The following is a 454,307-nucleotide window of genomic DNA, read 5'->3' on the forward strand; positions in this document are numbered from 1 at the left end:
CTGCAAGAAAATGCTGCGGCGTTCGTCCGCCCTGCTTCGCCCTATCCGGCTGACTTGCAGCCATTGAACGCCGGCGACCGCTTTCAGCTGGGAGAGCTTGCGTTTGAGGCGATCCACTTGCCCGGACATACGCCTGGACATATCTGTTTTTACAACGAGCAAAAGAAACTGCTCATCTCTGGCGATCACCTGACGCGGGAGACGATGCCGTATATTTCCTACCACGGCTACGGAGATTCGAATCCTTTGCAGACCTATCTGGCTACGCTGTCGAAGATGCAAGCCATGGAAATTGCCGCCGTACTCCCTGGGCATGGACCGATCTTTTATGATGCGCAGGAGCGGATTGCAGAGGTAATCGACTATTACCGGTCACGTCTGGATGCTGTGCGCGAGCTCGCGGCAGGAGGACGAACCGCCTACGAAATTTCGCTCGCTATATTTCCGGCGGATCGCAGCCTGTTTCAACAGTGGATTGATTTGGGCGAAACGAATGCCTGCTTGCAATATTTGCTGACAAGCGGCGACCTTCAGGTACGAGAAGAGGGTAGCCAGAAGAAATACTACAGGAATTGATAGAAGGACAAGGAAAAAATCCCCTGCCCTTGTTGAAAAGGAAAGGGGATTTTTTAGAGACAGAATGTATATTTATACAATGAAATGAATTATTATTAAATTCAAAAGGAGCTGATCACGATGCATGTGAATGTCGAGGAACTGTCCATCAATGCTTGGCCTGCTCTGGAGACGATGGTAGACGACGGCTGGCTGCTTCGCTTTGCAGACGGGTATACCAAACGGGCGAACTCTGTCTATCCGCTCTATCCTCCGGCGGGTGATCTGGAGCAAAAAATCGCGGCGTGTGAACGGCACTACGGAAGCAAAAAGCTGCCCACGATCTTCAAAATGACGCCGTATTCCCAGCCGTCCAAATTGGATGCCCTCTTGGAGGAGCGGGGATATAAACTGTTTGCGGATACCAGTGTTCAAATGGTCTCACTTGCCGCAATGGCAGCACCGTCCATGCATACGGTCCAGATCTACGAGGAATGTGCGGATGAATGGGTAGATGTGTTTTGCCGCCTCTCGGAAAAGGACGAGAGGGAGAAGCAGACCATGACTCAGACGCTCCGAAAGATCATACCCGCCTGCTGCTATGCCCTCCTGTATGCAGAAGGGGAGGTTGTCGCCTGCGGCATTGGCGTGCTGGAACGAGAGCACATCGGACTTTATGACATCGTGACGGCCCCAAGCCATCGCAAGCGCGGATACGGTGAGCAGCTGGTATTGAATGTTTTGCAGTGGGGGATTGAGCGTGGGGCCAAGCACTCCTATTTGCAGGTCGTGGTGGATAACACACCTGCTCTGCGGCTCTATGAAAAACTGGGGTATCAGGAGATCTATCCGTATTGGTATCGAATCAAGGAGTAGGCGTTCTCCACCTGATGTCGGACGGCTGGTAAATGGGAATCAGCTCGTTCACTTCCTGCTTTCCTTCTGACGATACGAGACGAGGCTCCCAAAAGAGTGGGTTGCGCAAATAGAGACTGGCGTCAAAGCGCAGGCTCGTCTCTTTGGCGATGGTCTCGAGCGGCACTTGGTAGGTCACTAGACGTTGATACTCACAGCGATCTGTGGAGCGCTCGGAACTTTGTCGGATGAGAAAGGAGAGGCACGAGATCTGGTGTTCTTCATTGACGTACAGGACACTTTTCCAAAAGCCAAAGGGAACATGAACGGCGCATCCAGGATGCGCCGCTATGGGCGATTCTGGATCACCACCTTCGCCACAATACTCCTCATCGTCGTCCTTGTGAATCGGCCCGGTAAGGATGACCAGCCGCTTTGCCGCTTGCAGCCGCTGGATGACCCAGTCCTCCAGGCAGTTCCAGATTCCAGTGTTGAAGTGATGATGCTGCAGTGCGATGTTGGCGTAGCAGAACGAGTCGTAGTTGGCCTGCTCTGCTTCCCGGCGCTCTCCCCAGCAGATGTCTCTGCGGCGGGTCAGATGGCCTTTGTCATAATCGTTTCGCGCGTAATATTCGGGGCCGACCTGGTTTTCCTCTCCGATCCGCTCGTCAAAATGCCAGGAGGAATTGTCCCGGGTAACAGGGGTAGCCCGCAAGATATCGACGCAGGCAGCAGAAAAAATAGCGAAGCGCGTGCGCTGGTTCATGACGATGGAAAAATGCGTGAAGTCGAAAACAGCTCCGTCATTAAGCGCTTCGGCAGCGACACGGCCTTGTGGCAATGGCAGTGGAATCGGGTGCTTTTCATTGAGAAAAAAAGGATCGTAGCCGGTCTTCATGAGTCCTCTCCTCCTTGGAAAATAGCCTTTCTCCACGCATGAAATATTGTAAGAATATTCGGATGTAATTGCATTATACTAGAATCGTACAACCAGGCACACCGCCTAGCGGACTACTGGTTGTGAGGTCAATATGCCCAGAAAAAGGGGGAGATGAACGATGTTTGGCAAGCTGGCAGCGGATGTTTTGGGATTAAGCGATGTTGGGGTGGTCGTGAAGCCGTCCGATTACGACAAGGTGGACTCCGACGACTACGTCATGCACGAGGATAACGAGAAGATTTACTTCCTGATCAAGTCCAAATCGGATGAGTACTGCTTTACCAACCTGGCGCTCATTCATCTCGATGGGACGAGCGCAACGAGCAAAAAGCGCACGCTGCGCCGTTTTTCCTACCACACGCATAAAATTACGGACGTCTCGCTGGAAACGGCGGGCACGGTAGATTTGGATGTGGAGATCAAGTTCACGATGGGGGCGGAGCACTACTCGATCGATGTGAACAAAAAGCATTTGGAAGCGCTCAAGGATTTGTATAAGGCACTGATCAAAATATCCTCGATGACGCATGAAAACGAAGTGGCCATGCAGCACGCGCAGGAAAGCCTCCACGTGGCCCAAAGCACAATCAGCAGCGCCATGAAGCTTTCCGCTGATATCGCGACGCAGTTTCAGACGCTGAATCAGTACACCTTTGACTGGCTGAAGGACACGCAAGAGAAATACGTCGTGAAAGACTTCGGCAAAGTCTTTGAAAAATACATTCACAACTAAACCGTCCAGTACGACAGAAAAACAGCCCCTCCCGCAACGCTCTGCACGCTTCTTCGTGTCAGCCGCGCATGCGTAGGAGGGGCTTTTTCTATTCCTTTTGCAGCAGCTTGTAGATTTTCAGAGCGAGCTGGATCTGCAGCAGCTCCTCGGAGTGCTTGAGGTCCGTGCCGAGAATCTCCTTGATTTTGTCGATTCGATAAATGAACGTATTGCGATGGATGAACAGGGCTTTCGCTGCTTCGCTCACGTTCTGATTATGAGAAAAATAGCTCTCCAGCGTCGTCATGAAGCTGGTGCCAAATCCAAGATCGTGCTCATGGACTTTCCCCAGTCGTTTTATAAAGAAATCCTCCAGCTCGCTTGCCTTGATATTCGATTCGAGAAAGTGATAGATCGAATAGTCCTCAAAGTGCGAGACGGCACCCTTCCCATCAAATTTGTGCATGAGCCGGATGGCTTCGTGGGCTTCGGAAAAGCTTTTGTGCAAAGAGGTGATGGTCTTGTACTGACGGCCAATCCCGACAGAAAAGGTCGTTTTCTTGACCTTGGCCAGCAGCGTCGCGTACAGCTCATCGGCAAACTGTTTGGCTTCACTGATCGTAATGGTGGGTCTGTACTCGTTTTGCCCAACCAGCACGATGACCCGGTTGTTGCGGTAAAAGCACATGATTTCCCCGTTGGCAGAGCTGGCATGCTCATAAACGAGGTCGACGCATTTTTTCGCGATCAGGTCCTGCTCGTATTTTCGGACGACCATGTCTTCGAGACTGCCCAGCACGTCAGGCTCTATCGTAATGACCATGCAGTAGTACATGTAGTTCGCGTTGATCCCGTGCAGATCGCACAGCGGCTGGATCGAATCGATCGAGGTCAGCTTGCCCGTGAGCAGATCATCAAAAAAGTCCTGCCGGATCGTCAGCTTGACCTCCTCGATCTCCCGCGCGCGAATTCTCTCCAGAGCCAGGATGGTGGAGGACTGCTCCAGAACGATGTAGTCAAACTCGGTCAGCTCCCGCATCGTTTGCCATACGATGATATAGCCGTAAATGTAGTTGGCGACTGCGACCGGCAGGATGCGGCATTTGATTTCCCGGCCTTTGGAATGATAGATCCGTTTCACCGATTTCTTGATCTGGCTGATGTTGCGGGGAATCGTATCCGTGAACTCTTTGGTGAAGACAGGGCGATTTCGTACCAGATGCAGGCAGGAAGCGAGCGGGATGGGATTGTCCTTGACCTCCGTGTAGTGCAGCAGGTTCCAGTCCCGGTCGAGAAAGAGGATCGGGTTGTTGATGTTGTCTGACAGCTCGGCAGAGATCCGGTCGATGCCGCCGCCTTCCAATGCGATGCGGAACAGCGAGTTATGCATGTCGAGCGACTTGCGGTTGAGCAGGTCGTACCTTCCCGACGCCTTTTCGTTGATGATCGCGATCACTTTGGACAAGGTGTACTCGAACGGTAGGGTCAACAGCGGTAGTCCGTATTGATTCGCCAGATCGATCATGTTTTGCGGGATTTCATCGAAGTAGCGATGCATCTTGATGCACAAGCCAGAACAGTTGATTTCAGCCAGCTCCTTGATGATCCGGTTTTGCAGCTCCTCGTTATCTTTGAAAATATAACCGGTCGACAAAAGCAGCTCATTGGGAGTAAGCCAGTCAAAAGCGTCCGGGTTTTCCATGATGTTGACGATCGAGACGACGTTGTTGATGCCTTGCTCTCCGGCGATGATGCGCATGCCGTCTATCGATTTGATCTGAAGCAGGTCTTTGATCGTGAGCACGTGGTGGCACTCCTTTCCAAGTAGGCTGCTAGGAATGAGAATTGTGCATTGTGCACAACGAAGCCGATTCTTTTTTAGTTTCGATACACAATGACGACAGAGTGGATCCTGTCTACAATAAGGCTGCAGGGGTTTCATACCCGCTATTTCACCCGTCTGTCTAAGGTAGGCGGCGTTTTATACCAGTCAACTATATCATAGGGATTTGATTGTGCAATCTGTTCTTTTGGATAGGCTGACTAGGATAGCAGGAGGTACAACATGGCGGATAACCAACTCGTACAATCGTTCCTCGCAGCAGCGAGCGAGGGCGATATCGCAGCACTCCAAAATTACGTAGCGCAAGGCGTCGATATCAATGCGCGAAACAAGCAGAAAAGAACCGCAATTTTGCTGGCGGCGATGAACGATCACTACAGCGCAGTCGAGTACTTGATCGAGGCTGGGGCAGATATTGATCTGCAGGATGAAACCTGCTTCAATCCGTTCCTGTACGGCTGCATCAACGGCAAATTGGAGCTCGTGAAGCTGATGGTCAAAGCAGGTGCGAACCTCGAGCTGTTGACTCGCTTCGGCGGCGTAGGGATTACACCTGCTTGCGAAAAAGGTCATGTGGAAATCGTGCGTGAGCTGCTCACCACCACAGACATCAATGTGAACCATACCAATTTTGTCGGTTGGACACCGCTCATCGAAGCGATCATTTTAAATGACGGTGGCGAAAGACAGCAGACCATCATCAAGCTGCTCATCGAACACGGCGTAAACGTGAACATGGTGGACAAATACGGCGTCACACCGCTCGCACTTGCCAGACAAAAAGGCTACAAGGAAATCGAACAAATCCTGCTCGATGCCGGAGCGTGCTAAACGAGCGTGATACAAGCTCACGTGCTGTCAGGTGACGCCGGTTTTCTGAAGCGAATCAGAAGCGGAGTGTTTAGCGGGTCTGTTCACAGCCTTTTTGACAGGACGATCAACCTGCATTGCAGAGAGAAGGCAGAGCTGTTCACGATCGCCTGTGTGGAGCTGGATAACGGGCCAAATACGCTAGTGACAGATCGAAAGCGCTTTCAAAATCTGGGAATAGCGGTGGACGACCCTGTGTTTGTGAGAGACGGTGCGTTGTTCATCGGTCAGGCACTGGCACTAACCTGGCAGCAGGCAAGGCAATGGGAATGCAGGCTCCCGGTTTATCCGGAAAAGGATCAGAGGCTGCGGGCAAATGTAGCTGTCATAAAGGAGTACGTAGCCGCTCATGGAAAGCCGGGCGGTTTGAAAAAAGCGTTATCACCAGCCAATGCTTTTGAAGCAGAAGTCTCGTCGCTCTTGGGTGCGCGAACGAGTCAGCTGTATCAGTCGCTGGCTCTTGGCAGGTGGTCCGAGGCATGCGAGCTCGCGATTGGGCTCGTAGGGCTCGGACCTGGATTGACGCCATCAGGAGACGATTATCTTGCGGGATTGTTTAGCGTCTATCATCTGCCGAACGCTCCGTGCTGTTTGCCATACCCATTTTTCGAAAAGCTTGCCCGCGAAACATGCCAGCGAACGAACGAAATCAGTTACATGATGATCAAAAAAGCAGCGGTCGGCCACGTAAGAGAATCGATCGTAAGTCTGCTCCAAGCCGCCATCGAGGGAACGGTCGAAGACGTCATTCGCTCTTTGGACAAAGTGCTCAGCATCGGTTCGTCGTCGGGTACAGATCTGACGATGGGGCTGGTCAGCGGACTCATGCTCCAATTAGAAACGGGAGGTAACGTATGTCTATCAAAGTCGTGATCAAGAAGAACACCTATTTTGATTCCGTGTCGCTGATGTCCCTGTCGACAAAAGCGAACCAGCTTCCAGGTGTGGAACAAGCGGTTATCGCGATGGGTACGGAAATGAACAAGGAAGTTCTGCGCAACGTCGGACTTTTGACACCAGAAATCGAAGAGGCGAAAAGCAGTGATCTGATGATCGTTGTGAAAGCAGAGACAGACGAGCTATGCGACGACGCTTTCGCTGGCATCGAAGAGCTGTTTGCCAAAAAAGGTGAAACCAAAGGCGCGAGCGAGATCAAGTACGCAACCATCGACTCGGCAGCGAAAAGCATCCCGGAAGCCAACCTTGCGATCATCTCCGTGAACGGTGCGTTTGCTGCGAGAGAAGCGCGCAAGGCATTGGAAAACGATTTGCACGTCATGCTGTTTAGCGACAACGTCAGCATCGAGGAAGAAATTTCGTTGAAGCAATACGCGCACGAGAAGGGCCTCTTGATGATGGGACCGGACTGCGGTACTGCGATTATCGGAAACGTAGCCCTGTGCTTCGGAAATGCCGTTCGCAAAGGGAACATCGGGATCGTAGCCGCTTCCGGAACAGGCAGCCAAGAGGTGAGCGTACGCATTCATGACTTTGGCGGCGGGATTACCCAACTCATCGGTACAGGTGGTCGCGATCTGAGCGAGCAAGTAGGCGGCATCATGATGCTGGATGGAATCAAAGCGTTGGACGAGGATGAAGCGACAAAAGTCATCGTGCTGATTTCGAAGCCGCCAGCGCCAAGCGTGGAAGAAAAAGTACTGGCACAAGTGAAAGAGTGCAAAAAGCCAGTCGTGGTGTACTTCATCGGAGGAAAAGAAGAAGCGGTCGTTGCCGCAGGCGCGCATTTCGCGAAAACCTCGAAGGAAGCCGCTCTCAAAGCCGTCGTATTGGCAGGTGCCAACGAAGACGAAATCAACAAGCGCGCTTTGAACTGGCCGCTGATTGAGGAAGTACGCGCCAAGCTGACGCCTGAGCAAAAATACGTGCGCGGGCTGTTCTGCGGCGGTACCTTGTGCGATGAGGCGATGTATATCGCGATGGAAACGTTTGAAGACGTATACAGCAACATTCAGAAGAACCCGGAATACAAGCTGAAAAACCTGCATGAGAGCAAGGCGCACACCTTCCTGGATATGGGCGATGATGACTTTACGAATGGCAAACCGCATCCGATGATCGATCCATCCTCTCGTATTGCCAGATTCCTGCAGGAAGCGAAGGACCCTTCTGTTGGTGTCATCCTGATGGACTTCATCCTGGGCTTTGGCTCCAACGAAGATCCAGTAGGTGTCATGCTGCCAGCGATCCTCGAAGCGAAGCAGCTGGCTGAAAAAGAAGGACGTCACCTGGAAATTCTCGGCTATGTAATGGGAACCGATCTGGATTCTCCGAAGTTTGAGGATCAAGTGAACAAGCTGATGGCAGCAGGTGTAACGATCGCGAGCAGCAGCACAAACGCGGGTCTTTTGGCTAGAGAATTCGTAACGAAAGGGGCTTAACCATGAGCAAAATCAACGAGCTGTTTTCAAATAAAATTCATGCGATCAACGTAGGGATCGAATTTTTTAAAGATGACATCATCAAACAGCAGGCAAACGCGACCCATCTGGAGTGGAAACCGCCAGGCGGAGGAAAGCCGGAGCTGATCGCTGCACTGGACCGACTGGAAAACGCCGAGCTGGCAGCGAAAATCGAGGCGGCAAACAAGCTGGCTGTCGAACGGATCATCCAGTCCCAGCCGATGCTGGTGGGCTTTGACCAAGCGATCAACGTGGTTCCAGGCATGACGAAGACGACGATCCTGCATGCAGGACCTCCGATTGCATGGGAAAACATGAACGGAGCGATGAAGGGTGCCGTAACAGGTGCGCTCGTATTCGAAGGCTTGGCAAAGGACATCGAGGAAGCGGAAAAAGTAGCAGCGTCCGGCGCGATCACCTTCGCTCCATGCCACGAGCACAACTGCGTAGGCTCCATGGCAGGTGTCACTTCCGCATCGATGTTCATGCATGTAGTGAAGAACAAGACGTATGGCAACGTAGCATACACAAACCTGAGCGAGCAAATGTCCAAAATTCTCCGAATGGGTGCAAATGACGAAAGTGTCATTACCCGCCTGAACTGGATGCGCGATGTGCTCGGTCCGATGCTGCGCGATGCTATGAAAATCGCGGGCGAAATCGATTTGCGCCTCTTGCTCGCACAAGCGCTGCACATGGGCGACGAGTGCCACAACCGCAACAATGCGGGTACGAGCCTGTTGATCCAAGCGTTGACTCCGTACATTCTGGAAACAGATTTTACGAAAGAGCAAAAACGCGAAGTCTTTGATTTCGTGGCGAGCAGCGATTATTTCTCCGGTCCGACGTGGATGGCCATGTGCAAATGCGCCCTCGATGCGGCACACGGCATCGAATACAGCACCATCGTAACGACGATGGCTCGCAACGGCGTAGAATTCGGGATCCGCGTCAGTGGCATGCCAGGCAACACCTGGTTCACAGGTCCAGCGCAAAAGGTAATTGGCCCGATGTTTGCAGGCTACAAGCCGGAAGATTCCGGACTGGATATCGGTGACAGCGCGATTACGGAAACGTATGGCATCGGCGGCTTTGCGATGGCAGCAGCTCCTGCAATCGTGGCACTGGTAGGCGGAACGGTAGAAGAAGCGATCGGCTTCTCCACCAAAATGAAAGAGATTACAACCGCGGAAAATCCAAATGTGACGATCCCGATCCTGAACTTCCAAGGGGTCGCAACGGGCATCGACATTCGCAACGTGGTGCAAACCGGTATTTTGCCGATCATCAATACGGCGATTGCCCACAAAGAAGCAGGCATCGGCATGATCGGTGCGGGTATCACGTACCCGCCGGTTGAGGCTTTTGAAAAAGCACTCCTGACTTTGAGCGAGCGTATCAGCTAACAAGCCCTATTCTGGCACACGAGGCTCTCGCGTCAAATGCGAGAGTCACGTGTAGAGAAGGCTTGATGAAGGAGAATGGAACATGGCACAACTAGATTGGCAATCATCAAGTGAAGAAGCATCGAGAGAGCAGTGGAAATCCTATGGCTATTCCGAAGATATTTTGCCGAAATCCTCTGCAGAGCGCGATTGGGGTATCTTTTCCTATATAACGGTTTGGATGGGCGCTGTTCACAACATCATGTCGTACATGACGGTCGCAGGTTTCTTTGCACTCGGTTTGAGCGTTCCCCAAGTGTTTTGGGCGGTGATGCTGTCCGCTGTCATCGTTTCCGCTGGCTATGTGCTGAACGGCTACTCAGCCGCAAAGTACGGGATTCCGTTTGCCATGCTGCTGCGTGATTCGTTTGGGGTGAAAGGGTCCGTCATTCCAGCGCTGTGCCGCGGTCTGATCGCGGGGGTCGTCTTCTTTGGAGCGACGACAGTCGTAGGGGCGCAATCGTTGAATGTGATCTTTGCCAAAGTCTTTCCGGGGTACATGTCCTGGGGAGCAGGCTTTGACTTGTTTGGCTTGGACTTTCCGACCATGCTCTCGTACATGGTTTTGTGGGTAGTAACCGTCCTGCTGTTTTTAGGCGGAATGAACATCCTGAGTGTGTTTAGCAAGTACTCGTCTCCTGTCGTCTACATCTTCATCATCGGCGCAGCGATCTGGGCGATTTGGATTGCAGGTGGGGTAGGGCCGATTATGGACTACGTGCCAGCTAAACCAATGGAAAACGGTCTCGTGTTCATCGCATGCGTGAGCGCACTGGTCTCCAACTGGGCAGGTCCCATCGTCAACATCTCCGACCTGACACAGCGTGCGAAAACACCGCGGGCAGCGATTTTCGGTTTGCCGTTTGGAATGATCGTCTCCTACGTCCTGTTCGCGATCACGTGCATTGGCTTGATCGTCGGCACGGAAATCGCGTTTGGACAGCCGATTTTCAACATCGTGGATGCCATCGGGAAAATCGAAAATCCGTTTTCCGTCATCGTCCTGATTTTGGCCTTGAATGTAGGGGCTACAGGCTTTGTAGTTTTTGGCAACCTGCTGCCAGCTGGACTGCAGATGACAGCGCTTATGCCTAAGTGGTTTACGGTCAAGTCCGCGGGGATCTGGACAGCCGTACTCGGCACGTTGATTCTGCCGTGGAAGCTCGTTTCGAGCACGACGACCCTGTACCTGTTTTACAGCTTTATCGGCTCCATGTACGGACCGATTGCCGGGATTATGCTATCGAGCTACTACATGGAACGCAAACGAAAGCTGGATTTGTCCACGATCTACGTGAAGCCAGGAGATAACGGGAGATATGCGAATGGCTACAACCTGGTTGCCTGCGTGGTCATGGTGATCAGCTTCATCCTTCCCATGTCCGGTGCTTTCTTCACGAATGTTCCTCTGTTGGCTACGCTCAATCAATTCGCCTTTTTCAGTGGGCTGATTCTTTCCTTCGTGCTCTATACACTTTGCTATCGCTTGAACAAATCCAACTAAGCGTTTCTGCCCAGTGAAGCGTAGAGACCATATCATCAGAAAAAGGGGTATACAGATGGGAGAACTTGTTATTGTTGCAATCGGAGGCAACGCACTCGTAAAGGAAAATGGACGTGACTCCATCCAGGATCAATATGAAGCCGTGAAAGAAACGGTGTCCCATATTGCCGATATGATCGAGGAAGGCTATAAGGTAGTGGTAACGCATGGCAATGGCCCGCAAGTAGGATTCGCGATGCGCCGTTGCGAGATTGCGAACGAAATCACAGGGATGCCCACCATTCCGCTGGTGAACTGCGTGGCAGAAACACAGGGCGGGATCGGCTACCAGATTCAGCAAGCGTTGACGAACGAATTTGCGAAGCGCGGCATGAAGCAGAAAGTAGCGAGCGTGATTACCCAGGTGGAAGTCAGCATCGATGACCCGAACTTCCAAAATCCTACGAAGCCCGTCGGTTCCTTCTTTACCTTGGAGCAGTCGGAAGCGATGAAAGCGGAGCATCCTGACTGGGTGATGGTGGAGGATTCCGGACGCGGCTATCGTCGAGTAGTTCCTTCCCCACGTCCGATCGATATCATCGAGAAGGATGCCATCAAATCTCTGATCGACTCTGGTTATGTGGTGATTGCAGCAGGCGGCGGGGGCATCCCAGTCGTGAAGACAGGCGACAATGCGTACGACGGGATCGATGCTGTCATCGACAAAGACTTTGCGACAAGCCTTTTGGCAGAGCAAATCCAGGCGGAGACGCTGATCATCACCACGGGTGTTCCCCGCGTTTGCATCAACTTCGGGAAGCCTAACCAAAAGGCGCTGGAGCAAATCAGCATCGAAGAAACCAAGCAGTATATCGCAGAGGATCACTTCGCCAAAGGCAGCATGCTGCCGAAGATCGAGGCGAGCCTGAGCTTTTTAGAAAAAAGCGGGTCCCGAGTCATCATCACGAACCCGGAGAGCTTAAAAGATGCGGTCAACAATCAGGCAGGCACGCACATTGTGAAATAAGGGCAGATAAGGGAGGCTAACATCACGATGGATTACATGAAGCTAGCAGTAGAGAAAACCATCGAAGGGATGGACAACAACATCGGAGGTCCTTTCGGGGCGGCGGTAGTGAGAGGCGACGAGATCATCGTTGTGTGCAGCAACCGGATGATCGCGGATAACGACCCGACCCAGCACGCTGAAATGGTAGCAATCCGTGAAGCATGCAAAAAGCTGGGGACCATGAACCTGGAAGGGTGCGTCATCTACGCAACGTGCGAACCATGCCCGATGTGCGTAGGTGCCATCATGTGGGCAGGCATCAAGGAAGTGTACTACTGCTCTACGAACGACGACGCGCATGAGCACGGTTTTTCCGACAAGCATCTGCGCGACTATTTGTCGGGCAAAGACATGAGTGCGCTGAACATGATCAAGGTAGAGAAGCGTGAGGACTGCGATCACCTGTTCACGCATTTCCACAACAAAGCAAACGTGTAAGCGGCGAGAGGAGAGGGGAGGCAGTGTCATGTCCTTTGGGGCACTGCCCTTCTCCTGCCATTCATGAGACTTCAGACAGCGTGATTTCCCTATCAACTCCATGATCGGCTCTCATTCATTCTCATCGGATTTTAACATGCTCGAAGCATTGATGTCTTCATCCATCTTTCATTACGTAGGAGCTGAGCGGAAATGGATCAAATGATGAAAGGGTTTCTGTGGAAAAAGGGCGACTGGGCAGCGTATTTTGGACTATTGGCGAACAACCTGACCAACCTTCTGACGATGATTGCGCTGCTGCTGTTCGTGGTAGGCTTTCCGGAAGACATTGTGTATGGCCGCGTGGTTCCGGCATTTGGTCTGGGGATTTGCCTGGCCAGTATTTGCTATTTCGTGTTTGGCTACTACTTGGCGAAGAAGACAGGGCGAAAAGATGTAACGGCACTGCCTTCCGGTCCGAGTGCACCCTCGATTTTTACCGTTACATTTCTGGTTATCTTACCCGTTTACTTGAGTACGAAAAACGCTGAGTTTGCTTTTCAAATCGCGCTCGTCTGGTGCTTTTTTGAAGCGATGATTCTCGTCGTCGGATCGTTCCTCGGGGATACGATTCGCCGCATGATCCCACGTACGGTATTGCTTTCTTGCTTGTCGGGTCTGGGCCTTTTGCTTCTCGCGATGAACCCGATGCTGCAATCCTTTGAGACACCGCTCGTAGCCTTTGCTGTTCTCATCATCATTTTCCTCAACTGGTTCGGGAAATCGCCATTGTTTGCCAAGATCCCGACAGGCTTTCTGCTGCTTGCGACCGGAACTGCGCTGGCGTGGATTTTCGGCTTGCAGGATCCGGCAGCGATTGCAGCCTCCATGCAGTCGTTTGGCTTCAATCCTCCTACGGTTCACATCGACAGCCTGATCCAAGGAATTCCTCATGCTTTGCCTTATTTAGCCTCAGCAGTACCACTCGGACTCGCCAATTACATCTTTGACCTGGAAAACATCGAGAGTGCCCACGCGGCAGGCGACGAATACAATACGCGAAAAGTCATGCTGGCGAACGGCATCTCCTCCATCATCGGATGCTTCTGCGGCAATCCGTATCCGGTAACGGTGTATGTGGGACACGCGGGCTGGAAGTCACTGGGGGCAGGTATCGGCTACACAGTGGCAACGGGTTTGTCCATGTTTATCATCTCACTCTTCGGACTCGGGGCGTTTTTGCTGGCGGTCATTCCTGTCGCAGCCATCGTACCGATTCTGGTTTACATCGGGATCGTGACTGCCAATCAGGTCGTCCGGGAGACACCGAAGCTAGAGGTACCCGTGATCTTCATATGTATGTTCCCGTGGATCGCGAACTGGGCATTGACGCTCACGAACAACGTCTTGTCAGCAGCGGGAACGACTGGTGCGAAGGTTGGGGCAGCTGTCCTCGCCAACAAAGGCGTCTATTACAACGGTCTGGTCCATTTAGGAAATGGGGCACCTCTCAGCAGTATGGTTTGGGGGTGCATTGCGATCTTTGCCATCACCAATAAGCCGCTGCGAGCAGCCATCGCAGGTGCGACCGGCTCCGTACTGTCTCTGTTTGGAATCATTCACGCGCCGACAGTCGGTTTTGCGCAGGCGTCTTCCATGCAGTTTGTTTACGCGTATCTCATGGTTGCAGCGATCTTCGTCGGGAAGCACATGATGGATCGCAATGCCCCGCAAAATCAGCTGCAGGAGTCGAACCTGAAAGCGTAGGTCCATTTTTGGCGCAATGTTTTAAACCGTTCCAAACGTAATTTTCATACAGGCCGCATAGACCAACGGGACGGATTTCGTAAAGCTCTCGGACAGGAGCTTTTCGGCCTCGTACTGTTGGGCAGCCTCCTCGCGGCTTAATCCGCGCTGCTGCAGACAGTTAATAAAAGTTTCTGCCTCGCCAGGAGCGGAGAAAGCCAGCGCTTCGCAGAGCTTGGCTGCTTCTTCAGGGGCAAGGACAGGATTGGATACGTTCATCTTGTCACTTTGCCGGCACTGTACCTCCCGTAAACCGAGCTGCTGGAAAAGCAAAGGCAGCTTCAATCCGATGTTGCCGTCCTTACCCGTGCGATTCGCATCGCGCTCGAACAATCGTTGAAGGATTCCAAGGGGGATGACGCTGGACTGGTCGATCCCCTCAAAGGAATAGCTCGCCATCGCGCTGCTTTTTTCGTGAGCCCTTCCAGTTGCCTTCTAGTACATCACCATATTGCCCGTTTCCTTCATATGCTTTTCGGCTTGTTTTAGCAAAAGGACCGTAGCGCTGACGAGCACCAGTAAGACGACAGCCAAGTAACCGATTTTCGGAGCAAGTACCAGCAGTGTTTCCCCCTTCATTAATAGGCCTCGAATAAGCTGTAGCGCGTAAGTCAGAGGGAAGCAGAAGGAAATCACTTTCGCCCAGAATGGAAATGCCATCGGTGGCAGGCGAACCCCGGAAAAAATCAGCATCGGTTCATCCAGCACGGTATAAAGAAAGCTCGCGTCACGGGAAAACAAGAATAGGACCGAGAGAAAGCCACCCCAGATAACGGCCGACACGAGAAGGATGACAAAGGCTAGCAGAGGTGCCCACAAGCCGCTTGGATGAAGACCGCCGACGAAGAGGAGCGCCAGCAGGACGAAGCAGAAGAATAGCCAGACCCCCTCTACAAGCGAGGAAAGCGAGCGTCCATATAAAAAAGCAAGCCGATTGACCGGACTGATAAAAATCATTTCCATCGTGCCTGCTTGCCGTTCAAAGCTCATTTGCCATGCGGACTGGACCAGACACCAGTAAAAAATATATCCGAGGTAGCCCGTTAGTAAAAACAGAGGCAGCTGATCAGGGGCAACGAACCGGGCAAGTGGTGAATCAGGTCCCAAACGAAAAGGGGCAAAGGAATAATAAGCCGTCACAAACATGATGGCAGGCCAAACAAGCAGACTGAAATAGATCATCTTGCTGTGGAAAGAATGGCGGTGTTCTTTTATGATTTCGGCCCACAGGTAGCTAGACAGCTGTCTCATGCTCCCCTCCGATCTGCCATGTGCAGGATGACATCCTCCAGCGATGGCTGTTCGGTGTGCAGTTGCAGTACAGGAGAGCTGTGAGCAGCCAAAAGGGAAAGCAGCGGTGTAGTCATGTCGTTGTCCCCGCGCAGCGTGATCTCCCATGTCTGTTCGTCCGTTTCTGCGATTTGGCGCTGTCCTCCATAACGCATGGCAAGCTGGCGCAAATCGTGATCGAGTGCGTCAGAGAGCGTAGGAATGGTGACATGCAGGGCTGTTTCCAGATTCAGCGATTGGATCAGATTCGTCGGAGTGTCGTGTGCGACTAGCCTTCCTTTATCAATGATGTACACCTCATCGCAAAGCTCCTCGACCTCGTGAATATAGTGGCTGGTTAATAGAATGGCTTTTCCTTGCTCCGAAGCCAGCTCTTTTACGTGCTTGCGCAGCTGTCGGGCAATCGGAGCATCTAGTCCGAGGGTAGGCTCATCGAGAAACAAATAGCGTGGGTCATTGATCAGACCGCGTGCGATTTGCAGACGCTGCTTCATGCCTTTGGAATAGCGCTCGACAGGGGTATCGGCGGCCTCCATGAGTCCGACCTGGAGGAGCAGGGTGTCGATTCGGGTCTGCAAGCTTTGGCCACGAAGACCGTAGAGACTGCCAAAATACTGCAAATTTTCCCGCCCGGTCAGGCGCCAGTACAGCATCCGCTCACCCCCGGCAATCATGTTTACTTTTGACTTCACGAATCGGTCTTCTCGCACAGCGTCGTAGCCGTCTACTGTGATCGACCCGCTCGTTGGGGTCAGCAGGGTAGAGCACATCTTGATTGTCGTTGTTTTCCCCGCACCGTTTATGCCTAGTAGTCCGATGATTTTTCCTGGCTCCATGCGAAAGGAAAGATCAGAGACGGCCTCCACCTCTGTCCATTTTTGCGAAAACCATCCTTTTTTCTCCTTGACCCGATAGACTTTACGTACGTTCTCCACGATCAGCATGATGCTGGCCTCCTTTTAGCCAAAAATAGATTCTACTATGCGCTTTTCCATTTTGCGCATGCCCCATGTCCCGATTAATAGATAGACGACAGACAGTCCCGCCATATGAAAGAGCTGGGGCGAAACGGCGAGCAGTGGCTTCCCTAAAATCACGCACTGACGGAACGCATCGAGGGCGGGAGCGAGCGGCATGATTTGCCCCAGCGGCTGGAGCCATTCCGGCAGATAAGGAATGGGAAAGCTCACGCCACAGACGAATGCCATGATGACAAACAGTGTATTTTGTGTAATATACGTATCGCGAAAACGAAGCATCAGGCCGCCGAGCACCAGCGCCTGACAAAAAAAGGCGACTGTAGACAGGACCCAGACCAGTACGGCGCTCCATATGTTGGTATTCGCCAGTGTCAGGCCAAATAGGGCACCGACGACGAGGATGACCGAAAATTCAAACACGGTGCGCATGACCTGCTGACAGACATTGCCCAAAAAGTACCCGCGACGAGGGGAGGGAGTGAGGAGGACCGCTTCTAGCGTCCCTTCGCGCAGCTCGGTTATCAGCGAACGGCTGACGTTCATCAAGGTTGAGACAGCGAAGGCGTAGAAGGCACCTCCCAAAATGGCATAGGAAAGATAGTCGGATGAACCGGATAGCTGGGCGAAGCGATCATCCAGCTGCCCTGCAAACACATAGTGATAGGCAAAAAAGGCAAACAGGACTGTGTAGACGCCAGATAAAATGTGACCGAGGACAAAGGACCACGGGTAGGCGCGCAGCATCACCAGCGTATTGCGGATAAAGGTTGCTTTCGCTACTTGAAGCATGCTATTTCCTCCAATCGGATAGATCAATTCCTGGGACAGGCATATCAATAAACTCGTGCAGATCGACTGCCAGCTGCTCCAAACGGGCTGTTATCCCGCGGTAAAACACATAGCGTCCCCGGCGCTCGCTCCAGACGAATCCGGCCTCGACCAAAAGCTTCAGGTGCTTGGTTACAGCTGGCTCACTAATCCCGTGCAGATCTGCCAGCTGCTGCGTACAGTACGGATGGTCGAGCAGAGACTTGAGGATCGCAGTTCGGGTGGGGTCGCCGAATACTTTCATCTTCGCAGTAAAATCGGCGGGAATAACTGATTTGGCTGCGGTTCCTGGGACATCGACAGGGAACCCGACGCTAATATGATCGCCGTAGATGCCAAGCAAAAGATGAGGCGAGACATAAGTAGAGACACGCAGATGAATATGCGCGAGCTGCTGATAAGCAAAGGAATAGGTTTTGGCCTTGTGAAAATGAATGGCATCTTCATGGACATGCAAACGAGGATGCACCTGTGACAAGAAGCGTATTGGATCGGTAGAGATCTTCTCTTGGGCTTCATGTACGGCGCGGACAAGCCAGGGCTCGATTCGCCGTTCCTCCGCCTGGAAATAAGGGAGGTAGTTGTAGCAAAATTCCAGAAATGCCCGTTTGGTGGACAACGGATGGCGTAAAAGCTCCCGATGTTGTGGCTTGAGCTGTTCAAACACATCATCGGATCGGCCTTGCAGCCATTGCTTGATTTGCTGCGGATGATAGACAGGACCGATCATCGCTTCGGCAAACTCACTGGCGTCCATTGCCTGGATCCGTTCCAGACCTGCCTCAACGGAGTGCTGGTACCTCTCTTCCCACGGAACCAGGACATCCATGATGTCGAGAAATCCCGAGGACATGGCAGCGAAGGAATGGAGCTCTTCCGTGAGAGGACGAGGGAGATCAGCCAACGTTTTCTGTGCCCAGCCTAACCGGGTGACATGGTGTTCTGGGTTTTGGAGTACATGCAGGCTCAGAAAAAATTCGTGTCCTGGTACGTATGCGATCGAGAGGTGCTTCTGGAGCCAGAGTGGTAAATCGTGCACAAGATACCCTCCTTTCTTTTTGTGGGTAAGTCATTTTGATTAACTATTTGGTAAATCGAATTTTGAAGAAGGCAAAAGTAAAGGAATTATGCAGGAGGGAGTGCCGGTTGTCAAGGAGGAAGAAAACCAATCGCGACAAATGCCTGTAAATAGAAATAACCGCCACCATAAAGGTGACGGTATTCATCGAGCTCGTTAGGTTTTAGGGTGTTACCGATAATCACGTGCGACGCATCTACCTCCGTTATGAAGCTAGAAGTCTATTGCAGTGAACGGTTTTCCCTTACTCGCTGGGTGATCGTGTAAATCATCCATGGCACATCGCCTCCTAGAAGACTAAAGCCTGTTTGAATAACACACCACCGAGCTCGATGACTTTATTATGGTCCATTCTCGTTTTTATATACGCGCACATCACAAATCTTTTTGAGGACGACGAAAACTCGATTGAACGGGGCTGCAGCGTGGCGTTGGCATATTTTTGCCGAGGCTTCACACGGTCCCACACAATTTGTCCGCTACATGCATTGGCTCTAGGATAAGTCCGAGAAAAAGGGTCAAAAAGGAAATAAACGCATGGTTATTAAATTCCCACTAAATGGCAATCGGCAAGTAGTCGTGGTCCTCAATAGCAAAGCAAAGAAAAAAAGAAAAGATAAGGGAAACAGAGCCAAGTCCTCATGGGAGCTGGCTCTGTTTTTTTGTCGACAGGCATGCTTAACTGTCCGTCCTGTTTATGGAATCCCGCGTGTCCTAAAAGCAGCTGCTCCGCGTAAGTTTGGTCGTACGTATCAGGAGTCAGCGGTACCTTTCGTTTTCTCCGCGAAAAAAACTCGTAAGCGCCCCCAAACAGCAAGAGCCCACCGATCACAAGGATCAAAAGCACCCAAAGCACCCAAAGCTTCATTCAGCAAGCCTTCTTTTCCCAAAATCCTCATGGTCAGAAATTTGGCGCGAAATGCGAAAAAGTGTAAAGTGCTTTACTGATTCCGGTCGAGCTCTTCCTGTATCGTGAAGGTATTACATGGATAGGCCGTCCAAGACGGAGCGGTACAGCATCTCTTCATCCTCAATGACGTACAAGCCGCCATCCTTGGAGAGGATGTGCCTTCTCTCCAGCTCCTTCATCGTTCCTGCGACGGTGACACGAGAGGTACCGACGACATTGGCCAGCTCCTGATGGGTGAAACGGACCGTAATGATTCGTTTCCCCTCGATTCCTTTGCCGTAAGTACTGCCCAGCTGAAGCAGGGTGAAGCAGATACGCTGGGCAGCCGAGTAAAAACTGAGCTGCATGGTGTGAGAAGCGAGAATCCGGTTCTTGCCATCGAGAAAACGCAGGACCTGATGAGCGAGTGTAAGATTTGTTGAAAACGCTTCCTTGAAGCGCTCCACTGGAATCTTCAGCAAGGTTGCTTTGCTCGCCGTGATTGCTCCGTTGTTGTAGGTGGGATGGTCAAACAGCCCGCATTCGCCAAGCAGTCCGCCTTTTCCAATGATGGCGATCGCCTTTTCTTCGCCGGAAGGGGTAGTCAGGAAGAGGCGGATACGCCCCTGCAGGACAACGTAGACATGCTTCGCCGCTTGATCCTGATGAAAAATGGATTCGTGCTTTTGGTACGGGATGGTTTGCCCGAGGGAATAGACCTCATGCCAGTCGTAGGGGAGATTCTCCATCCAGGGCGAGGTTTTGTCATCGAAGAACGAAATCATGATCTGTATCACTCCACAATCATTGAACAGTAGAAAGAGGGATTGTTATGACGTTTCCATTTGCCCGTGAGAGAGGCTATTTTCCGATTGTAAACGAAAAAATTCAGCTGTCCAGCTGCTCGCAAAGCGCTTTGAGCATGCAAGTGCAGGAAGCGATCGCCGCTTATATGGACACTTTGCGCTACACCGGGATGGACTGGAATCTGTGGATGGATAAGGTGGAGGAAGCCAAAGGACAATTCGCCCGTCTGATCAACGCTTCTCCGGAAGAGATCGCGGTGCTGTCCTCTGTTTCGGACTGTGCCTCTTCGGTTGCTACTGCCCTGGACTTCTCGGGGGAACGCAATCAGATCGTCACGACCGAAATGGATTTTCCCAGCATTGGTCATGTGTGGCTGGCCCAGCAGAAACGAGGCGCACAGGTGCAGTTTATTCCATCGGCAGATTCTGTTATACCGCTAGCGTACTACAGCGAGTCGGTGAATGAACAGACCCTGATTACGTCGATTCCCCACGTATCGTATTACAACGGCTTCAAGCAGGATGTACAACAAATCGCCCAGATCGTCCATGAAAAAGGCTCGTATCTATTCGTAGACGCCTATCAGTCTGCGGGAAGCGTGAAGATTGACGTAAAAGCAATGGACATTGATTTTCTGGCAGCGGGCGTCCAAAAGTACATGCTGGGGATCCCGGGGATTGCTTTCCTGTATGTCCGCAAAGAGGTAGCGGAAAAGCTTACGCCAGTCGTAACGGGCTGGTTCGGGCGCGTCAGCCCGTTTGCATTTGACATCAAGCATCTGGATTTTGCCCAGGCAGCACGCCGCTTTGAGACGGGGACACCCCCGATGATCAATGGCTACGCGGCGGCGGCAAGCATCGGGATGCTAAACGAAATCGGGGTAGACCGGATTGAAGCTTATCTGCAAAGCCTGTCCCGTACGGCGATTGCCTACGCGCAGGAAAAAGGGCTGCGGGTGATGAGCCCTCTCGATTTGAGCCAAAAGGCAGCCAATACGGCCATCTACATCCCGCAAGCCGCCAAAGCGGAAGCCATTCTCAAAGAAAAAGGAATCCTGGTCTCGGCTCGCAACGATGTGATTCGGATCGCTCCGCACTTCTACAACACAGAGCAAGAAGTAAAGGCAGCGATCGACGCGTTGGCTGCTCTTGGGAATCAATGAACAACGGGTCCCTCGTAAAATCGCTCGGGAAGGAATGGAGCATGATTTTGGCGGGTACGGCATTGGTGGCGCTCGCGTACTACCTATTCATGCAGCCCAATGAAATCACAGCTCCAGGCCTGGGGGGAGTAGCTGTTTTGCTCGGCTACTTTCTCCCGATCTCCCTCGGACTGATTTACTTCTTGCTAAATGTACCGCTTTTTCTGCTTGGCTACCGATTCGTCGGGCGCAGATTTGTCGTCAATAGCTTGGTGGGCATGGTGAGCTTGTCGCTGTTCTTAGGGGTATTTTCTTTCCTTCCCGGTTGGCACCAGCCGCTGGCAGGAGTGCTGCTCGGGGGAATCGTCAGTGGGGCGGGGATTGCATTGGTCCTACGTGCCGGTGGAACGACAGGCGGTGTCGATATCGCGTGCGTGGTTCTGAACAAGATTTGGCCAGCCGCTACGATTGGCAAAATGATGATCGGCATGAACGCCCTGATCGTCATCGCTTCCTGGCTGGTGTCGGATATGCTTCACTCGATTTTTACGCTTCTCTCGCTCGTTGTCGCAGGAAAAGCGGTCGATGTGTTCTTGGTATGGGGGCAGCGGAACCGTGGTGAACAGCAGGCCGAGGCAGGTACGACAGGTTGATTCGCAATATTTCAAATCGAAAGTCATGACGGGGGGCAACTGTATGAAGGATAAGGACAACTTTCTCGAACGTGAATCAGGTCTACATCGAGGATTAACCAAAAGTCAGCTGACGATGATCGGGCTTGGGGGAGCGATTGGAACCGGGCTGTTTATGGGGAGTGCCATCGCAATCAGCTACGCAGGCCCGGGAGTCATCCTCAGCTATGTCATTGCAGCATTTATCGCCGTGATCATGATGTTCTCTCTCTCGGAAATGGCTGTCGCCCATCCGACTGCGGGATCCTTCGGAGTCTATGCAGAAAAGTATTTGGGCGGCTGGGCTGGCTTTACCTCTCGCTGGACGTACTGGGCCGCGCAGGTCATTGCGGTAGGTGGAGAAGCGGTCGCGGTCGGTATCTACATGACGTACTGGTTTCCTGACATTCCGGTATGGGTCTGGACCCTCGGATTTGGTGCGGCTTTGCTCTACGTCAATTCTCGTTCGGTTGAGAATTTCGGCAGCATTGAGTACTGGTTCGCCATGATCAAGGTAGTAGCTATTATTGCTTTCATCATTTTCGGTATTGCAGTCGTGCTGGGGATCGGGACACCAGCAGTCGGCTTTGAGAACTTTACCAAGCATGACGGATTTTTGCCGCACGGCTTTGGCGGCGTATGGATGGCGGTGCTGATGGCTATCTTCAGCTTTGTCGGGGTAGAAGTCATCGCCGTGACGGCTGGGGAGGCCAAGGACCCGCGTTCGGCTGTTCCACGGGCGATGCGTACGATGGTGGTCCGTTTGATCATCTTTTACTTCCTCGCGATGGGAATCATGATCGCTGTCGTTCCTTGGATCAATGCCGGTGCAAAGGAAATCGCCCAAAGCCCGTTTGTTCTCGTTTTTGATCACGTCGGGATTTCCGCTGCAGCAGGTATCATGAACTTCGTCGTCCTGACAGCAGCCTTGTCCAGCATGAATACCAATTTGTACATGACTTCGCGGATGATCTTTTCCTTGTCGCGCAGCAACTACGCACCAGAGTCTTTTGGCAAGCTGAACAAGGACGGCACTCCGGTCAACGCCCTGCTGCTGTCGAGCATCGGTGTAGCGCTCGCAGCGCTCATTTCCAAAATCAGTCCGTTGGCGTATAACTACCTGTTTGGAATTGCCTTGTTCGGTGCCTTGTACGTTTGGCTGTTGACGCTTTTGTCGCATTTAAAGTTCCGCAAGCAATGGGAGCAAAATGGAGGAGAGAAGCTTCCTGTCCGTGCACCGTTGTTTCCGGTCCTGCAGATCATCGGGATCGCACTGATCGCCGCGATCTTGATTACCATGGGCTTGGATACAGAGTTCTGGAACGTCTCCTGGATTATCGGAGTTCCTTGGCTGGCTTTCCTCACCCTGATCTACTATGCGAAGTACAAGAAAAAGCTTTCGCATGCGGATTCGAGCCAGTCAGGAAAAACGGCATAAGAGGAAGGATCAGCAGTCCACCTTATCTGAGGTGGACTTTTTGCTGTCTGCAGGGACTAGAGTGGGGGAGTTTGCAAAAGCATGATGATCTGCATCGGAGTGAACAGGCTAAAATGCTTGAAATCCTTGATGAAATGAGCCTGGTCGTAGTAGCCATGCTCGTTGGCGATCGTTCCCGAAGTGCTCGTCCGGTTCATCATGGCAGAGAGTGTATTTTGAAAGCGAGTGATGCGGCTGTACTGTTTTGGCGAGAGACCGAGTGTGTCGACGAACTTTTTGCGGATGTAGCGGCTGGATAGGCCAATGTCATCTGCGAGAGTATCGACAGTCACGTTCCCTTTTGATTGATAGATTTGCTGCAAGCAATAGGGAAGCAGTCCAGTAGGCTGCTCGGATGACAACAGCTTGGGCAGCAAATATTTCTCGAAATGCGCGATGCGCTCCTCAAACAGCCCCAGCTCCGCGATGTCATCACAGAGACTTTCGGTGCCATGCATAACGTCACTCAAATTTGGCTGACGGTCGATCAGATCGCGAAACGGAGTGGGGGACAGATACAAGCTTTGCAAGGGCGTGAGACGTACACCAAAATAGGTGGCGCCAGCATGAAAGGGAATCGTTTCCCCTTGCAGAATGGTCCCGCACATCAGGGAATGAGGGCGAAGAGGATCACAGCAGATCAGCACATCCATGCAGCCATCAGGTACGACGCGAATGGCATGGACAGACGTTCCCATGACGTATTGGTAATAGAGGACGGTCTGGTCTTGATAAGGGACGAGCTTTTCCTGATAGCTGCTGGTTTCCAGACGAAACCCGTACTGCACAGGAGGTAGATTGGCGGCGATTTCCAAGCGATTCATTCATCCATAACCACCTTTACAAAATCGTCAGGTTCACGCGTGATACATAGCTACCAATAGTATGATAGAAACGCCAGGAAACTGATAGTTCCGAAATTTACAATACATTTGTCGCAGCCTGCCCCTACAATGGGCGTGTAAACACGAACAAGCGGGGGGATCTTTCATGCATCCAAAGAAAAGCGAAAGAAAGAAGCTGCCGAAACAACTCGTCCTATCCACGGCAGCGTTAGGAACGGCTTTGACCTTTGCACTGTCGCCGTCAGTGCCATTCGCGCAGAAGGCAAATGCACATGGCGGAGAGGCCGAATACCTTCCACTCCGGCCGATGGTGGAGGAATTCGGCGGAACCGTTGCGTGGGATAGCAAAACCCAAACGGCACAGGTCAAGCGCAGTGGCACCATTGTAACATTGAAGCCAAACCAGTCACAGGTGCTGGTAAATGGTAGTTCTGTCCAGCTGGAGGCGCCTGTTGTCTATAAAAATGGATCGTTGTACGTAACGCATCATTTCCTCAACGAAGTGTTCCAATCCGAGCTGGATCAGACGGTTTCGGTTCAAAAGGTGGAGCATCCTTTGAACCCGTTGACAGCAGACGAGATTAACAGTGTTGTAAGCGCTGTCAAAGCGTCTGATTCCTTCAAACAGAGCATGCGCTTTACGCAAATCTCGTTGAAGGAGCCGGAAAAAAGCAAGGTGTGGAACTGGGTATACGGACAGAAGAGCGCATTTGAGAGAGAAGCGAATGTCGTGATGCTGGATGGCAAAAAGGTCATCGAGGCACAGGTAAACCTCGCGTCGAAGAAGCTCGTCTCCTGGAAGGAAGTCGAGGGAGCGCACGGGATGGTCATCTTGGATGACTTCCAGACGGTCCAAGCCGCAATCGAGGAGAGCAGTGAGTATGCGGATGCCCTGAAAAAACGGGGGATCAATGACGTGAAAAAGGTGGTTGCGACTCCGCTCACCGTCGGGTATTTCAACGAGGCAGATGGCTTGAAGCAGGACCTGCGTCTTTTGAAGGTCGTCTCTTACCTGGATGTGGGGGACGGAAACTACTGGGCGCACCCGATCGAAAATCTGGTAGCGATCGTGGACCTGGAGCAAAAGAAAGTGATCAAGATCGAAGACGCAGGCGTGATCCCGGTGCCTTTGAAGCCGACCCCTTACGATGGCCGCAGCCAGCAAGCGAAGCAAAGCGTCAAGCCGCTCACGATCACCGAGCCGCAAGGGGAAAACTACAGCTTTGACGGAAATACGATCCATTGGGGGAACTGGGACTTCCACCTCCGGATGGATTCACGCGTAGGTCCCGTCCTGTCGACGATGACGTACAACGACAATGGCACCAAGCGCAAAATCATGTACGAGGGCTCGCTGGGCGGCATGATCGTTCCTTATGGCGATCCGGACGTGGGCTGGTATTTCAAAGCGTATCTGGATTCCGGGGACTACGGGATGGGTGTATTGACCTCTCCGCTGGAAAAGGGCACGGACGTACCGGATAACGCGCAGCTGCTCGAGGCGACCATTTCGGACAACGACGGAAACCCGTACACGATTCCAAATGCCATGGCGATCTTCGAGCAATACGCCGGACCGGAATTCAAGCACCAGGAGATGGGCAAAGACAACGTGAGCCGCGAGCGCCGTGAGCTGGTCGTTCGCTGGATCAGTACAGTAGGCAACTACGACTACATTTTTGACTGGATTTTGTCTTCGAACGGAACGATCAAGATCGATGTGGGCGCGACAGGCATCGAAGCGGTGAAGGCCGTGAAATCCTCCACGATGCACGATCCGACTGCGAAAGAGGATACGCGCTACGGCACGCTGATCGATCACAACATCGTCGGAACGACTCACCAGCACATTTACAACTTCCGCCTCGATCTCGATGTGGATGGCGAGAACAATACGTTGACAGAGGTCAATCCGCAGATCGCCGAAAATACAGCAGGTGGGCCGCGCAAGAGCGTGATTGTCACCGAGCAAAAGACCGTGACCACTGAGCAGGACGCGATCCAGACCTTTGACCCGTCCACGATTCGCCTGCTGAGCAATCCTTCCAAAGAAAACAAAGTCGGAAATCCGGTTTCCTATCAGATCATGCCGTACGCTGGAGGAACACATCCGGTGGCAAAAGGAGCTATGTTCAGCAAGGACGAGTGGCTGTACAACCGCGTGAATTTTATGGACAAACAAATCTGGGTGACCAAATACAATCCAGACGAGCGCTATCCAGAGGGAGAATACCCGAACCGTGCGAAGACGGATACAGGCTTGAAGGAGTTTACCGCAAACAACGACTCCATCGAGAACACAGATAATGTGGTGTGGATGACAACTGGCACGACGCACGTAGCACGGGCAGAGGAATGGCCGATCATGCCGACGGAGTGGGTGCACGCGATGCTCAAGCCGTGGAATTTCTTCGACCAGACACCTACCTTGGACTTGCCTGCGAAAAAGTAGCGCTGCCATGTAAGATCAATCAAATGGGAATCGGGGGAGAGTAAGATGGCACAATCATACCAATTGTTCATTGATGGAAAATGGGTAGATGCTTTGTCAGGCAAGACATTCGATTCGTTCAATCCGGCGACGGGAGAAGTAAACGGCGTGGTGGCTGAAGCGGGGGCGCAGGACGTTGATCTGGCTGTCAGAGCAGCGCGGAAGGCATTTGTATCCGGTCCGTGGGCGGAAATGGCGCCAAGTGATCGCGGCAGGCTGCTGTACCGTGCCGCACAAAAAATGTGGGAGAAGCTCGATTATCTCGCAGAGGTAGAGTCCAGTGACAACGGCTTGCCGATCAACGAAACGAAGTACATTGCGATGCCCGCAACCATCGACGTGCTGGAATTCTACGCGGGACTCGCCAACAAAGTGCAGGGAGAGACGCTGGCTTCTCCCGGGAATCGCTTCAACTACACGCTGCGAGAGCCACTAGGCGTCATTGGCGCGATCGTGCCGTGGAACTTCCCGCTCATGCTGGCGATGTGGAAGCTGGCTCCGGCTCTGGCAGCGGGCAACACCATCGTCATCAAGCCGGCGGAGCAGACGCCGATCAGCATGCTGGAGCTGGCAAAGGTATTTGAGGAAGCGGGAATCCCGGATGGCGTCATCAACGTAGTTCCCGGGTTCGGCGCCGTTGCGGGAGACGCGCTGTCCTCTCATCCGGATGTAGACAAAATCGCCTTTACGGGTTCTACCTCGACAGGCAGACTGATCATGCAGGCGGCAAGCAAGCATCTCAAGCCTGTATCGCTTGAGCTTGGAGGCAAATCGCCAAACATCGTCTTCGCCGACGCAGAGCTGGACGATGCCGTGAATGGCGCCCTCTTCGGAATCTACTTTGCGCAAGGCCAAGTGTGCGCGGCGGGTTCTCGTCTGTTCGTACAGGACAGCGTCTACGACCGCTTCCTGGATGCTTTTAGCAAAAAGGCGCAAACCATTCGGGTCGGCAACCCGCTCGATCCTGCCACGCAAATGGGTCCACAAGTATCGATGGCGCAGCTGGAGCGGATCGAGCACTATGTAGAAAAGGGACTGGAGGAAGGAGCCAACCTCGTGCTGGGCGGCAAACGCAATCCGCAGGCGGGCACCGGCTATTTCTTCACACCAACCATCTTTGAAAATGTGACGAACAACATGACCATTGCCCGTGAAGAAATTTTTGGTCCGGTCATCTCAGTCATTCGCTTCAAGGACGAGGAGGACGCGCTCCGTCTGGCTAACGAAACGACTTATGGACTCGCTTCCGGTGTTTGGACCAACGATTTGAAACGCGCACACCGCATGGCACGTGGCCTGCACGCAGGGACGGTGTACATCAATACGTACTCCATGCTCGACAGCACCACACCGTTTGGCGGTACGAAGCAGAGCGGCTTCGGTCGCGAGCTGGGGATGCAGGCGATGGACATGTATACGCATACGAAGAGCGTCTGGGTCGACTTGGGCAAGCAAGGACTGAACTGGTACGGGGTATAAAAGAGAGCAAGATTTCAGCAAAGTGCGATCAGCCTTCCTCATGCAGGGAGGCTTTTTTCATTCCCTACACTTTGAAAGCGGAAAGGGCACGCGTCTGGTGCACGTAACACGTTATAATAGAATGGCAAAAGTAAACAATAATAAGGGCAATTCTGTGCAGAATAGAAGGCTGCAATCCCAATGACGCATAGAAAAAGGAGTTACAATGACAGAGAAAAAAGCAGGTCGCAGTGCTGGATGGAACTTCGACAACAGTTATGCCCGTTTGCCTCAAACCTTCTTTACCGAGCAACCGCCAACCCCTGCTCACTCGCCCAAGCTGGTCGTCCTGAATGAAGCTTTGGCTGGTTCACTTGGGTTAAATAGTGACGCGCTGAAAAGGGAGGATGGCGTGGAAGCACTTGCAGGCAGCCAGATTCCCGAAGGTGCTTTGCCGCTGGCGCAAGCCTATGCCGGGCATCAATTCGGCTACTTTACGATGCTGGGGGATGGCAGGGCGGTCCTGCTCGGCGAACAAGTGACACCGGGTGGTGAACGGTTCGATATTCAGCTGAAAGGAGCGGGGCGGACGCCTTATTCCCGGCGTGGCGACGGGCGCGCGGCACTTGGGCCGATGCTTCGCGAGTACATCATCAGCGAAGCGATGCACGCTTTTGGGATACCTACCACGCGCAGCCTGGCTGTCGTGACCACGGGCGAGAATATCATTCGCGAAACGTATTTGCCCGGTGCCGTTTTGACTCGGGTGGCTGCCAGCCATATTCGTGTCGGCACGTTTCAATATGCCGCCAAATGGGGGACCCAGGAAGAACTTCAGGCCTTGGCGGACTACACCCTCGAGAGGCATTTTGCGAAACCGGACGAGGGGGAAAACCGCTATTTGTTCCTTCTGAAAGAAGTGATCAAGCGGCAGGCTGCACTGATTGCCAAATGGCAGCTGGTCGGCTTCATTCACGGTGTGATGAACACTGACAACATGGCCCTGAGTGGAGAAACCATTGACTACGGTCCGTGCGCCTTCATGGACACGTTCGATCCCGCCACCGTCTTTAGCTCGATTGACGAGCAGGGGCGCTACGCCTATGCGAATCAGCCGTATATTGCCGTGTGGAACCTCTCGAGATTTGCGGAAACGCTTCTCCCGCTGCTGCATGACGATCAGGAGCAGGCAGTCAAAACGGCCGAGGGAGCACTTGCCGGTTTTGCCGAGCTGTATACGGGCGAGTGGCTAAAGGGGATGAGGGCGAAGCTGGGGCTCTTTACGGAAGAGGAGCAGGACGGGTCGCTTGTAGAGAGCTTGCTCAAATTGATGGAAAAAGAGAAAGCCGACTATACGAATACGTTCCGAGCCCTCACGCTGGATAAGCCGCAAGAGTCGGCGATGTTTGGCACACCGGAATTTACCGAATGGCTGGGCCAATGGCAAGCAAGGCGGGACAGACAGCCGCAGTCCAAGGAGGAATCTCTGCAGCTGATGCGTCAGAGCAATCCAACTGTCATCCCGCGCAACCATCGTGTAGAGGCAGCGCTGGACGCGGCAGTGGCCGGAGATCTCAGCGTGCTGGAAAGACTTCTGGACGTGCTTGCAAGGCCATTTGCGTATACGGCCGATCAGGAAGAGTACGCGGCTTTGCCTGCGCCCTCGCACTATCCTTATCAAACCTATTGCGGGACCTAGGGTACAAATATGAAAAGGCAGCGAATGACGGAAAGGTCGATCGCTGCCTTTTTGCTTTTCGGAACCAAGCTTACGCGTGGGCCTTCTCCGGTACGAGCAGATCCCGCAGCGCTGCCTCCAGATCGGTATGTCCAAAAGAAAAGCCGCTCTCAAGCAGTTTTGCCGGGACACAGTTGCGGCCAGTCAAAGCGAGACTAGGGTCCGTTCGCATGACCAGGTAAGCGCCGAGCCAGACGAAGGGAGCAGGAGTCGGAGGAGCCCAGCCTTTGTTCAATACCTTGCGAAGCGTCTGCATGAACTCACGGTTGGTAACCGGCTTTGGACCCGTAGCATTGACAATGCCGTTGACCTGCTCGTTTTCCATGGCATAGAAAAACATTTCGTTCAAGTCATCTACATGCAGCCAGCTAATGTATTGATTCCCACTGCCGACAGTGCCGCCGAGCCGCATCGAAGCCAGCTTGGCGAGAGGCTCGAGGGCACCGCCGTTTTTCCCCAGCGCAAAGCCGATCCGCAGCATAACCTTGCGAGTATGCGGCAGCTCGCGCTCAAAAAACGCCTGTTCCCACCGCTGGCAAACCTGCACGGAAAAGCCTGTGCCATGCGGGGCATTCTCGTCGCATTCCTGCAGCGTATCGCCGAAAATAGCGAGAGAGCCGGCTTGCACAAAGACAGCGGGAGGCTTGGCGCTTGCTAGGATCGCATCGGTCAGGACTCGCACGGAATCCAGGCGAGAGCGAATGATTTCCTCTTTGTTTTTTGGCGTGTACAAGCAGTTGACGCTTTTGCCGGTAAAGTTGATGACGGCATAGCTGCCATCGATTTCATCTGACCAAGCTCCTCTAGTCGCGCCATCCCATTGCAGATAGCGGATCGATCCAGCTACCCGAGAATTCCCTCGAGTCAGAATTACGACCTCAAATCCCTTTGCAGTCAGAAAATCAGCCAAGGCGTTTCCCAGAAAGCCGGAGCCGCCAGCCAGCACGATTTTTTTACTCATGGTAACATCCCCCTATCGGACCTTCCTCTTTTTGGTAGATCATGGTGGGCACTCTGAGGTATATTGTACTGGAATAAACAGGGAATGGACAGAGGAAGGGGAAGGGATGCGATGAAAGGTCAAAGAATCCTGCTGCTGGGGGGAAGCGGCTATTTGGGGGCGCAAATTGACAGCTGCCTGAGGGCGAGCCAAGAGCATGAAGTCGTTGCCACCTGCTTTTCGGGCATGATCCAGCCGGGATGGACTCGGGTCAATGTGAAGGCTGCAGAGGCTTTTGCGGCGCTGGTCTCTGCAGCTTCACCGGACGTCCTCATATGGGCACTTCGGGGAAATGACGGCGCGGATGCCCAAGAGCTGATCGATATAGGCATGCGGGTACTGCTCGCCCATATACCGAAACAGGCAAAATTGATCTATCTTTCCACGGATGGCGTGTTTGGAAATAAGCAAGGCCCGTTCACTGAAGAAGAAGAATGGGAGCTGCTGGACGAAAGAAATCCGCTGGCAGGCTACTGCCGGGCCAAAATCATGGGGGAGCAGCTGGTACGTGAGCAGCATGATCATCACCTCATTCTGCGTTTTGGGCCCATCTATGGAAAGAATGTGCAAGGCATCTGGGACAAACGGACAAAGGCATTGGTCAGCGAGCTTCAGGAAGGCAGAGGAGTCGTACGCACTCAAAATCTGTACAAGTCATTCGTTCATGTGGAGGATTTGGGCCGTGCGGTAGCAGAGCTCGTGACAAGTTCGCACAAAGGCACCCTTCACTTGGGACCGGAGGAAAAAGCGAGCTACTACACGTTTTGCCGGAGCATGGCGAAAGATTTCGGCTATGATCCCGAGCTGGTACATGGGGAGATCTTGTCAGCCGAAAAAGCCCGAGAGCTGGGGATTTCCGCTTGATACCTCACTCGACACGAGCAAGGGGAGGGCATGGGTAAAGACGGAATTTCGAGGGCTATCAGGGCAGGAGAAATGAGAGAACGATGAGAAGATACAGGAAGAAGGAGAACATGGAGGGGGAGCAGGGATGAAAACAATCGGACTGATCGGCGGCATGAGCTGGGAGTCTTCCCAGGTGTACTATCAAAAGGTGAACGAAGCGGTGCGAGATCGGTTGGGAGGCTTGCATTCGGCAAAATGCATCCTGTATTCGGTCGACTTTGCCGAGATTGAAGAGCTGCAGCATGCAGGAAAGTGGGAGGAAGCTGGCGCGCATATGGCGAATGCCGCTCGCAGTCTGGAGGCAGCAGGTGCAGACATGATCGTCCTTTGCACCAATACGATGCACAAGCTGGCGTATGCGATACAGGGGGCTTCTTCTTTGCCGTTTATTCACATCGCGGATGCGACAGCGGGCAAGATCAAAGCGGACGGGTATCAACGAGTCGGCTTGCTCGCCACACGCTTTACGATGGAGCAAGCGTTTTATACCGGTCGTCTGCAGCAGGAGCACGGGCTGGAGGTACTGCTCCCCGATGAAGCGGGAAGAGAGGCTGTGCATGCGATCATCTACGAGGAGCTGTGCCGAGGCATCATTCGCGAGGAGTCCAAGCAAGTGTACCTGCGCATCATCGATAAACTGATCGAAGAAGGCGCAGAGGCCATCATTCTCGGGTGCACGGAAATCGGTCTGTTGATCGCGCAAACGGACTGCTCTGTGGCGGTGTACGATACGACGGAGATTCACGCGATTGCCGCTGTGGAAGCTGCCCTGGAAAAATAGCAACCGATCTGGCTACAAAAGGTCACCAGCCTTTGCTGCGTGGTCTTTTTTTTGAATGGATGAAGGAAGGAAGAAAGGCACCCTGCCTCTTATGGGAGAAGAGATAGGGTGCCGGTTAGGTGTTCGATCCAAATCTACTCGACTGCCAAATAATCCAGTACGATTCCGATAAACAGCTTCCCGATGTTCAGCATGGAGCGCTCATCTACATCAAACTTCGGATGGTGGTGCGGATAAATGGCATTCAGCTCAGGATTGCGTCCCCCCACAAAGAAGAATGCGCCGGGCTTGTGCTGGAGGTAGTAGGCGAAGTCTTCGCTGCCCATGCCATACTCATGGGTGAGTACTTTTTCTTCACCAAAGATGGCGCCCGCTACTTTTTTCACGCGCAAGGCATCCTCTTCGTGATTCCAGGTGGCAGGGTAGCCTGTCGTCAATGTAAATTCAGCCGTTCCTCCCGCCTGTTCGGCTGTCGTGCGGGTAATCAGGGCAATTTCCTGCTCGATCTTTTTGCGCACATCTTCCTCAAAGGTGCGAACGGTTCCCTTTAACGAGACCTTGTCCTGAATGACGTTGTAGGTTTCTCCACCACCGACAAACGAGCTGACGGTCAAAACGGTCCGGTATTTGGTATCGATGCGCCGACTGATGATCTGCTGCAGGTTTAACACCAGCTGGCTTCCTGCAACGACAGGGTCGATCGTGGCATGCGGCATAGCCCCGTGCCCCCCTTTTCCGTAGAGAACGATGTCAAAGGAGTCGCAGGCAGAAGTCACATACCCTACTCCTGTGCCCACCGTACCCAATGGCGCCTCGGAAGCGACATGCGCGCCGTACACCGCATCGACACCTTCCAGACAACCGTCCTCAATCATCGGTTTGGCACCGCCAGGAATAACCTCTTCGGCAAACTGGTGCAGGAATACCACGTTTCCGGCGAGTGCATCCTTCGCTTCACTCAAGACCGTAGCGACTCCCAGCAAGGCTGCCGTATGAATATCGTGTCCGCAGGCGTGCATGACACCAGGGATGCGGGATTTGTAGGGCACGTCCTTTTCGTCCTGAATGGGGAGGGCGTCGAAGTCGGCACGCAGGGCGACCGTTTTCCCCGGCTTGCCTCCGCGCAGCGTAGCGACAACACCTCGTCCCCCTACGCCTGTGCGCACCTCCAAGCCAAGCTTGGTCAAATAATCCGCGATCTTCCGCGGGGTGTCTACTTCCTGAAAGGACAGCTCAGGGTACATGTGCATATCGCGGCGCAAGCTGACCAGCTCGGGATAGAGGGCTTCCAATTTTTCAAATAGAGAGTTTTTCATCGTTTGATTCGCTCCTTTATGACTGGTATGACGGATTAACCTGCTTGTGTTGGGGAAGCGGGAGTGGCGGCTGTCGTTTTTCTTTCTGTCGGCCATGTCATCGCAGCGATTGCGCAGACCACCATGAGCGCAACCAGGATCCACAGCGCGACATCGTAGGAACCATTGAACGCCTTGACAGTCATCCCGATCAGAAGAGGTGCGACGAAGCCGGCAGCTTGCCCGCCGAAGTTGACAATCCCCATGGCGGTGCCGATCACTTCCTGGGAGAATCGTTTGAGCGGCTGCAGGCCGACTGCGATCACGATAAAGGTGCCGGTAATGCCACTCAGCGTTTCATAGAGGATGACCATCCCGACAGAAGGTGCATTGAACATGAGGTAAATGAACACCGCAGTGAGAAGGGCACAGGCAGCGACAAAGCCCTTTTCCTTGCCAGCGAGCCAGCGGTCCAAAAGCACGCCGCCAGCGATCATGGAAAGGAAGCTGGTGATGGAGGGGATCGTAGACAGTGCCCCCATGGACAAGAGATCGAGATGCCGCACTTTCACGAGATACGTAGGCATCCAGCTCGCCATCCCCCACGTCACAAAGTAAATGCCGAACGAGGTGACCAGAAGACTCCACAGCAGCGGCATTTTTAGCAGCGTCTTCAAGGGAACCTTGTTCGCCGATGTGTTTGCGGCAGCCGCTCGGTCACGTACGGGTGACCTCAAATAAAAGAGGCAGAGAACGGCAACTACGAGCCCTGCCACCCCGATGGCAAAAAACAGGCTTCGCCAGCCGAGCCAGACGATGATTCCGGAAGCGAGTACAGGGGTAATGGCCTTCCCAATGACACTGGCGGACAAGAGAGTCGATTGGGCGCGGCCGCGTTGGTCTTTTGGGAAATGCTCGGAAATCAGGACGGCGCTGGAGGGGGAAAACGGGGCCTCTCCCAGGCCGAACAAAAACCGGATGATGATGAGAGAAACGAGCGACCAGGCTGAGCCTGTCAGCGCTGTGAAGATCGACCATAAAAACAGGGAAAAGGTCAATACCTTGGCGGCACCGAACTTGTCAGCGAGCCATCCGCCAGGGATTTGCATCAAGGCGTAGCCTGCGAAAAAGCTGGAGAGAATCAAGCCTTGCGCAGTCGGATCGAGAGAAAATTCGTCTGCGATGGGAATAATGGCGACGTTGATGACCATGCGATCCAGATTGCCAATCAGCCAGGCGACAAAAAGCATAGACAGGACGATAAACTTCTGGCGCTCCTCCGCTGTACGTGTCATGAGATCACTTCCTTTACTTGGAATACAGTCTGTACCGAGAATTATAAGAATAATGAAAATTGCATTTCAATGTCGGTTTCTGTACAATTATCAGACTATTGGTGTAGGAATTTCTACCGGAGCGGAAGGGGAGGAGCATGTGCGAACGGGTGTAATCAAGCAATTGCAGTCATTCTTACGGGAAAAAGACCATGTCTGGTCGGGACATATATGGCAATGCAAGCCGTATCATCAGGAATTCCACTACGTCGCTCGAATAGGCCCCGCAAAGCAAGCAGGTAAAAAGCAGGCTCCCAGCCTGGTGACCAAGCGGCAGCGCAAATCGCCACCCTATGAAGTGACTTCGATCGAAAGCGGAACGCAGATCGTCTTTTCCTATCCGCTGGGCTACAGGGCCGCACTTATCCTGACGAACTCGGATCTCACCTTGGAAAAAGCGGACGGGAGCTATCTGCATCAGCTGTTCTACCAGCTTTATTGGGAAGGGATCGTGCAGGAGCGGGAAAACGAGCTAGCCAAAATGATTGGCGGTATTCGGGCGATCACCTCCTCGCTGGATATCGATCAGCTCCTGCAAGAAATCCTCGACAACGCCATCGAAGTCATTCCCGCAGCCGATACGGGCATACTCGCCATGTACGATCCAGAGGCCGATCGGCTCGTCAATCGCGCTGCAGTGGGAATGAATGACAACGTCCTCCGCTACCGATTAAAGGTCGGAGAAGCCATCGTCGGGAAAACCTTTGCAGACGGTCAGCCGAGAATATTCTTTACCCGTGAAGAGATGACGCAGGCGATGAGCAATATCGACAAAGAAAATCTGCACTATCTGCTGTCCTCCTATGACTTTTCTCATGTAAAAGGGATCATTTCCATTCCGATTTCCGTGGGGGAAAAGCCGATCGGAGCGATGATCATCCACCAGAATCACACCGAGGGGACGCTGACAGAACGGGATGTCCATTTGCTGAAGGGCTTCGCGGGACAGGCAGCCGTGGTCATTGAAAATGCACGTCTGTTTGCACAGCTGAAAGGCCAGAACCAATACTTGTCCAAACGCAACGAAGTACACGAGACATTGACCCGTTTATCGCTCGAAAACAAAGGAATGGAAGCGATTGTCGCTGCGTTGGACAAGATCATCGGAGTTCCGTTGCTGTTTGTGGATTTTCTGGAGGGAAACTGGCATTCGCGTCAGCACACGATGCTCCCGCTGTTTACAATGGATGAAATAGCCCGCCTGTTTTCCCATCGCGAGGCTCCCGTGATCGTGCGTGTATCCGGTCAGGACCCATACGAATACCATGTGACGCCAATCGTCGTCGGCCATGTCTTCCTCGGCTGTCTCATTGCGATTCTCGATAAACCTTTAGAGGAGCTGGGCAGGATCGCACTCGAGCAAGGTGGTGCAGTACTGGCTTTGGAGCTGGTGAAAAAGCAGTCGCTCACCGATGTGTACTACAAAAAAACACATGAGTTTTTCCGGGAGCTCGTAGAGTCCAACGATCCCGACCTGATGCAGATGGGCGGAGAAGAGTGGGGGATGCGGCTTGCCGATTTCATGACGGTTTTTGTGTTTTCGCTTCGGCATTCGCATGATTTGCGGCAGCTGGAAGCAGAAGTGCACCGTTTGATAGCACGCATCAAAAGAAAGCTGGAAACGAATCGTCTGCTCATCTTTGGCTACCACAACAAGGTCACGCTGCTGGCTATGCTGTCCTCGAAGGAAGAGGTCGATAAGCTGTGTCAAAAGGTCGCGGATGTAGTGGGGGAATGGGCAGAAAGTGAAGGTCTGCCTTTGTGTGCGGGTGTAGGAACGGCAGGTCAAGGGATCGGTGCGATCAAAAAGAGCCACGATGAGGCGCAAAAAGCGCTGCAGTACATCGCAGAGCGCCAGCATAGAGGCATGCTTCGCTACGAGGAGCTGGGAATCAACCGTCTGTTTTTGCATCAGCCTGCCGAGGAAATGATTTCGTTTCTGGAAGAGATGTTCACACCACTTCGAACGGAAAAAGCGAGACAAAACGATTTGGAGCAGACCCTGCTGAAGTTTATGGCGACGAACAGCTCGGCAGTCCGGACGGCAGAGCAGCTGCACATCCATATCAACACCTTGTACAAAAGATTGAAAAAGATCGAGCAATTGCTGGGGCTCTCTTTTGAAAAGCCAGAGGATGTCCTCAAAATTCAGATGGCCTGCCATTTGCGCGAGACATTTGTCAACCAGATTAAGGAAGAGGTCTAGAAAAACAAATAAAAACAACTTAAAGGCAAGTAAAAACAATTAATTTACGTGCAATTCATATCAACTTAATATTTCGCCCGTAACATAGGACGCAAGAACAGGAAATGAACATCCCCACATGGAGGAGAGATTCTCATGAAGAAGTGGCATTATCCTTTGCTTGCGTCCTTTTTATCCATTGCTGTACTTGCAGGTTGTGGCCAAGCACCACAATCCCAAACAAACACACAAGGTTCCACAGCCGCTGGTGGCAGTGCAAGTCAATCCGGAGAGATTACCGTCTATACAGCGTTGGAGGATGATCAGATCAAAACGTACCTGGAGTCCTTCAAAGCGAAGTATCCGGATGTGAAAGTCAATATCGTTCGTGACTCGACGGGAATCATCACGGCCAAGCTGCTCGCAGAAAAAGACAATCCACAAGCAGACGTCGTATGGGGTACTGCCGCGACAAGTCTGTTGGTCCTCGATCAGCAGGGCATGCTGGAAGCCTATGATCCAAAAGGGGTCGAGAAGGTCTCCGCAGCGTTTAAGGACGACAAGTCCCCAGTCCACTGGGTCGGGATCGATGCCTGGGAAACCGCCTTTGCAGTAAACACCAAGGAGCTGGAAAAGCGCAACCTGCCTATCCCGCGTTCCTATGAAGATCTCACAAAGCCTGAGTACAAAGGCATGATCGTCATGCCAAACCCGGCATCCTCGGGAACAGGTCTTTTGACCATCAACGGTGTGATGCAGCTGAAAGGCGATGGAGATGGCTGGTCCTATCTCGACAAGCTGCATGACAACATGGCGGTTTACACACACTCCGGCTCCAAGCCTGCCAAAATGGCGGCAACGGGTGAGTATCCGATCGGTATTTCCTTTGGTTATCGCGCCATCACAGAAAAGAAAAAAGGGGCACCGATTGAAGTGGTTTTCCCTGAAGAAGGCTCCGGCTGGGATGTAGAAGCCAATGCCTTGATGAAGAAAGCGCAAATCAAGCCGGAAGCAAAGCTGTTCCTCGACTGGGCGATCTCTGATGAAGCGATGAAGGAGTACAACGCAAACTTCGCGATCGTCAGTGTGAAGCAAGAGGGAGCGGCCTTGCCAGAAGGCTATGCTGTAGATCCATTGAAACAGCTGATTCCGCTCGATTTGAAAAAAGCAGCAGAGAACCGCGAGAAGATTTTGGCTGAGTGGGAAAAGCGCTACGCTACCAAGAGCGAGCCTAAGTAAGCAACGAGGAGATCCAGCATGACAAATTCCTATTTATCCATACAAGGGATCAGTAAACGTTTCGGGCTGTTTGCTGCATTGGAGCACGTTTCGATCGATATCGCCAAGAATGAGTTTGTCTGCTTGCTCGGTCCCAGCGGCTGCGGCAAAACGACTTTGCTCCGGATGATCGCAGGGCTGGAGCAGCCGACGACAGGCAGCATGATCGTGGCTGGCAGACAGATCACTTCTCTGCCACCTGCGAAACGCAACATCGCGATGATGTTTCAGTCGTACGCCCTGTTTCCGAATTTGACAGCTGCCGAGAACATCGCTTTTGGGCTGCAAGAGAAAAAGTTAACCAAGCAGCAAATCGCAGCAAAGGTCGAGGAAGCGTTAGATATGGTCGACTTGTCTCACATAGCTGACAAGTATCCAGCTCAGCTCTCTGGGGGTCAGCAGCAACGGATTGCCCTCGCGCGTGCCATCTCCCTGTCACCGGATGTCCTGCTGCTGGATGAGCCTCTGTCAGCGCTGGATGCCAAGGTACGTCAAAAGCTTCGCTGAGAAATTCGCCGCTTGCATGAAAAATTCGGAATGACGACCGTCATGGTGACCCACGATCAGGACGAGGCGCTTACGATGGCCGACAAAATTGTCGTGATGAACCACGGGGAAGTCGTGCAGGTCGGTACACCTGAGGTCATTTACAACCAGCCTGCTACGCCGTTTGTCGCGGATTTTATCGGGGCGATCAACTTCATCGAGAGCCGGAGCTTTGATCCAGAACAAAGCGAGGCTTCCACGCTGCTGGCGATTCGTCCCGAGCATGTCCGTCTGCTGGCATATGAGTCAGAATGCGGAATCCCGGCGACGATTCTGGAAAGCGAGTTTCGCGGTGCATTTTATCGGATTTATTTGGAATGGCGGGATGAAAGCACCAAGACGCTGGAGCAGTTGACCCTCGATTTGCCAGCGGCACAGGCAAACATGCTTGGCGTGTGCCGTGGACAAAAGGTGTGCCTGGAGCTGCCTATGGAGCATCTGCTCCGCTTTGAACAGGATGAGGCTGCCGCCGCAAAGGAACAGGGGTGACGGGAATGATACGACAAAGTGGCAAGTCGGTGCAAAAAGGACTGATTACGCTCGTCGTGGCGGCGCTTCTGGCAACGGTGCTTTTGCCGCTGACTCAGCTGTTCGCGAAAGCCTTTTACGACCGTTACGGGCAGTTCGTCGGATTGAACAACTTCCAGACCTACTTTTCTACACCTGCCTTGTCTCAATCGCTGACGAATACGCTGTACATCTCGATCATGACGACGGTTGTGACGGTTATCCTCGCCTTTTTGTTCGCCTATGCGCTGACGCGTAGTGGCATCAGGGGCAAGCGGGCGTTTCGAGCAGTAGCGCTTCTGCCGCTGTTTGCCCCGACGATGATGCACGGGATTGCCTTGACCTATCTGTTCGGCAATCAAGGGCTGGTCACTACCGGAATCTTCGGGCTGCTCCCCTTTTCCTGGGACATTGACCTGTACGGCCCGGTAGGAATTATCCTGGCAGAGATCGTTTACGTCTTTCCGCAGGCGTACCTGATCTTGGCCGTATCGATGGCATTCGCCGACTATCAGCTCTACGAGGCAGCGGATACACTCGGAGCGAGCCATTGGCGCAAGTTTTGGGTCGTCACCATACCGAGTGTGAAATACGGGATCGTCAGTGCCTGCTTTGTCTCTTTTACGCTCGCATTTACGGACTTCGGCGCCCCAAAGGTAGTGGGCGGGCAGTATTCCGTTCTGGCTACCGATGTGTACAAGCAAGTCATCGGGCAGCAAAACATGACGATGGGCGCGACAGTGGGACTGCTGCTGATTCTCCCGGCCTTGGTCGCTTTCATCGTAGATCGCATCGTCGAACGAAAGCAGCACGCAGCCATCACGGCAAAATCCAAGCCTTACCGCATCAAAGAAAACCGACTGCGCGATACGTTTTTCTTCCTCTTTTGTCTGGCAGTGAGCGGATTTTTGCTGTTGCTCATGGCAGCGGTCGTACTGGCTTCGTTCATCAAGGTTTGGCCGTATGATCTCAGCTTTGGCTTGCAGCACTACGACTTCTCCAACGTAGCGGGAGAAGGAATAGGGCCACTTTGGAACAGTATCCTGGTCGCGGTGATCACGGCAGTTATCGGGACGGCTGTTACGTTTGTTACGGCTTATGTGATGGAGAAAACGCAGGTGTGGAGGGGGCTGCGACAAGCAGGCTACTTCCTGTCGATCCTCCCTTTGGCTCTGCCTGGGATGGTCATCGGTCTGGCGTACATCTTCTTTTTCAACCATCCAAACAATCCGTTCCACGGTCTGTACGGGACGATCTGGATCCTGGTTTTAGCCAACGTCATTCACTTTTTTGCCGTCTCGTTTATCACGGCGACGACAGCGCTGAAGAAGCTCGATCCCGAGTTTGAAATGGCGGCGGAGTCGATGGGGATTTCGCGGGCAAAGGTGTTCTGGCGGGTAACGGTTCCGGTATGTACACCCGCGATTATCGAAATGGCTGTTTACTTTTTCATCAATTCCTTGGTTACGATCTCGGCAGTCGTCTTCCTCTATGCGGCAGACTTCAAGCTCGCTGCTGTCTCGATCGTCAACATGGATGACGCAGGGGATGTAGCGCCGGCTGCAGCGATGTCTGTCCTGATCGTAGTCCTGAACATCATCGCCCGTGCTGGTGCGGAGTGGATCGCAGCGAAGATCCGCAAGCGCGCAGCATGGACAAACCAAGAAAAGGAGCAGGTGGCGTAAATGATAAAAGCAGTCGTGTTTGACTGGGCAGGAACGATGGTGGACTATGGATGCTTTGCACCACTGGCGGTATTTTTGGAGGTTTTCAAAAAGCGTGGGATTGAACTGACCAGTGGGGAAGCACGAGAGCCGATGGGGATGCTGAAACGGGATCACATCCAGGCCCTGCTGAAAATGGAGCGCGTGGCAGCGCTGTGGGAAAAAAAGTACGGACGCAAGCCAAGCGAGAGCGACGTGGATGAGCTGTACGCGGATTTTGAGCCGATGCTGATGGAGACTCTGCACCAGTATGCGACACCAGTACCCGGAGCCGTCGAGCTCGCAAATCGTTTGCGGGAACAGGGAATCAAGCTGGGATCGACGACAGGCTATACCCGCAAGATGATGGATGTGGTGACGGTATCCGCCAAAGAGCAAGGCTACGCCCCAGATACGCTCGTCACCCCAAGTGAAGTGCGAGCTGGACGCCCGTATCCATGGATGTGCTACCAAAATGCGATGCTGCTGGATTGCCATCCGATGAGCGACATGGTGAAGGTCGGAGACACGACGAGCGACATGAAAGAAGGACGCAATGCCGGCATGTGGACGGTCGGCGTTTTGAAAGGCGGAAGCGAGCTGGGATTGTCCCTGCAAGAAGTACAGGAGCTGCCTCAGGAAGTGCTGAGAGAAAAGCTGGCTCATGCGGCAGAGCGGTTGATGGAAGCGGGAGCGCATTACGTGATTGAGGAAATCGGCTGCCTCGATGAAGTATTGGCGAAAATCAACGGGCGACTGGCAGCAGGCGAAAGACCGTAATGGGTACGTACCCCAACATGGACTCGAAAGGAATGGGATCAATGACCATCAATCAAACCGCAATAGACAACCCGTATTTGCTGCTGACACCAGGGCCGCTGACGACATCACAGGCGGTGCGAGAAGCTATGCTTCGCGACTGGTGCACGTGGGATCGAGATTACAACGAGCTGGTACAGGCAATCCGCGTGAAGCTGGTGCGACTGGCTACCGCACGTTTTGAGGACTTTACAACGGTTTTGATGCAGGGTAGCGGCACCTTCAGTGTGGAAGCCGTCCTGAGCAGTGTCATTCCGACAGAGGGCAAGCTGCTCGTTTTGACCAACGGCGCTTACGGCGACCGCATGGTACAGATGGCGCGTGTACACGGCATCGCAACGGAAGTGATCGATTTCGGGGAGGTCACTCCGGTAGCAGCGGGCCCGGTTGAGGAGCTGCTGGAGAAGGACCCGGCCATCACGCATATCGCGGTGGTGCACTCCGAAACGACGACAGGCATGCTCAATCCGATCGCAGACATCGGTGAGACAGCCAAACGCTATGGCAAAATCTTTATCGTGGATGCCATGAGCAGCTTCGGTGGTGTACCGATGGACATCGCAGATCTGCACATCGACTATCTGATCTCCAGTGCAAACAAATGCATTCAGGGTGTACCGGGATTTGGCTTCATCATCGCCAGAACGACGGAGCTGGCCGCGACAAAAGGCCGTGCACGCACACTGTCACTGGATCTGTACGATCAGTGGGAAACGATGGAGAAGCATAACGGCAAGTGGAGGTTCACATCTCCGACGCATGTCGTACGCGCTTTCTATCAGGCGCTGGTGGAGCTGGAAGCAGAGGGCGGAATGGAGAAGCGATATGAGCGCTACAGCCGTAATCAGCAGATCCTCGCAGAGGGAATGGAGCGCCTCGGGTTCCGCAGTCTGTTGTCGAAAGAATCGCAATCGCCATTTATCACTTCTTTTTATTACCCGGATCAGGAAGCTTTCACTTTCCAAGCCTTTTATGAGCGGCTGAAAAAAGCGGGCTTTGTGATCTACCCAGGCAAGATTTCTCAGGCAGATACCTTCCGCATCGGCAATATCGGAGAGGTGTATCCCGAGGATATGGAGCGCCTCTTGAAAGCAATTGCAGAGAACCGTTTCTGGTAGAGCGAAAGCCTCTTTTTTTGACAAAAAAACCAAGGAAAAACATATAAAACAACAAGAAAATGTTTTGCAGTTGTTTGTACATGAGGAGGAATGTAACATGAAAGTCTTTTGTCTGGGTGGCGCAGGAAACATCTGTCGGGAAGCGGTATTGGATTTGGTGCAGCATTCTACCTTTGAGCAGATCACCATTGGAGATTTCAACGAGGAGGAAGGGCGCAAGGTAGTAGCTTGGCTAGGCGATCCGCGCGTCGATTTTGTGCATGTCAATGTGCGGGATCATGCCGACACGGTACAAAAGCTGCGGGGCTACGATATCGTCATGGATGGAACGACGATTACGTTAAACGGGCTGACCACAGCGGCGATCGCAGAAGCGGGCTGCCACGGCATCAACCTGAATGGCTTCGGCGAGGAAGATGCATCGGATGAGATCTTCCGTAAAAACGGCAAGACGTGCCTTCCGGGCTTTGGTATGACACCAGGTCTGACCCAAATGATGGCGATGCATGCGGCAAACCAGCTCGATGAGGTAGATGAGGTACGCGTGAGTCATGGCTCGTTTCGCCCGATCGCTTTTTCCAAGTCCATCACGGAGACGACGACTTACGAATACGACCCGGATCTGCCAGGGCGCGTCGTCTATGAAAACGGCGAGTTCAAGCAAGTACCGCCCTTTGCTCGTCCACGTGAAATCGGGCTTCCGGCTCCTTATGGCAAAACGGTTCAGTACATCATCCCTCATGCGGAAACGAAGACCTTGGCACAGGCTTTGTCTCCCAAAGGTGTCAAGCTGATCGAAGTGCGGGGAACCTGGCCGCAAAAGAACATGGCGCTCGTCAAAGCACTCTACGATTACGGCTTCTTGCGCAACGACAAGATCACCGTGGGTGAAACGCAGATAGGAATCCTTGATTGTATCTCCCAATACCTCTACAATTCTAGTGAAGGGAAAGAAACGGAATTGTATGGCTATTCACTGCATGTGGAGGTGACAGGGACTCGGGAAGGTCGTCAGGTTCGCCATGTTTTGTACCACACCCATCCGGCATCCGATGGCAGTATCGCGGGCTGGGAGAAGCTTCGCGCCTACACCCGCAACGTTGGCATTCCAATGGCGATTGCCACAGTGCTGATCGCCAGGGGAGCCGTAAACAAGACGGGCGTCATTACTCCGGAAGAAGCCTTTGACCCGGCAGTCATTTTTGCTGAATTAGCCAAGCGCCAGATCGTCATCCATGAGGAGATCACAGAGCTGGTAGCACAACCATAGGGGGACAAGAAGCGTGTCGTTGTTCGGAGAAGAGCGCAAGCAGATCATTTTGCAATTGGTAAACGCAAACGGCAAGGTACGGACCAACGATTTGGTGGAAAAGCTGCAGGTTTCGTCGGAGTCAATCCGCAGATACTTGGAAGAGCTCGAGTCGGAGAAAAAGCTGAAGCGTGTATACGGTGGAGCGGTCAAGCTGAATCTGGATCGCACGGAGCCGTCCCATATGAGCCGGGAAGTCCTGCGTGCCGAGGAGAAAAAGCGGATCGGCCGCGCAGCCGCAGATTTGGTGCAGGACAACGACACGATCGTCATCGACGAAGGAACGACTCCTTTGCAAATGATCAATTTCCTGTCTACCAAAAAAGATTTGACGATCCTCACCAGCTCCATCACTGCACTCAACATGTTGATCGAGTACCAGAACGGCGGCTTGCTCAGCGCTGAGATCTACTTTTTGGGCGGCAAAGTAAACGCCAAGCATCATCGGGTGGGCGGCTCCTTTGCCGAAGAAATGATGAAAGACTTTTTCGTGGACAAGGCCTTCCTCTCCGTAGACGGCTTGCTCATCCACAAAGGAATTACCTGCTATGATCCGGAGCGGGCAGTGCTGGCAAAGCGCTTTATCGAAAATGCAAACGAGAGCATCATCATGGCGGATCATTCCAAGATCGGAATCAGCACGCTCTGCAAGGTCGCAGAGATGAAGGAGATCGATATCGTCATCAGCGATACGAAAGCGCCCGCTGACTGGAGCAAAGAACTGCAAGCCCACAACGTGACCTGGCTCGTAGCTGAGTAACAGGATGGACAAGTGTAGACCGGTTTTTTCCCCAAGAGGGAGAGGATCGGTCTTTTTCCTATGCCGTTTTCTGCGTCATTCAAGTTTGTGTTACGATAAGAAACGAGAGGTGGCATCATGCTAAAACGGTTATTTGTTTCAGGCTACAAGGCTCACGAGCTTGGCATTTTCAATGAAAAAAATCCGGGCCTCGCCATTATTAAGAAAGCGCTCAAGCGGGAAATCCTAAGATTCCTTGAGGACGAGCTGGAATGGGTGATCATATCCGGTCAGCTCGGGGTAGAGATGTGGGCAGCCGAAATCGTGCTGGAATTAAAAAAGGAGTATCCTCATCTGAAGCTGGCGGTCATTACTCCGTTTTTGAATCAAGAGGAAAAGTGGAAAGAAGAGACCCAGGATTACTACCGGAATATTGTGATGCAAGCGGACTATCTCAATAGTGTCTATCAAACACCGTACCAGGGAGTTTGGCAGCTTGGAGAGAAAGACAAATTCTTGCTATCCCATTCAGACGGGATCTTGTTAGTGTACGATGAAGAAAACGAAGGCTCCCCGAAGTTTCTAAGTAAGCTCGCCGCAAAAAGAGCGGATCTTGGCGACTATCCGTTATTTCGCATTAATGCCTATGACTTACAGGCCATTGCAGAGGAACAGCAGCAGGAATTGTACAATGACTATTTCTAAACGAAATAACCAGCACGAGAAGCCGCCGAGGAAGGTGGCTTTTCGCATTTCATCCGTTCGTCTTCAGTTTATAGCACAGCTCCGTCCGGTTCGAAACGCCCAGCTTTCTGTACGTATTTTGCAAATGTCGTTTCACCGTGTTCAGGCTGATATGCAGCTCGTTGGCAATCAACTGGTTGGTATAGCCTTGCTGGACAAGCTCGTAGACTCTTCTTTCCGTTCGTGTCAGGTGGGGAAGCTGGACCTGCTGCTCTTGGACGGAGTGCATTCCTTTGGGAATCAGGTAAACGGCATAGGGAAGCGTTCGGAGCTCGCAAAAAGGGGTGGAGACAGAAGGTTGAATGTACATGGTGAACGCTTGCTGAGACGGAGACAAAACAGTTGCTGCTGGAGTAGAAAAAGAAGAGGAGCTGACCCAAGCATTCTTTTCTACATGCTGCTTGATAAAGGCTTGTACAGGATTCGTATAAGTCTTTCCGAAAAACCATTCCGCGCAAATATCTTTGGCTGCCGGATTCACATAACGGATGTGGGAGGGAGGTTCTACGATGATGATACCGATGGAAGGCAAATGGGAATGAGCAGCGAGCAGCATCCGTTCTCTGTGCAGCTCATCTGCATGCGTGTGGATAGCCAGCGTATGGGCGATCGTACGAGAGAGTGTTTCTACTAATCGCACATCATTTTCTGTGAAGCGCTGCTCCTGCTTGCAGCGCGCCAGCCCAATGGTGCCAACCAGCACGCCCTCCTTTTTGAGGTAAATGCCCATCTCATCATAGTTTCCGTAGGTGCGCATGAACTGGTTGTAGTAAATGGTTTGCTCGTATTCCTGATCGGGCATGACGTCATTGATGCGCAAAGCAGTGCGGGAGGGGTTTTGCGGAATGGCATTTTGCGGATGCAGCAGATCATGCTGAAAATAATAGGAGACATAGTCTTGGACCAGCCGATCCTCGACATTGAGCGTGATGGGAAGAAACAAATTGCCTTGGTTGTCAGCGATCCAAAAGATAGACCGATGATAGCCAAAAATTTGCGAGAGGGAGAGTAAAACCTGTTGAGGAAACCTTTCAGCTGGAACCAAAATGGAATCGATAAATTCCAAAATTTTTGAACTCCCCAGATGGAATTCGCTTTTGTTCACAACCAGATTCCTCCTGTCTCCTACGAGTTTTCACCATCATAATATATGTGTTTGCGGCTAGCAACAGGGTCCTGAAGAGAATGGGAAGTGCGCAGAAAAATGACTCTTTCGGGTAATTGGCAGCGCTTTCCTTGCTTGTCATAATGAATCAAACGAAAACATTCCCATAATGGAAAGGGAGGCGTTAATCTGTGGAATTGTCCCAATATTCAGCTTATGATGGAATTGGTTTGGCAGAGCTGGTCAGGCAAAAGGAGGTCACTCCAAAGGAACTGAAAGAGGCGGCGTTGGAGGGGATCGCAAAGGTAAATCCACAGCTGAACGCGATCGTGAGTGTCTTATCCGAGCAAGCGGATGAGCAAATCGATACGGGCCTTCCAGAGGGACCGTTTCGAGGGGTTCCCTTTCTCATTAAGGAGATCGTCCTGCATGCAGCTGGTGTACCGTTCAGTATGGGGAGTCGATTGGCAAAAGGGGCCGTTTTTCCATACGACACCGAGCTGATGGCGCGGTTCCGCAAAGCTGGTCTCGTCACAGTGGGCACGACGACTACACCGGAATTCGCTTTCAACGCTACGACCGAATCCGTCCTGCATGGACCGACCCATAACCCGTGGAATTGGAAGCATAGTCCAGGCGGGTCGAGCGGAGGGTCGGGTGCCGCTGTCGCAGCGGGAGTCGTCCCGTTTGCTCATGCAAATGACGGGGGAGGTTCTATTCGCATCCCGGCGTCCTGCAACGGACTGGTCGGGTTGAAGCCAACGCGTGGTCGTGTGCCGACCGGTCCTGATTACAGCGAGCCGCTAAATGGTCTCGGTATTGAATTCGCCTTAACGCGCACGGTCCGTGATGCTGCAGCGCTGCTCGATGCAATCGCAGGACCGGATACTGGCTGCTACGCATGGGCAGAACCGCCGAAAAGGCCGTTTTTGGAAGAGATTACCCAACCACCTCGCAGGCTGCGTATCGCTTGGACGTCAAAGCCGCCTTCTGGAGCTGCTGTAGACCAGGATTGCCTGGATAGCTTGTATGCAACAGTCCGGCTATGCGAGGAGCTCGGGCATGAGCTGGTCGAAGCTTCACCGATCATCGACAGTGAACAGCATATGCTTGCGACCCTCCGCATCTGGGCAGCCAACGTCACGTCCTGGATCGATGGAATCGCACAAGCGACAGGGCAGATACCATCAGAAGCGAACGTGGAGGCGGCGAATCTGTCCACCTATCGGTACGGGCGGACCATAACCGCTACAGAGCTGCTGGACGCGCTCACCATTCAAAATATCGTTTCCCGAGCGGTTGGCAGCTTTTTTACGGAGTACGACGTTCTTTTGTCCCCGACGACGGCAAGACCGCCACTGCCTTTGGGAGAGCTGAATGCAAACGCCAGCGGACTTAGCGCGAAAGAATGGACAGAGCAGATTTTCACGTATGCGCCGTTTACGAATCTGTTCAATACGACGGGCCAGCCTGCCATTTCCTTGCCGCTTGGCTGGAGCAGAGACGATCTTCCCATCGGTATGCAATTTGCCGGGCGCTATGCCGATGAGGCGACGCTGCTGCAGTTGGCTTCCCAGCTGGAGGTTGCCTGCCCGTGGAAGGATCGGCGACCCGCTTTTCATGTCGCTGCAGCGCAATTGCCCGTTTTCTAGAAGTCAGGGGTTTGATAGAGAGAAGAGAGCGAGCCTGCGTGTCTCGCTCTCTATTTTGCGTGGGAAAGACACAGATTCCATGCTGAAAATAGATGGAGCCAAGGCGAGTGAGGATGAGCGTAAAGTGCCAAAACGGTACGTGCGGCATGGAAAAAGATTGTATAATAAGAGGTGTCAAGCCAGTAGAAAGAAAAGGGAATGACGTAGGAGAGATGCACATGATTGACAGACTGGACCATTTTGTCTTAACGGTTCGGGATATAGAGGCGACCTGTCGGTTCTACGAGCAAGTCCTCCAGATGAAGCCAGTCACCTTTGGCAGCGGCAGATGGGCTTTGCAATACGGCCAGCAAAAAATCAACCTGCATCAGGCCGGTCATGAGTTTGAACCGAAAGCACAGCATCCTGCTCCAGGCTCGGCAGATCTTTGTTTTCTCACATCCGTCCCATTGGAACAGGTCATCACGCACATGACAGCCTGTGGGGTAAAAGTCATAGAGGGCCCAGTGGAGCGGACGGGAGCCAATGGTCCCATACTTTCGGTGTACGTGCGTGACCCGGATGGAAACCTCATTGAGATTTCGAATGAGGGAGTGCGCAAACAGCCCGTTCACCCTGACCCAACTGTGGAGAAAATCAGCAGCCTGTTTAAAGGGCGGGAGTCAGGCATTATGGGGGACGAGCGATACGGCTCGTTCAGCGTCCTGTTACCTCTCGTACCTATGGAAGATGGGCGGCTGGGCATCCTGTTTGAAAAACGGGCAAGCACAATGCGGCGCCAAGCCAACGAAGTCTGTTTCCCCGGAGGACGCACAGAGGAAGGGGACGAATCGCGCTGGGCTACGGCCCGTCGTGAGACAAGCGAGGAGCTGGGGCTGCCGCAGTCGCGCATTCAGCTGATCGGGTCACTGGACATCCTGCTTGGTCCGGGCAGAGGCAGTATTTATCCGTTTGTCGGCTATCTGGAAGGCATCGCAGACATGAATCCGAATCCGGACGAGGTAGGAGAAGTGTTCGTGATCGCCTTGGATACCTTGCTTGCGATGCAGCCTGCCATTCATAAAACTTCGAGCTACATACAGCCCGAAAAGGATTTCCCGTTCCATTTGATTCCAGGGGGAGAACGCTATCCATGGCGGTCGGGAACGATCGAGCATTTGTTTTACGAGGTGGAAGGACGTGTCATTTGGGGAATGACTGCGCGTGTGCTAGCGCATTTTCTTGATTGGATCCGGCATCAGGTATAGATGTGTAAAACCATTTGGGAGGAGTGGGGAATGATGTGGCAGGCAAACGCGATAACGAATCGATTGCAGGTGAAATGGCCGATCCTTCAAGCGGGCATGGCTGGTGGAACGACGACTCCAGAGCTGGTCGCAGCCGTTTCGGAAGCAGGTGGACTGGGGACGCTGGGTGCAGGGTATATGAGTGCAGGACAGATGCGTGACGCGATCCGCGCGATTCGTGCCCGGACCGACAAGCCCTTTGCCGTCAATCTGTTCATCCCGGAGAGCTGCGACGGCAGCCAGCCTGTAGCTGAATCGGTTTCAAGCGTAATGAACGAGGTTCGCGAGCGGCTGGGCATACCGGCTGATCCAGAGGTAACACGCTTTGCGGAACCGTTTGAAGAGCAGATGGCTGTCGTTTTCGAGGAGCAGGTACCCGTATTCAGCTTTACCTTTGGCGTATTGGAAAAGCGCTGGCTTGCTGAGCTGAAGCAGCGAGGAATCATCACGATTGGGACGGCAACCACCGTGCGGGAAGCGATCGCCCTCGAAGCCAGCGGTGTCGATATGATTGCTGCCCAGGGAAGTGAAGGCGGAGGGCACCGCGGATCGTTTTTGCCAGATTCACCGAGCAATCTGATAGGTACGATGGCATTGGTACCGCAGATTGTGGATCGCGTGGACATTCCCGTCATTGCAGCGGGAGGGATCATGGATGGCCGAGGGATTGCTGCTGCGTTTGCACTGGGAGCGCAAGCCGTCCAGCTGGGCACCGCGTTTTTGACCTGCGTAGAGAGTGGAGCTCATCCGCAGTACAAGCGCTCTGTTCGTGAGACAAGTGATGAGGCGACAGTCATTACCCGTGCCTTTTCCGGTAAATCGGCCAGAGGCATCGAGAATGAGTTCATGACCTTGCTGGCACCGCATGATCACGAGCTGCCACCTTATCCGGTACAAAATGCGTTGACGCGCGATATTCGAAATGCGGCAGCGAAGCAGGACAGAACAGAGTATCTATCGATGTGGGCAGGTCAGGCAGCTTCGCTTAGCCGGGAAATGTCTGCAGGGGAGCTGGTTGCTTCGCTTGTCGAGGAAACAGAGCGGGTATGCCAGGGGTTGCTCAAGAAATGAGATCTGCCAGCTTACGTATGCAGACCGTTCGTGACTGAAGTCCTTTTTTGCTGAGCACTGGGGCGGCTCGTGCATGGTGTACGGCGCGTATCAGCAAAGTATTTCCTGCGACGAGCTGCCCGGATTTGCGGCCTGGAAGGATGGGCAGGTAGTCGGTCTCGTGACTTGGCAGGAGGCAAATGCAGCGATGCAAATTGTTTCATTGGACAGTCCCAAAATCGGGAATGACGGAATTGTGCTGCAGGATGAGCTGGAGCTGGAAAAGCGGTTGGACTAGGGTGTGATTGCATAGACGATCACACCCTTTTTGCTGTCTTCCTCAAAAGCGGACCCGGTATTCGCTGCGCTGGGCAAAACGATGGAATCCCGCCCGTAAAAAGGAGTTTGCCATCGGTTCATTGCGCAGGTCCGTATCGGCCCGGATGAAGCGCTCGCTGCTTTGCACGAGTGATGCCACTCCCCGGTTCAACAGGACGTCGACGTAGCCGCGCCCTCTGAATTCAGGGAGGACTCCGATGTAGCCAATCGTCGCAAAGGTGGGGCTTTTGGTCGGCATGACGAATCCAATCAGCTCGTTCTCTGGCGTGTAGGCAAGCTCCCACCACTGAGCCTCATAAGACATGCTCTGCAGGTCGTGAAAGATCTCTTTTGCCTGGAGATAGGGGCCGAAGTCAGCACGCTCTTGCGCAATCTGTCTGTCGAGAGTGGAAGCGGAGCCGCGCATGATCGCATCGATGAAAGCAGATTCCCCCACTTCCGACAAGCTGCGAAACTGAATGCCTCCGTTTGCTTTCTGACTGCGAGGCTCATCGGATTTCCACTCGAAACGGGAGGTTTCCCGCTGCAGATGAAACCCTTTCTTTTCTAAAAACGTCTGTCGACTCGGCCCATTTTCCTGCCACTGTGGAGCCATGGCGGGCGTGTCCCACACATACCCCAGCTGCTGGGCACCTAGCTGTTTGCCCATCAGCAGCAGATCCTGCCACAGCTGGTCGCCACACGCGTCATCCTCCCAAGGAAGATCGAGCAGGACAATATCCGAAGGTACGTCCTTTCCGGGGAGCGTCCAGAACGCAGCACGCCCGAGTGTTTCACCCTCTCTTTCCACGAGAAAACACCATTCAGGACGCATGGCGCCTTGCGAAAACATATGCTTTACATACGCAAGAATGGAGGAGTGCCGTTCCGGAGGCGTCAAAACAGCGACAAAATCAGAAAGCTCATGCATGGCAACGCGGCGCACGGTATACATATGTGGATTCTCTCCCTCGGTTTCCTTAGGTAATTCGGTGTATGTAACCTTCATTTGCGATTTTGATAGTTACAAATTCATCATAGTAAGAAAATTCCTTCCAGTCAATCATGTTCTTGCACGGACCTTGGTTTTGTTATTTTTCAAGTGCTATAATCGGAATGACACGAATTTGTCCGAAAAAAGGTTTGCATGGCAGCAATGCGGAGGGGAAAAGCATGAATCAGACAATCGCCCTGAGAGGGACGGTACTTGCGAGTGGCGAGGAAATCGAGAACGGTTTGGTCGTCGTGGCGGGAGGGACCATCCAGTTCGCGGGGGAAGCAGATACGTATCGCGAAGCTCTGCCTGCCGAGGTGATCGAAGTGGCAGAAGGCTGGATTGCTCCTGGTTTCATCGACTTGCATATGCACGGTATCAACGGCTGTGACACGATGGATGGGACACCTGAGTCGCTGCAGGAGATTTCTCGTGCTCTAACAAGGTTTGGCGTTACGACCTTTTTAGCCACCACGATGACAGCGCCTTATGGGGAACTGGAAACCGCGTTGGAGAACATTGCCCAGCAAAAACGGGTCGGACTAGCAGGGGCGCAGGTAGCGGGAATCCATCTGGAAGGCCCGTGGATCAACCCCCGCTATAAAGGAGCGCAAAAGGAAGAGAACATCGCGATCCCAACGCTGGATGCAGTGCGGCATTTCTATGAAAAAGCAGAAGGACTGATCAAGGTCGTCACGATTGCGCCTGAGCAGCCGGAGGCATTGGAGGCGATCGCCTGGCTCAAAGATCGTGGAGTCATCGTATCAGCTGGGCATACCGGAGCGTCCTTTGCCCAAGCGGCTGAGGCTGTCGAAGCAGGCGTGCGTCACTTCACACACTGCTTCAACGCCATGACAGGCTTGCATCATCGCGAGCCAGGAGTGGTAGGTGCGGCGATGTATCACGAGCACCTGAGCACGGAGCTGATCGCCGATGGCATACATGTGCATCCTGCTGTGATGCGAATTTTGTATCGGGTCAAAACGGCTGAGCGTCTCGCGCTGGTCAGTGACTCTATGCGAGCTGCGGCGATGGGAGAAGGAACCTACGACCTTGGGGGGCAGGAGGTTCACGTCCGAGGTCAGGAAGCCAAGCTCGCGGATGGGACGCTGGCGGGAAGCATTTTGACCCTGAACCGGGCGGTAGGCAATATGGTGACGCTGAGCGGAGTGCCATTGCCGGAAGCGGTCGAGATGGCTTCCCTGACCCCTGCAACGATCCTCGGCATAGCGGACCGCAAAGGGAGACTGGCGGCCGGCTACGATGCGGACATCGTCATTTTGGACAAGGCATTTCAGGTGGAGGCTACGTTTGTGGCAGGAAAGAACGTTTATCGGGCAAACGAAAACTAGAGATGGCATGGAAGACACAAGAGAAGCAGTCTGATCGAAGTGGATCAGGCTGCTCTTTGGCATTTCAAGCTTGTTTTTGGGCGTCTAAAATCTCCAGGTAATGGGGATTGTACATGATGCCGAGAATGTTTCCAAAGGGATCAATGACGGTAGCCGTGATAAAGCCAGCCCCTCTGTCCTGTGGTTCCTCATGTGGCTGTGCGCCCATCTGCAGAAGCTTCGCAAAAGTGGCTGTCACATCGTCAACATGCCAGTAGACAACAACTCCAGAGGGAGAAGCTCCCGAGTTCGCAGGGGCATAACGGTTATCGATGATGCCCAGCTCGTGCTGGTAGTCGCCGATACGAAATTCGACGTAGCCTGGTCGACGAAAGTACGGCTCGATGCCGACTAGTTCGGTATACCATTTCGTTGCTGCATCCAGGTCCTCCGCCCAAAAACTGACGGTACTCATGCCACGCAAGGTTTTTCCTTCATTCATAAAGCGTGCCTCCTCATGAAAGTGGTTTGGTCTGGCTTCCTCTCATCCATGTATCCATCATAAAGGAGAAAGACTGACAGAAGCTGTCAGGGAAGACATACTCCCCGAAAGAAAAATTCCTTTTCAAAAAAAGACGTAGCAAGGAGATTTTTTCAAAAAAGTATTGACAGCTTTTTTTGAGCAGGAGTATAGTGTAAGCATCAAATATGGTACCGGTTACACACGAATGATTTCCACAATCATTCTCTTTTTTCGGAAAACATGTAACCGGTTACACATTGTGAAGAGACGGTGAAGGCAAGCATGGCAACGATACGCGATGTGGCCAAATTAGCGGGGGTATCCGTGGCAACGGTATCCCGATACCTCAATAAAAATGGATACGTGAACAAGGATACGGAGCAAAGAGTGGCCAAGGCGATCGAGCAGCTCAATTACGAGCCGAATGCGGTCGCGCGCGGTTTGGCTGGGAAGCAGACGGGCACAATAGCGTTAATTCTGCCCGATATTGCCAACCCGTTTTTTCCGGAAATTGCGAGGGGCGTGGAAGACGTCGCTCAAAAGCATGGCTTTACGGTCATTCTGTGCAATTCCGATGACCTTGGCCAAAAGGAAAAATCGTATATCGAAGTGCTGCGCAAAAAATACGTCGACGGGATCATCTTCGCCTCCAATACACTGGGGCAGGATGACGTCGAGCAAATGAATAAAAACAACATTCCACTTGTGGTGCTTGACCGAGCGCCAACTCGCCAATCGTGCAGCGTCATACGCTCGCGAAATTACGAGGGGGCGAAGCTGGCTGTATCGCATCTCTTGGACATCGGCTGCAAAAAGATTGCTCATCTGTATGGACCACAAGAGCTGATCACCGCCAAAAAACGGATGCTCGGTTATGAAGAGTCGGTGCTGGATTTTCCGTGGTACTCCCCAAGCTTGATGGTGCCAGGGCATTTTCGGATGGACGGTGGGCTTGCCGCAGTCAAGGAGCTGTTTGCCAAGCACCCGGATGTGGACGGAATCTTTTGCGGAAATGACCTGATGGCGATTGGGGCATTGAAAGGACTTCACCAGCTCGGCATTCGCGTACCCGAAGACGTTGCGATCATCGGCTTTGACGGCATCAGCCTGACGGAGATTACCACGCCAGAGCTTACGACCATCGCCCAACCCAACTACGATATGGGGGCACTGGCTGCTAAGGTGCTGATCGAGACGATCCAATCAGGTGTGATGGAAGCCAAGCTGTATGAGCTGGATGTAGAGTTGATCGTGCGTGATTCCACGAAAAGATAAAGGAGAGAGAAACGATGAAAAAGCCGCCACAGGTTGTCGTCATTGGCAGTTTGAATATGGATATCGTTGTCGAGGCAAAGCGACCGCCGCTCATGGGAGAGACGGTTCATGGAAACCAGGTTCACTTTATTCCAGGTGGAAAAGGAGCCAATCAAGCAGTAGCCTCGGCCCGTTTGGGAGCCAAGACGACGATGATTGGTGCGGTTGGCGCCGATGCTTTCGGCACGGAGCTGCTGCAAGCGCTGAAGCAGGAAGGCATCGATGTGGAAGCGGTAAAGACAGAAGCTGACAGCCATACAGGCGTGGCTTCCATCGTGCTGTCCCAGGGCGACAATCAGATCATTGTGGTGGCAGGGGCGAACGGACAGGTCACGCCAGCCGATATCAATACGCATGTCGACAAGATTAAACAGTCTGATGTAGTGCTGCTGCAGCTAGAGATCCCGCTGGAAACGGTGATCTATGCAGCAACCAAAGCAAAGGAGCTTGGCAAGACGGTGGTGCTCAATCCAGCGCCGGCTCGCGAGCTGCCAGATGAACTTCTGAGTCAGGTGGACGTCCTCATTCCAAATGAATCCGAGCTTTATCTGCTGGCGCAGGCGGATGCCAAAATCGAGCTTGCGGACGCTATGCACGCGATGCTGCAAAAAGGCGTTTCTACAGTCGTAACCACCTTGGGGTCCAAAGGGGCAGCGTATTTGACTGCCAAAGGAGAGCAAGGACTGGTCGCAAGCCATCGCGTTCAAGTCGTAGATACGACGGGAGCGGGTGATTCGTTTAATGCTGGATTTTCCTACGCATTAGCCGGTGGAGCAGCGGTCGAAGAAGCCGTCGCTTTCGCCACCAAAGTGGCTGCACTGGCTGTAACGAAGCTGGGCGCTCAGGCAGGTATGCCTACCCTCGCACAAGTAGAGGAATTCATCGCAGAGTAAGGGGGACATTATGAAAAAACTAGGCATTTTAAACAGCGATATTTCGGCGCTGATCAGCCAGCTGGGACATACGGATCGAATCGTCATTTGCGATGCTGGCTTGCCGATCCCTGATTTCGTGACACGCATAGATCTGGCGGTCGTTCCAGGACTGCCTTCCTTTTTTGAAGTGTTGAACGCAGTATTGCTAGAAATGCAGGTAGAGAAGGCGATTTTCGCAGAGGAACTGATCAAGGCGCAGCCGAGCGCGCACATCTATCTGGAAGCGGCTCTTCCGGGAGTGGAGATGGAGAGTGTCTCGCACGAAGCCTTCAAGGAACTGACGAAGGAAGCGAAAGCCATCATCCGCACGGGTGAATGCACGCCATATGCGAACGTCATTTTGCAAGCAGGTGTGACGTTTTAATAGCAACACACGGCGAAGAGAGGAGGAGTACACATGTCAGCCTATCTGTTGGAGATGAAAGGAATCAATAAATCCTTCCCAGGAGTCAAGGTGCTAAGTGATGTCCAGCTGAACCTGAAAAGCGGTGAGCTGGTTGCATTGATGGGGGAAAATGGGGCAGGCAAATCCACTTTGATGAAGATTCTCGGCGGCATTTACGAGCGGGATGCGGGGACAATCATCGTCAAGGGCGAGACACAGGAGAAGATGACACCGGATATCGCCTCCAGTCGAGGAATTGCGATCATCCATCAGGAGATGAACCTGATTCCCCATCTGTCTGTCATGGAAAACATATTTCTCGGTCGTGAATACACGTACGGCAAGAGCGGCTTTGTCAATTGGCGCAAAATGCGGCAGGAAACCAAGCGCTGGCTCGATCAGCTGGCGATCAAGCTCGATCCGGATACGCTGGTCGGCGATCTGTCAGTCGGTCAGCAGCAGATGATCGAAATCGCCAAGGCCCTTTCGATGCAGGCAGACATTCTCGTTCTGGATGAGCCGACAGCTGCCTTGACCAACCGCGAGATCGACGCCCTCTTTGACATGATTGCCTCACTCAAGGAAAAAGGCGTCGGGATGATCTACATTTCACACCGGATGGAGGAAATCTTTCAGGTGAGTGATCGGATCACCGTTTTGCGCGATGGACAGTACGTGGGAACCGTTGAGACGGCCGAGACGAATCTGGACGAGCTGGTGAAAATGATGGTAGGGCGTGAAATCACCGACCGTTTTCCAAAGGTAGAGGTTCAGCTGGGCGGGGAGCGTCTTCGCGTCGAAAACTTGAATGTCAAAGACAAGCTCTCCAACATCTCTTTCTCGATCAAAAGCGGGGAGATTGTCGGAGTGGCAGGGCTGATGGGGGCAGGACGCACGGAGATGGCCAAAGCGCTGTTCGGTCTGGAGAAGGTGCGGGAAGGACAGATTCTCGTCGATGGCAAGCCGGTGCGTGTGACGCGGCCGATCGATGCGATCTCTGCGGGAATTGCGCTCGTGACGGAGGATCGTAAAGAAGAAGGTCTGGTCCTGTCGCTTTCGGTGCGGGAGAATATTTCTCTGCCGAATTTACAAAAAGTCTCGTCTCTTGGCGTCATGAAGCCGAGAGACGAGCAGGTGCTGAGCAATGATGCGATCCAGCGCTTGTTCATCAAGACAGCAGGCGGCGAACAGATCGTAGGCTCGCTGTCCGGCGGAAATCAGCAAAAGGTAGTAATCGGCAAATGGCTGGCGAAGAAGCCGAAAATCCTGATCCTGGACGAGCCGACTCGCGGTGTCGATATCGGGGCGAAAAAAGAAATCTACGATATTATGAATCGCCTCGCACAGGAGGGTGTCGCGATTTTGATGATCTCCTCCGAGCTTCCAGAGGTGCTGGGCATGAGTGACCGCGTCCTGGTCATGCATGAAGGCCGGATTACGGGAGAGTTTACGAGAGAAGAGGCTACACAGGAAATGATTATGCGTGCAGCGACGGGAGGGACTAGCCATGCGGTTTAATGTTTTGCAGAGAATGGGCCCGCTGCTTGGGCTCGCCTTGATTGTCATCGTCCTATCGATTATTAACAGTGACTTCTTGACAGTAAGCAATATTTTCAACGTGCTGCGCCAGATTTCGATTAATGCCTTGATTGCGTTTGGGATGACCTTCGTTATTTTGACGGGCGGCATTGACTTATCCGTAGGGTCCATGTTGGCTCTTGCAAGCGCTATCACTGCAGGGTTGATGGCGAGCGGTATGGATACGTGGCTGGCTGTCTTGATTGGCCTTTTGGCTGGTGTAGTCATGGGGGCGATCAACGGCATCATCATCACAAAAGGGAAAGTGGCTCCGTTCATCGGTACCTTGGCGACGATGACCGTGTTCCGTGGCCTGACGCTGGTCTACACAGAGGGCAGACCGATTACAGGCTTGAATGAAGACTTCGCGCTGCTGGGGAAAGGCTTTTTCCTGGAGATCCCGATGCCAGTCATTTGGATGCTGATCTCGTTTGCTATCTTGTATTTCTTACTTCGTCATACGACCTTTGGACGCCATGTATACGCACTCGGCAGCAACGAGGAAGCGACCAAGCTGTCCGGGATCAATACGGGCAAAGTCAAAGTGCTCGTCTACTCGATCAGCGGTCTGTTTGCAGCCCTGAGCGGGATCATCCTGACCTCCCGTCTCAATTCGGCGCAGCCAACCGCAGGGACATCCTACGAGCTCGATGCGATTGCCGCCGTTGTTTTGGGTGGTACGAGCCTGTCCGGGGGGCGTGGCTGGATCGTCGGCACCCTGATCGGGGCGATGATCATCGGTGTGTTAGATAACGGTCTGAACCTGCTGAATGTCTCTTCCTTCTACCAGTCGGTAGTCAAAGGGGCGGTCATTCTCATCGCAGTACTCTTGGACCGATCTAAAGCTAAATAAATAAAAAAGCTTGGACTTTAAGGAGGATGGATTCGTTATGAAGAAATTTTTGAAGATGGCAATGGCTTCTACGCTGGTACTGGGGGCACTGGCAGGCTGCTCCACGTCTTCCAACCTGGAAAACAAGCCAGCTGAGCAATCCGCAGGCAATACAAATGCAGGTGGCGAAGCAGGCGGCAAGGTAACGATTGGTCTGGCCGTTTCCACTCTGAACAACCCGTTCTTCGTTTCCTTGAAAGAGGGAGCTGAGAAAGCGGCGAAGGATGCAGGAGCAGAGCTCTTGGTAGTAGACGCGCAAGACGATACCGCCAAGCAAATCAGCGGCGTAGAAGATTTGATTCAGAAAAAAGTAAGTGTCATCATGATCAACCCGACTGACTCTGCAGCGATCGTCACAGCTGTAGAAGCAGCCAACAAAGCAAACATTCCTGTGATCACGGTTGACCGTGCAGCTGAAGGCGGACAAGTGGTGTCTCATATCGCTTCTGACAACGTAAAAGGCGGCAAAATGGCTGGCGATTTCATCCTGGAAAAACTGGGTGGCAAAGGCAACATCGTTGAGCTGCAAGGGATCGCAGGTACTTCCGCAGCGCGTGACCGCGGAAAAGGCTTCCACGATGCAGTAGACGGCAAAGAAGGCGTGAAAGTAGTAGCGTCCCAGCCAGCTGACTTCGACCGTGCAAAAGGTCTCTCCGTCATGGAAAACATCCTGCAAGCAAACAAAGACGTACAAGCAGTATTTGCACACAACGACGAAATGGCACTGGGCGCTCTGCAAGCCGTAGAAGCAGCAGGGAAAAACATCGTTGTCGTAGGCTTCGACGCTACGGACGACGCAGTAAAATCCGTAAACGACGGCAAAATGGGTGCAACGGTTGCTCAAAAACCGGCAGCGATCGGTGAAACCGCTGTGCAAACCGCTTTGAAAGTAGCAAAAGGTGAGAAAGTGGAAAGCAACATCCCGGTTGACCTGGAGCTGGTTACCAAAAAGTAAGGAAATCGTTTGGTTTTACGCAAGTGCAAGCTCCATCAGATAAAAGACTTCCCCGGCAGGCCAAGTGAATTGGTTACGCCGGGGAAGTTTTTTTATGCAGGAAGAATTTGTAAAAATCTTAGCCAGTATAGTGCAGCTAAGTCTCCGCCGGAAAGCTTGGCGGAGCCAAGTTTTCTAATGTTCCTGCCGGTCGTGAGGCAAGCAGCGTTAGGAAAAGGAATTCGTATACGTGAGAAGAAGATAAAAGCGTATAGAATAAACTCCGATGCAAGGAGTCAAGATCAGATGAAAAAGGTCTTTCTTATTGGCAGTGTAGCGAGCGGTAAGACAACATTGGCAAAGCGTTTATCGGAGAAAATGAATATTCCCTGGTTTGAGCTCGATTCTATCGTTCATCACCAGACCCCAAAGGGACGAATTAGACGCACACCGGCTGAACAGTTGGAAGTGATCATGGAAATCGATAAAAAGGGAGCTTGGATCATGGAAGGGACAGATAGGGACTCCTATCAGTACCTGTACACAATGGCCGATACGATTATCTTTCTTGATACCCCATTGACTGTCCGCAAAATAAGGATTCTACTACGCTTTTTGAAGCAAGTACTTGGCGTGGAAAAGTGTGCTTACAAGCCCGACTTGATGATGCTAAAGATGATGGATAAATGGACACGCGACTTTGAGCAAAATAGAGGAAATCTTGAAGCGAAGCTAATGCAATACAAGAAAAAAGTAACGAGGCTAAAAGATGGCAGCAAGCTTAACGACCTTTTGTAATCAAGCACAGGTATCTGCTGAAAGGCATTTATCGGCACCTGCAAAGGAAATTAGATTGTTTTCCAGAATCAGTAAATGGTGAGGTGATTTACTGAGTATGAGCTATCTAAATTCTATGTCGGACAAGTAAGGAAGCTTGTGGGGCGCAAGGAATGGTTTCTGGGGCGAGCATTTCACCGAGGTGTTTGAAGATTATCAAAATTATAAGAGAACCCTCATTTTGCGGAATACATCCTGGTCCATTTTCCTTACTTTGCGAGAGAATCGACGGAATCCGTAAACGAGTTAATGGAGTCGGGTTTGCAAGAATTGAGCCGAATCCAAAATACCTATGAGATCCCCATTATTTGTGAACCCAAATTAGGGATTGGGCGTTCCACAAAAGGAATCGAATACCTGGATGCGTTTCCGGTTGAAATAGGGGAGAAGTACTCCTTGAAGCTTTGCATAGTTCATTTGCATAACGTGGCGTATGAAGATGATCAATACATTTGGATTCCCGTCCATCCGAGCCATGAGAATAATGGAGTGCAATATAAAATTGCGCATGTCATGAGGTTCCTAGCCCAATGCGAAGGAGTGCAGTTTATCTTTGAGCATACTCCACATAGCAATCCTAGCAGACCATTCGTTCAGCAAGGGTACACTTGGGTGCGAAGTCTGATTATGTCTAAATAGGCGAACGCGAAAGAAGAAAGGAGACCTTCATGTCAATCGAGCTCGATGAATTGCAGAGATGGAAACGGCAATTAGAAGCAGAAAAAGCGGAATTGGACCGGATAACCCAAAAGGACAGGGAAGAAATTGAACGGTTAAAGATCCGCTGCAGCCTGTTAGAAAATGCGGTTTGGTCCTGGAGGGTAACAGACCCTGACGCAGCGGATTCCTTTGCGAATACAGCGAGCGAACTAAGAGGGGCTATTCACCGAAAAGAAGCAGAATTACAAATGAAGAACAGAGAAGTGAAAGCAAGATTACATGAGATGGATCGATTGGTAACGACAATCAATGAAAGAATTTCACAATTGTAAACAAGAACACAGACATGGAAGGCAGCCACACCACCAGGCTGCCTTCAAGCTTGCTCTTAGGATCTTTTAAAAATACGGTAATCCAACGTCAGAAACTTGACCCCGAACAACCACATGTCATGCCTCGCTTCTATTTCTCCTTTTGGTGATTCCGGATCTTTCCATACCGTAATGGTTTCATTGATAGGAAGGCGAATGGCCTTCTGATTGATCACGAGGTAAACACCTTGATCCCCAGGCACCCCTTCAGATGGCCAAGAAGTCAACACGAGTGTATCCGCTGCATCCTGCAGCTGCAGAATACTTGTCATCTGGGAATAAGGGAGCGGGAAGGCGATGTTCATATAGCGTGTATCTTCTGACACGTGGGTGGAATACAAAGCCGCATAAATCGCTGTTCTGGATGGGATGTAGGTTCGTACCCAGGCACGGACTTGTTTCCTGCCGTCCCTCTCGTCTTGGATAGGCAAAATAACGCTTTTGACCTGCAATTCGCTTGTTTCTGCCTCAAGGGGAAAGTTCATTTGCTCCAGCCATTGGCTCATGAGTTTATAGACCCTGGCTGGCCATTTAAACCCGCTGCTCCAGTTAGGGGACAAATGCAGCTCGTATTCATCTGTGTGTTCATAGAAACGGATGATTTCTTCGTCGATCCGGTCGGGATTAAAGCGTTCGCTGCGGTAAGTCTGCATGTCGTCGACTAGCCCAGTCGGCTTGTGCTTCGGTGCGGGGTCGAGAACAGCCAGATTTGTAAATACATCCGCACCGATTTTCCCCTTTCCTTGAATAAGGCTAAACGGAATCCGCGACGTTTCTCGATCCATCAAGGTAGCGTGCCATGCCAGCACCCCGATAAAGGAAAAGAGGACCGCGTTCCCCCAACCGTGGAAGAAAATCATGGTGGAAATCGAGAGGGTTGGCTGCCCCGTCCATTCCCCAAACCCGTAAGTGACCGCCAGTGCCATCGTCATCCAAATGACACTGCTAGCGAGAAGATGTAATCCCTTCGTCCAACCGGTGGCTTTTGGAATGATCGAAAAAAAGACAAGGACGCTGTACAACAGGAGTGACAAGGTGAAAACGACAACTGACAGCCACTCAAGAAGGGGAGAGTACGTAATCCCCAGTGCGATGAGGATGGGGGCAATCCCGCCAAGCACAACCATGATGCGCGAGAGGGAGCTTTTCCATTGGCTGTCATGTAAGAAACCAAATAAAATGGGTGCGACAAAGCCCGCATAGTGAAAATGGTTGACTGTAAGCAACATGATGTGTCCCTGAAATCCTAACAAGGGAAGCCCGAACTGATGAGCCACCACCCAGATCCCGCCGATACTGATGTACAAAAAGCCGATCCCTTTCGATATCTCAGCCAAATTTGCGGAGCGCTTACTAAAAAGGAGGACGCCTGTAACAGCGATCCACACGGTTGCGAAACCCCAAGGAATGGAGAGGAAACCGGCAACGATACCCGGCGAAAGAAGGAAGGACACGGCTAACGCCATCGCACCGATTGGAATTTGGCTGACGAGGAGGTTCAACAGGAAGAGGGGCTTCTGCTTCGCTGACTCAATGACTCGGTACAAGGTTAACGGCACGACTACGAAAACAGCAAATAGGATGATGCGCTCCGTCTGATCGTAGTAGGGAATGAACCAAAACAGCAGCCATACCAACAAACCGATCGGGACATAGGAATGGATGATTTGGATTCTTCGATTTAGCAAAATAGGCGACCTCCGCGCTTCAACAGGATCTTTTTATCAACAATTTTATAGTACCAAGCGAGCTAGGGATACCATAAATATACAAGCTGGAAGGAAGGGACGAGTGAGGCTGTTACGGATAGCAAAGATTTTTTGTAAAGAAAATTAGAAACATTTTCCATTTGCGAACGTCTATACATGAAAAGGGTACTCATTCATTTATGCAAAACGTAGGTGGTAGACCATGACGATAAAAACGATTGTACGCATTGCGATTGTATGGGCAATTCTAACGGTGACAGGCTGTTCGGCTTCGAATGAGAAAACGAATGACCTATATCTCCTCCCCGAAGGCTACGAAGGAATCGCGTATGCTTTCTACAACGTAAAAAATGCACCGCCCCTCACAAAGGAAGGCGACTATGATGTGTATCTCATGAATGAAAAAGGCTACTTTGTTACATCAACGCCCGACATGGAGTACGGGAGGATCACAGACAAGTATTATTACATCGATAAGCAGGGACAAAGAAAGCCCATTCAGGATGGCTGTGTAAGGGCGCTGGGGACAGGTGGCTTTTCAACCTCCATCGGTGAACCCGAAAGTATCGAGATCCGCTACACAGGCATTGAGGTGACCCAAACAAACTGCGGTAAGGCTTTCAAAGAAGGCGAGAATAGCACGCTCGCTGAAGACGTAGATGCTGTTATTGACGAAATCTTGAAAGAGTACGAGAAAGCTTCAAACTGAGGCTCTTTGTTCTTGATACCCAGCAAGGGGGACCTAGCATGAGAAAGTACGTGCTGCTGCTAAGCTCGAGCCTCATGATTATTTGTGCCATCGTACAGCTCATCTCGGCGTATGTGCCAAAGACAGGTCCGGTTGGAAAAGGTCTGAATGGGAAGCTGGTATGGTTCCAATTTGCGTGTACCTTTATAGGAGGAGCGAGCTATCTGCTGCTGGCAATCTATTGGATTGTGAAGGAAAAAAGAGCAAAGAAAGCGGCGAGGTCAGAAGGGGCATGGAACGGGAGGGAGTGAGGACGATGTTGAAGCGGCTGGTTCTGATTGGTTTCTTCCTGATGATCAGTCTTTTCGCCCTAGTGTCTTGTACGAATAAGCCTTCTCTAGAATTGGTGGAGGTGTCGGCGCAGATCGTCACAGACAAATCCATCAGCGGGCAGACAGGCATCATGGATGGAGAGAAAGTCATCAAATATGTGACTCCAACCGTAATCTCCTATACATTCACCGTGAAAAATAACGGCATTCAAAAGGTCGGCGATGACGAGAAGCCAGTCCGTTTCAAGCTCGAGCCTAGCGAGCAGCTGCGTATGACGCTGCTGGAAACAAGTGGAACTGATGCATTTGAGAAGATGAATGGCGGTTATACGGCTGCGGCTGAGATACTCCCAAATCAAACGGCCGAGTACAACGCTTTTTATGAATTAGGCACGACAGAGGACTTGGGAGCTTATCAGCAAATACCGCTATTGTCCTCGAAGGAACAGCTGGAACAATTGAAAAAAAGGCGATTCGACGCTACGCTGATCCTCACTGCAGGCGACGAGGAAATCGCGCGGTTTGATTTGCACACTGCTGCGTTTGGATGGACGCCGGAAATCCAGCAGAAAATGGAGAAGGAGCTGGGAACAAAAATGGTGGTTCCGCTCTGGGAAGGCTATCAAGTCAAATATGCAGCCATCCAGCATCCCCCTGTCGTGAATAACCAGCAGGTGGGAGATCGGCGAGTAGCCACGATCGTCTACACGGATCAAAGAGGCCCACTCATCGATTTGAACCCGGAGCAGAAAAGACAGCTGGAAAGCAAGCAGCGCCGGACCGTGTTTTATGGAGAATTTGAAGGAAAGCCGTTGATCAGGATGGAGATCAGCAACGAGAGAGGCTCGTTGATGGAAGCGGACGTGCAGAAGATCGACGGAGTAGAGGTGGAGTTCCAGATAAAAGAGGTTGACTCCGGAAAATACGGGATCTACTCCTTCAACCTCGAGCGCAGCTCCTACTTCATCATGTTTCACATCGACGAATCGTTTACGCAGGAAGACGTCGAAAAGTTTATCCGGCGCATTATTACTGCCTCACACGAAAAATGAGCCTGACGAAGGCTCATTTTTTTGTTCAAGAAGAGGGATGTGCAGAGCCAAGAAAGTGTGAGAATCTTAAAGGGCTGGTAGCTGCTTTGTAGCGAAGGAACAAAATACTCGATGAAAAGGATGAGGTTCCCATGATGTTTCCTTCGCAGTACCGTGCTGACCTACGCTCGGAACTGATACGAAAAGCCCAAAGCGACCCTCGTATTCGTGGCGCAGCCGTTACGGGTTCGGCATCAGTTGGCAAAGAGGATCCATGGTCCGATATTGATCTCTTCTTCGGATTGGAAGAAGCATCGCTGCAGGAGGCTTTGGCTGATTGGACGGAAATGATGTATGCCAGCCATGATGTCGTACATCATATCGATGTCATGTCGGGAGCAACGATTTACAGAGTGTTCCTGCTTCGCAATACGCTGCAGGTAGATCTTGCCTTCGCACCTCTTTCGGAATTTGGAGCACGAGGGTCCACGTTTCAACTGCTATTTGGTGAACCAGTTCAGGAAGCTCGTCCTTCCTCCACACAGCCCGTTGCGTATTGGATTGGGGTAGGCTTTATTTATGCCCTGCATGTGAGAGCTTGTGTCCGGCGAGAACAGTGGTGGAGAGCGGAATTTTTTGTGAGAGGGATTCGAGATACCATACTGACTTTGGCTTGCATGAAATACAGCCTCCCACTATCTGAAGCGCGGGGGATCGATAGTCTGCCAAAGGAGGTAACCACACCGCTGGAAAAATCCCTTGTTCGCGAGTTAAACGCCAATGAAGTCTTGCGCGCATTTCAGGTAGTCATGAATGCTTTTCTTATGGAGCTTCAAACGATCGAGGGGGTCAGCAGCCGGATTGCGGAAACCTTAACGGAAGTAGTCGAATCTACGATGCAGACGTAAACGTAAGGGGCTTTGACCGGACTTCCCTTCCACGACAAGGAGCTCCGGTCTATGGCTTTTTCATCTCTGGGAAGTATGCACCTGCAAAGCCGGGTACACAAAAGCTTTCATGGTGACGCCCGTAAAGGAGCATCCAGAAGCTTTTGGGTGACCTCCCCCTCCGTAATGCTGTGCGATGACAGCCAGATCCACGTCGTCTTTGATCGTTCGAAAGCTGATACGACCTTTGCCTGGATCCAGCATAGCGACGAAATCGATCTGCTCATCGTTTTTGCACAGGAAGTTCCCTGTCGTGGAGTGATATTGCTCCAGGAAGACGACGCCTACCTGAAAGGTCCGCGTCTTTGCCAAATCGATTTCTACCTCCACATGCTTCATTTGCTTCAGCTTTTTTTGTTCGAACTCATCCATTCTTTTTTCCTCGGTGTAAATGAGCACAGACTCTACTTCATTGAATACGAATTGGTCCTGATCGGGGCCATCCTCGCGTAAACGGCTGATCACATCTTGAACAAAGACATTTCTCTCGACCATGTAAAACAAAAGGTTCAGCTGATTGGCACGTATATTTCCTGACGCATCCCAATCCCACGTATCAAACGAGCGTACCAGCTCGACATAGTCGCTAAGAACGCCAGACGGAGCCAGAAGGCCTTGGTTGACCAGATAGGCATAGTAGAGACTGGTTGCCGAGGTCTTTTTCCCCGAGTCCTCGATGATTACGTTTGCCCAATCATAGCTGGCAGCCAAGGGCAATGCAGTCGGGTGATGATCGATTAATCGAAGGGAATGCCCTTGCTTGACTTTTTTCTGTATGAGCGCGGCTACCTCTTCGTTGACGCTGACATCCGTAATGACGACATCCATTTCGCGGGATAGCTCTTCTTCCAGAAATCTTTGGACTTCCTGATTGACGGTGTAAGGTGTCACTCCGCGCAGGTCCATCTCTCGGGAAGGAAAGGCGAGGCGGCTGAGGAGGAAACAAGACTCCCCATCCAAGTCCTTATCGCTGAAGTGAACCAGTTTTGGCTGATTCAACAGGGCACCCCCTTACTCGGTTAGGTTCATGAACATATTTAACTAGGATGTCCACAACGAGAAAAAAACCAACAGTCCACATGGGAATGTTGGCTTCTTGTAGTCTGCTCGATTAGTCTTTTCGTTTCTCCAGCAATTCGAGAACCCACTCACACCATTTCACATCTTCCTTCATGCGGCGGACACCCCACGAGAGCAATATGTAATCACTGAAAGAAGGATGGTTCGGATCGTCTGGATGTCCATCTGATTGCTGTTCCATCTCGTTCATGACATGCTCATACATTTGCATATGTTCCTTGCATTGTTCGATCCGACTCGTGAACAAGGCTCGTGCAGATTTGGCATCAGTAAGCTGCAAGCAATACGCTTTCAATACCATTTCATCGCGGGTAACCGGTTCGGCAGGAGGTTCAGCCAGCCATAATTTTAAAGCGATTTCTCCCTTTTCGGTTATGGAATACACTTTTTTATCTGGCCGATCTGTCTGGTGGACGCGGGTAAATTGCATGTACCCTTCTTGTTCTAGCTTTGCGAGAAGCGGGTAAATCTGACTGTGCTTGGCTTGCCAGTATGGCTGAAGCTGGAGCATTAGATCATAGCCGGAGCTAGGTGTTCGAGCAACTAGTCCAAGAAGTCCGTATGCGAGTGTATTCAAATGATAATGCCCCCTGACTTAACTCATCTCATCTCATGACTATTATAGGAAGGGATAGGAAGCGAATCAATACATGTAAAAAGTTCCTATTCATTTCTTCTTGAAAGTCAAAGAAGGTCAAATTATAATAAAGACATCGAAGGTCAATAAAGGTCAAACATTCAATGGCGATTGACCGTCGCATCCTGCAATCAAGCGGGAGAAAGCTATTGTCACTACAACTATTCGCTGTATAGGGGGTAAGATTTATGCAGTGTGAAGTATGCCAACAACGAAATGCAAATGTGTTTGTGAATATACAGGTTCAAGGGAAGCAGCAAAAGTATCATTTGTGCAACGAATGTCATGCGAAAATGTCAAACAAGATTGGGCTCGGCATGAATTTTGGTCCTTTTTCTTCCTTCTCCGGGCTGGATGATTTCCTGCAAAACTTTGCGAAAGCATCGTCTATGAATCCGGGAGCAGGAAATGCCTCTTCTGCAAACGCGGCAGCAAGCGACCGCGGACGTGGAGGAATCCTCGACAAGATGGGGCGCAATCTGAATGATGCCGCTCGTGCTGGTCTCATTGATCCGGTGATCGGGCGGGATAGCGAGATTGAGCGTGTCATCGAGATATTGAACCGTCGCGGCAAGAACAACCCGGTCTTGATCGGGGAGCCCGGTGTCGGTAAGACTGCTATTGCAGAGGGCCTGGCCCTGCGAATCGTTGAGGGAAATGTCCCAACCAAGCTGCGCGGGAAAATCGTCTATACGTTAGATGTAGCGTCTCTCGTAGCGGGCACGGGTATTCGTGGCCAGTTTGAAGAAAAAATGAAACAGATCATTGCAGAGCTGACACAGCGTGAAAATGTCATTCTGTTTATCGATGAGCTGCATCTCTTGGTCGGAGCCGGCTCCGCAGAAGGCTCGATGGATGCAGGGAATATCCTGAAGCCGGCTCTGGCACGTGGCGAGCTGCAAGTCATCGGGGCAACCACGCTCAAAGAATATCGCGTCATCGAAAAGGATGCAGCTCTGGAGCGCCGTTTCCAGCCGGTTATGGTCAAAGAGCCTACAACGGAAGAAGCATTGGAGATTTTGAAGGGACTGCGTGCGAAATACGAGTCTTATCACCTGGTGTCGTATCCGGACGATGTACTGCGGGCGTGTGTGGAATACTCGCACCGCTATATCCAGGATCGTTTTCTCCCCGACAAAGCCATCGATTTGCTGGATGAAGCAGGCTCGAAGCTGAATCTGCGCTCCTCTGCGAATGATACAGAGGAAATGAGAGCACGCTTGAAAGCCATCGGCGTCGAAAAACAGGATGCCACGAAAGCGGAAGATTACGAGCGTGCGGCAAAGCTGCGCGATGAAGAAGCGAAAATTCTCGCTGCACTCGATACGAAAGACAGTACCGAGCACCATGCAGTCGTTTCCATCGAGGATATCCAGGAAATCATTGAGCAAAAAACAGGGATTCCTGTGAAGAAGCTGCAGAGCGATGAGCAGACGAAAATGAAGCATCTGGTGGAGAATCTGGAACGCAAAGTCATTGGTCAAAACGAAGCCGTGACACAGGTAGGCAAAGCGATTCGCCGCAGCCGTGCCGGACTGAAACCAAAACACAGACCGATTGCGTCCTTCCTGTTTGTCGGACCGACAGGCGTAGGGAAGACCGAGCTGACCAAAGCATTGGCAGAAGAGCTGTTCGGTACGCGCGATTCGATGATCCGCTTGGACATGAGCGAGTACATGGAGAAGCATTCGGTGTCCAAACTGATCGGTTCTCCTCCTGGCTACGTCGGTCACGAAGAGGCGGGACAGCTGACAGAGCGCGTACGCCGCAATCCGTACAGCATCATCTTGCTGGATGAGATCGAAAAGGCGCATCCTGACGTTCAGAACATGTTCCTGCAAATTCTGGAGGATGGTCGTTTGACGGATAGCCAGGGCCGCACCGTCACTTTCAAAGACACAGTGATTATTGCGACGAGCAATGCGGGGGTAAGCGAGCGGAAAATTTCCGTGGGCTTTGGTGCTAAAACGCCTGAGCCTGTGTCCGTACTGGACTCGCTGGGCGCTTACTTCCGGCCGGAGTTCCTCAACCGCTTTGACGGTATTATCGCCTTCAACCATCTGCAAAAAGAAGATCTGGTGAAGATCGTGGATGTCTTGCTGCAGGATGTCATGGAGAATCTGAGCGACCAAGGAATGGAAATGACGATCTCCGCGGAAGCCAAAGCCATGCTGGCGGACAAAGGCTATCACCCGACATTCGGGGCAAGACCGCTGCGCAGGGTCATCCAGCAGTACGTCGAGGACGGCATTGCGGATCTGGTGATGGAGGAAGAGCAAATTTCCCGGATCAGCGTCGATGTCGTGGATGGTGAAATCAAAGTGACGAAGGGAACCGAATAATAGCAAGCGGCTGATGCATGACCGAGGATTCGCGATGAAGCGAATCCTCTTTTTTTCGTACACAGAGAAAACGGATTTACCGCTGAGCTTTGCTCAGCACTTCGACCAGCTGCTCGACTGCCTGCTCGATCCGCTCTTCCTTTACCGTAGAGGCGTTTAACTTGAGGATGTTGTCGCGGGGAAAGTCTGACAAGTAATGCCTGTCTATGGATTCGATCAGAATGAACTGCTTTTTCAGGACAGGAACGAGGCGAGGGACGGATAACCGCTCATTCAGGACGAGATGCGTATGAATGCCGGGATGCTTCATCATAGGAAAGCGAAACAGGCCATCCGTCCTTGCCTGCTCGCGAATCAGCGAATCTGTCAAAAGCCTTGCCCTGCGGTCGTAGGAAGTGCGTATTTTTTGTTTGTGCCTATCGAACATCCCGCTCTTTACATAAATCTCTAGGGCCGCCTGAGACAACATGGAGCTGTCGATGTCGAGAAGCTTTTTAAAGCGGTTGAAGATGTCCGTGAGGGACTCGGGAATAACGGCGACTCCCAAGCGCAGCCCGGGAAAAATGATTTTGGAAAAGCTTTTCAGATAAATGACATGCCCAGAGCGATCGTAGGAGAAAAGCGGATCGGCTTTGCTGTCCTGCTCGAGATCGGCGAGGTGATCGTCCTCCACAAGATATACATCGTATTTGCGCGCAAGCTCTACGATCGCTTGTTTGTCTTGCCGAGAGTAGGTGGTACCCAAAGGACTGTGAAAGCGCGGCATCGTATAAAAAAACTTGATGCTCTCCCTGTGGAAGAGCTGCTCCAATTCATCGAGATCCAGCCCCGCGCCAGTGCGTTTGATGCCCATGACCGGAAGCTTGTGCGTCTCCAAATATTCGATCAGCAGATGGTAGCCGGGCTGCTCGATCAAGATGTTCGTTTTGCCGTTGGGAAAAGGAATCGTCGCCAAGAGCGCCAAGGCTTGCTGTACGCCAGACGTGACGACAATATGAGGGGGCTGCGCAAAGACTTGGTGATTCGCCAAAAGCTTTTGCAGCACGGGGATGAGCGTGGGAAGACCTTGGGCCGTTCCGTAAACAAACAAATCGTTTTTGTACGTCTCGATGGCCTTGTTGATGCAATGCTGAAAGTCCAGATATGGAAAGACATCCGGATCGGGAGCAGAAGTGGCAAAGTCGGTAAAGGGCGACAAGGGAGAGTGGGACGCATGATGCTTTTTGACGACGTAATAGCCGCTTTTATCGACCGAGTAAATGAGATGCCGCTTCTCCAGCTCCGCCAACGTCCGGATGATCGTGCTCATGCTGCATTGATACTGGCGCGACAGCTCCCGAATGGAGGGAAGCTTGTCGCCATCCCGATACGTATCTCCTTCGATCAGGCGCTCCAGTTCATTTTGCAAAGACATGTATTTATGCATGAAAATTCTCTCTCCTCAGCCTGTGATGAAAATTCTGTACCGGAACAGATCGCCTTTTTATGGATTGTAGCACGTGAGCAGTCCCTTTACTATGAAGCTTAGACGGCCGTCTGGAAATTCTGCGTGATCAAGCGAAAGAGGAGAGAAGCGAGATGACCTCAACCAAGCAGGCCATTCTGTCTGCCATACTGAATTCCATCATTGTCGGGTTGTCATTCATTTTTGTAAAAATGGCATTAACGGTAACCAATCCGATTGATACACTGGCTCATCGTTTTACTTTTGCATTTGCCGCAGCTGGCATTCCTGTGCTTTTCGGCTGGGTGCGGCTGACCATCAAACCGAAGCAGATCGGTGCCTTATTGCCTTTGGCTGTTCTGTATCCGACACTGTTCTTCACCCTGCAAGCCTTCGGGCTGGTGTATACGACGTCATCGGAAGCGGGGATTATCCAGGCAACTGTCCCGATCTTCACCTTGCTGATGGCGAGCTTTCTCTTAAAGGAATCGTCGACCTGGCTGCAAAAGGCGTCTACCCTTTTGTCCGTGTCTGGGGTCATCTACATGTTTGCGATGAAAGGCGGGGGAGTAGGGGCTGAAAGCAGTCTGGGAACGGTCTTGATCCTGTTATCTGCCTTGTCTCAGGCGGGATACAGCGTGCTGGCTAGAAAAATGACTAGAAGCTTTCATTATATAGACATCACCTTCCTGGTGTCGCTGATCGGGTTTCTGTTCTTTAATGGATGGGCGGTTTCTCGGCATCTGGCTGCGGGAGAGCTGAGCTCGTTTTGGGCGCCTCTCGGAAATCCGTTGTTCCTCGCCTCCATTCTGTTTCTGGGAATTCTCTCGTCACTTGTGACCTCCCTGTTAAACAACTTTGCCCTGTCGAAGCTGGAAGCCTCCAAGCTGAGCGTATTCAACAACCTGTCTACCTTGGTTACGGTCGTGGCAGGTGTCCTATTCTTGCAGGAGCAGCTAGCTTTCTATCATCTACTGGGCGGCTTGCTCATTATCGCGGGGGTGATCGGCACGAACTACTTCGGTATGAAGGCCAAGAGGTCTGCGCCAAAACCGACATCTGCGTCCATATAAGGAGAAATGCATAAATAAGCCGGGCCCATAGTCATGCAGGGGCTCGGCCTTTTTGTGCCTCATCTCCTACCGGGGAACGAGGGAAAATTGAGAAAGGAGGGTTTGAAACTGTTTACAAAACGCATCATATTCGATATAGTAACCTAGATTGCTATGAGTATGATGACATATGGTGGAATGAACGAATGAAAACGATTATACATCTGGATACAATTGAAAAAAGATTTGCAGAAGCAGTAGTAGTTCCCCCTTTATCGCTCACGATCGAAGAAGGGGAGTTTTTGACTTTACTGGGTCCGAGCGGCTGCGGCAAAACAACCTTGCTGCGGATGATTGCAGGCTTCGAGGAGCCTACCTCGGGAGACATTTTTCTGGATGGAAAGCCTTTGGGGCATGTACCGCCTTATCAGCGTGACATGAACATGGTCTTCCAACAGTACGCCTTGTTCCCGCATATGAATGTGGAGCAGAACATCCTCTTCGGACTGAAAATGAAAAAGGTCAATGCAGCAGAACAGAAGCGCCGCCTGGAAGAAGTCCTGCAGTACGTACAGCTGACGGAGCTGCGAAAACGGACGCCGAAGCAACTGTCTGGCGGTCAGCAGCAGCGGGTGGCGATCGCCCGAGCGATCATTAACAACCCTCGTGTACTGCTGTTGGACGAGCCTTTGGGTGCACTGGACTATCAGCTGCGTAAAAGCTTGCAGCTGGAGCTGAAAAACCTGCAGAAGAACCTCGGTATCACGTTTATTTACGTGACGCATGACCAGGAGGAAGCGATGGCGATGTCCGATCGGATCGCTGTCATGAACAAAGGGCGTATCGAGCAGATTGCCTCTCCTGCAGAGATCTACAATACCCCGCAGACGCTGTTTGTAGCGACCTTCATTGGCGAGAACAACATTTTCCGCCAGGCAAGTACGTGTACAGCTGTGCGACCGGAAAAGATCAAGCTGTACCGGACAGATGAGCAGCCAGGCAAGCATCGCTGCAAAGGAAAAATTACGGACGCGGTGTTCCTCGGGAATTTGCGCAAAGTGTTTATCCGTCTCGATGGTCAAGACCAGGTCGTCATGGCCCATCAGTATGCGGGTGACGGTCTCGACTGGCAGGTGGACGATCTCGTGGCGATCGGCTGGTCACAGGCAGACGAGGTGAATTTGCCTTGTTAAACAAAAAACCGACTAAACTTCTCGCGCTTCCGGCACTGTTGTGGTTGGGTGCGCTCTTCGTCTTGCCGATGCTGCTGATCGTCGTGCTTTCTTTTCTGAAAAGAGGAACATACGGGCAAGTTGTCTATGAGTTCACGGCAAACAACTACATCCGTATTGTGGATCCCTTGTACGGGCAGATTTTTTGGGACACATTTGTCGTGGCTATTCTGACAACAGTGCTGTCGATCTTGTTCGGGTATCCGCTCTCCTATTACATTTCCCGATTGGAGCGTTCCAAACAGCAGATTTGGCTTTTGCTGGTGATGATCCCGTTCTGGATCAACTTTCTGGTTCGCTCCTATGCATGGGTCATTATCCTGCGCTCGCAAGGCGTAGTGAACACGATCCTGCAATCCTTGGGGATCATTACTGAGCCACTGCCCTTGCTGTACAACTCGGGCTCCGTGATGCTCGGGATGGTGTACACGCTCGTTCCCTTCATGGTCTTGCCCATTTATGTGTCTCTCGAGCAAATGGATCGCCGCAAGCTGGAAGCGGCATACGATCTGGGGGCGACGCCATGGAAAGCCTTTTGGCACGTGACACTGCCCATGACCAAGTCAGGTGTGGTGACAGGCTCCATCCTCGTCTTTGTTTCCTCTATCGGGATGTTCGTGGTTCCGGATGTCATGGGGGGCGCAAAGTCTGCTTTGATGGGGAACGTCATTCAGAACCAGTTTCTGTCTGCGCGTGACTGGCCGTTTGGTTCAGCCCTGTCCATTGTTTTGATGCTGTTGTCGATGCTCTTGATCCTTCTGTTCTTCAAAGCGACGAAAGCTAGCGAGAAGAAGGAGGGTACAGCATGAAAACGTGGCGCAGAAACGTATTATCGGGCTATTCCTGGCTGATGCTGGTCTTTTTGTATCTGCCGATTGCGATCTTGATGCTCTACTCGTTCAATGATTCACGGATCAATGCCGTGTGGAGCGGTTTTACATGGAAGTGGTACCTCTCTTTGTTTGATAACAGGCAGGTTATGGCGGCGCTCGCAAACAGCATGACCATCGGGATCATCAGCAGCGTGCTGGCTACGGTTCTCGGTACGGCTGCTGCCCTGGCGATCAAGCACTACTCGCTGCGCTGGCGGACGTTTGTCAACGGCCTGATTTACTTGCCGATCGTCATCCCCGAAATCATGATGGGTCTAGCGCTGCTGGTGCTGTTCAGCCAGGTTCATATGGAGCTGGGGAAAGCGACACTGATCATGGCGCATGTCACGTTCAGCATGCCGTACGTGATGGTCATTATCAACGCGCGACTGGCTGACATGGGCAAGGAGCTGGAGGAAGCTGCGCAAGACCTGGGCGCGACTCCTTGGGGAACGCTCCGGCATGTGACCCTTCCCTTGATTATGCCGGGAATCGTGGCAGGCTTTTTGATGTCCTTTACCTTGTCGCTGGACGACTTCATCATTTCCTTTTTCGTGGCGGGTCCAAACTCTACGACGCTGCCATTGTATATCTACGGCTTGGTGAAACGGGGCGTGTCGCCAGAAGTAAACGCCCTGTCCACGATGCTGATTGTATGCACCGTGCTCTTGGTCATTATCGCCGAGCTGTTCCGACGTAAAGATTCGAAGACTATCACATATTGATTTGGAGGCCTGGAGGAGAAAATGAAACGTTTTAAGTCCCTCATGATCGGCGCTTTGTCCGCCGCACTCGCATTGACTGTTGTTGGTTGTTCGTCATCGTCATCGGAGAAGCAAGAAGAGCAAGTGCTCAACATTTACAGCTGGGCCGATAACTTTGATCCAGACGTCATCAAGGATTTTGAACAGAAGTACAACGTCAAGGTCAACTATGACGTATACGGCAGCAACGAAGAAATGCTGGCGAAGATTCAAGCGGGCGCTTCGGGCTATGACCTGATCCAGCCTTCCGACTACATGGTCGCTACGATGATTCAGCTCGGCCTGCTGGAGGACCTGAACAAGGAAGCCATCCCGAATATGAAAAACATCGTGTCTACCTTCCAGACACCTCCGTTTGATCCGGACAACAAGCATTCCGTCGTGTACACATGGGGTATTACAGGGATTGCCTACAACAAAAAATTCGTCAAGGAAGCCCCTACGAGCTGGGCTGACCTGTGGAACGAAAAATACAAAGACCGCGTGATTCTCTTGAACGACCCTCGTGAAGTCATGGGGATGTCTTTGATCAAAAACGGCTTCTCCAACAGCACCAAGGATAAAGGGGAGCTGGAAAAAGCATTCGCGGATCTCAAAACGCTGGTGCCTGGCGTAGTGGCATTTGATACCGACAACATCAAGCAAAAAATGATCGCGGAAGAAGCATGGATCGGTACCGTTTGGTCCGGTGACGCGGCATTCATCCACGCGCAAAATCCGGATGTGGAATACGTGATTCCAAAAGAAGGCGCGACGATTTGGGCAGATACCCTGGCCATTCCAAAAGGCGCGAAGCACAAGGAACTGGCAGAAAAATTCATCGACTACTTGATGGATCCACAAGTCAGTGTGAAAAACTACGAGTCGATCGGCTACAGCAACCCGAACGAGCAAGCGTACTCCCTGCATAGCGAGGAATACCGCTCCAACAAAATGATCTTCCTCGACAAGGCGGACATCGCTCGTGCGGAGTGGCTCGTCGATGTAGGAGATGCGTTGCAAGAATACGATCGCTACTGGACAGAAATGAAGAGCGGCCGATAAATACTAGAGCGGAGACTGGACGAGATGCCAGTCTCTTTTTTTGTGCCATCTGCCAAACGCAGGCGCCCCGCGTGAATCGCGATCGCCATCGCTTGGCAGGGTTTTCCCATATTTTACTAGACAGTGAAAAACGGACAGGTGAGATAGTAGAATAGGCGGGGATGACGCTGGCAGATGGCGCTGTCCTCATGCGCTCTCTTCGACGCTGATCCGTAAAAGCTTTGGATGGGTATCCGATCGTTATGGGGTTTCCTGGCAGCGGAATCTGCGAAAAGCATAAGAAAAAATGACTGGCATTCTGCGCTGTGGGTCGGCTAGCCTGTAGCGCTTTTTTGGTTTTTTTACACCTGCTTCAACAATTCGTCACAGCAGATAGCCCGTTTGAGCCATATGGTCGTGGTATCAAGTTTGGTACGATAAATCCTGTGAAAAGGCTATGCAACAAAAGTGGATGGTGATGAGCGTGAAACGATACGTAGCCTTACTCTGGATGGCTCTGTTCCTCGTGCTGAGCGTGACACCGACAGCGGTCCAGGCGCATGCCGGATTAATGGGGAGCCAGCCAAAAGACAATGAAGTTCTGCAAGCCAACCCGGGCCAGATCTCCATGCGCTTTACAGAAGTCCTGGAGCCAGATCTGGTAGCTATAAATTTGTACAACTGGAAGGGAGAAGAGGTCCAGCTCGAGGCGCCGACACTACAGCCGGGAGACGCTTCTCAAGTGAATGCGAAATTGCCCGATCTACCGGAAGGGACGTACACGGCGATTGTTTCGGTCGTCTCCGAGGATGGTCATCCGGTGGAAGAAAGACTGACGTTTTCGATCGGACAAAAAAGTGCTTCCGTGGTAGATCCAACTGCCCAAAAATCTGACAGCTCTTATTTGATTGTGTATCGGTATCTGACTCAAGGCATTCTTCTTTTGGGCGGCGGATTGTACCTGTTGGCATGGAGAGGAGAGCGCTACGGCCTCCCTTCGTTTGGCAAACTGCTGGGTATCATGAGACAGATCGGCTGGGGGCTGGCGATCATTGGACTGGTCTTCCTCTGGTTCCTCTACGATGAATCACTCGCCGCTGTGTCGCTGACAGATGCGCTGTGGCAAGGAAGCTGGTCCGTCCTGATGCAATCTTCCTTTGCGATGATGCTGCTGGTCTCGCTTGGACTTTTGATTTTGCTTGCGATCCCGGGCATGGTGAGCGGCTGGTATGTCATCCTGTGGCTGGCGCTGTTGTGCACGCAAGCATTTGGAGGCCACGCCTGGGGCATATCACCGGTATGGCTGTCTCTCTTGCTCAGAGTTCTGCATGTACTGACAGTCTCCTTATGGATGGGGGCACTCTTCTACCTGCTTCTGACTTACAGACAGGCAGAGCGGGGAAACGAGGGATTCAAAGCCTTCTTTTTGCGGACAGTAGCCGTTGCATCGCTTTTGGCCGTACTGACTGGCATTGCGATGCTTGGCATCCAGACGAATGTGATCGCTATTTTCCAGAGCTCGCTTACGTGGAGCTACCTGTTTTACGGAAAGGTGGCAGCTGTATGTGTCATGCTGGTGATCGCCTTTTGGCAAACAAAGCATTGGCGTCAAAAGAATGTTTTGCGCCCGCTGCTGTTGCGTTGGGAAGTGGCATTAGGGATCGTGGCCATCCTGGCAGGAATGTGGATGAGCCAGACGCAGTATCCGACTACCGCTGATTCAAGCACAATCGATTCGGCTACAACTGTAATACATCAGCACCAACATTAGGAGGGGTTTTCGATGAAAGCAACAAAATGGATGAGCAGTGTATGGATGGCAGGTGCGATTTTGACGTTCGCGACAGCTGCGCAGGCACACGTCAACGTCTATCCGAAAGAAACGACTACCGGTGCCTATGAAAAATACACCGTGCGAGTACCCGTTGAAAAAGACGTGAATACCACAAAGGTCAAGCTGGAATTCCCGGCGAACGTGAAGGTAAGCACCGTTCAGCCTATCCCCGGCTGGAGCTATGCATTTGAAAAAGATAAGGACGGCCGCAACACAGCGTTGGTCTGGACTGCGACAGAGGGTGGGATCAAGGCGCATGAGTTTACAGAGTTTGCTTTCGTGGGAGCCAACCCGAAAGAAGCGGGTACTCTGTCCTGGAAGGCTTACCAGACCTATGCGGATGGCGAAGTAGTGGAATGGACCGGAGCGCCGGATTCGAAGACACCGGCATCGGTGACGACGATCAAAGAGGGGGCAGGTGAAGCAGGCCACGAGCCAGGCCAAGCTGCCGCGACCGCGCCTGCTGCGGAGCAAGGAGCTGCGGCTGCGACAGGAAGCAGCAATACGCTTCCAATCGTGCTGTCGGGATTGGCTCTGCTGCTGTCGATTGTCAGCCTGTTCCGCAAAAAAGCATAAGCATCAAAAGAGGCCGTGCGGATCATCGATCTGTACGGTTTTTTTGGTGGACAAAAGCCTGATCTCGTCAAAAAAGGAAAATTCCTTATAATAGAGCTAACTACTCTCGGAGGTGTATGAATCATGTTAGCATCTAAAACAGCTGCAACTCACCCAAAAAAGAAAGAAAAATTTGGCGGTAGAGCGACACGTACGCTTTTGCAGCAGTAGGTAGAAAACGGAACGTGTCGATCTGCCTAAAAAAGGGCGGATCTTGTTCCTATGAAGATGAATGCGACAAAATTGTATATGCTCATGCGTTTTACCACAGCTCTTGCCAACTCGACGATGTTTACCACGTACGCTATTTTCTATGTGGCGACGCTGGGATTATCCCCTTTGGAGCTCCTGGTTGTAGGGACCGTTTTGGAGCTTACCGTGGTACTTTTCGAAGGAGTAACGGGAGTGGTGGCGGATACATATAGCCGGCGCCTGTCCATGATCATTGGGATGTTTGTGCTGGGCAGCGGCTTCGTCCTGCAGGGAGTGATGGGCTCGCTTGCGGGGGCGCCTCCCCTTCTTCCGATGTTCGGCTGGGTGCTTCTTGCCCAAGTCCTTTTTGGCGTAGGTCATACCTTTATCAGCGGTGCAGATACAGCGTGGATTGCAGATGAGGACGGAGAGGAGCAATTAGGGAGCCTGTTCATGCGTGCAAAGCGCGTCTCGCTTGTGGCAACGATGGCAGGGATTGGCTTGAGCGTCTATCTGTCGATGCAGGGAACGCAGCTTCCTTACTTCGTAGGCGGTTTGATGTATATGGTCCTCGGGCTGCTTTTGATTCTCTTTATGAAAGAAACGGGTTTTATGCCCCGCGTGCGGGAGGCAGGCTCCACCGCGTGGCAGGAAATGAAAACAACGTGGCTTACGGGCGTACAGGTGGTGCGTACGCAGCCGATCCTGCTGTTGATCTTGATCGTAACGCTTTTTAGCGGTGCTTCCTCAGAAGGCTATGATCGGCTGCGGGAAGCTCATTTGATTCGGGAAATCGGCTTTCCTGCTGCCATTCCCCTTTCGATGGCTGTCTGGTTCGGAGTGATGGCGGTCGCCACTGCTTTTCTGGGCTTGATTGCGGTCAAGCTCACGGAAAAATGGCTGGATATCAACAATGAGCGGATCGTCCTGACGGGTATGTTCCTACTCACGTTCTTGCGGCTGCTTGCGATTTTGTCCTTTGCGCTGTCTCCGAGCTTCTGGTGGGCGCTCGCCGCTTTGCTTTTGATCGGCGTGATCGAGGCCATCAGCAGCCCCTTGTACGATACGTGGCTGAATATGAATATCCCCAGCAACGTCCGAGCGACTGTCCTCTCCATGCTCAGTCAGTCAAATGCGCTGGGACAGACCGCGGGAGGACCGGCAGTGGGCTGGGTCGGTAGTCGAATATCTGTGCGGGCGTCGTTGATCGTGGCAGCGGTTCTGTTGTCCCCGATCCTCTACGTGTACGGAAAAGCCGTGCGTAAATCATAAAAGCAACAGAAAAAGACAGATGCTCTTTTGGGCATTTGTCTTTTTTTACTGTCTGTTCGCATATAATGGGAACAAAACTTGCGAACAAACGTTCTGGATGATAAGATGTTCATACAGAAGAAATGGCGGTGACAACCTGATGATTCGTGAACTGAACAAATATTGGCGAAGACAGCAAATCATCGAGATGATCTACCTTGATAAGAACGGGGAAACCAGCAGGAGAGTCGTACGAATTTTAGAGCTGGATGCGATGGGCCAGCGCATGAAGGCATACTGCTATGCGCGCAAAGCGTATCGCGTGTTTGCCGTAGCGAATATATTGGCGGTAGCACCAGCAGAGGGCCGGACCGCGGGCTAGCGAGTGCTGCTCCACCATTCTCCTCCTGAAATGACAGTCCATTCCATTCTATGCTGGGAAACGTGGTATACTGAAGGGACAACGGACGTTCAAAGATTGGACGCAGAAGGGAGTGGAGACGATGGAAATTTTCATTATCGTCGTGTTCATGTTTATCATATTGATGATGGTAGTGAGCTCTTCTTTAAAGAAGGGTGGACGTGGGCGTTCCCACTCGTCAACTGACAGCGGTACACCGTATTACGTCGATAGTGACCCGCGCCGAGATGATTCCGATAGTGGCTGGGGGCATGGCCATAGTCACGGGCACAGTCACAGCGATGGGGGATCTGACAGCGGGGGCGGCGATGGCGGTGGCGGAGGCGACTGAGCCTGTTGCAACCGTAGTATTTCGTGGTACAATAGCTGGGAAATCATCAACAAACTGGATCATTCGGTTTGATAAGGAGAGATGTTTTATGGCAAACACAAAATTGGTAGAGATTGTAGCAATCGGGGTCACAGGAATCCTCCTTTCAAACGAACTCCAATAACGGTTTTGATTTGAGGATTCGACTGTGACTGGTATGGCCAAAAGCCAATGTATGAAACCATTCGCAGGGGGAATCCATTCGTGAATCAACAAGTACAACAAACCTTACAAACTTTGGGCTGGAATGAGGCTTTTGCCAATCATTTTGCCCCTTATGCCGAACAAGGCTACAGTGTGGGACGCATCACACTGGAACATAAACGGATCTACCGCCTGCTTGGCGAGCATGGCGAGCTCTTGGGCGAGGTAACAGGAAAGCTGCGATATGAAGCGACAGGCCGCGAGGATTATCCGGCTGTCGGGGACTGGGTCGTCATCAGTCCACGTGCAGAAGAGAAAAAAGCGACGATCCACGCCGTTTTACCACGGAAGAGCAAGTTTTCACGAAAGGCCGCTGGGGACAACGTGGAAGAACAGATCGTGGCGGCAAACGTGGATACGGTCTTTTTGGTCAACGCTCTGAACAACGATTTTAACATTCGCAGGATGGAGCGCTATCTGATTCTCGCTTGGGAAAGCGGAGCTTCACCTGTCATCGTACTGAGCAAAGCCGATCTGTGCGACGATCTGGACGCACGAATGCGTGAAGTGGAATCCATCGCGATCGGTGTACCCGTACACGTCGTCAGTGCCGAGCAAGGCGAAGGCTTGGAGGAGCTGGCCCCTTATCTTTCGGAAGGCAAAACCATCGCACTGATGGGCTCTTCCGGAGTAGGCAAATCCACTCTGATCAACAAGCTGAGCGGCACCGACATGCAAAAAGTGAGCGAGGTGCGGGAAGGGGACGACCGCGGCCGTCATACGACGACGCACCGGGAGCTGTTCCTGTTGCCGAGCGGGGGATTGATGATCGATACGCCGGGCATGCGCGAGCTGCAGCTCTGGGAAGCAGATGAAGGCTTCCGAGGTGCGTTCGATGACATCGAGACACTCGGACAGTCCTGCCGCTTTGGGGATTGCCAGCATATGCGCGAGCCAGGCTGCGCGGTGCGGGAAGCGATCGAGGATGGTTCCCTGGAAAAAGCGCGCTTTGACAGCTATCTCAAGCTGCAAAGGGAGCTGGCCCATCTGGCACGCAAGGAAGACGCGAGATTGCAGGCAGCTGAAAAGGATAAATGGAAAAAAATCAATGTGCAGATGCGGCAGCGCAAGCCGAAGCGATAAAGAGAGAGCCCTCGAAAATCGGGGGCTCTTTCCATGTTTTCCAACGCTTGAGCGGCGGAAGTAGCTTTCAAAAATTAACGCTTGCCCGTAGGCTGCCTGATATGATAGATTGGTCAATATCCAAAAAGCATATGCAAGCTCGTATAATTTTGGGAATAAGGCCCAACAGTTTCTACCGGGTGACCGTAAATCGCCTGACTACGAGTGAGAGAACGTCACGATTCTTTTCTATTCAGGCTTCTTGCTGATAAAAAGAATTTGATTTGGTGACGTCCGCGCTTTGAATAGCGTGCTGTACCCTGGCGAAACAAGCCCAGAGGGGACAGATTTCACTTGGAGTTGGTATTTACGTTACTGCCACCCTGTGATCTGTTCACTCTGGGCTTTCCTTATACAGGAAGAATAGGTGCAGCTAAGACTCCGCCACAAAAGCTTGGCGGAGCCAAGTTTTCTAATGGTTTCAGGCGGTTGTTATTCGTGGAGGAGGAACATAGATGAAAGAACTGCAAGAGCGCATTATTCGTGACGGTAAGGTATTGTCTGCATCCGTATTGAAAGTGGATGCCTTTTTGAATCATCAGGTCGATCCGCAGCTGACCATGAACATTGGGAAACGATTTGCGGAGCTGTTTGCGGATGAAAAGGTGACCAAAGTCGTGACGATTGAGGCAAGTGGCATTCACTTCGCCTTGGCAACATCGTTTGCACTAGGCGTACCGTTTATTTACGCGAAAAAGAAAAAGGCGGTTACCTTGACCGAGGAGGTTTACTCGGCTCCCGTTCACTCGTTCACCAGACAGGAAACGTATCAAATCAGCGTGTCCAAGCAGTATTTGCAGGCAGAGGATCGCGTCTTGATCGTCGATGATTTCCTGGCGACAGGTGCCGCACTCGTAGGACTTACCCAGATTGTGAAAGACGCAGGCGCACATCTCGTGGGTATCGGTGCAGTCATCGAGAAAAGCTTTCAGGAAGGCCGCGGATTGCTCGAAAAAGAGGGCATTCGCATTGAGTCTTTGGCACGCATCGAATCCATGTCTCCGGAACATATTCATTTCATCGAACCAGCTGCAACACGCGTGTAAAACAAATAGATAGAGGGGAAGAGAAACAATCGTATGTTATCCAAACAAAAAGTGATAACTTTGGGCTTGCAGCACGTCTTGGCCATGTATGCGGGAGCAGTCGTTGTGCCTTTGATCATCGGAGGAGCTCTTCATCTGACTCCGGCGCAAATCGCTTATTTGATCGCAGCTGACTTGTTTACCTGCGGGATCGCTACCCTGCTGCAGGTACTCGGTACGAAATACACGGGGATTCGCCTGCCGGTTGTCCTGGGCTGTACGTTCACAGCGGTAGGACCGATCATTGCGATCGCTTCGCAGACCAATCTCGCAACCGCGTATGGCGCCATTATTATATCCGGTATTTTTGTGGTTTTGGCAGCTCCTTTATTCGGTAAGCTGCTTCGCTTCTTCCCAACGGTTGTACAGGGCTCGGTCGTTACGATTATCGGTCTTTCCCTGATTCCCGTCGCGATGAACAACGTAGCTGGCGGTCAAGGCATGCCAGACTTTGGAGCTCCGCGCAATCTGCTTCTGGCATTGGGCACACTTGCTATTATTCTTCTCATCAATCGTCTGTGTACAGGATTTATCCGTGCGATTTCCGTTTTGCTGGGCTTGATTGCCGGTACGGTTGTCGCGTATTTTATGGGGATGGTCAGCTTCGCCAATGTGGCGACGGCCTCCTGGTTTAGCATCGTAGAGCCTTTCTATTTCGGTACACCACAGTTTAGCATCGTCGCGATCATTACCATGATTCTGGTAAACATCATCAGCATGGCGGAGTCCACAGGCGTGTATTTTGCCCTCGGGAAAGTGACGAACAAAGACGTAAGCAAAGAGGATGTCGTAAAAGGCTTGCGCGGGGAAGGGATCGCCATTATGCTGGGTGGTATTTTCAACGCATTCCCATATACGGCCTTCTCTCAAAACGTAGGGCTGGTAAGCTTGACTGGCATCAAGTCTCGTGACGTGATGATCGGTGCAGGTGGAATCCTGGTCGTTCTCGGTCTTTTGCCAAAGCTGGCTGCTCTGACGACGGTGGTTCCGAACGCCGTATTGGGTGGTGCGATGGTAGCGATGTTCGGGATGGTAGTCGCATCCGGTATCAACATCCTGTCTCAGGTAGACTTGCGTCAAAACGAAAACCTGCTGATTGCTGCCTGCAGTATCGCAGTAGGCTTGGGCTCAGCTGCTGTTCCTAGCATGTTTGACCAGCTGCCTGACATGGCAAAAATGCTGCTGCAAAACGGGATCGTAACAGGCTCTTTGACTGCTGTTATTCTGAATATCCTGCTGGTTCATACGAATAAAAAGTTGCAGCCATCCGTTGAGGAAAAAGCTGTACAGGAAGCTTCCTAAGCAAGCACGAGAAATAGAAAACCGCCAGGCTCTCAAAAGGGCTTGGCGTTTTTTTTGGCGTTTCGTGGGATTTCTATGAAAAAAGGCGAGCAAGCCTGTGTCAGCTGTCCAAGGAAAGCGGTCAAGTTTCGCATACGATGAGGAAACAGACATCGCGGAAGGAAGGGATTCCATGGCTACTTTTCGAGAAGCATTGCGAGCCAAGCAGAAACTAGTGCAAGCATGGAAGAAAATGCCGGGCGTCATAGGCATTGGCGTTGGTTTTGAGAAGGGGACTAAGAAAAAGGGCGGGCACTGCATCGTCTTGTATACCGCAAATGCAAGTGCGACAGTTGCGAAGCGCTGTCCGAAGTATGTCCATGTGAAGAAGCATCTTGCAAAGGGGCTTGCCAAAGTGTCAGTGCGTACCATCGCTTCGGGGCGCTGCTGCTGCCACCGAAACGCTCGCCCAGCTGCCGCAGGAGTGTATCGCCGCAGAATCCGTCCTGTCGTCGCCGGCTACAGCGTAGGATACCCTGGCATATCCGGGACAGCGGGTCTCATCGTCTCGCCGGCAGCCCGGCGAGCCCGGCGGTATCTGCTTAGCAACAACCACGTGCTCAACAGGAACAATACCAGTGGTTATACCGAAACGATTCAACCGGGAGGGGCGGATGGTGGACGATCCGGGATCAGTCGAATCGGAAGGCTGTACAGATTTGTCCGGCTTCGTAAAAACGCGAACAACTATTTGGATGCTGCCCTGTCCATCCCCACGTCCAATCGTCTGCTCGCTCCCCATTATGCGACAGTGGGGGCCGTCAGAGGACATGTGGCGAGCTATGCAGTAGGAGCCAGGTTCAAAAAAGTGGGCCGTACGACAGGCCGGGTTAGTGGCGTGGTAGAGTCGATTCATACAGACATTGATGTTGATTACGGTTCTGCTGGCGGTCTGGGTGTCATCCGTTTTCGCAACCAGACCGTCATCCGGGGCCAAAGAGCAATCTCCTTGCCAGGTGACTCCGGATCGGTATGGCTTACCTCGGGGAACTATGCGGCGGCCGTCAACTTCGCAGGCTCAGAGGATGGCAGACTCTCCATCTCGTTTCCCGTGCATTGGGCGATGCAGGCATTCGGAGTCCGCGTCGCAAGGGCGAATGGCAGCATCGGACAGCTCCGCAGGGCAGCGGCAGGGCGCAGGAGGCGTGCAGGGTATACCCGTCCTTTGACAGCGGCCCAGCTGCGCCAGATCATCATAAAAAAGGCAGCGACGAGGCGAATTGGCTAAAAAAAGAGGCGACAGTAACTGCTGACAAAGCCTCTCGGGTTAGCGAATAGACTTTGCCAGGTCATCGAGCTTTTGCAGGACGAGCGCGGAGATGTCCTCCAGTGACAAAAAGGCTGCTTCGGCTTCCTGCTGTCTTCCTGCGTGAACCAGCTGATAAATCTCCCGAACGATTTCATGGAACCGGCGATGCGGCTCCTCCAGCTGCTGGAAGGCAGGCAAGGAAGAAATGCTTGGATTCCCTTTGACTTCCCTGTACCACGTGCCCAAACGGCATTGCTGATGGTCGACCAGGTCTTTTTCTTCGATGTGGTGATAGCCGAGCATGAAGTTGTACAGCCACCATTTCCACAGCAGATGATCCGTTTTGACGATCCGCAGATAGTGCTTGGCTTTGAGCTGAGCTGTCTGGCTGACACTCATTTTGTGCAAGCTGTTGATCGCGGCTCCGATGTCGTACACATTTTGGCCTGCATGAGCGACGTTTTCCGCGATGAGCTCCATATTGTGCTGAACCTGAGAGATGCGGTGGAAAATGTCGCTGGTGGCAGCCGACTGCTCCTGCGCGATCGAGGCGATGTGTCCAGTGGAACGGCCGACGTTTTCTATGTTGCCGACGATTTCCCCGAGCAGCTCGATGGCATCCCGCGTTTGACTGACTTTCTGGGTGACGTGGTCGCTCATCTGATCAGCGGACTGACTGACTTCATGTGCCTCGGTCTGGACATCGCGCATGGTGGCGGTTATGCTTTGCGCGGATTGCTTGGTCTGCTCCGCCAGCTTGCGCACTTCTTCAGCGACGACGGCAAAGCCGCGGCCATGCTCTCCTGCACGAGCGGCTTCGATGGAAGCGTTGAGGGCGAGGAGATTGGTCTGATCAGCCACGCTGCGGATGACCTGTACGACCTGCGAGACATTCTCAATGGAAGTCATCAGGTGAGCGATCTTGGTCTTCATTTCATAAAACTCATCGGCCATGGACAGGAAACTGCTCAAGGAAGCTTGGATGATTTCTTTGCCAGCCATCGCCTGCTCCATCGTGGTGGTAGCGTTTTCAGCAACATGCTGGGCAGAGTGAGCTACCCTTTGGACGGATTCGGACAGCTGCTCCGAGGCATTTTGCACCGTGCTGGCTTCCTTCGTTGTTGTCTCGACTGTATCGAGGACGTGCTTGATCTTGTCGATTTGCATAACGAGCTCGAGGACGTGTCCCAGACGGTCGATGACTTTGTAGTCGTTTTCTTCCTGATACGATTGCAAGACGATCTGGGAATCCAGGGTGAGCAGTTTGATCAGGGACAAAATGACATGCGAAAGCTCCTGAGGACGTGAGGAGTAGGCTTGGACGATGGCGGGAATCATATACTCGTATATACGTAAATAGGAGCCTGTGTACCATTCGGGAGTCAGACCGATCCGGCTGTGAACCTCACCGATTTTCTCGCGGCCGACGACAAAGGCATCATCCATTTGACTGGCAGGCAGTGACTGCAGGTGACGGCGGAAAGAGGCAGAAAGGCGCTCAATCGTCGAATTGGCTTCGAGAATGTGCATCAGGTTGGAGAACTCTTTCAGCATCTCATAATGCCGATCGGTGATCGCATCCAAATGCTCGTGGAGCAGCGGATCCAGCTTCCGGATTCGCTCCATATCCTCCTGGTTGATTTGCAAAAATTTGAGCTTACCCTCTAATGTTTCCGTCATCGGTATATCGCTTTCCTGAATCGGCATGGCTTGTACTTGTACGGCTCGCTTACCAAACATTTCGATACCTCCGTCTATTCATAAAGCACGACCTATTCGCGAAATGAATAGGTCGTTGATGACTTCATTATATCATTTGCCCAAATTGCAGAGGGAGGGCGAGGAGGCCAGATCTATTAGGAAATTGTGAAATGTTTGTAAAGAAGAACATAAGTTCAACCTATCCTATTCAAAAAAAGTCATATGATCCTTTTCCTGTCGATAATATCCAAGCCGATCCTGGAGTGTACCTGTATGCAGCTCGAATTTGTGTCCATCAGGATCGGTAAAGTAAATGGAGCGTTTGTCACGCACGTCGCGTTCTCGGCCAGGCAAGATGGAGACATCGTTTTTTTGGAGGTGCTCAAGCCAGGAATCAAAAGTCTCCTCCGCGATCGAAAAGGCGAGGTGAGTGTAGGACTGATGGATCTCCTGACGAGGAATGTCCACCTCTTCATTCAGAGCCAGCCAATATCCATTCCAATCGAAATAAGCCAGCTTTCTCCCGCGGACGAGTGGTTTGGCTCCCAACACATCGCGATAAAAGACAAAAGACCGTTCCAGATCGGACACGGAAAAAAGGAAATGATTAATCCCAGACGGTTGAAGCAACATGATCTCCTCCCAATCATCCCCATGCGGGTTTGTAAGCCCATTTTACGAGAGGGAGAGAGATTTGACCAGTAGAGCAGGAAGGCAAATCCAGACAAGGGAAGTCCCCATCATCGGATTTGCCCACTGCCGGTAAGGAAGGTCTTACTTGGATTGTTGTTGCTGTTGTTGCTGCTGCTGCGTTTGGATGGTGGATTGCACCTGGGACACCATGGTTTGCGCCTGGGCGATTTCCTGAGAAGCTTGTTTGAGGGCTTCTTCCGCGAGCTGCGGGTTTGCAGCAGATTGCTGGATGGCTTGGTTGATCATCGTTTTCGCGAGTTCAGTAGAAACTTCGGCTTTTTTCAGGGAGTCCGTATTGATTTGGCTTGGCATGCTTGTTCCTCCTCGAAGTGATGTTGGCAGAGCACCACAATAATTTGTCCGCTCTCCATGTCGAATATGTATGCAGGGCAGAAGCCCAACCGCTTGCGCTTCCGTCTGCATACCCTTGATAGGAGGGAGGAATGCGGGATGAAAAAGAAATGGGTGCAAGCGGTGAGAAATACAGAGCGAGCTTTTTTTACCATCGTGCTCTCCGCCCAAAAACGAGTAGGCAACCGCGGGAGAATACTGCCTCCGCGTTTTTCATCGATCGCAAAAATTCGCCGGTTTCTGCAAAAAAGCATGACACCCTGCCTGGCGAGCCGCGTGATCAGAAATCTGGATTTACGCCGGATCAACGGTCGATTGGCAGTGCCGGTAGGGGATACGATCGGAGCTCCACCTATTGTAAAAACACAGCTGCTTTCACGGTGTGGATCGAATGTCACGTTAGCTGTTTGGTTTGCCTTTGATCCGAGCGACCGTTTTTTTCGCGTGTACCAGCTGCGAAAAAGAGCAGATGGAAGCTGGATCGTCGTAGGGCGTCATCCTCTTGACTACCCGTTTAGCTTGCCCGGACGTGAGCGGACGCCGTTGGCAGGATGCTGTGCCCGGTGCATGTGAGGAAAGAAAGAGGGAGTCGAAGGCACGAAAAAGGGCATCGAAATAGCTGCCAGCGCTTTGTGTCGGGGTCTCCCTCTCTTCATTTCTGTAAGAAAAATCCGGTATTGATTTTGGCTCCATTTGCCTGTATAGTAATGAAGTGTTGACGGTGCGAAATTTGTCGAAATTTAGGGAATGATACAGCTTGGTAGAGCTCTTTGCTTGGACAGCCTGTTTTCCCGACCAGATGAAACCGTCGATTTCATGATTGGCCGGTATGGCGGAATTGGCAGACGCGCGCGACTCAAAATCGTGAGGGAAACCGTGGGGGTTCAAGTCCCTCTACCGGCACCAGCTATCTATACATAGTGCTTTTCTTACGTAAGGTGGGAAACAGAGTGTAAAACCTGTTTCTCACTTTTTTCATTGTATAGAAATTTATAAGCGTTTACGTTGATGAATTCCGGAGCGCATGAATAGCCTTCCATTTAAACGCGGTCGCTCCTCCTAGAACAGGCATCGCTAGAGTTTTCTTATGATTTTGGGCTCGTATAAGGGTATCTAGGCTCCAGTCCTGCTACAATGAGAGAAAAAGGAGGCTGATCTTGTGAGACTTTCTGGAAAACGTATCGTCTGCTATGTGGAGCATGAATTTGAAGATCTCGAGCTGTGGTACCCCGTTCTTCGATTGCGTGAAGAAGGGGCTGTCGTCGATCTCGTAGGGCCACAGGCGAATCATACCTATAAAGGAAAATACGGCGTCCCTTGTGTATCGGATAAGTCCATTCACGAAGTGCACGCGGTGGATTACGATGGCGTTCTGGTTCCTGGCGGCTGGGCCCCCGACAAGCTGCGCCGCTATCCGGAGATTCTCACCTTTCTGCAGGAGATGGACCAGGTGAAAAAGCCGATCGGGCACATTTGCCATGCTGGCTGGGTCCTGGTATCCGCCAAAATTCTCCAAGGTGTGAAGACGACGTCCACTCCCGGAATCAAGGATGACATGGAGAACGCCGGGGCGATTTGGGTAGACGAAGAGGTAGTTGTTGACGGGCACATCATCGGCTCCAGACGTCCACCAGACCTGCCGGCTTATGCGAAGGCATTTGCGGATGTCCTCGCAGGGGAGTATTGAACAGGATGGAACTTACCATCCAACCATATCGTTGCAAGCAAAAGCTCACCCCAAAGGTGAGCTTTTTACGATTTGGTCTGTCCCTTTTTCTTCCAGGGGGGATCGCCGAGTTCATGAATTTTTGTATTGATTTTCAAAAAGAGAAAGGGGATCAGAAACGAGAGAATGACACCCGTAAAAGTCAGGTAAGGGGGCAGCAGTCCTAATAAATACTTCAATGAAAATCACCTTCCAAGTTCGGCGCGATTGATCCCGCCAATGTTTCGGATGTACACTTGAGCGACCACTTTAATCTCGGATTTTTCGTACAAACGCTTGCCCTTTTCCCAATCGTTCTTGATATCTTTCCATAGATTCTTGTGGTATTGCTTCAGATGGCTGCCCAATCCGATGACGTCTACAGGAAGCTGCTTGTGCACTTTGGTAATCGTATCCCGGCATAGGCGTTCAATCTCGTTGGCGAATGCCAGCTGAAGCTTTTCCATCACCTCTTTGTTGAGCAGATCAATCTGGTCAAAGGACTCCATGATCGCCCCTTCGCATTCGATCTGATAGGTGAATTTCAAGTGCTCCTTGTTTCGTGTATCCGCGACGATGCTCCTTTTTGCCCCCGTAATGCTCAGGACGCCCAAATCCTCTTTAAATTTGGCTTTCAAGAGGCCTCCTTTTATTTGGTTGATCAGGAAATTAAGGCCTTCCGTTTCTTCCTCGCCCAAGAATCCCACCATAATATGATCGCTATTGAAAAGAGCGGCGCCAGCTATCTTTACTTCCTGTTTTTCCGCCGTGATACGAGGCAGGGTAAAGCTGAACTGATTGAGGAGCTGCTCGTGTACATCTCCGATCCGCATGACAGGCAGCATACGTGCCGTTTTGTCGTTGTTTTCTCCGATGGAATTGATGTACAGGGAAGGGAGCTTCTCTGTTTTCGGCTTCACTTCGATGACATTTTTGGCATCTCCCTTGGAAATAAAGACCTTGGTGCTGCGGCGTGCATCGGGATCGCGAAGCAGCACATCGATGGCGTTGCCAAAGCCGTTTTTCGAGCGGGCGATTTCCTCGGAAAAGATGATGATCTTTAGATGCTGGTAAAAAGGAGTTCTGCTCGTACGGGTTGCAAATTCGCGCGATACCTCAAACAGGGAGTCACCCTCCGAGACGATGTTGAGATACGCTTCGTTCGTGGTGTTTTGACCGGTGGACTGACCACCAGCTACGAGTCCTCCGGGAATGACCATCTGGTTGGTAACCAGGAAACGCTGCTTTCCCTTTGGCTTTTCGGGCGCTTCTTGTTCCGCTTGCTCCTCTGCATTCTCGTTGCGGGGGGCATCTACGGCTACACCTACCACAAAGCCGCGCTCTTCAATCTGTACCTGATCCCAGCACCCACTGACCAAAATCGTGGACAGAAGCATGCTCACATAGAGACGTAATTTTTTACCCATTGCCCTTCACCCCGCGGAAAAAAGCAATGATCAATAAACAGATCGGTATCAGATAGACAATAATGAGACCGAAATAAGTCAGCTTGTCTCCAAACGAAAAGAAGTCGATCAGGTTCTGTGGTAGCATCGCAATAAAGTAAATGATCGGCGAGAGGATCAGGATCCAGACCATCTTGCCTACCTTTTTGAACATGGAAGTCAGATTGAGGACGGTAATATCCAGCCACATCGCGCTGGTATTGAAAATAGTCATGATCCAGATTGTAAAAAAGATAGACTCGACGCGTTCGAAAAAGCCGCCGGGAACCTCTACCTCTTTGGCCAGCTCGATCGTCGGAAACGTTAAGTTTTTCGCCACCTCTGCAGAGAACACAGCGATCACAAATACGTAAATCGTCATGTACAGAACAACAGGAATGAGCAGTCCCAAAAACACAGACTTGCCTGCTTCCTCCGGGCGTTTCATGAGCATCGTATAGAAAAGAATGATCTCAAATCCGGAATAGGAAAGTCCGACATCCTTGGAGCCCTGCAAAAGGGATCTCCAGCTCGAAGAAAAGTACGGACGAACGTTTTCGATTTCGATGAGAGGCTGGGCAAACACCAGTACTACCACAATGACGTACAAAACGACGGGCAGAAACAAGAGGTTCAGGCGGAGCAGAGCAACGCGTGAGCCTGCTACGGCATACTGCACCACCAGCAAAAAGCTCAGGGTGATCATCTCTACTGGCGTGTTGTAAAACAAATATTGCTTGGCGATAGTACCAATCGCACGCACCTCAAAAGAGACAAACAGCATCGTGTAGATGCAAATCAGGATGGTTAAGACGTAGCCGACCGGCTTGCTGGCAATCAGGGACGTGTATTCAAAAAAGGATTGCCTGGGAAAGCGAGCGGCAAGCTTGGCAAGCAGCCAGCCGATCAGGAAGGCGACGGCACCACTGATCACGACAGAAATCCAACCATCAAAGGCTCCCGTCGCTTTAGCCAAGGTGCGTGGGAATGTCAGGATACCCACTCCGATGGTTACGGAGGCGATGTTGATTCCCATGTGGTTTTTGCTGATCAGCTTTTCGGCTAATGTTTGAGCGCTCATGATGGATCCCCTGTTCTCATGCGAGTTTCATCTTGTGTATGCAGTGATTTTGGTCGTTTTCTCAAGAAGGTGATAGGCGCGCGAAGAACCAGGTCCTTCCAGTCCCGTGGCATCTGCGGGGCAAAAGGCGATAAGTACGGATAGCCGATGCTCGTCAGGTTGGACAGATGAATCATGATGACAATGAAGCTGAGAATGACGCCATATACTCCGAAAACAGCGGCAGCGAACATCGCGAAGAAACGAATCATCCGAAAGGCCATCGCCAGCTGATAAGAGGGGATGGCAAACGATGCGATCGCGGTGAGCGCGACGACGATGACCATGACCGGGCTGACAATCCCGGCAGACACGGCGGCATCCCCGATGACGAGACCTCCTACAATGCCGACGGTCTGCCCCAGCGGTTTCGGCAGGCGTAGTCCCGCTTCTTGCAGCAGCTCCATCGTGGTAACCATCAGGATGGCTTCGAGAAAGGCAGGAAAGGGGACACCGTCTCGAGTCGCGGCAATGGAAAAAGCTAAGTCAGACGGGATCAAGCCAGGATGAAAGGTAACGAGAGCGATGTAGAACGATGGTGAAAAGACAGCCAAAAAAGAGGCGATGTAACGAAGCAACCGAGCCAGCGTGCCGACAATCCATCTTTCGTAGTAATCCTCGGGGGAGTGGAGGAGCAATCCGAAGGTAACGGGCAAAATCAGCACGACGGGGGTGCCATCCACCAAAATCGCGATCCGTCCCTGAAAGAGAGCAGCAGCTACTTTGTCGGGGCGCTCTGTACTGTGAATTTGCGGAAATGGGGATAAGAAATCATCCTCGATCCACTGCTCAATGAATCCGGACTCTTCTACTTCATCGATGTCGATCGTGGCGAGTCTGCGCTTGACCTCATCCAGCAGCTCTTTGTCCACGATGTTGTCGATGTAGGCGACAACGAGATCCGTTTTACTTCGTTCCCCCACGATTGATCCATCGAACCGCAAATGATAGTCTTTGACTCTTCTGCGAATTCGTACCGTATTGTCCCGGATGCTCTCTGTAAAGCCATCACGCGGTCCACGAACGAGACCTTCTGCCGCGGGCTCTTCCACAGCTCTCGTAGCCCAGCCTTTGCTGTCGATGACGATGACCTGATTGGTGCCGTCGATCAGTAACGCGGTATCGCCTGATAGGACACAATCGAGCATCGACTGGAAATCAGATTCTTTTTTTATTTCAATGACGGACAAGACTTCCTCGAATAAAAGGGAGAGGATCTCCTCGGGGTCGTCGGGTACCGTTTTTTCCGCTGTAGAAATCATCAACTGGATGTTGGCCAGGATTTGTTCGTGTACCATGTCGCTGTTGGCCAAGCCGTCAATGCAGACGACAGCGCAGGAATGGTGGGTATTTCCAATGAAAAAGGAGCGCGTTAAGAGATCGTGTGAATTGCCCAGCAAGGTTTTGATGGTGTCTAAGTTCTCCTGCAAATTCGAAGACAAGGAGAGAGAAATGGGCTGTGCTGCCTGTTGCCTGGGCAGCTCGGATGAGGAAGCTTTCTGCCTGCGATGCTGTGCTAGTATTCTGCGCAACATGAGAGTTCCCCCCGTCAAAAAAAGCGAATAACATGTTAGAGCGATTTTTTCCAAAAGAAGGGGAAAGTATGCGGATGAAAGTTCCACTCGAAACTTTCGCACAAATAATTGAACAACCGCATCAGGTATGGTACATTCGGCATGGTAGAATAGAGAGGTAGTAGAGAGAATTTGCATCGTAGGAGAGGGTGGTAGGCAAGTGCTTCAGAGTCAAGTATTGATCCGGGAGATGGATTTTACCCGGCTTGCTCATACATGGGAAGAACTAGCGGCGCGGATGAAAGAAAACGGGGATACAACGACCCCAGGGAAAATGCTGCAGCTTGCGGATAAGACAAAGCGCGCAGAGTTGAACATCGCTTTCTGTGGACACTTTTCCGCAGGGAAATCGACGATGATCAACACACTGTTAGGTGTAAATCTGCTGCCTTCCAATCCGATTCCGACCAGTGCCAACGTGGTCAAGATTCGCGGAGGGGAAAAGGCGGCGCGCGTGTACACGTTGAACAGCGGCGTGATCACCTTCGATCCCGACACAGAGATGGAGAAGCTCAAGCAGTTTGCAGTCGACGGAGATACGGTGGAATCTGTAGAAGTTTCCTACCCGGGAACATTCCTCGACGAGCATTCCAGTCTGCTGGACACACCGGGGATTGACTCGACGGATGCTGCGCATAAAATCGCAACCGAATCCGCCCTCCATTTGGCGGATGTCGTCATTTACATGATGGACTACAACCACGTACAGGCTGAGGAAAACTTCAACTTCACGAAAACGTTGAAAGACCGTGGAAAACCGGTCTATCTTGTCGTGAACATGATCGATAAGCACATTGATTTTGAGCTGGACTTTGACAGCTACAAGGAGAGTGTGGAAGAAGCGTTTGCGACCTGGAACATTCATCCAGACGGTATTTTCTACACCTCGCTGGCTGAGCCGGATCATCCGGAAAACCAGTACGAAGAGCTGAGAAGCAAGCTGTCGAGCCTGATCGCAAATCGGGAAGAGCTGGTTGGCCACAGTGTGAAAAGTGCTGCTGAGCATTTGATCGAGGAGCATATCCAGGTATGGAAGGCAGCAAATGAAAGCGTGCGCCAGGAATGGGAGAGCAAGCTGGATGATGTAAGCGTAGAAGGCTTGGATCAGCGGGATGCTGCGGCTGTTCAGGGGGCGCTGGAGCAGGCAGAAGCAGAGACGGCTGCGCTGGACAAACGGACAGAAGAAGCGCGCAGCAAAATGGAAAAAGAGCTCACGGTGCTCTTGGACAATGCGCGTTTGACCTACTTCAGCACGAATGAAGCGGCGCGGAGCTATTTGGAGAGCAGAAAGCCAGGGTTCAAGATGGGCTTTTTGTTTGCGGGCAAAAAGACCGAGGAAGAGCGAGCACGCAGAGAAGAAGCGCTGCTGGCGGATCTGCGTGAAAAAGTGGCCGGAAATCTGGATTTCCACTTCAAGGAATTGATGAACAAGCTGCCGCAGGCGTACGAAATACGCGATGAGGAGTACAATGCCGCTGTACATGCGACGACAATCGCGCTTACACCGGAGCTGTTGGCTGCTCATATCAAGGATGGGGCCCAGTCTCGGGAATACGAGCTGAATTATTGCAGTGACCTTTCAAACGGGATCAAGCTGGAGTACCGTCGCGTAGGCCTTGCTTTTATCGAGCAGGTGGTCTCTCGCTTGGCGCAGCAGGTAAAGGCGCAAAGCGAAGGGCTGCAAGCACGACTGAATCAATTGCGCGAGCTGGCACAGGTGCACAGCAAGCTGGCTGCGCTGACAGCAGCGGAGCAGGGACAACGAGAGCAGTTGCAGGCGATTTGGCAAAAAGGAGAACAAGTATCATGAACCAATTGAGAGAAAAACTGTTTGCAGCGGCACAGAAGCTTCGACGCACAAGCGAAGAAATCGTCGCTGTACCAGGTATGCAAGCACAGGCGCAAGCGATGCTGGATCGGGCGGATCGTCTCGAAGCCAACCGTTTTACCGTTGCGTTGTTCGGAGCATTTAGTGCAGGGAAGTCCTCCTTCGCCAATGCGCTGATGGGAGATATGGTCCTGCCGGTTTCCCCAAATCCGACTACGGCCGCGATCAATAAAATCATGCCTCCGACCGACGAGTATCCACATGGAACCGTCCGTGTGGTCCTGAAAAGCAGAGACGCGATTGAACAGGACGTTTTGCGCTCGTTGGCTGTGTTTGGTTTCCATGCCTCCGGTTTGGAAGCTGCGCTTGCCGAGCTCGGAAAAATCGACGTCGCGCAAATTCCACCGACCGCCAAGCCGCACTATACGTTTCTGAAGGCCGTTACGAAAGGTCTGCCGGAAATGGGAGCGCACCTCGACGGGGAGCTGCTCGTGGATATGCAAGCGTTTAAAGGCTTCGTAGCCAAAGAGGAAAAGGCTTGCTTTGCCGAGTACATCGAGCTGTTCTACTCTTGTCCCCTGACCGATCAAGGAATCGTTCTGGTGGATACCCCCGGTGCGGATTCGATCAATGCCCGTCATACCGGTGTTGCGTTTGAATACATGAAAAACGCGGATGCTGTCTTGTTCGTTACGTATTACAACCACGCATTCTCCCAAGCTGACCGCGAGTTTTTGCTGCAAATGGGACGCGTGAAGGATACGTTTGAGATGGATAAAATGTTCTTCATCGTGAACGCAGCCGATTTGGCGGCTTCCGAGGAAGAGCTGCAAGGCGTTATTACGCACGTGGAGAAAAATCTTTTGACCTGCGGAATCCGTCTGCCGCGCATCTATCCGGTATCGAGTCAGACCGCTCTCTTGGCGCGCATGCACGAAAAAGGCAAGCTGGCAGCATCTGCGGAAAAGGTGTACCGCCAACGGACGCAGACTGCAGAAGGCGCAGAGCTGATGCCAGCCGAGGAAGCATTCAAGCTGTCTGGCATGGCAAACTTCGAGGCACAGTTCCTGCGCTTTACCATCGAGGAATTGACGCAAATCGCTGTAAACGCGGCGATCGGTGAAATTCGTCGTGCCCATCATACCCTGACTGAGTTTATGAGAATGGCGCAGTCAGGCGAGAGCGAAAGACTGGCTCGCAAGGAAGCGGCGCAAACGGCACAGGCTTCCGCATTGACAGCTGTCGAGTCGCTCGCGACGAATTCCTTTGAACGCGATCTGGCAAAGGAAAGGGAAGAGCTGCTCTACTATGTGAAGCAGCGCCTTTTCTTCCGCTTCAACGAGCTGTTCAACTTCGCTTTCAACTCGTCTGTACTCAAAGACGATGGCCGCAACATGAAGCAGGCTCTGCAGGGAAGCTTGACGGACCTCTTGCGATCCATCAGCTACGATTTGGCTCAGGAACTGCGTGCAACGACCCTTCGCCTGGAGAAGTTTCTCAACAAGCAGGGGGTTATGCTGGCCCAGCAATGGCAAAATGACGTGCAAGCTTTTGCAAACGGCTTGACGCTCGCACCGTACCAACCGCGTCAGGTAGAGACGCTGCATTTTGCCGAGGAGCTGCCGGTAGCAGTTTCCGCTTTCCAGCCGGCGCTGGCGCTGTTTAAAAATACGAAGGACTTTTTTGAACAGGACGGCAAACTCAGGGTGCGCGATGAGCTGGAAAAACGGATGCAGGAACCGGTTGCAAGCTACGTCGCAGCGGGAAATGAACAGCTGGCTGATCAATTTGCTACACTCTTTACAGAGCTGGTCGGGGTCGAACGTGCTCGCGTCATCGATCAGGTGAATGCGTACTTTACAGGTTTGTACGCTGCGCTGGATATGAACGTCGATCTGGATGAGCTCCAAGGCAAGCTGGATCGCGTAGCCGGCGAACTCCAATAGTTAGATAAACGAGGAAAAGACACTCAGGATAGGACTCTTGAGTGTCTTTTTTCGTGCAGAAGTAGGAGTTAAGTAGCAAAAAGAAAAGAAAATGACAAAGGCTGCAACTTCTTATCGAATATTCCCGTCTGGCATTTCAGATAAAAATTTTTATCAGGGACCGAGGAGGAACTACCCATGAAAAAATGGAAGCACAAAATCTTGCCAGCGATCTTGGCGGGGACGTTAAGCGTTTCCTTTGCTGCAGCAGCGAATGCTCAAGGTAATGGTAACGGAAACGGAAACGGTCATAACAAGGGCAATGGCAATTCCCAAAAAGGGAACTCGCAAAAAATCAGCTTCCCACAAAACAACTTCAAACCTGGTAATTCCTATCCAACGGCTTATCGCTTTTCCGATTTGCAAAAGCACTGGGCAGAGGACATGGTCAAAAACATGGTCGAGCGCTCCATCATCAAAGGCTATCCCGATCATACCTTCCGTCCGAACAAGCCTGTTACGCAGCTAGAGGCTTTGACGATGGTCATTAATTTGCTGACACAAAACAAAGAACTGATGACAAATGGCGATTATAAAGGCTACGATGTCCCAGACTGGGCGCAGACGACTGTCAAGCTGGCCCTGATCAATCACATCGTAGATTCGAAAGACTTTGATCCGAACAAACCGGCTACCCGTCTGTTCGTGATCAAGCTGCTGGTAAACGCACTCGACGTCGATATGGATGAAGTAGATGAGGACAACCTGTTCTTCGGGGATATCGCAAATCTCACCGATGAAGAAAGGGAATATTTGTCGTACGCATTGCTGCAATCGCTTGTAGCAGGCTATGAGGACAAAACGTTCAAGCCAAACAAACCCGTTACCCGTGCGGAAATGGCGGTATTTGTAAACCGTTTGCTCGGCAAGTTCGGATCGGTTGAATCCGGCAACCACGTAAAAGGAACGATCGCGGTTATCGATGAAGACGAGGAAGAGCTGAAAATCGGTTCCAAAACCTATGAAATTGCGGACGATGTAGTGGTGAAGCTCAATGGGAAAGCGTCGAGCCTGAGCAAGCTGTCCAAAGGCATGATAATCGATGCGATTGTAAAGGATGACGAGATCACCACGATCTATGCCTATACAACAAGCGATGACGAGGACGATGTAGATTTCAAAGTCGAAAAGGTTTCGGATGGCAACGATGGTGATGACTTCGAGGAAGCAGTGAAAACAGGCTCCCGAGTGAGTGACACCACACCTGATCTGACAGGCGAAACGCTTTCTATCTCCTTGAATGGAGATCGTGCAAAATCGATCGATCTGGATGACATCGACGGCACGCAAGACGATGGCGATGAGGTTGCCGAAGCGTTGGAAGAGGCAATTGGGGACGCATTGGGAGACGATGATCGCGTGAAGGTTTCCTTTGAGAACAACCATTTTGTTTTCGAAACCGACAATAGCCCGACAGATGAAGTACCTAGCATCAAGTTTAGCGGAAGCGCTTTAAACGAGCTTGGTCTGAACAGTACGGAAGCGAAAGGCTCTTTGGGCGATTCTGATGAAGAAACGTGGAAAATTACTGTGAAGTCGGATGCAACCTCCGACCAGACGTATGTGATTGCGATTGAAGATGACAACATCGATGAGAAGGTAGAAATCGATGTGGATGACAACGATTCTGCCGAGGAAATCGCAGACAAGATCGCTGACGCTCTCCAAGATAACGACGAAATCGATTCGGCCTATTCGATTGACGTGGATGGCGATGTCGTGACCCTGACTTCCAAGATCGATGGGGAAGATTTGGACACAGAGATTGCTATCAGCAAAAAATAAAGCCGGATTAACAAGAAAAAAAGCCAACCGAATGTTGGCTTTTTTTGTGTTGTTTTCTGTGATGGCTTACCCTGCGATATCCAGCTTCTCGGCATCCGAGGCTACCTTGTTTCTCACCAGGAAGGAAGATAGAACAGACCACTTACTTTCTACGCGCTCCGCTATGAGGAGGACAAGCATGACACCAAGCATGACTGCACAAACGGATAGCGGTATAAACCAATGATGGCTGGATTGTGAGAAGAACGGTATGAGGGAGACGGCAACGATCGGGGGTGCATTCCACTTAAACCGATTAATCATCCAGATCGTGAGGAGTACGTTTACAAATAACGAGATGGGGCTTGGGTAAACGAAAAAAAACAGAGTCCCGATCACGGACGAAACAGTTGCCCCCAAAGTAATTTTACTTATTTCCGAGATACGGAAGGAACGCGAGACGAATAGAAAACAAAAGGCCCCTAATGCAGGGAAAAATAACGTGTCCAAGAAAGAAATTTGCAAGGAAAGCCAGTAAACGAACATGAGATAGAAACAAATAAAGACTGTTTTTACATTCATTAGAAAGGATTCAACCCCAATTATTACGTGTCTCCTAGGAGCAGCATTTTAACAACTGCTACATTCTAGTCATTTTTCACAACCCTGTCAATAATCGAAAAGGCCCCGTCTCATCCTTTTTCGGAAAAGACGGGGCGCTATTGGGTTTAGTTATTGGCTTGCTGATACTTGTCAAATTGCGATTCAACTTCCTTGGACGGCTTACTCGTCATGTTGCTGACGATCACAATCACAAGCAGGCTGATAGCGAAGCCGGGAACCATTTCGTACAGGAAGTCTTTCAGCACATCAAAACGTGTCCAGACAATGACGGTCAGTGCCCCTGCAACCATTCCCGCCAAAGCTCCCCATTTGTTCATGCGCTTCCAATAGAGAGATAGCAGAATGACAGGACCAAAAGAGGCACCGAAGCCAGCCCATGCGTAACCGACGAGATCCAGAATCGTGTCGTTCTTGTCCAGAGCCAGCAAGAAAGCGATGACAGCGACAAGCAGAACGGAAAGGCGGCCTACAGTCACGAGCTCTTTGTCTGTCGCAGAGCGTTTGAAGAACGTCTTATAAATATCTTCCGTCAGGGAGCTGGACGTCACAAGCAGCTGCGAGGAAATCGTGCTCATGATCGCTGCCAAAATCGCAGCCAGCAGGAAGCCGGTAATGATCGGGTGAAACAGGATCGTTCCCAGCTGGATGAAGATCGTCTCCGGGTCAGGAAGCGTCCAGCCCTGCTTGGAGTACAGCGCGATCCCGAAAAGTCCAGTCAGCATCGCACCTGCCACAGAAAATAGCATCCACCCCATACCGATACTGCGTGCTTTTTTGATTTCCTTGGTAGAAGTGATCGCCATAAAGCGAACGATGATGTGTGGCTGCCCAAAGTAACCAAGTCCCCAGGCAAACAAGGAAACGATACCGAGAACACTTGTCCCTTTGAAAATGTCCAAGAGGGAAGGATCGATCCGATGAATCTCCGTAAACGTCGATTCCAGGCCGCCAGAGGTCAGGACTGTCACCAGCGGTACCAGGATGAGGGCAATGACCATGATCAGGCCTTGGACGGCATCGGTCCAGCTAACGGCGAGGAACCCGCCAAACAAGGTGTACGCGATAGTAACCAAGCCTACGATCCACAAGCCGCTGGTATAGCTTAAGTGGAAGGTATTTTCAAACAGCACACCGCCTGATACAAGTCCAGAAGAAACGTAGAAGGTAAAAAAGATCATAATAACCAAAGCGGATACGAGACGCAGCATGCGGGAACCGTCGCCAAAGCGGTTTTCCAAAAAGGAAGGAATGGTAATCGAGTTGTTGGCGACCTCCGTGTATGTGCGAAGGCGAGGGGCGACGTAAAGCCAGTTTGCATAAGCACCCAGTGTAAGACCAATGGCAATCCATGAAGCACTAAGTCCCTGGGCGTACATGGCCCCAGGCAACCCCATCATCAGCCAGCCGCTCATGTCTGAAGCGCCAGCACTTAAAGCGGTTACAGCAGGACCCAGCGTTCGTCCTCCCAACATGTAGTCGCTCAGATTGGAGGTACGTTTGTAGGCATAGTACCCGATCAGCAGCATGCCTGCCATGTACACAATGATGGAAACGAGCAGCATGTTCATTGAAGCACCTCTTGTTGTGTTTAATATTTTTGAAAATAATATTAACGTATTAAACAATAACATGCGCATATATAAATATCTATAACAAAATGTGAAAAATAATAATAGTGACAATAAATTTTTTTACTTATACGAAAAAAAGCCTGCAGCAAGAAGCCGCAAGCTTTTCGTGATTCTTCCAGACTGATTTTATTGCACTTGGATTTGACCAGCGCTGTCCAAGGATACCTTGAATTCCTTTACCACAACAGGCTCAGCACTTGGATTGTTCAAATCGTGCTTGAGTACCTTGAACGTGCCGTCTCCAGTCAGCTGCCCGGCGTATTCCACGCCAAACAAATCCGACTTGTAAAAGCTGAAGTTAGCCAGCTCTGTTTGTTTCAATTCGTCTGCCACAAGCTGCCCGTCCCCGCTGAACATCGCATTTCGCAAAGCCTCAGAGGATTCGTATTTTTGCTGGAGATAGGTCTTCAACTGTTGGGCAATTTCAGACTCAGCCAACTGTTTGCCTGCCTCTACAGCTTGCTTTCCCACTTCAATCGCTTGTTTGCCTGTTTCTACGGCCTGCTGGGCGGTTTGCACCCCTTCGGAAATTTCCGAGCAAGCTGTGAGAAGCAGCGCACAACCCAAGATCACTGCATTACGCATGGGAGGTTCACTTCCTTCCTGCTGTTTGTTCATCTGCACACTTTATTTATTTTATCGTATCTCACCTTTCTGTGCATCCGCATATGATGGGGTAAGCGTAAGAGCTGCACTGATTACAGGGAGGAAACACAATGATTCAAGGGAAAGTAAAATGGTTCAGCAAGGAAAAAGGATACGGTTTCATTGAGAGAGACGGAGGGCCAGATGTTTTCGTTCATTACTCGGCGATTACGGGCTCTGGCTACCGCAACCTGGAAGAGGGCGAGCAGGTTACATTTGAAATTGTGAATGGACAGCGCGGACTGCAGGCTGCAAACGTAGAGCGTCGAGGCGTTTAAAAGGAAATTCGAGGATTTTTATAACGATAATGTGGACGCCGTCAGATTTTCTGGAGAAGATCCGACGGCGTCTTTGTTGCGTTTCTTTGGATGTGATCATCGCAGATACAGGAAAATGGATAGGGCGATAATCAGACAAAATGTAATGACGCCATAAATAATCAGCAGGTTTCGCGAGCGATGAGCAAAGCTCCGCTGTTTGCTCTCTGCGGGATTGAGCCCAATCCTGAACGTGAGGACCAAGGCGATGCTGACCAGAATGAAAACCGCTATGATAAAGGGAAAAATGGGCATGAGCAGTACCTTCCTCTCCGTCTGGCTTACGTCGATCATATAATGACCCGCTTAAAATGTGGCCATCCACTTTGTTATTTTTTTACCCATCCACTTGCGGTCAAGGCGTCAGCAAATCGCACGACAGCTTCCGGGATTTGCTCCAGACGGGCACGCCCAAAGGTGAAGCGGACAAATCCGGGGGAAGACCCAAACAAGTGACCCGGTACGAATACCAGTCCACGTTTCACAGCCTCTGACAAAAGGCGCTGCTCACTGAAGTCGCCAAGCAGACGACACCAGAGATGAATGCCCCCCTCTGGCGGACGCATCTCGATAAGTTCTCCAAATGTGTCGAGCAAATGAAAAGCGAGCTGATCACAGCGAAAGGCAAGCTGCGAGCGTAGCTGCTCGATGTGATGTGCGAAATCGGGGGAGGCGAGAAAGCGTTCCGCCAGCCACTCGGGAAAGATGCTATGACCAAAATCAAACTGCTGCTTGGCATCCGCCAATCGCTCAATCACGGTCTGGGGCCCGACAATCCAACCGATCCGCAGGCCAGAGGCTACGATTTTGGTCAACGAGCTGATGTACAGAACCGTCCCATGCCGATCCATGGATTTTAACGTACGGACAGGCTCTCCGGAAAAGGAGATCAGGCTGTAAGGATCATCCTCGATGATCGGGATGCCGTTTTCGGCTGAGATGGCGAGCAGTCGTTCCCTGCGTTCATAGGAGAGAAACGTTCCCGTTGGATTATGGTAGTTTGGGTTGACGAAGACCATTTTGATGCGATGTGTCCGATGCAGCTCTATCAGCTGTTCGGGATCGATGCCATCCGCATCGACGGGAAGCGAAAACGTACGAAGGCCAGCCGAATGAAAGAGCGGAAGCGAGTTGCAGTACGATGGGGACTCGATTGCAACGGCATCACCCGGCTTGAGCAGACACTGTACGACGAGGTGAAGGGCTTGCTGCGCTCCTGAGGTAATGAGAATAGAAGAAGGCGTCGTATCAATGCTGCGCCACGTTTTCATATGTGCGCGCAACGTTTCCCGGAGTGGACCGTTGCCGAGTGGATGCTCATAGCCCAGATGGGAAGGGAAGTCTCCCGAGGTGAGTAGCTGCTGCAAGGAGTTCGCGGGGACCAGATCGAAAGACAGCTCTCCGCTGGCTAGGTCAATCAGCTCGTTTTCCTGCGTCGTTTCCCTCCTGATTTTTCGGATGAGAGGGAGATTCGGGCGAAAAGAACCGGACTCCGTTAAATGTCGCCAGTTGGGTACACGCGTGCGGGCCAGGCCCCAGATATCTTCGCTCACCATCGTGCCGCTGCCTTGCTTTCGCTCGATGACGCCTGCAGCCTGCAGCTCGTCGTAGGCAGCTACGATCGTGGAGCGGTTGACGTGGAGCTCGTTTGCCAGCGTACGCTCGGAAGGCAGGTAGCTGCCTGGCGGAAATTCACCGCCAGCGATCCGCTGCTCGATTTGCTCGGCTATTTGCTTGTATCGGGGTTTATCTTTGGGTTTGGCTTTTGATTTTGCAGTCCCATCCATGAATTGATCCCGCTTTCTTTTTCTTGTTCCTACGTATTATAGCATGCTGGGAAAATACGGTTTTGTTTTCCCTGCTTTCATATAGGCACTCGTTTAGTTTAGTCTAGATAATTTGCTCCCGGATCGTTTAGTATAGATAGGAATGAAAGGAGCGATCAAGATGAAACAATATCTGGACTTGTGCCAGCGCATATTAGATGAAGGTGTCACCAAGGAAGACCGGACGGGGACGGGGACGATCAGCGTATTCGGACATCAGATGCGCTTTGATTTGAGTGAGGGCTTTCCGCTGGTGACGACGAAGAAGCTGCATACCAAATCCATTTTTCATGAGCTAATCTGGTTTTTGTCCGGGGATACGAACATCCGCTACCTGCAAGAAAACGGCGTGCGGATCTGGAACGAGTGGGCTGATGAAAACGGGGATCTGGGGCCTGTCTACGGCAAGCAATGGCGCTCGTTTGCAGGTGCTGATGGAAAAACAGTCGACCAAATCCAGTGGGTCATCGATGAAATCAAACGCAATCCGGACTCGCGCCGTCTGATCGTGAGCGCTTGGAATCCGGCAGAGGTGGACAAGATGGCTCTTCCTCCGTGCCATCTTCTCTTCCAATTTTACGTAGCCAATGGCAAGCTGTCATGCCAGCTCTATCAACGCAGTGGCGACACGTTTTTGGGCGTGCCGTTTAACATCGCGAGCTACGCTTTGCTAACCCACATGATCGCACATGTGACAGGTCTTGAGCCAGGTGATTTCGTGCATACACTGGGTGACGCGCATCTGTACCTCAACCATGTAGAGCAGGTCAAGCTGCAGCTGACACGCGAGCCGAAGCCGCTGCCAAAGCTGAAGCTGAATCCAGACGTAACGTCCATCTTTGATTTCAAGTATGAGGATATCGAAGTCATCGGATACGAATCTCATCCGCACATCAAAGGCGAGGTGGCGGTATGATCAGTCTGATCGTGGCGTATGCGCGTGGCCAGGTGATCGGTAAGGACGGCGTCATGCCGTGGCATTTGCCAGCTGACCTGAAGCATGTGAAGGAACTGACGACGGGCAAGACGATCGTGATGGGGCGAAAAACGTTTGAGTCGCTGGGAAGACCGCTCCCGAATCGGAGAAATGTCGTGCTGACGCGCAATCAGGAGTTTCATCCGGAAGGCGTAGATGTCGTTCATACGAAAGAAGAAGTGGAGGCCCTAGGCGATGTGATCATTTTTGGCGGCTCCGAGATCTACAAGCAGTTTCTCGATGTGGTGGACAGGCTGTACATCACGGAAATCGACCTGGAGACAGAGGGAGATACGTTTTTTCCGGACTGGGATCGGGATGCGTACACCTTGGTCGAGAAGCGCGAGGGAGTCGTTGACGAAAAGAATCGCTATCCACATGCGTTCTATGTTTACGACAAAAAACGGTAAAGACAAGCGAATAGCTGTTCGATAAAGCGGGATGAGACGAGCTCTTTTCCCGCTTTTTTTTTTGTAAGCTCCCCCTTCGCTAGGAGAGACGATTCCCTAGCTGTTTGGGTGCGATGGTAGAATTCGCCCACACACTTGTGCGCCTCTCAACACATACACATACAGGTAAATGACTTGCGAAAAGGAGTGATAGGGGATATGTCCAGCCTAGCCAGCAAACGACAGGAAATCCTTGAGTCTTCTCCCAAACAGCAAGCAAACTACTTCGTACCCAATGTCGGTCAAAGGGAAGAGCACATTCTTTACGAATGGAGAGGGGCCGAGTATGGCGCCTATTTTTCCACGGATGCTGTGATGCTTTTCTTGACTGCAAAAGGGCAGAGCGGCGTGCGTCTGGATTTGCATTTTCTCGGTGCCGAGCGTAGTCAGGAGCCGGAAGGAAAAAAGCTGCTTCCTGGCAGAATCCACTACCTAAAAGGCAGGGATCCCGCCGAGTGGCATGTTGATATTCCCATTTTTCAAGAGGTTGTCTATCCGCAGCTTTGGCCTGGCGTGGACCTCGTGTTTCGTGGTGCAAACGGGCAACTCAAGTATGAGTTTGCCATACAGCCTGGTGCAGACCTCAGCCAGCTCCGCTACACCTATCGCGGAGCTGAGAAGCTGACGCTTGCAGAAGATGGGGATCTGTTGATTCATACGGCATTAGGCACAGTACCGGATTTTAAGCCGGTTAGCTTCCAGCTCAAAGAGGGGCAGCAAATCGAAGTGAGCAGCGCATTTGTACTGATACAGGATGAAGAAGGGTACACCGTTTCTTTTCAGATCGGAGAAAATTACGATCCTCACACGGTGCTGTTCATCGACCCAGGGATTCATTATTCTACTTATTTCGGAGGATCCGGTAATGAACTGGAAACGAGGCTCGAGACTGACAACACGGGAAACCTCTATCTATTCGGAACGACAACCTCCGCCGATCTGCCGAACATGCAGGGTGCCTTGCAGCCAGGGCTCGAAGGAACCTCTGATGCCTATGTGATGAAGCTCGATCCGACTGGAAGTCACCTTGTTTATGTGACGTATCTAGGTGGCTCGGGCACAGACCAAGGGGAAGGGATTTTTGTAGACACAGCTGGAAATGCCTATTTGACGGGAATCACCACCTCTGATGACTTTCCCGTAACCGCTGGTGCTCCTCAAACATCGCTGCAAGGAAAACAGGACGCCTACGTGGCAAAGCTCAGTGGAAGTGGGAGTGCGCTGATTTATGCGACCTATCTGGGGGGCTCGGGCAGCGATGCAGGGGCCAGCATTGCTGTGGACGCAGAGGGAAATGCCTATGTCACAGGGAGTACTGATTCTGCTGATTTCCCGATGACAGCGGGTGCCATACAGACTGCTTATGGCGGAGGAGCTACCGACGGATTTGTGACCAAGCTAAGTCCAGATGGCAATGCCTTTCTGTTCTCTACTTTTTTAGGAGGCTCCGAAAAGGATGTCGGAGTGAGCATCGTGGTTGACAGAAACGGGAATCCGTACGTGACAGGTATCACGAGCTCAGCTGACTTTCCGACAACAGCGAATGCGTATCAGAGGGAGCTGGCAGGATCAAATGATGCTTTTGTCACACGCTTGGACCCTTTGGGACGCACACGCGTTTATTCCACGTACCTAGGGGAAGCAGGTGACGATCAAGGCTTCCCGATACGGATTGATGATTTCGGCGAGGCCCATGTGGCTGGAGTTACTACCTCTACGAATTTCCCCACGTCCTCGGATGCCTACCAGACGGAAGCGGGCGGAGACTCCGACAGCTATGTGACCACGGTCAATACAGTTGATACCCCCTCGATCCTCTCGTCAGGGGATATTTTCGTTACGCAGACTCGTGGGCTGCAAGGTGCGACCGTGACTCCCAACAACCTGCAAGCAGAATGTGTCCTTGTCCCAAAGGTGTACGATTGGGTGGTTCTCGCCAGCGCCTACCACAGCAAAATCGAGATCCCGAGGGAGTGCAGGCTGCTTGTCGATGCGGCTATTCTCGCAGGACAGCAGGTCACCTTCACGTGTTTGGATCAGCCGATACCAGCCCCGTCCTGTCAAATCATCGGCATGCGCAGGGAATCGATTAGGGTCGGAGGGGCTTTTGTCCGTGTCGGCGTAGTGCGCTTCCTCTTTTCGACAGCGCTTCCGATCGGCGTATTAGCGGACGGCATACCGCTATGTCAGTTCTCGTCAGCTGTGCAGTTCGAACAAGAGGTAGTGCTTTGCCTGCCTGAACCGCTGGGCGAAGCCAACATTCTCTGCCGCACGCTTGCTGTCGAGTGTCAGTCGTCTGGGAATGTACTGCTGGGGGGCATGCTGCCTGTAGACGTTCAGCTTTGCGCTGAAATTCAGGTCGAGCAAGAAGTCCGTCTGGAGCTGCTGGCAAAATTTTGCTCTCCACGTCCAAACAACGTTCCGGTGCCGTCGCCCACTCCGGGAATGCTTTGTCCCATGGTTCTGTTTCCGCCACAGTGTCCGGCGATCTATCCGCTTCCGAGCTGCGATTGTCAGGCGACGGCCAACGCCTTGATCCCGAATGTGTCCGTGACGATGGGGATTTCGCAAGTGCTGGCGATTGGCACTATTCAAATCATCGCAGACATCTGCCCAGCCTGCGAGCCAGGAAGCAGTACCTTTACCTTCAACTACTTTGACAATATCGTGCCGGACCTTCTCCCGGGCGACCAAAGCTTCCATTTTTCTCCTACTTCCATCAGCTCTCCTGCATGCATTACTGCTTTGCCGGGCATTGCCATCGTGAGAGGTTTGACGGTTACGGGATCAGGCGTAAGAACGTTTGTGTCGACGGGCGTGCAAGAGACGTTGAGCTATTCGCTCACGATTGCCGAAACGGCGCCAGGGGTGTCTGATGCCATCTTGTTCACGCTGTCCACTCCGGGTGGTGCTGTCCTATTCTCTGCGACTGTATCCGTTGTGCCGAATGAGCAGCTGCTTGCTGAGGATTGCTTGAGAATATCAGATATTGCCGTAACGCCTTTTTGAAGGATCTAAGCTCGTCTAAGAGGCCTCTTTTGTCGTGAGGAAGCCCTGACGTTTTGGCGCGTCAGGGTTTTTCGTTTTTCCCCATTTGTGTGAGAATTCTGCTATGATAGGGACAAAAGTAGCGTGAGCAATCGCAGAGGAGAGAAGAAGATGTCTTTACAGGAGCAATTGAAAGAACTGCTGCAGGCCGTTGAGCCCCAGATCATCAGCTGGAGACGTCATCTGCATCAGCATCCGGAGCTGTCGTTTCAAGAAGAAAAAACACCCGCGCTCATTGCGGATATTTTGCGAGAATTACAGTTTGACGAGGTGAAAACGGGAGTAGGCGGACGCGGTGTCGTAGGCGTTTTGCGAGGCAGTCGCCCTGGCGCAGTCGTTGCTCTGCGCGCTGATTTTGATGCCCTTCCCATTCAAGACCAAAAAGAAGTGGAATACAAATCGACAGTCCCTGGAGTCATGCATGCTTGTGGTCATGACGCGCATACCTCCCAGCTGCTGGGTCTCGCCACTGTTCTGGCTCCTCGCCGCGATCAGTTCGCAGGGGAAATCCGCTTTTTGTTCCAGCACGCGGAGGAAGAATCACCAGGCGGAGCTACTCAGATGGCGGAAGATGGCGCGGTAGACGGTGTAGACGCAATCTTCGGCGTTCATCTCTGGTCGATGCTTCCTGTCGGCAAGGTATTCATCAGCGGCGGACCGATCATGGCAAACGTCGACGATTTTGTCATTGAAATTAAAGGCCGCGGCGGGCATGGTGCTGTACCGGAAGAGACGATTGATTCCATCGTGATCGGCTCCCAGTTGGTAGGCAATTTGCAAACGATCGCTAGCCGCAACGTCAGTCCACTGGCGAGTGTAGTCGTGACGGTTGGGACTTTCAACGGCGGAGACAACAACAACGTCATTGCCGACAGCTGCCGACTCACCGGAACCGTACGGACATTTTTGCCCGATGTGCGTGATCTTGCCCAGCAGCGCCTGACCGAGATCGCAGAAGGCACAGCTGCCTTGCTGGGTGGCCGTGCAGAAGTCATGTATGAACGCGGCTATCCTGCCGTGATCAATAGCGAAAAAGAAGCGTCCCTCGCATGGGAAGCCGCCCTCGCAGCCTTTGGCGAGGATCGGGTGGAGCCGATGAAGCCGCTGATGGGCGGGGAAGATTTCTCCTATTTCCTGGAGAAAGTACCGGGTGCCTATTTGTTTGTCGGTGCAGGCAATCCGGACAAGCTCGCGAAATACCCGCATCACCATCCACGGTTTGATATCGACGAGGATTCGATGCTGATAGCAGGCGAGCTTTTGGGACGCACGGCACTGCTCTATCTAGAAAAGCATCAGGGCTAGTTTTATCGCGGATATGCGCTTTCGCCTAGTAGAGGGGAAGGCGCTTTTTGCTGTCATTGACCATAAGCTAGAGAGGGAACAAGGCAGTCGTATACGAAGGAGGGTGATGCCACCCGTGAGAAAACGGATTGGCATACTGACCTACCGAGGAGACACTGGATTTGCTGAACCTGGTTTTCTGCGCAGACTGGTAAAGGAAGGACAAGAACTGGGCGCGGAGGTGTTCTTGTTCGGCCCACAGGACGTCCGTTTTTCGGAGAGAAGAATCAGAGGCTACGTACCAGGGGAATCCGGCTGGAAGAGTGGGTGGCATGGCTGGCCAGACATTGTCATTGACCGCTACCGCTACTATCCGATTCCCAAGCACAGCCTCTACCCGCCATTCCGTCAGCAAAACTGGTTTCGCTATGCCAATAGTCGATTTACCAATAAATTTCGGGTTCATCAGGTGCTCGCACAGGACCCGGAGCTTGAACGCTGGCTGCCTCAGACCTTACCCTATTCGCGTGAAAACCTGACCCTTCTGTTAAAGCAGCATCGACTATTGTATCTCAAGCCTACGAACGGATCAGGAGGGCGCAGCATTCTGCGAGTGGAGCGGACGGCAGATGGATATCGTCTGCATGGGCGCACCAAGCTGCAAGCGAAGAGCAATGAGAAGCTATATACAACCAAAGCCTTGAGCAAGCGGATGGAAGAATGGATGGAGCGAGAAAAGAACGGAAACGAGCAATTTTTTCTCCAGCAGGGCCTCGCCCTTGAATTAATACCGGAGAGGATCGTAGATGCCCGCTTGCTCGCGCAGAAGGATGGCAGCGGAGCGTGGCGCTTGACGGGCATGGGATTGCGCGTAGGTCCACCGCGTTCGTCGACCTCCAACCTGCACGGGGGCGGAACGGCTCTGCCAGCAGGCACTTTTTTGACACAGAGATTTGGAGAAGACGAAGCAGCGCGGATCATTCTCGAATGCAAGGAGCTTGCTCTCAAGACGCTGAAGCGTATCGAAGAGCATTTCGGGCAGATGATGGAGTTCGGCTTTGATTTAGGGATTGATGTGGCAGGGAGAATATGGATCATCGAGATGAATCCCAAGCCAGGGCGGGACATCTTCCGACAGCTGGGGCAGAGGGATCGTTTTCGGCTGGCCGTACGCAGGCCGATTGAATATGCGCTGTATTTGCTGGAGCAAGACGAACAGGAAAAGGCAAAAACCAACTGGTGGAGAAAGGCATGAGCAGGGCCGTAAGCAAATGCGGCCGCTCCTGCCTTTTTTGTTTTTTTCGAGGGAATACGGAATGATAAAGGGAGAGATAGCGTCCATTGTTGTGCCTATCTGTTCATAGAAAAAACCTATATCGGCCCAAGTTCTATTAAGAATTGGGCTATGGTATACTTGATAAGGTCTAAAGATTCGAAAGATAAGATTATTCTGAAAACTTTTGGAAATGGGTGGAGACATGGAGAGCAAGGTGTATCTGTACGATACGACCCTGCGAGATGGTACGCAGGGAGAAGGGATCAGCCTGTCGGTGGAAGACAAGATAAAGATCGCACTGCGGCTAGATCAATTTGGCATCGATTTTATTGAGGGCGGCTGGCCGGGTAGCAACCCAAAAGATATGGCTTTCTTCGAGCGAATTCGCGAGATTCCACTCTCGCACGCAAAAGTAACGGCGTTTGGAAGCACCTGTAGACCGAATGTGGCAGCAGCGGAAGACGACAACCTGCTGGCATTGATTGCAAGCGGAGTAAAAGCAGCAGCCATATTCGGAAAATCATGGGACTTGCACGTCACGGATGCGCTCAAAACAACGTTGGAAGAAAATCTGCGCATGGTCGCAGATTCGGTTACTTTTTTAAAACAAAACGGGATGACGACCCTGTTCTTGGCTGAGCACTTCTTTGACGGCTATAAAGCCAATCCGCGCTATGCCTTGCGCGTGCTGGAAGCGGCTGAAGAAGCTGGAGCAGACTGGATCGTCCTCTGTGATACAAACGGGGGAAGCCTCCCTACTGAGATTTACGATATCGTCAAAAGCGTGAAGGAGAGCCTCCGTACTCCTTTGGGCATCCACCCGCACAACGATAGTGGCGTAGCCGTTGCGAATGCTTTGGCAGCGATTCAGGCGGGCGCGCAGCAGGTGCAAGGTACGATCAACGGAATCGGCGAGCGCTGTGGAAACGTCAACCTGATTTCTGTAATCCCCAATCTTCAGCTCAAGCTGGGCTACCAATGTGTCAGCAGCGAGCAGCTGCAGGAGCTGACGCAGCTGTCCCGCTATGTTGCGGAAATCGCCAACATGACCTTGCCGAATAACCAGCCGTTTGTTGGGCACAGCGCTTTTGCGCATAAAGGCGGGATCCACGTCAGTGCGGTGATGCGCGATCCGAAGACGTACGAGCACATCGAGCCTCAGAACATCGGAAACATCCGCCGCGTACTGGTTTCGGAGCTGGCAGGACAAAGCAATTTGCTGGCGAAAATGGAGGAGCTGGAGATCGACCTATCCCTGGAACGGGAGGAAGCTCGCCAGATTATTGCCAGCATCAAAGAACGTGAATTCCAGGGCTATCAATACGAGGGGGCAGAGGCTTCGCTCACCCTCATGCTTTTGGAAGCTGCCGGTAAGATGAAGAATCTCTTTACGCTGGATTCCTTTAAAATCTTGATGGAAAAGGCCTCTGTACGCGCCATTACCTCGGAGGCTACGGTCAAGCTCAGCATCAATGGCGAAACCGTGCATACCGCGGCGGATGGAAATGGTCCGGTCAATGCGCTGGACAATGCGATGCGAAAAGCGCTGGAAAACTATTTCCCCTGTATTGCGAAAATGCACCTCGCCGATTACAAGGTACGCGTCTTGGACGAGAACGGTGCAACGGCCGCAAAGGTACGCGTCTTGATCGAGTCCTCGTACAACGGCGAGAAGTGGAGTACCGTCGGCGTCTCTACCAACGTCATCGAAGCGAGCTGGGAGGCGCTGGCGGACAGTATTCGCTACCTGCTTTGGAAAGAGGGCTGCGAGACCTCCGACATCCAACCGTCTACAGAAGCGCGAGTCGGGATCGTCAATCACTGATCGCGACCCGCCATTACGTGAAAAAACCAACAGCCTGTACCGATGCGGTCAGGCTGTTTTTGCTGTTTATTTCTGGGCATTGATCAGCTGGTTCAGCTTGGCTTCTGTCGAGGATTGCGGGTCAGGGGTGTAGATACTGCAGCGCAGGTCAACATCTCCCTGTACCTTCAAGGAGGTGAGGTGAAAGGTCATCTTGCCTGCTTTTGCATGGCGAAACTCGATCAAGACCTCCGGGGCGCTGCTCACTCTGCTTTCCTCCCATAACGATTGGAAGCCAGGATGAAGCTCTCGCATTTCCTGCAAAAAGCGCTCATACCATTCGTCCTCTACAAACTGCCCGTAGTACGCCCGAAAGATCGCGAGAAAGCCGCTGATAAAATGCTCCCAGTTTACCGCCAGCCGTTGGAATTCCTTTCGCGTAAACAAGATGCGGATCATGTTGCGCTGCTCATACGGGATCTGCTCGAAGTCCATAAAGACGTGTGCAGCTGCTTCGTTCCATCCCACGATGTGCAAGCGCCGGTCGGAAATGATGGTCGGGCAGGAGCGCAGCTCTTTCAAAATCCGTTGAAGCGCCGGACTGATTTGCGGCTGCTGCTCTTCGCGAAAAAGCGCACCTGTTCCCGTCTCCAGCGCGAGAGCGTACAAGTATTTTCGTTCATCGACAGTCAGCTGGAGTGCTTTGGCTACCGCATCGAGGACAGAGGGCGATACTTTGATGTCCCGGCCCTGCTCCAGCCAGGTGTACCAGGTAGAGCTGACCCCCGCCAGTTGAGCGACTTCCTCTCTGCGCAGCCCGGGTGTTCGCCTGCGCGTACCAGGGCTTAGACCCACGGACTGGGGGAGAATTTTGGCGCGCTGTGCTTTTAAAAAGGCGGATAATTCCTGCAGTCTCGTTTGATTGTTCACGTCCATGCCTCCGTATCTCTCGTACCGGTTCTGTTAAAGTAGTATCTATTATACTAGGATAAACAACAACTTGTAATAGGATAACCGCTGTGCAAAGATGGGATTATCAGGAGAACAAGGAGGATCACCATGGAAAAAGTTGTTATCACAGGACTAGGGGTTATTTCGCCACTGGGCAATTCGGTCGATCCGTTTTGGAATGGTTTGACCAAAGGCAAATCAGGGATTACGTTGATTGATACATTTGATACAGCGAAACAGAAAGCAAAAATTGCGGGACTGATCCGCGATTTTGATGGGGAAGGGCGTTTTGGACGCAAGGAAGTGCGACGAATGGATCGCTTTGTGCAGTTTGCCCTAGCAGCCGCTGATCAGGCCTGGGAGGATGCTGGACTGCAAAATGCGCAGGTGGACCGTGAACGTCTCGGGGTCTATGTCGGCTCCGGTATCGGGGGCGTGCAGACGCTGCTGGAGCAACATGCCGTCCTGGAGCAAAGAGGTCCAGACCGTGTCAGCCCTTTGCTGGCACCGATGATGATTCCCAATATGGCGGCAGCGATGATCAGTATCAAATACGGCGCGCATGGACCGACGATGGCGCCCGTGACTGCATGCTCCATCGGAAATACGTCGATTGGCGAAGCCTTTCGTCTGATCAAAATGGGGGGAGCAGATGTCATGATCGCGGGCGGAGCAGAGGCTGCGATCACCGAGGTGTCCCTCGCAGGCTTTGGCAATTCCACGGCGCTGTCCACGAGAAATGAGGAGCCGCAAAAGGCGAGCCGTCCTTTTGATGCGAAACGGGATGGCTTTGTCATGGCGGAAGGGGCCGGAGTCGTGATTCTCGAATCGCTCTCCCATGCATTGCGTCGAGGGGCACGCATTTATGCCGAGGTCATCGGGTATGGGGCGAGCTCAGATGCCTATCATATGGTCGCTACACATCCAGAAGGGTATGGGCCGTATCTCGCGATGAAGTGGGCACTGCAGGAAGCAGGGATTCAGCCGGAACAGGTCGATGTCATCAGTGCACATGCGACGAGTACAGAGATTGGCGATCGTTCCGAGACCATTGCCATCAAGCGTTTGTTTGGTGAAGCGGCCACTCGGATTCCTGTTACCGCAAACAAGTCGATGGTGGGTCATTTGCTGGGCGCATCTGGTGGGGTGGAAGCGGTAGCCCTCGTAAAAAGCTTGCAGGAAGGGCTCATACCTCCTACGATCAACCAGGAGGAGTCTGATCCGGATTGCGATCTGGACTATGTGCCAAATGTCGCGAGGAAAGCAGCACTGCAGATTGGGATCTCTAATTCCTTTGGCTTTGGTGGACACAATGCCGTCATTGCCGTAAAAAAATATGCACAGGCGTAAGGAATGCCTGTTGGAAAACCTTCCGGATGACGGAAGGTTTTTTTCTCCTCGAATGGTAAGAACCGCTGGGTCACATACTAACGTGGCAGGACTCGATTCATCCCTATACCGAGTTAGTGAAGGAGTCTAGGCCAATGGTTAACGAAAAACAACCGGAGAAAACAGAGGTGCGTCGAGGAACCATTCTCGGGGTCATTATTGCAGGGGCAATCGCAGCTTTGCTGAATCAGACGCTTTTGAATGTGGCGTTGCCCAAACTGATGAACGATTTTCATATAAATACAACGACTGCGCAATGGCTCATCACTATCTACATGCTGGTGAACGGTGTGCTGATTCCAACGACTGCCTTTCTGATGGAGAAATTTACGACCAGGCAGCTGTTTATCGCGTCGATGAGCTTGTTTTCCGTAGGTACGCTTGTCTGTGGGCTGGCACCTGCCTTTTCCGTCATGCTGATCGGACGGGTGATTCAGGCGGCGGGAGCGGGTATCGTCATGCCGCTTATGACAAACGTGATCTTCAACATGTTTCCTAGGGAAAAACGAGGGTCAGCCATGGGCATCGTAGGAATCGCGATGGTGTTTGCGCCAGCGATTGGTCCGACGCTGTCAGGCTGGGTCGTCGAGCACTACTCGTGGCGTTTGCTGTTTTTTATCGTGCTGCCGATCGCTCTCATCGTACTGATCGCGTCAACGTTTTTACTGAGAAATGTCACGGAAACAGGGAACCCCAAGCTCGATGTGTGGGGCGTCATCTTTTCGACAGCGGGCTTCGGTGGACTGCTCTACGGCTTTAGTACGGCTGGAGCAAAAGGGTGGGGCAGTCTGGAGGTCATCCTCATGCTGCTGATCGGCTGTATCAGCTTGATTGTGTTTGTCCGAAGGCAGCTGAGCATTGATCATGCGATGCTGGAGTTTCGCATTTTCAAGACACCTGCCTATACGCTGGCCATTCTGATCAGCCTGATGGTCAATATGACACTCTATTCGGGGATGATTTTGCTCCCTGTCTACGTGCAGAACATCCTGCATTTTACCCCTGTCCAATCGGGGCTGCTGATGCTCCCGGGCAGTATTTTGATGGGAATCATGTCGCCGATTACGGGCAGGCTCTTTGATAAGTTTGGAGCGCGTTATCTCGCCATTACAGGGCTGGTTATCACGATTGTCACGACGTTTGGTTTCACGAAACTGAGCCTGTACACGAGCTACGGCTATCTGATCACGCTCTATACGGTGCGAATGCTAGGCTTGTCCATGCTCATGATGCCGGTCATGACATCGGGTCTGAACGCCCTGCCGCTGCGTCTGAATCCGCATGGAACGGCGATGTCCAATACGGTGAACGCCATCGGGGGAGCACTGGGAACGTCGCTTTTTGTGACGATCATGACGACCAAAAGTGCTGCCCATACCGCTGACATCATTCGGGGGAGTCAGATCAATCCAGCCGACCAGGCTCAGGTAGGACTGGCCACGATGCAAGGCATGGCGATGGGAACCAACGACGCCTTCATGATTGCGACCCTTTTTGCCATCGCAGCGTTGATTCTGGCCCTGTTCCTGCGCAACCCGCGTCAGCGAGAGGATGAAGTGCGGGAGAAAAAAGGAGCAGCCCAGCCTTCGTAGGAGAGCCGCTCATCCGTGATCGATAGTGCCAAATCAAGCAAAAAGCGCCGTCCTCTGGAGGAACGACGCTTTTTTTATGCAGCTTACTGGGAGAGCGACTGGCAAAAGAGCGTTAGCCTTGCTTGCGCATAGCCCCCAGCTCTTCGACGATCGCCGTCATTTCATTGATGCCGAATGCGGTTTTCTTTTGCACCATGTTGTACAGATACAGCAGATCTTCGTAATGCGCGAGGTCAAAATCTTCCGGGCGCATGACAGCCGTATTGGCCATATTCAGTTTGGATTTGATGCCTTCAATCAGAACAGCCAGATTTTCAACAGTCGGTTGGTTCAAATCAGCCATTGCTTGGATCTCCCCTCGTCAGTTGTTCTTTATTTGGTCAGTTGACCGCGCGTGACGCCCAACTGGTTGGTAGCTTTCAACGTGCGCCAAACTTGGGTGCCGCTTACTTCTCCACGCAAGGCCTTGCGATACAGGCTGATGACTTCCTTCACACGCTCAGGCTCTTCTTCGAGGAATTCGATGCGATAGCTGCCTACGTTCAAAGAGCGGAATTCCTTCAAATACTCGGCACCGGACTGGTCGATTGCATTGTAGACCGTGTTTCTGCAGCCCGTATCGACGCGGACCGGATGGGAGAAGCCTACGCGGTCTTTGAGCGAGACACGAGACGTTTCGCATGGCGTACCACAGTTCGTATGGTCGGTCCCTTCGCTGAGGAACGTGCAGTACACGCAGTGCTCGGTATGGAACATCGGCATGTGCTGATGGATGACCAGCTCCATGTCGGAAGCTTGGGAGCGGCTGAGCAAGTCAACCATCTGCTGGATGTTCAAATCATAGGACGGGGTCACGCGGGACAGCCCGGCATCGAGGAACAGCTCCACTGCCTTATGGTTGGCTACGTTGAGAGAGAAGTCCCCGATCAGCGGGATCTGGATTTCATCACGGCGCGACAGGTAATAGTACAGGGCGCCGGTATTGCGGATCAGGATGGCATCCGGATTGCTTTTGGCGATCAGCGCGAGCACGCCATTTTCATCCGGCATATGGATGCGCATGGTGGCGATCCCGATCTTTTTGCCGTATTTGTGCGCCAGCTTGACGCCCTCCGGGTATTGCTTGACGAATTCGAAGTCCGCGTACAGGAAGTCCACATCGGTTTGCGCGGCTGCCTCCAGCTGCGCAAGCGAACGGCACAGAGCCGTCAGCATCGGTTTTTCTACCGCTTGTTTGGCAGGTACGTCCGCATAAACGTTGACGTCCTGATGGCGGTACACTGGCGGCTTGGAGCGCAGGAACACGAGCTGCTCCACGGCATCACGGCGCATTCTGTTCAGTTCACTGACGGGTACAATCAGATCTCCGTCCAAATCGACAGTCAAATCGGCTGCTTCCAGACGGAAAATGCTGCCACCCAGTCTGCTCAGCTGATCGTGCAGCAGCTCCGCAGTCAGAGGGCGTTTCATTGCCTGCTCCAGATTCATCTCCGAGGTGATACTAACGGCATGAGAGGCAAGCTTGTCGACCCACGTCACACTCAGCTTCTCGCCGAGCTTGCCGCTCACGTGAACAGCCAGCGGGAAGGTATGGTACGGCTTTTCCGTCTCAAAGGTTTTGCGCAGACGTCTGTCCAGCTCAGGATCGCTGGTCTTCCAGACGCGGTCCCCGACGTGCAGACGCTTGAGGTTGACGTCATTTCGGCCCATCACGATTTCGTAGAGGCCTTTCGATACTTCACCCTCGACCTTTTTGCTGCGGGAGAGGATGTCGTAGATGCGTCCGCCTTCTTCTTTTTGCGTCGGGTCTCCAGCGTCGAATACGATGCCGTCTCCGCGCTTGACAGGTGCTGTAATCTCTACGAGCACGGCGCTAGGCAGCAATTTTTTCACGGTGCCGAGATACACGCCGCGGCTTTTCGGGAAGGAGCCGTCTACCAGCTGCTTGTTGTTCGTACCTTCCAAAAAGCCATGCGTGAAGCCCCGCGAGAAGCTCTGCTGCAGCTCGCGCATCTCCGTCTCGGATGGCGATATGTCGCGACCTTCAAAGTAGCGGTCGATCGCTGCGCGGTATTTGCTGACGACGTTTGCTACGTACTCCGGCGATTTCAGGCGACCTTCGATTTTAAAGGAAGTAACGCCTGCTTCGATCAGCTCAGGCACCAGCTCGAGCGCCGCCAAATCTTTCGGGGACAGGACATAGGCGATGTTGCCCATATCCTTTTGAACGCCATCCACCATCAAGTCGTAAGGAAGGCGGCAAGCCTGCGCACATTCTCCGCGGTTTGCTGAGCGTCCGCCCCACATTTCCGAGGTCAGGCATTGGCCCGAATAGGAAACGCAAAGAGCACCGTGGACGAATACCTCCATCGGCAGCTTGGCTTTTTCTCCGATTTTTTTGATCTCCTTCAAAGAGTTTTCTCGGCCGAGCACGACGCGTTCAATATCAAACGGCTTGGTGAACTCAACAGCTTCCGGCGAGGTAATCGTCATTTGGGTAGATCCGTGGATCGGGAAGTCGGGGGAGATTTCCCGAATCAGCTTCACGAGTCCGAGGTCCTGAACGATCACAGCGTCGACCCCGGCGTGGATACAGGCGTCAATCAGCTCGCGCGCATCCTCCAGCTCGTTTTCAAATACCAGAATGTTAAAGGTCAAAAACCCTTTTACTCCATACATGTGCAAATACGACATAATCTCTGGCAAATCTGCCATATGGAAGTTCTCGGCACGCGCACGGGCGTTGAACTTTTCGACTCCAAAAAAGATGGCATTGGCTCCATTGGCAACAGCGGCTTTCAAGCAATCCCAGTTGCCGGCAGGAGCCAACAGCTCAATATCTTCACGTTTGATACCATTTCGCATGGGTTTCTCATTACCTCCAAGGTCTTCAAACAAGCTATCTACATCATAGGGAAATGTAGAGGTCATCGCAAGGAAAACATCGGTACTGGCAGATGTTGAAAAAGCGCCTTCCATTCAGATTAAAGGAAATGGTATTCTGTAAGAAAAGTCCAAATATTCTATCCTAAAACCGAGGAACTGACATGCTCATCATCAAAGACATTTTGCTTCAACTGTTATTTATTATCGTCCCTGTCTTGTTGTACAAAAATGTCTGGTTGGATCAGAAGAAAGCAAATAAAGTCGGCATCAAGTCATCACTGGTCATGCTCCTGAGTTCATTGAGCGTTATTTTTTGCATGAGTTTTCCTATTCATATGGATAGCGGAATGCGGTTTGACCTGCGTTCCATCCCCCTCATCATCACGATTCTTTACGGGGGACCGATCCCTGGTATTTTCGCGGCAGCTGTGATGCTCGGGTACCGCCTCTATCTGGGGGGAGACGGCTTTCTAGTAGCCGCGATCTCCTTTTGCTTGTACGGGATCCTCCCCTTTCTTTTGATAAAGCGCTGGTACGGCTTTTCTTTTCCGAAGAAGCTGCTATTGACCTTCGTGATGGGCTTCATCAAAGAGTTTGTAGCAGTCAACATGACAACGATCCTGTTTTTGATGCAGGGGTTGTCGCTCGAGACGATTTACATCCACTTGATGCCGATTGTGACGGTTTCCTTCCTCTACATCTTAACGCTCATGGGGACCGTCTACTTGGTGGAGTTTATCCGGGAGTCATATATGATTCGGCTCCAGATCGAACGATCGGAAAAGCTGAATCTCATCAGCGAGCTGGCCGCGAGTGTGGCGCATGAGGTGCGCAATCCGCTCACGGTAGTCCGTGGCTTTATCCAGCTGCTGCGCGAGGAGACCAATCCGAAAAACAGAGAGTACATCAAGCTGGTTCTAAACGAGCTGGATCGAGCGGAATTCATCATCTCGGATTATTTGAATCTGGCCAAGCCTCAGGCAGATGTCATGGAGCGGATCGAGCTGTCGCAAATCGTCGTAGAGGTGACGGCATTGATGTCTTCCTACGCCCTGATGAGCGGGGTAGAGGTAGTGATGCAATCCAAAGGACAAGCCCATGTTTTCAGCAATTCCAGCAAGCTCAAGCAGGCGCTGATGAACGTCATGAAAAACGGCGTTGAAGCCATGCCGCGAGGGGGCAGTCTGTACGTGTCAGTCGGGATGGATGGGAATTTGGCAGTAGTGAGGGTCCATGATCAAGGCGAGGGGATGCTTCCCGAGCAGATCGAGCAGATCGGACTGCCCTTTTACTCGACGAAAGAGAAAGGGACCGGACTGGGACTGATGGTGACTTGCCGAATTATTGAAGCACTGAATGGCAGGATTTCGTTTGAAAGTGAAAGGGGCAAGGGAACGCAGGTCATTATCCATTTACCTGCAGAGCCTTGACGCCGAAAGGAGGCGAACATGGAAAAGGATCAGGAAATGTGGGAAAAGCTCTTTCACGAACTGGCTTGCATCAAGAGTGAGATGAAGGCATTCAAGCTGGAAACGCGAGCAGAGCTCTATCAAATCAAGGCTGAGCTGAAAGAATGGCAGCGACAGAACCAGCAGCAAGAGCTCCCTTCGAAAGGGGAATAAGAATGATACATAAGCAAAAGAAGTGGTGGAATCGTGCGTGGAAGACCGTCTTGGCAGCAGGCTTGTCCGTTTCGCTGGCAGCATGTGCCCAAAACCAGGAGGCTGCGAAACCGAGTGAATCGACCCAGCCTGCACCGGCAGCCCAACCGGCTCCCTCTGCACCGCAGCCGGAGCAAGCAGAGCAGGTGCTGCGCCTGAACAACTTTACGGAGCCGCTGTCTCTGCACCCTGGACTGATCACAGATGTGTGGTCGTCGAACGTCATTTTCCAAACGTTTGAGGGGCTGACCCGCATCGATAAAGACGGCGTGCCGCAGCCGGCCATCGCCGAGACCATTCAAGCTTCCGACGATCTGTTGACCTATACCTTCAAGCTTCGGGACAATGCCAAATGGTCCAATGGCGATCCCGTAACAGCGCAGGATTTTGAATACGCCTGGAAATGGGCGCTGGATGCGAAAAATGGTTCCGAGTACGCGTATCAGCTGTTCTATGTAAAAAATGCAGAAGCAGCGTTCAATGGCAAAGCGAAGCCCGAAGAGATCGGCGTAAAGGCACAGGACGACAAAACGCTGGTCGTCCAGCTGGAAAACCCGACACCCTTCTTTCTCGAGCTGACGGCCTTCTACACCTACTTCCCTTTGAATGCCAAAGTCGTGAAGGAGCATCCGGACTGGGCGAAGGAAGCAGGGCCAGATTACATCTCCAACGGTCCATTCAAGCTGACAGCTTGGGAGCACAAGACCAAGCTCGTGCTGGAAAAGAATGAGAACTACTGGGATGCACAGTCTGTAAAGCTGGCGAAAATCGAGATGAACATGATCAACGACGCCAATACAGAGCTGTCGATGCTGGAAAACGGCGACCTGGATTGGGCGGGAGCACCGACAGGCAACCTGCCTCTCGACGCGATGGAGTCGCTCAAAGAAAAGGGCCTGCTGGAGATCGCACCAAAAGCAGGGACCTACTGGTACGAATTCAATACGCTGCAAAAGCCGTTCAACAATAAAAAGATTCGGCAGGCCTTCGCGTATGCGATCAACCGTAAAGATTTGATCGACAACGTGACGCAGGGAGGCGAGCTGGTAGCTACAGCGATCGTACCTCCTACGATGTTTGTGGAGAACGAAAAAGGACTGTTTACCGACAATGATGTGGAAGTGGCAAAACAGCTTCTAGCGGAAGGAATGAAGGAGGAGGGCTACGCAAGCGTAGATAAGCTGCCGCCGATCATCCTTTCCTACAATACAGAGGAAGCGCAGGCGAAAATCGCGCAGGCTGTGCAGGACATGTGGCAAAAGAATCTCGGCGTACACGTGAAGCTGGAAAATCAGGAGTGGAATGTGTACTACGAAAATGTGAAGAATGGCAAGTATCAGGTCGCACGGATGGGGTGGACGGGTGACTTCAATGACCCGATCAATTTCCTCGAGATTTTCCGGACCAAAGAGGGAAACAACCATACCAATTGGGAGAAGAAAGAGTACGCTGACCTTTTGGCTGCCTCTTCAAAGGAAAAGGACGCCCAGAAGCGCAAGGCGATCCTGCAGGACGCGGAAAAGATCTTGGTCGATGAGATGCCGGTCATTCCGTTCTACTTCAAATCCACGGTCTATGCGAAAAATCCGAACTTGAAGGATGTCGTCATCTCCGGACTGGGGAATGTGCAGTACAAGTGGGCACATTTTGAATAGGCGTTTTTGAAACAAAAAAGATGGGCGAATCGTTAGGAGGATTCCTCGATCAGCCCATCAAATACGATGGATACCTTTTCTTCCATGATTTCTTCCAAGGCCCAGGCACCTTCACTGCGTACCCAGTCATAAAGCGCATTGTAATAGATGTTTTCCAGCATATTGGCAGCCACGAGCGGATTGAATTTGCTTTTGAGCTGCTTTTTTTCTTGTGCTTCCTCGATCAGGTCTGCAAACAGCTGGCGCAGCTCGAAGTACACGTTTTTTTCATTCTCAAGCACTTTGCGATGCTTCATGGAGGATTCCACAACGACCTTTATAAAATCAAAGTTGGTGATCGTCACTTCGTTCATGATCTTGTAAATCCTCAGCACTTTCGCCTTGCAGTTGTCATCGTAGTCCCATTCCTCACGACGCTCCTCGATTTGCTGCAGCCGTTCGTAGCCCCAGTTGGCGAGGATGGCCTCTTTGGAGGTGAAGTGCAGAAAGATCGTTCCACGAGCGACATCCGCCTCTTCGGAAATCATGTCGATGGTGGTGCCTTCAAAGCCGTGCGTCTTGAACAGCTTGATCGCAGCGTTGAAGATTTTCTCGCGGGTTTCCCGCTTTTTTCGTTCACGTCGAGTCGTCAAAAAGGCGACACCTCCTCATCTGATAAGCTTGATTATAGCACAATCATTACCTGCACAAGAATTTTATCCTTTCAAACAGGTGGAAAGGCATCGAAAAAAGGGATAGACTTCTGATAAAGTCGATTGTATATTTATATATCATAATGAATAATTATTATATCGTACCAAGCCGAAAGAGCATGGGGTGGAGGAGTGTAAAATGAGTGTAGCAAAAGCGCTGACCGTGCGTCAGGCCACTACGAAAGACGTCGATGCCATGTTGGAAATCGTTAATGAATATGCACAACAAGGTTTGATGCTGCCGAGGACAAAGCTATCTTTTCTGGAGCATTTGCAGTCCTTTATCGTCGCGCATGACGGAGATACCGTCGTAGGTGTGGCTGGCCTGCATATTCTCTGGGAGGATTTGGCGGAAATTCGTTCGCTGGCCATTTCGGAAAAGGCAAAAGGCATGGGCGTAGGCAAACATCTGGTGCTCCATCTGGTCAATGAATGCCGCAATCTCGGAATCAAGCGTGTGCTGGCTTTGACCTACCAAAAAGAGTTCTTTGATAAATGCGGTTTCTGGGTCGTCGCAAAAGAGACGTTGCCACAAAAAACATGGAAAGACTGTATCAACTGCTCCAAATTGCCTATGTGTGACGAAATTGCGATGATTTTTGAAACGTAATGATACTTTGGTATAGCCTTCCTTTTTTCTTTTCTGGTACTATATTCATATGAATAATAGAAATATAATGAATTTTCTACCAGAGACAGAATGAGATTTGGGGGGCTTGCCATGAAGCTAGGAGCGCGAGTGTTGATTGTGCTGCTGTTGGCGGGAATCGTGCCATTGACGGCAGCGGGCGTGTTTGCTTACAGCGAATCCAAACAGGAGCTGCTGAGCAGCAGTAAGGCTACCTTGGAGGCTTTGCGGAACAGCAACAAGGAACAGGTCGAAAATTACTTTCGCGAACGTTCCCGCAATCTGGATACGTTAGCAGCATCGAGCACGATCATTTCAGCATTATCCGAGTTTCGTGGGGTGTGGGAGCAAGGTAGAGAATCTCCGGCGTATCAGGAGGTCGAGTTTACCCGGACCAAGGAATTGAAAATGGAAGTGGCACGTTACGGCTTTGCTAACGCTTACCTGGTCAATGACAAGGGTGAGATCGTCTACGAAACCAAACCGCAAAAGGACTTGGGGACCAGCCTCTTGATGGGGCAGTACGCGGATTCCGTATTGGGGCAGACCGTTCAGCTGGCACTGAAAGGGCAGACGACGGAAATGTCCGATCTGAGCTACTACGAGCCGTCTGGCAGCAATCCCGGCGTATTTATGGCAACACCGATATTTGAAAATGGCTTTATCATTGGAGAGCTGGCAGTGGAAGTCTCTCTCGACTATGTGTCGCGTCAGCTCAATCGACGGGAGGGGCTCGGAGAAACGGGAAAGGTCTATCTGGTTGGAGCAGACAAATTGATGCGCTCCCAGCTGGGGGAAGCAGAAGAGACGCGGCTCAAGCAGCAGGTAAACACGCCGATTGTCGATCAGGTTCTTCTGACACAGCAGTTTCAAGGAACGACTGTCGGACTTGATTACCGGGGGCAAGAGGTGCTCGTCTCCTACGATCAAGTAAAAGTAGGCAAAAGAACGTGGGCGATTCTGGCTGAGATGGATATGACGGAAATCTTGAGCGGGGCCAACCGAATCATGAATGCGATGATCGTTTTCAACGGTGTTGTTCTGTTGGTCATTGTGGGGATTTCGTTGTATACAGCGAACTGGCTTCGCCGCTCGTTTCGCGGAATGCTCAAGGTGGCTTCGCAAATTGGTCAGGGCGATTTTTCTAGCCAAATCCCTGCGTGGCTCCTAAGGCGCAAAGACGAGCTGGGAGAGCTGGCGCAGTCGCTTGATTCCATGCGCGGTCAATTGCTCGGCATCCTGCAGCAGGTAAGAGACGCATCTTCCTCCGTTTCCGAGGCAGTCAAAGAGATTCATAGCAATACGAGCGAGATCGCGGCTTCCAGTGGCCAAATCGTGCAGGTCGTAGATGCGGTGGCTGCTTCCGCTGATTATCAGATGGACAAGATGGGACATACCTTGAAGCTCGCGGTAGACTTGACCAATGATGTGGCTGGAGTGACGGAAAATGTGGAGCAGGTTTCGGTGTCTTCCCAAGAGATGAAGCGGCACACCGAAGCAGGCAGAAAAGCCGTGACGGCAGTCGTAGACAGTATGGAGGAAATCAATCGCTCTGTCGTTTCTGCGAGAGAAGTCATTTACGCTCTGGAGAAAAAATCGCAGGATATTTCGCGGATTAGCTCCGTTATTTCTGAAATTGCCCGTCAGACGAATTTGCTGGCGCTCAATGCCGCGATCGAGGCAGCACGCGCGGGCGAGCAGGGAAAAGGCTTTGCTGTCGTCGCAGGTGAGGTTCGCAAGCTCTCGGAGGGGACCAATGAAGCTGCTCTGCAAATTGCGCAAATGATCGGCGATGTGCAAAAGGATACGGCAGCCGCGGTTGCCCGTATGGCGGAAGGCTCGGAAACAACCGCACATGGACTGGTGACCGCACGGCAATCCGGTGAAATGTTCCAGCTGATCGAGCAAAACATCCTGCGGGTCACCCAGGAGATGGAAAGCGTCAGGGAAGCATTCAATCGGATGGCGCCCGATGCACGACAGGTTGTAGCGGTTGCCGAGGAAGTGTCCGATGCCTCCTCCCAGGCAGCAGCAGGAGTGCAGAGCATCTCGGCCGCCGTCGAAGAAGAGAGCGCTGCTATGGAACTGATTGTTCAATCGGCGGATCAGCTGGCAAAGCTCGCGGAAGACTTGCGTGGGTCACTCGCACGGTTTGTATTAACTGAAAATTGAGACGAGCGGAGACTGGCAGAAAAGCTGGTCTCTCCTTGTCTCTTTTTCCATTTTGGGAGGATAACTCTCATAGAATGTTGAATGATAAGTACGATGGAGAGTTTTTGGCCGGAGGGACGTAAGCGTGCACAAACTAGATTGGGAACTATATCTGCTGCCGTTCGAGCAAGCTGTGGAAGAAATTAAAGTTAAAATTAAAAACATCCGAAATGAGCTGCGCAAGCGCAAAGAGCATTCTCCTATTGAGTTTGCCATGGGCAGGGTCAAATCGATTCCAAGCATTTACAATAAGGCCAACCGCCTTCAATTTCCGATTGATGAAAACATCTGCTGGGAGATTCGGGACATCGCGGGAGTGCGTGTCATCTGCCAGTTTATCGAAGACATTCCCGCTGTCGTGGAGATGATCCGCAAGCGTGGCGATATGCGTGTCTATCTGGAAAAGGATTATGTATCGACACCGAAAGAGAGCGGGTATCGAGGCTACCATTTGGCCGTCGAATATCCGATCATGATGGCGGGCGGACAAGTAACGATTCCCGTAGAAATCCAGATTCGTACGCTGGGGATGAACTTTTGGGCGACGATTGAGCATTCCCTGAATTACAAATACGAAGGGATCATTCCGTCCAATATACGTCAGCGTTTGTTCGAAGCAGCGAAGGCATCGTACAAGCTGGACAGCGAAATGAACAACATCCGGGATGAAATCAAAGAGGCGCAGGCAGAATTCACGAAAAAGGAAGTGCCGATGGATTCCTTGCTTTCGCTGGTTGAGCTGGATCTGGACATCGATGCTGGTTTGGAAAACATGAGCGCAAACGAAGGAGAAGAGCAAAACGATGACAACCATTAATTGGCTGGAAGAAACACGCAAACGCCAAGAAGCACTGATTGCGACCACGCAGTCCTTCTTGCAAATCAAAAGTGTACTCGATCCGGCAACCGCAAAAGAAGGAGCACCATTTGGAGAGGGGATTCGCAAGGCGCTGGATTTTGCCCTCGAAGTGTGTTCCGAGGCTGGCATGACGACCAAGGATGTGCGTGGATACGCGGCACATGCTGAGTTCGGACAGGGAGAAGAGCTGATCGGGATTCTTAGCCACGTAGACGTCGTTCCAGAGGGCGATGGCTGGAGCACGCCACCGTATGCAGCCGAGATCGTGGACGGCAAGATTGTGGCGCGCGGGGCGATCGATGACAAAGGCCCGACGATGGCTGCCATTTTTGCTGCCAAGATCGTGATGGAGCTGGGGCTGCCATTGTCCAAGCGAGTGCGCTTTATTTTTGGAACCGATGAAGAATCCAGCTGGAAATGTGTGAATACATACTTTGAAACCGAAGAAATGCCGGCAATGGGCTTCACGCCGGATGCAGATTTTCCTCTGATTTATGCCGAGAAGGGTCTTACGGACCTGACTCTGCGTCAGACGAAGGAAGCTTTCGAAGCAAAAGCGGAGAAAGACGCTGCCGATGTACAGGCAAAGCTCGTCTCGCTGCAATCTGGTCTGCGGATGAACATGGTGCCGGATAAAGCTGAAGCAGTCCTGTCGCCAAAAGCACTGGACGCCCAAGCGATCATCGGGAAGTACCGTCAGCATCTGGAAGCTAACGATTTGAAGGGCGCCGCAGAAGAAAAGGATGGCACCGTCGTGCTGCGCATGGAAGGCGTGTCTGTACACGGCATGGATCCGGGAAAAGGCGTGAACGCAGGTACCGAGCTGGCGCACTTTTTGAACGGTCTTACGCTGGATGCGCGTGCGGCGGGCTACGTGCGCTTTGCAGATCGTTACTTGCATAAACAGCATCATGGCGAATCGCTGGGGATTGCGCACAACGACGAAGAGATGGGGCCGTTGAGCCTAAATACAGGCGTGCTGGAATACGAGGCACAGGGAGACGCGATTTTCCGTTTGAATATCCGCTACCCGCATTCGATCTCTTTTGATCAATGGTCGGCTGTATTGGCGAAGCATGGGGCAGAGGAATCTTTTGAGCTGGAAGTGGTGGAGCATTTGACTCCACACCGCGTAGATCCCAACCATCCGCTGGTCACGACACTGCAGCGTGTCTATACGGAGCAAACCGGCGAGGAGGCGGGAATCATCGCCATCGGCGGAGCCACCTACGGCCGTTCCCTGGATGTAGGGGTCGCTTTTGGCCCCTTGTTCCCTGGCCGCCCAGACAGTGCCCACCAGCGGGATGAGCACATTTTGATCGACGACTTGGTGAAAGCGACAGCTATCTACGCCCAAGCCATCTATGAACTGGCGAAGTAAAATGGAAAGCAAGCGGGTTTGTACCGGAGCGGGTACGCCCGCTTTTTTGCTGTCTGAATGAGTACATTGCGGAAGGGCAAGCTGAGAGAAAAAGGATTGCGGTGTTGATTTTGATCGACTTTGAACGACTCTTTCAAAGCTAGGATGCCCACAACAGCTGTCCAGGAAAAAGGGGAAAAAAGCGAAGGCATTAGGGACACAGCCGAGGCGTAATGGAAAAAACGGAACAAGCTTCCTGAAACGACCACTTTTGGACGCCGTTCCGTTTTTGGAGTGTAGCCGTGCAGGGATGCCCCCTGCGTAAGTGGCCCTACTAACGGAGCGTCTTCCCCTTTTTCCTCCTCCGAAGCTGAAGCACAAGGTCCCCAAGGTTGTAATTTCAGTTCGACTCATTTAGTATAGGTAGGATAGGAATTCAGGCGTTGTGGAACAAACGCCTCTAGGAATATGAGTGAAGCTAGCCGGTTTTATTGCACCCCACTGTCCATGCAGTCTTTGGTGTGGCGAATCGGGTCGCTTGTGAAAGGAAGTGGAAATGATGGCAAAATCGTTTGCGTCTTTTGGCTTTCGACCGGAGCTGATGCAAGGGATTCAAGACCTGTACTATAAAGAACCAACAGCCATTCAGGAAGAAGCGATTCCGCTGATTCTGGAGGGCAAGGATGTGATCGGACAAGCGCAGACGGGAACGGGGAAAACAGCGGCGTTCATGCTGCCCATTCTCAACGGCTTGGAGGAAGGGAAACGGGATATCCAAGCGTTGATCCTGACGCCAACTCGCGAGCTGTCCATCCAGATCGCCAAGGAAGTCGAAAAGCTGGGCAAGCATCTGAATGTCAATGTTTTGTCGCTCCACGGTGGTACGGATATCGACAAACAGCTCAACAAACTCAAGGATACCGTTCATATCGTCGTAGGTACGCCAGGACGTGTATTGGATCATATGAAACGCGGATCGCTGCACTTTGGCCGCATCTCCACGCTCGTATTGGACGAAGCCGACAAGATGATGGAAATGGGCTTTTTGGAGGATGTCGAGCAAGTCGTCGTTCATACGCCAAACCAGCGCCAGGTGCTGCTGTTCTCTGCGACGATGCCGGACACGGTGAAAAAGCTGGCGCACCGCTTTATGAAGCAGCCGCCGCACATCAAGATCGAAGGAAAGCAAAAAACGGTAGAACGCATCGAGCAATTTTACTACGTCGTCAACCAAAGCGACAAGACAGATGCGCTCGTCGATCTGCTCGAGCAGGAACAGCCTTTCCTGACTATCATTTTCGCCAACACCCAGGTGCGGGTACAGCAGCTGACGGCACGCCTGCAGGAAAACGGACTGTCTGCACAAGCGCTGTACGGTGATTTGTCGCAAAACAAACGGGAGCAGCTGATGAAGCAGTTCCGTGATATCCGCTTCCAATACTTGATCGCGACCGATATTGCGGCACGCGGCTTGGACGTGGAAGGCGTTACGCACGTCATCAACTACGACCTGCCAAATGACGTAGAGAGCTACATTCACCGCGTCGGCCGTACGGGTCGTGCAGGACAAAAAGGAAAAGCGATCTCGCTCATCTCTCCGCGTCAGAAAAACCTGATGGGGCGCTTTGCGAAAACGACCAAAGCTACCATCGAGGAAAGAATTTTGCAAGCAGGCCGCCATCTGGATGAAGGTCGTCGCCAACGCGCTGAAGAGCGGGAAGCACACTTCATTGAATTGCGCGAGCAGCAGCAGAAGGAACTGAAGAAGGAAAAAGACAAAGAGTTTGCACCGATTCGCGAGGCGATCAAGAAGAAGACGAAGGTCAAGCCTGGCTACAAGAAAAAGCTGGCGCGTGAGCTGGACGAACTCCAAACGAAGTACGAGCAAAATCGGAAACGTGCGGAAGCAATCGCCGCGCGAAAAGCAGGCAAGACTGCTAAACCAGCTGGTGCTGGAAAGCCAGCGAAGGGTGGAGCTAGCAGACCTGGAGGCAAGAGCCAGGGAGGAAGGCCGTTCCGTCCACCCGCAGGAAAAGGCAATTCAAGAGGGTAAAAGAATGATGACAAGCTGTCCGGAACTGGTAAAGTCCGGGCAGTTTTTTTGTGCAACGAAGGCTCCGCCTAAAAGCTTGGCGGAGCCAAGTTTTCTAATAGGGATAGCCATGCTGGTTGCGACCTTACTTTTTAAGGAGAAGGGGCCCAGATGGGGAAAAATACGAAAATAATGAAGGGAAAAGGAGCGAAATCCTGAAAAATTATCGTTCTTTTCGTGCATGCACCTAATAATTGAAAGTCTTGGTATAATCGGAAAAAAGGAGGCGGTACGGATGGATCAAATGGATCAGGAAATTTTGCAGCTGCTTAAAATCAACGGCAGGATGACGAGCTCCGAGATCAGCAGACAGGTGCATTTGTCCGTACCCGCCGTATCGGAGCGCATCCGCAAGCTAGAGGAGTCAGCCGTCATTGATCTATTTACGGTAAAGCTCAATCGCGAGCAGATCGGCCAGCAGCTCCTTGCCTTCATCATGGTACAGCTGGAAAAGCCCGAGCATGTGGAGGAATTTCGCAAGGTCATTTTACAGGCGGACAGTGTATTGGAATGCCACCATATGGCGGGTGCCTACGATTATATGCTCAAGGTAGCGCTGTCAGGAACGAAAGAGTTGGAGCGCCTCATCTCGGAGACGATTAAGCAGGTGCCGGGTGTCGTCAAGACGAACACGATGATTGTGCTCTCTTCCATGAAGGAGGAGATGTGAGATGACGGCTGTATGGAACGGCTTGCTTTTCGGCATGCTGCTGCAGCTGTCGGTGGGGCCGGTTTGTCTGGCTGTTTTGCAACGATCCATCTCCCTCGGCTTTCGGCAAGCGTGGTGGATGATTGTCGGGGTAGCACTGGTCGATGCTGCATACATGGCAGGAGCGATTGGCGGGCTAGCGTTGATTTTGCAGATAAACATGGTCAAGCAGCTTGTTGTAATTGGCGGTGCAGTCATCCTGATTTGGTTTGGGATGGGAAGTATTCGGGCAAAAGTCCCGGATACAGGTGTCGTGCAGGCAGCCGCTTCGGGTACCGCTGACAATACCCTGTTGTCCATGCCTGCGGCGGAGCGAACAGAAAGGGAAATCGGCAAGGGGAGAAGCTTTCTCTACGGAGTTGGCTTGACGCTGACAAATCCGCTGACTATTCTTTTTTGGGCGGGCGTATTTGGTTCGCTGATTTCCTCTCAAACAACGTCGGCTGGTGGCCAGCTGATTGGCTTCGCAGTGGGGTGTGTCCTCTCTACGCTGCTGTTTCTTACAGGGATCGCCAGGCTCGGTACCTATGCGGCTAAAATGCTTCGCCCTATATGGCGGAAACGAGTGAATATCGCAGTCGGTATTTTTCTCATCGGGTTTGCTATTGTTCTTTTCTTTCAAAATCGTTGGTCCTTTTGAAATAGTGTTTTCCACCTAACGCAATGGGGTAGAATATAGGTAGATAGGACCCTTTGTGCAGACCGCAACAAAGTACGGGGTGTGAGGAGAGGCACGCGATGAAGGATTTTTGCTTGAAATGTGGCAGCGAGATGAGCCCTGGGGAATACACCTGCAAGGTATGTGGGCAAAACGATATGGATGAATATCGACTGATTCGAAATTACGTCAGGAGCTTCCCGAATTCGAATGCCATGCAGATTGCCAATGCAACCGGCATCTCGGTATCAAAAATCTTGCGCTATATCAGGGATGGCTCTCTTACCGTCGTGGACAGCCATACCCGTCGGGGAAGATAAATCGATAGAAAAACAAGCCCACCGCAAAAGCAAGCGTGCTTTTCAGGCAGTGGGCTTATTTGGCGTTTCTGCATTTTGGGATAATAGGAAGAGCTAGAGCCAACGCAAACCTTTAGGATAATGGTTTTTCAGCTGACCGTCCGCCTGTTTTCCCCATCCCAGTGAAAATCCGTCTACGGTAATCAGTGTCCAGCCGTTGCTGCCTTCCCGGCTGAGCGCTTCTCCCTTCAAATAGCGAAGCAGATCGGGATCCTCCGCGGAGAAATCAGCAGAGCGTGCTACCTCCTGCGCAGAGAGGGCAAGTGCCAGCGCATGGCTAGGTTCGAGTCGGTTCTTTTTCACCGTTCCCAGGTGCAGGCCGACACGCAATACTTTGATGCCGTCCCAATCCAGCTCGGGTGCTGGTGAGTAGAAAAGTTGCTCACCAAACAGCAGGAAGGCGCGATCATCTTCCAAATGACGCGATAGGTGGGGAAGCACCTCTGCCGCAAAGGCGCGCCAAGCAGCGATGGCTTCCTTGCGTCCGGCTGGAGCTGATTTGGCTCGTTTTTCTTTCCGCTTTTTCTGGACCTCTACCGGCTGATCGGCATCAGCGCTTTTGTGCAGCTTGGCGAGGTAGTGTCCCTCGCCGCTGAGCAAATGCGGCCAAAGCCTTGCTGTTTGCGCCAGCTCATCATAGACTGGCGTTGCCCACTCGGGGTGCCCAGTGGAAAAATGCTCGGGATGCGGTAGCGGGATGATCGAGAACTCCGGGTGGCGCTCGAGGAAGATCGTCATCGATTGCTCGTTTTCCAGAGGGGCGAACGTACAAGTCGAGTACACGAGCGTCCCCCCTGGCTTAAGCATAGCCGCAGCTGCATCGAGAATATCGATTTGCATCCGGTGGCATTCGAGCACTTTATTCGGGGACCATTCGTCGATCGCTTCCGGGAGCTTGCGAAACATGCCTTCTCCTGAGCAAGGCGCATCTACGAGAATCCGGTCGAAAAATTGAGGGAAGCGTTCCATGAGCCGCTCTGGAGTTTCGTTGGTGACGACTGCGTTTGGCACGCCGCAGCGCTCCAGATTTTCCGAGAGGATACGTGCGCGCACCGGATGTATTTCATTGGCGATTAGAAGACCTTCGCCTTGCAGAGCAGCAGCGAGCTGCGTGGACTTTCCGCCGGGTGCTGCGCACAAATCCAGGATGGTTTCGCCAGGCTGTGCCTCCAGACATTCTGCAGCCGACATGGCGCTGGGTTCCTGCAAATAGTACAAGCCGGCGGAATGATACGGATGCTTGCCCGGTCTCATCCCTTCTTGATAGCGAAAGCCGTTGGCACACCACGCAACCGGCTCCACAGGAAAGGGGGTGAGGGCGAGAAAGCGTTCGCGCTCGATTTTCAGAGGGTTCACGCGCAAACCGTGAAAGACGGGTTGTTCGTATGAAGCGGCGAATGCGTCGTACTCGTCCTGCAGCAGGGCCCGCATCCGTTCTGTAAAAGCAATAGGTAAAGATTGTGTCATAGAAGCCTCCGTTGTCAGAATTTGGCCGATGGGTAGAGGAAAAGATAGAATCATGGCGAATCTTAGAAAATGAGGTGAGAGCATATGAAAGGATCCCGTGCGGAACGCTACCGCTCCCGGCGGAGGAACGACTCGGAAGTCAGCCGGTTTTGGATCATGGGGTTGCTTTTCTCACTGCTGGTGCTTGCTTTTGAATTTTTGATCGAGATTCCCGCCGACGCAGATTGGCTGCAGGAGATGGAGATGGCGCTGTTTTCCGCCAGCTTTACCTTGCTTGCCTTTTATCTGCTAGGGCTTACGTTTGTATTTTCTCGCGGGCAAAGGGTTGGGAAGATCAATCACCAGGTCATTATCTACGTATGGCTGGGAGCGATTCTGTTTCACTTGTTCCTGCTCATCAGCAACTTGTCCAATCAGCATGTCTACAAAGCAGGGATCATCTTATTTTTAGGCCCATTGTTCTTGACTGTCTACCATTTTATCACGTACTTGTCCGCATTGCGCGAGGAGCGTGCGGAACAGGAAGCGGCTACGGGTGCTTCGATGGAGCGCGTCGCCTATCAGATGATTTTAGAAGGCAGCAGGGTGTACAGTGAAATCAATCGATTGAAGACGGAGTACCCCGAAATCGAACAAATGCTACGTGCCAACGACTTCCACAACAAGCTGGAACGCTATGCTCTGGAAATGCAGCAGTATTTGCAGGTCAAGCAATTCGAGCGCAAGGACGTGGAATTGTTGGAGGGCCATTATTATTTTCTGGAAAACCTGCTGACATTGGCAAAGCAGCATCCAGGGATTATCGAATCCCGTCAATTTGCTCGTCGTGAAGACTAATGGTTTGATGGCAAAGGAGAGAGTAGAAACATGTTCTGGAAGAAAGAAAAAGGTCAGGCAGAAGCACAGACAGCAGTAGCGATTGCAACAGAGGAAACACAAAGTCAAGATGTGTGGAAGAATGAGCTGCAAGCCCTTTATGAACAGATGGGAGAAGCTCTTTCGCAAAATGGGGAAGTAAATGCCCAGCATGGGAAACTCATACAACTGGTTGCCCAAATGAAAGGCGTCATCGAAACCATCAAGTCGATTAACGAAAGTGATGACGAATCAGCGAGCCAGCTGCATGTTCGGGGGGAACGCCTGACTACCATCAGCCAGCAATCTATGCAGCGTGCAGAAGCGGGAAAATCCGCGATGACGGAAGTAGTCGAAGTGATGAGTCTCTTGGATGCAGAGTCAGTCAATACGGCGCGCTCCATGAGCCGGCTCGAGGATCGTTCCTCGGAGATCACCAGCATTGTCAAGGTGATCAGCGACATCGCCAACCAAACCAATTTGCTGGCACTGAATGCAGCGATCGAGGCTGCACGTGCTGGTGAGCAGGGCAGAGGCTTTGCCGTGGTAGCAGATGAAGTGCGCAAGCTGGCAGAAATGACAGCGAATTCGACCAAGACAATCGCAGAGCTGATCGGAAAAATTCAGGAAGAGACAAAAGAAGCGCTGGCGAACAGCGAAAAGAACAGTTCAGCGATCAAAAACGGCCTGTCGATCAGCCGAGATGCCTCCGGCAAGATGGAGGGAATTGTACTGGCTTTCCACGAGGTAAGCGTAGAAGTTTCCGGTGTCATGCAAATCATCGAGCATCAAAAGCAGTTTGCGGATGAAGTAGCCAAGCAGGTAGGGGAAGCCGTTCTGCTGCTGGGTGATTTAAATCAGGATCTGGCTTTGCACGTGAGCAGATCGGAGGAAGTGGCGCAGCTGCTGCAAGAGAGTATAGAGGATGGAAAGCGCGTACTCTCCGAATAGCTTTTTAAAGTATGACTGCCTTACCTATTTTTTATTTGACTATTCAATCGAGAAGTCTATAATCGAAAGTGGACTAACCAAAAAATTCCTGTAACTTGACAATTCGACAAAACATTCGCTATGAATGGGCAAACCCATTGAAAGGTGGGGACGCAAAGCCACGGGCCTACGGATCTTCTCTATGGCAGCCGGGTTGCCAACTAGCAGGTTTTTTCATGCTGTCTAACGGCTCCCTTCTGGCGATGGGGGCCGTTATTTTTTTGGACAAGGGAGAGGAGAAGGGATATGTCGATTCTACAAGCTTTGAACAAGCAATTCATCAATGGGGAATGGAGGGACGGACTCGCTTCACGGAAGCTGCCGGATCTCAATCCGTACAACGGTGAAGTCATTACCGAATTCCAAATGGCTAGCTTGCAGGATATCGACGAGGCCTATCAAGCCGCTGCTCGTGCAAAAAAGGAATGGGATGAAGTGAATCCCTATGTCAAGTCGCGGATTTTGGAGCGTGCGGTGGACTACATCGATGCTCACGAAGAAGAAATCATCGACATCATTATCAAAGAGCTCGGTGGGACACGCCTCAAAGCGTTTTTTGAAATCGGTCTGGTGAAGGACATTATCCGGGAAGCGGCGACATTCCCCGTGCGCATGGAAGGCAAAATTCTCCCATCTCCTGTCGACGGAAAAGAAAACAGGCTGTATCGCATTCCAGCAGGAGTAGTAGGGGTCATCAGCCCCTTCAACTTCCCGTTCTATCTGTCCATGAAATCTGTAGCTCCGGCTCTGGGGGCAGGAAACGGCGTTGTGCTGAAGCCGCATGAGCATACGCCGATCATGGGTGGTACGCTCATCGGAAAAATCTTTGAAGAGGCTGGCCTTCCCAAAGGCTTGATCAACGTAATCGTAACGGACATCTCGGAAATCGGAGATGGATTTGTGGAGCATCCGATTCCGCGCATTCTCTCTTTCACAGGCTCCAGCCAGGTAGGCAGCCATATCGCACAGGTCGCTGCCAAGCATTTCAAAAAGGCGATTCTGGAGCTGGGCGGAAACAGTGCGCTTATCGTACTGGAGGATGCGGATATCGAGTACGCTGTCAACGCAGCGGTGTTCAGCCGTTTTACTCACCAAGGCCAAATTTGCATGTCAGCCAACCGTGTGCTCGTCCATCAAGACGTATACGATCCGTTCCTCGATCAATACGTGAAGAAAGTGTCCTCGCTGAAAGTGGGAGACCCGTACGATCCGGACACCGTCATCGGTCCCTTGATCAATGATCGTCAGGTGAAGAGCCTGATGAGCACCATTGAGGAGGCGATCAGGGAGGGAGCGACTCCGATCTTGAAGGGCGAGGTAACAGGAAACGTCGTAGCTCCCACCATTTTGACGGATGTCACAACCGATATGGCCATCGCCTCCAAGGAGCTGTTTGGACCTGCGGTATGCATTTTCAAATTTGCGTCCGAAGAGGAAGCGGTTCAGATGGCAAACGAAACGCCATTTGGACTCTCAGGAGCGATTCATACGCGCGATCTGGAGCGTGGAGCACAGATGGCGAAGCGAATCGAGACCGGGATGATCCATATCAACGACGGTACGATTAACGACGAGCCGATTGTCGCGTTTGGCGGAGAAAAGCATTCCGGTCTGGGACGTTTGAATGGGCAGTGGAGCCTGGAAGAGTTTTCGACGCTCAAGTGGATCTCCGTTCAGCATAAGCCTCGTCAATTTCCTTATTAATCATGTAGAGTTAGGTGGTCAGCGATGAAGACAGTGGAAGAATGGGAACAAACAGATCAGGAACAAACGTGGGAAGCGGCGGACAGCACTCAACCGACAGAACCGTCCGAATCCGCAGAAACGGCAGAATTGCTAGAGGCTTTTATGAAAGTGGCTCCGTATCTGAACGACTTGATTTCCGATGATGTTACGGTGGGTGTCTATGATACAGAGAAGCTGCTGATGAATATTCCGGGGAAGACATTTGCTCTGCAGGTGTCACCTGGCGATCCTTTGCAAGAGGGAGATATCATTACGACTGCCATCCGTACGAATACGCATCAATCGATGATCGTGCCCAAGGAGCTGTTCGGGTTTCCCCTGATTGCCCGTGCTGTTCCACTTCATGACAAGCAAGGGCGTGTAGTCGGGGGCGTCGGCATCGGTTCCAGCATGGAGCGGGCAAATGTTCTGTACGAGATTACGGCTAATCTCTCCAGTGTCGTAGAACAGGTAAGTGCGACGACAAATAGCATGGCGTCCGAAATCGGCAAATTAAACGAGCAGATGCGCGCCATCTCCGTTCAGGCCAAAGACGTCAGCGACAGTACCGGGGAGATCGAGCAAATCGCGCTGGCTGTGAAAAAGATTGCGGACCAAAGCAACATTCTGGGGCTTAATGCGAGCATCGAAGCAGCGCGGGTAGGGGAAGCGGGGCGTGGATTTGCCGTCGTGGCCAACGAAGTGCGCAACATGGCGAGCAACTCCCGCGAAAATGCAGAGAAAATCAAACATACGACCGATTCCATTCGAGAGCTGATCGTGCATCTGCAGACATCCATCGAGCTGATCAATCAGACGATGGAAAGTCAGGCAACGGCTACAGAGCAGATTTCCGCGACGATGATAGAGGTCAGCGACAATACGCAAAAGCTGGCTGACTTGGCCGAAGAAGCGTTCCAATCCAAATAAAAAAGCTTGTTTCATGTAACGAAACGTCCCTCCCTGGTGTCATACAGGAGAGGGACGTTTTTTGGTACAGTAAGAATTTATAAGATTCTTAGCCAGTATAAGTGCCACTAAGGCTCCGCCACAAAGCTTGGAGCCACGTTTTCTAATTGTATCCGACTTTTCGATTAATGGATGGATAGGGGGATATCATGATCAAGCGCGTAAGCATGCTTCTCGTAATAGCTACGCTCCTAACGTCATTCATGTTCGCTCCAGGCGAGACCAGTGCCGACGATGGACCTCGTCCTTGGACAAAGCCGGTAGAAAAGGAAACGAGCGAAGCGATCAAAGGTGGAACACATAAAAAGCAGGAAATCAAATTTGGCGATGGCGGCGTGTACTGGATTCACCAGCTGACCGCTCAGCAAAATCAGCAGCCGTATGTCGTGAAGATCCCGGTTCGCGGTGATCAGGCGACGTTTCGTTACCGTGCGATCGCGGAGAACAAGCAGCCCTACTGGGCAATCGTACCGCTGCGTGACCTTCATACACTCCCGCTCGCCTCAGGTTTCATCGAAACAGAGGGCAAGTCGATCTGGCTGGGAGCGCCGATCGTGTATGCGCCCATGGGCAACGGGACAATCAACGAAAAAAAGGATATGGCACTTCCCGTTACCGTACGGAAATCCGCAGGGGGCTATGTACTAGAGGCCAGCTTGCCGATACGAGCCGGTCACGTGAGCGAAATGTGGGCATTGGAATCTCCCGAGCCGCTCGTTGTATGGGGCCAAGAAAAGCTGGACAGCATCTGGCTCAGCCTGGATGTGACGGATAATGCCAAATGGCTGTATGACGGGTACTATTACAAGAGTCCTTCGACTTATGTGCCGTATACGGATACTTCCTACTGGCGTATACCGGAAAACTATGTCCTGCACTCCTTCATGTACACGGGCGGAAGCAAGGCAGCACGAGAGATGGGATACGTGATGCTAAAAGCAAGCCTCAAACAGCAGGATCAGCTAGGCTACTGGAAGTCCCTTCCTCGCTCGGAGTGGCTGCGGGAGGATTACGGCATAACGGAAGGCTTCTACGATACTCGCTTTAATACGGGAGCGGCAGGCTTAATGCTCCAGGGATGCATCCAATATCAAGAGGCGGAATTTTGTGAATCTACCCAAAGATACGCGCTCTTTTTCCAACAGCATGCGGTAGGGAACCATTATGTGATCGAAGGCGATCGTCCAGGCTGGCTGGTAGCCGACTACGCATTAGTAGGGAAACCATCTGATACACACGTTTCTCTCAACCATCAGCTGGCAGAGATCAACTTCTTGTACAGAAGCTATTTGCAGTTTGGCAATCCAACGGACAAAGATTTGGCGGATATCATGCTTGGCGGCGTGGTCAATCTCGGGTCCAAATGGATCGTCCAAAATGGCGATCTCCATTACGCTTATTATCCGAACGGTTCCTTTGGCCGCGTCGACTACCCGTATCTGACGTACAACGATCTTTTGGAAACGCAGCAGCTTTACAGCCAGCTGCATGGCATGGAGGATGCGACGCTTGCGAAGCTGATCGAAAGCAAACTGGCTTGGATGAAGCAAAATAATGTGGCCTATGTCTCCACGAAGTGATAGAAAGGCAGCCTCGCCGTCAGCGTTAGACGGAAAGGCTGCCTTTTATGTTTATGAATTCCGGAGCGAATGACGAAGTGCCTCAGCGTCCGCTTCTGGCATTCCTTCGGTAAAATTTTCTGCTAAAACGAGGTCGTTCCTCTTTGAACAGGACTCAATAGAGGTTTTCTTAGGGGAAAAGGATTTAGTCGAGGGTGTTTTCGAGAGCAAACAGGGTCAGAAAACTGACGGCTTCACGCAGCTCAACGCTTAAGCGTCCCGCAATATCAGGGGTAATTCCTTCTTTATAGACAGGCTCTTCGTCTTTTCGGACAAAACCATTTTCAGAAGCCAGCTTCTTGGCCTCCCAGGGCATCATCGTATTTTGAATGGTGGCTTCTTCATACAAACGGCGATAGCTATGGGCGCGCGGGCCAGCAGTTGGACCCAAGATCCCGAGTACGAGGGTGCCGCCAGGCTTTAAAACACGTCGCAGCTCGAGGAGTGCTTTCAAAGGGGAAGGAGTAAATTCCACGACGTTGATCGACAAGGCGCCAGCGAAGGTATTGTCTGCAAAAGGAAGCTCGCTGATGTCACCTGTCTGAAAAGGGATCGACAAGCCTTCTCTTTTTGCCCGGTCATTGGCGAGACGAATCATTTCCCCGGCAATGTCGATACCCTCTACTTTGTAACCAATCGATGCCAGCTTGCAGCTCGCATAGCCGTCTGCACAGCCTGCATCGAGGATAGGGCCATCACTGATCGATACGTATTTTTGCAAGAAAGGCAGGATCGTACGGCGACTGCCGTTTTCCCACATGTTGTCGCTGTTTGCATGCCAGTCTGCTGCAAATTGGTCCCACTTTTCGGCTGCTAGGGTGCTCCATTCGCTCATATATTTGTCTGCCCCTTTCTGCTTGCTACTTTACCTACTTTTGCCCCTATTGTATCAAGCAAACGGGTGGTTGCGTATCTTTTTTACGACCGAAGAAATCGGCGAAAACCAGCAAAGGCTGCCAGAAATCTGTGGCAGCCTCGCTTCGAATCATGCAGTTTCACAGGGTGATTCAAGAGAAAAAGGATAAGCTTTGGAAGGAAATTAGCAGCCGTCGCAGCTACAAGCAACAATTGTTAATAATACGAAAAGAACCAATACCAATGCAAAGTTGTCGTCGAAGAAACTCATTGATATCACCCCTAAATGAGATTGAGGAAAAACCCCAAGATCAAGGTATGCAAATCGAGGAACAATGTAAGGGCTTTAAACGGGGAGATGATAATTTGGGTGTGATTCGTTTTTGGCTTCCAGGTGTATCAAGAAAACGACGAATCGCGTACTTTAATCAATAAAAGCGGTTGAGCGTTTTCGCGTTATTTCGCGTTCTTGCATAAGCAAGCGCTTCCCATGTACGCTCGAGATAACGACTAAATAATCCCAATTATCCAAAAACCATAACGAATGAATGAAATTAGTGGAGGGGTAGCGATGGCGAACACTGATTTTTTTCCTATTCAAGACTGGGACTATCTGGAGTTTTATGTAGGAAATGCAAAACAGGCGATGCATTATTTCACGAAATCGTTTGGCTTTGAAACGGTGGCGTACGCAGGGCTGGAGACAGGCTCTAGGGAAAAGGTTTCGTATGTACTCAAGCAAAACCACATGACCTTTGTCATTTCCGGGGCGCTCACACCCGATCACCCTATCGCCGCATTTGTGAAAAAGCACGGCGATGGAGTCAAGGACGTGGCTCTTCGGGTAGAAGACTGTGAGCAGGCGTATCGTGAGGCGGTTTCCCGTGGAGCGATCGCCATCATGGAGCCTACCGAATATACGGACGAACATGGAACGGTGAAGAAAGCGATCATCGGGACGTATGGCGAAAATATTCATACCTTCATCGAGCGGAAAAATTACAAGGGCCCATTTTTGCCAGGCTACAAAGCGTTCCAAGCGCCAGTAAAAGGAGAAGGCTCAGGACTGATTGGCATCGACCACGTCGTCGGAAATGTAGAAGTCATGGACGAATGGGTTTCCTATTATCAGAAAGTCATGGGCTTCACGGCTGTGCAAAATTTCAGTGAAGACGACATATCCACCGAGTATTCTGCGCTAATGTCCAAAGTGATGCAGAGCGGTACCGGACGAATCAAATTTCCGATCAACGAGCCAGCGGAAGGCCGTCGCAAATCGCAGATTCAAGAGTTCCTCGAGTTTTACAAAGGACCCGGTGTCCAGCACATCGCGATCTTGACGAATGACATTATCAGCACGGTTAGCAAGCTGCAGGCCAATGGCGTCGATTTCCTTTCCGTCCCTGATACGTACTATGAGGATCTGAAGGAGCGCGTGGGAGAAATCGACGAGGATCTGGAGTCGCTGCGAAAGCTGGGGGTATTGGTGGATCGGGATGACGAAGGATACCTGCTGCAGCTGTTCAGCAAGCCCATCGTTGACCGTCCGACGCTGTTTATCGAAATCATTCAGCGAAAAGGGGCACGCGGTTTTGGGAACGGCAACTTCAAAGCGCTGTTCGAAGCACTGGAGCGTGAGCAAGAGCTCCGGGGCAACCTGTAAGAAAAAAGTTACGGGACATAGGGGCATCCTCTGGTCAGTGGGAAATGCAGAGGTGCCCTGTTTTCCTTTTTTCGTGGGAAACATCAGGGATGGCAGTTTGCAGACCCGCCGGACGGTTTTCAGCCTTGTCAGACAATTGTCTTGACCGTACAGCCGTGTGCTATGGATAATGAGTATATCCTTTTTGGCAAGCGCACAGTTGGATAGGAGCTGATCATATGAACCTGGCCTTGATGATGCCATTAGCTGAGCGGACGGCCGTTCTCATCGTTGCTGCTTTGCTGTTTACTCGCGTCCGTGCTTTTCGAAGTATTTTGAATCAGCAGGCGACCTGGAAAGAAAAAGCCGTCATGGTGATGATCTTCTCCGCCATTTCCATACTCGGAACCTATAACGGCATTTGGTATCAGGATGCGATCGCCAATTCCCGCGTCATCGGTACGGTTGTGGCGGGCCTGCTGGCTGGGCCATGGGTAGGGCTTATGACTGGCCTGATTGCTGGCATGCATCGTTACTCTCTCGGGGGCTTTACGGACTTGGCTTGTGCCATTTCTACAATCAGTGAAGGCTTGATTGCGGGCTTGATCTATCAATTCCGCCGCAATCGTCAGCAGGAGATCGGCTGGACAACGGCCATGATCGTGGGGTTTCTTGCGGAGTGGATGCAGATGGGGATCATCCTGTTAGTGGCTCGTCCCTACGAGGCTGCCTTATCCTTGATCCAGATTATCAGCATTCCGATGTCAGTCGTCAACTCGCTGGGGATCGCCATTCTCGTTATTATTATCGATCTGGTAAAAAAAGAAGAGGATCGCATCGGCGCTCTGCAGGCACAGCGTACGATGCAAGTAGCAGACAAGACGCTTTCGTACTTGCGGGAAGGACTGACATTTGAGTCCGCGAAAAAGGTAGCCGAAGAGATTTTGCGTACGACTCGCGTAGCTGCGGTGGCGATTACAGACCGGGAGACGGTGCTCGCCCATGTCGGCGCTGGCTCTTCCCATCACGTGGTGGGAGAGGGCATTTCCACAAAGGCCACCCAAGAGGTGCTGGATACAAAGGAAGTCATGATTGCCCATAGCAAACAGGAAATCGGCTGCAAGGAAGCCAATTGTCCGCTGCGGTACGCCATTCTCGTACCGTTGATGCGCCGAAGAGAGGTGGCCGGGGTCCTGAAGCTGTACCAGGACCGCTCCCGCAAGCTATCTGCGGTCGATTTGGAGCTTGTGCGAGGCTTGGGAAACCTGATTTCTACGCAGCTGGAGCTGGCTGAGCTGGAAAAGCAGTCCCGCTTGCTCGCTGACGCCGAAATCAAAGCGCTGCATGCCCAGATCAATCCGCATTTTTTGTTCAATGCCTTAAATACGATCGTTTCCTTCATTCGCTTCCGCCCGGAGCAGGCGCGTGAGCTGCTGATCCATCTGGGAGAGTACTTTCGCAGAAACCTGCATGACTCCGGGGGATTTGTCAGCTTGGCAGAGGAATTCGAGCACATCGAAGCGTATTTAGCCATTGAACGGGCCCGGTTCGGGGAGAAGCTGCGCGTCGAGTATGACATCGAAGCGGGGGTAGAAGGCTTTATTGTCCCGGGGCTCATCCTGCAGCCCTTGGTTGAAAACGCTGTCAAGCACGGCTTGTTGCCTAAGCGAGATGGGGGAACGGTCAAGATCAAAGCACGCAGGACCGACAGCCATACGCTGGAGCTGACGGTTGCAGACGACGGTGTAGGTATGGGGGCAGACCCTTTTGTCCAGCCGCACATTCAAAAGGATGGGAAGCGCCGACTGTCCGGGATCGGGTTGTCCAATGTCAAGGGCAGACTGCAGTCTATTTACGGACAGCCTTATGGAATCGTCATCGAGAGTGCACCCGGCGAAGGAACGGTTTGCGTGATTACTTTACCAGTAGGGGTGAATGCCAGTGCTAAAAGTGTTCATCGTGGATGATGAAGCACCCGCTCGCTCAGAGCTTCGATACCTGCTGGAGCAATTTCCTGAGGTTTCTGTCATCGGAGAAGCGAGCAGCGGGGAAGAGGCGATCGATTCTGTCCTGCAGATTGAGCCCGATGCTGTTTTTTTAGATATTCATCTGCAGGATCGGGATGGCGTGGACGTAGGACAGGAGCTCTTGGAATCGATGGTCAATCCGCCGGTCATCATCTTTGCCAGTGCCTATGAGATTCATGCCGTACGCGCGTTTGAAACCGATGCGATCGACTACATCGTGAAGCCCTTTAGCGAGCTTCGGCTGGAGAAGACGATGAATCGCGTGCGAAAGATGCTTCGTGCGAATGAGGCTCCTGTGGCGACTGCTCCCCAGCTGGAGGAACAGCTGCAAACGATTTTACAAAATGTGCTGGCTGACCAGCAGCCCCGGCGCGTACCGGTAGAGAAGCAGGGGAAAATCATGCTGATCGATCCGAACGACATCGTGTACGCGACCTTGGAAGGACGCTATGCCAGTATTTATACGGGGAACGAGCAGTACGCGACATCATTTACCTTGCAGGAGCTGGAGAGCCGTTTGTCACCCAAGCAGTTTTTTCGCACGCATCGGGCGTATATCGTCAATCTTTCCAAGACGGCTGAGCTCGTCCCCTGGTTCAAAGGGTCCATCCATTTAATCATGCAGGACTGTCGACGCACGGAGATTCCGGTCAGCCGAAACGTGGTCAAAGAGCTGAAAAAGCGGCTCGGTTTTTAAAGCAGGCGACAAGCTGGACGGGTTCCCTTGCTAGCCGTCAGCTCTTGATCAAGGAAAAAGGACTGCCATATGCTGCAGTCCTTTTTTCGTCTATCAATGCTTTTGATTTTTCGTCTGATTCCACTGTTTGATTTGCTCGATGATCTCGCGGATCTGGTTGCGTGCTTCGAAATGCTCGGGCTCGCTCGCCCAGTGCTGAATGAGGGGAGGCATCGCCTTGCTCATGTGCGTATACAAGCACCAGATCTTTACCATTTCCACACGCTCTGGTGTCGCTTCTCCTGTCAGCAGCTCCGTGAATTTATACACAAGATCCTCGAGTTCAGGGACCAATGGTTCTTTTTTCTCTGCCACTGCTATTCCCTCCCTTTCCAAAACGTTATGGATGACCACTTCATTCATTGTACGAAAAACAGCTCCCAAGGGAAAGTCGGAGTTGGAAACGCTTGGGCAAGCGAGCCCGAGCATGATAAAGTGAAGAAAAAAGAACGGCAACGACAAAGGAGAGCCCATGAGAGAAGAGGACATGTACGAGCCGATCAAGGCATGGATGGGAGAGAGAGGATTTACGGCGTACCCGGAGGTCGAATGCAAGCATCTCGGCGGGCGAGCGGATATCGTCGTGACGAACGGGCAGCTGGTAGGCGTCGTGGAAATGAAGCAGTCTCTCACCTTGGATTTAATCGAGCAGGCGCTGCGGTGGCGCGGCTTTGCCCATTATATTTGGATAGCCATTCCCTATCAGCCAAAGTCGTATAAGAAATTTGTATCGATGGTTTTGCGAGATTACGGGATTGGGGTGCTCACGATCAGCAAGTTCGGGAGCGTCTGGCCCGCTCATATGCCAAAGCTTGCACGCCGGACGCTGCCTGACCTCAAAGAGGCGTTGACAGAGCATCATCGAACGGTAGAAGTAAAGGGAGGGCAGAGCGGAGGCGGGTACATCACTCCCTATCGGATAACGATGAAGCAGGTCCGGCATTACTTGACCAAGGAAAACGAGTGGAGAACACTCAAAGACATACTCGATCATTGTGAGACTCACTACGCCAGTCCGCGGGCATCCTTGGCAAAAGCTCTTTGGCAATTCGAAGCGGCTTGGTGCGAGCGGAAAAAAGAGGGCGGCAAGCTCTATTTTCGTGCCCGCCCCCAGGAAGGCCCTGAAATGGCGAAGAAGAAAGCTTTGCGAATGCTGCCCGAAAAGCAGGTAAATGTGCTGCTAGCGTTATCGGCAAAGGAATGGAGAACACCAACTGTGATTGCAGGGATGCTGCCAGGCGGGAATGTGGAGAAGGCACGCCGCTTTGACTCCCTGTACGTCAATTCGCCTCTCAAAGCGCTGATCAAAAAGGGGTGGGTCGAAAAGAATCCGGTTGGACGCGGGCAATATCGTTTGACGGAAGCAGGACAGGCGTGGATGAAGGACGGAGCAGGAGGAGAATTATGAGGCGATAGCCGTTCTGATCGGGCAATTCTATGAAGAATATGTAAAAGTTATCATGTGAGCTTCACATTTCTTTCATCTACGTTCTGTGCGATTGACTCTTGTTTTTCCACAGCCGTTCGAACGAATCATAGAATGCCCCCGATCAAAAACAGAAAATTGGACTTCCTATAGCTCGGCAATGGCCGGGTTTTTTTCGTTTTCGGGACAGAAGGGCTGCATGAAATGAACTAATCTCTTGAAAATACGCTAGTGACCCATAACCATTTTGGCGCTGCTTGTATACCTTGTACGAGTGGGATCATCCACGAGGATAGGATTTAGAGAAGGAGAGTGACAAGCATGTGGCTCAGCGTCAATGAGAAAGAGCTGAAAGAATTTTTTGAGGGCTTAAAAAAGCTCGTGTGGAACAATGATGGCCCGAAACCAGCGGAGGAAAATCGACGGTCTTGTCCGGTGGAACCGGAAATTCGTCAGGTTTTGCTCCGTTACTTGAATCAGGATGTTGAAATCGGAACAGAAGCAGGCAGCATCGCAGGTGTTCTTCAAGCGGTTGGTGCCGATTACGTTCAGCTTTTGGAGGCTGGCGGCTCGGTTGTCATCCTATCGTTTACGCAGATCAATTTTGTGCAATCGGTGTAAAGGAGGAAATTCAAATGGATTTTCAAGATAAATTGCAATCGCTCTTGGGCGAAACGGTAGAAGTTGTTACAGGCATACAGGTGACCACTGGGGTATTGATTCGAGTGACAGACAGCACCGCGACCGTATTGACTTCCGGTGCATCCGGGTACGGAAACGCACAAAATGTGGTCTTTCAACTGGATCGTATCACGTATGTGAGGCTGGTCTGAGAAATGGGTACGCGCAGGCTGACAGGCGAGGAGAAAACACTGTCTGTCATCCTTACCGCTACGTATTCGAGCCAGCATGTACAGCGACAGATGGAGGCCAGTCTGAAACTGGCCCCTCTGGAAATCATCCTGGTCTCGGCTGCGAATTTGCTTGGCGAGCTTCCCGACTCTATAGTCGCAGGTTGCAGCGTGCACGGAGTCGATCATTTAGCGAGTCCTTTTTCGGCAAGAGCCATCGGAGCTGCCCAGGCGAGGGGGGACATTCTGCTGTTTCTGGGTGAGGACCGATTTTACCCCGTATCCAGCTTGCAGCGATTTCTCTGTCCCCTTCACTATCAGCAAGTCGACTTGATGCTTTCCGAGGAAGTCGTCAGAGAGCGCGGCAGGCAACGGACAGAGCTCGTCCGAGGTATCAGTCAGCTGCTCAATGAAGGGTACGGTCATCCGGAATGGCGGGAAGCGAGCCTGGTAGATACGCCGCATGCCTTTACCAAAAAAGTCTTGAGCAAGATCCCGGCAGAAGAGCTGGCCCATCCAGCACAAGCTTTTCGCAAGCTGCTTTCGAGCGGGATTCTCATACGAACAATGCCTATGGAGCCTCTACAGGAGTGGGTGCCCTTCCAGCCGGAGCTGCTGGGGGCATGCCTGTCAGAGCTGTCCATTTGGGAGCAGGCCGTCATCGAGGAACAGGTAGCTGCGTTTTCCTGTCTGCCCATCCGAGGAGGGCTCGAGGATGGGCAAAGAAAAAGAGAAGTGGCTGAGCAGTTCGCACAGCAGAGGGGACGGACACCGCTTCACCAAGTAAAGCAATGGGGAAAATGGCCCTTGCGATCGACGAAGCACTACGGGGAAGATCGGCTTTCCGTCATTATCCCAGCGTGCAACGAAGAGCGGACGATCGGGAATGTCCTGCGGGAAGTGCTGCAGCTCGCACCGGCTGAAATCATTGTGGTCGTGAATGGATCCTGTGATCAGACGGCAAGAATCGCGCGGGAGCATGGTGTCACGACCGTAGAAATAGCAGAGCCCTTGGGTGTAGATACGGGTCGAGCAGTGGGAGCCAGTCTCGCCCGAGGAGACATTTTGTTGTTCGTGGATGCAGATTTCGTTATCCCGGCCATGGATTTGTATCCGTTTGTGCGTGCTTGCCAGCATCATGTCGAGGTTGCCCTCAATGATCAACGGCGGTTCCTTTCAGGTGTCCCATCGCGGGATGGCGTACTGACAGCCAGGCAAGCGTTGAATGCAGCGATCAATCGCAAAGGGCTGGGGCCGGGCTCCATGCTGGTCGTCCCGTTTGCCTTGCGCCGCGAGTCGTTTGCTCCGATCGGCTGGCAGTTGTTGACCTGTCCACCGAAAGCACAGGCAGCGGCAGCCTTAGCCGGTTTAGACATAAGGCTGGTGCACGAAGTAGACAGCTTTGTCCGCAATCGGATTCGCCCGGCCAAAAACCTCGCCGCCTCCGGGAGGTCTTTGGCCTTTCAACAGATTTTGGGGGATCATATCGAGGCTTTTCAACTATTAGCAGAAAGTGGTGTGAAAATATGGAAACAGAGCGTGAAAGCGGGCTGGTGAGCGTAGTCATCACGAATTATAACCGTGGCGACTTCGTGATAGAGTGCCTGAACAGCATTCTTTCGCAGACCTATCAAAAGTGGGAAATGATCTTCATCGACGATGCTTCCACAGATGATTCTGTTGCCATCGTTTACGAGTGGCTGCAGAGGAATGAAGCGTCGCTCCGGGATCATCAGGTCGTGATTCACCAATTGCCGCGCAACATCGGTTTTGCAGGTGCCATCAACATGGGGTTCTATTTGGCAAAAGGAGAATATATCGCCGTTCAGGATTCGGATGATTACTCCCACCCTTTGCGCTTGGAGCGACAGGTTACGTTTTTACAGGAGCAGCCGGAAGTCGAGCTGGTGGGGACCAATTATTATGCGTTCCCGTCAGAAACCCCGAACAAAAGGGAGCTGTCCACCTGGATCAAGTATGGCGACGACATCCGAAAGGTGTACGGGGCGGGAGGGCATTGCGTTTGCCATGGAACGATCCTGTTTCGCGGGCGTTTGTTTGATCAGATCGGCGGACCTACGCGACGGATCAAAGGGGCAGAGGATTACGAATTTATCGCCAAAAGCTTGAATGCCCGAGCGAATATCGAGAATCTTCCGGAGGCGCTCTATTACTACCGGCTTCATGCCCATCAACGGTCGACCAAGTACTATCGGAGAAAGGAGAGCAAAGGATGAGCAGCCGTGTATTGATGGTTCTGGACAGTATGGGAACAGGTGGAACGGAAACGTACGCCCAAAGTCTCGGCAAACCGTTTGTAGAAAAAGGAGTACGCTTGCATTATGCGGGAGCCGACGGTCCGTTCCATCAGGAGTTTATCCGTGCGGGTTACCAAGTTCATCTGGTGGCGTCGGACCTACAGCCGCTGACGGAGAGAAAAACAGTGCTGCAGCAAGCCTACCGGAAGGTCATGGAGCAGGAGCAAATCTCTATCGTACACGTGCATCAGACGCCCTCGGGAATCCTCGCCGCAAATGCCGCCAATGAACTGGGGATTCCCGTCGTCTTCACCATGCACGGGACGTATTATCCGAACGAGGAAGCCATCGAGCTTGCTCAATTATGTGACGCCATAATCAGTGTAAGCAAACCGGTCCAACGCTATTGGCTTGCCAAAGGAATTACATCGACGGTCATTTCCAACGGTGTCGATCTGGAAAGGTTTCATCCACAAGCAAGTGCTCGTGCTCGCGGAACCTTTTTGCCAAATGTCCCGGAAGATGCGACTGTCGTGACCTATGTGAGCAGATTGGCCTGGCAAAAAGCTTCGGTGTGCAACATGGTACTGCGTTCGACCAAAACGTGGCCAGCCGAATGGAACAAGGTTCACATCGTGGTTGTAGGGACAGGAGCACAAGTCCATCACGTGAAAGAGCTGGCGAGAAATTTGAATAAAATGCGCGGCGAGGTCTACATCCATCTCGCAGGGGAACAAACGGACGTTTTGCCTTATTACGAGAGCAGCGATCTGGTGATTGGCACGGGACGAGTGGCGCTGGAGGCGATGGCCTGCGGCAAGCCAGTGCTCGCCATAGGCAATCATGGCTATGTGGGACTCGTTACACCCAAGCTGTATGAGCTGGCGTGGGACTATTATTTCGGCGATCACGATTCGATAGAAAAGCCATCCCCGCATCTTGTTTCCAAAGCGTTGCAAGAAGCGCTGGGGAATCGAGAAGAGCTGAAGCAGATCGGAGGGATGGGAAGAGCGTGGGTATCATCCGTGTTTCCTATCCAACAAAAAGGAGAAGAAATTTTAGCGCTGTATGAACGGGTCAGAAAAGGAGAGAGAGGGTGAGCGGTTCGATGAGAAAAGTGTTGTACGTCGGGTGGATTGGTTTTAACAACCTGGGTGACGAGCTTATGTGGAAAGTGTTTGAGCAGCTGGCACATGAGCTGCTCGATCCACAAAAGGTGCAGATCGTCCCTTCCTTGCCCGGTGTTGATCTCCAGGATCTGAGTCCGTACGATACCGTCGTCATCGGTGGCGGGTCGCTGCTTGTGCCCGGGTATGTCGATGTGGCGTACCGGGCCGTACAGCAAAAGAAACGGCTGCTGATATGGGGCAGTGGCTACGATACGCAAGAGCCTGCTCGCTTGGATGCTGCAGGGAGATTCGTCCATGCGCAGATGGGGGAAAGTGCTCGCATGCGCGAGATGCTGCGGGAAATCGGACAGCACGCTTCTTTCCTTGGCGTACGCGGACCGCTGACCTACCAATATTTGCAGGCATCTGGTGTAGGGGGGCACCTCCATATTAGTGGTGACCCGGGAATGCTGCTACTGCCGCCAAGTCCGCCCAGCTCCGGGCAGGATCGACCTGTCATCGGCATCAACTGGGGAACCTCCTACAATCGGATCTACGGAAAAAACGAAACAGTGGTAGAGGATGCCCTGGCGTACGCAGGTCGCAAATTAATCGAGGAAGGGTACGATTTGTATCTGTACACCATGTGGGGGCCGGATGGGAACGCGAACAAGCGGCTCTACCAAAAGATCGCACGTCCTGAACAGACGACGTTTGATCTGGTCGTTCACGATCATACAGAGATGATGCGGCGTATCCAAACATGGGAGGCGACTATCAACTTCAAGCTGCACGCCAATGTGCTCAGCGCAGCCTGCGGGATTCCCTTTGTATGCTTGGCGTACCGTTTTAAATGCGTGGACTTTACCCATTCCTTGGACGTGGCCGAACTTGCCGTCACTACAGATGAACAAGATCTGGCGCAACGAATCCTGTCTCGCGCCAAATACGCGATTTCATACAAGGACACGATTCGCAGCAGTATTGCCAGCAAGCAGCAGCAAATGATTGACAATTTGCGCGCTCCATTTGTAAATGATTGGCTCTGAAATTGGTAAGTTAAGGGATCTGTATTCGGCGTAAATATTGCCACTGCCACTAGCGCATAATAAGCCCACAACACCGATTGGAGGGAAATACATCATGTTAAGTGGAAGTGGCAATTCAAATCAAAAGCTGGTCCCGCAAGCATCGCAAGCCCTTGATCAAATGAAGTATGAAATCGCAGCAGAATTCGGGGTCATTCTCGGCCCAGACACTTCTTCTCGTCAGAATGGCTCAGTTGGTGGAGAAATTACGAAGCGCCTGGTAAGCTTTGCCGAACAGCAACTGTCTGGCGGGGGTGCTTTCCGCATCTAGGTACATGCAAGACAAAAGGTCAGTCCTCTCGTACAAAGAGGCTGGCCTTTTTTTGTGTGGGCAGCTGGTCGAATAGGTATTTGGATATATTTACAAGTTTTTTGCTGGAAGAGACTCGCAAATCGACTATAATAGAAAACGGGAAAAGGAGAATGAATGTTCTTGTTTTGCATGAATGAAATACAGAGAAAAGCGGTCCGAGGAGGAAACACGGTGATCGATACCTATCTGGAAACGCAGATGAACGAAATGGAAAAAGCGATAGAGAAGTGGTGGCTGAGCATTGGAGAAAAGGATGCAGCGTCTATCGTAAATCGCACTTCGCTGCAGGTTGGCATACATGACTCTGTCGTTTTGGAGTATGCGGATGAGAGGGCAATGATAGGGGACGCGTATCTGGATGATCTCGACTTTGAATGGGATGCTCGCGGCAGCTACCATCCATCTACGGGGAGCATTCCGGAAGAGTCGATCAGAGGAATCGTCGTGCCAAAGCTTGCCTCCTTTATGCAAGAGAAGCTGGACAACCTCCCGCAGGCAGCGCTGATTGACTACAGCTTTTCGTTTTGGGGAAAGTTTCAAACGGAAAACGGGAAAATCAACGTGCTGATTTTAAAGCAGGTTGACCCAGCCAAAAAAGAGCAGCTGCTTGAACGGGTAGCCGACTATCTGCAACTGCTCGAAGAAAAGGAGGCACCAACTGATCCACTGGAGACGTTTTTCTTGGCAAGGCATCTTGTAGATCGAGACCTATTTCCAAAGCTTGATACGAGCAAAATCATTTCCGTCTTTGAGCAGATTCTGGATCTGAATAAAGGAAATCAGCCGCAGCTGACGGAGCATCGCCATACGATCGTGCATGCTCTGCGGGATTGGGCTGAGCAGGATTGGCTCCTGCAGCACTTTGATAGAAAGGAGCTGCAATGGGGGCAAAAGGTCTACACGAAAAAAGCTGAGCAGCACCTGGGGAGCATCGACCCGGGAGAAATGGAGCTTTTTCTTTATACGGCGGTGGCGATTCTCAAATACGAGCCCTCCTACGCGAGAGATACTGGTAGTGAGTTTTTGGAGAGGGCAAAAGAGCTGGGTAGCGAGCACGCAGCGCGGATTATGCTGGAAGGCAGCGGAAGCATCGCTCGTGAGTATACGCAAATGGCAAACGAGGTTGTCGAGTGCAAGGCAAACGACGTATTTGCAACAGTGACGATAGCGGTGAAGCAGGAAGGGGAAGAGTGCTATGCACAGGCGATTCGTTTTTTGTGCCAGCTGCTCCGGGCAGGCTTTCCCAAAAGCTATCAGATCAAGCTGAAATCCAAGGAGAAACAGCTTTTGCCGATCAAAGGTCTGGCGAAGTCGGCTACCCATCGCTTTTTTGCCAACGCACTGGCCTACCCGAGCCTGCATCCATTGCTGGAGGAGTATGCCCGCGAGGCGATTTGTGAGTATGAATGGTATGCAGATACAGAAGGAGAAAAGAACTGCATGCCAGGTACCTATGCTGTATTTGGGCTGGGACTGGCGGATGAGCGCTATTTTCCTTTGGTCGAGCACTACATGAAGCAGGTAGATGAAGAGCATCAGTCCGTACAAAACTTCTTTACGGCAGCGTTTGTCGAAAAGCACGGGGTGAATGCCAGAACGATTCCTACCCTGACGATTTGTTTGCTGCACGGGACAGATTCCATGAAGCTCAAGATCAAGGAGCAGGTGGAAGAGGAAGCAAATCTAGCGGCTCTGCTGGACAGCATTCGTCTGTGCGAATCGTATCAGGTGGAGCATCTGGTCTACATCGTATGGGGCGGTCTGGCAAAGCTGAAGTCGGCGGCAGCCAAAGCAAAAGGTGAGAAGGCAGACATGCTCAAGCATCTCGTAGAGGCAGCGGCTGGAGTGAAGGAAAATCAAGCGAACGAATCCTAGTAATTCGATGGCTGGCAAAGGAGGAAGGCACATGATCAAGCAATTCGTTACCGAAATCATAGAGCTGCTGCGATCAGAATTTCGTGAAGGGGAAGAAGCGTTTCATCCGCCAGCGACTGAGCAGCAGCTTCAAGAAGCAGAGGCGGAGCTTGGGTTTGCCCTGCCTGCGGATTTGAGAGAGCTGTATCAGGTTTGGAACGGAGAGCGTGAAGGGGGATTCGGGCTGTTTTTTGGCCTGCCGTTTCTCTCCCTTGCGGATATGATGGCCGAATGGCGAATCTGGGCAGGGCTGGAACAGGAATATGCATTAGAAGGCGGTCATTTCTCTGTTCCTGCTGGCTGGATCAAAGAGCGCTATATCAACCGCTACTGGCTGCCAATTAGTAAAGATTGGGGAGGAAATCATCTTGGCCTCGATCTGGATCCCGATGAGCAGGGACGTATGGGGCAGGTCATTAATTTTGGCCGTGACGAAGAGGTCAAGTATGTCGTTGCCCTCAGCCTGCGCGATATGCTGCAGTTTATCCGCGATGCAGCCAAGGAGAAGAACTACAGCGTTCATGAGGAAGAAGACTACCGCTTCTTTTCCTATGGGCCAGGCTCTGTGCATTTTCTCGATGCGATTCGCAAACTGGAGCTGCCTATGCTTCATCCGATTTGCATGGACCATGGTCTGCAAGATACGTCTGCATGGCTGAACGGCTTGGAGGAGAGCTGGCAGGAGCGGATCCTGTCGGCCAGCGGCTCACCCGAAGTATTTCTGCGAGAAAAGCAGCTCCGTTTTATCGGTGAGGGGATCACGGATCTCACACCTTTGGCACATTGCAGGGAGGTCCGTGAGCTGATCCTGTCGGCAAACGAGATGGAATCGATTGAAGCTTTGCGCGATTGCCGCCAGCTAAAGCAACTGTATTTGACCAAAAATCCGCTTTCGGATTTGCGTCCGTTGCAGGGGCTCCCCTATTTGGAGGAGCTCAATCTCTCCAAAACACTGGTTACGGATTTATCCCCGTTGGCTTTCGTACCCAAACTGAGATCCCTTGATCTTTCAGAAACCGCCGTACAGGACTTTGCACCGCTAAAGCAGGTAAAGAGCTTGAAGGAGCTGGAGGTCAGCGGACTGGGTAGGGAGCAGCTCCGCGGTTTGGCCGAGCTTGCCTCACTCGAGAAGCTGACACTAGCCGGGCTGGCTTCTGGAGCCGAAGAGGCGGTGGAAGTGCTGGGGCAGCTCGTGAATTTGCGAACGCTGGAGCTGGAAGAGGTATCGCTATCGAATCTGGAGTTTTTGCGCAATTGCCCAAACCTTCAAAGGGTTAAGCTAAAGGACTCAGCGATCCAAGATGCTTCCGCTTTGGCGATGCTGGAAAGTCTGCATTCCCTGGAGCTGAGCGGCTGCCCCAACCTAGGCAAGCTGGAGGAGCTGGGGAAATCGACTTCGCTGCGCAAAATCACCGCCTCCTTTGCGCAATTTGCCTTGCTGAAAGACCGCTTTGACCGGAAAATCGATTTTTCGACCATCACAGGCAGTATGACCGATGAGGAAGATGAGATTTGGTACGCCTATCTCAAGTCGTAGTGTTTGCTTTCTTGAAGAGACGAAAATGAAAAAGCAGGGGTAGCTTCGGACTAATGGGTAAGGTCCAAAGACTGCCACTGCTTTTTTGCTTACTTCGTAGGCTGAGCAGATAGGCCAGCGATATCTCTGGAGCCGAAAAATAGCATCGCAAGAAGAATGACAAGTAGGATGGATTCCGAAAAAGCCTCTCCATTAAAAGAATTCATGACACATTCCCCCTTTTTAGGTTCCTGCTCAACTATTCATTTTCTTTTTGAGCGCCTGGAAGATTTCATCTACCGTTACATTCCCGTTTTCGTTCAAAAAATTCACCATGCTATCTACATGGCTGTTGTTATTGTTGTTCAAGTCATCGAGGGTAATATATTTTCCCGTTAGGCCGACAATCATCGTAGCTTGTCTAAACAATTGAACAGAGTCTACTCGCAGCTTGCCGGTTAAAAGGAGACTCGCCACGATAAGCTCCAAGCTGGTGCCCGGGAAGCATGGGAGAGGAGTGGATTGATTATTGGTCTGGTTCTTTTTGGCATCCTTTGAAGAAGAATTGGCGGATTTCTTCTTTTTTCCATTGCTCGATGAAGAATTGTTGTTTTGCTTCTTTTCGGCGCGATTTGCAGAAGAGCTCGATGACTGTTTCTTTTGCGGTTGATTGGATGAATTTGGGGATGAATCCATTCCTACTTCCTCCCACCTAACAAGGTTTGTGCTCTTCTAGATCGGTGTGAGGTGAGACTGTTACCCACAATTTCCGACGTGTCACCCGTAGACGTACAAACAAACGTATTCATTCATATGCCCCGGACAGATTCATGGTGCCTGGTTAAATCGCCCAATAGGCATGCAAAGCCCTCCGCCCCATCCGATGAGCTCGAATAAACACAGCGCCAAATGTCCTAGTCCAAATTGTTCAGAAATTGTTGAGGCGCTTCTTGTAGAATGATGCCGATTGATGAAAGGGAAAAAGGGTAGATGGGTGATTGCCTTTACTAGGTAGGATGGGAGAACGTTATGTGGGAATGAACAGCATTATGATTGTCGACGTCGCTGCTTTCGCGCGGCTTATGCTGCGGAACATGTTCGAGTCGTTAGGATTTGAAGTCATTGCGGAAGCGGATTCTGGGGAAGAGGCAGTCCGAAATTACCGTCTGTATCGTCCAGACATTGTCTTGCTGGACATCTCCATGCCGGGGATGGACGGACTTAGGGCCTCACGCAAAATCATTGAATTGGATCGCAATGCCAACATCATCATATGCTCGGCTCTCGTATATCGCGATACCGTCATCCAGGCGATTCGTGCAGGAGCAAAAGACTTCATAGCCAAGCCATTGCAAAAAGAGCGAGTCGAGCTGTCCATACGAAAAGTATTGGGAGAAGCTTCAAGGGTGACGGCAGATCACCAATCAGACGAGAGTCGTTCAGCTTTCAAATAGAGTTGGGGTGTGAGTATGAAAGTATTGGTTACAGGCGGTTATGGATTCATCGGCTCGTTTGTTGCCGAAAGGTTTTACAAAGAGGGCTATCAGGTGTACATCCTCGACAATCTCTCGTCAGGGGATCGGCACAATGTCGATTTTAAGCACAAATCCTTTCTTTTTTCCGTAGAGGATAAAAAATGCGAGGAAGTTTTTCGCAGTAACAAATTTGATGTCGTTGTTCACCTGGCGGCACAAATCAATGTCCAAACATCCATGGAAGACCCTCTGCTAGATTCGACCTCCAACATTCTGGGGCTTGTCAACATGCTTCGATTGTCGAGCAAGCATCGCGTGGAGAAGTTCATCTTTGCCTCATCCGCAGCGGTTTACGGACGAAACGAGCATATGCCTTTGTCAGAGGCGGACGAGTGCGATCCGATTTCCATTTACGGGATGAACAAGCTGATTGGCGAGCAATACTGCCACAAGTGGAAGGAATTTTACGGTCTAGATACGCTCTGCTTTCGATTTGCCAATGTGTATGGCCCAAGGCAGGGCTCAATCGGGGAAGGAGGGGTGATCTCTACCTTTCTGGAACGCCTGTATACGGACCAGGAGATCGATCTGCATGGAGACGGAAGCCAAACGAGAGATTTCATCTACGTCGAGGACGTAGCGGATGCGATCTATCGGGCAGGAACAACGGATTATAGCGGGGTTCTGAATCTGTCAACCAACAAGCAGAGCAGCATTAACGAGCTGATCGGGCTGCTGGGGGAAGAAAAAACGTTCAAAGGAATCAATCACTCTCCCAAAAGAAAGGGAGATATCGATGTATCTGTGCTGGATAATACACGGGTAAAACGAAGACTGGATTGGGTACCGATGTATTCCTTGCGAGAGGGCCTGGCGAAAACTTCACGCTGGTTTGCCGCTGGTGGGCTGCAGCGGGAAAACGAAAAAAGGGCAAGGACAGCAGAACCGGATACAGCTCGGCCTTCCTTCGTTGCCGACATTCGACCCTATGTAGAAAACCTGCTAGCCTTTCTGGTTGTACTGGCATTATCCATTTATACGACGCAGAGCGGCATGTTTGACCTGAAGCTGATCTATATTGTGCTGATCAGCGCGATTTACGGCACCAAGCAGTCCATCCTCGCTGTCATTCTTTCCTGTGGTCTGTTTATTGGCGAGAGTCTGCACAACGGACGGGAAATTGTCTCCCTGCTGTACGATGCCAGCGTTCTGTTCCATATTGCCATCTACTTTATCATCGGGATTGCCGTGGGATACTCGATGGACAAAAGGAGCAAGGAAGTCGTATCTACCCAATTTGAGAAGCAAGCCGTGGAAGAGAAGTACGACTTTTTGAAGGAAATGTACAATGACAACCTCCAAGTAAAGGACGAGCTGCAGCAGCAAATCGTCAACTCCGAGGACAGCTTTGGAAAAATGTATGCCATCACCAAGGAATTGGACAGCCTCGAGCCGGAGCGTGTACTGCAAAGCGCGGTGCACGTTTTGGAAAAGATCATGAAGTCAGATGAGATCTCCATTTACACCATGAACCAGAACAACACCTTCCTTCGCCTGGTAGCCAAATCGAACAAGACGGGCTTTGACCTTCCCCGTTCCCTGAAGGTGTCTGATCACAGCTATCTTACTTCGCTCATGCATACACAGAAGATCTATGTCGAAGCGCATATGCGCGAGGATCGCCCGATTCTGGCTGCTCCTATCCTGGATAATGGCAAAATGGTAGCCATGGTAGCGATCCAGCATCTCGGCTTCGAGCACTTTACCTTGTATACGCAAAATCTGTTTCAGGTTGCTGTGCAGCTGATTTCGGCAGCGCTGTCACGCTCGCTGCGCCACATGAATTCGACCTACAAAGACCGCTACATCGCGGAGACAGCGATCCTGCGCCCACCTTATTTCTACGAGATGGTAAAGAGCAAGCGGGAAGCGAAGCAAAGGCTGAACACTGATTTCACGATCCTTTCCGTAGATCGTGCGGGAGAAGAGTACGAAGCGATTTCGCCGAAGATTGCAGGCTCTTTGCGTGAGGCCGATTATATCGGAATCGACGAGGCTGGGGAGCTTTTCATCATCCTTTCCAATTCGAACGAGCTGGAAGCGGCTTTCGTCGTAGAGCGGCTGAAACGAAAAGGCATTGCCGCATGGATCGTGGCAGAGAGAGACCGCCCGATCCTGACGTTGAAGGATGGCGCCTATGTATAATCTGGCCCTGCTTCATCTTTTGGTATCGCTGCTCTACGGCTTCCTCGGCAGGCGCCAGGGTCAGCAGGAAATGCTGGTACGGTTCCTCGTCGTCTTGTTCCTCCCAGGTGCCGGGCTGTTCCTGATGGTGATGACAAATGCCTACAAGCGCACGGCAGAGCAAAATGAAAATCAACTCAAGCTGGAGAGCGAGGCGTTGATGCTGGGAGAGGAAGCGCGGATTTTCCGCAGGGCAGATTTGGCAAAAGAGATGAATGTCGTTCCCGCAGAGGAAATCCTTTTGGTCAATGACACGAGTACAAGGCGAAAAATGCTCATTGACGCACTGAAGGAGCAAACGATTTGGCAAATTCGCACGCTGGAAATCGCCTTGCAGAACGAGGATACCGAGACGGTACACTATGCTGCCGCGGCATTGACCCAAATGCGTGGCAAGCTCCAGCTGCAGCTGCAGGATCTTTCCGTGAAATACGAGGCCAACAAACAGGACATCGACGTCCTGAAGGCCTATGCAAACGTACTCAAGACCTATTTGAACAGCTCGCTGCTGGATGAGCGCACCTATTTGAAGTACACCTATACCTATTCGTTCGTATTGGAATCGCTGCTTGCGGTTTACACGGACGAGGAGACGTACTACGTGGACAAGATCAACTGCGAACTGACGAACAAAGCCTATGAAAAGGCCCGGGAATACTGCGACAAATTCCAGCTGGCGCACCCAGACAGCGATGTGCCTTATGTGATGAGCCTGAAGATTTCGTACACGCTGCGCAAATATGACGAGTTTACCGCCGAGATGGAGCGACTGAAGAGCTCCTCTGTACGTGTTTCTCATTCGACCTTGATGCTGATTCGCCATTGGAGCAGGCTCGGGTCGACGATGCACGAGGAAATCGATTTGGCTTTCAAACAAGCAGCAGCAGGATCGACAGCCGAAAGTAGTTCAATAGAGATGGGCGAATGGGAAAAATGAACAAAGACATTGTCGTCAAAAAAAATATTTACATCATCTTGGCCATCGTACTTCTGCTGGGAATCGTCATCGAGGCTACCCGCTCCCAGTTTATTTTGCAGGTGAGCAGTCATGAGGCAAATGGGAGAAGCGCGAAGGCTGCTGAGCCCAAGCAAAACGGAATCAGCCCACAGGAGCTGGCAAGACTGACACGCGAGAAGTTTTTGATCGTCACCGACCCTGAAGATAGCGGAAGCGGTGATATCACGAAGAACGTCAAACAAGTCCTCGACTACATGAAAAAGGAGTACGAAACGATCGAGGTCACCAAGCTGACGAAACCGAGCGAATCCTATCGGACGATTCTGGTGACCGTAGAGAATCTGAGCAAGTTCCCCGACCTGGATGCTCTCTTGCGTTATGCAGAGGACGGTGGCCGCGTGTTTTTTACGCGCACACCGGAATACAACGACGGCTTTTACCGGATCTATCGCAAGCTGGGTGTCAACGCAATGGGCGGACCCGTGGTGACCAAAGGAATACAGATGACGTCCAACCTGCTTATCCAAGGTCAGGAGGCCAAAATCAGTGAAAACCTGATTTTCAACACCTCAATTCCTGTCGAGCTCGAGGAGCGAAGCAAAGTGTATGCTGTCGCGATCGAAGACCGGGTGCCGTTGCTTTGGGACGTCGATTACGGCAAAGGCAAATTCATGGTGTACAACGGAACCAACCTGCAGTCATCCATGAACAGGGGGCTGATAGCGGGTGCTGTCAGTGTTTTAAATCCTGACTTCCTGTATCCGATCATGAACATGAAGATCATGTACATCGACGACTTTCCATCCCCCTTTCGTCAAGGCTACGACCCGGATATTTACCGAGCGTACAAAAAGGATATCCCCGATTTCTACCACGACATCTGGTGGCCGGAAATGATCAGACTGGCAGCGGACTACGATGTCACCTATACCGGAGCCTTGATCCAAACGTACAACGATCGGGTAGAGCCGCCTTTTACAGATCTGGAAGGTTCGGATAAAACCAACTTGATCACGTATGGACGGGATTTGCTGAAGCTGGGTGGAGAGCTCGGCATTCACGGCTACAATCACCAGTCGCTTGTCACGGATCAGGCGCGAGTAGACGAGCTGGGCTATCGGGCATGGCCAAGTGAAGCGAGCATGACCCAATCCTTACAAGAGCTGGATACTTACATCAAACGCATTTTTGCTCAGTATGCCATTCAGGTCTATGTTCCCCCTTCCAATGTGATGGCGGAAGAAGGGCGTCAAGCGTTGAAAAACACGTTTCCCCAGGTGAATATAATCGCCTCGCTGTATGCGGAATCGGCAAACAATCTGGAATACATTCAGGAGTTCTCGGTTGCCGGAGACGGGATCGTGGAGATGCCTCGCATTACATCGGGTTATGCCGATACGGACATCAACGATTGGTACATCACCAACGCGATGACGTCACTCGGTGTGTTTTCCCACTTTGTCCACCCGGATGACATTTTGGACAAAGCGAGAAGCAAAGAAAAGACCTGGCCGATCCTGTCCAAGGAATTCCGTTCGATGATGAAAAAACTGTATGAGCGATACCCCTGGATGCGGAGCATGACGGCTTCAGAGGGAGGAAGCGAGCTCACTGATTATCTCCAGACCAGGGTCTACCTGGAGCACAGCGAAGATAAGATCACCGGGTACATGAACAACTTCAGCACAGAGATGTTCTTCGTGCTGCGAACGGACAAGAAAATGACGTCCACCCAAGGCTGTTCCGTTGAATGGATTGACGAAGGCGTCTACCTCGTCCATGCGACCAAAGCCAAATTCGAGATCGGATTGAAAGGATAAGCGATGAAGATTTGTCTGATTGCGGAGGGCTCTTATCCGTACATCACGGGAGGCGTGTCCAGCTGGATTCATTCCTTGATCAAAGGGATGCCCGAGCATGAGTTCGTCCTGTATGCGATTGGAGCCCAGGAGAAAAACAAAGGGAGCTTTGTCTACGAGCTGCCGGAAAACGTCGTGGCGATCCACGAAGTGTTTCTGGACACTTATTTTCGCGAAGAGGCTGTCCCGGGAAAGCGGTTGGCTTTGAAGGAAGAAGAGCAAAAGGCGCTCCTCTCTCTGCTGGATGGAAGCGAAGTCAACTGGACTGCTTTCTTCGACCTGCTGGTCAGAGGAAGGCTGCCCTCCGTAGGCGATTTCCTCACCAGCCGGGACTTCTTTGACATTGTGCAAAAGCTGTGCGAGCAAAAGTATCCCCAAATCCCCTTTACCGAAATGATTTGGATGATTCGTTCAATGATTCTTCCTCTATGTTTGATCATTGAAGGCGGAATGCCGGAAGCGGATTTGTACCATAGCGTTTGTACAGGCTATGGCGGCATTGCCGGAGCATTGGGAAAGCATCTGTACCACAAACCGTTTCTGTTGACAGAGCACGGCATTTACACCCGGGAGCGCGAAGAGGAAATTATTAAAGCTGGCTGGATCAAGGGCCATTTCAAAGACATCTGGATCGATTACTTTCTCAACCTCTCGAAGTGCGCGTACGCGTATTCCGATCGTGTCATCACGCTGTTTGGCAGGAACAAAGAGATTCAGATCGAGCTTGGATGCGACGAAGGCAAGATCGCCATCATTCCGAACGGCGTAGAAGTAGGGGAGTACCAAAGCTTGCCGGGGAAGGAGCTTGACGAAGAGGGAGCGATCTATATCGGTGCCTTGGTCCGAGTCGTGCCGATCAAGGATATCAAGACGCTGATCCAAAGCTTTGCACTGGTCCATGAGCGAATCCCGCATGCTTATTTGATCATCATGGGACCGACAAATGAAGATCCGGAGTACTTTGAAGAGTGCAGGCAGCTGGTGGCGAGCCTGCAGCTGTCTCGAGTGAACTTTACAGGAACGGTCAGTGCCAAAGAGTACCTCGGAAAAATGGACATGCTCGTTTTGACCAGCATCAGCGAAGGGCAGCCCCTCGTCATTTTGGAAGGAATGGCAAGTGCTAAGCCATTTGTCACGACGGATGTGGGAAGCTGCCGGGAGCTCTTGTACGGGAATGGGGACGAGTTTCAGGACGCAGGGATCGTGGTTCCGGTCATGCATGCCGGTCAGATTGCCCAGGCGATGATCACCCTCTGTGAAGAAGAAGAGCTGCGAAGGCAAATGGGGCAAAACGGACTTCAGCGGGTATCCGCTTTGTACACGAAGCGCCAATTTTTAGAGGCGTATCGGAATTTGTATCGGGAAATGGAGGTGCAGTCATGGCAGGTATCGGGTTTGAGCTGAAAAAGATGTTCCGGGGGCGCGGCTACCTGTCCGGGATGAAAGCCTACGCATACTCCTCACTCGTGACGGTAGGACCGATGGCGTTGTGCATGCTGATGGTCACGCTCTTGCAGCAGCTGTTGATTTACCTAGACGTTTCCTATTTGGAGCGGATGACGTTTTTGGCGGCAGTCGTGTATGCGTTTGTCTTTTCCCTGCTGGTGACATGTGGATTCATCATGGTGATTTCCCGCTATATCGCGGACAAGATTTACTTGCGCGAGTATGACGAGATTATTGCATCGCTGTACGGTGTCATCGCGACCTGCTTGGGGCTGGGGGGCTTGGCTGGAGCCGTATTCTATTATTTTTCCCCTCTCGATGCCGTGTTTAAAATATCCGCGTATCTACTCTATGTGGAGCTGATCGTCGTTTGGCTGCAATCTGCCTACATGTCCGCCCTGAAAGATTACATGCGGATTATTCGCGGGTATGCGGCTGCGGTAATCGTGACGGGCCTCTCTGCTCTTCTCATGGTCTATGCAGCTGGCATGCACACGGGACTGGCGATGCTGATCTCTATGAATATCGGTTTTTTCTTGATGATCGCTCTGTCCTTTCTGCATCTGGAAAGCTATTTTCGCCAAAAGGCAAACCATTACTTTGCCTTTCTGCAGTATGTCAAAAAGTATCCGAGCCTGCTTGTAACTGGGCTGTTTTGCTCGCTCGGCTTTTATATTCACAACTTTGTTTATTGGCTGATGAGCCCGCTGCAGGAAAACATCGCGGATACGTACTGGATCGCTTCGTCCTACGACGTGCCTGCATTCTATGCGTCGCTGAGCTTTTTGCCGACGATGGTCATGTTTGTCGTGTCAGTGGAGACCGCGTTTTACGAGAAGTACCGCCAATACTACGGGACGATTCTGGGAACGGGATCTGTGCAGGACATCAAGCGCGCCAAAAAGGATATGATCCAGACCTTGATGCAGGAGCTCGGCTTCATGATGGAAATCCAGCTGTTTTTTACCTTTGTCTCGCTGGCACTGGGCATCACGCTTTTGCCGCACATCGGCTTTTCGACGGAGCAGATCGAGCGTTTCAACATCTTGGTCGTCGCTGGCTTTTTGTACGCCGTGATGTTTGTTCTGATGCTGTTGCTGCTTTATTTTGATGACCGGAGAGGGGCAGCTCTGGTAACGGCGTTGTTCGTAACCAGCACGGCGGTCATCACGCTGGCTATGCTTCCGCTTGAGAACTACGGATTTTCTTTTTTCCTGTCTTCGTTCCTGGCGGTAGCAGCAGCCTTGGGGCGTCTCCTCTATTACTTGAAAAATATTGACTACTACACCTACTGCTCACAGCCGCTTATTGCCAGGGAGGATGGATGAGAGTGAAGACTATCGCATGCAGATGGATGCTCGTGGCGGCCTTGGCAGCTTTGGCGGGCTGTGCCAAAGACTCGCCGAATCTGGCGGAGGGAAGCCAGCCGTCCGCGGCCCCCGTAGAACAGGTGCAGGCTCCGCAAGAAGGCTTGCATGAAAAGAAAGACGTCTATGCACAGGATGAGGACGGGAGTGTCGTGCATCTCTATGTCACCGTGGTGAAAGAAGAAAACGCAGAGCTTCCGACGACGACATTTTCCGAGCTGAACCGCTCGCTAGATGGCAAAGACGCCAAAGGGAATGATCTTACGGCGAAAATCATCTTTCAGGAAGGCGACGAGAAAGGTCCTACATCCGGCTATTTCGGCTACGGGGAGTCGAGAACGAACGGAACGATCGAGGTGCGCGGAGAATCCAGCCGCAGCTCCCAGCAAAAGTCCTACAAAATCCGCTTGCTGGACACGGCTGGCTATTGGAAGGAGCAGAGAAACATCAACCTGAACAAGCACCGGCCAGACGTCACCCGGGTCCGGCAAAAGCTCAGCTTCGATTACTTTGAGCAAATGCCAAACATCTCCAGTCTGCGGACGCAATTCGTGCATCTCATGATCAAAGACATGACAGGCCCGAACCCAGACACGCAGTTCGTAGACTACGGACTGTTTACGCAGATCGAACAGCCAAACAAGACCTTTTTGCAAGCCCATGGACTGGACCGGAACGGCAATCTGTACAAGGCGATCAATTTTGAATTTCACCGCGATACGGACAAAATCAAGCTGGCCAACGATCCGACCTATGACAAAGCCGCATTTGAAAGCCTTCTGGAGATCAAAGGGAGCGAAAATCACGAGAAGCTGATCGCCATGCTGGACGATCTGAAAAACCACTCGATCCCGATCAAGGAAGTCTTGGACAACCATTTCGACCGCGAAAACTACTTCACGTGGCTTGCCGCAAATATTTTGATGGGGAATGCAGATACGGCAGCGCACAATTTTTTATTGTACAGCCCGTCAGACTCGGAAAAATGGTACTTCCTGCCTTGGGATTACGATCTGTCGTGGGGTTTCTTTGAAGAAGAAGCGAAGCGCATGCCGCAGGTCACCCTCGGGAAGTGGGAGTTTGGAATCTCCAACTACTGGGTGTCTGACTTGCACAGTCGTGTGTTCAAAGACCCTGAGAACGTAAAAGCGCTCAATGAAAAGATCGAGGAGCTCAGTCAGTTTATCACGACAGAGAAAACCGAAGCCCTCCTGAAAAGCTATTACCCGATCGCAAGCCAATACGTGAAAAAACAGCCCGACTTGTACCATCTGCCTCAGGAAGTGGACAAGTTTGACTATGAATACAACATCATCGCGGGACAGCCTGCACGCAACAAAGTGAGGTATTACGAGGGTCAGGAATACCCCATGCCGTTTTACATGGACGAGCCGAAAGAGGAAAAAGGGCAGCTGACTTTTACCTGGGATCATTCCTACGATCTGCAGGGCGACGATTTGACCTATGATTTTGCCATCAGCTATGATCCCGGGTTTACCAAGAAGTACGTGGAGGCAAAAGGTGTGACGGGTACGAGCTACATGCTCCCGAAAATGGCAAAAGGCAGGTACTTCTGGCGCGTCAGTGTAAAGGACAGCAAAGGGCATGAGCAGACATCCTTTGACCGTATCGAAGTGGATAATATTCGTTACCACGGCGTGAAGGAGTTTGTTGTGAAGTAAGGGGGGACTCGCATGCAGTTTGGCAACAAGAAGCTGAGAAATGAGTGGAAGTATTACATCCGTTTTTACGACTATCTGGCCCTGAAAAGCAGACTGCGCTTGATCACACAGCTCGATCCAAACTCAACCGATTCGGAAGGCTATCAGATACGCAGCCTGTATTTTGACGATACCTACGACACTTCCTTATACGAGAAAAACTACGGCGTATACAAGAGAAAGAAGTACCGGATACGCATCTATAATCACTCGGATGCCGTGATCAAGCTGGAGCGCAAGAGCAAGTACGATGGCTACATCTGCAAGGAAGCGGCGTCTCTCACCAGGACGGAATACGAAAGCATCATGGCGGGGGAGACGGACTTTCTGCTGGCGCGAGAAGAGAGTCTGCTGCATGATTTTTATCTCGACAGCAAAAACCATCTGTTTCAGCCAAGAGTTGTCACCGATTACATCCGGGAAGCTTATTTGATGGAGATCGGCAATGTACGTGTGACCTTTGACAAGCAATTGATGACCAACGTCAATACGCTCGACATCTTTGATCCGAACATGAAAACGGTAAACGTCATTCACGAGCCAAAAATGATCATGGAAGTAAAGTTTGACAACTTCCTGCCGACAAATATTCGCTCTTTGCTCCAAAATTTTAGCAGCCAGCGATCTGCTATCTCCAAATATCTCATTTGCAGAGAGGAGAGCAAAGCGTACTACAAACTTTAGCGTGAGGGGAAATCCGTTTCATGGACAATACAATCAATTTTCAGGACATCATCAAAAAGAGTGTGCTGAAGATGGAGCAATTCGCCAGTATTTCGGTATGGGATACGGTCATTGGGCTCATCCTATCCGGGCTGATCGGACTCTTCATCTATTACATCTATAAACGATCCTTTCGTGGGGTGGTGTACAGTCATACTTTCAATATTACACTCGTCGTGATGGCGATGCTGACCTGCCTGATCATCATGACGATCAGCACCAATATCGTTCTGTCTCTGGGGATGGTAGGTGCACTCTCCATCGTGCGTTTTCGGACCGCGATCAAGGATCCTTTGGACATCGTCTTTATGTTTTGGTCGATTGCAGCCGGTATCGCGACTGGGGCGGGTGCGTTTCCCGTATCCATCATCGGATCGCTTGTCGTGGCAGCGACGATTCTCCTGCTTTCCCGAAAACAGCTGAAGGACATGGCTTATCTTCTCGTCATTCACTACCGGGATCACGCAAGCGACGAGGTCCGATTTCAACTAAACAAGCTCAAGTATGCGCTCAAGTCAAAGACGATCAACAAAGACGTGATAGAGCTGGTCGTAGAAATCAAGCTCAAAAGCGACAATACGGCTTTTGTCCAGGATATTTCCACGATTGAAGGGGTAAAGGATGTCTCACTGGTAAGCTATAATGGCGACTATGCTCCATAAGAGTCCGGAAGAAATGAGCACGGACAAGCCGTTCTGCCAGCAGCGTGACAAGCTTTGCATCTAGTTTTACTATAGTTCCATGACTATCAAACTAATCAATGAGGACGAGAAGCGTGTCAAAATCTTTAAAGCTCTAGCAGATGTCAAGCGAATTGAGATCGTCCGCTATCTCTACCAGGGCAAAAAAAATAGTACGTGTGGAGATATCGGGAGTGCCAATGGCTTGAACAAGTCGAACACCTCGTACCATCTCAAGATTTTGCAGGAGGCGGATTTGGTTGATGTGGTACGGGAGGGACAATGTAAAATCATTACATTAAGAGAGGAAACGTTTCAACAGTTTTTACCGGGTTATTTGGCTACCCTCTAGTTGCCAGATAACCTATTTTTCACGCTGATAGTTCAAATGGTCTAAAACTATCGAACAGACTGGAAGACCATTCATAGAAAGCATAGTGTATGCGCGTAGCTCCCGTCGGTTTTTTGATCAATGTAGGTCATGCTGGGGCTGCTGCCACATTCAAACGCGGTTGCGGCTACCATGGCACTGGTGCTGATTGCGATGAGCTACTCCGCGATTCAAGTATCCCTGAACAACCTGATTCCGCAAATCTTGCGCCCCGAGAAGTTTGGTGTAGGGCTTGGCTTTTACAACCTGCTGAATTTTGTAGGAATGGCTTTCGGACCTGCTGTAGCAAGCCGTATTTTGGAGGCCACGAACAGCTACAGTCTGATTTATATCAGGGCTGCCATCTTGGTCAGCTTGCCATTTTTATTGCTGCAAAAGCCGTCAACCGTACAGCAGAAGGCAGCGTAAATGGTTTGCAAAAAAGGCCGTCAGCAATTGCTGGCGACCTTTTTTCTATTTCGTTTGAACCTCTACACGCCCAAGCGAATATCGCAAATCCTCCCGTTTTCCTTCCATCCCCCATTCAATAGCGGGCTCGCCGTTCTGAGGATCCAGGATCGCGATGCATACCGTGTACGAGCCAGGCGGAAGCTCAGACGGGATCGGCAAAGCATGAGCGGTCGTCCCTTTTCCAGGCAGCCATTTGCGGATGTCTGCTGAAGTTTCTGTTTTGGCGACGATCTCGCCGTTGGCATCCGCCAGCGACAGCTCGAGCACCCACGGAAAGTAAAAGGGAGCGACGCCTTGATTCTCCAGGTCCAGCTTGACGTTCAGGTCGGAACCAGGGGCAACAGACGCTTCATGAATTTCCTTGTGAACGACAAAACGATAGCCGATCGTATTTAGCAGTTGATTTAAATATTTCTGCTGCGCCCCGTCTGCCGCAAAAGTCGCAGGAGTATTCGGACCGAGCCAGCTAATATGGGTGGACTTTGCCTGTGCGATGGTATCGTTGATAGAGGCTGCGCTGAAATACCTTTTTAACGATTTGGAGGGAGAAAATTCGCCCCCGCTCGGCGCGTATTTCCAGTAATCAGGCATCGCTGGCATTTTCTCGAGGGTAAGCCAGGAGGTGTACCCCTTGTCCGCCCAGGATTTGTATTCCGCTGTCTGATCTCTATTGCCAAATACGTCGTTGAAGAGACCGAGCTTGAATTTCTTGGCTATCGGATGAGGTCTGCGCATGAGCAGGATCGAGTCCGGGAATTGATCGAGATAGGGCTGGACGTACTGATCTGTCACTACCAGCTTGGGAAAGGGGCGAGAGGTATTCGTATGCCATTCTCCCCAGTGCCCGATACTGCCCAATTCAATAAACGCGAGACGCGGGTCATTCTTGTAATGCTCACCGAGTTTTTCGATCAGCTTTTGATGATACGCAATCAGCTGCGGATTGCTGTAGTTTGGGCTGAAGCCTTTTCCATAGCTATTGCTGTACCAGTCCCCGTCGCCATTCAGCTCACGGTACAGCCAATCGGGAATATCCAAATGGGATTTGTCGGTGGGATAGTCCATGATGATACGAATGACCCATTTGGCTCCGCGCTCTCCCCATTCGGCAAGCTTCAGCTCTTTTTCTACTTGTTCAAACTTGTAGCTTCCTTTTTTCGGCTCCAGCTGTCGCCAGGTAAGATTTGCGTACACCAAGGTGTGGTTTTGTGCATAGCTGGCGTTGCGAGAGTCCGGAGCAAGTCCCATGTACGGATTGGACAGGACATCGTCGATGGGCTTTGGTGTGTAGATCATTTCCGTTTTCTCGGTTGCCAGGCAGAGGACAGGGAGAGAAGTGAGCAGCAAAAGTATGGCCAGGGTGTAAAGCAGATGCGATTTCATGAATGCCCCCAGTGTGGTCTGAATGTAAGCGGTTAGCCAGTGTCGTCTATTTCAAGCAAGAATCTATGATACTCCAGACAACTGGACAATTTCTGAACAAGTGCGAAATCCCTGACATGAGGAATGTATCCGCTTTCATTCATGCGCCTATGGTGCGTTTCGTGTTCCATTTTGTACGACTCAGCCAATTTGCATATGGAGGATGTTTTCCTTGTGATACGTTCTAGGAAGGCGAATTTGCCTGAATGTTTCAAAAGGAAAAAAAGGAGGAGACTCAGATGAGAAAATGGCTTCTCTCGCTCCTGATTTGGGGCGGGATCGCTGCGCTGGGTGCTGTCGGTTTTGGAATCATTGCACTGACTCGCGGAGAATCTGTCAACTCGTTCTGGCTGCTGACAGCTGCTTTTTGCACTTATGCCGTTGCTTATCGTTTTTACAGCCGTTTTATTGCCAAGAAAATCATGGGTCTGGATGACAACCGGGCGACACCTGCCGAAGTGAACAACGACGGCAAAGACTTCGTACCCACGAACAAATGGATTTTGTTCGGGCATCACTTCGCTGCGATTGCCGGTGCGGGTCCACTCGTAGGGCCGACGCTGGCAGCCCAGATGGGGTATTTGCCAGGAACGCTCTGGATCATCGTCGGCGTCGTGATCGGGGGCGCTGTGCAAGACTTCGTGATCCTGTTCGGGTCGATGCGGCGCAACGGGAAAACGCTGGGCCAGATCGCCAAAGAAGAGATCGGTCCGATTGGCGGAGCACTCGCATTGGTCGGAATTATTGCGATTATGATCATTTTGATTGCTGTTTTGGCGATGGTTGTTGTAAACGCTCTCGCGGAGTCTCCGTGGGCGACCTTTACGATCTTTATGACCCTGCCGATTGCCATTCTGATGGGCTTGTACATGCGCTACATCCGTCCGGGCCGCGTAATGGAAGGCTCGATTATCGGGCTAGCCCTGCTGTTCCTGTCCCTGTGGCTGGGTCAGGCAGTGGCAGCTTCTCCTACCTGGGGTCCAGCTTTCACCTTTACCAAAGTACAGCTGGCTTGGATGATCATCGTGTACGGCTTCGTTGCTTCTGTACTGCCGGTGTGGCTGCTCTTGGCACCACGCGATTACTTGAGCTCCTTCTTGAAGGTAGGGACGATCGGGGTGCTGGCGATTGGCATTATCATGACACTGCCGCCTCTGCACATGCCAGCCTTGACCAAGTTTATTGACGGTACGGGCCCTGTTTTTGCCGGTAACCTGTTCCCGTTCCTGTTTATTACGATTGCCTGCGGTGCAGTATCCGGCTTCCACGCCCTCGTGTCCTCGGGTACGACACCGAAAATGATTATGAAAGAATCGCATGCACCACTGATTGGGTACGGCGGCATGCTGATGGAGTCCGGTGTCGCGATTATGGCGATGATCGCAGCATGCGTACTCACGCCAGGCGTTTACTTTGCCATCAACTCGCCAGGGGCCGTGATCGGGGCAGATGCTGCGGCTGCAGCCACAACGATTTCGAGCTGGGGCTTTACCGTTACCCCTGATCAGCTGACGACACTCGCGAGCGATATACAGGAAAAAACCGTTCTTTCCCGAACAGGGGGCGCTCCGTCGCTCGCGATCGGGATGGCGACGATCTTCTCCGGCATTCTCGGCGGAAAAGCATTCATGGCATTCTGGTATCATTTTGCGATCCTGTTTGAAGCCGTGTTTATTCTGACGACTATCGATGCGGGGACGCGTGTCGGCCGCTTCATGGTGCAGGATATGCTCGGCAACGTCATTCCGAAAATGAAAGAAACCAACTGGCTGCCAGGCAATCTGATCGGCTCCGGACTCATCTCCATCGGCTGGGGTTACTTCCTCTTGCAAGGGGTTATGGATCCACTCGGCGGTATTTACACCTTGTGGCCGCTCTTTGGCATCGCAAACCAAATGCTCGCTGCCATCGCATTTACCGTAGGGACGACGATTATCTTTAAAATGGGCAAAGCGGCCTACTCCTGGGTCACGCTTGTACCGATGGCTTGGCTCAGTGCTGCGACACTGACGGCTGGCTGGCAGAAGCTGTTCCATCCGGATGCCAAAATCGGCTTCCTCGCTCATGCGGAAGCTTTCCAGAAGGCGCTGGATGCCGGAGCTTTGCCAAAAGGCGTAAAAACGATCGAAGCTGCACAGAAGATGATTTTGAACGACCAGATCGATGCGGCGGTATGCGCGATCTTTATGGTCATCACCATCGGCATCATTTTGGACGGCGCGCGACTGTGGATCAACATTTTGCGCGGCAAGCAATATCCGCTGTATGAGTCCCCTTATATCAAGTCCAAAGGAAACATCATTGACGGAAAAGGACACGTAGCATGAGAAGGCGGCTCAGAGCGCTCCGAAAGTCATTACGCCGTGTGAGCTCTGCCATCAAGACGATTTTCGGAATGCCGGACTACGACCGTTACGTGCAGCATTGGTACGCGACTCATGCCGCACCAGGTATTTTCCCGATGACGGAGCGGGAGTATTACATGTACGCTTTGACGGAGCGGTATGAAAAAGGCGGCGTGACCCGCTGCTGCTAAGGACACGAAGAGAAAGAGGCCGGAGCCGTCCGTGCCTCTTTTCGCTTTACAGATAGGAATTTGTAAGACTCCTATCCCGTACAAGTGCAACGAAGGCTTCGCCCAAAAGCTTGGCGAAGCCAAGTTTTCTATTCAGGTGCACAAGCTCCGCGCAGGTGTGGTGTAACCGCAGGTAAAGTATGGTACACTAAACAAAAAGTCATGTTTTGGGTGGCGATATGTGTGCAAGAACCATCACTTACGGAGCTTAAGGAGCTGGCTCTACGCTGCGCCCGATCTGCGGGTGAGCTGAGTCTCAAGCGAATGAAAGAGCCGTTTCAAGTCGAATACAAAACGTCTGCCTCCGATCTTGTCACGGCTGTTGATAAAGAAGTGGAAAAGCATGTAATCCACATGATTCTCGAACGGTTTCCCGATCACGGAATATTGGGCGAAGAAAGTACATTTAAAGGGGATTACAAGCAGTTTGATACACTTTGGGTCATTGATCCAATCGATGGGACGACCAATTTTGTGCATCAACAAATCAATTTTTCCGTGTCGATCGCAGTCTATCACAAAGGGGAGGGGTTGGTCGGAGCGGTATACGATCCTTCCCGTGATGAGCTCTTTTACGCGGTAAAAGGCGAAGGAGCGTATCTGAACGATCGTCCCTTGCATCTGGAAAAAGTCGTTACGCTCGAGGAAGCGCTGCTGTGCACGAGCGTTTTTTGGAACAAGCGGGCGGAGCAGATGGGCATTGATCAGATCGTGAAAAAGCTGGCAGGCAAAGTGCGGGGGATGCGCCTTCTAGGCAGTGCCGCTTTGGAGATGTCCTACGTAGCTGCGGGAAGATTGGATGGCTATGTGAGTATGTCTCTGAACGCCTGGGATTTCGGCGCTGCACGGATTATCGTGGAGGAAGCGGGAGGCAAGGTGACATCGATGGTGGGCAACCCGTTGCCGTTTGACGAGAAAAGCAGTGTCATGGCGTGCAACCCGGCTTTCTATGAAGAACTGCAGCACTACCTGAATTTGTCGGACAATACAGAGAAGGGGTCGTAAGCGATCTCGGAATCAGAAAGACCTGCTGACGATTAACCCCAGCAGGTCTTTCTTTTCCATACGAACGGGAGGATTACACACGTGAGGGTACGGGATGCATATGCTAAGGGAAGCGGTTTCTTTTGCGTGTGAGATCCATGGGTTGAACGAGGCTCGTCTCACAGGAGGGAAAAGAGCATGACGACTGCTGAATTCATCGAGCAAAGCATTCGCATCATCACAGAACATCAGGCAGAGAGCGGAGCCTATATCGCCTCCCCTGTCTTTCGACCGTATCGATACGCATGGCTGCGAGACGGGACGTTTACCGCATATGCCATGAACCGTGCTGGGCAGCATGAGAGTGCGCGCCGGTTTTATCAGTGGTGTGATCGAGTGATTCAAAACTACGAACAGAAAGCTCGTGCTGCAATCGCTGCCGTGCAGGCTGGGGTCACTGGCGGAGGGAACGAGCGCTTTTTGCATACACGCTACACCGTAGATGGAGCAGAAGTGATTGGGGAGTGGGGCAGCTTCCAGCTCGATGGCTACGGCACATGGCTGTGGGGGCTAGCGCAGCATGTGCGGTTCAGTGGCGAAACGGCCCTGATCGAGCAGCTGCGTCCTTCCATCGATTTGACATTGGATTATCTGCAAGCCTGCTGGAGGCTGCCCAACTACGACTGCTGGGAAGAATGGGGAGATCGCCAGCACCCGGCTACGATGGCGGCGATCTACGGCGGCGCAGCAGCGATTGCCGAGTACGTACCTGATCGTGCCGAGGAGCTTGCCCGATTGGGACAGAGCATTGCGCAGTTTGTCCGGGAAGATGGAACTACGGATGGAAGATTTGCGAAATCCGTGGGAAATCCAGCTGTTGACGCCAGTTTACTATGGATAGCGGTTCCTTTTGGATTGGCGGAAGTGGATGATCCCCTTATGGTCGAAACGGTGGAAGCCGTGAAGCGAGAGCTTGTCACAGCTGGCGGAGTCCATCGCTACGCGACAGATACGTACTATGGGGGTGGGCAGTGGCCGCTGTTGACTGCCTGGCTTGGGTGGTTTTACGTACGCACGGGGCAGAAAAAGGCTGCGGCGGACCTCTTGCACTGGATGGAATCGAAATGGCAGCCATCCGGATTGCCCGAACAAGTACAGGACCATCTTGTCTCGCCAGAAGCGTATGAGCGCTGGGTAGAGAAAGAAGGAAAACCCGCTGCTCCTCTGGTATGGTCCCATGCGATGTACCTCGTGCTGGCTGCGGAGCTTCAACACGTTGGATAAGGAGCACCTTGCGTAGCAGCGAGGTGCTTTTTCCTTTCTTGCGTCGTGAACGGCTGCAAGGGAAGCGAGGATGAAAAAGACCATCGAAACAAATAGTAAAGGATGATGTTCGGGAAAAATCCAATCCTTTTTCTAGCTGGGAGCGATGACAATTGGCAGCATCTCAACAAGCACAGCACGACAAAGTCCGGCATCCTCCAGGACTGTACCTGTTGTTTTTTACAGAGATGTGGGAGCGCTTCAGCTATTACGGCATGCGTGCCCTTTTGACGCTGTATTTGACGACAGCATTGATCAGTGGTGGCCTAGGATTTGAGAAGAGCACCGCGATGAGCATTTACGGCTTTTTTACAGGAGCTGTTTATTTTACCCCGCTGTTAGGTGGTTACTTGTCGGACAGGTACATAGGCCGAAGACGCGCGATCACGATTGGTGGTTTGTTAATGGCTCTGGGAAACCTGTGCCTGTTCGCCTTGACCAATACGGCTGGTCTGTACATCGGACTGGCCCTGCTTATCATCGGTAACGGATTTTTCAAGCCGAATATCTCAACCCTTGTCGGAGAGCTGTATCCAAACGATGCGGGCAGAAAAGATGCGGCCTTTACCATCTTTTACATGGGAATCAACATCGGTGGTTTTTTTGCTCCACTGATCTGCGGTTTTCTGGCAGAGGATCTGTTTAAAACGACCGTGGATGGCGTGGATCATTTCGGCTTTCGTTTCGGCTTCTTAGCCGCGGCCATCGGGATGATCGTCGGACAGGCAATCTACAACGGCTTGGGAAACCGGTATCTGGGTGACATCGGAAAAAATACGGTAGGAGCAGCGGCTGCAAAGCAGGGGGGCACCGATGTCTCCCAAGAGCCCTTGACCCCAAAAGAAAAACAGCGCACGGCGGTGATCGTCATCATCACATGCTTTGTCATTTTCTTTTGGGCAGGGTTCGAGCAGGCAGGCAGCTCGCTGACTCTGTACGCAGACACATTTGTGGACAAGCACATCTTTGGCTGGGAAGTCCCAACATCCTGGTTCCAGTCGCTCAATCCGCTGTTTATCGTCCTTCTTGCGCCAGTGCTGTCCGCATTTTGGATCAAGCTCGCTGCGACGAAAAAAGGGGACCTCAGTATTCCCGTCAAGATGTCGCTGGGTATGATCATGCTCGGCTTGGGATACATGGTATTGATTATGGCCGTGCTGCAGACAGGCAGTGATGCGAACAACGTGGTGGTGCAGTCGAACATCCTGTTTATCATCGTGACGTATTTGCTGCATACGCTCGGCGAGTTGTTCCTGTCCCCTGTCGGACTGTCGATGGTGAGCAAGCTCGCTCCCGCCAAGCTGGCTTCCCTGCTCATGGGCGTGTGGCTGGCGAGTACAGGCGTGGCAAACGTATTGGGAGGATATTTGGCGGCCTTCACGCAGTCTCTTGGCTACTTCGAGGTATTTGGGCTGATCGGACTGATGGCCATTGTGATGGGGCTGATCCTGCTGCTTCTGTCGCGCAAGCTGGTACGGATGATGGAATAGAACAATTGATGGATCTTTCGTCGTGTTTCCGAACGGAATGAGTGGTTCTTTTGACCCTCTTTGAGAAGGGGGCGAAATCGCAGCAAGGTAAAAAACAGGCCGATCTTTCGCCAAAAGCAGGGGGGAGATCGGTCTATTTGCAATGTGTAGGTATTCCTTTTTTTAGGAGAAATTCCGCTTGATTTTTTCGGATGAGCAGAGGAAAATATAGATGATATTGATAATTATTATCAATTAATTCCATAATCCATGAGGTGATAGGCAGCATGTCGATAACGAAAGTGCGATTGACGATTGATTCGAATCTTAAGGATGAACAGGAGCGAGCCAAGCTGGCGGAGCTGCACCAATTCGTTGTCAGCCATATCATGAGTTTGGAATTTCAAGAGGGTGTCAAAGTAACCATGGAGTACGGATCTCAAGCCGAGTCCGGGCAGGAAGACTTGGTCGAAGCAGATGCACAGGAGTGGGGGGGCCTGAGTGACAGGCAGCGTCAAATCGCCAGAATGCTTTGCCAGCATTACTCCATTAAACGGATTGCAGAAGAACTATACGTCAGCGTAAATACCGTGAAAAAGCACATTCAAAACGTGAAGAAAACGTTAAACATCGAAGCATCTGGAGCCGATTTTATTTACGCTCTGGAGCAATTGCTGCAGCGGGGCAAAACGGAGGGGAAGGAGCATACTCAAATCGAATAACGCACATTATCCATTTGGAGAATTTACTCCCCTGAGGCTTGTTGATATTCTAAGAACAGATATAAAGTTATTGATATTGATTATCAATATCAAATATCGAAAACAAGCTTCTAAGGAGTGGTTCGAGTGGGGAATTCCAACAATGAGCGTTATCTGGAGAGCCAGGCGGCAAGGGAATCCAATGCGAGATCGTATCCTAGGAGACTTCCCATCGCGATTCTGGAGGCGGAAGGCATCCATGTAAAAGATATGGATGGCAAAGTCTATTACGATTGCTTGGCTGGAGCCGGAACGCTGGCTTTAGGTCACAATCATCCGGTCGTCGTGGATGCGATCAGGCAGATGCTGGAGCATAAGCGTCCCCTGCACACCTTGGACTTGACGACTCCGCTTAAGGAGCAGTTTGTGGACGAAGTTTTTGCGAGTCTGCCCGAAGCGTTCGCTAAAGATGCGCGCATCCAATTTTGCGGACCGACAGGGGGCGATGCCATCGAAGCGGCGATCAAGCTGGTAAAGACCGCGACAGGCAATCGCAGCATCCTGGCTTTCCAGGGTGGCTATCACGGTTCGACGCACGCGACGATGAGTTTGAGCGGCACGCTCGGTCAAAAAGAGAAGATCAACGGCTTGATCCCGGACGTGCACCACTTGCCGTATCCTTATGCCTATCGTTGCCCGTTTGGGGTTGGCGGCGAGGAGACGCACCGCATCAGCAGTAAGTACATAGAGAATTTGCTCCGTGATCCGGAAAGCGGCATTGTGTCCCCGTGCGGAATGATCCTCGAGGTCGTTCAGGGAGAAGGGGGCTCCATCCCTGCCCCGATCGAATGGCTCAAGGAGATTCGCCGGATTACAAAAGAACGGAATATTCCGCTTATTATCGATGAAGTGCAGACTGGGATCGGCAGAACCGGCAAGATGTTCGCCTTTGAGCATGCGGGCATTATTCCGGATGTGCTCGTACTCTCCAAGGCTATCGGCGGCAGCTTGCCACTCTCGGTCGTGATTTACCATAAAAAGTACGATGTCTGGAAGCCAGGCGCACACATCGGTACGTTCCGCGGAAACCAATTAGCGATGGCGGCGGGTCTGGCTACCTTGACATACATCAGGGAACATAACCTTCCGGAAAAGGTGGCTCAGCTTGGTGAGCGTTTATCTGATCACTTGCTAGAGCTGAAAAGGAACGTCGCGTTTATCGGAGACGTGCGTGGACGCGGACTGATGATCGGTGTGGAAGTGGTGAATGCCGATGAGCAGCAGGATTCGTTGGGGCATTATCCCGCTCATCCCAAGCTGGCTAGCCGTATTCAGCAAGAATGCCTCAAGCGCGGACTGATTTTGGAGGTTGGCGGCAGACATTCCGCCGTGATGCGTTTCTTGCCTCCGCTCATCGTAACCGAAGAACAAGTCGACGAGATTGCCCGTATTTTCAGCGAAGCGGTTCACGTGGCATGCGAAGCTTACCACACGGCCAAGATCGTGTGATGGAGTCTCAGGAGAGAGGAGAGACCGAGGAAGAATGCTAGGACAACAAACGAATGTATCTGTTTCCAAAAGCAGTGCAGAGCTGGCAGAGCAAGCGACGATTCGTGCCGTGTTGAACAGTTATTTGCGGGAAACGAAAGCCCCCTTGGAGACAGAGCGAGACGTATTCATCCTCAAGCTCCCTGCTATCGGGAAATCCATCACGGGAGAGCTGCTGTATTCCTCTGCTATCGGGCAGCATGCCTATGGGCCTGTCTTCCACGAGATCATGCCAGACGGAACGCTTCGGCAACTGGAGATGTCCTCGTTGACGAGACTTTTGCTGGATGAGCTGGGCGCAAAGGAAACACCCGACCTTCGCAGCGCCTACGTAAGTCAGCTGATGACGCATATCGAAAACAGCTACCGCAAGATGAGCATGCATCTCGAGTATTACCAGAACCACCGACAGTCCCTAGTAAACGGAAAGCTGGACTGCATCAAATCGGAGCAATCGCTCTATTACGGACACCCGTTTCATCCGTATCCCAAAAGCTCGGAAGGCTTTCGGGATGAGGAACTGGCCACATACAGTCCAGAAATGGGCGCTGCTTTTCAGCTGCATTACTTCGCGATTCACGAGGAGCTGGTTTACGAAGAATGGCTTGAAGGCCACGGCCCGAAGCTTCCTGACGAAGTGAAAGTACACGCCAAACAACAAGTGGCCGACGGGGCAGGCACATACAAGATCGTGCCCATGCATCCGTGGCAAGCCGCCTTTGTGTTTCAGCTGCCACAGGTTCAGGCGCGGCTCCAACGAGGCGAAATCATAAGCCTGGGCTTGCTTGGTCCCGTGTTCTATCCGACTTCATCGGTACGAACGGTTTGGAACCCGGCAGGAGGATACGGATACAAGCTGCCTTTGCATGTCCGGATTACCAATTTGGTACGGGAGAACTCGTGGGAGCAAGCAAGAAGGACGATGGATGCGGCAAAAGTGATTCATCACTTGCGAGACGATATCCAATCGGATTCTTTCCGAATTTTGTCGGAGACAGGTTTCAGCCATGTCCGAATCGATTCATCCGTAGATGCTTCGCCGTATTTTACCGTGATTCACCGACCGATTGTCTTGGAGAACGACTCCACGTATGTGGTGGCGTCCCTCTTAGAAAGCTTTCCGGGTGAGACGGAGCCCAAATTGATCCAGGCCATCCGGCAAAGCGACCAGGGGCGGCTGCCAGATCTGGACCTTTGGCTGGAGCGCTACCTGCAAATATCGCTGCTTCCTTTGATGCGGCTTTTCGCAAACAGAGGGATCAGCTTTGAGGCGCATTTGCAAAACTCCTTAGTCTCCCTCAAACACGGATGGCCGGACTGCTACTATGTGCGGGATCTGGAAGGGGTCAGTATCGACCGCCAAGCAGCGGCACAGTCGGGCTGGATTGGCACTCTCGTAGACGCAGACAGTCCTGTTCTCTACGAGGAAGCCCAGGCGTGGGGGAGGACCAAATACTATTTCATTGTCAATCATCTGGGCTCCCTCATCCACACGATTGCGGCTTATCGGCAGGTAGGCGAGGAGCATTACTGGCGCATCGTCCAAAAGCTTTTGCAGCAGGAAAAGGCGACGGCAGGCAAACGGCTTCTTTCTTACCTAAACGATCTGCTCCAGAGTGATGCTTTACCTGCGAAAGCGAATTTGCGCAGTTGTTTTCTAAAAAGGGGAGAGACACCACTGTTTGTCGACATCCCGAATCCGATGAAGGAATAATTTCCGCGCTCCCACATCCGACTTGTTCCAATTGTGACGAAAGCAGGAAGAAAGGAATGTGTCGTTCGCGTGGAAAAGTGGAGACGAAATCTGTACATCTTGTACGTGGGTCAATTTCTGGCGATGGCTTCGATGAGCTGTGTGACACCGTTTCTCCCCCTTTATTTACAGGAGATGGGGCTGACGGATCACGATGAGGTCTTGCTATGGTCAAGTCTCATTTATGGAGCCAATCTGCTGACGGCTTTTCTTTTTGCACCGATCTGGGGCAAGGTCGCAGATCAACACGGTCGGAAACTCATGCTGATACGTTCCGGACTGGGCATGGCCATTACCATCTCGCTGATGGGGGTGGCCAGCGGTCCCATTCATCTGCTGCTTTTGCGTCTGCTAAATGGTGTCTTGTCTGGATTCAGTCCAGCCGCAATCGCATTGACGGCCACGAACACGCCGAAAGAAAAGAGTGGCTATGCACTAGGCATCCTGCACTCCGGCTCTGTGGCAGGAACCATTTGCGGACCGCTGCTAGGCGGCTTACTCGCTGACCAGTTTGGCTTTCGTGCCGTTTTTTTCGCCACCGGCTGCTGCATTTTGGCAGCGACGCTGATCGTCATTTTTGGGGTCACCGAGCATTTTGAAAAGAAGGGAGAGAAAGCGGAAAAGACCGGCTTCGTGGACGATTTCAAACAGATTGTCGCGAGGAAACCGATTGCTTCTCTGATTCTATCGGCTGCCATCGTCAGAACGGCGATGATCGGTACGCTGCCGCTTATTCCGTTGTATGTGCAGCTTTTGGCCCCCAGTCAGGACAACGTGGTCTTGTTCGCGGGAATGGCCACAGCTGCGATGGGAATCGCCAATATGATCGCTGCCCCGCAGTTGGGGAAGCTCGGGGACAAATTTGGCTCACACCGTATTTTTATCGGCGCGGTGAGCGGAGCCATCTTGTTTTTTGTCCCGCAAGCGTTTGTTCAGAATCTGTGGCAGTTGATCGCTCTGCGCTTTGGGACAGGTGCCTGCCTGGGTGGATTGATGCCTTCTGTCAATGCGCTCATCCGCCAATTTGCGCCAAAGGGGATGGAGAGCAGGACATACAGCTATGTAAACTGCGCCTGCTTTTTGGGAGGGCTCGTCGGCTCGCTAGGCATGGGAGCAATCGCATCCTGGTTTGGTCTGCCGATGATCTTCATAGGCTCAGCAGTCCTGTTGCTGTTGAACCTTGTCTGGATGAAAGTGGCTGTCTATCCGCAAATTCGTCGCGAGCAAGAAGAGACTTCGCTTTTGCGTGATCAGCAAATAGCAAAATGAGGTGGAACGATGTATACATTTGCCAAGATGCGTACCGACCATTCTGATTTATATACCAAAGTAGAAGAACGTGTTTTGTGCCAGCTGATGGAGGCTGTTATCTACGAAGAAATCGTCCTGCCGCGAAAAGAGCTCTTTGCAAACCGCTCTGCCGAAGAAAAGTATGCACTGCCAGGTACGGCCAAATCAGGCGAGACGGTAGCCTATGTGTTTTCTTGCAAGCAATACTTTACTTTTGAACGAGTCCGTATCGAGCGGGGAAGCATGCGGCGCATAGACGCGCGGGGAGAGCGAGCAAAGGTTTCGCTGCCTCTGTTTGTGCAGGAGGTGCTCGGTCAAGTCCAAAGCGACGAGCGCTTGGCGATCTTGCTTGAAGAGCTGGAGCAGACTTTGCTCAAAGATTTGCAGGCACAAATACACAGGTCCGAAACGAGGGAAGGCCACCATCCAGCTGCCTATGATGACTGGGAAAGCCTTTTGGACGGACATCCTTACCATCCCTGCTATAAATCGCGGATCGGCTTTCACTTGAAGGAAAATGAGCAGTACGGACCTGAATTTCAAGCCAATCTGCAGCCGGTTTGGCTGGCCGTTGCCAAATCGGAAAGCCTCCTAGCGGTAAAAGAGGACATCGACTATCCTGCCTTCATCGAGGAAGAGCTGGGGCATCAAATCTATCAGGATTATGTCGCTCGCATGCACGAAAAAGGGCTGGATGTCAAAGATTACTGGATCATGCCCGTCCATCCGTGGCAGTGGGAAAATATCATTCTCCCGACGTTTCATAGTCAGCTGGCTGAACAAAAGATCGTCCAGCTCGGCTTCGGCAAAGACTGCTACCGTGCCCAGCAATCGATCCGCAGCTGGGCGAACGCTGTGCACAGAGAGAAATCCTACATGAAGCTGGCGCTAAACATCACGAATACCTCTACGAGAAGGATGCTGGCAAAGCATACGGTCATGAACGCACCGCTCGTGACCAACTGGCTGCTGTCGCTGACGGCACAAGATGAAGTAGCGAAGAAGCTGGACTTTCCATTTTTAGGTGAGTTTGCAGGGGTCTCTTACGATTACGAGAAGCTTCCCACTGCTGTCCAGCTGCAAGCGTACGGGAGTCTCGGTGTTGTCTGGAGGCAAAGCGTTCACCGCTTCTTAAAGGAGGATGAGCAAGCGTTTCCGTTTCACGCGCTGAGTCTCATCTACCAAGAAAAGCCTGTGATTGACAAATGGGTGCGCCAGCATGGCCTGGAAGCCTGGACACGTCAGCTGCTTGAAGTGACCGTCACGCCTCTGATTCATATGCTGTATGCACACGGACTGGCCTTGGAATCCCACGCCCAAAATATCGTGTTGATCCATAAAAACGGGTGGCCGTCTCGTGTGGCTCTGAAAGATTTTCACGACGGGGTGCGTTTCTCCAAAGCGCATTTGCCCAGGCCAGATCTATGCCCGGACCTGAACCGGGAGCCAGCTCACCATCGCGCTCTCAACCGTCACTCTTACATGCAAACGGACGATTTGGCTGCCGTGAAAGACTTTTTGCACAGTGCTTTTTTCTTTGTGTGCCTAAGCGAGCTGGGAATCTTTTTGCACGAGCAGTACGCGCTTTCGGAACAGAAGTTTTGGGGAATGGTAGCCGAGGTCATCTACTCCTACCAAGAAGACTATCCAGAGCATCAGCAAAATTTTGAATGGTACGATTTGTTCTCGCCAACCATTCTGATTGAACAGCTGGCGCGCCGCCGCATGTGGAAAGACACGGAAGTCGAACCAAAGCCAGTGCCGAATCCTCTCTATTATTATCGATCCCTGCGAGGAGGCGAAGCATGAAGATGAAAGAGGTAGGGTATGAGGTAGAACAACTCGTCATGGAGGATTTGGTCAATGCGCTGCTCGCGGAACGTTTCTTTGAAAAACACCCCCATGTCGAGCTTTTATCCCGAGTCGAATGGGAAGCGATCGTTCGAAGCGATGCCGTGATGCAGGCGATACATAGCCAATTCGATTTTGCTCACGAGCAAGTGCCTGTTTACCGCTGGAGCTTGGGTTCGGAGCAGGGAGGGACGGTCGTCTTTCCTGTGCAGCCTGCCATCGTGCAGTCCTATCGCTTTCTAGCATCTGCTGGCATGTATGAAGCCCGGCAGATCGAAGACCAGGTATCCGTGACAAGGCTGGGGCCAGTGGAGCTCATGCGGCATCTGCAAGATCTGTACGCCCATGATTCCATCACGATCCATCCCGATAGTGCCGAGCAATTCAAGCGGATGCTAGGCGAAACATTGCTGCAGACATCCTGGGCGCTGGAAAACGCACAGCCAAAAAAGGTGCTGGCTCTTCCCGCAAAGGCAGCATTCCTGGAAGCAGAGAGAAAGGCGGCTTTTCGGGATCGTCCCTTTCATCCAGTTTCCAAAGCAAAGCTGGGATGGGGCAGTGAAGAGTGCCGCCGCTATACGATTGAGCATGGTCAGCCAATCCAGCTGAACTGGATGGCAGTAAAGCGTGAGCGCTTGGTTTCGGGTCAGCCAAACGGTCCTTCTCCCATGACGGGATTGCTCTCGGACGAAGAACGTCATCTGCTCGAAACGGAAATGAGCGAGCGAGGACTGTCCACCGAAAACTATGTGCCGATACCCGTCCATCCTTGGCAGATGGCGGAAGTCTTGCCGAATCTGCTGCATGCAGAGCTTGCGCAAGGGATATGCGTGCCCTTACAGTCGCAAGCTGGCACCTATTCCGCTACCTCCTCTGTTCGTTCTTTACTTCCGGTCGGGAAAGGAACCCATCACGTGAAGCTGCCCATTGGCATTCGTTCTCTTGGGGGACTCCGCTATCTTTCGGCAGTCAAGCTGATGAACGGCCAATGCGCAGAGCAGCTGCTTCGTCAGGCTGTAGAACGAGACACGGAATTGAGGAATCGCCTGTTTTTATGCGATGAAACACAGTGGTGGGCCTATTTGCCTGAGAGCCGTGACTTGTTTGCCGACTACCCGCGGCATTTGTCTGCCATGGTCAGACAATACCCGGCTGACTTGCTTGCGGACGTTGAGGTTCGTCTTGTACCGATGTCTGCTCTGGCTGTCTTTGAGCGTGGCGGAGCAGGTCATTTATTCGACGAGTGGTTGTCCATCATCGGCCAGGAACAGAGCGAGTCATCGATTCTGCAGCTGTGCAAAGAGGTCTTCCTGCCGTTTTTAGAGAGTAGCTTCCGCCTGTTCCGACTCGGGATGATGCCTGAAATCCATGGGCAAAACGTCGTCCTCGTCTGGCGGAAAGGTGAAATCACGGGGCTTTTGCTTCGCGATCATGACTCGCTGCGGGTCCATGTGCCTTGGCTTCGCGCGAACGGCCTGGAGGATCCGAGGTATACCTTGCGCCCCGGCGTACCGGAGTCTCTCTATCATCAAACACCGGAGAACCTGCTGTCCTTTTTCCAAATGCTCGGGATTCACGTGAACAGCTACGGCATGATCGATGCGGTATCCAAGTATTACGGCGTGGAAGAAGAAAAGCTGTGGAGGGTATTGCTGGAGAGCATTGAGCAGGCGATGAAGCAAGCGGATCTGCCGGATGAAGTGACAGTGGTCCTGCGCGCGTGCCTGTTGGAAAAGGCGGAGTGGCCCTGGAAAGAAGTCATACGTCCACTGGTCAAGCAGCATGCCAAGGTACCTAGCAGCATGCCCTATTCAAAAGGTGAAGCGCAGAATCCGTTTCATGCCATGTCTCGCGTTTTGACTTCCTAGATAAGTCTGGATAGAAGGGAGGAACCGTATGTTTCGCATCGAGCCGAGAGTGCAAGGGGTAACACCAGAGCTTTTGGAGCTATATCGCGAAATCAGTCCTTCGACGATTGGTCATATGACGGATTTCGGTTTCCTGAATGGCATAAGCCCGCTGTTTCGCCCGATTTCCCTCTTAGGAAACGCAGTGACCGTTCGAATCCCGCATATGGACGCTACGGCGATTCGTCATGCACTCGATCAGGCAGAGCCCGGAGACGTTTTGGTGATAGATATGTCAGGCGATGACCAACGCGCTTGCTGGGGGGAATTTCGCACCTATGCAGCCATGGCCAAAAAGCTGGCAGGTGTCATCGTCGCAGGCTGCGTGGCCGATGTGCGAGTGATCACGAGTCTCGGGTTTCCCGTATACTCCAAGGGCATCAGTGCACTCAACACCCGGTCGCTGCAGCTGGAGGGAGAGGTCAACACGCCTGTCAGTGTTTGCGGAGTAAGCGTCATGCCCGGTGATCTAGTCGTGGGCGATGACGACGGCGTTTTCGTGATTAGCCCGAAGCATGCGACAGAGATCGGACTTCGCGCGCTGGAAAAGCAGCGCAGAGAGGCAAAGAAACGGCAAGAGTACGGCTATGATCAGCTTCTCGAGGGGGCTCTCAAAGGGAAGAGCGTATAGATCGTGAAGAAAACAACGAGGTGATTTCCATGAGTCAAACAAAACGACAGCTTCATCTCAACTTGTTTATCATGAGTACCGGGCATCACGAAGCATCCTGGCGTCATCCGGATGCCTCTCCGCATATGGCGACCAGCATTGAGTATTATCAAAAGCTCGCACAAACAGCGGAGCGAGGAAAAATGGATTCGATCTTCCTCGCCGAAAAATACCGATTGCCGAAATCGATCCAGCATCGCGTGATCCCGCAGATGGAAGCTTTTACGCTGTTGTCCGCGATTGCAGCGGTGACCAAGCGGATCGGCCTGACAGCCACTGCATCGACGACCTACAATGAGCCCTACCATATCGCGAGAAAGTTTGCGTCGTTGGACCACATCAGCGGGGGACGGGCGGGCTGGAACATCGTCACTTCCACCGGGGATGCAACCGCGAGAAACTTCAGTCGCGAGGAGCATATGGATCATCGAGCCCGCTATGACAGAGGCAGAGAGTTTGTGGAAGTGGTCAAGCGTCTGTGGGACAGCTGGCAAGAGGATTCACTCGTGATCGATAAGGAGTCGGGAATCTACGCCGACCTCGGAAAAATTCAAGCGGCGGATTTTAAGGGGGAGCATTTTTCCGTTCGCGGCGCGCTCAATATTCCTCGTTCGCCGCAAACGTATCCAGTACTGGTGCAGGCAGGCTCCTCCGAGGACGGGAAGGAATTTGCAGCAGAGCTGGCGGAAGTCGTGTTCACCGTGCAGCACACGTTGGAAGACGCGATTGCCTTTTACGCGGATGTGAAGAATCGGGCGAGAAAATACGGTCGCAGTGCAGAGCAAATAAAGATTTTGCCAGGCTTTATTCCGTATGTCGGTGATACGGAGGCAGAGGCGAGGGACAAGGAACGGGAGCTAAACGAGCTGAGCGTATCGGCTTATGGAATCCAATGCCTGTCCGACACGCTGCAAAAGGATATGTCCAAATACCCGCTGGATGGGCCTGTTCCTTTGGACGAACTGCCATCCGTTCATGAAATCAAGGGACAGCAGGCGCGCTTTCAGCTGTACGTAGATTTGGCGCGGCGGGAGAACCTGACGATCCGCGAGCTCATTATCCGTACAGCAGGCGGCAGGGGGCATTTTACCTTTGCGGGCACCCCTGTACAAATAGCAGACGTGCTGGAAAAATGGTTCCGCAGCGGGGCCGCAGATGGCTTCAATCTAATGCCGCCTTTGCTGCCTGTCGGTTTGGATGATTTCGTTACAAAAGTCATACCTGAATTGCAAAATCGGGGCATTTATCGCACAGAGTACGAGGGCCGCACACTGCGGGAGCATCTCGGCGTTGATGTGGAAAGCCTCCATCAAAAGGTCTAAGCATAAAAGGAAGGAAGCCAGGCTGCTACGTGCCGAGCTTCCTTCTTTTTTCTGTGAGAGCGGGTGTATGCCCAGATTTTAACGTCGCGAACAACACCCCGCCCAAGGTAACGATCCCCCCTGCGAGCGACAGCCAGCTCGGGACTTCGCCAAGCCAGACCCACGCGATGGCAAAAGCGAGGGCAGGCGTCAAGTAGAGAGAGCTCGTCGCCTCGGAGGTGCCGATCCTCGAAATGACGTAGGCGAGAGCGAGATAAGCCAGCACGGTCGGGAAGATGCCCAGGTACAGGACACTGAGAGTCACTTCGGCAGGCGCTTGGGCAATCGCCGTACCCAATCCTGGCAAGGCATAGAGCATGAAAAATGTGCCTCCCCAGATGGTGTAAGCGGTAAAAGCGAGGAAGCCGTATTTCTCGATATAGGACTTCTGGAAAGTAAAGTAGATGCTCTCCGAAAAGGAAGCCAGCAAAATGAGGAAGATCCCGCTGTTCCACTGAAACGGCTCTCCCGTACCAATCGAGCTGATCATGACACCGAGAAACCCTAGGAAAGAGCCCACCCAGCCCCTCCATCCGAATCGCTCGCGATAAAACAGCAGGGCGAGCATCGAAGCAAACAGGGGCGTCGTAGAAACGAAAAGGCTGGCTACCCCGGCGCTGATAGTCTGTTCTCCGTAATTGAGCGCCACATGGTAGACGGTAAAGCCCAGTCCGCCAAACAGCAGCAAGGCGGGAATGTCCCTGCGATCAGGCAGGGGAATCCGAAAGAGAAGGGCTAACAGCAGCAATAGGGCAGACCCGATGAGAAAGCGCAGCAGCGATAGCTGATCAGGTGAGTAAGCGACCAGACCCATGCGAATTCCGGGAAAGGCAGAGGCCCAGATCAGGATGCTAAAGCACTGCGCCAGAAGTAGGCCGAGCTGAGATGGTTTCATGGGATCGACTGGTCCTCTCTGCAAGAAAATTCAATCAAAAAGAAAGAAACGGAAGCGAGTAGCTGTTTTCATCTTAAATTCGAATTGATAAAATAGCTTCAACCAGTTGCGTCAAACAAAACCCAACCACTTTGCCCGTGAAAGGTAAACGAGAGGGCGGATGATCGTGAGCAAAACAGCAGTAGGCACAAGCAAAAAACAACCCAAATACAAACAAATTATCAACCACATAAAAGAGAAGATTTCCACAGGAGAATGGCCGATTGGAAGTGTCATCCCCAGCCAGCGCGAATTGGCTGTGCATTTTGGGGTGAACCGCAGCACCGTCATCACCGCACTGGAAGAGCTGGTGGCGGATGGATTGCTGGAAGGAAAAATTGGGATGGGAACAGTCGTCATCAACAACACATGGACCCTGCTGGCGACCAATCCACCGCCTGATTGGAACGAGTATGTACAATCCGGGCTGCACAAGCCGAGTCAGGCTGCTGTACAGGAGATCAATCGGGATGAGTCCAACAAGAGCTTGATTCAGCTCAGCAAAGGGGAACTGGCACCCGACATCTTTCCGTTAGCGACGATGAAAGCCGTCATGCAGCGCGTGACCGATCGTCTGGAAACGTTTGGCTACGAGGAGCCGCGGGGATATTTGCCGTTGCGTCAGGCTCTGAGCGACTATGTCAAAGGGTTTGGTATCGATGCATCTCCTTCCTCGATCCTGATCGTGTCGGGAGGCTTGCAGGCTCTCCAGCTCATTGCAGTCGGGCTTTTGCACCGGGGCTCGACTGTTTTTTTGGAACGTCCTTCTTACGTGTATTCCTTGCACGTGTTTCAGTCAGCGGGGATGAAGCTGTCCGGACTGCCGATGGATCAGCAGGGGCTGATGCCCGGGGCCATTTCGGAGCAAAAGAAACTGAGGAGTGGGGATATTCTCTATACCATCCCCTGTTATCACAATCCGACCGGTGTGCTCATGTCAGAAAAAAGACGCCAGGAGCTTCTCGGCGTCTGTGAAGAAGTGCGCTTGCCTGTCATGGAGGACGACATCTACCGTGAGCTGTGGCTGGATGAACCGGCACCACCTCCGCTTAAAGCCATGGACAAGCATGGACACGTCCTGTATTTGGGGAGTCTTTCAAAGTCGCTGACACCGGGTCTGCGCATCGGCTGGATCATTGGCCCGGAGCCTGTCATCGAGCGCTTGGCGGATATCAAAATGCAAACGGATTACGGGGCAAGCTCGCTGTCGCAAAGAGTAGCAGCGGAATGGCTGTCAAGCGGTCTGTACAGCCAGCATACGCAAAGGGTGAGAGAGGAGCTGAAAATACGCAGGGCAGCGATGCTGGGAGCTTTGGAGCTGCATATGAAAGAGTTAGCCGACTGGCATACTCCAGCGGGAGGCTTTTTTATCTGGCTAAAAATCAGAGCGAAGGTATCCATGCTGGAGCTGTTCAGCAAAGCATCCCGTCAAGGCGTGCTCCTGAATCCGGGGAACATTTACGCCCAGGAAACGGATGGGTACTTGCGGCTTTCCTACGCATATGCTGCGTTGCCACAGCTGGAGCAAGGGGTACGCAAGCTGAGTGAAATCGTCGCCAGCCTGAGCAGATGACGCTCGGGCTTTCTTTTTTTCTGTTCCTGCAGGTGATTTCTACGAAGTGCTACTTGATTTTACGAGGAGGGAACGTTAACATATGGTAATGAGAACCATTATCAAAAGAAGAACATTCTTTTTAAAGGGTGATACGATACCATGTCCATCTCCAAAGTGATTCGCGAGCGCCGCTCGATAAAAAAAGACTATAAGCCCGATGCCGTTCCCGAGAAGCTCGTTCTCGAGCTGCTCAATGACGCTGTTTACGCACCGAACCATGGTCTTCGTGAGCCTTGGCGATTTTTGTTCATCTCGACGGAAAGCAAAGAGACCTTTATCGAGCGGATGCTCCCGGTATACGCTCCAGAGCAAAGAGAGACACGCCGACAGCTGTTCAGTGAGCCTGCTGCCTTTTTGATCGTGATTATGAAAGAGGATCCGCGTCAAAAGCAGTGGGAAGAAGATTTCAGCGCGACTTGTGCCATGATCCAAAACTTTCAGCTGCTAGCTTGGGAGCGTGGCCTCGGAGTCGTATGGAAGACCAATCCGCATAACTGGGATCCAAAAGCACATCAAGTGATGGGGGTTCAGCCGGGGGAAAAAATCGTCGGCTTCCTGCACCTCGGGTTTTTCGAGCCAGAATCTACACCAAAGGCAGGACCACGTACGCCAGCCGAGAACAAGTTTACGAGATTTGCTTAATAGAAACGAAAATCAAGCGAGCTTCCTTTGAGGAGGGCTCGCTTTCTTTTTTGGCATGAAAAAAGCCCGCCCGAGCTAGAAGGGGGCTATTCGGGCGGCAAATGGAGGACGATATGTCCATCGTAGGGTCTGACAATCTCTATGATAGCGGCGGGATGTTAAGGAACCGTAGAGACAACATAAAGCGTTTGTTAATTTTTAGGCAGGCAAGCACCCGTTTTCTTTCAAATGGGGTTTTGGCTAGACAGGCATCCATACGGACGTGAGAGGTTTGTCATATCGTGAGAGTAAGTTCGCTGTGCATGCGCAAAACACAGTAACTTTACCTTGTCAGGAGAGGGGAGAGAGACGATGGGATTCGGTTTTGGCTTTGGCAACGGCGGTTTTCTGTGGATCATTCTCATTATTCTTCTGATCGCGGCTTTTTGTGACGACTAATCCGTTCTAGTAAAAAGACTCTGTGCCTGCAAACGGGCACAGAGTCTTTTCTGTTCTAGCGAGAGACGAGCCTTATTTCAGATGCTGCAGGAATTGGCGAGTCCTCTCTTCCCGCGGCTGGGTAAACAGCTGCTGGGGAGTGCCGTGCTCCACGATGACACCCTGGTCCATGAAAATGACCTCATCGGCGACATCCCGGGCAAAGCCCATCTCATGGGTGACGACGACCATGGTCATCCCTTCCTGCGCGAGCTCTTTCATGACCTTCAATACTTCGCCTACCAGCTCTGGGTCGAGCGCAGATGTCGGCTCGTCAAACAGCATGACTTGAGGATCCATAGCGAGAGCTCGGGCGATCCCCACCCGCTGCTGCTGCCCGCCCGATAACTGGGCAGGATAGTGGTCGAGCTTGTCACCAAGGCCGACTTTGACGAGGAGAGAGGAAGCTTTCTCTCTCGCTTTTTCCTTGCTGATCTTTTTTACGGTAACAGGTCCCTCCATGACATTTTCCAAGGCGGTCATGTGGGGGAACAGATTGTAGCTTTGAAAGACCATACCGGTTTGCTTCCGCAGGATGGGAAGAGAGGAACGCTCTACCTTTTTCGAGAAATCCAGACGGACGTCACCGATTTGAACGCTGCCGCTCGTCGGGATCTCCAAGGCATTCAGGCAGCGCAGCAGCGTGGTTTTTCCTGATCCGGATGGACCGATGATGACGACTACCTTGCCTTTGGCTACATCCAGGGAGATGCCTCGCAACACCTTCAGTTGAGCAAACTGCTTGTGCAAATCCGTAATAGAAATCATTTGAATTCACCTACTTTATATCGGGCTGCTTAAACGTAACGGTCCAGCTTGTTTTCGAGTCGGTCCTGGATGATCGACAGGATGAAGCAGATGATCCAGTAAATGAGAGCGGCCTCCGAGTAGAGGAGGAGCGGCTCATAGGTAGAAGCGACGATCTCCTGTGCTTTACGGAACATTTCCGGCACGAGGATCGCTGCTGCGAGCGAGGTGTCCTTGACCAAGCTGATAAACGAGTTGGACAACGGCGGAACCGAGACTCGTGCAGCCTGCGGCAGGATTACTCTTTGCAGGGCTTGCCGGTAGGTCATTCCGATCGAATACGCGGCTTCCCATTGACCTTTGGGGATCGACAGGATCGCGGCACGCACCACCTCGGAGGAATAGGCACCTACACTGAGCGAGAAGCCGATGATGGCGGAGGGAATCGGATCGATCATGATGCCAATACTGGGCAAACCGAAAAAGATGATAAACAACTGAACAAGCAAAGGCGTCCCACGAATAATCGAGACGTAGACACGCGCGATAGCGACCAGCGGCTTAATGCCGGAGATTCGTGCTAGAGCTGTCAAAATCGCAAGAATAAGACCGAAGAAAAACGCCACAATCGCAAGGGTCAAAGAATAGAGCAAGGCTCCTTTCACCAAAGGGAGAAAGGAGCTTTGCGCGATTGTGATCCAACGGTCCAGGCGTTCTGGATTGTCAAAAAAGTTACTGAGAGACATCTGCACCAAACCATTTCTCGGAGATTTTTTTCAGCGTGCCGTCTTTTCTCATTTCTTCAAGCGCGCTGTTGAATGCATCCACCAGCTCCGTGTTGCCTTTGCGGAACATAAATCCGTTTTCCGCGACATTCGGATCCTTGGCGATGATTTTGATCGGTGTATCTGGCTTCTGCTTCAGGAAGTCCAAAAGGGACAGACCATCGTTGATCGTAATATCCACACGTTTGGAGACGAGCAGGTCAATCGCTTGGTTAAAGCCTTCCACCCCAACGATCTCTGCGCCGTTCTTCCTCGCGATATCGGTCAGGTTGCTAGTAAGTGTTTGTGCTGCCTTCAAGCCTTTGATGTCTTCGAAGCCTTTTACGGTCGTGTTGTCTTTATGTGTCACGAGCACCGCTGTAGAAACTGTATAGGCCTTGGAGAAATCGTATTTTTCCTGACGGTCAGGACGGATGCCTACCTGGTTGGCGACCACATCAAAGCGTTTGGAATCGAGACCGGCGAACATCGCATCCCATTGTGTTTCTTGGAAAACCGGCTCCACGCCCATGCGCTTGGCAACCTCGGTTACGACTTCTACGTCATAGCCCGTCAGCTTTCCGGACGTATCGTGGAACGTAAATGGTGCGTAGGTGCCTTCCGTTCCGATCAGGAGTTTGCCGTCAGCTTTTACTTTATCCAACAAGCTTTGCTCCTTAGGTGCTTCGGCAGGAGCAGAGCTCGAAGCTTCATGATTTTGATGCGTTTGACTCGTTGTTGCTGACCCGCAACCCGCCAAGGCGAACACTAGGGTCGAGACGATGGCAGTGAATAAACTTTTTTTCATAACATAACCCCCACTAAACCGATGTGAATTAAATAAAGAAAATACTATAAGGGTTGGGTGGTTTTGTCAATGAAATGTTTATTTGGAAATATCCTCGCCAAACCACTTCTCCGAGATCTTTTTCAGCGTGCCGTCCTGCTGCATGTCATCCAGCGCTTTGCTCATCGCATCGGCCAGATCGGTGCTGCCTTTTCGGAGCATGAAAGCCGTTGGCTGACCTTCTTCACTTTTCGCGACAATTTTAATCGGAGCATCCGGTTTTTGTTTCAAATAATCGAGCACGGTCAGGTTATCGTTGAGGGAAACGTCCACGCGGTTGGAGGCAATCAGATCAATCGCTTGGTTGAAGCCTTCAACGGCAACGATTTCGGCACCATTGGAACGCGCGAGGTCTGCGTAGTTGCTGGTCATGGATTGGCCAGCCTTCAGCCCTTTGATATCTTTAAAATCTTTTACAGTGGTGTTGCTCTTATTGGTGACCAGCACGGAGTACGAATATGAATACGGCTTGGAGAAATCGTATTTTTCCTGACGATCAGGACGAACCCCTACCTGATTGGCGATTACATCAAAGCGTTTGGAATCCAGACCCGCAAACATGGCATCCCACTGTGTTTCCTGGAAAACCGGCTCTACGCCCAGGCGCTTCGCTACCTCGGAGGCGACTTCTACATCATAGCCAGTCAATGCTCCTGATTGATCGTGGAAGGTGAAGGGAGAGTATGTACCCTCTGTGCCGATGACAAGCTTTTTATCTGCTTTGACTTTTTCCAGCAGGCTCTGCGTTGCGGCTTGATCTGCCGGAGGAGTCGTATTGTTTGGCTGAGATCCGGACGTTCCACATCCTACAATTCCAAGCAGAACGCTAGATATTAAGGCGGAGTAAATGAGCTTTTTCATGATGTTGATCCCCTTTGATTATTTGGATTTTACTGATTCATAGTAATGTCGTAAATAATCTTTGTCAATTAAGAAAGTGTTAAATCCGACTTTTTTATTCGGGTTTTTGGCGCGGCCTGCTCTTTCCTTATCTAGGATGTACCACTCGAAGGAAGGTTATGTCAGGATGTTTTGTGGTTGAGCTTCCCTGGCAAGAAGCGTTACAATTAGGTACGAATTGCATGGATGAGCAGATGAGAAAAGGAGTCTTAACCCTATGTTGAACGACTGGCGTCTTTATACAGATGAGAGTGGAATCGAGCAAAAGCATGTCGCCTGGCATGAAGTATTAAAGGAAATTGCACAGCTGAATGGCAGCTCTCGCACACTGGTTCACGCCGCATACGGAGATCACGTCGATCTGGTCGTCGCGGGTGGCAACAACGGAAAAGTCCTCGTTCAATGGAAGGAGCATGAGCCTGCCGAGCAGCACTATGTTCTGGTGACGGACAAGCCCTCTGGTGTGATGTCGTCTCTCGTCATTGAAGGCAATGAAGTCACGTTTCCCGTGACGTGGTGCGTGCCGCTGGAGCAGGTCGTTCCGCTGTGTGGCGATATTTTGCGTACGTGTGATAAAGGGGAGCCTGCCCAACTGCAATGGCTGCCTGTTCAGATGTAGGCGGGAGGATATATGGAATTTCAGACGTTGACCCAATCCATTTTGATTATGGCCGTCATCATTGGCATCGGTAGCCTCATCGGTTATCGACAGCCGCTGACGGCCGATTCCCGCCAGCTTGTCATTACCATCATCGTCAATGTGGCGATGCCTTGCATTATTTTGGACGGGATTTTCCAGACGCCGATTGACAGCAATACTTTGACGCAAATTTTTTCAATATTCATCATTTCCATTCTCCTGAACTGTTTGGGTATCCTGATCGGATGGATGGGAGCGCGTACATTGCCGCTGCCGTCCAAAAAACGGCGGGAGATTGCGATTTTGTCCGCTTTGGGGAACACTGGATTTATCGGCTTGCCGCTTTGTGCCGCTTTGTTTGGGCCAAAAGGAGCGCTGCTTGCCGCCATCTTTGATGCGGGGGTGGACGTAGTTCTGTGGACTGTCGCCGTGATGATGCTGCAGGAAAAAGGAGCTTTTTCTCTGAAGGGACTAAGGACGATCATCAACATTCCGATGATCGCGATTATCCTCGGTCTCGGCTCTGCCCTGATCGGATTCGCACCGCCTGAGCCGGTCAAGCAGCTGTTCGGCACGTTGTCCAAGCTGGCTTCTCCCTTGGCGATGATGTATATTGGCATGCTGCTCCCGATGTTTTTGCGGAACAAGCCGCAGGTTTCCTTTCCGCTCCTTAGCATGCCGATTGCGATGAAGCTTTTCGTTTTTCCTTTGCTGACGGCATTTCTGCTGTCTGCTTTTGCGATTGATAAGGACATTTCCAGTGTGACGCTGATCCAGGTAGCGATGCCGACACTGACCTTGGCCTCGATTCTCTTTGGCCGCTACAAGGCAGATGAGGAAATGGGAGCGATGACCACCGTGTTCTCGACGCTTCTCGCTTTGTTGACGATCCCTGCCGTAGTATTCATGGGCAGCTGGTTCTTGCATTAAGCTGAAACGAATCCGCGTAAAAACGAGTCAAATAGGTAAGAACAGAAAAAAAGCGCAGGCGAAGGGAGGAGCAGTCAATGAAAGGAAAAGTGTGGATCGCGGCTGTATTCGGGATGCAATTGCTCGTTTCGCAGCCCCTGGGAACGGCGACTGCCGCAGAGGCGCCAGCAGCTCCGAGCATCTACGTAAACAAAGCGCAGATCCCCTTGCAGAAGAAGCCTCTTCTCGTAGATCAGCGCACGTATATTACGGCAGAGGATGCGGCGCGGATCGTGCAGGCGGATTGGAAGCTATCTGCAGGTACGGGAGTGCTGAAGCGATCGGAGAAGCTCTCGTTTACGTTTGACTTAAACGGTGGAAAGGTAGCCGTCAATGGAAAATGGATCGAGAACGGCCAAGGAGCGCTCGTGCGCAATAATCAGGTGTACCTGCCACTGCGCTGGATCGTGGAGCAGGCAGGCGGCTCTGTCGTCTGGAATCCTGAGAAAAAGGCGGTAGAGATCGTGTCTTCCAACCATGACGAAGATCTGGTTTTCCCGAAAGAGGATCAACTGACGTCAGACGAGAAAGCGTTTATCGAGAAAGTCCACAAGACGCAAGGAATTCACCAGCAAGGCCATCTCTACGTCATCGCCAGAGGAGAGTCGCCGAATCCCGGCTATAGCCTCAAGGTGACGGGTACCGAGTGGAGCTGGGAGCAGCTGCGGGTTTATGTAAAGCTGACCAAGCCAGAGCCCGGTATGATGTACCCGCAGGTCATTTCGTATCCGTACTTGGTGGCAAAAGCGGATCTTCCTCCGTACTCGACAGTGGTCTTTCTGGATGCCGACACGAAAAAACCGCTGTTTGCTTCCGAGGCGGCAGAGTAGGAGGCTGCCTGTTCCTGTGCAAGACCCGTTGTGATTTGCAGCTGTCTGTAGTATAGTGGTGGTTAGGTAAAATTTTTCCTTGGAATGGGAGGTGTAGGTACGTGTTTGGAACCGTTCACGCATGGTTTGTGGTAGAGATTACCAGTATGACGCATGATGCAGCATACAACGGGATCAGTCTGCCCATTTTTCACCATACAACTGAACGGGAATACCATCGGCGTACCATGCATCGATAAGAAACGGTTGTTTTCTTCGAGAGAAACGAGGATTTGGGTGAGGCAGCAAAGCTGTTGCCTGGCACAGCTAAACTGTTGCCTCACACTTCCTTTTTCGATGCCGCGGGCGTAGGCCTGCGGCTTTTTTGCGTTTTCACCGTTACTACCAACCCTAGGAGGAATTTTATTATGATCGTAGTTGCCGCACAGCATATTCAAAAATCGTACGGGGCAGATCCCGTTTTGCAAGACATTACACTTGAGATCAAGGCAGGAGAACGAGTCGGAATCGTCGGACCGAATGGGGCTGGGAAAACGACGCTGTTCAAGCTCTTGGCAGGAATCGAGTCGCCTGATTCGGGAGAGCTTTACCGTGCAAAGGGAACCGTATGGGCGTATTTGCCTCAGACGCCGAAGTACCCGGACCAGTGGCGGACACAGGACGTAATCGCCAGCGCATTTGAGGAAGTGATCAGGCTCCAGCAGGAATTGCGGAGTCTCGAGCAGCAGATGAGCGAGGTCTATGAATCGGCCGCGGAGCTGGAGAAGCTGATGCAGCGCTATCAGAAGCTGCAGGAGGCTTTTGAACAATTGGGCGGCTATGAGTACGAGACGACGATGGCTCAAGTCATAGAAGGGCTGCGAATAACGCCTGAGCATTTGGCGACGCCCTTTCAACTGCTCAGCGGCGGGGAAAAAACAAAAGCGGGGCTTGCCAAGCTTCTTTGCCAGCGCAGTGACGTGCTCCTGCTCGATGAGCCGACGAATCACCTGGACGTAGAATCGATGGAATGGCTCGAAGGTTTCCTGAAGGACTATCAGGGGACTGTCTTGATCATCTCCCACGATCGCTATTTTCTCGATGCTGTCGTGACCTCTGTCTACCATGTCGACGGGGGAGAGGCAGAGTATTACATTGGCAATTACAGCGCTTTTGCCAAAGAGCGAGAAGAGCGGCTGCTGCGGCAGTTTGCGGCCTATCAGGAGCAGCAAAAGCAAATTAAAAAGATGAAGGAAACAATCAAGCGCCTCAAGGAGTGGGGCAATCGCTCCAATCCACCGAACGAAGCCTTCCACCGCCGCGCGAAAAGCATGGAAAAGGCATTGGCACGGATCGAGCGAATCGACAGGCCCAAGATGGAAGCAGACCGGATGGGGCTCGCCTTTCAAAAGACGGAGCGCAGCGGGCAGGATGTGATGACGGCAGCTGGCGTCTATAAAGCATTTGGGGGCAAAGAGCTGTTTGCGGACGCGGGATTCCTGCTGCGTTACGGAGAGCGAAAAGCCTTGCTTGGACCAAACGGCTGCGGAAAATCGACGCTGATCCGGATGCTGCTTGGTGAAATGGAGCCCGATGCCGGGACGCTCAAAGTGGGCAGCAACGTAAAAGTCGGCTATTTGTCCCAGCAGGCATGGGAAGGCGACCATAATCTGCGGGTCATCGATATGTTCCGGCAGGTCGCTTTGGTCACCGAGCCGGAAGCGCGTCATTTGCTGGCACGCTTCCTCTTCTACGGCGAGCATGTATTCAAACGGGTCGGTCAGCTGAGCGGGGGAGAGCGCATGCGTCTGCGGCTGGCGCAGATGATGCATCAGGAAATCAATCTGCTCGTACTGGATGAACCGACGAACCATTTGGACATCGAAGCGCGGGAGACGCTGGAGGAGGCGCTGGCTGATTTTAGAGGCTCGTTGTTCATCGTTTCGCATGACCGCTACTTTTTGCAGAAGATGGCTGACGGCGTGTTCTGGGTCGAGGACAGACAGCTCGTCCATGACGTAGGGACGTATGAAGAGGCACGGGAAAAACGCCGGCAGCGGCAGAGTGTCAAAGAAAAAAGAGCGGCTGTCGAAACCGTAGCTGCTCCAAAGGCGAAAGCAGAGGAACCTCCTCCCCCTGCACCGAAGCGCCAGAACCCGTACAAACTGTCGGAGCTGGAGCAAAAAATAGCAAAGCTGGAAAGGGAGCGGGATGAAGTCCTGGCCCGTCTTTCAGGGGGCGAAGAAAACTACCAGCAGCTGCTCGAATGGCAAACGCAAAGCGAGCAGCTCCAGGCGCAAATCGACGAGCATTTTCAGTCGTGGCTTGCTTTGCAGGAGTCATTCGAATAAAAGGGGAAGTCATAGGCTGTCGAGGGGGAGGGCGGCCTGTATTCGTCACGATGAGATAGAGAGAAGGGAGAGCGAGTCGTGGGAGTTTTGCTAGAGCTATTGCGAATTGTGATGCTGATGATGCTGATGGGGGCGGGAATGGCTGCCCTGCTGCACCAGCTGTACGCTTCACTCGGTTTTGATTCTGTCAACGGCTGGCTTCTTGGGATCGCCGTTTACTTGTGGCTTTTCATCTTGTACCGGAACAAGTGGCAGTTTTCCGGCTGGTACAAAGGAAAGAGTAGACAGAAGCTCCCAAGGAACCTCGTTATTGGCCTTATGATTTGCTCGATTATTTTGGTTGTCCTGGCGCCGATTGCAGGATAAGGCGACAAAGAATGATGTCGAGGCGCTGGTGTCTGATGGGAAAGAGCGGCAAGTCATAGGGCCTGTGGGGAAATGAAAAAGGATAGGGAAATCAGTGCCATGACTGATCCTCCTATCCTTTTTTGTTCTCTCTTTTTACGCCTGGGCACTCGGTTCTGGCAAACGCTTGTAGCTGGTGCGGAACCACAGCAGAATCAATACCATCAACACACCGCCCAAGAGGAACGGACCACTGCTGGTGAACTGGTACACGGCGCCTCCTGCCAAGGGCCCGAGGATGCGGCCCAGGCTGTCCATGGAGCTGATCGCTCCTGTGGTGACGCCTTGTCCTTGTGTCGTGCGATGCGTAATCATCGCGGTGGCAGTGGCGCGGATCATCCCTTGTCCGGCTCCGAACAGGGAGAGGATGAGTGCCAGCACCCAGAAGTTGCCGGAGAGCGGTATCGCAAAAAAGCCGATCCCGTACAGGAGCATCCCCAGTGTCAGAACAGCGGGTTCGCCCAGCTTCTTCACCAATTTGCCGATCAGACCACCTTGTACAAAGGCGGCGATAATTCCCATCACGAGGAACATATAGCCCAGATCTTTGGAAGTAAAGCCGTAAAGATCGTTGATATACAGGGCGAATGTCGTTTCCAGGCCCGAAAAAGCGAAGGATACGATAAACAGAATTGCGTAAAGCAAGGAAAGGGAGCCAAAGAGGGAAATCATCGGGTTGCCGGCAGGCCTGGTGGCTTGTCCGGTGCGTTTTTCCTTTGGCAAGCTTTCCGGCAGCGCGAACAGGATCACAAAGAAAGTGAGCAGCGCGACGATTCCGGAAGCGAAGAACGGTACCGCAAAGCCATATCCGCTCAAAAGCCCGCCGATGACGGGACCAAACACAAAGCTGAGCCCGATGCCTGCGCCGATGATGCCCATGCCTTTGGCACGCTCTTGCGGTGGAAACAGGTCGGCGACCATAGCTGTAACGGTCGGCATGGCGGCAGCTGACACGATGCCTCCGAGTATTCGGTAGAACAACATAGCGGAATAACTCTCGGCCAAACCAAACAGGATAAAGGTGATGGAAAAGCCCAGCAAGCCAAATGCAACCAACGGCTTTCGGCCAATGCGATCCGAGAGAGCTCCCCAGATAGGAGCAAATATCAACTGCATGATGTTGTAGCTGGCGAACAGAACGCCGATTTGAAAGGATGTCGCGCCCAGCTTTTCCGCAAAGTACGGCAAGATCGGGATGATGATACCAAAGCCCAGCATGGTGAGAAAAGCAATCAAGAACAAGAGGGCAAGGTGCTTCTTATTCACGGAAAATACCTCTTTTCACACGAAATCAGTTTACATGAAAATCTGCTTACTTTTTCCACCTTACGTGAAGGGTCACGCGAAGTCAAGCGAGCGGCATGGGCATGTTCCCCACATCCATGCTATAATAGAAAAGAAAGAAGAATCGTTCAGAAAGTTGTCAAGTATATATCCATGAGGTGTTTATCTACATGTCTACTGCAATGCTGTACTACCTGGCCTGGCAAGAAGACGATTGGCTGGATGAGGTTCTCGACCGTTTTCCTGAGGTGAACGCGCTGGTGCCGACTGTAAAGACATTTGAAATGCTGGCAGAACAAAGGGAGTCGGGTGAAGTCAAGCACGCTGTACTCGTGCTGAATGCAGCGCAGGAACAGGAGCGTTGCCGCGAATTTTTGCAGCTCTGCAAGACACATGCTCAGATGTCTCGCGATCCTTTGTACATGGTCGGACTGAAACCGGAAGAAGAGGAGGCGTGGCAAGAAGCGTATCCGAACGCGAAGATCATCGTTATTACCGGCTTTGCTGTCGAGTTTGACTACGATGCCGTCCTCGCGAGGATGGAAATCGATCTGGAGGGAGCCCATTGAATTCTCGCCCGAGTGATTTCGACTTAAAAGCGTTTCTGCACCGCTTCGGTCTGTTTATTTATACAGGAGACCCCCAAGGAGATCTGCTCCTCATTGAAGACGAGATCCGCGAGCTGTATGAAATGAATCTGATCGACAAGGAAGAGTTTTTTGAAGCGATGTCTGCCGTGCGCAGCAAGCTGAAATCAATGGAAGAACGGTAAAGAGCGTGCTCACGAACGAGCACGCTTTTTCTTCGAAAGAAATTCTTCAGAAATCCTTTAGAAATTCTTAAACGTTTCTCTCCCTTTTTGAAAGGTTTCCCCTGTAGGATGAACAGAGGAAGCGAAGGGAGGGAGATTACGTGGTAGCAGGCGGCTTTCTTTCGTCATTTGTATCCGTCGTAAAAGAAATGGCTAGCAAGCTGATCCCCGATGAAATGATTGTCATTACAGCAGGCGCGCAGGTCACTCATTACGGGCAATCCGTCGGTAAAGCTTTTCTCAGCGTCTACCTGGCTGCTGTCTTTGTGCTGACGTTTTGCTACATACTCGGGGCCATCCTGGGTACGCCTGTTGCTGGATGGCTGCGCCACCGCAGGCAGTTCCCTTTCATCTGCACTCCAAGAGGGCATCAAGCGATGAACTGGATTCTCTGCCTGAGCATCTTTTTTCCGGTAGTTCGTCATGTGGTCCCGTTTCTTGCAGGGATGTATCGTTTTCGTCTGCGCCATTTTCTCCTGGTGTTTTTGCCGAGCAGCTTTCTGTGGACGCTTCATTACTTTTTGGCAGGCTACTGGATGAGTGACAAAATCGATTTGCTCGTGGCGGGCATCTACCGCTACAGCAAGATTTCCTTGGTTGGTCTCTTGATTGTGGTCGTCCTGTATGCCTTGGTACGGCATAGGATCCGCTGGGGAAGCACAGGGACAGGAGAAAAGAACCGAAGAGAATATAGCTAAAACCCCTTCACGTCACGCCGGGACGATTGTGAAGGGGTTTTTTGTGTGTACGATCATTGCTCTTCATTTTTCAAAGCCAAAGCTATCGAACCATTGCCCGCTGCGGTAGTTTGCAATTGCGCGGCGGATGTAGGGGATCACGTTTTCAGGGAGGTGATCGATGTCCATCCAGGCGAGCTCGTCACATTTGTCGGGCTCGGCATTGATGATTTCTCCCTCCCATTGACTTGCTACCAGATAGAAGTCGATGCGATCCTCGCTGGATTGTCGGTGCATGACGCCTACGACGTGCATGTTCTCGGGCGCGATTTCCACCCCGCACTCCTCCCGACACTCGCGAATAGCTGCAGCCACCACTTCCTCATTTCTCTCTACATGTCCTGCAGGTACGCTGTAGTTGCCGTCCTCATAGCCTGTGTTGTATCTGCGCAGCAGCAGAATTTCAGTCCCTTTCAAGAAAAAAACATGCACGGCAACCGGCATGGTGTACCATCTTGAGCTCATACGCTTCCTCCGTTTTCCTCAGCCTTCCTCAGGGCGGTGATTTTCGGCTGCCTTCTTGCGGCGCTCCATCCGATTTTTTTTCAAAATGGGCGAGCTCGCCATCGCGGCAAACAGCATCCCGAAACCAGCCAGCGCCAGGACAATCCCGATAATCAGATACATAGTCGATGACATAATAGGGCCTCCTAAATTCAAGAGCAAATATGATTGCAGAGAGGAACTTGTGCTATAATTGGTCAGTATGTTTTATCCGTTCTCACGTACTCACAAAAACGTTTTCCAAAAAAGCAAGGAGGATTTTGCGAGATGACTCAGCATACGTCTGTTGATCAGGTAGCGATCAATACAATCCGCACACTGGCAATTGATGCAATCGAAAAGGCCAACTCTGGCCACCCAGGAATGCCGATGGGGGCAGCTCCTATGGCACATGTTCTGTGGAGCCGTTTTATGAAGGTAAATCCGAGCAATCCGCAATGGATCGATCGTGACCGTTTCGTGCTCTCGGCAGGACATGGTTCTATGCTATTATACTCGATGTTGCATCTGATGAAATACGATGTTTCTCTGGAAGACTTACATAATTTCCGTCAATGGGGCAGCAAAACACCTGGGCACCCGGAATTCGGGCATACCGCTGGTGTGGACGCAACCACGGGTCCTTTGGGACAAGGGATCGCGATGGCAGTCGGTATGGCGATGGCGGAAAAACACATGGCAGCCGTCTACAATCGCGACAGCTTTGACATCGTAAACCACTATACTTATGTCATTTGCGGTGACGGGGATTTGATGGAGGGCGTGTCGAGCGAGGCTTCCTCTCTGGCAGCTCACCTGAAGCTGGGTAAAATGATCGTGCTCTACGATTCAAATGACATTTCTCTTGATGGCGAGCTGTCCCGTTCCTTCTCGGAAAACGTTGCACAGCGCTACCAAGCGTACGGCTGGCAATACCTGCGTGTAGAAGACGGCAATGATCTGGCAGCGATTGAACAGGCGATCGCAGAAGCGAAGCAAGATCTGGATCGCCCTACCTTGATCGAAGTCAAAACGGTCATCGGCTACGGAAGCCCGAACAAAGGCGGCTCCAGTGCTTCTCACGGCGCTCCTTTGGGCAAAGAGGAAGTGAAGCTGACCAAGCAAAACTACGCGTGGACGCATGAAAATGAATTCCACGTTCCAGAAGAAGTAACGGAGTTCTTCGCTGGCCTGGCTGACCAGGGAGCAAAAGCGGAAGCAGCTTGGAAGGACCAGTTTGCTGCATATGCGAAGGCATACCCTGAGCTGGCACAGCAGTTCCAGACAGCAGCAGAAGGAAAGCTGCCAAGCGGTTGGGACGCAAACCTGCCAGCGTACGAAGTAGGCGCAAAGCTGGCTACGCGTGTGGCATCTGGAAACGCGATCAACGCGCTGGCAAACAGCGTCCCGTTCTTCCTCGGAGGTTCCGCTGACCTGGCTCACTCCAACAACACCGTGATCAAAGAAGCAGGCAACTTCCTCCCTGGCAGCTACGACGGCCGCAACATCTGGTTTGGTGTACGTGAGTTTGCGATGGGGGCTGCCTTGAACGGTATGGCGCTCCATGGCGGCGTAAAAGTATACGGGGGGACCTTCTTCGTATTCTCTGACTATGTACGCCCAGCGATCCGCCTGTCTGCCTTGATGAAGCAGCCGGTTGTGTACGTCTTTACCCATGACTCCATCGCAGTTGGCGAGGATGGACCTACGCATGAGCCGATCGAACAGCTGGCTTCCCTGCGTGCGATGCCAGGCTTGACGATCCTGCGCCCGGCAGATGCAGTAGAAACGAACGAAGCGTGGAAATACGCGGTGTCCCGTACCGATGAGCCCGTGGTACTCGTGCTGACTCGTCAAAACCTGCCTGTTCTGCCGGAAACGCTGGAAAAGGCATCGGAAGGCGTAACGAAAGGAGCTTACGTATTGGCGGATGCTCCAAGCGGCAAGCCACAGCTGATCCTGCTCGCGACTGGCTCCGAAGTATCGCTGGTGATGCAAGCTCGTGAACAGCTGCAAGCCCGTGGCATCGAAACGCGCGTCGTGTCCATGCCAAGCTGGAACCTGTTTGAGCGTCAAACGGCGGAATACCGTGAGTCTGTTCTTCCAAAAGAGGTAAAAGCGCGCGTTGCCGTGGAAATGGGATCGCCAATGGGTTGGGAGCGTTACGCCGGAGATGGTGGAAAAGTCATCGCCATCAACCAGTTCGGCGCATCCGCACCTGGGGACCGCATCATGAAAGAGTACGGCTTTACCGTAGAAAATGTAGTTGCCCAGGCAGAAGAACTGCTGAAGTAAAACGACTTATATAGAAGAAACGGCCTATCTTCCTCTCCTGGGAGATAGGCTTTTTCCAGTACTATGAAGCCACAGCGCAAGCAAACAGTGGTACTATAGGTACCATTGGCGGCCGGGGGAGGCATGTCCTATTCAAGTTTTCGAAATGCTGATGACAAACAAGAACGATTGTGGAATGATAGACACGTGCCAAAAGCCAGAAACTTTTTCGAAATGTATCCGTCTATAACAAGTGGGGGAGAGAGAAAATCAGGAGGTAAGAAATGGCAACAAAAGCCAAGAAGAAAGTCAGGAAGAAAAAGAACAGCTTGCTGATGATTGCCGTATCGTTCGCAATCTTCCTGATTCTCAGCGTCATCGGGGGATATTTTGCCCTGTTGTACGCGGGAGATCGAATGATTGCGGAAAATGAACAGAAACTGAAGGATCTGAAAGCAGAACCAACCGTCATATATGACAAGAACGGCGATGAGATGACGAGTCTCATTCGTGAAAAGAACCGTCATTACAAGCCGATCAATGAAATGCCGAAAGTGCTGATCGACGCCTTCCTTACTGTCGAAGACCAACGCTTTTACGAGCACAAAGGAATAGATATGATCCGGATCGGCGGCGCCATCGTCAATGACATCAAAAAAGGATCATTGGCAGAAGGCGGAAGTACCATCACTCAGCAGTTGGCCAGAACTGTATTCCTCACGATGGATCAAACCTTTTGGAGAAAAACGAAAGAGATGAGCATTGCCATCGGACTTGAGCGCAGATACTCCAAAGATCAGATCCTCGAGATGTACTTGAATCGTGTGTACCTAGGTGAAGGGGAATTCGGTGTCGAGGACGCAGCCAACTTTTACCTTGGCAAGTCCGTTAGCGATCCGAAGTTTAATGCAGCGGACGCGGCGACACTGGCAGCGATTCCGAAGTCACCGACCTATTATAGCCCGTTCAACTATCCGGATAGGGCAAAAGAGCGGCGAGACACGATCCTTCGACTGATGATGGAGGAAGGGATCCTCACGCAGGAGCAAAAGGAACAAGCGCAAGCGCAGCCGCTCCCGACAGAACCAACGGAAACTGCGGGTGCAAGCCTGAAAAAGGGCTATCGCGCTTACTTCGATCAGATGGTTGACGAAGCAGAAGCTCGCTACGGCGTGACAGAAGAAGAATTGTACCGTGGCGGCTGGGAAGTCTATACGACCTTCGACCCCAAAATACAGGACGCGATGGTAGATCAGTACGCCAACGCGAAAAACTTCCCCAAAGACGGAGCGAAGCGCGGCGTAGAATCTGCGATGATCGTCGTCGACGCCAAAAACGGCGGGATCGCTGGAATGGTCGGCGGCCGGAATTACGCGGCAAAGGGCTTTAACTATGCAACAGATATGCAGCGACAGCCGGGTTCGTCTTTTAAACCGCTCGCGGTATATGCACCAGCGATTGATTCAGACAGCCGCTGGGAATCGAACTCGTCGCTGAGCAACAAAAAGCAGAGCTTCAATGGCTATGAGCCGCGCAACTACAACAATAAGTACAGTGAAACAGTCAGCATGAACCGCGCTCTGATCGACTCCCTCAACGTGCCAGCTGTTTGGCTGTTGAACGAGATCGGGGTCAGCACGGGGATCGACTACTTGAAGAAATTCGGAATCGAGCTCGCTCCAGAAGACCGCAACCTGGCAATCGCATTGGGTGGTTTGAGCAAAGGGACGTCCCCACTGAAAATGGCGCAAGCCTACACCGCGTTTGTCAACGGTGGTGTGATGTCGGAAGCGCACTCGATCAGCAAGATTACCAATAAAAGCGTAGGCGTGGAGCGCGTCTACGAGGTCAAACAGACAGAAGTTCTAAAGCCGCAGTCTGCCTGGGAAGTGCACTCCATGCTGGAGCGTGCTGTTCAGGAAGGGACAGGGAAAGCGGCTCGCATTTCGGGTCGTCACGTAGCTGGGAAAACAGGAACGACACAATCGATCGCAGGCGGCAGCGATGTCAACAAGGACGCCTGGTTCGTCGGCTACACCCCAGAATATGTAGGGGCTGTCTGGATGGGCTTTGACCCTGAGGACAAACAGCACTTGATGCGCCAAGGCAGCAGCTTGACGGCGCAGATGTTCTCCAAAGTACTGGCGGAAGGACTGAAAGGCGTCAAATCCACCGACTTTGTGAAACCAGGCGGCGTACAAGAGGAACAGAAGCAGGAAGAGACCCAGCCGCCGCTGCAGCTGGCAGCTGACATGACGCTCGACAATGGCAAGCTTAAAGCCGTATTGAGCTGGATTGGTGGCTCACCGGAATACACGTATGACGTATATCGCGTCTTGCCAAACGGAGAGCGTCAACTGATCGCGTCCGGTATGAAAGAAACGGTTTTCGTGGACGTTCTGGACACAACTACTCCTTACAAGTACGTCGTTGTTCCTCGAAACGAGGACGGAGAAGAAGAGGCACCTTCCAATGTGGCTGAGATCAGTACGACACAGCTGGAGAACCTGCTGAATGCTGGGGAGGACGCCGGGAATTATGAAGGCGACAACAGCGTTCCTGCCGAAGAAGGAGATGGCAATCCGGAAGAGGATCAGCCAAGCGACAATGGGAACAGCGAAAATAGCGGCCAAGGAGAAAATCCTTCCAATGGTCAAGGTCAAGGAAATCCGGGAAATCAAGGAAACCCATCGAATCCGGCAGATCCGTCCCTACCACCGCCAGATATCGCAAATCCAGGTGCTGGACAGTCCAATCCTCCGTCCCAAGGGATTGAGCTTCCTCCGCCACCACCGGATCAGGATAGTCAAAACCCAGGTGTGAATGGCACCAACGGTTAATATTTGGAATAAGATGAACAACTCGAACAGTTTCACCTATTTGCACATCTTCTTTTGCGTGGTACAATACCTATAAATCGGGAGACAGGGGGGACAGTCCATGTCTGACTACGCACAAAAGGATTTACCCACATTTTTTATGGATCAATTGCGCCAAACCAAAGTGAATTTTGAGCGAGCTCTCGACTGTAAACACACCGATTTTGATGATCTCTACCCATACATGAACGAACAGCCACAGTTTTTCTGGTACAAACGATACGTCGCTTGGTCCGAACTGTTGACCGTCGTAAGGCTGGCTGAGGAATTGGAAATCGAGTGGACCGCTGATTTTACCGAGCAGCAAGTCGAATTCATTAAAGGCAAGGTGCTACAGGGAAAAGTGCTCGATCACTGGAATCCGGAAGAACAGGAAGAAAAGATAAGCCAATTGGAAGAAAAATAAATCCAATGTAAAAAGCGCGTTCCCTCTTGGGAGCGCGCTTTGCTGTTTTTGTACCGCTATGGGGGAGGCTTCTTCATTTTGGGAAGTAACGGATTGGCAGCTTATTCGTCTTTTCTAATAAGCCCGGAATTGAAATTAATGGAGCCAGCGATAGACGATTTGCGGCGTCTCTTCCTGGGGCCTTGCCTCCAGTACAAAGGGGGCGGGGTTGCTCCAGAGCAAAGCGGGTGCAGGAGCGTCTGAGGCGATGACCTCTGTACCGATGGAAACAAAGGAGTACAGCTCCTCGACAGCCGCATTGTACATGCGGATGCAGCCGAGAGAGACGGAGCTGCCGATGCTCTCCGGATGGTTGGTTCCGTGGATCGCATAGCCGCTGCTTTGAAATACCATGCCTCTCGTGCCATAGATGTTGTCATGACCGCGTGGGTGGTTAATCTTTTGCAGAATGGTATAGTAGCCTTCTGGAGTCGAACCGTTTTTTCCGATGCCGACTGGATAGCTGCGAACGATCTGCGAGCCGCTCATGAGGCGCATCGTATGCGTCGATTCCGATAGCCAGATTTGCAAAGGCTCCATCGGGACGAGGGGCTCGGGATAGCCCGCCATCGGCACGACTTCACGAATGCTCGCCCAGGCCGCTTCCGGTCGAAATAGATCGGGTCGGTACAAGTAGCTCTTCATGCCCAAAGCTGCGGGTGGTGCGGGAATCTGAGGCAAGTAGTTGCCTGGATAGGCGCCAGCCAGATGGCTGAGATTTACAGGAAGCTGTCCTTTTTGTTGATAATAACGGTACAAGGCGTTTCGTAGTGTCAGGATGTGCTCGGTCACCCGCTGTTCCTCGGCTAAAGCGATTCGTGCCGGCTGGAGCAAGGGATCCTGCTCATACGCTCCCGGACGAGGAAACCATTTCTGGCTTAGAATCGTACGATTGACTGGGTGGTAACGAATGATGCCGAGAACGCTGCGAGGCTGGTAGTAAAGCAAAGGCGTATAGAGCGGCGCGCCAGCCACTTCTGGTACGACAATAACCGAGTACGGCTGCGTGAGAGAAGGACGGCGATTTTCTACATACTGGCGCACCTGCTTCTCCAGTTGAGTTGAATCTAGATGGGCAGGAACCGCGATGACCTCGACATGCGGTCTGCTGGCCGCGACAGGCGGTGAAACCTGTGCCGCTGTACTCGTTGTACTCTTGGCGGGTTCAGTCAGTGGTCCGGGAGATATGGCGAGCAGAGAGTAGAGAAAGAGGAGGGAAGCAAGCACGCGCCGTATCCGTTTGCGTGAATCCTCTTCCCTTCGTTTCCGAATCAAAGCCTGATAAGCTTCTCTTGCTTCGTTGTAGTACGCGCCAGGCTTTGCGTGCAGAGCTTGTCTCAGGGCAGCCAGAGCAACCTCAGGCTCGCCCCGCGCTTCTCTTTCTCGCCCGAGGTGATACCAGCCAATGGCTTCGTCAGGGTGCTGCTCGGTATACCAGCGATAAAAAGACAGATCACTCTGATCTGGATATTTCATATGAAACGTGCTTTTTTCTTGCAGAAAGGAAACTTTGTCCACAGAACTCCCCCCTCTTAGGAGTATCGGACAGAGAGACAAAAATGGTGAGCATGGAGGAAAAGATGATTTATTTACGAACGATCCGCCTGTTGCGTGAACAATTTCCCCAAACCGGCCGATATCCGTTTACACTGCCTTCCATCCGTCAGCTGGACGCGCTGGAACTCACCAGCAGCGTCACGTTCTTTGTGGGGGAGAACGGCTCGGGTAAGTCTACCCTTCTGGAGGCTGTGGCGTACCAATGCGGTTTCCATACGGCAGGAGGCTCCCGCAACAACACTTATGACGTAGATCGAGCAGAAGCCAGTCTGGGGGATTACATCCGGCTATCCTGGATGCCCAAGCAGACCAATGGTTTTTTCCTGCGTGCAGAGAGCTTTTACCAGTTTGCCAGCCATATTGATCAGCTGGAGCGGGAGCGTCCTACCGGATATGCCGCCTATGGGGGACGTTCGCTTCACGATCAGTCGCACGGGGAATCATTCTTGTCCTTGTTTGTCCATCGCTTTTCTGGCAAAGGCATCTATCTGCTCGACGAGCCCGAGGCAGCCTTGTCGCCGATGCGTCAGCTGGCGTTTCTGTACGTCATGAAAGACTTGGTGGCAGAGGGCGCACAGTTTTTGATCGCGACTCATTCACCGATCCTGATGGGATACCCAGGCGCTGCTATCCTGAACTTTGATAGCTCTCCGGTAGAGGAGATTCAGTATGAAGATACGGAGCACTATCAGCTGACCCGGCGTTTTCTGGAGAATCGGGATCGTTACTGGATAGAATAAAAAATAGTTTTTCTTTCCTGTCACAAAACTCGTTTCGGCGGTTTCTATTAGATGAACGAACCGAAAGGACCCGGGAGCACCCGGATGCAGCTCTTACTGAAATAAGGAGAAGCTGCCAGGATGGAGGGGAAACAGTGGAGGTGCAAGCAAAACTGGCGATGAATTCCATACTTGTCCAGGATGACACGGATTCCTTTCGCGACTTGTTTACAGCGTACTACCCCTTCGTAGTGAGACAAATCATGCGGATCGTCAAAGAACAGCAGACGGCTGAGGATATCGCTCAGGACGTGTTTCTATCCTTTTACCATACGGATCGTACCGCAATCGAAAATATTCCGGCATGGCTATCTCGTGCCTCGATTTACGCCGCATACAATCATTTGCGTTCGGAAAAACGCAGGCAAAATCGCCAAGAGAAGGATGCAGCCGACAAGGAAATGGTCATCCCCTCCTCGGAGGATACATGGCTGGAAAAGGAAGCGATTGAGGGCGTTCGGGAAGTGCTTGCCAAGCTGGATGAACGTGAGCGTACGTTGCTCGTTATGAAGTATTCCGGCTTTCCGTATGCAGAGCTGGCAAAAGCGACAGGGACAGAAGTAGGGTCTGTCGGAACACTGCTATCACGTGCGAAGAGCAAGTTTCGCAAATTGTACGATTCGCTAAGGGGGGAAGAAGGGTGAAATGTGCCGACGAAGGCTTGATACAAGCCTATCTGGACGGGGAGTGCAGCGATGAGAACAGCGAGTGGCTCAGCCTGCATGTCCAGCATTGCGAGGAATGCAGCCGGATGATGGATGAACTGTCAGCGCTGGATACCTGGACCGGGCAGACAATGGAGCAGGAGCTCTTTCGTCCGATTGACAAGATCAAGGTAGACACCGAGGCTGCCTGGCAGCGCTTTTCCACCAAGCTGGATCATCTGGATAGCAAGACTCAGACGCAACTGGCTTCGCAAAAGCAGGTAGGAAAAAGGAGATGGAAAGACATGAATAAAAAGACGAAAAAATGGGTGACGGGAGCTTCGGCGGCAGCGGTACTGGCTGTGTCGCTCTCCTTCCCGCAAGTGCAGGCAGCCGCTAGCGATTTCCTTTCGATTTTCCGGATGGATAAAGTAGAATTCGTCAAGGTCACCCCAAGGGACATGGAGGACATCGAGGCATGGCTGTCCAATGGGCAGGCGGGCGAGAAGGAATTGAAAGGAATCGGTAAGCTTTCCATTAAAGAGTCGAATCAAAAAGACACTAAAAACCGTTACTACAACAGTCGGGAAGCAGCTGAAAAAGCTGGCGTGAAGCTGCCGAGCCTGCCCGAGGGACTGGATGTGGAGAGCGTAGATATCAATCCGGCTTTTACCCTGCGAATTGAAATCAATGCGGAAAAAGCAAACAAACTGCTGGCACAGCTGCAAGTGGAACAACGCTTCGATGAAAAACTGAGCGGGAAGCAGTTTGAACTCGCTGTACCGAAGTCCCAATCGATCTGGCTGCGTCAAGGCGAGCAATCACTGAACTATACCGTCGTGGATGCCCCCGAGCTGAAAGCACCGGAAGGAGTCGATCTTGAGCAGCTGCGCGATACGATGCTCTCGCTGCCGTTCATCCCGGACAATGTGAAGAAGCAAATGCTCAACATCAAGGATTGGCAGCACACCTTGCCGATGCCGTACTTGGCGGATAAAGACAGCAAGATGAAAGAAGTGAAAGTGCATGGCGCGGATGCCATTCTCCTGACGTCCGACAACCGCAGCCAGTTGATCTGGCAGCAGGATGGGCACATCCACATGCTCGAAGGTTATGATCTTAGCGGTGATGCGATGATGAAAATCGCAAAGAATATGTAAAAATAAAGAGTAGCAGGCAGGCAGAGCTCCCTTTTTGGGGTGGCTCTGCTTTATACCGTTTTCGGGAGAGGAAAGGAGGCCTGTCGGGCGATGACTGATTACGTCATTGAGACTTGGGATTTGACCAAGCAATACAACGGCAAGGCGGGTTGTAAAAACATTACGCTGCAAGTGCCGCGTGGGTCGGTGTTCGGTTTTTTGGGACAGAACGGTGCGGGCAAAAGTACGTTTGTCCGTACGATGCTCGGACTTCTGCACCCAACAGGCGGAAAGGCGCAAATGCTCGGGTATCCGATCGGAAGCGTGGAAGCGCGGAAAAAGGTCGGGTATTTGCCAGAGCTGTTTCGCTATCCAGACTGGCTGACGGGAACGCAGCTGCTGGAGCATCATGCAGAGCTGGTCGGTTTGCCGCGGAGTGAACGCAAAAGCGTGATTTCAAATGTCGTGGCTCGGGTAGGAATGGCGGGAAGAGAAAAGGAAAGAATTCGCGGGTTCTCCAAAGGCATGCAGCAGCGCATCGGGCTGGCATGCGCGCTGCTGTCTGACCCTGAGCTCATTTTTCTGGACGAGCCGACTTCTGCTCTGGACCCGATCGGTCGAAAAGAAGTACGGGAATTGATCGCAGAGCTGAGAGACCAGGGAAAGACGATCTTTCTCAACAGCCACTTATTGAGCGAGATGGAATCCGTTTGTGATTATGTCGGGATCATTCACCGAAGCGAGCTGGTCGTACACGGGGAATGGCGCAAGCTGCGTGAGGTAGCCGAGCAGGTCGAGCTAACGGTGGATGCTGAGAACCAAAAGCTTTTGGAGCAGCTTCCGCCATATGTGCTGGGTAAGGAATTCATGCATAATGATGGTGAGCAGCAGCGATGGCTGATCACGCTGGATCAGAACAAAAGAGTGCCGGAGCTGCTGGGAGCCTTGATCACGCAAGGCGCTGCGGTGCACGAGGTCGTGCGGAAGCAGCAGTCACTGGAGGAAGTATTCTTGTACTGGGTACAGAAAAAGGAGGGGGAAGCACATGTGGCCCATCATGAAAATCACGTATAGGGAGATGATCTCCAAGCGTATTTTTACGATTACCCTTCTGATGTCTCTGGCCTTCCTCGTGCTGTATGGGGTTGCGACCTGGTACGCATCAAAAGAAATAGCAGAGGAGATGGGCAATGCCGCAGACCTGCTTATGGAGACAGGCTTTTTCTCCACGCAGCTGCTGGGGATGGGCCTGTACTTCGGGTCTTTTATCACGGCGCTGCTCGCGATTCTCAGCAGTGTCGGCAGCATCGCTTCTGAGGTGGAGAGCCACCAGATTGATACATGGCTGGCGAGAGCGCTGCCGCGCCGCAAGTACTTGCTCGGGAAGTTTGGCGGACTTGCGAGCATGCTCGTTTTGTACGCGCTGCTGATGTTTTTGGGGTTGCTTTCCATCAATCAGTTCGTTGGCGGTGGCGTGCTGGCTGTGCAAGTGAGTCTGGGGCAAGCCCTGACATCACTCGGTTTTTTCCTCCTGATGCCGATTATTCTGGTCTGTGTTTCCCTTCTGCTCAGCAGTATCACGACCACGGTAACAGGCGGGATCATTCTGATCATCCTGTATGGAATCAGCTTTATTGGCGGGTTTATTGAGCAGCTGGGCTCGATGATCCAGCAGAGTTCCCTCATTAATATAGGAATCGTTTCGAGCCTGCTGTTTCCCACCGACTCGCTGTTTCGCAAGTCGACGATTGCCTTGTTTGACACGGCAGACGATCCGATCTCCTTTGCTTCCCAAGGCTTGTTCGGGACTGCTTCAGCCCCAAGTGATGCGATGCTGATCTATACCATTCTCTATGGGGCGGGGGCGCTGTGGCTTGCCGTTCGGCTGTTTGGAAAAAGGGATGTATAAAAAGAAAACCGAGAACAGCGTCATGACTGCCGTTCTCGTTCCTTGAGAAGCTGGATCAACGGGTCCAGCTTTTCGTTTTTTTGTCGGTCCACGAACCCGTAATTTTTATGAAGTTAATAGCGAAAATACGGCTAATGTCGTTTATTGCCGTTTTCTATTCCGGTTGACTGAACATTGTTATAATGACAGCACATTGATGAAAGCGCATTCGCATGGAAAGCGCATCCGTTTTGAAAGCGTATTCTTCCAAGGGGGAACTGATCATGCTGTCATGGCTTGGCTTTTTGATGATTGCTGTTTTTATGTACCTGATTATGTCCAAACGAATATCCGCACTCGTTGCTCTCATTGTCGTACCGGTTATCTTTGCGTTCATTGGAGGTTTTGGAGCGGGCATCGGTGATATGATGCTGACAGGCATTAAACAGATTGCGCCGACGGGCATCATGCTGCTGTTTGCGATCCTATACTTTGGCGTTATGATGGATGCGGGTTTGTTTGAACCGTTGATTGCTAAAATATTAAAAATCGTCAAGGGTGATCCGCTGAAGGTAATCGTGGGAACGGCAATCCTGTCGGCCCTGGTCGCTTTGGATGGAGATGGCACGACGACCTATATGATTACGGTATCCGCGATGCTGCCGCTGTATCAGCGACTGGGGATCAAGCCGATGATTTTGGCGGCGGTACCGATGCTTTCTTTGGGTGTCATGAACATGGCGCCATGGGGTGGTCCTACTGCCCGCGCGATGAGCGTTCTGAATTTCGATGCCTCGCAGCTGTTTACACCTGTCATTCCCGCGATGATTGGCGGGATGGCCTGGGTGATTGTGGTCGCCTGTATTTTGGGCAAACGGGAGAGAAAACGCCTGGGGATTATCGATTTGAGCCAGGATCATGCGAACGGACTGGCGGCTGGAGAAATGGCAGCTGCGTCTGCTGATCCGCTGAAACGTCCGCGCTTGATTTGGTTCAATCTGCTTCTCACAGTTGTCTTGATGGTTTGCCTGATTATGAGCATCCTGCCATTGCCGATTTTGTTCATGCTGGCTTTTGCGATCGCTCTGCTGATTAATTACCCGAACATGGAGCAGCAAAAGGAACGAATCTCCGCCCATGCGGGGAATGCGCTGGCGACTGTATCGATGGTGTTTGCCGCAGGGATTTTTACCGGAATTTTGACGGAAACCAAGATGATTGATGCGATGGCGAGTACGATTGTCTCGTTGATTCCAGATGCGCTCGGCTCTCACATGCCTGTTCTTGTAGGGTTGACGAGCATGCCTTTCACGTACTTCATGTCCAATGACGCGTACTACTTTGGTGTCGTACCGATTTTGGCGAATGCAGCAGCCTCTTACGGAGTAGACCCGGTGGAAATTGGACGGGCATCGATTCTGGGACAGCCGCTGCACGTGCTCAGCCCTTTGTTTGCCGCACAATACTTGCTGATTGGAATGGTTGGTGTCGATTACGGCGAGGCACAGCGCTTCATTTTAAAATGGGCATTTGGTACCTCCATCGTCATGATCGTCATTGCCATTTTGACTGGTGTGATCTCGCTGTAAGGGGAAGCGCACTTTACCGTTTTCGAAAAGGGGCCGTCGATGGCCTCTTTTTGTTGAAGCTGCGCAAGTGGAAAATTCCGCTCATGCTTGGCTACAATGGGGAAGAGGGGGGAAGGACGTGCGGTTTCACACCAAGCTCTTGATCATGATCGGGTCGCTCCTGATAGGTGTGATCGTTTTGCTCGGAATCTCATTTGAACAGATGCTGGACGGTGCTCTTCGCAAGGAAATCGGAACGAGGGCACTCAATACGGCGAAAACAATAGCGCGGATGCCGGAGATTATCGATGCATTTTCGCAGCCGGACCCCGCACATACGATCAATCCTCTGGTGGAAACGATTCGGGTGGACACGCGTGCCGCTTTTATCACGGTCGGCAATCGGCAAGGCATCCGTTACTCTCATCCAGATCCCGAGCAAATCGGGAAGCCGATGGTCGGTGGTGACAATGAAACTGTCTTCGCGGGTCACTCGATCATCTCCGAGACAGTCGGTTCCCTGGGACCTGGCCTTCGCGGCAAAACCCCGATCCGGGATCGTGCAGGACATGTGATTGGGGTCGTTTCCGTCGGTTTTTTGCTTGAGGATATTCAAGAGACGATCGAGCTGTATCGGGATCGTATTGTCGTGATCGGTGCTGTGATCCTGCTTTTGGGCATCATGGGGACGCTCTGGATTGCGCGAAAGGTCAAGGAGTCCATTTTCGGTCTGGAGCCCGAGCAGATAGGACGGATGTACCAAGAGAATCAAGCTGTGCTGGAATCCATACGGGAAGGAATCGTCGCAGTGAATACGGAGGGGGCAGTCACGCTGGCAAATCAGACGGCGATGAATCTGATCGGGCCATCAGAGCGGCTGGATCTGATGGAGGATGAACAAAAGGAATGGCTGCGTTCCCTGCGACTTGTGGAAGTCATGCAAACGGGAGTGGCCGAATTCGATCAGGAGACATTTGTGAGCGGCAAGGCTGTAGTGGTCAACCGCGTCCCCATTTTGGACAAAGAGCGAAAGGTGACGGGAGCCGTAGCGAGCTTTCGGGATCGATCGGAGCTGTTCCGGGTGACGCAGGAGCTTTCGCGGGTAAAGGAATACGCGGAGGCGCTTCGTTCCCAGACCCATGAATATTCCAACAAGCTGCATTTGATTTCTGCCCTGATCCAGCTGGAATCGTATCAGGAAGCGGTCGATTTTATTTCCGCCGAGGTTGATGTGCACGTCAGCAACACCCAAATGATCATGCGCCGCATTCCCGATCCGCTCATCGGGGGATTGCTGCTCGGAAAAGTGAATCAGGCAAATGAACGGAAAATTGCGCTGACGATTGACCCGGACAGTCACATTCGCGAGATTCCGGCAGCTATTGACCGCTCGCTCTTGATTGTCATACTGGGCAATCTCATCGACAATGCGATGGAAGCCGTTTGTGCAAACGGTGCTTACGCCAAAGAAGTCTCGGTGTACTTGGGAGAAATGGATGAGCTTTTGCTCGTGGAAATAGAAGATCGGGGGCCGGGGATACCAGAAGCGTACGCCAGCAAAGTATTTGAACGGGGCTTTTCCACCAAGCAGCTGCAGGATCACGGCTATGGACTGCATTTGGCAAAAGAGGCCGTAGAACAGCTGGACGGAACGATTTCACATGCAGGCAACCCACAAGGGGGCACCATCTTTACCGTCACGATTCCACTTGAAGTCGGCCGGTGAACGCAAGGGAGGAGAGAGGAAGATGAACCAGCACATCAGCGATGAGGAGACTCCCATCCGCGTGCTTATTATAGAAGATGATTTGCGAATTGCCGAGGTGAACCGGCGCTTTGTAGAAAAGGTGGGCGGCTTTGAGGTTGTGGGCATCGCGGCCGATCGAGGGGAGGCAGTCGATCAGCTCGAGCTGCTGCAGCCTGAGCTGGTTCTGTTGGATGTGTATTTTCCCGATATGAACGGACTCGAATTTCTTTCTTTTATCAAAGAACAGCATCCGGACAGCGATGTCATCATGCTGACTGCCGCCAAGGAAGTGGATGCCGTCGTGGATGCGATCCGTTACGGTGTCTTTGATTTCATCACGAAGCCGCTGATCATCTCCAGACTTCAGCAAACGCTGCGCAGCTATCAGGAATTCCGCAAGAAGATCCGTACTTTGAAAAAAGAAGGGGCCGCGATCAATCAGCAGGAAATTGACCAGCTGATTCACGGTTCGGGGATGAAGTCGTCCAAAGAGAGCAAACCTGTGAAAGGCATCGACAGAATTACGCTGGAGAAGATCACCACGTACTTGATGCAGACCGAAGAAGCGACAACCGATCAGGTCAGCAAGGAAACGGGCATCAGCCGCTCGACTGCGCGGCGCTATTTGGAGTATCTGGTGGCGATGGGAGAGGCAAGCGCGGATTTGTCCTATGGCGTCGTCGGAAGACCGGAGCGAGTATACCGGCGGGGAACCAAAGAAAAAGGATAACGACACGAATAAAGAAAGGAAGTCCAGCGTTTTTGGCCGGACTTCCTTTTTGGCGTGGTTAGGAAAAGCTGCAATGCGCCTCTACCCGATAAATTCGCTGACCGCGAGAGGAAAAGCGCTGCTCGTATTCCGTCATGACATTGTCCTCGGCGAGCTTGGATTGATGCAGATCAAACGTGATGTTGTGCATCTGGAAGCGCTCGAGGGCAAATTGATTGAGGGAAAACTCGAAAAGCTTTTCATTGTCAGTCTTCATATGAATCTCGCCATCATTCTTCAGTACCTGACGATAGGTTTGCAGGAAGCTCGCGTACGTGAGACGGCGTTTGGCGTGGCGAGTTTTCGGCCAAGGGTCGCTGAAATTCAGGTACAGGCGGGAAAGCTCCTGATCGGCAAACAGATCGGTCAACACGGCAGCGTTGAATTGGACGAATGCCAGATTGGGGATTTCACGGTATTCCGTGCGCTGTACAGCTCGCAGAACCACTTCTGCTTTCAGCTCCACCGCAATGAAATTCACATCAGGGTGGCGTTCTGCCAGTGTATTAATGAAGCGTCCCTTTCCACAGCCGATTTCGACATGGATAGGATTGTTGTTTCCGAAGCGTTCGTTCCAGCGGCCTTTGAAGGATACAGGGTTGTCCACGAACGTCGGATATTCACGCAGGGCCGATTCGGCACCTGGTATGTTGCGCAGTCGCATATGTGCCTCCTTAAGAAAGAACTCCTATCTACTTTACGATGAGACTTCCCCGGTTGCAAGCATGAGAGCAAAGGTGATCGTCGAGATTCCAGATAGGAGGCAGCCTTTTTTCATACCCATAGGGATTTTTTAGAAGGGGAACTAGGACATAAGTCACATGTAATGCGGATGTGTCTACAAAACAGAAGGATAAAATTGGGGGATTTGTGAGGAACATCTTGGTAATAAAATTAACTGAAAATTTGAGGAATGCCTGTTAAATCGGGCTTGAAGCCGTCAAGTAGCAATGATAACCAGAAGTGGTTAGAAGAATTGGTAATAATTTGGGAATTTAATAGAGTCAGAACCAATGGTAAAGTAGAGAACAAGTGAGAGGTCAGCCAAACTTTGCATAAAAAAGCTTCTTGTCGAAGTCATTTGGTAGAAGCAAAGGGTTCGTTTAGAAGTTTTTATGCGTAACGGAACGGAACGGGAAAGAGCCGTTTCTACATTCCTACACGATCAAAAGGGAGGATGAACAACATGAGAAAATTACATAAAGGGATCATCGGAGTGGTGATGGGTTTGACTTTGGGCCTCACCGCTATCGTAGCTCCTCTTCCTGGCGAACAAAATGTGGCTCATGCGGCTTGGACACAAGCCAAAGCTGATAAAGTCATCAACACTGGGAAAAAATACTTAGGAAGACCTTATAAATTTGGAGCCAAAAGCAGCACCACTGCTGTATTTGACTGCTCTTCCTTTACGCAGCGTGTATTCAAGGTTGCTGTAGGGAAGTCGCTGCCGCGTACATCCCGCGACCAAGCGAAAAAAGGGACAAGCGTATCCAAAAGCAACCTGAAAAAGGGCGATCTTGTCTTTTTCAAGGCGAGCACGACTACTACGAACAAGCGCATTACACACGTGGCGATCTATGCGGGTAACAACAAGCTGCTGCACACGTATGGAAAACCAGGGGTGACGTTCACGAACTTCAAAGGAACGTCTTGGGAGAAGCGCTTTGTCTCTGCACGCCGTGTGCTGTAACTAACTCATCTGGCTCTCTACTTACTAATACGTCTTATGTATTGCAAGAGTTGCGAAAGAATCTTATGTAAATCCTGACAGTCCTTTAAACTGACAGGATGGACTGGGCGAGAGCTCCTTTGTCTGCTATGGACGAGGAGCTCTTTTTTTCGTACCCGAAAAATCGGATGGATGACTTGACCGATATACTACCTAGGTAGTATATTATTTTCGAGGTGAAAATTTTGAAAATTCAACCAATGATTGACGGATTAAAGGAGCTTGGATTTACCGAGTACGAGGCAAGAATTTATTTAGCCCTGCTGCGTTCCCATCCTTCCAACGGAAATACGATCGCGACCGTATCCGGTGTGCCAACCCCAAAGGTATATGAGACTGTGCGAAAAATGCAGGAGCGGGAGGTAGTATTCGCTGTAGCTGGTGGGGATAAGGGCACGCAGATCCGCTATAGCCCTTTGCCTTATGACGAGCTGCTGGCTCGAAGCAAAAAGGCGTTCCTAGGGAATGTGAACTTCCTGCAGGAGGCGCTTACGGATATCGCGGAGATGAGTGACACGAACTGGACAGAGCTCTTTGTTATCCACGGATACGCTGCCGGGATGGAGGCGATCCGTTCGGCTTTGGCAGAAGCCAAATCAGAAATCTTCATGAGCCTGTGGAGCCAGGAGCTCGATGCTCTGCAGGAGGTGCTGATGGAGGCGCACCAGCGAGGTGTCTCGATCGTTACGCTGATTTTTGACAAAATCGTTCAGGTGCCGTGGCGAAGCTTTACCCATCATCATTCCGATTTGATTGGGCTGCGCCATGCAGGAGAGCTGAATCTGGTGCTGGACAAGGAAAAGACGATCATCTTTCAGGCGATGGACGAGCGCCCGCATGCAGTCGTCTCCAGGCATCCTGTCACGATCAAGACCACGTTAAACTACATACGTCACGATATTTACGTAAACCGGATTGTCGAGGAGTTCGGGGAGGTGATGGAGCAGCGTTACGGAGCTGGGCTGGATGGCCTCATCAACGATTTTTGACAGCAAGCTGTCCATTCATCCAGGCAGGGAAGAAACAACAATTTTGAAAGCGATTGCAGGGAGGGAATTGCATGTCCGATCAGGTTTTACGCAATGACACCCAGTCAGGAAAAAATGCCGTCAAATGGCATACGCTGTTTGGTTCGTTTTTCAGCTATACCTTGGATGCAATGGATTTCATGTTTCTGGCATTGGCATTGCCCGTCATTATCAAGGAATGGAACATGTCGCTTGGAGATGCAGGTCTTTTGGGAACGTCGACGCTGATCGGAGTAGGCTTAAGCAGCATCGTGCTCGGGTGGTTTTCAGACAACTACGGCCGAAGAAAGGCTCTGCTAATTAGTCTCGCCATTTTTGGAGTGTTTACGGTGGCAATCGCCGTGTCGCAGACCTGGGAGCAGTTCATGGTGCTGAGATTCCTGGCGGGCTTGGGGCTAGGGGGAGTATGGGGAATCGCCTCCGCGTATGTCAGCGAGACCTGGCAGGCAAAGCACCGAGCGAGAGCGACATCCTTTGTACTGAGCGCATGGCCGGTCGGTTACGGGCTGGCGGCGCTGCTGTCTTCGATTATTTTGCCGCAGTACGGCTGGAGAGCTTTGTTCACCTGCGGACTTGCGAGTCTTTTGGCCATGATCTATATCTACTTTTTCGTCCCGGAATCAAAAGTCTGGCAGGAAAACAAAAACAAACGCGAAATAGAAGCCGACCGTCCTGCGAAGGTATCCGTCAAAGAGCTGTTCTCGGCGGGACTCGCCAAGCGGACCATCCTGGCGACACTGGTCTCTTGCTGCACGCTGACGGCTTATTGGGGCATAAATACTTGGCTACCTACGTATTTAACCAAAGAGAGAGGGCTCTCCGTCGAGATGATGGGAATGTTTCTGATCGTGATCAACGTGGGGATGTTCATCGGCTATCAGCTCTTTGGGTATGCCGCAGACAAGCTGGGGCGCAAAAAAATATGCATCCTGTCCTTTTTCGGCGCGGCGATCATGATCCCGATCTATGTCTTCACCGATCATGTCACCGTCTTGTTCTGGATGGGTCCCTTACTGTTTTTATTTTTCTCTCAGGCTGGAGTCTTTGGCGCGTACTTCTCGGAGCTGTATCCCACGCATTTGCGCAGCATGGGGGCAGGCTTTTGCTTCAACGTAGGACGCGGCTTGTCCGCCTTTGCGCCGTTTTTGCTTGGGTCTATCGCCACGAAATACAGCCTGGGAACGGGATTTGCCCTATGTGCCATCACACTGATTATCGGAGCCGTGCTGACGCTGTTCCTGCCGGAGACGAGCAAGCAAGCAGGAGCTGCGGCAGCCCTGGAAAGCGAAGCGAGCGCGTAAAAGGAGGAAAAGAGAATGACTCGAAAAACACGAAGAATCATCGACCTGAGCGTCATGCTGGATCCGGTGGCCAAAGAGCCATCTCCGCCTGACATCCGCTATGGGGATCATGAGAGCGGTGCTGTACACGCTGCCCAGCTGTTTGGCCTTCAGCCATCTGATTTTCCAGAGAGCAAGGCCTGGGCCAATGAGACGGTCACGCTGACGACGCATACGGGGACACACGTAGATGCGCCTTGGCATTACTGGCCGACCTCGGAAGGCAAGCCGTCCAAAACGGTTGACCAGCTGCCGCTGGAATGGTTCTACTCCGATGGGGTCCTGCTCGATTTCAGCGACAAGCCCCAAGGCTATGAAATCACCGTGAGCGATATCCAGCAAAAGCTGGAGGAGATCCAGTACACCTTGAAGCCCTTTGACATTGTGCTGATTCGCTCAGACGCGGATAAGCGCTTTTACGAGGAGAACTATTTTCAGTCACATGCAGGCGTATCTGCAGAGGCGACGCACTGGCTGATCGACCAGGGAATCAAGGTCATGGGAACAGACGGCTGGGGCTGGGATATCCCGTTTTCGCTCCAGGCAGCCGACTACAAGCAAAACCCACGCGAAGGAGTGCTCTGGGCGGCACACTTTGTCGGGAAAGAAAAGGAATACTGCCAAATCGAAAAGCTGGCAAATCTGGATCAGCTGCCGAAGCCTTACGGGTTTACCGTAGCTGTCTTTCCCATCAAAGTAAAAGGGGCGAGTGCAGGCTGGGCGCGTCCGGTCGCGATTATCGAGGAGTAGCGGAGCGCTTGCTCGCAGATCAGAGGAAATGAGGGAGAAGAGATGAAATTCGTGACATTTCGCACAGCAGACTCCGCTTCACGAGCGGGCTGGTTGACTCCACAGGGAATCGTGGACATGAATCTGGTGAGCGAAGGGGAGCTGCCAGCCAGCATGCTGGATTTTTTGGCGAATCAGGAGACGTACCTGCCCCAAGCTTTGAAGCTCGAGCAGAGTGGACTGAAACCGACATATTCGCTTGCGGAAGTAAACTTGCTGGCTCCTGTTCCGCATCCGCGCAGTGTTCGTGACTTTATGGCGTTTGAGCTGCACATTCTGAATGCGGCAAAGCGCTTGGGACAGCAAATGGCACAGGCCTGGTACGAAATTCCCGCCTTTTATTTTACCAATCATCAGGTGATCCAAGGCACGGGTGCCAAGATCGCCAGACCGCGAAGCTGCGAGTGGCTGGACTATGAGCTGGAAATCGCGTGTGTCATCGGGAAGGAAGGGAAAAACATCCGCGCTGAGGAAGCGGAGGATTATATTTTCGGCTATACGATTCTCAATGACTGGTCGGCTCGCGATCTGCAAATGAAGGAATCCAAGATCGGTCTCGGCCCGGCAAAGGGGAAGGACTTTGCCACGTCGTTAGGTCCTTATCTGGTGACAAAAGACGAGCTGGCACCGTACCGGATCGGTGACCGCTACGATATGGAGATGGTCGCCAGAGTAAATGGCAGGGAGCTCTCCCGCGGCAATTTCAAAGATATCTACTATACGTTCGGACAGATGATTGAACGGGCTTCAGATGGAGTGACCCTGTATCCGGGAGATGTGATTGGCTCAGGAACGGTGGGGACGGGCTGCCTGCTCGAGCTGGGACCAGAAGTGCATCGCTGGCTGGAGCCGGGAGACCACGTTGAGCTCGAGGTCACTGGGCTCGGGATCTTGGAGAATACGATCGAATCATGATAAAACACCCCTAGTCCGAAGCAATGGACTAGGGGTGTAGTCTGCGTGGCAGCAAGTGATCTGCTTTTAGATGTTCAACCCGCGAATTTGCTGCTCGATTTTCTCAAATCCGCTTGATACCTTGACTACCTCGTCTTTTTGCTCGGAGACGAGATGCAGCACTTCTTCCAGGTTGTCCTTGTTTTGATCGGTAATGTCTGCGTTGATTTCGACTTTGGCTCCGACTTCCTGCATCATGCTGTTTACGTGAACGATGAACTCTTGAAGAAACTTGGTTTTCGTAGCAAAGTCTTGCATGTAATGGTCGACATTGGAAAACATTTCCTGAACTTCGAGAATGCCTTCGCTATTTTTTTCAAAGGAAGCCTGGGAACCTGAGATCATATCGGAGACGCGCTTCATTTTTTCACGAATATTCATCAAGAGTGTCGCGATCGATTCAGACGATACTTTGGAGGATTCAGCCAGCTTGCGCACCTCATCCGCTACCACGGCAAAGCCGCGGCCATGTTCACCTGCGCGGGATGCCTCGATCGTGGCATTCAGTGCGAGCAGGTTGGTTTGAGCCGATATTTCGGAGATGGTTTGAATGATCTTCTCGATGTTCTCTGTCTCTTTGTAGAGCTCTTGAATCAGGCTGTTGGTACCTTGGATATCTCTGATAAAGCGTTCAAAGTCCGTACCGATATTGCCAATGCGCTTTCCGCTTTCCTGGGTAGCTTCCTTCGTAGATTCTACATAATCGTACATCTCCGTAATGGAGCGAGTCATATCCTCTACTTGAACGTTGGTAGTTGCCATTTCGTTGCGCAGTTCATTGGTGTTTTCCGTCTGTACGTTGAACGATTGAAGAATGCTCTGCAGGGACGATACCGTTTCTACTGCACGCAGATTGACGCCATCGGTCACTTTATTGAGATTTTCTTGGTATTCCTGTACGGACGTCAGGGATTGATTGATCTGATCGAGTACCCGCTGCAAGGATTCCTTGGATTCGATGGCTTCCCGTTTTTGCGTTTCGCTCTCATGCTGCAGCTTGTTATTGAAAAAGGCGTGCATCATGCTGGTAACCGAAATGAAGCAGAAGGTAAACAGGAAATACATCAAATCAATAGGGGAGGTGGAATGGAAGATTACCTCACCCTGGGTAAAGAAATAGTAGGACACGATGCAAAGTGTAGCTGCGATCGTCAGGATATTGATCCATTTATCTTGATAGATCCCCATGACCGCGACAAAGAACATGATCGTCATGATATTGATCATATGGGGATCCAGTTGGACAATGACAAACATGAATGCCCCGATCACGACGAAGTTAAAAAACTTCATAAATGGCGCCATTTTCTCGCGCAGGCTCGGACGGTTGGAGACGTATGTAAAAGGTGCCAGTACGACATACAAGATTCCAAGAACCGTCAGCACGAAAGAAAGGGGAACACCTAAAATCAGATTGACGATCTGAACGAATGTAATAATACTTGCAAAGACGATGACGACCCAGTTATTCCTTCTTCGTAAAAGATCCATATCAGCGCATGACCTCGACTTTTCTTTGTGTGAAAACCGGTGTGTACCACGAGTAGTGTGGATTTTCTTTATCTGTATAGACTTCTTTCAGGTGAAACAGCGTCGGAATAGCCTCGGCGCCCTTGTAGAAGATGTTTTCCTTGATTTGTGTAGCCTGGATTTTGTATTTCTGGTTCATGGATCGAAAAAAAGACGGATCGGCAATGCCGACAGCGTGTGTATATCCGTGTTTTTCAGCATAGTCGATCATCAGGCAGATTCCTTTTCGGCCGAGCTGCCCGCGATAACGGGGGAGAACAGCCAGACTGTCGACCTCCATCGCTCTCATATCGTTCGTCAGGATCTCGTCAAACAACGAATGGATGAACGAATTTGATTTCGAATAGGGGGTAAATTCAAAAGTTCCTCCAGCTTCTCCATCTTCTGCCAGCAGCAGGTAAAGATCAGAGCCTTGTTTGGCGTACTCCATTTCGAAACCCATGGAACTCCAGACGGTCTCTTTGATTTGATGGAACAATGCCAAGGTCTCCGTAGAATCAACATGTTTGTACATTTCCCACTCCACCATTTTTTCTCTCTATTTTTTTGTCTGTAACGGTTTCTCCCGTTCATTTTGTTGCTCTCTTTGCTCTCTCTCCCTTACATGACGTCCTCCTATCAGATGAATGAAAAAAAGAGTTATCCCAAGTACTGGAACAACCCAAGTCACCAACATCAAGACATTTTGTTACGGATGTTTGGCAACCCGGCTATCGTAGTCAGCGACTTTAGACCCGTGGCTTTGCGTCACCACCTTTAGATGGTTTTGCCTTTTGTCATCACACTTAGAAAAATGTAAATATATGTCGGATTCTGCAAAATTTTATATCAAATCATTTTACATGTCAAGTTTTGGTAGGTAAAATTAACTATTTTTTAGTTTTCTTATCAATTATCATCGGCAAAACCTCCTGGTAGCTTTACACACATGAACGCATTCGTTTTCTATGCAATATTTACAGATAATTTCATGTTTTATAAGATGGACGTTAGATAGTGTAAGGCCATATCTTTGGGAGGTTTGACATGAACGCTTTGACCCAATATTTGTCTGAGCTGGACGCCATTCATGGGGTGTCCGGAGATGAAGAGCGCGTGGCCAATTACATGAAGGAGCAGATCCAGCCTTTCGTAGACGAGTCCTTCGAAGATGCACTGGGCAACCAATTCTTTGTAAAGAAAGGGACACACCCGACGTTTCGCATCATGCTTGCAGCACATATGGATGAAATCGGTTTTGTCGTAAGTCATATCGATGAGAAGGGATTTGTCTATTTCCTTCCAGTCGGCTATCACGACAGTCGGATGGTCATCAACCAGATACTGACGATTCAGACGGAAACAGGCCCTGTGCACGGAATTACAGGAGGCAAGCCCGCACATGTCGTGACAGAAGAGGAAGCACAAAGGGCCATTCCTATGGACCGATTGCATCTCGACCTGGGAACGACCAGCCGGGCAGAAACGCTGGCTCTGGGGGTGCAGGTGGGGGATTACATCACGTTTGACCGTGAAGGGCGGCTGCTGAACGGGACGAAGGTATACAGCGGGAAATCCGTCGATAATCGCTCGGGCTGTGCGGTCCTGATCGAAGTCATGAAAAGGCTTGCGGATAAAGAAATAGCCCCCACAGTCTACGGCGTTGCCACTGTGCAGGAGGAAGTCGGACTGCGGGGAGCAGGGCCTGCTGCTTTTTCGATTCAACCGGATATAAGTCTGGCTATTGACGTCATTTTCGCTGGCGGCACACCTGGGATGGATGAGCGAATTTCACCGGTTGAGCTGGGAGCAGGACCAGCCATTATGATGTATGATTGGACGCCGAGCAACGGGCACGGTAACAATGTACCCAAGAAGCTGACGCGCACATTGATTAAGGCCGCAGAAAAGAACGGGATTCCCTATCAGCGTGAAGTGGTAGTCAATGGCGGTACGGATGCTTGGGCGATGAGCCTGGCAGGAAAAGGATCGCTGGCTGGCGGGATCTCATTACCCTCCCGCTACATTCACTCGGCGACGGGCATCGTACATATGGATGATTTGGAGCATGCTGTACAGCTGATCCTAGCTTTCGTAGAGGAAGCACTTACAGATCCACGAAAATAACAATCGCGCTATAAATCAACAAAAGCCCCATGACGATAGAAAAGGCTCGGTCGTATTTGGCGAGGAACTGTTGAAAAACCGCTCCAAAGAATGCCCAGCTGGAAGTGCTGAGGTAACCGATAAAGCCGAGAAACAAGGAAAACAGCAACAAGCTCCCATTGGATTGATAATAAGGAATGATAAACGTGGACACGGCCGTTATCGCGTACAAGATGACCTTGGGATTGATGAATTGCAAAAGGAAGCCCGAAAAAAAGGAATTCAGTTTATCCGGATGCGTGGGATTGGAACCGGGCTTATGCAGCAGCATTTTCATGGCGAGGTATAGAAGGTAGACGCCTCCCAGTATGCCCATCCATACCTTCACTGTAGGGAGGAAGCTGTACAGGAGAAGGTTGAAAAAGCTGGCGAGCAACGCGATGACAAATGTACCGGCAGCCACTCCGAGAATAAACCGAAGCGTATTTTTGTAGCCGGTCCTGCTGGCGAAGGCCATCGACATGATGTTGTTCGGTCCCGGTGTGAACGAAGTGACAACCACATAAAGCAAAAACGGAATCCACTGCATGTATCATCAGCCCCCTTGTGTGTTATAATGACTAAAGTATACGTTATAACGTCTGTGCAACATAACCATACAATATGATCGCTATATAGCACAACGGGGGGTTATACCTTTTATGGAAAATATCAGTTCCGTGCTCGCCGAAAACCTGAAAAACTTGCGTGCGTCCAAAAAATGGAGCTTGGATAAAGTAGCGGACTTAACCGGAGTCAGCAAAACGATGCTCGGCCAAATCGAACGGGGAGAATCCAATCCTACCCTCAATACCGTATGGAAAATTGCCAATGGCTTGAAAATCTCCTTTACCGAGCTGATTTATCAGCCGCAGCCTGACACGGTAGTTGTGACCAAAAATGACATTTCCGCCATGCAGGAGGATCACGGCAAATACAGAGTCTATCCTTATTTCCCGTTTGAAGAAAAAAGGAGATTCGAGGTCTATACGGTAGAGATCGATGGGGGCGGGTATTTGAGCGCGGATCCGCACAGTGAGGGGACAGAGGAATTCATCACCGTGTTTGATGGAGAGCTGACGATCCGCGTGAACAACGAGGAGTTTACCTTGAAGTCGGGAGAGTCTATTAAGTTCAAAGCAGATCGGGATCACGTTTACCACAATTCCGGGCAGACCTTGACGCGCTTGAGCATGGTTATTTACTATCCCGCCTAAGGCAAAAAAAGAAGCCGATTCTCTGTTGATTTGCAGAGGTCGGCTTTTTTGAACGTATAGGAATTTATAAGCGTAATGCTTATGAATTCCGGAGCGCATGGCGAAGTGCCTCAGCGTCCGCTTCTGGCATTCCTTCGGTAAAACTTTCCGCTAAAACGCGGTCGCTCCTCCTCGAACAGGCCTCGATAGAGGTTTTCTTACGGCAGGTTCTTTTTACAGGCAGGTCAGGAGGTCCATCAGCTCGTGAATTTCGTAGGTCGGTTTGATACCGAGTTTGTTTTCTTTTCGATGCGGATTAAACCAGCAGGTATCGATGCCATAGTTGATACCGCCTTGTATATCGGAAGTCAGCGAGTCGCCGACGATCAGCACCTTGGATTTATCGGTTATTTGCAGCTGCTTGAATACATAATCAAAAATTCCCTTGTCCGGCTTTTGGTATCCGGCTGCTTCTGACGTGACCAGACACTCAAAGGCATTGCACAAGGGAGAGCCGCCGATCCGGGATTTTTGCACCGCGTCAAAGCCATTGGTAATAATAACCAGACGATAATCGGACAGCTGACTGCACAGCTCGATTGCGCCGTTTGTCAGGTGAACCTCTTTTCCTAAGTGTACGAGGTAGTCTTGGTTAAAGGCAGAAGCGTCGATAGGAAGGCCGATAGCTGCAAACAATCGCTTGAACCTCTCGCCGCCGAGCTCGGCAAGCGTCGTTTGGCCTTGTTCCAGCTCTCGCCAGAGTACGCTGCTGATTTCTTTGTAGGCGGGTAAGTATTCATCCAAGCCGTGAGTGAGATCGTAGGCTTGAAAGGTCTTTTGCAGGGCTTCTCTTTCGGTCATGCCAAAATCGAATAAGGTGTCGTCTACGTCGAACAAAATGACTTCGTATTTCATTTCTGCCTCCGTTATTCTTCGCTAGTAATTCCGTATCTCGCAAGCGCCTTTGCAGACGTTTCCCACATCCTCTGCTGCAGTACCTTGCCTTCTATTACTTTCAAGCGCTTTCCGAGAAAACGGATTTTGGACAAGATGTATTCGCGGTCGTCCATGAGGAAGCTTAGCGTGATCCGGTATGCATCTCTCTCCTCATTATACGTCACTTCTTTATCGAAACAGGAAAAAGCGTACAGGATCCTGGATAGCTCGCCGTTGTAAAGGGGGATGACTTCCAGGACGGCCTGCTCTTTCCTTGATTCAAGAATGGCTTCTATCGTGATAGAGGCATCCTTGTATTCTCGATCCATCAGCGTCTCTTCTTGAACCGAGCGGATATGTGAGAGTCGTGTTGCTTTTAACGTACGGTTCCGCAAATCATACCAAAGCAAATACCATTCTTTTTTCACGATGGAGTATTCCAGCTTGTAAGGGATCCCGGATCGATTGGCACGGTGGCTTCTGTGATTGTTCGTATAGGTCAAACGGATGCCTTGCTGTGCAGAAAGAATCCTGCCCAGCGTACGCAAAAGGGGATGGTAGACTTGCCGCTCTACGCTTTTTGCTTTCTCGACGAGGCTTACGGATAATTCCATCGTTTCATCAGGCGTTAGCAGATCGTTTAATTTTTGCAGGGTTGCCGGAGTCAATGCTTCCGATGCAGCAGGATGGGCAAGCATCCTTTTCAACCAGGCTCGTTCGTGGGAGGTGAGGGGGATGGTTCCCGATTCTTCCAGACGTGAAATGACCTGATAGTTAAAGATTTTCTCGAAAGGATTCATAGTAGGATCGAATCTCCTTCCATTCCGCAATTAGCTCTCTCCGCAGGTAAGCAGGCGACAATACCTCGCAGCTCGAACCAAAGCTTCTCAGCCACGGCTTCATTTCGGTCGTTCCATTCACCGTGATTTCATAGAGGAACGAGTCAGCGTCTTCTTCTGTAATCGATCCCCATTGCCCCTGCAGCAGGACCCGTTCCTTGATGAAGTTGGATCTGGTATCGGTCGGATTGTAAAACCGAGCCTTTACAGTCACCGGAGCGCCGGTATCCACAAGCCAGCTGTTGCGTATTTTTTCCTCGAGCTGCTGCAGCTTGCTGGCAAATTCCCGCTCGGACACGGATTCTGCCTCTTCCAGCTGGGTGAGACCTTCCACCCGAAACTTTACAATTCCTAGCCGTGGAGCGTTCCCTAGCAAGTACCACCTTCCGTACTGATGGTCATAAATGACTTTCAGAGGAAGGACGAGCACCTCTTTCCCTGCCGTTTCTCTCTCGAATAGGGGATTGGTATTTTTCGAAGCGTAGCTGACGCGTGCCTTCGGTGAAAAGTAGCAAAACCGGATCTTTTTCCGGTGCCGAATCGCGTGGAAGAGCGAGTAGAGATGAGCTTCGTCCAGAATTCGTGAGTGATAGTGATATTTGTAAAGGAACCGCTCGGTAAAGCTGTTTCTCTGAATGTGAGCTTTTTTGATGTGATCGCGAAGCAAATACCCTTGAACGGATGGGACTTGCGTGTTCGCCATGACGTCCACAAAATCATACAGGTCGGCAAGCTCATCATCAGTCAGGGCAGTAAGCAGTTCATTTCGGAGGTGGTAACGGTAGGGCCTCCCGCCAGCTGCTCGGCCAATGACCCCGATTTCCTCCAAATATTTCAAGTCAGAGCGAATGGTTTTCTCGTCGGAGAGGGGCATTTCGGCAGGCAAATAATCGAGCAGCTCTGTCGCTGTCAGAGAACGTTCCTGCAAGGCTGACAAAAGGGCGGTCAGCCGATAGCTCTCTGTCTCCTTTACCGATTTGGCACGAAACAAAAACAAGAGAAGGGGATCAGACGAGTCGAAGTAGTTGTATGTGAGCAGATTCGTGATGTCAGCTCGTGGAGCGGGCTCTTTTTGGACAGTCTGAATCACATTTTTGAGCCGCTTGATTGTTTTATCAAACGTGTGGACGGATATACCCAAGCGATCGGCGAATTGCTGTCTGCTGTAAGCTCCACTGGTGAGGACCAGCATGCGCGAGAACTGAATTTCTTTATCAAAACTCTCCCTGGCCATCTGATCTCCTCGCCTTCTTCAAATGAAATTCCCTCGTCCCATTGTATAGGGCTGGATGAACGAATGGCAAATTTCTTCCTTGTCGTAATACTTTTGCCATGTTCCGGCAGGGCTGTTTCAGCGAAGATGGATGTAACAAATCGAGCAATACCAAGCTTGTAAATACCTACAGAGAGGGGAAACTCGCATGTCACCATACAAATCGCTCATCCTGCATGAGCTTGCAAAAATCGAACAAGAAGAGAACGTCCAGATCCTGTTCGCATGTGAATCGGGGAGCAGGGCGTGGGGGTTTCCTTCATTGGATAGTGACTATGATGTTCGCTTTGTCTACGTACGACCGGTGGAATGGTACTTGTCCATCGACGATCGGCGTGATGTCATCGAGCGACCTATCCATAACATGCTGGATATCAACGGCTGGGATCTGAGAAAAGCTTTACAGCTCTTTCGAAAGTCCAATCCACCTCTGCTGGAATGGCTGCAATCCCCGATCTCTTACATGGAAACGTACAGTATTGCTGAGCAGCTGCGAAGCCTTTCTTCTTTCACCTATTCGCCAAAGTCCTGTATGTACCATTATCTCAATATGGCAAAGGGCAACGAGCGTGACTATCTCAGGGAAGAGCAGGTTCGGGTCAAAAAGTACTTCTACGTTTTGCGGCCCATTCTCGCTTGCGAATGGTTGCGGAAGTATGACAGTACCCCGCCCATGGAGTTTGCAAAGCTCGTGGAGACTTTGATCCCGCAGGATAGCGAGCTGTACCAGGTCATTTTGGAGCTGCTGGCTCGCAAGCGGGAGGGAGAAGAGCTGGATGTGGAGCCGAGAATCCCGGTCATCCATACTTACGTGCAAGAGAAGCTTTCGCACCTGGAGAGCCTGGCTGCGTCGCTAACGCACGGACGTGATGCTACCGAGGAACTGAATACACTGTTTCGCTCCGCTTTGCATGAAGTGTGGAGCACGCCAATACGATGGAACAAATAGAAGGGAGCGGTATCGGATGGCGATTGTACAAATGAGCTCGAAGAATCCTTATTTCCACTGGTTCCATCTACCGCTCGAAGCACTCCCTGCACTCCTGACCTGTTTCTCAATAAATCATGGAGCATGTCTTGAAAGAATGTATGGTAATATAAGGTGATTATGGGTAACTATTGGAGGAGGAGTCGATGACCCGGGTTAGTGAGAACATCATTCTCATAGACAATGCATGGTGGATTCTCATTCCACTACTGCTCGTGATTATCGGGTTTTCCTGTTTCGTTGTGGGACTGTTTTACAGATTTGATAGAGTGAATCTAACCGTTTCGGCGCTCTGTTTTTTGTGCCTGCTTCTCTTTTGCTTGGGAAGTTATTTATTTTTGGGCTAATCGGTGTCATGTGACTGGGGTAGTCAGGAGCGGGGATCAACCCTGTGACTGGCTGCCTCTTTACTATAGCAGCGAACGTGGATCACCCTGCAATAATGTACTATATGTCAGTTCCATTTCGATGTAAATTTCATGAGAATACGGGAAAGGAGTTTTCCTCATGAATCTTACATCTTTGCTGATATACTGTTTTATTGTTACTTTTACACCCGGACCTACGAACATTGTTATACTATCTACGGTGAATAATTTGGGGACGAAAAAGGCAATGGAATACACGTATGGAGCCACTGTTGCTTTTGGTCTGTTGCTCGCTGTTTCCGCTATGCTAAATACGATGCTTTTGACATTCCTGCCAAAAATCTTGCTCGTCATGCAGATAATTGGCACCATTTACATGTTCTATCTTGCCTATCAAATATACAAAATGGATACATCAGCACAAGCATCTGTAAACCAAACGGCTACCTTTGTTTCAGGCTTCCTTATGCAGTTTGTGAATCCGAAAGTGATCCTGTTTACAATGACGGTTATTCCTAGCTATGTTTTGCCCCTCGATAGCTCTATGCCTGCGGTAACGTTGAGTGCTTTCGCTATTACGCTCATTGGATTTTCCGCATTTGTGACATGGGTTCTCTTCGGTACGATCTTTAAGCAGTTTTTACAAGCGCATAGAAAGAGCGTGAATGTCATCATAGCATTGTTTTTAGGTTTTGCTGCAATCGTGCTGTGGATGTAGGGAAGCTCATGAAGAGGTGAACGAGATGGACAAATTTATCTATAAAAAGTCGGCTGGTATCACGGCATTGTCTGCCAGTATGACCGATTTTATGTATAAAAGGCACTCGCACGAGGAGTATGCAATCGGCGTTACCTTGCGCGGGATTCAACATTTTAACATGGATGGCAGCTTGCAGTTATCCTATCAAAATGGTGTCATGCTTTTTAATCCAGAGCAGGCGCATGACGGCATGGCCCATGATGAAACAGGGCTTGATTATGTCATGCTGTATATTGATCCCAAATTGCTGTTAGAGATGATTGGCAGAAAAGATATCGTGCGTTTTTCAAGACCGATTGTGTATGATTCCAGACTGAGACAAAAAATCCTCAATCTTTCTCATGGCATTTTTAGCGGAAAAGACGAGGCGCTGTGCAATGAATTACTTCTATCGCTCGCAGATGGTCTGGTTCAAGCGAATCTTTCTCCAGAGCCTAAGAAAGATCTCCCTCTGATTAGAAAAGCAAAGGACATGCTTCAAAGTAACCTGGAAAAGGTCCTTTCGCTTGACGAAATAGGCAAGGAGCTTCAACTATCAAAGTTTCAGTTTATCCGATTCTTCAAGGCTCACACAGGGATTTCACCCTACCAATACTTCCTGAATTGCAAGATCGAACGTGCAAAACAGTTGATTGAAAAAAACAGGGACGTATATTCAGCAGTAGCTGCATGTGGCTTTGTCGATCTCACCCATTTAAATAAGCACTTTAAGAGCGTGTATGGAACGACGGCATTTGAATATTTGTCGCATGTAAATGGGGGCGGAGGCAGGGGGGCCACTCTCAGGGGGGACTAACTGCTGCAGTGCCTACAAAAGTAAAAGAGTCATTACTGAAAAAACAGACCATTAATCATTGGTCTGTGATTGAAGGACATTGTCCCAATGGCGTATTGATTTCTGGAGCTGGTTGATTTCATTTCGGATCGCTCTGCGTACAATTTCGGGGTAGTCTTTTTTCTGCTCTTGCAAGAGCTGGTCCATATCATGGGTGTAGCTATCGAGTCGTTGCTGTGCCAGTTCGGTTCGTGACATGGGATCACATCCTTTTTAGAAAGATTGAAACTATAATAACAACTTTTATCAGAAATTTCACCTAAACTTGTGTTCGCAAAGTGGACGGTTACATGAAGAGAGCAAGCGAAAAGAAATCTAAACATCTTCTTTCGGCTAACATAAATAAGAAAGGAGATGATCAAAGATGACCGTAAAAGTTACCCCTTATCTCAACATGGAAGGCAACGCCAGAGAAGCAATCCAGTTTTATGAACAAGCAATAGGTGCTAAAGTCCTTACAATCATTACATACGGAGATATGCCGGAAATGCCGAATACTTTCACGGATGATGGAAAGAATCTCATCGTACACGCTAAGCTGCAAGTTGGAGAAACGGAGCTCATGTTTTCGGATGCTCCCAGCGGTTCGTCCATTCCTAAAGGCAAACAAGTAACGATATGCCTTACAAGTAATAACGTGGAACAATCCAAACGCTTTTTTGAAGCCTTACGACAAGACGGTCAAGTAAATATGCCGTTTGAAGTGACCCCGTTTAGTCCAGGTTTTGGAGATGTAACTGACAAGTTCGGCGTGACCTTTCAAATCTATACGGAAATCTAAAGTTAACATTGAAAGTAAATATGTGAAAACCAACACCCATTCACGAAATACACATAAAGAACGGCAGCCTGCGTCAGGGGGCTGTCGTTTTTACTCTTTTTTGGGCAAGATCGACATTCTTATACTCTTGCACTATTGAAAGTTTTGATGATGGTATCCAAACTAGCGATTGGACGCCCCTCGACTCCATCAAGTAAGGTTACCTTATAAAGTCTGAATAGTAAAACAGAGGCGAATACATTTGAGATGAGAGGTGTCAAAATCGAATGGCAAAAATCGTTTTTGGAGTCGCTACGTCGCACAGTCCGCAGTTGAGCACACCGGTTGACAAGCAGCACTTGCATGCCGAGCGGGATAAAGGGAAAAAGCGCACGCATTATCGGGGAGGGTTCTACTCCTACGACGAACTGGTGGAGATGAACAAGCACCGGAACCTTTTACCCGAGGTCACAGAAGAAAAGTGGCAGGAAAATTTCAATCAGTGGGAGCAGCGAATCGTGGAGGTCCAGGAACAGCTGCTAGCAGCGAAACCGGACATCGCGATCGTCATCGGCGACGACCAGTGGGAGATTTTCCAGGATGATGGCATGCCAGCGTTCTCGATTTTTTGGGGCGAGAATATCGAAGTCATACCCAAAGAAAAGCTGATGCCTTCCATGGAGCCGTCTCGCTGGGCAAACTTTGGTGAGAGGCGGGAAGCGTACGCTTGTCATCCTGAGCTCGGAAAGCACATCATCGAGAAAACCATTGCGGCAGGGTTTGATGTAGCCCAGCTGACGAGACAGGCAGAGGGAAGAGGGATTGGGCATTCCTTTATCTTTACGCGCCGCCGCATTATGAAGGAAGAAATGCAGATTCCGATGGTGCCCGTCATGATCAACACGTATTTCCCACCGAATCAGCCGACTGTTGGCCGGTGCTACGCATTTGGGAAGGCGCTTAAACAAGCCATCGAGTCATGGGACAGCGATCTGCGCGTGGCTGTTATTGCATCAGGCGGGATGAGCCACTTCGTCGTGGATGAGGAGCTGGATCGACTGCTTTTGAAGGCATTGCAGACAAAGGATGAGCAGCTGCTGGCAGCCATTCGCGAAGACCATTTGCATGAAGGCACCTCGGAGGTTCGCAACTGGATTGTGGCAGCAGGGGCGCTGGAGCATTTGAATATGGAAGTGATCGACTACATCCCGGCCTATCGCACAGTGGCAGGGACTGGCTGCGGCATGGGTTTTGCCAGCTGGAAATAGCGAAGGGGGGAAATGGCCATGAGCGAGGACAAGGAGCTTATGGAAGCAGCGCCTGCTTATTTGCGAGGAAAAGTAGTGGCCATTTTTGCCTATGAGAATCTTGGATTGGAGCAGGCGCAGCGGCTGAGAGGGCAAGGCATCGAAGTCATTGTAACCCTGCGCCAAGGTTCATCCGTAGGCAGGTGGCTCGAAGAAGGATTCTGCCTCGTGTCGCTTTGGGATGCTGCTGATCAGGCAGATGTTTTTCAGGTATGGTGAAAAAGAGAGGGGAAGGCGGGCTGGAAGCGGCTCGTCTTTTTCCCATCTTCCCGAGAAAAAGGTGATCTCCTCTGGAATTTCTACAGATTGAATCATTCGTCGAAGTAGCCAGGCAGCAAAACTTTTCCAAGGCAGCAGAGAAACTGCACATTACGCAGCCGACGATGAGTGCACGCATCCAAAAGCTCGAGGGGGAGCTGGGTGTTCCTTTGTTTCACCGTTCGGGAAAGGCGATTCGGCTGAGCAAATACGGCGAGATTTTCCTGCCCTACGCCCAGCAATGTCTGGAGACGATGAGCATCGGGGTGAGAATGATCGCAGATGAGCGCACGATAACCTTGTCCAAGCTGACGGTTTGCTCTGCCATTCCTTTTGGCACGCTCATCTTTCCTCATCTGTTGCCCTACATGTACGAATTTGATCAGGATATTCAGATACAAGTGCTGCGCAATACAGAGTTCTCCGACGACATCTTGCGGATGGTCGTGGAATCAAAAATCGATATCGGCTTTTTTGAGGGGCGAGAGTATCTGGATCAATCGCTGGACCTGGATTCAGTCGAGCTAGTTCCGCTGTATGAGAATGACTTTGTGCTGCTGGCAAGACCGTCTCACAAGATCGGCAAACGCAAGGAGCTGTCTGTCTGTGAGCTATCCGAGCATTGGTTTGTCCTATCGGAGGAAAGTGAGCCTATCTCAAGGCACATTCACCATTACTTCGAGCAGCATGAGATCAAGCCGTCATGGACGATGACAGTGAACAGCTTTGTGAGCATGAAGGAGATGGTGAAAAAGACGGACATGCTGACGATCATGCCGCGGTTGGTTGCCAAAAAGGACATTCTGAAGGGCGAACTGGTGGAAATCGCGCTCGCACCAACACCTCGGCCGCTCATCACGTATTTGGCGCACTCACGAAACTACCACGCGCCCAAGGTCATCAAAATGATCAAGCAAAGACTGGAGACGACGATCGCAGAGCTTGATCTGCCCTGTAGAATCATCCGAGCGTGAATGGGTAAGTATTGATGTTATTGATGATTCTATCCAAACTACTGATTGGACGTAAGAAAATGAAATCGCGTACGTTTAATGCATGAAGACAGAAGATTTAAACAACACCTATTTGATGGAGGGATCGAACATGTTGTCCGTGGAAGATAACAAGCTGTTAACCGAGACAGGCCCAAACACCCTAATGGGGAAGCTGCTCCGCAGGTACTGGATCCCTGCGTTGCTTTCCGATGAATTGCCCGAGCCGGATTGCCCGCCTGTTCGTGTGAAGCTTTTGGGCGAAAAACTGATCGCCTTTCGTGATTCGAACAACAAGGTGGGACTCTTGGACGAGCTTTGTCCACATCGAAAAGCATCGCTGTTTTTTGGGCGAAATGAAGAAGGAGGGCTGCGCTGTGTTTATCATGGCTGGAAATTTGACACGTGCGGCAAATGCGTCGACATGCCTTCGGAACCGCCAGAAAGCAGCTTTAAAAACAAGGTGACGATCAAATCGTATCCGTGCCGGGATGTAGGGGGGATCATCTGGACGTATATGGGCCCAGAGGATGAGATGCCTGAGCTTCCCATCCTGGAATGGACGCTGGTACCGAAAAGTCATCGCTATTTCAGCCGCAGAATACAGGAGAACAATTACTTTCAAGCCATTGAGGGGGGGATTGATTCGAGTCATATCTCCTTCCTTCACCGCAACATCCAGCGCAGCAAGACCGATGCGCAAAAAGCATTGGCAAACGACCGCTCTCCGAAATTCGAGGTATCAAAAACGGACTATGGCCTGCAGATCGGCGCGAAACGCAAGGCAGCCGAGGAGACGGTCTACTGGCGCATTACGCAATTCCTCATGCCGTGGTACACGATGATCCCTCCGTTTGGACCTACGCGCGGCGGTCATGCATGGGTGCCCATGGATGATGAGCATTGCTGGCACTGGTCGTTTAGCTGGAACCCGCTCGAACCGCTGAAGGAAGAGGAGCTGGCGGAGATGCGCTCCGGCAACGATCTGCATGCTTCTCTCATTCCGGGAACGTTTCGCACGGTGCAAAACAAGGACAATGACTACCAGATCGACTGGGAGCTGCAAGCGAGCGGGCAAGCCTTCAGTGGGATTCGCGGGATCGGGATGCAGGATGCGGCCGTGCAGGAGAGCGCGGGCTCGATCACGGACCGCTCCCTGGAGAAGCTGGGTACCAGTGATGCTGCCATTATCGTCGCACGTCGCGTAATGATTCATGCAGCGAAGGGGCTGGAAAATGGAGAAACACCACCCGGTCTGGATACATCCAAGCAGAGAGTCAGGGCAGCCTCTGTGATGCTGCCCGAAGGCATTCCATTTCAAGAGGGGGCAAAAGAACTGATGGAGCTGAAACCGCAGGATTACCTCGCCGCTGAAAACGAGTGAAGGAGGCGATGCCCATGGAGAAGGGAAATCCATGGATGATCGCATCGGTAACCAGCCTGGGTGCCTTTCTGTCCACGTTGAACAGTACCACACTGAACGTAGCACTCCCAACCCTGATGCAGGAGCTGCACGTTCCGGTCACGGATGTCGGCTGGGTCATCATGAGCTATATGCTTGCGATGAGCCTCTGTGTCATTCACGCGGGAAAGCTCTCGGATTTGTTCGGACGAAAAAGAGTGTACGTGACAGGTGTAGCCATACTGGTCGTTGCCTCGCTATTGGCTGGCTTTGTTCAATCGATCATCGGGATCATTGTGTTGAGAGCGCTGCAAGGCATTGGTGCTTCAGCGATGGCAGCCAATACGACAGCGATCGTGGTCGATGCCTTTCCAGCGAATAGGCGGGGGACAGGTCTTGGTTTCAACAGCATGTCTTACTCGGTAGGGGCTGTCTTCGGACCCATGGTGGGCGGGATGCTGCTGCACTTGGGCTGGCAGTGGATCTTTTGGTTTAATGTGCCGGTGGGAATCCTTCTGGTCGTTTGGGCAAGCAAAACTCTTCCGTCCGATCGGCGCAAGAAAATTCTTCTGCCCTTTGACATTCTCGGTACCGTTTGGCTGCTCGTATTCTTGGTGAGTATGCTCGGGGTGATTACTTATGGAATGGACGGAGCTTGGCCCTTGGAGTTGATTTGTCTGCTTTTGGCTTTTTCCATCCTGGGGCTATTCATGTTCATCCAGGCTGAGAAGAAAGCCCATGACCCGATCATTCAGCTAGCCAATTTTGCCAACCGGATTTACGCGATCGCCAATGCAAGTACGTTTTTAAATGCACTCGCCCGCATGAGTGTGAGCTTCGTGCTGATATTTTATTTGCAAGGCGCACGCGGTTTTTCTGCCTTCGATGCTGGGCTCATGGTGATTCCGATGGCTGCGACGATGACATTGGTCGGGCCGTTGAGCGGACGTCTGTCGGATCGCGTTGGATCGCGTATGCCTACCACTGTGGGCTTGCTGTTGAGCACTCTCGGGTTATTGGCACTGGGAGGTCTCTCAGCAGATACGAGCATCTGGTACATGACGTCTTGCCTCGTTGTGATTGGAGCGGGTTCAGCCTTGTTCCAGTCGCCCAACGCCCTGTCCATTATGAGTGCAGTGCCGTTTGAGCAGCGAGGTGTTGCGGGGGGGACCCGGATGATGCTGAACAATCTCGGGACCCTCTTGTCGATGTCGATCGCGGCGGGCCTATTAAGCCGTGTAATCCCACAGGGGCAAACGAAGGAGCATCTGATTCCCCACGATCAGATGCTTCCGTTTCTTTCGGCGATTCATCTGGTTTTCGTCGGGGGTGCGTTGATTAGTCTGATAGCGATGGGGCTTTCCTGGCTGCGAGAACCAGTGAGAGAAAAGCTCAACCTATAGAAAGTGTCGATACCTGCATACAAACTACTGATTGGACGGCAGAGTTTCGAATCGCGTACTGTAAACTCATAAGTTCAGAAAATACTGCGAATTATCCTTTTATGAGAGGAGCGCTTGCGATGTTATCCAAGGAAGATAACAAGCTGTTAACGGAAACGGACAAAGGAACCCCCATGGGGGAGCTGTTTCGGAGGTATTGGGTTCCTGCTTTGCTGTCGGAGGAGCTTCCCGCACCTGACTGTCAGCCTGTGAGAGTCACTCTGCTGGGAGAGAAACTCATTGCGTTTCGAGACACCAACAACCAAGTGGGCCTGCTGGATGAGTTTTGTCCCCACCGCCGTGCCTCCCTGTTTTTTGGGAGAAATGAAGAAGGCGGGCTGCGCTGCGTCTACCACGGCTGGAAATTCGATGCGTGCGGCAAATGTGTGGATATGCCATCGGAACCGCCGGAAAGCAATTTTAAAAGCAAGGTGTCCATCAAATCGTACCCCTGCCGTGAATTCGGCGGGATCGTTTGGACGTACATGGGACCTGAGAATGAAATGCCTGAGCTGCCTGTATTTGAATTCACGCTGGTTCCCGAAAGCCATCGCTTTTTCAGCAGACGGATTCAGGAGAGCAATTACTTCCAGGGAATCGAGGGAGGAATCGACTCGAGCCACATCTCCTTTTTGCATCGGCGCGTTCATGACAATCCGACTCCGACACAGAAAGCAGTGGAAAATGGCGCACCCAAGTTTGAGGTGGGCAAAACGGACTATGGGCTGTTGATCGGAGCCAGGAGAGAGACGAAAGACGAGAACTTCTACTGGAGAATTACGCAGTATGTCATGCCCTGGTACGCCCTGATTCCCCCCACGACGAATCAGTCCCAGCTGCGCACCGGTCATGCATGGGTCCCGATGGATAACGAAAATTGCTGGCACTGGTCCTTCAGCTGGATTCCAGAAGCTCCGATTTCAGAGCCGATGCGGGAAAACATGCGCGCAGGACGTCACGAGCTGCATACCGAGCTTATTCCAGGCACACTGCGGCCTGTCCAGAACAAGGACAATGACTACCTGATTGACCGCGAGCTTCAGCGCAGCAAGAAAAACTACAGTGGCATTCGCGGAATCGGGATGCAGGATGCTGCCGTCCAGGAGAGCGCAGGTGTGATTGTAGATCGCTCTACGGAAAAGCTGGGGACGAGCGACGCAGCGATCATTGTGGCAAGGCGCGTCATGATCAATGCGGCAAAGGGGCTGGAAAAAGGAGAGGCGCCTCCTGGACTAGACGTTGAAAAAATAAAGGTCCGTGCGGCGTCGATCATGCTTTCCAAGGATGTGCCATTTCAGGAGGGCGCAGCCGAATTGATGAAGCTGCGTGAAAGTGATTTTGTGTATTCCAGCTAAAGGGGAGGGATCGTGGTGCAACAAGCACAGCAGGTAGCCGAGCTGGTCAAGCTGTTGAAGGAGGGGGCAAAAAGCGATTGGGGGCGGGAGATCTCTGCCCAGGATTTGCAGGAGCTGACCGAGTGTGTCATCCAGATCTTTGCCGCGAGGACGCGGGACATGGAAGAGGCGCTGGCGCCAGTCGACGAATGGTTTCCGATTCCGGGAAAAAGCAGGATAACAGACACAGACGCTTTGCTGTTCGTCCACAAGCTTTTGCTAGGAAAAAACCTGGAGCTTTTTGAAGTCCAGATGTTTCGGAACTTTTGTTGAGATATATCCGAATGGAGGGACAATTTCGTATGGAGCATTTGGTATGTGAGCGATCCAGATTGGTAGAAAGAAAGCCTGTTTTTGTGAATGTGGAAGGAATGGATGTTGGCGTTGTGCTGATCAAGGATCAAGTGCATGCCGTTGAAAACAGTTGTCCGCATGCGGAAGGTCCCGTTTGTCTGGGGGATGTCTCCAATCGCGTGCGTATGAAGCTGGATGAAAACAAGCTTAACCGCGGGGAGTACGCCTCGCCGGATGAGGTCAATATCGTCTGTCCGTGGCATGGTCTCGAGTTTGATATCGCTTCTGGGGTTTGCACAGCAGATAGCCGTTTCAAGCTTCACAAGCTAGCTGCGATCGAACGCGATGGAAAGATCTACATCAGCCTATAAGCAAAGGGGGAAATACAATGATCGATTTGAATCTCAAAGATAATTTTCTCGACAACGCAGAAAAACAGGCGCTCTCTCGCGGACTCTACGATATTCCGATCATGGATGCTGATTGCCACTACATGACCACGCCGATGAACGAGATCGCGGAATATTTGGAGGAGCCATACCGCAGCCGTCTACGCATTTACAGCGGGGGAAGCACCAAGCACATCGCACTGGATTTGGGTGACCGCACTGTAGCAGGTCGCATGAAGAGCATGCCGCTTTACTTCCAAAGCAAAGCGCCGGAGAATTCGGCTGTACCGAAAGAAATCCATCCGCTGATGCGGGCGAACCAGAAGCTGGCGATCGACTACAGCATTGTCTTTCCGACTGATATGCTGCAGCTGGGGCTGAACCCGCAATCGGATATTGAAGTGGCGATCGCCTACGGAGCTGCTCGGTGGATGACGGAAAAGGTACTGCCCAGCGATGATTCGTTAAAAACGATGCTGTACCTGCCATTCTCGGATCCGGAAGCCTGTGTGCGCATGGTTGAAGAGTTTGGCGACAAAAAGGGAGTGGTCGGCTTCATGGTGACCTGTGTGCGTTACCAGCCAATCTACCACAACTCCTACATGCCGCTCTACAAATTGCTAGAAGAAAAAGGCTTGCCGCTCGGATTTCACACGGCTTCCTATTGGATGGAAAAACCGCTGCATCAGCTGAACCGCTTTTTGTCAGCGCACGCACTCGGTTTTCCTCTGTACAATATGATCCAACTGACCAATCTGGTGATCAACGGGATTCCGGAGCGTTTTCCAGACTTGAAATTCCTGTTCATTGAAGCGGGCGTTTCTTGGATTCCTTTTTTGATGATGCGACTTGACAGCGATTTCATTTATCGACATTCGGATGCGCCGCTGCTGAGCAAGCGCCCTAGCGAATATATGAAAAACTTCTACTTTACCTCACAGCCGCTTGAGTACACCGACAACATGAAGCATCTCGAGTCGATCTTTGAAATGTTCGACGCCGAAAATCAACTTCTTTACGCTTCGGACTATCCACATCAGGATTTTGACGCGCCTGCTTCCATCTACGACTTGCCCTTTTTAAATGAGAAGGCGAAAAGAAAAATTCTCGGAGAAAACGCCCTGAAGCTGTTCAATATCAAAGAGCCCGTTCTGCACGCCAAGAATCGTCGTGAGCAGGAGCTAAGAGAGATGGCAAGCAACCGCCGATAAGTCAGTGGATAGCTTGAAGATAGGGTGGCGAGGAGCTTATCTGTATCGTGAAGTCGAAGGGATGGAGGAGATCGAATGAAAGCGATCGGTGCACAGAAGTTCGCCGCTTTTGCACTCAGCATCTTTCTCGTGACCGGACTGGCGGCATGTGGTGGACAAAACGTTCCGCCGCCAGCAGCGAAGACAGAGCCAGCTCCACAGACTGGGCAAGCAGCGAAAGAAGCCTGGGAAGTGGACTTCGAAAAAACAGTCGAAGCAGCAAAACAGGAAGGCGAAGTAGCCATCATCGGACCGGCAGCGACGAGCCGCGAGCAGCTCATGGCCGAATTTGAGAAGGCGTACCCAGGAATCAAGGTGAAGTATGTAGGGATGCGGCCGAGTATGGCTGTTCCGAAAATATTGGCGGAGCAGCAGCAAGGAAAGTACCTGACAGATATTTTAATCGAAGGCGGGCAGCAGATTGCCTTTGATTTATACCCTGCTGGCGCGACAGACGACGTGCGCAAGTTTATCGTCTTTCCGGACATAAAGGACGACAGCCACTGGCATCTCGGTTATGAAGCGGGGTACTCGATGGCAAACAATACCGGGCAATTCGTCTTTGCTGTCCTGGCTCTACCGAATGTGCATATTAACAATGACGTGATTCCAGAAGGCGAGATCACTAGCTTTCAAGACTTGCTGGATCCGAAATGGAAGGGAAAGATGGTCCTGCAGGATTTCAGCAAGCAAGCGCAGGGACATGGCCTGCTAAGCGCACTCGCTGCAACAGAGGGAAAGGACTTCGTGCTCAAGCTGTTAGAGCAAAAGCCGCTAATTCTCGATGATCCAAGGCAGATCGTAGAAGCCTATGCGACAGGGAAATATCCAATTGGCCTGGGGCTCGATAATGCCAAGCTTCGCCAATTCAAAGATCAGGGTGTGATCAAGAAATCAGGCAAGCTTCAGCCACCGAAAAGCGAGATGCTGTCGACCTTCCCGATCGGCGTATTCAAGAATCAACCCCATCCCAATGCAACCAAGGTTTTCATTAACTGGTTTTTGAGCAAGGAAGGCCAGAGTAAATTCGTCGAGCTTACGCGAGAGACACAGAGCCGTCGCAATGATGTGCCACCGAGTCCTTCTCCTGATGTGAGAGGCTGGGACAAAATCGATTACAAGACCTCCAATCTGGAAAAGGGTGGCTTGGAAGCGGCGAAATGGGTGACAGAGCTCAGCAAGACGTATTTTACGAAATAAGCTAGCAGCCGTCGGTAGAATCGACGGCCTTTTTCCATCCGAAAGCTCCCAGAGAGAATGGACAAAAGATCATACAAAATCTATTTATCTGAATATTGACATACTTCGAAATGGTTTGTATCATGGAGAAAAGTAGTAAACCTATTAACAATAAATGTGTTGATGAATTTTCGCGTAGTCCAGTTTTCCTGAAAAAAGAGACCTTACAACCAAAGGGGAGACGAAAGATGCTTGCAAAACGTTCTTTCATCGTATTGTGCTGTGCAGTCATGGCCACGCTTACGGCTTGTGGATCCGCTTCCACTTCCACTCCTGCATCCACTGGATCCGCTCCAGCGCAACAACAGGTAGCATCGACAGGCAACAAAGAAATGGATGAACTCATCGAGCTTGCAAAAAAAGAAGGGGAAGTAACCATTATCGGTCAAGCCCAGAGCAATCGTGAGGAGGTCGCCAAGGAGTTTGAAAAAACGTACGGAATCAAAGTGAAATATACGGGAATGAGACCGAGTGAGGCTACTCCCAAAATATTGGCGGAGCAGCAGCAAGGGAAGTACCTGACTGATGTGATGATGGAGGCTACTCAACAGCTGGCTATTCAGCTTTATCCGAATGGGGCGACTGAGGATATACGCAATTACTTGCTAGCATCGACGGGTGTGACGAAAGATGACACCTGGTACAACGGCTACGAAACCGGATACCAGATGGCAGAAAATACGGGTCAGTACGTATTCGGCGTCATGGATTATCCAAGGGTCTACGTCAATAACGATGTGCTGGAGCCGGGAGCTTTGAAGACACCGCAAGATTTGCTGGATCCGAAATGGAAAGGGAAGATCATCATCCATAACTTTGGCAGGCTGGCTCAAGGGAATACTGCGATGACTGCCCTCTATCTGTCAGAAGGAAAAGACTTCATTGATAAGCTCATCCAGCAAGAGCCCGTCATTGTCGACGATGTGAGGCAAATGGTGGAATGGTTCGCCACCGGGAAATATCCGATTGGAGTTGGGTTGGATACAACTACACTCAACACATTTGTCCAGCAAGGCGTTATCCAAAAGGTAGGGAAAGTACAACCAGAAGTCAGTACGGTATTGCATCCACTGGCAATCGGCGTCTTGAAAAATCCCCCTCACCCGAATGCGGCTAAGCTGTTCGTCAACTGGTTCTTGAGCAAAGAAGGCCAGAGTGCCTTTGTACAGATTACGACGCAATATCAAAGCCGACGCAAAGATGTGGAGGAAAGTCCCGATCCATTAATCCGCAGATGGGCGACAATCGACTACAAAAAATCGCTGCAGAGCAAAGAGGCAGACGAGGCGATGAAATACGTCACAGAGCTTGGCAAAAAGGTGTACACAGCTCCGAAAAAATAAGAAATGGCGCAATGCCCAGCATGAAGAAAAGCGGCCTGGTTCCAAAACGGAATGCAGGCCGAAGCCATTCTTGTATCAAAAGTAGCGGGCATTCTTGGAAAGCTTTGACATTCCATTGGAGAAGAGGGTGAGGCAGATGGAACGGCAAAATAGCAGACACACAACGGCAGACGCTTTCTTGCAGGCTTTGCAAGACGGAGGAGTTGAGTATCTCTTTTCGAACTTCGGCAGTGACCATCCGACGATCATCGAGGGACTGGCGAAGGCAAAAGCAGAAAAGCGGGACCTCCCGAAAGTGATCATCTGTCCCCATGAGCATGTGGCGATGAGTGCGGCTCATGGCTACGCACAAGTATCGGGAAGAGCACAGGGGGTCTTTGTCCATTGTGATGTAGGAACGCAGAACCTGGGGGGAGCTGTTCACAACGCGTCCCGAGCGCGCGTCCCGGTGTTTATCTTCGCAGGCGAAACTCCTTATACTATAGAAGAAATGCGTGGAGCACGAAAATCTCCCGCCAACTTTTTGCAGGATACGTACGACCAGCATGGGGTACTGCGGCCCTATGTAAAATGGAATTACAGTATTCGTACCGGAACCAATATTCAGCAGGTTGTAAACCGAGCGTTGCAGCTGGCACACAGCGAACCGAAAGGCCCCGTCTATCTCACGGGAGCCAGAGAAGTGCTGGAGGAGGATGTGCAGCGTGAAGCTTCGCCGAAAAAAGGCTGGTCGCCCCTCGAGAGTGCAGCACTGCCCGAGTCAGGGATCGAGGAACTGACGAAATCACTTGTGGAGGCGGAAAATCCTCTCGTGATCACTTCCTATGCAGGTCGCAATCCTGCCGTGGTCCCAGAGCTTGTCCGGCTGTGCGAGAAGCTCTCCATCCCTGTTGTCGAGCACTATAGCTCGTACGTGAATTTTCCCGCGGACCATCCCTTGCATCTCGGCTATTCGATTGAGGAGTGCATTTCCGATGCTGATGTGATTTTGATTCTGGACGCGGATGTACCGTGGATTCCGTCTATTAAGAAGCCGCAGGAGAGCGCAAAAGCGTATTACATCGACGTCGACCCTTTGAAGGAGCAGCTTCCCCTCTGGTCGATGCCCTCCGAGCGCTATTTCAAGGCAGACGTGTATGAGGCATTGCTGCAACTAAATCGTTGCATAGAGAGCGCTGCGCTTTCGATAGGCAAAATAGAAGAGCGGAAGCAAAGAATTACCGCGCTGCATCAGCGCCAGCGAGAGGCTTGGCAGCAAAAAGAGCAGCAGCTGCCTGATCAGCCGATCACCCCAGAATGGCTGACAGCATGCCTGCGTGAAGTCGTCGATGAGGATACCCTCATTTTCAATGAAACGATCACCAATGCAAAGGTGGTTAACCAGCATCTCCCCCGTCGAAAGCCAGGGACTTTTTTTGGCAGCGGAGGGACTTCTTTAGGCTGGAACGGAGGGGCAGCGATCGGGGCAAAGCTGGCGTCACCGGATAAAACAGTGGTTAATCTGACAGGAGACGGCAGCTATTTCTTCAGCATTCCTTCTTCCGTCCATTGGGTGTCTCGAAAATACAAGGCTCCTTTTCTCACGGTTATTTACAACAATCAGGGATGGAAGGCGACCAAGCACAACGTAGATCGGCTGTACCCCAATGGCCGTGCCCAGGAGCTGGACAGCTACTGGGTAAATTTTGATCAGCCTGCGGACTTCTCTAAAATTGCCGAGGCTGCAGGTGGAGCATATGCAGAGCGGGTGACCGCGGCAGAGGAAGTAAAGGCTGCCCTGCGACGGGGGATGGAGGCAGTCTCCGCGGGGCGATCAGCTGTGATAGATGTCGTTATTGCTGGTATCTCCAAACAAGTCGACTAATCCCCTCCTCCCATGACTTCCGCCGTTACGATGAGCGGACCGTTTTTTCGAGAGGTAGTTGATTTTTCAGCCAAATGGATATACTATCTTAGAAATACAAGAAATTCCATGACTGGGATAGTAACCGTTGACAGAAGTTCAAGCGAGCCGGGAGGGTGGGAGCCGGTACGGAGTCAATGCGTGAAGCGCCCCCACGAGAATGGCTTCTGAAAGGATCCTGTAGGAAGTCACGGCCCAAGACCGTTATCTGATCGAGTGGTTGAACGTCAGTTTGACAACAAGAGTGGTACCGCGAAAGCATGAGCCTTCGTCTCTTTGATGAGACGAGGGCTTTTCTATTTTTGAAAAGGAGGAGCTGTCATGATTAGCCAAACGATTGTCAGAAAGATTGAGGAAGCTGTGAAGCGCTTGTTTGAAGACGCAGGTCATGCGTATACAAGCGCCGCGAACATCTACGTCGAGCAGCCCGCTCATTTGGAGCATGGCGACTACTCTACGAATATTGCCATGCAAGTAGCGAAAGTACTGCGCAAGCCCCCGATTCAGATCGCAGAGATGCTGAAAAGCAGGCTGGAGGAAGCCGGAAGCGTCGATCAGCTGGTCAAGAAAATCGAAGTAGCTCCGCCAGGCTTTATCAATATGCACATAAACTGGGCGCTTTGGGCTCAGCAGCAATTCGCACTGCCGACAAACAACGGGGAAAAGGTCGTCATCGAGCATACTTCCATCAATCCAAACAAGTCAGCGCATATCGGACATTTACGGAATTCGTGTATTGGCGATTGTTTTTCAAGGCTCGCCAAACGACTCGGCTATCAGGTAGAAGTGCATAACTACATCGACGATCTGGGCAACCAGCTGGCGGATACCGTAGTCGGGATCTTGAATGTCCCCGAGAAGAAACAGCACGCACGTTTTGGCGATTTTTGCTGGGATATCTATTCACAGGTGAACAAGGAATACGAACAGAATCCTCCGCTCAAGGACGAGAGAATCCGCGTGCTGCATTCACTGGAGGAGGGGGAGGGGAACCTTTCCTGGGTTGGACTGCTTGTAGCGGAGAGAATCGTACGTGAGCATCTGGAGGAAATGCAGGCGTTCGGGATCGACTATGATCTGTTAGTCTGGGAAAGCAATATTGTCCGGGAAGGCTTTTGGCATTCGGCCTTCCACCTGCTGAAGCAAACCCCCCATTTTTACCAAGAGACTACAGGAAAGCTGGCGGGGTGCTGGGTGCTGGGGCAAGGCGTCTCCAAGCTTGAGGAAGGCGAATCAGAGCATAGCAGCGATAAGGTTCTCGTCCGTTCAAACGGGATATTGACCTATACCGCAAAAGATATTGCCTACCATCTATGGAAATTTGGATTGCTGGAGAAAGACTTCCGGTATAAGCGCTTCTCGGACGATCTGTGGACGACACACAGCACGGGAGCAGATGCCTGCTTCGGAAAAGCGGATACGGTCATCAACGTCATCGATTATCGGCAGCAATACCCGCAAGCGATGGTGAAGCAAGCGCTGGATATTCTGGGCTTTACGCCCCAAGCGGAAAAGCTCCGTCACGTCAGCTATGGCGTGGTCTCCCTCAGTCCCGCGGCAGCAAAGGAATTGGGTATCGACACGTCATCTGGCAAAGCTTCCTATGCGATGTCTGGGAGACAAGGCATCGGGATCAAAATATCCGAATTACTCGACTTGATGGAAGGAGTCATTGAAAGCAAGCGTTCAGATAAAGAAGGCTTGTCGAGCAGAAGCATAGCGGCAGCTGCGATCCGGTACTACCTTTTGCGCTTTGGTCTAGCCACAGAGGTCGTTTTCGATATCCAGCAGGCGACGGAAACCACCGGGAATTCCGGGGTGTATCTGATGTATGCCCATGCACGTGCCGTCAGTATTTTGGGAAAAGCGGGCGAGGAGTACAGCAGCAAACAAGTGGTGCCAGACGTAGGACAGCAGCTCGAAAAAGCAGAGCATGCCCTGCTCAGGCACTTGGCAGGCTGGCAGGATACATTGGTCGCCGCCCACAGCGAATTGGCTCCAAACATGCTGTGCAATTACGCTTACGAGCTGGCTGTCTCGTTCAATAGCTTCTATGCATCCTGCCCGATTCTAAAAGCCAGTGAAGAGAAAAAAGCGTTCCGGCTTTGGCTGACCGTCAAGTTTCAGGAAACGATGTACGATGCCTTGCATGTATTGGGACTCCCTGCTCCAAACCGGATGTAGGGGGAGGGTCGTCTCTTGTGAGGGAGACGGCCGTTTGTGTGACAATTTGACAGTATGTACATGAAGGTGTATATTTTTTGATAATAATGAATATTTAAACTATGGTTGGAGTTGTAGCTTTTGAAAAATCAAACCGAAGCAACCTATCAGTTTGTGAAGCAAAAGATTTTGGACGGGACTTACAAGCCCATGCAGAAGTTGATTGAAACACAGCTGGCAGAAAGCGTTGGCGTCAATCGCAATACGGTGAAAAAAGCTCTTATGAAGCTGCAGCAGGATCATCTCGTGGTCATCGAGGATAATCGGGGGGCAATGGTCAAGTCGTTCACACTAGACGAAGTCATCGCGCATTTGGAAATCATAGAAGTGCTAGACGGTTTAATCGCAAAAAGCGCCGCTCAGAACATACAGGAATCGCAGCTGCTAGAATTGGCTGAGATCATGCAAGGCATGGAAGCGGATCGAGAGCACAACCAGGTTGAGGAGCTCGTCATGCTGACCAATCGCTTTTACGATCTCATTTATGAATCAGCAAAAAATCAAACGGCGGTTTCCATGGTGCAAGCGGTACGCACTCCACTGTGGCGCTACCATTTCCGAACCTTGCTACTTCCTGGACGCAAGGACGAATCCATAAGAGGAATGCAAAATATTTACCAGGCACTGAAAAATGGACTAGCAGAAGAAGCGGAGAGAGCCATTCGTACAGAAATGTACAATATCCGCTCGATCATCGAGAAAAACTATACCCTGTTGTTTTAATGGCATAGGGAAGAGAGAGTAGCGAAGTACGCTTTCGCTGCTCTTTTTTTTGCGGGAAAATGTCGAAATTTGAAAATTTAAAATATTCATTTCCCTATGTTGACAGTGGAAAGTTTTGCAAGTTATAATCTCACCAAGATGTTATACAATCATGAACAACAAAAATGTATTACAATTTTGAAGTCAACTAGGCCATTCTAACGAAAGGTGGTTGCGGGCTCATAAAAGACTGAATATTGGGACGCTAAACATTTTGCTGTCATTTGCTTTTCACTACATGGACTCGGAGGGATCTCTGTGGAAAAAACCAATGTATTCGTAACACAGCGCACGTTTTCAAATGTTCAGGAAGAGCGGCAGTATCGAAAGGAGATGCTGACAGCCGGATTTCGGATTTTTGGGCGCTTCGGTTTTAGCAATGGCAATGCCGGCCACATTAGCGCACGCGACCCCCAGTATAAGGATTGCTTCTGGGTAAATCCGCTGGGTGTTCATTTTAGCGACATCACCGTCTCTGACCTCGTCCTCGTGAACAACAAAAACGAGATCGTGGAAGGAAAGCATGATCGAATCAATATCGCAGCGTTTGCGATTCATAACGAGGTACACGAAGCGCGGCCGGATGTCGTTGCAGCTGCACACTCGCACAGCCGATACGGTATGGCCTGGTCGACTCTCGGAAAGCTGCTTCAGGCGTCCACGCAAAACGATTGCGCTTTTTACGAAGACCACGCGCTGTTCAACGATTTTCGAGGAGTGGTCAAAGACAATTCGGAAGGGAAACGAATCGCAGCAGCCCTGGGAGAGAAAAAAGCAATCATCTTGAAAAATCACGGCATCATGACCGTTGGCCACAGCGTCGAGTCAGCAGTTTGGTGGTTCATCCAAATGGAGGAAGCATGCCAAATCCAGATGCTCGCAGCCGCTGCTGGGACGATCCAGCCGATTCCGCATGAGCAAGCGGAAATCACGCGCAATCAAATTGGACGGGAAGCGGTCGGACACAACAGCTTCTACACAATCTGGAATCGCCTTTCTAAGCTGGAGCCCGCTCTCGATTAAAGCGGCAGGAGAGAAAAGGAGGAACTGATGATGTCTCAGGAGTTATGGCGCAACAGCGTAGCTAAGTTAAGTCCTTATGTTCCAGGTAAGCCGATTGAGGAAGTGAAGGAAGAGCTAGGTCTGCCAACAATCATTCGACTGGCATCAAACGAGAACCCCTTCGGCACTTCACCTAAAGCCGTCCAAGCCATGCAAAAGGCCTTGGTAGACAGCCAGCTCTATCCAGAGGGCTCATGCAAGGAGCTGCGAGTCAGATTGGCACAGGAATACGGCATCGAAGCCGACCAGATTGTTGTCGCCAACGGTGCGGATCATGTGATCAAGCTCATTGGAGCGGCGTACATCAACCCCGGTGATGAAGTGATTTACTGCACGCCAACCTTTCCTACGTATCGCTCCACGGTTCTTTTGCACGAAGGAGTCCCCGTAGAGATTCCGACCCACGCACACAGCTACGATCTGGAAGCGATTTTGGCTGCGATCACCGAGCAAACGAAAATGATCTTTGTCTGCAATCCAAACAATCCTACCGGAACCATTTTGCAAGAGAGGCAGCTGGAATCCTTCCTGGCACGCGTTCCTAAGCACGTCATCGTCGTACTGGACGAAGCGTATATCGAATTCATCCAGCAGCCCCATTACAAAAACGGAATCGACTACCTCAAAGAAAACATCTCGCTCATCACCATTCGTACCTTTTCCAAGCTGTACGGTCTTGCAGGACTGCGCATCGGATATGCCATTGGTCCAAAAGCTTTCATGCAGCCGCTCGGAGCGGTAAGAGAGCATTTTGCCGTCAATCGTTTAGCAGTGGCCGGAGCACTTGCAGCACTGGACGACCATGAATTCGTGAGTCAGACGCTACGCGAAAATCGGGAGCAGATGACAGAGATGAGTTACGCCTTGCAAGCACTCGGCTACGAAGTGACTCCCTCTCATGCAAACTTCTTGTTTATCGATATGAAACAGGATACGGCTCCCATCTATCAAGCTCTCATGAAGCGCGGCATCCTCATTCGGCCATGTGGCTCCTGGAAGCTGCCGACGCATGCGAGGATCACGATTGGCACGAAGCAGCAAAATCAGGCTCTCCTGTCTGCACTTGCGGATATTAGTCTGAACCTTCAGGAAAGTTGAGGGGATTCAATGAGAAGCCGCTGTCATGTTTTGATACGAACGGGTAGAAACCCTACCGGACCTACCATCCCTGATCGCTATGTCGATCAAATTCGCGAGCTGGCTGACCAGGTTTCCTACTCGCTGCTGAATGAGGATGTTCCACGAGAAGTGCTGGAGGATGTAGATGTCATCTTTGGCAATGGTACGCTTGATCATTTTTCCTATCTGCAGGATGCCAAAAAGCTTACGTGGATCCACTCGTTCAGTGTAGGGGTCGACAATCTCTTAACGGAGGACATTCGCAATAGCCCTGTCATCATCACCAATTCGCGTGGATGCAACTCCGCAGCCATCGCTGAGTATACCATCGCAGCGATATTCTCGTGGAGCAAAGGCTTCCATCACTTCGCCCGGCAGCAGGAGCAAAAAGTATGGAAGCGTGTCCCCGTGATAGAGGTTTTCGGGAGCACGCTCGGCATTGTCGGCTACGGCGCGATTGGCAAAGAAATCGCTCAACGGGCAAAAGCATTGGGGATGAATGTGATCGCTTGCCGCCGAAGCACCATTTTCGATCCAGCTGAGCCCGTCGATCGGCTGGTCACTCCGGAGCATTTAGCGGAGCTGCTCTCTGCGTCCGATTTTGTGGTAAACTGCCTTCCCGCCACACCTGAGAACAAAGGATTTTTCAACGACGAGACGTTCGCGAAGATGAAGCCGACGTCCCTGTTCATCAATATTGGCAGGGGAGACACAGTCGGCGAGGACGCCATTCGCAGCGCCTTGCTCGAAAAGCGAATAGCGGGAGCTTTCCTAGATGTCTTTTTGCAGGAGCCGCTGCCTGCAGACCATCCTTTTTGGGCAATCGAGAACCTGTACATTACTCCCCACAACTCGTTTGCCTCACCGAAAAACATGGATCGGATTTCCACGCTGTTTTGTGACAACCTTCGACGATTCATCCAGGGCGAGCCTTTGGTGAACGTGATTGATAAAGCGAAGGGCTGCTAAAAGTGGCAGGCACTATCAAGAAAAAAGGGGAGAAAGGTCGATGGTGAGACGGACATTTACAGGGAAGGTAGTCAGTTTGGCAATATCCTGCGTCATGGCGACAGGGCTTGCGGCTTGTGGCTCCGGGTCAAACCAAGCACAGCCAGCAGCGGAAGCGCCGAAAACAGAAGCGGCAGCAGGGACGGGGGCCAGCGCAGACACAAAGAAAGAAGCCTGGCAGATCGAGTGGGAGAAAACGGTAGAAGCAGCAAAGCAAGAGGGAGAAGTGGTTGTGTTCGGTCTTCCTACCAATCGAGAGGGTGTGATGGAAGAGTTTGAGAAAGCGTTCCCGGGCATTAAGGTCAAATATTCGGGGATGAACCCGACACAGATGACGACCAAAATCCTGGCGGAGCAGCAGCAAAACAAGTTCCTCGTCGATATTACCTTGGAAAACGCGGCAGTACCGTCAGAGAATATCCAGGACAATATCATTTTGCCGGACGTAAAAGACGACAAGAACTGGAATTACGGGTATGAAGCCGGGTACAAGATGGCGCAAGGAGATTACAAGGGACAATTCGCCTTTTCCGCCATCGCTTACCCGTACGTGTACATTAACAATGACATGATCCCAGAGGGCGAGATTAAGAGTCTGGAGGATTTGCTCGACCCAAAATGGAGCGGAAAGATCATTGCGGGTGATTTCTCCTACGTATCGTCTACGATGGAGATGCTAAATGCCATGTCCTTTGCGATCGGGAAGGATTTTGTGGATAAACTGGTAGATCAGCAAAAGATGGCTGTCAATCCGGAAAGCCGTCTTGCTACGGAACAATTTGCTACTGGAAAATATCCGATTGGCATTGGTATCAACAACGAAATTTTGCGCGACTACCGCAACCAAGGGGTCGTAAGCAAGGTCACCAAGCTCCAGCCTGAAAAGAGTCCGTATCTCTTGTCGTTTACGACGGCCATCGTAAAAAATCCGCCTCATCCCAACGCAGCGAAGGTCTTCATGAACTGGTTCCTGAGCAAGGAAGGTCAGACGCATTACGTCAACTACGTAAAAGAGTTCATCAGCCGTCGTTCCGATGCCCCAAGATCGCCCTATGAAGATATCCGCTCCTGGGACAAGATCGACTATCAAAACTCCTCGTTTGAACCAGAGCCGCTGGGAAACCGCGCTCACATGATCGAGTTGGGCAAAAAGGCGCTCAAGAGTCAATAAGCTTGGGGCCTCTAGGAGGGAAATGGCATGCAATCCTTTGTAGAGCTTCGGCAGAGGCTGCATCGAATTCCTGAGCCGGGTTTTCAGGAATGGAAGACACAGGCATTGATCCTCGACTATTTGCAAACGCTTTCCGCCTCTGGGGGGCGGGTCGAAGTCCAAACCTGGCGTACAGGTGTCCTCGTCAAAGTAAAGGGAACCAACCCGGCTAAAGTCATCGGTTACCGGGCTGATATCGATGGGCTGCCCATTGAGGAGGAAACCGGCTTGTCTTATCGCTCTACACATCCTGGCTTCATGCACGCTTGCGGGCACGATATGCATACGGCGATTGCACTAGGGATTTTGACGCATTTCGTGAAGCACCCGATGGCGGATGATCTGCTGGTGATCTTTCAGCCCGCAGAGGAGGGGCCCGGCGGAGCGAAGCCGATGCTTGCGAGCGAGGAATTTGCCAAGTGGCGTCCCGATCTGATTTTTGCCCTGCATATCGCACCCGAGTATCCAGTGGGGACCATCGCGGTGAGACCCGGTGCGATGTTTGCCCAATCCTCTGTGCTGCGAATCGAGCTGCAAGGGTTGGGTGGACATGGAGCGATGCCGCATCAAGCAAATGACATGATCATGGCGAGCGCTCATCTGATCATGCAGCTTCATTCGGTTGTAGCGAGAAATGTAGATCCACAGGACGCTGCTGTCATTTCCATCGGGAAGCTGGAGAGCGGAGTGCGCTCCAACATCATAGCGGATAAAGCGTCACTGACAGGGACGATCCGTACATTCTCCGATGCCACGATGGAAAAGGTAACAGGCCGTATTCGCTCCATTGTTCAGGGGGTGGAGACGAGCTTTGACTGCCAAGCCCAGCTGGAATTGCGGCCAGGTTATTGCTCTGTCCACAACGACGAGGCGCTCACAGAAGAGTTCATGGAGTGGGTGAAGTCAGAGGGGCTGGCTTCGGTGAGCGAGAGTGGACGGACGATGGGCGGAGAAGATTTCGGCTTCTTTTTGCGAGAAATACCAGGCTTTTTGTTTTGGCTGGGAGTGGATACGCCATACGGGCTTCACCACGCCAAACTAAATCCGAATGAGAGTGCGATCGAGCACGCGATAACAGTCATGACCAAATACATCGAGTGGAAATCCGGACAATAGTTGTACGGGTGAAAGGCAATAGGGTCAAGCAGCGCAGCATTTGTGTGCGGACCTTATTGCCTCCTTTTCGTCCCTGTATGGCTCTTTCTTTCCATAGGGGAATGTGTATCGAAATGCTCGATGGGTATATCCAAACTTGCAATTGGACTATTGTCAATATTTAAACTACTTTTACAGTATAGATTCCAAGGTAGGAGTGATCATTCGTGGCAGAGCAGCAACCGATTATTATTTCTGGCGCAGGTCCAGTCGGGTTGACGCTGGCAGAAATTTTGACCCAGCAAGGCATTCCCGTGGTGGTTTTGGAAAAAAGCACGCAACCCAGCAAGGAATGGAGAGCATCGACTTTCCACGCGGGTACCCTTGAACTGCTAGAATCCACGGGGCTCGCAAAAGAGCTACTGAAGCTCGGGATCGTGGCAGACAAGGTCCAGTATCGGGACCGCACCACTGGATTGTATGCGGAGTTTGACTTTGGGCTGTTAAAAGAGGAAACGAAATATCCGTTTCGCTTGCAGCTTCCCCAATCCACCTATGTAAAGCTGCTAAATGAACGCCTGCAAAAATCCGAGCTGGCAGAACTGCGCTACGGAACAGAAGTAACCGGGATGCAGCAGGATGAAGAGGGCGTGACGGTCACCGTCCAGACAGCAGAAGGCATCAAAACCTTGCGAACACCGTACCTGCTAGGAGCGGATGGCGCTCGGAGTACGATCCGCAAGCTGATGGGAATGCCGTTTGAGGGCTATACATTGGAGGAGCGCTTCCTCCTGGTCGGTACACCAGTGCCTTTTAGCAACTATCTGCCTGATATCAGCTACGTCAACTACATTAGTGATCCGCAGGAATTCTTGTTTATTCTGAAGGTGCCCGAGGCTTGGCGCTTGCTCTATCCGATTCCCCCTTCTGTATCAGACGAAGAGGCCTTGAGCGATCAGAGAATTCAGGGCAGCTTGCAGCGAGCCCTGCAAACGACAGACCAGTTCCCGATCGTGGAGCGGATGATCTACCGCGTGCACCAGCGGGTAGCGGATCAGTTTTACCAGGGCCGTGCCGTTCTTCTGGGAGACGCGGCGCACATCAACAGTCCGATGGGGGGCTTGGGTCTCAACAGCGGGATTCACGATGCGGTTGATTTGGGAAGACGCATGGTTCGAATCATCCAAGGTCAGACAGATCCCGAAGCCGAGCTTGCGATGTACTCGCAGGTCCGCCGCAAAGTTGCGATCGAGTACGTCAAGCAGATTACCGAAAAGAACACGAGTGTGCTGACCGAGAAAGATCCGGAAAAACGAGTCAAGATGCAGCAGGAGTACGCGGAAATGGCAAATGATCCAGTGCGTGCACGCAGCTGGCTGCTGCGCTCAGGCATGATTGCGAGCGTACGTGAGCAAGGAATCGGGAATAGGCCGGACACTGTTGCTACCGATAGCAAGCAGTAGCCTTTGCGACAGGAAGACAAGTAAGGGAAGTGATCAAGTATGGAGATCGTCTATTTGGAGCATAGACGGAATCAGCCTTTGCCGATTCAATCTGATTCTCTCGTGATGGCACTTGGATTTTTTGACGGCGTCCATCTCGGTCATCGACGAATCCTGCAAACGGCAAAAGCCATCGCACTGCAAAAACAGATGAAGCTGGCTGTGCTGACATTTTTTCCGCATCCAAAAGAGGTCCTGCAAGCGAGCACTGCGCCATTCCCTTACTTATCTCCACTGCCTGTAAAGCAAGCGGCTTTCGTGGAAATGGGCGTAGACAAACTGTTTATCGTTGAGTTCACTCCGGAATTTTCCTGCCTGACCCCGAAGGCTTTCGTAGATTTGTACATTGTGGGATTGCAGGGGAAGCATGTGGTAGCAGGTTTCGACTTCACCTATGGTTACAAAGGAGAGGGCAATATGGATCTGCTTCAGAGAGCCAGTAATGGACAGTTCACGGTTACCGTTGTTGAAAAGTTGGAGTACAGCAATCAAAAAATCAGCTCCACTGTGATTCGAAATTTGCTGTCGGCAGGACATGTAGCCCTGATTCCTGACTTTCTGGGCGACTATTACGAAACCTGGGGAACGATTCGGGCAACCCCGCCACGCATCCAGCTCAGCTACCGCAAAGCCAAGATCCTCGTGGAAGCGGGCTATTTGCTGCCAAAGCAAGGTGTCTACAAAATTCAGGCCAAGATCGAGGAACGCTGGTACGATGGCATTTGCCATTTGAAGAAGCAGGAGCAGGGAGGGGCACAGGAGCTGGATGTTCAGCTGCTCGGTTGCTCCGATATTGCAAACGGAAAGCAAGTCAAACTGAGATGGGTCGAGTTTTACTTTGACAAGGACAATCGAGTACCAAACCATACATCATCCGATCAAGAAGGAGACCGTTATGCGATTCGTTCATTTTCGTTATGAGGGACATGTTCGACTGGGAGCCATAGAAGAGGAGCAGGTCATCGATTTGAATCTGGCGTACGAGAGCTATCTCGAAGCGGCAGGAAAGCTGCGAGCCAAGCAGATTGCAGCAGCATTTGTACCTCCCGAGATGATTGGCTTTTTACAAGGAGGGCAGGAAAGTCTGGCATTGGCAAAGGAAGCGGTGGCATTTGCGAAGGAGAAAGGCGCTGCTTTCGGCAAGAGACTGGTATACCCCCTGTCAGACGTCAAGCTGGAAGCGCCCGTGCAAAACCCCGGAAAAATGATCTGCGTGGGTCACAATTATCGGGAGCATATCCTGGAGATGAAGCGAGAGATCCCGGAGTATCCCGTCGTTTTCGCCAAATTCAGCAATACCGTCATCGGTCCGCAGGATGATATCCCGTTTTATCCGATTTCCGAGCAGCTCGACTACGAGGCAGAATTTGCCTTTGTCATCGGAAAGCGCGCACGAAACGTTTCGCAAGCGGAAGCGTTGGATTACGTGGCAGGCTATACCATCGTGAATGACGTTACGTACCGGGACATCCAGCGTAGGACCATCCAATGGCTGCAAGGAAAAACCGTGGAAGGGACCGCGCCGATGGGACCCTGGATGGTCAGCGCCGATGAGCTTGGGAATCCAGCTGGACTGGAGGTTGTCCTCACGGTAAACGGAGAGGTTCGCCAGCGCTCCAACACAGAAAATCTCGTTTTCTCGGTTCCTTTTCTGGTCGAGTATCTCTCTGGCCTGATGACACTGGAGCCGGGAGACGTGATTCTGACGGGAACACCTGGGGGAGTAGGCGATGCGATGAAGCCTGCCACCTATCTAAAGGATGGCGACGTGGTGAAGATCGAGATCGATCGGATCGGCTCGCTGGAAAACAAAGTGAAACGGGTAGGAGGGTAAGCTCTCTATGAATTCCATTTTCGTTTCCTATCAGGAGCAGATCGATCAAAAACTAGAGGAAATGATTGCGCTGGCATCGGGGCGCTCGGAGGAGGAAATGCGCTGGAAGCCCTCCGAGGACTCCTGGTCTGTTCAGGAAGTGCTAAGTCATGTAGAGGAGGCGATACCTTACTGGCTGCAGGAGGTACAAAACGTAGCAGCTGGACGTAGCAGCGAGTGGGGCCGCACGCTTCAGGATGCAAGCCGATTGGCTGCCGTTGCCCGTGCCAAAGACCTGTCCACCGCCTTCCTGCTGGAAAAAGTAGCAGATATCAAGTGGACGGCACGTCAGCTGTTTCAATCTATCGAAGCAAAAGACCTGGAAATCGAAGCGGCTTCGCGAAATCCCAAGTTTGGCACCAAGCCTTTGACGTTTATCATGGACCACTTCGTCGTGGAGCATCTCGATACGCATAACAAGCAGATTCAACGGATTTGGAACCAGCGAGACTAGCAGCAGTTTTCTTTCATGAAAGGAGAGGAAAAAGGTGGCGGAGCATAACGATTTTTTTCAAAGCAAGGAAGTGCAGGACTTTAACCGTGTGCTACAGCAGCATCATCTGGGGCCTTTGTGGAATGCAATCCCAGTCCTCATGAATAAGGAGCCGAAACCGCAAGCGATACCGTACATTTGGAAATGGGAAACCTTGCAAAAGGTGCTGATGGAGGCGCAAGAGATCTTTACCCCCGAGCGTGGGGGAGAGCGGCGTGCGATCTATTTCCAAAATCCGGGATTAACGTATCGGGAGCCGTGGGGCTGGGGCTCGACGACTCAGACGATGTATGCGGCCGTTCAGCTGATTTTGCCGGGGGAACAAGCTCCCTCCCATCGCCATACGCAAAGTGCGCTGCGTTTTATTATGGAAGGAAAAGGCGCCTATTCGATTGTACAGGGCGAGCGCATCTTTATGGACGAAGGCGACTTCATGACGACGCCGAAAGGTCTGTGGCATGGTCACGGCCATGTGGGCGAGGGACCGATGATCTGGATGGATTGTCTGGACATTCCGACGATGTACGCCATAGGCGGTACGTTCTTTGAAAACCATCCGGAACAGCTCGAGCAGCCGTCTCTGCCGGATGACTACTCTTCCAAGCGTTACGCAGGAGGGATGGTGCGCCCAATCGCGGACCGCGTCCCGAAAACAGCACCGCTCGGCTCCTTCAAATGGGAGCAAACCCAGCGTTCGCTAGAGAGTCTGCGCCAGTTTGAACCCGATCCGTTTGATGGCTATGCAGTGGAATATATCAATCCATCGACAGGCAAGACAGCAAACCCAACGATCGCCGCTTGGATGCAGCTGCTGCCGGCAGGCTTCCGCTCCAAAGCGCATCGTCATACGAGCTCTACCATTTATCAGGTGCACAAAGGCTCTGGCTACTCCGTCATTGACGGTGTACAGTTCCACTGGACAAAAGGGGACTTTCTCGTGATTCCAAACTGGGCCCTGCATGAGCATGTGGTCACGTCCGCTGAAGATGCGTACCTGTTCTCCGTAAGTGACATGCCGATTATGGAAAAATTCGAGGTACAGCGTGAAGAGAGTTACGAGTATAATCAAGGTCATCAGGAAATAAAATCAGAATTTTCATTCGCTATCAACCGCTAGTTTCGTGAGGGGAGTAAGACATGTCAACCTACAGAGTCGAATTGTTCATCAATCAGGAAGACGTAGCGACGGACAAGTATGCGGAAGTGCGTGATCCGGGAAAATTGACAGAAGTAGTCGGCACAGTGGCCCAAGGAAATGCAGAGCTGGTGGACAAAGCGGTACGCGCCGCTCATCAGGCGTATTTGTCCTGGCGAAATGTCAGCCTGCAGGAGCGAGCCGCTCTCTTGCTGAAAGCAGCCGATTTACTGGAGAAGGAAGCACCTGTCCTCGCACCGCTGCTCACGAGAGAATCCGGGATGATTCTGTCCAATTACCGGATGGAGATACCGGCTGCTGCGGAGGCGATTCGCACGACTGTAGAGCTTGCGGAAGCCTTTTTTGAGCCGGAGCAGATGCGGGATGCGCAGACCTTTGTCAGCGTAGAGAAACGACCTTTGGGGGTCATTGCGGCACTGACGCCGTGGAACGTACCGATGACCATCACGATGAACAAGCTGGCACCGATCCTCGTGACAGGCAACACGATTGTCATCAAGCCATCTCCTTTTTCCTGTCTCGCCGTAACGATTGCCTTGAAAAAGATGGCCGCCTTGTTCCCGCCTGGTGTCATCAATATCGTCCACGGGGAGGCAGATGTCGGCGTAGCCTTGACGACTCATCCGCTTGTCCGCAAGATTACACTCACCGGCGGAGGAAAAACGGCAACGGCTGTCATGAAGTCGGCCGCAGAATCGCTCAAGCGCGTGCATTTCGAGCTGGGAGGAAATGATCCGGCTATTCTTCTGGATGACGTCAATCTGGAAAAGGTCATTCCCCAGATCGCCCAGGGCAGCTTTGTCCGCTCGGGACAGGTCTGCGTTGCGACCAAGCGCGTGTACATCCCGAAAAAGCTGTATCAGGATGCGAGTGATCTGTTCGTGAAAACGGTTGATGCCTTCAAGATCGGCCACGGCCTGAACGAGCAGGCTACTTTTGGCCCAGTCAACAACCGCGGACAGTACCAGTTTGTGAAAGACCTGATCGCGCGGGCAAAGGAAAGCAAAGCGACGGTACTGGAATTAGGAACGAAGCTGGAACCGGAAAATTGGGAGAATGGGTATTACCTGCATCCAACTGTCGTACTCCATGCAGATCCGCAACAAGAGGTCGTCGTCACGGAGCAATTCGGTCCGATCATCCCGCTTGTTGCCTACGACACGGAGGAAGAGGTCATTCAACTGGCGAACGATACGGAATACGGCTTGGGTTCTTCTGTCTGGACTTCAGACGAAGAGCGAGGATTGCGCGTCGCCCGTCAGGTGGAGGCAGGGATGACAGGAATCAATGGACGGGTTCATTCATCCTTAGGGCAAAAATACGTCCCTTTTGGCGGAATCAAGCAAAGCGGTATGGGCTGGGAAAAGGCGAGCGCCGGGCTCATGGAGTTTGTCAATTTCCACGGAATCACCCTTCATTCCCGATAGACGAGCAAGCTGCATACGCAAGACCCGGTACCAGCAGGTGCGGGGTCTTCGCGTATTTTCACGATACGCACAGTAGATATCGTAGAAATATTGACAATAGGAAAATAGATACTTTATAAATAAAGAGACTATTTAGAAAAATAGGAAACTTTCATGGGGGTTTCATGAAAAAGGAGATGGGATCGGGTTTGGAATATCAACAGTTGGCATCGTTTGTCGAGGTTGCGAAGCTTCTCAACTTTTCCAAGGCAGCGGACAATCTTCACATCACGCAGTCGACGATGAGCGCCCGTATTCAAAAGCTGGAGCAGGAGCTGGGTGTGCCGTTGTTCATTCGACTGGGCAAGTCGATTCGCCTGAGCAAATACGGTGAGACGATGCTGCCATATGCCTTGCAAAGCATCCAAGCCATGCAAAAGGGGATCAAAAAAATTCAAGAGCAAAAGTCTGACCTGTCGCGAAGATTGACATTCAGTGCGGCCAATCCATTTGCTGCCATTTTTTTGCCGCATATTTTGACAGCCCTGCATACCCGTGTACCTGAAATCAGTATTCAGGTGCTGAGGAACACAGGCTACTCCGAAGAGATGTATAAAATGGTGATGGATTCCCAGATTCACATGGCCTTTATCAATGACAGTACCGATCCGATGGTCTACAACGAGGAAAATCCAGTCACCATGATTCCGCTCTACGAAGATGATTTTGTTTTGGTCACCCGACCCGATCATCCCCTGACAGCACGGGGGGCGGTTTCCTTTTCTGAACTGCAGCCTTACCAAATTTTGTTTATGGGTCAAAAAACATCCATTTCCAAACACATGTCCCATATTTTAGAAAACAACCTGGTGAAGAAGGATGGGATGGTGGAAATCAACAGCATACCAGGGATCAAAGAAATGCTGAAAAAGACCGACATGATCACGTTCTTTCCTCGCCTCGTCGTCCGCGATGACCTGAAGAGTCAGGAATTGACGGAGGTGCCTCTTGTGCAGCCGGTTCGATCCTTCGTCACCTACTTGGCCTGCCAGCACAATGAGGTGGAACCGCATCTGCTGCAGGTGATCAAGGAAACCGTAGAAGCTACGGTGAATGATCTGCAGCTTCCCTGCAAGATGCTTTTTGCCAACGCTTGACCGAAATATCGATAACCTCGATGGCTATATCTAAACTAGCAATTGGACGGTTCTTCCTTTATCCGGTAGCTTTAAACTATAAAGAGCGTAGGAGGTAAGGAGAACATGATTATCGATATTCACGGGCACGTGGTTGCTCCACCAGAGCTTTATGCCTATCAGGCCTCTCTTTTGGCGAGCAGAGGCGCACATGGAAGAGGCAAAGTGAACGTCAGCGATGAAAAGCTGATGAACGCGGTATGGGGCAGCCGACAGGGAGAGAAAAAGACCCATATCGAGCTGCTGAATGAAGTCGGCACGGATATGCAGTTCGTTTCACCCCGGCCGTTTCACGCGATGCACTCTGCCAAGCCGGAAAAGATCGTCCATTGGTACACAGAGGAAGCGAACAATCTGATTGCGCGGGTCTGCAAGCTGTTCCCGAACCGCTTTCTGGGGATTGCCGGGCTGCCGCAAAATGCGGAAGTGAGTCCGAAAAACGCGATCCCTGAAATGGAGCGCTGCATCAAGGAGCTAGGCTTCGTAGGCGTTATGCTGAATCCGGATCCAAACGAAGGTGTAGGAACACCGCCGCCAGGACTTGGCGATGAGTACTGGTATCCGATTTACGAGAAAGCGGTAGAGCTGGATGTTCCCATCCTGATCCACTCGGCAAGCTGCCAGTCCCATCGCGAGAGCTACAGCCTGCACTTTATCAACGAAGAAACGATCGCCGTGATTTCTCTGCTTAACTCAAAAGTGTTCGAAGTTTTCCCAACATTAAAAATTGTCATTTCCCATGCTGGCGGCGCTGTGCCGTATCAGATCGGACGTTTCATGGCAGGCCGCTATCGCACGGGCGCCGAGCCGTTTGAAGAGAGCATCCGCAAGCTGTATTTTGACACCTGCCTGTACACGAAGGATTCGCTGGAGCTGCTGTTCAAAACGGTTGGCGTCGATCGCTGCATGTTTGGGACAGAGAATCCTGGGACAGGTTCTGCCATCAATCCAAACACCGGGATGTACATGGATAATACCAAGCCTGTAATTGAAAGCATCGAATGGCTGAGCGAAACGGACAAGAAGATGATTTTCAGTGAAACGGCAATCAAGGTCTACAATTTAAAACGATCGTAGAGAAGGAGGAATGAACCGTGGCGAATATCGTTTTGGGAGTAGCGACCTCGCACAGCCCCCAGCTCAGTACTCCAACCGACCAGTGGCATTTACATGTAGACCGCGATCAGATGAAAAAAGATCTGCATTTTCGTGGGAACGTTTACAGTTATCAGGAGCTGCATGATTTGAGAAAGGCAGAAGGGCTTGAAAAGGAAGTCAGTGAAGAGAAATGGCAGGAGCGGTACGATCAGTGGGAAGTGCGAATGGCAGAGGTGCAAAAAAAACTGCTGGAAGCTTCCCCGGATATCCTCGTTGTCATCGGAGACGACCAACGAGAGCTGTTCCTGGATGATGGGATGCCGACTTTCTCCGTTTTCTGGGGCGAGCAAGTGCAGGTGATTCCTCACGAAGGCCTGCATCCTTCCTTGGAAGCCGCACGCTGGTCCAACTTCGGGGAGCAAGTAGAGACGTATCAAACAGAACCGGCGCTTGGCAAACACATTGTCGAGCAAATGATGCGCGACGGCTTCGATGTAGCACAGCTGACGCGGCAGGCGGAAGGACGCGGAATCGGTCACTCCTTTATCTTCACGAAGCATCGCTTGATGAAAGAGGATTTGAACATCCCCATGGTACCCATCATGATCAACACGTATTTTCCGCCAAACCAGCCTACCACCAGCCGCTGCTATTCATTTGGGAAGGCTTTGGGAAAGGCAATCCGATCCTGGGACAGCGATAAACGAGTAGCGATTGTAGCCTCAGGCGGACTCAGCCACTTTGTCGTAGACGAAAGCCTGGATCGTCTTGCGTTGGAAGGGCTGCAAAAGCAGGATGAAGCGCTGCTTGCTTCCATTCCAGAAAACCAAATGACCTCCGGAACCTCCGAAATCAAAAACTGGGTTGCGGCTGCAGGGGCATTGGAGGACAAACAGATGACTTTGCTCGATTACATCCCTGCTTATCGGACAGAAGCGGGAACAGGATGCGGAATGGCATTTGCCTGGTGGGAATGAAACGCGTCTTTTGTACACGGATCATGGCAAAAGACGGACTCTTGGCAGTCCGTCTTTTTTTACACAAATTCAGAATGAATAAAAGCGAAAAATTTTGTAAGCGGTAACAGCCGAATGTAATGAAAAAACATGCTTGGAGGAAATCGACAATGACAGCCGCCTCTCTACTCAGGTTTGAACACGTTAGCAAATCGTATGGGGATAATCAGATCGTGAAGGACTTGTCGATTGACATCAAAGACGGTGAATTCGTTGCCATATTAGGTCCGAGTGGATGCGGGAAAACGACGAGTCTGCGGATGATCGCTGGACTGGAGCCCTGTAATGGCGGAGAGATCATGTACCAGGGAAAAGTGCTCGATTCTCCTGAGCGCGGCGTTTTTGTTCCACCTGATAAACGGGGCATGGGTATGGTGTTCCAGTCCTATGCGATTTGGCCGCATATGACCGTCTTTGAGAATGTCGCCTATCCGCTTAAGCTCCGCAAAACCTCTAAGGACAAGATCAAGGAACAGGTTGCCAAAATCCTGGATATCGTCGGATTGGGGGAGATGGCTGAACGCAAGGCGACCCAGCTCAGCGGAGGGCAGCAGCAACGTGTGGCACTGGCACGCAGTCTCGTTTTTCAGCCGAAGATTCTCCTCTTGGATGAGCCGTTCAGTAATCTGGATGCCAAATTGCGCGAACAAATGCGTATCGAAGTCAAGCTGCTCCAGCAACGGCTGGGGATTACGGTCATTTTTGTCACACATGATCAAGTGGAGGCTTTGAGCCTAGCGGATCGAATCATTATGATGCACAAAGGAAATGTAGAGCAGGAAGGCACTCCGCAGGAAATCTACGAACGGCCACAGACACCGTTTGTTCGTGACTTTCTGGGGAAGACCATCATGCTGGAAGCAAAAATCGAAGAGGTCTTGCCAAACGGCGATCTCGAGGTCGTCAAAGGAGGAGCGACAGAAGTCAGGCTGCGCACACACAATCACTTTTTCCGGACACCGCGTGTGGGCGAACGCTGTCTGATCGCTGCCCGATCCGAGGATGTGACGGTTCTGCCAGCGGACAGCGGAGAGGCGGGGACCACGGGGGAAAATGAGCTTTGCTTTTATGGATCGATTCGAACACTGCTTTTCATTGGCGATCAATATGAAGCCTTGCTCGAACTGAATGGTGGGGAACGAGTCCACCTCCTGATTCCCAAGAGCTACCAATGGTATGAAGGACAGTCTATCATCCTGCGATTTACCCGGGAGGTGAGTGTATGGCCAGAGTAGAAGTAGCGCCAACCGTTCGAGAGAAGGTGAAAAAGCGCCCAAGCCCGATTTGGAGAGAGTATTTTCAAGGGAAGAATCTGATCTATACGATTGTTTCTCTCGGAGTCGTGTTTGTCGTTCTCTATCCTGTTCTGCTCTTGTTCATCAACAGCTTCAAAGAAGGGGCATTTGGACAGGAGACGGGGTGGGGACTGGCAAACTGGAAACTCGCCCTATCGGAGCCCGACTTGCTCTCTGCCTTGGGGAATACACTTGGTTTGACCGCAGTGCAGCAGTCGATCGCAATCGTCGTAGGAATCTTGCTGGCGTGGCTCATTGCGCGGACAGATCTTCCGGGAAGAGACTGGATCGAATTTGGCTTCTGGGTGACGTTTTTTATTCCCACGCTCCCGATGACACAGGCCTGGATCCTTCTGTTAGACCCGGATCGGGGATTGATCAACAATTTGTTCGCCGCCATTCCGTTTCTCAGCTGGCTGAAATTCGATATTTTCAGCTGGTGGGGCATCGTCTGGGTGCATCTGGTGACGACGACAGTTGCGATCAAGGTCATGATGCTGACTCCAGCATTCCGCAACATGGACAGCTCGTTGGAGGAAGCTTCACGAGTCCATGGAGCGACAAATTTTGCCACACTCGTGAGAATCGTCGCACCGATTATGGCTCCCGCTATTCTCGTTGTGCTGCTGATGGGCATTATTCGTTCGCTGGAGGCGTTCGAAGTCGAGCTGATTTTGGGCAGTCCGCAGCACATTGATGTTTTCAGTACGAAAATCTATCGATTGATCAGCCAGTCTTCCCCTGAATACGGGGCAGCTACCGCATTAGGCTCTTCCGTACTCGTTTTGCTGCTCCCGCTCATTCTGTTCCAGCAGTGGGTGAGTCAACGGGGGACGTACGCGACGGTTAGCGGAAAATTCAAATCCGTTCCCTATCGTCTTGGAAAGCTTCGTTGGCCGATCTTTGCCGTCGTACTTCTTTTGGTCCTGATGATGACGATTCTGCCACTGTCGGCATTGTTAGTCGGAACATTCATGAAATTGTTTGGGTTTTTCACGATCGCCGATCCATTTACCCTTAATCACTGGAAGCAGGTCATTAGCCGTCCCGATTTGATCCAAGGGCTGACAAACACGCTGATCCTTTGCTTTAGCACTGGAATATTGGCGATGTTTTTGTACTCGGTCATTGCCTATATCGTCGTTCGCACGAAGTACAGGGCGAGAGGGTTTCTGGATTTCACGGTGTGGCTGCCGTCCACGCTGCCAGGAATTGTCGTCAGCTTGGGAATGCTGTGGCTGTTCCTCAGCTTTCCGCTCTTTCAGCCTTTATATGGAACGATCTTTATATTAATTTTGGCGATTGTGCTCGCAGCCGTAACGACGGGAACGCAGGTCCTCAAGTCCAATCTGACCCAGCTCGGGAATGAACTGGAGGAAGCGTCTTGGGTACACGGCGCGTCCTGGTGGTATACCTATCGCCGAATCATTCTGCCTTTGATCGCGCCAGCTATGGCCGTCGTCGGGATTTTCGGATTCTCGGTTGCGGCGAGGTCGACCAGTATCGTGGTTCTGCTGTCTACGAGTGAAACGCGGCCGCTCTCCGTTTTGCAGCTGAGCTACATGGGAGATGGCAGCTATGAAGCAGCATCGGTAGTCGGTGTGATCATCCTGTTTTTAACCATTGGCGTCGCGCTGGTTGCCCGGATCTTCGGGCTCAAGCTCGGTGTCGGCAAATAAGGAACGGAGGGAAAAGGAATGGCTGAGCATACATGGATAGAGAGACTTTCCAAGCTCGATTCCTGCGCAGTTTCAGATGCGATGGAAAAAGTGGGGCTGAGAGGGGCTGTACTCGGGATTCGGCCGATGTGGTCCTGCGAGCGAATCGTAGGACGTGCGGTCACGATTAAAATCAAACCGGTCGGACTTGTACGCCCGACCCAGCATTTGTGCACACCAGCGATTGAAGCGGCACAGCAAGGAGACGTTTTGGTGATCGATAATGCCGGACGCGTCGATGTAGCGACATGGGGCGGGATCCTGACGTACGCAGCCAAAGTGAAAGGCATTGCAGGTGTGGTCATTGATGGAGCCTGCCGTGATCTCGATGAAAGCCGCGAGCACGAGTTCCCTGTCTTTGCACGCACCGCCGTTCCCGTAACGGCTCGGGGACGAATCATGCAGGAAGCTTTTAATGAAGAAATCCAGTGCGGCGGTGTGAGTGTCAGCGCGGGAGATTTGGTGATCGCGGACAGGAGTGGCGTCGTGCTTGTGCCGGCCGCAAAAGCCGAGGAAGTACTGACTGCAGCGGAAGCTATCGCAGCACGTGAAAAACGCATGCAGGAAGAGATTTCCAAGGGGCGGTCCGTCGTAGAGGTCATGGAGAGTATGCAATACGAAGCCATGAATGTGGCAGAGGGGGAATCCCAGCGTGGATAAAGTCATCGAAGCATTCAAAGCGCTCTCCATCGCAGCAGTATCGGACGCCATGGACCGGCTCGGGATTCATGGGGCGTGTGTCGGGATTGCTCCGGTGCAATACGGCTATCAAATGGTCGGGCGCGCCTACACGGTGCAATATTTGCCTGTTTCCTTGGAGAAAGGAACGGTGGGCGATTACATCGACGAGGTCAAAGCAGGCGAGGTCGTCGTTCTGGACAATGCCGGGCGTCTGGATTGTACCGTCTGGGGCGATATTTTAACATCCGTCTCCCATATAAACGGAATCGCAGGTACTGTCATTCACGGTGTTTGTCGTGATGTGAAATGCAGTCTGGAATTGAAGTACCCCATTTTTAGCCGAGGAAAGTTCATGCGCACCGGGAAGGATCGCGTGGATGCGGTTGCTTTTCAGGTCCCAGTTTCTCTCGGAGATGTACAGGTGCGCCCAGGAGACATCGTGTACGGATCGGATGATGGAGTTCTCGTTATTCCCCAGGAAAAGGAGGCAGAGATTTTGGCTGTCGCTCAGATGATCGAGGAAAAGGAAGAGGGCATTCGCGCAGAGGTGTTAAAAGGAACGCCTTTAAAAGAAGCAAGGGAAAAGTACGGCTATCATCAGCTGCAAACAAAAACGGTCTAATCATAAATAGAAGAAACTAGGGGCGAGAGGGGCAAGAGTATGTCCAGGATCAGAACGCAGATTGAACGGCCGGACCAGGAAATTGTTCGTATGGCTGCGCAGTTTTCCGCTGCTACCCTGTTGGAGGCAGGAGGGAAGAAAGGAGCCTTGCCATCCGGCATAAAACCACTCGGCCCATCGATGAAAATTTGTGGTCCAGCTGTGACGGTCAGTTCCCCTCCAAAGGATAACATCATGCTGCACGAGGCGATCATCGCAGCCCAGCCCGGGGACGTACTGATTGCAGAGGTGGCGAATGTCTATGAGGCTGGGTATTGGGGTGACATTATGACCCATGCGGCAGTGCAAAAAGGGATACAGGGATTGGTAATCGATGGCTGCGCGCGCGATGGCGCAGATATTCGGCAAATCGGCTTTCCTGTATTTTCTCGAGGACTCTGCATTCAGGGGACAGGGAAAAACGGTGGAGGTACGATTAATCACGCCATCGTCATCGGAGAGGTGACAATCGAGCCGGGAGATCTCGTTGTAGGTGACGGGGATGGCGTAGTAGTGATTCCACGACACGAGATCGAGGAGGTTCTAAGCCGCGCACAGCAGCGGGAGGAAGAGGAAGAGCGAGTGCGTCAGCTGCTGCGTGAAGGGAAGACGACGATGGAGATTTACGGCTGGAAGTCAGAGCTGCTGCCCTCCTGATGAAAGCGTGTTGCGGCGAGCCTGTGAATGGGAGATTCACAGGCTTTTTCCCGTGTGCAAAAACGTTCTTACCATTCAAAAATTTCTGGTTGACTTTTCCAATTTATCGAAGTACATTTTTGTTATACGATATTGTTTAACAATCTAATCTGTAGAGATGGGGTATATGCGGTGAGTAGACAAACGGAAACCGCTTATCAGTTTATGAAGGAGAAGATCTTTGACGGGACGTTCAGACCTTCGCAAAAACTGATTGAAAGCCAACTGGCGGAACTGATTGGCGTAAGCAGAAATACGGTTCAAAAAGCGCTCTTGAAACTGGAGCAGGAAAATCTGGTCGAGATCGAAACGAACAAAGGTGCAACCATCAAGGCCTACACCCTAGATGAGATCATACATTACCTGGAAATTCTCGATGTACTGGAAAGCTTGGTCGTCAAAAATGCCACCCATCATCTTGCTGCAGACGACATGCAGCAGCTGGAGACGACGGTCCTGCAAATGGAAAAATGTCTGGATCAAAATCAGCTGGATGAATACACCAGCCTTAGCATGAGCTTTCGGGAAATTATCTACAAGGCCGCGAAGAATCAAAAAGCAGTCGAATTGATCCGGGGCATTCGTTCGCCTCTTCGCCGCTATCAGCTGCGTACGATGCTGCTTCCTGGCATTAAGGAAAGCTCGATCAAAGAGCACCGCAAAATCTACGATGCTCTGCAGAAGCGTGACGAGCAGGCAGTAGAGTTAGCCGTGCGTTCCGATTTGGCGATGGTCAGAGAAAGCTTCCTGCAAAACTATCAGCTGCTGCTCTAGTAGCAGCACGTAGGAATGTGGCCCAGCGATGGCCTGCGTTCGTTTATGGAGTACCTCCTTGCATGCAAGGGGTTCTTTTTTTTTCAAATTCAAAATTGTATGAACAATTAGTTGACAGACAAAAAAGGGACACGTATAATTCAGATTAACAGCAATATTGATCAACAATATTGTCCAATAATGATGAACGACATAAATAAGAATATGGAGGTGTTCCGCTATCATGAGCGTACCAGTCGATCAGTTGGGCACAAATGGGGCAGAGCGAGTCAAACAGCTCATCCAGCTCTTGGGTGAGGGAGAGAGAAACGGTCTTTGGGACCAATTGGATATCAAGGATTTGCAAGCGCTTTCTGAAATTGCGATTAAACTGTATGGCTATCGGGTGGAAAAGCATTTGACGACCGTGCAGAACGCAGAGCCGTTTATGCCGGTACCCAAACACAATACCGTTCCGGATACAGAGGCCATGATGTTTATCAACGGTTTGATGGAAACCAAGCATATCGAGCTGTTCGAGCTGCAAATGTTCAAAAATTTCTGATTCAAAACAAAGAATGAAAATCCTATAAGAAAGAAGGGGACAAGGGATGGAGCACTACGTATGTGAGCAAACCGAGCTGGAAGAAAGAAAGATGTACTATGTAGCCTTGGAAGGATTGGAGATCGGCGTCATTTTGGTGAATGACCAAATCCACGCGATTGAAAATACCTGCCCTCATTTTGAAGGGCCAGTCTGTTTAGGAAACGTGTCGGAGCGGGTGCGTATGAGAATGGACGAGAACCGCATGAGCGAAGGAGACTATCACTCGAAAGAAGAGGTAAACGTCGTCTGTCCATGGCACGGTTTTGAATTCGATATCAAATCGGGAGAGTGCATCGCGGATCCCCAGTTCGTTTTGCGCAAGTTCAACCCGCAAGTAAAAGATGGCAAAGTATACATCACCATTTAGGGAGGGAATCGCGATGAAAATCGATTTAAGCCTGGAAAAGAATTTTTTGGATAATGCCGAAAAGCAAGCGCTGGCAAGAGGTCTCTACGACATTCCGATTGTTGATGCCGACTGTCATTACATGGGCACTCCGATGAACGTCATCGCTGAATACGTGGAGGAGCCTTACCGCAGCCGCCTACGGGTACATAGCAATGGATCTAAGCACATTTACGTCGACTTAGGCGACCGCACGATGGCAGGACGGATGAAAAGCATTCCGCTGTTTGTAAGAAGCAAGCTGCCAGAAGGCGAAATCATGCCAAAGGAAATCTACCCGCTCCTGCAGAGCAGCCAAAAGATGGCGATCGACTACAACATTGTATTCCCGACCGACCTGCTGACACTTGGCGTGCATCCTGACTCGGAGATCGAGGTGGCGATCGCGTACGGCTTTGCCCGCTGGATGACGGAAGAGATTTTGCCACAAAACGATGCGATCAAAACGATGCTCTATCTGCCTTTCTCCAACCCGGATGCCTGTGTGAAGATCGTCAAAGAGTTCGGCGGAAAAAAAGGCGTAGTCGGCTTCCTGGTGACCAGCCTGCGTTATCAGCCTGCTCATCACAACTCCTACATGCCACTGTATAAATTGCTGGAGGATTTGGGGCAGCCGCTCGCTTTCCATACCGTTTCCCACTGGATGGAGCGGCCTTTCCAACAGCTGAACCGGTTCCTGTCTGCCCATGCGCTAGGCTTCCCGCTGTACAACATGATCCAGGCGACCAACCTGATTATCAACGGCATTCCGGAGCGTTTCCCCGATCTGAAGTTCATCTTCATCGAAGCGGGTGTCTCCTGGATTCCGTTCCTGATGATGCGTCTGGATACGGATTATCTGTATCGCCAGTCGGATGCCCCGTTCCTGACGAAAAAACCGAGCGAGTACATGAAGAATTTCTACTTTACTTCGCAGCCGTTGGAATATACGGACAACATGGGAATGATGAAAGAGATCTTCAATATGTTTGATGCGGAAAATCAGCTGCTCTATGCGTCCGACTACCCGCACCAGGACTTCGATACGCCTGCGTCGATCTACGATATTCCATTCCTGAGCGAGACGGCGAAGAGAAAAATTTTGGGGGAGAATGCCCTGAAGTTCTTCAATATTACCAATCCTGTTTTGCACGCCAAGATTCGCAGGGAAGAGGCACTGGCTGCTGCCGCCCGAAAATAAGGAAAAAGGTCCAAAGCTCTCGAATTCGAGGGCTTTTTTCGTCTTCACACCTTGTCTCTTTTGAGGAGAAATAAAAAAAGTAGACCCAAAAGACAAGTCTACTCCTCTGCTTTTTCTTTTCCTTGCAAGTTGGCGAGCAGTTTGAAAAGCAGCTGTAACAGCTTTTCCTGCTCCTCCTCATTTAGACCGTCAAACACCCACTTTTGCTTGTCCCAGTAATCCTGCAGTTGACTCGGTATGAAAGTCTTTGCCTGATCCGTTAATTGGACGAGCGAGCTTCTCCGATCGGTAGGATCTTTCATGCGCTGTACATAGCCATCCTGCTCCAGTCCATCGATTAGCTTGGTAATATTCGTTTTCGTCACGTTTTTTTGCTGACTGATTTCCGTCATCGACAAGTTCTGTCCTTTGGAGCGGAACAAGAGGAGGAGCGTAGAAAACTTGGCGTGGCTAAGCCCCATTTCCATCGTGTGCTTGTTCAACTGGAAAATAGCAAGATTGTAGGCGCGTGCAAGTAGGATCGACAAGGCCGCAGAGGACCTGTGAATGCCTGGGGTCGCGGTCTGATAGGAATCGAGTATGCTGTCCATCATTCGTTTTACCTGAGCAGCAACCTCTGTCAAGCTCAGTTTCTCCACCGAAGCGTCTTCGGCGGACTTATCCTGCAGAGCGGCTATCAGATGGCAAAGCAGCGTCAGGAGCTCTTCCTGCTCTTCACCGGAAAGTCCGTCAAACATCCATTGTTGCCGGTCCCAGTACGCCTGTAGCTGTTGGTGGATGAGGTCTATTCCTTTGGCAGTCAAATGAATCAGAGCGCTACGGCGATCATTCGGATCTTTGTGACGCTCCACCAGCTGGTCCTTTTCCAGAGCGTCGACGAGGTTGGTGATATTCGTTCGCGTAACATGCTTTTGCTGGCTGATTTCGGTCATCGTCAGCTGCTGATCGCGTGTGCGAAAAAGAAGAAGCAGCGTAGAAAACTTGACGTGGGTCAAACCGTAGGAAAGCGTGTGTTTATTGAGAAGGGCGATGGACAGCTGATGGCTTCGGGAGATCAGGATCGGCAGCAAGGCGGGAGTGCGATGGATGCCGGGCGAAACCGTTTCATACGTGTCCAAATTCGCATTCATTTTGCGCTGTAGCTCGAAAACGGATTGGAGCAGCTCATCATGGGCCATTTGGTACATGTGGTTTCCTACCTTTGCTTAGATTGTAAACAGGTTTACCATTATCGACATCGTAACACAGGATGGTACCAGTGAACAATTAGAAGAGTGATTGTAAACAAAAATTTCTGAATAATTGTTCAATCCTGTATTGACAGTCGAATCCACCTTCGCTAAGATAAAACTAAATTAGTAAACCTATTCACTATTAATTTGTTCACTAAATTCATGGTGCTTGCCGCCATTCCTGTAGGAGGGAGCTTTGAATGGGTATTCGGACTGGACAACAATACAAAGAGGGATTGCGTTCCCCTCGAGAGGTGTATATCAACGGTGAACGAGTGACAGATGTCACGCAGTACCCGGCATTTCGCCGGCCGATTGAGGCGATCGCCAAGCTGTACGATATGAAGCACGATCCGCGACACCAAGCGACGCTGACTTTTCCTTCTCCCACCACGGGGGACTTGTGCGACATCTGTTTCATGCCTCCCAAAAATGCGGAAGAGCTGGGGAAAAAGACAGCGGCTTACAAGCTGTTTGCCAAATCAACCTACGGCGTCATGGGGCGCTCACCGGAGTTTATGAATGCGCACATTATGGGCATTGCCGAGAGCTCCAAATTTTTTGGCAAGTGGGGTCAACAGTTTGAGGACAATATGAACCGCTATTTTGAATACGTGCGGGAAAACGATCTTTTCCTCACACATGCATTGGGAACACCACAGATTGACCGCTCCAAGGCATCGCATGAGCAGCGTGATTTGTTCCTGCATTTGGGCGTGAAGGAAGAAACAGAAGAAGGCATTATCGTACGTGGCGCCAAACAGCTGGCGACGATGGGCCCGATCACAGATGAGCTTTTGGTCTTTCCAAATGGCCGTGCCTTCAAAGAAGGGGATGAGCGCTACTGCATGGCGTTTGCGATCCCAGTTTCGACACCTGGGCTGAAAATGCTTTGCCGCCAGCCGTTCGTGCCAAATGACGATCGAAACGTATACGATCATCCTTTCAGCAGCCGCTTTGAAGAAAACGATGCGATGGTGGTTTTCGATGATGTCCTGGTGCCATGGGAGAGAGTCTTTTTCTACAACAATATCGAGGCTGCCAACACGATGCGCTTCAATGCAGACGTCTCGATCCATGCGACTCATCAGGCGACAGTGCGCAAGCTGGTGAAATTCGGTATGGCAGCAGCCATCGCAAGCAAGCTGACTGATTCGGTCAAAACGAATGTGTTCCCACAAGTTGCTGAGCGTGTCGGGATTATCATCGCGATGCTGAAGTCACACGAGTCCGCCCTGTTCGCTGCGGAACAATGCGGCGAGTACAATGACAACGGCAACTGGAGACCGAACAAAGACTTCTTGGAAGCCCAAAACATTTTGTACTCCAAGAACAACGAAGTCATCGTAGACCTCATCAAGCAAATGGGTGCCGCCGGGCTGATGCTGACCCCATCCGGCAGCGACTTCTTCGGGCCGGAAAGCGAGAATTTCCAATACTACTTCAGCGGAGCCAACAGTGACGGCTTCCATCGCGTACAAATCGCCAAAATGGCCTGGGATTTCTTCGGAGATGCAGCGACGCAGCGACTGCTGCACTACGAGCGCTTCTACATCGGGGATCCGATGTTCTACGCGGCGGGCTACTCCAACCGGGCGAACATCCGCGAATGGCTGGATTTGACCGACGAACTGCTGGCACAGGGGCGGGAACAGTTTTCTGCGAAGGTACAATAATAGAGGGGTGGGAAACCAAATGGATCCACGCGAGTTGCGCAACACATTCGGGAGATTTGCCACAGGTGTCACCGTTGTTACCTTTCAGGACGGAGAGGCAGCTGGCGGACTTACCGTCAATTCATTTACCTCTGTGTCTATCGATCCCCCACTGATTCTGGTGTCGATCGATCGCAGAGCACGCTCCCACGATGCTTTGCTCCAGCAGCCCTTTGTTGTGAACATATTGGCTGCCGATCAAGAAGCGATCGCGTGGCAGTTCGCAGGAAGACCTCAGCCTGACCTCCAAATTGGGTGGGAAGAGACAGAAGCAGGACCTAGATTGACTGGAACGCTGGCTCATCTGGAATGTGAGCCATGGCAAGCGTACGATGGGGGAGATCACACGCTGATTGTCGGCAAAGTAACCAAATACGCTTACGAGCAAGGAGAAGCACTGGGCTTTTACTGTGGAAAATTCCATAAAGTTGGTTAGCGATCGAAAAGGGGAAAAGCGGGCAGCAGCTGTCTGCTTTTTTCTTTTGCCAAAGGGTGTACAGACGTCGATCCTATCGACCACGCCGATAGACATATGGAAAGTTTGATTTGGACGTTTCCCTTTTTTTACAGTACGATTTTGGCAAGATAGAGAGAAAGGAATAAAAACAGATGAATCGAGAACAGAAAAAACGGCTTACCGACCAGAGTAAAAGAGAGAAATTTCGGGAAATCCTGCAACGAGAGCAGTTGACGGTGATGCCAGGAGGATTTAGTCCGCTGTATGCACGGGTGGCAGAGGAAGCGGGCTTTGAGACTTTCTTTCTGGCGGGTTCACAGCTGTCCGCATTCCTCTACGGGGTGCCCGATTCCGGCATTATCGGCTTGCGTGACCTGGTAGATCACGCGCGTCACATGGCTGCTCGGACGGATATTCCTATCTTTATCGATGCAGATACGGGCTTTGGCAATGCGGTCAATGTTCATTTTGCCGTGGAGGAATGTATCCGTGCCGGGGTAGCTGGCCTGCAGATCGAAGACCAGGAGGCCCCGAAAAAATCGGGAACGAAATCTGGCCGAAGATGCATTCCCATCGAGGAGGCAGTCGGCAAATATCAAGCGGCTGTAGCCGCGCGTGATGCGCTCGACCCGTCCTTTGTGATTTGTGCACGCTGTGATGCCATAGGCGCAGAGAACGGTGGCTTTGAAGCAGCTTTGGAACGATGTAATGCCTATGTGAGGGAGGGGGGTGTCGATTTCATCTGGTTAAATTCTGTGCAAACACGCGCCGAGCTAAAGCGTGCCTGTAAGGAGATAGCTGCCCCCATCCTGACAATCTGGGGGGGAGAGGAGCCGGCGCCGACTTTGGAGGAATTTGCTCAGTTGGGCGTTCGGATCGCCTTGTTCCCTACGCTGGCTGCATCAGCAGGATTGCAGGCAGCTTGGCAGGTTCTCCATAGCTTTCGGAATCATGGGTCAGATGCGCTGTTGGAGTGGGGCGCGAGTGTAGGGAACAGCCCGTGGGGACGAGCCTATTTAGATGAATTGGTCGGATCTTCCCAGGTTCGTGAGTTGGAGGAGCTGTACTTGCCCGTGAGCAGTCGCAGAAATTATGAAAGCACTTGGGGGCATCACGATGCTCTCTCCGGTGTGTTGCAGCGAATAGAGTAATCAGGTGCCCGAACCAGCAAAAACCCCCTTACAAAGCGTAAGGGGGTTTGTCTGTTCACTTGGATCGGCGGCCTCGTGTGAAACTAGAATTTCAGCACAGCACCGTTGCTTGCGTTGGTTACCATTTTGGAGTAGCGAGCCAGGTAACCGGTTTTCACTTTTGGTTCAAACTCCTTCCAGCCTTCTGCACGGCGAGCCAGTTCAGCTTCGTCTACATGCAGCTGGATGGAGCGGTCTTCCAGATCGATGGAGATGATGTCGCCGTCTTGTACGAAAGCGATAGGGCCGCCTTCAGCAGCTTCTGGGGACACGTGACCGATACTGATTCCGCGGGAAGCGCCGGAGAAACGTCCGTCCGTGACGAGTGCCACTTCTTTCCCCAGTCCCATACCCACGATTTGCGAGGTAGGTGCCAGCATTTCCGGCATACCTGGACCGCCTTTTGGTCCTTCGTAGCGGATGATCACGACATGGCCGGATTTGATTTTGCCGGAAGCGATACCTTCCAGTGCTTCTTCCTGCGAGTCGAAGCAGATCGCCGGACCTTCATGGCGTTTGATGGAAGGATCGACACCACCGGTTTTGATGATGGAGCCTTTCTCCGCCAGGTTACCGAACAGGACGGACAGACCGCCGGATTCGCTGTACGGGTTTTCCAGACGACGGATGACTTTGTCGTCTTTGATGTCCGCTTCGGCGATATTTTCCGCCAAGGTTTTACCCGTTACGGTGATGCGGTCAGGGTGGATCGCACCTGCCTTGCGGGAGATTTCCTTCAGTACGGCAGAAACGCCGCCTGCTTCATGGCAATCCTCGATGTGGTAGTCAGAGGATGGAGCCAGCTTGCAAATATGGGGAACGCGTTTTGCTACTTCGTTGATGCGCTCGATCGGGTATTCAAAGCCAGCTTCCTGTGCGATGGCCAAGGTATGGAGAACGGTATTGGTGGAACCGCCCATCGCCATGTCCAGAGCAAAAGCGTCGTCGATCGCTTCGAGAGTCACGATGTCGCGAGGCTTGATGTCTTGTTCGATCAGATGCTTCAATTTTTCAGCAGAGGATTTCACCAGCTCTTTGCGCTCTGGAGAAACGGCGAGAACCGTACCGTTGCCTGGGAGAGCGAGACCGATTGCTTCCAAGAGGCAGTTCATCGAGTTGGCCGTGAACATACCGGAACAGGAACCGCAAGTAGGGCAGCCGTATTGCTCCAGCTCTTCTAGCTGTTTGTCGTCGATCAGACCGGCTTGGTGGGCACCTACGCCTTCAAATACGGAGGACAGGGAGATCGAGCGTCCATCGCTGGTTTTCCCTGCTTTCATCGGGCCGCCAGTTACGAATACGGTCGGGATGTTGACGCGCAGTGCACCCATGATCATACCAGGAGTGATTTTGTCACAGTTCGGGATACAGATCATACCGTCGAACCAGTGAGCAGCTACTACGGTTTCCAAGCTGTCTGCGATGATCTCGCGGCTAGGCAGCGAGTAGCGCATACCGATGTGACCCATGGCGATTCCGTCGTCTACACCGATGGTATTGAATTCAAAAGGAACCATTCCAGCAGCACGAACCGCTTCTTTTACGATTTTTCCGAATTCTTGGAGATGCACGTGACCTGGAATGATGTCGATGTAAGAGTTGCAGATGGCGATAAACGGTTTGTCGAAATCCTCATCCTTTACACCTGCTGCGCGCAGCAAGCTGCGGTGAGGAGCGCGGTCGAAACCTTTTTTGATCATATCACTACGTTGTCTTGCCAATTGAAAAACTCCCTTCCATATAGATGAAACCTGTCTTTTTGTTTTGAACTATCTTAACACTTTTCTATTAATAGAAACAACCGTAAAAGTCTGAACATTTGCTCAGAGTTGCGCTCGTACAACTTTGAAAAACCCTGTGATAATCACACGTGCAATAGAATTATGGACGGGTTTGGGCTACAATAAAGAAATTGAGATTATTTTTCTTGGAGTGAACAAAATGATAGAAGAGCTAAAAAACGTCTGGGAGGAAGGCAGCGAGGAAGAGCAGGAAATCTTGAGACTCGCCCTCCAAGCCATTCGCCAAAAACGAGAGCGCAACAGCTCTTTTATATCGGGCTTCCTCGGCTTGAAGGGGGAGCTAGTGGATGAACGCACGTATCGTTTTCACATTCCGATCACCGTGTTCATGCACAACTCGAGTGGAGCCGTTCATGGCGGTTTGTTGGCTACTCTCGTTGATTCGGTGATGGGCTCGCTCGTCAATCGGTCGTTGTCGCCGGAAGAATACGCGGTGACAACCGAGCTGAAGATGAACTACCTGCGCCCGGGAAAGGGAGAAACGCTGCGAGCTGAAGCGACTTTCCTGCATCGTGGGCAGACACTGGTCGTGATGGAAGCCAGCGTATATGATGATCGGAACAAACGAGTGGCACATGGTACCGGAACATTTATGGTTTTGAAACGTCCGTAAGTAAAAAAACGCAAAAAAACCTCTGTGCACAAAGAACGTGAGAGAGGCTTTTTCGTGGGTAGGGTAAGCAGAATCATTTGATGGAGACAAGCCCGCTGTATTGCGAAATATACGCGAGCAGCTTGGATGAGAGTGGCACGATAAACTCCATGTTTTCCCTCTCGACGATCCCCGAGCGAGAGATGACGCGGGCCCATTTGACGACAAGCTTGTAGTAGTCAGAGCCAAAGGTGGAGTGAATCGTCTCGCTTTGATAGCGAAAGGAAACAGGAGCTGTGTCCAGCTTGACCGGAACCATGCTCACGATGTCATGCAAGAATAAATGGTATGTCGTGTGTGGTTTGAAGAATACCAGTTCCTTGCTTGTGACGGAGCAACCGAGGCTGGTGTTCATTTGTGAGAATTTGAGCTCGCCTTCCATGTTCTTTAGGCGGATGAAGTCGCTGTTCATGGTTGTTCCCCCTCCTGTCAGTAAGTCGGAAATGGGTGTCTCTCTATCATAGTAAGGTGCAAGACTACAGTGCAAGTGAAAACAATGGAATGGAAGAGAAAAGAAGGAGATGGAGTCCATGCTGGAAATTGCCAAGCAGGCAGCAAAAGTAGCGGGGGAGTACCTTCAAGGACGGTTTTTGGAGCAGCTCGTGCCAGATGAAGAGCTGCACAACGATGTCAAATTGCCCGAGGACAAAGAAAGCGAGCGGCGGATCATTGAGGTGATTCACGGTCATTTTCCTACCCATACCATCTTCTCGGAAGAAGTGGGCATGGTATCCCGCGATGAAGAGTATTTATGGATCGTAGACCCGCTGGATGGGACGAATAATTATTTTATCGGCTTCCCGTATTTCTCTGTGTCGATTGCTTTGCAGCACAAAGGGGAGCTCGTCCTGGGCGTTGTCTACAACCCAGTGGCAGGTCAGATGTTTTGGGCGGAGAAAGGAAAAGGCGCGTATTTAAATGGTAAGCGGCTGTCCGTCAATGACCGGACCGATTTGACCCGGGCCGTGGGAACCTATATTCGCGGAAGAAACACGGTGACAAAAGAACAGGAGCTCGATTTCACCAAGCCGTTTATGATAAACACGAAGCGCCTGCTGCGCAACGTAGCTCCGGCGCTGGATTGGTGCCTGCTGGCGAACGGCTGGCTGGACTACGTCGTCATGCAGCGTTCGGGGATCATGGATGTCGCCGCCGGAATCGTCATTGCGCAGGAAGCTGGAGCGACCATCACGGACTGGGAAGGCAGCTCGTATCAGCACGAGCCGTTTACCCAAGAGGGCTTTCGCTCCTTGCTGGCGAGCAATGGACACTTGCATGAAACCATTCGCGGCTTGATCGAGGAATAGACGACAGCCCATCGCTCTTGGCAAGATCCGGCAGCAGCAATTCGATGATTGCTGAACTGCCGGTTTTTTCATTCGGGAAAATTGGGAAACCATTATTTCCCTAATCCGTATAACTGGATTGTCTGTAAGATGGAAAGCTGAGGTGAAAAAGATGGCACGCTTGGAATACCGATTGCTGGATGAAGCAAATGGTTATCCGGTACTGTTCTATTATGAGCGAATTGACAAGGATGAGGTCTCCCTGCGATTTGCTTGCGATTATCTGGTCAAAGGGCACGTTGTGTATGAGAAGACCTCTTGCGCAGTCGAGCCCAGCTGCTATGTTGTGTACGTCAAGCGTTCGACGGAGGAACAGGCAGTCGATTATGCACACACAGCGTCAGCTCGCTGGGGGAGCATACAAATCGAGCTCAGGCATTTTCGGGAAGGGACAACGACATATCCACTGGTGCATACCTTTTATTGCAAGGATGATGACGATGCCTTACTCTACCTGCAGAGCGATTATTTGATGCACGACGGTCAGGAGTGGGAAAAGACTTCGGCCGAAGTGGATGAAGACAGGCGCGTATACGTGTATTATGCGCAGCCAACGTTGTAGGAGGAAAAAAGATGGCTCAAACCAAGACAGCCAAGATGGTCGGCTTGTTCGTGGCTGCTGCATTGACCGTCACGGGATGCTCCTCGTCGTCAGATTATGAGGACGATTGCTATGATGACGACAACGATGGATATTGTGACGACGGCGGCCGTTCCGGCGGCAGCTCGTCTACGTACTATCGCTCGGGCACAAGCAAGTACAAAAGCAGCTCAACCGGGGTAAGCAGTGGCTCCTCCGGGTTCAGCTCCAGCAGCTCCAAGGGTGGAATTGGCAGCTCTGGCACAAGCTCCGGGTAATGAGGGATGACGATGGAAAAAGGGACGCAATCAGAGCGGGAACAGTTATACGGACCGATGCGAGAGGAAGGCATTTTTACCTGGGACAGGATGTACGGAGAAGAGTATGCGCTGGCGGACATTCATCTCATTTCGAGAACGCTTCGTGACGAGCTGGCTCGTGCGACGAGCGGATTAGGCGCTGTCTTTACAAAGGTTGTCCCGGTGCTGCAGCAGGCAGAGGATGCTCTCCTGCTTGATTTGGGTGTACCGGAGCAGGCGCTGCAGGCTGTTCGCAAAGCAGTATTGCCTGACATGCCAACAGCGATTGGACGCTTCGACTTTGCGCAGACGTCTGAAGGCTTGAAAATGCTGGAGTGCAACAGCGATACGCCGACGGGTATTGTAGAAGCGTTTTACGTAAACGCGCAAGCCTGTCGCTTTTATCAGCATGAGGACCCCAACGCTGGCATGGATTTGCATTTCGCGTCTGCCTTTGAAAAGCTGCTCCGGGCGTATCGCAAGCACGGATATTCCACTGAGCAGATCTGGTTCAGCTCACTGGATTGGCACGAGGAGGACAAAGGGACTACCCAGTATCTCCTCAGTCAATCGGGGCTCTCTGCCAGGTTCGCCGCGCTGGAGCAGCTTCGTGTCTGGAACGATCGATTGTATGCGCAGGATGGAGATCATTTGCGTCCTGTCGATCTTCTTTATCGGCTGCATGCGCTGGAAAAGCTGGCAGAGGAGCGCGATGAAGACGGCTATCCCACAGGTGCACATGTCCTCTCGCTGATCGCGGATCAAAAGCTCGCTATTATCAACCCGCCAAGTGCCTTTTTAATCCAGACCAAAGCGTTACAGGCACTCATCTGGAGTCTGCACGAGGAAGGGGAGTTTTTCGATCGCGACGAGCAGGACTTGATCGCCACCTACATGCTTCCTACCTATTTTGAAAACCGTTTTCTAGGAGAATCCGACTACGTCACCAAGCCTGTTTTTGGACGGGAGGGCGGGGGAGTCACTCTCTTTGATGCAGCGGGAGAAATCGTGGACAAAGACCAGGAGGACAGCTATTGGGAGCAGCCCATGATTTATCAGAAGCGGGTAGAGCTGCCCAGGATTACGGTGAAGACCGAGGGTGGCGCTTGCGATGGGCGGCTGCTGTGGGGCTCGTTCTGGATTGGCGGGCACGCTTCTGCCATCGTCGCTCGTGTCGGTGGACCTATTACGAATAACATGTCCTACTATTTGCCGGTAGGGCTAGAAGGATAGCGAGGGGGAGATAAACGTCATGGATTCGCAGTTCGGTTATTTATTGAATTTCCTTACGTATTTGGTTGTGACACTTCCGATTTTGGCCTTGGGCATTTTCGTATTTACCTGGACGACTCCCTATAAGGAGTTCGAGCTGATCAAAAACGGCTCCCAGACGGATGACCCGAAAAAAGTGGCGGCGGCAAAAGCGGCCGCGCACGATTTGGGCGGAAAGATCATCGGCCTTGCAATCGTGCTCGCTTCGGCGGTCTATCATTCCGTGAGCTTGTGGGATCTCGTCATCTGGGGAATCGTCGGCATGGTATTTCAAGTGCTGGTCTTTTACCTCTTTGAATGGATTACACCGTTTAAGGTGGTTTCGGAGATTCCGAATGGCAACGTATCTGTGGGCATCTTTGCATCTCGGTTGAGCATCGCAGCCGGTCTTCTGATGGCTGCCCTTATCAGCTACTAGCGAATGTAAGTCATACGGTGCTTGGCCGGGGGAGGAGTCTGTTTGTTCTGGCGTGTGATTTACGAAATCTTTGTGATCATGCTTGTCATTACCTATGCGATTCTGTTATCCGCAGACTTTTCCGTTCACCCGCTGCTGACAGATGAGCTGATGAATCTAGTGGATGCGGGACTCATCACGTTTTTGATCGTGGAGTACCTGGTCCGCTTGTGGAGGGCAAAGGACAAGCGCAAATTTGTCATCAGCAACTGGTTCGATCTTGTAGCTATGATACCTTTCGATCATTATTTTTATTTGGCGAGATTCATGCGGATCATGAGGCTGGTTCGCATTTTGAAAGCTTCTCCCTTTTTGTGGAGCGTCGTGCAGTCCGGCTCTATGCGCCGGGTCTTCGGCATCGTCTCGATGATCATGCTGTGGAGCTCACTGGCGATCTACCTGCTTGAATACGGCGTGAACGACAATATCACGAGCTTTGGGGATGCACTCTGGTGGTCTGTTGTCACGACGACGACAGTGGGGTACGGCGACATTTCGCCTGTTACGCCAGGGGGACGCATCATGGCGACCATTCTGATGCTGACAGGGATTGGGATGCTGGGCGCCCTCACCGCCAATTTTGCTACCCATTGGACACAGCTGCATGATCACAGAGCGGGAGCGAAGCAGGATCGAGTCACCGACGAAATGAAAAAGCAAGTGATCGGACATATTCAAACGATGGAAGAGCTGACGGAGGAAGAATACGAGTCATTGAAAGAGACCGTAGATTTGTTATACCGTCGCTGCAGGAAAAAAGAGAATCAGAACAAAGATAGCCGCTGAGTGTTTGCTTGGCGGTTTTTTCTTTTCCCTGGATACGTAAAGTACCAGGAAGAGGAGGCTATATTAGGCAGAAATATCAATTTTTCATTGACGAAGGAAGGGAAAGGCAATTATAATTCCGAGTAAACACATATGATTTATCTAATAAAGGTGAATAGGGGAGAATTCAATGGGGGAAACCGCGGTTCTGTTACTTGCACACGGTTCACCTGATCCGGATTGGCTGGAATTGGTTGAATCAGCAGTTCGGCAGTGCCGTCTCGACTTGCCCGTTCGAGTAGCCTTTCTCGGTGGCGTAGAAGGTCGCAGCATTCCGGAAGAGCGAGAGCGTCTGGAGCGATCTGGAGCGAAGCGAATTATCGCGGTGCCGCTCTTTGTCACAGCAGGCAGCTCGCATGTGAATGAAATTCGAGAGCTGCTGGGACTGGAAACCGGGCATCAGGGGGCAGCGACAAGCACTTGTCGTCAGGGGCGCTCGAGAATCGTGTGGTGCTCTCCATTGGAGGATCATCCGGTGGTGGAAAAGATTGTCGCATCGCGTATCCAGACGTTAGCCAGAAATCCTCGCACCGAATCCCTTCTGTTGGTAGGTCACGGAAACGAATCAGCCGTGGGCGGGGCCAAATGGGAAAGGATGCTGCAGAGACTGACGCTGCGTCTGCAAAACAGGTTCCTGTTTGCGGCGGCCGGTTACGGTACGCTGCGCCCGGATACGTTGCGCGAACAAGCCCGCTTGTTGGCTGACAAAGGGGAGCTCATCGTCGTACCGCTTTTTGTTAGTCAGGGTTACTTCACTCGCAAAGCGATCCCGCAAAAACTGGACGGACTCTGTTACCGCTATGACGGAAGTGCGTATCTTCCGCATCCTTTGGTGGCGGAGTGGATCAGTCAATCGGTGCGCGCAGCAGTAGGAAATGACTTTTTCACACAAAGGGGAGTGTATGAGAATGGCAGAGAGAAAACAGTGGAAATGGGCAGATGATCCATCGTTGAACAAGATGGAATTCACCAAGCTTGAGAAAGACGGATTGGACGTCATTGAAACGATCGTCAACACGTATTCCAAAGAAGGCTTCCAATCGATTGAATCTTCTGACATGGACCGCTTTAAATGGGCAGGTGTCTACCAGCAGCGTCCCAAAGACGGGCATTTCATGATGCGTGTGCGCATTCCCGGCGGGATCCTGAACAGCGAGCAGGCACGTGCCCTGGCGAAAATCGCAGTAGATTACGGGCGTGACCTGGTCGATGTAACCACGCGGCAAGCCGTGCAGTTTCACTGGCTCACCGTCGAGTCGCTGGCTGATATATTTGAGCGACTCGCAGCTGTAGGTCTTTCCTCCTTCGAGGCTTGTGGAGACTGCCCGCGTCAGATCATGGGCAATCCGCTTGCTGGGATTGATCCGTATGAAGTCCTGGACACACGTCCCCTGGTGGCTGAGCTCGAAAGATTTTTCCTGTTGAATCGGGAGTTTTCCAACCTCCCTCGCAAATATAAAATTTCCATTTCCACCAATATACACAATGCAGCCCATGCGCAAATCAACGATCTGGCTTTCACGCCAGCGAAGAAGACGATCGCCGGGGAGGAAGTCATCGGTTTCCATGTTTGGGTAGGCGGCGGGTTGTCGGCCAAGCCGCATTTGGCGAAAAAGCTGGATGTCTTTTGCCGACCTGAAGAGGTGGTGAAAGTAGCGGAAGGCGTCACGACTTTGTTCCGCGATTTCGGTTATCGTCAAAAGCGCACCCATGCCCGTCTGAAATTTCTCGTCGCAGATTGGGGAGCAGAGAAATTTAAAGAAGAGCTGATCAACCTCGTCGGTGAACTGGAAACCGAAGGCGAAGATTTGCTGAAGGGCTGGAATGGGGGCTATTTCTACGGCATTCACGAACAGCGGCAGGCAGGGCTGTACTATGCAGGTCTCTCCGTTCCGGTTGGACGGATGAATGCAGCAGAGCTGATCGAGCTGGCGCGTCTGGCAGATGAGTACGGCGATGGTACGATTGGTACCTGCAACACACAAAACGTGCTGATCCGCAACATTCCACAAGAGAAGGTGGCGGCTTTTCAGGCAGAGCCTCTCATCGTCAATCGCTTCAAGCTGACTCCGAACACCTTTGTCGGCTATGCGGTATCTTGTACGGGTACGGAGTATTGCAACCTGGCAATCGTCGAGACAAAAGAACGGATGCGTTCCCTGGCGCTCTACTTGGATGACGCTGTGACGCTGGATACGCCTTTGCGCATTCATATGATTGGCTGCCCGAACTCTTGTGGCCAGCGTCAAATTGCGGATATCGGTTTGCAGGGTGCATTGGTCAAAACCCCTGCTGGCATGGTCGAGGCGTTTGACATCCACGTAGGCGGTACCTTGGAAGAGGCACAGTTCAACCGCAAGCTGAATGCACGCATCACGGTAGATAAGCTGGGTCCTTTCCTGGCTCAACTGATCACGCTCTACAAAGAGGATCGCCAAGAGGGCGAGCAGTACTGGCGCTATGTAGAACGAGTAGGCTTGGAACGCATTCAGGAACAAGTGGATTCCATTTTGCAGACGGCGTAAATACCAGAATGGCAGCAGAAATGAGGGACCGGCATGACGGAAGAACAAACAGAGAGCTATCTGTACAAATTGGAAGCGGAGCTGGAGGAAGGGCGACTGCTGACGGTGATCGTCCTCGCCAAATCAGACGAGCGAGCATTCAGCACTGCTGAGAACAATATTTTGCGGCATACGATTTCACCGCCGCACATCAAACAGCTGAGTCTCGTCGAGAAGAAGCCGATCGGCAGACAAGGGGTAGGGTACGTCATCGAGACTTCCCATTTCGGATAAACAAAAGACCAGCGAGGGAGGGAGCATGATGACGAGAGGCAGTGTATGGTTTGTCGGGGCAGGACCAGGTGACCCGAAGCTGTTGACGATCAAAGGAATGGAAGCACTTAGTCGGGCCGACGTGGTGGTTTACGACCGTCTGGCAAATCCGCTGCTCCTGACGCACGTCAAGCCGCATGCACGACTGGTGTACTGCGGAAAGGAAGCAGATCGGCACACCTTGCCGCAGGAAGAGATCAACCGGCTGCTGGTCCAGGAAGCGCAAAGCGGTCATACCGTGGTCCGGTTAAAAGGGGGTGACCCCAGCATGTTCGGGCGTGTGGGAGAAGAGGCGCAGATGTGCCTCGAGCACGGAGTTCCGTTTGAGATCGTGCCGGGGATTACCTCGGGCATGGCTGTGCCGCTCTATGCAGGTATTCCCCTTACGCATCGGGAGTACAATTCGTCTGTTGCATTCGTCACCGGTCATCTTTGCGAGAAAAATGCAGGCAAAGAACCGGATTGGCGGGCGCTCGCCTCGATGGAAACGCTCGTGATCTACATGGGGGTCAAAAATTTGCCGTACATCAAAGAGCAGCTGCTTTTGCACGGCAAGCGTGCGGATACCCCTGTTGCGCTCGTGCGCTGGGGCACCCTCGGAAAACAGGAAACCGTATCGGGAAGGCTGCAAACCATTGATCGAACAGTGGTGGAAGCGGGATTTAAGGCACCTGCCATCATCGTCATCGGAGAGGTCGTTCACCTTCGTGAAACCCTGAACTGGTACGAGAAAAAGCCGTTATTTGGTCAGCGAGTGGCGGTCGCTTCCCGCCGGACGGAGGGGAGAGGACTGATCCAAGAGCTGGAGCTTCTCGGTGCAGAAGTCTGGCCGATTCCGCTTCGGGAACAGCCTGCGTCATCACAAGGGCTGAGCGGGGATGCTGCTGCGTATGAATGGCTGGTTTTTGATGGCGTTCAAAAGGTTCGGGATTTTTTTCGGGAACTGTCGAGTCGGCGTTTCGATATTCGTCAGCTGACAGGCAAGATCGCGGCGGTCGGTAAAGAAACAGCGGCTTTATTAGAGGAAAAGGGCTTATATCCTCAGCATGTGTTTGAGAGTACAGTCCAGACTTCTGATCTGCATCAAGCGTTGTCCGCGAGAAGTGGCGAGCGAATCCTGCCTATCACGAGCGAATCAGGCACAGGCATCTTACAGGCGGAAGAAAGCGCGGCACACCGTGTATCGGCCGCCGCGCTCGAGTGGGATTGGCAGCACCCGGCAGCGGGCTGGTTCGCTTCGGAATCGTTCGACTTGTTGGCAACCGACGATCCAGCTGCGTTGTTCGCACTGGCTCAGTTCGCAGGTGAAGACTGGCAGAAGAGACGCCTTTTGTGCCTCGGTGAGGATGCGATTGCACAAGCGAAAAATATGGGCTGGGACGCAGTTGTAGAATGTGCGGAGGGAACAGAGCAGCTCGCGAGTGTATTCGCTTCGCTGCAAACAGGAAAAGAAGCAGCACACCTCTATTCGTAATCGTTAGACGGTCGTGTGATTGGAGGTGTTCGATCCCGTGGGGTGGAGTTATGCTGCGATTGCGATTGCCTTGTTTTTTGCCATGAATATTGGAGCGAGTGGAACAGCGGCCTCTATGGGGGCAGCTTATGGGAGCGGGGCCGTTCAAAATAAGCGAATGGCCATGGTATTAGTAGCCGTTGCTGCACTGCTAGGAGCCGTGCTAGGTGGCGGCGAGGTCGTCAAAACCATCAGTGGAGGCATTATTCCATCCAATCTGATGATCGTCGAGACTGTTGTCATCGTTCTGGCTTCTGCTACCCTGACCTTGTTCGGAGCCAATCTGCTGGGAGTCCCGCTTTCGACCAGCGAAGTGACGGTAGGCTCCATCGTCGGGGTCGGTCTTGCCTATCAGTCGATCTACCTGCAGAGCCTGCTCGTGATTGTTACCTTTTGGCTGATCATTCCGGTTGTCGCTTTTTTCGGCGCGTATGCCATCGGCAAGCTCATCCACCGAATCAACGTGCGGTACCCTGATCTGCAAAAGAAAGGGACGAACACGGAGCGCTGGCTTCGCTGGCTGTTGGTAGGCTGTGGTGTGTACGAAGCTTTTTCAGCAGGGATGAACAATGTGGCGAATGCAGTAGGGCCATTGGTAGGGGCAGGCTTGATGAACACAGATTCCGGCATTTGGATCGGGGGAGCGGCAGTCGCTGTCGGCTGTCTGGCATTGGGCGGAAAGGTGCTGGAGACCAACGGGAAGAAAATCACGTCGCTCTCGCTCTTGCAGGGAAGTGCCGTGTCGGCGACAGGAGGAACATTGGTGATCGTCGCCTCGCTTTTCGGGATTCCGGTGCCGCTGACGCAGGCGACGACCTGTGCCATTTTGGGAGTAGGGACAGCGGAGAACGGCTTCAAGCTTTGGCAGAAGGGGATTATCAAGCAAATTATCATGGTTTGGATCGTCTCTCCCGTCTCTTCCCTTGCCGTTTCCTTTGCTTTTGTGCATGTGTTCCTTCGCTCCGATCTCTACATGCTGGTAGCGCTTATCAGCGTTTTCGTAGCGACACTGGGGTTTATCGGATTGATACGCCTCATTCGCAGGGAAAATAGTTCGATCAATGATCAAGGAGGCGGCATATGAGCCAATGGAGTTATGCTACAGCAACCGACGAACGACTCGCGGTCCTCAACAAGGAGCTGGGAGGCGGCGACACGCTGGATGTCATCAAATGGGCGTATCAGACGTTTTCTGATGATTTGGTCTACTCTTGCAGCTTTGGGGCAGAAGCGATGGTGCTCATCGATATGATCAGCGATGTGAAAAAGGATGCGAAAATCGTTTTTCTGGACACCCATCTTCACTTCCAGGAAACGTATGACCTGATCGAAAAAATACGTGCGCGCTATCCCAAATTGCAAATTACGGTCAAACAGCCACAGCTGACACTGGAACAGCAGGCAGCCCAATACGGGGATGAGCTATGGCTGCGTCAGCCGGATCAATGCTGTCAGATTCGCAAGGTCGAGCCGATGGATCAGGCACTCCGAGGCGCTGTTGCTTGGTTGTCCGGTCTGCGTCGTGAACAGTCTGCGACTCGGGCCAATGTGCAGTTTGTCAATCGCGACGAGAAGTTTGAATCGCTGAAAATTTGTCCGCTCATCCACTGGAAATCCGAAGAAGTATGGCAGTACATACGGATTTTTGAGCTGCCCTACAATGCTTTGCACGACCAGAGCTACCCGAGCATCGGGTGTGCGCCTTGCACGCGTGCAGTTGCACCTGGGGAAGACGAGCGCGCAGGCAGATGGGCGGCGCACTCAGGAAAGACGGAGTGCGGTCTTCACTTGGCGAAGTAAAAACAACCTGAGGACAAGAGAAAATAGAAATAAGGGGTGGGAATGGATGAGTGGAAGCACACCACACGGAGGCGTATTGGTCAACCGGTTTCATCCGGAAGCCAATCTTGCGCAAGCGAAAAAAGAGGTAGAGCTGGATGGTTTTGCCTTATCTGATCTGGAGCTGATTGCCATCGGTGCATTTAGCCCCATCACCGGTTTTTTGGATCGTCGAGACTATGAGTCTGTCGTCGAACGGATGAGGCTGGCCGATGGAACCGTTTGGAGCATTCCGATCACACTGCCTGTGTCAGAAGGGGTGGCTGGAGGATTGCAAATCGGCGAGCAGGTTCGGCTGGTTCATCAGGGAATCGTGTACGGCTTGCTCGAGGTCACGGACATTTTCCAGCCAGATAAAAGGGCAGAAGCTCGGCTGGTATACGGAACAGACGATACAAACCATCCAGGCGTGAAAAAACTGCTGGAGCGCCCTGACGTCTATCTCGCCGGTCCGATCACGCTCGTAAAAAGGACGGAAAAAGGGGAGTTCGCCAGCCATTACTTTGATCCGGCGGAAACCAGGGCGCTCTTTGAGGAGAAAGGCTGGAGGACGGTCGTCGGGTTTCAAACGCGAAACCCTGTACACCGTGCCCATGAATACATTCAGAAGTCTGCCCTGGAAATCGTCGATGGTCTTTTCTTGAATCCGCTAGTCGGGGAGACAAAGGCGGACGATATTCCAGCCGACGTGCGGATGAAAAGCTATCAGGTGCTGCTGGCGAAATACTATCCGGCATCCCGTGTGCAGCTGGCTGTGTTCCCTGCCGCGATGCGCTATGCAGGTCCGCGTGAAGCCATTTTCCATGCCATGGTCCGTAAAAACTACGGCTGCACCCACTTTATTGTAGGGCGTGATCATGCAGGTGTGGGAAATTACTACGGCACCTACGACGCTCAGCATATTTTCCGCAACTTCACAGCGGAGGAGCTGGGGATCACGCCGCTCTTCTTTGAAAACAGCTTCTATTGCCGCACGTGCGGGAACATGGCGTCGAACAAAACCTGCCCGCATGACGCCGATCATCACGTAGCGCTGTCTGGTACGAAAGTGAGAGAGATGCTGTCGCGCGGAGAAGCTCCGCCGCCAGAATTCAGCCGTGCGGAAGTGGCTCGCGTCCTGATCGAGGGATTGCAGGCGCCGGTTAGTGCCAGAGACTAGGAGGTGCGTGAGAGATGAGCAGAGAGGGAACAGCCAATATCGTGTGGCACCCGACGACGGTGACCAAGGAAGATCGCCAAAAGAGAGCGGGACATAAAAGCTGCGTAATCTGGTTCACGGGTCTGTCAGGGGCGGGCAAGTCGACGCTCGCCAATGCCGTGGAGCACGAGCTGCATCAGCGGGGGCTGGCGAGCTATGTGCTGGATGGAGACAACATTCGCCATGGCTTAAACCGCGGACTGGGATTTTCAGCGGAGGACCGGAAAGAGAACATCCGGCGAATCGGTGAGGTTGCGAAGCTGTTTGTGGACGCTGGCGTGATTACGCTGACCGCGTTTATCTCCCCTTACTTGGAAGACCGTGCTCTGGCACGCAGCTTGGTGGCAGAAGGAGAGTTCATCGAGGTCTACGTCAAATGCTCGCTGGAGGAGTGCGAGCGTCGGGATGTGAAAGGCTTGTACGAAAAGGCCAGAAAGGGAGAGATCGGACAGTTCACAGGTATCTCTTCCCCGTACGAGGAGCCGATAGCCCCTGAGCTGGTGATCGAGAGCGGGACGCTGTCGGTTGAGCAATCTGTGGCGACAGTCATCGATTACCTGCACCAAAGAGGGATCATCTGATCGAAAAGAAAAAGCACGGCGCCCAATGAGCGTCGTGCTTTCTTTTGCGAGAGGGAAGTCTTAGGGAGCAGGAGTAGCTGGTACTGCTACTGCATCTGCTTCTTCCGCTTCCAGCTCAGCTTCCCATTCTTTTTGCCATTTGTGCTGCTCCAGCAAGCTTTCCGCTACGGGGCGCATGAAGCCTTTGTCGCTGAAGTTGTTGATTGCCTTTTCATCGGCGTAGAGCTGCTCTACAGTCAAGCCCGCATCTTTCGCAGGTACTTCGTATTTCGTGGCTTTTCCGAAGTTGTACGCGTATTGGTCAACTTCCAGGCCAACGGTCAAAGCTTGCTTCATCTCAGGAGTTTGGAAGGTTACGTCCAGCGAGCTCTTTTGATGAACTGCCATTTTCGCATCGTCGATGTAGAAGTCAAGGTTCCATGCGAGACCTTGGAAGCCTTCTTTCTTCATTTCCTCTACGATTTTTTCTGGTGTGTACACTTTGGTAGTTTCGTCCAGCCATTTTTTAGCAGACTGGATTCCTTCCGTTACGGCTGCTTCTGCCTGCGTGCGTTTTTCTGCTTCGGTCGTTTTGCCCAGCTCAGGATTCAGCTCTTCTTGCAGGGAGTTTGCGAGTACCATCATGTCGATCGCAAAGTCTTTCACGTCTTTGCTAGCAACGGCATCGTTCGCTGTGAAGAAGAACATTTTCACCAGTTCTTTGGCATCGATCTTGATGTTGATGTGGGTCGCCTGCACTTTTTCACCGTTCGGCAGGTTGACTGTTTCTACACCCAGATTTTTGGCGCTGGAGAAGGTGTATCCGTATTTGGCGATGTATTTTTTCACGAAGTTAATCGTGAGGTCGTTCATTTTATCCTGATATTCTTTCAGCTTGACCGGATCTGCCTCAGAGTCGCTGTAAACACCGAGAGCATTGGTAGTATCCGCGCTGATTTTCAGGTACTTGCTATCGAGTGGCGATTTTGCGTAAAAATCGTCGTTGTTCACGATCAGTTCTACGGAAGCCTTTTTGTCGCCATCCCACAGCTTGTTGTCACGAAGCAATTTATCGTCATTGACTTCGAACTGCACCTTTGTGTTTTTCAAATCCAGCTGGGAGCCTTTTACGTTCACACCAGCTTTGAGTGCAGCGAGCAGAGCTGTTTCATCATTGTCTACAGTTGTTTCTCCGAAAGCTGCCGGCAATTTATCGACGTCGCCTGTCAGCTTCAGAGTCCCTTGATAATCATAGTTCGGCTTTTCAATAGACGCCACGATCGAATCACGGACCAAGGAAGCTTCACCTGAGCAGCCCGTTAGAACCAGCATCCCCGCAACCAGCAGGGCGCTACCTTTTTTCCACATATTGTTGTTCCTCCCCTATGTATCCTTTTGCAGTCCCACTTTTATCTACGTTTGAAATGGGAAAAGGTTTCGCAAATACGGAAAAAAATCACAATCTCGCAAAATTCCAATCTGTTTCATGGTAAGATGAAAGGGAAAAGATGGTTAGCGAAAGAAAGGGCGTTGCAACATGTGGTCGTGGCTTCAAAGGCTTTTGAGCTATTTTCAGAGCGATGATGATGAAGAACAACAGCAGCGGATAGATAACGACTCTCGTCCCTCCGTTCCATCAGCTCCCCGACAGCTCCAAGCGAAAACGAAAAGCATTTATCCGAAAGAGCGTGCGAACACACGGAGTGACAACGAGCTCGCTCGGGAAAGAGAACGGTATTTTCGTTTTCCAGTGGTTCCAGACGAATATCCAGAGAAAAAGCGAAAGGACAAGCAGGTAGATGGCCAAGAGGTGATGCGCGAGCGCGAGCAAAGGCTGTCTACACGCGAGCGGCAGCAAGGGCCGTCTTTGCGCGACAACCCTCCTGTTCAAAGTCCAAGCAGGAATATAGACACGGTTCGTAATCAGGAAAAGCCAAAATCCTTTCCAGAAAAACAAGCAGAACGTGCAGTCCGACATGCCGAACCGCGTCCGGAGCAGCCGCCTCGCGTTCGCCAGCCTGATGAGCCGAAGAAAGCGTACAAGCCCTCCGAGATTGTCTCCCCGGTCTATGGCAAGATCACACCTGCTACGCGTGAGGAAGAGCATCGGATCCACACGACAGCGGGGATCGTGTACCCGCGCCTCGAGCAGGAAGAGCATTTAAACCAGCTGAAGCTGTGGGACCAGCTGCAAGCGGGAGGCAAGGGACCGGCCGAGGAGGAGTACGCGTCCGATCATCCTGCAGAGATAGTTGAAACGAATGTGGCGATCGGGCTGGATGAGACTGATGTTCGGGAGCTGTCTGCAACCGATGAGCTGCGAGAAGCTCCGATCGAAGTAGCGGCTTCAGCAGTCGAGTGGGAAACCGCGCGCGAGGAAGTAGTCAGTGCTGCAATAGAGGTAGAATCAGTAGAGTCAGTAGAATGGATCAAAGCAGAGAAAACAGCTGCGGAGTCTCACAGCTCTAGAATTCAAGAACAGGAGCAGGGCAACGGGACTTCCGAGACCGAAGCTCCTGTTCTTCCTGAAGGCAGGGAGGAAGAGGCGCTTGCGGAGCACGAAGAGGGTGCTTTCTCCTTAGAGAGTTTGGAAGAGGACGGCACGGCAATCGCGCAGATGGCGACTGAACCAGTAGATCTGATCGAGCTTGAAGAAGAGGCAGTAGCGGAGCTTGAAACTGCGCAAGAAGCAGAGCAGGGGGACGACTTGGATTCCGCAGTGGAAGTGAGTATTCCTTTGCTAGAATCTGACCCTGACCAAAACCCGGTGATCGAGCTGGAGCCTGAACCAGAACCAGAGCAGTCGCCTGACACGGATGCAGAAATCCCGCGTGTAGCTCCCCCCGTTGAGGAAAACTCAGCTGGGCCAGAAAAGGAAGAGACGCATGAGCTTGCGGAATCGGATCGTTACACGGATACCGCCGATGAGGTTGCCTTTGCACCTGCAGCAGCCGAAGCGCATATCGCTGCCAGCAGGCAGACCGATTACGCATCGGATGTGGCACGGCTGCTGGAACGAGCAGGCATGGACGCGCCAGAGGCAGTTCCGGATATCGCTATCTCGCAGCCGTTGAGCAGCCCACCGCTGCCAAGGCATGTGGAGACAGCAGGAGCTGGATCTGTCCCAGCAGCCCGGGAGGTCGCAGCTGTCTCCGAGCGAGCTGGTCAGGAAGAACAGGAGCCGTCCTATGAATTGCCTCAGCTGGATCTGCTCAATCCGGGCCAGGTACCGAGTGACGATGATGACGAGCATACACAGCTGCAAAAGCTTCTGCTGGAAGAGACGCTGTCCAATTTTAACGTTAGCGCACAGGTAGTCGGTATCGTCAAAGGTCCTTCGGTGACCCGATTTGAGCTGCAGCCCGCTCCTGGCGTCAAAGTGAATAAAATTACCGGCCTGATCGACGATATCAAGCTCAATCTGGCAGCAAAGGATATCCGTATCGAAGCGCCGATCCCCGGACGCAACGCAATCGGGATTGAGGTGCCGAATCTATCGAGCCGCCCTGTCATGATCAGCACGATCATCGGCTCCGACAAGTTCCTGGGGCACAGCTCTCCGTTGGCTGTTGCATTGGGGATGGACATCGGGGGAGAGCCGATCATTGCGGATATTAAAAAAATGCCGCATGGCTTGATCGCAGGCTCTACAGGTTCAGGTAAGAGTGTGTGCATCAACTCGATTATCGTCAGCTTGCTGTACAAGGCGACGCCAGAACAGGTACGCCTGCTGCTCATCGACCCGAAAATGGTGGAGCTGGCACCGTACAACCATCTGCCGCATCTGGTTACGCCGGTCGTCACGGAGGCGAAGCAAGCGACGGCTGCTCTCAAATGGGCCGTAGAAGAGATGGAGAAGCGCTATGCTCTGTTCGTGGATGCAGGCGTCAGGGATATCGATCGTTACAATCAAACGACGGATGATCAGCTTCCTTATATTGTCATCGTCATTGATGAGTTGGCCGACCTGATGATGGTCTCTCCGCAGGACGTGGAGGATTGCATCATTCGGATCGCACAAAAGGCGCGCGCGTGCGGCATTCATCTCTTGCTGGCGACACAGCGGCCATCTGTAGATGTCATTACCGGAAACATCAAGGCGAATGTGCCGACGCGATTGGCGTTTGCCGTATTTTCACAGGTCGACTCCCGGACGATCCTGGATCAGTCTGGTGCAGAGCGCCTGTTGGGACGCGGTGATATGCTGTTTTTGGAGAGCGGCACGACGCCGATTCGCCTGCAAGGGAATTTCGTCTCCGATGACGAGATTGAGCGCATCACCCAAGTGATCAAAAAACAACGCAAGCCTTCCTATATTTTCAGCAAGGAAGATTTGGAGCAGCAGGTTCAGTCCTTCGATGCGGGAGATGATCCGTTGTATCTGGAAGCCTTGGTGTTTGTGGCAGAGCAGGGCCAGGCATCTGCATCCGGCTTGCAGCGCAGATTCCGCGTAGGATACAACCGGGCTGCCCGCCTGATCGAAATGATGGAAGCGGATGGATATGTAGCAGGACAAAGCGGAGGAAAGGCTCGCGCGGTGCTGATTACCCGTGAGGATGCCCAAGCGGTCGTAGAAGGCTCCACTTTGTTGTAGAGCAGACAAAAGGAGAGCGGCAAAAGCTGCCTCTCCTTCTGCATGGAACGAGTTGCCTAAATATTCGAAAATATAGTATGCTACAAGATATGACATCCACTTCAGTACTTCAGGGAGGCATTATGGATCTGGTAACGAAAAAGTATCAACCGATTGATTCCGAGATGATTCTGTTCAACGAGGAGTACTATCTGAGTGTAGTCCGTGTAGACATTTCCACGCTGGCTGCATCGGATCGAGAGGCACTGTTTACCCATTTGTACGAATTCGAGAGCAACGATATCGAGCTGGAGATAGATGTTTCTGCAGAACATCAAGGAGTATGGTATTTTCAACTGCTGGTTCCCCATGTTCTGACACTCCCGGATGCTGCCCGCAAGCGCCTTGAGCGCGGCCGCGAGCAACTGGTGGCGCACAGTGCCAAGCAGCCTCACAAGCCAGCGGAAGAGAAGCTGGTTGGCGATGATATTTACGAGTACGTAAAACGATATAACCCCAATCTGCAAATCGTCGGGTAAGGTAGACAGCGAGAACAGCGATCCATCACGATCGCTGTTTTTTGTACTACCGTAAGCATTTATAAGATTCTTAGCCAGTATAAGTGCAGCGAAGGCTCCGCCACAAAAGCCTGACGGAGCCAAGTTTTCTAATCCTGCGTGCGTGTAAAGGTTTGCGAAGCTTTGCCATACGCTAGTAGTAGAGGTTTTGTCCAAAGTCGGGAGTGGGAGAGACTGGCTGATGAAAAAAATCATGCGGATCGTGCTTGTTGTACTGGGAATAGGAGTAGTCGGGACTTCTGTCTATTTTTATCAGCTTTACAAAAATGTTGAGCAAACCGCGCACGCGATCTTTGAAGCATTGCCTCCTGCCCCGGTTGCTGGGCAGGACAAGACGAATCAGCCGCCATCAGCACCGCAGTCATCTCCTGCAGCAGGAACGGCGCAAACCATCCCCAACGCACAAAAGACACAGGAGGCAGAGGAAAACAAAGCGGTTTCCATTTTGGTGTTCGGTGTAGACAAGCGCGGGACGGACGCAGGACGCTCCGATACGATCATTTACCTGGCGAGTAACCCCACGCTTAAGCAGACGCTGATGTTCAGCATTCCGCGTGATACGCGTACGCAGATGGCCGACAGCGGAAAACAGGACAAAATCAACCATGCTTACGCCTTCGGGGGGATGTCTGCGACGGTCCGGACGGTCGAAGCCTTCCTGAATACACCGATCGATTACTATGTCAAGGTAGATATGGAGGGCTTCCTCAACATCATCGATTCGCTCGGGGGAGTGGTCGTGGACAATGCGCACGCCTTCAGCTACGAAGGATATCGTTTTGAAAAAGGCAAAATCGCACTGGATGGAAAAAAGGCGTTGGCGTACGCCCGCATGCGCCACGATGATCCCGAAGGAGACTTTGGCCGCAACAAGCGTCAGCAGTTGATTCTCCAGCAATTGATGGGGAAAGCGAAGGAAATCAGCACGGTCAACAAGCTGGATAAAGTACTGGCCGACATCGGTGCAAGCGTCAAGACGAATCTTACCTTCGATGACATGAAAAACCTGATGTTTCATTATAAAAGTGGATTGGATCAGATCAATGTGCTGCGCATCAATGGGCAGGGGGAAATGATCAACGGCATTTACTATTACGCTGTGTCAAATGAGGAGCGCTCCCGCATCAAGAGCCAGATCGACCAAGTTCTGCACGGGGCAGCTGAGGCGCAAACGGCACAAGACTCGTAGCCATTCACAAAACCTTTGAAAACAGGCTGTAGCCCAAAACGTCGGGCAAACAGCTTGTTTTTTTTACAGGAGGAAATGATAAGATTCTTAGCCAGTATTAGTGCAACTATGGCTCCGCCACAAAGCTTGAAGGAGCCAAGTTTTCTAACGCTTGTACGCAGGGAATAGGGGATTGTGGAAATTTGGAATAGCCGTGGCTAAAAATCGTCTTTTGCATATCGTATAGCAGGTCCAATCTATATAGAGAAGGGAAGGTATGCGGATGAGTATATTAACACCACAGCCATATGTGGTCTCGATTACAGATTACAAACAGTATGCGCTGAATGTCGGCACAGCAACGGAAGACTGGTCCGATGCGATCCAGAGAGCTGTTAACGACGTGTCGCAAAAGGCAAAAAACAGCGCGAACAACTTTGAATCCAATATTCAAGGGGTCGTAACGTTCCCCATTCAGCGGTTTAAAATCCGAAAGCCGATTCTGCTGCCGCCACAGGGAATCGTCCTCGAAGGAACATCCATTTCCTCGGTTGTTCTCGACGATATTTATACAGGTAAATTCACGTTTGTCCCCTGTACGATCATCGAAAAAACAACAAACACGACGATCGGTGCCAGAACCCGAAAAGCGCGGGGAGGTGCAGTCACAGACGATTACAACGTCGATGCCTTCTTCCTCATTGACCACGGTGACAACTCCACGAACTACAATACCTCCATTCAATTCCTAACGCTTTATTCCACGGCCCCCAAGCAAGTACGCTTCGGTATTTACGGACCCCGCACTACCCACGCCACCTTCAGCAACATCCAAACCTATTATTGTGACTACGGCTTTTTCACCTTTGACTCCTGGATGACGAGCATCAACAAGTTTTTTGCTAGGGACTGTGTCTCCGCCCTGTGCTGGCAGGACGATGGTACAAACAACGGAACGGGTACAAGCTTGAACGCAACCAATGTCTGGGCAAATACGGCGCAGGTAGGCTTTGATATCACCCTGCTCAACTACTCCACCTTTACCAGCTGCGGCGTCGACCACGTCAAGACAGGAACAGCTCGCGCCTATTCCTTTAAAAAATGCAACGGAATTACCATGAATGGATGTGGGGCAGAGGATGTCAAAGGAGACGTGTTCTATTTTGAAAACACGAGCGCGGTCGTAAATGGATTCTCTGGCTACCTGATTTATGGCGCTGCCACCACGCGTGGGACGTCATCGATGATTTACGTGAACACCAATTCCAACGTGGTGATGAATAGCTGCCGCTTCCCCAACTATCAAACCACCGATTTGTCGACAACGAACAACTTTAATCACATTGTGCAAAATGGATCGGAAGCCATGTTCAATTTATGCCAGCTTCCGACAAACGGCAATAGCTACGTGTCCTATAGCAACAACAGCACAGGCATATACGTGAACGAGGCAGGGACGACGACCTGTATCAACGTAAATGGCGTGATTTACAAAGGGACGATGGCAAACGGCTTGCGGCGGATGCAGGGTACGGCTATGCCGACTACAGGCAAATGGACAGCGGGCGATATAATCGAAAACACAGCTCCCGTCGTCAGAGGAAATGCCGGCAGCAGGTACATTGTCACAGGATGGTGTAGGCTGACTACGGGAACCAGTAACGTGCTGAACACGGACTGGGTGCAGATGATCAGCTATACAGGCTCATAAGACTGTTCGGAAGAGTGGCACCTCGATGCAATATTCGGGGTGCTTTTCTGTCCGTAACGACTGATGAAAGGGTGAGGAATATAGCGAAAAAAAGACTATTGACAAATCGACATATTGCTCAGAATTCGCTATTTCTTTTGTTTAAACGACAAATTAAGTCTATTGTCATTCAAATAGGCGTATTGTAGTATAAGCCTATCCGCCGAACCTCCCAGTGTAGATCGTGCGCAGGATGAGGAGTCGGGACGAACTGATTACTAGGGGTGACTTTCATGCTAGATTCCAACAAGGCATCAAATCCTAGTCCTGGTGCCATGGAAGTGTTCACTCGCTGGCTTTCACACAGGGAGATGCCGACAGATCTTTATGAGGAACTGCAACAGATCGGTACAAATAAGAAAGAGATTGAGGAACGTTTCTATAAACAGCTGGAATTTGGAACGGGAGGTATGAGAGGGATCATCGGTGCCGGCACCAACCGCCTCAATGTCTATACCGTCCGAAGAGCGGCACAGGGAATTGCCCGCTACCTTCAACAGAAGGGGAAAGCCGCAGCGAAGCAAGGTATTGCGATCGCGTATGACTCCAGGAAATATTCAGAAGAGTTTGCTGGACAGATGGCATCTCTTTTTGCGCATTCAGGAATCAAGGTGTATCTGTTTCATGAAATGGTCCCTACTCCACTGCTCTCCTTTGCGATTCGCCATCTCCATGCCTCCGCAGGTATCGTCATTACAGCCAGCCACAATCCACCCGAATACAATGGAATCAAAGTCTATAACCAACTCGGCGGGCAAATCACCGAACAGGATGCCCAAGATATTTACGATGAAATCCAAGCAAGCGGGGATCCCTTGGAGATTCCGCAGCTACCTGCCACGCCAGGGGATCAGCAGATCATCATGATCGGCAGCGAAGTGGTAGAGGCATACAACCGGCAAGTCGAACAGCTGCTGCGCCAGCGTCCGTTGATACAGGAGAAGGGCAGCAGCCTGAGCATCGTATATACCCCGCTTCACGGAACAGGAAGAAAGCTGATCCCTGAACTGCTGAAACGAGTAGGCTTCACTCGCGTCCATGTCGTCGAAGAGCAATCGACGGCCGACTCTCGTTTTCCTACTGTAAAAGCACCGAATCCTGAAGAGCGGGAAGTTTTTGATCAAGCCTTGATGCTGGCGGCAAACACACAGGCCGATTTGATTATGGCGACAGACCCTGACGCAGATCGGTTAGGGGTACTGGTAAAGACCGACTTGGCATATGAGATGGTGAACGGCAATCAGCTAGGTGCACTGCTGCTGCATTATTTGCTCCAACAGGCAGGGCCCTATACAGACGGACTGATGCTGAAAACGATCGTCACCTCGGACTTGGGAGAGAGAATTGCAGAGAGACACGGGGTAAAGACCATCAATACCCTGACAGGCTTCAAGTACATAGGCGAAAAGATCGAAGAATGCTGCACAGTGGGGTCGCATACCTTTGTCTTTGGATATGAAGAGAGCTACGGCTATTTGGCGGGAGACTTCGTTCGCGATAAAGACGCGGTACAAATCGTTGTACTCGTAGCAGAAATGGCCCTTTATTACCAGCAGCAAGGGAAAAACCTGTTTCAAATCTTGGAGGAAATTTATCAAACGTATGGCTACTATCGTGAAGAGCTGGTGTCTCTCACCCTTTCAGGAAGAGAAGGGCGCGAGCAGATGGAGGAATGCTTGACCAGCCTGCGATCAAACCCTCCGAAGCAGCTGGCGGGGTATGTGGTCGAAACGGTGGAGGATTACGAGCGTCAAATAAAAACGAGAGTAGAGACAGGGCAGGGGGAAACGCTGGATTTGCCAAAATCCAACGTCATCAAATTCATTTTTGCGGACAGATCGTGGGTGGCGGTTCGGCCGTCGGGTACGGAACCGAAAATGAAGGTTTACCTCAGCACGAATGCCCCGACAAGCGATGAGGATGCGAAAGAGAAGATGGCAGCGCTGCGAGGAGCTTTATCCGAGTTGATCCGGTTACCCTAGGAGGTAGGAGTGAGCGTGGCACAAGTGAAAATCAAAAAGGCCATTATCCCGGCTGCTGGTTTGGGCACTCGATTTTTGCCTGCAACCAAAGCGATGCCAAAGGAAATGCTGCCAATCGTAGATAAGCCGACCATACAGTACATTGTAGAAGAAGCGGTAGAAGCCGGAATCGAGGATATCATCATCGTGACAGGAAAAGGGAAACGGGCCATCGAGGATCACTTCGACTCCGCCTTCGAGCTGGAATGGAATCTGCGGGAGAAGCAGAAGCTGGATTTGCTGGATCGGGTGCGTCACTCAGCTAAAATGGCGAATATCCATTATATTCGCCAGAAAGAACCACTCGGGCTGGGACATGCCATTTGGTGCGCCAGGAAGTTTATCGGGCAGGAGCCGTTTGCCGTTTTGCTGGGGGACGATATCGTTCGCTCGGATATCCCCTGCATCAAGCAGTTGACGGATCTATACGAGCATACACAGTGCTCAGTGATTGGCGTGCAAGAGGTGCCGGAGGACCAGATTTCCCGATACGGAGTGATTGATCCTCTCACAGCAGAGGGAGATATGTACCAGGTTCGGGCATTTGTCGAAAAACCGCAAAGAGGAACAGCGCCATCGAACCTGGCGATCATGGGGCGGTATGTCTTGAGGCCGGAAATATTCGATATTTTGGAGCGTCAGGAAACCGGGGCGGGTGGAGAAATCCAGCTGACGGACGCCATTCAACGCCTCAACGAAGTGCAAACGGTCTTTGCTTATCGGTTTGAGGGAGTTCGTTATGATGTTGGCGACAAGCTGGGCTTTATCACGACGACGATCGAATTTGCGATGAGAAACGATGAGCTGCGAACCCCATTGTTGCACTATTTGGAAAATTGGGTGCAAGGAGTGTCCGTTACACAAAAAAGCTAAACTAGCTTACTCCTTGTTTTGTGACAGCTTCCACTTTTGAAATTCCAAAAAACCGCGGAACTCTTCTTTGCTGACCCCAGACTTCATTGCTTCTAAAACCAATTGGTTCCACTCTTGATCGAAATCTTGTTCGGCAGCAGGATCTTTCTCGATTAGCGTATTCATGGGAACATCGAGCACTTGGGCAATCTTCTCAATGAATTGCAGTGAAGGATTGGATTGAATGTCTCGCTCAATGGAGCTGAGATAAGATTTTGCAACTCCCGCACGTTCAGCCAGTTGCGATAGGGAAATCCCCTTTTCTTTTCGCAGGTTCTTGATACGTGTTCCAATCATCGAAAGAATCATCCTTTTTCTTTGCTGATTCACTCATTATAGCAGGAAACAAGCCTTTTGCCTAATAGTGAAAAACCGTTGGCTGCCGATGAAAGTAAGGCTGGAGAGGGGGAAGTACCATGTACGCATACGAGATTGGCACCGAGGAGAGGGATCGTGAGTGGGAGGAATTGATTTTGGAAGCGAAGAACATGGGAATCACGCTGGATGAAGTCCGCGAGTTTTTGCTGATGGCGACGCGCGGAACACTCCGTTCCATGTAAGCAGTTTGGAGAAAGGGCGTTATAAAGAACAGTTACAATCAATTCGTTCTTTTTTAAGAACAATAGTGATAAATCGAGATAAACGAATGAAAACGGCTAAAATGGCTGAAAACAGCTAATTTGGCCGTTTTTGTTTTGCTTATAGGCAGAATATACTAGGACATATCGTTCCTTATAAAGAACGAAAACCGATCAGGAAGGATGAACGTGGAGACCGAATGGGAGCTGCAACGAAGGTATGCATCTATGCACCTGTGCACATTCACACGGATGTCAGGGTGTATCAAAAGGAAGCGAAAGCCCTCGCCGCTGCTGGGTATGAGGTCGTACTTCTGGCTAGAAAAGGTGCGGATGAGACGAGGGAGCGGGTACAAGGTCACCTCCGTGTGGAAGGGGTCCCGCGGTACAAGAATCGATTGCAGCGATTTCTGATGCAGCCGCTGATGCTGGCCAAAATCTTGCAAACGCGAGCAGCGATCATCCACCTGCACAATCCGGATACACTGCTTCTGGGATTTTTCCTGAAGCTGATGGGGAAAACGGTCATCTACGATACGCATGAAGATTTTACACAGCGAATTCTGATGCGCGAATGGATTCCAGGGCGATTGCGCCAATTCATGGCCAAGGCTGTTGGACAGCTGGAGGCGTGGGCAGGGAGATGTTTTGATGCGGCCATCGCGACTCAGCCGGATGTTGCTGCACGGTTGGGGAAAAAGGGCGTCGTGATCGAAAACGCTCCGATCGCCAGTGGTGAGCTGATCGACAGAGCCTACGCACATAGCCGCTCGATCGCAAAGCCGGCAGAGTTTCGCGTGATCTACGTGGGGACGATCGGACGTACACGCGGGTTGCTGCAAATGGTAGATGCGCTGGAATATGTGAATCAGCTGTTTCCTGTGCGAATGTGGCTGATTGGTCCGGTGCATGATCAGGCAGGCTGGAAGGAAGCGATGACAAAGCCAGGCTGGAAGCATGTCGACTATCGGGGAGAACTGCCCCAGGAAGAGGCTTTTGCCTATATGATCCAAGCGGATGCAGGATTGATCACGATTCAAAACATAGGCGACCACGCCAAAACAAGTCCGAACAAAATTTATGAATATCAAAGGTTTGGAATCCCGTTCATCGCCAGCGATTTTGCCGTGTGGAGGGGAAAAGTGGGACATGTCGGCTCCGGCGTATTCGTGAGAGAAACGGATGCTTTGGAAATCGCACAGGCGATCGTGTTTCTGCACGACTTGCCCGCGCTGGCGCAGGAGATGGGGCAAAAAGGGATGGCTTACACGATAAACGAGTACAACTGGGAGCGGGAATCGGAAAAGCTGATCAGGCTGTACCAGACGCTAACAAAGACGGATCAATCGTTGGTGAGAGGAGTAGCACAATGATGAGTTCTTCTGTCAGAGCGAGTCAGGATATACAGACGCAGCCGTTGGTATCCGTCATTACGCCTACTTACAACGCAGCCAAGTTCATTAAAGCGACCATTGACTCCGTGAAAGGGCAGACGTACCCCCATTGGGAGATGATTCTCATCGACGACGCCTCGAGTGACGATACGAGAGCCGTCATCCAAGACGAGCTGAACGACCCGCGTATTCGCCTGATTGCCCTCGAACAGAACGGGGGAGCGGCGGTTGCCCGAAATACAGGGATCTCTTCCGCCAAAGGGAAGTATCTGGCCTTTCTGGACAGCGATGATTTGTGGCTGCCGGAAAAGCTGGCGACGCAGGTAGCTTTCATGCAGGAGCGCGACATCGCCTTCTCGTTCACCCAGTATCGCATCATTGCGGAAAATGGCACGGAGACGGGAGTAGCTGTACCGATACCGGAGCAAATCGATTATCAGGGACTTTTGAAGAACACCATCATCGGGTGCCTGACTGTCATGCTTGATCGTGAAAAGCTGGGGACGGTCCAGATGCCGAACATTCGGACTCGTCAGGATACAGCGATGTGGCTGCAAATCCTCAAGCAAGGGCAGATCGCGTACGGTATTTCAGAGGAGCTGTCCTTGTATCGCAAGGTAGGCGGCTCGATCTCCAGCAACAAATGGAAAGCCGCCCGGCATACCTGGAGGCTGTACCGGGATATCGAAAAGCTGGGTCTGGTGCACGCAGCGTGGTGCTTCCTGCACTACGGCTGGAATGCATGGAAAAAAAGCGTGGGATGGACATAACGGGAGAGGGTAGGAAGCCATGAGAATTGCCATCGTCGGAACAGGATATGTAGGACTCGTTACAGGTGTTTGCTTGGCAAAGATCGGCCACCAGGTGACATGCGTGGATGTGGACGAGGATAAAATCGCACAGCTATCGTCGGGAGAGGTTCCCTTTTACGAGCCTGGTCTGGGAGAGATGCTGGATCAGCAGAGAAAGGAAAAAAGGATTGCGTTTACAGTCAATCCAGGGGCAGCGTTTGCGAATGCGGAGGCGATTTTCATAGCGGTGGGCACGCCGCAGGGGATTGATGGCATGCCGGATCTGCAGGCGTTGATTACCGTAGCCCAAACGATCGGACGCCATGTGCAGCACGACGTCATTGTCGTCATCAAAAGCACGGTGCCGATTGGGACGAACACGTTTCTGGCACAAATCATCGCAGAGCATCTCGTACATCCTGTCTCGGTACGGGTAGCCTCCAATCCGGAGTTTTTACGGGAGGGGTCAGCGGTCTACGACACCTTTCACGGAGACAGGATCGTGATCGGCACCGATGATGCAGAAGTGGCAGGAATCCTCGCCGCTATTTATGAGCCTTTGCACATCCCCATTTTGCATACGGACATTCGCAGCGCAGAGATGATCAAGTATGCGTCCAACGCCTTTCTGGCAACGAAGATCAGCTTTATCAACGAGATCGCCAACCTATGCGAGAGCCTGGGAGCGACGATCGAGGATGTGGCGCGGGGAATGGGCATGGATCAACGAATCGGGGAAAAGTTCCTGCGCGCTGGAATCGGCTATGGAGGTTCCTGCTTTCCCAAGGATGTCAAAGCGCTCCTGGGCATGGCAGAGCTGTCAGGAGATCAGCTCCAAATCCTGCAGGCTGTGGAGCGCGTGAACCGCAAGCAGCAGATGAGGCTGGTCGAGAAGGCAGCCAGTCGATTCGGAGATTTGCGCGGAAAGCGAATAGCGCTGCTGGGGCTTTCTTTTAAGCCGGACACGGATGACATGAGAGAGGCGCCGTCTCTAGGGATTGCAGCCGCTTTGCTGGAGCACGGAGCGCAGGTCGTCGCGTACGATCCCGTCAGCATGAACCATGCTCGAACCTACCTGCCTGCTCAAGTGGAGCTGTTCGAAAGTGCTGAACAGGCGCTGGCAGGCGCAGACGCAGCTTTTGTCTTGACGGAATGGCAAGAGTTTACCCTTCCCGCTTTTGTTCCCAAGCTGCGAGCGATGCGAGAAGCTGTTGTCTTCGATGGAAGGAATTGCTTGCACGATTCGGTCTTGGAAGACGACGCAGTGGAATATCATCCGATCGGCAGACAGCTAGGCAAAAAGCTGGTAACGACAAGTTTCCATGAAAAAGGGAGAGAGCGATGAAAGTACTCGTGACGGGCGGAGCCGGTTTTATTGGATCACACATTGTGGATCAACTCATCGCGAATCAATATCAGGTTGTCATTGTAGACAATCTATCGACGGGCAAAAACGAACAGATTCACCCGTTGGCGAAGTTCTATCGGTGCGATATTACCAGTCACGAGCTGCAGTCCGTGTTTGCCGCGGAAAAGCCGGATATCGTCATCCACCAGGCTGCCCAAATCGATGTCCGCCATTCGATGGTGGCACCGCTTCACGATGCTAGCGTCAATATTTTCGGTACCCTCCGACTATTGGAGTGCGCCGTTTTACATCAAGTGAAAAAGTTCATTTACGCATCTTCAGCAGCCGTTTATGGCATCCCACACACCCCCCTCATTGAAGAGACACACCAGACCCGACCCCTTTCCTGCTATGGCATATCCAAATACACACCTGAGCAATACATCCGAGTAACCTCCGATCAATATGGACTGGATTATACGATCCTGCGCTACGCCAACGTCTACGGGGAGCGGCAGGAGTTGACGGGAGAAGGCGGAGTCATTCCGCGCTTTATCCAGAACATGCTGCAAAGCTTGCCGCCAAAGGTATTCGGTGACGGGTGGCAGACGAGAGATTTTATCCATGTGGAGGACGTAGCAGCTGCCAATGTGGCCGCTCTGCAATACGGAGCCAGAGAAGTGCTGAATGTCTCCACGAGTCACGCACTGAGCATCAATGATCTGGTTACGCTTTTAAACGAAATGCTGTCGCTCGCAATCGAGCCCATCTACCTGCCAGCGAGAGAAGGGGACATTCGGCACAGTTGTCTGAGCAACGAAAAGACCCGTGAACTGCTGAAATGGGAGCCGCAAGTGACCTTGCACCGAGGACTGCACCAAACGATTCAATACGTTCGAAACAGAATGTCCATCGCATACGGCTGATGATCCTTTTGAAAATGGCAGGAGGAACCTATGAGGGGCAACACCTTGAAGCTTCGACTGTTTCTGTTGGCAATGCTCGATGTTGGACTCTTGAACGCGTGCTATGTGATTGCGTTTTTATCCCGTTTTTCGTTTGACGTGCCGCTGCGCAATGTCAAACCGTACTTGGCCCTGTTTCCGTGGATTTCTCTGTTTTGTCTAATCGCGTTTTACATGTTCGACCTGTACTCGGACTGGAAGCGAAAAAGCTTGCACCATCTGCTGTACACCATCTTCTTGTCTGTCCTGCTCGTGATGGTCCTGACCATGTCCATGACGTATATGGGCAAAGGCTTTTCGTTCCCGCGCAGTGTGATTTTGTTTGCGACGTTTTTGCAATTTTTCGTTCTCGGATTCAGCCGTTATTTGATCTGGCAGCTAGCGCGGAAGAAGCACGGGAGCAAAAAAGTATTGATCGTAGGAGACAGCCTCGATAGCGGTGTGTCTTTGGCAGAAAAGTGCATGAACCATTCCAAAGGCTGGTTCATCATCCACGGCTTCCTTCCTGCCCACAGCAGAAGGCTCTTGCATAAGAAAATGGCGGAAGTGGACGTCGTCTTGCTCGGTCCCGATCTGAACCGGGAGGACAAGGCAGAAATCATCAGCTTATGTATCAAGCACGAAAAAGAGGTGCTGGCTGTACCGGAAATGGTCGAGCTGCTCGCTATCGAGTCCGAGCTGCAGCAAATCGACGATCTTCTGGTGCTGTCCATCCAGCCTCCACGCTTCGTCCCGAGAAAGCTTTTGATCAAGCGATGCTTTGATTTACTGGTGTCCGGCTTCCTGATTCTTCTCCTGGCGCCAGTCATGCTGCTCTTGTACGTATTGATCAAGCTCACCTCACCAGGTCCGGCGATTTTCAAGCAGGAGCGGCTGGGAGAGGGCGGGCGGTCCTACCTCATCTACAAATTCCGCAGCATGGTGGTGGATGCGGAGAAATGGACGGGACCGGTTCTGGCAGCTGCAAAGGACCCGCGCATTACTCCGATCGGAAGGTTTATGCGCTCCACTCGTTTGGACGAAATCCCCCAGCTGTTCAATGTGTTAAAAGGCGAAATGAGTCTGGTAGGGCCAAGACCGGAGCGCCCCTTTTTCATCCAGCAGTTTCAGGAGAGCATCCCGGACTACGCGTATCGCTTGTCTGTCAAACCGGGAATAACCGGGCTGGCACAGATTTTGGCTAACTACAGCACAAAGGTGGAAGACAAACTTCGCTTCGATATTTTGTACGTCAAAACGTATTCGTTCGTTCTCGATATCAAGATTTTGCTCCAGACCATACGGGTCGTTCTACAGCGGGAGCAAGCGGCTGGCGTTGCCTATGAAAACGATGAGAACAAGAAAAAGCTGCTGCGGCTATTCGGCTATTACGACATGGCGAATACCGCCAATAACGAGTAATAACAGATGAACGGGGGAAATGTCAGTGAAGCTGATTTTGCTGTCAGGCGGTTCGGGAAAAAGATTGTGGCCACTGTCCAATGATGCCAGATCCAAGCAGTTTCTTCGCTTGCTCCAAAACGAACAGGGGGACATGGAATCGATGATCCAGCGCATCTGGAAGCAGCTGGGAGCCGCTCATCTGCAGGAGGATTCCATCATTTCGACTAGCAGCACACAGGTCGATATCATCCAAAATCAGATCGGCTGCGATGTAGAGCTGCTGGTGGAGCCGCAGCGTCGGGACACCTTTCCAGCGATTGCGCTGGCGGCTGTCTACCTGTATTCGATGAAGGAAATCAGCATGAACGAAGTGTGTGTCGTCATGCCCGTAGATGCCTATGTCGACGATGCTTTCTTCGAGAAGCTGAAGCAGCTGGAGCACGTCCTTGGCGACTCCGAGGCACAGCTCGCCCTGGTAGGGGTAAAACCGACCTATCCTTCTGAAAAGTACGGCTATATCGTGCCTCACCCTCGCCATGACAGCATGCCGTACTATCAGGTAAACCACTTTACCGAGAAGCCTTCCAAAGACGTGGCGGAAAAGCTGATCGAGCAGCAAGCGCTTTGGAACTGCGGCGTATTTGCCTTCCGCCTGGAGACGATGATCACCAGCCTGATTGACAAAGGGATTCCGATTCATTTTGAGGAGCTGCTGAGGCAGTATCACGGACTCTCATCGATCAGCTTTGACTACGAGGTAGTAGAAAAAACAAGCCGTATTGCCGTTTTGCCATACGAAGGAAGCTGGAGCGATCTCGGCACGTGGAACACGCTGACCGATCAGATGAAGGAGCGTCAGGTAGGGAAAGGTCTCATAGATGAAACCTGCCGATCTACGCATCTCGTCAATGAGCTGGATATCCCCGTGGTCGTGATGGGCTTGTCCAACGCGATCGTAGCGGCTAGTCCGGACGGCATCCTGATCGCCGAGAAAACGGTCAGCCATCATGTGAAGGAAATCGTCAAAGACATCGCTACCCGTCCGATGTTTGAGGAGCGCCGCTGGGGCTGGTACAGGGTGCTCGACCACGACAAGTCGGTGGACGGACGGGAAGTATTGACCAAACGGATTGGCGTATCGGCAGGAAAAAACTTGAGCTATCAGCTTCATTACATGCGCAGCGAGGTGTGGACGATCATCCGGGGCGAAGGGGTTTTTTGCCTGGACGATAAAATATTCCATGTTCAGGCGGGCGATGTCCTGACGATTCCGGTTGAGACGAAGCATGCGATCAAAGCGATTACGGATCTCGAATTTATCGAGGTGCAAACCGGAGTGTCCCTGGTAGAGGAGGATATCATCCGCATTTATATGACCTGGGAAGAGATTGAAAAAAACTGTGCGTGGGTATGAAGGGAGCGCTAGTCATTGCTTGGGAAATGTATACAGGAGCTGCGAATGCAAAAAGGGCTGTCCATGTCTGAGCTGGCAGAGCGATCGGGAGTCACCAAGTCGTATTTGAACTCTTTGGAGAGAGGGATCAAGACAAATCCCTCCATTCAAATCCTGGAGAAAATTGCGCTGGTGCTGGAAATGGAGTTGGGCAGTCTCGTTCGCTATGTGCATGACCGCCAAAAGGGAAACGTTCCTTGTGATCCGGAATGGGCAGCACTGATCGGAGAACTGCAAAGCTCGGGAATCAGCAAAGAGATGGTGAAATCGTGGAAGGACGCGTGGACGCAAAAGCAAGGGAATCAGACAAAAAAGTATTCTTCATAAAGAACGACAATAAGGGATGCGAGTAGTGCGAAAATGATGTCGGAAAAAGGGGGAATACTCCGATTTTTGCTTGATTTTCGCATGGATATGATTGTTTCTTTTTTATGGACTATAAGGTACACTAAAAGAAATCGTTCTATAAAAAGAACGTTCATATTGGGAGTCCAGGAGGGCATATGAAAGTACGTGAGCTGTTTGACATGATCTGGCGACGACTCTGGATTGTCATTGTTTTCACCACGGTTGTCACGTCAGCCGTCGGTATTTACAGCTACTATTACATCACTCCGGTATACGGAGCATCCGTAGAGTTGCTGGTGATGCCGAATTCTGCCGAGGAAGCCGAGCAGGCAAGGGAAATCGATTTCAACGATATTCAAACGAGCATCAAGCTGATGGACACCTATCAAGTCATGATTAAAAGTCCGAGGGTGCTTGAGAAGGCGATGATCGCTATGAAGCTGCGACTGTCTACAACCGAGCTCGATAGCAAAATAGAGGTTAAGCCCGTGAAATCTTCTCAGGTGATTGAAATTACGGTTCGAGACCCGTCGCCAGTAACCGCAGTGGAAGTCGCCAATACCTTGTCCCGAATTTCCGTCGAAGAGATTAAAGAAATCATGAAGATCGACAACATTCAGGTGATTTCCGAAGCAAAGGTTTCGGATAATCCCTATCCCGTTTACCCTAGACCGATTTTGAACATCGCCATGGCGTTTGTCGTTGGATTCTTCTTGTCGATCGCTTTGGTACTCGTATACGACTCTTATGCTATTTACCGAAAATCCAGGGTTTTGCAAAAGCAGCGGATGATGAGTAAGTCCGCTCTCGGATAAAGGAGAGGTCCAAGCAGATGAAAAAAGTAGCGCTCATTACAGGGGTCACAGGTCAAGACGGAGCCTATCTGGCGGAGTTTCTGCTGGAACAAGGATACGAGGTGCACGGTGTCAAACGCAGAGCGTCCTCGTTCAACACAGATCGGATTGACCACCTTTATCAAGACAGGCATGACGCCAGCAGCCGATTCTTTCTCCATTACGGTGACCTGACCGACTCGACGAATCTCATCCGCATCATCCAGGAAGTGCAGCCTGATGAGATCTACAACCTGGCCGCGCAAAGCCATGTCAAGGTGTCGTTTGAAACACCGGAATATACGGCAAACGCAGATGGAATCGGGACACTTCGCTTGCTGGAGGCCATCCGGATATTGGGTCTCGCAGGAAAAACCAAATTTTATCAAGCTTCCACGAGCGAGCTCTACGGACTGGTTCAGGAAGTTCCTCAGCGCGAGACTACGCCTTTTTATCCACGAAGCCCTTATGCGGCTGCGAAGCTCTACGCTTACTGGATCACGGTAAACTACCGGGAGGCCTACCAGATGTTTGCCTGCAACGGCATTCTGTTCAACCACGAATCCCCGCTGCGTGGAGAAACGTTTGTCACCCGCAAGATCACACGTGCGGCGGCGAGGATCCGCCTTGGTTTGCAGGAGCGGCTGTACCTCGGCAATCTGGATGCCAAACGGGATTGGGGCTACGCGAAAGATTATATCAAGGCGATGTGGCTGATGCTGCAGCAAGAAGCTCCGGACGACTTTGTCATTGCCACAGGAGAAACGCACTCCGTACGGGAGTTTGTCGAGCTTGCCTTTCGGGAATGCGGCATCGAGCTGGTGTGGCAGGGGCACGGCGTGGAGGAAGTGGGGATACATGCACAGACCGGCAAAGTCATCGTCCAAGTAGACCCGCAGTATTTCCGACCTACGGAAGTGGATCTTCTCCTGGGCGATCCTCGAAAGGCAAAGGAAGTCCTGGGCTGGCAGCCGGAATGCACATTTGATGAGCTGGTTCGAAGCATGGTGCGAGCGGATCTGGCAGAAGCAAACAAAGAGATCCTCCTAACCCTATGATACAGAAATGCCGTGTTTTTGCCCTTTCTCTAGTAAGCCTGGTAAACGGAAGCCAGGTGTTGAAAAAGATTGTGATCAGCTCGAGCTGGCTGGCTGTCGAGCGGATATTTCGGATGATCATCTCCTTTTTTGTGGGGATCGCCATCGCTCGCTACCTCGGCCCCGATCAGTTCGGGCAGCTGAACTACGCCCAATCCTTTGTGGCGCTGTTCTCGACGGTAGCAGCTTTGGGGCTGGAAGGCATCGTCGTTCGCAATATCGTCAGGCAGCCAGAGCGAAGAGACGAGATATTGGGCAGTGCGTTTGTCCTGAAGCTGTTTGGTTCCCTGTCGACAATCGCTTTCACCATCGCTCTGATCATCTTTCTGCGTCCAGACGATCCTCATATGCAGTGGATGGTAGCTCTGGTTGCGATGGGAATGATCCTCCAAGCGTTCGATACGATTGACTACTGGTTCCAGTCCCAGGTGAACGCCAAGGTAAAGGTATACACGTATGCGACTTCCTTCTTCGTCATATCGATGCTGAAGGTCGTCCTGATCGTCATCGAGGCGCCGCTCATCGCATTTGCCTATGCGGGCATGGCTGAAGCTGTCATCATTATGATCGGACTTCTGATCGGCTATCGGGTACATGGGAACTACCTGCGCAAATGGCGCGCATCGCTGACCTGCTCTCTCGAGATGCTGAAGGACAGCTGGCCGTTGATCCTGTCCAGTCTCGCCATTCTGATCTACATGCGCATTGATCAGATCATGATTGGGGATATCGTTGGGAACCACGAACTGGGGATCTATTCGGTAGTTGTACGACTTGGGGAGATGTGGTATTTCGTACCGCTGGCCATCGTTTCCTCGACGTATCCTAGCATTGTTTCGTCCAAACAAATCAGTGAGGAAATCTTTTATGAAAGACTGCAGCATTTGTTTGATGTCATGGCTCTGATCGGCTACATCGTGGCGATTGCGACGACTTTCCTCGCACCCTTTCTGGTTTCGTTTTTCGGGCAGGAGTATTCGGCTGCCTCCTCACTCTTGATCTGCTACATATGGGTTGGACTGTTCGTCAACCTCGGCTTAGCCCGTTCCTCATTCCTCAACACGATGAACTACACCAAATGGCAGTTCGTCACTTCGGTGATGGGCTGCATCCTGAACGTCCTGCTCAATCTGCTGCTGATTCCCAGATACGGTGCGATGGGGGCGACTGTTGCATCCCTATTCTCGTACTGGTTCCAAACGCATGCCTCCTGCTACTTTTTCAAACCGCTGCATCAGGTGGGGGCGATGCAAACCAAGGCGATACTCGTGCCGTTTCGGTTGAAGAAAATCATAGCTCAATTGAATATTCGCTCGAAAGGGGAGTACCTGTAAGTGGATTCACAAGCACGCATATTTGTAGCAGGCCACCGTGGACTCGTGGGATCAGCGATAAAAAGAACGTTGGAAGCGCAAGGGTTCGAGCGTATGATTGTGCGGGATCGTAGCGAGCTCGATCTGCTGAATCAAGAAGCTGTTGCGAGATTTTTTGCCCAGGAGCAGCCCGAATACGTGTTTCTGGCAGCAGCGAAGGTAGGGGGCATTCTAGCAAATTCGCAATACCCAGCTGACTTTCTCTATCAAAACCTGGTGATTCAGACGAACGTGATTCATGCCGCCCACTTGTACGGCGTAAAAAAGCTGCTGTTTCTTGGCAGCTCATGCATTTATCCCAAATTCGCACCACAGCCGATTCGGGAGGAATACTTGCTAAGCGGAGAGCTAGAGCCGACCAACGAGCCGTATGCCCTGGCAAAAATCGCGGGAATCAAGATGTGCGAGGCCTACAATCGCCAATACGGCTCCAACTTCCTCGCGGTCATGCCCACCAATCTGTATGGGCCAAATGACAATTTTGATCTGGAAAGCTCGCATGTTCTGCCAGCTCTGCTGCGTAAATTCCACGAGGCTGCCATCCAGAAAGCACCGAGTGTTGAGGTGTGGGGCACAGGGAAGCCCAAAAGAGAGTTTTTGTATGTCGATGATCTTGCAGATGCCTGCGTCTATCTGATGAAGTTCTTTGATCAGAAAGATACGGCGCCGTTTGTAAATATCGGTACGGGAGAAGATGTCGAGATCGGGGAGCTGGCGAGCCTGATCAAACGCATTGTCGGTTTTCAGGGGGAGATCGTCTTTCGTTCGGATAAACCGGACGGTACCCCGCGCAAATGGCTCGACGTCTCCCGAATGGCGCGCTTGGGCTGGAGTGCCGGCACGACTTTGGAGGCGGGAATTCAGCAGACGTACGACTGGTATCGAGGGCAGCACTTGATTGTCCGACCGTAGACGATGAGAGTTTCTTGGGGGGATCCATGTGAGGGACACGTTTATCATCATTTCCAGAAGTCATCCTGAAAATCTGTCCTCCGGGCGGGAGGCGACGACCTACAGGCTCGCTACGTTTCTTTTGCTCACCAGTGTGTTCCTCTACGGCGCGAGTGTCCCCAATTTGTCTCTCATCTGTCTGTTCCCTTGCTTGGCGCTGATCTTTTTCCTGAAGAACAAGAATGTGACTGTCTCCTTTTTGTTGGATGCCTCTCTCGTTTTCCTCTTTGCCTTCCTCTATTACACCATGTGCGTACTCTTTGAAATTACGACGGAAGATGACTGGCTTAAGAGCAAGATGATGTTTCTCATCGCCAATATGACCATTGCCTATATCATCGGCTATTTTCTGGCTCAGAACTATACGAATATCAGTGTCGTCCTCGGCGTAACAGTAGGAGGACTGTTCACCTACGCCTTGCTGTCGACGGCGAGCTATGCCATGAATCACTTGGGGGAAGTGGCGAGCAACAACTACTTGATTGCAGAGCGGGCAGTCCCGTCGTTTTGGAACGGGGGGACGATCAACGGACCGATCATCGGGATTTATTTTTCCTTGAGCATTTGCCTGGTCTCGATGATTTACAGCCGCATCAATCTGTTGCTCAAAGGCTGTTTTCTGGCGCTGGCTGCGGCGAGTATCTTCTTTAATCTGATGCTGCAAAATCGCAGTCCGATCTATGCCGGCGCGCTGGCTTTTTCACTGGCTACTCTCATGTACATCACGCAGATGAAGCTGACGCACAAAAAGCTCGTGCTGCTCATCATTTTGTTTTGCCTCATGCCGCTGAACCTATTTTTTATCGATTTCTCCGAGACCAAAAGCTTGCTCGAAAATCCTTTTATGGATCGCTTGCTCAGCGAAGGGCTGGACACACCGAGGTACGCACTCTGGTACAAAGGGCTGATCGGCCTGTTCGAGAATCCGATGGGAGGAGCGAAGACGGACTTCTCTCCGTTCGACTACGCCCATAATCTGTGGCTGGACGTAGGCTGGTATGTCGGCGTCATCCCTATGCTGCTGCTGCTGGTCATCCAGCTCAAGCATGTGCCCTACCTGTTGTCTTTCCTGAAAAAGAAACCAGATCAGTCGTATGGGGTCATTGGATTATCGGTATCGTTTCTCGTGGCGATGATGGTAGAGCCAACGCTGATCGCTTCGTACACCTATGTGACTTTGTTTTTCTTCTTTATCGGCTATTTAAAAGGATTCCACCTGCACGCGGATCTGGCAGGGAAAGGGGAGCGGAGATGACGGCAACTCGGCATTTGCCGAAGATCAGCATCATTACAGTGACCTATCAAGCAGGAGAGAGGCTTGCGAGCACGATCAAAAGCGTCATGAGCCAGACGTATCGCAACAAGGAGTATGTCATCGTCGACGGAGGCTCTACGGACGAGACGCTGGCTGTCATCGAGCGTTATCGACACGCGATCGACGAAGTGATTTCCGAGCCGGACAAAGGCATTTATGACGCGATGAACAAAGGGCTATCCCTGGTCTCCCCGGACAGTGATTACGTGATTTTCATGAACGCGGGCGACGTCTTTTACAATCATGTCGTGCTGGATGCGATCCTGCCAGGACGTACGGGAGACAAACATTTGTACGGCAATATGTATCGGGATGGCCAAATCGTGTCGCAGCCGGTTCAGCTGAGCGATTTTTATATGAGTACACAGATGATTTGCCATCAATCGATCCTGTTTGCAACGAGACGGCATCAGCGCGTCCTGTACGATTGCCGGTACTCGATTTCAGCTGATTTCAAAGCCGTTCTGGAGATGCGAAAAAACGGAGACATCTTTGAAAAAGTGGACCAGGCGATCTGCAAATACGAGGGAGGCGGGGTCAGCGATCTTCAAAGACAGGAGCTGTTCCGGCAAAGACTCGAGATTCTGCAGCAATACCCCTCGCTTTTGCGAATGTATCGGGGCAAGACTTTTCTCAAGCGATGTTTGCCATTTCACAACCAGATGAGGATGAGGTAACGATGGGAAAACAAGTATTGTACATTTCGGGAAAGCTGTTTCCAGTCAACTCCGGTGATGCGATCTACTCTCTCGGCATCCTGGAGCGAATCGCAAGCCCTGACAGCACGTTCGATGTCCTTTCCTATGAATACATGGAGACGGACGTGGAAACCGAGGAGTATCTCTACTACTCGAAGCTCTTTCGGCAGATGAGACTGGTTCCCTATCAGCCGACAAAATGGGAGAACTACAAGAAAGTCCTCTTCTACGGGGACAGCACGCAAAAATATTTGCCGCGGATGATGGAAGAAGCAGATCGACTCCTGTCCGAGACGCAGTACGACGTCATCATTCTCGATCACTTGCGCATGTTCTTTTTGTACGAAACGATCCAAAAGCACATCGATCGAAAACGGACCAAGCTCGTGCTCATCCAGCACAATATCGAGCATATGAACGCTCGCGAAGAAATCCGGTATCAGTCCCGTGCAAAGGATAAGTGGAAGCTGCGGCTGCTCAATCGCGGAATCAAGCGACTGGAGCATCAAGCCATCCAGGCGGTAGACGACATCTGGGTGATTTCCGAGGAGGATAAAAAGCTCATTTCTGCAATGGGAAAAGCCGCTGACCACATTCACGTCATCCCCCCCTACTACAACTATCCGACGATTAAAGAGAGAGAACATGTGGAACATCCGAGCTACAATCTACTGCTCCTGGGCAGCATGGAGTGGTACCCCAATGTGCTGGGAGCACTCTGGTTCATCGAAAATGTTTTCCAGGAGCTCGTCAAGCAGGATGATCGTTATCGGCTGTTCGTGGTCGGACGCGACCCTAGCCCGTTGATTCAAAAATACCACTCCGAGCAAATCATCGTGACGGGAGCCGTCAAATCCGTGGATGAGTACATTCGCAGCTGTGATTTTCTCATCGTCCCCAACACGCTGGGGGGCGGAGCAAAAATCAAGATACTCGAGGGGATCATGAAAGGCATCCCGGTGCTTGCGACCAAAGAAAGCACCGTCGGATATTCCGAAGACATATTTGACGAGGACTTTTGCGTCAATCATCCGCAGACATTCGTGCAAAAAATTATTCAGCTCAACAAGGATGCGGCAAAGAAAATTTCCTTTGTGAACAAGGCGAGGAGCATCATATCAGACAATCAGAAGCTGCGTGGAATCCTGGGTCAATAATCGCAATCGAGGACGAAGTGAAGGGGGAAGTTGGTGTTGCTGTTAACAGCGAAAGGATTGAGGAGTTTAGCGGGTGGTCTGCAAGCGTGGGAAAATCCGGAATATCTCTTCCGGTGGAGAGGTTTTCTCTACTTGCTGGGAATCCCGCCCGGTGCGGCATCGGTACGGGAGTTTTCCCGCTTGATCGCCTTACGGGGAATGGATCGTGCACTGAGGGAGCTGCGAGGACATTTCTTTATGGTTGTAAAGGAAAAACAGACGCACAAGTACACGTGCTTTACCGATAATAATGGCGGATTTACTGCCTTTCAATCCAAAACAGCTGCGGCTACCTCCTTTTTGGAAATGGTCTCCTATCACGGCTTGACCTCTTCTAGTCTGGACCGAGATTCCGTTCTGGAGTTCGTCAACTTTGGAAACGTATTTGCCAACAAAACGCTAGTCGAGGGCATTTCCCGGATTGATCGTAACCAGATCATCCGTTTTGGACCGAACGGAAAGAGTGTTCACTCCAAAAATTTGGCTCCGATCGATGCGGGAAACGGAGAATTTCACTACCTTCCCTTTTTTGAAAAGATGGCAGCGTCTATCAAAGATTACCGCCTGAGCGTGGACCTCACGGGTGGGGTAGATTCGCGGCTGATCGCGGTCCTTCTGGATTACTTTGGCGTGCCTTTCGAGACAACGGTTTCCGGGATGGACGGGATGGAGGATGTCGAGATTGCAAAAGAAGTGGCCGCTGCCATGGGCACTACGCTGCATGTGACACGCCCCGCCATCGATAACCTGGAGGACAGCATACCAGAGGTTTTCCGTGTCAGCGATGGCCTGAACGATGTCTTCAAGCATTACCGTTCGTACCAGCATAACCAAAATCGGGTGAAAAGAGGCATCGAGCTTGCCTTGAGCGGGATTGGCGGGGAATTTTTGAAAGACGAATTATGGCTGCAGGACTTCCCGTTTTATACGAGTAAAACCGCCCGGCTCGATCGGATGTTTCACATGTTTATGCTGCCGATTCCGTGCAAAAACGACTACTTTACCGCGGAGTACGTATCCGCAAACCAAAAGCTGCAAAATGGGACGCTTCATGCGTTGACCCGCTTTGCATTGGACACCAATACGAAGACGTACGACAACATCTACTACCACTACGAATTCCCCGTCATAGGCGGCGGCTTTATCACCGCAGCCAACCGGGTGCTGCCCAGCTACGCGCCCATGGTCGAGCCGGATTTTGTACAGTTTGGCTTCCATCTGAAGCGAAGAGAGCGTTTTTTTAACACCTTCCATCGCAAAACGATCTCAAAGGTCAACCCCCGCATTGCGAAGATTCGAACCTCAGAGGGCGGGATTTCTGTATCGTCGGACAAGTGGGAGGTCGGCAAAGACATCCAAAAATACGTATGGGACAAAGGCACACGACTGATGAAAGTCATCGAAAGAAGGCTCTTTCACGGTTCGTATACAAGGCAGCCTGCGGATCATCCCGAGTTCTCCACGCGAATCCGGGAATCACGGTTAGCCAGAGAGGCGGTAGAGCTGTTAAAAGAGGAAAAAATCTTGCATGCGAAGGTTCAACTGCAAGACATTCACGACGCCCATCTCAGTCATTTCTTATCCTTATCTCTTTTCATGGAGTTCCTTCATTCTACCAAAGAACAGCGTCATGGCACGTAGAGAGAAGAAACGGAAAAAGCAATTGGAGGAGTGGCACTTGTTACTTACACGTGAAGGAATATCGACAGACGTTTCCGGTTTTCACCGCTGGGAGAACGACAAGGCCGTTATTTACTGGAAGGGCTTTGTATACGTACAAGGAATGTTGGCGGGGCTCCCATCCGTCCGGCACTTTGCGACGTTCTTCACTGAGGCCACCTTGGATCAGGACGTCCTGCATCTAAAAGGCAGCTATATGATGATTGTGAAGCTGAAGCCTCTTCACCGTTATTACTGCTTCGTCGATTCGAGCGGCTGTCATGATGCCTTTTATACAGAGGATGCCATATCTAGTTCTTTTCTCACGCTAGCTGCCCACAAAAACCTCACCATTGCTTCGATGAACAAGCTGGCCATCATCGAGTTTCTGAATTTTGGTCACTTGTTTGAAAATAAGACGTTTTTTGATTCGATCCGTAAAATTGACAGCAGCGAGCTGCTCCTGTTTGATCGGCGCCATGTGAAAGTAAAACGTAAAAAGCTCGCCCCCATCTATGATGAGTCACAACCGGTTATGGATTTTCATGATTTTTTTCAGCAACTATCACGGTCGCTTCGCAATCAGAAGGTGAGCGTGGATCTGTCAGGTGGGATCGACTCCAGGCTGATCAGTGTTCTGCTTCATTATTATGGAGTCGAATTCGAGACGACCATCTCCGGCAGGGAGGGCATTTCGGACGTGGATATCCCCAAAGAGGTGGCGGATTTGTTTGGCGTCTCGCTCCATGTGACGACTCCTCTGGTACACAATCTGGAGGAGGACGTCGATGAGCTGTTTCGGATCAGCGATGGCTTGCATGATTGTCTGCGCCATTATCGAACGCTGCAGCATAACCGCAATCGCCTCCAGCGTGGAATGAGCATGGCGATTACGGGGGTCGGAGGGGAACTGTTCAAGGACTTTTTCTGGCTTCAGGATTTCCCCTTTTACAGCATGAAAAAGGCAAACTTGAGCCGCCTTTTCCACTCGCGATTCCTTCCGATCTCATGTGGTCTGCACTATTTTCATGACGCGTATGTGCCGCTTGCGCAATCCCTCAGCGAGCGTATTTTGGTTGAGCTCGCTCCCTATGTACGGGAGACCAACACCAAGACCTATGACAACATTTATTACCACTACCGGATGAAGTCCATCGCGGGCAAGTATTTGACGGCGGCCAATCACGTGCTGCCGACCTATGCGCCTTTGCTTGACGAGGATCTCGTTCGTTATGGATTTCAACTAGAGAGAAGGGAGCGGATGTTCAACCGGTTTCACCGAAAAATCATCACGACGTTGAATCCCGCGGTATCAAAAATTCGGACTTCCGAAGGCGGTATTTCAGTCTCTACCCAACGGCTGGAGGTGGCAAAGGACGTACGAAAATACGCGGTGAGCTATTCCAAGCGGCTGATGAAGCTGCTGGGGAGAAAGGTGCTCAAGAAAAGCTATTCGTCAGATAGTCCGGAGCATCCCGAGCTGTTCACGACGATCAGGCAGCTGGGGCATACCCAGGAATCCGTGAAGCTGCTCAAGGAACTTCAGATCCTGCATCCTGATTTGACGATCGATCAGATACACAATCAGCATTTGGGCAATCTGATTTCGCTGGCAACGCTGATTTTTTACCTAGATAACAAGAAAGCAGAATCGAATGGGCATCAAATGAGCACCTCCGGGAGTTAACCAGATGTCGATTCTTTTCCACTCGGTATGAATTCTTCGATAGGACAGGGTGATGGTGCATGCTGATCACGAGTGAGGGAATTACAGAATTCCAGTCCAAGGAACAGGTTTGGGAGGATGCCAACTATACGGTGGGCTGGAAGGGCTTTGTCTTTATTTTGGGAGTGGCGGCGGGAGTCGAGTCCGTCATGGCATTTCTTGATGAGCTGCGCATGAGTGGAATGATCGCTGCTGTCAAACTGCTTAAAGGACACTTCTTTATGACGGTCTACGACAAGCAGGCGGATATGTACTACGCGTTCATCGACAACAGCGGAGCATTCGAGGCGTTTCACATGGAAGCGATTGTTTCCACGTCCTTTCTCGCATTAGCGAAAAAGAGTGGGTATGGCAAGGAACGCGTATCAAAAGAATCTATTATCGAGTTCTTGAACTTTGGAAACATTTATCACAACCGCACGCTCGTCGATGGCATCTTCAAGATCGACTGTAACGAGATTATTGTCCTTTGCAATCATAAAAAAACAATCCTATCCAAACAATTGGAAAACCTGGACGATGCGTGCCCGAAAGTGGATGTGATGGAATTTTTCCGGTTGTTCAGCAAATCGGTCCACCATTTGAGAGTAAGTGCGGATTTAACAGGGGGTGTGGACTCCAGGCTTGTATGTGTGCTGCTTGATCATCATGGTGTACCCTTCGAGGCAGCGATCACGGGCAGGAATGGCATCCAGGATGTCGAGGTGCCCAAGCACGTCGCCAGCGCGCTAAAGCACGAGCTCTATGTTTCGGAGCCGTGTGTCGATCGCCTGGAACAGAGGGTGCCGGAGCTGTTTGCCTGGTGTGATGGGATGAACGATCTCTTCAAGCACTACCGCACCTTGCCTCACCACAAGAGCCGGGAACAGCGGGGGATCGATCTCGTCATTTCGGGGATCGGGGGAGAGTTTTTCAAAGAGAACATGTGGGTGCAGGACTTTCCCTTCTATGCGCGCAAAAAGTCGAACATCCGCCGCTTTCTGCGGATGAGGATGCTGCAGATCAAGTGCAAGAGCACGTATTTTGCCGGGGAGTACAAGGCGTTAAACGACGGCTTCGAGGATCGAGTGGTTCAGAAGCTCGAGCCCTATCTTTTGGATATGAACACGAAAACCTATGACAGCATCTACTATCATTTCCGGATGAAAACGGTGGCGAGTACGTTCATCTCCGCAGCGAGTCATCTGTTTGGCTGTTACTCTCCGTTTTTGGAGTACGATCTGGTGCGATACGGCTTTCATTTGAAACGCCGGGAGCGTTTTTTCAACCAGTACCACCGCAAAATGATTACGCGGCTGAACGCGCCAGTTGCCAGAATCCGCACGGCAGAGGGCGGCATATCGGTTTCGTTTGAAAAGACGGAGATCCTCAAGGATATGGTCAAATACATCCGCAACCGGACGAGACGGGCGACGAAAGTGCTGGGCCGCAAGCTATTCCATAAAACGTACCTGCAGGAAAGTCCGGAGCATCCCGAGCTGTTCAAGACGATCCGCAGCATGCGCGTGACGCAGGAAGCGATAGCCCTCCTGAAACAGGAAGGGATCCTGGACGACCAGCTGCAGATGAGTGAGATTCTGGACACGCATCTCGGGAACATGGTGACCATTGCCTTGTTCATGCGGCTTCTGGAAGGAAAAGACGTGAGAGAGGGGCAGGGGGAACAGCAGGAAAGCAGTCTGGCGGTAGCAAGCGTATAGAAGGAGCAAGGGGCGAAGATCACTAGGATCTCGCCCCTTCTTTATCGTTCTCGGCTAACCGGCTAGCTTCGTTTGGTCGTAGGTGGTCAGTTCCATTTCAGGGATCAATGCGGCGAGCTCCTGAAACTGCTGGGTGATGGAGGCACCGCATAGATCGTTGATTTGGCCGTTTTTCGTATCGATCGGGTGGCACATGATTTCAACGGAGCCCAGCTTGGGTCCACCGTTGCGGTAGATCGCGATCATATCCTCGAATTCTCCAAAATAGTTGACTCCACGCAGACCTTTTGAGGAGAGGAGGCTGTTGTACAGGTACTTGTATACTTTCTTGGCAGTAGACATATCCGAACCAATATTGCGAGTCAAGCGCAGGAAGCGAATGCTTTCTTCTTTGAGGACATCCATGATCAAAGTACCAACGATAATTTCTGTGTGGACATGGTTGTGAGAGTCGGCGTGTGAAAGTGGCAAGCCATGTTGACGGCAACGGTGAATTTGTGCGCGAATCTCGGTGGCGAGCGCTTTTTTATCATCGGTGGACAAGGGTAGAAACAGGCGAGGGAGTGAGCGTGTTCGCGGCCGGAAAAAGCCGTGTTCATCGCAAAAACGCGGGCTTTTGCGGATTGCTTCGGTCAAGGGCAGCCCGTCATTCAAATTGATATGCAGCCCCACTTGATTCTGCAGCCGCTCCTCGTGTGCGCGCTGGCAGGCCGCTTCAAAAGTGGAGCCGTTTGCGACGATGGTTGTAGAAGTCAGTGCACCGATTGAAAAAGTCTGGAGGATGGCATCGTCCGTTGTAGAGGACATGCCGAAATCATCCGCATTAATGATGATCTTCATTCAGTCAACAGCTCCTAATAGAAGAAGATACTCTTCTTGTTCTATATAAAGAACGATTTAAAGCTATTATAGGACTACCAGAACTTCCAGTCAACTTGTGGCTTTTGATAGACGCGCACATAATCAATGTCATGAAATTGAGGAAAGACAGTGGTTTCATCGGGTGATCCTGGCCAGTTGCCTCCTACGGCTGTATTCACATACAAATACGCTGGGGTTTCTTGGACGTGTGAGGTAGAGGAGAAGCGTTCGACTCCATCGATGTACCAAGTAATTTTCCCGGGCTCCCACTCGACGGTAAAGGTATGAAAAGCCTTCGAGTAATCCGGACCTACGTATGTACCTGTGTACTGCTGGGGAATCCAGCCCAGCCAGTGATGGGTCAAATAGATTTTGTTCGGCTCGTGTCCGAGCATTTCCATGATGTCGATCTCATAGGGGGAGGCGTGATCGCTGGGGGGCATCCAGTGCGCCGGCCAGATTCCTTGCCCTTTTGGCAAACGTGCATGGATCTCTACTTTTCCATACAGAAAATCGTACTTGAATCTTGTTTGAAGCGCACCGGACGTATAATCCATCCCTTTATAGCTCCGTTTATCTGTGCGAATGCGCAGATATCCATCTTTTACCGACACGGCTTCCGGGGTGTAGTATTCAAGCTCGTTGTTGCGGGGAGCAGCTGTGTCGAGAACATTCCATTTGGAGTGATCGACTGTTGTTCCATCGAACTCGTCGCTCCAAGCTAGTACCCATTGGCTTTCATAGTGATTCAGCCGTTCTTTCACAATTTCGTACAGCAGAGCGAGCAAGCAAATAAAAAGAAACCACAGGACAAGCCGTTGCCGGGCAAACATGAATGACCCCCTTGGATAGAAGTGATTCTTTCTACTATTCATTATAACGAACAACTGCCCTGTTTTAAAAGGAGATTTACACATTCTTACGATAAAAACAAGAGGTAGACAGTCATAATCCCTGTATCTGCGAGCATATGACTGATGATCGAGCCAATAAGGGAGCCTTGTCTGGTCCGTAAATACCCCCAAATGAGTCCGGCGGCGAAAACAGGGGCGATCATCATGACGTTGTAAGGCGCACTGAACAGTGGAATGACGGAGAGCAGATGATACAGGCTGTAAAAAAGGGAGGTCCAAAAAATAGCGTAGCTGGTCTTCCCGTCACTCGACAGCTTATGCAGCAAATAGCCTCGCCAGTATACTTCCTCCAAAATAGGGTTGATCAAGATCAGAATGGCGATGAGCCAGCCCGTGAGATCGCCGGTGAACTGCCATCTGGTAAGCAAGGAAGCCAGAGCGGACGGGTCGAACAAAGTGGATTGAAAGACGCAGCCGCTCAAGAGGATCAGAAGGAAAGAAAGAACACCTGTAGCCGTCCCGACGACGACGTTCTTTCGGTTGAAAGCAAGGCCAAACTGCTGCAAAGATTCCTGCAGCTTCTCATCCCTGCGCAGGAACAAATGATACAACGGGATGAGAGCCAGCCAGCCGTAAAAGAGAAGAAAAGCGAGAGGGACACTGCTTCCGATTTGCAATCCGAGAAACAGCATGCATGTCGGTCCGAACAACAAGAACAAGAGCTTCATAGAAAATCCCACCATGTCATGTACTAGGTGTTAGACACCTAAAAGGATGGTATACGGTACGAACAAACAGGAATAGTACCAAATTCGCTAGGTACCTCGGTACCCCTTCGTCTCATAATGAGATGTATGTATCATTTTGAGATGATGATAGTCTCGAATTGAGATGAAAAGGTGCGCCTCCCCCGCTTCACCGGCGAGGCAGGTTGTGGCATGATCCTTGCTACACAAAGAATGAATCAGCAATCACGAGGAGGAGATTCATCCCATGCAAAAGGAACGTTCCATTCTCGCCGTCGTTCCAGGCAGGCAGGCGGCAGGAAGCACAAAAAGTCTGCCTGCCTTCCTCTCTTCGGCTGCGTGTCAGCGTGCACACGCGTTTCATCAATCATTTGCGCAGTATCAGGAGACGCCTTTGGTCAGTCTGCCGGCGCTGGCACGTGAGCTCGGCGTCGGGCATTTGCTGGTGAAAGACGAGTCCTATCGCTTCGGCCTGAATGCCTTTAAAGTCCTCGGGGCAGCGTACGCGATGGGCAGCTATTTATGCGAGAGACTGGGGCGGTCCATGGAGGAAGTGGATTTTGACACGCTGCGCTCCGAGGAAGTGAGACGCCAGATCGGGGCTGTGACATTCGTGACCGCAACTGACGGCAATCACGGTCGGGCCGTTGCGTGGGCTGCCGCCCAGCTAGGTCAGCAAGCTGTGGTCTATTTGCCGAAGGGTTCCTCTCCGCAGCGGGTCGCAGCTATTCGAGAAACGGGGGCGGATGCCCATGTCATCAACGGGAACTATGACGAAGCGGTTCGGCTTTCGGAAAAGGTGGCACGGGAAAGAGGCTGGCAGGTCATTCAGGATACAGCATGGGATGGGTATACGACGATCCCTTCCTGGATCATGCAAGGCTATACGACGATAGCCGCGGAAGCGATACGGCAGCTCTCGGAGTCGCTGCCTGGGAGAAGACCAACGCATGTGCTTCTGCAGGCAGGAGTAGGTTCGATGGCGGCAGCGGTTTTGGGGTATATGGCTGATCAGCTGGCACCTGATTATCCCGTCACGATCATCGTGGAACCGCACAACGCCAACTGTATGTACCTGTCAGCCAAGAGCGGAGAGCGGGAGGCACAGGCGGCAACGGGCGACCTGCAGACGATCATGGCGGGTCTAGCATGTGGAGAGCCCAATCCGCTGGCGTGGGAAATCCTGCGCGATTACGCGGATGCCTTCGTGAGCTGTCCCGATCATGTAGCAGCTACGGGAATGCGCATGCTTGCGGCTCCTGCCGGCTCAGATCCAAAGATCGTGAGTGGCGAAAGCGGAGCTGTTGGTGTCGGACTTCTCTCGACGATCATGCAAAAGGAAGAGGGGAGATGGCTGCAAAAACAGCTCGGGATCAACGAGGATTCCGTCATTCTCTGCTTTAGCACGGAGGGAGACACCGATCAGGAGCAGTATCGGCGTATCGTCTGGGAAGGGATTTGGCCAAGTGTTTAGCATCCGTTACGTATAGGGGAGGAGAAAGAGATGAAGCTGCACATTGAGCGAGATGAGTTAATTGGATTGGTACAGGATCTCATTCGGATTGATTCCGTCAATCCATACTTGGATGCGGATGGGCCGGGAGAGCGGGAGATGGCAGCCTATTTGCAGGCGAAGCTGGTAGAGATGGGGCTGGAGGTCAGGTTGGTTTCCATTAACGAAACAGCCTGCAATGTGATTGGGGTTCTGCGCGGAACAGGCGGGGGCAAGTCCCTTCTGCTAAACGGTCATATGGATACGGTGAGTGCGAAACGAATGGACATTCCTCCCTTCGAGCCCGTACATGAGGATGGGAAAATTTTCGGTCGTGGCAGCCAAGACATGAAGGGGAGCCTGGGTGCGATGATCGCTGCAGTCGAGGCGATCCAAAAAGCAGGTGTGCGGTTGGCCGGCGATGTCATCCTCACGTTTGTGGCCGATGAGGAATACAAGAGCATCGGCACAGAAGAGCTGGTCAAAGAGTACCGTGCAGACGCTGCCATCGTATGTGAGCCATCGGATCTGGATATTGGTGTCGTACATAAAGGATTTGCCTGGATCAGCTGTGAGGTTCGAGGGAAATCGGCGCACGGCAGCCGTCCGAAAGAAGGAGTAGACGCGATCGTGCACGCCGGGAGAGTCCTGCAGGAAATCGATAAGCTTTCGAAGCAGCTGATGAATAAACACCATCCGATTTTAGGCTCTCCATCTGTGCACGCTTCGCTCATCAACGGGGGGACGGAATTGTCTACCTATCCGGACTATTGCCGCCTGGATTGGGAACGCCGGACGATCCCGGGTGAATCCAAGCAGGACGTGGAAAAAGAGGTTGCTGCCATTTTGCAGAAGCTGCATGATGAAGACGAGAGCTTTCGGGCGAGTGCGGAGCTGTTTTTCTGGCGTGATCCGTACGAGGTGTCCATCGAAGAGCCGATCTTTCTTACACTAGAAGTCGCGTGCCGCAACCGTCTGGGACGCGTTCCGCGGATATCCGGCTTTTCCGGCTGGACCGATGCAGCCCTGATACAGGAGGCAGGCATTCCTACCGTATTGTTCGGTCCGACGGGGGCAGGTCTGCACGGAGCGATCGAATACGTAGAGACGGAAAGCCTCGTAGACATGGCAGCTATTTTGGCCGAAACGATTTGTGAATTTTGCCGTTAAAACACTGGGTTCCCCCGGCGATCTCGATATAATGGAGGAAGAAGCATGAGGGAGAGGGGAATCCGGATGCCCTTGCATGAAATCCAGGAAAGTGTGCAGCAGATCGCTTTGGCGGTAGCTTCGGTATTGCGGGTGGAAGTGGAGATAGCGGATCACCGCTTGCTGCGGATTGCGGGAACGGGACGTACGGAAGCTGGAATCCTGCACACGATGGCAGGAGAGGATCATGTGTATCGGTCATCCCTGTTCGATGGACAGCCTGTCATTATTATGAATCCGGGGGCAGATGAAAAATGTCGTCCGTGCGTCCATTACGGCAATTGTGTAGAGACCGGTGAAATCTGTTGTCCGATCACGCTCGACGGCAAGCATGTCGGTGTGATCGGGCTGCTCGCTTTTGATGAGGATCAGCGGGAGCGTCTGTTTGACGATGTCGACTCGATCCTGCGCTTTTTGCAAAAGATGGCAGAGCTGATTGCCACCAAGCTCAAGGAGCATCTGATGTACGTGGAGCAGCAGCTGATGCTGGAAAAGCTGCGAGTGGTCATGGATGATCTGGACAAGGCGATGCTGACCGTGGATCAGGCCAATCGCATTGTCGAGATGAATCAGCGAGCGCGTCAATTTCTGGAAATGCCAGACCCTGCCTTGCCGCCTGCGATGAGAAATCTTGCGCAGGAAGAGCGATGGATTGCGGCCATTCGGGAGGCTTCGGAGTCAGGGAAAACACCCCAGAAGGTTGTCCTGCAAATAGGCGGAGCCGACAAGGCGTTTCTGTTTTCCATCAAGCCGATACAGCTGGCAGGAACGACACGAGAATGGGTGATCATCCTAGATGATGTAGAGGAAGTAGTGGCCATTGCCAGACAAATTGAGGGCTTTAGCCAGGAAAAAGCCTTCCGTGGCATTGTCGGGACAAGCCCATTAATGACGCAGGCAAAAGAAGTAGCGATGCGTGTAGCAGCGGGCGATTCGACGGTTTTGCTCCAGGGTGAGAGCGGGACGGGAAAAGAGCTGTTCGCCAAAGCGATTCATCAAGCCGGAAAACGCAGCACTCGTCCGTTTGTCTCCATCAACTGTGCGGCCATACCCGAGCAGCTGCTGGAGAGCGAGCTGTTTGGCTACGAGGATGGCGCGTTTACAGGAGCGCGAAAAGGCGGCAAGCGCGGCTTGTTTGAGATCGCGGACAAAGGCACGCTGTTTCTGGACGAAATCGGGGACATGCCTGTTTATTTGCAGGTCAAGCTGCTTCGCGTCCTGCAGGAGAAGCAAATTGTCCGGGTAGGTGGGTCGGGCCAGCCGATCGATGTCGATGTGAGAATCATCGCTGCGACTCACCACGACCTGGAACAGATGGTCGCTACGGGAGATTTTCGGACGGATTTGTACTATCGATTGCGTGTGATCCCGATCCATCTTCCTTCGCTGCGAGAACGCCGGGAGGATATTTTGACGCTGGCGAACGGTTTTTTGCGAACCTACGGGGCAAGGCTGGGCAAAGAGCTCTTTGGTTTTAGCCAAGAGGCTCAAGCTTTGCTGTTTCATCATGACTGGCCTGGCAATGTGCGTGAGCTGGCCAATGTAGTCGAGTACGCGGTCAATATGGAAACCGGCACGTGGATACAACCGGAGCGCATCCTGCTGCCGGCCAAAAGGGAGAGCGAGTGGCGACAGAAAGGGGAGGAAGAGGCGCCGCTGGATTCGCTCAATCTGAAACAAAGGGAGAAGATCGCGATCTCCCAAGCCTTGCACGCCGCCTCCAAAGCCAATCAGGGCAAAGACGCCGCTGCGCAGCTGCTAGGGATCAGCCGAGCGACGCTTTTTCGGAAAATCAAAGAGCATCATTTAAGTGGGAAATAATCGCATGACGAGACGAGGTTGGCTGCGTGAAAGCCAGCCTTTTTGGACTGGCGATCATTTTGTGGTATCATGTCTTAAGCAACGATTTTTCATACTGGAGGGAGGATAGACACATGAAAATAAGAGAGATCGTAGGATGGATTCGTTCCATTGGCTTTGCTGTCATCTTTGCTTTGGTCCTCGGAATCTTTGTGTTTCAGCCGTATAAAGTAGACGGTCATTCCATGGATCCGACCTTGCAAGACCAACAGCGTATATATGTGAGTAAACTTGCCCATACGTTTAACTATTTGCCCAACTACGGCGATATTGTGGTGATTGATAGCCGTGTAGATAGAAGCCGTTCCTGGAAAGATGATGTGACCGGACATCCACTGGTAGGCTTGCTGTTAGGTACGGGAGATGATCACTCGATGTATGTCAAGCGCGTGATTGGCAAACCAGGGGATGTATTGGAATTTAAGGATAACAAGGTCTATCGCAATGGTACGCCTTTGGACGAGCCCTATATCAAGGAAACGATGGATTATGCTGCCGACGGTAAAGTAACGGTGCCAGCGAATCACATCTTCGTGATGGGTGACAACCGCAACCATAGCACGGACTCACGGGAGATTGGATTCATTCCAGTGGACCATGTCATGGGGACGATGATTGAAAATCCGTTCGCTGACCAATAAAAGACGTAGGTAAGGAAGGTTGTCCCGCTGCGGACAACCTTTTCTCCTACAGCCAGGAATCGCTCTTTTCGTCGAAATCTTCCGTGAATGAAAAGGAGGGGACTTCATGCCAAGCATTTTGATAGCTGACCGCGATGCCAATGAACGGATCGGAATCGGCTGGCTCATCACGAGCTGCGCGATTCCGTATGACCATGTCTACACGGCAGCTACGATGGCAGAAGTGATTCAATGCCTCGAATCCCATACACCAGACGTGCTTTGCCTGGAATTGGACATGATGGAAAGGGGACAGTGGGAGGCACTCAAGCTCTTGGTTGAGCAGTACCGACCGCTCGTCCTCGTCATGACGGCAGAAGCGACCTTCGAGCGGGCGATGCAAGGAATCGAGCTAAACGCGCGGGACCTGTGGCTCAAACCGCAGACCCCGGAAAAGATCAGACGTGTCCTCACCCGCTTTTGTATGGCAAAGAAGGAAAGTCAGTCTTCGTTAACCGTGCAGGGCGTAGAAGGGAGCAGACTGGCGGAAGTGTCGTATCGGGATTTGTTTTTACCGCTGAAGAAACCGGGCAAGTCCTATCCGCTCATGCTGGCGCAGCTGGAGAACCCTCAGCGGCATCCGGAGCTTTTGCGCTTTTTGTCCACGTATCCGTTTCGTGAGCAGCCGATTTTACTCCCGTTAAATGATGCGATCGCAGGGATCTTTTCCTGGGAGGACGGCGACGCCTTGTCGCAGCTGGAGCAGGTAGGGAAAAGATTGCTGCGCGATTGGGAAGCTTCCTTCGATGATTCGTTGTCGATCGTGCTCTACCAATCGGATGATCAGGAGCAGCTCGTCAACGAAACCTATCTGGAGGCAAGCCAGGCGCTGCACATCCGTTTTTTCAGAGGGTATCGCCAAGTGTCTGTCGTGCGCAACCGCATCAGCTGGACGATGATCGATCCTTTCCTGACACCGGCTGAACAGAGGACCTGGATCGAAATGCTGCAGGACGGCGACAAAGAAAAGCTGAAGCAATGGATGTACCGCCAGTTTTTTTACAAGGACGAGCCTTATCCCGAGCCTGGCCTTCTGCGCATCCGTCTGACCAGCATTCTCGCGCAGGTAAGGCGGTATATGAAGGCGAATGGCCTCGATCACGGGAATGTGGAGGAAGCGTATCACCGTGTCTTTGAGACGATTTTGTACGCGCCGATTTTGTACCGGATCGTGCAGGAGCTTTTGCTGTTCATCTACTCGTTGATCGATTCCGTGTTTACGCAAAAGGAAGAGTCGCGGGCAGATTTGATCGAGCTTGCCATCCGCTATATCGAGGGGCGTTATACGGATCCGGCCCTGCGTCTGGAGGATGTGGCCCGCCATGTAGATCGAAGCCCTGCCTATTTCAGCACGCTGCTCAGCCAGAAGCACGGAGTCTCCTTTCGCCAGCTGCTGAACAACCTGCGAATGAAGGAAGCGCAGCGCCTTTTGCTCGAAACCTCCCTGTCTGTACAAGAAATCGCCATGCGAACGGGATTTGTCAACGCGAATTACTTCAGCAAAATTTTCAAGGAAAAAACGGGGACAACCCCTCGTTTGTTGCGAAATCAAAAAAAATGATAGAAATCGAAAGAAAAGGAAGGTTTTTCGGGTGAGGCGACCCCGTTGGATCCTTTTCCATCGAAAAAACTGGCACCAATTCGAAAGGCAGGTGCCTTTTTTGTGCTTTTTTCCTTTTTTATACTGAGGGTAAGCAATGAATCTGGAGAAAAGCAGGTGGACGAGATGACAATGACACAGACCCAAACGATTCAGCAACTGATTCAAGACTATTCCGGTACCAAGCTTCATACAAAGGGATGGATACAGGAAGCAGCTCTGCGCATGCTTTTGAACAACCTGAATCCGGACGTAGCCGAGCGGACAGAGGATCTGGTCGTGTACGGTGGAATTGGGAAAGCTGCGCGTAACTGGGATTGCTTCGATGCAATTGTCAAAACATTGGAAAAACTGGAGGGCGACGAGACGCTGCTGATCCAGTCAGGAAAGCCTGTTGCGGTATTCAAGTCGCATGCGGATGCGCCGCGTGTCTTGCTGGCAAACTCCAACCTCGTACCTGCTTGGGCCAACTGGGATCATTTCCATGAGCTCGACAAAAAAGGACTGATGATGTACGGCCAAATGACGGCAGGAAGCTGGATTTACATCGGCAGCCAGGGCATCGTGCAGGGCACGTATGAGACGTTTGCCGAGCTGGCTCGTCAGCACTTTGAGGGGACACTGGCAGGGACCATTACCGTCACGGCAGGTTTGGGGGGGATGGGAGGCGCGCAGCCACTCGCTGTTTCCTTGAATGGCGGTGTGAGCATCAATATTGAAATCGACCCGACACGGATCCAGCGCCGTCTGGACACCAAATACCTCGATGTATCGACGGAGAGCCTGGATGAAGCGATTCGCCTGGCATTGCAAGCCAAGCAGGAGAAAAAAGGCATTTCCATCGGTCTGTTAGGCAATGCTCCGGAAGTGCTGAATGCCATGCTGGCGCGTGATTTTATCCCGGATGTTCTGACGGATCAGACTTCCTCCCACGATCCGTTGAATGGCTATATTCCGATCGGCATGAGCCTTGAGGAAGCGGCAGAGCTTCGTACCAGCGATGCTAAAGCTTACGAGGCACGGGCAAAAGCGAGCATCGCCGAGCATGTTCGTGCCATGCTTGCCATGCAGGAAAAAGGAGCGGTCACGTTTGACTACGGCAACAACATTCGCCAGGTCGCCAAAAACGAAGGGGTAGAAGAAGCGTTCCGTTTCCCGGGCTTTGTGCCTGCGTACATTCGCCCGCAATTTTGCGAAGGAAAGGGTCCTTTCCGTTGGGTGGCGCTGTCGGGTGATCCTGAAGACATTTACAAAACCGATGAAGTCATTCTCCGCGAATTTTCTTATAACACGCATCTGTGCAACTGGATTCGCATGGCACAGGAACGCATTCAATTCCAAGGGCTGCCTTCGCGTATTTGCTGGCTGGGTTATGGAGAGCGTGCGCGTTTCGGACAGATCATCAATGACATGGTGGCGCGTGGCGAGCTGAGCGCACCGATCGTCATCGGGCGTGACCATCTGGATTCGGGATCGGTTGCTTCGCCCAATCGGGAAACCGAAGCGATGAAGGACGGCAGTGACGCGGTGGCAGACTGGCCGATCTTGAACGCCATGATCAATGCAGTAGGCGGTGCGAGCTGGGTATCCGTCCATCACGGCGGCGGGGTAGGCATGGGCTATTCCTTGCATGCGGGAATGGTGATCGTGGCAGACGGAACACCGGAAGCGGCGAAGCGTTTGGAGCGTGTATTGACGACAGATCCAGGGATGGGAGTCGTTCGTCACGTGGATGCAGGCTACGATTTGGCGATCCAGACGGCGAAAGATAAAGGCATCCACATCCCGATGCTGGGGGAGTGATTAGCGATGAATAGACCTGTATGGATTCGCCATGCCAGTCAGCTTGTCACGCTGGCTGGCGGCTCTTCCTCTCCTGTAGTTGGAGAGAGAATGAATGAGCTTGCCATCATCGAGGACGGAAGCGTATGGCTGGAAAACGGCAGGATCGCAAGTGTGGGTACGGACGCAGAGCTGGAAGAGATCTACCGCAAGCGTTTGGAGGAAGCGGATATCATCGATGCCACTGGTCGGCTTGTCACGCCCGGTCTGATCGATCCGCACACGCATCTGGTGCATGCGGGAACACGCGAAAACGAATTCAACATGCGGCTGAACGGCGCTACCTACATGGAGATCATGAACAACGGTGGAGGCATCCACGCGACAACGGCTGCAACACAAAAAGCCTCTCATGAACAGCTGTATCAGGAGAGCAAAAAGCGGCTGGATCTATTCCTGCTGCACGGTGTGACGACGGTGGAAGCGAAGAGCGGATATGGCTTGACGCTCGAGGATGAAATCAAGCAGCTGGAAGTCGCCAAGCAGCTGGACGAAGAACATCCCGTTGATCTGGTCAGCACCTTTATGGGAGCGCACGCTGTTCCAAAGGATTATCGGGAAAACCCCGATGCATTTGTCGATGTGGTGATCCAAGAGATGATCCCAGAGGTCGCACGCCGAAAGCTCGCGGTGTTTAACGATGTCTTTTGCGAGCGAGGGGTCTTCACACCCGAGCAGTCGCGCCGAATCCTGGAGGCTGGGGTGGAGCATGGACTTTTGCCGAAGATCCATGCCGATGAGATCGAGCCTTATGAAGGAGCAGAGCTGGCCGCTGAGATTGGGGCAGTGTCAGCGGATCACTTGCTGCGTGCATCCGACACGGGCATCGAGCGAATGGCGGAAGCGGGCGTCATCGCGGTGCTATTGCCAGGGACAGCCTTTTTCCTGATGGCAGAGTCAGCGAATGGCCGCAAAATGATCGATGCGAAAGTCGCCGTCGCGATCTCAACCGATTGCAACCCGGGCTCGTCGCCTACGGTCTCCATGCCGCTTATCATGAATCTGGGCTGCCTCAAGATGGGGATGACGCCTGCCGAGGTGCTGACGGCTGCGACGATCAATGCGGCCCATGCTATTAAACGTGCCCACGAGATCGGGAGCATCGAGGCAGGCAAGCTTGCGGACATCACGATCTTTGATGTACCGGACTTCATGACGCTGCAATACCGATATGGCGTGAACCATGTGCATACCGTGATCAAAAAGGGAGCCGTGGTCGTGGCGGAAGGGACTTTGGTGTGATGAGCTATCCGTACCCGCTCTTAAAGCCGCCCAGCTTTGCCTGGGACAGAAGTGCTGCCCCGGCTGAGCCAAAAGTAAATGAGTGGATTCAAACGCTGGATGCAGCGCGAGCAGGGGAGTTTGACTGGTCGAACGTCGATGTTGCTCTTTTGGGAGTGCCGCTGTCACGCTCGTCCATCTCGGCATCAGCTGCCAGCGAAAATCCAGATGCCATGCGCCGTGCATGGAAGTATTTTACTACCTACAATCTGGATCACGATGTAGAATTGAGCGAGCTGCATGTAGTGGATGTGGGAGATGTACGCCAGCACGTGACGGACATCGCAAAGTGTCACAGCCATATACGGGAAGCCATGCACGCGATGCGCACTCATCATCCGCACGTACTTCCGATAATGATGGGCGGAGATCACTCGATAACGGCCATGCTGATCAAAGGCTACAAAGACGCGCACCCGAAAGAGCGTGTCGGCATTTTGCAGCTGGACACCCATTTTGACCTGCGTGACTTGGCGGATAATGGTCCATCCAACGGGACGCCCATTCGCAACCTCATCGAAAGTGGAACCGTGGCGGGGGAGGATGTGCACAATATCGGCCTGCACGGATTTTTCAACGCCCGTTCGCTGAAAGCATATGCGGACGAAGTAGGCGTGCACTATACGACTCTGCGTCAGGCGCGGGCCAAAGGGGTTGCCGAGACGGTACGCGATGCACTCGTCAAGCTGGGTGAGCGGGTCGACACGATCTATCTCACCGTAGATATGGATGTGCTCGATATCAGCTATGGTCCAGGTGTACCTGCTTCGACTCCTGGCGGGATGCGAAGCGATGAGCTGTTTGAAGCGGTCCATGCGGCTGGCTTGTGCAAGAAAGTGAAAGCGATGGATCTCGTTTGCCTCGATCCATTTAAAGATCGGGGAGAAGCTACCGTCAAAGCAGCTGTGCATGTCATGCTGTCTTTTTTGACGGGCTTCAAGCAGCGGGAGCAATAGACGAGAAAACAGGTTCAATAATCAGCTGCAAGAAGGCAAGGCTACCGACTAAGAGCGGTAGCCTTGTTGTTGGTTGCCTCCCCGGAGGCAGAGAGAAAAGGTAGGTTCGCCATACGTGAGAACATGATCATCTGTAAATCCAAGAGTCGTGTAAAACTTCACACCTGCGTCATTTTCGGGGTGCACAGTCAAGCGTGTGAGCTGGCAATCCGGCTGGTTTTCTTTCAGATGCCTGCACAACTCTTCGATCGCTGCAGCCCCGAAGCCATTTCGTTGATAGCTTTTGTCGATGAAAAAGGGAAACAGCCAATAGTCTTCCGTGCTGCCGGGTGTATCGTGCAGATTGAAGAAGCCTACCATTGCCTGCTGATTTGCAGATACGGGAAAGCGCCAGGGCTTCTCGCCAGTTTTCAGAAGTGATCGGTGCCAGTGTGACTTGAGCCATAGAGGATAGCCTCCTTTTTACCCATTGTCTCTCTCGTTTTTCTGGAACTTTGTAAAAACACCTGCCATCTACTCGGAGGAATTAGGGACACAGCCCGAGCGCGAGAGCACGCACGAGGCCATTCTTTCTTTTTTGTACACATTTTCTTCACATCCTCCCGCAATGGCTGTGGAAGGAGAAGTTCGCTTCTTGCTAGATAGGTTATCGCATTGTACGATGACAGTATCCCGGCAAATCCCTTTCGGACAGAGGTGAACCCCGTGAAGTTTACGATTAATGAATTCCTTTCCGTTCCTATATATGTTCAATTGAAAGAACAGTTCAAAAAGTTGATCGATAAAGGACTCTATCAGCCGCATGAGCAGCTGCCCAGTGTGAGTGAGCTGGCAGGATTTTTGCGAATCAACCAGAGTACGGTGCAAAAAGCTTATGCAGAGCTGGAGCAGGATGGTTATGTCCAGATCCAGGCCGGCAAGGGAGTCTTTGTGCACGCGCAGCCTCCCCTGGCTGCGGTCGTCGAGGCAGTTTCGGAGCCGTTCGGGGATGCTGGCATGGCAAAAGAGCTTTCTGCCCCGTCCAAGCCCGTGCTCCTGTTTGTGGAATGCAATGTTCCCCAGGCCCAAGAGTATGCCGTGGAATTGGAGAAAGCGACTGGCTATGTCGTTAAGCCTTGCCTCGTGCAGGATTTGGAGATACTCGGAGGAAGCATCCAGAGCGGCTACTACGATCTCATCGTGACGACGTTCCTCCACATTGAAGAAGTGCAGCCTATCATCGAGCGACTAGGCGGTGCCTACCAGCCAAAGGTGATCGCGTGCCTCATCGAGTCGAATCTGCAAAGCATCAGGAGGCTTCAGGAGCTGCCTGCCGGGAGCAAGGTAGGGATTGCAGGAACGACTTGGCAAGGCGCAGAAAATTTTCGCCAATCGATCGTCAACGCCGAATTGTCCCATGTGGAGCTGATCGTAGGCTCGCTCGAGTATCCGGCTTCCTTGGACGCCGTCATCGCAGCCAAACCTGACCTCATTGTCAGCACTAGCCTGGTAAGTCCTTATTTGCAGAGGCATTCGCGCTTTGCGCAACTGTTGATTGAAGACCGCTGCCTGAGTGCCCAGTCTGTACAGTACATCCAGCAATACGTGGAAGGGAAGCGTGCTTGCACCGATCCTGCATCCAACATGTAGAACAAGTGCTCGGTTGCTAGAATGAAACGCCGTGCTAAGATGAGGATAGGCATAACCTATTTGATGAAAGAGGTGTTCTGCTTGAAAGGATTCGGAAAATTTCGGGAAGTGATTCAAGACGAAACCCAGCTCAATGAGCTCTTCGGAGAACCAAGCCGCTTGGTTCAAAACAAAACCATTCATCATATCGACGAGCACTGCCGCGATTACATTGCAAAAGCGCCGTTTCTCGTTCTATCTACGGCGAATGCAGAAGGAAATTGCGATGCTTCGCCACGCGGAGATGCTCCTGGCTTCGTCCACGTTTTGGACGATCGCCATCTGGTGATTCCAGAGCGACCGGGAAACAAGCGGATGGACTCGCTGCGCAACATACTGGCGAATCCGCATGTCGGTCTGATCTTTATCATTCCGACGCTGCAAGAAACGCTGCGCATAAACGGACAGGCTTGCATTGTGCGCGACCAAGAAATTTTGGAAAAAATGGCAGTGAACGGGAAAGTGCCAACCGTAGGGATCGGTGTACAAGTCGAGGAGTGCTATGTGCACTGTGCGAAGGCCTTCATGCGCTCCGGTCTGTGGCAGCCTGAAAAGTGGCCGGAAAAAGAGACTGTCCCGAATATGGCGAAGGTACTGGCAGCTCATGTAAATCTTCCCGATGTAACCGTCAAAGATGTGTCTACGGGCTTGCAGGACAGCTACACCAACCGTTTGTATTAAGCGGCGAGGAGACTCGCAGCCGTCAGGAAGCAAACCGCTTCCGGCGGCTTTTTTTCTTAACGTATAGGAATTTATAAGCGTAATGCTTATGAATTCCGGAGCGCATGACGAAGTGCCTCAGCGTCCGCTTCTGGCATTCCTTCGGTAAAAACTTTCCGCTAAAACGCGGTTGCTCCTCCTCGAACAGGCATCGTTAGAGGTTTTCTTACTCCGAGTCCCAAAGCGAGACGTGGAAGTGAAACATCAGGTAAGAAGCAATGACAAACGAGAGAAGGTAAGCGGCTAGCGGCTTCTGAAAATGCAGCCGCAAAATGGAGAACATGGTCAAGTTGAATGCAGTAGACCACCACATGTTCCAGGAGTGAGCGTGCGAGATCGTGCCTAGAGAAAGACCGATGATTTCCAGAATCACGTAAATGGCAACATACTTGACGATGTGCCATACTCGTTTCCCTGCTTCTTCAGGATAGTTGGATAGAAAAAGCAAAGCGGTAGCTGGAAAGGCGATCACCGTATAAAGCAGGCTGGCGATTTCTTCACTTACATACGAATTTCCGATATATCTCCATAAATAATACGCGCCGTCATTTACAAGCACGTCGTACATGGCGCTGGAGAGGGCGATAAAAAGCATGGTGGTGTGATATTTTTGCCAGTGCTTCCAGTCACCCCAGCGCCATGCGGCAAACACAGACCAGAGAATGAGGACTACATGCATGCGTTTCAGCTCCCACAAGCAGGTTTAGCAAGCTTTTCTACGTGTGCCATACCGAACGATTGCGTGTACTACAAGGATCCATACCAGCTGCAGGAGCACATAGAAAATGAATTCCCACGCATCGTCTATTTGTATGATGGATGAAGCTAGCAGGAGAAAGTCGAAGGAAAGAAGGATGGCCATGAAACCGACTTTCCCAGGTACTTTCAGGAAAAATGAAAAAGCAGCAATAAGCGCAGCAAAGCCTTCAAGCAGTTCGCCTATCGCGATATGATCTCGGGTCGGATCTGAAAACCAGCCTACCTGCAGCTCATGGACATCCATAAAATGACCTTGAATGAAATGAGAAGATCCGTAGAGGAAGAGGTAGACAAAAAACGTGTACACAAACAAGAGCGGCTTGGTCACTTTGCCGTCGCGAACGCTCCCCCAGATCCATTGAGCGATCCAGAAAAAAAGAAGGATGCCGATTCCCGTGTAGATGGTTGTCCACCAATAATGCGCATATGCGTGTAAAGACAAAAACAACCATTCGATTCCCATGAACAAAATGGATAGACAAAGAAGCCAAAGAAAACGAAGCTGGAAGGCAGCAGCAGCTACTGCCACGGAAGGAACGATAAAATCATTTGAGGCAAAGGAGCCGAGCATGTTGTCGATCCAGGGATTGCCCATCACGTCAGAATAGTATTGATAGGAGGGCAGAAGAATGAGGATGACGTATTCGAGCGGATCGATCAGACCGGCCAAACAAAAATGGAGGACGAGTAAGCGCAAATCTCTTGTTTTCCAGAGCGTATACCCCAGAATCAGCAGAGCAGCGATCACCAAGGAGCCATACCAGAAATATTTCGGCATATGATTTCACCTTCAGTGTAAATGCTTGCATATTACAGTATTTCCTCTGATACAAGGAAATAACAAGAAATGTAAAATTTTTACAGATGACATTACCCTTTTTATGGTAGTCTACTTGTGATACACTTACTTATTGTACGTACATAATTAAAGGGTGACGGGAGGAGATCGGATGGCAACAAATATCTCGGATCATTCTGTATTGAACAACGGGGTGAAAATGCCCTGGTTGGGACTTGGTGTCTGGAAGGCAAAAGATGGGGAAGAAGTGACAGGTGCTGTCCGCTCTGCCATCAAATCTGGCTACCGCAGCATTGACACAGCAGCAGTCTATGGCAACGAGGTTGGTGTCGGCGAAGGAATCCGTCAAGCGGGGATCGATCGCGATCAGCTTTTCATCACCACGAAAGTATGGAACGCAGATCAAGGCTATGATTCCACACTGAAAGCATTTGACGACAGTGTAAAGCGACTGGGAATCGAGACGCTGGATTTGTATCTGATTCACTGGCCAGTAAAAGGCAAGTATGTGGAGACGTGGAGAGCGCTGGAGAAATTGTACCGTGACGGTTATGTACGTGCAATTGGCGTCAGCAACTTCCATACGCACCACCTGGAAGATCTGCGTCAAAACAGTGAGATCATCCCAGCAGTCAACCAAGTCGAGTTTCATCCGCTGCTCACTCAAAAAGAGCTGCTTGGCTACTGCCAAGAAAACGGCATTCAAATGGAAGCGTGGAGTCCTTTGATGCAGGGGAATCTGGATCATCCGCTGCTTGTCGAGCTCGGACAAAAGTACGGCAAATCACCAGCCCAGATTATCATTCGCTGGGATCTTGAGAAAAAGGTTGTGACGATTCCGAAATCGATCACACCAGCACGAATCGCGCAAAATGCGGATGTGTTTGATTTCTCTCTCACTGCAGAGGATGTTGAGAAGATCAACGCTCTCAATGAAAACAAGCGATTCGGGGCAGACCCGGACAACTTTAACTTTTAATAGAGAAAAAGGGAAGCCGTTTTATTACGCGGCTGCCCTTTTTTTTTGTAGAGAACAGATTCAGCGATAGCTGACAATTGTCCGGTACATCCCTTTATCCGATAGTTTGAGAAACAACGTGATGTCTGGGCGCAGATTGGCTTCGATAATCCATACCTTGCCGCTCGAATCGATCCCCATGTCAAAGCCGAATACGTTTTGCGAGGTATAATAGGTGACGAGTCTGCTTGCAGCGAGCAGAGCGATCCGGCGCAAGCGTGCCATCACCGCATCGGAGGAAGCGCCGCGAATATTGGAAGAGCGAATCGCTGTACGCAAGGGAAGGACACGTCCACCGCTGCGTTTGATATTGGTGATGATATAGCCTCTGCCGGCAACCTTGGCGAGCATTCCGGTGACGACCCATTGGGAGCCGGGACGACGCTGTACCATGACACGCACATCAAAGGGGCGTCCGTTGATCCTGGCGAGTGAGATTCCACGCTGAACGAGGTAACGAGCGCCCATTTTCTTGCGTAAGTAATGATAGGTGTCCTTTTTGCCGCGAATGGTTCGTTTTTTTGCGCCGCGCTGTACGCGATAGGTGCTGCTGCCTTTGCTGGATATCATCATGACGCCTGCACCGCCGCTGCCAGAGGCGGGTTTGGCGATCACTTTTCGATACCGATCAAGAAACTCATACAGAGACCTTTTGGAAAAAGGCTTCGTGCGCGGCAGAGTCCCTGCAAGAGCAGAGCTGGCGCGCAGGACGTAGTACTTGGTTAGCTTTGATTCACTTACGCCCATGTGAGGTCATTCCCCCAATCCTGAATTGAAACAAGCGGTGTTCCATACTAATGTATGTCCCTTTTGTTTCATCGCTTGTGGGAGTGTCCTACTGACTGAAAAATGGGAAGGGATGACAAAAACTCGTCATTTTCGCTCTTTACTATACACATTTTTTTCGTATACTGAAAAGTAGCATATTAGTTTCATCAGATGAAACGTACGGAACCAAGAAGGAAGCAGGTGTAATGAAAGATGGAAGAACAAAAAGCAAACGTGCGGGCGGTCGAGCGGGCTCTGGATATTTTGCTATGCTTCACAGATGCTACCGACCTGGGCTTGAGCGAGATCTCCAGCAGACTCTCGCTTCATAAAAGCACGGTGCATCGTTTGCTAGCAACTTTGGAAAACAAAGGGTTTCTGATCCGTGACGTCGAGACGGAAAAATATCGACTCGGCTTTCGAATTTGGGAGTTGTCTGCAAATCTTACCCATAATGATGACCCTGCTACGATGCTTCTGCCGGAGATGGAGCGGCTGCGCGATTTGGTAGAGGAAACGATCAGCTTGTATGTAAGGGATGGGATGGAACGGATCCGCATTCAAGCTGTGCAGAGCAAGCAGCCGATCCGCAGGGTGGCGCCGATCGGGGCTCGAATGCCGCTGACGGTAGGAGCCTCCAGCAAAGTGCTCGTAGCCTATGCAGGTGCGGCTGTTGCCAGAGAGCTTTTAGAGGATCCCGATTGGCCGGACTTTGTTAGCAGGGAATCGTATGTAGAGCAGCTCGAGCAGATCCGGCAGCAAGGCTTTGCGACAAGTGTGGAAGAGAGGGAGTTGGGGACGGCAGCTGTTGCAGCCCCGATCTTTAATCGAAATGGACAACTGGTGGCATCGATTGCCGCTTCAGGACCGTCAAACCGTCTGACGCAGGAGAAGATGAGTCAGTATGCGCCATTCATCAAGGAAGCGGCCTATCGTATGGGAAAAATGATGAAATAGCTCCAAAGCCAACACAGCCCGATCGGTGGGACGTGTTGGCTTTTTTTATACAGCTACATTCCTCGTTTGTGCTCGTTTTGCAAAACAGTCCAAAAGGATTTGACGCCTTCATCGGCGAGAAAACGGCTGCCCCGTTCTTTGACGTACTGGCTCATGGCTTCGTAATAGGAGGGATTGGTCAGCCGCTCGTAGTGGTAAGCGATGTCGTAGGCGTCCTCGACGAACAGAGGGTATTCGTTACCGAGCAAGGCCAGGTTGCCGACGGTCCGCGTGGTCAATACAGGAACACCGAGCCCCATATACTCCAGAATGCGGGATAAATAAGAGTGTGAGGGGTTGCGGTCTTCGGTTTTGTCATAGAGGAGGGCAACGCCGATCCCGCTTTTGACGATCATCTCTTTCGTTTTCCACATCGATTTTTGTCCGTGATCCGCGACGCCGGGCCTGCGCAGCAATTTTTCTGCCTGCTTGCGGTATTTTCCGACGATAGAGGGGTAGAGTACCCGCAGCTTGGCGTCGGGAAAATCTTTGCGTATGAGCCTGATGGCCTTGGTCGCAACAGGCAACCCATAGCGCGGCCGAATCACGCCAGCTTGGATCAGATCGAGTGGATCAGAGGGGGAGCGGCGGAGATTGAGGTCTGGCATGGGCTCGACAAACTGGGGAAGCACCTGGATTTTGCGGAGAAGCTCCTCGGGGGCATAAGAGCCTTTCTGTAATTGATAGAGACGGTAGCGCTCGGCATTTGGCTCGGTTTGAAAAAAGACAACGCGGGAATGGCGAAAGACGTAATCGAGCCTTCGCATAATATACGGATCGTGGAGATTGTACTGGATGGCCAAAAACAAAAGCTTGGAGCTGAGCGATCGTTTCATTCTTAGCAGCTTTACAGCCTCATTGCGACCGCGGATGAAAATGAAATCATAGGGCTTTTTCCGGTCGCGGGCAATGATTTCCTCATGAGGATCATTGGCTTGGAAAAAGCGGATATGCTGAAAGGTAAAGCCACCCATCCCGTCTCGAAAGCGAAAGGGAAGGACACACTCGAGCGAATAGTGTTGACGCTCGGACTCGGGCAGCTGGGCCAGCTTGCGATCGAGCGCGCGCAGTAGGATGAAGAACTGCAGAACATTTCCCTTTGGCTTGAATTCGATGAGATTGCAATAAAAACAGATTCTCACGTGATTCTCTCCTTCACAGGGCTCTCCACTATGGTATTGGGATTAGAGGCGGATGGCTACCCGAAAGGAGAAAATCGAGAAGGAACATTTACTTACTTGAATAAAAAACTTTACTCGAGTTAATTTATTGATTATTATGTAGATATTGAAACGGAAACAGGAGATCATCATGACACTATCGTTGCGCGAAAAGAAAAAGGCGAAAACCAAGCTCGCATTGCTGCATGCCAGTCTGAATCTGATCGGGGAGCGTTCCTTTCGGCAGGTGCCTGTAGAAGAAATCTGTCAGCAGGTGGACGTCTCCAAAGTTACTTTTTTCAAGTTTTTCCCGCAAAAAGAAGATGTGCTCATCTTTTTCATGAGTGTCTGGCAGGCGCAATGTTTTTTGGAGCTCGTCGATACCGGCAAGCGGGGGTGGGAGGGAGTTCGTCATATTTACGGAAAAGTGGCAGAGGATGCTAAGGAACAACCTGGGGTTATGCTGAGTCTGATCAGCTTTTTGTCCGAGCAAAAAATGCATCCGTGGGTGCCGAAGCTGACGGAAGCAGAGCTTTCGTTGCTATTTCCGGAAAGAGATACCCATGGAGTTGAAGAGGTAACGCTGGATCAAATTTTCAAGCGCTGCGTGAAAGAGATCAAGGAAGAGGGAGAGCTCGTGGACCCAGTAACGGCTGAAGAAGCGGTGGAGCTTCTTTTCTCGATCTTCTACGGTGCCTTTTTATCCGCACATCTGTTTCGTTCCACCGATTATATGGCGTATTACGATAGGCACCTCAAATTACTGAGGAGGTAAGTGACCGATGGCAAAAGTAGTCCCTGGAAGATTTACGGCTCGCATGGAAGGCCCCTTTGTCGTGTTCATCATCGGCATGCGCGTGAACCGCTTATGGGCCTTTCATAAATGGGTTCCTGTTGCGACAGCCATGGGCGGCATGCTTAAGGAGCTGTATGAGCACCCGGAGCTCGGCTTTTTGGGGAATTCCTCCCACATGAATTTGCGTGAAGTCACGCAGATTCAGTATTGGCGCTCTTATGAGGACTTGGAAAAGTATGCGAGGAACAGCCACAACCATTTAACGGCTTGGAAAAAGTTCAACCAGTCGATCGGGTCAGATGGGACGGTTGGGATCTTTCACGAGACGTACCTCGTAGATGCTGGGAAGTATGAGTGCCTGTATGGAAACATGCCTGTATGGGGGCTGGCGAAAGCAGGCGAGCATCTGCCAGCAGTCGGAATGCGGGAAACGGCCAGGCGGCGTTTAGGAGGGCAAAACGAGCCCGCTGTTCCCACTCCTCCACAATAAGCCGAGGCGAGCTGGCAGGGCAGGATCCATTCTGGCTGGGAGGATATTCTAGCTGGGAAGCGAATACATGAAAAAACGGGAAAGAGCCGCGAGTAGCGGTTCTTTCTCTATGTGCAGATCGCTCGGATGCATATGGATGGAAATCGTTAGGGAAAAAAGCAGCAGAGAGAGAAGCGGTTTGAGAAGGGACTGGAGGGGACAAAGCTGAGAGTTGTACTGATCGATGATGAACGCTTGGCGATTCAGTATATGGAGAAAATACTGGATGGAATAGAAGGCATAGCGATCGTGGGAAGGTATCAAGATTCTGTCAAGGCACTACATGATATACCAAACCTGCGGCCAGACGTCGTGTTTCTGGATGTCGAAATGCCGGAGAGGGATGGGATCGAAATAGCAGAGGAGATTTCCCTTCTTTTGCCGGATATCGATATTGTTTTCGTGACCGCGTACGAGGAATATGCAGTGAAGGCATTTGAGCTGGATGCCTTGGATTACGTTTTGAAGCCGGTACAGCGTGAACGATTGCAGAAAACCTTGAAGCGACTGCAAAAAGAAAAGGAATGGATGGCCGAGGAGAAACGGACAGGCCCCCCGCAGACAAGAATCCACTGCTTCCAATCCTTGCAAATCGAGGTAGCTGGCGATGGGCTTCAGACCATCCGCTGGCGGACCGCAAAGGCGCAGGAGCTGTTCGCGTTTCTGATTCACCGCCGGGGAAAGCCTGTCCGAAAAGATTACCTGCTGGAGCTTTTTTGGACGGACATGGAATGGAAGAAAGGCTACTCGCTGCTGTATACAACGGTGTATCAAATCCGGAAGACCCTGGAGCGGCTGGGCATCGGCCTGAAAATCACCAACCATGAGGATGGATACTTGCTGGAGCTGGGCGGGATCAGCCTGGATGTGGAAGAATGGGAGAGCCAGCTGCGAAGTCTGCCGCCTATCTCGGAGGACAGTCTGAGTAAGCATATGGAGCTGATTGAGCAGTACCGCGGAGATTACTTCGCGGAGTACGACTATTTATGGGCAGAAAGTGAGCGCCAACGTCTGCGGGCAGACTGGTATGATCATGCGATGCAGGTGGGCCGCTACCTGGTGGGCGAAAGGGAGTATCCGAAAGCGATCGCCTTGTATCTGCGCTTGCTGCAGTTTTTGCCGCATTTGGAGGAGTTGCATTTCACACTCATGCAGCTGTACGATACGGTGGGAGATCGGGAGGCCGTTACTTTACAGTACAACCAGCTGAGGAATATGCTTCAGGAAGACTTTGATATGGACCCGCGCCCGGACATAACGGAATGGCTTCAAAAGCGGAAGCACGTCTATCGGGGCGAAATCGACGGGAATTAAGGCAAGTGGGAGGTGACTTATATGAAATACTCCTTTGTCCGCGTTGCCGGATGTGGCTCTAAGCAAAGAGTTCCTCAAAATCTTTGTTTAGAGCCTACTCTATAACCGCAGATCGGAGCTCTTTGCTTCTCTATATACGAAAAAAACGTGATATAGATGGGAGCAAAGCGAAATGAAATACGTCAATGCAAAAAAAATGCTGCCGGCAGAGCTTTTGCGCAGCATTCAGGAATATACGCAAGGCAGCTATTTGTACATTCCCGTTCGCGAGGGACACAAGAAGCGGTGGGGGACGCGCACGGAATCCAAGCATCTTTTGCGCAAGCGCAATGAATCGATCATCTCGGGGTATCGGTCAGGTGCTTCGGTGAAGGAACTCGCACTCCAGTATCACTTGACAAAGTCTAGCATCCGCAGGGTCCTGCGCGATCACAAATAATTCTGTACCAAGCATGAACTTTCTTCTCTTCATTCCGCGCTGTAAACTGAACGGAAAGCATGGGAATGAGGAGGTACCTATGAGTGGAATCCACTTACTCGATATTTCGTTTACCAATCAGGGGCATCGCGAGGCTATTACACCCGTCTTGTTGCAGGATGAACAGGAGACCATTCTTGTCGATTGTGGGTATCCTGATTTTGTCCCGCTGCTGGCAGAGGCAGTTGGCCGCTTCGGCTTGACGCTTGCGGCAGTCACCAAATTGATTGTGACTCATCACGACATCGACCACATGGGTTCACTTGCTGCTTGGAAGCGCATGTACCCGCAGATTGCCATCATCGCGCACGAAGCGGAAGTACCTTATATCGAGGGGACGATAATATCGCTGCGGCGGAATAGAAATCGTTCATACCCCGGGACACATGCCAGGCCATCTATCCCTGTATCTAGCTGGCACCAAAACGCTGATCACTGGTGATGCGGTAGTGATCGAGGATGGAAAGCTCGCTATCGCCAATCCGCAGTATACCTTGGATCTGGATGCTGCCATTCGCTCGCTTCACCGCTTGCTGGATTATGACTTTGAGCAGATCGTCTGTTACCACGGAGGGCTGTTCGCCGGAGACGGGAGAGAAGCTCTGCATGAACTCATTCAAGCCTACAAGAAGAGGTGAGCAGTGGTGAAACAAAACAAATACGATGAGGCTGAATTCTTTTCAGCCTATCAGCAAATGACGCGGTCCCAAAAAGGCTTGGAGGGGGCAGGTGAATGGCATGTATTCAAGGCGTTGCTGCCCGACTTGCAGGATAAGCATGTGCTCGATCTGGGATGCGGCTTTGGCTGGCACTGCCGTTATGCACGGGAAGCGGGGGCAAGCTCGGTAGTAGGAGTGGATCTCTCGGAGAAGATGCTGCAGAAAGCACGGGAGATGACCGAGGATGACCTCGCTGTTACCTACATCCGGATGCCGATTGAGGACATCGCTTTTCCTTCTGACCAGTTTGACGTCGTAATCAGTTCGCTTGCGATCCATTACGTGCAAGACTTCGGCGAGCTTTGCAGCAAAGTACATGCATGCCTCAAGCCTGGAGGTACTTTCCTGCTATCTGTCGAGCATCCGATCTTTACTGCACGCGAAGAACAGGATTGGATCATCGACGATCAAGGCAAACGCCTGTATTGGCCAGTCGATCATTATCATATGGAGGGGATCCGCCGCACCTCCTTCCTGGCCGAGAATGTGATCAAGTACCACCGAACCGTCTCAACCTATATGAATGACTTGATCGGTAATGGATTCTCGATCAAAGTCGTGCAAGAACCAATGCCTCCTGCCGAAATGCTCGATGAAGTAGATGGGATGCGAGATGAGCTGCGCAGACCCATGTTCCTGATCGTTCAGGCAGTAAAGGCGAATGCGCTGCATGACAGGCAGATATAAAAAAGGAGAGGTCATCCGAGAGCTTCGATTCGGATGGCCTCTTTCGTTTTTCAGCAGGGCAGCCTAAAAGCCGGGCAGGTTGTCCAGATTGTTTTCCTTGATCCCGTCAGGCTCGCTGCGTAAAATATCCCGACCGTACTTGTGAAAGACGTCGACATGGGCGAGCTTTCCTGCTTTGGCTTCACTCAAGGCGGTGATGTAATCCAGCTCTCTTCCCGAGTCTGTCTTAAAGGCAATGAGATCGCCGTCATCATTTTTGCGTACGGCAACGATCTGTTCTTTGCCATCGATGGCTTGGTTATTCATACCGCCGTTTTCTTCAAGGGCTTGCTGCTCGCCGTTTGCTTTGTACTGGGCATAAATTTGGGCAAAGTCTTTTTCGTTAGTGGGGTTCATGTCAGATTCCTCCTCTATGGATAAGGGTGTCTAGGAATGGCAGCAGCCATGCGCGCAATTGGAAGTTTCAATATTGAAATAATAGGAGATAACGAGGATACTGGTAGGTACAAGTACAGAAAAAGAGTTTGTCTACAAACGAGGAGTGGAAGCATTGGGGGGAAAACGGGCTTGGTGGCTGCTGGTTTTTTGCAATTTGTTCTGGGCAGGCAACTACATATTCGGCAAATTCGTCGTGACCGAAATGACGCCCTTGTGGCTGACTTTCGCGAGGTGGGTCCTGGCTCTTGTCGTTTTGATTCCGCTGGCGATGGTTTTGGAGAAACCGGATTGGAGACAGGTCGCAAAGGCATGGCTGCCCTTAATCTTGATGGGGCTGCTCGGGGTGATCGGATTTAATGTATTGCTGTACTCGTCGCTCGAGCACACTTCCGCGACTAATGCGGCTTTGGTAACGGCTTTAAATCCCGTGGTCATCGTGTTGTTTTCGGTGCTTTTCTTGCGTGAAAAAGTATCGCGTATTCAAGCCTCCGGGTTTATCCTCTCGCTACTCGGGGTGCTCGTCATCTTGACGCAAGGGCATGTTTTGCGCGTCTTTCAAACGGACTACAATCAGGGAGACTTGCTCGTCCTGTGCTGTGTACTGGTGTGGACCTTGTATTCCATCATAGGGAAGAAGGTAAAGGGGGTGTCGCCGATTACGGCCACAGCAGCTTCTACCGCGTTAGCTGTTGTCATGATGCTTCCTTTTGTCATCGCAGAGGGGGTCGACTTTCGCGCATTGAGCCCGCTAGCTTTCACCGGCATTGCTTACATTGTTTTGTTTCCGTCCATTTGTTCCTTTGTGTTCTGGAACGTATCGGTACGAGCCGTAGGAGCGAGCCAGGCAGGCATCACCTTAAACCTGATCCCGGTCTTCACCGCGATGATCAGCGTGGCATTAGGGGAGCGGATCTCGCAGTCACAGGTGTGGGGAGGACTGCTCGTCTTTATCGGGGTTACGTTTGCTTCCGGCTTGATCGATCAGCAGTGGAAACGCAGACAGGCAAAATCGTCCGCTGAAGTGATGGATAGATAACAGACAAGCAAAAAGGCAGCGCATCGTCGAAACGATGGCTGCCTTTTTTATGGGTGGGTGCTGCTACGAACTTATTTGATAAAGCGTTTCTTATGCGTTAACGGGTTTGCCTTCATCCAGCAACTGACGCAGTACCGTTTGCAGGATACCGCCGTTGCGATAGTAGTCTACGTCTACCATGGAGTCCAGACGAACCAGTACTTCGAATTCGAAGCTGCTGCCGTCTTTGCGGGTAGCCTGTACTTTTACGCGTTGGCCTGGTTGAACGTCATCGGACAGACCTACAATGCTGAAGGATTCTGTTCCGTCGATGTTCAGTGTTTTCCAGCTTTGGCCGTCTACGAATTGCAGAGGGAGTACGCCCATACCTACCAGGTTTGCACGGTGGATACGCTCGAAGCTCTCAGCAATAACCGCTTTGATGCCCAAGAGGAATGTACCTTTTGCTGCCCAGTCACGGGAAGAACCAGTACCGTACTCTTTACCAGCCAGTACAACGAGTGGAGTACCGTCTGCTTGATACTTCATGGAAGCATCGTAGATGGACATGACTTCGTCAGTTGGCAGGTATTTCGTTACGCCACCCTCCGTGCCAGGAGCCACTTGGTTGCGGATACGAATGTTCGCGAAAGTACCGCGCATCATTACGTCATGGCTACCACGGCGAGCACCGTAGGAGTTGAAGTCTTTGCGTTCTACGCCGTTCGCTTGCAGATAGAGACCTGCAGGGCTGGTTGGCGAGATGTTACCTGCTGGGGAGATGTGGTCAGTTGTCACAGAGTCACCGAACAGAGCGATTGTTTTCGCTGCTTTGATGTCTGCGATCGCTGCGATTTCGCCAGCCAGGTTTTTGAAGAATGGCGGTTCTTGGATGTAGGTGGATTTTTCATCCCACTCGTACAGATCGCCAGTTGGAACGTCGATTTGATTCCAAGCTTCGTTTTGTGTAAACACTTGACCGTACTCGGCACGGAACAGAGCTGGGTTCATAGCTTTGTCCATCGCTGCTGCGATCTCTTGTGGAGATGGCCAGATGTCTTTCAGGAATACTGGCTCACCGTCTTTGCCAGTACCGATTGGTTCGGTAGACAGATCGATATCCACAGTACCCGCCAGTGCGTATGCAATAACGAGTGGAGGAGAAGCGAGGTAGTTCGCTTTTACCTGTGCATGGATACGTCCTTCGAAGTTACGGTTACCGGATAGGACAGCTGCTACAGTCAGATCTTCATCAGCGATTGCTTTGCTGGTTTCCTCTGGCAATGGACCGGAGTTACCGATGCAAGTGGTGCAACCATAACCTACGACGTTGAAGCCGATAGCGTCGAGGGAATCGATCAGGCCAGCGTCTTTCAGGTATTGCGTAACAACACGGGAGCCTGGAGCCAGGGAGCTCTTCACGTAAGCTGGTTTGGTCAGACCTTTTTCCACCGCTTTTTTCGCCAGGATACCTGCGCCGAGCATTACACTTGGGTTAGAAGTATTGGTACAGGAAGTGATCGCTGCGATTACTACTGCACCTGTTTTCAATGTAGCTTTCTCGCCATTTGCATAAACAACTGGTGCGGAAGCTGCGATTTTCTCATCGGAGAGACCAAAACCGCCTTTATCGATCGGCGTACGCAAGCTGTTGTTGAAGGATTCCTTCATAGCAGTCAACTCTACGCGGTCTTGAGGACGTTTTGGACCTGCGAGGCTCGGTACTACAGTGGACAGATCCAGTTCCAATGTTTCGGAGAATACTGGGTCTGGCGTTTCGTCGGTACGGAAGAGCCCTTGTGCTTTGGTGTATGTTTCCACCAGGGAGATCAGATCTTCTTCGCGACCTGTTTGACGCATATAGTTGAGCGTTTCGGAGTCTACTGGGAAGAAGCCCATCGTAGCGCCGTATTCAGGAGCCATGTTCGCAACAGTCGCACGGTCAGCCAGCGAGATGTTGGACAGGCCAGGTCCGTAGAACTCTACGAATTTCCCTACAACGCCTTTTTTACGCAGCATTTGGGTAACAGTCAGAGCCAGGTCAGTTGCAGTTGCACCAGCACTCAGGGTACCAGTCAATTTGAAACCAACGACTTCTGGTGTTACGAAATACAGAGGTTGGCCGAGCATTCCTGCTTCTGCCTCGATACCGCCAACGCCCCAGCCAAGAACACCAAGACCGTTGATCATAGTGGTGTGGGAGTCAGTACCTACGAGAGAGTCAGGGAAAGCTACCAGTTCGCCATCTACTTCACGAGTAGCGATAACAGTTGCCAGATACTCCAGGTTTACTTGGTGAACGATACCCGTTGCTGGAGGAACCGCACGGAAGTTGTCAAACGCAGTTTGTGCCCAACGCAGGAAGCGGTAGCGCTCTTGGTTGCGTTCGAATTCCAGTTTCATGTTGTTGTCCAGAGCAGATGCGTTACCGAAATCGTCAACCATGACGGAGTGGTCGATAACCAGGTCAACTGGAACCAATGGGTTGATTCGTTTTGGATCTCCACCAGCGCGCTTCATCGCGATACGCATAGCAGCCAAGTCTACAACGGCAGGAACACCGGTGAAGTCTTGCAGTACGATCCGTGCAGGCATGAGTGGTACTTCTTGGTTTTCGTCGCGGCCTTTTGTCCAGGTCGCCAGTTGTTGTACGTGTTCTTTGGTGATAGCGCGGCCATCGAACTGACGTACAGCAGCCTCGAGCAGAACTTTAATGGAGAACGGCAGCTTGGAAACTTCTCCAACGCCTTGTTCTTCCAACCCTTGCAGGCGATAGTACGCGAAAGACTTGTCGCCTACTTGCAGGGAAGATTTTACTTTGTAAGCATCTTTGTTAGCCAATGTATACAACCTCCCTAAAGAATTCTTGGGGTTTCATCAGGTGAAACGCAGTTTCGTTTCCTTCATTACGAACCTATTATACTCGATTTGTTTCTTGTCATCTACCCCAAATTCATCATTTATATACAAAAATCATGGGAGAAAAAATAGGCACCGATCTCAAGTAGGGAACCTAGCCTATCGTATTATCCCGTTTATATTCCGTTTACATTCATCCGTTACTGTTTCTTTTGCAAGGGATTAGCGGCATTCGGCGATCCGTTTGGGGAGGAGAGGGAAAAGGTGGAAATCGGTAAACAAGCGAGCACCAGGCTGATTTTATTCGGACTGCTCTTGGGATTGCTCGTATCTTCCCTCAACCAGACGATTACAGTGACTGCGATGACTACGACGGTGCAGGAGCTGGGCGGCATATCGCTGTTTGGCTGGACTCTGTCTATCTACATGCTGATGTCAACAGCGAGCATGCCTATCTATGGAAAGCTAGCCGATTTATGTGGGCGAAAAAGCACGTATTTGCTTGGAATGGTGCTCTTCCTTCTCGGATCGTCGCTCTGCGGCATGGCAGGCAATATGACGCATTTGATCGTGTTTCGCGGCATACAAGGCTTGGGGGCGGGTTCCATGCTGCCTGTTGCGCTCGCGATCGTGGGCGATCTGTTTCCTCCCGAACGCAGAGACAAACCCCAATTCATGCTCGTCTCCGTCTTCGGTCTAGCGAGCATTCTCGGACCCGCGCTTGGAGGATTTTTGACGGAGCTGCTTAGCTGGCATTGGCTCTGCTTCGTCAGCCTGCCCTTTGGAGTCGCAGCCATTTGCTTATTGGCAATCGGATACCGCGAAAATCGGAACAAACACAAGCTGATAATCGATTGGCCGGGAGCCATCACGCTTTGCGGATCGGTTATCGCAATCTTGCTAGCTCTTGTGCTCGGTGATGCTGGAAAGCAAACGGAAGGAATGCTGGCAGGATTTTATGGTCTCGGCGGAATCCTTCTCGGACTGTTTTTATGGATGGAATCACAGGGGAAAGCTCCGATCCTTCCCCTTGCGCTGTTTCGCCATCGGCTTGTTTCGAGCGCAAGTGTGGTTTCCTTTTTCGTCAGCGCGGGCATGTTCGGCGCCATCCCATTCGTTCCATTCTTTTTGCATGAAGTACAAGGTGTCAGCCCAGCACTTGCAGGAGCCATGGTTATCCCGTACATGCTCGCCTATTTTGTGGGCAATGTGGTGAGCAGGCGCCTGATGAGCCGTTTTACTTACCGCCAAATGGTCTTGACCAGTCTGTTGATCATAGGAGTCGGCTTCGGTCTGCTGAGTATGATCGACACGCAAACAACTTTACAGACGGTTGCAACGTATATGATAGTAGCAGGACTGGGAGCGGGCCAGCTCATGCCGGTTTTGAAAACGGCTATGCAGAGCGCCGTAAGCAAGCAGCACTCGGGTTCTTTCCCTTCCCTTTTCGGGTTAGTACGCTCAATGGGCAGTACCATCGGAGTAAGCTTGAGGGGGCTCTTGATTTATGTTCAGCCTGACCACTCCCTTGGAATCGAAAGGGAACAAGTCTTTACACTCGTTTTTTTCTTTGTCATCATGGCGTTGCTGGCTGCCCTTTTTCTGGGGAAAGCGCAACTGGTCAGGGGAGATTCGTCAGAACTACAATCTTTACAGGCAAGGAGATCATTGCAATGAAAACTACTATGAATCCAGCAGAAGGAACAAAGGCCAATTGGCGCTCGTTCTTTCATTTAATAAAAGAAACAAAGCCGTCTAAGTGGAAAGTCGGAATTGCCCTGTTTTTGAGTATCGCCACTACATTGGTGAGTCTGGTCATTCCCCTTTTCACGAAAGACCTCGTGGACAGCTTTACCCTTTCATCGATAAGTCCCGGCCAAATTGTGATTTTGGCGATTGCCTTTGTGGCACAAGCCATCGCTGGGGGAGTCTCGATCTATTTGCTCAATCATGTCGGCCAAAGCATCGTGGCTTCCCTGCGTGATCGTCTGTGGAAAAAGCTGCTGGTGCTGCCTGTCTCCTATTACGATAACCATCGGACAGGAGATACGATCAGTCGGATGACCAACGATACGGGCGTTGTCAAAAGCTTGATTACGGAGCATTTGTCCAACTTCTTTACCGGTATCATCGCGATTGTCGGTTCGATCGCAACCCTGCTGTACCTGGACTGGCAAATGACGTTGGTGATGCTGATTGCCGTTCCGTTCGCCTTCTTTATTCTGATGCCACTGGGGCGGCAGATGTACAAGATCTCCAAAGGGCTGCAGGATGAGACAGCCAGCTTTACAACCGTCATGAATCAGGTGCTTTCCGAGGTGCGTCTGGTGAAGTCGTCGAATGCAGAGCCGCATGAGTACCAAAGTGGAAAAAAAGGCATCGACAACCTGTTCCGCTACGGGCTGAAAGAAGGCCGCGTGCAAGCGATGATCGGACCGCTGATTTCCTTTGTCCTGATGGTGCTTCTGGTTGTCGTTATGGGCTATGGTGGAATGCGCGTAGCGACTGGGGCCTTGACGGCAGGAGAGCTGGTCGCCTTTATTTTGTACCTCGTTCAGATCGTGATGCCGATGGGGCAGTTCACCCAGTTCTTCACTCAGCTGCAAAAAGCGATAGGTGCAACCGAGCGAATTATCGAGACGCTGGACGCAAAAGAAGAAGACCATGCATCAGGGCGCGAGCTGAAAAGCGCCAATCTGCCTATCTATGTGGAAAACGTGAGCTTTGCCTACGATAGTGGCGAAACCATCCTGGAGAATGTGAGCTTTACGATTGCTCCAGGCAAGGTCACTGCGATTGTCGGACCAAGCGGCAGCGGGAAGACGACGATGTTTTCCCTGCTCGAGCGCTATTATCAACCGGTTAGCGGGAGCATCCGCTTGGGAGAGGAACAGATTCAAGACTTTACCCTCGCGTCCTGGCGCAGCAAGATCGGGTATGTATCGCAGGAAAGTCCGCTCATCGCCGGGACGATCTGGGAAAATATCTGCTACGGGCTGGATAGAGATAGAGAAATCAGTGACGACGAGCTGAGGCAAGCGGCTGCGATGGCGTACGCCGACCAGTTTATCGAGGAGCTTCCGGATGGTTACGAAACTCAGGTAGGGGAGCGCGGCGTCAAGCTCTCTGGGGGGCAAAGGCAGAGGATCGGGATCGCACGTGCCCTACTCCGTGACCCGCAAATTCTCATGCTGGATGAAGCGACATCCAGTTTGGACAGCAAATCGGAGCTGGTCGTACAGCAGGCTCTCACGAATTTAATGAAGGGACGCACGACATTGGTCATCGCCCACCGGCTGTCAACTGTCGTCGATGCGGATCAGATCCTGTTTTTGGAAAAAGGAAAGATTACAGGCAGAGGGCGGCACGCCGAGCTGTATGAAACCCATGCGCTGTATCGGGAATTCGCTGCGCAGCAGCTGCGCGTGAAAGAAAGGGTGTAAGCAGATGACCAGATTGATGGTAGTAGATGACGATCCGCATATCCGGGAATTGGTCAGCGTCTTTTTGGAGCGGGAGGGCTTCGAAATGATGCAGGCGGCCGATGGAAGGGAAGCCTTGTCCAAGCTGGAGGACACGCCAGCCGATCTGGTCATCCTCGATATCATGATGCCGAATATGGATGGCTGGGAGCTTTGCCGGGAGCTGAGGAGCCTCTACGACATTCCGTTGCTCATGCTGACCGCAAAGGGAGAAACGGCGCAAAAGATCAAAGGCTTCGAGCTGGGAACAGATGATTACCTCGTCAAGCCGTTCGAGCCAGCCGAGCTCGTGGTTCGAGTCAAAGCGTTATTGAAGCGATACCGTATCGCGAGCTCCCATATTGTGCAGGTAGGCGGCTTGCAGCTGAACCGCCAGACCTATGAGGTGATGCAGGGCGACAAGCTTCTGACGATTCCCTTGAAAGAGTTTGAGCTATTGTTTATGCTAGCCAGCTATTCCGGCAAAACGCTCTCCAGAGAACAGCTGATCGAACAGATTTGGGGCTATGACTTTGAAGGAAACGAGCGAACGGTAGATGTGCATATCAATCGCCTGCGGGAGCGGTTTCCGACGGAGAGCTACGGCATTCTCATCCGGACGATTCGCGGACTCGGCTATCGTCTGGAGGTGAGTACATGAGTGGACCTGTGGTAAAAAAGGACGTTGTGTTCAAGGTCGTAGCTTCGATCACCTTCCCGGTTATTCTCATCGCTTGCTGGTCAGCGGGGTATGCCATCAGTCGTTCCCTTTTTCCAAAATGGTGGCCGCAGGCTTCTGATTTTACGATCGGCGTTACGAGCGGCATTCTCGGCTTTTTCCTTTTCCTGCTCGCGATGTTTCTGATCTCCAAGCTGTTTCCCCGGCGTCATCGGGAGCTGTTTCAAATGGTTATCGACGCCCTGCGCAGAATCGCCAAAGGGGATTTCAGCGTCAATCTCGATGTGAAAATTGATCATATGTGGGGAGAGCTGGTGGACGGGATCAATCATATGGCAGAGCAGCTAAACGAAATGGAGCAGCTGCGCCAGGAATTTATCTCGAATGTGTCTCACGAAATACAGTCCCCTCTGACATCCATCAGAGGATTTGCACGAGCCTTGCAAAATGAGAAGCTCACGCATGAGGAGCGGCAGCATTACCTGCAGATTATCGAGACGGAGAGCGCGCGTTTGTCCAAAATCAGTGAGAATTTGCTCAAGCTCACCTCCCTGGAGGGCAAGCATCATCCGGTAGAGCGGAAAAGGTACAGTCTGGATCAGCAGCTGCGCAGAATCATTCTGGCGTGTGAGCCGCAATGGCTGGAAAAGGAGCTGGAGCTGGACATTATCCTAGACAAGGTGGAAATCGTAGCGGATGAAGAGATGCTGAGCCAGGTATGGAATAATCTGATCAACAACAGCATCAAGTTTACTCCGAGTGGGGGCAAGCTGCAGATTCAGCTGCGGGAAGCGGGGGAAGAGGTACTCGTGCGCGTGACGGATACGGGGATCGGTATCGCCAAAGAGGATCAGGGACGCGTGTTCGAGCGATTTTTCAAGGCGGACAAATCGCGCAATCGCACGAGTGGAGGTAGTGGGTTGGGGCTGTCCATCGTGAAAAAAATTATCGACCTGCATCAAGGGACGATCACGGTCCAAAGCGAGCTGGGGGAGGGAACGACATTCATCGTGACCTTGCCGGCAGTACCCAGAACAAACGCATAGGATAGAAAGGGGCGGTCGCGACGTCAAGAAAAGACGTTTGCGATCGCCCTGTTTGATTGCTTGGAGCATTAGGCTCCGATGTATTTGGCGTGAAGGGTTCGTGCCTGGGTAATGTCATCTGTGCCTTGCACCAGTACCCGTCCATCAGGGAAGACCACCAGCGTGTGCGGCTCTGCGTGGAAACGCAGCAAAAACTTGTTGCGCTCCACTTGGCCAAGCGGTGCGAGTCTTACAGCCAGCGCGTCCAGATCAATCGACATGCTGCTGGCAGGAGAGATTTGGACGGTGTCGCGTCCGCATAAGGAGACAGCTTGTCCATCCTGCGTTTCCGGATGGAGGAAAGCGAAGTCGCGCTGCCCACAGCAAGGGCAGTCTGCCCGGCGGCCGTTTACAACCTTGATTTGCTGATGGCGGTTTTGCCAGATCTCGAAGTGCTCCAGATTTGGATTGAGCGCATCAGTCGCGCCGATCAGGATCTTGAACGCTTCGGTCGCCTGATAAGAAGCGACGATGTGAATGATCGGACCGATGACGCCTGCCGTATCGCAGGTCGCCATTTCGCCTGGGTTCGGTGCTTCTGGAAACAGGCAGCGCAGACAAGGGGTCTCACCGGGACGAATCGCGGTAAAGGTACCCGTCGCACTGACAGCTCCGCCGTACACCCAAGGTATGCCGTGCTTTACACACACGTCGTTTACGAGGTAGCGAACCTGAAAATTGTCCGTCGCATCAAGCACGAGATCGACATCTGCGAGCAGCTCCTCGGCGTTGTAGGCAGTCAGATCGGCGACGACAGGCTCGATCGTCACTCCCGAGTTGACGCGTGACAGCTTGGCGTGGGCAGCAATCGCTTTGGGCAAATGCTCAGCTGCATCGGATTCGTCGTACAGCATTTGACGCTGCAAATTGCTCGGTTCCACAAAGTCGCGGTCGATAAGACGGACGAAGCCTACTCCGGCGCGAACCATGTGATTGGAAAGCACCGTGCCAAGTGCGCCCATCCCGACGATGGCGACGCGGCTTTGGCTGAGCTGATCCTGTCCGCTGCGCCCGATCGGAGCAAACAGGATCTGGCGGGAATAGCGTGTATCCACGTTCTTATTGTCCCCCTTCTTCGTACTTCGAGATCGGATCCCAGGGACCTTGCTGGTGTCCTTTCCACTCGCTGCCGTCTTCCCACATTTCCTTTTTCCAGATCGGAACAATTTGCTTCAGGCGCTCGATGGCATAGCGTCCAGCCTCAAAGGATTCGTTGCGATGCGCAGTGGCGACCGCTACGACAACGGCGATCTCCTCCACCTGCAAATTTCCGACGCGGTGCTGCATCGCGACTTGCGTGCCGGGCCAGCGTTCCTCGATTTCTGCTGCGACCTGCTTCATTTTTTTGACGGCCATCGGCGCGTATGCTTCATAGGAGAGGTACACGGTGCGCTGACCTTTCGTAAATTCACGAACCGTGCCAACAAAGGTAAGGATGGCGCCGGCATGCGGATTGCTGACGAGCTGCACGAGCTTGTCCGCAGAGAGTGGCTCTTCGGTAATCGCAAAGCGAGGGTCTTCTCCGCCGCTTACTGGAGGGAGCAGCGCAATTTCATCCTCTTGCAAAAGAACTCTGTCAGGTGCAGCGTATTCTTGGTTGACCGATACAAAGCAACTGCCAAGCAGCGGCGCGAGTGCAGCATGCTGGGTGGCGACAGCATCCAGTAGATCGCGAACAGTTGCTTGATCAGGAAGGGTTATTTGGATTTCACGTTCGTTGGCTCGCTCGGCAAGGCCGGCAAACAGCAAGATCGTAACAGTCATCAAGGCGATTCCTCATTTCCCGTTAGTAAATAAAAGACTCTTTATGGCTTGACGATATCACAATACGGACAAGATGCCAATCTTCGAAGGGGTTCGGGAATATACTTGCCAGAATTTTCGGATGGGTAGATTTTGGAATGATTGAAAATAATTTCCAGATTGGTATAGTGGTAAGAGAGGAGACACAATTAAGGAAGGGTTGGGGAAGAGATGTGTACGAGCTTTGTCAGCTACGGTGATCGCACGCTGATCGGGATGAATTTCGACATTTCCGATCGGGCTATCAAACTGGTTTATCAAAAGGACAGTCAGCTTCTCGTCATGCAGCAGGAGGGAGCCGCGTTTTTTCCTGCATTGGGCATCAACAAGAGCGGGACTTTCATGAATTTGCACATGGTCGAAGAAAACGCGGCAGGGGCTTACCGACGCGGAAAGAATTGCGTCCATATAATGAAGCTTTTTGACGATGTGCTGAGTGAGAAGCTAGCTCCAGAGGATGTACCTGCTTTCGCAAGCGATCATGCCATCGTGAATGTTCCAGGGCACAGCGTCCATAGCTTGATCGCAAACGGGGAAAGGCGTGCCTGCATCGTCGAGCCAGGAAGAAAGCCGCTTCAGCTCGATTCCGAGGATGTAAAATTCGTCGTGCAAACGAACTTCTCGCTAACGGAAGCAAAGGTGAGCGGAGCAGCAGCGGACGGCGCTTATGGTGTGGAGCGTTTTCAACTAGCGAACGAGCGGCTCGCGTCGGCACAAGGAAAAGTTGGGGTGGAAGCCGGTTTCTCGGTCTTGCAGGAGACGGCACAGCTGCGAGGGGATTTTCCGACACAGCTATCCCTCATAAGCGTTCCCGAAGAAGGGGTGGTCTATTTTGCCCTACAAGCCGACTTTGAACGGATTTTTTCCTTTTCCTTTCACGATCAGCAAATACGAACTAAGCAAGGTTTTCAGACTAACCGGAATAGCCCTGTTACCAAAAAAGGCGTTCTGCTCTCGGAGCTTTCCGGTTGGTAAAGATTTAGAACTTGTATCCCTTTACATAGTGATTGCTTTTATTCGGAAGCCAGAGTAAGGTAGAGAAGTAAGAGATATTTTGAGCGAATGGGGCGAAAATCGGGAGAAGTTCTGATTTTCGCTTATTTTTGGAGGAAGAATATGAGCGATCAGCTGACTCATTTTAATGAGCAAAATCGTGCCCGCATGGTAGATGTCTCGGAAAAAAATATCACCAAACGAGAAGCGGTAGCGCAAAGCAAAATAACGATGAAGCCGGAAACATTGGCGCGTATCCGCGAAGGGCGTGTAGAAAAGGGGGATGTATTGGCTGTGGCTCAGGTGGCGGGCGTCATGGCAGCCAAAAAAACATGGGATATCATCCCGATGTGCCACCCGTTGCCGCTGACGGGGATCGATATTCGCTTTACGTTTACAGATGAGGAGACCATCGAGATTGAAGCGTCTGTCAAAACAACAGGAAAAACCGGGGTGGAGATGGAAGCTTTGACCGCAGTAAGTGCGGCTGCCCTGACGGTGTACGACATGTGCAAGGCGATGGACAAGGGCATGGTCATCGGACCGACCAGCCTTCTTTTAAAAACAGGTGGCAAAAGTGGGGACTTCCGGCGGGGAGAGAACTAACGAATGAGACAGACTTGGAATTCCTATCCGAGCAGCATCCGTCTTCTGGCGGTAGCTGCCATCATTTTTTCTACAGGTATGGCTTGTATTTGGCCTCTGGTCACCATCTATATACACGATTATTTAGGAAAGCCGCTGACCGTAGCCGGCTTTTTGCTGATGCTGAACCAGGGAGCATTTTTGGTGGGGAGTCTGGCTGGCGGCATGCTCTTTGACCGCTGGGGGAAGATGAAGACGATCATTCTGTCCTCCATCGGGATCATCGTCATATCGATCTGTCTCGGTTTCACGACTGATTTCACGATCTATACGATTCTTTTGCTTCTGAACGGATTGTTTTACGGTACCTTGTCCCCTGTGATGAATGCGCTGGCCGTTGTCATGTGGCCGCAGGGGGGACGAAAAGCCATCAACATGATTTACGTTGCCCTCAATGCAGGCGTCGCGGCCGGCTCCGCCCTGGGGGGAGTTTTGGCTAGCGTGTCGTTTGCTTGGACCTTTTTTGGAAACGCTATCGCTCAAATCGTTGTTTTTGCTATGTTTGTCTTTATTTTACCTCGTCATTTGAAAGCGATCGCGGAGGGGCAGACAGGAGCAGCTGAGCAAGCCGCTACTTCTGCTGTAAAGAAAGAGAGCGAAAAGAAGGCGGCTATCTCCACATCCCCGAAAAAAGTAGTGTGGGGCGCGTTGATCCTGTTATGCGCCGGGCTTTTGATCAGCTGGATCGTTTATGTGCAGTGGACGACGGTACTCTCTACCTACATGCAGTCACTGGGGATTACCTTGCGACAGTACAGCCTGCTGTGGACGCTGAACGGAGCCTTGATTTTGTTTGGACAGCCGCTTATCTCATGGGTCATCAGGCATTTTGCCAAGACGCTCAAGGCACAGATGCTGCTGGGAACCTACGTTTTCGCCTTGTCGATGCTGATTTTGTCCCAAACGACGGCGTATGCAGGCTTCTTCGTCGCCATGTTTGTCATGACCATCGGGGAAATGCTCGTTTGGCCGGCTGTTCCGACCGTGGCTGCCGAGTTTACACCGGAAGGGCAGGAGGGCTTCATCCAGGGGCTGGTATCGGGTACCGGCTCTGCTGGCCGGATGCTGGGGCCGCTGCTCGGGGCTTTTATTTTCCAGACGTTTGAGGCACAGGGCTTGCTCTACATTATGGCCGGACTCTCCCTGATGTCTGTCGCCTTCTTTGTTCTGCACAGCTCGTTTCAAAAACGCAGCAAGCGCAGCGTGGTTGCGACAACCATAGAAAAATAAAGGAGGGCGCCTCGTGCGTCTTTCTTTTCGTTTGTTGGTAACTGGCATACTTCGATAGCGGGAGAATCAATAGCTTGCTAGAATACAGGCAGGAGCGCAAAGCGAGAGCCTAAATTACAGAAGGAAGGGATCCTCTTGTCTCGGTCGTTATTTCTGGTACTCACGATCCTCAGTCTCATTTGGGGTGGTTCGTTCTACTTTATGAAGATCCTGCTGCATGACTTTGGTCCCGCGACGATTGCTTTCCTGCGTTCTGCTCTCGGCCTGGTGACGATTATCTTGATCATGGTGAGTTTGAAAAAGCCAATTGGTTTCAAACAAATTGCCTGGGGGCCGATGATCATCATGGCCTTGGTCAATACGGCGATCCCGTGGTCGCTGATTGCCTTCAGTGAAACTCGTTTGACGAGCACGATGGCATCGGTGCTAAATGCAGCGACCCCCATATGGACCCTGGCGGTAGGCATCCTCTTTTTCAAGTTTGCATCCCATCGCATGCATTGGATCGGCATGCTCATCGCTTTTTGTGGCATTATTGTCTTGCTCGATGTCAATCCGGTTTCCTTGGTGTCCGTGGATGTGATCGGTTTTCTTTGCATGCTTGCGGCTACTTGCTGCTACGCATTTGGTGGACAGCTGTCGAAGCGTTTGCCCGGCAATCTATCGATGTACCAGATTACGTTCGGGACACTGCTCACCTCGATGATCGGAGCAGGTGGAGTCTCGCTGGCAACGGAGTCACTCCCTATCTCTGCGTTTAGCTCGGGGGGGACAGTCGCGGCCTTGCTGGGGCTCGGCGTGTTTGGCTCTGGCGTCGCGTATATCCTCTTTTACTATCTGGTGCAAAAAGGCGGTCCAGAAATCGCGTCACTCGTAACGTATCTCGTTCCGATCACAGCGTTTATCTGGGGCTATACATTGCTAGGTGAACAGATTACGTGGAATCTGCTTGCCGGGATGCTCTTCATTGTCGGCGGGGTGTTTTTGACGGGCAGGAAGGTGAAGCCGAAAACGAAAGTGACCGTGGAAGTTTAGTGAGGAAGCAGGCTACAGGGAAGAGGGTAGCCTGCTTTTTTGTTAACCATTTTTGGTGTCGAAACTTGCTTCGTTTTTCAAAGTGAATATTTCTTGATGCGAAATATCGAAGCGTGACATAATCATTTCGTAAAGCGAAATAGTTTGGGGTGCTTGCTGTGGACGACAAGAAGCGGATGGCAATGCGTCTGACAAGGCTCAACAAGGTCTATCTGGATGTGATTGCGCAAGAGCTTGCTGCATGCGGGATGACCGTACCGCAGATGTTTGTGCTGGGGCCGGTCATGCAGGGCAGAAGGACGATCGGGGAGATCAGCCGGATGATTGACCTTTCCTACAGCACCGTATCCGGAATCGTCGACCGTTTGGAGCGGAACGGTTTTGTGGAGCGTACCCGGGACCATCAGGACAGACGGATGGTGTGGGTCGAGCTGGTCGGTTCCGTCGAGGCGATCCAGAACCGGATTCCGTTCATGCGAGGCGAGTACTTCCCCGAGCTTTTCTCCTCGATGGAGGCGTCTGAAGTGGAGAGGGCCAGTGAGTCCTTGGCGCTTTTGACCAGGCATCTCGAAGTGCGGCAACAATCGTTTCCGAAAAAGGGAGGGAGTGATGCGAGATGAATCTGTCACGTTTTTCCATTCAACGCCCCGTCACCATTTTCATGATGGCGCTAGCCTTGCTCATCTTTGGCTTTGTTTCCCTGCCCAAGCTGGCTGTCGAGCTATATCCGGAATTGAACTTGCCGGTAGCGGTCGTTGTCACGACGGTGGAAGGCAGCACACCCGCCGAGGTGGAAAAGCTGGTGACCAAGCCGATCGAGGAGGGGCTCGGAACCGTCGCCAACGTCGACAAGATCATGTCCAACTCGGCAGAAGGAGCTTCTCAGGTTATCCTGCAGTTCAACTGGGGAACAGACATGGATCAGGCGACCTTGAACATGAGGGACAAAGTAGATCAGGTGCGCGGCAGACTGCCTGACAACGCAAACGCCCCGCGAATTATCAAGATCGATCCGAATAGCGAGCCAATCATGACCTTGTCTGTCACCGGGGAGAGCGACATCGCTAAGCTCAAAACCTTGGCGGAGGAAGTCATCAAGCCGAGATTGGAGCGCATCGACGGGATTGCCTCAGTAGGTGTATCTGGCGGGGAAGACCAGGTTATCGAAGTCGTGCTTGATCCGGACCGCATCGCGGCATACGGAATCGGAATCGAGCAGGTGCAGCAAGCCTTGCAGGCGACGAATCTCTCGGGTACCTCGGGCAGCATACGGGAAGGAGACACGAAGCTGGCGATCCGGGTCGATGGAGAGTACAGCAATGTCCAGGAGATCGGAGAAACGCCCATCCGGCTGCCCGGTGGAACCATCGCTCTGAAGAACCTCGCGACCATTTCGGATACATACAAGGAAATCACCCAAAAAACGTACTTGGACGGTCAGACGAGTGTGGGCTTGAGTGTAACCAAGGCGTCTGGGGGAAACACCATTGAAGTGGCAGACGAAGTGAAAGCAGAGCTCAAGCAGCTGGAAAACGTCTTGCCCAAAAACGTCAAAATCACGATGATTCTCGATTCTTCCCAATTTATCAAGGATTCTATCTACACCGTTGGCGAGCATGCGCTGATCGGCGGTCTGTTTTCCATCCTCGTCTTGCTCCTGTTCCTCGGCAGCTTCCGATCGATGATTATCATTGCGATCGTTTTGCCCATCTCCGTAATCGCCACATTCTGTCTGATGTATTTTACCGGTCAGACGATCAACCTCATTTCGCTGTCGGGCTTGACGCTCGGACTCGGCTCTCTCGTTGACTTTGCGGTCGTTATCCTCGAAAACATCTTTCGCTATCGCGAGCAAGGCAAAAGCATGATGGAAGCGGCACGACTCGGCTCCAAGGAAGTCGGGACCGCTGTCATGGCATCTGCCCTCGCTCAAATCTCTGTTTTTGCTCCCATCGTTTTTGTAGAAGGGCTTGCCTCGGAGCTATTTGGCCCGCTTGCCCTGACGGTTGTGTACTCGCATATCGCCGCCCTGCTGGCCTCTCTGACGCTGGTTCCGATGCTGAGCGCCCGCTGGCTGAAAAAGACTCCGCATATGGATGAGCAGGAGCGAGCGAAATATCGGGGCATGAATCCACTGATTTGGTTCCATATCGGTTTCTCTAAGCTCGCTCGCCGGTATGGCCGGTTTCTCGGTTGGGCTATTACACATCGAAAAACGGTTTTTGCCGCCACGATTGCGCTGTTTGTTGGTGCCGTGTTCCTTTCAGGAGCCGTCGGAGCGGAATTCATCCCCAAGCTCGAGCAGGGGAAAATCTCTGTTTCCATCAAAATGCCGAATGGCACGCTGCTAAAGGAGACGGAAAAGGTCGTGCAAGAAGTAGAAGGCCGAATCAAACAGCTGCCCGAGCTCGACCAACTGTATACCTCCATCGGGTCGTCCGGTGGGCCTTCCATTATCGCCACATCCACCAGCAACCGGGCGCAGCTGCAGGTGTCACTGGTACCCAAGGAGCAGCGTACTGTCACGACGGAGCAGGTCGTGGAGCTTTTGCGCAAACAGCTCTCCGATATTTCTGGACCTGAAATCGAGGTAAAGGAGCTGGATCAGTCAGGGGGACCCGTCACGGCTCCGCTGGAAGTGACAGTTCGTGGGGATGATCTCGCTGTTTTGGAAGACATCAGTGCAATCGTCGCGGGGGAAATGAAGCAGGTGGAAGGAACACGCAATATTGTCTCCTCGATGGAAGAAAAAAGCCAGGAGCTGCAAGTGATCGTCAATGCCTCGCGGGCAGGCTTGTACGGACTGACGACCAGTCAGGTGCTGTCCAATGTGCGTACTGCCTTTGATGGAATGACCGTCACGACGTTTCAGACAGGCGATGATCAGATCGATATTCGCGTCATGATGCCGCGTAAATACCAGGACGACATCACTTATCTGCAGCAGCTTCGCATCCCGACATCAGGAGGGGCGCAGATCGCGTTATCCTCTGTCGCAGATATCGTCAACCAGGAAGTGCCCCAGGTGATTGCCCGCTCCAACCAGACGCGCGAAGTGAAAATCTCCGGAGAATTCGTCGGGCGTGATTTGAACTCCGTTTCCTCGGATATTCAAGCCCGTCTGAACGCGTTGACTTTGCCGGATGGCTACAGCATCGAGTTTGGCGGACAGAGCAAGGAAATGATGGAGTCGTTTGGCAGTCTCGGACTTGCGATCATCCTGTCCATCGCCCTCGTCTACATGGTTATGGCCAGCCAGTTTGAATCGCTGTTCACACCGTTTATCATCATGTTTTCGATTCCACCGACCTTCATCGGTGTCGTAGTCGGGCTGCTCGTGACCGGTAAGCCGCTCAGCGTACCTGCGCTCATCGGCTACATTCTCTTGATCGGAATCGTCGTCAACAACGCCATCGTGCTCATTGATTACGTCAATCAGCTGCGGAAAAAAGGCGTGGAGCGCAACGACGCGATACTCGCTGCAGGCCCTCTGCGGCTGCGTCCCATTTTAATGACTACGCTCGCCACGATTCTGGCGATTACTCCACTTGCTTTTGGGGGAGGCGAGGGCAACGAGTCGCAGGCACCGATGGCGATTGTGGTGATCTTCGGCCTTTCTTTCTCGACCATGATCACGCTGGTACTCATCCCGGTAATCTATACCTGGTTTGACGACCTGGTCAGCAAGCTGAAAAATCGCAAGCGTAGACAGAAGAAAGCCAAAGGCAGCGAGCTTCGTACCGAAGTATGATGCGGGAGAGAGCAGGCGGACACGAGGCGGCTCGCCTGCTAGAGGGAGGATAGAAAATGAAAAGAAGCGCGGCAACAATCGGACTGCTGCTGGCTTTTGCGGTAGCCATCGGAGGCTGTAGCAGCCAGGAGGCACAGGTGACACCTCAGCAGGAAGAGGCCAAGGTCGTCCCTGTCCAGATCGACACCGTCAAGCGAGGGAGTGTAGGAGCAAGCGCAGGGGTAACCGGAAAGCTGGCACCGAGCGAGACAGTCGAAGTCACGCCAAAAGCGAACGGAAAAATCAGCATGGTCCATGTAAAGCTGGGGCAGCAGGTACAAAAAGGAGCTGTTTTGTTCACGATGGATCAGACGGATCTAGCAAACGCGGTGAAGGAAGCGCAGGCGAGCTATGAGCTGGCGGCGGCATCCTTGCAGCAAAGCAAGACCAACACGGCGCAAAGCCTGCAGCAGGCCCAAAGCGGTCTCATTTCGGCGCAACAGGCACGAAACGATGCAAAACGAGACTATGAGCGGCTCGCGGCTCTGTTCAACCAGGGGGCGGTATCTGCCCAGCAGCTGGAGCAGGCCAAAGCCGTCTTGGTGAACGAACAGAGCGCGTATGATACCGCCAAGCAGACGCTCGCGACCGCGAAGCAAAAAACAGGTGTGGCAGTCACGGAGGCATCCGTAGAGCAAGCGCGGGTCGCCTTGGAAAACGCGCGTCAGCAGCTGGGGAATGCCGTTATTGCCGCCCCTATTTCGGGGACGATTTCAGAGGTGCACGGCTCTGCAGGAGAGATGGCATCGCCTCAATCTGCTGTCGTCACGATCGTGGATACAGATCCTTTGATCGCGAAGACCAATCTATCGGAAAAAGACATGGCGACGGTCAAGACAGGGGACCTCGTCCATGTCTCGCTCACGGCAACCGGGCAAAGCTTGCAAGGGACGGTAACGGCAATCAGCCCTGTCATGAATCCGGATTTGCGGGCTTATCCTGTGGAGATATCCCTCGCCAATCGGGATGACCGACTGAAAGCGGATATGGTGGTCAACATCCAATTCGGTCAGCAGCAATCTGCCCAGTCCTTGGTGATCTCGCGAAAGGCTGTGTTTGAGGAAAACGGGAAACAATACGTGTATCGGCTGGACCAGTTGACTGCGAAAAAAGTAGAGGTCAAAACGGGAGTGCAGACAAGTGATGCCGTCGAGATTCTCGCGGGTGTGAAAGAAGGAGAGCAGATCGTAGTGCGGGGACAGACGCTGCTCAAGGACGGAGCGACCGTGCAAATTCAGCAAGGATCTTGACACACCGGTAGTGCTCAAGTAGTATGAAGAAGATTCAAAACATTATATTCCGTGTGCTTTACTTATGTAGAGAGGTGGAGGGACTGGCCCTATGAAGCCCGGCAGCGGATCTGCTCACCCATAGCGGGAAGTAGATGCTGTGCCAATTCCAGCAGGAGAATTCCTGACAGATAAGGACGTGACGAAGCTGATCTATCCCTTTTTCTGTGAGGAAAAAGGGATTTTTTGCTTGGCGGAGCCAAGTTTTCTAACATTCCCAGCATTACCCGACAGAAAGGAAAATGAAGAAAGATGCGTATCCAACCCTCCGACATGATCGATCGCCTGCCGACACAGTTTTTTGCCACACTCGTAGCGAAAGTAAACAAAGTGATCGCTGCAGGACATGATGTCATCAACCTCGGCCAGGGCAATCCTGATTTGCCGACACCCGCCCATATCGTAGAAGAGCTGCAAGCAGCCGCTGCACTCCCGCTGCATCATAAATATCCGCCATTCAGCGGACGCCTCGAGCTGAAGCAGGCTGTCGCTCACTGGTATAAACAAGAGTTCGATGTTGACCTCGATCCCGAAGAAGAAGTAGCCATTTTGTTCGGAAGCAAAACAGGACTGGTAGAGATCTGTCAGGTCTTGATGAACAAAGGGGACGTGGCTCTGGTGCCGGATCCAGGCTACCCGGACTACTGGTCTGGCGTGGCGGTGGTAGATGGACGCATGGTCATGATGCCACTGCGCGCTGAAAATCAGTTCTTGCCGGATTACGGCCAGATTCCTCAGGAGGATTTGGACCGCGCGAAGCTGATGTTCCTCAACTATCCAAACAACCCGACAGCGGTAAACGCTCCGTTTGAGTTTTACGAAGAGACAATTCGTTTTGCCCGCAAAAACGAGATCGTCGTATGTCACGACTTCGCGTACGGCGCGATCAGCTACGACGGGAAAAAGCCGGTGAGCTTCATGCAAGTACCGGGTGCTAAGGAGGTCGGCGTGGAGTTTTATACGCTGTCCAAAACCTACAACATGGCAGGCTGGCGCGTCGGTGCGATGGTCGGAAACCGCGAGCTGGTGCGTCTGATCAATCTGATTCAGGACCATTATTTCGTCAGTTTGTTCGGTGCTGTGCAGATGGCCGCTGCCAAAGCGATGACAGAGTCGCAGCAATGCGTGCGCGATCTCGTAGCGGTTTATGAGGGCCGCCGCAACGCGCTGTTCTCCAACCTGCACCGCATCGGGTGGCAGGCTCAGCCTTCGCAAGGCTCGTTCTTTGCCTGGCTGCCGGTTCCGAGTGGTTTTACTTCCGTCGAGTTCTCCGATTTGCTGCTGGAAAAAGCCCATGTCGTCGTGGCGCCAGGAAATGGCTTCGGACCGACCGGCGAAGGCTACGTCCGCGCGGCACTTCTATCGGATGAGGCACGATTGGCAGAGGCTGTACGTCGAATCGAGCAGCTCGGTATTTTTGCCAAAGCCTAAATGAAAAGTGAGAAAGACCGTTATCCCTGAGAAAGAGCAGCTCAGAGATGACGGTCTTTTTTTCTGTGGACTCATTTCGGGTATATGCCCATCGCTTGCCGAAGGGAGGAAGAATAAGGTGGATGAGAATGGGCATTTTAAAAAAGAGTTTGTCATTCTCAATAAAAATCATTCTCAGCATTGACAGATAATGATTTTCATTATACGATGAATACTGTTAATGATAATTAGTCTCAACAACAACAATTGGCAAAGCAGGAGGGTACTATGCGCTATCAGATTAACGGTTACACGGATATGTATACGGTGATCGCCAACGAGCGTAAGATAGGCGGGGCCATTGAAGCAAGCTCAATCCGTCTGCGTACGGGAGAGGTATATGCCAATGCCGTTCTCACTCGATTGGAAATGTCAGGTGCGCATTTTTGCTCGATCGGTTTTGTTACAGAAGAAGGACAGCGGCTGATCGTCCATGTAGACGACGTCAGCATGATCGCGGATGCACGCCACGTAAACGTCAGCGAATTGCGCAATGACTGCATGCGAGCGGAGAAAAAGGCGGATCGCTTGAAGCGTTTGAAACGGCTTTGTGAATTGAACGAAGGAAGCTGTACCTTGACCTTCCAGGAAGAAGCGCTGCTGCTCGCGCAAGACGTTGGCTTGGAAGAAGCTCACGCGCAAGTAGACTTGTCTTTCCTGCCACAAGCGGAAAAGTCAAAAGTAGTTCGCATCGCTTAAGACAGCTACATACAATAAATATCCAGCCTCTTTCCTCATTGGGAAAGAGGTTTTTATTCACGTATAGGAATTTATAAGCGTTTACGTTTATGAATTCCGGAGCGCATGGCGAAGTGCCTCAGCGTCCGCTTCTGGCATTCCTTCGGTAAAACTTACCGCTAAAACGCGGTCGCTCCACCTTGAACAGGCCTCGATAGAGGTTTCCTTATGACTGGATTCCTTTTCCATTGCGCTGGATGAAATCGATAAAGGTCCGTACCTGCTGCGCCATAATGTCGTCCTGGCGGTACACGAGGCAGATATGGCGGCGATTGACATACCCTGGCAGCTCGTGAACGATCAGTTCTTTCAGCTGGCTTTCGCGGATGACGCTTCGTTGAGGCAAAATGCTGATGCCCATGTTGTGCTTGACCGATTCCTTGATCGTCTCAATCGCACCGAGCTCCATGCGAATTTTCCAGCGAAACCGGTTTTCCTCTGCCCACAGCTCCGCCAGCTCTCTGGAAGTGGAACCGTACTCATGCACGAGAAAAGGCTCATTGCGCAAATCACTAAGAGCGATTTTTTCTCTAGCGGCAAGCGGATGCGAGGGAGACATCACCAATCGCAGCTCGTCGGCAATCAAGGGAATGACGTGCAGGCCTTCTTTCTGACCCTCTGGCAACGAGACGATGGCGACATCAATTTCAAAGTCGAGCAAGAGCTCCATGATGGCTTTTGCCTTTTTCACAGTCAGCATGGGCAGTACGTTTGGATAGAGCGCTTGAAAATCAGCCAGAAAAGGGGGCAGGAAATAAGTAGCTGGGGTGTAGCTCGCGCCGATTTTCAGCGTCCCTCTACCACCTTCCCGATACTCCTGCACCAGCAGCTCGGCCTCATCCAATAAGGTCGTAATTCTCCGTGCATAGGGCAGCATGGCCATCCCAGCTTCTGTGAGCCGAAGCTGCCTGGGCTGCTTGTAGAACAGCTCGACCCCCAAATCTGTCTCAAGCTTTTTCAAATGAAAGCTGATGGTCGGCTGCTTGACCTTTAGCTCCTCGGCTACTTCTGTTAGCGTCCGGCACTGGGCTGCGACGGCAAATACGCGCAATTGCTGAATGTTCACGGCCATCCCTCCACAGCCAGTATAGACAGTCTCTATAGAGGTATCAATAAACATAGAGTCTATTTAACATAACCTTAGCATCCCGTTTACTTTCCTCTTACATAAATGCCGTAGAGTGGTTGGTGAGAAGAAAATGACGTGGGAGGCTATCCTTGATGATTCGTAAAACACTAGGCAACAAACTCGCACTATTCACTCTGCTTGTCTCAACAACGCTGGTTTTTGCAGGATGTGGGCAAAGCCCGTCAGGACAAAATGCTTCCGGTTCGACAGCGACAGCGACGAGCAACCAAACAGAGGCGACGAACAAGCCAGCTGCCAGTGAGCCTGCTAGCAGCACTGACAGCAAATCCAGTGAGCCACTGGTCGTTTACTTAAATGACTTTGATGAAATCATCGCTCCCATGTTTGAAAAGGAAACAGGCTACAAGCTGAAAGTCGTAGCAGGGAACGGTGCCGAAATCATGTCCAGGATTGAGGCGGAGAAAGGGAACCCGCATTGGGATGTGGTGTGGATGGACGCTATGCCATCGATCCATCAGCTAGGCAAAAATGGTCAGCTGCTCGAAGGCTGGACGCCGAAAAACGTGGATAATTTGACCGATACTTATCAGAATATGATCCCGGCCAATAAAACGTATTACCCGACAGGCGCGCATGCAGCCTCCGTCTTGATCTACAACACGAAGGCGGTTTCTGCGGACAAAGCACCTAAGTCGTGGGATGACCTCGTGAAGCCGGAGTTTGCCAATCTGCTCGGCATGGCAGACCCTGCGGTAGCAGCACCTGCGTATCCCTTTGTCGCCTGGTTCTTTGAACAGCGTGGGATGGAGGGAGGAAAAGCGTACTTCGACCAAATCCTGAAGAACGGCACCCATGTTTATCCGAAAAATCCCAATGTGGCAAAAGCTTTGACAGGCGGGGAAATCAAGGCAGCGGCCCTTCAGGAGAGCAATGCGTACGGCATGAAAAACGACAAAGCGCCAGTCGAGATCGTATGGCCGCAAGAGGGAGCACCTGCTTCCGTTCGCGTAGCAGGGATTCAGAAGGACACGAAAAACGTGGAAGCCGCAAAAGCGTTTGTCGAGTTCATCCTCGATCCAAAGGTGCAGCAGGAACTGATCGACAAGGGAGAAGAGAGCTACTTTGAACCGTCTGCAAAAGACGTAAAACCGAAAAGTGATCGTGCCACCGAGGCGAAGCTCGTCGTAGCCGATCCAGAGTGGGCAGCCGAGCACGAAGCGGAAATCAAGCAGTGGTTTGCAGACAAAGCGGTGAAGTAATCGATGAGGATGTTCGGATCATATGGAAATCGGACGGGCTGGCTCGTGCTGGCCCTCCTCTTTTTACTCATTTTGCTGCCCCTCGCCGCCGTTATCATTCAAGTCTTGCTGCCTGGCGTTTTCTTTGGCCAGTGGAATGTAGGCGATCTGTCTTTGCTGTTGGAGGTTTTCCACAGACCACTATGGCTGGCATCGATGAAAAACTCGCTGTTTCTGGGGATAGGCACGACGATCTTTGCGACGCTGCTGGGAGGATTATTAGCTGTCGTACGGTCCAGATGGGATTTCCAAACGGCACGGTTCTTGGACTTTGCCGTGTGGATTTTGATCATTACGCCTTCCTTTATTCTGGCGCAAGGCTGGGTGATGTTCGCTGCTGCCGACGGGCTCGCCAGCAATTGGCTGGGCTGGCACTGGGTTAGCCGGTTCATCTTTCAACCGGGCGGGCTGGTACTGGTCATGGCTCTGAGCAAATTTCCGCTTGCCTATCTGGCGATCGCAAGCGCTCTGGAATGGAAGGTGGATCGATTGGGAGAGGCGGCCCGCTTATGCGGCAGCTCTGCCTGGACAGCGTGGCGAACGATCGAGTTTCCCCTGCTGCTGCCAGCGATTTGTTCGGGGGCGATGCTGGTTTTCATGGATACCATCGGGGATTTCGGCTTGCCGGCCTCCATCGCGACGGTCTTCCGCTTTCCAACACTGCCTTATTCCATCTATTCGGCTCTCTATACGTCACCGATTCGTTTTGATATGGCAGGCATCCTGTCCTTCTACTTGGTTTTGTTCATCGTTTTGGCGATGACTGTGCAGTTCTTTGTCATGCGCAAATCCCGATTTGATTTTCTCTCGTCGCGGGCGATTCGCAGAAAGCCGCAGAAGCCGGTGCGAGGAGGAGTACTGCTGACGATCCTCAATGTCTGCTTTTTGCTGGTTGTCATCGGAATTCCTTTTGGCACGAATGCCTTTATGTCCGTTTCCGATACATCCGGCGCTGCCAGCTTTACGAGTTTGACGCTGCGTCATTATGCCGCGTTGTTTGAAAATGCGGGTGCGCTGCTGGACGGATTGCTTCATTCGTTGAGCATTGCCGCTACCGCCGGAATCGTTGGCCTCGTCATTGGGTTTTTGGTGGCGTATGTGCTGACGTACTCGAGCTTTACGTATCGCAGGATGGTAGATGTGATGTCTTTGGTGTCCTTGGCGGTACCTGGGGTCGTTCTGGGGATTGGCTATATCTTCGTCTGGAACCAAAAATGGCTGGAGCCGCTTGGTCTGCTCTTGTACGGTACACCGTGGATCCTGGTGCTGGCGAGTGTGGCCGGTGCCATTCCGATCATTACGCGAATTATTGTAGGGGCCATGGCAAAAGTGCCGGGGCAGCTGCTGAACGCCGCGCAGATGCAAGGAGCGGGCTTTGGTCAAAGGATACAGGGCATTCTCCTGCCACTGATCAGAGGATCGCTGGTTTCAGCTGGTTTGGCTGCTTTTGGCAGCAGTGTCTTTGATCTGGCGTCCACGTCGATTCTGTATCCACCGGATTTTATGACGTTGCCTGTCTTTATCAATAAAGCGTTCGAGGACCTGAAATTCGCGTATGCGGCTGCTGCAACGCTAACGGGCGGCGGGATCGTCGTCGTCATCATCGTGGTGATGGAATGGTTGTTCAAGCCGAAGAATATGACATCGGGGAGGGAGATCTCATGACTCCACTACTAGAGGTTCGCGGCGTGCAAAAAAGCTTTGGCAAGCATGACGCCCTGCGCGACATCCAGTTTTCCGTGGCGCCGGGAGAGATCATCAGTGTTTTGGGGCCATCGGGCTGCGGAAAATCGACTTTGCTGCAAATCATAGCGGGTCTACAGCAGCCGGATGCGGGAGAAATCGTGCTGCGTGGAAAGACGGTGGCCACTGCCAAAAGTCTCGTGCCGCCGGAGAGTCGCAACATCAATATGGTCTTTCAGGATTATGCCCTGTGGCCGCATATGAACGTGTTTGACAATATCGCGTATGGGCTTGCGCGCAAAAAAATGGCAGCGGCGGACATCCGCAAAAAAATCGAGGAATTAATGGCGCTTTTACGACTGCAGGGTCTGGAGCACCGTTTGCCGCCGCAGCTGTCGGGAGGACAGCAGCAGCGTGTTGCCATCGCAAGGGCTTTGGCGACGGAGCCGGATCTGCTGCTTCTAGATGAACCGCTGTCCAATCTGGATATGCGGCTGCGAATCGCGATGCGCACGGAGATGGCGTACCTGTTTCGCCGCCTCGGAACGACGGTCTTCCACGTCACCCATGACCCGGATGAAGCTTTTGCGATGGCAGACCGCCTGATTATCATGCGCTCGGGTGCCATCGACCAGATCGCCGATGCAGCCACCTGCTATTCTTACCCGGCTACCCAGTCAGCTGCGGCGTTACTCGGGGCTGGGAATCAGCTGACCGGCAAGTTTGTCTTCCATGAGCATCAGCCCGCCGCTCGCATCGGAGAAGCCGTGCTTTCGAGTATCATCCCAGGCCAGCATGTGCTTCAGGCTGAATCCGTCGTTCATTTGCTCTGCCGCCCAGAAGATCTGCTCTGGCAGGAGGAGCCATGGACTGCCGCAGCTTGGGAGAGAAAAACGGATGGGGAAATGGGGGACGGCGTCTACAGCCAGCTGGCGGCTCGTGTCGTCCACAGTACCTTCGAAGGCAGCCGCTGGCGCATCCTTGCCCAGACACAGGATGAGCAGCACGTCACTTATTTTCATTCCAAGCGCATAGAATCAGGTAAGAGAGGGTGGCTGCTGCTTCCTAGGTCAGCAGCGTATCTCTATCCGCAAATAGACGAAAGGTAGATCGCTATGTCACGCATCTTGGCTATCTCAGACATCCATGGCCATGTGGAAGGAGTGAAGCTGCTCCTGCAGAAAGCCGGCTATCAACCGCAGACTGACAAGCTCTTTTTCGTAGGGGATTACATCGACAAAGACCCAGGTACATGGAAATCACTCGATTACATCCGCGAAAGAGTCCAGCAAGGGGCAAAAGCCATCATCGGCAATCTGGAGCTGTGGTATTTGGAAACCATCCATGAGAAAGGCAGCAGCTACCGGCAGGAGATAGGGGAGTGGCTGCATACATTGCCGACCTACCTGACCGATGAAGATTATCTTTTTGTTCACGCTGGCATTCGGCCTCATATCCCGATCAGCGAGCAATCGCGAGTGGACTTGCTGACGATCCGAAAAGACTTCTGGGGAGCGGAGCAAACGGTGCCGCAGAAAATCATTTTCGGGCACACGCCGACGCATATAATGGGAGCGAAGGAAGGAGAGATCTGGTGTCAGCCGGGGCGCATCGGCATTGATACGGGCGCGAAGCATCATATTCGGCTGACACTCGTCGATTTGACCAATCGCTGCGCCTACTCTTGTTCGACGGAAAAGCAAAGGCTTTACCAGGACACTCGTCTGAGCAGCTGGTAGCAGTTCAGAGAAATTCTGTGAAAGCAGTAACGCATGATTGGCTTGCCGTGCATAAACGTACTTGCGAGTAAATAAAAGGGCTTGGGTTCGGTTCGCACTGGACTTAAGCCCTTTCATGCTGTCTGGGTAGCCCAGAGAGTTCCATCGGAAACCGGAAATGGAAGGGGGAGATTCCTTTCGCCTATGCTATTGCCGTAGTTAGCAGTAGCCGCTATAATACATTGATAATGATAATCATTATACATAATAAAATCGCTGTATCAGCAGACAGGAGTCGGATATGAAGAAATCAATTCGGTTTTTGGTGGGAACGTTGCTTATGAGTCTCCTCATTTCGGCATGCGGAACGTCGAATACCACAGTGCCTTCCGGGACATCTGAACAGTCTCAGCCTGCAAATGTCACCTCTTCCCATAGCGAGAGTGGGTCGACCCGAGTGTACACCGATTACAAAGGCCGTAAAGTAGAGGTGCCAAACGATCCGAAAAAAATCGTCTACATTGGAAGCAATCCCGGCGACTTGCTGGCAATCGGCGTCAAACCTGTCGGTGCCACGCTTGGTGTCATCGCCAGCCAAATCGCCTATCCGGAATTACTGGACGGTATCGAAGACGTCGGCTACCCATTCTCGGCTGAAAAGGTGCTCGATCTGCAGCCTGATCTGATTCTTTTTGATGACTGGGATGAAACGGGTATCGAAACACTCAATCGCATTGCGCCCACTGCGGTTGTTGGACTCGACGGTACTTTTCCGACAAAAGAGAGGGTAACGCGAATCGCCGAGCTGCTCAGCCGCACGGACCAAGCGGCCAAATGGTTCGACAGCTACCAGTCCAAAGTAGAGGCAACGAAAGCCAAACTCCATTTGACAGGAAAGGAAACGACCGCCACGCTTTTGCTCCTGGGCAAGGACATGTATATCATGGGAAATAAGGGGTTGAACACGACCTTGTACGGCCAGCTCGGCTTTCAGCCCTCCGAAAAAGCCCGGAAGCTGGTTGATGCGAACGAACGGTTTATCGACATTTCTGATGAAGTACTGCCCGAATATATGGGAACGCATATGTTTGTGTTAACCGACACCTCCGTGGATACAGTCGAGCGGCAAAAATCTTTGACAGACAGCAATCTGTGGAAAACTATTCCCGCTGTGAAGGAAGGCCGCGTCTACTGGCTGAACAGCAAATTCAACTACGATGATCCGATCACGCTTGATCGTCTTTTGGACGAGATCGTCACCATCATGAGCAACCCATCGCAACAATAAAGCTTGATACAGGAAGAGATACAAAAGGGCGAGGCTACTGGTCACATCCAGTGATGCCTCGCCTTTTCATTGATCTACCACGTATTTCCAAGCCGATCGAACAATCGCTCGACATAGCCAAAACCTATTCCCTCATAGTAAGTGAGCATTGGACATTGCCAGTAGACAGTGATAAAACAAGTATAAACAAAATTGACCGTGACCGTTTTCGTTGAACGCGGACGGTTGCATCCACTTTACTGAGAAACGCCGAGACGTTTTTCAAAGAATAATCAAGGGGGAACGGAACATGGAGTATTCCTTTTCAAAATCAGTAGAAGCATTATCCTCCTCGGCAGTCCGGGAAATCTTGAAGCTGACCCAAGGCAATCAAGTACTCTCGCTCGCTGGAGGCCTGCCTGCAGAAGATTCTTTTCCAATTGCTGAAATGCGTGAAGCTTTTGATCGTTCATTCGATTTGGGAGCAAAAGCCTTGCAATATGGTTTGACTGACGGCTATCTTCCGCTGCGCGAGTGGGTAGCTGAACGCATGAAACAGAAACAGATGAATGTTGGCGTGGACAATATGCTGCTCACCACCGGCTCCCAGCAGGCCGTCGACTTGCTTTGCCGAGTCTATTTGGACGAAGGCGACGTCGTGCTGGTAGAAAACCCTACTTACTTGGCTGCGGTCCAACTGTTTCAATTTCGTGGTATTCGCGCCATTCCGGTGGACGGAGACGATGAAGGAATGGATTTGGAGGACTTGGCAGCCAAAATCGCGAAGTACCGCCCGAAAATGGCGTACGTCATCCCGACCTTCGCCAACCCGACTGGAAAAGTGTGGTCTATGGAACGCCGACTCGGTTTGCTGAAACAATGTAAGGAAAACAACATTTTGATTCTGGAAGACGACCCTTACGGTGAAATCCAGTTTGATGGAAACGCGCCGTATCGCTCCATCTTCTCACTCGATGAGCATCCGACTGATTCGTGTGTAGTCTACACCAGCACCTTCTCCAAAATCGTTGCCCCTGGTCTGCGTACAGGGTGGGCGATTGGCGACACGCGTGTGATCCAGATGATGGTCAAAGCGAAGCAAGCAGTGGATCTGCAGTCGAGTACCATCGACCAGATCGCGCTGCACCAGCTCTTGTCCCATTTTGATCTGGAATCGCATATTGCCAAAATCCGTGCCTCTTACAAAGAGCGCATGGAGTGGATGCACGAGCTGATGACGAAGCAGCAATGGGCTGGCGTGACATGGGAAAAGCCACGTGGAGGAATGTTCCTCTGGGTAAACCTGCCTGAAAATGTCGACTCCGAGAAGCTGCTGGCTCTCTCCGTAAAAGAAGGAGTGGCATTCGTTCCAGGCAAACCGTTCTATGCGGAAGAAGCAAAATCCAACACCATTCGCCTGAACTACACCCTGCTGAACAAGGAAGATACAGAGCTGGCCATTACCAGATTGGGCAAAGCCTTGGCTCAATACCAGCAGCAAAATCAAGCAGTGACACAAGCATAAGCAATCAGCAAAGCGAAAAAGACAGCCTAGCATGGCTGTCTTTTTTTATTGTGCGGGCAGAGGTGCGCGCAGCTAGCTTTCTAGCTTATATACATTTCCTTCCCCAGTGGACACCATCGCAGAATCCTCGTGAATCATCATTGCCGGGTATTGATAGACAGAGGGGTCTCTGTCGCACAACTGAATCCATGCCTCTACACAGCTGGGATCAAAGTGAGTGCCGCTGTTTTTCTGTAAAAAGGAAATGGCTTCTTCATGGGACCAAGCTGTCCGATAAGCGCGATTGGAAGTGAGGGCATCATACACATCGGCGACGGCCACGACCCGAGCCATGAAAGGGATTTGTTCACCCTGGAGCTGGTCTGGGTAGCCGCTGCCATCCCATCTTTCGTGATGCGAGCGGATGATGGATAGCTCGTCTTTCATAAAGCCGAGGTTCTTGCACATTTCATAGCCACGAACGGTGTGCTTTTCAATAACCTCTCGTTCGTCTGGGGTGAGCTTTCCAGGCTTGTTGAGAATGGAGTCGGGAATTTGGATTTTGCCAATGTCGTGAATAATGGTACCTTGCGCAACGGCGCGCAGCTGTTCTGGCCTTAGCCGCAGCTCTTCTGCCAGCTTAAGCGCATAGAGTGCCACGCGAAAATTATGGCCGGCCGTATAACGATCCTTGCTCTCCGTAGCCACAATCAGTGCTTTCACACTCGGAGAAAGGCAGTTCGTTATCCGCTCAATGGGATCTGTCGTAAACAAGGCACGTATCGCATCGGATAAGGATTGCTTCAATGCGTATTGACGATACAGCCCTGTTATCATGACGATCATGGACGCGAGCAGCAGAAAGTGATAGATCCACCAGCTGACTCGCCAGGATTCGCCCAGCTGCATGATGAGCTGCGAGGTGATCAGCCAGCCTGCGCTGTAAACGATGGAAAGCTGCAGGGGAAACTGCGAATACATGTAGGAACGATAGTAACGATACATAGTGATCGTATTCAAAAGGATGATGGTGCTCGTGAACAGCACGTTGACGGGTCTAGAATCCACTTGAATCCAATCGGCTATATGAGGAAACAGCATACTGACGATCCCTGCGCTGAACAAAAGCACGGTCCACACGGGAAGCAGAAGGCGGTGCCCACGAGACAGGATTTCGTTCCACCGATGATCGGCCGGAAAAGAAGACAGCCAAAGCCAAAAGGTAGCTAGGAAAATACTGATTTGTGCGGCAACTCCAGGCAAATGAGTCGAGTGAAGCAAAAAGTTGGGAGTAGATAATCCATGGACGGCAAAGGCAGCTGCGAGTGAGAGAAAGGCCAGGGACAGGACTTTTACTTTGCTATTGCGCAAGCGTGAACCAGCGACACCGACTGTGATGGCAAACAGGGCGCCGAGAAGGGCTACACAGGTGACGATATAAAAATGCCCCTTCGGCAAAACGACCAACGGATCAAGGGATTCGTTCATTCGTAAAAACGCAAAGAACAAAAAGGGAACGATTGCGGCAAAGACAGGACCCAAATAGCTGCGAAAGAACATGAAAAACAGTCACCCACTTTGAGAAAGTATCACCTGTACCTACCCATATCTCATCTCTGTATGGAAAAAGGCGGACCAATTGCTAAGCTTAGTCAATTGATCCGCCTTTTTAAGTTCCTAGCTGATGGCAAACCTTATTCTTCTGTCTCTTCCAGTGTGCAGATCGCACTTGGACGCTTAATGCGCAGGACCACGCATTCATAGACGCGGAACAGGCTGTTCATTTGTTCGTCTCCGAGGAAAGCAGAGTCGAAGTCTTCCGCGATGGCCAAGTCGAGATTGTGGCGGCCCGTAGCGACGAGGACACCGCTGCGCCCTTTGATCGTTGGCGATTGGAAAACACCGTCTGTTACGAGGTTGCGCACGTGCTCGATCTCGAGTACGTTTGTTCCTTTGTGTACACGGTGCAGCAGGGCGTACAGCTCAGGAGAAACGACGAGCGCATAAGGACCGCTGTGACCCATTTTCAGCAGCTTATTGCGAGCTTCCACGATGTCGGCAAATGCATTGCCGGACTCCATCCAGTCGCTCTTCAGATGGGTGAGGCGTCCTTTCACGTTCATCAAGCCAGGCAGATCGAATTCTGCAGCGCCATTGAAAATCAGATCGTCTTCCATCAGGGCGCCGCCTGCAGCTGCATTGGCAGCCGCACTCATGTCGAGTGGCATGCCCAGCGTACGAGCTTGTGCGACATCACGCCAGTAGAGCATGAAGTCTTTATACAGGATCGGGATGGTCATGCTGACACGGCGACTAGGCTGGGTCATTTCCAGCGACTCACCGCGCAGGCTTAATCCACCGAAGCGGGACTCATCATAAACATCGTTGGTGATGGTCTGAATTCCTTCACCCAATGGTCCATAGATATCGATAAAACGACGGCCAACCAGTTGACGGCGAGCCATGTCGATAACAGTTGCGTCCAGTTGGTTCCATTCTTCGTTCGTCAGGGGAGAATCCGGGTATTTACGAAGCTTGTCCATAGCGTTACCTCCAAGTCATACAGGATCGTTCTATTTAATGAAGACCTTTTAAGCTGCCCACCGTCAGTCCCTTTTTACCGGAGACAGGGGCCTGCGGATGAGTGATCACGGCTGCTACGCCCAAAGGCGCATTTGCCGATGCTTTCAGGTGATCGACCTGATGAACATCGTGGCCTTCATCGTGATCAGTGAGATCCGTAGTATGCACATCAGAGAAGCGCTCACTGAGCTTGCTCATGATGTCTTTCACCTGCAGATAGTCTGCATGTGTTTTTTCACGCATGCCATCGAGCTCCATGCGCGTCTCGTCATCCCGAAATTCGTACAGGGAAAGCTCCAGGTGCTCACGGAAATTGTGCAGTCCGAAACGCTCCAGATTAATATCAGAAAGCAACTGGGACAGCTCGCGGTCACTCAATTGATCTGACTTTTTCTCGGCAGACAAAGATTCCAGATGAGGAACCAGCTGCTGCAGGCGTCCCATGCGTTGTTCTTCTTCTTCCAGAATGTGATGGTAGTACAGACGAGTGTGCTCGTCCTGGGCAGCGTCAATAATCGGCTGAATGATGCCCATGAAGCGATTGATGTAACCTCTAGTGCGATCAAAAATGGTGTGCAGTTGTGTAAAGTCTTGCACCCTACGCCACCTCCTCACAAGTGATCTATTTCTTCATTATACCTTTGGAAAAATACACCGGGCAAGACGTATGTACATTTTCCTAGAATTGTTCTATTTAAAAAGGATTTCCTTTCCTTTTCCGTACAATGCAAGCTCTGAATCCCAAGGTTTTATTAAGTTTTGTTTTTTTACAAAAAAGATATCGTGGAGAGTATTGTCAAACCTAAATGGGAATGATAATATTTATCAATAAGAGTGATATTCATTATCAATTGAATAACTGAGAATCCGCATAGATCACATACACAATCAAAAATTTAGGGAGGTAACACGGTTATGTCATCCATTCTAGTCATTGGCGGGGATCGCCTTGGGAATATTATCGAGTTCTTGCAAGAGAGGGGATTCCAAGAAATCCATCACGTAACGGGAAGAAAAAGCTCGCAAACCGGAGTGAAAATACCAACGGGTACACATATGATCCTGGTGCTGACTGACTACGTCAATCACAATCTGGCTAAAACCGTAAAGAGCCAGGCAAAAGACCGGGAGCTGCCCATTCTCTTTTGTAAGCGCTCGTGTTCGGCTATTGCCAAGGCTTTTCACATGACAGCGTAAATACATATCATCGGTGGTGGACAGACTATCCTACGAGTCTGATACCAACGGAGGAATGTGCTATGGAACAAAATCGCTTGCATGAATTGCCTCTTGCGCAACTGTCGGCCGCACAGCTGCAACAGCTCAAACAGGCTGAGGAACAGATCAATTCAGATGGTCAAAATGTTTATCTGATCGCATACGAGAAACAAGCCCCGTCCCGCTAGACGGGGTTTTTTCTATATGTCTATATGTGTACCCTTTTGGCAGAGGCTACGCCGCTTGTGGCGCAGCCAAGTTTTCTTTTTCACGAATGGGTCCATGCAAGCGGCTTATTTGAACACATATTGCTCCAGCTGGGATTTCAGGGCGTCAATCCCGATGGCAAAGCCAAGACATTGACTGGACTGGATGATAAAGGCGTTTAGACCAATGACTTCTCCGTTCAGATTGATGAGCGGTCCGCCGCTGTTACCCGGATTGATGGCGGCATCTGTCTGAAAGATTTCTTCATACAAACGTTTGGCTACCTGCAATCTTCTGTTTTTTGCGCTGATGATACCGGCAGTGACCGAATTTTCCAAACCAAGTGGGGAGCCACGTGTTCCCGTAGAGGCAAAAACAAGCATGCATCAGCGAAACTGCAGATCGGTCAGCATGACTTCTCGATTTCTTTGATGGGCAATTTGCGAGCAGGCTTGTGCTTCCATACGTGCAATGAGCTGAGTCGTGAGCTGCCTTTTTTCTTCGCGAGTCGCGAAATTCCAGATCATATCCCAATTCGTCAAGTACGCACTATCGGGTACAGTTGACTCGACCTCTGCTTTGGCAGGGGATGGCGGCATGGCTTGGGATGTTAGCTCGTTAAGCTTGGATCGAAAAACGTCCAAGGAAATCAAGCCATTCTCATAAGCATCTTCCCAGCGCTTTCGCTTTTGCGAGAGCGTTTTTTCTTTGTGCGCCTCGACTTGCTGCTGGCTGCTGTCTTCTGCCGATTGGACAGTCGCAGCTGCTTCCCGAGATTCTTTCGGATACTGCATGAGCTGCTTCAGGAGGGCCTTCTCCACCCGATCCTCGCGAAGGGCGACAGCGGGGCAGGAGGCATCGTGCTTGGCGGAACAAACGTAGTAGATGTGTGCGTTTTTATTTTCTGCCTCTGTCTGCGAGCGTGTCACCTTTCCGCGCATGGGAGAGCCGCAGTGGGAGCAGTAAAGCAGGCCAGAGTATAGAAAAGAGGATGCGAGGACGCGAGGATGCCGGGAGCTCCTGTCGCGGATCTTTTGCTGGACCTGAAGAAAGGTTTGTTCATCGATGATTGCCGGATGTGTGGATTCCTCGAGGAGCCAATCCTCAGGGGGATTTTGACGCTGGCTAGAGTCAGCATGATTCCAACGCAGCGCCCCATAGTAGACTGGATTTTTGAGCAGGCGTAAAACGGCACTTGCGCTCCAGGGGGCTCCATTTTTGCCCCTCGCCCCTAAGCTGTTCGCCTGCTCTGCAATTTGGCGCGGGGATGCTCCCTGTAGGTACTGTTCGAACATCGTGTGAACGGTGCCAGCTTCCCCCGGATGCAGCTGCAGGGCTCCTTCGACGAGCACATAGCCATAGGGCGGGGGACCACCGGGGCGCTTTCTTTCCTTGACCATTTGCTCCATGCCGAGCTTGACTCGTTCGGCTAGATTTTCCCGTTCCCACTGCGCAAGTGCGGCCACCAAAGTAATGAAAAGCCTTCCCATAGCTGTCGTCGTATCGTAGACCTCTGTACAGCTCTTAAAATGCACGCTGTAGCGTTCGAATTCCTGCAGAAGCTGGTACAGATCGAGCACAGACCGCGTGAGCCGATCTAGTCGGTAAACGAGGACGACATCGATTTTTCCGCTTCGAACATCTTGTAAAAGCTCTGCCAGCGCTGGCCGGTTGGTATCCTTGGCACTGACGCCTTCATCCACGTAAAGCTTGCTGAGCGTCCAATCCTGAGAATGAACGTAAGAGAGCAGCTTTTCCCGCTGGGCAGGAATGGAAAATCCCTCGCGTGCCTGGTCCTCCGTGCTGACACGTATATAGACAGCTGTTCGCATGAGCTTCCCTCCTGTGGCTGCAACGTTGCTAGAGTCTACAGCAGGAAGGGTTTGCTTATGCCTGGACATATAAAAAAAGCCCCGCAGCTCATCTTGGAGACGAGGCGGGGGACTACATCCACCGTTGACCCCATTCGTGAATGGACTCAATGACGGGACGCAGATCTTTTCCTTTTTCCGTTAGGGTATATTCGATGCGAACAGGAATCTCCGGATACACTTTCCGTTCCAGAATTTCCAATTCCTCCAGTTCTTTTAACCGCTCGGACAACATTTTATCGCTCATTTGAGGAACCATTTCCCGGATGTCTTTAAAGCGTACCGCACCGCGCAACAGAACATGGAGGATCAAGCCAGTCCAGCGTTTTCCCAGGACGTTGATCGCCCCTTCGTATTTCGGACACATGTGTTCGCCAGCAAAATCCTGATTCATGACGAGTCACCTCTACCAAACATGTTTGAATTGATCTTTATTGTAGCACATGGACTTGAAAAAAGTAAGTAACATAAGTTTACCCTTGCATTTCTACTCATGTTCGCCTAAAAGCGGATAGGCTATGCACCCAATAAGCGGCAGGTCCAAGCCTGTTTCCCGTGAGGCTGTGCCAATGCCGGGGAAGGTGCACATACACTATGAAAAAGAGAGAAGGGATGAGTGCGGGTATGTCACCCAAAAAGATCATCGGCATCTTGGCTTGGAGAGAGGGGAAGCGCTTCGGAGAACCGGAGTATCTAAGCAGGCTGGTTCATGCGGGTCACTTGCTGGGGGCTGAGATATTTGTTTTCTCCCATCAAGACGTGTTTGCCAGTGAAAAGAAAATCAGAGGATTTGTCCCAAAGGAGTCAGGGGGATGGGAGAGCCGCTGGTTTGCTTGGCCGCAAATTGTAATCGATCGGTACCGCAGACGCGTACCTGAATATATGAAGCTGCGACACGGCGGGCTTTTTGATTTTGCCAATAGCCCTTTCAGCAAAAAATGGCGGGTTACCCAGCTGCTCGCAAAGGATGCACGGGTGAAGCGGTGGATCCCGGAGACACATGTCTATGCTCCCGCCACCTTGAAGACGATGCTGGAAAAGCATCCGATTCTTTATGTGAAGCCCGGGAATGGCACAGGAGGCAAAAGCATTCTGAAGGTGGCGGCGCGCGGCAGCAAGTATCAACTGTCTGGACGCGACAAGAACTATGCCCGCAAAACGGCGAGCCTATCGGATCCTGAGGAAGTCGGAAAATGGGTCAAGCGCTGGGTAAGCGAGCAGCGCATTCGCGACGGCAATTTTTTGTTGCAGCAAGGACTGGATTTGGAGCTTGTACCCGATCGTGTCACAGATGTGCGCCTGTTGATCCAAAAGGATAAGATAGGCGAATGGCGCGTGACGGGATGCGCTGTCCGGGTGGGCGAGAAGGGGAGCTCGACGTCCAATTTGCACGGAGGAGGCAAGGCCCTTCCCTTTCATCTTTTGGTTTCCAGGCGCTTCGGCGAGGAACGGGCTCAAAAGATTCTTCAGGAATGTCACCATATGGCCCATCAGGCAGCGATGGTTCTGGAAGAGCATTTTGGCCGCATGATGGAATTCGGGCTTGATATCGGGGTAGATGTGAAGGGATGCTCGTGGCTGATCGAGGTCAATCCAAAGCCTGGCCGGGAAGTATTCCAGCAGATGGGCGCACTGGATTTATACGCGGAGGCCATTTGCAGACCCGTACAGTATGCCTGTTACCTGATTGAGGAAAAAACGAAGAGCCTGACCAAAGAGGTGGAGCTGATCTCGCGCCGGCGAAGGTAAGGCTGACCTTGCTGCGCTTTTTGGCTCTATGGCGACAAGTGGGGAACCGACACTGATGACCCATTCGCCTACCTTGGTATGGGCGGAGTTGCCTAAAGGCAGTGGGAACAGCTTGCAGTCTGCATCGATTTTGATCACGGCGTAATCCCGCACACGATCGGACAGAATCCGTTGTGCTTCAAATACACGCCCGTTAAACAGCTTGACGTAAATGTTTTTGGATTTACCGATGACATGCTCACTGGTCAGGATGTACCCTTTGGGATGAAAAAGGAAGCCTGAACCAAAGCTGCGCTCCGTGGTGGATGGTGTTTCTTCTTCATTAATCAGGCTGCGAATCAAGGAATCCATGTTTTTGGAATGGGGAGCGTCCTCGGTGACGATGGAGACCACTCCCTCTTGGACTCGTTCCACGATGGGCACAAAAAAGTTGAAGGGATGCAAACTGCTGCTGCTCACGGGGTACTTTACCCGCGTATAATGGGACCATTTTTTACTTTTCACCGATTTCTCCCCCTACAGCAGATAGGTATGTATCATCTTATGGGGAGTGGATTGTGGAGGGAAGCCCAATTTTCCTAGCTTCGAGCATATATCACTGTTTATATATCATTATTTTTGATTGATATAATAAAGAAATAGCATTGGTATAATTATTAGAATCGAATTATAATACATTTAGTTAAAGAATATTTTGAACATAAAGGCTGCGCGGATACTCGCAAAGCGTAGAGAATCGATCTGCCCGAGCCGACACAGAGAGAAAAGAAAAGAACGGTAATGGAGGATGCGAAGAGATGGATGTAAAAACGATCATACTTGGCTTTTTGAGCTATGGTGAGATGAGTGGGTACGATATAAAGCAGGCATTTACCAACAGTATTGGCTTCTTTTATGATGCAAGCTTCGGGGCGATTTACCCGGCTCTGCGCAAGCTGGAAGAAGAAGGATACGTGACGAAGCAGGAAATCATTCAATCCGGCAAGCCAAACAAAATTCTGTACCGCATTACAGAGCTCGGAAAAGATACCTTCCTGCAGGAGATTCAGACGCCGATCGTTCCTGCTGTTCTCCGCTCCGATATGCTGGTTAAAATCTTCTTCGGAAAGAGCCGCAATGAAAAGGAACAGAAGGAATTGATGGAGAGCTGTATCGAAGTCCAGCGCCAGGTCTTGCAGCAAAGCCTTTCTACCTTTAAAAAGCTGGAAGCCTCTTTTGACGAGTATCAGCGCTTTTGCTGGGAATATACGATTCACCATTTGGAATCGACGATTGCGTTCCTGGAACAAAAGTCGTCTACTCTGCTGAAACAGCCCGCTTACTCAGGTTCTTTCTAACTGGAAAAGCCAAGTATCTGTGAATGAAAAAGCGAAGTACCCGGGGAGGGGTGCTTCGCTTTTTTTCTGGATCGCTGTTTACTTCAGGTTTTCCGGATTGAGGCACTCGAGCTCAGGAATCACAAAGCGTCCATCCTTGCGAATCAGACGATCATCAAACCAGATCTCTCCGCCTCCCCATTCAGGGCGCTGGATCATAACGAGATCCCAGTGAATGGAGGATTTGTTGCCATTGAACGCTTCGTCGTAGGCTTGGCCAGGGGTAAAGTGGAAGCTGCCATCGATTTTTTCGTCAAACAAAATGTCTTTCATCGGGTTTTGGATGAAAGGATTCACTCCAATGGCAAACTCCCCAACGTAACGAGCGCCTTCATCTGTATCGAAAACCTCGTTGATTTTCTCCGTATCGTTGGCAGTAGCCTCGATGATTTTGCCATCCTTGAAAGTCAGCTTGATATTGTCGTAGGTGTAGCCTTGGTACGGCGAAGGAGTGTTGTAGGAAATCGTTCCGTTTACCGAATCGCGCACAGGCGCTGTAAACACTTCTCCGTCCGGAATGTTGGCGTTCCCTGCGCATTTGATGGCAGGAATTCCTTTGATGGAGAAAGTCAGGTCGGTGCCAGGACCAGTCAGGCGGACTTTGTCTGTCTTTTCCATCAGCTCGACCAGGCTGTCCATCGCACTGTCCATTTTGCCGTAATCCAACGTGCACACCTTGAAATAGAAATCCTCGAAGGCATCCGTGCTCATGTTGGCAAGCTGCGCCATGGATGGATTCGGGTAGCGGAGCACGACCCATTTCGTTTCGGGGACACGTACGTCCAGAACCGGACGCATCAACAGCTTGGAGTACAGCTGCATTTTATCACCAGGTACATCTGCCAGCTCGCTGATGTTATCGCCGCCACGGATTCCGATGTAGCAGTCCATTTTTTTCATAAAGGAGACATCTGCATCGCGCATGACACCCAGCTGCGTTTCATTTGCTCCAAGCAGAAGCTCACGCTGGATCGTTTGGTCGATCAGTTGTACATAAGGGTGGCCGCCTGCTTCATACACTTTGCGGATGACGGCTTTCACCAAATCATGAACTTGACCGATCGCGTAAATCAGTACGTTTTCACCGGGCTGCACGGTAGTAGAATAGTTCACCAGCACATCTGCCAATTGCTCGATACGCGAATCTTTCATAGGAAGAGTATCCCTCGCTTTCCATATCATTCAGTATGTATTGTACACAACACGCACACAAAAAAGCTACCCACGTGAATGGGTAGCGTGCGTAGAAACGCGCTTAACAGGATTCGGTTTTAATGTATATGCAGCACCTTACCTAAATGTTCCTGGTTAATCCAGGCTGATTTATTCGCAGCCGCATCCTACAATTACCAGCAGGATGAACAAAATCAGTACAAGAGTGAATCCATCGAAACCGCCGTTAAAAATGCTACTCATATGAGAAACATCCTCCTTTAATGTGTTAAGCCTCTTGTGCTTACACCCATAACATATGGGTTTTCGCACAGCGCCGATACGGGCATATGCCCATTTTTAGGAAGATTCTTTTGGAGGGCGGCCAAGATTTCGAATCTGTAAGCGTTTCGATGTTTATTATTCTGAAAAGCAGGAAAAGCTAGAGGATACCAAAAGACTTTGCAATAGCGAAAGGATGTTAAATACATGCAAAGATCATTGTCCAGCCTCCAACACGATCTCGTACCCATCACCATTAATGTAGGGGAAGATTTTAAATCCATCGTCTGGAAAGCGCAATACGATATGGATTTCAATACGGAATGTCTGTTTTGCTTCTCCGAGCGCATTACCGGGTACCGAGTAGAAGATGAAGCAGGCCACGCAGGCAAGGTCGCTGTTTGCCCTCACTGTGAAAAAGTGAATGCGATTTACGCCTGACCTGCCTTGAAAACCAAGGGAAATGACCTGAAAAAAGCGGTGCCTCCACAAGGCATCGCTTTTCTTTATCTGCCTCTGTATCCACCATGTACCACTTAGGGTTTAGCAGGATTGAAGAAGAGTTTCACGAATAGTACAGAGGTATACATATGTGGAATAGAGGTGAAAAGATGCAGAAGAAATGCAGCCGCTGCGGAAAAGACATGGAAATCGTGCTGCGCAACGTCGTGTACCGCAAACGGGTCAAGATCATGAACGTACCGGTGCACGTCTGCGTGGACGACTGCTGCGCCCATTCCCAGGTGGTTGATGTGATTAAAGACGATCTGAAATCACTGATGGAGGACTTGGGGCAGCATCCTGAGCGTCAGGCGATCGAATTCGAAGAAATGTCAGAGTTATCCAATATATTGGTTTTGGTTGCCAATGAAGGTCTGGACTCATCCGTACGTGAAGTCTTGGGTGAGCGGGTTAACGAGCTTTTGGACTTATTCCTATTGGCACAGTCATTGGGAGACGAGAGCTGGATGCTGGAGTTGCGCGAAAGACTGACAAAGATCATGGTGTAAACGAAGGGGGAGGGGCGCCGGAAGAGGCGTCTTTTCTTTTTGCACATGTATTTCTCCTGCACCGGCAACGTAGACTTTCAGCTGCCTGTTTCTGTATACTGAAAACCACAGGGTAGATGAAAAGGAGAGATACAGCGTGGCACAAAAACAGCTTACCTCCACGGAGGATTTGAATCAGTTTGTCGCAGAGACCGGAAAAAGACTTTTGTTTAAACACAGCACGACTTGCCCGATCAGCGCAACGGCGTATTCCGAATTCCAGTCGTTTTTGCAAGAGCAAAGCGTACCTGCAGCAGTGATTCACGTCATCGAAGACCGCCCCGTTTCCAATGCAGTCGCAGAGCGCTTCGGGATCAAGCATGAATCGCCGCAAATCTTCTTGTTGGATGATGGACAAGTAAAGTGGCATACGTCCCATTGGAAAATCACCAAGGATTCCATCACGGAAGCAGTAAAGGCCTAATTAGCGAAAAGAGCTGTCAACTCCAAGGAGTGAGCAGCTCTTTTTTCATGCAGTAGAAATGAATGCGATTCCTAGCCGGTATTTGGGCAGCCGATCAAAAATTCGGGCAAGGCACGGCTTACTGCCTTTGGTATAAAGGTGCGGTGAACCTTTTTACTCCCAGTACAATTCCAGCTTGTCTCCGCTTTTTAGCTCCGTTTGGAAAGAGGCGACCTCGCCGTTTACCAGCATGACAAATCCCGAGATGCTTTCGCGATCCGGTTTTTCTAGCGAGAAGTCGACGTAACGGAACACGTCACTGAAAACGGGAATGGTGGCTGGGGCAGATTTAACCGTAATGACGGCTCCATCTTCGACCACATCCACGTCCTGTACGGTACGACCATCCATCGTTATCGTCACTTGGGCTACAGGGATCACGACCCGCTCCCCATTGAAGTGAACGGTAATGGACTCCTGCACCCATTCCTCGAGAGGGATCACCTCGCGAATAGGGGGAAGGGATACCTCTTCCAGTCGGTAGGTCAGCTCATCGCCTTGACGGATAGAATCCGATGGCGTGGCAGGCTTTCCGTTGACCTCCAGCGTGACAGTACGGGAAGGAAGCGTGTAAGTATGGCCGTTCACACTGAACTGGTACGGAGTCGTTTTCTGCTCCGAGCTGTCAACTACCCCGCAGATCTGCAAGGCTTCGCCAACTGTTCGCGGCAGCCGAATCTCTACTTCGCTGCGATCTGGCACCTCAGTATCAAGGGATTGCGGCTCCCCGTTAATGAGGATAACGGGTCCAAGAGACAGGGGCCGATCGTTGCAGCGTATTTCCAACGTGTCCAGCTGGTCGAGCAGGTCCTTGGCGGTTGCCTGAGCATCCGTGCCGTTCTCTCCTGCGACAACGACGATGGTATCTCCATCCTCCAAGGGGGCATCCAGACTGGAAGCCTGTCCGTTCTTTTCGATGACGGGCGGCGTCCCGTGCTTGCCTGGTATCATCTTCATTCTGCCATTGATCGTCACGGTCATCGCCAGTCCAGGGCGTCCATAGAGTCGGCGAATGTCCATGCCAGCTCCGATCAAGGCATCGCCCAGCGTCATTTTCCGCAGGTCAAAAATTCGGATAGGCATATCGTTGACAGTCACCGTGACGTAGCGCAAAGGATGGCGACGAGCCGCCACCGCGATTCCGACCGGTGTAACAAACTCAGGTCCTCCGAGCAGTGGATGATCGCCAACGTACTGCTTGATGGCATCTCCTCCACGGACGGCAACGCGAGCGGCTGGGATATTGAGTACCTGCGCCACTTTTGTTGTCAGCCCGGGTGTGAGGCTGCCGCCGCCAATCAGCATGACAGCCTGCGGTGCTTTTCCGTTCAGCTCGAGAATTTTAAAGGCGATTTTTTCCGCCAGCAAATGAATGTCCGACTCAATCGCGGCAGTGACCTCTGCGCAGGGCAAGGTCTGCTCCACTCCCAAAATGTCAGTGAAAGTAACGGTTTCGTGTGTGGACAGAACTCGCTTGACCTCTTCCGCCATCGGAAAATCGAGCAGGTATGCATTCATCAGCGCGTCCGTGATCTCGTCTCCGGCTACCGGAACCATGCCATAAGCGGTGATGGCTCCTTCCTCGGTCAAGGCGACGTCGGAGGTGCCCGCTCCGATATCTACGAGGGCGATATTCAGGCGGCGCATTGTTACGGGGATGAGCACATTGATCGCGGCGATCGGCTCCAAAGTCAAAGCCTGCATCTCCAGATCACAGCGCTTCAAAGCGGCGATCAGGGAGTCGACAACCACGCGAGGCAAAAAGGTAGCAATGACATCTGCGCTGGCTGTATCCCCGCGCTGATCGATCAAGCTGCCGATCAACTCGCCATCGAGGTGGTAGTTGACCACGCTATACCCGACGCAGTAATAACGGGTAACGTCCTGATCCTTCAGCTCCTGCGCCAGCTCGGCCTGGGCCTCCTGCACAGCAGCGAATTCCAGCGTGAGCACATCTTCACGATTGATAAAGGCATGACGGGCAAGCGGCATGTCCGTCCGTACCCGACGAGTACGCAAGGAACGTCCTGCGGCTGCAACAGCTACCTGATGAAGCGGTCCGTACTTTTGCTCCAGCTCCTCTTTGATTTGCTGGATGACTTTGGCTACCGCCACGATATCGTGGATTTGCCCATCGAGCATGGAGCGCTCGTCGTGCTCTCTGATCGCACAATCAAGAACGCGGTATTGCTCACCGATCGCTTCCACGATCAGTCCGACTACGCTGCGTGTTCCGATATCTAAAGAAAAAATCAGCTCTGATTTGGCTGTTTCTGTATGCGCAGACAAAGGTAAGGTCACTCCTCGTTCTGGATGAATACCATGCAAAATATGTACATCTATCCAATTTATTCGACTTCGATCAAGGAGAATCCTGTCGAATAAAGGAATCTTCTGCGCGTTGACCAATATTTACAATTTACTTTCGCGCTTTTTGGCGCTAAACTGCTGACAAGGGCATTTGAATCGATTATAATAACCCTAATTTATCGAAAAGTACCCGTAGTGGCTGATCAGAAAACCATACTGAACTGGGCTTTTGGGCAATGCCTTCGTTGTACTTAGGTAAATGAGGTTTTTATGAAATCTTATTTGCAAATAAAAAGAGGAGAGTGGAGAGTCATGGCACACGATTTGATTGATAACATGCGCAAACAGATTGACGAAATCAACCTGCAAATTCTCGATCTGATCAACAAGCGCGCGACCCTGGTACAAGAGCTGGGCAAAGAAAAAGAAAAACAGGGCAGCAACCGATTCGATCCAGAGCGCGAGCGTCAAATGCTCAACCAGCTGGTAGAGAACAACAAAGGCCCATTCAATGACAATACAGTTCGTCATCTTTTCAAACAAATCTTCCAAGTATCCCTCGAGTTGCAAAACGACGATAAGAAGAAGGTTTTGCTCGTCAGCCGCAAAAAGCAGGCGGAAGATACAGTGATCACGGTAAAAGGCGTCGAGTTCGGTGCCGGCAATCCGATCCTGATCGCAGGTCCTTGCTCGGTAGAAAGCTATGAGCAAGTAAAAGCAGTCGCGGAGAACCATGTGAAGCGCGGTCTTCGTACGCTTCGCGGCGGAGCATACAAGCCTCGCACGTCCCCATACGATTTCCAAGGTCTGGGTGAAGAGGGCCTGCAAATCCTCAAGCGCATCGGCGATGAGTACAACCTCGTTACCATCAGCGAGATCGTGACGCCAGCTGACCTGGAAATGGCGAGCCAATACATCGACGTGATCCAAATCGGTGCACGCAACATGCAAAACTTCGAACTGCTGAAAGCAGCTGGTCGTCTGAACAAGCCGATCCTGCTGAAACGCGGTTTGTCTGCAACGATCGAAGAATTCATCTACGCTGCAGAATACATCCTGTCCGAGGGCAATACGCAAGTCATGCTGTGTGAGCGCGGGATCCGCACCTATGAAAAAGCGACTCGCAACACACTGGACATCTCGGCAGTACCATTGCTCAAGCAAGAAACGCACTTGCCAGTGTTCGTAGACGTGACACACTCTACTGGTCGTCGCGATCTGCTCTTGCCTACCGCAAAAGCGGGTATCGCTGTCGGATCTGACGGTATCATGGTCGAAGTTCACCCGGATCCAGACGTGGCTTTGTCCGATGCCAAACAACAGCTGAACATCCCAGACTTCAACAAATTTGTTGACGAGCTGCTCGCTTCTGGTCTGTACAAAGGTGAAGTAGTCGCTGCACGCGGTTAATTTGAAAGCGTAAAGTGTAGTCGGAGGTCTTTCCTGCACGCAGGAGAGGCCTCTTCTAATTTGACGAACAGATGGTGAGCAAGTAAGCTAGACTTACGTGCTGTTAAGGCAGAAGGGGGATGTGCCTGATGAATGAACACGACCAATGCTGCTCGGCTGAACGTTCGACGATGCGTTCTGACAAGATCAAGTCAAACCTCGTGTCCCGTCTCAATCGCGTGGAGGGCCAAATTCGCGGGATTCGCGGAATGGTAGAGAAGGATGTGTACTGTGATGACATCCTGAACCAGATCGCGGCAGTCCAATCCGCGCTGAACGCAGTGGGCAAGATCCTACTCGAGGGGCACATGCGCAGCTGTGTCATGGAGCGGATTCAGCAGGGCGACGAGGAAGTCATTGACGAGCTCTTGAAAACGATGAATAAATTAATGAAGTAACGCGTATAGAGACAAGCTAAAAACAATTGCAACCACGTACAGCTTGTCGTATCATAGGTGCATATATTTATGAAAATGATTATGAAAACCATTAAATGGGGAAAGTGAGGGTGTGTGATGCCGGTTACGATCTACGACGTGGCTAGAGAAGCGGGGGTTTCGATGGCGACCGTGTCCCGGGTTGTCAACGGAAATCCCAATGTGAAGCCGTTGACCCGGAAAAAAGTATTAGCTGCAATTGAACGTTTGGGATATCGTCCAAATGCGGTAGCGCGAGGACTCGCCAGCAAAAAGACAACAACGGTCGGTGTCATTATCCCGGATATCTCCAGTTTGTTTTTTTCAGAGTTGGCGCGAGGGATTGAAGACATCGCGACCATGTACAAGTACAACATCATTTTGTGCAACTCCGACCAAAGAATGGAAAAGGAATTGCAATTAATCAATACATTGCTGGAAAAACAGGTGGACGGGCTGTTGTTCATGGGTGCGGAGATCAAGGAAGATCATTTGCAGGCGCTCACCAGCACATCCGTACCAACCGTTCTGGCAGCGACTCGCGATGCAGATAACGCACTGCCATCCGTCACGATTGATCATTTCCAAGCGGGATACGATGCGACAAAAGCTTTGATCGACCGCGGTCACAAACGTGTCGCGATGATTACTGGACCGCTGAATGATCCACTGAGTGGTCTGATGCGTTTTGAAGGCTACAAAAAAGCGTTGGTTGACGCGGGAATCGGACTAAATGAAGACCTCGTTGCTAACGGGAACTTCTTCTACGAGTCCGGTCTGACAAAGACAAAACAGTTTCTGCAGCTGTCGGAACCGCCTACTGCGATTTTTGCCGCAAACGACGAGATGGCGATCGGAGCGATTCATGCGATTCAGGATTCCGGTTTGAATGTGCCAAACGATGTGGAAGTGATCGGGCATGATAATATCCGCCTGGTTGAGATGGTACGTCCGCGTCTGACCTCTGTGGTGCAGCCGATGTATGATATCGGAGCGGTTGCGATGCGCCTGTTGACCAAGTACATGAACAATGAACACGTGGAAGAGCATGTCGTATTGCTGCCACATCGAATCGAATACAGAGAAAGCACCAGACCCGAGCAAGAATAAGACGGGCAGATTGGACGAGCAAGAGGAGGAAATTAGGGATGCGGATCGGCATTATTGGTGCGATGGATGAAGAAATCGCGCTGTATTTGGAAGCCATGCAGCAGACGAAGCAAACCGTAAAAGCGGGCATTACTTACTATGAAGGCCAGATGGAAGGCAAAGAGGTCGTCCTCTGCAAATCGGGAGTAGGAAAAGTCAATGCTGCGGTTACTACTCAGATTTTGATCGACACGTTCCAGGTGGATCGGGTGATCTTTACAGGGGTTGCGGGTGCCGTGCATCCAGCGCTGAATATTGGGGATATCGTCGTTTCGACAGATTGCATCCAGCATGACATCGATGTATCGCCACTCGGCTTTGCGCCAGGTCAGATTCCGTTTACGGAGCAATGGGTCTGGAAAGCCGATGAAGAGTTAATGCAGCAAGCGATCGCTGCTGGTCAAAAGCTAGAGGCAGATGTGCAGGTAGTGAGCGGACGCATCCTGTCCGGCGACCAGTTCGTTGCCAGCCGCGAAAAAGTGCAGTGGCTGTATGAGCAGTTTGAAGCGCATTGCACGGAAATGGAGGGCGCATCTGTCGGACAAGTTTGCGCGATGAATGATGTGCCATTCGTCGTCGTGCGCTCCATGTCAGACAAGGCGGATGGTTCTGCGCATGTCAACTTTGTGGAATTTACAAAACTCGCCTCCGAGCGATCCTATGCGATTGTCCGCAATATGCTGACAGCAGCTTCGGAAGGCTCTTCGGTCATCGTTTACTCCACACAGAACTGCATTGACTGCAATCTGGTCAAGCAATGGCTGACTGCCAAGGGACTTGCTTTTGAAGTGCGCGATGTCATGACTAGCCGCGCCTATCAGGAGGAAGTGGAGCGCTTTGGCTTCATGGGTGTTCCTGTGACAGTCGTCGGCGACAAAGCGGTAAAAGGGTATCAGCCAGCTGAGCTGGAGCAGCTCGTGAGCAGCCTGTCATCCAACTAGCCTTTGGCAACGAGGTGCTCATAGCGACCAGCATACACAAAGAGAAGCGTACAGGTTTTCGTATCAGAGGGATACGGGATCTGCACGCTTCTCTTTTTTTAGGAGACAAACCATCATGACTCAGAGGAGATCGGCGCATACATCATGGCGCGCTCCAACGTTACTAGATTCTTTTGGGTGATCTCAGCGCGTCGTGGGATGGCAGGGAATGGCTCGTCAAACAAGCGCTTTGGCAATACCAGCTCAGAGTGAGACTGCCAGCGCTCTGCCCAGGCAGCGGGTAGTGGCCCGTCGGTCAATGGCTGGTCTGTCATCTCGCTCCACAGCAAGGTCCAGGCGCGAGGGACGACCCGCCAAATATCATAGCCTCCACCGCCAACTGCAATCCATTTCCCCCCGCACAGCTCATGGGCGAGCTGGTGCGCCAATCGAGGGATCGCCTGATAGATTTTCATGGAACAGGACAGATGGGTGAGAGGGTCAAAGGCATGGGCATCGCAGCCGTTTTGGGTCAGTATGACGTCGGGCTTGAAGCCGTGGGCAAGCTTGGTCACCAGCTCCTGATAAATCGAAAGAAACGAGTCGTCTTCCGTAAAAGCATCAAGCGGAACGTTGACGGAATACCCGTAACCGCTTCCATCGCCACGTTCGGTCAAATTGCCGGTACCAGGAAACAAGTACTTTCCCGTTTCGTGCATGGAGACGGTAAGTACGTTCGGATCGTCGTAAAAGGCCCATTGGACGCCATCCCCGTGATGGGCATCTGTGTCGATGTACAGGACGCGTGCGTTCCACTTTTTGCGTATGTAGGCAATGGCAACAGAGCAGTCGTTGTAAATGCAAAAGCCAGAAGCCCGACCCCGAAAAGCGTGATGAAGTCCGCCAGCCGGATTGAAAGCATGCTCTGCTTGACCGTTCATAACGAGGTCTACGGCATTCAAGGTGCCTCCGGCGATCAGGGAGGCGGATTCGTGCATATTCGCGAAGCAGGGAACATCCTCGGTACCCAGCCCGTAGCTGGCAGCGAGAGGGAGCTCCGTATCGCTATGGCCTTGATCGCGGACAAACTGGATGTAGCGGGAATCGTGTACCAGCTCCAGCTCTTCATCCGTAGCGAAGCGGGGAGGCACGATGTCCGATTCGTCCAGAAGGCCGTACATGCTCATCAAGTCATGCGTGAGCAGCAAGCGGCGTTGGTTGAAAGGATGCTCGTCATGGAAGTAGTAGTTTGTATAATCTGGCGAGTAGATGAGGCGGGAGTTGCGACTCAAAGAAGGCTCCCTCCTTCTTTTGGCCAGACGACGGTGAAGCCTTTGTCGGTCAGCTGCTGAATCAGAGGGCGTGGATCGATGGTCTGTGCGCGGAAAACCAGATTTTTTTGTGGTGGGTTCTGAGCTGGATAGACCAAGACACTGCAAATGTTGACATGCGCATCCCGGAAAACCTGGCTGACTTCGGCAAGAGCGCCAACACGATCATCGACCTGCACCTCGATATGGGAGCTTGGCCGGTTGACACCAAACAGCTCAATCAGACTGGAAAACAAATCGGATTCGGTAATCATTCCGACGAGCCGTTCGTTCTCGACAATCGGGAGAGACCCGATTTTATGCTCATAGACTTGGGCGGCTGCATCCTCGATAAAGTCGAGCGGATGGGCTGTGATGACTTGCTTGCTCATGATGTCCGAGACGGGCTTTTGCAGAATCATGTCATCATCTTCGTGGGTCAGCAAATGAGAGGGGAGAGCATCGCGCAAATCACGGTCCGAGACGAGCCCCACCAGCCGCTCTTCTTCTAGTACGGGCAAATGCCTGATCCGATTGGTACGGAGCAACAGGAGTGCTTCCCCGATAGAAGTGGAAGGACTGACCGTGATTACCTTTTTCCGCATAATATCCTCAATACGCATGAGAGAAGCCTCCTTTTTTCTCCGAGAGGGTGTCGATGTTTCTAATAAAGAAAGCGATTTTGAAAGCGCATCCCATCAAAAGCTTCGACGGATTCAGGGGGAACGCGCTTGCCGATTTTGGCCATCAGGCAGTTGGCAGGGTGGGAGCAGATTTCCGGATCATCAGTCGCCATCCAGACCATGCCGACACTTCCCATTACCTTTTCCATCACTTTCCGATACTGCCACACATCCAGGCCAGTCCCTTTCAAATCCCAGTGCCAGTAATACTCAGTCGTAATGATAATGTAGTCCTCCATCGCGTCATCTGCAAAGGAGACCTCCAGCAGCTTTTTCGCCACGCCGCCAGCTCTGATCAAATGGCTGATCTCAATGGCCCCCAGCTCCAGAAGATCGGGCAGCTGCGCTTGTGACCAGCGCTCGAGCGGGTCTGGATGGAGAAACGTCACATACCCAAGAACGAGATCGTCTTCGCGGGCGACAATGATGCGGCCCTCAGGAAGATCAGCAATTTCAATCAGAGCCTGGTGCTGCTGCTCGGGAATACGAAAAGCTTTTAAGCCATCATCGAAGCGGTAGGAGGCGAGCTCACTTCCCGAAATAGGGCCTTCAATCAACAGTTCTCTTCCGTTCACAATCGTCTTTAGCGAGTGGTAACGCTTGACGTGTTCCATCAGATCCCTCCTCGTGCTTGTAGAAAAAGAGAGATGGCACATAAGACCATCTCTGCTTCTTCTTTTACGTTATTCGGAGCCGCTGGCAGTTACATTGTTGGAATGTGACGATTCTCCGTAACTATTCACGGCTGTGATGTAGTAGCTTCCATTTTTCAAATCGGTGGTATGGGTGTAGCTTGTGCCAGATACGGTATCGATGAGCAGGAAACCGCTTGTTGCATCCGGCTTGAAGTAGATATTGTACGCAATGACTTGCTCAGCTGCCGCATTTGCTTTCCACTGCAGCTTCACTCCGCCTCCCGCAGAATGCAGGGACAGCGACTTCGGTGTCGACGGAGGATTCGTGCTGCTTCCGCCGTCTCCTGGAGAAGCTGTGTTTTGGCCATCATTTGGCATGGTCGTCCCAGGAGTGCCAGGTTCATTCGAATTACTTGGGATATCCGTATTGCCCGTTTCTGTATTCGGGTCTGGGAGCTGCCAAGTATGTGACGAAGAACCACTCGTGGCAATCGCTGACGGCTGTGATTCCTGACCTGTGACATCAACAGCTGTCACATAGTAGCCGACGTCGCCCAAGGCCGCTCCTGTATCGGTAAAGGTCAATACAGATGGATCCTTGACGGTGCCAATTCGGGTAAAGCTATTTTGACTGTCAGCCCGATAGATGCGATAGCCGAGGAGATCGGCTTCCTTAGCCGACTGCCAGGTGAGCACATGCTGTTGCCCGCTGCTGCTTGCAGCCACGCCAGTTGGTGACTGCGGAGTGCCGGAGACATCGGTGCGTGGATCTTCCAGGTCCGGAAGTCGATTTTCCCAGTCAGGCGGGTGAATGGCCACTTTTTTATTTTTCGCCTGAATCTGCTCCTTGGTTGCGAGCGGGTCGGGCGAGCGATAGAAGATGCCCTCTGTGACAAAGTCATCCGGTGTGCCTTCCTTCGCGAGGTAACGCTCATCATTATAGGTGACGATCCGCGCTTTTTGATGCGAGTCGTCGACCTTGGTAGGAACGAAGCGGCGGTTGAACAAGTCGGTGATGACGTGTCCGGCCTCTTTGGAAAGCTCGCTTGGCAAAAGGCCTGATTTCGAGTCAACGGTCGCGCTGACGATCCCTTCCGGCTTCTTGAACGTGTCAGTCGGAGGAGAGAGGTTCGGCTGTTTCTCGATGATCTCCTTCATGACTTTACCCCAGACGACCATCGGGACATACTTGTCGGCGTCCGGCATCGGGTACGGCTCATCAAAGCCTACCCAAACGCCCATGGACAGCTGCGGCGTGTAGCCAACAAACCACAAGTCGTTGCTGCTGTTGGTCGTACCGGTTTTGCCTGCGACGTCCACTTTTTTCGGAACGTATTTGCGGATGTGCGTACCAGTACCGGCATCGACAACATCGCGCATCATATCGGTGATCAAATAAGCGGTTTGTTCGCTGTACACTTGAACGGGCTGCGACTCATGCTTGTAAATGACCTTGCCCGTGCTGTCCTCAACGGAGTCGATGAGATAAGCGTCCACGAAGGAGCCGTGGTTGGCGAAGGTGGCGTAAGCATTTGTCATTTCCTCAACGGTCGTTCCGTATGTAAGTCCGCCGATTACCCCTGTAGAGGCGTAATTATCCGCATCCACCAGCGTGGTGATTCCCGTCTTTTTCACATACTCGAGTGCGGTCGGAATGCCTACCTTGAGATAGGTTTTGATGGCTGGAATGTTCCAGGACATCCGCAAGGCTTCCCGTGCACTCATGATTCCTTGCCATTTGTTGTTCCAGTTCATCGGCAGGTGAGTACCGTTCTGACCGTCTGCCAGCAAAACAGGTGAATCGTCGAGCGGGGAAGCAGGCTGCAGAATGCCCAGCTCAAAGGCAGGAGCGTAGGCTGCGAGCGGCTTCATCGAAGACCCCGGCTGACGAGGTACGGTGGCGTGGTTGGTTTGTTCCACTTTAAAGTCGCGTCCACCGATCATGCCGAGAATGGCCCCTGTCTTGTTGTGGATCAGCATTGCGCCGACTTCTTCCAACGCATTCTCGATTTTTTCTGTTTTGCCGTTCGAGCGGCGGATCGTATACGAACGGTTTTTTCCGAAGTTTTTCGGGTCGTTCGCGACGGCCTGCATGGTCGCGTACACGTTCTTATCGATTGTCGTATGAATTTTGTACCCGTTGCGGAGAATATCGCGGCGCTTCTCTTCTACAAGCTGGCGATACTCATTGCGGCCAACAGAGTCTTTGTCCCTGCCTTTTTCCTTCAGGTCAGCATCGACCAGCTGACGCGCTGCCCTGTCCTCGATTTCCATCATGAGGAAAGGAACTTCTCGATACGCTTGCTCCGTTGGCTTGGCGAGCGCGGTTTTGAGATCCGCTTTGCTCGCTCCATCGTACTGGGTCTGGGTGATGTATCCATTTTCCAGCATCCGATCGAGAACCATCTTTTGGCGTTCTTTTCCGCGCTCATAGCCCTCATTTGTAAACGGGGTATAGGCGCCAGGGTTTTGAATCATCCCAGCTAAATAAGAGCTCTCGCTGAGGTTCAGTTCTTTGACATCCTTGCCAAAAATCCCTTTTGCGGCTGCTTGTACACCATAAACGTTGGAACCGTTCGCATTTTTCCCAAAGTAGATCTCATTCATGTAAGCTTCCAAAATCTGATCTTTGGAAAACATGCGCTCGATCCGCAAGGCGCTGAAAATCTCCTTGGCTTTGCGGGAATGGCTTACTTCCGCCGTAAGAATCGTATTTTTGACGAGCTGCTGGGTGATCGTACTGCCTCCAGTTACCACGGGCTGATTGGTAAAATCCTGAATGGCGCCGCGGATGGTGGATTGCAGCACTACCCCTTTGTGATGATAAAAGTTTTTGTCTTCCGTTGCGATGATTGCGTTGATCAAATAGGGAGAAACGTCTGCTTTTTTCACCAATCGCCTGTCGCCTTCTTCTGCTCGGAGTTGTCCGATCAAAGAGCCGTCATTGTAATAGGCAAATCCAGTCAGATAGTTCGTGAAAATCTTCTTTTCGAGTTCCTCCTTGTTGCGCACAGGCTCGTCTTTCACCAATGCGGCTACATAACCGGTCACGATTCCTCCTGCAACGACGCCTCCCATTACTCCCAGTAAAAACAGCAGCTGAATGGCAATCCAGATCATTCGGCCGCGGCTTCTTCGGCGTTTTTTCTTCGTCGGTTCAGAGGAAGAATTGTGGCTGTTCGACATAGTCTATGACCCCCTAGCATACACCCTGATTATACCATAGGAGGAACCGGGAGGATAGAAGCTGAGACGACAAGAGGAGAGGTCAGAAACCGTCGAAAAAAGGAAAAAAAGAGGGGATCTGCTCAGCAGCGTCAACTACTGGGCAGGCACCCTCTTTTCCTGTAGAAGTACCGTCATCCAACTGTTCGAGCTTTATACCTTCTGTGAGATCGGGAACCAGCCGGGTGTATGGAGGATAGCATGCCAGAGTGGATCTGGAATGTCCAAGCGGGCCTGATCGTTTTTATCGATCTCCACCTGAATGTCGGCTTCTTGCCCATTCTGCACCTTTTCGACCCACTCAGGCTCGATGATCAGCTCACGGCCAAGAGCGAGCAGCGGGACACCTGTTGCAAAAGCTTGGAGGGCTTCGTCCGCTGTACGGATGGAGCCAACTCCCATGACGGGAACGCGACTTGCGACTTGCTTTTGGATCAGTTCAAGTCGCGTTTCCGAACGAGTTCCTTCAGCGCTGCGCGGTGTGGACCAGAAATTCATCAATGATACGTGCAGATAATCAAGCTCTTTTTGAGCGAGTGCGTCTGTGAGAACGAGCGTATCTGCCATCGTGATTCCCGGTGTTTCCGCCTCTTCCGGAGAAAAGCGGTATCCGATCAGGAAAGGCTGCTTTGCGTGCGCGGCGACGACACGCTTGACCTCGTCTACGACGGCGAGTGGGAAACGCATACGCTTTTCCAGGCTTCCGCCCCAGTGGTCATTGCGGCGGTTGGCGTGGGGAGAGAAAAATTGCTGGACCAAATAGCCGTTGGCACCGTGAATCTCGACGCCATCATAGCCTGCTTCAATGGCACGGCGTGTCGTTTCCCCAAAAGCCTTGATGATGTCCTGGATTTCCCCATCTGTCAGCTCGGAAGGGACAGGGGCACCCTGCTGCTCTGCGGCTACTGCACTTGCGCTTACCGTTTTTCCATGGGGGACGAGCTCAGGGGGACTCATCCGACCTGCATGAAAAATTTGCAGCACTGCTTTGGCTCCCTGCTCCTTGATTGCTGTAGCCAAGGAACGCAGGCTAGGGATCATTTCGTCGCGGTCTCCGGCAAATTCGCCTGGGAATCCCTTGCCGTTTGCGGTGACGTACGTGCAAGCGGTAATGACCATGCCGACGCCCCGCGAACGGCGGGCATAGTAAGTGAGCTCGCCTTTGGAGACGGTGTCATCTGGATTGCCGGAGTAGGTAGTCATGGGGGCCATGACCAAACGGTTTTTCACTTCTACACCACTGCGGAAGCGAAATGTATCGAAGAATGGCTGGTATTTTGGATTCATGTGCTGCTCTCCCTCATTTCTGCGTGAGAATACATACAAATGATGCCCCTAACATTCTTCCCTATTTGAAAGAGGAAGTACGTCCCAAATGAGCAGGACGGTTAGCAGGAGCACCGATGTTTTACAATTATAGGGAGAGTACTAACTGTGGTCAAGGTAATAACTTTTTGAAAGTGCAAGACGGAGAACGGGTAGCTTCGGACACCGATGAGGAGATGGCTTTCGAGCCTAGACTTGCCAAATAAAAAAAGAGTAGGCCGACGAGCGGCGCTACTCTTTTTTTCAAGTCGATTAACGGCTGTAGAACTCAACGATCAGAACTTCGTTGATTTCAGCTGGCATTTCTTCACGGTCAGGCAGACGAGTGAAGGTACCTTCAGCAGCAGCATCGTTGAAAGTTACATAGTTAGGCAGGAAGTTGCGGCCTTCCAGGGAGTTCTTGATGATTTCCAGACCACGGGATTTCTCGCGGATGGAGATCACATCACCTGGTTGAACACGGTAAGATGGGATGTTCACTTTTTTGCCGTTTACCAGGAAGTGACCATGGTTTACCAACTGACGAGCAGCTGGGCGAGTTGGAGCGTAGCCCATGCGGTATACCAGGTTGTCCAGGCGGGATTCCAGCAATTTCATGAAGTTTTCACCCACTACGCCAGCCATTTTGCTCGCGTGGTCGAAAGTGCGGCGGAATTGTTTTTCGTTCAAGCCAAACATGTGGCGCAGTTTTTGTTTTTCTTGCAACTGAATTCCATACTCGCTCAGTTTACGACGGTTGTTGTGACCGTGTTGACCTGGAGGGAAGTTGCGTTTGATGTCTTTTCCGGTACCATCGAGGGAGATACCCAGACGACGGGCCAGTTTGTGACGAGGTCCTGTGTAACGTGACATGTTTTCATTCTCCTTTAATATGGATTCGCAGGTGTTTACTTCCGACAGGTTAGTTCCTACTTTATCTACACGAACTTCGGACGGTAGCGTTTCCGCATCGTGCTCCTCACAGGTAGTTCAGCCGCTGCCTGAAAGGGAGGGAACTAAGAGGGTACATCCTTCCGTTTTTACCTGCAATCAATGCTACCCTGTACACATACATTCAATAATACAAGGATCGGCAGAGTGAAGTCAAGGGAAAAGAAAGGCGCCACCCTAGTGTGGATGGCGCCACGCCTCCTACTCTTTGACTTGCTCGATGGCCGTGAAACCATCCTGCTCTTCCCCGCGTTTTTCGAGGAAACGGGTGAAGGACACAGCTGCATCGGCACGGGAGACCTTCGCTTGTGGCTTAAAGGTTTGCTTGTCGGTCGTCATGATGCCCAAAGTCGTAGCGATCACGATCGAGCCGCGATGCTTGGTACCTGCGATATCCGTCAGGCTGGACTGGAACATGTTGGAGTAGTCCGCCAGCTTGCTGTACCCAAGCGCACGTACGATCATGTCAGCCAGCTCTTCGCGATTGATCGGTTCATCCGGATTAAGCGTGGCCCCATTTTTCACGAGCAGACCGCGATCGACAGCTGCCTCGACTGCAGAGAAGTAGCGGGAACCGTTTGCCACATCGCTGTAAGTGGCCTTGCGATCGGATGCGTACGTCGGATAGAAGCGTCCATTGTTTAAGCTGATCATCAGCATCTCAATCATCTCGCCGCGGGTGATCTGTTTTTGCGGCATGATTTTACCGTCGACGAGGGAGAGAGCATCATATTCATACATCAGCATCAATTCTTTTTCGGCAGGATCCCCCTTCAGGTCAGAAGGTGCCGGACGGTGAAGGCTGATGACTTTTCCTGAGGATTGGGAGCGCCATTCTCCTGTGACAGCATCGAAAAAGTATGGCTGTTCAAACGGCGTGGCGGTCGCTCGGTAAATCAGTTTGGCCGTTCTCTTTGGCATGTAGGAAGGCAGCGATTGCATTTTCAGGTTGTCTTCCTTGCTCAAAGGCGTCAGGACGTATACCGCTTCGGTTTCTACTTCCTTCTGCCAGGCAGCGATGGCTTCCTCCTCGCTCAAATGCTTGGGCAGCTTGGATGGATACGTTTCGCTGCCAAACTCAGTGTAATAGGAGAGAAGCTCGCCGGTTGTGGTATCGAAAGTCTGAGAAGAGGAGCCGGAAGCTGCCGCGACGCCGTTTAGATAGCGCTGGAACGACACGGTGTATCGGTCGCCATCATTTTGCCAGGATTCTTCCTGAGAGCGGTCCTGCCAATATAGCTGATTCGCGGCGGTCGGGGACCATTTGCGAATATTTTCCGCTGCTTTTTCTTTGAGACTGTCTGTATTGATTTTTTTGGTGGAAGAAGTGTCCTTATCCTTTAATGGACGGATGTCTTTGTTAAAGGCGTAAATATCGCCAGTCTGAGCATCGATGGATACGTAGGCATAACCGCCGTTGCGATTGTCTTTTTCACCGTACTCCAGGTTCCAGACCGGACGATTGCCGCGGTAGTCCTTTTCGCTGTAATTGGCAGAGCGCAGCTCGTATTTGTCCAGATCAAAGGTGCTCGCCGCAAACTTGACCGCGTCATCCTGAGAAAGGGCTTTGCCCGTATGACGCGCAGGCAAAGGCTTGCTGCTGACAGGTGTCGGCTCCTTGACTTTATCGAGAGGCGTTAGCGAGAACGGAGTCACGGCCTCACCAGTCGAAGCATCGATGTAAAACGAGAACGGGTTTTGATAAGCCAAGATCGGTTTGTTGCGATCTACTCCCTCCTTTTCCCAAGCCATGAGGTAGGAGAGGTGGGCCTGTGCCTGAGCGTGCATCTCTTTTTCGGCTTCTTCCTGCGAGATGGCTTTGGCAGGCTTTTCAAAGGTGACGTCGTTCCACATGAGGGAGTAGCCCACTACCGTTCCTGCGCCATTGACAATGATGTCTACGCTGTTGTCAGGAAAGAGAACGCCATCTACGACTCGCACAAATCGGAAGCTATAGTTAATGTCCGAGTTTAGCGGAGTCTTTGGTGTCGGCATGTCGCGTGTGTACAAGCGAGTCTGTTCGGCTTTGCCAGAATTGTACTTGGACAGGAAGCTCTCTGCCTGCTTGCGTGCATCGTCATAAGAGATTCGCTTGGCGTACGGGAGGTTGGAAGCTCCCCGATCGTAGCGAGAGTAGGCAGTCACTTCGCCTGTATTGGCATGGATGCTAACCGTATACGAGAGCAGGATTTCCTCGCTGTTCGCTACCTTTTTTACCCAACTGAAGGACCACTCTGGAAAGGACCGCCAGGAATCGGCGGAGCGAAACGAAACTTGATTGAGCTCAAGGCCGCTTGTAGGTACCAGCTTCTGCGCCAGAGTCACGGCATCTTCTTTTGATAGCTTTACTTTGCTGGCAGCAGCGAGCATCGCGCTGTTTGGCTGAGCAGGTATCGGGAGCGCCTGGCTGGACGCAGCCAATGGCGTTTGCGCATGGACCGGAAGCACTGGCAATACCAGACTGGCAGTTAATAGAAAGGAGCTCGAGCGGACGAGCCAAGTTTTCATGGGTAATCCCTCCAACGGTGTCAGTATTTTCACATACCACTCTGACGAGCAAAAGAGTGTCGTCGTTTCACGATCAGAAAGAAAAAAGATGAAAGGCAGGCTGAACCGTTATCGGGGAAAGGAAATTGGTAAATTTGTCCCAAATGTTTTTTTATCAATCTAGAATTGCGTATAAGCTTCTTATATAATATAAAGTACTATTCTAAAGAATCTTTGCAAAAGGAGATTTTCGTTTTGGAAACCATCCTATACCTCATCCGCCACGGAGAAACAGAGTGGAATCAGATCAGGCGCATACAAGGCCATAGCGATATCGACTTGAATGAGCTTGGATTACGTCAGGCAGAGCAGGTAGCCCGTCGCTTTCAGGGAGAGATCATTCACGCCGTTTACTCGAGCGATTTGAGCAGAGCGCGTGTCACAGCATCGAGAATCGCGGAGCAATCAGGCTCGTCCATCTCTACACGGATGACGCTGCGGGAACGGTGCTACGGCGAGTGGGAGGGATTAACCTACGAAGAAATTCGTGCTCGTTTTGAAGCACAGGATGAAGCGGCATGCGGAATCGAGACGTTTGAAGACATGCAGACTCGCGCTGTGACTGCTTTGACGGAAGTAGCCTCGAGCCATCCGGGCGAATCGGTCGTGGTCGTATCGCACGGCGGACTTATCAACAGCTTTTTGCACTACGTGACGGCAGGCGAGCAGGGAACGGGGATAACGCGGATCGACAATACGGGAATCACGATGTTCCGGTACGTAGACGGTCAGTGGGAAGTTTTGCAAGTGAATAATACAGACCATTTGGAAATTTGAGAAAATGCTGAGAGAGGGAGTATCTCGTGTCAAGTAAAATGTTGGGGAAGTTAGAGACGGTCTTTTCCTACACGGCCCATTTTATTCTTCAATCATGGCCGGAAAAGCGCCCAGGCATCCTTTTCTTGACAGATTCCGGGGGCCGTGTGATCAACTTCATGGAGATGCAAGTAGGCCAATCCGGAGACCTCGGGGAACTTGACCTGATGCTACACTCTGTACCTTCCGGGAATGTACGGGAGTTGATCGAAAAGACAGCAAGCACCAGGGAAATTACCGTAGAAACTTGGGAGGGGGACCCAAAGCTTTATGGGGCAATACCTCTGCGTGAGTACGATGGTCGTATTCGCGCCGTTATCGGGATCGTGACTTCCCAAGCGGAATTTGATTTGGACCTCTTCGCCTACATGCGAGGACTAGAGCCGATGATACGGATGGGCTATGATGCGTACATCCAGCATGCGACCAGTCAAATCGTGATGGATCTCAATCTTCACGACAGCACGCGCGATCTGCTGGAGTGCTTGATCAGTCAGATTAGCGAGATCATCCAAAAGGGGTACTGCTCGGCAGTGAAGCTCTCGGAGAACGGCCAGTGCATACCGCATGAGTGCGTGACGACACAGCCTGCTGAGGATGGGACAAGCCAGATCAGCCAGATCAGCCAGATTCTCCTGCGTTTTGGTCAGGATGCATTGACACCCTCCGTGCTGGATGACAATCGGATCATCGTTGTTCCCATCAGTCACAACTCCACTCCGCTGTACGCATTAATCCTGCATTTGCCGCAGGAGGAAGCAGACGTTTTCTACGATGAGAGGGACGTCGCCTTTCTGCAGGAAGTGTGTGAAAAGGCGAGCAGTGCGCTGTGGCGAGCCATTTCTTCAGATGATCTGAGGCGAGAAGCGGGAAAGAAGGATCTGCTGTATCAGCTGATGTCCAAGATACAGGCATCTATTGATGTGAACGATGTTCTGCATGAGATCGTAACGAGCATTCCCAGCTTGTATCCGCAGCTGTCCGTCGAGCTCTTCCTCACAGTCGAACCGAACGCGACCACGCCAGTCAAGCAGCTGTCTTTTCAAGAGACAGAGCCTACAACCAGTACGAGGGCATATCTGGAAGGTCGTCTGATCGTAGAAAAGCGGGAGGAGGACGATCAGCCGGTCACCGTCATAGCAGCGCCTTTGCTAGGAAAACAGGGCATCTATGGCGTGCTGCAGGTTACGTCCGATCAGCGGGTGTCGCTTAGTCAGCATGAAACCGACTACATCGCAATCTTGGCGGATACGGCAGGAACTGCTTTTGAAAACGCGCAGCTGTACCAGCAATCCCGCAATTTGATCCGCGAGCTTCGGCTGATCAATGAGATGGCGAGACAGCTGAATCGCAGCCTTGATTTGAAAGAAATTTTGGATTTTGTCACCACGATGATGGGCGCTACCTTTGATGCGGAGTTTTGCGCCATCCTGAGCAAAGTACCCGGTGAGGAGCGCTTCGACGTTCTGTCCTGCTCGCAGCCGGAGTACACAGGCAAGACCGTGCTGGCAAACGAAAAACCGTTTCAGGAAATTTTGCAGAACAAACAGGCGCTTCTGCTCGCCCAGCCAGGAGCAGGGCCACTCCCCTTTTCCCTCTTGCCTTGTGGCTCATTGATGGGGGTTCCGTTGATTGTCGAAGGCGAAATCAGCGGCGTGTTGCTTGTTTCGGATTCACGCTATCATTTTTTTAGTTTTGATGATTACAAGCTGCTTGAAATTTTTGGCCAACACGCCAGCCTCGCCATGACAAACGCTGTTTTGCATAACGAAATGGAACGAATGGTCATCACAGACAATTTAACGGGTCTGTACACCCGCAGGCATTTGAACGAAAGAGTTCGGACATCGCTGGAGAAAGATCCCTATGGCTCTTTGATCCTGATCGATATTGATTATTTTAAAACGGTGAATGATACGTTTGGGCATCAGGTAGGGGACGAAGTATTGATTCAGGTTTCCAATCTCATTCGCCACAGCATCCGGGACAGCGATATTGCCGCGCGCTGGGGAGGCGAAGAGCTGGCCGTTTACTTGCCGCGCGTGGACAAGTCTACCGCACATGGTGTCGCAGAGAGAATCAGACATTGTGTGGAGCAGGAGACGTCACCGCGAGTCACCATTTCGTGTGGTCTTGCGAAATGGAATAAAGACTTAGGGCTGGATTTGAGTGTCGAGTCGCTCTTCCATCAGGCAGATATTGCGTTATACGAAGCAAAAAATTCGGGTAGAAACCAAGTTGTGTTAGCATAGAGCCAAGCGATGGCTCTTTTCTTTTTTCAGAAGAGACGGGCAAAAAACGAAGAGGTTTCCGGAGGGATCAAGATGACTTCACGAGAGCAGTACGTGCAAGCGCAAGAAGTGGCGCCAGATGTATTTCGGCTGGAGCTGCCAACCCCATTTAAAGTAGGGCCGGTCAACGTCTACCTCGTAAAAGGGGAAAAGCTGACTTTAGTGGATGTTGGCCCGCTTACGGAGGAGGCATGGCAGGCTTTACAAACGGGATTGGATTCGATTGGGATCAGCGTGGAGCAGATCGAACAGGTCGTGCTCACACATCATCACGTGGACCATTGTGGACTGCTGGAGCGGGTCAGACAGGTATCGAAAGCGCAGACACTGGCACATCCGCTAGCAGCACCGTACATAGAGCTGGACAAAGAGTTCATCGATTTTCACGATCGCTTTTTTACGGATCTGTACAAACAGAGTGGGGTTCCCCAGGAAAAGCTGTTTATCATCGAGCGGTTCCACAAGCTCATGGAGACATTTTCCCAAACGAGCCAGATTGATGTGCTGTTGAAGCACGAGCAGATGGTACCCAATCTGTCGCAGTGGCAGGTCCTCTACACACCTGGTCATAGCCAGAGCCATCTGTCCTTGTACCGAGCGTCCGACCGCATCATGATTGGGGGCGATCACATTATCCAAAAGATCTCCTCGAACGCTTTTATCGAGCCCCCGCGTGACCGCAGCCGTGTACGCCCATTGACATTGGTACAGTACCGGACTGCACTGGAGATGTGCGCTGACATGGATATAGAAATGGTGCTGTCCGGGCATGGTGAGCCAGTCCGGGATCACCGTGAGCTGATTCTCGCAAGACTGCGGAAAAACTGGGAGCGGACAGATACACTCCGGAAGATGCTGAAAGACGGAGAAAAGACAGCGTACGAGCTGACGGCGATGCTCTTTCCTACCTTGTATGAAAAGGAATTGCCGCTGACGCTGTCGGAAACCTTGGGTCATATCGATCTGCTGATGATCCTGCATCAGGTCGATGTGCGGGAGCAGGACGGCATTCTTTATTATTCGGTCTAAGAATAACCTTTTTCTGCCCTGGAAACGCTATGGTGGAGGCTTGCCAGAGTAGCGTGAAGGAGGGGCAGTAATGCGCAAAGGTTGGACGATTTGTCTCTTGACCCTTTTATGTACGTCCATGACCGGCTGCAATCAAATGGGCGTAAAGCAAAACCCGAGTTCGGCTTTTGATCAGGTGCGCGATCATTTCTCCGCACAGGATTCCTACGCGTTTTACGGTCGTACCAAGCTGCTGACGGAAAACAGCGCGAATGCCAACGTGGTCAACTTTTCAGGCCGAAAAGATAAAGACGCCGTGTACATGAATGTGAAGCTGTCGATGCCGGATGAAAAGAGAGTGGACAGTCTGAGCCTGCTGCATCAAGGAGACAAGCTGTACGCCAAGCAAGGAAGCGATGCTGCGTGGAAAAATGTCGCCCATACACAAGCGGCGTATCAGCAGGAAATGGACAACTGGGACCCTGCCTCCTGCTTTTCGCAGATGGCTGATATGCAAAAGAACATACGCCAGCTGCCCGACGAAGATCCAAACGATGATGTCGAAGCGATACGGGTCACGCTGGACTCTGCCAAGCTGAAAAACTGGCTGGTCACCCAGATGAATGAACAGACGCAAGGCACGGAGACTGCCGGCTCCCACATTCAGTCTGCTGCTGCACACAAGCCCAGGCTGAAGCTGGCTATGGCTTTATCGGATGGATCGTGGAAGAAGAGTGCGACGGGGCAAAAGGGTCCGCGAATCCAGTCGGAGTCAAACCCTGCGCCAAACGTAAGGGAAATTGTTGACCAGATGGATGTCAATGCGGACTATACTGTCTACTACAATCGAACCAGCATGCTTCCCACAACGATCACGATGTCCATTCGTTCTCAATACGACGTGAACGGACAACGAGTCAATGAACATTCCCAGGTGGAAACCTACCTGCAAAGTTACGGACGAGTCAAGCCACTGCCGACTCCGACCGAGAGTCAATCCTCCAGGTAATACGATACGTCCAAGAAGCGGTCTCCCTCTAGTAGGAGGAGGCCGCTTCTTGCGTGAGCAGGGAAGAGCGAGTCAGATGCATCTGTACCGGATAATGATCAGAAGGGCCGACGGCAGGAGCTGCGGCATCCATGTAGGTTAAATCCGGTGAATGCAGGATCCGGTCAATTTCTCTTGGGACGACGGGATGCTTGAGCGTGCGCAGGCCGAGATTTTCCTCGTAAAGCGGATCTTTATAAAAGGTTCGCAAGGATTCAAGCGAAGGGTCGCCAGGAAGCATGTTGAAATCCCCGAGCAGCAGGCTGGTTTTGTACGATTGTTCGTGCAAATAAGCGAGCAAGGATTCCGTTTGTTCACTATGTTCTGACTTTTTAACGCCTAAGTGAGTGACTAGGACGTGCAGCGGTTCCCCATCCCAGTTGATTGTGACATCCAGAAGGCTACGCGGCTCCCATTGGGAAGGCAGGGAAACCATGTCGGCTTGCTGGATCGGATATTTGCTGAGCAGGGCATTTCCATACTGACCGATGACGAAATCGATCGAGGGGCCGTAAGCGTAGTTCATGTTCAGGCCGGCGGCAATGTTGGCGAGCTGATTGACAAAGCCAGAGCGCGGCAAACGTACGTCTACCTCCTGCAAAGCAATAAGATCGGCATGGAGGGGCTCTAAGGCAGAAATGATGAGTGCGGGGTCTGCGGTCCCATCGTCCGTACGGCAGCCGCGAATGTTGTACGTAACGACTGACAGCGTATGTTCGTAATCACTCATAGTCGGAGCTGCAGAGGCAGGCAGATTGTGAACGAGCGTACCCCCTGACGGAAAAGCAAAGAATGTAAGGCATAGGGTGAGTGACAGCCATTTTTTGCGCATGGGGCCTCCTTCGCTGGCAAGACCGACATAATGAGGTTTTTTTTATCATAGCTTGTCCGCATGCAGGAGGAATACTGGAAAAGTTTGTCGAACTAACAAACGAGACTATCTTTTTACGTCGAAACCTCTGTAAAATAGATGAGATGCCTGACTGGCCTTGGTGATGAACCAATAGCAGGAGGGAACAAGGCAATGGATCAGACGAAAATGCGCATCCTGTCTGCAGCGGCCAAGCTGTTCGACATACATGGCTACAAAGGTACTTCCGTTCGCCATATTGCCGAGGAGGCACAGGTAAACTCCGCGCTGATTTCCTACCATTTTCAGGGGAAGCAGGGCGTGCTGGAAACCTTGATCGCCTCTTATTTTGATACGTTGTTTCGCCGTATAGAAGAGCAGGAGACCGAGTGTAAAGAAATCCCTCTCTTTGATCGGCTGGAAAAGGTCGTCGCTCTCTATGTAAGCTTTCAATGCGAACATGCGCCAATCACCCGTTTGATTCAACGTGAGCTGAGTGTCGAGTCGATGCTGGCAAGAGAAGTACTCACTCTGTACATCAGCCGCTGGAAGCATGGCTTGTCTCGAGTCATCGAGCAGGGCATGGCAACTGGTGATTTTCTACCCATATCATCGGACCGCGTCGTCTTGGCCGTGATCAGTCAAATGACGTACCCATTTTTGCAGGCTCAAATGGTTCGCCAGGTTTATGATCTGGAACCGTACTCCGAGGAGTTCGCCTTATGGCTGCAAGCCTCCATCATGCGCTATCTTCGAGCATGCTTGCTTCCCACATAAGCAGTACCCTCTCCCATGAATACAGACGCTAAGGGGTTGTATGACAAGTGAAACGATCATTATTCATGCTCTGTCTGGCAGGCATGTTGCTATATGCGAATCCGGCTTTTGCGACGCCGTTTCCTGACAAAACGGACGAAGTCGTCCAAGACGCGGATAACTATTTGAAAAAGGAAGACCGAACGAAATTTGCAGAAGAGCTAAAGGAAAGCCCGGGAAGCTACAAGGTCGTCGTTGTAGAAAGCACGTCTCCGGAAGCGGAGTCTCCCGATGTTTACGCGCAAAAGCTCTTTGACAACTACAATTTGGCAGAGGATGCCTTGATGCTCGTCTTGGACATGGATACGGAGCAGCTTGGCGTTTACGCGGGACCAGCCTTGCAAACAAAAGGCGCGAACATGGAGATGCTTCACGACAAAATCAACTCCTACTTCGAGCCTTTTCGTAACCAGAAGCAGTATTTAACCGGGATTCAAACCCTCATCGACGAGGTCAACACGGAGCTGGATCGACTGCAGACGAACCAAGCAGCAGCGGGGACAGCTGATGCAGGTCAAGCGGGCGAGGTAGCCAAAGAAAAGGCAGACTCTGGACTCGGCGGTATTCCTTGGTGGATCTACCTGATCGGAGTCGTTTTTGCTGGTCTGTCTATCGCTCTGATTTACGCGATGATTCGCCGGCGCGCCATTTTCGCTCAAGTAGATGAAGTGGAAGACTGGAAGGAAGAGCTGGTCGAAAAAATCAATGTGATCGAAGTGGACAAGCCAATGCGCCGCTCTAGTGGTATGACGGAGGTGCGCTACCATCACATCGCGGATAAAAAGGAAAACCTGCTGCGCATCCGCATCCCTGATGTGGAAATGATGATTCTCGATGCCGAGGAAGCGTGCGACCGCTTCCGCTTTACTCTGGCGCTCGGCATGCTGGACGAAGCGAGAGAGGCGATCACCCAGATTGAGCAGGAACTGGCAGACCTGAAGACGGATACGACGCAGGTCGCGGTAACCAAGCAGGAAACGAAGGTGGTCATCCCGGAAATCGGCAAGCAGGTGGAGCAGGTTGAAAGAAAACTGTCTGACTTGCGTCTGGAATACGGACTCTCGTTCCATGAGTTAAAAGGGAAGCTGGATGAAATTGAAACAATGCGCAGTCTGGTAAAAACGTCACGAGCTGCTGGTGATGATATTCAAGCGTACGAAACGACGCTAAAAGCACAGCAGCTGCTTGAGAGCGTAACGAAAGCGATGGAGCAGATCCCGGCTCTGGTGAATCGCGTCAAGAAAGAGCTGCCGGAAGAGTTTAAGCAGCTGGAAGAGGGAATCGATCAGGCTGTGCGCGGCGGATTTCAGCTAGAACAAAACGGGCTGGACAATTCGCTGATGCAGGCGAAGCAGCTCCTGACTGCAGCGAAAAGCGCGCTGGAGGAAGGCAGTCTGGAAATGGTTCAGACGCATCAAAAGGCATTTGAAGTTTTGATGGATGCTACGTATCAAAGCTTGGAAGAGCTGGTGCTAGCTCAGCGAGAAGCTGCGTCGGCAGCTGCTTTGGCCATGCAGGCTTCTCAGGTGAACGAGACGAAACCGGTACATGTGGAACCAGCAACAGTGGAGCGGGTAACAGCGGAAGAGGTTTTTGCTCACCAAGAGCAAGCTGCGGATAGCAAGTATGCGTTTTCCCAGGTCGAAGCTGATCAAATGCAAGAGCTTGCACAGGACCAGGCATTCTATCAAGAGCAAGTAGAAGAGGAGCCGGTCTATCAGTATAAACGTGCCGAACCTGCTGGCGTGGCTGCTTTCGATTACGAAAAAGACAGGGCAGAAGCAGAAGCGATAGAGCCAGCAACAGAACTGAGCAAGGCAGAGCGGGAAGTCCTGTTGAACGCGAAAGCCATCCCGTTTCCGAATGCTCCTCGTCAAGCTGCTTCTCCTGCCCAGCAGCGAGTAGAAGCCGATGACATGGACGAAGAGGAATACGAATTAGTGATTCCAAAGCGCCAGCCAGAGTGGGAAGAGTCCAAACAGGAAGCCGAGCCTGCCTATCTGCTCATTGAGACCGAAGACGATGCACTGGACGAGCTGGAACGGATTTCGGGAACACTGGTCCGCGTTCGTCAGCAGATCAAAAGAAGCTATCTGCCGGGCATCCCTGATCATTTGAAATACTTGTTTGAAGAAGTGGTTCAGACGCTTGCTCAAATTAAGGGAATCATGGAGGAGTACCGCTACGATCTGGAGGAAGTCGCGATCTTGATCCAAGACGCCAACGAATTGGTAGGCGAAACGGAGCGAATGGCAGAGCGGGTCATCTCCACCTGCCAGCTGGCAGAAGGGGCCATTCAATACACGAACCGCTATCGCAGACAAAATCGCCAGGTAAACGATTTGCTGACGAAGGCGGAGCAGTCGTTTAGGCAGCTGGCGTTTGCGGAAGCCTATCAATTGGCGGAAGAAGCGCGCCTCGTGGTCGAAGGGGCACCAGAGGAAGCGGAAACGCGCTGGCTCTTGCGACGCAAGAAGAAAGGGTGATCCATCCTTGAGTTTTCCTCTGTTTCTTCTTTTGATTGGCGTGATCGTGATGATCCAGCCTAGAACGAAACGATGGCAGTCCCGCATGGAAGCCCATTTCAAGGGGAATGAAAAACGGATCAAGCAGCGGGCCAATACATTTTACCTGCTTGGCTTCGCGTTTCTGATGGCGGGCTTTGCCTATCTATATCAAGCTGTAGCTTCCTCGTAACAGAGAGAGACACCCGATGCAAAGGCAGCGGGTGTTTTTTTAACGTATAGGAATTTATTAGCGCTACGCTTATGAATTCCGGAGCGCATGAATGCCTACCGCTAAAACGCGGTCGCCCCTCCTTGAGACGGCCTCGATAGAGGTTTTCTTACAGGCTATCTTTTATGCAGCTAGGATTGTTTGCCATATACAAGCATTCATTCCATAATAAAGGAAATCATGTAGCTGGGAACTCGAAAACAGAAGAGGAGTGTTCCTTGATGACAAGCAGCAGATTGAATCCGAAGGTTGATGAGTTTTTAAGCAAGTCCAAAAAGTGGCGGGAAGAATTTGAGAAGCTGCGAAAGATCGTTCTGGATTGTGAGTTGACCGAAGAGTTTAAGTGGATGCATCCTTGTTACACACTTGAGGGGAAAAATATCGTTTTAATACATGGATTTAAAGAATACTGCGCGCTGCTGTTTCACAAGGGTGCCTTGCTCAAGGACCCGCAGGGGATTCTCATTCAGCAAACAGAGAATGTACAAGCTGCGCGCCAGATTCGTTTCACGGATATTCAACAAATCGTGGAACAGGAAGCCATCGTAAAAGCGTATATCATGGAAGCGATCGAAGTTGAAAAGGCTGGTTTGGAAGTGAGCTTGAAAAAGAACGAAGACTACACCGTTCCGGAAGAGCTTCAGAACAAATTTGAAGAAATGCCTGCCTTGAAAGCGGCTTTTGAAGAATTGACACCTGGACGTCAAAGGGCTTACCTGCTTCATTTTTCTCAACCCAAGCAAGCCAAAACGAGAGAGGCAAGAGTGGAAAAGTACGTGCAGCAAATTCTCGATGGGAAGGGATTAAACGATTAGCCGGTTGCTGAGGGAAGTCGAACAAACCAAACAAACCGCTCATTTAAGTGAGGGGTTTTTCTTGTGGCTGAAAATGAAAAAGAGCAAGCCTGGGTACAAAAAAAGAAACGGCGCTCACCGAGGCGCCGCTTCATAATAGGGAAGATAAAGGGAGTAAAGGTGTGATAACCAGCATCTTACAACTAGGGGGGAGTAAGATGCTGATCACTCTTTTCCAAAAAGAGTTACCCATTCAATAGATTCCCCGAACGCTCTGTCCTTAAACCTGATTTACAGAATAATTTTCCAGCGCGGCTTGAGCACTATGTGTGCCTGCTACATAGCCGGAGGAAAAGGCGATCGTAATATTGTAACCGCCAGTATGAGCGTGGACGTCCATGACTTCACCCGCGAAGTATAGGCCCTCCACACATTTGGACTGCATGGTTCTCGGATCGATTTCTTTTACACTGACGCCTCCTCCCGTGATGAAGGCTTCCTGCAGGGAGAGCGTACCTGTGATGGTCAAAGGGAACGCTTTGATCAGCTTCGCGAATGCTGCCCATTCCTGTTTGCGCATATGGCTGAGCGTTGTCTCTTCCGGAATGGAGGAGAGCGAGAGCAAGATCGGAATAATCCGTTCCGGCAGGTAGCCTTTCAGAACATTTTTTACAGCCTTTTTGGGCTGCTCCTCCAAAAGGCCCCAGCTCTCTGTCGCAATTTCTTCGATGCTCTTGGTCGGCATCAGATCCAGTGTCAAAGACAGGGGAACAGACCCGTGCTTGCGCTGCGTGATGGAGACATAATGACCCATGCGCAGGGAAGCGGGGCCAGACAGACCTTGATGGGTAAAAATCATGTCGCCTTCCTGCGTGTTCACTTTTTTGCCGTTTGGCGCGTACAACGTCATTTCTACATCCCGCAAGGACAGGCCCTGCAGGGATTTATCGCGAATGAACGAATCATTCGCAACGAGCGGTACTTCGGTCGGGTACAGGTCGGTAATGGTATGCCCAGCGTCTTTGGCCCAGGCATAACCATCTCCCGTAGAGCCGGTTTGCGGCACCGAACAGCCGCCAACGGCGATGATGACACAAGGAGCCAGCAGCTTTTCCCCCGATTGGAGCAGAATTCCTTCTGTTCGGCCATCTGTATACAGAACGTTATGGACAGGGCTGTTCAGCCGAATGTTGACTCCCTGTGCTTTTATCTTGTCGATCAAAGCTTGCGCGACAGTAACGGCTTTATCTGTTACCGGAAACATGCGGCCGCGGTCTTCTTCTTTTAAAGCAACGCCCAGCTCTTCAAAAAACTGAACGATATCCCGGTTGCTAAACTGGGCAAATGCGCTGTACATAAACCGTCCATTTCCAGGCATTTGCTTGATCAGCTCGTCCTGTTCCTTGGCATTGGTGACATTGCAGCGGCCACCGCCGGAGATAATCAGTTTGCGCCCCAGCTTTCCGCCTTTTTCTACCAGACAGACTCGCGCGCCTTGGCTGGAGGCAGCAACTGCAGCCATCAAACCGGAAGGACCGCCGCCGATGATAATGACATCGAAATCGTATTCAGATCTATGCATAATTCGTTCTCGTCCTCTTTCCAATAGGGTAGATCAACACCCATTGTACCACAAGGTGGGAGGAATCGCTTTTAAGCACGGTCGCGGGCGGCGGAATCCAGGATCGCCGGGAGCGGCCTTCTGTCGAGCACGTAGCGGACGATGTCCTGATCCGGATCGCGGAAGATGTACGTCACCGTATAGCCTTGCCCCATGTACGACTGAAAGAGCTCACTCGTGAGCTTTCTCCAGCTGCGAGCCACGTCCATGTCGCGGCGTTTGACCTCTTGAAAGTGGGCAGGCACCGGCAGCAGAAGGATCGGCTCTTGCAGATCGAAACGCTGCTCGATAGGCTTTGGGAATCCGTCGACGATTTCATAGCTAAGCACTTCGGGAGCTCCCTCCACGAGATTCGGCTTTTCTCCTTTTTGGGCACGATGATTCTCTACCCGGTTGCTATCGAGGAACCACTCGATCAAGAAGCGATCCGTAGGAATCCCACGACTGAACTCATCGTCGAGAGCGCCATAGCAGTTTGGCAAATACGTCCGTACGATGCCGCCAAGCTTGGCGATATTCAAAACCCCGTTGACCGTTTCTAGTGGATCGTACGTCCATGTGATCTTGGTGTGCCCCATCGCCATCGCTTCGTCTCGCTGCAGCCATTTCATTTGCACGCCGAGACCTTGCTTGCGGTACTCCGGCAAAAATCCGAGCATGTGCGAGCAGAGATGAGGCTCTCCGTGAGAATTTCCTGGAAATGTGTATAGAAACCCAACCATTTTGTCTTCATCAAACGCCCCGATAAAAAGGCCGCCAAACTTGGCGATCGTAATGGTCATGTGGTACGGAATGACCTCGGTCGTATTCCATACAGCACCCTCCAAGGCCTCGAGCTGCTGTAGGTCCTGTGGCTCTGTTAGTTTGCGAAGTGTGATCGACATGCTTTTCCCTCCTTGACGATATGTATCTTACAAGCATTCGGGAAATGGAATGTCTATTCCTGCCCATCGATCAGTTGCATCCCTGTTCGCCCTCGCAGATAATAGAGTACGTAGAAAAATTTTTGCTGTACAAAAGAGGAGGCACGACTGGAATGGAGAACGAGTTTTCGCTCGAGTTGTGGAAACGTCTGACGGAAGCACCTGGCGCACCCGGGTTTGAAGGCCCGGTACGCGATATCATGAAGGAATACATAAGCCAGTATACAAATGAACTAGTCTATGACAACCTGGGCAGCATGTTCGGCGTTATGCGTGGGGATGAAAACGGACCGCGGATCATGGTTGCAGGACACATGGATGAAGTGGGCTTCATGGTTACACGCATTTCCGAGAAAGGCTTTATCTCCTTCCAAACGTTAGGCGGATGGTGGGGACAGGTTCTGTTGGCACAGCGCGTGCAAATTATTACGGGCCAAGGTGTGATTCAAGGCGTCATCAGCTCGATCCCGCCGCATGTGCTGAGCGATGATCAGCGCAATCGCCCGATGGATGTCCGCAACATGTACGTCGATATCGGTGTAGATACACGAGAAGAAGCGGAGCGTTTGGGCATTCGTCCTGGACAGCCGATTTTGCCGATCTGTCCATTCCAGGTGATGGCAAACCCGCGTCGCATCATGGCAAAGGCATGGGACAACCGCTATGGCTGCAGTCTGTCAGTAGAGCTGGCAAAAGAGCTGCATGAGCGTCCTGGTCATCCAAATGTGGTTTATGTAGGAGCGACAGTGCAAGAAGAGCTGGCGGGTACACGCGGTGCCAAAACGGCAGCGGAATTGATTCAACCGGATCTGTTCCTGGCACTGGATGCAAGCCCGGCAGGAGACATTCCTGGCGTGCGAGAGGAAGGCGGCAAATTGGGGAACGGTCTCTTGATGCGTATTTACGATCCGATGTACGTCATGCCGGTGGGGCTGCGAGAGCTGTTGATCGCGACCTGTGAAGAGGAAAAGATTCCGTATCAGATCTACGTCGCCAAAGGGGGCACGGACGCAGGTGTCGTGCAAAACCACGGCAAAGGTGTTCCTTCTGCTGTAATCGGCATTCCGTCACGCTATATTCACAGCCATGCCTCGATCATTGATACAGCGGATTACGAAGCGGCGAAGCGTCTCCTGTTCTCGATTATCCGTAAGCTGGACCGACAAACATGGGAGTCGATTCTGCCGCGATAACGATCAAGTGGAGGAAACACGATGAACGCAGTCACTTTCTATACGAAGCGAATCAATCAGGCTACGTCCTTCGAGTTCAACGTATTCGACAACCAGTTTGCGACTGAGAATCTGGCCGTGCGCAAAGTTTTGATGAGCATGCTCGAATCGGTGGCGCATCGCTTAAGTGATCTGGAGGTCGAGTACAACGATAGTATGCTCGCCGAGAAAGTAGGGGGGCGACGGGCAGGGGAGCTTCTCCGGCTGCTCGGGGCAACCAAAGAAAATACGAGGGAAAACCTGAGCAACGGAGTGGTTGTCAGCCGCACCTTTCGCGCACCGCTGACCGAAGAGCGCTACGATTACTTTTACAACCAGAGAGATATTGCAACACTTGCGCACTATCGCTTGCAAGAGGGGCAGGAGGACCGTATCGTCTTCTATTTTACGCGCTACTTGCAGCTGATCGCGCCGGATCAGGAGGCGTACGACAAGTTTTTGGCAACACTCGAGTCGTTTTCCTTGCCGTACAAGCTCGTTCCCATTGCATAATCCGATGAAACGAAGCAAAGCCGTGTTCGCCCCACAAATGGAGCTGCACGGCTTTGCTTTTTATGATTTTATCTGCCCATTCTAGGCGAGATGGATTCGTTTCTCTTGTACGAGAGGGTCCAAAATCTCATTGGCTCGCGAGATTTGATGGGCATGGTGAAAAGTTTCCTCTGTAATGCTTTGAAAAAAAGCTTCAACAACCTTCGGGCAAAACTGCGTTCCGGAATTGCGGATGATCTCATCGCATGCTTTGGAAAAGGACAATCCCCTTCGATAGGCTCTGGAGGAGGTCATGGCATCAAATGAGTCGGCGACGGCTGTTACTCGGGCAATGATCGGGATGTTATCCTCCTGCAGCTGATCCGGGTAGCCTTTCCCATCAAAACGTTCATGATGATGACGGGTGATCGCAAGAATGGAACGAATACTGTCCGCATCCTTTTTGTCTACTTCGGCATACAGCTTTCGCAGGAGTGCTTCCCCGCGTACGGGATGAGACTTGATGCTGTGGAATTCTTCCTCTGTGAGCTTTCCTGGCTTGAGCAGGATACTGTCTTCGATTCCGATTTTGCCGATGTCGTGGAGAAGTCCTCCCGTGTACATCAGGTCGAGCGTTTCTTGATCCAGCCCCATTTGCTGACCGATTATACGGGTATAATAAGCCACTCGCTGGGAATGACCGGACGTATAGGCATCTCGCTCTTCCAAGGCGACTGCGAGTGATTTGAGAATGCTTTGATTGACCTCTGCCAGCTGTTCTCCGCGCAAGGTAGAGGTGAGGAGTGCTTTTTCTTTTCTTGTGGTGAGAGTCAGCAAGATCGCTGCGATCAGGTAGCTGATCACTACGAGGATGATGAGAAACAGTTTCACCTTGCTGAATTGTTCGTAAAATTCATCTTCCGTGGAGACGAGGCAAATGTACCAGTCCCATTGGGGGAAGTATCGGACAACTGCGATTTTTTCGATGCTGGAGGATTCGTCAGACAAAGTCCAACGATACGTACTGACCATTTTTCCTTCGTTCAAGGTCTGCTTGACCAAAAAGCGGTCACCGGGATTGGGCAGGTTGTACATATTTTGACCCTCAAGTGAGCCGTGAATCGTCAGGCTCCCTTGGGAGTTGAAAGCGAAAAGCTCATCACCCTGTGCGAGAGTCAGCTTGACCTGGGAATGGTCGCGCGTTTGATCAGCCCGCTTGGGACCTACCATCATGTCTCTGATTTGATTTTCGGCTTCTGTATAGCTAAGGATGTTGTCTTTCACTTGTGCGTTAAAAAGAGAAAGGATTTGCGTAACGGTGTTCAGCTGCCTGTCCATCGCACGCACACCAGATTGAAAATAGAGCTGCTTCGCCTGTGAGTACCCGATGACAACGACCACCGTAAAAATGATGGGCAGCATCAGTAGAAACAGAGGATAAAGTTGAGATTGGGTCGTCGATTTGAGTGGCAAGGCTCTACGTCCTTTCCGTTTATGGGTATTCTTTCCTATCATAATAGGCTATCTCGACGTAACCTTCAAGAAAATATCCGAATATTGTCGAAAATGAGCTTCCATTTTCCGGGAATAAAAAAGAGCGTTCGCAGGACGAACACTCGAGGATAAATCTTTACGTAGAAGGGCGATTGGGTCCTTCCAGCTTTTTGTCCCCGAAGCCAGGGGCGTTGTTTTTGATGGAGTCCGGTTGCCTGTTTCGTTCGGGATTTTGGTCTATTCCTGCTGATTTCGGTTTTGATTTGGTCATAAGAACCACGATCCTTTGCTGGTTTTTGCTGTTTTGACATAAGGCCGAGCACTAGCGATGTCTTCCAATTGAATCAGCAGCGAAGACAAAGGCATTTTTGTTGGCCTCTCCTCGGCAACTGGTTTTACGACTACATCTTCTCTATCTGTCCACGTCATGTGGCTCCCTCCTTTTTTCTCGTTCGAGGTGCTACGGTTTGCGAGGCGGTTTTCTTGTATCTGGCCATGGCGTATATGGCAAACAATCCCAGAACTGCCGTCACGAAGAGGGTGATCACCCCATACGCGATCCATGGATAAAGACTGCCGACCCCACCCAGCCTGTCCACCATCATCCCACCGAGGCTCGTGCCAATCGCCGTTCCAATGCCAGAGACAAAGTTGGAAAAACCAAAATAGGCACCGAGCCGATCTTCTTTGGCAAAATGGGTCACGAGACTGTCCTGCACGGGCATGAACAGCATTTCCCCCAGAATGAATAGAATGGCCGATCCGCTCAAGGTAATAAAATGCTCTGCCCAGCCCATCACAGTAAGTCCCGTACCCAGAAGCGTCGTTCCCATCGCCAGGGACAGATAGGGATTGATTCGCTGCAGGACAAAACGGGAGATAAACCCTTGGAGCAGCACGACGCTTATCGAGTTGATCGTCCAGATCAGCCCAATCATCGTTGCCGAGTGCAGGACATGCTCTCCCCGCAGCGGGAGGATTAAGGCAAACTGCGCGTAGAGTGCCCAAATCACCAGGGTAATCAGGGAAAAGAACAGGAAGCTGCGATGGGTCAAAAGATTTTTGTACTCGGAGAGCGGCGTGCGCTGGCAGTCAGGTCCGACACAGCGGTCATCAGGCAGACTGAAGCGGGTAAGCGCTGCGAGCAGGGCAAATACGAGCGCGGCGATCAGAAAGGGCTGCTGTCCTCTTGAAGTCATCCAAGCAATGACGACGCCAGCTACGATAATGCCAGAGTGAGCGAGAATCCCTCGCCAGGAGAAAGCGGCTGTACGGCTATGATCGTCCACTTCATCGGCAATCATGGCCTTGATCGTAGGGGCTAGCAGACCAAGCCCCAGCCCGTTGACAGCGGAAAACAGGAAAAAGAGCCAGTAGGTCAGAGAGTAATGGTAGCCGAGCATGGCACTTCCCTGCAAAAGGGCACCAATCATGATGATGCTGCGCCTGCCAAAGCGGTCAGACAACGGGCCACCGAGCAAGCTCCCGATTTGATACGTGATGCTGCCAGCACCGAGTATCAATCCCACCTGGGAAAGCGAGAGGGTACGGGCTTTCTCCAGAAAAATAGGAAAGACAGGGATGACTAAGTAAGATGCGAGGTGCATGAAAAAAACAATGAGCAGGAGTAACAAATAAGGCTTGTTTCGCCACAGTGAACCCGTTGAGGCTTCCATAATCGTCTCCTCTCTGTTCATTTCCTGATTAGTATGAGTGGAACAGGAGCCTCTCTATGCACACAAATGGGCGAAAGCGGAAAATGAGAGGCAGGAGGGCAAGCGTCCAATCCATTTCCTATCACGCGACATATACCTATAGTGAATAGCCCCGTGGGCGGGAGAAGAGCGTGACAGATTAAAGGGGGGACGACAGGATGGGCTTTTTTGACCAGGATGGCTTTGAAGTAGTGATCTGGATTGTCATTATCATCTTTCTTCTCTCCATATTCTTTGATGAAGGGATAGATTAAGATGAGCGCCTATCGACCGATACGACGATTAAATCAGTACTACAAATCCAATACCGGCTTTAAGTCCTGGGTCAAGGCAAACGAGCAATGGTTCAAAGAAAATCCAGAAGTATTTAACCAGCTGCTGCGCAATCCGAACATGGTCAACCTGTTCATGGATCTGATGGTGATGAATTCACCGCGTATCGAAAAAAGACTGCGCAGGCAAGGCAGACGAAAAAATTAAGTCAGAGAGCGGCATGTTCCTGAGCATGCCGTTTTTTAACGTATAGGAATTTATAAGCGGATTGCTTATGAATTCCAGAGCGCATGGAAACTTTCCGCTAAAACGCGGTCGCTCCTTCTCGAACAGGCCTCGATAGAGGTTTTCTTACTTGGGTGCGTCACGACAGGTGGGATGAGCGTTCATAAAAGCCTGACAAGCTGCGTAGGGATAAGGATAAGCACAAGCAGTCTGGAGGATGAATGCATCATGGCTCAGGTCATTCTGACGTTTTTTGTGGCGTATGGAATCGTGGTCGGAGGATCGCTCTCCGGAGGAATCGGTGCTTTTTTGACCGACAAACCTCCTCTTTTGTCTATGGCACAATTGGCTGATCAGTTAAAGATATGGGGCTTGGTGGGGGCGTTAGGAGGAACTTTTGACTCGTTTTTGCAAATCGAAAAAATATTGATGGGCAACTTGACACCTGTTTTCAAGCAGCTGGTGATGATCGTCGTCGCTTTTCTCGGTGCGCATATCGGAACAATCTGTGTGCAGTGGCTCATCCAGGTACGCTCATGAAGCGAGCACATTGGCAGCGCTATGTAGCTATCTGGGTGATCGGTATCCTATTAGGCGGAGCCACCGTCCTTTTTTTATACGGGAAAGAGATGGAAGAAATGATGCTGGTGAAGAAAAGCCTGGAGTTCCAGAACAAAAAGCTGTACGAAGAAAATCAGGAGCTGAAAAAAAGCCAAAACGTCTCGCGCCGAAAGCAGACAGTTGGGATCGAAGAGGTACGGGTCACAGTCATGGATCCCAAGCCGCATCCAACCATCGAGGTGCAGGTGGTCGAGTGGATGGAAAAGGACCTGGCGTCCCTGAAAGGAAAGAAAGTCGAGCAGGTCGCCGAGGTCCATCAGGTTTTGCATGAGATGCTGCGGCGGCGCGAGTATGTGCTGCCTGATCGCACGATGGTGGAGGTCAGGGTCAAGACGGTGGTCATCAGCCGTACGCTGCACTTGTTCGTGACGGCCGAGGTAAAACCGGATGATGTATGGAAGAAAGTTGCCCGAAACTTTCTTTTTGTGGATTCGTATATCTCTACATAAGCACCGGTTTTCCTAACGGGCAAAATTCAATCGGTCGAAGCGTAAAGGAGAGAGTGGTACATGTCGATGTTCAAAAAATTATTGGCCAGCGTGGGAATTGGTTCCGCACAAGTGGACACCCGCTTGGAGCAGGATTCCCTCATTCCCGGGGAAGTGCTGTCAGGGGAAGTGCATCTAACCGGGGGAGATGTGGCCCAGGAGATCGACGAGATTTACATGTACGTCATCACCCATTACGAGCGGGAGAGCAACGACAGTAAGGTGAAAGAGGAGTGCACGCTCATCAAGCATCGCCTGACGGAGAGGGTCGTTCTGCAGCCGAAGGAACACAAGGTGCTGCCATTTGCTTTCCGTCTTCCGTATGAGACACCGCTGACCATGGGGCGCCAGCCCGTGTATTTGCGTACCGGACTGGATATTAAAAATGCGATTGACCCAGGCGACTCCGACTTTATCGAGGTGCGTCCGCATCCTTTGATGGCCAAAGTCCTGGATGCCGTTTCGCAGATCGGCTTTCAATTGTACAAGGTGGATTGCGAGTACAACCGGCACTTGGGAAAAACATACCCGTTCGTGCAGGAATTTGAATTCCGTCCGACCGGTCCTTATCGCAGCCGCGTAGAAGAGCTGGAGATCGTCTTTTACCTGAATGAGAACAGTGTGGAAGTACTCATGGAGCTGGACAAACGCGCGCGAGGCTTTTTGGGTGCCTTTGAAGAAGCCTTTAACCTGGACGAACGATATGAACGCTTCCGCCTGCATCAGGAAGATCTGCAGCGTTCGACGGGAGACATTGCCCATTCCATTGAAGAGTTGATTCGCAAACAAATCCGCTAGAGTGAACAGCAAAAAGCTGCCTGTGTCCAAGCACAGGCAGTTTTCTTTTGATGGTTATTCGTCTACACCGACAATGGTCAACAGGATAAACAAAACGAGAATCAGAGCAATGCCCCCGCCATTAAACAATCCCATCGGTACCCCTCCTAGTCACGAGCATTCTTTAGTTCTCTACAGGATATTAGCGGATAGACGTTTCGGTGTCCGGATATTGACCTATTTTCCCACCCAAGTTAGTTGTATTTGAAGACCTCCGAGCGATGTCTTTCTAATTTTTTGATTTGCATGTATAGGTCTGGATTTTTCTGACAATACTGTGACCATGAAGAATCCAAGGAGGAAATGATTGATGAATTTACTAGAAAAAACCAGAAAGATTAATGTCATGCTGCAAAAAACAATGGGAGGCAGCGGAGTCGGTTACCAGGACCTTGCAAGACTCTTGTCTGATGTCATTGCTGCGAATGTATACATTATTACGGCAGATGGGACCATTCTCGGAAGTGGATTGAATCAGGATATCGCGCTCAACGAGGAAGGACGCTCTTCCAGCTACGTACAGGAAGGCGTTCACCAAAAGCTGCTGGAAGTGACGCAGACGCTCGCAAATGAACCAATCACCAGCCCGTATAGCATGGTTCCTGCGGAAATGAGCTCTCTGTTCCCGCAAATGATGACGACGGTGGTTCCGATCCATGCGGGTGGAAGTCGCTTAGGAACTCTGGTCCTGCTGCGTGCCTATGGTCAATTCGAGACCGAGGATCTCATTTTGGGTGAGATTGGTGCGACCGTAATCGGGATGAAAATCGTTCGCCAACGGACAGAGCAAATCGAAAACGAGGTGCGTGACAAAACGTTCGCGAAAATCGCCCTTTCGTCCCTGTCCTACAGCGAGCAAATCGCCATCGAAAAAATCATGGAGCAGCTGGATGCCAAAGAAGGACTGTTGGTGGCAAGCCAGTTGGCTGATCAGGCTGGCCTGACGCGCTCCGTAATCGTCAATGCCCTTCGCAAGCTGGCGAGTGCCGGCGTGCTGGAATCCCGTTCATTGGGAATGAAAGGTACCTACATCAAGGTGCTGAATGATAAATTCCCATCTGAACTGGCAAAATGGAAAACCTCGTAATCCACTTGTGGACATCAGAACCTCTCTTTTCCCCTGAAAGAGAGGTTCTTTTTTTGTGAGGATGGCATTGAATATTTGGAAAAAGCAGTCTATACTTTTCTGTAAGGATAAACTGCAAAAACATCAATATTATAAAGTTTAAACTTCAAAAAAGAAAAGAAAGGCTAAGATCCGCATGGAAGATGTCCAAGAACGCATTCGCAAGTACTACCCTCAGCTGACAAACCAGCAGAAGCTGGCAGCGAAGTTTATTCTGGAAAAGCCCAAGGAGGTAGCCCTGAATCCAGCCAAAGTCGTAGGCACGCTGAGCGGAACAAGTGAAACGACGATTATCCGCCTGTGTTACGCCCTGGAGTACTCTGGCTACAGCGAGCTGCAAAATGAACTGCGCCATACCCTGATCGCACCGCATCCGCAAGAGCAGACCATCAGTCACTGGCGAAATGCAGCAGAAGAGCTGCAAGCCAAAGAGGACCTGATTTCCTTTCACATGGAACAGGATGTGAACTCGATTCAGCAGACGCTGAGTGAACTGAGCAAGGAAAAGCTGGATAAAGCTGTCTCCGCGATTCTGGCTGCCAAGCAGATTGTCGTCGTCGGCTTTCGAAGCTCTCATGCCCCCGCGCACTGGCTTTCCTTTGCCTTAAATATCGTGAAAGGAAATGTCCATTTGTACAAAGGCCCAGTCGATGACGCGAACTACTTGCTGACACAGCTGGACTCGTCGTGCTTGATTATCGCCTTTTCCTTTCCGCGCTACGTCAGTGAGACGATCCAGTTTGCACAGGCGGCAAAGGAAAAAGGGGCATATGTCCTCGGGTTCACGGATAATGAGCTTTCTCCGATCGGCCCGATTGCCGATCAGCTTCTGAAGGTACCGGCCCCTGCGCCAACGGTTTTGCTAGGAATGGCAGCCTTGTTTTCACTGCTGAATACCATTGTGGGTGCTGTCTTGGCGGCAGACAGGGAGAATGTAGAACAGCGCCTTGATTTGTATGAAAAAACCAGCCGACAAATTTACCCGTTTGTTCGTCAATTGGACGAGAAAGGATGATCGAGAATGAAATTGGAACGCATTGAAGTACAGCAGCTGCAAATGCCGCTTCGCTTTCGTTTTGAGACTAGCTTTGGAAGCACTACCATCAAGGATTTTCTGCTTATTTCCGTTCATGGAGAAGGGGTGGTTGGCTATGGGGAAAGCGTAGCGATGCCAACTCCTTTCTATAATGAAGAAACGACGGAAACGGTATGGTACATGATGGAGAAGTTTCTGATTCCCAAGCTGTTCTCCCAGCCGATCGAGACACCTGAAGATGTCGATCGACTCTTTGCTCCCATTCGACGAAACAACATGGCGAAGTCGGCCCTGGAGGGAGCAATCTGGGATTTGTACAGCAAGCAGAAAGGCATTTCGCTGGCGAAAGCTCTGGGCGGCACCAGATCGCTGATCGATGTGGGTATCAGTATTGGGATAGAGCCGACGGTAGGCGAAGTCTTGCAAAGAGTTGAGCGAGCGCTCGCAGACGGCTATAAAAAAATCAAAGTGAAAATCAAGCCGGGCTTTGATGTGCAAGTGATCCAAGGAATTCGTGAACGCTTTGGCGACAGTGTTCCACTGATGGCTGATGCCAACTCTGCCTACACGATGGAGCATCTCGATATTATGAAAGAGCTCGATCAGTACGGACTGATCATGATCGAGCAGCCGTTGGCCCACGACGATATCATCGATCACGCCAAGCTGCAGGCGCAATTGAAGACACCGATTTGCCTGGATGAAAGTATTCATAACGCAGAGGATGCGCGCAAGGCGATTGAGCTTGGCAGCTGCGGCATTATCAACATCAAGATTGGACGTGTAGGCGGCTTGACCGAGTCCAAGCGCATTCACGATCTATGCGAATCCCATGGCATCCCGGTGTGGTGCGGCGGGATGGTGGAGTCGGGAGTCGGGCGTGCCCACAACGTTGCGATCACATCGCTGCCGAACTTCACGATCCCCGGGGATACGGCAGCGTCGAGCCGCTACTGGGATCTGGATATCATCGAGCCAGGGGTTGAGCTTGTTGCACCAGGCCAGCTGGCAGTTCCTGAACAGCCAGGCATTGGCTACGCGTTAAACCAGCAGGCTGTTGGTAAATATGCGGTTCGTTCCGCCAGCTACCGTCCGGAAAAATAAGAAAACGCACACGCGAAGCATGCTGTTCTGCTCGCCGTGTGCGTTTTCTTTGCGAAGGCATCAGGAGGATAACGAATGTGATTCAGGCACCTTTTCGGTACGTGCCCATGCAGGATGCTGCTCCATTTGGCGTACGGTACGAAACACCCACAGACTCATGCTAATCATCGCAAGCCCGATCCCGCCGAACAGCATGATGACAGCAGGTGTAGCGAGCTTGTGCTCCAGCACGAAGGAGCAGATCGCATAGCTGACAGGCCCAAGCCCAAGTGACATCAAAGAGAGCAGAGACATGACTCGACCGAGCATGGCAGACGGGACAATGGTCTGAATGTACGTGATAAACGGAATATTCGTGATGCTGAGCATAAGTCCGATCGTCGCCATGGCCGCGAAGCCTAGACTGAGATGCTGCATGAAATAAAGGGAGCTGACAGCAAGGCCCATGATAGCGAGAAAGCAGGGAAGCAGGAGAAACCTTCCGCGAAACCCGTTTAAGAGGCCAGTGATGATTCCGCCAGCAATCGTCCCGATTCCAAGTGTAATACTTAGGGAGCTGTACGCGCTTCCGTCCCATCCCAGGCTTTTTACGAGAAGAGGAAGGCCCATATTGATCGGCCCGGAAAAAGTCATGTTGGTAAAAAGGGACGTGCAGAAGATGATGCTTAAAATGGGAATGGAAAAGGTAAAACGAATCCCACTGAATAGATCCTTGAAATAGGAGCGAGAAGACGTTGTCGTTTGTAGCCCCTTGTCTGAGGCAGCTTGCTGCAATCGCAGCGCGAAAATAAACACGGCTCCTGCAAAGAAGGCGAGGGCCAGGATAAAAAACATAAGCGGGTAATGGGAGCTGCGGATGAGTAAGGCAGAGACCAATGGGCCAAGTACCATACTGATCTGCTGGGAAATTTCCATCATGCTGTTGGCGGGTGCGAGCTGCTCGCGATTGACCAAAAAAGGGAGAACCGAACTGCGAGCCGGCCAAAAAAAGGCATCAACCGTCCCGAAGAAAATCGCGACTGCATAGGCGGAAAAGGGAAGCCACCCCTCATTTCCCCACAATAAGCTCAGGCCAAAGGCAGACAGGATGAAACCACGAGCGAGAATGGAAGAAAACATAATCCATTTGCGACTCCAACGGTCAGCAACTACACCGCCAATCAGCATGAAGAGCAAGCGCGGAATGGACATGCTGATCAAGGTCGTCCCGAGCATGGCCTCCGATCCTGTAACATCAACGATAAACCAGGAAAGCACAAGGAAAAAGGCACTGTCAGCGAGGGCAGAAAGAATCGTTCCGCACCATAAAAGAACAAAGGGACGATTGCGCCAAAGGCTTTCCTTATTCGCGACGATCATCGGGGGCTTCGCTCGCTTTCTTTTTCTTAACTACGATTTTGTCTGTCAAATGCTCAAATTCACTGGGAAGATGCTCGTAATTGTCGGGCAAAGACTCATCATCGGCAACATAGTAGCGCTCATTGGACATAAAGCCGACCGTTACCATAAAAAAATTCTCTTCTACATCGTCCGCTTCGCCAGCTGCGACTTGCCTCTGAAATTGATCCTCGATTTCAACGAGCTCATTTAGGAGTGCTTTGTACTTCAAAAGCCATGCCTGAATTTGATGGCGCGGAGCCTTGAATTCAGAGGTGCTGGCGATCGAAGGGGGGCGTTTTTCCTCATCGGCAAATTGCATGAAAGACTCTTCCGGTGCGTTGTACAAACGTGTGATGCCAGAGCGCAGATGATGAAGCATGGACTCCTGCGTGAGCATCGTGTCCTCCTGCAGCGAAGGCAATAAGTCGTCGCTCACTTTAAAATCAAAGGCGACTGCCCGGTAAAATTTCTGCACGATCCCGTTCTTTTCTTCGGTACGAACCACTTGAATGAAGTGATGGTTTTCTAGCTCTTTCAGATGGTAATGGACCTTGGAGGCAGAAAGATTCAGCATAGTCGCCAATTGCTTCCCGGTGTACGCTTCCTTTGTCAGATAGGTAACAATCTCCAAGCGTAAAGAATCGCTAATGGCCTTTAGCTGCTCGATCGTTTCGATGACCTGGTAACGTTTCAACGAATATCATCCTCTTTTCGTTCAAAATGAACGTTTTTTTATTTTATAACGTTCAACTTTATTTGAACGTATTGTATCAGTAGAACGAGATGAATTTCAAGACCATTCTGCCATTCTTTTTCGACAAGTGTTACAATACGAGAAAATCGGTGAAAGGGTCCAGATCTATGGCATTGCTAAAACACCCGGTATTTCGCCGTCTATATGCGGCACATATCATTCATATCATCGGAAACGAGTTTACCTTCATCGCGGTTGTCGGGCTTCTCCACGATCTGAGCGGCTCGGGTCTGTCTTTTGCCGCGGGTACCGTTTTTCGGATGGTTCCCTACGTCTTGACCAGCTTTTTTTCCGGAGCACTCGTGGAAAACTGGGACAAGCAGCGCGTGATGATCACGGTAAACCTTTTGCGCGGCATTCTTGTCAGTCTCTTTTTCTTTATTTCTTCCCCTGCCTATTTGTGGGTGGCTTTTCTGTTGTTGATAGCCGTGAATATTTGCAGTGCTTTTTTCCAGCCGGCCATGCAGGTGGCGATTGTGAGCGCAGTAGCAGAAAAAGATCGGCTGACGGCAAACTCCTTGCTGCAAGGCACGACATCTTTCTTGATTATTGTTTGTCAGGGTGTCGCGGCCATACTGGTGTATCTGTTCTCCTACCGATACAACTTCTTGCTGGATGCAGCTTGCTATCTATTTTCCCTGCTCATCTTGCTCAGACTTCCGAAGATCGTGATCGAAACCAACTCCAGCTTAGCCTTGAGCTTTGTTGCACGTCTGCAGGAGGGGTTTCGTTACATTGCCAGGAAAAAGGATATTGGGCAGGTCCTCCTGTATCAAATGGCGGAACGTGTGCTGGGGGCCTACTACATCATGCTCATGTACTATATTTTGCAGGAGCGGGGGGAAGGCCTGTACGTTTTTGGGCTGCTGGACATTCCTTTGGGGCTAGGGGGTGTCTTTGCAGGGATCGTTGTGACGAGAATATCGGATCGTTTGGGCGATAAAGGCGTATCGGCTGTGCAAGGCTGGACTTTAGTTGCGATGGGAATCTCGATCTATGCAGTCTTTCACATCACACCGATCTTTGGTCTGGCGGCAGCGATTCTCGTTTGTTCCCTTGCCTCCTATAGTGCTTCTATACTCTCTGTCACGAAGCTGCAGAGATTGGCTGATCCGGACTATTTGGCGCGTGTGTTTTCCATAAGGGAAATGGCCACGATGGGGAGCTTTTCCGCCAGCTGTCTGGTGCTCGGGTATGGGGCAGAGAAGGTAGGCAGTGCTGTTGTATCCGGGTGGTTGGCCGTGTTTGGCGTCATAGCGGGCTTGCTTTGGTTGTGGAGCCGCAGCCGCATAGAGAAGCAAGCAGCTGACATGTAAGCAGTAAGAGTAAATCCCTTTGCCTGATAAAAAGGCAGAGGGATTTTTCAGATCGGAATAGATCGTTTTTTATTTAATAAATATAATAGTTGAAAAAGTATATAAGAATACATACAATAAAGACAACCTCAGGTAAGAAAAGGAAGATGTATATGAAAGAGCTGTGGCGACAGTATTCGTTTCGCTGGTACTGGCTGGGGATGTTTCTCTCGGGTTTAGGCGATCAGTTTGGATGGATGGGCTTGACGTGGTTTGTCATGAAAAAGACGGGTTCCTCAGCTGCGATGGGGGGAGTCATCCTTGCCTACATGCTTCCAGCCGTTTTTTCAGGATTGGTGGCAGGGGTCCTGCTGGATCGATATGATCGTAGAAAATTGATTATGCTTGATAACGTGGTACGGGGAATCATCTTTATTTCATTGGTGGTCTTGCTGCAAATCGATCAGGTTCCCTTGAGCTTGGTCTATGTCCTCATCGTCCTTGCAGGTATTCTTTCTCCGCTTAGCACCGCAGGAGCACAGACGATGCTCCCCAGCCTGGTAGGCGATCCCAAGCATTTGGTGAAGGCCAATGGAGTGATGGAGAGCCAATGGCAGATCGTTTACATGTTTGGACCTGCGCTGGCGGGTGTGCTGATTGGTTGGATCGGGGAAGCTTACGTGCTGATCATTGATGCTGCCAGCTTTTTCGTCTGTGCCTTCTGTTTTTCGCGGCTGCCTAAGCCCGCGGCCTCTGCGAAAGCCGCAGTCCAAACGAAATATGATATACGAACGCTTTTGCTGGATATGCGCACGGGCTACCGGTTTTTATTGGGCAAAAAGCAGATGATTGCTTTGGTTGTCTTTACCTTTTTGTTTAACATGGCGTATGGGCCTATTGAAGTAGCATTGCCGCTTTATGCCGACAACGATTTGGGTGGGGGATCCGTTGCGCTCGGAATGCTCTGGTCTTCTCTGGCGATCGGCGCTTTATTGGGTTCGCTGTTTTTTTCTACCGTTACGTGGAGACTGCCACTGGGGGTGACTTTGGCGGGAATCATCGTCGCGTGGGGAGTCACGACGATGCCGTTAGCTCTCTTTTCCCGCTTGGAGATCGCCATGCTGTCTATGGCACTGGCAGGTTTTAGCTACGCTCCCTACAACATTTTGTATCGGACGTATTTGCAAAGACAGGTACCCGATGAGCTTCTGGGCCGCGTCATGACCAGTGTACGCACGATTACGGGTACGGGTATGCCGGCAGGAGCGGCCGTTTCGGGATTGCTCATCCCTTTCATGGGAGTTAGTGGTTTGTTTGGAGCAGGAGCCATAGCTTGTATCATCTGCGGAAGCATTGCCTTTATCATGCTCCGCAATCTGGACACTCCTTCACTTGCGATTGAGGAGGGGAGCGACGAGGAGCTTCACACGGTAAGGCAGGAGGGCATAGAGTCGTGACAGGTAATGCAGGCGCAAAGGCATCGCGACTTCCGGCCTTTTGCGATCTACCGCTTGGAGGATGAGATGGGCTGTCTGCTCTGATGTCAACAAATAGCTGTTCACCTTGCTGCGGTAAGAACCGGTACGATCTGCACGATCCAAAAAGGGTGTATCGATCGGACCTGGCATGGCACAGGTGACGTGAATTCCATGCATGGAAAGCTCATGGCGCAAACCTTCGCTAAAGCGGATGACAGCAGCCTTGCTGGCAGCGTAAACAGCAGCTTTGGAAGTAGCCACATGTCCGGCGAGCGAAGCAATATTCACGATATGTCCGCCATGCTGCTGCATCATCATGGGCAAAAAGGCACGGGTGGTGTAGATGACCCCATTGATATTTGTTTCCAAGGTTTCATCCAGCTCTTCCAGCTTCATGTCGGACAGAGCTGCAAAGGTCGCCACGCCTGCGTTGTTATACAAAAGATCACAGCGGCCGAAACGTATCTGCACCCATGCTGCCAATTGGCGCGCCGCCTCGTTATCCGTGACATTGAACTGCCGCGTGTGAAGATGTTCGTGATGGTGGAGTTCCTGCTTGAGTGCCTGCAGCTTTTCTTCGCTGCGGCCAGTGGCGATAACTGTATCGCCTCTCTCCAGATGCTGGCGAGTGAGGGCATGGCCCAGACCGCTTGTGGCTCCGGTGATGACGATGATCCGCTGTTGAATCATGGAATCGTCCTTTCTATCCTGCCAAAAATCGCTGCTGGTTTTCTTTTCGGCATTAGTATAAGCCCCCTGTTTGATGTGAAGGATAGCCCCTAGGGGGTGAATACACATGCCAGCAGTCAAATGTAGTGTAGCGAATTGCGAATACTGGGCACAAGGAAACCTGTGCAGCGCTGAAGAGATCATGGTGGAGATCGATGCTCATGCGAGTGCCGACTACAAAACCGAGTTTGCCTCGGAGAACGATCAACACCAAGATCGTGCAAGCACATCTTCCGAGACCTGTTGTCTGACGTTCAAACCGAAAAAATCAGGCAAGTAAAATCTGCGGAGTTGTGATCAAAAAGACGTATCCCTAGCAGGCTGGGTGATACGTCTTTTTGTATAAGTGCAACTAAGGCTCCGCCACAAAGCTTGGTGGAGCCAAGTTTTCTCATGTATCGTTTCTTATACGCTTGTCCGCGCAAGGTTTAGCACCTGTACCATTTTCTGCACTTCATCCCACGTCTTTACACGATGAATCAGGGGAGGCAGCTCGCTTTGGTTGTACGGCGTATCGAACAAAAAGACTGGGATTTGCAAAGCTTCCGATAGCTGCAGCGCATTTTCCAGCCGATCTTCCAGGAAGAGATCTACTCCCCATCTTTTAGCGGCCGCCAATTTGTCATGGGACCCGACCAAATCGACTTCATGAAACGGAATATCATAACGGGAAAACCAGTCGAGCGTGACCGCGCGATGTCGTGCCTCCCTGGCGCTGATGTAGATCAGTTGATGGTGGGAGTGCCAGCCGCGCAAAATCTGGTCCGCATTCCCGTGGACAGGCGCTTCTGTGTACAAACGCTCTCCGTTTTCATCCAGCCATTTGTCAAATTCCGCGTCGGTGATTTTGTAAACGTTGGCCAGATTGTATTCAAAGCAATCCTCATATCGCAAATCTTTACCAAAGCTTTCATTCATCAGGGGGACAATACTGCTGGGTGACGTCACTGTGCCGTCAATATCAATACCAATGGTTAGGACTTTCTCAGGTTTCATCCTCTCGCCTCCAGTTTAAATTGTACACCGAAGGCAGAGACTAAGGCTACCTTCCTTCACTAACAAATCCTTTGTGAAAAGGGGCTGAGCATGACATGTCGGACCGAAAAGAACGTATGAATGCGAAGCGGAAGGAAGATACCGGCTTTTCCGAGACAGTAGACATGCACGACACGGAATTCGCCGCGGATACATGGACCAATGCTGCGTTTGATGAAGACGATGAGAGGTCTGTGAAGCGAAGAATCCAGTATGACCCTTTTACCCACACGGAACGCTACACAGGCGAACGTGATGGGGACGAGGACGATTTTTCAGAGCGTCTAGACGGTATTGATCGTACGCAGGAAGAGAAATATCGGGCTTCCGCGATCCGAGATGATGACGTCGAGGCAGCTGCTGAGATTGCCGAACCAATTCCGGTTCGTCGTACAGTCCGTGATGCGAATGACGAGGATAGTCGGGAAAATGGGGCTAGCGGGATCGGAATGACAGGGCTCGGATTGTCGATTTTGTCCTTGTTCTTAATGCCGTATCTGTTTGCACCCATTGGGATGGTACTTGGCTACCTGGCGTATCGACGCAATTCACGATCGCTTGGGGCTTGGGGGATGATTGTAGGGGCCATCGCGATTTTGGGCGCTCTGGTGATTTATCCGTTCTACACAGCCCGGTAAGTGCCAAACCAAAAAACCTCTCCAGCACATGACTGGGGAGGTTTTTTCTATTTGTAGTACGGAGATAAAAACGGAGTGATGGCAGCCAGTACAGCATAGCGAAATACGTCTGCCCTGCGGATCCGATTCTCGGTCAGCAGGCCGTACGCGCCTCCTTGATGATTGCTGTTTGTCATGCCGCTCCATTCGTCGATGATGGTGCTAAGCTCCACATTTTCTTGTTGAATGCGTTCGGCAGCTTGATTGGGTATTGGAAAAGACAGGCCTTTCCCTATGTACAGCTCTGCTCCATTCCATGCAGCGCAGACCGATATCAAATACCACTGCCTGTGCTGTGAGTCATAGGTGAGCCCGCCTTCCAGCCCTAGCCCGATGTCACTTCCCGGGATCTGTTTGTACACAGTTTTGGCTCGATTGATGGCGCCTTCGACTGTTTCCTCCTCGGACATAGGCTGATCGGAGATTCCTGATGGGACCGACAAGCAGGCAGGCTCGGTACCTGTCGCCATTTGAACGGCAGATTTTTTTGCGCTATTGGTTGTCCCGAGGGCATAGCGAAAAGCGGAAAAATCCATGCGACACTCTCTCCTTCTTTGCGCGATAAACTAATGGTAGTATACCACTTCCCCACAAGTGGGGGGGATGTGATAAGATAGGGCTTATACTAGAGACAGAAATTTGTGAGAAAAAGAGGAGAGAACCATGAAGTTTACCAAATTGCATGGACTAGGAAACGATTATGTGTACGTGAACTGTTTCACGGAGGACCTGACTGGGGTCGATCTTCCCGAGCTGGCAAGGCGAGTAAGCGACCGTCATTTTGGAGTCGGAGGAGATGGCTTGATCCTGATCATGCCGTCAGAGCGTGCAGATTTCCGGATGAGGGTATTTAACAACGACGGCAGCGAAGCGAAAAACTGTGGAAACGGACTGCGCTGTGTCAGCAAGTATGTGTTTGATCACGGGCTGACGACCGCGCATACCTTTACTGTCGAAACATTGGGAGGAATCATGACTCCTGTGGTCTCGCTTGATCAGGAAGGAAAAGTGGAACAAGTGACCATCGACATGGGAGAACCGCGCTTCGAACGCGCAGCGATTCCGATGACGGGGATTCCAGAGGAAAAAGCGCTGGAGGAAACCATCGAGGTGGATGGAGAGGCATTCACGATGACGGCAGTATCTATGGGAAATCCACACGCAATTCTGTTTATGGATGAAGTGCTGGATGAAGACGTGCTGAAGTACGGTCCCAAGATCGAATTTCATGAATGGTTCCCTGAGCGTACAAATGTGGAGTTCATCCAAATCCTCGATCGACAGGAAATCCATTTCCGCGTGTGGGAGCGGGGGTCTGGTGTGACGCTCGCCTGTGGAACAGGGGCTTGCGCAGCGGCGGTAGCCGCGATCCTGAGCGGAAGAACCGATCGCAAGGTGACGGTGCATCTGGCTGGCGGAGACCTTTTCATTGAGTGGCGGGAATCCGATAATCACGTGTTTATGACGGGCCCAGCGACAGAAGTTTTCTCCGGCGTGTATCAAGGTTCGATTCCTTACAAATAGATAAAAAAACGTTCCGTCTGCAAGAGACTGGAACGTTTTTTTGTTTTTCTAGCTCGATTAATTCACGCCTGCCGCGATTTTGATAGCCGCCTGGTGATCAGGATCGATGGCGTTATCCTTGTGGCGCAAGCTGTTTAAGAAGTGGATATCAAAGTGACCGGTAAAATTGTTGTCCGTGATGTACTCGATGCTGTGAGGCATGGAGGTCATGGAGGCGGCAATCCGTCTGCCGTCCACTTCTACGATGACGGGTCGTACACTCCAGGAAAAATCACCGCCCCAGACTTCTTTGATGATCGCAGTGTCGGCAGAAGTGAGCGGCTCTGTATCCGAGTGGGAAGCACCGATTGTTCGTTTCACCTGAAAGCTTTTCCCGGTTTCGAAGTCTGTCACGGTTGCAACGGCATTGATTGGGAAGAGATATTGGCTCGCTTCAAACCAATCGAGGTATTCTCCGTATTGGGCGCTTTTGACACTGGTTTTGGGAATATGGTGAACAGGGACGACGAGCGTTTGCCCGATTTGCAGTTCTGCGTTTTCCGAAAGATTGTTTACCTGAAGCAGCTCCGTCATCGGAATGCCATGTGCGATGGAAATCGTCCACGGCGTATCACCCTTGACGACTTTGTACGACTTATTTTCCACCCAAGGCTTTGTGGAGTCGTCGTTAACTGGAGTCCAGGCGTCATCAGAAGCTTGTCCACCGGATGGGTTCGTTTGTGGAATGATCAGCTCCTGCCCAATCATCAGCTCTGTGGAGCTCAGTTTGTTGGCTTCCACAATGGATTGGATGGTTACGTTGTTTTGACTGGCAATTTTCCAGAGCACGTCGCCTTTTTTGACAGTGTAAGTGGTCGAAGGACTCGCAGAAGTTTTCGGTACGAGGATTTTTTCACCGACCAGGAGATCGTAGGAGGTGCGTTGATTGATTTCCATAAGAACTGGGATCGTCGTTTGATGGTCAGCAGCAATTTTCCACATGACATCGCCAGACTTGACCGTATAAACCTCAGAGAGGGGCGGTATGTATAGCTTTTGTCCGAGCATGATCATGTCGGAGCTTAGATGATTCGCGATTTTTAATTGCTCGACAGGAACCTGGTAGCGGTAAGCGAGATTGCCTAGCGTATCACCAGACGATACAGAAATGGACTGTGCAAATGCCGATGTGGTTGGGAGCAGCAAAGCTAGTAGTGTCGTTTGAACAGTCAGGCGTTTCCATCGTGTTGTGTGGAACATGAAAGCCTCCTCGTTGCCGTAGCGTGATGATTTGGAATGTTTCTCCCATAATTGTAAACAGCTGAGGTGGGTGCTTTCATTGTGAAAATAAATCCTCAAATGGTCGTATCTTCCAGCATGAGCTCAGAGACTCCCTTTTCCCGGTTGTATTTTCCTACCATAGTCGTAGAGGAGGATGGCAAACGAGGGTGCACAGACACAAAAATAGCGTGGGTAGCGGCCATTTTTTTAAGCCACTTCCACGCTATCGAAAACAAATTAAGTGAAATGTCACCCGTTGTACACCTCATTTAGGTATGCGACTTCAGATCGGTTGATGGCAGGGTTTGTTTTGTTCATCTTTGCGAGTTCAGCCTGCAGTCGTTTCAATTCTGCTTCCATCTTCGTGATTTTTTCTTGCATAGCTTGAGTTGTCATGGTTGCTCTCTCCCCGTTGTTTGGTTGTTTTGTTTAAATTTACTGACAATTCTAACGAAAAGGACCTACGATGTAAAGAGCCTAATACTGGATGTAAGCGCTTTAAGTATGAATAGTATGTGAACGATCGTTCAGAGCTGGTCTTATTTGGCTATTTTGCCTGACAAAGTTGGGGAAAATAAGGGCAAAGCGTGCTTTGCGCTGTATGTTCGTGGAACAGTCGTGTTATGATGTAGCGTAGACATGGAGCAGCTTGCTCCGAGGAAGGTGTGGACAAGTGATTTACTTGGATAACAGTGCTACGACTCGTCCTCATCCCGATGTGGTTGAGTCGATGAGACGGGCAATGGAGAACTATTATGGAAACCCCTCTTCTCTTCATCATAAAGGAGTAGAAGCGGAAGCTGTGCTGAAGCAAGCACGCGAAGTCGCAGCCAAATTTTTAGGCTGCAAGCCGGGGGAGATCATTTTTACCTCTGGTGGAACCGAAAGCAATAATACGGCGATCAAAGGTGTTGCCTTTCAATATCAGAATCGCGGGAAGCATATCATCACGACGCAGGTAGAGCATCCAGCCGTTTACGATGTATGCCAGCAGCTTGCGAGCTTAGGGTTTGAAACGACCTATTTGCCGGTAGATCGCGATGGTCGAGTATCCCTTGAGGATGTTCAAAAAGCGATGCGGCCAGATACCATTCTCGTTTCAGTCATGCATGTGAACAACGAGCTGGGGACGATCCAACCGGTTGCGGAAATCGGGCAGTGGCTCAAACAGTTTCCCAAAGTCCTGTTCCATGTAGATGCGGTGCAAGCCATCGGAAAGGTGCCGCTTAAGCTGAAAGAAGCGGGTATTGACCTTCTCAGTGTATCTGCACACAAGTTTTACGGACCGCGTGGGGTAGGAATCTTGTACAAACGCGAGGGCTTGATCATTCACCCGCTGATGATGGGCGGCGGACAAGAGAGCGGAGTCCGATCTGGTACAGAAAACCTGCCAGCGATCGCAGGCATGGCCAAAGCGATTCGTTTGCTGGAGGAATGGGGCCCGGCAGAAAGTCGCCGTCTGCAGGATTTGCTGGTACAGCTGCGCGAAGGCATTTCGAAGATCGAGGGCTGCATCATCAATACACCTGAGGCTCACACTGCACCGCATATCATGAACATATCGGTGCCGGGGGTAAAGGCTGAAGTACTGCTGCACGCTTTGGAAGAGCGTGGCTTTTTGGTTTCCACGAAGTCGGCGTGTTCCTCCAAAGCCAATGAACCGAGCCGAGTATTGACTTCTGTGGGAATCGAACGGGATTGTGCGCTGTCTTCCCTGAGAATCAGCTTGGGCAGGGAAAATAAGGCTGAGGATATCAAGCGGTTCCTGGAAGCACTAACAGTCTGTGTGGGTACTTTGCGCAGCCAAATGAAATCGAAAACAAAAAGCGTAACCAGATAAAGGAGAAACGAAATGAACTACGATGTAATTTTGATTCGCTATGGAGAATTGGCTCTCAAAGGCAAAAACCGCGATATGTTCGAAGAGACGCTCGTGCGCAGTGTAAAAAGCGTTCTGCGTTCCTTTTTCAAAATAAAAGTGCGCCGCAACTACGGCCGGATGTACGTAGAGCTGCACGGTGAAGATGCATACGAGGTGATGGATCGACTGAAGCGCGTGTTCGGAATCTCTTCTTTCAGCCCAACGATCCAGGTGGATCCAGACATCGATACGATCAAGGAGCGTGCACTGGAGCTGATCCGTCAAATGAATCCGGAGCCGCGCAATTTCCGCGTCGTCACACGCCGTGCTGACAAACGTTACCCGATTCCTTCTATGGAAGTAAATCGAATTGTCGGTACCCATATTCTACGCGCTCTTCCGAAGATCAAGGTGGATGTGCACGAGCCAGAAGCTATCGTCAACATCGAGATTCGCACGGAAGGAACGTACATCAGCTGCGAAACGATTCCAGGACCAGGCGGGCTGCCAGTAGGGGTGAGCGGTAAAGTCCTGCTGCTGCTGTCCGGTGGGATTGATAGCCCTGTTGCTGGCTGGATGATGATGAAGCGCGGAGTAACGCTCGAGGCGATTCATTTCCACAGCTATCCGTATACGAGTGAGCGCTCTCTGGAAAAAGTACGCGATCTAGCCCAGAAGCTGACGAAGTGGGGAGGAACCATTCGTCTGCACGTGGTTCCGTTTACGGAGATTCAAACGGCGATCCGTGAAAAATGCCCGGAAGACTACTTGATTACGATCATGCGCCGATTCATGATGCGCATTTCCGAAAAAGTAGCGGCCAATACGAAAGCTCTGGCACTGGCATCGGGTGAAAGCTTGGGGCAAGTCGCCTCCCAAACGCTCGAGAGCATGGATACCATCAATAAAGTCATTTCCATTCCGATGCTTCGTCCTTTGGTTGCGATGGATAAGATCGAGATTACGGACATTTCCCGCAAGATCGATACGTATGAGCTGTCTATTTTGCCTTATGAGGATTGCTGCACCGTCTTCACCCCGAAAAATCCGGTGACACGTCCGAAAGTGCGTCTGGCTGAGAAATTTGAGACTGCGCTTGATGTCGACGCCTTGGTGGAGGATGCTGTGAATCGTACGGTGGTTGAAGAGATCACGACGAAACCGCGCGAAGTTGTATCGGATTTGTTCTAAGATAGATAGAGACATAAGGTTGGCGGGGAGGAAGAGCCATGATTATTCGGTATGAACGTAACGGCAAGGTGAAGCACGGATGGATGGTAGAGGCGGATCACAAGGTTCGTGTGATCGAAGGGGACATCTACAAAGTTCAAACGGCGAAACCCATTATGACGGGATTGGAGCTAGCGCTCGATGAAGTTACGCTCAAGGCGCCTAGCGCTCCCAGCAAAGTGGTTTGCATCGGGATCAATTATCGGGATCATGCCTCTGAGATGGACAGCACTCTGCCGAAAGAGCCATTGATGTTCCTCAAGCCATCTACGACGGTTGTAGGTCCGGGGGAACCAATCGTCTATCCGAAACAAACGCAGAACCTTCATTATGAAGGAGAATTAGCTGTTGTCATCAAAAAAGAGGCCAAGCAGGTAAAGGCGGAAGACGCCGATGACTACATCTTGGGCTTCACATGTGCGATCGATGTGACTGCGCGAGACTTGCAAATGAGCGATGGCCAATGGACGCGCGCCAAAGGCTTCGACACCTTTTGTCCACTTGGTCCAGCGATTGCAGCAAAAGTGGATTATCAAAATCTGCAAATCGTGACGCGTGTAAATGGCGAGGTGCGCCAGGATGCTAATACCAGCCAGATGGTGTTTTCCGTCCCTCAGCTGATCGAGGCCGTCAGTGCAGTGATGACCCTATTGCCTGGAGACGTGATTCTCACAGGCACTCCGTCTGGTGTTGGTGAGCTGAAGCCAGGAGATGAGATTTCGGTAACCATCGAGGAAATCGGAACCCTTTCCACGCGTGTGGTTATGGCAGAATAGTCGTCGTTTTTCGAGCGGCAAATAGAGCACCGCCCCCATTCTGATCGTTTGGGGGCGGTGCTGTTTATTCTCTTTCATCTGGATCATCGTGAATAGGATGCGCAGACGGATCTTGGCGAGGCAGGTCTTGGTGCATGTTTCTGGTTTCGTACGTAAAACGAGTGGTTGTAGAATGCTGCCCCGGTTCCCATTCGGAAGACTTTCCAAGCCTTTCTCTGTTGGTGGATGACCCATAGGGCCCCTCGGGGAATTCTTCCTGCAAGATCTCGTTACGCTGTGATTCTACGGTAGACAGCTCGCTGTACTGCTCATTTTCATACTCTTCATAGGTAGGCTTCGGATCCATGAGGAATCACCGTCCTTTTGGGTTAAGTGAACGCAAATTTCGGTCTAATGCATAGTGTGAAAGAATTGGTGCTTACCTATTCGTTTTTTGTTGACAGTTTTATTCATTTCACTTATATTTAAATTCTGCTTTTTGTTTTTGATTGTAGTTGAAAACAGCTCAACAAAAATGATAAAAAGCACTTGACTGTTTGGGTGTGGATTTGTTATATTAGTTCTTGTCGACGCTGAGTGACGAAAAATGGTGAAAAAAACCTCTTGCAATTCGAGTTGTTAATGTGATAAGATGAAGAGGTCGCCTTTTGGGCGGATAACCAAAAATGCTCTTTGAAAACTGAACAGCGAAAGCGTTGATGAGTCTATCATTAATGATTTGCCAGCTTTGAACCAGATACAAACTTTATTGGAGAGTTTGATCCTGGCTCAGGACGAACGCTGGCGGCGTGCCTAATACATGCAAGTCGAGCGAGTCTCTTCGGAGGCTAGCGGC

Annotated in this window: 419 protein-coding genes, 1 tRNA gene, 1 rRNA gene, 2 pseudogenes, 4 riboswitches and 1 other annotated feature (1 of these 428 only partly in view); of the genes and pseudogenes, 315 read left to right on the forward strand and 108 right to left on the reverse strand. The window is 51.6% G+C overall.

Features of this window, described 5'->3' with window-relative positions; all coding sequences use genetic code 11:
* Window positions 1–576 carry the 3' portion of an MBL fold metallo-hydrolase gene (locus EDM59_RS23535; protein ID WP_183193018.1) on the forward strand. It extends 372 nt beyond the left edge of the window, so the window shows 576 of its 948 coding nt (coding positions 373–948); its start codon lies off the left edge, out of view; its stop codon occupies window positions 574–576.
* A 120-nt stretch (window positions 577–696) separates the two neighbouring features.
* Window positions 697–1,431, forward strand: coding sequence for a GNAT family N-acetyltransferase (locus EDM59_RS23540; protein ID WP_122925849.1), 735 nt, complete (start codon window positions 697–699; stop codon window positions 1,429–1,431).
* Here EDM59_RS23540 and EDM59_RS23545 read toward each other — a convergent pair.
* Window positions 1,421–2,308 carry a DNA/RNA non-specific endonuclease gene (locus EDM59_RS23545; protein WP_122925850.1) on the reverse strand — a complete coding sequence of 296 codons (888 nt, stop codon included), beginning with the start codon at window positions 2,306–2,308 and terminating at the stop codon, window positions 1,421–1,423. The two genes, EDM59_RS23540 and EDM59_RS23545, sit on opposite strands and share 11 nt — an antisense overlap.
* A 160-nt stretch (window positions 2,309–2,468) precedes the next feature.
* Here EDM59_RS23545 and EDM59_RS23550 point away from each other — a divergent pair, with 160 nt between their 5' ends.
* The gene (locus EDM59_RS23550) at window positions 2,469–3,083 is read left to right on the forward strand and encodes a PH domain-containing protein (RefSeq protein WP_122925851.1); all 615 of its coding nucleotides are present in this window, start codon (window positions 2,469–2,471) and stop codon (window positions 3,081–3,083) included.
* Between the two features lie 88 nt (window positions 3,084–3,171).
* Here EDM59_RS23550 and EDM59_RS23555 read toward each other — a convergent pair whose 3' ends face one another.
* Complete coding sequence (locus EDM59_RS23555) at window positions 3,172–4,866, reverse strand: PucR family transcriptional regulator (RefSeq protein ID WP_122925852.1); 1,695 nt, start codon at window positions 4,864–4,866, stop codon at window positions 3,172–3,174.
* A gap of 261 nt (window positions 4,867–5,127) precedes the next feature.
* Between EDM59_RS23555 and EDM59_RS23560 the strand changes: the two genes are divergently transcribed.
* The 8 genes from EDM59_RS23560 to EDM59_RS31480 all read left to right on the forward strand — a co-directional run bounded on the left by EDM59_RS23560 (window position 5,128) and on the right by EDM59_RS31480 (window position 14,376).
* Entirely contained in the window at window positions 5,128–5,736 is a 609-nt protein-coding gene (locus EDM59_RS23560; RefSeq protein WP_122925853.1) for an ankyrin repeat domain-containing protein, read from the forward strand.
* A gap of 6 nt (window positions 5,737–5,742) precedes the next feature.
* Complete coding sequence (locus EDM59_RS23565; protein WP_246011207.1) at window positions 5,743–6,648, forward strand: oxamate carbamoyltransferase subunit AllH family protein; 906 nt, start codon at window positions 5,743–5,745, stop codon at window positions 6,646–6,648.
* Complete coding sequence (fdrA, locus tag EDM59_RS23570; protein WP_122925854.1) at window positions 6,630–8,174, forward strand: acyl-CoA synthetase FdrA; 1,545 nt, start codon at window positions 6,630–6,632, stop codon at window positions 8,172–8,174. Before EDM59_RS23565 ends, fdrA begins: the two co-directional genes overlap by 19 nt.
* A 2-nt stretch (window positions 8,175–8,176) precedes the next feature.
* Window positions 8,177–9,601, forward strand: coding sequence for a YlbE family protein (locus EDM59_RS23575; protein WP_122925855.1), 1,425 nt, complete (start codon window positions 8,177–8,179; stop codon window positions 9,599–9,601).
* Between the two features lie 82 nt (window positions 9,602–9,683).
* The gene (locus tag EDM59_RS23580) at window positions 9,684–11,144 is read left to right on the forward strand and encodes a cytosine permease (RefSeq protein ID WP_122925856.1); all 1,461 of its coding nucleotides are present in this window, start codon (window positions 9,684–9,686) and stop codon (window positions 11,142–11,144) included.
* Between the two features lie 55 nt (window positions 11,145–11,199).
* Entirely contained in the window at window positions 11,200–12,150 is a 951-nt protein-coding gene (gene arcC, locus EDM59_RS23585; RefSeq protein WP_122925857.1) for a carbamate kinase, read from the forward strand.
* 27 nt (window positions 12,151–12,177) lie between these two features.
* A complete protein-coding gene (locus tag EDM59_RS23590) occupies window positions 12,178–12,630 on the forward strand; it encodes a nucleoside deaminase (protein WP_122925858.1) in 453 nt (150 codons plus the stop codon).
* A gap of 192 nt (window positions 12,631–12,822) precedes the next feature.
* On the forward strand, window positions 12,823–14,376 hold the full coding sequence (locus tag EDM59_RS31480) for a SulP family inorganic anion transporter (RefSeq protein WP_183193019.1): 1,554 nt from the start codon (window positions 12,823–12,825) through the stop codon (window positions 14,374–14,376).
* A gap of 21 nt (window positions 14,377–14,397) precedes the next feature.
* Here EDM59_RS31480 and EDM59_RS23600 read toward each other — a convergent pair whose 3' ends face one another.
* The 6 genes from EDM59_RS23600 to EDM59_RS23630 form a co-directional block, all read right to left on the reverse strand.
* A complete protein-coding gene (locus EDM59_RS23600; protein ID WP_122925859.1) occupies window positions 14,398–14,814 on the reverse strand; it encodes a hypothetical protein in 417 nt (138 codons plus the stop codon).
* Window positions 14,815–14,850: 36 nt separating this feature from the next.
* The gene (locus EDM59_RS23605; protein ID WP_122925860.1) at window positions 14,851–15,666 is read right to left on the reverse strand and encodes an ABC transporter permease; all 816 of its coding nucleotides are present in this window, start codon (window positions 15,664–15,666) and stop codon (window positions 14,851–14,853) included.
* A complete protein-coding gene (locus EDM59_RS23610) occupies window positions 15,663–16,649 on the reverse strand; it encodes an ABC transporter ATP-binding protein (RefSeq protein ID WP_122925861.1) in 987 nt (328 codons plus the stop codon). The genes EDM59_RS23605 and EDM59_RS23610 overlap by 4 nt, the downstream gene beginning before the upstream one ends.
* Before the next feature lie 15 nt (window positions 16,650–16,664).
* Entirely contained in the window at window positions 16,665–17,474 is an 810-nt protein-coding gene (locus EDM59_RS23615; protein ID WP_122925862.1) for an ABC transporter permease, read from the reverse strand.
* A 1-nt stretch (window position 17,475) separates the two neighbouring features.
* Window positions 17,476–18,552 (reverse strand): ArsR/SmtB family transcription factor, encoded by a 1,077-nt coding sequence (locus EDM59_RS23620; RefSeq protein ID WP_122925863.1) that lies wholly within the window; start codon window positions 18,550–18,552, stop codon window positions 17,476–17,478.
* Between the two features lie 1,020 nt (window positions 18,553–19,572).
* The gene (locus EDM59_RS23630; RefSeq protein WP_122925865.1) at window positions 19,573–20,265 is read right to left on the reverse strand and encodes a Crp/Fnr family transcriptional regulator; all 693 of its coding nucleotides are present in this window, start codon (window positions 20,263–20,265) and stop codon (window positions 19,573–19,575) included.
* A 47-nt stretch (window positions 20,266–20,312) separates the two neighbouring features.
* Between EDM59_RS23630 and EDM59_RS23635 the strand changes: the two genes are divergently transcribed.
* From EDM59_RS23635 to EDM59_RS23645, 3 genes are read left to right on the forward strand one after another with little or no spacing between them, the layout of a single operon-like run.
* Entirely contained in the window at window positions 20,313–21,449 is a 1,137-nt protein-coding gene (locus tag EDM59_RS23635) for an aminotransferase class V-fold PLP-dependent enzyme (RefSeq protein WP_122925866.1), read from the forward strand.
* Between the two features lie 41 nt (window positions 21,450–21,490).
* Window positions 21,491–22,081, forward strand: a complete 591-nt coding sequence (locus EDM59_RS23640) for a YitT family protein (RefSeq protein ID WP_183193020.1) — start codon at window positions 21,491–21,493, stop codon at window positions 22,079–22,081.
* A gap of 43 nt (window positions 22,082–22,124) precedes the next feature.
* Window positions 22,125–23,537, forward strand: a complete 1,413-nt coding sequence (locus EDM59_RS23645; RefSeq protein WP_122925868.1) for an amino acid permease — start codon at window positions 22,125–22,127, stop codon at window positions 23,535–23,537.
* A gap of 56 nt (window positions 23,538–23,593) precedes the next feature.
* Here EDM59_RS23645 and EDM59_RS23650 read toward each other — a convergent pair whose 3' ends face one another.
* Window positions 23,594–24,400, reverse strand: coding sequence for a helix-turn-helix domain-containing protein (locus EDM59_RS23650; protein ID WP_122925869.1), 807 nt, complete (start codon window positions 24,398–24,400; stop codon window positions 23,594–23,596).
* Window positions 24,401–24,566: 166 nt separating this feature from the next.
* On the opposite strand from EDM59_RS23650, the gene tynA reads away from it, so the two are divergent.
* The 3 genes from tynA to EDM59_RS23665 all read left to right on the forward strand — a co-directional run bounded on the left by tynA (window position 24,567) and on the right by EDM59_RS23665 (window position 30,069).
* Window positions 24,567–26,873 carry a primary-amine oxidase gene (tynA, locus tag EDM59_RS23655; protein WP_122925870.1) on the forward strand — a complete coding sequence of 769 codons (2,307 nt, stop codon included), beginning with the start codon at window positions 24,567–24,569 and terminating at the stop codon, window positions 26,871–26,873.
* Between the two features lie 45 nt (window positions 26,874–26,918).
* Window positions 26,919–28,391 carry an aldehyde dehydrogenase family protein gene (locus EDM59_RS23660; RefSeq protein ID WP_122925871.1) on the forward strand — a complete coding sequence of 491 codons (1,473 nt, stop codon included), beginning with the start codon at window positions 26,919–26,921 and terminating at the stop codon, window positions 28,389–28,391.
* Between the two features lie 205 nt (window positions 28,392–28,596).
* Window positions 28,597–30,069 carry a protein adenylyltransferase SelO gene (locus tag EDM59_RS23665; RefSeq protein WP_122925872.1) on the forward strand — a complete coding sequence of 491 codons (1,473 nt, stop codon included), beginning with the start codon at window positions 28,597–28,599 and terminating at the stop codon, window positions 30,067–30,069.
* 70 nt (window positions 30,070–30,139) lie between these two features.
* On the opposite strand, the gene EDM59_RS23670 is transcribed toward EDM59_RS23665, so the two are convergent.
* On the reverse strand, window positions 30,140–31,069 hold the full coding sequence (locus EDM59_RS23670; RefSeq protein WP_122925873.1) for a TIGR01777 family oxidoreductase: 930 nt from the start codon (window positions 31,067–31,069) through the stop codon (window positions 30,140–30,142).
* Between the two features lie 111 nt (window positions 31,070–31,180).
* Here EDM59_RS23670 and EDM59_RS23675 point away from each other — a divergent pair, with 111 nt between their 5' ends.
* Both EDM59_RS23675 and EDM59_RS23680 read left to right on the forward strand, forming a co-directional pair.
* Window positions 31,181–31,972 (forward strand): sugar nucleotide-binding protein, encoded by a 792-nt coding sequence (locus tag EDM59_RS23675; protein WP_183193021.1) that lies wholly within the window; start codon window positions 31,181–31,183, stop codon window positions 31,970–31,972.
* Between the two features lie 127 nt (window positions 31,973–32,099).
* Window positions 32,100–32,795, forward strand: coding sequence for an aspartate/glutamate racemase family protein (locus EDM59_RS23680; protein ID WP_122925875.1), 696 nt, complete (start codon window positions 32,100–32,102; stop codon window positions 32,793–32,795).
* A 134-nt stretch (window positions 32,796–32,929) separates the two neighbouring features.
* On the opposite strand, the gene EDM59_RS23685 is transcribed toward EDM59_RS23680, so the two are convergent.
* The gene (locus tag EDM59_RS23685; RefSeq protein WP_122925876.1) at window positions 32,930–34,111 is read right to left on the reverse strand and encodes a M20 metallopeptidase family protein; all 1,182 of its coding nucleotides are present in this window, start codon (window positions 34,109–34,111) and stop codon (window positions 32,930–32,932) included.
* A gap of 35 nt (window positions 34,112–34,146) precedes the next feature.
* Window positions 34,147–35,385, reverse strand: coding sequence for an MFS transporter (locus tag EDM59_RS23690; protein ID WP_122926231.1), 1,239 nt, complete (start codon window positions 35,383–35,385; stop codon window positions 34,147–34,149).
* Between the two features lie 139 nt (window positions 35,386–35,524).
* Here EDM59_RS23690 and EDM59_RS23695 point away from each other — a divergent pair, with 139 nt between their 5' ends.
* The 9 genes and pseudogenes from EDM59_RS23695 (at window position 35,525) to EDM59_RS23735 (ending at window position 46,333) form a co-directional block, all read left to right on the forward strand.
* Window positions 35,525–37,630, forward strand: coding sequence for a helix-turn-helix domain-containing protein (locus EDM59_RS23695; RefSeq protein ID WP_183193022.1), 2,106 nt, complete (start codon window positions 35,525–35,527; stop codon window positions 37,628–37,630).
* Window positions 37,631–37,765: 135 nt separating this feature from the next.
* On the forward strand, window positions 37,766–38,848 hold the full coding sequence (locus tag EDM59_RS23700) for a putative 2-aminoethylphosphonate ABC transporter substrate-binding protein (RefSeq protein ID WP_122925878.1): 1,083 nt from the start codon (window positions 37,766–37,768) through the stop codon (window positions 38,846–38,848).
* Window positions 38,849–38,866: 18 nt separating this feature from the next.
* Window positions 38,867–39,922 (forward strand): annotated as a pseudogene (locus EDM59_RS23705) (ABC transporter ATP-binding protein).
* Between the two features lie 5 nt (window positions 39,923–39,927).
* Complete coding sequence (locus EDM59_RS23710; RefSeq protein ID WP_122925879.1) at window positions 39,928–41,625, forward strand: putative 2-aminoethylphosphonate ABC transporter permease subunit; 1,698 nt, start codon at window positions 39,928–39,930, stop codon at window positions 41,623–41,625.
* Window positions 41,626–41,628: 3 nt separating this feature from the next.
* Entirely contained in the window at window positions 41,629–42,423 is a 795-nt protein-coding gene (gene phnX, locus EDM59_RS23715) for a phosphonoacetaldehyde hydrolase (RefSeq protein ID WP_122926233.1), read from the forward strand.
* Between the two features lie 41 nt (window positions 42,424–42,464).
* Window positions 42,465–43,580 (forward strand): 2-aminoethylphosphonate--pyruvate transaminase, encoded by a 1,116-nt coding sequence (gene phnW, locus EDM59_RS23720; RefSeq protein WP_246011208.1) that lies wholly within the window; start codon window positions 42,465–42,467, stop codon window positions 43,578–43,580.
* Window positions 43,581–43,677: 97 nt separating this feature from the next.
* Window positions 43,678–44,850 (forward strand): saccharopine dehydrogenase family protein, encoded by a 1,173-nt coding sequence (locus EDM59_RS23725; RefSeq protein WP_122925880.1) that lies wholly within the window; start codon window positions 43,678–43,680, stop codon window positions 44,848–44,850.
* 13 nt (window positions 44,851–44,863) lie between these two features.
* Window positions 44,864–45,649 (forward strand): DeoR/GlpR family DNA-binding transcription regulator, encoded by a 786-nt coding sequence (locus tag EDM59_RS23730; protein ID WP_122925881.1) that lies wholly within the window; start codon window positions 44,864–44,866, stop codon window positions 45,647–45,649.
* Window positions 45,650–45,766: 117 nt separating this feature from the next.
* Window positions 45,767–46,333: an SLOG family protein gene (locus EDM59_RS23735; protein ID WP_122925882.1), complete on the forward strand. Its 567-nt coding sequence runs from the start codon at window positions 45,767–45,769 to the stop codon at window positions 46,331–46,333.
* Window positions 46,334–46,382: 49 nt separating this feature from the next.
* On the opposite strand, the gene EDM59_RS23740 is transcribed toward EDM59_RS23735, so the two are convergent.
* Window positions 46,383–47,477, reverse strand: a complete 1,095-nt coding sequence (locus tag EDM59_RS23740; RefSeq protein WP_122925883.1) for a LuxR C-terminal-related transcriptional regulator — start codon at window positions 47,475–47,477, stop codon at window positions 46,383–46,385.
* A 191-nt stretch (window positions 47,478–47,668) separates the two neighbouring features.
* On the opposite strand from EDM59_RS23740, the gene EDM59_RS23745 reads away from it, so the two are divergent.
* The 4 genes from EDM59_RS23745 (at window position 47,669) to EDM59_RS23760 (ending at window position 51,763) form a co-directional block, all read left to right on the forward strand.
* Complete coding sequence (locus tag EDM59_RS23745) at window positions 47,669–49,129, forward strand: amidase (protein ID WP_122925884.1); 1,461 nt, start codon at window positions 47,669–47,671, stop codon at window positions 49,127–49,129.
* Between the two features lie 218 nt (window positions 49,130–49,347).
* Window positions 49,348–50,376 carry a VOC family protein gene (locus tag EDM59_RS23750; protein WP_122925885.1) on the forward strand — a complete coding sequence of 343 codons (1,029 nt, stop codon included), beginning with the start codon at window positions 49,348–49,350 and terminating at the stop codon, window positions 50,374–50,376.
* Window positions 50,377–50,409: 33 nt separating this feature from the next.
* Entirely contained in the window at window positions 50,410–51,486 is a 1,077-nt protein-coding gene (locus EDM59_RS23755; protein ID WP_122926234.1) for an NAD(P)H-dependent flavin oxidoreductase, read from the forward strand.
* 73 nt (window positions 51,487–51,559) lie between these two features.
* The gene (locus tag EDM59_RS23760) at window positions 51,560–51,763 is read left to right on the forward strand and encodes a hypothetical protein (protein ID WP_122925886.1); all 204 of its coding nucleotides are present in this window, start codon (window positions 51,560–51,562) and stop codon (window positions 51,761–51,763) included.
* Window positions 51,764–51,805: 42 nt separating this feature from the next.
* Here EDM59_RS23760 and EDM59_RS23765 read toward each other — a convergent pair whose 3' ends face one another.
* Window positions 51,806–52,738: a GNAT family N-acetyltransferase gene (locus tag EDM59_RS23765; RefSeq protein WP_122925887.1), complete on the reverse strand. Its 933-nt coding sequence runs from the start codon at window positions 52,736–52,738 to the stop codon at window positions 51,806–51,808.
* Between the two features lie 218 nt (window positions 52,739–52,956).
* On the opposite strand from EDM59_RS23765, the gene nagA reads away from it, so the two are divergent.
* The gene (nagA, locus tag EDM59_RS23770; protein ID WP_122925888.1) at window positions 52,957–54,129 is read left to right on the forward strand and encodes an N-acetylglucosamine-6-phosphate deacetylase; all 1,173 of its coding nucleotides are present in this window, start codon (window positions 52,957–52,959) and stop codon (window positions 54,127–54,129) included.
* Between the two features lie 64 nt (window positions 54,130–54,193).
* Here nagA and EDM59_RS23775 read toward each other — a convergent pair whose 3' ends face one another.
* On the reverse strand, window positions 54,194–54,610 hold the full coding sequence (locus EDM59_RS23775; RefSeq protein ID WP_122925889.1) for a VOC family protein: 417 nt from the start codon (window positions 54,608–54,610) through the stop codon (window positions 54,194–54,196).
* A 303-nt stretch (window positions 54,611–54,913) separates the two neighbouring features.
* Between EDM59_RS23775 and EDM59_RS23780 the strand changes: the two genes are divergently transcribed.
* From EDM59_RS23780 to EDM59_RS23820, 8 genes are all read left to right on the forward strand, one after another.
* Entirely contained in the window at window positions 54,914–55,906 is a 993-nt protein-coding gene (locus EDM59_RS23780) for a LacI family DNA-binding transcriptional regulator (RefSeq protein WP_122925890.1), read from the forward strand.
* A 14-nt stretch (window positions 55,907–55,920) separates the two neighbouring features.
* On the forward strand, window positions 55,921–56,838 hold the full coding sequence (gene rbsK / locus EDM59_RS23785) for a ribokinase (RefSeq protein WP_122925891.1): 918 nt from the start codon (window positions 55,921–55,923) through the stop codon (window positions 56,836–56,838).
* Between the two features lie 10 nt (window positions 56,839–56,848).
* Window positions 56,849–57,244: a D-ribose pyranase gene (gene rbsD / locus EDM59_RS23790; RefSeq protein WP_122925892.1), complete on the forward strand. Its 396-nt coding sequence runs from the start codon at window positions 56,849–56,851 to the stop codon at window positions 57,242–57,244.
* Window positions 57,245–57,277: 33 nt separating this feature from the next.
* Window positions 57,278–58,783, forward strand: a complete 1,506-nt coding sequence (locus EDM59_RS23795; protein ID WP_122925893.1) for a sugar ABC transporter ATP-binding protein — start codon at window positions 57,278–57,280, stop codon at window positions 58,781–58,783.
* Entirely contained in the window at window positions 58,773–59,696 is a 924-nt protein-coding gene (locus EDM59_RS23800; RefSeq protein WP_092274582.1) for an ABC transporter permease, read from the forward strand. The genes EDM59_RS23795 and EDM59_RS23800 overlap by 11 nt, the downstream gene beginning before the upstream one ends.
* Window positions 59,697–59,733: 37 nt before the next feature.
* A complete protein-coding gene (gene rbsB, locus EDM59_RS23805) occupies window positions 59,734–60,690 on the forward strand; it encodes a ribose ABC transporter substrate-binding protein RbsB (RefSeq protein WP_122925894.1) in 957 nt (318 codons plus the stop codon).
* Window positions 60,691–60,699: 9 nt separating this feature from the next.
* Complete coding sequence (locus tag EDM59_RS31485) at window positions 60,700–61,467, forward strand: EutP/PduV family microcompartment system protein (RefSeq protein WP_246011210.1); 768 nt, start codon at window positions 60,700–60,702, stop codon at window positions 61,465–61,467.
* A 707-nt stretch (window positions 61,468–62,174) separates the two neighbouring features.
* Window positions 62,175–62,498 carry a hypothetical protein gene (locus EDM59_RS23820; protein ID WP_122925896.1) on the forward strand — a complete coding sequence of 108 codons (324 nt, stop codon included), beginning with the start codon at window positions 62,175–62,177 and terminating at the stop codon, window positions 62,496–62,498.
* 56 nt (window positions 62,499–62,554) lie between these two features.
* Here the strand turns inward: EDM59_RS23820 and EDM59_RS23825 are convergent, their stop codons facing one another.
* Window positions 62,555–64,225 (reverse strand): YndJ family protein, encoded by a 1,671-nt coding sequence (locus EDM59_RS23825; protein ID WP_183193024.1) that lies wholly within the window; start codon window positions 64,223–64,225, stop codon window positions 62,555–62,557.
* A 223-nt stretch (window positions 64,226–64,448) separates the two neighbouring features.
* On the opposite strand from EDM59_RS23825, the gene EDM59_RS23830 reads away from it, so the two are divergent.
* From EDM59_RS23830 to EDM59_RS23845, 4 genes are all read left to right on the forward strand, one after another.
* Window positions 64,449–64,955 carry a DUF6843 domain-containing protein gene (locus tag EDM59_RS23830; RefSeq protein WP_122925898.1) on the forward strand — a complete coding sequence of 169 codons (507 nt, stop codon included), beginning with the start codon at window positions 64,449–64,451 and terminating at the stop codon, window positions 64,953–64,955.
* A gap of 38 nt (window positions 64,956–64,993) precedes the next feature.
* Window positions 64,994–65,245, forward strand: coding sequence for a hypothetical protein (locus tag EDM59_RS23835; RefSeq protein ID WP_122925899.1), 252 nt, complete (start codon window positions 64,994–64,996; stop codon window positions 65,243–65,245).
* A 5-nt stretch (window positions 65,246–65,250) separates the two neighbouring features.
* A complete protein-coding gene (locus EDM59_RS23840; RefSeq protein WP_122925900.1) occupies window positions 65,251–66,318 on the forward strand; it encodes a hypothetical protein in 1,068 nt (355 codons plus the stop codon).
* Between the two features lie 131 nt (window positions 66,319–66,449).
* Window positions 66,450–67,205: a nucleotidyltransferase domain-containing protein gene (locus tag EDM59_RS23845; RefSeq protein WP_148040855.1), complete on the forward strand. Its 756-nt coding sequence runs from the start codon at window positions 66,450–66,452 to the stop codon at window positions 67,203–67,205.
* 60 nt (window positions 67,206–67,265) lie between these two features.
* Here the strand turns inward: EDM59_RS23845 and EDM59_RS23850 are convergent, their stop codons facing one another.
* Together EDM59_RS23850 and EDM59_RS23855 are read right to left on the reverse strand one after the other, a co-directional pair.
* The gene (locus EDM59_RS23850) at window positions 67,266–68,243 is read right to left on the reverse strand and encodes a DHH family phosphoesterase (protein ID WP_122925902.1); all 978 of its coding nucleotides are present in this window, start codon (window positions 68,241–68,243) and stop codon (window positions 67,266–67,268) included.
* Window positions 68,244–68,355: 112 nt separating this feature from the next.
* A complete protein-coding gene (locus EDM59_RS23855; protein WP_122925903.1) occupies window positions 68,356–68,901 on the reverse strand; it encodes a PadR family transcriptional regulator in 546 nt (181 codons plus the stop codon).
* 248 nt (window positions 68,902–69,149) lie between these two features.
* Between EDM59_RS23855 and EDM59_RS23860 the strand changes: the two genes are divergently transcribed.
* Window positions 69,150–71,303 carry an ATP-dependent Clp protease ATP-binding subunit gene (locus EDM59_RS23860; RefSeq protein ID WP_122925904.1) on the forward strand — a complete coding sequence of 718 codons (2,154 nt, stop codon included), beginning with the start codon at window positions 69,150–69,152 and terminating at the stop codon, window positions 71,301–71,303.
* Between the two features lie 76 nt (window positions 71,304–71,379).
* Here the strand turns inward: EDM59_RS23860 and EDM59_RS23865 are convergent, their stop codons facing one another.
* Entirely contained in the window at window positions 71,380–72,729 is a 1,350-nt protein-coding gene (locus tag EDM59_RS23865) for an aminotransferase-like domain-containing protein (RefSeq protein ID WP_122925905.1), read from the reverse strand.
* Between the two features lie 152 nt (window positions 72,730–72,881).
* Between EDM59_RS23865 and EDM59_RS23870 the strand changes: the two genes are divergently transcribed.
* The 14 genes from EDM59_RS23870 to EDM59_RS23940 all read left to right on the forward strand — a co-directional run bounded on the left by EDM59_RS23870 (window position 72,882) and on the right by EDM59_RS23940 (window position 87,353).
* Window positions 72,882–73,820: a DMT family transporter gene (locus EDM59_RS23870; RefSeq protein ID WP_122925906.1), complete on the forward strand. Its 939-nt coding sequence runs from the start codon at window positions 72,882–72,884 to the stop codon at window positions 73,818–73,820.
* A gap of 185 nt (window positions 73,821–74,005) precedes the next feature.
* Window positions 74,006–74,992, forward strand: a complete 987-nt coding sequence (locus EDM59_RS23875; protein WP_122925907.1) for an ABC transporter ATP-binding protein — start codon at window positions 74,006–74,008, stop codon at window positions 74,990–74,992.
* Window positions 74,986–75,840 (forward strand): ABC transporter permease, encoded by an 855-nt coding sequence (locus tag EDM59_RS23880; protein WP_122925908.1) that lies wholly within the window; start codon window positions 74,986–74,988, stop codon window positions 75,838–75,840. Before EDM59_RS23875 ends, EDM59_RS23880 begins: the two co-directional genes overlap by 7 nt.
* Window positions 75,837–76,628: an ABC transporter permease gene (locus tag EDM59_RS23885; protein ID WP_122925909.1), complete on the forward strand. Its 792-nt coding sequence runs from the start codon at window positions 75,837–75,839 to the stop codon at window positions 76,626–76,628. The genes EDM59_RS23880 and EDM59_RS23885 overlap by 4 nt, the downstream gene beginning before the upstream one ends.
* A 21-nt stretch (window positions 76,629–76,649) precedes the next feature.
* Entirely contained in the window at window positions 76,650–77,711 is a 1,062-nt protein-coding gene (locus EDM59_RS23890) for an ABC transporter substrate-binding protein (RefSeq protein WP_092274626.1), read from the forward strand.
* Between the two features lie 457 nt (window positions 77,712–78,168).
* Entirely contained in the window at window positions 78,169–79,461 is a 1,293-nt protein-coding gene (locus tag EDM59_RS23900) for a copper resistance CopC/CopD family protein (protein ID WP_246011212.1), read from the forward strand.
* 12 nt (window positions 79,462–79,473) lie between these two features.
* The gene (locus EDM59_RS23905; protein WP_122925910.1) at window positions 79,474–80,100 is read left to right on the forward strand and encodes a YcnI family copper-binding membrane protein; all 627 of its coding nucleotides are present in this window, start codon (window positions 79,474–79,476) and stop codon (window positions 80,098–80,100) included.
* A 261-nt stretch (window positions 80,101–80,361) separates the two neighbouring features.
* Window positions 80,362–81,603: an MFS transporter gene (locus EDM59_RS23910; protein ID WP_122925911.1), complete on the forward strand. Its 1,242-nt coding sequence runs from the start codon at window positions 80,362–80,364 to the stop codon at window positions 81,601–81,603.
* Between the two features lie 139 nt (window positions 81,604–81,742).
* Window positions 81,743–81,964, forward strand: coding sequence for a WYL domain-containing protein (locus tag EDM59_RS23915; protein ID WP_122925912.1), 222 nt, complete (start codon window positions 81,743–81,745; stop codon window positions 81,962–81,964).
* 121 nt (window positions 81,965–82,085) lie between these two features.
* Window positions 82,086–82,334 carry a hypothetical protein gene (locus EDM59_RS23920; protein WP_122925913.1) on the forward strand — a complete coding sequence of 83 codons (249 nt, stop codon included), beginning with the start codon at window positions 82,086–82,088 and terminating at the stop codon, window positions 82,332–82,334.
* A gap of 243 nt (window positions 82,335–82,577) precedes the next feature.
* Complete coding sequence (gene rsgA, locus EDM59_RS23925) at window positions 82,578–83,660, forward strand: ribosome small subunit-dependent GTPase A (protein WP_246011214.1); 1,083 nt, start codon at window positions 82,578–82,580, stop codon at window positions 83,658–83,660.
* A 119-nt stretch (window positions 83,661–83,779) separates the two neighbouring features.
* A riboswitch (purine riboswitch) is annotated at window positions 83,780–83,881 on the forward strand.
* A 273-nt stretch (window positions 83,882–84,154) separates the two neighbouring features.
* Window positions 84,155–84,745 carry a xanthine phosphoribosyltransferase gene (locus EDM59_RS23930; RefSeq protein ID WP_092274649.1) on the forward strand — a complete coding sequence of 197 codons (591 nt, stop codon included), beginning with the start codon at window positions 84,155–84,157 and terminating at the stop codon, window positions 84,743–84,745.
* A gap of 33 nt (window positions 84,746–84,778) precedes the next feature.
* Window positions 84,779–86,086, forward strand: coding sequence for a nucleobase:cation symporter-2 family protein (locus tag EDM59_RS23935; protein WP_122925914.1), 1,308 nt, complete (start codon window positions 84,779–84,781; stop codon window positions 86,084–86,086).
* A 172-nt stretch (window positions 86,087–86,258) separates the two neighbouring features.
* Complete coding sequence (locus EDM59_RS23940) at window positions 86,259–87,353, forward strand: chymotrypsin family serine protease (RefSeq protein WP_122925915.1); 1,095 nt, start codon at window positions 86,259–86,261, stop codon at window positions 87,351–87,353.
* 39 nt (window positions 87,354–87,392) lie between these two features.
* Here the strand turns inward: EDM59_RS23940 and EDM59_RS23945 are convergent, their stop codons facing one another.
* From EDM59_RS23945 to EDM59_RS23955, 3 genes are all read right to left on the reverse strand, one after another.
* Window positions 87,393–89,114 carry a protoglobin domain-containing protein gene (locus EDM59_RS23945; RefSeq protein WP_122925916.1) on the reverse strand — a complete coding sequence of 574 codons (1,722 nt, stop codon included), beginning with the start codon at window positions 89,112–89,114 and terminating at the stop codon, window positions 87,393–87,395.
* 165 nt (window positions 89,115–89,279) lie between these two features.
* Window positions 89,280–89,708 (reverse strand): metallothiol transferase FosB, encoded by a 429-nt coding sequence (gene fosB, locus EDM59_RS23950; RefSeq protein WP_122925917.1) that lies wholly within the window; start codon window positions 89,706–89,708, stop codon window positions 89,280–89,282.
* A 141-nt stretch (window positions 89,709–89,849) separates the two neighbouring features.
* Window positions 89,850–90,080 carry a hypothetical protein gene (locus EDM59_RS23955; protein WP_122925918.1) on the reverse strand — a complete coding sequence of 77 codons (231 nt, stop codon included), beginning with the start codon at window positions 90,078–90,080 and terminating at the stop codon, window positions 89,850–89,852.
* A gap of 138 nt (window positions 90,081–90,218) precedes the next feature.
* Between EDM59_RS23955 and EDM59_RS23960 the strand changes: the two genes are divergently transcribed.
* From EDM59_RS23960 to EDM59_RS23970, 3 genes are all read left to right on the forward strand, one after another.
* Complete coding sequence (locus tag EDM59_RS23960; RefSeq protein ID WP_122925919.1) at window positions 90,219–90,692, forward strand: hypothetical protein; 474 nt, start codon at window positions 90,219–90,221, stop codon at window positions 90,690–90,692.
* A gap of 250 nt (window positions 90,693–90,942) precedes the next feature.
* A tRNA-Leu gene (locus EDM59_RS23965) sits at window positions 90,943–91,025 on the forward strand.
* A gap of 253 nt (window positions 91,026–91,278) precedes the next feature.
* Entirely contained in the window at window positions 91,279–91,806 is a 528-nt protein-coding gene (locus EDM59_RS23970) for a type 1 glutamine amidotransferase domain-containing protein (RefSeq protein WP_122925920.1), read from the forward strand.
* 65 nt (window positions 91,807–91,871) lie between these two features.
* On the opposite strand, the gene EDM59_RS31195 is transcribed toward EDM59_RS23970, so the two are convergent.
* Genes EDM59_RS31195 through EDM59_RS23985 form a run of 4 tightly spaced genes read right to left on the reverse strand, consistent with a single transcriptional unit; the run spans window position 91,872 to window position 95,924 of the window.
* On the reverse strand, window positions 91,872–92,024 hold the full coding sequence (locus EDM59_RS31195) for a hypothetical protein (RefSeq protein ID WP_183193025.1): 153 nt from the start codon (window positions 92,022–92,024) through the stop codon (window positions 91,872–91,874).
* A 6-nt stretch (window positions 92,025–92,030) separates the two neighbouring features.
* A complete protein-coding gene (locus tag EDM59_RS23975; protein ID WP_122925921.1) occupies window positions 92,031–93,251 on the reverse strand; it encodes a Ger(x)C family spore germination protein in 1,221 nt (406 codons plus the stop codon).
* On the reverse strand, window positions 93,244–94,350 hold the full coding sequence (locus EDM59_RS23980) for a GerAB/ArcD/ProY family transporter (protein ID WP_122925922.1): 1,107 nt from the start codon (window positions 94,348–94,350) through the stop codon (window positions 93,244–93,246). The genes EDM59_RS23975 and EDM59_RS23980 overlap by 8 nt, the downstream gene beginning before the upstream one ends.
* Window positions 94,347–95,924: a spore germination protein gene (locus EDM59_RS23985; RefSeq protein ID WP_122925923.1), complete on the reverse strand. Its 1,578-nt coding sequence runs from the start codon at window positions 95,922–95,924 to the stop codon at window positions 94,347–94,349. The genes EDM59_RS23980 and EDM59_RS23985 overlap by 4 nt, the downstream gene beginning before the upstream one ends.
* Window positions 95,925–96,123: 199 nt before the next feature.
* On the opposite strand from EDM59_RS23985, the gene EDM59_RS23990 reads away from it, so the two are divergent.
* The 3 genes from EDM59_RS23990 to EDM59_RS24000 all read left to right on the forward strand — a co-directional run bounded on the left by EDM59_RS23990 (window position 96,124) and on the right by EDM59_RS24000 (window position 101,561).
* Window positions 96,124–97,773 carry a dynamin family protein gene (locus tag EDM59_RS23990; protein WP_425456024.1) on the forward strand — a complete coding sequence of 550 codons (1,650 nt, stop codon included), beginning with the start codon at window positions 96,124–96,126 and terminating at the stop codon, window positions 97,771–97,773.
* A complete protein-coding gene (locus EDM59_RS23995; protein ID WP_122925924.1) occupies window positions 97,770–99,737 on the forward strand; it encodes a dynamin family protein in 1,968 nt (655 codons plus the stop codon). Before EDM59_RS23990 ends, EDM59_RS23995 begins: the two co-directional genes overlap by 4 nt.
* A 177-nt stretch (window positions 99,738–99,914) precedes the next feature.
* Window positions 99,915–101,561 carry an S-layer homology domain-containing protein gene (locus tag EDM59_RS24000; protein WP_122925925.1) on the forward strand — a complete coding sequence of 549 codons (1,647 nt, stop codon included), beginning with the start codon at window positions 99,915–99,917 and terminating at the stop codon, window positions 101,559–101,561.
* Between the two features lie 66 nt (window positions 101,562–101,627).
* On the opposite strand, the gene EDM59_RS31805 is transcribed toward EDM59_RS24000, so the two are convergent.
* The 3 genes from EDM59_RS31805 to EDM59_RS24015 all read right to left on the reverse strand — a co-directional run bounded on the left by EDM59_RS31805 (window position 101,628) and on the right by EDM59_RS24015 (window position 104,380).
* The gene (locus tag EDM59_RS31805) at window positions 101,628–101,939 is read right to left on the reverse strand and encodes a hypothetical protein (RefSeq protein WP_425456025.1); all 312 of its coding nucleotides are present in this window, start codon (window positions 101,937–101,939) and stop codon (window positions 101,628–101,630) included.
* A 329-nt stretch (window positions 101,940–102,268) separates the two neighbouring features.
* Window positions 102,269–103,726 carry a sodium/proline symporter PutP gene (putP, locus tag EDM59_RS24010; RefSeq protein WP_122926239.1) on the reverse strand — a complete coding sequence of 486 codons (1,458 nt, stop codon included), beginning with the start codon at window positions 103,724–103,726 and terminating at the stop codon, window positions 102,269–102,271.
* A gap of 195 nt (window positions 103,727–103,921) precedes the next feature.
* Entirely contained in the window at window positions 103,922–104,380 is a 459-nt protein-coding gene (locus EDM59_RS24015; RefSeq protein WP_122925927.1) for a hypothetical protein, read from the reverse strand.
* Window positions 104,381–104,511: 131 nt separating this feature from the next.
* Here EDM59_RS24015 and EDM59_RS24020 point away from each other — a divergent pair, with 131 nt between their 5' ends.
* Window positions 104,512–104,718 (forward strand): cold-shock protein, encoded by a 207-nt coding sequence (locus tag EDM59_RS24020; protein ID WP_092274690.1) that lies wholly within the window; start codon window positions 104,512–104,514, stop codon window positions 104,716–104,718.
* Window positions 104,719–104,814: 96 nt separating this feature from the next.
* Here EDM59_RS24020 and EDM59_RS24025 read toward each other — a convergent pair whose 3' ends face one another.
* A complete protein-coding gene (locus tag EDM59_RS24025; RefSeq protein ID WP_246011216.1) occupies window positions 104,815–105,051 on the reverse strand; it encodes a hypothetical protein in 237 nt (78 codons plus the stop codon).
* Window positions 105,052–105,086: 35 nt separating this feature from the next.
* Window positions 105,087–106,544: a MocR-like pyridoxine biosynthesis transcription factor PdxR gene (pdxR, locus tag EDM59_RS24030; RefSeq protein WP_122925928.1), complete on the reverse strand. Its 1,458-nt coding sequence runs from the start codon at window positions 106,542–106,544 to the stop codon at window positions 105,087–105,089.
* A gap of 160 nt (window positions 106,545–106,704) precedes the next feature.
* On the opposite strand from pdxR, the gene EDM59_RS24035 reads away from it, so the two are divergent.
* The 6 genes from EDM59_RS24035 to cimA all read left to right on the forward strand — a co-directional run bounded on the left by EDM59_RS24035 (window position 106,705) and on the right by cimA (window position 115,441).
* Window positions 106,705–107,499 carry a thymidylate synthase gene (locus tag EDM59_RS24035; protein WP_122925929.1) on the forward strand — a complete coding sequence of 265 codons (795 nt, stop codon included), beginning with the start codon at window positions 106,705–106,707 and terminating at the stop codon, window positions 107,497–107,499.
* Window positions 107,496–107,969 carry a dihydrofolate reductase gene (locus tag EDM59_RS24040; RefSeq protein WP_122925930.1) on the forward strand — a complete coding sequence of 158 codons (474 nt, stop codon included), beginning with the start codon at window positions 107,496–107,498 and terminating at the stop codon, window positions 107,967–107,969. The genes EDM59_RS24035 and EDM59_RS24040 overlap by 4 nt, the downstream gene beginning before the upstream one ends.
* Window positions 107,970–108,167: 198 nt before the next feature.
* Complete coding sequence (locus EDM59_RS24045; protein WP_122925931.1) at window positions 108,168–111,017, forward strand: BMQ_0737 family morphogenetic spore coat protein; 2,850 nt, start codon at window positions 108,168–108,170, stop codon at window positions 111,015–111,017.
* Between the two features lie 150 nt (window positions 111,018–111,167).
* Window positions 111,168–112,361: a M20 metallopeptidase family protein gene (locus tag EDM59_RS24050; RefSeq protein WP_122925932.1), complete on the forward strand. Its 1,194-nt coding sequence runs from the start codon at window positions 111,168–111,170 to the stop codon at window positions 112,359–112,361.
* Window positions 112,362–112,476: 115 nt separating this feature from the next.
* Window positions 112,477–113,595, forward strand: coding sequence for a YheC/YheD family endospore coat-associated protein (locus tag EDM59_RS24055; RefSeq protein ID WP_122925933.1), 1,119 nt, complete (start codon window positions 112,477–112,479; stop codon window positions 113,593–113,595).
* A gap of 223 nt (window positions 113,596–113,818) precedes the next feature.
* On the forward strand, window positions 113,819–115,441 hold the full coding sequence (gene cimA, locus EDM59_RS24060; RefSeq protein ID WP_122925934.1) for a citramalate synthase: 1,623 nt from the start codon (window positions 113,819–113,821) through the stop codon (window positions 115,439–115,441).
* Window positions 115,442–115,507: 66 nt separating this feature from the next.
* Here the strand turns inward: cimA and EDM59_RS24065 are convergent, their stop codons facing one another.
* Window positions 115,508–116,350, reverse strand: coding sequence for a helix-turn-helix transcriptional regulator (locus EDM59_RS24065; protein ID WP_122926240.1), 843 nt, complete (start codon window positions 116,348–116,350; stop codon window positions 115,508–115,510).
* A gap of 129 nt (window positions 116,351–116,479) precedes the next feature.
* Between EDM59_RS24065 and fabF the strand changes: the two genes are divergently transcribed.
* Entirely contained in the window at window positions 116,480–117,721 is a 1,242-nt protein-coding gene (gene fabF / locus EDM59_RS24070) for a beta-ketoacyl-ACP synthase II (RefSeq protein ID WP_122925935.1), read from the forward strand.
* A 134-nt stretch (window positions 117,722–117,855) separates the two neighbouring features.
* On the forward strand, window positions 117,856–119,352 hold the full coding sequence (locus EDM59_RS24075; protein WP_122925936.1) for a DHA2 family efflux MFS transporter permease subunit: 1,497 nt from the start codon (window positions 117,856–117,858) through the stop codon (window positions 119,350–119,352).
* Window positions 119,353–119,464: 112 nt separating this feature from the next.
* Here the strand turns inward: EDM59_RS24075 and EDM59_RS24080 are convergent, their stop codons facing one another.
* A complete protein-coding gene (locus EDM59_RS24080) occupies window positions 119,465–119,695 on the reverse strand; it encodes a DUF1128 domain-containing protein (RefSeq protein ID WP_092268467.1) in 231 nt (76 codons plus the stop codon).
* Between the two features lie 29 nt (window positions 119,696–119,724).
* Window positions 119,725–122,217: a U32 family peptidase gene (locus EDM59_RS24085; protein ID WP_122925937.1), complete on the reverse strand. Its 2,493-nt coding sequence runs from the start codon at window positions 122,215–122,217 to the stop codon at window positions 119,725–119,727.
* A gap of 182 nt (window positions 122,218–122,399) precedes the next feature.
* On the opposite strand from EDM59_RS24085, the gene EDM59_RS24090 reads away from it, so the two are divergent.
* From EDM59_RS24090 to EDM59_RS24095, 3 genes are read left to right on the forward strand one after another with little or no spacing between them, the layout of a single operon-like run.
* Entirely contained in the window at window positions 122,400–123,668 is a 1,269-nt protein-coding gene (locus EDM59_RS24090) for an ATP-binding protein (protein ID WP_246011218.1), read from the forward strand.
* Between the two features lie 18 nt (window positions 123,669–123,686).
* The gene (locus tag EDM59_RS31200; RefSeq protein WP_170184387.1) at window positions 123,687–123,860 is read left to right on the forward strand and encodes a hypothetical protein; all 174 of its coding nucleotides are present in this window, start codon (window positions 123,687–123,689) and stop codon (window positions 123,858–123,860) included.
* A gap of 2 nt (window positions 123,861–123,862) precedes the next feature.
* Entirely contained in the window at window positions 123,863–125,554 is a 1,692-nt protein-coding gene (locus EDM59_RS24095; protein WP_183193027.1) for a peptide ABC transporter substrate-binding protein, read from the forward strand.
* Window positions 125,555–125,586: 32 nt separating this feature from the next.
* Here EDM59_RS24095 and EDM59_RS24100 read toward each other — a convergent pair whose 3' ends face one another.
* Window positions 125,587–126,186, reverse strand: a complete 600-nt coding sequence (locus tag EDM59_RS24100) for a TetR/AcrR family transcriptional regulator (RefSeq protein WP_122925938.1) — start codon at window positions 126,184–126,186, stop codon at window positions 125,587–125,589.
* Window positions 126,187–126,385: 199 nt separating this feature from the next.
* Here EDM59_RS24100 and EDM59_RS24105 point away from each other — a divergent pair, with 199 nt between their 5' ends.
* The 8 genes from EDM59_RS24105 (at window position 126,386) to EDM59_RS24140 (ending at window position 135,083) form a co-directional block, all read left to right on the forward strand.
* The gene (locus EDM59_RS24105; protein ID WP_122925939.1) at window positions 126,386–126,856 is read left to right on the forward strand and encodes an N-acetyltransferase; all 471 of its coding nucleotides are present in this window, start codon (window positions 126,386–126,388) and stop codon (window positions 126,854–126,856) included.
* A gap of 111 nt (window positions 126,857–126,967) precedes the next feature.
* Window positions 126,968–129,046 carry a methyl-accepting chemotaxis protein gene (locus tag EDM59_RS24110; protein WP_122925940.1) on the forward strand — a complete coding sequence of 693 codons (2,079 nt, stop codon included), beginning with the start codon at window positions 126,968–126,970 and terminating at the stop codon, window positions 129,044–129,046.
* Window positions 129,047–129,170: 124 nt separating this feature from the next.
* Window positions 129,171–129,902, forward strand: coding sequence for a GTP pyrophosphokinase (locus tag EDM59_RS24115; protein WP_092268472.1), 732 nt, complete (start codon window positions 129,171–129,173; stop codon window positions 129,900–129,902).
* Window positions 129,889–131,325, forward strand: a complete 1,437-nt coding sequence (pepV, locus tag EDM59_RS24120; protein WP_122925941.1) for a dipeptidase PepV — start codon at window positions 129,889–129,891, stop codon at window positions 131,323–131,325. Before EDM59_RS24115 ends, pepV begins: the two co-directional genes overlap by 14 nt.
* A gap of 538 nt (window positions 131,326–131,863) precedes the next feature.
* Window positions 131,864–133,357, forward strand: a complete 1,494-nt coding sequence (locus EDM59_RS24125) for a DEAD/DEAH box helicase (protein WP_122925942.1) — start codon at window positions 131,864–131,866, stop codon at window positions 133,355–133,357.
* A 274-nt stretch (window positions 133,358–133,631) separates the two neighbouring features.
* Window positions 133,632–134,066 carry an Lrp/AsnC family transcriptional regulator gene (locus EDM59_RS24130; protein ID WP_122925943.1) on the forward strand — a complete coding sequence of 145 codons (435 nt, stop codon included), beginning with the start codon at window positions 133,632–133,634 and terminating at the stop codon, window positions 134,064–134,066.
* A gap of 1 nt (window position 134,067) precedes the next feature.
* On the forward strand, window positions 134,068–134,745 hold the full coding sequence (locus tag EDM59_RS24135; protein ID WP_122925944.1) for a LysE family translocator: 678 nt from the start codon (window positions 134,068–134,070) through the stop codon (window positions 134,743–134,745).
* A gap of 98 nt (window positions 134,746–134,843) precedes the next feature.
* Window positions 134,844–135,083 carry a hypothetical protein gene (locus EDM59_RS24140; RefSeq protein ID WP_122925945.1) on the forward strand — a complete coding sequence of 80 codons (240 nt, stop codon included), beginning with the start codon at window positions 134,844–134,846 and terminating at the stop codon, window positions 135,081–135,083.
* 93 nt (window positions 135,084–135,176) lie between these two features.
* On the opposite strand, the gene EDM59_RS24145 is transcribed toward EDM59_RS24140, so the two are convergent.
* Window positions 135,177–136,589, reverse strand: a complete 1,413-nt coding sequence (locus EDM59_RS24145; RefSeq protein WP_122925946.1) for an RsmF rRNA methyltransferase first C-terminal domain-containing protein — start codon at window positions 136,587–136,589, stop codon at window positions 135,177–135,179.
* 84 nt (window positions 136,590–136,673) lie between these two features.
* Between EDM59_RS24145 and EDM59_RS24150 the strand changes: the two genes are divergently transcribed.
* The 5 genes from EDM59_RS24150 to EDM59_RS24170 all read left to right on the forward strand — a co-directional run bounded on the left by EDM59_RS24150 (window position 136,674) and on the right by EDM59_RS24170 (window position 142,708).
* Window positions 136,674–137,426 carry a hypothetical protein gene (locus EDM59_RS24150; protein WP_122925947.1) on the forward strand — a complete coding sequence of 251 codons (753 nt, stop codon included), beginning with the start codon at window positions 136,674–136,676 and terminating at the stop codon, window positions 137,424–137,426.
* Between the two features lie 30 nt (window positions 137,427–137,456).
* Window positions 137,457–138,395 carry a methyl-accepting chemotaxis protein gene (locus EDM59_RS24155; RefSeq protein WP_122925948.1) on the forward strand — a complete coding sequence of 313 codons (939 nt, stop codon included), beginning with the start codon at window positions 137,457–137,459 and terminating at the stop codon, window positions 138,393–138,395.
* 117 nt (window positions 138,396–138,512) lie between these two features.
* Window positions 138,513–138,596: riboswitch (cyclic di-GMP riboswitch) on the forward strand.
* Between the two features lie 84 nt (window positions 138,597–138,680).
* A complete protein-coding gene (gene yfmT, locus EDM59_RS24160) occupies window positions 138,681–140,138 on the forward strand; it encodes a benzaldehyde dehydrogenase (RefSeq protein ID WP_122925949.1) in 1,458 nt (485 codons plus the stop codon).
* A gap of 144 nt (window positions 140,139–140,282) precedes the next feature.
* Window positions 140,283–141,089 (forward strand): methyl-accepting chemotaxis protein, encoded by an 807-nt coding sequence (locus tag EDM59_RS24165; RefSeq protein ID WP_246011240.1) that lies wholly within the window; start codon window positions 140,283–140,285, stop codon window positions 141,087–141,089.
* 188 nt (window positions 141,090–141,277) lie between these two features.
* The gene (locus EDM59_RS24170; protein WP_122925951.1) at window positions 141,278–142,708 is read left to right on the forward strand and encodes a hypothetical protein; all 1,431 of its coding nucleotides are present in this window, start codon (window positions 141,278–141,280) and stop codon (window positions 142,706–142,708) included.
* Between the two features lie 184 nt (window positions 142,709–142,892).
* Here the strand turns inward: EDM59_RS24170 and EDM59_RS24175 are convergent, their stop codons facing one another.
* Window positions 142,893–143,582, reverse strand: coding sequence for a class I SAM-dependent methyltransferase (locus tag EDM59_RS24175; protein ID WP_122925952.1), 690 nt, complete (start codon window positions 143,580–143,582; stop codon window positions 142,893–142,895).
* A gap of 204 nt (window positions 143,583–143,786) precedes the next feature.
* Complete coding sequence (gene yjcZ, locus EDM59_RS24180; protein WP_092268485.1) at window positions 143,787–143,873, reverse strand: sporulation protein YjcZ; 87 nt, start codon at window positions 143,871–143,873, stop codon at window positions 143,787–143,789.
* 300 nt (window positions 143,874–144,173) lie between these two features.
* Between yjcZ and hppD the strand changes: the two genes are divergently transcribed.
* From hppD to EDM59_RS24195, 3 genes are all read left to right on the forward strand, one after another.
* Window positions 144,174–145,265 carry a 4-hydroxyphenylpyruvate dioxygenase gene (gene hppD / locus EDM59_RS24185; RefSeq protein ID WP_092268486.1) on the forward strand — a complete coding sequence of 364 codons (1,092 nt, stop codon included), beginning with the start codon at window positions 144,174–144,176 and terminating at the stop codon, window positions 145,263–145,265.
* Window positions 145,266–145,483: 218 nt separating this feature from the next.
* Entirely contained in the window at window positions 145,484–147,211 is a 1,728-nt protein-coding gene (locus EDM59_RS24190; protein ID WP_122925953.1) for a sensor histidine kinase, read from the forward strand.
* The gene (locus tag EDM59_RS24195) at window positions 147,180–147,968 is read left to right on the forward strand and encodes a LytR/AlgR family response regulator transcription factor (protein ID WP_246011221.1); all 789 of its coding nucleotides are present in this window, start codon (window positions 147,180–147,182) and stop codon (window positions 147,966–147,968) included. Before EDM59_RS24190 ends, EDM59_RS24195 begins: the two co-directional genes overlap by 32 nt.
* 93 nt (window positions 147,969–148,061) lie before the next feature.
* Here the strand turns inward: EDM59_RS24195 and EDM59_RS24200 are convergent, their stop codons facing one another.
* Complete coding sequence (locus EDM59_RS24200; protein ID WP_122925955.1) at window positions 148,062–148,322, reverse strand: DUF2573 family protein; 261 nt, start codon at window positions 148,320–148,322, stop codon at window positions 148,062–148,064.
* A 157-nt stretch (window positions 148,323–148,479) separates the two neighbouring features.
* Here EDM59_RS24200 and EDM59_RS24205 point away from each other — a divergent pair, with 157 nt between their 5' ends.
* The 10 genes from EDM59_RS24205 to EDM59_RS24245 all read left to right on the forward strand — a co-directional run bounded on the left by EDM59_RS24205 (window position 148,480) and on the right by EDM59_RS24245 (window position 158,503).
* Window positions 148,480–149,415 carry a hypothetical protein gene (locus EDM59_RS24205; RefSeq protein WP_122925956.1) on the forward strand — a complete coding sequence of 312 codons (936 nt, stop codon included), beginning with the start codon at window positions 148,480–148,482 and terminating at the stop codon, window positions 149,413–149,415.
* 339 nt (window positions 149,416–149,754) lie between these two features.
* Window positions 149,755–150,054, forward strand: a complete 300-nt coding sequence (locus EDM59_RS24210; protein ID WP_122925957.1) for a DUF2642 domain-containing protein — start codon at window positions 149,755–149,757, stop codon at window positions 150,052–150,054.
* Between the two features lie 14 nt (window positions 150,055–150,068).
* Window positions 150,069–150,266, forward strand: a complete 198-nt coding sequence (locus EDM59_RS24215; RefSeq protein WP_122925958.1) for a hypothetical protein — start codon at window positions 150,069–150,071, stop codon at window positions 150,264–150,266.
* Between the two features lie 3 nt (window positions 150,267–150,269).
* Window positions 150,270–151,841, forward strand: coding sequence for a glycosyltransferase family 2 protein (locus EDM59_RS24220; RefSeq protein ID WP_122925959.1), 1,572 nt, complete (start codon window positions 150,270–150,272; stop codon window positions 151,839–151,841).
* A complete protein-coding gene (locus tag EDM59_RS24225; protein ID WP_122925960.1) occupies window positions 151,811–152,521 on the forward strand; it encodes a glycosyltransferase family 2 protein in 711 nt (236 codons plus the stop codon). The genes EDM59_RS24220 and EDM59_RS24225 overlap by 31 nt, the downstream gene beginning before the upstream one ends.
* Complete coding sequence (locus EDM59_RS31490) at window positions 152,518–153,642, forward strand: glycosyltransferase (RefSeq protein WP_246011222.1); 1,125 nt, start codon at window positions 152,518–152,520, stop codon at window positions 153,640–153,642. The genes EDM59_RS24225 and EDM59_RS31490 overlap by 4 nt, the downstream gene beginning before the upstream one ends.
* An 8-nt stretch (window positions 153,643–153,650) precedes the next feature.
* Window positions 153,651–154,700: a polysaccharide pyruvyl transferase family protein gene (locus EDM59_RS31495; protein ID WP_246011223.1), complete on the forward strand. Its 1,050-nt coding sequence runs from the start codon at window positions 153,651–153,653 to the stop codon at window positions 154,698–154,700.
* A gap of 94 nt (window positions 154,701–154,794) precedes the next feature.
* Window positions 154,795–155,010, forward strand: a complete 216-nt coding sequence (locus EDM59_RS24235) for an alpha/beta-type small acid-soluble spore protein (RefSeq protein WP_122925961.1) — start codon at window positions 154,795–154,797, stop codon at window positions 155,008–155,010.
* Between the two features lie 213 nt (window positions 155,011–155,223).
* Entirely contained in the window at window positions 155,224–156,927 is a 1,704-nt protein-coding gene (locus EDM59_RS24240) for a DUF6138 family protein (protein WP_342769240.1), read from the forward strand.
* A gap of 31 nt (window positions 156,928–156,958) precedes the next feature.
* Window positions 156,959–158,503 carry an SMI1/KNR4 family protein gene (locus EDM59_RS24245; protein WP_122925962.1) on the forward strand — a complete coding sequence of 515 codons (1,545 nt, stop codon included), beginning with the start codon at window positions 156,959–156,961 and terminating at the stop codon, window positions 158,501–158,503.
* Window positions 158,504–158,737: 234 nt separating this feature from the next.
* On the opposite strand, the gene EDM59_RS24250 is transcribed toward EDM59_RS24245, so the two are convergent.
* Entirely contained in the window at window positions 158,738–159,178 is a 441-nt protein-coding gene (locus tag EDM59_RS24250; RefSeq protein ID WP_122925963.1) for a hypothetical protein, read from the reverse strand.
* 341 nt (window positions 159,179–159,519) lie between these two features.
* On the opposite strand from EDM59_RS24250, the gene EDM59_RS24255 reads away from it, so the two are divergent.
* From EDM59_RS24255 to EDM59_RS24305, 11 genes are all read left to right on the forward strand, one after another.
* Complete coding sequence (locus EDM59_RS24255; RefSeq protein ID WP_122926243.1) at window positions 159,520–159,936, forward strand: response regulator; 417 nt, start codon at window positions 159,520–159,522, stop codon at window positions 159,934–159,936.
* 15 nt (window positions 159,937–159,951) lie between these two features.
* A complete protein-coding gene (locus EDM59_RS24260; protein WP_122925964.1) occupies window positions 159,952–162,162 on the forward strand; it encodes an NAD-dependent epimerase/dehydratase family protein in 2,211 nt (736 codons plus the stop codon).
* Entirely contained in the window at window positions 162,155–163,138 is a 984-nt protein-coding gene (locus EDM59_RS24265) for a hypothetical protein (RefSeq protein WP_122925965.1), read from the forward strand. Before EDM59_RS24260 ends, EDM59_RS24265 begins: the two co-directional genes overlap by 8 nt.
* On the forward strand, window positions 163,135–164,979 hold the full coding sequence (locus EDM59_RS24270; RefSeq protein ID WP_122926244.1) for a DUF2194 domain-containing protein: 1,845 nt from the start codon (window positions 163,135–163,137) through the stop codon (window positions 164,977–164,979). Before EDM59_RS24265 ends, EDM59_RS24270 begins: the two co-directional genes overlap by 4 nt.
* Window positions 164,980–164,982: 3 nt before the next feature.
* Window positions 164,983–166,422, forward strand: a complete 1,440-nt coding sequence (gene pelF, locus EDM59_RS24275; protein ID WP_122925966.1) for a GT4 family glycosyltransferase PelF — start codon at window positions 164,983–164,985, stop codon at window positions 166,420–166,422.
* Window positions 166,398–167,792: an exopolysaccharide Pel transporter PelG gene (gene pelG, locus EDM59_RS24280; protein WP_122925967.1), complete on the forward strand. Its 1,395-nt coding sequence runs from the start codon at window positions 166,398–166,400 to the stop codon at window positions 167,790–167,792. The genes pelF and pelG overlap by 25 nt, the downstream gene beginning before the upstream one ends.
* Window positions 167,789–169,513, forward strand: a complete 1,725-nt coding sequence (locus EDM59_RS24285; RefSeq protein WP_122925968.1) for a CotH kinase family protein — start codon at window positions 167,789–167,791, stop codon at window positions 169,511–169,513. The genes pelG and EDM59_RS24285 overlap by 4 nt, the downstream gene beginning before the upstream one ends.
* 12 nt (window positions 169,514–169,525) lie before the next feature.
* On the forward strand, window positions 169,526–170,236 hold the full coding sequence (locus EDM59_RS24290) for a polyphosphate polymerase domain-containing protein (protein ID WP_122925969.1): 711 nt from the start codon (window positions 169,526–169,528) through the stop codon (window positions 170,234–170,236).
* A gap of 20 nt (window positions 170,237–170,256) precedes the next feature.
* Window positions 170,257–170,937, forward strand: coding sequence for a DUF4956 domain-containing protein (locus tag EDM59_RS24295; protein ID WP_122925970.1), 681 nt, complete (start codon window positions 170,257–170,259; stop codon window positions 170,935–170,937).
* Window positions 170,938–171,016: 79 nt separating this feature from the next.
* On the forward strand, window positions 171,017–171,307 hold the full coding sequence (locus EDM59_RS24300) for an ArsR/SmtB family transcription factor (protein WP_122925971.1): 291 nt from the start codon (window positions 171,017–171,019) through the stop codon (window positions 171,305–171,307).
* Between the two features lie 171 nt (window positions 171,308–171,478).
* Window positions 171,479–171,754 (forward strand): MFS transporter, encoded by a 276-nt coding sequence (locus EDM59_RS24305; RefSeq protein WP_148040856.1) that lies wholly within the window; start codon window positions 171,479–171,481, stop codon window positions 171,752–171,754.
* Between the two features lie 45 nt (window positions 171,755–171,799).
* Here the strand turns inward: EDM59_RS24305 and EDM59_RS24310 are convergent, their stop codons facing one another.
* Window positions 171,800–173,179: a DUF4832 domain-containing protein gene (locus EDM59_RS24310; protein WP_122925973.1), complete on the reverse strand. Its 1,380-nt coding sequence runs from the start codon at window positions 173,177–173,179 to the stop codon at window positions 171,800–171,802.
* A gap of 278 nt (window positions 173,180–173,457) precedes the next feature.
* On the opposite strand from EDM59_RS24310, the gene EDM59_RS24315 reads away from it, so the two are divergent.
* From EDM59_RS24315 to EDM59_RS24375, 13 genes are all read left to right on the forward strand, one after another.
* A complete protein-coding gene (locus EDM59_RS24315) occupies window positions 173,458–175,545 on the forward strand; it encodes a carbon starvation CstA family protein (protein WP_122926245.1) in 2,088 nt (695 codons plus the stop codon).
* Window positions 175,542–175,754: a CstA-like transporter-associated (seleno)protein gene (locus EDM59_RS24320; protein WP_092268510.1), complete on the forward strand. Its 213-nt coding sequence runs from the start codon at window positions 175,542–175,544 to the stop codon at window positions 175,752–175,754. The genes EDM59_RS24315 and EDM59_RS24320 overlap by 4 nt, the downstream gene beginning before the upstream one ends.
* A gap of 201 nt (window positions 175,755–175,955) precedes the next feature.
* Entirely contained in the window at window positions 175,956–176,798 is an 843-nt protein-coding gene (locus EDM59_RS24325) for an inositol monophosphatase family protein (protein WP_425456027.1), read from the forward strand.
* Between the two features lie 177 nt (window positions 176,799–176,975).
* Window positions 176,976–178,061 (forward strand): glycoside hydrolase family 15 protein, encoded by a 1,086-nt coding sequence (locus tag EDM59_RS24330; protein ID WP_122925975.1) that lies wholly within the window; start codon window positions 176,976–176,978, stop codon window positions 178,059–178,061.
* A 152-nt stretch (window positions 178,062–178,213) separates the two neighbouring features.
* Window positions 178,214–179,590: a peptide MFS transporter gene (locus EDM59_RS24335; protein ID WP_122925976.1), complete on the forward strand. Its 1,377-nt coding sequence runs from the start codon at window positions 178,214–178,216 to the stop codon at window positions 179,588–179,590.
* Window positions 179,591–179,856: 266 nt separating this feature from the next.
* The gene (locus tag EDM59_RS24340) at window positions 179,857–180,291 is read left to right on the forward strand and encodes a response regulator transcription factor (RefSeq protein WP_122925977.1); all 435 of its coding nucleotides are present in this window, start codon (window positions 179,857–179,859) and stop codon (window positions 180,289–180,291) included.
* 117 nt (window positions 180,292–180,408) lie between these two features.
* Entirely contained in the window at window positions 180,409–181,779 is a 1,371-nt protein-coding gene (locus tag EDM59_RS24345) for an aspartate aminotransferase family protein (RefSeq protein WP_122925978.1), read from the forward strand.
* A gap of 34 nt (window positions 181,780–181,813) precedes the next feature.
* The gene (locus tag EDM59_RS24350) at window positions 181,814–183,532 is read left to right on the forward strand and encodes an IucA/IucC family protein (RefSeq protein WP_122925979.1); all 1,719 of its coding nucleotides are present in this window, start codon (window positions 181,814–181,816) and stop codon (window positions 183,530–183,532) included.
* Between the two features lie 69 nt (window positions 183,533–183,601).
* Complete coding sequence (locus EDM59_RS24355; protein ID WP_246011225.1) at window positions 183,602–184,840, forward strand: MFS transporter; 1,239 nt, start codon at window positions 183,602–183,604, stop codon at window positions 184,838–184,840.
* 9 nt (window positions 184,841–184,849) lie between these two features.
* Window positions 184,850–186,670 carry an IucA/IucC family protein gene (locus EDM59_RS24360; protein WP_122925980.1) on the forward strand — a complete coding sequence of 607 codons (1,821 nt, stop codon included), beginning with the start codon at window positions 184,850–184,852 and terminating at the stop codon, window positions 186,668–186,670.
* A complete protein-coding gene (locus tag EDM59_RS24365) occupies window positions 186,667–188,580 on the forward strand; it encodes an IucA/IucC family protein (protein WP_122925981.1) in 1,914 nt (637 codons plus the stop codon). The genes EDM59_RS24360 and EDM59_RS24365 overlap by 4 nt, the downstream gene beginning before the upstream one ends.
* Window positions 188,581–188,608: 28 nt before the next feature.
* Window positions 188,609–189,250: an RraA family protein gene (locus EDM59_RS24370; RefSeq protein ID WP_122925982.1), complete on the forward strand. Its 642-nt coding sequence runs from the start codon at window positions 188,609–188,611 to the stop codon at window positions 189,248–189,250.
* 29 nt (window positions 189,251–189,279) lie between these two features.
* Complete coding sequence (locus tag EDM59_RS24375; RefSeq protein WP_122925983.1) at window positions 189,280–190,611, forward strand: LLM class flavin-dependent oxidoreductase; 1,332 nt, start codon at window positions 189,280–189,282, stop codon at window positions 190,609–190,611.
* A gap of 25 nt (window positions 190,612–190,636) precedes the next feature.
* Here EDM59_RS24375 and EDM59_RS24380 read toward each other — a convergent pair whose 3' ends face one another.
* Complete coding sequence (locus EDM59_RS24380; RefSeq protein WP_122925984.1) at window positions 190,637–191,545, reverse strand: DMT family transporter; 909 nt, start codon at window positions 191,543–191,545, stop codon at window positions 190,637–190,639.
* Between the two features lie 160 nt (window positions 191,546–191,705).
* Here EDM59_RS24380 and EDM59_RS24385 point away from each other — a divergent pair, with 160 nt between their 5' ends.
* Together EDM59_RS24385 and EDM59_RS24390 are read left to right on the forward strand one after the other, a co-directional pair.
* Complete coding sequence (locus EDM59_RS24385) at window positions 191,706–193,157, forward strand: aminotransferase-like domain-containing protein (protein WP_122925985.1); 1,452 nt, start codon at window positions 191,706–191,708, stop codon at window positions 193,155–193,157.
* Window positions 193,158–193,298: 141 nt separating this feature from the next.
* Window positions 193,299–193,841, forward strand: coding sequence for a nitroreductase family protein (locus tag EDM59_RS24390; RefSeq protein WP_122925986.1), 543 nt, complete (start codon window positions 193,299–193,301; stop codon window positions 193,839–193,841).
* A 510-nt stretch (window positions 193,842–194,351) separates the two neighbouring features.
* On the opposite strand, the gene EDM59_RS24395 is transcribed toward EDM59_RS24390, so the two are convergent.
* From EDM59_RS24395 to EDM59_RS24410, 4 genes are all read right to left on the reverse strand, one after another.
* Window positions 194,352–195,086, reverse strand: coding sequence for an amino acid ABC transporter ATP-binding protein (locus EDM59_RS24395; RefSeq protein WP_122925987.1), 735 nt, complete (start codon window positions 195,084–195,086; stop codon window positions 194,352–194,354).
* Window positions 195,087–195,115: 29 nt separating this feature from the next.
* Window positions 195,116–195,811, reverse strand: a complete 696-nt coding sequence (locus tag EDM59_RS24400) for an ABC transporter permease subunit (protein ID WP_122925988.1) — start codon at window positions 195,809–195,811, stop codon at window positions 195,116–195,118.
* Complete coding sequence (locus tag EDM59_RS24405; RefSeq protein ID WP_122925989.1) at window positions 195,798–196,637, reverse strand: amino acid ABC transporter substrate-binding protein; 840 nt, start codon at window positions 196,635–196,637, stop codon at window positions 195,798–195,800. Before EDM59_RS24405 ends, EDM59_RS24400 begins: the two co-directional genes overlap by 14 nt.
* A gap of 78 nt (window positions 196,638–196,715) precedes the next feature.
* A complete protein-coding gene (locus tag EDM59_RS24410; RefSeq protein ID WP_122925990.1) occupies window positions 196,716–197,537 on the reverse strand; it encodes an amino acid ABC transporter substrate-binding protein in 822 nt (273 codons plus the stop codon).
* A 256-nt stretch (window positions 197,538–197,793) separates the two neighbouring features.
* Here EDM59_RS24410 and EDM59_RS24415 point away from each other — a divergent pair, with 256 nt between their 5' ends.
* The 6 genes from EDM59_RS24415 to EDM59_RS24435 all read left to right on the forward strand — a co-directional run bounded on the left by EDM59_RS24415 (window position 197,794) and on the right by EDM59_RS24435 (window position 202,711).
* Window positions 197,794–198,195 carry a hypothetical protein gene (locus EDM59_RS24415; protein ID WP_122925991.1) on the forward strand — a complete coding sequence of 134 codons (402 nt, stop codon included), beginning with the start codon at window positions 197,794–197,796 and terminating at the stop codon, window positions 198,193–198,195.
* A 12-nt stretch (window positions 198,196–198,207) separates the two neighbouring features.
* A complete protein-coding gene (locus EDM59_RS24420; protein WP_122925992.1) occupies window positions 198,208–199,146 on the forward strand; it encodes an AEC family transporter in 939 nt (312 codons plus the stop codon).
* Between the two features lie 77 nt (window positions 199,147–199,223).
* Window positions 199,224–200,015: a protease complex subunit PrcB family protein gene (locus tag EDM59_RS24425; RefSeq protein ID WP_122925993.1), complete on the forward strand. Its 792-nt coding sequence runs from the start codon at window positions 199,224–199,226 to the stop codon at window positions 200,013–200,015.
* Window positions 200,016–200,116: 101 nt separating this feature from the next.
* Window positions 200,117–200,254, forward strand: coding sequence for a hypothetical protein (locus tag EDM59_RS31205; RefSeq protein WP_183193028.1), 138 nt, complete (start codon window positions 200,117–200,119; stop codon window positions 200,252–200,254).
* A 168-nt stretch (window positions 200,255–200,422) separates the two neighbouring features.
* On the forward strand, window positions 200,423–202,345 hold the full coding sequence (gene abc-f, locus EDM59_RS24430) for a ribosomal protection-like ABC-F family protein (RefSeq protein WP_122925994.1): 1,923 nt from the start codon (window positions 200,423–200,425) through the stop codon (window positions 202,343–202,345).
* A gap of 78 nt (window positions 202,346–202,423) precedes the next feature.
* A complete protein-coding gene (locus EDM59_RS24435) occupies window positions 202,424–202,711 on the forward strand; it encodes a hypothetical protein (RefSeq protein ID WP_122925995.1) in 288 nt (95 codons plus the stop codon).
* Between the two features lie 135 nt (window positions 202,712–202,846).
* On the opposite strand, the gene EDM59_RS24440 is transcribed toward EDM59_RS24435, so the two are convergent.
* A complete protein-coding gene (locus EDM59_RS24440; protein WP_122925996.1) occupies window positions 202,847–204,016 on the reverse strand; it encodes an MFS transporter in 1,170 nt (389 codons plus the stop codon).
* A 188-nt stretch (window positions 204,017–204,204) separates the two neighbouring features.
* Here EDM59_RS24440 and EDM59_RS24445 point away from each other — a divergent pair, with 188 nt between their 5' ends.
* The 3 genes from EDM59_RS24445 (at window position 204,205) to EDM59_RS24455 (ending at window position 205,543) form a co-directional block, all read left to right on the forward strand.
* Complete coding sequence (locus tag EDM59_RS24445; RefSeq protein WP_122925997.1) at window positions 204,205–204,603, forward strand: hypothetical protein; 399 nt, start codon at window positions 204,205–204,207, stop codon at window positions 204,601–204,603.
* Window positions 204,600–204,806, forward strand: a complete 207-nt coding sequence (locus EDM59_RS24450; RefSeq protein ID WP_122925998.1) for a YqgQ family protein — start codon at window positions 204,600–204,602, stop codon at window positions 204,804–204,806. The genes EDM59_RS24445 and EDM59_RS24450 overlap by 4 nt, the downstream gene beginning before the upstream one ends.
* 140 nt (window positions 204,807–204,946) lie before the next feature.
* Window positions 204,947–205,543 carry a DedA family protein gene (locus EDM59_RS24455; RefSeq protein WP_122925999.1) on the forward strand — a complete coding sequence of 199 codons (597 nt, stop codon included), beginning with the start codon at window positions 204,947–204,949 and terminating at the stop codon, window positions 205,541–205,543.
* A 63-nt stretch (window positions 205,544–205,606) separates the two neighbouring features.
* Here EDM59_RS24455 and EDM59_RS24460 read toward each other — a convergent pair whose 3' ends face one another.
* Window positions 205,607–206,047, reverse strand: a complete 441-nt coding sequence (locus tag EDM59_RS24460; protein WP_122926000.1) for an NUDIX hydrolase — start codon at window positions 206,045–206,047, stop codon at window positions 205,607–205,609.
* A gap of 18 nt (window positions 206,048–206,065) precedes the next feature.
* Entirely contained in the window at window positions 206,066–206,221 is a 156-nt protein-coding gene (locus tag EDM59_RS31210; protein WP_170184389.1) for a hypothetical protein, read from the reverse strand.
* Window positions 206,222–206,353: 132 nt separating this feature from the next.
* Between EDM59_RS31210 and tkt the strand changes: the two genes are divergently transcribed.
* The 3 genes from tkt (at window position 206,354) to EDM59_RS24475 (ending at window position 211,624) form a co-directional block, all read left to right on the forward strand.
* On the forward strand, window positions 206,354–208,360 hold the full coding sequence (gene tkt, locus EDM59_RS24465) for a transketolase (protein ID WP_122926001.1): 2,007 nt from the start codon (window positions 206,354–206,356) through the stop codon (window positions 208,358–208,360).
* Between the two features lie 263 nt (window positions 208,361–208,623).
* Complete coding sequence (locus EDM59_RS24470; protein ID WP_122926002.1) at window positions 208,624–211,179, forward strand: PBP1A family penicillin-binding protein; 2,556 nt, start codon at window positions 208,624–208,626, stop codon at window positions 211,177–211,179.
* Window positions 211,180–211,279: 100 nt separating this feature from the next.
* Window positions 211,280–211,624 (forward strand): hypothetical protein, encoded by a 345-nt coding sequence (locus EDM59_RS24475; RefSeq protein WP_122926003.1) that lies wholly within the window; start codon window positions 211,280–211,282, stop codon window positions 211,622–211,624.
* Window positions 211,625–211,759: 135 nt separating this feature from the next.
* On the opposite strand, the gene EDM59_RS24480 is transcribed toward EDM59_RS24475, so the two are convergent.
* A complete protein-coding gene (locus tag EDM59_RS24480; protein ID WP_122926004.1) occupies window positions 211,760–213,181 on the reverse strand; it encodes a L,D-transpeptidase in 1,422 nt (473 codons plus the stop codon).
* Between the two features lie 62 nt (window positions 213,182–213,243).
* On the opposite strand from EDM59_RS24480, the gene EDM59_RS24485 reads away from it, so the two are divergent.
* The 8 genes from EDM59_RS24485 (at window position 213,244) to EDM59_RS24520 (ending at window position 221,715) form a co-directional block, all read left to right on the forward strand.
* Window positions 213,244–213,960 carry an AAA family ATPase gene (locus EDM59_RS24485; RefSeq protein ID WP_122926247.1) on the forward strand — a complete coding sequence of 239 codons (717 nt, stop codon included), beginning with the start codon at window positions 213,244–213,246 and terminating at the stop codon, window positions 213,958–213,960.
* Window positions 213,961–214,094: 134 nt separating this feature from the next.
* On the forward strand, window positions 214,095–214,643 hold the full coding sequence (locus tag EDM59_RS24490; RefSeq protein WP_425456028.1) for an RNA polymerase sigma factor SigX: 549 nt from the start codon (window positions 214,095–214,097) through the stop codon (window positions 214,641–214,643).
* Entirely contained in the window at window positions 214,640–215,803 is a 1,164-nt protein-coding gene (locus EDM59_RS24495) for a DUF4367 domain-containing protein (RefSeq protein WP_122926005.1), read from the forward strand. The genes EDM59_RS24490 and EDM59_RS24495 overlap by 4 nt, the downstream gene beginning before the upstream one ends.
* Window positions 215,804–215,893: 90 nt before the next feature.
* Window positions 215,894–216,856, forward strand: a complete 963-nt coding sequence (locus EDM59_RS24500) for an ABC transporter ATP-binding protein (protein ID WP_122926006.1) — start codon at window positions 215,894–215,896, stop codon at window positions 216,854–216,856.
* Window positions 216,828–217,691 (forward strand): ABC transporter permease, encoded by an 864-nt coding sequence (locus tag EDM59_RS24505; RefSeq protein WP_122926249.1) that lies wholly within the window; start codon window positions 216,828–216,830, stop codon window positions 217,689–217,691. Before EDM59_RS24500 ends, EDM59_RS24505 begins: the two co-directional genes overlap by 29 nt.
* Before the next feature lie 263 nt (window positions 217,692–217,954).
* Entirely contained in the window at window positions 217,955–219,259 is a 1,305-nt protein-coding gene (locus EDM59_RS24510; RefSeq protein ID WP_122926250.1) for a CitMHS family transporter, read from the forward strand.
* Window positions 219,260–219,377: 118 nt separating this feature from the next.
* Window positions 219,378–220,964 (forward strand): ATP-binding protein, encoded by a 1,587-nt coding sequence (locus EDM59_RS24515; RefSeq protein WP_246011227.1) that lies wholly within the window; start codon window positions 219,378–219,380, stop codon window positions 220,962–220,964.
* A 22-nt stretch (window positions 220,965–220,986) separates the two neighbouring features.
* Entirely contained in the window at window positions 220,987–221,715 is a 729-nt protein-coding gene (locus EDM59_RS24520; protein WP_122926007.1) for a response regulator, read from the forward strand.
* A gap of 58 nt (window positions 221,716–221,773) precedes the next feature.
* On the opposite strand, the gene trmB is transcribed toward EDM59_RS24520, so the two are convergent.
* A complete protein-coding gene (gene trmB / locus EDM59_RS24525) occupies window positions 221,774–222,418 on the reverse strand; it encodes a tRNA (guanosine(46)-N7)-methyltransferase TrmB (protein WP_122926008.1) in 645 nt (214 codons plus the stop codon).
* Between the two features lie 513 nt (window positions 222,419–222,931).
* Between trmB and EDM59_RS24530 the strand changes: the two genes are divergently transcribed.
* The 5 genes from EDM59_RS24530 (at window position 222,932) to EDM59_RS24550 (ending at window position 227,555) form a co-directional block, all read left to right on the forward strand.
* Window positions 222,932–223,444: a C40 family peptidase gene (locus EDM59_RS24530; RefSeq protein ID WP_183193029.1), complete on the forward strand. Its 513-nt coding sequence runs from the start codon at window positions 222,932–222,934 to the stop codon at window positions 223,442–223,444.
* A 224-nt stretch (window positions 223,445–223,668) separates the two neighbouring features.
* Complete coding sequence (locus tag EDM59_RS24535) at window positions 223,669–224,472, forward strand: TrmB family transcriptional regulator (protein WP_122926010.1); 804 nt, start codon at window positions 223,669–223,671, stop codon at window positions 224,470–224,472.
* A 206-nt stretch (window positions 224,473–224,678) separates the two neighbouring features.
* Window positions 224,679–225,812: an MFS transporter gene (locus EDM59_RS24540; RefSeq protein ID WP_425456033.1), complete on the forward strand. Its 1,134-nt coding sequence runs from the start codon at window positions 224,679–224,681 to the stop codon at window positions 225,810–225,812.
* A gap of 15 nt (window positions 225,813–225,827) precedes the next feature.
* On the forward strand, window positions 225,828–226,601 hold the full coding sequence (locus EDM59_RS24545) for a cyclase family protein (RefSeq protein ID WP_122926012.1): 774 nt from the start codon (window positions 225,828–225,830) through the stop codon (window positions 226,599–226,601).
* A 42-nt stretch (window positions 226,602–226,643) separates the two neighbouring features.
* On the forward strand, window positions 226,644–227,555 hold the full coding sequence (locus tag EDM59_RS24550) for a fumarylacetoacetate hydrolase family protein (protein ID WP_122926013.1): 912 nt from the start codon (window positions 226,644–226,646) through the stop codon (window positions 227,553–227,555).
* A gap of 66 nt (window positions 227,556–227,621) precedes the next feature.
* On the opposite strand, the gene EDM59_RS24555 is transcribed toward EDM59_RS24550, so the two are convergent.
* Window positions 227,622–229,085: a methyl-accepting chemotaxis protein gene (locus EDM59_RS24555; RefSeq protein WP_122926014.1), complete on the reverse strand. Its 1,464-nt coding sequence runs from the start codon at window positions 229,083–229,085 to the stop codon at window positions 227,622–227,624.
* Window position 229,086: 1 nt separating this feature from the next.
* Window positions 229,087–229,638 carry a GNAT family N-acetyltransferase gene (locus EDM59_RS24560; RefSeq protein WP_122926252.1) on the reverse strand — a complete coding sequence of 184 codons (552 nt, stop codon included), beginning with the start codon at window positions 229,636–229,638 and terminating at the stop codon, window positions 229,087–229,089.
* 183 nt (window positions 229,639–229,821) lie between these two features.
* Window positions 229,822–229,905: riboswitch (cyclic di-GMP riboswitch) on the reverse strand.
* Window positions 229,906–230,150: 245 nt separating this feature from the next.
* Here EDM59_RS24560 and EDM59_RS24565 point away from each other — a divergent pair.
* Window positions 230,151–231,230, forward strand: a complete 1,080-nt coding sequence (locus tag EDM59_RS24565) for a M42 family metallopeptidase (RefSeq protein ID WP_122926015.1) — start codon at window positions 230,151–230,153, stop codon at window positions 231,228–231,230.
* Here the strand turns inward: EDM59_RS24565 and EDM59_RS24570 are convergent.
* The gene (locus EDM59_RS24570; protein WP_122926016.1) at window positions 231,211–231,798 is read right to left on the reverse strand and encodes a LysE family translocator; all 588 of its coding nucleotides are present in this window, start codon (window positions 231,796–231,798) and stop codon (window positions 231,211–231,213) included. The genes EDM59_RS24565 and EDM59_RS24570 overlap by 20 nt on opposite strands.
* Before the next feature lie 112 nt (window positions 231,799–231,910).
* On the opposite strand from EDM59_RS24570, the gene EDM59_RS24575 reads away from it, so the two are divergent.
* Window positions 231,911–232,465: a helix-turn-helix domain-containing protein gene (locus EDM59_RS24575; protein ID WP_122926017.1), complete on the forward strand. Its 555-nt coding sequence runs from the start codon at window positions 231,911–231,913 to the stop codon at window positions 232,463–232,465.
* Between the two features lie 213 nt (window positions 232,466–232,678).
* On the opposite strand, the gene EDM59_RS24580 is transcribed toward EDM59_RS24575, so the two are convergent.
* From EDM59_RS24580 to EDM59_RS24590, 3 genes are read right to left on the reverse strand one after another with little or no spacing between them, the layout of a single operon-like run.
* Complete coding sequence (locus EDM59_RS24580) at window positions 232,679–233,359, reverse strand: YjjG family noncanonical pyrimidine nucleotidase (protein WP_122926018.1); 681 nt, start codon at window positions 233,357–233,359, stop codon at window positions 232,679–232,681.
* 11 nt (window positions 233,360–233,370) lie between these two features.
* Window positions 233,371–234,180: a WYL domain-containing protein gene (locus EDM59_RS24585; RefSeq protein ID WP_122926019.1), complete on the reverse strand. Its 810-nt coding sequence runs from the start codon at window positions 234,178–234,180 to the stop codon at window positions 233,371–233,373.
* A complete protein-coding gene (locus tag EDM59_RS24590; RefSeq protein ID WP_122926020.1) occupies window positions 234,155–235,453 on the reverse strand; it encodes a helix-turn-helix transcriptional regulator in 1,299 nt (432 codons plus the stop codon). Before EDM59_RS24590 ends, EDM59_RS24585 begins: the two co-directional genes overlap by 26 nt.
* A 187-nt stretch (window positions 235,454–235,640) precedes the next feature.
* Between EDM59_RS24590 and EDM59_RS24595 the strand changes: the two genes are divergently transcribed.
* From EDM59_RS24595 to EDM59_RS24610, 3 genes are all read left to right on the forward strand, one after another.
* Complete coding sequence (locus EDM59_RS24595; protein ID WP_122926021.1) at window positions 235,641–236,441, forward strand: nucleotidyltransferase domain-containing protein; 801 nt, start codon at window positions 235,641–235,643, stop codon at window positions 236,439–236,441.
* A gap of 546 nt (window positions 236,442–236,987) precedes the next feature.
* Complete coding sequence (locus tag EDM59_RS24605; protein WP_122926023.1) at window positions 236,988–237,566, forward strand: LysE family translocator; 579 nt, start codon at window positions 236,988–236,990, stop codon at window positions 237,564–237,566.
* A 25-nt stretch (window positions 237,567–237,591) separates the two neighbouring features.
* A complete protein-coding gene (locus EDM59_RS24610) occupies window positions 237,592–238,404 on the forward strand; it encodes an AraC family transcriptional regulator (RefSeq protein ID WP_122926024.1) in 813 nt (270 codons plus the stop codon).
* A gap of 51 nt (window positions 238,405–238,455) precedes the next feature.
* On the opposite strand, the gene EDM59_RS24615 is transcribed toward EDM59_RS24610, so the two are convergent.
* Window positions 238,456–238,641 carry a hypothetical protein gene (locus EDM59_RS24615; RefSeq protein WP_122926025.1) on the reverse strand — a complete coding sequence of 62 codons (186 nt, stop codon included), beginning with the start codon at window positions 238,639–238,641 and terminating at the stop codon, window positions 238,456–238,458.
* 166 nt (window positions 238,642–238,807) lie between these two features.
* On the opposite strand from EDM59_RS24615, the gene EDM59_RS24620 reads away from it, so the two are divergent.
* From EDM59_RS24620 to EDM59_RS24805, 38 genes are all read left to right on the forward strand, one after another.
* Window positions 238,808–239,224 carry a VOC family protein gene (locus EDM59_RS24620; protein WP_122926026.1) on the forward strand — a complete coding sequence of 139 codons (417 nt, stop codon included), beginning with the start codon at window positions 238,808–238,810 and terminating at the stop codon, window positions 239,222–239,224.
* 266 nt (window positions 239,225–239,490) lie between these two features.
* Window positions 239,491–240,471 (forward strand): DODA-type extradiol aromatic ring-opening family dioxygenase, encoded by a 981-nt coding sequence (locus tag EDM59_RS24625; RefSeq protein ID WP_122926027.1) that lies wholly within the window; start codon window positions 239,491–239,493, stop codon window positions 240,469–240,471.
* A gap of 18 nt (window positions 240,472–240,489) precedes the next feature.
* Window positions 240,490–240,729 (forward strand): Rossmann-fold NAD(P)-binding domain-containing protein, encoded by a 240-nt coding sequence (locus EDM59_RS24630; RefSeq protein WP_183193030.1) that lies wholly within the window; start codon window positions 240,490–240,492, stop codon window positions 240,727–240,729.
* A gap of 86 nt (window positions 240,730–240,815) precedes the next feature.
* Window positions 240,816–241,742, forward strand: a complete 927-nt coding sequence (locus EDM59_RS24635) for a LysR family transcriptional regulator (protein WP_281274594.1) — start codon at window positions 240,816–240,818, stop codon at window positions 241,740–241,742.
* A gap of 130 nt (window positions 241,743–241,872) precedes the next feature.
* Window positions 241,873–243,144, forward strand: coding sequence for a Rieske 2Fe-2S domain-containing protein (locus tag EDM59_RS24640; protein ID WP_122926029.1), 1,272 nt, complete (start codon window positions 241,873–241,875; stop codon window positions 243,142–243,144).
* 14 nt (window positions 243,145–243,158) lie between these two features.
* The gene (locus tag EDM59_RS24645; protein ID WP_183193031.1) at window positions 243,159–244,565 is read left to right on the forward strand and encodes an MFS transporter; all 1,407 of its coding nucleotides are present in this window, start codon (window positions 243,159–243,161) and stop codon (window positions 244,563–244,565) included.
* Between the two features lie 119 nt (window positions 244,566–244,684).
* Complete coding sequence (locus EDM59_RS24650; protein ID WP_122926031.1) at window positions 244,685–245,959, forward strand: Rieske 2Fe-2S domain-containing protein; 1,275 nt, start codon at window positions 244,685–244,687, stop codon at window positions 245,957–245,959.
* 15 nt (window positions 245,960–245,974) lie between these two features.
* Window positions 245,975–246,271: a hypothetical protein gene (locus EDM59_RS24655; protein ID WP_122926032.1), complete on the forward strand. Its 297-nt coding sequence runs from the start codon at window positions 245,975–245,977 to the stop codon at window positions 246,269–246,271.
* 29 nt (window positions 246,272–246,300) lie between these two features.
* Window positions 246,301–246,663: a Rieske (2Fe-2S) protein gene (locus tag EDM59_RS24660; protein WP_183193032.1), complete on the forward strand. Its 363-nt coding sequence runs from the start codon at window positions 246,301–246,303 to the stop codon at window positions 246,661–246,663.
* Between the two features lie 17 nt (window positions 246,664–246,680).
* A complete protein-coding gene (locus EDM59_RS24665) occupies window positions 246,681–247,892 on the forward strand; it encodes an amidohydrolase family protein (RefSeq protein WP_122926034.1) in 1,212 nt (403 codons plus the stop codon).
* 75 nt (window positions 247,893–247,967) lie between these two features.
* The gene (locus EDM59_RS24670) at window positions 247,968–249,131 is read left to right on the forward strand and encodes an extracellular solute-binding protein (RefSeq protein WP_122926035.1); all 1,164 of its coding nucleotides are present in this window, start codon (window positions 247,968–247,970) and stop codon (window positions 249,129–249,131) included.
* Between the two features lie 227 nt (window positions 249,132–249,358).
* The gene (locus tag EDM59_RS24675; protein ID WP_183193033.1) at window positions 249,359–250,513 is read left to right on the forward strand and encodes an ABC transporter substrate-binding protein; all 1,155 of its coding nucleotides are present in this window, start codon (window positions 249,359–249,361) and stop codon (window positions 250,511–250,513) included.
* Between the two features lie 136 nt (window positions 250,514–250,649).
* Window positions 250,650–252,377: a thiamine pyrophosphate-requiring protein gene (locus tag EDM59_RS24680; protein WP_122926037.1), complete on the forward strand. Its 1,728-nt coding sequence runs from the start codon at window positions 250,650–250,652 to the stop codon at window positions 252,375–252,377.
* A gap of 99 nt (window positions 252,378–252,476) precedes the next feature.
* Window positions 252,477–252,695 (forward strand) — a binding site (T-box leader).
* A 42-nt stretch (window positions 252,696–252,737) separates the two neighbouring features.
* On the forward strand, window positions 252,738–254,600 hold the full coding sequence (locus EDM59_RS24685) for an arginine--tRNA ligase (protein ID WP_122926038.1): 1,863 nt from the start codon (window positions 252,738–252,740) through the stop codon (window positions 254,598–254,600).
* Window positions 254,601–254,720: 120 nt separating this feature from the next.
* The gene (locus tag EDM59_RS24690) at window positions 254,721–255,362 is read left to right on the forward strand and encodes a GntR family transcriptional regulator (RefSeq protein WP_122926039.1); all 642 of its coding nucleotides are present in this window, start codon (window positions 254,721–254,723) and stop codon (window positions 255,360–255,362) included.
* Window positions 255,363–255,659: 297 nt separating this feature from the next.
* Window positions 255,660–256,424 (forward strand): class II aldolase/adducin family protein, encoded by a 765-nt coding sequence (locus EDM59_RS24695; RefSeq protein ID WP_221176067.1) that lies wholly within the window; start codon window positions 255,660–255,662, stop codon window positions 256,422–256,424.
* Window positions 256,425–256,454: 30 nt separating this feature from the next.
* The gene (gene hisC, locus EDM59_RS24700) at window positions 256,455–257,561 is read left to right on the forward strand and encodes a histidinol-phosphate transaminase (RefSeq protein ID WP_122926041.1); all 1,107 of its coding nucleotides are present in this window, start codon (window positions 256,455–256,457) and stop codon (window positions 257,559–257,561) included.
* A 9-nt stretch (window positions 257,562–257,570) separates the two neighbouring features.
* Window positions 257,571–258,551, forward strand: coding sequence for a D-2-hydroxyacid dehydrogenase (locus EDM59_RS24705; RefSeq protein ID WP_122926042.1), 981 nt, complete (start codon window positions 257,571–257,573; stop codon window positions 258,549–258,551).
* Between the two features lie 40 nt (window positions 258,552–258,591).
* Complete coding sequence (locus EDM59_RS24710) at window positions 258,592–259,761, forward strand: ABC transporter substrate-binding protein (RefSeq protein WP_122926043.1); 1,170 nt, start codon at window positions 258,592–258,594, stop codon at window positions 259,759–259,761.
* 27 nt (window positions 259,762–259,788) lie between these two features.
* Window positions 259,789–260,916: an N-acetyldiaminopimelate deacetylase gene (locus EDM59_RS24715; RefSeq protein WP_122926044.1), complete on the forward strand. Its 1,128-nt coding sequence runs from the start codon at window positions 259,789–259,791 to the stop codon at window positions 260,914–260,916.
* A gap of 206 nt (window positions 260,917–261,122) precedes the next feature.
* Window positions 261,123–262,358 carry an FAD-dependent oxidoreductase gene (locus EDM59_RS24720; protein WP_122926045.1) on the forward strand — a complete coding sequence of 412 codons (1,236 nt, stop codon included), beginning with the start codon at window positions 261,123–261,125 and terminating at the stop codon, window positions 262,356–262,358.
* Between the two features lie 39 nt (window positions 262,359–262,397).
* Window positions 262,398–263,318 carry a riboflavin kinase gene (locus EDM59_RS24725; RefSeq protein WP_122926046.1) on the forward strand — a complete coding sequence of 307 codons (921 nt, stop codon included), beginning with the start codon at window positions 262,398–262,400 and terminating at the stop codon, window positions 263,316–263,318.
* Window positions 263,293–264,231, forward strand: a complete 939-nt coding sequence (locus EDM59_RS24730) for a fumarylacetoacetate hydrolase family protein (protein ID WP_122926047.1) — start codon at window positions 263,293–263,295, stop codon at window positions 264,229–264,231. The genes EDM59_RS24725 and EDM59_RS24730 overlap by 26 nt, the downstream gene beginning before the upstream one ends.
* A gap of 7 nt (window positions 264,232–264,238) precedes the next feature.
* Window positions 264,239–264,724 carry a DinB family protein gene (locus EDM59_RS24735; protein WP_122926048.1) on the forward strand — a complete coding sequence of 162 codons (486 nt, stop codon included), beginning with the start codon at window positions 264,239–264,241 and terminating at the stop codon, window positions 264,722–264,724.
* A 34-nt stretch (window positions 264,725–264,758) separates the two neighbouring features.
* The gene (locus EDM59_RS24740; RefSeq protein ID WP_122926049.1) at window positions 264,759–265,880 is read left to right on the forward strand and encodes a cupin domain-containing protein; all 1,122 of its coding nucleotides are present in this window, start codon (window positions 264,759–264,761) and stop codon (window positions 265,878–265,880) included.
* 20 nt (window positions 265,881–265,900) lie between these two features.
* Entirely contained in the window at window positions 265,901–267,346 is a 1,446-nt protein-coding gene (locus EDM59_RS24745) for an aldehyde dehydrogenase family protein (RefSeq protein WP_122926050.1), read from the forward strand.
* A 164-nt stretch (window positions 267,347–267,510) separates the two neighbouring features.
* Window positions 267,511–268,482: a LysR family transcriptional regulator gene (locus EDM59_RS24750; protein WP_122926051.1), complete on the forward strand. Its 972-nt coding sequence runs from the start codon at window positions 267,511–267,513 to the stop codon at window positions 268,480–268,482.
* Window positions 268,483–268,587: 105 nt separating this feature from the next.
* On the forward strand, window positions 268,588–269,598 hold the full coding sequence (locus EDM59_RS24755) for an amidohydrolase family protein (RefSeq protein ID WP_122926052.1): 1,011 nt from the start codon (window positions 268,588–268,590) through the stop codon (window positions 269,596–269,598).
* A 17-nt stretch (window positions 269,599–269,615) separates the two neighbouring features.
* Window positions 269,616–270,596: a DODA-type extradiol aromatic ring-opening family dioxygenase gene (locus EDM59_RS24760; RefSeq protein ID WP_122926053.1), complete on the forward strand. Its 981-nt coding sequence runs from the start codon at window positions 269,616–269,618 to the stop codon at window positions 270,594–270,596.
* 149 nt (window positions 270,597–270,745) lie between these two features.
* Entirely contained in the window at window positions 270,746–271,870 is a 1,125-nt protein-coding gene (locus EDM59_RS24765; RefSeq protein WP_183193034.1) for an ABC transporter ATP-binding protein, read from the forward strand.
* Window positions 271,858–273,609, forward strand: a complete 1,752-nt coding sequence (locus EDM59_RS24770; RefSeq protein WP_122926055.1) for an ABC transporter permease — start codon at window positions 271,858–271,860, stop codon at window positions 273,607–273,609. The genes EDM59_RS24765 and EDM59_RS24770 overlap by 13 nt, the downstream gene beginning before the upstream one ends.
* A gap of 18 nt (window positions 273,610–273,627) precedes the next feature.
* Window positions 273,628–274,308 (forward strand): RraA family protein, encoded by a 681-nt coding sequence (locus EDM59_RS24775; protein ID WP_122926056.1) that lies wholly within the window; start codon window positions 273,628–273,630, stop codon window positions 274,306–274,308.
* A complete protein-coding gene (locus tag EDM59_RS24780; RefSeq protein WP_246011229.1) occupies window positions 274,301–274,951 on the forward strand; it encodes an RraA family protein in 651 nt (216 codons plus the stop codon). Before EDM59_RS24775 ends, EDM59_RS24780 begins: the two co-directional genes overlap by 8 nt.
* A 39-nt stretch (window positions 274,952–274,990) precedes the next feature.
* Window positions 274,991–275,647, forward strand: a complete 657-nt coding sequence (locus EDM59_RS24785; RefSeq protein WP_122926058.1) for a 4-carboxy-4-hydroxy-2-oxoadipate aldolase/oxaloacetate decarboxylase — start codon at window positions 274,991–274,993, stop codon at window positions 275,645–275,647.
* Window positions 275,648–275,818: 171 nt separating this feature from the next.
* Complete coding sequence (locus tag EDM59_RS24790) at window positions 275,819–276,460, forward strand: GntR family transcriptional regulator (protein ID WP_122926059.1); 642 nt, start codon at window positions 275,819–275,821, stop codon at window positions 276,458–276,460.
* A gap of 223 nt (window positions 276,461–276,683) precedes the next feature.
* On the forward strand, window positions 276,684–277,004 hold the full coding sequence (locus EDM59_RS24795) for a hypothetical protein (RefSeq protein WP_122926060.1): 321 nt from the start codon (window positions 276,684–276,686) through the stop codon (window positions 277,002–277,004).
* Between the two features lie 46 nt (window positions 277,005–277,050).
* Window positions 277,051–277,413 (forward strand): Rieske (2Fe-2S) protein, encoded by a 363-nt coding sequence (locus tag EDM59_RS24800; RefSeq protein WP_122926061.1) that lies wholly within the window; start codon window positions 277,051–277,053, stop codon window positions 277,411–277,413.
* A 13-nt stretch (window positions 277,414–277,426) separates the two neighbouring features.
* On the forward strand, window positions 277,427–278,632 hold the full coding sequence (locus EDM59_RS24805) for an amidohydrolase family protein (RefSeq protein ID WP_183193035.1): 1,206 nt from the start codon (window positions 277,427–277,429) through the stop codon (window positions 278,630–278,632).
* 98 nt (window positions 278,633–278,730) lie between these two features.
* Here the strand turns inward: EDM59_RS24805 and EDM59_RS24810 are convergent, their stop codons facing one another.
* A complete protein-coding gene (locus tag EDM59_RS24810) occupies window positions 278,731–279,819 on the reverse strand; it encodes a MarR family winged helix-turn-helix transcriptional regulator (protein WP_122926063.1) in 1,089 nt (362 codons plus the stop codon).
* Window positions 279,820–280,064: 245 nt separating this feature from the next.
* Here EDM59_RS24810 and EDM59_RS24815 point away from each other — a divergent pair, with 245 nt between their 5' ends.
* From EDM59_RS24815 to EDM59_RS24825, 3 genes are all read left to right on the forward strand, one after another.
* On the forward strand, window positions 280,065–281,540 hold the full coding sequence (locus tag EDM59_RS24815) for a 4-hydroxyphenylacetate 3-hydroxylase family protein (protein ID WP_122926064.1): 1,476 nt from the start codon (window positions 280,065–280,067) through the stop codon (window positions 281,538–281,540).
* A 19-nt stretch (window positions 281,541–281,559) separates the two neighbouring features.
* A complete protein-coding gene (locus tag EDM59_RS24820; protein ID WP_122926065.1) occupies window positions 281,560–282,015 on the forward strand; it encodes a flavin reductase family protein in 456 nt (151 codons plus the stop codon).
* Window positions 282,016–282,188: 173 nt separating this feature from the next.
* Window positions 282,189–283,187: an isocitrate lyase/PEP mutase family protein gene (locus EDM59_RS24825; protein ID WP_122926066.1), complete on the forward strand. Its 999-nt coding sequence runs from the start codon at window positions 282,189–282,191 to the stop codon at window positions 283,185–283,187.
* Window positions 283,188–283,270: 83 nt separating this feature from the next.
* Here the strand turns inward: EDM59_RS24825 and ilvD are convergent, their stop codons facing one another.
* Complete coding sequence (ilvD, locus tag EDM59_RS24830) at window positions 283,271–284,947, reverse strand: dihydroxy-acid dehydratase (RefSeq protein ID WP_122926067.1); 1,677 nt, start codon at window positions 284,945–284,947, stop codon at window positions 283,271–283,273.
* 220 nt (window positions 284,948–285,167) lie between these two features.
* On the opposite strand from ilvD, the gene EDM59_RS24835 reads away from it, so the two are divergent.
* Window positions 285,168–285,641, forward strand: coding sequence for a PaaI family thioesterase (locus EDM59_RS24835; protein WP_122926068.1), 474 nt, complete (start codon window positions 285,168–285,170; stop codon window positions 285,639–285,641).
* A 73-nt stretch (window positions 285,642–285,714) separates the two neighbouring features.
* Here EDM59_RS24835 and EDM59_RS24840 read toward each other — a convergent pair whose 3' ends face one another.
* On the reverse strand, window positions 285,715–286,092 hold the full coding sequence (locus EDM59_RS24840; protein ID WP_122926069.1) for a hypothetical protein: 378 nt from the start codon (window positions 286,090–286,092) through the stop codon (window positions 285,715–285,717).
* Between the two features lie 118 nt (window positions 286,093–286,210).
* Here EDM59_RS24840 and EDM59_RS24845 point away from each other — a divergent pair, with 118 nt between their 5' ends.
* From EDM59_RS24845 to cysC, 14 genes are all read left to right on the forward strand, one after another.
* Window positions 286,211–286,987, forward strand: coding sequence for an inositol monophosphatase family protein (locus EDM59_RS24845; protein WP_122926070.1), 777 nt, complete (start codon window positions 286,211–286,213; stop codon window positions 286,985–286,987).
* 151 nt (window positions 286,988–287,138) lie between these two features.
* Window positions 287,139–287,588: a hypothetical protein gene (locus tag EDM59_RS24850; protein ID WP_122926071.1), complete on the forward strand. Its 450-nt coding sequence runs from the start codon at window positions 287,139–287,141 to the stop codon at window positions 287,586–287,588.
* 11 nt (window positions 287,589–287,599) lie between these two features.
* Window positions 287,600–287,884 carry a hypothetical protein gene (locus EDM59_RS24855; protein ID WP_122926072.1) on the forward strand — a complete coding sequence of 95 codons (285 nt, stop codon included), beginning with the start codon at window positions 287,600–287,602 and terminating at the stop codon, window positions 287,882–287,884.
* A 12-nt stretch (window positions 287,885–287,896) separates the two neighbouring features.
* Complete coding sequence (locus EDM59_RS24860; protein WP_122926073.1) at window positions 287,897–289,138, forward strand: glutathionylspermidine synthase family protein; 1,242 nt, start codon at window positions 287,897–287,899, stop codon at window positions 289,136–289,138.
* A 19-nt stretch (window positions 289,139–289,157) separates the two neighbouring features.
* Complete coding sequence (locus EDM59_RS24865; RefSeq protein WP_122926074.1) at window positions 289,158–289,595, forward strand: DUF350 domain-containing protein; 438 nt, start codon at window positions 289,158–289,160, stop codon at window positions 289,593–289,595.
* Between the two features lie 42 nt (window positions 289,596–289,637).
* A complete protein-coding gene (locus tag EDM59_RS24870; protein ID WP_122926075.1) occupies window positions 289,638–290,420 on the forward strand; it encodes a potassium channel family protein in 783 nt (260 codons plus the stop codon).
* Window positions 290,421–290,589: 169 nt separating this feature from the next.
* A complete protein-coding gene (locus EDM59_RS24875) occupies window positions 290,590–291,402 on the forward strand; it encodes a sirohydrochlorin chelatase (protein ID WP_122926076.1) in 813 nt (270 codons plus the stop codon).
* A complete protein-coding gene (locus EDM59_RS24880) occupies window positions 291,368–292,984 on the forward strand; it encodes a nitrite/sulfite reductase (protein WP_122926077.1) in 1,617 nt (538 codons plus the stop codon). Before EDM59_RS24875 ends, EDM59_RS24880 begins: the two co-directional genes overlap by 35 nt.
* A 33-nt stretch (window positions 292,985–293,017) precedes the next feature.
* Window positions 293,018–293,257, forward strand: coding sequence for a DUF3906 family protein (locus tag EDM59_RS24885; protein WP_122926078.1), 240 nt, complete (start codon window positions 293,018–293,020; stop codon window positions 293,255–293,257).
* A gap of 25 nt (window positions 293,258–293,282) precedes the next feature.
* Window positions 293,283–294,770 (forward strand): uroporphyrinogen-III C-methyltransferase, encoded by a 1,488-nt coding sequence (cobA, locus tag EDM59_RS24890; protein ID WP_246011230.1) that lies wholly within the window; start codon window positions 293,283–293,285, stop codon window positions 294,768–294,770.
* A gap of 37 nt (window positions 294,771–294,807) precedes the next feature.
* A complete protein-coding gene (locus tag EDM59_RS24895; protein WP_122926080.1) occupies window positions 294,808–295,893 on the forward strand; it encodes a sulfate permease in 1,086 nt (361 codons plus the stop codon).
* On the forward strand, window positions 295,890–296,609 hold the full coding sequence (locus EDM59_RS24900; RefSeq protein WP_122926081.1) for a phosphoadenylyl-sulfate reductase: 720 nt from the start codon (window positions 295,890–295,892) through the stop codon (window positions 296,607–296,609). Before EDM59_RS24895 ends, EDM59_RS24900 begins: the two co-directional genes overlap by 4 nt.
* Before the next feature lie 46 nt (window positions 296,610–296,655).
* Window positions 296,656–297,807: a sulfate adenylyltransferase gene (sat, locus tag EDM59_RS24905; RefSeq protein WP_122926082.1), complete on the forward strand. Its 1,152-nt coding sequence runs from the start codon at window positions 296,656–296,658 to the stop codon at window positions 297,805–297,807.
* Window positions 297,808–297,821: 14 nt separating this feature from the next.
* Window positions 297,822–298,427 carry an adenylyl-sulfate kinase gene (gene cysC, locus EDM59_RS24910; RefSeq protein ID WP_122926083.1) on the forward strand — a complete coding sequence of 202 codons (606 nt, stop codon included), beginning with the start codon at window positions 297,822–297,824 and terminating at the stop codon, window positions 298,425–298,427.
* Between the two features lie 60 nt (window positions 298,428–298,487).
* Here cysC and EDM59_RS24915 read toward each other — a convergent pair whose 3' ends face one another.
* Window positions 298,488–299,774, reverse strand: a complete 1,287-nt coding sequence (locus EDM59_RS24915) for a hypothetical protein (protein WP_122926084.1) — start codon at window positions 299,772–299,774, stop codon at window positions 298,488–298,490.
* Between the two features lie 169 nt (window positions 299,775–299,943).
* On the opposite strand from EDM59_RS24915, the gene EDM59_RS24920 reads away from it, so the two are divergent.
* The 6 genes from EDM59_RS24920 to galU all read left to right on the forward strand — a co-directional run bounded on the left by EDM59_RS24920 (window position 299,944) and on the right by galU (window position 309,369).
* On the forward strand, window positions 299,944–303,000 hold the full coding sequence (locus EDM59_RS24920; RefSeq protein ID WP_122926085.1) for a DNA translocase FtsK: 3,057 nt from the start codon (window positions 299,944–299,946) through the stop codon (window positions 302,998–303,000).
* Window positions 303,001–303,122: 122 nt separating this feature from the next.
* Complete coding sequence (locus tag EDM59_RS24925; RefSeq protein ID WP_122926086.1) at window positions 303,123–303,518, forward strand: hypothetical protein; 396 nt, start codon at window positions 303,123–303,125, stop codon at window positions 303,516–303,518.
* Between the two features lie 220 nt (window positions 303,519–303,738).
* Complete coding sequence (locus EDM59_RS24930) at window positions 303,739–304,746, forward strand: LCP family glycopolymer transferase (RefSeq protein ID WP_122926087.1); 1,008 nt, start codon at window positions 303,739–303,741, stop codon at window positions 304,744–304,746.
* 262 nt (window positions 304,747–305,008) lie between these two features.
* Window positions 305,009–306,436 (forward strand): hypothetical protein, encoded by a 1,428-nt coding sequence (locus EDM59_RS24935; RefSeq protein ID WP_148040858.1) that lies wholly within the window; start codon window positions 305,009–305,011, stop codon window positions 306,434–306,436.
* A gap of 272 nt (window positions 306,437–306,708) precedes the next feature.
* Window positions 306,709–308,457: a phospho-sugar mutase gene (locus EDM59_RS24940; RefSeq protein ID WP_246011231.1), complete on the forward strand. Its 1,749-nt coding sequence runs from the start codon at window positions 306,709–306,711 to the stop codon at window positions 308,455–308,457.
* A gap of 15 nt (window positions 308,458–308,472) precedes the next feature.
* Window positions 308,473–309,369: a UTP--glucose-1-phosphate uridylyltransferase GalU gene (galU, locus tag EDM59_RS24945; RefSeq protein ID WP_425456030.1), complete on the forward strand. Its 897-nt coding sequence runs from the start codon at window positions 308,473–308,475 to the stop codon at window positions 309,367–309,369.
* Window positions 309,370–309,375: 6 nt separating this feature from the next.
* Here galU and EDM59_RS24950 read toward each other — a convergent pair whose 3' ends face one another.
* Window positions 309,376–309,705, reverse strand: a complete 330-nt coding sequence (locus tag EDM59_RS24950) for a helix-turn-helix domain-containing protein (RefSeq protein ID WP_122926089.1) — start codon at window positions 309,703–309,705, stop codon at window positions 309,376–309,378.
* Between the two features lie 119 nt (window positions 309,706–309,824).
* On the opposite strand from EDM59_RS24950, the gene EDM59_RS24955 reads away from it, so the two are divergent.
* The 18 genes from EDM59_RS24955 (at window position 309,825) to EDM59_RS25040 (ending at window position 330,216) form a co-directional block, all read left to right on the forward strand.
* Window positions 309,825–309,968, forward strand: coding sequence for an anti-repressor SinI family protein (locus EDM59_RS24955; RefSeq protein ID WP_122926090.1), 144 nt, complete (start codon window positions 309,825–309,827; stop codon window positions 309,966–309,968).
* A gap of 218 nt (window positions 309,969–310,186) precedes the next feature.
* Entirely contained in the window at window positions 310,187–311,359 is a 1,173-nt protein-coding gene (locus EDM59_RS24960) for a glycosyltransferase family 4 protein (protein WP_122926091.1), read from the forward strand.
* Window positions 311,359–312,150: a glycosyltransferase family 2 protein gene (locus tag EDM59_RS24965; protein ID WP_122926092.1), complete on the forward strand. Its 792-nt coding sequence runs from the start codon at window positions 311,359–311,361 to the stop codon at window positions 312,148–312,150. The genes EDM59_RS24960 and EDM59_RS24965 overlap by 1 nt, the downstream gene beginning before the upstream one ends.
* A 19-nt stretch (window positions 312,151–312,169) precedes the next feature.
* Window positions 312,170–313,516 (forward strand): UDP-glucose dehydrogenase family protein, encoded by a 1,347-nt coding sequence (locus tag EDM59_RS24970; protein WP_122926093.1) that lies wholly within the window; start codon window positions 312,170–312,172, stop codon window positions 313,514–313,516.
* Entirely contained in the window at window positions 313,513–314,445 is a 933-nt protein-coding gene (locus EDM59_RS24975; protein ID WP_122926094.1) for an NAD-dependent epimerase/dehydratase family protein, read from the forward strand. Before EDM59_RS24970 ends, EDM59_RS24975 begins: the two co-directional genes overlap by 4 nt.
* 30 nt (window positions 314,446–314,475) lie before the next feature.
* Window positions 314,476–315,885 (forward strand): sugar transferase, encoded by a 1,410-nt coding sequence (locus EDM59_RS24980; RefSeq protein ID WP_122926095.1) that lies wholly within the window; start codon window positions 314,476–314,478, stop codon window positions 315,883–315,885.
* A 25-nt stretch (window positions 315,886–315,910) separates the two neighbouring features.
* Window positions 315,911–317,281 (forward strand): sugar phosphate nucleotidyltransferase, encoded by a 1,371-nt coding sequence (locus tag EDM59_RS24985; protein ID WP_122926096.1) that lies wholly within the window; start codon window positions 315,911–315,913, stop codon window positions 317,279–317,281.
* A gap of 15 nt (window positions 317,282–317,296) precedes the next feature.
* A complete protein-coding gene (locus EDM59_RS24990; protein ID WP_122926097.1) occupies window positions 317,297–317,647 on the forward strand; it encodes a helix-turn-helix domain-containing protein in 351 nt (116 codons plus the stop codon).
* Between the two features lie 176 nt (window positions 317,648–317,823).
* Window positions 317,824–318,483 (forward strand): YveK family protein, encoded by a 660-nt coding sequence (locus EDM59_RS24995; RefSeq protein WP_122926098.1) that lies wholly within the window; start codon window positions 317,824–317,826, stop codon window positions 318,481–318,483.
* 17 nt (window positions 318,484–318,500) lie between these two features.
* Window positions 318,501–319,559, forward strand: a complete 1,059-nt coding sequence (gmd, locus tag EDM59_RS25000) for a GDP-mannose 4,6-dehydratase (RefSeq protein ID WP_122926099.1) — start codon at window positions 318,501–318,503, stop codon at window positions 319,557–319,559.
* 59 nt (window positions 319,560–319,618) lie between these two features.
* Complete coding sequence (locus EDM59_RS25005; protein ID WP_183193036.1) at window positions 319,619–320,932, forward strand: flippase; 1,314 nt, start codon at window positions 319,619–319,621, stop codon at window positions 320,930–320,932.
* The gene (locus EDM59_RS25010) at window positions 320,933–321,883 is read left to right on the forward strand and encodes a GDP-L-fucose synthase family protein (RefSeq protein WP_122926101.1); all 951 of its coding nucleotides are present in this window, start codon (window positions 320,933–320,935) and stop codon (window positions 321,881–321,883) included.
* A 28-nt stretch (window positions 321,884–321,911) separates the two neighbouring features.
* Window positions 321,912–323,177 carry a hypothetical protein gene (locus EDM59_RS25015; protein WP_122926102.1) on the forward strand — a complete coding sequence of 422 codons (1,266 nt, stop codon included), beginning with the start codon at window positions 321,912–321,914 and terminating at the stop codon, window positions 323,175–323,177.
* On the forward strand, window positions 323,174–323,914 hold the full coding sequence (locus tag EDM59_RS25020) for a glycosyltransferase family 2 protein (RefSeq protein WP_122926256.1): 741 nt from the start codon (window positions 323,174–323,176) through the stop codon (window positions 323,912–323,914). The genes EDM59_RS25015 and EDM59_RS25020 overlap by 4 nt, the downstream gene beginning before the upstream one ends.
* A 2-nt stretch (window positions 323,915–323,916) precedes the next feature.
* A complete protein-coding gene (locus EDM59_RS25025; RefSeq protein ID WP_183193037.1) occupies window positions 323,917–325,092 on the forward strand; it encodes a glycosyltransferase family 4 protein in 1,176 nt (391 codons plus the stop codon).
* Window positions 325,093–325,125: 33 nt separating this feature from the next.
* Window positions 325,126–326,772: an asparagine synthase-related protein gene (locus EDM59_RS25030; protein WP_122926104.1), complete on the forward strand. Its 1,647-nt coding sequence runs from the start codon at window positions 325,126–325,128 to the stop codon at window positions 326,770–326,772.
* Window positions 326,773–326,809: 37 nt separating this feature from the next.
* The gene (locus EDM59_RS25035; protein ID WP_183193038.1) at window positions 326,810–328,477 is read left to right on the forward strand and encodes an asparagine synthetase B family protein; all 1,668 of its coding nucleotides are present in this window, start codon (window positions 326,810–326,812) and stop codon (window positions 328,475–328,477) included.
* A 59-nt stretch (window positions 328,478–328,536) separates the two neighbouring features.
* Window positions 328,537–330,216, forward strand: a complete 1,680-nt coding sequence (locus tag EDM59_RS25040; protein ID WP_122926108.1) for an asparagine synthase-related protein — start codon at window positions 328,537–328,539, stop codon at window positions 330,214–330,216.
* Between the two features lie 54 nt (window positions 330,217–330,270).
* Here the strand turns inward: EDM59_RS25040 and EDM59_RS25045 are convergent, their stop codons facing one another.
* From EDM59_RS25045 to EDM59_RS25055, 3 genes are all read right to left on the reverse strand, one after another.
* Window positions 330,271–331,056 (reverse strand): carbohydrate deacetylase, encoded by a 786-nt coding sequence (locus tag EDM59_RS25045; protein WP_122926110.1) that lies wholly within the window; start codon window positions 331,054–331,056, stop codon window positions 330,271–330,273.
* Window positions 331,057–331,130: 74 nt separating this feature from the next.
* Window positions 331,131–331,910: a glycoside hydrolase family 16 protein gene (locus EDM59_RS25050; RefSeq protein WP_183193039.1), complete on the reverse strand. Its 780-nt coding sequence runs from the start codon at window positions 331,908–331,910 to the stop codon at window positions 331,131–331,133.
* 86 nt (window positions 331,911–331,996) lie between these two features.
* The gene (locus EDM59_RS25055) at window positions 331,997–332,659 is read right to left on the reverse strand and encodes a CPBP family intramembrane glutamic endopeptidase (protein ID WP_122926112.1); all 663 of its coding nucleotides are present in this window, start codon (window positions 332,657–332,659) and stop codon (window positions 331,997–331,999) included.
* 265 nt (window positions 332,660–332,924) lie between these two features.
* Here EDM59_RS25055 and dpaL point away from each other — a divergent pair, with 265 nt between their 5' ends.
* From dpaL to EDM59_RS25095, 8 genes are all read left to right on the forward strand, one after another.
* Window positions 332,925–334,151: a diaminopropionate ammonia-lyase gene (gene dpaL, locus EDM59_RS25060; RefSeq protein ID WP_122926113.1), complete on the forward strand. Its 1,227-nt coding sequence runs from the start codon at window positions 332,925–332,927 to the stop codon at window positions 334,149–334,151.
* 30 nt (window positions 334,152–334,181) lie between these two features.
* Window positions 334,182–335,339: an ArgE/DapE family deacylase gene (locus EDM59_RS25065; RefSeq protein WP_122926114.1), complete on the forward strand. Its 1,158-nt coding sequence runs from the start codon at window positions 334,182–334,184 to the stop codon at window positions 335,337–335,339.
* 66 nt (window positions 335,340–335,405) lie between these two features.
* Window positions 335,406–337,199 (forward strand): sigma-54-dependent Fis family transcriptional regulator, encoded by a 1,794-nt coding sequence (locus tag EDM59_RS25070; protein WP_122926257.1) that lies wholly within the window; start codon window positions 335,406–335,408, stop codon window positions 337,197–337,199.
* A 119-nt stretch (window positions 337,200–337,318) separates the two neighbouring features.
* Window positions 337,319–337,879 (forward strand): signal peptidase I, encoded by a 561-nt coding sequence (gene lepB, locus EDM59_RS25075; protein ID WP_092268943.1) that lies wholly within the window; start codon window positions 337,319–337,321, stop codon window positions 337,877–337,879.
* Window positions 337,880–337,985: 106 nt separating this feature from the next.
* Window positions 337,986–339,479: a helix-turn-helix domain-containing protein gene (locus tag EDM59_RS25080; RefSeq protein ID WP_122926115.1), complete on the forward strand. Its 1,494-nt coding sequence runs from the start codon at window positions 337,986–337,988 to the stop codon at window positions 339,477–339,479.
* Between the two features lie 171 nt (window positions 339,480–339,650).
* On the forward strand, window positions 339,651–341,321 hold the full coding sequence (gene hutU / locus EDM59_RS25085) for a urocanate hydratase (protein WP_122926258.1): 1,671 nt from the start codon (window positions 339,651–339,653) through the stop codon (window positions 341,319–341,321).
* A gap of 6 nt (window positions 341,322–341,327) precedes the next feature.
* Window positions 341,328–342,602, forward strand: a complete 1,275-nt coding sequence (hutI, locus tag EDM59_RS25090; RefSeq protein WP_122926116.1) for an imidazolonepropionase — start codon at window positions 341,328–341,330, stop codon at window positions 342,600–342,602.
* Window positions 342,602–343,597: an agmatinase family protein gene (locus EDM59_RS25095; RefSeq protein WP_122926118.1), complete on the forward strand. Its 996-nt coding sequence runs from the start codon at window positions 342,602–342,604 to the stop codon at window positions 343,595–343,597. The genes hutI and EDM59_RS25095 overlap by 1 nt, the downstream gene beginning before the upstream one ends.
* 48 nt (window positions 343,598–343,645) lie before the next feature.
* Here the strand turns inward: EDM59_RS25095 and EDM59_RS25100 are convergent, their stop codons facing one another.
* On the reverse strand, window positions 343,646–344,011 hold the full coding sequence (locus EDM59_RS25100) for a GNAT family N-acetyltransferase (protein WP_246011242.1): 366 nt from the start codon (window positions 344,009–344,011) through the stop codon (window positions 343,646–343,648).
* Between the two features lie 291 nt (window positions 344,012–344,302).
* Here EDM59_RS25100 and EDM59_RS25105 point away from each other — a divergent pair, with 291 nt between their 5' ends.
* Complete coding sequence (locus EDM59_RS25105; RefSeq protein ID WP_122926259.1) at window positions 344,303–345,226, forward strand: GntR family transcriptional regulator; 924 nt, start codon at window positions 344,303–344,305, stop codon at window positions 345,224–345,226.
* Window positions 345,227–345,307: 81 nt separating this feature from the next.
* The gene (locus EDM59_RS25110; protein ID WP_122926120.1) at window positions 345,308–345,946 is read left to right on the forward strand and encodes a pyridoxamine 5'-phosphate oxidase family protein; all 639 of its coding nucleotides are present in this window, start codon (window positions 345,308–345,310) and stop codon (window positions 345,944–345,946) included.
* 205 nt (window positions 345,947–346,151) lie between these two features.
* Here the strand turns inward: EDM59_RS25110 and EDM59_RS25115 are convergent, their stop codons facing one another.
* Entirely contained in the window at window positions 346,152–346,664 is a 513-nt protein-coding gene (locus EDM59_RS25115; protein WP_122926121.1) for a CBO0543 family protein, read from the reverse strand.
* A 24-nt stretch (window positions 346,665–346,688) separates the two neighbouring features.
* Window positions 346,689–347,522 (reverse strand): hypothetical protein, encoded by an 834-nt coding sequence (locus EDM59_RS25120; protein ID WP_122926122.1) that lies wholly within the window; start codon window positions 347,520–347,522, stop codon window positions 346,689–346,691.
* Between the two features lie 172 nt (window positions 347,523–347,694).
* On the opposite strand from EDM59_RS25120, the gene EDM59_RS25125 reads away from it, so the two are divergent.
* Window positions 347,695–348,522 carry an aldo/keto reductase gene (locus EDM59_RS25125; RefSeq protein ID WP_122926123.1) on the forward strand — a complete coding sequence of 276 codons (828 nt, stop codon included), beginning with the start codon at window positions 347,695–347,697 and terminating at the stop codon, window positions 348,520–348,522.
* Window positions 348,523–348,582: 60 nt separating this feature from the next.
* Here EDM59_RS25125 and EDM59_RS25130 read toward each other — a convergent pair whose 3' ends face one another.
* Entirely contained in the window at window positions 348,583–349,308 is a 726-nt protein-coding gene (locus tag EDM59_RS25130) for a YheC/YheD family protein (protein WP_122926124.1), read from the reverse strand.
* A 234-nt stretch (window positions 349,309–349,542) separates the two neighbouring features.
* Here EDM59_RS25130 and EDM59_RS25135 point away from each other — a divergent pair, with 234 nt between their 5' ends.
* Window positions 349,543–350,286: an IclR family transcriptional regulator gene (locus tag EDM59_RS25135; RefSeq protein ID WP_122926126.1), complete on the forward strand. Its 744-nt coding sequence runs from the start codon at window positions 349,543–349,545 to the stop codon at window positions 350,284–350,286.
* A gap of 53 nt (window positions 350,287–350,339) precedes the next feature.
* On the opposite strand, the gene EDM59_RS25140 is transcribed toward EDM59_RS25135, so the two are convergent.
* On the reverse strand, window positions 350,340–351,467 hold the full coding sequence (locus EDM59_RS25140) for a glycosyltransferase family protein (RefSeq protein WP_122926127.1): 1,128 nt from the start codon (window positions 351,465–351,467) through the stop codon (window positions 350,340–350,342).
* 169 nt (window positions 351,468–351,636) lie between these two features.
* Between EDM59_RS25140 and EDM59_RS25145 the strand changes: the two genes are divergently transcribed.
* The 6 genes and pseudogenes from EDM59_RS25145 (at window position 351,637) to EDM59_RS25170 (ending at window position 356,008) form a co-directional block, all read left to right on the forward strand.
* Window positions 351,637–352,260: a TetR/AcrR family transcriptional regulator gene (locus EDM59_RS25145; protein WP_342769243.1), complete on the forward strand. Its 624-nt coding sequence runs from the start codon at window positions 351,637–351,639 to the stop codon at window positions 352,258–352,260.
* Between the two features lie 7 nt (window positions 352,261–352,267).
* Window positions 352,268–352,771 (forward strand): DUF4188 domain-containing protein, encoded by a 504-nt coding sequence (locus EDM59_RS25150; protein ID WP_122926129.1) that lies wholly within the window; start codon window positions 352,268–352,270, stop codon window positions 352,769–352,771.
* 219 nt (window positions 352,772–352,990) lie between these two features.
* Entirely contained in the window at window positions 352,991–354,124 is a 1,134-nt protein-coding gene (locus tag EDM59_RS25155) for a response regulator (RefSeq protein ID WP_281274595.1), read from the forward strand.
* Window positions 354,125–354,296: 172 nt separating this feature from the next.
* Entirely contained in the window at window positions 354,297–354,563 is a 267-nt protein-coding gene (locus EDM59_RS25160) for a CD3324 family protein (RefSeq protein WP_122926131.1), read from the forward strand.
* A gap of 79 nt (window positions 354,564–354,642) precedes the next feature.
* Window positions 354,643–355,240: pseudogene (locus tag EDM59_RS25165) on the forward strand (MBL fold metallo-hydrolase).
* A gap of 6 nt (window positions 355,241–355,246) precedes the next feature.
* Window positions 355,247–356,008 carry a class I SAM-dependent methyltransferase gene (locus tag EDM59_RS25170; protein ID WP_122926133.1) on the forward strand — a complete coding sequence of 254 codons (762 nt, stop codon included), beginning with the start codon at window positions 355,247–355,249 and terminating at the stop codon, window positions 356,006–356,008.
* 63 nt (window positions 356,009–356,071) lie between these two features.
* On the opposite strand, the gene EDM59_RS25175 is transcribed toward EDM59_RS25170, so the two are convergent.
* Window positions 356,072–356,404: a DUF3892 domain-containing protein gene (locus EDM59_RS25175; RefSeq protein WP_122926135.1), complete on the reverse strand. Its 333-nt coding sequence runs from the start codon at window positions 356,402–356,404 to the stop codon at window positions 356,072–356,074.
* 154 nt (window positions 356,405–356,558) lie between these two features.
* On the opposite strand from EDM59_RS25175, the gene EDM59_RS25180 reads away from it, so the two are divergent.
* Entirely contained in the window at window positions 356,559–357,482 is a 924-nt protein-coding gene (locus tag EDM59_RS25180) for a DMT family transporter (RefSeq protein WP_122926137.1), read from the forward strand.
* Between the two features lie 90 nt (window positions 357,483–357,572).
* On the opposite strand, the gene acnA is transcribed toward EDM59_RS25180, so the two are convergent.
* Window positions 357,573–360,302 (reverse strand): aconitate hydratase AcnA, encoded by a 2,730-nt coding sequence (gene acnA / locus EDM59_RS25185; RefSeq protein ID WP_122926138.1) that lies wholly within the window; start codon window positions 360,300–360,302, stop codon window positions 357,573–357,575.
* A 282-nt stretch (window positions 360,303–360,584) separates the two neighbouring features.
* Between acnA and EDM59_RS25190 the strand changes: the two genes are divergently transcribed.
* The 4 genes from EDM59_RS25190 to EDM59_RS25205 are packed head-to-tail and all read left to right on the forward strand — an operon-like array spanning window position 360,585 to window position 365,506.
* Complete coding sequence (locus EDM59_RS25190; protein WP_183193040.1) at window positions 360,585–361,997, forward strand: MFS transporter; 1,413 nt, start codon at window positions 360,585–360,587, stop codon at window positions 361,995–361,997.
* On the forward strand, window positions 361,994–363,763 hold the full coding sequence (locus EDM59_RS25195) for an ABC transporter ATP-binding protein (RefSeq protein WP_246011234.1): 1,770 nt from the start codon (window positions 361,994–361,996) through the stop codon (window positions 363,761–363,763). Before EDM59_RS25190 ends, EDM59_RS25195 begins: the two co-directional genes overlap by 4 nt.
* Before the next feature lie 4 nt (window positions 363,764–363,767).
* The gene (locus EDM59_RS25200) at window positions 363,768–364,442 is read left to right on the forward strand and encodes a response regulator transcription factor (RefSeq protein WP_122926140.1); all 675 of its coding nucleotides are present in this window, start codon (window positions 363,768–363,770) and stop codon (window positions 364,440–364,442) included.
* Window positions 364,439–365,506, forward strand: a complete 1,068-nt coding sequence (locus EDM59_RS25205) for a sensor histidine kinase (protein ID WP_122926141.1) — start codon at window positions 364,439–364,441, stop codon at window positions 365,504–365,506. Before EDM59_RS25200 ends, EDM59_RS25205 begins: the two co-directional genes overlap by 4 nt.
* Before the next feature lie 68 nt (window positions 365,507–365,574).
* Here the strand turns inward: EDM59_RS25205 and EDM59_RS25210 are convergent, their stop codons facing one another.
* Both EDM59_RS25210 and EDM59_RS25215 read right to left on the reverse strand, forming a co-directional pair.
* Window positions 365,575–366,600, reverse strand: coding sequence for a ThiF family adenylyltransferase (locus tag EDM59_RS25210; RefSeq protein ID WP_122926142.1), 1,026 nt, complete (start codon window positions 366,598–366,600; stop codon window positions 365,575–365,577).
* Between the two features lie 4 nt (window positions 366,601–366,604).
* Complete coding sequence (locus EDM59_RS25215; protein WP_122926143.1) at window positions 366,605–367,309, reverse strand: molybdenum cofactor biosynthesis protein; 705 nt, start codon at window positions 367,307–367,309, stop codon at window positions 366,605–366,607.
* 210 nt (window positions 367,310–367,519) lie between these two features.
* Here EDM59_RS25215 and EDM59_RS25220 point away from each other — a divergent pair, with 210 nt between their 5' ends.
* The 9 genes from EDM59_RS25220 (at window position 367,520) to EDM59_RS25260 (ending at window position 378,499) form a co-directional block, all read left to right on the forward strand.
* Window positions 367,520–368,323 (forward strand): hypothetical protein, encoded by an 804-nt coding sequence (locus EDM59_RS25220; protein WP_122926145.1) that lies wholly within the window; start codon window positions 367,520–367,522, stop codon window positions 368,321–368,323.
* A gap of 141 nt (window positions 368,324–368,464) precedes the next feature.
* A complete protein-coding gene (gene moaC, locus EDM59_RS25225; RefSeq protein ID WP_122926147.1) occupies window positions 368,465–368,947 on the forward strand; it encodes a cyclic pyranopterin monophosphate synthase MoaC in 483 nt (160 codons plus the stop codon).
* A gap of 3 nt (window positions 368,948–368,950) precedes the next feature.
* Entirely contained in the window at window positions 368,951–370,216 is a 1,266-nt protein-coding gene (locus tag EDM59_RS25230; protein ID WP_122926148.1) for an MFS transporter, read from the forward strand.
* A 135-nt stretch (window positions 370,217–370,351) separates the two neighbouring features.
* A complete protein-coding gene (locus tag EDM59_RS25235; protein WP_122926150.1) occupies window positions 370,352–371,251 on the forward strand; it encodes a DMT family transporter in 900 nt (299 codons plus the stop codon).
* A 158-nt stretch (window positions 371,252–371,409) separates the two neighbouring features.
* Entirely contained in the window at window positions 371,410–371,871 is a 462-nt protein-coding gene (locus EDM59_RS25240) for a MarR family winged helix-turn-helix transcriptional regulator (RefSeq protein ID WP_246011235.1), read from the forward strand.
* Window positions 371,868–375,002, forward strand: a complete 3,135-nt coding sequence (locus EDM59_RS25245) for an efflux RND transporter permease subunit (RefSeq protein WP_122926151.1) — start codon at window positions 371,868–371,870, stop codon at window positions 375,000–375,002. The genes EDM59_RS25240 and EDM59_RS25245 overlap by 4 nt, the downstream gene beginning before the upstream one ends.
* A 56-nt stretch (window positions 375,003–375,058) precedes the next feature.
* On the forward strand, window positions 375,059–376,291 hold the full coding sequence (locus tag EDM59_RS25250; protein WP_122926153.1) for an efflux RND transporter periplasmic adaptor subunit: 1,233 nt from the start codon (window positions 375,059–375,061) through the stop codon (window positions 376,289–376,291).
* A 59-nt stretch (window positions 376,292–376,350) separates the two neighbouring features.
* Window positions 376,351–376,468, forward strand: a riboswitch (SAM riboswitch).
* A gap of 114 nt (window positions 376,469–376,582) precedes the next feature.
* Window positions 376,583–377,761: a pyridoxal phosphate-dependent aminotransferase gene (locus tag EDM59_RS25255; RefSeq protein WP_122926154.1), complete on the forward strand. Its 1,179-nt coding sequence runs from the start codon at window positions 376,583–376,585 to the stop codon at window positions 377,759–377,761.
* Window positions 377,762–378,028: 267 nt separating this feature from the next.
* Window positions 378,029–378,499: a hypothetical protein gene (locus tag EDM59_RS25260; protein ID WP_122926155.1), complete on the forward strand. Its 471-nt coding sequence runs from the start codon at window positions 378,029–378,031 to the stop codon at window positions 378,497–378,499.
* A gap of 205 nt (window positions 378,500–378,704) precedes the next feature.
* On the opposite strand, the gene EDM59_RS25265 is transcribed toward EDM59_RS25260, so the two are convergent.
* A complete protein-coding gene (locus tag EDM59_RS25265) occupies window positions 378,705–379,604 on the reverse strand; it encodes a LysR family transcriptional regulator (protein ID WP_122926157.1) in 900 nt (299 codons plus the stop codon).
* 155 nt (window positions 379,605–379,759) lie between these two features.
* On the opposite strand from EDM59_RS25265, the gene EDM59_RS25270 reads away from it, so the two are divergent.
* From EDM59_RS25270 to EDM59_RS25295, 6 genes are all read left to right on the forward strand, one after another.
* Window positions 379,760–380,887, forward strand: coding sequence for an extracellular solute-binding protein (locus tag EDM59_RS25270; RefSeq protein ID WP_122926158.1), 1,128 nt, complete (start codon window positions 379,760–379,762; stop codon window positions 380,885–380,887).
* Window positions 380,888–380,896: 9 nt separating this feature from the next.
* Entirely contained in the window at window positions 380,897–382,591 is a 1,695-nt protein-coding gene (locus EDM59_RS25275) for an ABC transporter permease (RefSeq protein WP_183193041.1), read from the forward strand.
* Window positions 382,588–383,718: an ABC transporter ATP-binding protein gene (locus EDM59_RS25280; RefSeq protein WP_122926161.1), complete on the forward strand. Its 1,131-nt coding sequence runs from the start codon at window positions 382,588–382,590 to the stop codon at window positions 383,716–383,718. Before EDM59_RS25275 ends, EDM59_RS25280 begins: the two co-directional genes overlap by 4 nt.
* A 6-nt stretch (window positions 383,719–383,724) precedes the next feature.
* Window positions 383,725–384,348: a metallophosphoesterase gene (locus EDM59_RS25285; RefSeq protein WP_122926163.1), complete on the forward strand. Its 624-nt coding sequence runs from the start codon at window positions 383,725–383,727 to the stop codon at window positions 384,346–384,348.
* A 280-nt stretch (window positions 384,349–384,628) separates the two neighbouring features.
* On the forward strand, window positions 384,629–385,615 hold the full coding sequence (locus EDM59_RS25290; RefSeq protein WP_122926164.1) for an ABC transporter substrate-binding protein: 987 nt from the start codon (window positions 384,629–384,631) through the stop codon (window positions 385,613–385,615).
* A gap of 289 nt (window positions 385,616–385,904) precedes the next feature.
* Window positions 385,905–387,119 carry an aminotransferase-like domain-containing protein gene (locus EDM59_RS25295; RefSeq protein WP_122926166.1) on the forward strand — a complete coding sequence of 405 codons (1,215 nt, stop codon included), beginning with the start codon at window positions 385,905–385,907 and terminating at the stop codon, window positions 387,117–387,119.
* A gap of 72 nt (window positions 387,120–387,191) precedes the next feature.
* On the opposite strand, the gene EDM59_RS25300 is transcribed toward EDM59_RS25295, so the two are convergent.
* The 3 genes from EDM59_RS25300 to EDM59_RS25310 all read right to left on the reverse strand — a co-directional run bounded on the left by EDM59_RS25300 (window position 387,192) and on the right by EDM59_RS25310 (window position 390,278).
* The gene (locus EDM59_RS25300; RefSeq protein WP_122926167.1) at window positions 387,192–388,658 is read right to left on the reverse strand and encodes an HD-GYP domain-containing protein; all 1,467 of its coding nucleotides are present in this window, start codon (window positions 388,656–388,658) and stop codon (window positions 387,192–387,194) included.
* A 134-nt stretch (window positions 388,659–388,792) separates the two neighbouring features.
* A complete protein-coding gene (locus EDM59_RS25305; RefSeq protein WP_122926168.1) occupies window positions 388,793–389,641 on the reverse strand; it encodes a family 1 encapsulin nanocompartment shell protein in 849 nt (282 codons plus the stop codon).
* Between the two features lie 34 nt (window positions 389,642–389,675).
* A complete protein-coding gene (locus tag EDM59_RS25310; protein ID WP_122926169.1) occupies window positions 389,676–390,278 on the reverse strand; it encodes an IMEF encapsulin system ferritin-like cargo protein in 603 nt (200 codons plus the stop codon).
* A 318-nt stretch (window positions 390,279–390,596) separates the two neighbouring features.
* Between EDM59_RS25310 and EDM59_RS25315 the strand changes: the two genes are divergently transcribed.
* Both EDM59_RS25315 and EDM59_RS31215 read left to right on the forward strand, forming a co-directional pair.
* Window positions 390,597–390,878, forward strand: coding sequence for a DUF2325 domain-containing protein (locus EDM59_RS25315; RefSeq protein WP_092268781.1), 282 nt, complete (start codon window positions 390,597–390,599; stop codon window positions 390,876–390,878).
* Between the two features lie 62 nt (window positions 390,879–390,940).
* The gene (locus EDM59_RS31215) at window positions 390,941–391,087 is read left to right on the forward strand and encodes a hypothetical protein (protein WP_183193042.1); all 147 of its coding nucleotides are present in this window, start codon (window positions 390,941–390,943) and stop codon (window positions 391,085–391,087) included.
* A 105-nt stretch (window positions 391,088–391,192) separates the two neighbouring features.
* On the opposite strand, the gene EDM59_RS31655 is transcribed toward EDM59_RS31215, so the two are convergent.
* From EDM59_RS31655 to EDM59_RS25330, 3 genes are all read right to left on the reverse strand, one after another.
* Window positions 391,193–391,489 (reverse strand): S1C family serine protease, encoded by a 297-nt coding sequence (locus tag EDM59_RS31655; RefSeq protein ID WP_122926171.1) that lies wholly within the window; start codon window positions 391,487–391,489, stop codon window positions 391,193–391,195.
* A gap of 3 nt (window positions 391,490–391,492) precedes the next feature.
* Complete coding sequence (locus EDM59_RS25325) at window positions 391,493–392,938, reverse strand: recombinase family protein (RefSeq protein ID WP_122926172.1); 1,446 nt, start codon at window positions 392,936–392,938, stop codon at window positions 391,493–391,495.
* A 112-nt stretch (window positions 392,939–393,050) separates the two neighbouring features.
* On the reverse strand, window positions 393,051–393,371 hold the full coding sequence (locus EDM59_RS25330; protein ID WP_092268787.1) for a winged helix-turn-helix transcriptional regulator: 321 nt from the start codon (window positions 393,369–393,371) through the stop codon (window positions 393,051–393,053).
* 230 nt (window positions 393,372–393,601) lie between these two features.
* On the opposite strand from EDM59_RS25330, the gene EDM59_RS25335 reads away from it, so the two are divergent.
* A complete protein-coding gene (locus EDM59_RS25335; protein WP_122926263.1) occupies window positions 393,602–394,726 on the forward strand; it encodes a YheC/YheD family endospore coat-associated protein in 1,125 nt (374 codons plus the stop codon).
* Here EDM59_RS25335 and EDM59_RS25340 read toward each other — a convergent pair.
* A complete protein-coding gene (locus tag EDM59_RS25340) occupies window positions 394,616–395,230 on the reverse strand; it encodes a trypsin-like peptidase domain-containing protein (RefSeq protein ID WP_122926173.1) in 615 nt (204 codons plus the stop codon). The two genes, EDM59_RS25335 and EDM59_RS25340, sit on opposite strands and share 111 nt — an antisense overlap.
* Window positions 395,231–395,523: 293 nt before the next feature.
* Here EDM59_RS25340 and EDM59_RS25345 point away from each other — a divergent pair, with 293 nt between their 5' ends.
* Window positions 395,524–396,063, forward strand: coding sequence for a PadR family transcriptional regulator (locus tag EDM59_RS25345; protein ID WP_122926175.1), 540 nt, complete (start codon window positions 395,524–395,526; stop codon window positions 396,061–396,063).
* Window positions 396,064–396,141: 78 nt separating this feature from the next.
* Here EDM59_RS25345 and EDM59_RS25350 read toward each other — a convergent pair whose 3' ends face one another.
* Window positions 396,142–397,254: an aminopeptidase gene (locus tag EDM59_RS25350; protein ID WP_122926177.1), complete on the reverse strand. Its 1,113-nt coding sequence runs from the start codon at window positions 397,252–397,254 to the stop codon at window positions 396,142–396,144.
* A gap of 171 nt (window positions 397,255–397,425) precedes the next feature.
* Entirely contained in the window at window positions 397,426–397,518 is a 93-nt protein-coding gene (locus tag EDM59_RS25355; RefSeq protein ID WP_092268797.1) for a YjcZ family sporulation protein, read from the reverse strand.
* Between the two features lie 225 nt (window positions 397,519–397,743).
* Between EDM59_RS25355 and EDM59_RS25360 the strand changes: the two genes are divergently transcribed.
* The 3 genes from EDM59_RS25360 (at window position 397,744) to ytxJ (ending at window position 399,009) form a co-directional block, all read left to right on the forward strand.
* The gene (locus EDM59_RS25360; RefSeq protein ID WP_092268799.1) at window positions 397,744–397,977 is read left to right on the forward strand and encodes a hypothetical protein; all 234 of its coding nucleotides are present in this window, start codon (window positions 397,744–397,746) and stop codon (window positions 397,975–397,977) included.
* 170 nt (window positions 397,978–398,147) lie between these two features.
* On the forward strand, window positions 398,148–398,546 hold the full coding sequence (locus tag EDM59_RS25365) for a hypothetical protein (protein WP_122926179.1): 399 nt from the start codon (window positions 398,148–398,150) through the stop codon (window positions 398,544–398,546).
* 136 nt (window positions 398,547–398,682) lie between these two features.
* Complete coding sequence (gene ytxJ / locus EDM59_RS25370; protein WP_122926180.1) at window positions 398,683–399,009, forward strand: bacillithiol system redox-active protein YtxJ; 327 nt, start codon at window positions 398,683–398,685, stop codon at window positions 399,007–399,009.
* Between the two features lie 153 nt (window positions 399,010–399,162).
* Here the strand turns inward: ytxJ and EDM59_RS25375 are convergent, their stop codons facing one another.
* Entirely contained in the window at window positions 399,163–401,337 is a 2,175-nt protein-coding gene (locus tag EDM59_RS25375; RefSeq protein WP_122926182.1) for a cell division protein FtsA, read from the reverse strand.
* Between the two features lie 333 nt (window positions 401,338–401,670).
* Here EDM59_RS25375 and EDM59_RS25380 point away from each other — a divergent pair, with 333 nt between their 5' ends.
* The 4 genes from EDM59_RS25380 (at window position 401,671) to EDM59_RS25395 (ending at window position 405,313) form a co-directional block, all read left to right on the forward strand.
* Entirely contained in the window at window positions 401,671–402,768 is a 1,098-nt protein-coding gene (locus EDM59_RS25380; protein ID WP_122926183.1) for a bifunctional 3-deoxy-7-phosphoheptulonate synthase/chorismate mutase, read from the forward strand.
* Window positions 402,769–402,896: 128 nt separating this feature from the next.
* On the forward strand, window positions 402,897–403,205 hold the full coding sequence (locus tag EDM59_RS25385; protein WP_092268811.1) for a metal-sensitive transcriptional regulator: 309 nt from the start codon (window positions 402,897–402,899) through the stop codon (window positions 403,203–403,205).
* Between the two features lie 117 nt (window positions 403,206–403,322).
* The gene (gene ccpA / locus EDM59_RS25390; RefSeq protein ID WP_092268813.1) at window positions 403,323–404,333 is read left to right on the forward strand and encodes a catabolite control protein A; all 1,011 of its coding nucleotides are present in this window, start codon (window positions 403,323–403,325) and stop codon (window positions 404,331–404,333) included.
* 38 nt (window positions 404,334–404,371) lie between these two features.
* Window positions 404,372–405,313, forward strand: coding sequence for a 5'-methylthioadenosine/adenosylhomocysteine nucleosidase (locus tag EDM59_RS25395; RefSeq protein WP_122926184.1), 942 nt, complete (start codon window positions 404,372–404,374; stop codon window positions 405,311–405,313).
* 113 nt (window positions 405,314–405,426) lie between these two features.
* Here the strand turns inward: EDM59_RS25395 and EDM59_RS25400 are convergent, their stop codons facing one another.
* From EDM59_RS25400 to EDM59_RS25430, 7 genes are all read right to left on the reverse strand, one after another.
* Entirely contained in the window at window positions 405,427–406,584 is a 1,158-nt protein-coding gene (locus EDM59_RS25400; protein ID WP_122926185.1) for an acetoin utilization protein AcuC, read from the reverse strand.
* Entirely contained in the window at window positions 406,581–407,225 is a 645-nt protein-coding gene (locus tag EDM59_RS25405) for an acetoin utilization AcuB family protein (protein ID WP_122926186.1), read from the reverse strand. Before EDM59_RS25405 ends, EDM59_RS25400 begins: the two co-directional genes overlap by 4 nt.
* Window positions 407,226–407,266: 41 nt before the next feature.
* The gene (locus tag EDM59_RS25410) at window positions 407,267–407,899 is read right to left on the reverse strand and encodes an N-acetyltransferase (protein ID WP_122926187.1); all 633 of its coding nucleotides are present in this window, start codon (window positions 407,897–407,899) and stop codon (window positions 407,267–407,269) included.
* A 69-nt stretch (window positions 407,900–407,968) separates the two neighbouring features.
* The gene (locus EDM59_RS25415) at window positions 407,969–411,106 is read right to left on the reverse strand and encodes a penicillin-binding protein 1A (protein WP_122926188.1); all 3,138 of its coding nucleotides are present in this window, start codon (window positions 411,104–411,106) and stop codon (window positions 407,969–407,971) included.
* Between the two features lie 192 nt (window positions 411,107–411,298).
* Window positions 411,299–412,432, reverse strand: coding sequence for an NADH-dependent flavin oxidoreductase (locus EDM59_RS25420; RefSeq protein WP_122926189.1), 1,134 nt, complete (start codon window positions 412,430–412,432; stop codon window positions 411,299–411,301).
* A 291-nt stretch (window positions 412,433–412,723) separates the two neighbouring features.
* The gene (rpsD, locus tag EDM59_RS25425) at window positions 412,724–413,323 is read right to left on the reverse strand and encodes a 30S ribosomal protein S4 (RefSeq protein ID WP_092268826.1); all 600 of its coding nucleotides are present in this window, start codon (window positions 413,321–413,323) and stop codon (window positions 412,724–412,726) included.
* Between the two features lie 279 nt (window positions 413,324–413,602).
* Window positions 413,603–415,909, reverse strand: a complete 2,307-nt coding sequence (locus EDM59_RS25430) for an S-layer homology domain-containing protein (RefSeq protein WP_122926190.1) — start codon at window positions 415,907–415,909, stop codon at window positions 413,603–413,605.
* 234 nt (window positions 415,910–416,143) lie between these two features.
* On the opposite strand from EDM59_RS25430, the gene EDM59_RS25435 reads away from it, so the two are divergent.
* The 4 genes from EDM59_RS25435 (at window position 416,144) to EDM59_RS25450 (ending at window position 421,072) form a co-directional block, all read left to right on the forward strand.
* Window positions 416,144–416,725: a histidine phosphatase family protein gene (locus EDM59_RS25435; RefSeq protein ID WP_122926191.1), complete on the forward strand. Its 582-nt coding sequence runs from the start codon at window positions 416,144–416,146 to the stop codon at window positions 416,723–416,725.
* A gap of 38 nt (window positions 416,726–416,763) precedes the next feature.
* Window positions 416,764–419,016 carry a sensor domain-containing diguanylate cyclase gene (locus EDM59_RS25440; RefSeq protein WP_122926192.1) on the forward strand — a complete coding sequence of 751 codons (2,253 nt, stop codon included), beginning with the start codon at window positions 416,764–416,766 and terminating at the stop codon, window positions 419,014–419,016.
* A gap of 72 nt (window positions 419,017–419,088) precedes the next feature.
* Window positions 419,089–420,084 carry an MBL fold metallo-hydrolase gene (locus EDM59_RS25445; protein ID WP_122926264.1) on the forward strand — a complete coding sequence of 332 codons (996 nt, stop codon included), beginning with the start codon at window positions 419,089–419,091 and terminating at the stop codon, window positions 420,082–420,084.
* Between the two features lie 70 nt (window positions 420,085–420,154).
* The gene (locus EDM59_RS25450; RefSeq protein WP_122926193.1) at window positions 420,155–421,072 is read left to right on the forward strand and encodes a hypothetical protein; all 918 of its coding nucleotides are present in this window, start codon (window positions 420,155–420,157) and stop codon (window positions 421,070–421,072) included.
* Between the two features lie 28 nt (window positions 421,073–421,100).
* Here the strand turns inward: EDM59_RS25450 and EDM59_RS25455 are convergent, their stop codons facing one another.
* Complete coding sequence (locus EDM59_RS25455; RefSeq protein WP_122926194.1) at window positions 421,101–421,943, reverse strand: endonuclease/exonuclease/phosphatase family protein; 843 nt, start codon at window positions 421,941–421,943, stop codon at window positions 421,101–421,103.
* Between the two features lie 192 nt (window positions 421,944–422,135).
* Between EDM59_RS25455 and refZ the strand changes: the two genes are divergently transcribed.
* The 4 genes from refZ (at window position 422,136) to EDM59_RS25475 (ending at window position 426,328) form a co-directional block, all read left to right on the forward strand.
* On the forward strand, window positions 422,136–422,738 hold the full coding sequence (gene refZ / locus EDM59_RS25460) for a forespore capture DNA-binding protein RefZ (RefSeq protein WP_122926195.1): 603 nt from the start codon (window positions 422,136–422,138) through the stop codon (window positions 422,736–422,738).
* A 47-nt stretch (window positions 422,739–422,785) separates the two neighbouring features.
* The gene (locus EDM59_RS25465; protein ID WP_122926196.1) at window positions 422,786–425,263 is read left to right on the forward strand and encodes a septation ring formation regulator EzrA; all 2,478 of its coding nucleotides are present in this window, start codon (window positions 422,786–422,788) and stop codon (window positions 425,261–425,263) included.
* A gap of 7 nt (window positions 425,264–425,270) precedes the next feature.
* Entirely contained in the window at window positions 425,271–425,474 is a 204-nt protein-coding gene (locus EDM59_RS25470; protein WP_122926197.1) for a hypothetical protein, read from the forward strand.
* 260 nt (window positions 425,475–425,734) lie between these two features.
* Window positions 425,735–426,328, forward strand: a complete 594-nt coding sequence (locus EDM59_RS25475; RefSeq protein WP_122926198.1) for a YdeI/OmpD-associated family protein — start codon at window positions 425,735–425,737, stop codon at window positions 426,326–426,328.
* Between the two features lie 259 nt (window positions 426,329–426,587).
* On the opposite strand, the gene EDM59_RS25480 is transcribed toward EDM59_RS25475, so the two are convergent.
* Together EDM59_RS25480 and EDM59_RS25485 are read right to left on the reverse strand one after the other, a co-directional pair.
* Window positions 426,588–427,889 carry a BaiN/RdsA family NAD(P)/FAD-dependent oxidoreductase gene (locus EDM59_RS25480; protein ID WP_122926199.1) on the reverse strand — a complete coding sequence of 434 codons (1,302 nt, stop codon included), beginning with the start codon at window positions 427,887–427,889 and terminating at the stop codon, window positions 426,588–426,590.
* A gap of 71 nt (window positions 427,890–427,960) precedes the next feature.
* Complete coding sequence (locus EDM59_RS25485) at window positions 427,961–428,812, reverse strand: GNAT family N-acetyltransferase (RefSeq protein WP_122926200.1); 852 nt, start codon at window positions 428,810–428,812, stop codon at window positions 427,961–427,963.
* Between the two features lie 152 nt (window positions 428,813–428,964).
* Between EDM59_RS25485 and EDM59_RS25490 the strand changes: the two genes are divergently transcribed.
* Together EDM59_RS25490 and EDM59_RS25495 are read left to right on the forward strand one after the other, a co-directional pair.
* On the forward strand, window positions 428,965–430,044 hold the full coding sequence (locus EDM59_RS25490) for a M42 family metallopeptidase (protein WP_122926201.1): 1,080 nt from the start codon (window positions 428,965–428,967) through the stop codon (window positions 430,042–430,044).
* A gap of 21 nt (window positions 430,045–430,065) precedes the next feature.
* Window positions 430,066–430,575, forward strand: a complete 510-nt coding sequence (locus EDM59_RS25495) for a hypothetical protein (RefSeq protein ID WP_122926202.1) — start codon at window positions 430,066–430,068, stop codon at window positions 430,573–430,575.
* 81 nt (window positions 430,576–430,656) lie between these two features.
* On the opposite strand, the gene EDM59_RS25500 is transcribed toward EDM59_RS25495, so the two are convergent.
* The 3 genes from EDM59_RS25500 to EDM59_RS25505 form a co-directional block, all read right to left on the reverse strand.
* The gene (locus tag EDM59_RS25500; RefSeq protein WP_183193043.1) at window positions 430,657–432,027 is read right to left on the reverse strand and encodes an HD domain-containing phosphohydrolase; all 1,371 of its coding nucleotides are present in this window, start codon (window positions 432,025–432,027) and stop codon (window positions 430,657–430,659) included.
* A 288-nt stretch (window positions 432,028–432,315) separates the two neighbouring features.
* Entirely contained in the window at window positions 432,316–432,477 is a 162-nt protein-coding gene (locus tag EDM59_RS31220; RefSeq protein ID WP_183193044.1) for a hypothetical protein, read from the reverse strand.
* A complete protein-coding gene (locus EDM59_RS25505; protein WP_122926204.1) occupies window positions 432,474–433,724 on the reverse strand; it encodes an MFS transporter in 1,251 nt (416 codons plus the stop codon). Before EDM59_RS25505 ends, EDM59_RS31220 begins: the two co-directional genes overlap by 4 nt.
* Window positions 433,725–434,018: 294 nt before the next feature.
* On the opposite strand from EDM59_RS25505, the gene EDM59_RS25510 reads away from it, so the two are divergent.
* From EDM59_RS25510 to EDM59_RS25525, 4 genes are all read left to right on the forward strand, one after another.
* A complete protein-coding gene (locus EDM59_RS25510) occupies window positions 434,019–434,243 on the forward strand; it encodes a hypothetical protein (RefSeq protein WP_122926205.1) in 225 nt (74 codons plus the stop codon).
* Between the two features lie 246 nt (window positions 434,244–434,489).
* The gene (locus tag EDM59_RS25515) at window positions 434,490–434,801 is read left to right on the forward strand and encodes a YtrH family sporulation protein (protein WP_092268861.1); all 312 of its coding nucleotides are present in this window, start codon (window positions 434,490–434,492) and stop codon (window positions 434,799–434,801) included.
* Complete coding sequence (locus EDM59_RS25520) at window positions 434,798–435,331, forward strand: sporulation membrane protein YtrI (RefSeq protein ID WP_122926206.1); 534 nt, start codon at window positions 434,798–434,800, stop codon at window positions 435,329–435,331. Before EDM59_RS25515 ends, EDM59_RS25520 begins: the two co-directional genes overlap by 4 nt.
* A gap of 60 nt (window positions 435,332–435,391) precedes the next feature.
* Window positions 435,392–436,168, forward strand: a complete 777-nt coding sequence (locus tag EDM59_RS25525) for a sporulation protein (protein ID WP_122926207.1) — start codon at window positions 435,392–435,394, stop codon at window positions 436,166–436,168.
* Window positions 436,169–436,222: 54 nt separating this feature from the next.
* Here the strand turns inward: EDM59_RS25525 and EDM59_RS25530 are convergent, their stop codons facing one another.
* A complete protein-coding gene (locus EDM59_RS25530) occupies window positions 436,223–436,303 on the reverse strand; it encodes a YjcZ family sporulation protein (RefSeq protein WP_092268866.1) in 81 nt (26 codons plus the stop codon).
* A gap of 214 nt (window positions 436,304–436,517) precedes the next feature.
* Between EDM59_RS25530 and codY the strand changes: the two genes are divergently transcribed.
* From codY to menC, 3 genes are all read left to right on the forward strand, one after another.
* A complete protein-coding gene (gene codY, locus EDM59_RS25535) occupies window positions 436,518–437,294 on the forward strand; it encodes a GTP-sensing pleiotropic transcriptional regulator CodY (RefSeq protein WP_122926208.1) in 777 nt (258 codons plus the stop codon).
* A 175-nt stretch (window positions 437,295–437,469) separates the two neighbouring features.
* The gene (locus EDM59_RS25540) at window positions 437,470–438,348 is read left to right on the forward strand and encodes a MurR/RpiR family transcriptional regulator (RefSeq protein ID WP_092268870.1); all 879 of its coding nucleotides are present in this window, start codon (window positions 437,470–437,472) and stop codon (window positions 438,346–438,348) included.
* Window positions 438,349–438,354: 6 nt separating this feature from the next.
* On the forward strand, window positions 438,355–439,473 hold the full coding sequence (menC, locus tag EDM59_RS25545; protein WP_122926209.1) for an o-succinylbenzoate synthase: 1,119 nt from the start codon (window positions 438,355–438,357) through the stop codon (window positions 439,471–439,473).
* A 60-nt stretch (window positions 439,474–439,533) separates the two neighbouring features.
* On the opposite strand, the gene EDM59_RS25550 is transcribed toward menC, so the two are convergent.
* Together EDM59_RS25550 and EDM59_RS25555 are read right to left on the reverse strand one after the other, a co-directional pair.
* Window positions 439,534–440,832: an MFS transporter gene (locus EDM59_RS25550; RefSeq protein WP_122926210.1), complete on the reverse strand. Its 1,299-nt coding sequence runs from the start codon at window positions 440,830–440,832 to the stop codon at window positions 439,534–439,536.
* Entirely contained in the window at window positions 440,816–441,547 is a 732-nt protein-coding gene (locus tag EDM59_RS25555; RefSeq protein WP_122926211.1) for an ArsR/SmtB family transcription factor, read from the reverse strand. Before EDM59_RS25555 ends, EDM59_RS25550 begins: the two co-directional genes overlap by 17 nt.
* Window positions 441,548–441,714: 167 nt before the next feature.
* Between EDM59_RS25555 and EDM59_RS25560 the strand changes: the two genes are divergently transcribed.
* Both EDM59_RS25560 and EDM59_RS25565 read left to right on the forward strand, forming a co-directional pair.
* Entirely contained in the window at window positions 441,715–442,923 is a 1,209-nt protein-coding gene (locus tag EDM59_RS25560) for an MFS transporter (RefSeq protein ID WP_122926212.1), read from the forward strand.
* Window positions 442,924–443,075: 152 nt separating this feature from the next.
* Window positions 443,076–444,359, forward strand: a complete 1,284-nt coding sequence (locus EDM59_RS25565; protein ID WP_122926213.1) for an MFS transporter — start codon at window positions 443,076–443,078, stop codon at window positions 444,357–444,359.
* On the opposite strand, the gene EDM59_RS25570 is transcribed toward EDM59_RS25565, so the two are convergent.
* Window positions 444,291–445,070, reverse strand: coding sequence for an SDR family NAD(P)-dependent oxidoreductase (locus EDM59_RS25570; protein WP_122926214.1), 780 nt, complete (start codon window positions 445,068–445,070; stop codon window positions 444,291–444,293). The genes EDM59_RS25565 and EDM59_RS25570 overlap by 69 nt on opposite strands.
* 106 nt (window positions 445,071–445,176) lie before the next feature.
* On the opposite strand from EDM59_RS25570, the gene EDM59_RS25575 reads away from it, so the two are divergent.
* On the forward strand, window positions 445,177–445,389 hold the full coding sequence (locus EDM59_RS25575) for a DUF1540 domain-containing protein (RefSeq protein WP_122926215.1): 213 nt from the start codon (window positions 445,177–445,179) through the stop codon (window positions 445,387–445,389).
* A gap of 125 nt (window positions 445,390–445,514) precedes the next feature.
* Here EDM59_RS25575 and EDM59_RS25580 read toward each other — a convergent pair whose 3' ends face one another.
* Window positions 445,515–446,105, reverse strand: coding sequence for a 5' nucleotidase, NT5C type (locus EDM59_RS25580; RefSeq protein ID WP_122926216.1), 591 nt, complete (start codon window positions 446,103–446,105; stop codon window positions 445,515–445,517).
* 95 nt (window positions 446,106–446,200) lie between these two features.
* Here EDM59_RS25580 and EDM59_RS25585 point away from each other — a divergent pair, with 95 nt between their 5' ends.
* A complete protein-coding gene (locus EDM59_RS25585) occupies window positions 446,201–446,782 on the forward strand; it encodes a DUF456 domain-containing protein (protein WP_122926217.1) in 582 nt (193 codons plus the stop codon).
* Between the two features lie 47 nt (window positions 446,783–446,829).
* Here EDM59_RS25585 and EDM59_RS25590 read toward each other — a convergent pair whose 3' ends face one another.
* Complete coding sequence (locus tag EDM59_RS25590; RefSeq protein WP_122926218.1) at window positions 446,830–447,357, reverse strand: DUF84 family protein; 528 nt, start codon at window positions 447,355–447,357, stop codon at window positions 446,830–446,832.
* A gap of 127 nt (window positions 447,358–447,484) precedes the next feature.
* Here EDM59_RS25590 and dapF point away from each other — a divergent pair, with 127 nt between their 5' ends.
* Complete coding sequence (dapF, locus tag EDM59_RS25595; protein WP_122926219.1) at window positions 447,485–448,345, forward strand: diaminopimelate epimerase; 861 nt, start codon at window positions 447,485–447,487, stop codon at window positions 448,343–448,345.
* Between the two features lie 57 nt (window positions 448,346–448,402).
* On the opposite strand, the gene EDM59_RS25600 is transcribed toward dapF, so the two are convergent.
* Both EDM59_RS25600 and EDM59_RS31225 read right to left on the reverse strand, forming a co-directional pair.
* Entirely contained in the window at window positions 448,403–449,584 is a 1,182-nt protein-coding gene (locus EDM59_RS25600) for a LysM peptidoglycan-binding domain-containing protein (RefSeq protein ID WP_122926220.1), read from the reverse strand.
* A 270-nt stretch (window positions 449,585–449,854) separates the two neighbouring features.
* A complete protein-coding gene (locus tag EDM59_RS31225; RefSeq protein ID WP_183193045.1) occupies window positions 449,855–450,001 on the reverse strand; it encodes a hypothetical protein in 147 nt (48 codons plus the stop codon).
* A 277-nt stretch (window positions 450,002–450,278) separates the two neighbouring features.
* Between EDM59_RS31225 and EDM59_RS25605 the strand changes: the two genes are divergently transcribed.
* The 3 genes from EDM59_RS25605 to EDM59_RS25615 are packed head-to-tail and all read left to right on the forward strand — an operon-like array spanning window position 450,279 to window position 453,472.
* Window positions 450,279–451,445 (forward strand): cysteine desulfurase family protein, encoded by a 1,167-nt coding sequence (locus tag EDM59_RS25605; protein ID WP_122926221.1) that lies wholly within the window; start codon window positions 450,279–450,281, stop codon window positions 451,443–451,445.
* Between the two features lie 12 nt (window positions 451,446–451,457).
* Window positions 451,458–452,657 (forward strand): tRNA uracil 4-sulfurtransferase ThiI, encoded by a 1,200-nt coding sequence (gene thiI / locus EDM59_RS25610; RefSeq protein ID WP_122926222.1) that lies wholly within the window; start codon window positions 451,458–451,460, stop codon window positions 452,655–452,657.
* Between the two features lie 38 nt (window positions 452,658–452,695).
* Window positions 452,696–453,472, forward strand: coding sequence for a fumarylacetoacetate hydrolase family protein (locus tag EDM59_RS25615; RefSeq protein WP_122926223.1), 777 nt, complete (start codon window positions 452,696–452,698; stop codon window positions 453,470–453,472).
* Between the two features lie 64 nt (window positions 453,473–453,536).
* On the opposite strand, the gene EDM59_RS25620 is transcribed toward EDM59_RS25615, so the two are convergent.
* Window positions 453,537–453,818, reverse strand: a complete 282-nt coding sequence (locus EDM59_RS25620; protein ID WP_122926224.1) for a hypothetical protein — start codon at window positions 453,816–453,818, stop codon at window positions 453,537–453,539.
* Window positions 453,819–454,217: 399 nt separating this feature from the next.
* Between EDM59_RS25620 and EDM59_RS25625 the strand changes: the two genes are divergently transcribed.
* Window positions 454,218–454,307: ribosomal RNA gene (locus EDM59_RS25625) — 16S ribosomal RNA — on the forward strand; the annotation flags it as partial.

The sequence above is a fragment of the Brevibacillus nitrificans genome (assembly GCF_003710965.1).
GTDB lineage: Bacteria > Bacillota > Bacilli > Brevibacillales > Brevibacillaceae > Brevibacillus > Brevibacillus centrosporus.

Bases quoted from the DNA above. Each gene is read 5' to 3' on its own strand.
- EDM59_RS23985 (WP_122925923.1), bottom strand. From the start codon at position 95,924: ATGTTGCGCAGAATACTAGCACAGCATCGCAGGCAGAAAGCTTCCTCA.
- EDM59_RS23900 (WP_246011212.1), top strand. From the start codon at position 78,169: ATGAGCGTGAAACGATACGTAGCCTTACTCTGGATGGCTCTGTTCCTC.
- EDM59_RS24875 (WP_122926076.1), top strand. From the start codon at position 290,590: ATGGGGGAAACCGCGGTTCTGTTACTTGCACACGGTTCACCTGATCCG.
- EDM59_RS25260 (WP_122926155.1), top strand. From the start codon at position 378,029: ATGCGCTATCAGATTAACGGTTACACGGATATGTATACGGTGATCGCC.
- EDM59_RS24405 (WP_122925989.1), bottom strand. From the start codon at position 196,637: ATGAAAAAAAGTTTATTCACTGCCATCGTCTCGACCCTAGTGTTCGCC.
- EDM59_RS24035 (WP_122925929.1), top strand. From the start codon at position 106,705: ATGAAACAATATCTGGACTTGTGCCAGCGCATATTAGATGAAGGTGTC.
- EDM59_RS24965 (WP_122926092.1), top strand. From the start codon at position 311,359: ATGAGTTCTTCTGTCAGAGCGAGTCAGGATATACAGACGCAGCCGTTG.
- EDM59_RS24150 (WP_122925947.1), top strand. From the start codon at position 136,674: ATGAAAGGATCCCGTGCGGAACGCTACCGCTCCCGGCGGAGGAACGAC.
- EDM59_RS24765 (WP_183193034.1), top strand. From the start codon at position 270,746: ATGACAGCCGCCTCTCTACTCAGGTTTGAACACGTTAGCAAATCGTAT.
- EDM59_RS24485 (WP_122926247.1), top strand. From the start codon at position 213,244: ATGATTTATTTACGAACGATCCGCCTGTTGCGTGAACAATTTCCCCAA.
- EDM59_RS24050 (WP_122925932.1), top strand. From the start codon at position 111,168: ATGTCTTTACAGGAGCAATTGAAAGAACTGCTGCAGGCCGTTGAGCCC.
- EDM59_RS24170 (WP_122925951.1), top strand. From the start codon at position 141,278: ATGATCAAGCGCGTAAGCATGCTTCTCGTAATAGCTACGCTCCTAACG.
- EDM59_RS24145 (WP_122925946.1), bottom strand. From the start codon at position 136,589: ATGACACAATCTTTACCTATTGCTTTTACAGAACGGATGCGGGCCCTG.
- EDM59_RS25615 (WP_122926223.1), top strand. From the start codon at position 452,696: ATGATTATTCGGTATGAACGTAACGGCAAGGTGAAGCACGGATGGATG.
- EDM59_RS25205 (WP_122926141.1), top strand. From the start codon at position 364,439: ATGAGTGGACCTGTGGTAAAAAAGGACGTTGTGTTCAAGGTCGTAGCT.
- EDM59_RS25540 (WP_092268870.1), top strand. From the start codon at position 437,470: ATGGAAGATGTCCAAGAACGCATTCGCAAGTACTACCCTCAGCTGACA.
- EDM59_RS24940 (WP_246011231.1), top strand. From the start codon at position 306,709: ATGCTAGATTCCAACAAGGCATCAAATCCTAGTCCTGGTGCCATGGAA.
- EDM59_RS24425 (WP_122925993.1), top strand. From the start codon at position 199,224: ATGAAAGGAAAAGTGTGGATCGCGGCTGTATTCGGGATGCAATTGCTC.
- moaC (WP_122926147.1), top strand. From the start codon at position 368,465: ATGAGCGATCAGCTGACTCATTTTAATGAGCAAAATCGTGCCCGCATG.
- EDM59_RS25420 (WP_122926189.1), bottom strand. From the start codon at position 412,432: ATGAATCCAAAATACCAGCCATTCTTCGATACATTTCGCTTCCGCAGT.
- EDM59_RS23640 (WP_183193020.1), top strand. From the start codon at position 21,491: ATGATTTTGGCGGGTACGGCATTGGTGGCGCTCGCGTACTACCTATTC.
- EDM59_RS24385 (WP_122925985.1), top strand. From the start codon at position 191,706: ATGATCGTGAGCAAAACAGCAGTAGGCACAAGCAAAAAACAACCCAAA.
- EDM59_RS24135 (WP_122925944.1), top strand. From the start codon at position 134,068: ATGACGGCTGTATGGAACGGCTTGCTTTTCGGCATGCTGCTGCAGCTG.
- EDM59_RS25150 (WP_122926129.1), top strand. From the start codon at position 352,268: ATGGCAAAAGTAGTCCCTGGAAGATTTACGGCTCGCATGGAAGGCCCC.
- EDM59_RS23540 (WP_122925849.1), top strand. From the start codon at position 697: ATGCATGTGAATGTCGAGGAACTGTCCATCAATGCTTGGCCTGCTCTG.
- EDM59_RS25415 (WP_122926188.1), bottom strand. From the start codon at position 411,106: ATGTCGAACAGCCACAATTCTTCCTCTGAACCGACGAAGAAAAAACGC.
- EDM59_RS24025 (WP_246011216.1), bottom strand. From the start codon at position 105,051: ATGATCGACGTAAGCCAGACGGAGAGGAAGGTACTGCTCATGCCCATT.
- EDM59_RS25590 (WP_122926218.1), bottom strand. From the start codon at position 447,357: ATGGATTTTTCCGCTTTTCGCTATGCCCTCGGGACAACCAATAGCGCA.
- EDM59_RS23605 (WP_122925860.1), bottom strand. From the start codon at position 15,666: ATGAGACAGCTGTCTAGCTACCTGTGGGCCGAAATCATAAAAGAACAC.
- EDM59_RS25560 (WP_122926212.1), top strand. From the start codon at position 441,715: ATGGCATTGCTAAAACACCCGGTATTTCGCCGTCTATATGCGGCACAT.
- EDM59_RS25050 (WP_183193039.1), bottom strand. From the start codon at position 331,910: ATGTTTGCCCGGCAACGGCTTGTCCTGTGGTTTCTTTTTATTTGCTTG.
- EDM59_RS24270 (WP_122926244.1), top strand. From the start codon at position 163,135: ATGAACAAAGACATTGTCGTCAAAAAAAATATTTACATCATCTTGGCC.
- EDM59_RS23865 (WP_122925905.1), bottom strand. From the start codon at position 72,729: ATGCATAAATACATGTCTTTGCAAAATGAACTGGAGCGCCTGATCGAA.
- tkt (WP_122926001.1), top strand. From the start codon at position 206,354: ATGACTCAGCATACGTCTGTTGATCAGGTAGCGATCAATACAATCCGC.
- EDM59_RS23930 (WP_092274649.1), top strand. From the start codon at position 84,155: ATGAAAGAACTGCAAGAGCGCATTATTCGTGACGGTAAGGTATTGTCT.
- EDM59_RS24650 (WP_122926031.1), top strand. From the start codon at position 244,685: ATGTTATCCAAGGAAGATAACAAGCTGTTAACGGAAACGGACAAAGGA.
- EDM59_RS23775 (WP_122925889.1), bottom strand. From the start codon at position 54,610: ATGAATGAAGGAAAAACCTTGCGTGGCATGAGTACCGTCAGTTTTTGG.
- EDM59_RS24580 (WP_122926018.1), bottom strand. From the start codon at position 233,359: ATGAAATACGAAGTCATTTTGTTCGACGTAGACGACACCTTATTCGAT.
- EDM59_RS24575 (WP_122926017.1), top strand. From the start codon at position 231,911: ATGGAAAATATCAGTTCCGTGCTCGCCGAAAACCTGAAAAACTTGCGT.
- EDM59_RS24610 (WP_122926024.1), top strand. From the start codon at position 237,592: ATGGACAAATTTATCTATAAAAAGTCGGCTGGTATCACGGCATTGTCT.
- EDM59_RS25405 (WP_122926186.1), bottom strand. From the start codon at position 407,225: ATGCGTATTGAGGATATTATGCGGAAAAAGGTAATCACGGTCAGTCCT.
- EDM59_RS25200 (WP_122926140.1), top strand. From the start codon at position 363,768: ATGACCAGATTGATGGTAGTAGATGACGATCCGCATATCCGGGAATTG.
- EDM59_RS23935 (WP_122925914.1), top strand. From the start codon at position 84,779: ATGTTATCCAAACAAAAAGTGATAACTTTGGGCTTGCAGCACGTCTTG.
- EDM59_RS23545 (WP_122925850.1), bottom strand. From the start codon at position 2,308: ATGAAGACCGGCTACGATCCTTTTTTTCTCAATGAAAAGCACCCGATT.
- EDM59_RS23670 (WP_122925873.1), bottom strand. From the start codon at position 31,069: ATGAGTAAAAAAATCGTGCTGGCTGGCGGCTCCGGCTTTCTGGGAAAC.
- EDM59_RS25315 (WP_092268781.1), top strand. From the start codon at position 390,597: ATGTCATCCATTCTAGTCATTGGCGGGGATCGCCTTGGGAATATTATC.
- EDM59_RS23945 (WP_122925916.1), bottom strand. From the start codon at position 89,114: ATGTTTGGTAAGCGAGCCGTACAAGTACAAGCCATGCCGATTCAGGAA.
- EDM59_RS25130 (WP_122926124.1), bottom strand. From the start codon at position 349,308: ATGGGCGTAAGTGAATCAAAGCTAACCAAGTACTACGTCCTGCGCGCC.
- EDM59_RS23830 (WP_122925898.1), top strand. From the start codon at position 64,449: ATGACGATAAAAACGATTGTACGCATTGCGATTGTATGGGCAATTCTA.
- EDM59_RS23680 (WP_122925875.1), top strand. From the start codon at position 32,100: ATGAAAACAATCGGACTGATCGGCGGCATGAGCTGGGAGTCTTCCCAG.
- EDM59_RS24980 (WP_122926095.1), top strand. From the start codon at position 314,476: ATGAGGGGCAACACCTTGAAGCTTCGACTGTTTCTGTTGGCAATGCTC.
- EDM59_RS25255 (WP_122926154.1), top strand. From the start codon at position 376,583: ATGCGTATCCAACCCTCCGACATGATCGATCGCCTGCCGACACAGTTT.
- EDM59_RS24730 (WP_122926047.1), top strand. From the start codon at position 263,293: ATGCGATTCGTTCATTTTCGTTATGAGGGACATGTTCGACTGGGAGCC.
- EDM59_RS23915 (WP_122925912.1), top strand. From the start codon at position 81,743: ATGATTCGTGAACTGAACAAATATTGGCGAAGACAGCAAATCATCGAG.
- EDM59_RS25510 (WP_122926205.1), top strand. From the start codon at position 434,019: ATGAGCGCCTATCGACCGATACGACGATTAAATCAGTACTACAAATCC.
- EDM59_RS23910 (WP_122925911.1), top strand. From the start codon at position 80,362: ATGAAGATGAATGCGACAAAATTGTATATGCTCATGCGTTTTACCACA.
- rbsB (WP_122925894.1), top strand. From the start codon at position 59,734: ATGAAGAAATTTTTGAAGATGGCAATGGCTTCTACGCTGGTACTGGGG.
- EDM59_RS25245 (WP_122926151.1), top strand. From the start codon at position 371,868: ATGAATCTGTCACGTTTTTCCATTCAACGCCCCGTCACCATTTTCATG.
- EDM59_RS24925 (WP_122926086.1), top strand. From the start codon at position 303,123: ATGGATCTGGTAACGAAAAAGTATCAACCGATTGATTCCGAGATGATT.
- EDM59_RS24615 (WP_122926025.1), bottom strand. From the start codon at position 238,641: ATGTCACGAACCGAACTGGCACAGCAACGACTCGATAGCTACACCCAT.
- EDM59_RS31490 (WP_246011222.1), top strand. From the start codon at position 152,518: ATGAGCAGCCGTGTATTGATGGTTCTGGACAGTATGGGAACAGGTGGA.
- EDM59_RS24665 (WP_122926034.1), top strand. From the start codon at position 246,681: ATGATCGATTTGAATCTCAAAGATAATTTTCTCGACAACGCAGAAAAA.
- EDM59_RS25520 (WP_122926206.1), top strand. From the start codon at position 434,798: ATGAAGCGAGCACATTGGCAGCGCTATGTAGCTATCTGGGTGATCGGT.
- EDM59_RS24105 (WP_122925939.1), top strand. From the start codon at position 126,386: ATGAGTGTAGCAAAAGCGCTGACCGTGCGTCAGGCCACTACGAAAGAC.
- EDM59_RS24215 (WP_122925958.1), top strand. From the start codon at position 150,069: ATGGATTTTCAAGATAAATTGCAATCGCTCTTGGGCGAAACGGTAGAA.
- EDM59_RS24340 (WP_122925977.1), top strand. From the start codon at position 179,857: ATGTCGATAACGAAAGTGCGATTGACGATTGATTCGAATCTTAAGGAT.
- hppD (WP_092268486.1), top strand. From the start codon at position 144,174: ATGGCGAACACTGATTTTTTTCCTATTCAAGACTGGGACTATCTGGAG.
- EDM59_RS24000 (WP_122925925.1), top strand. From the start codon at position 99,915: ATGAAAAAATGGAAGCACAAAATCTTGCCAGCGATCTTGGCGGGGACG.
- dapF (WP_122926219.1), top strand. From the start codon at position 447,485: ATGAAGTTTACCAAATTGCATGGACTAGGAAACGATTATGTGTACGTG.
- tynA (WP_122925870.1), top strand. From the start codon at position 24,567: ATGCATCCAAAGAAAAGCGAAAGAAAGAAGCTGCCGAAACAACTCGTC.
- EDM59_RS24190 (WP_122925953.1), top strand. From the start codon at position 145,484: ATGAACCTGGCCTTGATGATGCCATTAGCTGAGCGGACGGCCGTTCTC.
- EDM59_RS24675 (WP_183193033.1), top strand. From the start codon at position 249,359: ATGCTTGCAAAACGTTCTTTCATCGTATTGTGCTGTGCAGTCATGGCC.
- EDM59_RS24365 (WP_122925981.1), top strand. From the start codon at position 186,667: ATGAAGATGAAAGAGGTAGGGTATGAGGTAGAACAACTCGTCATGGAG.
- EDM59_RS24265 (WP_122925965.1), top strand. From the start codon at position 162,155: ATGTATAATCTGGCCCTGCTTCATCTTTTGGTATCGCTGCTCTACGGC.
- menC (WP_122926209.1), top strand. From the start codon at position 438,355: ATGAAATTGGAACGCATTGAAGTACAGCAGCTGCAAATGCCGCTTCGC.
- EDM59_RS31225 (WP_183193045.1), bottom strand. From the start codon at position 450,001: ATGACAACTCAAGCTATGCAAGAAAAAATCACGAAGATGGAAGCAGAA.
- EDM59_RS23870 (WP_122925906.1), top strand. From the start codon at position 72,882: ATGACCTCAACCAAGCAGGCCATTCTGTCTGCCATACTGAATTCCATC.
- EDM59_RS23980 (WP_122925922.1), bottom strand. From the start codon at position 94,350: ATGAGCGCTCAAACATTAGCCGAAAAGCTGATCAGCAAAAACCACATG.
- EDM59_RS23920 (WP_122925913.1), top strand. From the start codon at position 82,086: ATGGAAATTTTCATTATCGTCGTGTTCATGTTTATCATATTGATGATG.
- EDM59_RS24550 (WP_122926013.1), top strand. From the start codon at position 226,644: ATGAAATTCGTGACATTTCGCACAGCAGACTCCGCTTCACGAGCGGGC.
- fosB (WP_122925917.1), bottom strand. From the start codon at position 89,708: ATGTTGCTTCAACCGTCTGGGATTAATCATTTCCTTTTTTCCGTGTCC.
- EDM59_RS23645 (WP_122925868.1), top strand. From the start codon at position 22,125: ATGAAGGATAAGGACAACTTTCTCGAACGTGAATCAGGTCTACATCGA.
- EDM59_RS23835 (WP_122925899.1), top strand. From the start codon at position 64,994: ATGAGAAAGTACGTGCTGCTGCTAAGCTCGAGCCTCATGATTATTTGT.
- EDM59_RS24255 (WP_122926243.1), top strand. From the start codon at position 159,520: ATGAACAGCATTATGATTGTCGACGTCGCTGCTTTCGCGCGGCTTATG.
- pelF (WP_122925966.1), top strand. From the start codon at position 164,983: ATGAAGATTTGTCTGATTGCGGAGGGCTCTTATCCGTACATCACGGGA.
- EDM59_RS24350 (WP_122925979.1), top strand. From the start codon at position 181,814: ATGCTAGGACAACAAACGAATGTATCTGTTTCCAAAAGCAGTGCAGAG.
- EDM59_RS23660 (WP_122925871.1), top strand. From the start codon at position 26,919: ATGGCACAATCATACCAATTGTTCATTGATGGAAAATGGGTAGATGCT.
- EDM59_RS24400 (WP_122925988.1), bottom strand. From the start codon at position 195,811: ATGTCTCTCAGTAACTTTTTTGACAATCCAGAACGCCTGGACCGTTGG.
- EDM59_RS24770 (WP_122926055.1), top strand. From the start codon at position 271,858: ATGGCCAGAGTAGAAGTAGCGCCAACCGTTCGAGAGAAGGTGAAAAAG.
- EDM59_RS23795 (WP_122925893.1), top strand. From the start codon at position 57,278: ATGTCAGCCTATCTGTTGGAGATGAAAGGAATCAATAAATCCTTCCCA.
- rpsD (WP_092268826.1), bottom strand. From the start codon at position 413,323: ATGTCACGTTACACAGGACCTCGTCACAAACTGGCCCGTCGTCTGGGT.
- EDM59_RS25330 (WP_092268787.1), bottom strand. From the start codon at position 393,371: ATGAATCAGGATTTTGCTGGCGAACACATGTGTCCGAAATACGAAGGG.
- EDM59_RS24915 (WP_122926084.1), bottom strand. From the start codon at position 299,774: ATGTGGAAAAAAGGTAGCGCCCTGCTGGTTGCGGGGATGCTGGTTCTA.
- EDM59_RS25455 (WP_122926194.1), bottom strand. From the start codon at position 421,943: ATGCGCAAAAAATGGCTGTCACTCACCCTATGCCTTACATTCTTTGCT.
- EDM59_RS24630 (WP_183193030.1), top strand. From the start codon at position 240,490: ATGAGCGAGGACAAGGAGCTTATGGAAGCAGCGCCTGCTTATTTGCGA.
- EDM59_RS24325 (WP_425456027.1), top strand. From the start codon at position 175,956: ATGTTTTGGGTGGCGATATGTGTGCAAGAACCATCACTTACGGAGCTT.
- EDM59_RS24390 (WP_122925986.1), top strand. From the start codon at position 193,299: ATGTCCATCTCCAAAGTGATTCGCGAGCGCCGCTCGATAAAAAAAGAC.
- EDM59_RS23550 (WP_122925851.1), top strand. From the start codon at position 2,469: ATGTTTGGCAAGCTGGCAGCGGATGTTTTGGGATTAAGCGATGTTGGG.
- EDM59_RS24195 (WP_246011221.1), top strand. From the start codon at position 147,180: ATGCCAGTGCTAAAAGTGTTCATCGTGGATGATGAAGCACCCGCTCGC.
- EDM59_RS24415 (WP_122925991.1), top strand. From the start codon at position 197,794: ATGTTGAACGACTGGCGTCTTTATACAGATGAGAGTGGAATCGAGCAA.
- EDM59_RS24850 (WP_122926071.1), top strand. From the start codon at position 287,139: ATGGCACGCTTGGAATACCGATTGCTGGATGAAGCAAATGGTTATCCG.
- EDM59_RS24245 (WP_122925962.1), top strand. From the start codon at position 156,959: ATGATCAAGCAATTCGTTACCGAAATCATAGAGCTGCTGCGATCAGAA.
- EDM59_RS23750 (WP_122925885.1), top strand. From the start codon at position 49,348: ATGATTGACAGACTGGACCATTTTGTCTTAACGGTTCGGGATATAGAG.
- sat (WP_122926082.1), top strand. From the start codon at position 296,656: ATGAGTGGAAGCACACCACACGGAGGCGTATTGGTCAACCGGTTTCAT.
- EDM59_RS23650 (WP_122925869.1), bottom strand. From the start codon at position 24,400: ATGAATCGCTTGGAAATCGCCGCCAATCTACCTCCTGTGCAGTACGGG.
- EDM59_RS24590 (WP_122926020.1), bottom strand. From the start codon at position 235,453: ATGGCCAGGGAGAGTTTTGATAAAGAAATTCAGTTCTCGCGCATGCTG.
- nagA (WP_122925888.1), top strand. From the start codon at position 52,957: ATGAATCAGACAATCGCCCTGAGAGGGACGGTACTTGCGAGTGGCGAG.
- EDM59_RS23845 (WP_148040855.1), top strand. From the start codon at position 66,450: ATGATGTTTCCTTCGCAGTACCGTGCTGACCTACGCTCGGAACTGATA.
- EDM59_RS25575 (WP_122926215.1), top strand. From the start codon at position 445,177: ATGCCAGCAGTCAAATGTAGTGTAGCGAATTGCGAATACTGGGCACAA.
- EDM59_RS24670 (WP_122926035.1), top strand. From the start codon at position 247,968: ATGAAAGCGATCGGTGCACAGAAGTTCGCCGCTTTTGCACTCAGCATC.
- EDM59_RS25490 (WP_122926201.1), top strand. From the start codon at position 428,965: ATGGAGAACGAGTTTTCGCTCGAGTTGTGGAAACGTCTGACGGAAGCA.
- EDM59_RS24045 (WP_122925931.1), top strand. From the start codon at position 108,168: ATGTCCAGCCTAGCCAGCAAACGACAGGAAATCCTTGAGTCTTCTCCC.
- EDM59_RS24625 (WP_122926027.1), top strand. From the start codon at position 239,491: ATGGCAAAAATCGTTTTTGGAGTCGCTACGTCGCACAGTCCGCAGTTG.
- EDM59_RS25475 (WP_122926198.1), top strand. From the start codon at position 425,735: ATGACAAGCAGCAGATTGAATCCGAAGGTTGATGAGTTTTTAAGCAAG.
- EDM59_RS24815 (WP_122926064.1), top strand. From the start codon at position 280,065: ATGGGTATTCGGACTGGACAACAATACAAAGAGGGATTGCGTTCCCCT.
- rbsD (WP_122925892.1), top strand. From the start codon at position 56,849: ATGAAAAAACTAGGCATTTTAAACAGCGATATTTCGGCGCTGATCAGC.
- EDM59_RS25525 (WP_122926207.1), top strand. From the start codon at position 435,392: ATGTCGATGTTCAAAAAATTATTGGCCAGCGTGGGAATTGGTTCCGCA.
- EDM59_RS23700 (WP_122925878.1), top strand. From the start codon at position 37,766: ATGAAGAAGTGGCATTATCCTTTGCTTGCGTCCTTTTTATCCATTGCT.
- EDM59_RS25450 (WP_122926193.1), top strand. From the start codon at position 420,155: ATGCGCAAAGGTTGGACGATTTGTCTCTTGACCCTTTTATGTACGTCC.
- EDM59_RS23575 (WP_122925855.1), top strand. From the start codon at position 8,177: ATGAGCAAAATCAACGAGCTGTTTTCAAATAAAATTCATGCGATCAAC.
- EDM59_RS25070 (WP_122926257.1), top strand. From the start codon at position 335,406: ATGCCCTTGCATGAAATCCAGGAAAGTGTGCAGCAGATCGCTTTGGCG.
- codY (WP_122926208.1), top strand. From the start codon at position 436,518: ATGAATTTACTAGAAAAAACCAGAAAGATTAATGTCATGCTGCAAAAA.
- EDM59_RS24310 (WP_122925973.1), bottom strand. From the start codon at position 173,179: ATGAAATCGCATCTGCTTTACACCCTGGCCATACTTTTGCTGCTCACT.
- EDM59_RS25020 (WP_122926256.1), top strand. From the start codon at position 323,174: ATGACGGCAACTCGGCATTTGCCGAAGATCAGCATCATTACAGTGACC.
- EDM59_RS23710 (WP_122925879.1), top strand. From the start codon at position 39,928: ATGATACGACAAAGTGGCAAGTCGGTGCAAAAAGGACTGATTACGCTC.
- EDM59_RS25380 (WP_122926183.1), top strand. From the start codon at position 401,671: ATGGCACACGATTTGATTGATAACATGCGCAAACAGATTGACGAAATC.
- EDM59_RS24445 (WP_122925997.1), top strand. From the start codon at position 204,205: ATGTCTACTGCAATGCTGTACTACCTGGCCTGGCAAGAAGACGATTGG.
- EDM59_RS24995 (WP_122926098.1), top strand. From the start codon at position 317,824: ATGAAAGTACGTGAGCTGTTTGACATGATCTGGCGACGACTCTGGATT.
- EDM59_RS25040 (WP_122926108.1), top strand. From the start codon at position 328,537: ATGCTGATCACGAGTGAGGGAATTACAGAATTCCAGTCCAAGGAACAG.
- EDM59_RS31655 (WP_122926171.1), bottom strand. From the start codon at position 391,489: ATGCTTGTTTTTGCCTCTACGGGAACACGTGGCTCCCCACTTGGTTTG.
- EDM59_RS24470 (WP_122926002.1), top strand. From the start codon at position 208,624: ATGGCAACAAAAGCCAAGAAGAAAGTCAGGAAGAAAAAGAACAGCTTG.
- EDM59_RS24295 (WP_122925970.1), top strand. From the start codon at position 170,257: ATGGACAATACAATCAATTTTCAGGACATCATCAAAAAGAGTGTGCTG.
- EDM59_RS25270 (WP_122926158.1), top strand. From the start codon at position 379,760: ATGATTCGTAAAACACTAGGCAACAAACTCGCACTATTCACTCTGCTT.
- EDM59_RS24680 (WP_122926037.1), top strand. From the start codon at position 250,650: ATGGAACGGCAAAATAGCAGACACACAACGGCAGACGCTTTCTTGCAG.
- EDM59_RS23885 (WP_122925909.1), top strand. From the start codon at position 75,837: ATGAAAACGTGGCGCAGAAACGTATTATCGGGCTATTCCTGGCTGATG.
- EDM59_RS25570 (WP_122926214.1), bottom strand. From the start codon at position 445,070: ATGATTCAACAGCGGATCATCGTCATCACCGGAGCCACAAGCGGTCTG.
- EDM59_RS24140 (WP_122925945.1), top strand. From the start codon at position 134,844: ATGAAGGATTTTTGCTTGAAATGTGGCAGCGAGATGAGCCCTGGGGAA.
- EDM59_RS24360 (WP_122925980.1), top strand. From the start codon at position 184,850: ATGTATACATTTGCCAAGATGCGTACCGACCATTCTGATTTATATACC.
- EDM59_RS25065 (WP_122926114.1), top strand. From the start codon at position 334,182: ATGAAGCTGCACATTGAGCGAGATGAGTTAATTGGATTGGTACAGGAT.
- EDM59_RS24220 (WP_122925959.1), top strand. From the start codon at position 150,270: ATGGGTACGCGCAGGCTGACAGGCGAGGAGAAAACACTGTCTGTCATC.
- EDM59_RS24880 (WP_122926077.1), top strand. From the start codon at position 291,368: ATGGCAGAGAGAAAACAGTGGAAATGGGCAGATGATCCATCGTTGAAC.
- EDM59_RS24705 (WP_122926042.1), top strand. From the start codon at position 257,571: ATGAGAAGCCGCTGTCATGTTTTGATACGAACGGGTAGAAACCCTACC.
- EDM59_RS24285 (WP_122925968.1), top strand. From the start codon at position 167,789: ATGAGAGTGAAGACTATCGCATGCAGATGGATGCTCGTGGCGGCCTTG.
- EDM59_RS24950 (WP_122926089.1), bottom strand. From the start codon at position 309,705: ATGATTGGAACACGTATCAAGAACCTGCGAAAAGAAAAGGGGATTTCC.
- EDM59_RS23840 (WP_122925900.1), top strand. From the start codon at position 65,251: ATGTTGAAGCGGCTGGTTCTGATTGGTTTCTTCCTGATGATCAGTCTT.
- EDM59_RS24210 (WP_122925957.1), top strand. From the start codon at position 149,755: ATGTGGCTCAGCGTCAATGAGAAAGAGCTGAAAGAATTTTTTGAGGGC.
- EDM59_RS25080 (WP_122926115.1), top strand. From the start codon at position 337,986: ATGCCAAGCATTTTGATAGCTGACCGCGATGCCAATGAACGGATCGGA.
- cysC (WP_122926083.1), top strand. From the start codon at position 297,822: ATGAGCAGAGAGGGAACAGCCAATATCGTGTGGCACCCGACGACGGTG.
- EDM59_RS24835 (WP_122926068.1), top strand. From the start codon at position 285,168: ATGATAGAAGAGCTAAAAAACGTCTGGGAGGAAGGCAGCGAGGAAGAG.
- EDM59_RS24375 (WP_122925983.1), top strand. From the start codon at position 189,280: ATGAGTCAAACAAAACGACAGCTTCATCTCAACTTGTTTATCATGAGT.
- EDM59_RS25530 (WP_092268866.1), bottom strand. From the start codon at position 436,303: ATGGGATTGTTTAATGGCGGGGGCATTGCTCTGATTCTCGTTTTGTTT.
- EDM59_RS24960 (WP_122926091.1), top strand. From the start codon at position 310,187: ATGGGAGCTGCAACGAAGGTATGCATCTATGCACCTGTGCACATTCAC.
- EDM59_RS24090 (WP_246011218.1), top strand. From the start codon at position 122,400: ATGCTCATCATCAAAGACATTTTGCTTCAACTGTTATTTATTATCGTC.
- pdxR (WP_122925928.1), bottom strand. From the start codon at position 106,544: ATGGATGGGACTGCAAAATCAAAAGCCAAACCCAAAGATAAACCCCGA.
- cimA (WP_122925934.1), top strand. From the start codon at position 113,819: ATGGAGAGCAAGGTGTATCTGTACGATACGACCCTGCGAGATGGTACG.
- EDM59_RS24865 (WP_122926074.1), top strand. From the start codon at position 289,158: ATGGATTCGCAGTTCGGTTATTTATTGAATTTCCTTACGTATTTGGTT.
- EDM59_RS25120 (WP_122926122.1), bottom strand. From the start codon at position 347,522: ATGCCGAAATATTTCTGGTATGGCTCCTTGGTGATCGCTGCTCTGCTG.
- yfmT (WP_122925949.1), top strand. From the start codon at position 138,681: ATGTCGATTCTACAAGCTTTGAACAAGCAATTCATCAATGGGGAATGG.
- EDM59_RS24250 (WP_122925963.1), bottom strand. From the start codon at position 159,178: ATGGATTCATCCCCAAATTCATCCAATCAACCGCAAAAGAAACAGTCA.
- EDM59_RS24595 (WP_122926021.1), top strand. From the start codon at position 235,641: ATGTCACCATACAAATCGCTCATCCTGCATGAGCTTGCAAAAATCGAA.
- EDM59_RS25365 (WP_122926179.1), top strand. From the start codon at position 398,148: ATGCAGAAGAAATGCAGCCGCTGCGGAAAAGACATGGAAATCGTGCTG.
- EDM59_RS25280 (WP_122926161.1), top strand. From the start codon at position 382,588: ATGACTCCACTACTAGAGGTTCGCGGCGTGCAAAAAAGCTTTGGCAAG.
- putP (WP_122926239.1), bottom strand. From the start codon at position 103,726: ATGCTGCTCGTTTCCATCATTGTGTACATGGCAGGCATGCTGCTGATC.
- EDM59_RS24660 (WP_183193032.1), top strand. From the start codon at position 246,301: ATGGAGCATTTGGTATGTGAGCGATCCAGATTGGTAGAAAGAAAGCCT.
- EDM59_RS24320 (WP_092268510.1), top strand. From the start codon at position 175,542: ATGAGAAGGCGGCTCAGAGCGCTCCGAAAGTCATTACGCCGTGTGAGC.
- EDM59_RS25135 (WP_122926126.1), top strand. From the start codon at position 349,543: ATGGAAGAACAAAAAGCAAACGTGCGGGCGGTCGAGCGGGCTCTGGAT.
- EDM59_RS24845 (WP_122926070.1), top strand. From the start codon at position 286,211: ATGCTGGAAATTGCCAAGCAGGCAGCAAAAGTAGCGGGGGAGTACCTT.
- EDM59_RS24810 (WP_122926063.1), bottom strand. From the start codon at position 279,819: ATGTACCAAATGGCCCATGATGAGCTGCTCCAATCCGTTTTCGAGCTA.
- EDM59_RS25095 (WP_122926118.1), top strand. From the start codon at position 342,602: ATGAGCTATCCGTACCCGCTCTTAAAGCCGCCCAGCTTTGCCTGGGAC.
- EDM59_RS24155 (WP_122925948.1), top strand. From the start codon at position 137,457: ATGTTCTGGAAGAAAGAAAAAGGTCAGGCAGAAGCACAGACAGCAGTA.
- EDM59_RS23760 (WP_122925886.1), top strand. From the start codon at position 51,560: ATGGTGTACGGCGCGTATCAGCAAAGTATTTCCTGCGACGAGCTGCCC.
- EDM59_RS25045 (WP_122926110.1), bottom strand. From the start codon at position 331,056: ATGAAGATCATCATTAATGCGGATGATTTCGGCATGTCCTCTACAACG.
- EDM59_RS31200 (WP_170184387.1), top strand. From the start codon at position 123,687: ATGGAAAAGGATCAGGAAATGTGGGAAAAGCTCTTTCACGAACTGGCT.
- EDM59_RS25295 (WP_122926166.1), top strand. From the start codon at position 385,905: ATGGAGTATTCCTTTTCAAAATCAGTAGAAGCATTATCCTCCTCGGCA.
- EDM59_RS23940 (WP_122925915.1), top strand. From the start codon at position 86,259: ATGGCTACTTTTCGAGAAGCATTGCGAGCCAAGCAGAAACTAGTGCAA.
- EDM59_RS24080 (WP_092268467.1), bottom strand. From the start codon at position 119,695: ATGGCTGATTTGAACCAACCGACTGTTGAAAATCTGGCTGTTCTGATT.
- EDM59_RS24820 (WP_122926065.1), top strand. From the start codon at position 281,560: ATGGATCCACGCGAGTTGCGCAACACATTCGGGAGATTTGCCACAGGT.
- EDM59_RS24570 (WP_122926016.1), bottom strand. From the start codon at position 231,798: ATGCAGTGGATTCCGTTTTTGCTTTATGTGGTTGTCACTTCGTTCACA.
- EDM59_RS24855 (WP_122926072.1), top strand. From the start codon at position 287,600: ATGGCTCAAACCAAGACAGCCAAGATGGTCGGCTTGTTCGTGGCTGCT.
- EDM59_RS24735 (WP_122926048.1), top strand. From the start codon at position 264,239: ATGAATTCCATTTTCGTTTCCTATCAGGAGCAGATCGATCAAAAACTA.
- EDM59_RS24235 (WP_122925961.1), top strand. From the start codon at position 154,795: ATGTTAAGTGGAAGTGGCAATTCAAATCAAAAGCTGGTCCCGCAAGCA.
- EDM59_RS24685 (WP_122926038.1), top strand. From the start codon at position 252,738: ATGATTAGCCAAACGATTGTCAGAAAGATTGAGGAAGCTGTGAAGCGC.
- EDM59_RS24380 (WP_122925984.1), bottom strand. From the start codon at position 191,545: ATGAAACCATCTCAGCTCGGCCTACTTCTGGCGCAGTGCTTTAGCATC.
- EDM59_RS25115 (WP_122926121.1), bottom strand. From the start codon at position 346,664: ATGCATGTAGTCCTCATTCTCTGGTCTGTGTTTGCCGCATGGCGCTGG.
- EDM59_RS24955 (WP_122926090.1), top strand. From the start codon at position 309,825: ATGTACGCATACGAGATTGGCACCGAGGAGAGGGATCGTGAGTGGGAG.
- EDM59_RS24300 (WP_122925971.1), top strand. From the start codon at position 171,017: ATGACTATCAAACTAATCAATGAGGACGAGAAGCGTGTCAAAATCTTT.
- EDM59_RS24290 (WP_122925969.1), top strand. From the start codon at position 169,526: ATGCAGTTTGGCAACAAGAAGCTGAGAAATGAGTGGAAGTATTACATC.
- EDM59_RS24710 (WP_122926043.1), top strand. From the start codon at position 258,592: ATGGTGAGACGGACATTTACAGGGAAGGTAGTCAGTTTGGCAATATCC.
- phnW (WP_246011208.1), top strand. From the start codon at position 42,465: ATGACCATCAATCAAACCGCAATAGACAACCCGTATTTGCTGCTGACA.
- EDM59_RS24860 (WP_122926073.1), top strand. From the start codon at position 287,897: ATGGAAAAAGGGACGCAATCAGAGCGGGAACAGTTATACGGACCGATG.
- EDM59_RS25495 (WP_122926202.1), top strand. From the start codon at position 430,066: ATGAACGCAGTCACTTTCTATACGAAGCGAATCAATCAGGCTACGTCC.
- EDM59_RS23960 (WP_122925919.1), top strand. From the start codon at position 90,219: ATGAAAAAGAAATGGGTGCAAGCGGTGAGAAATACAGAGCGAGCTTTT.
- EDM59_RS24620 (WP_122926026.1), top strand. From the start codon at position 238,808: ATGACCGTAAAAGTTACCCCTTATCTCAACATGGAAGGCAACGCCAGA.
- ccpA (WP_092268813.1), top strand. From the start codon at position 403,323: ATGCCGGTTACGATCTACGACGTGGCTAGAGAAGCGGGGGTTTCGATG.
- EDM59_RS25585 (WP_122926217.1), top strand. From the start codon at position 446,201: ATGTCGGACCGAAAAGAACGTATGAATGCGAAGCGGAAGGAAGATACC.
- EDM59_RS23905 (WP_122925910.1), top strand. From the start codon at position 79,474: ATGAAAGCAACAAAATGGATGAGCAGTGTATGGATGGCAGGTGCGATT.
- gmd (WP_122926099.1), top strand. From the start codon at position 318,501: ATGAAAAAAGTAGCGCTCATTACAGGGGTCACAGGTCAAGACGGAGCC.
- EDM59_RS25550 (WP_122926210.1), bottom strand. From the start codon at position 440,832: ATGATCGTCGCGAATAAGGAAAGCCTTTGGCGCAATCGTCCCTTTGTT.
- EDM59_RS24460 (WP_122926000.1), bottom strand. From the start codon at position 206,047: ATGAGCTCAAGATGGTACACCATGCCGGTTGCCGTGCATGTTTTTTTC.
- EDM59_RS25250 (WP_122926153.1), top strand. From the start codon at position 375,059: ATGAAAAGAAGCGCGGCAACAATCGGACTGCTGCTGGCTTTTGCGGTA.
- EDM59_RS24930 (WP_122926087.1), top strand. From the start codon at position 303,739: ATGAAAAAAATCATGCGGATCGTGCTTGTTGTACTGGGAATAGGAGTA.
- EDM59_RS23820 (WP_122925896.1), top strand. From the start codon at position 62,175: ATGTCAATCGAGCTCGATGAATTGCAGAGATGGAAACGGCAATTAGAA.
- EDM59_RS23560 (WP_122925853.1), top strand. From the start codon at position 5,128: ATGGCGGATAACCAACTCGTACAATCGTTCCTCGCAGCAGCGAGCGAG.
- EDM59_RS25160 (WP_122926131.1), top strand. From the start codon at position 354,297: ATGAAATACGTCAATGCAAAAAAAATGCTGCCGGCAGAGCTTTTGCGC.
- arcC (WP_122925857.1), top strand. From the start codon at position 11,200: ATGGGAGAACTTGTTATTGTTGCAATCGGAGGCAACGCACTCGTAAAG.
- EDM59_RS24640 (WP_122926029.1), top strand. From the start codon at position 241,873: ATGTTGTCCGTGGAAGATAACAAGCTGTTAACCGAGACAGGCCCAAAC.
- EDM59_RS25355 (WP_092268797.1), bottom strand. From the start codon at position 397,518: ATGAGTAGCATTTTTAACGGCGGTTTCGATGGATTCACTCTTGTACTG.
- EDM59_RS24725 (WP_122926046.1), top strand. From the start codon at position 262,398: ATGGAGATCGTCTATTTGGAGCATAGACGGAATCAGCCTTTGCCGATT.
- EDM59_RS24510 (WP_122926250.1), top strand. From the start codon at position 217,955: ATGCTGTCATGGCTTGGCTTTTTGATGATTGCTGTTTTTATGTACCTG.
- EDM59_RS25445 (WP_122926264.1), top strand. From the start codon at position 419,089: ATGACTTCACGAGAGCAGTACGTGCAAGCGCAAGAAGTGGCGCCAGAT.
- EDM59_RS24330 (WP_122925975.1), top strand. From the start codon at position 176,976: ATGACGACTGCTGAATTCATCGAGCAAAGCATTCGCATCATCACAGAA.
- EDM59_RS25430 (WP_122926190.1), bottom strand. From the start codon at position 415,909: ATGAAAACTTGGCTCGTCCGCTCGAGCTCCTTTCTATTAACTGCCAGT.
- EDM59_RS24605 (WP_122926023.1), top strand. From the start codon at position 236,988: ATGAATCTTACATCTTTGCTGATATACTGTTTTATTGTTACTTTTACA.
- fabF (WP_122925935.1), top strand. From the start codon at position 116,480: ATGGAAAAAGTTGTTATCACAGGACTAGGGGTTATTTCGCCACTGGGC.
- fdrA (WP_122925854.1), top strand. From the start codon at position 6,630: ATGTCTATCAAAGTCGTGATCAAGAAGAACACCTATTTTGATTCCGTG.
- EDM59_RS24920 (WP_122926085.1), top strand. From the start codon at position 299,944: ATGTGGTCGTGGCTTCAAAGGCTTTTGAGCTATTTTCAGAGCGATGAT.
- EDM59_RS24805 (WP_183193035.1), top strand. From the start codon at position 277,427: ATGAAAATCGATTTAAGCCTGGAAAAGAATTTTTTGGATAATGCCGAA.
- EDM59_RS23975 (WP_122925921.1), bottom strand. From the start codon at position 93,251: ATGGGTAAAAAATTACGTCTCTATGTGAGCATGCTTCTGTCCACGATT.
- trmB (WP_122926008.1), bottom strand. From the start codon at position 222,418: ATGCGACTGCGCAACATACCAGGTGCCGAATCGGCCCTGCGTGAATAT.
- EDM59_RS25345 (WP_122926175.1), top strand. From the start codon at position 395,524: ATGGATGTAAAAACGATCATACTTGGCTTTTTGAGCTATGGTGAGATG.
- EDM59_RS31495 (WP_246011223.1), top strand. From the start codon at position 153,651: ATGAGAAAAGTGTTGTACGTCGGGTGGATTGGTTTTAACAACCTGGGT.
- EDM59_RS25480 (WP_122926199.1), bottom strand. From the start codon at position 427,889: ATGCATAGATCTGAATACGATTTCGATGTCATTATCATCGGCGGCGGT.
- EDM59_RS24585 (WP_122926019.1), bottom strand. From the start codon at position 234,180: ATGAATCCTTTCGAGAAAATCTTTAACTATCAGGTCATTTCACGTCTG.
- EDM59_RS24520 (WP_122926007.1), top strand. From the start codon at position 220,987: ATGAACCAGCACATCAGCGATGAGGAGACTCCCATCCGCGTGCTTATT.
- EDM59_RS24565 (WP_122926015.1), top strand. From the start codon at position 230,151: ATGAACGCTTTGACCCAATATTTGTCTGAGCTGGACGCCATTCATGGG.
- EDM59_RS25505 (WP_122926204.1), bottom strand. From the start codon at position 433,724: ATGGAAGCCTCAACGGGTTCACTGTGGCGAAACAAGCCTTATTTGTTA.
- EDM59_RS24130 (WP_122925943.1), top strand. From the start codon at position 133,632: ATGGATCAAATGGATCAGGAAATTTTGCAGCTGCTTAAAATCAACGGC.
- EDM59_RS23725 (WP_122925880.1), top strand. From the start codon at position 43,678: ATGAAAGTCTTTTGTCTGGGTGGCGCAGGAAACATCTGTCGGGAAGCG.
- EDM59_RS25275 (WP_183193041.1), top strand. From the start codon at position 380,897: ATGTTCGGATCATATGGAAATCGGACGGGCTGGCTCGTGCTGGCCCTC.
- EDM59_RS25600 (WP_122926220.1), bottom strand. From the start codon at position 449,584: ATGTTCCACACAACACGATGGAAACGCCTGACTGTTCAAACGACACTA.
- EDM59_RS23675 (WP_183193021.1), top strand. From the start codon at position 31,181: ATGAAAGGTCAAAGAATCCTGCTGCTGGGGGGAAGCGGCTATTTGGGG.
- EDM59_RS23890 (WP_092274626.1), top strand. From the start codon at position 76,650: ATGAAACGTTTTAAGTCCCTCATGATCGGCGCTTTGTCCGCCGCACTC.
- EDM59_RS25485 (WP_122926200.1), bottom strand. From the start codon at position 428,812: ATGTCGATCACACTTCGCAAACTAACAGAGCCACAGGACCTACAGCAG.
- EDM59_RS24645 (WP_183193031.1), top strand. From the start codon at position 243,159: ATGGAGAAGGGAAATCCATGGATGATCGCATCGGTAACCAGCCTGGGT.
- abc-f (WP_122925994.1), top strand. From the start codon at position 200,423: ATGATCGTAGTTGCCGCACAGCATATTCAAAAATCGTACGGGGCAGAT.
- EDM59_RS23995 (WP_122925924.1), top strand. From the start codon at position 97,770: ATGAACCAATTGAGAGAAAAACTGTTTGCAGCGGCACAGAAGCTTCGA.
- EDM59_RS25335 (WP_122926263.1), top strand. From the start codon at position 393,602: ATGTCACCCAAAAAGATCATCGGCATCTTGGCTTGGAGAGAGGGGAAG.
- EDM59_RS24970 (WP_122926093.1), top strand. From the start codon at position 312,170: ATGAGAATTGCCATCGTCGGAACAGGATATGTAGGACTCGTTACAGGT.
- EDM59_RS31210 (WP_170184389.1), bottom strand. From the start codon at position 206,221: ATGTCATCGACTATGTATCTGATTATCGGGATTGTCCTGGCGCTGGCT.
- EDM59_RS25290 (WP_122926164.1), top strand. From the start codon at position 384,629: ATGAAGAAATCAATTCGGTTTTTGGTGGGAACGTTGCTTATGAGTCTC.
- EDM59_RS25515 (WP_092268861.1), top strand. From the start codon at position 434,490: ATGGCTCAGGTCATTCTGACGTTTTTTGTGGCGTATGGAATCGTGGTC.
- EDM59_RS25230 (WP_122926148.1), top strand. From the start codon at position 368,951: ATGAGACAGACTTGGAATTCCTATCCGAGCAGCATCCGTCTTCTGGCG.
- EDM59_RS24530 (WP_183193029.1), top strand. From the start codon at position 222,932: ATGAACAACATGAGAAAATTACATAAAGGGATCATCGGAGTGGTGATG.
- EDM59_RS25220 (WP_122926145.1), top strand. From the start codon at position 367,520: ATGTGTACGAGCTTTGTCAGCTACGGTGATCGCACGCTGATCGGGATG.
- EDM59_RS24110 (WP_122925940.1), top strand. From the start codon at position 126,968: ATGAAGCTAGGAGCGCGAGTGTTGATTGTGCTGCTGTTGGCGGGAATC.
- EDM59_RS24315 (WP_122926245.1), top strand. From the start codon at position 173,458: ATGAGAAAATGGCTTCTCTCGCTCCTGATTTGGGGCGGGATCGCTGCG.
- hisC (WP_122926041.1), top strand. From the start codon at position 256,455: ATGTCTCAGGAGTTATGGCGCAACAGCGTAGCTAAGTTAAGTCCTTAT.
- EDM59_RS24305 (WP_148040856.1), top strand. From the start codon at position 171,479: ATGGCACTGGTGCTGATTGCGATGAGCTACTCCGCGATTCAAGTATCC.
- EDM59_RS24040 (WP_122925930.1), top strand. From the start codon at position 107,496: ATGATCAGTCTGATCGTGGCGTATGCGCGTGGCCAGGTGATCGGTAAG.
- EDM59_RS24165 (WP_246011240.1), top strand. From the start codon at position 140,283: ATGAAAGTGGCTCCGTATCTGAACGACTTGATTTCCGATGATGTTACG.
- EDM59_RS25175 (WP_122926135.1), bottom strand. From the start codon at position 356,404: ATGAACCCCACTAACGAAAAAGACTTTGCCCAAATTTATGCCCAGTAC.
- EDM59_RS25350 (WP_122926177.1), bottom strand. From the start codon at position 397,254: ATGAAAGATTCGCGTATCGAGCAATTGGCAGATGTGCTGGTGAACTAT.
- EDM59_RS25360 (WP_092268799.1), top strand. From the start codon at position 397,744: ATGCAAAGATCATTGTCCAGCCTCCAACACGATCTCGTACCCATCACC.
- EDM59_RS24800 (WP_122926061.1), top strand. From the start codon at position 277,051: ATGGAGCACTACGTATGTGAGCAAACCGAGCTGGAAGAAAGAAAGATG.
- cobA (WP_246011230.1), top strand. From the start codon at position 293,283: ATGATGACGAGAGGCAGTGTATGGTTTGTCGGGGCAGGACCAGGTGAC.
- thiI (WP_122926222.1), top strand. From the start codon at position 451,458: ATGAACTACGATGTAATTTTGATTCGCTATGGAGAATTGGCTCTCAAA.
- dpaL (WP_122926113.1), top strand. From the start codon at position 332,925: ATGCAAAAGGAACGTTCCATTCTCGCCGTCGTTCCAGGCAGGCAGGCG.
- EDM59_RS24555 (WP_122926014.1), bottom strand. From the start codon at position 229,085: ATGGATCTTTTACGAAGAAGGAATAACTGGGTCGTCATCGTCTTTGCA.
- EDM59_RS24935 (WP_148040858.1), top strand. From the start codon at position 305,009: ATGAGTATATTAACACCACAGCCATATGTGGTCTCGATTACAGATTAC.
- EDM59_RS23755 (WP_122926234.1), top strand. From the start codon at position 50,410: ATGTGGCAGGCAAACGCGATAACGAATCGATTGCAGGTGAAATGGCCG.
- EDM59_RS24750 (WP_122926051.1), top strand. From the start codon at position 267,511: ATGAAAAAGGAGATGGGATCGGGTTTGGAATATCAACAGTTGGCATCG.
- EDM59_RS24015 (WP_122925927.1), bottom strand. From the start codon at position 104,380: ATGCGTAATGCAGTGATCTTGGGTTGTGCGCTGCTTCTCACAGCTTGC.
- EDM59_RS24020 (WP_092274690.1), top strand. From the start codon at position 104,512: ATGATTCAAGGGAAAGTAAAATGGTTCAGCAAGGAAAAAGGATACGGT.
- EDM59_RS24900 (WP_122926081.1), top strand. From the start codon at position 295,890: ATGAGCCAATGGAGTTATGCTACAGCAACCGACGAACGACTCGCGGTC.
- EDM59_RS24745 (WP_122926050.1), top strand. From the start codon at position 265,901: ATGTCAACCTACAGAGTCGAATTGTTCATCAATCAGGAAGACGTAGCG.
- EDM59_RS24260 (WP_122925964.1), top strand. From the start codon at position 159,952: ATGAAAGTATTGGTTACAGGCGGTTATGGATTCATCGGCTCGTTTGTT.
- EDM59_RS24840 (WP_122926069.1), bottom strand. From the start codon at position 286,092: ATGAACAGCGACTTCATCCGCCTAAAGAACATGGAAGGCGAGCTCAAA.
- EDM59_RS24975 (WP_122926094.1), top strand. From the start codon at position 313,513: ATGAAAGTACTCGTGACGGGCGGAGCCGGTTTTATTGGATCACACATT.
- EDM59_RS25300 (WP_122926167.1), bottom strand. From the start codon at position 388,658: ATGTTCTTTCGCAGCTATTTGGGTCCTGTCTTTGCCGCAATCGTTCCC.
- EDM59_RS25145 (WP_342769243.1), top strand. From the start codon at position 351,637: ATGACACTATCGTTGCGCGAAAAGAAAAAGGCGAAAACCAAGCTCGCA.
- yjcZ (WP_092268485.1), bottom strand. From the start codon at position 143,873: ATGAGTTTCTTCGACGACAACTTTGCATTGGTATTGGTTCTTTTCGTA.
- EDM59_RS25195 (WP_246011234.1), top strand. From the start codon at position 361,994: ATGAAAACTACTATGAATCCAGCAGAAGGAACAAAGGCCAATTGGCGC.
- EDM59_RS24560 (WP_122926252.1), bottom strand. From the start codon at position 229,638: ATGTACAAACATGTTGATTCTACGGAGACCTTGGCATTGTTCCATCAA.
- EDM59_RS24085 (WP_122925937.1), bottom strand. From the start codon at position 122,217: ATGCGAAATGGTATCAAACGTGAAGATATTGAGCTGTTGGCTCCTGCC.
- EDM59_RS25580 (WP_122926216.1), bottom strand. From the start codon at position 446,105: ATGAAACCTGAGAAAGTCCTAACCATTGGTATTGATATTGACGGCACA.
- EDM59_RS23685 (WP_122925876.1), bottom strand. From the start codon at position 34,111: ATGAAAAACTCTCTATTTGAAAAATTGGAAGCCCTCTATCCCGAGCTG.
- hutU (WP_122926258.1), top strand. From the start codon at position 339,651: ATGACACAGACCCAAACGATTCAGCAACTGATTCAAGACTATTCCGGT.
- EDM59_RS25410 (WP_122926187.1), bottom strand. From the start codon at position 407,899: ATGGAACACGTCAAGCGTTACCACTCGCTAAAGACGATTGTGAACGGA.
- EDM59_RS23630 (WP_122925865.1), bottom strand. From the start codon at position 20,265: ATGATTTCGTTCTTCGATGACAAAACCTCGCCCTGGATGGAGAATCTC.
- hutI (WP_122926116.1), top strand. From the start codon at position 341,328: ATGAATAGACCTGTATGGATTCGCCATGCCAGTCAGCTTGTCACGCTG.
- EDM59_RS23780 (WP_122925890.1), top strand. From the start codon at position 54,914: ATGGCAACGATACGCGATGTGGCCAAATTAGCGGGGGTATCCGTGGCA.
- EDM59_RS24825 (WP_122926066.1), top strand. From the start codon at position 282,189: ATGAATCGAGAACAGAAAAAACGGCTTACCGACCAGAGTAAAAGAGAG.
- EDM59_RS24225 (WP_122925960.1), top strand. From the start codon at position 151,811: ATGGAAACAGAGCGTGAAAGCGGGCTGGTGAGCGTAGTCATCACGAAT.
- EDM59_RS24505 (WP_122926249.1), top strand. From the start codon at position 216,828: ATGTGGCCCATCATGAAAATCACGTATAGGGAGATGATCTCCAAGCGT.
- EDM59_RS31480 (WP_183193019.1), top strand. From the start codon at position 12,823: ATGGATCAAATGATGAAAGGGTTTCTGTGGAAAAAGGGCGACTGGGCA.
- EDM59_RS25440 (WP_122926192.1), top strand. From the start codon at position 416,764: ATGTTGGGGAAGTTAGAGACGGTCTTTTCCTACACGGCCCATTTTATT.
- EDM59_RS23800 (WP_092274582.1), top strand. From the start codon at position 58,773: ATGCGGTTTAATGTTTTGCAGAGAATGGGCCCGCTGCTTGGGCTCGCC.
- EDM59_RS24475 (WP_122926003.1), top strand. From the start codon at position 211,280: ATGTCTGACTACGCACAAAAGGATTTACCCACATTTTTTATGGATCAA.
- EDM59_RS25055 (WP_122926112.1), bottom strand. From the start codon at position 332,659: ATGAAGCTCTTGTTCTTGTTGTTCGGACCGACATGCATGCTGTTTCTC.
- EDM59_RS23690 (WP_122926231.1), bottom strand. From the start codon at position 35,385: ATGACACGTACAGCGGAGGAGCGCCAGAAGTTTATCGTCCTGTCTATG.
- EDM59_RS25125 (WP_122926123.1), top strand. From the start codon at position 347,695: ATGGCAACAAATATCTCGGATCATTCTGTATTGAACAACGGGGTGAAA.
- pelG (WP_122925967.1), top strand. From the start codon at position 166,398: ATGGCAGGTATCGGGTTTGAGCTGAAAAAGATGTTCCGGGGGCGCGGC.
- EDM59_RS23955 (WP_122925918.1), bottom strand. From the start codon at position 90,080: ATGCCAAGCCAAATCAATACGGACTCCCTGAAAAAAGCCGAAGTTTCT.
- refZ (WP_122926195.1), top strand. From the start codon at position 422,136: ATGGATCAGACGAAAATGCGCATCCTGTCTGCAGCGGCCAAGCTGTTC.
- EDM59_RS23735 (WP_122925882.1), top strand. From the start codon at position 45,767: ATGCTAAAACGGTTATTTGTTTCAGGCTACAAGGCTCACGAGCTTGGC.
- EDM59_RS24420 (WP_122925992.1), top strand. From the start codon at position 198,208: ATGGAATTTCAGACGTTGACCCAATCCATTTTGATTATGGCCGTCATC.
- EDM59_RS24395 (WP_122925987.1), bottom strand. From the start codon at position 195,086: ATGATTTCTATTACGGATTTGCACAAGCAGTTTGCTCAACTGAAGGTG.
- EDM59_RS23590 (WP_122925858.1), top strand. From the start codon at position 12,178: ATGGATTACATGAAGCTAGCAGTAGAGAAAACCATCGAAGGGATGGAC.
- EDM59_RS24500 (WP_122926006.1), top strand. From the start codon at position 215,894: ATGACTGATTACGTCATTGAGACTTGGGATTTGACCAAGCAATACAAC.
- EDM59_RS24095 (WP_183193027.1), top strand. From the start codon at position 123,863: ATGATACATAAGCAAAAGAAGTGGTGGAATCGTGCGTGGAAGACCGTC.
- EDM59_RS24370 (WP_122925982.1), top strand. From the start codon at position 188,609: ATGTTTCGCATCGAGCCGAGAGTGCAAGGGGTAACACCAGAGCTTTTG.
- EDM59_RS23875 (WP_122925907.1), top strand. From the start codon at position 74,006: ATGAAAACGATTATACATCTGGATACAATTGAAAAAAGATTTGCAGAA.
- EDM59_RS24785 (WP_122926058.1), top strand. From the start codon at position 274,991: ATGTCCAGGATCAGAACGCAGATTGAACGGCCGGACCAGGAAATTGTT.
- EDM59_RS24545 (WP_122926012.1), top strand. From the start codon at position 225,828: ATGACTCGAAAAACACGAAGAATCATCGACCTGAGCGTCATGCTGGAT.
- EDM59_RS25385 (WP_092268811.1), top strand. From the start codon at position 402,897: ATGAATGAACACGACCAATGCTGCTCGGCTGAACGTTCGACGATGCGT.
- rbsK (WP_122925891.1), top strand. From the start codon at position 55,921: ATGAAAAAGCCGCCACAGGTTGTCGTCATTGGCAGTTTGAATATGGAT.
- EDM59_RS23635 (WP_122925866.1), top strand. From the start codon at position 20,313: ATGACGTTTCCATTTGCCCGTGAGAGAGGCTATTTTCCGATTGTAAAC.
- EDM59_RS23615 (WP_122925862.1), bottom strand. From the start codon at position 17,474: ATGCTTCAAGTAGCGAAAGCAACCTTTATCCGCAATACGCTGGTGATG.
- EDM59_RS25620 (WP_122926224.1), bottom strand. From the start codon at position 453,818: ATGGATCCGAAGCCTACCTATGAAGAGTATGAAAATGAGCAGTACAGC.
- EDM59_RS25025 (WP_183193037.1), top strand. From the start codon at position 323,917: ATGGGAAAACAAGTATTGTACATTTCGGGAAAGCTGTTTCCAGTCAAC.
- EDM59_RS25215 (WP_122926143.1), bottom strand. From the start codon at position 367,309: ATGACTGTTACGATCTTGCTGTTTGCCGGCCTTGCCGAGCGAGCCAAC.
- EDM59_RS24715 (WP_122926044.1), top strand. From the start codon at position 259,789: ATGCAATCCTTTGTAGAGCTTCGGCAGAGGCTGCATCGAATTCCTGAG.
- EDM59_RS24205 (WP_122925956.1), top strand. From the start codon at position 148,480: ATGAGAGAAGAGGACATGTACGAGCCGATCAAGGCATGGATGGGAGAG.
- EDM59_RS31215 (WP_183193042.1), top strand. From the start codon at position 390,941: ATGGAACAAAATCGCTTGCATGAATTGCCTCTTGCGCAACTGTCGGCC.
- EDM59_RS23665 (WP_122925872.1), top strand. From the start codon at position 28,597: ATGACAGAGAAAAAAGCAGGTCGCAGTGCTGGATGGAACTTCGACAAC.
- EDM59_RS24755 (WP_122926052.1), top strand. From the start codon at position 268,588: ATGATTATCGATATTCACGGGCACGTGGTTGCTCCACCAGAGCTTTAT.
- EDM59_RS24885 (WP_122926078.1), top strand. From the start codon at position 293,018: ATGACGGAAGAACAAACAGAGAGCTATCTGTACAAATTGGAAGCGGAG.
- EDM59_RS24075 (WP_122925936.1), top strand. From the start codon at position 117,856: ATGGTTAACGAAAAACAACCGGAGAAAACAGAGGTGCGTCGAGGAACC.
- EDM59_RS25285 (WP_122926163.1), top strand. From the start codon at position 383,725: ATGTCACGCATCTTGGCTATCTCAGACATCCATGGCCATGTGGAAGGA.
- EDM59_RS24410 (WP_122925990.1), bottom strand. From the start codon at position 197,537: ATGAAAAAGCTCATTTACTCCGCCTTAATATCTAGCGTTCTGCTTGGA.
- EDM59_RS25565 (WP_122926213.1), top strand. From the start codon at position 443,076: ATGAAAGAGCTGTGGCGACAGTATTCGTTTCGCTGGTACTGGCTGGGG.
- EDM59_RS24125 (WP_122925942.1), top strand. From the start codon at position 131,864: ATGGCAAAATCGTTTGCGTCTTTTGGCTTTCGACCGGAGCTGATGCAA.
- EDM59_RS25325 (WP_122926172.1), bottom strand. From the start codon at position 392,938: ATGCGAACAGCTGTCTATATACGTGTCAGCACGGAGGACCAGGCACGC.
- EDM59_RS31220 (WP_183193044.1), bottom strand. From the start codon at position 432,477: ATGACGTGGACAGATAGAGAAGATGTAGTCGTAAAACCAGTTGCCGAG.
- EDM59_RS25395 (WP_122926184.1), top strand. From the start codon at position 404,372: ATGCGGATCGGCATTATTGGTGCGATGGATGAAGAAATCGCGCTGTAT.
- EDM59_RS23580 (WP_122925856.1), top strand. From the start codon at position 9,684: ATGGCACAACTAGATTGGCAATCATCAAGTGAAGAAGCATCGAGAGAG.
- EDM59_RS25305 (WP_122926168.1), bottom strand. From the start codon at position 389,641: ATGGACAAGCTTCGTAAATACCCGGATTCTCCCCTGACGAACGAAGAA.
- EDM59_RS23860 (WP_122925904.1), top strand. From the start codon at position 69,150: ATGCAGTGTGAAGTATGCCAACAACGAAATGCAAATGTGTTTGTGAAT.
- pepV (WP_122925941.1), top strand. From the start codon at position 129,889: ATGACAACCATTAATTGGCTGGAAGAAACACGCAAACGCCAAGAAGCA.
- EDM59_RS23600 (WP_122925859.1), bottom strand. From the start codon at position 14,814: ATGGCGAGCTATTCCTTTGAGGGGATCGACCAGTCCAGCGTCATCCCC.
- EDM59_RS24775 (WP_122926056.1), top strand. From the start codon at position 273,628: ATGGCTGAGCATACATGGATAGAGAGACTTTCCAAGCTCGATTCCTGC.
- EDM59_RS24175 (WP_122925952.1), bottom strand. From the start codon at position 143,582: ATGAGCGAATGGAGCACCCTAGCAGCCGAAAAGTGGGACCAATTTGCA.
- EDM59_RS24795 (WP_122926060.1), top strand. From the start codon at position 276,684: ATGAGCGTACCAGTCGATCAGTTGGGCACAAATGGGGCAGAGCGAGTC.
- EDM59_RS23610 (WP_122925861.1), bottom strand. From the start codon at position 16,649: ATGCTGATCGTGGAGAACGTACGTAAAGTCTATCGGGTCAAGGAGAAA.
- EDM59_RS23765 (WP_122925887.1), bottom strand. From the start codon at position 52,738: ATGTATACCGTGCGCCGCGTTGCCATGCATGAGCTTTCTGATTTTGTC.